Annotated in this window: 424 protein-coding genes, 5 tRNA genes, 3 rRNA genes, 3 pseudogenes and 1 riboswitch (2 of these 436 cut by a window edge); of the genes and pseudogenes, 221 read left to right on the forward strand and 214 right to left on the reverse strand. The window is 58.2% G+C overall.

What is annotated here, in order from left to right; genetic code table 11:
* On the reverse strand, positions 1-99 hold the 5' end (the start) of the coding sequence (locus V6L81_RS04035; protein ID WP_016782698.1) for an exodeoxyribonuclease III. Its footprint begins 681 nt before the window's first position; the window shows 99 of its 780 coding nt (coding positions 1-99); its start codon is at positions 97-99; the stop codon falls past the left edge of the window.
* Positions 100-182: 83 nt separating this feature from the next.
* Between V6L81_RS04035 and pyrE the strand changes: the two genes are divergently transcribed.
* Entirely contained in the window at positions 183-824 is a 642-nt protein-coding gene (gene pyrE / locus V6L81_RS04040; RefSeq protein ID WP_094999720.1) for an orotate phosphoribosyltransferase, read from the forward strand.
* A gap of 62 nt (positions 825-886) precedes the next feature.
* Here the strand turns inward: pyrE and argB are convergent, their stop codons facing one another.
* The 4 genes and pseudogenes from argB to coaBC form a co-directional block, all read right to left on the reverse strand.
* Positions 887-1,792 carry an acetylglutamate kinase gene (argB, locus tag V6L81_RS04045; RefSeq protein ID WP_016782696.1) on the reverse strand — a complete coding sequence of 302 codons (906 nt, stop codon included), beginning with the start codon at positions 1,790-1,792 and terminating at the stop codon, positions 887-889.
* 25 nt (positions 1,793-1,817) lie between these two features.
* Positions 1,818-3,227 (reverse strand): annotated as a pseudogene (locus tag V6L81_RS04050) (phosphomannomutase/phosphoglucomutase); the annotation flags it as partial.
* A 63-nt stretch (positions 3,228-3,290) separates the two neighbouring features.
* Positions 3,291-3,746 carry a dUTP diphosphatase gene (dut, locus tag V6L81_RS04055; RefSeq protein WP_016782694.1) on the reverse strand — a complete coding sequence of 152 codons (456 nt, stop codon included), beginning with the start codon at positions 3,744-3,746 and terminating at the stop codon, positions 3,291-3,293.
* Between the two features lie 5 nt (positions 3,747-3,751).
* Positions 3,752-4,960 (reverse strand): bifunctional phosphopantothenoylcysteine decarboxylase/phosphopantothenate--cysteine ligase CoaBC, encoded by a 1,209-nt coding sequence (gene coaBC, locus V6L81_RS04060; RefSeq protein WP_094999723.1) that lies wholly within the window; start codon positions 4,958-4,960, stop codon positions 3,752-3,754.
* 122 nt (positions 4,961-5,082) lie between these two features.
* Between coaBC and radC the strand changes: the two genes are divergently transcribed.
* Positions 5,083-5,757, forward strand: a complete 675-nt coding sequence (radC, locus tag V6L81_RS04065) for a DNA repair protein RadC (protein WP_095017867.1) — start codon at positions 5,083-5,085, stop codon at positions 5,755-5,757.
* 3 nt (positions 5,758-5,760) lie between these two features.
* On the opposite strand, the gene V6L81_RS04070 is transcribed toward radC, so the two are convergent.
* Positions 5,761-7,347 (reverse strand): ABC transporter substrate-binding protein, encoded by a 1,587-nt coding sequence (locus V6L81_RS04070; RefSeq protein ID WP_130872185.1) that lies wholly within the window; start codon positions 7,345-7,347, stop codon positions 5,761-5,763.
* Positions 7,348-7,859: 512 nt separating this feature from the next.
* Here V6L81_RS04070 and rpmB point away from each other — a divergent pair.
* Positions 7,860-8,093: a 50S ribosomal protein L28 gene (rpmB, locus tag V6L81_RS04075; RefSeq protein WP_019410280.1), complete on the forward strand. Its 234-nt coding sequence runs from the start codon at positions 7,860-7,862 to the stop codon at positions 8,091-8,093.
* An 11-nt stretch (positions 8,094-8,104) separates the two neighbouring features.
* Positions 8,105-8,260, forward strand: a complete 156-nt coding sequence (rpmG, locus tag V6L81_RS04080) for a 50S ribosomal protein L33 (protein WP_003437824.1) — start codon at positions 8,105-8,107, stop codon at positions 8,258-8,260.
* A 70-nt stretch (positions 8,261-8,330) separates the two neighbouring features.
* Here the strand turns inward: rpmG and V6L81_RS04085 are convergent, their stop codons facing one another.
* Positions 8,331-8,624, reverse strand: a complete 294-nt coding sequence (locus V6L81_RS04085) for an I78 family peptidase inhibitor (protein ID WP_094999726.1) — start codon at positions 8,622-8,624, stop codon at positions 8,331-8,333.
* Positions 8,625-8,835: 211 nt separating this feature from the next.
* Positions 8,836-9,198, reverse strand: coding sequence for a cupin domain-containing protein (locus V6L81_RS04090; protein ID WP_094999727.1), 363 nt, complete (start codon positions 9,196-9,198; stop codon positions 8,836-8,838).
* A 169-nt stretch (positions 9,199-9,367) separates the two neighbouring features.
* Here V6L81_RS04090 and V6L81_RS04095 point away from each other — a divergent pair, with 169 nt between their 5' ends.
* Positions 9,368-10,861: an aldehyde dehydrogenase gene (locus V6L81_RS04095; protein ID WP_094999728.1), complete on the forward strand. Its 1,494-nt coding sequence runs from the start codon at positions 9,368-9,370 to the stop codon at positions 10,859-10,861.
* Positions 10,862-11,107: 246 nt separating this feature from the next.
* Here V6L81_RS04095 and V6L81_RS04100 read toward each other — a convergent pair whose 3' ends face one another.
* Together V6L81_RS04100 and V6L81_RS04105 are read right to left on the reverse strand one after the other, a co-directional pair.
* Entirely contained in the window at positions 11,108-12,658 is a 1,551-nt protein-coding gene (locus tag V6L81_RS04100; RefSeq protein ID WP_095017866.1) for a phospholipase D family protein, read from the reverse strand.
* 32 nt (positions 12,659-12,690) lie between these two features.
* Complete coding sequence (locus tag V6L81_RS04105; protein ID WP_094999730.1) at positions 12,691-14,112, reverse strand: PLP-dependent aminotransferase family protein; 1,422 nt, start codon at positions 14,110-14,112, stop codon at positions 12,691-12,693.
* A gap of 169 nt (positions 14,113-14,281) precedes the next feature.
* Between V6L81_RS04105 and V6L81_RS04110 the strand changes: the two genes are divergently transcribed.
* The gene (locus V6L81_RS04110) at positions 14,282-14,515 is read left to right on the forward strand and encodes a DUF1127 domain-containing protein (RefSeq protein ID WP_094999731.1); all 234 of its coding nucleotides are present in this window, start codon (positions 14,282-14,284) and stop codon (positions 14,513-14,515) included.
* Positions 14,516-14,546: 31 nt separating this feature from the next.
* Here V6L81_RS04110 and V6L81_RS04115 read toward each other — a convergent pair whose 3' ends face one another.
* Positions 14,547-15,848, reverse strand: coding sequence for an FAD-binding oxidoreductase (locus tag V6L81_RS04115; RefSeq protein WP_338660494.1), 1,302 nt, complete (start codon positions 15,846-15,848; stop codon positions 14,547-14,549).
* A 147-nt stretch (positions 15,849-15,995) separates the two neighbouring features.
* Between V6L81_RS04115 and V6L81_RS04120 the strand changes: the two genes are divergently transcribed.
* Positions 15,996-16,349 (forward strand): YkgJ family cysteine cluster protein, encoded by a 354-nt coding sequence (locus V6L81_RS04120; RefSeq protein WP_003437837.1) that lies wholly within the window; start codon positions 15,996-15,998, stop codon positions 16,347-16,349.
* Between the two features lie 90 nt (positions 16,350-16,439).
* Here the strand turns inward: V6L81_RS04120 and V6L81_RS04125 are convergent, their stop codons facing one another.
* The gene (locus V6L81_RS04125; RefSeq protein WP_016782681.1) at positions 16,440-16,928 is read right to left on the reverse strand and encodes an Lrp/AsnC ligand binding domain-containing protein; all 489 of its coding nucleotides are present in this window, start codon (positions 16,926-16,928) and stop codon (positions 16,440-16,442) included.
* A 155-nt stretch (positions 16,929-17,083) separates the two neighbouring features.
* Here V6L81_RS04125 and dadA point away from each other — a divergent pair, with 155 nt between their 5' ends.
* From dadA to V6L81_RS04155, 6 genes are all read left to right on the forward strand, one after another.
* Positions 17,084-18,385, forward strand: a complete 1,302-nt coding sequence (gene dadA / locus V6L81_RS04130; protein WP_029611630.1) for a D-amino acid dehydrogenase — start codon at positions 17,084-17,086, stop codon at positions 18,383-18,385.
* Complete coding sequence (locus V6L81_RS04135; protein WP_094999733.1) at positions 18,357-18,710, forward strand: RidA family protein; 354 nt, start codon at positions 18,357-18,359, stop codon at positions 18,708-18,710. Before dadA ends, V6L81_RS04135 begins: the two co-directional genes overlap by 29 nt.
* A gap of 100 nt (positions 18,711-18,810) precedes the next feature.
* Complete coding sequence (alr, locus tag V6L81_RS04140; RefSeq protein WP_094999734.1) at positions 18,811-19,884, forward strand: alanine racemase; 1,074 nt, start codon at positions 18,811-18,813, stop codon at positions 19,882-19,884.
* A gap of 127 nt (positions 19,885-20,011) precedes the next feature.
* Complete coding sequence (locus V6L81_RS04145) at positions 20,012-20,560, forward strand: cupin domain-containing protein (RefSeq protein WP_016782677.1); 549 nt, start codon at positions 20,012-20,014, stop codon at positions 20,558-20,560.
* 180 nt (positions 20,561-20,740) lie between these two features.
* Positions 20,741-21,154 (forward strand): cytochrome c5 family protein, encoded by a 414-nt coding sequence (locus tag V6L81_RS04150; RefSeq protein WP_094999735.1) that lies wholly within the window; start codon positions 20,741-20,743, stop codon positions 21,152-21,154.
* Positions 21,155-21,269: 115 nt separating this feature from the next.
* Entirely contained in the window at positions 21,270-23,198 is a 1,929-nt protein-coding gene (locus V6L81_RS04155) for an acetyl-CoA hydrolase/transferase C-terminal domain-containing protein (RefSeq protein WP_338660495.1), read from the forward strand.
* An 82-nt stretch (positions 23,199-23,280) separates the two neighbouring features.
* On the opposite strand, the gene V6L81_RS04160 is transcribed toward V6L81_RS04155, so the two are convergent.
* Positions 23,281-23,853, reverse strand: coding sequence for a xanthine phosphoribosyltransferase (locus V6L81_RS04160; protein ID WP_016782674.1), 573 nt, complete (start codon positions 23,851-23,853; stop codon positions 23,281-23,283).
* Positions 23,854-23,909: 56 nt separating this feature from the next.
* Positions 23,910-25,919: a DNA helicase Rep gene (gene rep / locus V6L81_RS04165; protein WP_016782673.1), complete on the reverse strand. Its 2,010-nt coding sequence runs from the start codon at positions 25,917-25,919 to the stop codon at positions 23,910-23,912.
* Positions 25,920-26,180: 261 nt separating this feature from the next.
* Here rep and V6L81_RS04170 point away from each other — a divergent pair, with 261 nt between their 5' ends.
* Positions 26,181-27,848, forward strand: coding sequence for a bifunctional diguanylate cyclase/phosphodiesterase (locus V6L81_RS04170; RefSeq protein WP_094999737.1), 1,668 nt, complete (start codon positions 26,181-26,183; stop codon positions 27,846-27,848).
* A 45-nt stretch (positions 27,849-27,893) separates the two neighbouring features.
* Here V6L81_RS04170 and V6L81_RS04175 read toward each other — a convergent pair whose 3' ends face one another.
* On the reverse strand, positions 27,894-29,291 hold the full coding sequence (locus V6L81_RS04175) for a NorM family multidrug efflux MATE transporter (protein WP_095026821.1): 1,398 nt from the start codon (positions 29,289-29,291) through the stop codon (positions 27,894-27,896).
* Positions 29,292-29,443: 152 nt separating this feature from the next.
* On the opposite strand from V6L81_RS04175, the gene V6L81_RS04180 reads away from it, so the two are divergent.
* Entirely contained in the window at positions 29,444-30,364 is a 921-nt protein-coding gene (locus tag V6L81_RS04180) for a LysR substrate-binding domain-containing protein (RefSeq protein WP_094999739.1), read from the forward strand.
* 9 nt (positions 30,365-30,373) lie between these two features.
* Here the strand turns inward: V6L81_RS04180 and V6L81_RS04185 are convergent, their stop codons facing one another.
* Positions 30,374-31,867, reverse strand: a complete 1,494-nt coding sequence (locus V6L81_RS04185; RefSeq protein ID WP_094999740.1) for a YifB family Mg chelatase-like AAA ATPase — start codon at positions 31,865-31,867, stop codon at positions 30,374-30,376.
* A gap of 175 nt (positions 31,868-32,042) precedes the next feature.
* On the opposite strand from V6L81_RS04185, the pseudogene V6L81_RS04190 reads away from it, so the two are divergent.
* Both V6L81_RS04190 and V6L81_RS04195 read left to right on the forward strand, forming a co-directional pair.
* A pseudogene (locus V6L81_RS04190) lies at positions 32,043-32,321 on the forward strand (type II toxin-antitoxin system RelE/ParE family toxin).
* Positions 32,322-32,328: 7 nt separating this feature from the next.
* Positions 32,329-32,634, forward strand: coding sequence for a HigA family addiction module antitoxin (locus V6L81_RS04195; protein WP_094999741.1), 306 nt, complete (start codon positions 32,329-32,331; stop codon positions 32,632-32,634).
* Between the two features lies 1 nt (position 32,635).
* On the opposite strand, the gene V6L81_RS04200 is transcribed toward V6L81_RS04195, so the two are convergent.
* The gene (locus tag V6L81_RS04200; protein WP_095026822.1) at positions 32,636-33,064 is read right to left on the reverse strand and encodes a VOC family protein; all 429 of its coding nucleotides are present in this window, start codon (positions 33,062-33,064) and stop codon (positions 32,636-32,638) included.
* Positions 33,065-33,110: 46 nt separating this feature from the next.
* Positions 33,111-33,371, reverse strand: a complete 261-nt coding sequence (locus tag V6L81_RS04205; RefSeq protein WP_094999743.1) for an accessory factor UbiK family protein — start codon at positions 33,369-33,371, stop codon at positions 33,111-33,113.
* A 416-nt stretch (positions 33,372-33,787) separates the two neighbouring features.
* Here V6L81_RS04205 and glnK point away from each other — a divergent pair, with 416 nt between their 5' ends.
* The 3 genes from glnK (at position 33,788) to sutA (ending at position 36,306) form a co-directional block, all read left to right on the forward strand.
* Entirely contained in the window at positions 33,788-34,126 is a 339-nt protein-coding gene (gene glnK, locus V6L81_RS04210) for a P-II family nitrogen regulator (protein ID WP_002555808.1), read from the forward strand.
* Positions 34,127-34,159: 33 nt separating this feature from the next.
* Positions 34,160-35,497, forward strand: coding sequence for an ammonium transporter (locus tag V6L81_RS04215; RefSeq protein WP_094999744.1), 1,338 nt, complete (start codon positions 34,160-34,162; stop codon positions 35,495-35,497).
* 482 nt (positions 35,498-35,979) lie between these two features.
* Positions 35,980-36,306: a transcriptional regulator SutA gene (gene sutA, locus V6L81_RS04220; RefSeq protein WP_094999745.1), complete on the forward strand. Its 327-nt coding sequence runs from the start codon at positions 35,980-35,982 to the stop codon at positions 36,304-36,306.
* 168 nt (positions 36,307-36,474) lie between these two features.
* Here sutA and V6L81_RS04225 read toward each other — a convergent pair whose 3' ends face one another.
* Genes V6L81_RS04225 through V6L81_RS04250 form a run of 6 tightly spaced genes read right to left on the reverse strand, consistent with a single transcriptional unit; the run spans position 36,475 to position 41,032 of the window.
* Positions 36,475-37,161 carry an HAD family hydrolase gene (locus tag V6L81_RS04225; protein WP_095031529.1) on the reverse strand — a complete coding sequence of 229 codons (687 nt, stop codon included), beginning with the start codon at positions 37,159-37,161 and terminating at the stop codon, positions 36,475-36,477.
* Entirely contained in the window at positions 37,158-38,054 is an 897-nt protein-coding gene (xerC, locus tag V6L81_RS04230; protein ID WP_094999747.1) for a tyrosine recombinase XerC, read from the reverse strand. Before xerC ends, V6L81_RS04225 begins: the two co-directional genes overlap by 4 nt.
* Positions 38,055-38,771: a DUF484 family protein gene (locus V6L81_RS04235; protein ID WP_095017855.1), complete on the reverse strand. Its 717-nt coding sequence runs from the start codon at positions 38,769-38,771 to the stop codon at positions 38,055-38,057. It lies immediately after the preceding gene.
* A gap of 13 nt (positions 38,772-38,784) precedes the next feature.
* On the reverse strand, positions 38,785-39,615 hold the full coding sequence (gene dapF, locus V6L81_RS04240; protein ID WP_338660496.1) for a diaminopimelate epimerase: 831 nt from the start codon (positions 39,613-39,615) through the stop codon (positions 38,785-38,787).
* Positions 39,616-39,619: 4 nt separating this feature from the next.
* Positions 39,620-40,867 carry a diaminopimelate decarboxylase gene (lysA, locus tag V6L81_RS04245; protein WP_094999750.1) on the reverse strand — a complete coding sequence of 416 codons (1,248 nt, stop codon included), beginning with the start codon at positions 40,865-40,867 and terminating at the stop codon, positions 39,620-39,622.
* A 9-nt stretch (positions 40,868-40,876) separates the two neighbouring features.
* Positions 40,877-41,032 (reverse strand): LPS translocon maturation chaperone LptM, encoded by a 156-nt coding sequence (locus V6L81_RS04250; RefSeq protein WP_019828266.1) that lies wholly within the window; start codon positions 41,030-41,032, stop codon positions 40,877-40,879.
* A 203-nt stretch (positions 41,033-41,235) separates the two neighbouring features.
* On the opposite strand from V6L81_RS04250, the gene cyaY reads away from it, so the two are divergent.
* The 3 genes from cyaY to rnk all read left to right on the forward strand — a co-directional run bounded on the left by cyaY (position 41,236) and on the right by rnk (position 42,489).
* A complete protein-coding gene (gene cyaY, locus V6L81_RS04255; RefSeq protein ID WP_094999751.1) occupies positions 41,236-41,568 on the forward strand; it encodes an iron donor protein CyaY in 333 nt (110 codons plus the stop codon).
* The gene (locus V6L81_RS04260) at positions 41,565-41,783 is read left to right on the forward strand and encodes a DUF1289 domain-containing protein (protein WP_153326713.1); all 219 of its coding nucleotides are present in this window, start codon (positions 41,565-41,567) and stop codon (positions 41,781-41,783) included. The genes cyaY and V6L81_RS04260 overlap by 4 nt, the downstream gene beginning before the upstream one ends.
* Positions 41,784-42,075: 292 nt before the next feature.
* The gene (rnk, locus tag V6L81_RS04265) at positions 42,076-42,489 is read left to right on the forward strand and encodes a nucleoside diphosphate kinase regulator (RefSeq protein ID WP_019828269.1); all 414 of its coding nucleotides are present in this window, start codon (positions 42,076-42,078) and stop codon (positions 42,487-42,489) included.
* 23 nt (positions 42,490-42,512) lie between these two features.
* Here rnk and V6L81_RS04270 read toward each other — a convergent pair.
* Both V6L81_RS04270 and V6L81_RS04275 read right to left on the reverse strand, forming a co-directional pair.
* Positions 42,513-43,754: pseudogene (locus V6L81_RS04270) on the reverse strand (class I adenylate cyclase); the annotation flags it as partial.
* A 36-nt stretch (positions 43,755-43,790) separates the two neighbouring features.
* Positions 43,791-44,039: a TIGR02647 family protein gene (locus V6L81_RS04275; protein ID WP_094999754.1), complete on the reverse strand. Its 249-nt coding sequence runs from the start codon at positions 44,037-44,039 to the stop codon at positions 43,791-43,793.
* A gap of 430 nt (positions 44,040-44,469) precedes the next feature.
* Here V6L81_RS04275 and oscA point away from each other — a divergent pair, with 430 nt between their 5' ends.
* The 5 genes from oscA to V6L81_RS04300 all read left to right on the forward strand — a co-directional run bounded on the left by oscA (position 44,470) and on the right by V6L81_RS04300 (position 48,510).
* A complete protein-coding gene (gene oscA, locus V6L81_RS04280; RefSeq protein WP_016782652.1) occupies positions 44,470-44,652 on the forward strand; it encodes a sulfur starvation response protein OscA in 183 nt (60 codons plus the stop codon).
* A gap of 65 nt (positions 44,653-44,717) precedes the next feature.
* Positions 44,718-45,731 (forward strand): sulfate ABC transporter substrate-binding protein, encoded by a 1,014-nt coding sequence (locus V6L81_RS04285; RefSeq protein ID WP_095017852.1) that lies wholly within the window; start codon positions 44,718-44,720, stop codon positions 45,729-45,731.
* 90 nt (positions 45,732-45,821) lie between these two features.
* Positions 45,822-46,640, forward strand: a complete 819-nt coding sequence (gene cysT, locus V6L81_RS04290; RefSeq protein WP_095017851.1) for a sulfate ABC transporter permease subunit CysT — start codon at positions 45,822-45,824, stop codon at positions 46,638-46,640.
* A gap of 13 nt (positions 46,641-46,653) precedes the next feature.
* Entirely contained in the window at positions 46,654-47,526 is an 873-nt protein-coding gene (gene cysW, locus V6L81_RS04295; RefSeq protein WP_094999757.1) for a sulfate ABC transporter permease subunit CysW, read from the forward strand.
* Positions 47,527-47,529: 3 nt separating this feature from the next.
* Positions 47,530-48,510, forward strand: coding sequence for a sulfate/molybdate ABC transporter ATP-binding protein (locus V6L81_RS04300; protein WP_094999758.1), 981 nt, complete (start codon positions 47,530-47,532; stop codon positions 48,508-48,510).
* A 61-nt stretch (positions 48,511-48,571) separates the two neighbouring features.
* Here V6L81_RS04300 and V6L81_RS04305 read toward each other — a convergent pair whose 3' ends face one another.
* Both V6L81_RS04305 and prlC read right to left on the reverse strand, forming a co-directional pair.
* Positions 48,572-48,850: a YheV family putative zinc ribbon protein gene (locus tag V6L81_RS04305; RefSeq protein ID WP_094999759.1), complete on the reverse strand. Its 279-nt coding sequence runs from the start codon at positions 48,848-48,850 to the stop codon at positions 48,572-48,574.
* Positions 48,847-50,898 carry an oligopeptidase A gene (gene prlC, locus V6L81_RS04310; protein ID WP_130872177.1) on the reverse strand — a complete coding sequence of 684 codons (2,052 nt, stop codon included), beginning with the start codon at positions 50,896-50,898 and terminating at the stop codon, positions 48,847-48,849. Before prlC ends, V6L81_RS04305 begins: the two co-directional genes overlap by 4 nt.
* Positions 50,899-51,000: 102 nt before the next feature.
* On the opposite strand from prlC, the gene V6L81_RS04315 reads away from it, so the two are divergent.
* Together V6L81_RS04315 and V6L81_RS04320 are read left to right on the forward strand one after the other, a co-directional pair.
* A complete protein-coding gene (locus tag V6L81_RS04315) occupies positions 51,001-51,549 on the forward strand; it encodes a gamma carbonic anhydrase family protein (RefSeq protein WP_094999760.1) in 549 nt (182 codons plus the stop codon).
* Positions 51,550-51,571: 22 nt separating this feature from the next.
* Positions 51,572-52,219, forward strand: coding sequence for an HAD family hydrolase (locus V6L81_RS04320; protein WP_094999761.1), 648 nt, complete (start codon positions 51,572-51,574; stop codon positions 52,217-52,219).
* 100 nt (positions 52,220-52,319) lie between these two features.
* On the opposite strand, the gene V6L81_RS04325 is transcribed toward V6L81_RS04320, so the two are convergent.
* Complete coding sequence (locus V6L81_RS04325; RefSeq protein ID WP_094999762.1) at positions 52,320-52,799, reverse strand: DUF962 domain-containing protein; 480 nt, start codon at positions 52,797-52,799, stop codon at positions 52,320-52,322.
* 121 nt (positions 52,800-52,920) lie between these two features.
* On the opposite strand from V6L81_RS04325, the gene V6L81_RS04330 reads away from it, so the two are divergent.
* The 3 genes from V6L81_RS04330 to V6L81_RS04340 all read left to right on the forward strand — a co-directional run bounded on the left by V6L81_RS04330 (position 52,921) and on the right by V6L81_RS04340 (position 55,453).
* Positions 52,921-53,502, forward strand: a complete 582-nt coding sequence (locus V6L81_RS04330) for an alpha/beta hydrolase (protein WP_094999763.1) — start codon at positions 52,921-52,923, stop codon at positions 53,500-53,502.
* A 49-nt stretch (positions 53,503-53,551) separates the two neighbouring features.
* Positions 53,552-54,448: a sigma 54-interacting transcriptional regulator gene (locus tag V6L81_RS04335; RefSeq protein WP_094999764.1), complete on the forward strand. Its 897-nt coding sequence runs from the start codon at positions 53,552-53,554 to the stop codon at positions 54,446-54,448.
* Positions 54,449-54,670: 222 nt separating this feature from the next.
* Positions 54,671-55,453: a MetQ/NlpA family ABC transporter substrate-binding protein gene (locus V6L81_RS04340; protein WP_095017848.1), complete on the forward strand. Its 783-nt coding sequence runs from the start codon at positions 54,671-54,673 to the stop codon at positions 55,451-55,453.
* 51 nt (positions 55,454-55,504) lie between these two features.
* On the opposite strand, the gene V6L81_RS04345 is transcribed toward V6L81_RS04340, so the two are convergent.
* Positions 55,505-56,668, reverse strand: coding sequence for an AAA family ATPase (locus tag V6L81_RS04345; RefSeq protein WP_095020495.1), 1,164 nt, complete (start codon positions 56,666-56,668; stop codon positions 55,505-55,507).
* 117 nt (positions 56,669-56,785) lie between these two features.
* Here V6L81_RS04345 and V6L81_RS04350 point away from each other — a divergent pair, with 117 nt between their 5' ends.
* The 3 genes from V6L81_RS04350 to V6L81_RS04360 are packed head-to-tail and all read left to right on the forward strand — an operon-like array spanning position 56,786 to position 62,000.
* On the forward strand, positions 56,786-57,877 hold the full coding sequence (locus tag V6L81_RS04350) for an efflux RND transporter periplasmic adaptor subunit (protein ID WP_338660497.1): 1,092 nt from the start codon (positions 56,786-56,788) through the stop codon (positions 57,875-57,877).
* A complete protein-coding gene (locus V6L81_RS04355) occupies positions 57,874-58,941 on the forward strand; it encodes an efflux RND transporter periplasmic adaptor subunit (RefSeq protein WP_094999768.1) in 1,068 nt (355 codons plus the stop codon). Before V6L81_RS04350 ends, V6L81_RS04355 begins: the two co-directional genes overlap by 4 nt.
* Positions 58,938-62,000 (forward strand): efflux RND transporter permease subunit, encoded by a 3,063-nt coding sequence (locus V6L81_RS04360; protein ID WP_338660498.1) that lies wholly within the window; start codon positions 58,938-58,940, stop codon positions 61,998-62,000. The genes V6L81_RS04355 and V6L81_RS04360 overlap by 4 nt, the downstream gene beginning before the upstream one ends.
* A 229-nt stretch (positions 62,001-62,229) precedes the next feature.
* On the opposite strand, the gene V6L81_RS04365 is transcribed toward V6L81_RS04360, so the two are convergent.
* The 6 genes from V6L81_RS04365 to cadR form a co-directional block, all read right to left on the reverse strand.
* Positions 62,230-62,856, reverse strand: a complete 627-nt coding sequence (locus tag V6L81_RS04365; protein ID WP_094999770.1) for an ABC-type transport auxiliary lipoprotein family protein — start codon at positions 62,854-62,856, stop codon at positions 62,230-62,232.
* Positions 62,853-63,791, reverse strand: a complete 939-nt coding sequence (locus V6L81_RS04370) for an MlaD family protein (protein WP_094999771.1) — start codon at positions 63,789-63,791, stop codon at positions 62,853-62,855. The genes V6L81_RS04365 and V6L81_RS04370 overlap by 4 nt, the downstream gene beginning before the upstream one ends.
* A 1-nt stretch (position 63,792) precedes the next feature.
* Complete coding sequence (locus V6L81_RS04375) at positions 63,793-64,584, reverse strand: ABC transporter ATP-binding protein (RefSeq protein WP_153326752.1); 792 nt, start codon at positions 64,582-64,584, stop codon at positions 63,793-63,795.
* Between the two features lie 8 nt (positions 64,585-64,592).
* Positions 64,593-65,723: an ABC transporter permease gene (locus V6L81_RS04380; RefSeq protein WP_094999773.1), complete on the reverse strand. Its 1,131-nt coding sequence runs from the start codon at positions 65,721-65,723 to the stop codon at positions 64,593-64,595.
* Between the two features lie 79 nt (positions 65,724-65,802).
* Complete coding sequence (locus V6L81_RS04385) at positions 65,803-66,843, reverse strand: DUF5924 family protein (RefSeq protein WP_094999774.1); 1,041 nt, start codon at positions 66,841-66,843, stop codon at positions 65,803-65,805.
* A gap of 105 nt (positions 66,844-66,948) precedes the next feature.
* Positions 66,949-67,398: a Cd(II)/Pb(II)-responsive transcriptional regulator gene (gene cadR, locus V6L81_RS04390; protein WP_094999775.1), complete on the reverse strand. Its 450-nt coding sequence runs from the start codon at positions 67,396-67,398 to the stop codon at positions 66,949-66,951.
* Between the two features lie 86 nt (positions 67,399-67,484).
* Between cadR and V6L81_RS04395 the strand changes: the two genes are divergently transcribed.
* The 7 genes from V6L81_RS04395 to V6L81_RS04425 all read left to right on the forward strand — a co-directional run bounded on the left by V6L81_RS04395 (position 67,485) and on the right by V6L81_RS04425 (position 76,537).
* Positions 67,485-69,752: a heavy metal translocating P-type ATPase gene (locus V6L81_RS04395; protein ID WP_338660499.1), complete on the forward strand. Its 2,268-nt coding sequence runs from the start codon at positions 67,485-67,487 to the stop codon at positions 69,750-69,752.
* A gap of 16 nt (positions 69,753-69,768) precedes the next feature.
* Positions 69,769-70,632 (forward strand): LysR family transcriptional regulator, encoded by an 864-nt coding sequence (locus V6L81_RS04400; protein ID WP_095017842.1) that lies wholly within the window; start codon positions 69,769-69,771, stop codon positions 70,630-70,632.
* Positions 70,633-70,849: 217 nt separating this feature from the next.
* Complete coding sequence (locus tag V6L81_RS04405; RefSeq protein ID WP_338660500.1) at positions 70,850-71,926, forward strand: putative 2-aminoethylphosphonate ABC transporter ATP-binding protein; 1,077 nt, start codon at positions 70,850-70,852, stop codon at positions 71,924-71,926.
* Between the two features lies 1 nt (position 71,927).
* The gene (locus V6L81_RS04410; protein WP_338660501.1) at positions 71,928-73,652 is read left to right on the forward strand and encodes a putative 2-aminoethylphosphonate ABC transporter permease subunit; all 1,725 of its coding nucleotides are present in this window, start codon (positions 71,928-71,930) and stop codon (positions 73,650-73,652) included.
* 38 nt (positions 73,653-73,690) lie between these two features.
* Complete coding sequence (locus V6L81_RS04415) at positions 73,691-74,713, forward strand: putative 2-aminoethylphosphonate ABC transporter substrate-binding protein (RefSeq protein WP_094999977.1); 1,023 nt, start codon at positions 73,691-73,693, stop codon at positions 74,711-74,713.
* A 139-nt stretch (positions 74,714-74,852) separates the two neighbouring features.
* Positions 74,853-75,980 (forward strand): TIGR03364 family FAD-dependent oxidoreductase, encoded by a 1,128-nt coding sequence (locus V6L81_RS04420; RefSeq protein ID WP_338660502.1) that lies wholly within the window; start codon positions 74,853-74,855, stop codon positions 75,978-75,980.
* Positions 75,980-76,537, forward strand: a complete 558-nt coding sequence (locus V6L81_RS04425; protein WP_130872170.1) for a phosphonate degradation HD-domain oxygenase — start codon at positions 75,980-75,982, stop codon at positions 76,535-76,537. Before V6L81_RS04420 ends, V6L81_RS04425 begins: the two co-directional genes overlap by 1 nt.
* 106 nt (positions 76,538-76,643) lie before the next feature.
* On the opposite strand, the gene V6L81_RS04430 is transcribed toward V6L81_RS04425, so the two are convergent.
* Both V6L81_RS04430 and V6L81_RS04435 read right to left on the reverse strand, forming a co-directional pair.
* The gene (locus tag V6L81_RS04430; protein WP_095024869.1) at positions 76,644-78,008 is read right to left on the reverse strand and encodes a GTPase/DUF3482 domain-containing protein; all 1,365 of its coding nucleotides are present in this window, start codon (positions 78,006-78,008) and stop codon (positions 76,644-76,646) included.
* Positions 78,001-79,383: a DUF2868 domain-containing protein gene (locus tag V6L81_RS04435; RefSeq protein WP_338660503.1), complete on the reverse strand. Its 1,383-nt coding sequence runs from the start codon at positions 79,381-79,383 to the stop codon at positions 78,001-78,003. The genes V6L81_RS04430 and V6L81_RS04435 overlap by 8 nt, the downstream gene beginning before the upstream one ends.
* A 90-nt stretch (positions 79,384-79,473) precedes the next feature.
* Here V6L81_RS04435 and V6L81_RS04440 point away from each other — a divergent pair, with 90 nt between their 5' ends.
* Entirely contained in the window at positions 79,474-79,986 is a 513-nt protein-coding gene (locus V6L81_RS04440) for a dihydrofolate reductase (protein ID WP_094999782.1), read from the forward strand.
* A 121-nt stretch (positions 79,987-80,107) separates the two neighbouring features.
* Here the strand turns inward: V6L81_RS04440 and V6L81_RS04445 are convergent, their stop codons facing one another.
* A complete protein-coding gene (locus tag V6L81_RS04445) occupies positions 80,108-81,499 on the reverse strand; it encodes an L-cystine transporter (RefSeq protein ID WP_083369724.1) in 1,392 nt (463 codons plus the stop codon).
* A gap of 219 nt (positions 81,500-81,718) precedes the next feature.
* Between V6L81_RS04445 and V6L81_RS04450 the strand changes: the two genes are divergently transcribed.
* Positions 81,719-82,774, forward strand: a complete 1,056-nt coding sequence (locus V6L81_RS04450; RefSeq protein WP_404824651.1) for a haloacid dehalogenase-like hydrolase — start codon at positions 81,719-81,721, stop codon at positions 82,772-82,774.
* Positions 82,775-82,984: 210 nt separating this feature from the next.
* On the opposite strand, the gene ilvD is transcribed toward V6L81_RS04450, so the two are convergent.
* Entirely contained in the window at positions 82,985-84,832 is a 1,848-nt protein-coding gene (ilvD, locus tag V6L81_RS04455) for a dihydroxy-acid dehydratase (protein WP_094999784.1), read from the reverse strand.
* Between the two features lie 381 nt (positions 84,833-85,213).
* On the opposite strand from ilvD, the gene V6L81_RS04460 reads away from it, so the two are divergent.
* Positions 85,214-86,905, forward strand: coding sequence for a DUF4153 domain-containing protein (locus V6L81_RS04460; protein WP_323165433.1), 1,692 nt, complete (start codon positions 85,214-85,216; stop codon positions 86,903-86,905).
* Between the two features lie 167 nt (positions 86,906-87,072).
* Here the strand turns inward: V6L81_RS04460 and V6L81_RS04465 are convergent, their stop codons facing one another.
* A complete protein-coding gene (locus tag V6L81_RS04465) occupies positions 87,073-88,269 on the reverse strand; it encodes a class I SAM-dependent rRNA methyltransferase (protein ID WP_094999786.1) in 1,197 nt (398 codons plus the stop codon).
* 150 nt (positions 88,270-88,419) lie between these two features.
* On the opposite strand from V6L81_RS04465, the gene mutM reads away from it, so the two are divergent.
* A complete protein-coding gene (gene mutM / locus V6L81_RS04470) occupies positions 88,420-89,232 on the forward strand; it encodes a bifunctional DNA-formamidopyrimidine glycosylase/DNA-(apurinic or apyrimidinic site) lyase (RefSeq protein WP_095031519.1) in 813 nt (270 codons plus the stop codon).
* 129 nt (positions 89,233-89,361) lie between these two features.
* On the opposite strand, the gene V6L81_RS04475 is transcribed toward mutM, so the two are convergent.
* The 3 genes from V6L81_RS04475 to V6L81_RS04485 all read right to left on the reverse strand — a co-directional run bounded on the left by V6L81_RS04475 (position 89,362) and on the right by V6L81_RS04485 (position 91,797).
* Positions 89,362-89,613: a YfhL family 4Fe-4S dicluster ferredoxin gene (locus V6L81_RS04475; protein WP_016782613.1), complete on the reverse strand. Its 252-nt coding sequence runs from the start codon at positions 89,611-89,613 to the stop codon at positions 89,362-89,364.
* Between the two features lie 99 nt (positions 89,614-89,712).
* Positions 89,713-90,195, reverse strand: a complete 483-nt coding sequence (coaD, locus tag V6L81_RS04480; RefSeq protein ID WP_004419754.1) for a pantetheine-phosphate adenylyltransferase — start codon at positions 90,193-90,195, stop codon at positions 89,713-89,715.
* A 171-nt stretch (positions 90,196-90,366) separates the two neighbouring features.
* Positions 90,367-91,797, reverse strand: coding sequence for a coniferyl aldehyde dehydrogenase (locus tag V6L81_RS04485; RefSeq protein ID WP_094999787.1), 1,431 nt, complete (start codon positions 91,795-91,797; stop codon positions 90,367-90,369).
* Positions 91,798-91,955: 158 nt separating this feature from the next.
* On the opposite strand from V6L81_RS04485, the gene V6L81_RS04490 reads away from it, so the two are divergent.
* Entirely contained in the window at positions 91,956-92,624 is a 669-nt protein-coding gene (locus V6L81_RS04490; RefSeq protein WP_338660504.1) for a TetR/AcrR family transcriptional regulator, read from the forward strand.
* Positions 92,625-92,654: 30 nt separating this feature from the next.
* Entirely contained in the window at positions 92,655-93,509 is an 855-nt protein-coding gene (locus tag V6L81_RS04495) for a sulfurtransferase (RefSeq protein ID WP_095017833.1), read from the forward strand.
* Positions 93,510-93,519: 10 nt separating this feature from the next.
* On the opposite strand, the gene V6L81_RS04500 is transcribed toward V6L81_RS04495, so the two are convergent.
* The 7 genes from V6L81_RS04500 to V6L81_RS04530 all read right to left on the reverse strand — a co-directional run bounded on the left by V6L81_RS04500 (position 93,520) and on the right by V6L81_RS04530 (position 101,895).
* Positions 93,520-94,356, reverse strand: coding sequence for an AraC family transcriptional regulator (locus tag V6L81_RS04500; RefSeq protein ID WP_095020485.1), 837 nt, complete (start codon positions 94,354-94,356; stop codon positions 93,520-93,522).
* Positions 94,356-95,399: a hydrolase gene (locus tag V6L81_RS04505; protein WP_095038498.1), complete on the reverse strand. Its 1,044-nt coding sequence runs from the start codon at positions 95,397-95,399 to the stop codon at positions 94,356-94,358. Before V6L81_RS04505 ends, V6L81_RS04500 begins: the two co-directional genes overlap by 1 nt.
* 76 nt (positions 95,400-95,475) lie before the next feature.
* The gene (locus V6L81_RS04510) at positions 95,476-96,930 is read right to left on the reverse strand and encodes a pitrilysin family protein (RefSeq protein WP_338660505.1); all 1,455 of its coding nucleotides are present in this window, start codon (positions 96,928-96,930) and stop codon (positions 95,476-95,478) included.
* Positions 96,923-98,269, reverse strand: coding sequence for a pitrilysin family protein (locus V6L81_RS04515; protein ID WP_094999793.1), 1,347 nt, complete (start codon positions 98,267-98,269; stop codon positions 96,923-96,925). Before V6L81_RS04515 ends, V6L81_RS04510 begins: the two co-directional genes overlap by 8 nt.
* Before the next feature lie 194 nt (positions 98,270-98,463).
* A complete protein-coding gene (rsmD, locus tag V6L81_RS04520; protein WP_094999794.1) occupies positions 98,464-99,060 on the reverse strand; it encodes a 16S rRNA (guanine(966)-N(2))-methyltransferase RsmD in 597 nt (198 codons plus the stop codon).
* Entirely contained in the window at positions 99,060-100,550 is a 1,491-nt protein-coding gene (locus tag V6L81_RS04525) for a pitrilysin family protein (protein WP_094999795.1), read from the reverse strand. The genes rsmD and V6L81_RS04525 overlap by 1 nt, the downstream gene beginning before the upstream one ends.
* On the reverse strand, positions 100,543-101,895 hold the full coding sequence (locus tag V6L81_RS04530; protein WP_094999796.1) for a pitrilysin family protein: 1,353 nt from the start codon (positions 101,893-101,895) through the stop codon (positions 100,543-100,545). Before V6L81_RS04530 ends, V6L81_RS04525 begins: the two co-directional genes overlap by 8 nt.
* A gap of 356 nt (positions 101,896-102,251) precedes the next feature.
* Between V6L81_RS04530 and ftsY the strand changes: the two genes are divergently transcribed.
* The 4 genes from ftsY (at position 102,252) to rpoH (ending at position 106,347) form a co-directional block, all read left to right on the forward strand.
* A complete protein-coding gene (gene ftsY / locus V6L81_RS04535) occupies positions 102,252-103,691 on the forward strand; it encodes a signal recognition particle-docking protein FtsY (RefSeq protein WP_338660506.1) in 1,440 nt (479 codons plus the stop codon).
* Positions 103,688-104,359 (forward strand): cell division ATP-binding protein FtsE, encoded by a 672-nt coding sequence (gene ftsE / locus V6L81_RS04540; RefSeq protein ID WP_016782600.1) that lies wholly within the window; start codon positions 103,688-103,690, stop codon positions 104,357-104,359. Before ftsY ends, ftsE begins: the two co-directional genes overlap by 4 nt.
* On the forward strand, positions 104,356-105,378 hold the full coding sequence (gene ftsX / locus V6L81_RS04545; protein WP_094999798.1) for a permease-like cell division protein FtsX: 1,023 nt from the start codon (positions 104,356-104,358) through the stop codon (positions 105,376-105,378). Before ftsE ends, ftsX begins: the two co-directional genes overlap by 4 nt.
* Before the next feature lie 114 nt (positions 105,379-105,492).
* Positions 105,493-106,347, forward strand: a complete 855-nt coding sequence (gene rpoH / locus V6L81_RS04550) for an RNA polymerase sigma factor RpoH (RefSeq protein ID WP_004419731.1) — start codon at positions 105,493-105,495, stop codon at positions 106,345-106,347.
* A gap of 55 nt (positions 106,348-106,402) precedes the next feature.
* Here the strand turns inward: rpoH and V6L81_RS04555 are convergent, their stop codons facing one another.
* A complete protein-coding gene (locus V6L81_RS04555) occupies positions 106,403-106,837 on the reverse strand; it encodes a hypothetical protein (RefSeq protein WP_094999799.1) in 435 nt (144 codons plus the stop codon).
* A 189-nt stretch (positions 106,838-107,026) separates the two neighbouring features.
* Here V6L81_RS04555 and V6L81_RS04560 point away from each other — a divergent pair, with 189 nt between their 5' ends.
* Both V6L81_RS04560 and V6L81_RS04565 read left to right on the forward strand, forming a co-directional pair.
* The gene (locus V6L81_RS04560; RefSeq protein ID WP_095017827.1) at positions 107,027-107,527 is read left to right on the forward strand and encodes a YgjP-like metallopeptidase domain-containing protein; all 501 of its coding nucleotides are present in this window, start codon (positions 107,027-107,029) and stop codon (positions 107,525-107,527) included.
* A 51-nt stretch (positions 107,528-107,578) separates the two neighbouring features.
* Positions 107,579-107,875, forward strand: coding sequence for a helix-turn-helix domain-containing protein (locus tag V6L81_RS04565; protein ID WP_094999801.1), 297 nt, complete (start codon positions 107,579-107,581; stop codon positions 107,873-107,875).
* On the opposite strand, the gene V6L81_RS04570 is transcribed toward V6L81_RS04565, so the two are convergent.
* From V6L81_RS04570 to betI, 11 genes are all read right to left on the reverse strand, one after another.
* Positions 107,866-108,327, reverse strand: coding sequence for a GNAT family N-acetyltransferase (locus tag V6L81_RS04570; RefSeq protein ID WP_094999802.1), 462 nt, complete (start codon positions 108,325-108,327; stop codon positions 107,866-107,868). The two genes, V6L81_RS04565 and V6L81_RS04570, sit on opposite strands and share 10 nt — an antisense overlap.
* A 64-nt stretch (positions 108,328-108,391) precedes the next feature.
* The gene (gene yccS / locus V6L81_RS04575; RefSeq protein ID WP_094999803.1) at positions 108,392-110,566 is read right to left on the reverse strand and encodes a YccS family putative transporter; all 2,175 of its coding nucleotides are present in this window, start codon (positions 110,564-110,566) and stop codon (positions 108,392-108,394) included.
* A gap of 145 nt (positions 110,567-110,711) precedes the next feature.
* Positions 110,712-111,890: an NAD(P)/FAD-dependent oxidoreductase gene (locus tag V6L81_RS04580; protein ID WP_338660676.1), complete on the reverse strand. Its 1,179-nt coding sequence runs from the start codon at positions 111,888-111,890 to the stop codon at positions 110,712-110,714.
* Positions 111,891-112,034: 144 nt separating this feature from the next.
* Complete coding sequence (gene dbpA, locus V6L81_RS04585; protein WP_228795946.1) at positions 112,035-113,372, reverse strand: ATP-dependent RNA helicase DbpA; 1,338 nt, start codon at positions 113,370-113,372, stop codon at positions 112,035-112,037.
* 150 nt (positions 113,373-113,522) lie between these two features.
* Positions 113,523-114,953 (reverse strand): multidrug transporter subunit MdtD, encoded by a 1,431-nt coding sequence (mdtD, locus tag V6L81_RS04590; protein ID WP_095017825.1) that lies wholly within the window; start codon positions 114,951-114,953, stop codon positions 113,523-113,525.
* Positions 114,954-115,078: 125 nt separating this feature from the next.
* Positions 115,079-116,416, reverse strand: coding sequence for a TldD/PmbA family protein (locus V6L81_RS04595; RefSeq protein ID WP_094999805.1), 1,338 nt, complete (start codon positions 116,414-116,416; stop codon positions 115,079-115,081).
* A complete protein-coding gene (locus V6L81_RS04600) occupies positions 116,416-117,858 on the reverse strand; it encodes a TldD/PmbA family protein (RefSeq protein WP_307987498.1) in 1,443 nt (480 codons plus the stop codon). The genes V6L81_RS04595 and V6L81_RS04600 overlap by 1 nt, the downstream gene beginning before the upstream one ends.
* Before the next feature lie 132 nt (positions 117,859-117,990).
* Positions 117,991-118,686, reverse strand: a complete 696-nt coding sequence (locus V6L81_RS04605; protein WP_094999807.1) for an RraA family protein — start codon at positions 118,684-118,686, stop codon at positions 117,991-117,993.
* A gap of 292 nt (positions 118,687-118,978) precedes the next feature.
* Positions 118,979-120,682, reverse strand: coding sequence for a choline dehydrogenase (gene betA, locus V6L81_RS04610; RefSeq protein ID WP_094999808.1), 1,704 nt, complete (start codon positions 120,680-120,682; stop codon positions 118,979-118,981).
* Between the two features lie 141 nt (positions 120,683-120,823).
* Positions 120,824-122,296: a betaine-aldehyde dehydrogenase gene (betB, locus tag V6L81_RS04615; RefSeq protein WP_094999809.1), complete on the reverse strand. Its 1,473-nt coding sequence runs from the start codon at positions 122,294-122,296 to the stop codon at positions 120,824-120,826.
* A 109-nt stretch (positions 122,297-122,405) separates the two neighbouring features.
* Positions 122,406-122,999 carry a transcriptional regulator BetI gene (betI, locus tag V6L81_RS04620; protein ID WP_094999810.1) on the reverse strand — a complete coding sequence of 198 codons (594 nt, stop codon included), beginning with the start codon at positions 122,997-122,999 and terminating at the stop codon, positions 122,406-122,408.
* A 476-nt stretch (positions 123,000-123,475) separates the two neighbouring features.
* Here betI and V6L81_RS04625 point away from each other — a divergent pair, with 476 nt between their 5' ends.
* The gene (locus V6L81_RS04625; protein WP_238705530.1) at positions 123,476-125,413 is read left to right on the forward strand and encodes a BCCT family transporter; all 1,938 of its coding nucleotides are present in this window, start codon (positions 123,476-123,478) and stop codon (positions 125,411-125,413) included.
* Positions 125,414-125,538: 125 nt separating this feature from the next.
* Here the strand turns inward: V6L81_RS04625 and choV are convergent, their stop codons facing one another.
* The 3 genes from choV to V6L81_RS04640 form a co-directional block, all read right to left on the reverse strand.
* Positions 125,539-126,717: a choline ABC transporter ATP-binding protein gene (gene choV, locus V6L81_RS04630; RefSeq protein WP_094999812.1), complete on the reverse strand. Its 1,179-nt coding sequence runs from the start codon at positions 126,715-126,717 to the stop codon at positions 125,539-125,541.
* The gene (gene choW / locus V6L81_RS04635; RefSeq protein WP_094999813.1) at positions 126,714-127,559 is read right to left on the reverse strand and encodes a choline ABC transporter permease subunit; all 846 of its coding nucleotides are present in this window, start codon (positions 127,557-127,559) and stop codon (positions 126,714-126,716) included. The genes choV and choW overlap by 4 nt, the downstream gene beginning before the upstream one ends.
* A gap of 68 nt (positions 127,560-127,627) precedes the next feature.
* Positions 127,628-128,575 (reverse strand): choline ABC transporter substrate-binding protein, encoded by a 948-nt coding sequence (locus V6L81_RS04640; protein WP_095019590.1) that lies wholly within the window; start codon positions 128,573-128,575, stop codon positions 127,628-127,630.
* A gap of 359 nt (positions 128,576-128,934) precedes the next feature.
* Between V6L81_RS04640 and V6L81_RS04645 the strand changes: the two genes are divergently transcribed.
* Together V6L81_RS04645 and V6L81_RS04650 are read left to right on the forward strand one after the other, a co-directional pair.
* Positions 128,935-130,311, forward strand: a complete 1,377-nt coding sequence (locus V6L81_RS04645; protein WP_338660507.1) for an L-serine ammonia-lyase — start codon at positions 128,935-128,937, stop codon at positions 130,309-130,311.
* Between the two features lie 363 nt (positions 130,312-130,674).
* A complete protein-coding gene (locus tag V6L81_RS04650; protein ID WP_088378748.1) occupies positions 130,675-131,778 on the forward strand; it encodes a GlxA family transcriptional regulator in 1,104 nt (367 codons plus the stop codon).
* A gap of 120 nt (positions 131,779-131,898) precedes the next feature.
* Here the strand turns inward: V6L81_RS04650 and V6L81_RS04655 are convergent, their stop codons facing one another.
* From V6L81_RS04655 to choX, 5 genes are all read right to left on the reverse strand, one after another.
* Positions 131,899-132,156 (reverse strand): hypothetical protein, encoded by a 258-nt coding sequence (locus V6L81_RS04655; RefSeq protein ID WP_094999816.1) that lies wholly within the window; start codon positions 132,154-132,156, stop codon positions 131,899-131,901.
* Between the two features lie 110 nt (positions 132,157-132,266).
* On the reverse strand, positions 132,267-132,740 hold the full coding sequence (locus tag V6L81_RS04660; RefSeq protein WP_094999817.1) for a thioesterase family protein: 474 nt from the start codon (positions 132,738-132,740) through the stop codon (positions 132,267-132,269).
* A gap of 19 nt (positions 132,741-132,759) precedes the next feature.
* Positions 132,760-133,725: an L-carnitine dehydrogenase gene (locus tag V6L81_RS04665; RefSeq protein WP_094999818.1), complete on the reverse strand. Its 966-nt coding sequence runs from the start codon at positions 133,723-133,725 to the stop codon at positions 132,760-132,762.
* Between the two features lie 153 nt (positions 133,726-133,878).
* Positions 133,879-134,766, reverse strand: coding sequence for a 3-keto-5-aminohexanoate cleavage protein (locus tag V6L81_RS04670; RefSeq protein WP_094999819.1), 888 nt, complete (start codon positions 134,764-134,766; stop codon positions 133,879-133,881).
* Between the two features lie 73 nt (positions 134,767-134,839).
* Positions 134,840-135,766 carry a choline ABC transporter substrate-binding protein gene (gene choX, locus V6L81_RS04675; protein WP_095039048.1) on the reverse strand — a complete coding sequence of 309 codons (927 nt, stop codon included), beginning with the start codon at positions 135,764-135,766 and terminating at the stop codon, positions 134,840-134,842.
* A 165-nt stretch (positions 135,767-135,931) separates the two neighbouring features.
* Here choX and V6L81_RS04680 point away from each other — a divergent pair, with 165 nt between their 5' ends.
* The gene (locus V6L81_RS04680; protein ID WP_095019593.1) at positions 135,932-136,879 is read left to right on the forward strand and encodes a GlxA family transcriptional regulator; all 948 of its coding nucleotides are present in this window, start codon (positions 135,932-135,934) and stop codon (positions 136,877-136,879) included.
* On the opposite strand, the gene V6L81_RS04685 is transcribed toward V6L81_RS04680, so the two are convergent.
* Together V6L81_RS04685 and V6L81_RS04690 are read right to left on the reverse strand one after the other, a co-directional pair.
* Positions 136,869-137,285 (reverse strand): DUF3010 family protein, encoded by a 417-nt coding sequence (locus V6L81_RS04685; protein WP_094999822.1) that lies wholly within the window; start codon positions 137,283-137,285, stop codon positions 136,869-136,871. The two genes, V6L81_RS04680 and V6L81_RS04685, sit on opposite strands and share 11 nt — an antisense overlap.
* Positions 137,286-137,313: 28 nt before the next feature.
* Positions 137,314-137,715, reverse strand: coding sequence for a lysozyme inhibitor LprI family protein (locus V6L81_RS04690; RefSeq protein WP_094999823.1), 402 nt, complete (start codon positions 137,713-137,715; stop codon positions 137,314-137,316).
* A 220-nt stretch (positions 137,716-137,935) separates the two neighbouring features.
* Here V6L81_RS04690 and V6L81_RS04695 point away from each other — a divergent pair, with 220 nt between their 5' ends.
* The 6 genes from V6L81_RS04695 to V6L81_RS04720 all read left to right on the forward strand — a co-directional run bounded on the left by V6L81_RS04695 (position 137,936) and on the right by V6L81_RS04720 (position 145,852).
* Positions 137,936-138,913, forward strand: a complete 978-nt coding sequence (locus V6L81_RS04695) for a dipeptidase (RefSeq protein ID WP_094999824.1) — start codon at positions 137,936-137,938, stop codon at positions 138,911-138,913.
* A gap of 178 nt (positions 138,914-139,091) precedes the next feature.
* Positions 139,092-139,622 (forward strand): 4-vinyl reductase, encoded by a 531-nt coding sequence (locus V6L81_RS04700; RefSeq protein WP_094999825.1) that lies wholly within the window; start codon positions 139,092-139,094, stop codon positions 139,620-139,622.
* Positions 139,623-139,637: 15 nt separating this feature from the next.
* A complete protein-coding gene (gene dgcA, locus V6L81_RS04705; protein WP_094999826.1) occupies positions 139,638-141,698 on the forward strand; it encodes a dimethylglycine demethylation protein DgcA in 2,061 nt (686 codons plus the stop codon).
* A 135-nt stretch (positions 141,699-141,833) separates the two neighbouring features.
* A complete protein-coding gene (dgcB, locus tag V6L81_RS04710; RefSeq protein ID WP_153326876.1) occupies positions 141,834-143,774 on the forward strand; it encodes a dimethylglycine demethylation protein DgcB in 1,941 nt (646 codons plus the stop codon).
* Positions 143,771-145,012, forward strand: a complete 1,242-nt coding sequence (locus V6L81_RS04715; RefSeq protein ID WP_338660508.1) for an electron transfer flavoprotein subunit alpha/FixB family protein — start codon at positions 143,771-143,773, stop codon at positions 145,010-145,012. Before dgcB ends, V6L81_RS04715 begins: the two co-directional genes overlap by 4 nt.
* 69 nt (positions 145,013-145,081) lie before the next feature.
* Positions 145,082-145,852, forward strand: a complete 771-nt coding sequence (locus V6L81_RS04720) for an electron transfer flavoprotein subunit beta (RefSeq protein WP_095023224.1) — start codon at positions 145,082-145,084, stop codon at positions 145,850-145,852.
* A 30-nt stretch (positions 145,853-145,882) separates the two neighbouring features.
* On the opposite strand, the gene V6L81_RS04725 is transcribed toward V6L81_RS04720, so the two are convergent.
* A complete protein-coding gene (locus V6L81_RS04725; protein WP_338660509.1) occupies positions 145,883-146,545 on the reverse strand; it encodes a transglycosylase SLT domain-containing protein in 663 nt (220 codons plus the stop codon).
* Positions 146,546-147,637: 1,092 nt separating this feature from the next.
* On the opposite strand from V6L81_RS04725, the gene V6L81_RS04730 reads away from it, so the two are divergent.
* The gene (locus tag V6L81_RS04730; RefSeq protein ID WP_095026636.1) at positions 147,638-148,213 is read left to right on the forward strand and encodes a GNAT family N-acetyltransferase; all 576 of its coding nucleotides are present in this window, start codon (positions 147,638-147,640) and stop codon (positions 148,211-148,213) included.
* Positions 148,214-148,236: 23 nt separating this feature from the next.
* Here the strand turns inward: V6L81_RS04730 and gbcA are convergent, their stop codons facing one another.
* A complete protein-coding gene (gbcA, locus tag V6L81_RS04735; protein WP_094999832.1) occupies positions 148,237-149,529 on the reverse strand; it encodes a glycine-betaine demethylase subunit GbcA in 1,293 nt (430 codons plus the stop codon).
* Positions 149,530-149,810: 281 nt separating this feature from the next.
* Between gbcA and gbcB the strand changes: the two genes are divergently transcribed.
* The 3 genes from gbcB (at position 149,811) to V6L81_RS04750 (ending at position 151,580) form a co-directional block, all read left to right on the forward strand.
* Positions 149,811-150,911 (forward strand): glycine-betaine demethylase subunit GbcB, encoded by a 1,101-nt coding sequence (gbcB, locus tag V6L81_RS04740; protein WP_094999833.1) that lies wholly within the window; start codon positions 149,811-149,813, stop codon positions 150,909-150,911.
* 145 nt (positions 150,912-151,056) lie between these two features.
* Complete coding sequence (locus V6L81_RS04745) at positions 151,057-151,281, forward strand: hypothetical protein (protein ID WP_016782568.1); 225 nt, start codon at positions 151,057-151,059, stop codon at positions 151,279-151,281.
* A complete protein-coding gene (locus V6L81_RS04750) occupies positions 151,278-151,580 on the forward strand; it encodes a cell division protein ZapA (RefSeq protein WP_094999834.1) in 303 nt (100 codons plus the stop codon). Before V6L81_RS04745 ends, V6L81_RS04750 begins: the two co-directional genes overlap by 4 nt.
* A gap of 133 nt (positions 151,581-151,713) precedes the next feature.
* Here the strand turns inward: V6L81_RS04750 and V6L81_RS04755 are convergent, their stop codons facing one another.
* Complete coding sequence (locus V6L81_RS04755; RefSeq protein WP_094999835.1) at positions 151,714-152,754, reverse strand: low specificity L-threonine aldolase; 1,041 nt, start codon at positions 152,752-152,754, stop codon at positions 151,714-151,716.
* Positions 152,755-153,102: 348 nt separating this feature from the next.
* On the opposite strand from V6L81_RS04755, the gene glyA reads away from it, so the two are divergent.
* The 7 genes from glyA to fdhA all read left to right on the forward strand — a co-directional run bounded on the left by glyA (position 153,103) and on the right by fdhA (position 161,905).
* Positions 153,103-154,356: a serine hydroxymethyltransferase gene (glyA, locus tag V6L81_RS04760; protein ID WP_094999837.1), complete on the forward strand. Its 1,254-nt coding sequence runs from the start codon at positions 153,103-153,105 to the stop codon at positions 154,354-154,356.
* A gap of 22 nt (positions 154,357-154,378) precedes the next feature.
* Positions 154,379-155,629, forward strand: a complete 1,251-nt coding sequence (locus tag V6L81_RS04765) for a sarcosine oxidase subunit beta family protein (RefSeq protein WP_016782563.1) — start codon at positions 154,379-154,381, stop codon at positions 155,627-155,629.
* 14 nt (positions 155,630-155,643) lie between these two features.
* Complete coding sequence (locus V6L81_RS04770) at positions 155,644-155,976, forward strand: sarcosine oxidase subunit delta (RefSeq protein WP_338660510.1); 333 nt, start codon at positions 155,644-155,646, stop codon at positions 155,974-155,976.
* Positions 155,973-158,990, forward strand: a complete 3,018-nt coding sequence (locus tag V6L81_RS04775) for a sarcosine oxidase subunit alpha (RefSeq protein WP_338660511.1) — start codon at positions 155,973-155,975, stop codon at positions 158,988-158,990. The genes V6L81_RS04770 and V6L81_RS04775 overlap by 4 nt, the downstream gene beginning before the upstream one ends.
* A 12-nt stretch (positions 158,991-159,002) precedes the next feature.
* Positions 159,003-159,635 (forward strand): sarcosine oxidase subunit gamma, encoded by a 633-nt coding sequence (locus tag V6L81_RS04780; RefSeq protein WP_094999980.1) that lies wholly within the window; start codon positions 159,003-159,005, stop codon positions 159,633-159,635.
* A gap of 145 nt (positions 159,636-159,780) precedes the next feature.
* Positions 159,781-160,638, forward strand: a complete 858-nt coding sequence (purU, locus tag V6L81_RS04785) for a formyltetrahydrofolate deformylase (RefSeq protein WP_016782559.1) — start codon at positions 159,781-159,783, stop codon at positions 160,636-160,638.
* Positions 160,639-160,705: 67 nt separating this feature from the next.
* Complete coding sequence (fdhA, locus tag V6L81_RS04790; RefSeq protein WP_094999840.1) at positions 160,706-161,905, forward strand: formaldehyde dehydrogenase, glutathione-independent; 1,200 nt, start codon at positions 160,706-160,708, stop codon at positions 161,903-161,905.
* Between the two features lie 119 nt (positions 161,906-162,024).
* Here the strand turns inward: fdhA and V6L81_RS04795 are convergent, their stop codons facing one another.
* Together V6L81_RS04795 and V6L81_RS04800 are read right to left on the reverse strand one after the other, a co-directional pair.
* On the reverse strand, positions 162,025-162,699 hold the full coding sequence (locus tag V6L81_RS04795; protein ID WP_095019602.1) for an anti-sigma factor domain-containing protein: 675 nt from the start codon (positions 162,697-162,699) through the stop codon (positions 162,025-162,027).
* Positions 162,696-163,328, reverse strand: a complete 633-nt coding sequence (locus V6L81_RS04800) for a sigma-70 family RNA polymerase sigma factor (protein ID WP_232527652.1) — start codon at positions 163,326-163,328, stop codon at positions 162,696-162,698. Before V6L81_RS04800 ends, V6L81_RS04795 begins: the two co-directional genes overlap by 4 nt.
* A gap of 182 nt (positions 163,329-163,510) precedes the next feature.
* Between V6L81_RS04800 and V6L81_RS04805 the strand changes: the two genes are divergently transcribed.
* Positions 163,511-164,068, forward strand: coding sequence for a DUF2780 domain-containing protein (locus V6L81_RS04805; protein ID WP_094999842.1), 558 nt, complete (start codon positions 163,511-163,513; stop codon positions 164,066-164,068).
* A 3-nt stretch (positions 164,069-164,071) separates the two neighbouring features.
* Here the strand turns inward: V6L81_RS04805 and V6L81_RS04810 are convergent, their stop codons facing one another.
* Positions 164,072-164,959: an acyltransferase gene (locus tag V6L81_RS04810; protein ID WP_338660512.1), complete on the reverse strand. Its 888-nt coding sequence runs from the start codon at positions 164,957-164,959 to the stop codon at positions 164,072-164,074.
* Positions 164,960-165,181: 222 nt separating this feature from the next.
* Here V6L81_RS04810 and V6L81_RS04815 point away from each other — a divergent pair, with 222 nt between their 5' ends.
* Complete coding sequence (locus tag V6L81_RS04815; protein WP_095019604.1) at positions 165,182-165,682, forward strand: ATP-dependent zinc protease; 501 nt, start codon at positions 165,182-165,184, stop codon at positions 165,680-165,682.
* A gap of 122 nt (positions 165,683-165,804) precedes the next feature.
* Here V6L81_RS04815 and mtgA read toward each other — a convergent pair whose 3' ends face one another.
* Entirely contained in the window at positions 165,805-166,560 is a 756-nt protein-coding gene (gene mtgA / locus V6L81_RS04820) for a monofunctional biosynthetic peptidoglycan transglycosylase (protein ID WP_370688633.1), read from the reverse strand.
* A gap of 45 nt (positions 166,561-166,605) precedes the next feature.
* Between mtgA and V6L81_RS04825 the strand changes: the two genes are divergently transcribed.
* The 4 genes from V6L81_RS04825 (at position 166,606) to trmB (ending at position 168,844) form a co-directional block, all read left to right on the forward strand.
* Positions 166,606-166,977 carry a DUF423 domain-containing protein gene (locus tag V6L81_RS04825; RefSeq protein WP_094999845.1) on the forward strand — a complete coding sequence of 124 codons (372 nt, stop codon included), beginning with the start codon at positions 166,606-166,608 and terminating at the stop codon, positions 166,975-166,977.
* Between the two features lie 80 nt (positions 166,978-167,057).
* Positions 167,058-167,258, forward strand: a complete 201-nt coding sequence (gene thiS / locus V6L81_RS04830; RefSeq protein ID WP_016782550.1) for a sulfur carrier protein ThiS — start codon at positions 167,058-167,060, stop codon at positions 167,256-167,258.
* Positions 167,259-167,317: 59 nt separating this feature from the next.
* Entirely contained in the window at positions 167,318-168,112 is a 795-nt protein-coding gene (locus V6L81_RS04835) for a thiazole synthase (protein WP_019828053.1), read from the forward strand.
* A gap of 9 nt (positions 168,113-168,121) precedes the next feature.
* Positions 168,122-168,844: a tRNA (guanosine(46)-N7)-methyltransferase TrmB gene (gene trmB, locus V6L81_RS04840; protein ID WP_338660513.1), complete on the forward strand. Its 723-nt coding sequence runs from the start codon at positions 168,122-168,124 to the stop codon at positions 168,842-168,844.
* Positions 168,845-169,008: 164 nt separating this feature from the next.
* Here the strand turns inward: trmB and V6L81_RS04845 are convergent, their stop codons facing one another.
* The 11 genes from V6L81_RS04845 to V6L81_RS04895 all read right to left on the reverse strand — a co-directional run bounded on the left by V6L81_RS04845 (position 169,009) and on the right by V6L81_RS04895 (position 176,759).
* Complete coding sequence (locus tag V6L81_RS04845) at positions 169,009-169,332, reverse strand: DUF3392 domain-containing protein (protein WP_016782547.1); 324 nt, start codon at positions 169,330-169,332, stop codon at positions 169,009-169,011.
* Between the two features lie 9 nt (positions 169,333-169,341).
* Positions 169,342-170,556, reverse strand: coding sequence for a radical SAM family heme chaperone HemW (gene hemW / locus V6L81_RS04850; protein ID WP_095026639.1), 1,215 nt, complete (start codon positions 170,554-170,556; stop codon positions 169,342-169,344).
* Positions 170,553-171,149, reverse strand: a complete 597-nt coding sequence (gene rdgB / locus V6L81_RS04855; RefSeq protein WP_094999848.1) for an RdgB/HAM1 family non-canonical purine NTP pyrophosphatase — start codon at positions 171,147-171,149, stop codon at positions 170,553-170,555. The genes hemW and rdgB overlap by 4 nt, the downstream gene beginning before the upstream one ends.
* A complete protein-coding gene (locus tag V6L81_RS04860; RefSeq protein ID WP_094999849.1) occupies positions 171,146-171,583 on the reverse strand; it encodes a DUF4426 domain-containing protein in 438 nt (145 codons plus the stop codon). The genes rdgB and V6L81_RS04860 overlap by 4 nt, the downstream gene beginning before the upstream one ends.
* A gap of 26 nt (positions 171,584-171,609) precedes the next feature.
* Positions 171,610-172,230, reverse strand: a complete 621-nt coding sequence (metW, locus tag V6L81_RS04865; RefSeq protein ID WP_016782543.1) for a methionine biosynthesis protein MetW — start codon at positions 172,228-172,230, stop codon at positions 171,610-171,612.
* Between the two features lie 7 nt (positions 172,231-172,237).
* Complete coding sequence (locus tag V6L81_RS04870) at positions 172,238-173,377, reverse strand: homoserine O-acetyltransferase (protein WP_094999850.1); 1,140 nt, start codon at positions 173,375-173,377, stop codon at positions 172,238-172,240.
* A 187-nt stretch (positions 173,378-173,564) separates the two neighbouring features.
* Positions 173,565-173,855 (reverse strand): DUF167 domain-containing protein, encoded by a 291-nt coding sequence (locus V6L81_RS04875; RefSeq protein WP_095019607.1) that lies wholly within the window; start codon positions 173,853-173,855, stop codon positions 173,565-173,567.
* Positions 173,855-174,442 (reverse strand): YggT family protein, encoded by a 588-nt coding sequence (locus tag V6L81_RS04880; protein ID WP_094999852.1) that lies wholly within the window; start codon positions 174,440-174,442, stop codon positions 173,855-173,857. The genes V6L81_RS04875 and V6L81_RS04880 overlap by 1 nt, the downstream gene beginning before the upstream one ends.
* An 11-nt stretch (positions 174,443-174,453) precedes the next feature.
* Positions 174,454-175,272 (reverse strand): pyrroline-5-carboxylate reductase, encoded by an 819-nt coding sequence (proC, locus tag V6L81_RS04885; RefSeq protein WP_094999853.1) that lies wholly within the window; start codon positions 175,270-175,272, stop codon positions 174,454-174,456.
* A 33-nt stretch (positions 175,273-175,305) separates the two neighbouring features.
* Positions 175,306-175,992 (reverse strand): YggS family pyridoxal phosphate-dependent enzyme, encoded by a 687-nt coding sequence (locus V6L81_RS04890; RefSeq protein WP_338660514.1) that lies wholly within the window; start codon positions 175,990-175,992, stop codon positions 175,306-175,308.
* 119 nt (positions 175,993-176,111) lie between these two features.
* On the reverse strand, positions 176,112-176,759 hold the full coding sequence (locus V6L81_RS04895; RefSeq protein WP_094999855.1) for a C40 family peptidase: 648 nt from the start codon (positions 176,757-176,759) through the stop codon (positions 176,112-176,114).
* A gap of 252 nt (positions 176,760-177,011) precedes the next feature.
* Between V6L81_RS04895 and V6L81_RS04900 the strand changes: the two genes are divergently transcribed.
* The gene (locus V6L81_RS04900; protein WP_094999857.1) at positions 177,012-177,428 is read left to right on the forward strand and encodes a TM2 domain-containing protein; all 417 of its coding nucleotides are present in this window, start codon (positions 177,012-177,014) and stop codon (positions 177,426-177,428) included.
* 92 nt (positions 177,429-177,520) lie between these two features.
* Here the strand turns inward: V6L81_RS04900 and V6L81_RS04905 are convergent, their stop codons facing one another.
* The 7 genes from V6L81_RS04905 to gshB all read right to left on the reverse strand — a co-directional run bounded on the left by V6L81_RS04905 (position 177,521) and on the right by gshB (position 183,492).
* Positions 177,521-178,792 (reverse strand): dihydroorotase, encoded by a 1,272-nt coding sequence (locus tag V6L81_RS04905; RefSeq protein WP_094999858.1) that lies wholly within the window; start codon positions 178,790-178,792, stop codon positions 177,521-177,523.
* Positions 178,789-179,793: an aspartate carbamoyltransferase catalytic subunit gene (locus tag V6L81_RS04910; protein WP_094999859.1), complete on the reverse strand. Its 1,005-nt coding sequence runs from the start codon at positions 179,791-179,793 to the stop codon at positions 178,789-178,791. The genes V6L81_RS04905 and V6L81_RS04910 overlap by 4 nt, the downstream gene beginning before the upstream one ends.
* Positions 179,794-179,805: 12 nt before the next feature.
* Positions 179,806-180,312 carry a bifunctional pyr operon transcriptional regulator/uracil phosphoribosyltransferase PyrR gene (gene pyrR / locus V6L81_RS04915; protein ID WP_095023228.1) on the reverse strand — a complete coding sequence of 169 codons (507 nt, stop codon included), beginning with the start codon at positions 180,310-180,312 and terminating at the stop codon, positions 179,806-179,808.
* Between the two features lie 83 nt (positions 180,313-180,395).
* Positions 180,396-180,836, reverse strand: a complete 441-nt coding sequence (ruvX, locus tag V6L81_RS04920) for a Holliday junction resolvase RuvX (RefSeq protein WP_088378774.1) — start codon at positions 180,834-180,836, stop codon at positions 180,396-180,398.
* Complete coding sequence (locus V6L81_RS04925) at positions 180,836-181,408, reverse strand: YqgE/AlgH family protein (protein WP_094999861.1); 573 nt, start codon at positions 181,406-181,408, stop codon at positions 180,836-180,838. Before V6L81_RS04925 ends, ruvX begins: the two co-directional genes overlap by 1 nt.
* 154 nt (positions 181,409-181,562) lie before the next feature.
* Positions 181,563-182,462, reverse strand: a complete 900-nt coding sequence (locus V6L81_RS04930; RefSeq protein WP_094999862.1) for an energy transducer TonB — start codon at positions 182,460-182,462, stop codon at positions 181,563-181,565.
* Between the two features lie 76 nt (positions 182,463-182,538).
* The gene (gshB, locus tag V6L81_RS04935; protein ID WP_138738359.1) at positions 182,539-183,492 is read right to left on the reverse strand and encodes a glutathione synthase; all 954 of its coding nucleotides are present in this window, start codon (positions 183,490-183,492) and stop codon (positions 182,539-182,541) included.
* A 247-nt stretch (positions 183,493-183,739) separates the two neighbouring features.
* Here gshB and pilG point away from each other — a divergent pair, with 247 nt between their 5' ends.
* From pilG to V6L81_RS04970, 7 genes are all read left to right on the forward strand, one after another.
* Positions 183,740-184,147: a twitching motility response regulator PilG gene (pilG, locus tag V6L81_RS04940; RefSeq protein ID WP_095019610.1), complete on the forward strand. Its 408-nt coding sequence runs from the start codon at positions 183,740-183,742 to the stop codon at positions 184,145-184,147.
* A 41-nt stretch (positions 184,148-184,188) separates the two neighbouring features.
* Positions 184,189-184,566 (forward strand): twitching motility response regulator PilH, encoded by a 378-nt coding sequence (gene pilH, locus V6L81_RS04945; protein WP_094999865.1) that lies wholly within the window; start codon positions 184,189-184,191, stop codon positions 184,564-184,566.
* Between the two features lie 10 nt (positions 184,567-184,576).
* Entirely contained in the window at positions 184,577-185,116 is a 540-nt protein-coding gene (locus tag V6L81_RS04950) for a chemotaxis protein CheW (RefSeq protein ID WP_094999866.1), read from the forward strand.
* Between the two features lie 41 nt (positions 185,117-185,157).
* A complete protein-coding gene (locus V6L81_RS04955; RefSeq protein WP_338660515.1) occupies positions 185,158-187,215 on the forward strand; it encodes a methyl-accepting chemotaxis protein in 2,058 nt (685 codons plus the stop codon).
* Positions 187,216-187,242: 27 nt separating this feature from the next.
* Positions 187,243-193,119 carry an Hpt domain-containing protein gene (locus tag V6L81_RS04960; protein WP_271351338.1) on the forward strand — a complete coding sequence of 1,959 codons (5,877 nt, stop codon included), beginning with the start codon at positions 187,243-187,245 and terminating at the stop codon, positions 193,117-193,119.
* Complete coding sequence (locus tag V6L81_RS04965) at positions 193,112-193,564, forward strand: chemotaxis protein CheW (RefSeq protein ID WP_094999869.1); 453 nt, start codon at positions 193,112-193,114, stop codon at positions 193,562-193,564. The genes V6L81_RS04960 and V6L81_RS04965 overlap by 8 nt, the downstream gene beginning before the upstream one ends.
* 343 nt (positions 193,565-193,907) lie before the next feature.
* The gene (locus V6L81_RS04970; RefSeq protein WP_094999870.1) at positions 193,908-194,525 is read left to right on the forward strand and encodes a hemolysin III family protein; all 618 of its coding nucleotides are present in this window, start codon (positions 193,908-193,910) and stop codon (positions 194,523-194,525) included.
* A gap of 7 nt (positions 194,526-194,532) precedes the next feature.
* On the opposite strand, the gene V6L81_RS04975 is transcribed toward V6L81_RS04970, so the two are convergent.
* Positions 194,533-195,384 carry a formate/nitrite transporter family protein gene (locus V6L81_RS04975; protein WP_094999871.1) on the reverse strand — a complete coding sequence of 284 codons (852 nt, stop codon included), beginning with the start codon at positions 195,382-195,384 and terminating at the stop codon, positions 194,533-194,535.
* A gap of 210 nt (positions 195,385-195,594) precedes the next feature.
* Positions 195,595-195,996 (reverse strand): acyl-CoA thioesterase, encoded by a 402-nt coding sequence (locus V6L81_RS04980; protein WP_016782518.1) that lies wholly within the window; start codon positions 195,994-195,996, stop codon positions 195,595-195,597.
* A 195-nt stretch (positions 195,997-196,191) separates the two neighbouring features.
* Positions 196,192-196,298: riboswitch (S-adenosyl-L-homocysteine riboswitch) on the forward strand.
* 22 nt (positions 196,299-196,320) lie between these two features.
* Here V6L81_RS04980 and ahcY point away from each other — a divergent pair.
* The 3 genes from ahcY to V6L81_RS04995 all read left to right on the forward strand — a co-directional run bounded on the left by ahcY (position 196,321) and on the right by V6L81_RS04995 (position 200,895).
* Complete coding sequence (ahcY, locus tag V6L81_RS04985) at positions 196,321-197,730, forward strand: adenosylhomocysteinase (RefSeq protein ID WP_088378781.1); 1,410 nt, start codon at positions 196,321-196,323, stop codon at positions 197,728-197,730.
* A gap of 102 nt (positions 197,731-197,832) precedes the next feature.
* Positions 197,833-198,678 carry a methylenetetrahydrofolate reductase [NAD(P)H] gene (metF, locus tag V6L81_RS04990; RefSeq protein WP_094999872.1) on the forward strand — a complete coding sequence of 282 codons (846 nt, stop codon included), beginning with the start codon at positions 197,833-197,835 and terminating at the stop codon, positions 198,676-198,678.
* A 363-nt stretch (positions 198,679-199,041) separates the two neighbouring features.
* The gene (locus V6L81_RS04995; RefSeq protein WP_094999873.1) at positions 199,042-200,895 is read left to right on the forward strand and encodes a DEAD/DEAH box helicase; all 1,854 of its coding nucleotides are present in this window, start codon (positions 199,042-199,044) and stop codon (positions 200,893-200,895) included.
* Between the two features lie 159 nt (positions 200,896-201,054).
* Here V6L81_RS04995 and V6L81_RS05000 read toward each other — a convergent pair whose 3' ends face one another.
* Together V6L81_RS05000 and V6L81_RS05005 are read right to left on the reverse strand one after the other, a co-directional pair.
* Complete coding sequence (locus V6L81_RS05000; RefSeq protein ID WP_094999874.1) at positions 201,055-201,630, reverse strand: YceI family protein; 576 nt, start codon at positions 201,628-201,630, stop codon at positions 201,055-201,057.
* Between the two features lie 32 nt (positions 201,631-201,662).
* Positions 201,663-202,214, reverse strand: coding sequence for a cytochrome b (locus V6L81_RS05005; protein WP_095025292.1), 552 nt, complete (start codon positions 202,212-202,214; stop codon positions 201,663-201,665).
* A 272-nt stretch (positions 202,215-202,486) separates the two neighbouring features.
* On the opposite strand from V6L81_RS05005, the gene V6L81_RS05010 reads away from it, so the two are divergent.
* Both V6L81_RS05010 and V6L81_RS05015 read left to right on the forward strand, forming a co-directional pair.
* Positions 202,487-203,893 (forward strand): adenosylmethionine--8-amino-7-oxononanoate transaminase, encoded by a 1,407-nt coding sequence (locus V6L81_RS05010; RefSeq protein ID WP_095020460.1) that lies wholly within the window; start codon positions 202,487-202,489, stop codon positions 203,891-203,893.
* 73 nt (positions 203,894-203,966) lie between these two features.
* Positions 203,967-204,686, forward strand: coding sequence for a 16S rRNA (uracil(1498)-N(3))-methyltransferase (locus tag V6L81_RS05015; protein WP_095031819.1), 720 nt, complete (start codon positions 203,967-203,969; stop codon positions 204,684-204,686).
* A 575-nt stretch (positions 204,687-205,261) separates the two neighbouring features.
* Here the strand turns inward: V6L81_RS05015 and V6L81_RS05020 are convergent.
* From V6L81_RS05020 to V6L81_RS05030, 3 genes are read right to left on the reverse strand one after another with little or no spacing between them, the layout of a single operon-like run.
* A complete protein-coding gene (locus V6L81_RS05020) occupies positions 205,262-206,164 on the reverse strand; it encodes a transporter substrate-binding domain-containing protein (protein ID WP_095020458.1) in 903 nt (300 codons plus the stop codon).
* A 22-nt stretch (positions 206,165-206,186) separates the two neighbouring features.
* Positions 206,187-206,537, reverse strand: a complete 351-nt coding sequence (locus V6L81_RS05025) for a RidA family protein (protein WP_094999879.1) — start codon at positions 206,535-206,537, stop codon at positions 206,187-206,189.
* 30 nt (positions 206,538-206,567) lie between these two features.
* On the reverse strand, positions 206,568-207,800 hold the full coding sequence (locus V6L81_RS05030; RefSeq protein ID WP_338660516.1) for a D-amino acid dehydrogenase: 1,233 nt from the start codon (positions 207,798-207,800) through the stop codon (positions 206,568-206,570).
* 107 nt (positions 207,801-207,907) lie between these two features.
* On the opposite strand from V6L81_RS05030, the gene V6L81_RS05035 reads away from it, so the two are divergent.
* Positions 207,908-208,816 (forward strand): LysR family transcriptional regulator, encoded by a 909-nt coding sequence (locus V6L81_RS05035; protein ID WP_095025296.1) that lies wholly within the window; start codon positions 207,908-207,910, stop codon positions 208,814-208,816.
* A gap of 113 nt (positions 208,817-208,929) precedes the next feature.
* Here V6L81_RS05035 and V6L81_RS05040 read toward each other — a convergent pair whose 3' ends face one another.
* The 3 genes from V6L81_RS05040 to V6L81_RS05050 all read right to left on the reverse strand — a co-directional run bounded on the left by V6L81_RS05040 (position 208,930) and on the right by V6L81_RS05050 (position 212,750).
* Positions 208,930-210,921 carry a pyrroloquinoline quinone-dependent dehydrogenase gene (locus tag V6L81_RS05040; protein ID WP_094999882.1) on the reverse strand — a complete coding sequence of 664 codons (1,992 nt, stop codon included), beginning with the start codon at positions 210,919-210,921 and terminating at the stop codon, positions 208,930-208,932.
* On the reverse strand, positions 210,918-211,292 hold the full coding sequence (locus tag V6L81_RS05045; RefSeq protein ID WP_094999883.1) for a hypothetical protein: 375 nt from the start codon (positions 211,290-211,292) through the stop codon (positions 210,918-210,920). The genes V6L81_RS05040 and V6L81_RS05045 overlap by 4 nt, the downstream gene beginning before the upstream one ends.
* A gap of 198 nt (positions 211,293-211,490) precedes the next feature.
* Positions 211,491-212,750, reverse strand: a complete 1,260-nt coding sequence (locus tag V6L81_RS05050; RefSeq protein ID WP_083369739.1) for a sodium:proton antiporter — start codon at positions 212,748-212,750, stop codon at positions 211,491-211,493.
* Positions 212,751-212,949: 199 nt separating this feature from the next.
* Here V6L81_RS05050 and V6L81_RS05055 point away from each other — a divergent pair, with 199 nt between their 5' ends.
* Positions 212,950-213,783 carry a DMT family transporter gene (locus tag V6L81_RS05055; RefSeq protein WP_130872146.1) on the forward strand — a complete coding sequence of 278 codons (834 nt, stop codon included), beginning with the start codon at positions 212,950-212,952 and terminating at the stop codon, positions 213,781-213,783.
* A gap of 13 nt (positions 213,784-213,796) precedes the next feature.
* A complete protein-coding gene (locus V6L81_RS05060; RefSeq protein ID WP_095019477.1) occupies positions 213,797-214,183 on the forward strand; it encodes an MAPEG family protein in 387 nt (128 codons plus the stop codon).
* A 112-nt stretch (positions 214,184-214,295) separates the two neighbouring features.
* Here V6L81_RS05060 and V6L81_RS05065 read toward each other — a convergent pair whose 3' ends face one another.
* A complete protein-coding gene (locus tag V6L81_RS05065) occupies positions 214,296-215,450 on the reverse strand; it encodes a murein transglycosylase A (protein WP_150628467.1) in 1,155 nt (384 codons plus the stop codon).
* Positions 215,451-215,578: 128 nt separating this feature from the next.
* On the opposite strand from V6L81_RS05065, the gene V6L81_RS05070 reads away from it, so the two are divergent.
* Positions 215,579-216,028: a cytochrome c gene (locus V6L81_RS05070; RefSeq protein ID WP_094999887.1), complete on the forward strand. Its 450-nt coding sequence runs from the start codon at positions 215,579-215,581 to the stop codon at positions 216,026-216,028.
* 120 nt (positions 216,029-216,148) lie between these two features.
* On the opposite strand, the gene V6L81_RS05075 is transcribed toward V6L81_RS05070, so the two are convergent.
* The 3 genes from V6L81_RS05075 to V6L81_RS05085 form a co-directional block, all read right to left on the reverse strand.
* The gene (locus tag V6L81_RS05075; protein WP_094999888.1) at positions 216,149-216,544 is read right to left on the reverse strand and encodes a DUF1090 domain-containing protein; all 396 of its coding nucleotides are present in this window, start codon (positions 216,542-216,544) and stop codon (positions 216,149-216,151) included.
* Between the two features lie 187 nt (positions 216,545-216,731).
* Positions 216,732-217,922: a methionine adenosyltransferase gene (metK, locus tag V6L81_RS05080; RefSeq protein ID WP_094999889.1), complete on the reverse strand. Its 1,191-nt coding sequence runs from the start codon at positions 217,920-217,922 to the stop codon at positions 216,732-216,734.
* A gap of 19 nt (positions 217,923-217,941) precedes the next feature.
* Entirely contained in the window at positions 217,942-218,937 is a 996-nt protein-coding gene (locus V6L81_RS05085) for a metalloregulator ArsR/SmtB family transcription factor (protein WP_094999890.1), read from the reverse strand.
* Between the two features lie 260 nt (positions 218,938-219,197).
* On the opposite strand from V6L81_RS05085, the gene tkt reads away from it, so the two are divergent.
* The 5 genes from tkt to fba all read left to right on the forward strand — a co-directional run bounded on the left by tkt (position 219,198) and on the right by fba (position 225,057).
* Positions 219,198-221,195: a transketolase gene (tkt, locus tag V6L81_RS05090; protein WP_094999891.1), complete on the forward strand. Its 1,998-nt coding sequence runs from the start codon at positions 219,198-219,200 to the stop codon at positions 221,193-221,195.
* 126 nt (positions 221,196-221,321) lie between these two features.
* The gene (gene epd, locus V6L81_RS05095; protein WP_095019480.1) at positions 221,322-222,377 is read left to right on the forward strand and encodes an erythrose-4-phosphate dehydrogenase; all 1,056 of its coding nucleotides are present in this window, start codon (positions 221,322-221,324) and stop codon (positions 222,375-222,377) included.
* 26 nt (positions 222,378-222,403) lie between these two features.
* Positions 222,404-223,567 carry a phosphoglycerate kinase gene (locus V6L81_RS05100; RefSeq protein WP_094999893.1) on the forward strand — a complete coding sequence of 388 codons (1,164 nt, stop codon included), beginning with the start codon at positions 222,404-222,406 and terminating at the stop codon, positions 223,565-223,567.
* A gap of 32 nt (positions 223,568-223,599) precedes the next feature.
* Positions 223,600-223,818, forward strand: a complete 219-nt coding sequence (locus V6L81_RS05105) for a hypothetical protein (protein ID WP_094999894.1) — start codon at positions 223,600-223,602, stop codon at positions 223,816-223,818.
* Positions 223,819-223,992: 174 nt separating this feature from the next.
* Positions 223,993-225,057 (forward strand): class II fructose-bisphosphate aldolase, encoded by a 1,065-nt coding sequence (gene fba, locus V6L81_RS05110; protein ID WP_004419605.1) that lies wholly within the window; start codon positions 223,993-223,995, stop codon positions 225,055-225,057.
* A 93-nt stretch (positions 225,058-225,150) separates the two neighbouring features.
* Here fba and V6L81_RS05115 read toward each other — a convergent pair whose 3' ends face one another.
* From V6L81_RS05115 to V6L81_RS05145, 7 genes are all read right to left on the reverse strand, one after another.
* Positions 225,151-225,324, reverse strand: coding sequence for a hypothetical protein (locus V6L81_RS05115; RefSeq protein ID WP_094999895.1), 174 nt, complete (start codon positions 225,322-225,324; stop codon positions 225,151-225,153).
* A complete protein-coding gene (locus tag V6L81_RS05120) occupies positions 225,321-226,433 on the reverse strand; it encodes a PepSY domain-containing protein (RefSeq protein WP_095020452.1) in 1,113 nt (370 codons plus the stop codon). The genes V6L81_RS05115 and V6L81_RS05120 overlap by 4 nt, the downstream gene beginning before the upstream one ends.
* Positions 226,434-226,573: 140 nt before the next feature.
* Positions 226,574-229,009: a TonB-dependent siderophore receptor gene (locus V6L81_RS05125; protein ID WP_338660517.1), complete on the reverse strand. Its 2,436-nt coding sequence runs from the start codon at positions 229,007-229,009 to the stop codon at positions 226,574-226,576.
* Between the two features lie 90 nt (positions 229,010-229,099).
* Positions 229,100-230,077 carry a FecR family protein gene (locus V6L81_RS05130; RefSeq protein ID WP_338660518.1) on the reverse strand — a complete coding sequence of 326 codons (978 nt, stop codon included), beginning with the start codon at positions 230,075-230,077 and terminating at the stop codon, positions 229,100-229,102.
* Positions 230,074-230,598 carry an RNA polymerase sigma factor gene (locus V6L81_RS05135; protein ID WP_165446525.1) on the reverse strand — a complete coding sequence of 175 codons (525 nt, stop codon included), beginning with the start codon at positions 230,596-230,598 and terminating at the stop codon, positions 230,074-230,076. Before V6L81_RS05135 ends, V6L81_RS05130 begins: the two co-directional genes overlap by 4 nt.
* A 199-nt stretch (positions 230,599-230,797) precedes the next feature.
* Complete coding sequence (locus tag V6L81_RS05140; RefSeq protein WP_094999899.1) at positions 230,798-231,508, reverse strand: PolC-type DNA polymerase III; 711 nt, start codon at positions 231,506-231,508, stop codon at positions 230,798-230,800.
* Positions 231,505-233,439: a putative nucleotidyltransferase substrate binding domain-containing protein gene (locus V6L81_RS05145; protein ID WP_338660519.1), complete on the reverse strand. Its 1,935-nt coding sequence runs from the start codon at positions 233,437-233,439 to the stop codon at positions 231,505-231,507. The genes V6L81_RS05140 and V6L81_RS05145 overlap by 4 nt, the downstream gene beginning before the upstream one ends.
* Before the next feature lie 294 nt (positions 233,440-233,733).
* On the opposite strand from V6L81_RS05145, the gene V6L81_RS05150 reads away from it, so the two are divergent.
* Positions 233,734-234,174, forward strand: a complete 441-nt coding sequence (locus tag V6L81_RS05150; protein WP_094999901.1) for a response regulator — start codon at positions 233,734-233,736, stop codon at positions 234,172-234,174.
* Between the two features lie 64 nt (positions 234,175-234,238).
* Here V6L81_RS05150 and V6L81_RS05155 read toward each other — a convergent pair whose 3' ends face one another.
* Complete coding sequence (locus V6L81_RS05155; RefSeq protein ID WP_094999902.1) at positions 234,239-236,416, reverse strand: malate synthase G; 2,178 nt, start codon at positions 236,414-236,416, stop codon at positions 234,239-234,241.
* A 427-nt stretch (positions 236,417-236,843) separates the two neighbouring features.
* Between V6L81_RS05155 and V6L81_RS05160 the strand changes: the two genes are divergently transcribed.
* A complete protein-coding gene (locus V6L81_RS05160) occupies positions 236,844-237,362 on the forward strand; it encodes a glycine cleavage system protein R (RefSeq protein WP_016782481.1) in 519 nt (172 codons plus the stop codon).
* A gap of 10 nt (positions 237,363-237,372) precedes the next feature.
* Here V6L81_RS05160 and rarD read toward each other — a convergent pair whose 3' ends face one another.
* The 5 genes from rarD to V6L81_RS05185 form a co-directional block, all read right to left on the reverse strand.
* Complete coding sequence (gene rarD / locus V6L81_RS05165) at positions 237,373-238,260, reverse strand: EamA family transporter RarD (protein ID WP_094999903.1); 888 nt, start codon at positions 238,258-238,260, stop codon at positions 237,373-237,375.
* A gap of 236 nt (positions 238,261-238,496) precedes the next feature.
* Positions 238,497-239,471, reverse strand: coding sequence for a serine/threonine protein kinase (locus tag V6L81_RS05170; protein WP_094999904.1), 975 nt, complete (start codon positions 239,469-239,471; stop codon positions 238,497-238,499).
* Positions 239,472-239,649: 178 nt separating this feature from the next.
* Positions 239,650-241,551, reverse strand: a complete 1,902-nt coding sequence (locus V6L81_RS05175; RefSeq protein ID WP_094999905.1) for a PhoX family phosphatase — start codon at positions 241,549-241,551, stop codon at positions 239,650-239,652.
* 182 nt (positions 241,552-241,733) lie between these two features.
* Complete coding sequence (locus V6L81_RS05180; RefSeq protein ID WP_095019484.1) at positions 241,734-242,498, reverse strand: TOBE domain-containing protein; 765 nt, start codon at positions 242,496-242,498, stop codon at positions 241,734-241,736.
* A 57-nt stretch (positions 242,499-242,555) separates the two neighbouring features.
* Positions 242,556-243,296, reverse strand: coding sequence for a ComF family protein (locus V6L81_RS05185; protein WP_130872142.1), 741 nt, complete (start codon positions 243,294-243,296; stop codon positions 242,556-242,558).
* An 87-nt stretch (positions 243,297-243,383) separates the two neighbouring features.
* On the opposite strand from V6L81_RS05185, the gene bioB reads away from it, so the two are divergent.
* From bioB to V6L81_RS05220, 7 genes are all read left to right on the forward strand, one after another.
* On the forward strand, positions 243,384-244,439 hold the full coding sequence (gene bioB, locus V6L81_RS05190; protein WP_094999908.1) for a biotin synthase BioB: 1,056 nt from the start codon (positions 243,384-243,386) through the stop codon (positions 244,437-244,439).
* A gap of 134 nt (positions 244,440-244,573) precedes the next feature.
* Positions 244,574-245,746 carry an 8-amino-7-oxononanoate synthase gene (bioF, locus tag V6L81_RS05195; protein ID WP_338660520.1) on the forward strand — a complete coding sequence of 391 codons (1,173 nt, stop codon included), beginning with the start codon at positions 244,574-244,576 and terminating at the stop codon, positions 245,744-245,746.
* Positions 245,739-246,470, forward strand: a complete 732-nt coding sequence (locus tag V6L81_RS05200) for an alpha/beta fold hydrolase (protein WP_094999910.1) — start codon at positions 245,739-245,741, stop codon at positions 246,468-246,470. Before bioF ends, V6L81_RS05200 begins: the two co-directional genes overlap by 8 nt.
* On the forward strand, positions 246,463-247,275 hold the full coding sequence (gene bioC, locus V6L81_RS05205) for a malonyl-ACP O-methyltransferase BioC (RefSeq protein WP_095019487.1): 813 nt from the start codon (positions 246,463-246,465) through the stop codon (positions 247,273-247,275). The genes V6L81_RS05200 and bioC overlap by 8 nt, the downstream gene beginning before the upstream one ends.
* Complete coding sequence (gene bioD, locus V6L81_RS05210; RefSeq protein ID WP_094999912.1) at positions 247,272-247,952, forward strand: dethiobiotin synthase; 681 nt, start codon at positions 247,272-247,274, stop codon at positions 247,950-247,952. Before bioC ends, bioD begins: the two co-directional genes overlap by 4 nt.
* Positions 247,953-248,217: 265 nt before the next feature.
* Complete coding sequence (locus V6L81_RS05215; protein WP_094999913.1) at positions 248,218-250,023, forward strand: phenylacyl-CoA dehydrogenase; 1,806 nt, start codon at positions 248,218-248,220, stop codon at positions 250,021-250,023.
* Positions 250,024-250,276: 253 nt separating this feature from the next.
* On the forward strand, positions 250,277-252,055 hold the full coding sequence (locus V6L81_RS05220; protein WP_338660521.1) for an acyl-CoA dehydrogenase C-terminal domain-containing protein: 1,779 nt from the start codon (positions 250,277-250,279) through the stop codon (positions 252,053-252,055).
* A 343-nt stretch (positions 252,056-252,398) separates the two neighbouring features.
* Here V6L81_RS05220 and V6L81_RS05225 read toward each other — a convergent pair whose 3' ends face one another.
* Complete coding sequence (locus tag V6L81_RS05225; protein ID WP_094999915.1) at positions 252,399-253,298, reverse strand: LysR family transcriptional regulator; 900 nt, start codon at positions 253,296-253,298, stop codon at positions 252,399-252,401.
* A 217-nt stretch (positions 253,299-253,515) separates the two neighbouring features.
* On the opposite strand from V6L81_RS05225, the gene V6L81_RS05230 reads away from it, so the two are divergent.
* Both V6L81_RS05230 and V6L81_RS05235 read left to right on the forward strand, forming a co-directional pair.
* Positions 253,516-254,799 carry an aspartate aminotransferase family protein gene (locus V6L81_RS05230; protein WP_095023266.1) on the forward strand — a complete coding sequence of 428 codons (1,284 nt, stop codon included), beginning with the start codon at positions 253,516-253,518 and terminating at the stop codon, positions 254,797-254,799.
* A 186-nt stretch (positions 254,800-254,985) separates the two neighbouring features.
* Positions 254,986-255,144 (forward strand): YqaE/Pmp3 family membrane protein, encoded by a 159-nt coding sequence (locus tag V6L81_RS05235; RefSeq protein WP_004419451.1) that lies wholly within the window; start codon positions 254,986-254,988, stop codon positions 255,142-255,144.
* A gap of 17 nt (positions 255,145-255,161) precedes the next feature.
* On the opposite strand, the gene V6L81_RS05240 is transcribed toward V6L81_RS05235, so the two are convergent.
* The 11 genes from V6L81_RS05240 to V6L81_RS05290 form a co-directional block, all read right to left on the reverse strand.
* Entirely contained in the window at positions 255,162-256,994 is a 1,833-nt protein-coding gene (locus V6L81_RS05240; protein WP_095019490.1) for a S9 family peptidase, read from the reverse strand.
* Entirely contained in the window at positions 256,960-258,105 is a 1,146-nt protein-coding gene (gene pqqE / locus V6L81_RS05245) for a pyrroloquinoline quinone biosynthesis protein PqqE (RefSeq protein WP_153327691.1), read from the reverse strand. Before pqqE ends, V6L81_RS05240 begins: the two co-directional genes overlap by 35 nt.
* Positions 258,098-258,373, reverse strand: a complete 276-nt coding sequence (pqqD, locus tag V6L81_RS05250) for a pyrroloquinoline quinone biosynthesis peptide chaperone PqqD (RefSeq protein ID WP_338660522.1) — start codon at positions 258,371-258,373, stop codon at positions 258,098-258,100. Before pqqD ends, pqqE begins: the two co-directional genes overlap by 8 nt.
* On the reverse strand, positions 258,370-259,122 hold the full coding sequence (pqqC, locus tag V6L81_RS05255) for a pyrroloquinoline-quinone synthase PqqC (protein ID WP_338660523.1): 753 nt from the start codon (positions 259,120-259,122) through the stop codon (positions 258,370-258,372). The genes pqqD and pqqC overlap by 4 nt, the downstream gene beginning before the upstream one ends.
* A gap of 78 nt (positions 259,123-259,200) precedes the next feature.
* Positions 259,201-260,112: a pyrroloquinoline quinone biosynthesis protein PqqB gene (gene pqqB / locus V6L81_RS05260; RefSeq protein WP_048361138.1), complete on the reverse strand. Its 912-nt coding sequence runs from the start codon at positions 260,110-260,112 to the stop codon at positions 259,201-259,203.
* A gap of 82 nt (positions 260,113-260,194) precedes the next feature.
* Positions 260,195-260,269: a pyrroloquinoline quinone precursor peptide PqqA gene (gene pqqA, locus V6L81_RS05265; protein ID WP_003444522.1), complete on the reverse strand. Its 75-nt coding sequence runs from the start codon at positions 260,267-260,269 to the stop codon at positions 260,195-260,197.
* Positions 260,270-260,421: 152 nt separating this feature from the next.
* A complete protein-coding gene (gene pqqF, locus V6L81_RS05270; protein ID WP_338660524.1) occupies positions 260,422-262,860 on the reverse strand; it encodes a pyrroloquinoline quinone biosynthesis protein PqqF in 2,439 nt (812 codons plus the stop codon).
* Between the two features lie 39 nt (positions 262,861-262,899).
* Positions 262,900-263,694: a carbon-nitrogen hydrolase family protein gene (locus tag V6L81_RS05275; protein WP_095025312.1), complete on the reverse strand. Its 795-nt coding sequence runs from the start codon at positions 263,692-263,694 to the stop codon at positions 262,900-262,902.
* Positions 263,695-263,829: 135 nt separating this feature from the next.
* Positions 263,830-265,512: an FAD-dependent oxidoreductase gene (locus V6L81_RS05280; RefSeq protein WP_322213756.1), complete on the reverse strand. Its 1,683-nt coding sequence runs from the start codon at positions 265,510-265,512 to the stop codon at positions 263,830-263,832.
* A 150-nt stretch (positions 265,513-265,662) separates the two neighbouring features.
* Complete coding sequence (locus V6L81_RS05285) at positions 265,663-266,115, reverse strand: Lrp/AsnC family transcriptional regulator (protein ID WP_016782458.1); 453 nt, start codon at positions 266,113-266,115, stop codon at positions 265,663-265,665.
* A gap of 32 nt (positions 266,116-266,147) precedes the next feature.
* On the reverse strand, positions 266,148-267,314 hold the full coding sequence (locus V6L81_RS05290) for a Fic family protein (protein ID WP_338660525.1): 1,167 nt from the start codon (positions 267,312-267,314) through the stop codon (positions 266,148-266,150).
* Between the two features lie 432 nt (positions 267,315-267,746).
* Here V6L81_RS05290 and V6L81_RS05295 point away from each other — a divergent pair, with 432 nt between their 5' ends.
* The 8 genes from V6L81_RS05295 to V6L81_RS05330 all read left to right on the forward strand — a co-directional run bounded on the left by V6L81_RS05295 (position 267,747) and on the right by V6L81_RS05330 (position 274,532).
* Positions 267,747-269,135, forward strand: a complete 1,389-nt coding sequence (locus V6L81_RS05295) for a tyrosine-type recombinase/integrase (protein ID WP_203306826.1) — start codon at positions 267,747-267,749, stop codon at positions 269,133-269,135.
* Positions 269,132-269,749, forward strand: coding sequence for a hypothetical protein (locus V6L81_RS05300; RefSeq protein WP_338661112.1), 618 nt, complete (start codon positions 269,132-269,134; stop codon positions 269,747-269,749). Before V6L81_RS05295 ends, V6L81_RS05300 begins: the two co-directional genes overlap by 4 nt.
* A 634-nt stretch (positions 269,750-270,383) precedes the next feature.
* Entirely contained in the window at positions 270,384-270,701 is a 318-nt protein-coding gene (locus tag V6L81_RS05305; protein WP_338661113.1) for a helix-turn-helix domain-containing protein, read from the forward strand.
* On the forward strand, positions 270,698-270,970 hold the full coding sequence (locus tag V6L81_RS05310) for a hypothetical protein (protein ID WP_338661114.1): 273 nt from the start codon (positions 270,698-270,700) through the stop codon (positions 270,968-270,970). Before V6L81_RS05305 ends, V6L81_RS05310 begins: the two co-directional genes overlap by 4 nt.
* Positions 270,967-273,312 (forward strand): phage/plasmid primase, P4 family, encoded by a 2,346-nt coding sequence (locus V6L81_RS05315; RefSeq protein ID WP_203306821.1) that lies wholly within the window; start codon positions 270,967-270,969, stop codon positions 273,310-273,312. The genes V6L81_RS05310 and V6L81_RS05315 overlap by 4 nt, the downstream gene beginning before the upstream one ends.
* A 320-nt stretch (positions 273,313-273,632) precedes the next feature.
* Entirely contained in the window at positions 273,633-273,839 is a 207-nt protein-coding gene (locus V6L81_RS05320; RefSeq protein WP_338661115.1) for a hypothetical protein, read from the forward strand.
* A gap of 153 nt (positions 273,840-273,992) precedes the next feature.
* Positions 273,993-274,205 (forward strand): hypothetical protein, encoded by a 213-nt coding sequence (locus V6L81_RS05325; protein ID WP_203306819.1) that lies wholly within the window; start codon positions 273,993-273,995, stop codon positions 274,203-274,205.
* A gap of 45 nt (positions 274,206-274,250) precedes the next feature.
* Positions 274,251-274,532, forward strand: coding sequence for a hypothetical protein (locus tag V6L81_RS05330; protein WP_203306818.1), 282 nt, complete (start codon positions 274,251-274,253; stop codon positions 274,530-274,532).
* Positions 274,533-274,913: 381 nt separating this feature from the next.
* Here V6L81_RS05330 and V6L81_RS05335 read toward each other — a convergent pair whose 3' ends face one another.
* The 8 genes from V6L81_RS05335 to rpsU all read right to left on the reverse strand — a co-directional run bounded on the left by V6L81_RS05335 (position 274,914) and on the right by rpsU (position 284,429).
* Entirely contained in the window at positions 274,914-275,447 is a 534-nt protein-coding gene (locus tag V6L81_RS05335) for a hypothetical protein (protein WP_203306817.1), read from the reverse strand.
* A gap of 61 nt (positions 275,448-275,508) precedes the next feature.
* Entirely contained in the window at positions 275,509-275,712 is a 204-nt protein-coding gene (locus V6L81_RS05340; RefSeq protein WP_203306816.1) for a hypothetical protein, read from the reverse strand.
* A 30-nt stretch (positions 275,713-275,742) separates the two neighbouring features.
* Positions 275,743-276,108 carry a hypothetical protein gene (locus tag V6L81_RS05345; protein WP_203306815.1) on the reverse strand — a complete coding sequence of 122 codons (366 nt, stop codon included), beginning with the start codon at positions 276,106-276,108 and terminating at the stop codon, positions 275,743-275,745.
* Between the two features lie 182 nt (positions 276,109-276,290).
* A tRNA-Ile gene (locus V6L81_RS05350) sits at positions 276,291-276,367 on the reverse strand.
* A 30-nt stretch (positions 276,368-276,397) separates the two neighbouring features.
* Positions 276,398-279,754 carry a bifunctional diguanylate cyclase/phosphodiesterase gene (locus V6L81_RS05355; RefSeq protein WP_094999984.1) on the reverse strand — a complete coding sequence of 1,119 codons (3,357 nt, stop codon included), beginning with the start codon at positions 279,752-279,754 and terminating at the stop codon, positions 276,398-276,400.
* Positions 279,755-279,871: 117 nt separating this feature from the next.
* The gene (gene rpoD, locus V6L81_RS05360; RefSeq protein ID WP_094999924.1) at positions 279,872-281,719 is read right to left on the reverse strand and encodes an RNA polymerase sigma factor RpoD; all 1,848 of its coding nucleotides are present in this window, start codon (positions 281,717-281,719) and stop codon (positions 279,872-279,874) included.
* Between the two features lie 67 nt (positions 281,720-281,786).
* Positions 281,787-283,742 carry a DNA primase gene (gene dnaG, locus V6L81_RS05365; protein WP_095019496.1) on the reverse strand — a complete coding sequence of 652 codons (1,956 nt, stop codon included), beginning with the start codon at positions 283,740-283,742 and terminating at the stop codon, positions 281,787-281,789.
* Between the two features lie 471 nt (positions 283,743-284,213).
* Positions 284,214-284,429, reverse strand: coding sequence for a 30S ribosomal protein S21 (gene rpsU, locus V6L81_RS05370; protein WP_002551877.1), 216 nt, complete (start codon positions 284,427-284,429; stop codon positions 284,214-284,216).
* A gap of 198 nt (positions 284,430-284,627) precedes the next feature.
* Between rpsU and tsaD the strand changes: the two genes are divergently transcribed.
* Complete coding sequence (tsaD, locus tag V6L81_RS05375; protein WP_094999926.1) at positions 284,628-285,653, forward strand: tRNA (adenosine(37)-N6)-threonylcarbamoyltransferase complex transferase subunit TsaD; 1,026 nt, start codon at positions 284,628-284,630, stop codon at positions 285,651-285,653.
* A gap of 44 nt (positions 285,654-285,697) precedes the next feature.
* On the opposite strand, the gene plsY is transcribed toward tsaD, so the two are convergent.
* Positions 285,698-286,267 (reverse strand): glycerol-3-phosphate 1-O-acyltransferase PlsY, encoded by a 570-nt coding sequence (plsY, locus tag V6L81_RS05380; protein WP_094999927.1) that lies wholly within the window; start codon positions 286,265-286,267, stop codon positions 285,698-285,700.
* 74 nt (positions 286,268-286,341) lie between these two features.
* Between plsY and folB the strand changes: the two genes are divergently transcribed.
* Both folB and folK read left to right on the forward strand, forming a co-directional pair.
* Complete coding sequence (folB, locus tag V6L81_RS05385; RefSeq protein ID WP_094999928.1) at positions 286,342-286,695, forward strand: dihydroneopterin aldolase; 354 nt, start codon at positions 286,342-286,344, stop codon at positions 286,693-286,695.
* A complete protein-coding gene (folK, locus tag V6L81_RS05390; RefSeq protein ID WP_095019497.1) occupies positions 286,686-287,210 on the forward strand; it encodes a 2-amino-4-hydroxy-6-hydroxymethyldihydropteridine diphosphokinase in 525 nt (174 codons plus the stop codon). The genes folB and folK overlap by 10 nt, the downstream gene beginning before the upstream one ends.
* 131 nt (positions 287,211-287,341) lie before the next feature.
* On the opposite strand, the gene V6L81_RS05395 is transcribed toward folK, so the two are convergent.
* From V6L81_RS05395 to V6L81_RS05445, 11 genes are all read right to left on the reverse strand, one after another.
* Complete coding sequence (locus tag V6L81_RS05395) at positions 287,342-288,565, reverse strand: multifunctional CCA addition/repair protein (protein ID WP_094999930.1); 1,224 nt, start codon at positions 288,563-288,565, stop codon at positions 287,342-287,344.
* 58 nt (positions 288,566-288,623) lie between these two features.
* Positions 288,624-290,186, reverse strand: a complete 1,563-nt coding sequence (locus V6L81_RS05400) for a SpoVR family protein (protein ID WP_094999931.1) — start codon at positions 290,184-290,186, stop codon at positions 288,624-288,626.
* Positions 290,183-291,457 carry a YeaH/YhbH family protein gene (locus tag V6L81_RS05405; RefSeq protein WP_094999932.1) on the reverse strand — a complete coding sequence of 425 codons (1,275 nt, stop codon included), beginning with the start codon at positions 291,455-291,457 and terminating at the stop codon, positions 290,183-290,185. Before V6L81_RS05405 ends, V6L81_RS05400 begins: the two co-directional genes overlap by 4 nt.
* Positions 291,458-291,558: 101 nt before the next feature.
* Positions 291,559-293,481: a PrkA family serine protein kinase gene (locus V6L81_RS05410; protein ID WP_016782433.1), complete on the reverse strand. Its 1,923-nt coding sequence runs from the start codon at positions 293,479-293,481 to the stop codon at positions 291,559-291,561.
* Between the two features lie 299 nt (positions 293,482-293,780).
* Entirely contained in the window at positions 293,781-294,110 is a 330-nt protein-coding gene (gene glpE, locus V6L81_RS05415; RefSeq protein ID WP_094999933.1) for a thiosulfate sulfurtransferase GlpE, read from the reverse strand.
* Positions 294,107-295,024, reverse strand: a complete 918-nt coding sequence (locus V6L81_RS05420; RefSeq protein ID WP_094999934.1) for a symmetrical bis(5'-nucleosyl)-tetraphosphatase — start codon at positions 295,022-295,024, stop codon at positions 294,107-294,109. Before V6L81_RS05420 ends, glpE begins: the two co-directional genes overlap by 4 nt.
* A complete protein-coding gene (apaG, locus tag V6L81_RS05425; protein ID WP_094999935.1) occupies positions 295,024-295,404 on the reverse strand; it encodes a Co2+/Mg2+ efflux protein ApaG in 381 nt (126 codons plus the stop codon). The genes V6L81_RS05420 and apaG overlap by 1 nt, the downstream gene beginning before the upstream one ends.
* 123 nt (positions 295,405-295,527) lie before the next feature.
* Positions 295,528-296,346 carry a 16S rRNA (adenine(1518)-N(6)/adenine(1519)-N(6))-dimethyltransferase RsmA gene (rsmA, locus tag V6L81_RS05430; RefSeq protein ID WP_094999936.1) on the reverse strand — a complete coding sequence of 273 codons (819 nt, stop codon included), beginning with the start codon at positions 296,344-296,346 and terminating at the stop codon, positions 295,528-295,530.
* Positions 296,343-297,332: a 4-hydroxythreonine-4-phosphate dehydrogenase PdxA gene (gene pdxA, locus V6L81_RS05435; protein ID WP_094999937.1), complete on the reverse strand. Its 990-nt coding sequence runs from the start codon at positions 297,330-297,332 to the stop codon at positions 296,343-296,345. The genes rsmA and pdxA overlap by 4 nt, the downstream gene beginning before the upstream one ends.
* Entirely contained in the window at positions 297,329-298,669 is a 1,341-nt protein-coding gene (gene surA, locus V6L81_RS05440) for a peptidylprolyl isomerase SurA (protein ID WP_338660526.1), read from the reverse strand. The genes pdxA and surA overlap by 4 nt, the downstream gene beginning before the upstream one ends.
* Entirely contained in the window at positions 298,644-301,421 is a 2,778-nt protein-coding gene (locus V6L81_RS05445) for an LPS-assembly protein LptD (protein ID WP_338660527.1), read from the reverse strand. The genes surA and V6L81_RS05445 overlap by 26 nt, the downstream gene beginning before the upstream one ends.
* A gap of 131 nt (positions 301,422-301,552) precedes the next feature.
* On the opposite strand from V6L81_RS05445, the gene V6L81_RS05450 reads away from it, so the two are divergent.
* From V6L81_RS05450 to V6L81_RS05460, 3 genes are read left to right on the forward strand one after another with little or no spacing between them, the layout of a single operon-like run.
* Entirely contained in the window at positions 301,553-302,578 is a 1,026-nt protein-coding gene (locus V6L81_RS05450; RefSeq protein WP_094999940.1) for an aminoglycoside phosphotransferase family protein, read from the forward strand.
* On the forward strand, positions 302,575-303,246 hold the full coding sequence (gene murU / locus V6L81_RS05455; RefSeq protein ID WP_153327912.1) for an N-acetylmuramate alpha-1-phosphate uridylyltransferase MurU: 672 nt from the start codon (positions 302,575-302,577) through the stop codon (positions 303,244-303,246). The genes V6L81_RS05450 and murU overlap by 4 nt, the downstream gene beginning before the upstream one ends.
* Position 303,247: 1 nt before the next feature.
* Complete coding sequence (locus V6L81_RS05460; RefSeq protein ID WP_094999942.1) at positions 303,248-304,012, forward strand: DnaJ domain-containing protein; 765 nt, start codon at positions 303,248-303,250, stop codon at positions 304,010-304,012.
* A gap of 6 nt (positions 304,013-304,018) precedes the next feature.
* Here V6L81_RS05460 and V6L81_RS05465 read toward each other — a convergent pair whose 3' ends face one another.
* On the reverse strand, positions 304,019-305,002 hold the full coding sequence (locus V6L81_RS05465) for an alpha/beta hydrolase family protein (RefSeq protein WP_338660528.1): 984 nt from the start codon (positions 305,000-305,002) through the stop codon (positions 304,019-304,021).
* Positions 305,003-305,158: 156 nt separating this feature from the next.
* Positions 305,159-305,617, reverse strand: a complete 459-nt coding sequence (locus tag V6L81_RS05470; protein WP_095020431.1) for an REP-associated tyrosine transposase — start codon at positions 305,615-305,617, stop codon at positions 305,159-305,161.
* A 323-nt stretch (positions 305,618-305,940) separates the two neighbouring features.
* Between V6L81_RS05470 and rpe the strand changes: the two genes are divergently transcribed.
* From rpe to trpE, 3 genes are all read left to right on the forward strand, one after another.
* Positions 305,941-306,615, forward strand: a complete 675-nt coding sequence (gene rpe, locus V6L81_RS05475; RefSeq protein ID WP_016782414.1) for a ribulose-phosphate 3-epimerase — start codon at positions 305,941-305,943, stop codon at positions 306,613-306,615.
* Positions 306,612-307,430: a phosphoglycolate phosphatase gene (locus V6L81_RS05480; protein WP_094999946.1), complete on the forward strand. Its 819-nt coding sequence runs from the start codon at positions 306,612-306,614 to the stop codon at positions 307,428-307,430. Before rpe ends, V6L81_RS05480 begins: the two co-directional genes overlap by 4 nt.
* 70 nt (positions 307,431-307,500) lie before the next feature.
* Complete coding sequence (trpE, locus tag V6L81_RS05485) at positions 307,501-308,982, forward strand: anthranilate synthase component I (protein WP_095019503.1); 1,482 nt, start codon at positions 307,501-307,503, stop codon at positions 308,980-308,982.
* A 53-nt stretch (positions 308,983-309,035) separates the two neighbouring features.
* On the opposite strand, the gene estP is transcribed toward trpE, so the two are convergent.
* Positions 309,036-310,967, reverse strand: a complete 1,932-nt coding sequence (gene estP, locus V6L81_RS05490) for an esterase EstP (RefSeq protein ID WP_338660529.1) — start codon at positions 310,965-310,967, stop codon at positions 309,036-309,038.
* Positions 310,968-311,365: 398 nt separating this feature from the next.
* Between estP and V6L81_RS05495 the strand changes: the two genes are divergently transcribed.
* The 4 genes from V6L81_RS05495 (at position 311,366) to V6L81_RS05510 (ending at position 314,680) form a co-directional block, all read left to right on the forward strand.
* Positions 311,366-311,959: an aminodeoxychorismate/anthranilate synthase component II gene (locus V6L81_RS05495; protein WP_094999949.1), complete on the forward strand. Its 594-nt coding sequence runs from the start codon at positions 311,366-311,368 to the stop codon at positions 311,957-311,959.
* Between the two features lie 9 nt (positions 311,960-311,968).
* Complete coding sequence (gene trpD / locus V6L81_RS05500; protein WP_094999950.1) at positions 311,969-313,018, forward strand: anthranilate phosphoribosyltransferase; 1,050 nt, start codon at positions 311,969-311,971, stop codon at positions 313,016-313,018.
* Complete coding sequence (gene trpC, locus V6L81_RS05505; RefSeq protein WP_095031838.1) at positions 313,015-313,851, forward strand: indole-3-glycerol phosphate synthase TrpC; 837 nt, start codon at positions 313,015-313,017, stop codon at positions 313,849-313,851. Before trpD ends, trpC begins: the two co-directional genes overlap by 4 nt.
* 127 nt (positions 313,852-313,978) lie before the next feature.
* Complete coding sequence (locus V6L81_RS05510) at positions 313,979-314,680, forward strand: lipoyl protein ligase domain-containing protein (RefSeq protein ID WP_095019507.1); 702 nt, start codon at positions 313,979-313,981, stop codon at positions 314,678-314,680.
* On the opposite strand, the gene crp is transcribed toward V6L81_RS05510, so the two are convergent.
* Positions 314,677-315,321: a cAMP-activated global transcriptional regulator CRP gene (gene crp / locus V6L81_RS05515; RefSeq protein ID WP_094999953.1), complete on the reverse strand. Its 645-nt coding sequence runs from the start codon at positions 315,319-315,321 to the stop codon at positions 314,677-314,679. The genes V6L81_RS05510 and crp overlap by 4 nt on opposite strands.
* A gap of 222 nt (positions 315,322-315,543) precedes the next feature.
* Here crp and V6L81_RS05520 point away from each other — a divergent pair, with 222 nt between their 5' ends.
* Together V6L81_RS05520 and speD are read left to right on the forward strand one after the other, a co-directional pair.
* Positions 315,544-315,966 (forward strand): OsmC family protein, encoded by a 423-nt coding sequence (locus tag V6L81_RS05520; protein WP_016782405.1) that lies wholly within the window; start codon positions 315,544-315,546, stop codon positions 315,964-315,966.
* A 240-nt stretch (positions 315,967-316,206) separates the two neighbouring features.
* Entirely contained in the window at positions 316,207-316,998 is a 792-nt protein-coding gene (speD, locus tag V6L81_RS05525) for an adenosylmethionine decarboxylase (protein ID WP_016782404.1), read from the forward strand.
* A gap of 165 nt (positions 316,999-317,163) precedes the next feature.
* Here speD and coq7 read toward each other — a convergent pair whose 3' ends face one another.
* The 6 genes from coq7 to hemJ all read right to left on the reverse strand — a co-directional run bounded on the left by coq7 (position 317,164) and on the right by hemJ (position 321,193).
* Positions 317,164-317,811 carry a 2-polyprenyl-3-methyl-6-methoxy-1,4-benzoquinone monooxygenase gene (gene coq7, locus V6L81_RS05530; protein WP_338660530.1) on the reverse strand — a complete coding sequence of 216 codons (648 nt, stop codon included), beginning with the start codon at positions 317,809-317,811 and terminating at the stop codon, positions 317,164-317,166.
* Between the two features lie 118 nt (positions 317,812-317,929).
* Positions 317,930-318,268: a histidine triad nucleotide-binding protein gene (locus V6L81_RS05535; protein WP_338660531.1), complete on the reverse strand. Its 339-nt coding sequence runs from the start codon at positions 318,266-318,268 to the stop codon at positions 317,930-317,932.
* 66 nt (positions 318,269-318,334) lie between these two features.
* Positions 318,335-319,123, reverse strand: a complete 789-nt coding sequence (locus tag V6L81_RS05540; RefSeq protein WP_095019508.1) for an SDR family oxidoreductase — start codon at positions 319,121-319,123, stop codon at positions 318,335-318,337.
* Positions 319,124-319,199: 76 nt separating this feature from the next.
* Positions 319,200-319,715 carry a DUF805 domain-containing protein gene (locus tag V6L81_RS05545; protein ID WP_094999957.1) on the reverse strand — a complete coding sequence of 172 codons (516 nt, stop codon included), beginning with the start codon at positions 319,713-319,715 and terminating at the stop codon, positions 319,200-319,202.
* A gap of 62 nt (positions 319,716-319,777) precedes the next feature.
* Entirely contained in the window at positions 319,778-320,737 is a 960-nt protein-coding gene (locus V6L81_RS05550) for a nitronate monooxygenase family protein (protein WP_094999958.1), read from the reverse strand.
* Positions 320,738-320,767: 30 nt separating this feature from the next.
* Positions 320,768-321,193 (reverse strand): protoporphyrinogen oxidase HemJ, encoded by a 426-nt coding sequence (hemJ, locus tag V6L81_RS05555; protein ID WP_133144044.1) that lies wholly within the window; start codon positions 321,191-321,193, stop codon positions 320,768-320,770.
* A gap of 133 nt (positions 321,194-321,326) precedes the next feature.
* On the opposite strand from hemJ, the gene argC reads away from it, so the two are divergent.
* Both argC and erpA read left to right on the forward strand, forming a co-directional pair.
* Entirely contained in the window at positions 321,327-322,361 is a 1,035-nt protein-coding gene (argC, locus tag V6L81_RS05560) for an N-acetyl-gamma-glutamyl-phosphate reductase (RefSeq protein WP_095020428.1), read from the forward strand.
* A 148-nt stretch (positions 322,362-322,509) separates the two neighbouring features.
* Positions 322,510-322,860 (forward strand): iron-sulfur cluster insertion protein ErpA, encoded by a 351-nt coding sequence (gene erpA / locus V6L81_RS05565; RefSeq protein WP_016782396.1) that lies wholly within the window; start codon positions 322,510-322,512, stop codon positions 322,858-322,860.
* A gap of 73 nt (positions 322,861-322,933) precedes the next feature.
* Here the strand turns inward: erpA and V6L81_RS05570 are convergent, their stop codons facing one another.
* Together V6L81_RS05570 and V6L81_RS05575 are read right to left on the reverse strand one after the other, a co-directional pair.
* On the reverse strand, positions 322,934-324,025 hold the full coding sequence (locus V6L81_RS05570; protein WP_095019510.1) for an anhydro-N-acetylmuramic acid kinase: 1,092 nt from the start codon (positions 324,023-324,025) through the stop codon (positions 322,934-322,936).
* A 3-nt stretch (positions 324,026-324,028) separates the two neighbouring features.
* Complete coding sequence (locus V6L81_RS05575) at positions 324,029-325,438, reverse strand: peptidoglycan DD-metalloendopeptidase family protein (protein ID WP_095020426.1); 1,410 nt, start codon at positions 325,436-325,438, stop codon at positions 324,029-324,031.
* Positions 325,439-325,651: 213 nt separating this feature from the next.
* Between V6L81_RS05575 and tyrS the strand changes: the two genes are divergently transcribed.
* The 53 genes from tyrS (at position 325,652) to bfr (ending at position 367,993) form a co-directional block, all read left to right on the forward strand.
* Positions 325,652-326,851 carry a tyrosine--tRNA ligase gene (gene tyrS, locus V6L81_RS05580; RefSeq protein ID WP_094999963.1) on the forward strand — a complete coding sequence of 400 codons (1,200 nt, stop codon included), beginning with the start codon at positions 325,652-325,654 and terminating at the stop codon, positions 326,849-326,851.
* A 507-nt stretch (positions 326,852-327,358) separates the two neighbouring features.
* Positions 327,359-328,895, forward strand: a 16S ribosomal RNA gene (locus tag V6L81_RS05585).
* Between the two features lie 323 nt (positions 328,896-329,218).
* Positions 329,219-332,112, forward strand: a 23S ribosomal RNA gene (locus V6L81_RS05590).
* A 147-nt stretch (positions 332,113-332,259) separates the two neighbouring features.
* Positions 332,260-332,375, forward strand: a 5S ribosomal RNA gene (gene rrf / locus V6L81_RS05595).
* The 16S, 23S and 5S rRNA genes sit together here, the layout of an rRNA operon.
* A 190-nt stretch (positions 332,376-332,565) precedes the next feature.
* Positions 332,566-333,513 carry a bifunctional biotin--[acetyl-CoA-carboxylase] ligase/biotin operon repressor BirA gene (birA, locus tag V6L81_RS05600; protein WP_338660532.1) on the forward strand — a complete coding sequence of 316 codons (948 nt, stop codon included), beginning with the start codon at positions 332,566-332,568 and terminating at the stop codon, positions 333,511-333,513.
* Complete coding sequence (locus V6L81_RS05605; RefSeq protein ID WP_095019087.1) at positions 333,503-334,246, forward strand: pantothenate kinase; 744 nt, start codon at positions 333,503-333,505, stop codon at positions 334,244-334,246. The genes birA and V6L81_RS05605 overlap by 11 nt, the downstream gene beginning before the upstream one ends.
* Before the next feature lie 7 nt (positions 334,247-334,253).
* On the forward strand, positions 334,254-334,730 hold the full coding sequence (locus V6L81_RS05610) for a hypothetical protein (protein WP_338660533.1): 477 nt from the start codon (positions 334,254-334,256) through the stop codon (positions 334,728-334,730).
* Between the two features lie 110 nt (positions 334,731-334,840).
* A tRNA-Tyr gene (locus tag V6L81_RS05615) sits at positions 334,841-334,925 on the forward strand.
* A gap of 25 nt (positions 334,926-334,950) precedes the next feature.
* Positions 334,951-335,024: transfer RNA gene (locus V6L81_RS05620), tRNA-Gly, on the forward strand.
* Positions 335,025-335,050: 26 nt separating this feature from the next.
* Positions 335,051-335,126 (forward strand) — tRNA-Thr (locus V6L81_RS05625).
* Positions 335,127-335,371: 245 nt separating this feature from the next.
* A tRNA-Trp gene (locus V6L81_RS05630) sits at positions 335,372-335,447 on the forward strand.
* Positions 335,448-335,492: 45 nt separating this feature from the next.
* Complete coding sequence (gene secE / locus V6L81_RS05635; protein WP_016779165.1) at positions 335,493-335,861, forward strand: preprotein translocase subunit SecE; 369 nt, start codon at positions 335,493-335,495, stop codon at positions 335,859-335,861.
* 9 nt (positions 335,862-335,870) lie between these two features.
* A complete protein-coding gene (gene nusG / locus V6L81_RS05640) occupies positions 335,871-336,404 on the forward strand; it encodes a transcription termination/antitermination protein NusG (RefSeq protein WP_026014126.1) in 534 nt (177 codons plus the stop codon).
* 116 nt (positions 336,405-336,520) lie between these two features.
* Complete coding sequence (rplK, locus tag V6L81_RS05645) at positions 336,521-336,952, forward strand: 50S ribosomal protein L11 (protein ID WP_008008888.1); 432 nt, start codon at positions 336,521-336,523, stop codon at positions 336,950-336,952.
* On the forward strand, positions 336,952-337,647 hold the full coding sequence (gene rplA, locus V6L81_RS05650; RefSeq protein ID WP_016779167.1) for a 50S ribosomal protein L1: 696 nt from the start codon (positions 336,952-336,954) through the stop codon (positions 337,645-337,647). The genes rplK and rplA overlap by 1 nt, the downstream gene beginning before the upstream one ends.
* Before the next feature lie 197 nt (positions 337,648-337,844).
* Positions 337,845-338,345 (forward strand): 50S ribosomal protein L10, encoded by a 501-nt coding sequence (rplJ, locus tag V6L81_RS05655; RefSeq protein ID WP_016779168.1) that lies wholly within the window; start codon positions 337,845-337,847, stop codon positions 338,343-338,345.
* An 80-nt stretch (positions 338,346-338,425) separates the two neighbouring features.
* Positions 338,426-338,791 (forward strand): 50S ribosomal protein L7/L12, encoded by a 366-nt coding sequence (rplL, locus tag V6L81_RS05660; protein ID WP_016779169.1) that lies wholly within the window; start codon positions 338,426-338,428, stop codon positions 338,789-338,791.
* Between the two features lie 219 nt (positions 338,792-339,010).
* Positions 339,011-343,084, forward strand: a complete 4,074-nt coding sequence (gene rpoB, locus V6L81_RS05665) for a DNA-directed RNA polymerase subunit beta (protein ID WP_016779170.1) — start codon at positions 339,011-339,013, stop codon at positions 343,082-343,084.
* Positions 343,085-343,148: 64 nt separating this feature from the next.
* On the forward strand, positions 343,149-347,348 hold the full coding sequence (gene rpoC, locus V6L81_RS05670) for a DNA-directed RNA polymerase subunit beta' (RefSeq protein WP_094999501.1): 4,200 nt from the start codon (positions 343,149-343,151) through the stop codon (positions 347,346-347,348).
* A gap of 216 nt (positions 347,349-347,564) precedes the next feature.
* A complete protein-coding gene (gene rpsL, locus V6L81_RS05675) occupies positions 347,565-347,936 on the forward strand; it encodes a 30S ribosomal protein S12 (RefSeq protein ID WP_002555494.1) in 372 nt (123 codons plus the stop codon).
* A gap of 123 nt (positions 347,937-348,059) precedes the next feature.
* On the forward strand, positions 348,060-348,530 hold the full coding sequence (rpsG, locus tag V6L81_RS05680; protein ID WP_016779172.1) for a 30S ribosomal protein S7: 471 nt from the start codon (positions 348,060-348,062) through the stop codon (positions 348,528-348,530).
* A gap of 30 nt (positions 348,531-348,560) precedes the next feature.
* Complete coding sequence (fusA, locus tag V6L81_RS05685; RefSeq protein WP_094999500.1) at positions 348,561-350,666, forward strand: elongation factor G; 2,106 nt, start codon at positions 348,561-348,563, stop codon at positions 350,664-350,666.
* A gap of 35 nt (positions 350,667-350,701) precedes the next feature.
* Positions 350,702-351,895, forward strand: a complete 1,194-nt coding sequence (gene tuf, locus V6L81_RS05690; RefSeq protein ID WP_016779174.1) for an elongation factor Tu — start codon at positions 350,702-350,704, stop codon at positions 351,893-351,895.
* A gap of 144 nt (positions 351,896-352,039) precedes the next feature.
* Positions 352,040-352,351, forward strand: a complete 312-nt coding sequence (gene rpsJ, locus V6L81_RS05695) for a 30S ribosomal protein S10 (RefSeq protein ID WP_003186070.1) — start codon at positions 352,040-352,042, stop codon at positions 352,349-352,351.
* 81 nt (positions 352,352-352,432) lie between these two features.
* Positions 352,433-353,068 (forward strand): 50S ribosomal protein L3, encoded by a 636-nt coding sequence (gene rplC, locus V6L81_RS05700; protein WP_016779175.1) that lies wholly within the window; start codon positions 352,433-352,435, stop codon positions 353,066-353,068.
* Positions 353,069-353,080: 12 nt separating this feature from the next.
* Positions 353,081-353,683, forward strand: a complete 603-nt coding sequence (gene rplD / locus V6L81_RS05705; protein ID WP_016779176.1) for a 50S ribosomal protein L4 — start codon at positions 353,081-353,083, stop codon at positions 353,681-353,683.
* Positions 353,680-353,979 (forward strand): 50S ribosomal protein L23, encoded by a 300-nt coding sequence (rplW, locus tag V6L81_RS05710; RefSeq protein WP_003444375.1) that lies wholly within the window; start codon positions 353,680-353,682, stop codon positions 353,977-353,979. Before rplD ends, rplW begins: the two co-directional genes overlap by 4 nt.
* A gap of 14 nt (positions 353,980-353,993) precedes the next feature.
* Positions 353,994-354,818 carry a 50S ribosomal protein L2 gene (rplB, locus tag V6L81_RS05715; RefSeq protein ID WP_016779177.1) on the forward strand — a complete coding sequence of 275 codons (825 nt, stop codon included), beginning with the start codon at positions 353,994-353,996 and terminating at the stop codon, positions 354,816-354,818.
* Between the two features lie 16 nt (positions 354,819-354,834).
* The gene (gene rpsS, locus V6L81_RS05720; RefSeq protein WP_003232420.1) at positions 354,835-355,110 is read left to right on the forward strand and encodes a 30S ribosomal protein S19; all 276 of its coding nucleotides are present in this window, start codon (positions 354,835-354,837) and stop codon (positions 355,108-355,110) included.
* Between the two features lie 13 nt (positions 355,111-355,123).
* The gene (gene rplV, locus V6L81_RS05725) at positions 355,124-355,456 is read left to right on the forward strand and encodes a 50S ribosomal protein L22 (RefSeq protein ID WP_003444373.1); all 333 of its coding nucleotides are present in this window, start codon (positions 355,124-355,126) and stop codon (positions 355,454-355,456) included.
* A 13-nt stretch (positions 355,457-355,469) separates the two neighbouring features.
* Positions 355,470-356,156, forward strand: a complete 687-nt coding sequence (gene rpsC / locus V6L81_RS05730) for a 30S ribosomal protein S3 (protein ID WP_003176422.1) — start codon at positions 355,470-355,472, stop codon at positions 356,154-356,156.
* Between the two features lie 12 nt (positions 356,157-356,168).
* Positions 356,169-356,582: a 50S ribosomal protein L16 gene (gene rplP, locus V6L81_RS05735; RefSeq protein WP_016779178.1), complete on the forward strand. Its 414-nt coding sequence runs from the start codon at positions 356,169-356,171 to the stop codon at positions 356,580-356,582.
* Complete coding sequence (gene rpmC, locus V6L81_RS05740; RefSeq protein ID WP_003444371.1) at positions 356,582-356,773, forward strand: 50S ribosomal protein L29; 192 nt, start codon at positions 356,582-356,584, stop codon at positions 356,771-356,773. The genes rplP and rpmC overlap by 1 nt, the downstream gene beginning before the upstream one ends.
* Positions 356,774-356,775: 2 nt before the next feature.
* Positions 356,776-357,042: a 30S ribosomal protein S17 gene (rpsQ, locus tag V6L81_RS05745; RefSeq protein WP_003194644.1), complete on the forward strand. Its 267-nt coding sequence runs from the start codon at positions 356,776-356,778 to the stop codon at positions 357,040-357,042.
* Positions 357,043-357,065: 23 nt separating this feature from the next.
* Positions 357,066-357,434 (forward strand): 50S ribosomal protein L14, encoded by a 369-nt coding sequence (gene rplN / locus V6L81_RS05750; RefSeq protein WP_002555479.1) that lies wholly within the window; start codon positions 357,066-357,068, stop codon positions 357,432-357,434.
* An 11-nt stretch (positions 357,435-357,445) separates the two neighbouring features.
* Positions 357,446-357,760: a 50S ribosomal protein L24 gene (rplX, locus tag V6L81_RS05755; protein ID WP_016779179.1), complete on the forward strand. Its 315-nt coding sequence runs from the start codon at positions 357,446-357,448 to the stop codon at positions 357,758-357,760.
* Positions 357,761-357,782: 22 nt separating this feature from the next.
* Positions 357,783-358,322: a 50S ribosomal protein L5 gene (rplE, locus tag V6L81_RS05760; protein ID WP_003444368.1), complete on the forward strand. Its 540-nt coding sequence runs from the start codon at positions 357,783-357,785 to the stop codon at positions 358,320-358,322.
* Between the two features lie 13 nt (positions 358,323-358,335).
* Positions 358,336-358,641 carry a 30S ribosomal protein S14 gene (gene rpsN / locus V6L81_RS05765; RefSeq protein WP_003444367.1) on the forward strand — a complete coding sequence of 102 codons (306 nt, stop codon included), beginning with the start codon at positions 358,336-358,338 and terminating at the stop codon, positions 358,639-358,641.
* Positions 358,642-358,852: 211 nt separating this feature from the next.
* Positions 358,853-359,245 (forward strand): 30S ribosomal protein S8, encoded by a 393-nt coding sequence (gene rpsH / locus V6L81_RS05770; RefSeq protein ID WP_003444366.1) that lies wholly within the window; start codon positions 358,853-358,855, stop codon positions 359,243-359,245.
* A gap of 12 nt (positions 359,246-359,257) precedes the next feature.
* Positions 359,258-359,791, forward strand: a complete 534-nt coding sequence (gene rplF / locus V6L81_RS05775; protein WP_016779180.1) for a 50S ribosomal protein L6 — start codon at positions 359,258-359,260, stop codon at positions 359,789-359,791.
* A 10-nt stretch (positions 359,792-359,801) separates the two neighbouring features.
* Positions 359,802-360,152, forward strand: coding sequence for a 50S ribosomal protein L18 (gene rplR, locus V6L81_RS05780; RefSeq protein WP_016779181.1), 351 nt, complete (start codon positions 359,802-359,804; stop codon positions 360,150-360,152).
* Positions 360,153-360,155: 3 nt separating this feature from the next.
* A complete protein-coding gene (rpsE, locus tag V6L81_RS05785) occupies positions 360,156-360,656 on the forward strand; it encodes a 30S ribosomal protein S5 (protein WP_003186035.1) in 501 nt (166 codons plus the stop codon).
* A 2-nt stretch (positions 360,657-360,658) separates the two neighbouring features.
* Positions 360,659-360,835, forward strand: coding sequence for a 50S ribosomal protein L30 (gene rpmD / locus V6L81_RS05790; protein WP_003186033.1), 177 nt, complete (start codon positions 360,659-360,661; stop codon positions 360,833-360,835).
* A gap of 3 nt (positions 360,836-360,838) precedes the next feature.
* Complete coding sequence (rplO, locus tag V6L81_RS05795) at positions 360,839-361,276, forward strand: 50S ribosomal protein L15 (protein WP_016779182.1); 438 nt, start codon at positions 360,839-360,841, stop codon at positions 361,274-361,276.
* Positions 361,277-362,605 carry a preprotein translocase subunit SecY gene (secY, locus tag V6L81_RS05800; RefSeq protein WP_003444361.1) on the forward strand — a complete coding sequence of 443 codons (1,329 nt, stop codon included), beginning with the start codon at positions 361,277-361,279 and terminating at the stop codon, positions 362,603-362,605.
* 32 nt (positions 362,606-362,637) lie between these two features.
* Positions 362,638-362,754: a 50S ribosomal protein L36 gene (gene rpmJ / locus V6L81_RS05805; protein ID WP_002555468.1), complete on the forward strand. Its 117-nt coding sequence runs from the start codon at positions 362,638-362,640 to the stop codon at positions 362,752-362,754.
* Positions 362,755-362,883: 129 nt separating this feature from the next.
* Positions 362,884-363,240, forward strand: coding sequence for a 30S ribosomal protein S13 (gene rpsM, locus V6L81_RS05810; protein WP_016779184.1), 357 nt, complete (start codon positions 362,884-362,886; stop codon positions 363,238-363,240).
* A 30-nt stretch (positions 363,241-363,270) separates the two neighbouring features.
* Positions 363,271-363,660, forward strand: a complete 390-nt coding sequence (gene rpsK / locus V6L81_RS05815; RefSeq protein WP_007924177.1) for a 30S ribosomal protein S11 — start codon at positions 363,271-363,273, stop codon at positions 363,658-363,660.
* 17 nt (positions 363,661-363,677) lie between these two features.
* Positions 363,678-364,298, forward strand: coding sequence for a 30S ribosomal protein S4 (gene rpsD, locus V6L81_RS05820; protein ID WP_003444359.1), 621 nt, complete (start codon positions 363,678-363,680; stop codon positions 364,296-364,298).
* Positions 364,299-364,320: 22 nt separating this feature from the next.
* Entirely contained in the window at positions 364,321-365,322 is a 1,002-nt protein-coding gene (locus tag V6L81_RS05825) for a DNA-directed RNA polymerase subunit alpha (RefSeq protein ID WP_003176403.1), read from the forward strand.
* Positions 365,323-365,364: 42 nt separating this feature from the next.
* Positions 365,365-365,751, forward strand: a complete 387-nt coding sequence (rplQ, locus tag V6L81_RS05830) for a 50S ribosomal protein L17 (RefSeq protein ID WP_016779185.1) — start codon at positions 365,365-365,367, stop codon at positions 365,749-365,751.
* 173 nt (positions 365,752-365,924) lie between these two features.
* A complete protein-coding gene (locus V6L81_RS05835; RefSeq protein WP_095025007.1) occupies positions 365,925-367,373 on the forward strand; it encodes a catalase in 1,449 nt (482 codons plus the stop codon).
* A gap of 155 nt (positions 367,374-367,528) precedes the next feature.
* Positions 367,529-367,993, forward strand: a complete 465-nt coding sequence (gene bfr / locus V6L81_RS05840; protein ID WP_016779187.1) for a bacterioferritin — start codon at positions 367,529-367,531, stop codon at positions 367,991-367,993.
* Positions 367,994-368,174: 181 nt separating this feature from the next.
* On the opposite strand, the gene uvrA is transcribed toward bfr, so the two are convergent.
* A complete protein-coding gene (uvrA, locus tag V6L81_RS05845; protein WP_094999498.1) occupies positions 368,175-371,009 on the reverse strand; it encodes an excinuclease ABC subunit UvrA in 2,835 nt (944 codons plus the stop codon).
* Between the two features lie 198 nt (positions 371,010-371,207).
* Between uvrA and V6L81_RS05850 the strand changes: the two genes are divergently transcribed.
* Both V6L81_RS05850 and V6L81_RS05855 read left to right on the forward strand, forming a co-directional pair.
* Positions 371,208-372,599 carry an MFS transporter gene (locus V6L81_RS05850; protein ID WP_095019084.1) on the forward strand — a complete coding sequence of 464 codons (1,392 nt, stop codon included), beginning with the start codon at positions 371,208-371,210 and terminating at the stop codon, positions 372,597-372,599.
* A 9-nt stretch (positions 372,600-372,608) separates the two neighbouring features.
* On the forward strand, positions 372,609-373,133 hold the full coding sequence (locus V6L81_RS05855; RefSeq protein ID WP_016779190.1) for a single-stranded DNA-binding protein: 525 nt from the start codon (positions 372,609-372,611) through the stop codon (positions 373,131-373,133).
* Between the two features lie 132 nt (positions 373,134-373,265).
* Here V6L81_RS05855 and V6L81_RS05860 read toward each other — a convergent pair whose 3' ends face one another.
* The gene (locus V6L81_RS05860; RefSeq protein ID WP_095023485.1) at positions 373,266-375,704 is read right to left on the reverse strand and encodes a membrane-bound PQQ-dependent dehydrogenase, glucose/quinate/shikimate family; all 2,439 of its coding nucleotides are present in this window, start codon (positions 375,702-375,704) and stop codon (positions 373,266-373,268) included.
* 689 nt (positions 375,705-376,393) lie between these two features.
* Between V6L81_RS05860 and V6L81_RS05865 the strand changes: the two genes are divergently transcribed.
* Complete coding sequence (locus V6L81_RS05865; RefSeq protein WP_150628560.1) at positions 376,394-377,686, forward strand: carbohydrate porin; 1,293 nt, start codon at positions 376,394-376,396, stop codon at positions 377,684-377,686.
* Between the two features lie 65 nt (positions 377,687-377,751).
* On the opposite strand, the gene V6L81_RS05870 is transcribed toward V6L81_RS05865, so the two are convergent.
* The 18 genes from V6L81_RS05870 to V6L81_RS05955 form a co-directional block, all read right to left on the reverse strand.
* On the reverse strand, positions 377,752-379,329 hold the full coding sequence (locus tag V6L81_RS05870; RefSeq protein WP_338660534.1) for an aldehyde dehydrogenase (NADP(+)): 1,578 nt from the start codon (positions 379,327-379,329) through the stop codon (positions 377,752-377,754).
* A gap of 71 nt (positions 379,330-379,400) precedes the next feature.
* Positions 379,401-380,840 (reverse strand): FAD-binding oxidoreductase, encoded by a 1,440-nt coding sequence (locus tag V6L81_RS05875; protein ID WP_338660535.1) that lies wholly within the window; start codon positions 380,838-380,840, stop codon positions 379,401-379,403.
* The gene (locus tag V6L81_RS05880) at positions 380,837-381,379 is read right to left on the reverse strand and encodes a permease (protein WP_095031799.1); all 543 of its coding nucleotides are present in this window, start codon (positions 381,377-381,379) and stop codon (positions 380,837-380,839) included. Before V6L81_RS05880 ends, V6L81_RS05875 begins: the two co-directional genes overlap by 4 nt.
* Positions 381,380-381,426: 47 nt before the next feature.
* A complete protein-coding gene (locus tag V6L81_RS05885; RefSeq protein ID WP_094999492.1) occupies positions 381,427-382,518 on the reverse strand; it encodes an ABC transporter permease in 1,092 nt (363 codons plus the stop codon).
* Complete coding sequence (locus tag V6L81_RS05890) at positions 382,511-383,515, reverse strand: ATP-binding cassette domain-containing protein (protein ID WP_338660536.1); 1,005 nt, start codon at positions 383,513-383,515, stop codon at positions 382,511-382,513. Before V6L81_RS05890 ends, V6L81_RS05885 begins: the two co-directional genes overlap by 8 nt.
* Before the next feature lie 2 nt (positions 383,516-383,517).
* Positions 383,518-384,492, reverse strand: coding sequence for a TauD/TfdA family dioxygenase (locus V6L81_RS05895; RefSeq protein WP_178114897.1), 975 nt, complete (start codon positions 384,490-384,492; stop codon positions 383,518-383,520).
* A 112-nt stretch (positions 384,493-384,604) separates the two neighbouring features.
* On the reverse strand, positions 384,605-385,267 hold the full coding sequence (locus tag V6L81_RS05900) for a class I SAM-dependent methyltransferase (RefSeq protein ID WP_094999489.1): 663 nt from the start codon (positions 385,265-385,267) through the stop codon (positions 384,605-384,607).
* A gap of 78 nt (positions 385,268-385,345) precedes the next feature.
* Positions 385,346-388,348, reverse strand: coding sequence for a citrate/2-methylcitrate synthase (locus V6L81_RS05905; RefSeq protein WP_338660537.1), 3,003 nt, complete (start codon positions 388,346-388,348; stop codon positions 385,346-385,348).
* 36 nt (positions 388,349-388,384) lie between these two features.
* Complete coding sequence (locus V6L81_RS05910; protein ID WP_218723624.1) at positions 388,385-389,380, reverse strand: hypothetical protein; 996 nt, start codon at positions 389,378-389,380, stop codon at positions 388,385-388,387.
* A gap of 4 nt (positions 389,381-389,384) precedes the next feature.
* Entirely contained in the window at positions 389,385-390,959 is a 1,575-nt protein-coding gene (locus V6L81_RS05915) for an acyl-CoA ligase (AMP-forming), exosortase A system-associated (RefSeq protein WP_338660538.1), read from the reverse strand.
* A gap of 10 nt (positions 390,960-390,969) precedes the next feature.
* Positions 390,970-392,145: a PLP-dependent decarboxylase gene (locus tag V6L81_RS05920; protein WP_338660539.1), complete on the reverse strand. Its 1,176-nt coding sequence runs from the start codon at positions 392,143-392,145 to the stop codon at positions 390,970-390,972.
* Position 392,146: 1 nt separating this feature from the next.
* The gene (locus V6L81_RS05925) at positions 392,147-393,124 is read right to left on the reverse strand and encodes a 3-oxoacyl-ACP synthase (RefSeq protein WP_165484547.1); all 978 of its coding nucleotides are present in this window, start codon (positions 393,122-393,124) and stop codon (positions 392,147-392,149) included.
* 13 nt (positions 393,125-393,137) lie between these two features.
* Positions 393,138-394,127 (reverse strand): ferritin-like domain-containing protein, encoded by a 990-nt coding sequence (locus V6L81_RS05930; RefSeq protein ID WP_094999484.1) that lies wholly within the window; start codon positions 394,125-394,127, stop codon positions 393,138-393,140.
* Between the two features lie 2 nt (positions 394,128-394,129).
* The gene (locus tag V6L81_RS05935) at positions 394,130-394,702 is read right to left on the reverse strand and encodes a hypothetical protein (RefSeq protein WP_095023473.1); all 573 of its coding nucleotides are present in this window, start codon (positions 394,700-394,702) and stop codon (positions 394,130-394,132) included.
* Positions 394,699-395,577, reverse strand: a complete 879-nt coding sequence (locus V6L81_RS05940) for a hypothetical protein (protein WP_271350555.1) — start codon at positions 395,575-395,577, stop codon at positions 394,699-394,701. Before V6L81_RS05940 ends, V6L81_RS05935 begins: the two co-directional genes overlap by 4 nt.
* Before the next feature lie 31 nt (positions 395,578-395,608).
* The gene (locus tag V6L81_RS05945; RefSeq protein WP_094999482.1) at positions 395,609-395,854 is read right to left on the reverse strand and encodes an acyl carrier protein; all 246 of its coding nucleotides are present in this window, start codon (positions 395,852-395,854) and stop codon (positions 395,609-395,611) included.
* Between the two features lie 27 nt (positions 395,855-395,881).
* A complete protein-coding gene (locus tag V6L81_RS05950) occupies positions 395,882-396,811 on the reverse strand; it encodes a hypothetical protein (RefSeq protein WP_095019072.1) in 930 nt (309 codons plus the stop codon).
* 229 nt (positions 396,812-397,040) lie between these two features.
* Positions 397,041-398,768, reverse strand: coding sequence for an AMP-binding protein (locus tag V6L81_RS05955; RefSeq protein ID WP_094999480.1), 1,728 nt, complete (start codon positions 398,766-398,768; stop codon positions 397,041-397,043).
* 671 nt (positions 398,769-399,439) lie between these two features.
* Here V6L81_RS05955 and V6L81_RS05960 point away from each other — a divergent pair.
* The 3 genes from V6L81_RS05960 (at position 399,440) to V6L81_RS05970 (ending at position 403,505) form a co-directional block, all read left to right on the forward strand.
* Positions 399,440-401,554, forward strand: coding sequence for a mechanosensitive ion channel family protein (locus V6L81_RS05960; RefSeq protein WP_130871813.1), 2,115 nt, complete (start codon positions 399,440-399,442; stop codon positions 401,552-401,554).
* Between the two features lie 144 nt (positions 401,555-401,698).
* A complete protein-coding gene (locus V6L81_RS05965; protein ID WP_094999478.1) occupies positions 401,699-402,583 on the forward strand; it encodes a sugar nucleotide-binding protein in 885 nt (294 codons plus the stop codon).
* Positions 402,576-403,505, forward strand: a complete 930-nt coding sequence (locus tag V6L81_RS05970; protein ID WP_094999477.1) for an NAD-dependent epimerase/dehydratase family protein — start codon at positions 402,576-402,578, stop codon at positions 403,503-403,505. Before V6L81_RS05965 ends, V6L81_RS05970 begins: the two co-directional genes overlap by 8 nt.
* A 59-nt stretch (positions 403,506-403,564) precedes the next feature.
* Here V6L81_RS05970 and V6L81_RS05975 read toward each other — a convergent pair whose 3' ends face one another.
* The 5 genes from V6L81_RS05975 to V6L81_RS05995 form a co-directional block, all read right to left on the reverse strand.
* Positions 403,565-404,263, reverse strand: a complete 699-nt coding sequence (locus tag V6L81_RS05975) for an OmpW family protein (RefSeq protein ID WP_094999476.1) — start codon at positions 404,261-404,263, stop codon at positions 403,565-403,567.
* Positions 404,264-404,503: 240 nt separating this feature from the next.
* Positions 404,504-405,013 carry a DUF3299 domain-containing protein gene (locus V6L81_RS05980; protein ID WP_370688634.1) on the reverse strand — a complete coding sequence of 170 codons (510 nt, stop codon included), beginning with the start codon at positions 405,011-405,013 and terminating at the stop codon, positions 404,504-404,506.
* Between the two features lie 25 nt (positions 405,014-405,038).
* Positions 405,039-406,304, reverse strand: a complete 1,266-nt coding sequence (locus tag V6L81_RS05985; RefSeq protein ID WP_338660540.1) for an ABC transporter permease — start codon at positions 406,302-406,304, stop codon at positions 405,039-405,041.
* A gap of 1 nt (position 406,305) precedes the next feature.
* Positions 406,306-407,016: an ABC transporter ATP-binding protein gene (locus V6L81_RS05990; RefSeq protein WP_338660541.1), complete on the reverse strand. Its 711-nt coding sequence runs from the start codon at positions 407,014-407,016 to the stop codon at positions 406,306-406,308.
* Between the two features lie 51 nt (positions 407,017-407,067).
* The gene (locus V6L81_RS05995; protein ID WP_095019067.1) at positions 407,068-407,631 is read right to left on the reverse strand and encodes a DUF2796 domain-containing protein; all 564 of its coding nucleotides are present in this window, start codon (positions 407,629-407,631) and stop codon (positions 407,068-407,070) included.
* Positions 407,632-407,764: 133 nt separating this feature from the next.
* Between V6L81_RS05995 and V6L81_RS06000 the strand changes: the two genes are divergently transcribed.
* A complete protein-coding gene (locus tag V6L81_RS06000; protein WP_338660542.1) occupies positions 407,765-408,112 on the forward strand; it encodes a hypothetical protein in 348 nt (115 codons plus the stop codon).
* A gap of 112 nt (positions 408,113-408,224) precedes the next feature.
* Here V6L81_RS06000 and trxA read toward each other — a convergent pair whose 3' ends face one another.
* From trxA to V6L81_RS06015, 3 genes are read right to left on the reverse strand one after another with little or no spacing between them, the layout of a single operon-like run.
* Positions 408,225-409,100: a thioredoxin gene (trxA, locus tag V6L81_RS06005; protein WP_094999470.1), complete on the reverse strand. Its 876-nt coding sequence runs from the start codon at positions 409,098-409,100 to the stop codon at positions 408,225-408,227.
* Between the two features lie 31 nt (positions 409,101-409,131).
* Positions 409,132-409,821, reverse strand: a complete 690-nt coding sequence (locus tag V6L81_RS06010; RefSeq protein WP_338660543.1) for a 50S ribosomal protein L11 methyltransferase — start codon at positions 409,819-409,821, stop codon at positions 409,132-409,134.
* Complete coding sequence (locus tag V6L81_RS06015) at positions 409,818-410,267, reverse strand: hypothetical protein (protein ID WP_094999468.1); 450 nt, start codon at positions 410,265-410,267, stop codon at positions 409,818-409,820. The genes V6L81_RS06010 and V6L81_RS06015 overlap by 4 nt, the downstream gene beginning before the upstream one ends.
* Positions 410,268-410,406: 139 nt before the next feature.
* Between V6L81_RS06015 and nrdR the strand changes: the two genes are divergently transcribed.
* The 10 genes from nrdR to V6L81_RS06065 all read left to right on the forward strand — a co-directional run bounded on the left by nrdR (position 410,407) and on the right by V6L81_RS06065 (position 417,905).
* The gene (gene nrdR / locus V6L81_RS06020; protein WP_029611200.1) at positions 410,407-410,871 is read left to right on the forward strand and encodes a transcriptional regulator NrdR; all 465 of its coding nucleotides are present in this window, start codon (positions 410,407-410,409) and stop codon (positions 410,869-410,871) included.
* Complete coding sequence (ribD, locus tag V6L81_RS06025; RefSeq protein ID WP_165446500.1) at positions 410,868-412,001, forward strand: bifunctional diaminohydroxyphosphoribosylaminopyrimidine deaminase/5-amino-6-(5-phosphoribosylamino)uracil reductase RibD; 1,134 nt, start codon at positions 410,868-410,870, stop codon at positions 411,999-412,001. Before nrdR ends, ribD begins: the two co-directional genes overlap by 4 nt.
* A 46-nt stretch (positions 412,002-412,047) precedes the next feature.
* A complete protein-coding gene (locus tag V6L81_RS06030; RefSeq protein ID WP_086795767.1) occupies positions 412,048-412,710 on the forward strand; it encodes a riboflavin synthase in 663 nt (220 codons plus the stop codon).
* 16 nt (positions 412,711-412,726) lie between these two features.
* Complete coding sequence (ribBA, locus tag V6L81_RS06035; RefSeq protein ID WP_094999467.1) at positions 412,727-413,818, forward strand: bifunctional 3,4-dihydroxy-2-butanone-4-phosphate synthase/GTP cyclohydrolase II; 1,092 nt, start codon at positions 412,727-412,729, stop codon at positions 413,816-413,818.
* A gap of 90 nt (positions 413,819-413,908) precedes the next feature.
* Complete coding sequence (gene ribE / locus V6L81_RS06040; protein WP_003444275.1) at positions 413,909-414,385, forward strand: 6,7-dimethyl-8-ribityllumazine synthase; 477 nt, start codon at positions 413,909-413,911, stop codon at positions 414,383-414,385.
* Positions 414,382-414,882, forward strand: coding sequence for a transcription antitermination factor NusB (nusB, locus tag V6L81_RS06045; RefSeq protein ID WP_095019065.1), 501 nt, complete (start codon positions 414,382-414,384; stop codon positions 414,880-414,882). The genes ribE and nusB overlap by 4 nt, the downstream gene beginning before the upstream one ends.
* A 15-nt stretch (positions 414,883-414,897) precedes the next feature.
* Complete coding sequence (gene thiL, locus V6L81_RS06050; RefSeq protein ID WP_095019064.1) at positions 414,898-415,857, forward strand: thiamine-phosphate kinase; 960 nt, start codon at positions 414,898-414,900, stop codon at positions 415,855-415,857.
* A gap of 223 nt (positions 415,858-416,080) precedes the next feature.
* Positions 416,081-416,698 carry a GTP cyclohydrolase II gene (gene ribA, locus V6L81_RS06055; protein ID WP_165446501.1) on the forward strand — a complete coding sequence of 206 codons (618 nt, stop codon included), beginning with the start codon at positions 416,081-416,083 and terminating at the stop codon, positions 416,696-416,698.
* The gene (locus tag V6L81_RS06060) at positions 416,695-417,114 is read left to right on the forward strand and encodes an MFS transporter (protein WP_338660544.1); all 420 of its coding nucleotides are present in this window, start codon (positions 416,695-416,697) and stop codon (positions 417,112-417,114) included. The genes ribA and V6L81_RS06060 overlap by 4 nt, the downstream gene beginning before the upstream one ends.
* Complete coding sequence (locus V6L81_RS06065; RefSeq protein WP_095031790.1) at positions 417,114-417,905, forward strand: cobalamin-binding protein; 792 nt, start codon at positions 417,114-417,116, stop codon at positions 417,903-417,905. The genes V6L81_RS06060 and V6L81_RS06065 overlap by 1 nt, the downstream gene beginning before the upstream one ends.
* Before the next feature lie 98 nt (positions 417,906-418,003).
* Here the strand turns inward: V6L81_RS06065 and V6L81_RS06070 are convergent, their stop codons facing one another.
* The 4 genes from V6L81_RS06070 to V6L81_RS06085 all read right to left on the reverse strand — a co-directional run bounded on the left by V6L81_RS06070 (position 418,004) and on the right by V6L81_RS06085 (position 423,232).
* On the reverse strand, positions 418,004-419,887 hold the full coding sequence (locus V6L81_RS06070; protein WP_095019062.1) for a TonB-dependent receptor domain-containing protein: 1,884 nt from the start codon (positions 419,885-419,887) through the stop codon (positions 418,004-418,006).
* A 187-nt stretch (positions 419,888-420,074) separates the two neighbouring features.
* On the reverse strand, positions 420,075-421,973 hold the full coding sequence (gene dxs / locus V6L81_RS06075; protein WP_094999460.1) for a 1-deoxy-D-xylulose-5-phosphate synthase: 1,899 nt from the start codon (positions 421,971-421,973) through the stop codon (positions 420,075-420,077).
* 132 nt (positions 421,974-422,105) lie between these two features.
* Positions 422,106-422,993: a (2E,6E)-farnesyl diphosphate synthase gene (gene ispA / locus V6L81_RS06080; protein WP_095023465.1), complete on the reverse strand. Its 888-nt coding sequence runs from the start codon at positions 422,991-422,993 to the stop codon at positions 422,106-422,108.
* Positions 422,990-423,232 (reverse strand): exodeoxyribonuclease VII small subunit, encoded by a 243-nt coding sequence (locus V6L81_RS06085; protein ID WP_019824297.1) that lies wholly within the window; start codon positions 423,230-423,232, stop codon positions 422,990-422,992. The genes ispA and V6L81_RS06085 overlap by 4 nt, the downstream gene beginning before the upstream one ends.
* Positions 423,233-423,722: 490 nt before the next feature.
* On the opposite strand from V6L81_RS06085, the gene V6L81_RS06090 reads away from it, so the two are divergent.
* From V6L81_RS06090 to V6L81_RS06130, 9 genes are all read left to right on the forward strand, one after another.
* Positions 423,723-424,805 (forward strand): PDDEXK nuclease domain-containing protein, encoded by a 1,083-nt coding sequence (locus V6L81_RS06090; RefSeq protein WP_338660545.1) that lies wholly within the window; start codon positions 423,723-423,725, stop codon positions 424,803-424,805.
* A gap of 281 nt (positions 424,806-425,086) precedes the next feature.
* Positions 425,087-428,377 carry a helicase-related protein gene (locus tag V6L81_RS06095; RefSeq protein ID WP_338660546.1) on the forward strand — a complete coding sequence of 1,097 codons (3,291 nt, stop codon included), beginning with the start codon at positions 425,087-425,089 and terminating at the stop codon, positions 428,375-428,377.
* Positions 428,374-429,066: a DUF4391 domain-containing protein gene (locus V6L81_RS06100; RefSeq protein WP_338660547.1), complete on the forward strand. Its 693-nt coding sequence runs from the start codon at positions 428,374-428,376 to the stop codon at positions 429,064-429,066. Before V6L81_RS06095 ends, V6L81_RS06100 begins: the two co-directional genes overlap by 4 nt.
* A gap of 43 nt (positions 429,067-429,109) precedes the next feature.
* Complete coding sequence (locus V6L81_RS06105) at positions 429,110-430,984, forward strand: site-specific DNA-methyltransferase (RefSeq protein WP_338660548.1); 1,875 nt, start codon at positions 429,110-429,112, stop codon at positions 430,982-430,984.
* Between the two features lie 19 nt (positions 430,985-431,003).
* Positions 431,004-431,873 (forward strand): DNA damage-inducible protein D, encoded by an 870-nt coding sequence (gene dinD / locus V6L81_RS06110; protein ID WP_338660549.1) that lies wholly within the window; start codon positions 431,004-431,006, stop codon positions 431,871-431,873.
* Positions 431,870-434,971, forward strand: coding sequence for a DEAD/DEAH box helicase family protein (locus V6L81_RS06115; protein ID WP_338660550.1), 3,102 nt, complete (start codon positions 431,870-431,872; stop codon positions 434,969-434,971). Before dinD ends, V6L81_RS06115 begins: the two co-directional genes overlap by 4 nt.
* Positions 434,972-435,066: 95 nt before the next feature.
* Complete coding sequence (locus V6L81_RS06120) at positions 435,067-436,368, forward strand: SIR2 family protein (protein ID WP_338660551.1); 1,302 nt, start codon at positions 435,067-435,069, stop codon at positions 436,366-436,368.
* Complete coding sequence (locus V6L81_RS06125; protein WP_338660552.1) at positions 436,361-438,079, forward strand: ATP-binding protein; 1,719 nt, start codon at positions 436,361-436,363, stop codon at positions 438,077-438,079. The genes V6L81_RS06120 and V6L81_RS06125 overlap by 8 nt, the downstream gene beginning before the upstream one ends.
* A gap of 694 nt (positions 438,080-438,773) precedes the next feature.
* The gene (locus V6L81_RS06130) at positions 438,774-439,430 is read left to right on the forward strand and encodes an inovirus Gp2 family protein (protein WP_338660553.1); all 657 of its coding nucleotides are present in this window, start codon (positions 438,774-438,776) and stop codon (positions 439,428-439,430) included.
* 153 nt (positions 439,431-439,583) lie between these two features.
* Here the strand turns inward: V6L81_RS06130 and V6L81_RS06135 are convergent, their stop codons facing one another.
* The 3 genes from V6L81_RS06135 to V6L81_RS06145 all read right to left on the reverse strand — a co-directional run bounded on the left by V6L81_RS06135 (position 439,584) and on the right by V6L81_RS06145 (position 441,550).
* A complete protein-coding gene (locus V6L81_RS06135) occupies positions 439,584-440,093 on the reverse strand; it encodes a JAB domain-containing protein (protein ID WP_338660554.1) in 510 nt (169 codons plus the stop codon).
* An 81-nt stretch (positions 440,094-440,174) separates the two neighbouring features.
* Positions 440,175-441,143 carry a DUF932 domain-containing protein gene (locus tag V6L81_RS06140; protein ID WP_338660555.1) on the reverse strand — a complete coding sequence of 323 codons (969 nt, stop codon included), beginning with the start codon at positions 441,141-441,143 and terminating at the stop codon, positions 440,175-440,177.
* 77 nt (positions 441,144-441,220) lie between these two features.
* Positions 441,221-441,550 carry a hypothetical protein gene (locus tag V6L81_RS06145; protein WP_338660556.1) on the reverse strand — a complete coding sequence of 110 codons (330 nt, stop codon included), beginning with the start codon at positions 441,548-441,550 and terminating at the stop codon, positions 441,221-441,223.
* A gap of 308 nt (positions 441,551-441,858) precedes the next feature.
* Here V6L81_RS06145 and V6L81_RS06150 point away from each other — a divergent pair, with 308 nt between their 5' ends.
* Both V6L81_RS06150 and V6L81_RS06155 read left to right on the forward strand, forming a co-directional pair.
* Positions 441,859-442,161, forward strand: a complete 303-nt coding sequence (locus V6L81_RS06150; protein ID WP_338660677.1) for an AlpA family transcriptional regulator — start codon at positions 441,859-441,861, stop codon at positions 442,159-442,161.
* Positions 442,158-443,591, forward strand: a complete 1,434-nt coding sequence (locus tag V6L81_RS06155) for a YfjI family protein (protein WP_338661116.1) — start codon at positions 442,158-442,160, stop codon at positions 443,589-443,591. The genes V6L81_RS06150 and V6L81_RS06155 overlap by 4 nt, the downstream gene beginning before the upstream one ends.
* A 113-nt stretch (positions 443,592-443,704) precedes the next feature.
* Here the strand turns inward: V6L81_RS06155 and V6L81_RS06160 are convergent, their stop codons facing one another.
* From V6L81_RS06160 to V6L81_RS06205, 10 genes are all read right to left on the reverse strand, one after another.
* Positions 443,705-444,400 (reverse strand): hypothetical protein, encoded by a 696-nt coding sequence (locus V6L81_RS06160; RefSeq protein WP_338660559.1) that lies wholly within the window; start codon positions 444,398-444,400, stop codon positions 443,705-443,707.
* Positions 444,401-444,458: 58 nt separating this feature from the next.
* Complete coding sequence (locus V6L81_RS06165; protein ID WP_338660560.1) at positions 444,459-445,664, reverse strand: phage integrase central domain-containing protein; 1,206 nt, start codon at positions 445,662-445,664, stop codon at positions 444,459-444,461.
* Positions 445,665-446,043: 379 nt separating this feature from the next.
* On the reverse strand, positions 446,044-446,784 hold the full coding sequence (locus V6L81_RS06170; protein WP_094999457.1) for an XRE family transcriptional regulator: 741 nt from the start codon (positions 446,782-446,784) through the stop codon (positions 446,044-446,046).
* Positions 446,785-446,991: 207 nt separating this feature from the next.
* Entirely contained in the window at positions 446,992-447,519 is a 528-nt protein-coding gene (ppa, locus tag V6L81_RS06175) for an inorganic diphosphatase (RefSeq protein WP_016779241.1), read from the reverse strand.
* Between the two features lie 101 nt (positions 447,520-447,620).
* Positions 447,621-448,433, reverse strand: a complete 813-nt coding sequence (locus tag V6L81_RS06180; protein WP_094999456.1) for a zinc-dependent peptidase — start codon at positions 448,431-448,433, stop codon at positions 447,621-447,623.
* 15 nt (positions 448,434-448,448) lie between these two features.
* Entirely contained in the window at positions 448,449-449,102 is a 654-nt protein-coding gene (locus V6L81_RS06185; RefSeq protein ID WP_094999455.1) for a DedA family protein, read from the reverse strand.
* Between the two features lie 212 nt (positions 449,103-449,314).
* On the reverse strand, positions 449,315-450,112 hold the full coding sequence (gene eutC, locus V6L81_RS06190) for an ethanolamine ammonia-lyase subunit EutC (protein ID WP_094999454.1): 798 nt from the start codon (positions 450,110-450,112) through the stop codon (positions 449,315-449,317).
* Between the two features lie 2 nt (positions 450,113-450,114).
* Complete coding sequence (locus V6L81_RS06195; protein ID WP_095020960.1) at positions 450,115-451,515, reverse strand: ethanolamine ammonia-lyase subunit EutB; 1,401 nt, start codon at positions 451,513-451,515, stop codon at positions 450,115-450,117.
* Positions 451,516-451,567: 52 nt separating this feature from the next.
* Positions 451,568-453,013, reverse strand: a complete 1,446-nt coding sequence (gene eat, locus V6L81_RS06200) for an ethanolamine permease (protein ID WP_094999452.1) — start codon at positions 453,011-453,013, stop codon at positions 451,568-451,570.
* Between the two features lie 193 nt (positions 453,014-453,206).
* On the reverse strand, positions 453,207-454,687 hold the 3' portion of the coding sequence (locus V6L81_RS06205; RefSeq protein WP_095020958.1) for an aldehyde dehydrogenase family protein. Its footprint extends 40 nt past the window's final position; only the last 1,481 of its 1,521 coding nucleotides appear in the window; the start codon falls outside the window, past its right edge; its stop codon occupies positions 453,207-453,209.

Below are 454,687 nucleotides of genomic sequence, written 5' to 3' on the forward strand. Positions count from 1 at the left end.
CAGGCAGATAACGTCGGCATTCTGAGCTTGCAGCCAACTGAGCAAACCGCGCTCGACTGCCGTCTGAATACCATTGACGTTCACACTGATGATCCGCATAAATGGCCCCAAAAATCACGTGCGTGTATGATACACGCCGTCTTACTAATTAGCTAAATCCGTGGTATCTGGGGACTTTTTTCATGCAAGCGTATCAGCGCGATTTCATCCGCTTTGCCATCGATCGTGGCGTTTTGCGCTTCGGTGAGTTCACCCTGAAGTCGGGCCGTACCAGCCCTTACTTCTTCAATGCCGGGCTGTTCAACACCGGCTCTGCACTGGCCCAGCTGGGGCGCTTCTATGCTGCCGCCATCGTTGACAGCGGTATTTCCTTCGACGTGCTGTTTGGTCCGGCCTATAAGGGCATCCCCCTGGCGGCGACCACTGCCGTAGCGCTTGCCGAGCACCACGACCGTGATCTGCCGTGGTGCTTCAACCGCAAGGAAGCCAAGGCTCATGGCGAAGGCGGTAGCCTGGTTGGCTCGCCGCTTGAAGGCGATATCCTGATCATCGACGACGTGATCACGGCCGGTACCGCTATCCGTGAAGTGATGCAAATCATCCAGGCCCAGGGCGCCAAGGCGGCCGGCGTGATGATTGCCCTCAACCGTCAGGAGCGCGGCAATGGCGAGCTGTCGGCGATCCAGGAAGTCGAGCGCGACTTCGGTATTCCGGTGATCAGCATCGTTTCGTTGAACCAGGTTTTGCAGTTCCTGGCCGAAGACGAAACCCTCAAGCAATACCTGCCAGCCGTTGAAGCGTACCGGGCGCAGTACGGGATTTAATCCCCTCGCCCATCAAAAAGCCCCGCCCGGATCACTCCGGGCGGGGCTTTTTTTGGTTCTGCTTAAGCCGGTTTGCTGTTGGTAATCAGCGTACCCACACCGGTATCGGTGAAGATTTCCAGCAGTACGGCATTCGGCACGCGACCGTCGACGATATGCGCCGTGGTCACGCCACCTTGCACGGCTTCCAGCGCGCAGCGGATTTTTGGCAGCATGCCACCATAAATGGTGCCGTCGGCGATCAGGTCATCCACCTGAGCGGTAGTCAGGCCGGTCAGCACCTTGCCCTCCTTGTCCATCAAGCCGGCGATGTTGGTCAGCAGCATCAGTTTCTCGGCCTTGAGGGCTTCGGCAACCTTGCCCGCCACCAGGTCGGCGTTGATGTTGTAGGATTCGCCATTGGCGCCCACACCGATTGGCGCGATAACCGGGATGAAATCACCCTTGGTCAACATGTGCAGCAGGTCGGTATTGATGTCGATGACCTCGCCCACATGACCGAAGTCGATGATTTCCGGCTTGGTCATTTCCGGCGTCTGACGGGTCACGACCATCTTTTTGGCGCGAATCAGCGTCGCGTCCTTACCGGTCAGGCCGATGGCACTGCCGCCGTGGCGGTTGATCAGGTTGACGATTTCCTTGTTCACATGGCCGCCCAGCACCATTTCCACCACATCCATGGTTTGCGAGTCGGTCACGCGCATGCCGTCGATAAAATGGCTCTCGATGGATAAACGCTTGAGCAGATCACCGATTTGCGGGCCGCCACCGTGGACCACGACCGGGTTGATACCCACGGCCTTCATCAGCACGATGTCACGGGCAAAGCCGGTTTTCAGGTCATCGTTCTCCATAGCGTTGCCGCCGTACTTGATCACCAGCGTCTTGCCGACGTAACGGCGAATGTAGGGCAGCGCTTCGGACAAAACCTTGGCGACGTTGGAGGCGGCATCACGTTCGAGGGTCATTCAGGGCTCCGGTAGAACAAGTCGATCAAAACGGTAGTTGGAGATCAGGTGCCACACGCTTCAATTGAGCGTGAAAGACATCCTTGATGCGTTGCAGTTCGGCCTCTGTTTCGGCCTCGAATCGCAGCACCAGCACCGGCGTGGTGTTGGAGGCGCGAACCAGGCCCCAGCCATGAGGGTAGTCAACCCGCACACCATCAATGGAGGTCAACTCGGCGGCCTCGCCCCATTGAGCATCGTGCAGAGCCTCAATGATGCTGAATTTGCTCTCGTCCGTCACATCGATATTGATTTCAGGCGTAGAAATATCGTTCGGGAAGGTCTCAAACAGCTCTTCAGCGGTTGCCTGACGCTTGCTGAGGATCTCCAGCAGGCGCGCAGCGCTGTAGATACCGTCGTCAAAACCGAACCAGCGCTCTTTGAAAAAGATATGCCCGCTCATTTCGCCAGCCAGCAGGGCGCCGGTTTCTTTCATTTTCTTTTTCATCAGCGAATGACCGGTCTTCCACATCAATGGTCGGCCACCGAATTCCTTGATGAGCGGGATCAGGCGACGGGTGCATTTCACATCGAAGATGATCTCGGCACCCGGGTTGCGCTCCATTACATCCTGTGCGAACAGCATCAGTAAGTGGTCTGCAAAGATCATGGTGCCAGTGTTGGTCACGACACCCACGCGATCAGCATCGCCATCAAAGGCAAGCCCTATGTCGGCATTGGTTTCTTTGACCTTGGCGATCAAATCCACGAGGTTTTCCGGCTTGCTCGGGTCGGGGTGATGGTTGGGGAAATTGCCGTTCACCTCGCAAAAAATGCCGGTCACATCACAGCCCAAAGCTTCAATCAACTGAGGCGCGATGACTCCGGCCACGCCGTTTCCGCAGTCCACAACTACCTTCAAGCGCTTGGCCAGCTTGATATCGCGGGTAATCACTTCGGCATAGAGGGGCAAAATATCTACACGTTCTATATGCCCTTCGCCCCAGGTCAGGTCATTGACCTTGAGCCGCGTATGCAGAGCCTTGATCTGCTCATCAGCCAGCGTATCGCCCGCGATCACGATCTTGAAACCGTTGTAGTCCGGCGGGTTATGGCTGCCCGTGAGCATTACCCCCGACTTGCCTGCCAGCACATGCGTGGCGTAATACAGCGCAGGGGTCGGCACCAGCCCTACATCGCTAACCTGGCAGCCACTGTCAGCCACGCCCTGAATCAGCCGTTCGACCAACTCAGGGCCCGACAGACGCCCGTCCCGACCTACCGACACATGGGGCTCACCCTTGGCCAAGCTCTCGGCACCGACGGCACGGCCGATCCAGTACGCGGTTTCAGCGTTCAGGGTTTGTGGCACCACACCGCGAATGTCATAGGCGCGGAAAATGCTGTCAGGCAGTATCGGCGGAACCGAAGCGGGGTTACTCATTGCAGGGGGCTCCACGCTCAGAGGATTCAGGAGGGGGCAAAAGGCCAGGCAGGACGCCTGGCCTTGAAATACAAATCAGAGCTTGCCGGAGTGGCCAAAACCGCCAGCGCCACGCTGGCTTTCGTCGAACTCTTCGACCAGCTCAAAGTGCGCCTGCACTACCGGCACCAACACCAGTTGAGCGATACGCTCGCCGATGGTGATGTTGAAGGCGGTCTGGCCACGGTTCCAGCACGACACCATCAGTTCGCCTTGATAGTCAGAGTCGATAAGGCCGACCAGGTTCCCCAGTACGATACCGTGCTTATGGCCCAGGCCCGAGCGCGGCAGGATCAGGGCGGCAAGGCCCGGGTCGCCGATGTACACCGACAGGCCGGTGGGGATCAGCAGTGTCTGGCCCGGCTCCAGAACGGTGTCTTCTTTAAGCATGGCGCGCAGGTCCAGGCCGGCAGAGCCAGGAGTGGCGTACTGCGGCAGCGGGAATTCGTTACCAATGCGAGGGTCGAGGATTTTGGCTTGCAAAGCGTGCATACGAGTTAAACCTGGTTCAGACGTTCGGCGATAAAAGTGACCAGCTGGCGGGCAATCTTGCCCTTGCTGGTCTGGGCAAATACGGTGGCGTGCAGTTCGCGATCGATCACGCTGCAGGCGTTCTCTTCGCTGTTGAAACCGATGCTGGGGTTGGCCACATCATTGGCGACAATCAGGTCGAGGTTTTTGTCTTTGAGCTTGCGCGCAGCGTAATCGAGCAAGTTCTCGGTTTCTGCGGCAAAGCCGACACTGAAAGGGCGATCAGGGCGTGAAGCGATAGTGGCCAGAATGTCTGGATTGCGCACCATTTGCAGCAACAGGCCGTCACCCTTGGTAGGGTCTTTCTTTAGTTTTTGCGGGGCAATGACTTCCGGGCGGTAGTCTGCAACAGCAGCAGACGCTATAAACACGTCACAGGGGATCGCCGCCTCACAGGCTGCGAGCATGTCACGGGCACTGACCACGTCGATACGGGTCACGCGATCCGGGGTCGGCAGGTGTACCGGGCCGGTAATCAGGGTCACACGGGCGCCGGCTTCCACTGCTGCTTCAGCCAGGGCGAAGCCCATTTTTCCGGAGCTGTGGTTGGTGATGTAGCGCACCGGGTCGATGTTTTCCTGGGTAGGGCCTGCGGTGATCAGCACGTGCTTGCCGGTTAGCACCTGACGCTGAAAACACTCGGCGGCGCAGCTCACCAGATCATCCGCCTCGAGCATGCGGCCAAAGCCCACGTCGCCACAGGCCTGGCTTCCGGAGGCCGGGCCAAACACGCGCAGGCCGCGGCTTTCGAGCAACCGGGTATTGGCCTGGGTAGCCGGGTCGCGCCACATGGCCTGGTTCATCGCCGGAGCGATGGCAACCGTGGCATCCGTGGCGAGCACCAGGGTGGTCAGCAGGTCATTGGCCAGGCCTTGGGCAAGGCGGGCAATCAGGTCAGCGGTTGCAGGTGCAATCAGTACCAGGTCGGCCCACTTGGCCAGCTCGATATGCCCCATGGCCGCTTCAGCCGCAGGGTCGAGCAAATCCAGATGAACGGGGTGCCCGGACAACGCCTGCATGGTCAGAGGCGTGATGAATTCGCTGCCGCCACGGGTCATGACAACCCTTACTTCCGCGCCTTGGTCCAGTAGACGGCGAACCAGCTCTGCACTCTTGTAAGCCGCGATGCCGCCGCCGACGCCCAAAACAATGCGTTTTCGATACAGCCGCTGCATAGGCCTGCCTTTTAGTTCGATGATGACTGCGCAGAAAATGGCCAAATGCCGCGCAAAAATGATGGGCTAAGATAACACAGCGCCTGCCAGGGAACAGCGGCGCCCATTTACAAGGAGGTGTTATGAGCATTCGAGATTGGCCTGCGGCGGAGCGCCCGCGGGAGAAGCTTTTGCAGCACGGATCAGGCAGTCTTTCAGACGCCGAACTGCTGGCAATCTTCTTGCGCACCGGGGTTTCGGGCAAAAGTGCAGTCGATCTGGCGCGCCATCTGCTCAGCGAGTTTGGCAGCCTGCGGGCCTTGCTCGAAGCCGATCTGCGCGCATTCTGTCTCCCGCTCGGGCTGGGCCCGGCCAAGTTCAGCCAGTTGCAGGCCGTACTCGAAATGAGCCGCCGCCACCTGGCCGAACGCTTGCGCCGCGACAGCGCGCTGGAGAGCCCGCAAGTCGTTCGGGATTATCTCAAGTCATTGCTGCGTCATGAGCCACACGAAGCCTTCGGCTGCCTGTTTCTGGACTCCAGGCACCGCATGCTGGCCTTCGAGGTGCTGTTCAGGGGCTCGATAGACAGCGCCAGTGTCTACCCGCGCCAGGTGGTCAAGCGTGCCCTGGCGCACAATGCGGCAGCGGTGATTTTCTGCCACAACCATCCCTCGGGCATCAGCGACCCCAGCCAGGCTGACCGCACGTTGACCAAGCGCCTGATCCAGGCGCTTGATCTGATCGAAGTGCGGGTGCTGGATCATTTTATAGTCGGTGACGGCCAGCCGCTTTCAATGGTCGAGCGCGGCTGGATGTAAGGCTCAGGGCTTAACGCTGACTGTTGAAAAGTCTTGACGCCCAAACGGACTCACCTGATATCCCTGTACGTCTTTACGGGTCAGTGCGTAGGCCGTTGGATGGGCCAGCGGTAGCCACAGTGCCTGTTGCTGGATCTGCGCTTGCGCCTTTTGATACAAAGCACTGCGTTTGTCCTGATCGGTCAGGGTTTTGCCCTGGCTGATCAAACCGTCCAGCGCCTTGTCGCAATAACGCGCAAAGTTGGTTCCGGATTTCACTGCCGCACAGGAAAACTGCGGCGTGAGGAAGTTGTCCGGGTCACCGTTATCGCCTGCCCAGCCCATAAACAGCAGGTCATGCTCGCCAGCCTTGGCGCGACGGATCAGCTCGCCCCATTCGATCACCCGGATATCGGCCTGCACACCCACCTTGGCCAGGTCGGCTTGCAGCAACTGCGCGCCCAGGCTCGGGTTGGGATTGAGCACGCTGCCTGTCGGGCGCGTCCAGATCGTGGTTTTGAAGCCGTTTTTCAGACCCGCCCTGGCCAGCAATTCACGGGCTTTTTGCGGATTGTGGGCATAGCCCGGCAAGTCTTTGGCATAACTCCAGGTGGTCGCCGGGTAAATACCGTTGGCCGCTTGGGCGCTGTTTTCAAACACGGCCTTGAGATAAGTGTCCTTGTCGAAAGCCAGATTGATGGCCTGACGTACCTCGGGTTTATCCAGCGGTGGATGCTGGCTATTGATGGCCACAAACGCGGTCATGAAGGCCGGGGTCTGCGCTACAGCCAGCGCTGGATCCTTGGCGGCAGCTGCGACGTCCAGCGGCTTGGGCGAGAGAGCAATCTGGCATTCATTGCGACGCAATTTTTGCAGCCGCACGTTGGCGTCCGGGGTGATGGCAAAAATCAGCCCGTCAACGGCTGGCTTGCCGGCAAAGTAGTCCGGGTTGGCCTTGTAGCGCACCACCGCGTCTTTCTGGAAACGGTTGAATACAAAAGGCCCGGTACCTATCGGCTGGCTGTTCATCAGCTCCGGTGTGCCTGCTTTCATCAGCTTGTCGGCATATTCGGCCGAGTAGATCGAGGCAAAGCCCATGCTCAGCGCTGGCAAAAAGGTCGAATCAGGGCGACTCAGGGTGAAGCGCACGGTCAGCGGATCCGGAGTTTCAATTTTTTTGATCAGCTCAGGCAACTGCAAGGATTGTGCGTGGGGAAAACCGCTTTGCGCCACCTTGTGCCATGGGTTGGCAGGGTCAAGCATGCGTTCGAAGCTGAAACGTACGTCATCGGCATTCAACTCACGGCTTGGGGAAAAATAAGGCGTGCTGTGGAACTTGATCCCGGGGCGCAGCTTGAAATCGTACACAAGACCTTCAGGGGACACTGACCAGCTTTGCGCCAGTGAAGGCACCAGCTTCGCGGCTTTAGCGTCAAAGTCCAGCAGGCGGTTCATCAGCACGTCTGCCGAGGCATTGGTGGTACTGAGCGAGTTGTACTGCACAACGTCGAACCCTTCAGGGCTGGCCTCGGTGCAAACGCTCAAGGTGGCCGCGTGTACGAGCGGGCTCAGGCAAAAGGTGAGCAAAAAGGGGACGGCAGCGAGGCGCATGATCTGTTTCCTGTACAAGTCGATAAGGCCCATCTGCAAGTGCAGTCTGGAAAAGTCTTACCCTAGTGTTCTGGTACTCAAATGACCACTTTTTAATGGCATTCGACATCCTGTAGTCGCTGTCGCAGGCCGGGAAAGGGCTTCCAGGGCCTTGAGCAAGCGTGAAAAGGCGACCACTACGTGCTCGATCGCAGCCTTCGGCAGCGGCTACGAGCGGGCACCAGCCCCCGATACCTTTCACCCAGCGACGAGCGGTAAAACGCCACAAGGCATAGACGCCGCGCGGATTGGCGTTAAAATGGCGGCTTCATTAATTACACCAAATCACACTGCTTGTTGTTGCTCTTTAGTCTTTCTGGTATAAAGCAGCGCTCTTTTCTAGGGGCCCGGTTCCTGCGTTTGTAGGTGTAGCCGGTAAGACCCTTAAAGAAACGCGGCGCCTGGCGCCATGACTGAGAGATTAAGCGGCCAACCCATGCCGGGTTGGGCATGTGGTTTTAGAGGGCTGAGGCATGTCGAGAGTCTGTCAAGTTACCGGTAAGGGTCCGGTGACTGGGAATAACATTTCCCACGCAAATAACAAAACCCGTCGTCGTTTCCTGCCGAACCTGCAGCATCACCGCTTCTGGGTTGAAGAAGAGAAACGTTTCGTACGTCTGCGCGTATCTGCTAAAGGCATGCGTATCATCGACAAGCGTGGCATCACTGTCGTGCTGGCCGAAATCCGCCGTGCTGGCAAGATCTAAGGGAGCTAATCATGCGTGAATTGATCCGTTTGGTGTCGAGCGCTGGTACAGGCCATTTCTACACCACTGATAAGAACAAGCGCACCACTCCGGACAAAATCGAAATCAAAAAATTCGATCCGCGGGTTCGCAAGCACGTGATCTACAAAGAAGCCAAAATCAAGTAATTGGTTTTTCTTCTTACGAAAAAGGCCCATATCTCACGATACGGGCCTTTTTTGTGCGCGTTTGTCAGCCTTAGCCGCACATATAGCTCTGCATAAGGTTGTTTTCGTCGACGACCACGCGAAGGCGGTCTGCGTTGTGCTCTCGGGTGTAGCCTATGCCCGGCCTCTCGACACGCAACTCGGTTGCCCCGGACTCCCGGCGCAGCATCTCCAGCAAAGCAGGCGTCGCCTCAGGCGCAACCAGAAAATTGATCGCAACCGTTTTGCACTTGCCGTCCTCCTCAGCCATCGCGGGCATGGAGCAAAACCCCAGCAGGACGCTGGTGGTCAACAACAGGCGTTTCAAAGTATTCAGACTGGACATGGGGCTTCCCTGTTTTCAGATAAATGAAATAACGCTGCGGGCCTGCTCATTCCTTAAGTGCCCGGCGTTCTCCCAAGACTGGCTCACATTGACGCGAAGGGCGCTGGCGACGTATTTCTGAATTTGTAGCCTGTAGCCCTGGAGGGCAGGCATAAAAAAGCCCCGCCATCAAAGCGTGGCAGGGCTTGTTGAAGGCTCTGGATCAGCTGTCTCAGGCCTTGCTCTCAAAGACTACGTAAATTTTCCGACAGGGCTCCAGCACTTCCCATGTCCCTTTGAATCCCGCTGGGATGACAAAGCGATCGCCGGCGCGCAGGGTCTTGGCGTTACCTTCATGGTCACGCAAAACGGAAACGCCCTGCACGATCTCGCAGTATTCGTGCTCGGTGTAATTGACGGTCCACTGGCCCACAGCTCCTTCCCACACCCCGGCGTTCATTTGCCCACAGGGGCTGTCGTAGTGGTTGTGGATAACTTGCTCAGGGTTGCCTTTAAGCACCTTTTCCGGGGCCGGGCTAAAACGTTCAGCCTGGGTATTGGCAGTGCTGAAGTCGACTACGCTTGCGATGCTCATCTTTGTTATCCCCCCGAAATTGCGGCATGTGTGGTCAGCAAAATTAAAGTCTATGTTTATTAAAACGAACAAGCCATGGTGTTTACGCCACCTGTGTCAAATATATTGAAAGTTCCAGGGCCACTGGTTTAGGGTGGCGCTTCCATTTCAACAAGAGGAGGACACTCGAATGACCACCCTGACGCGTGCTGACTGGGAACAACGGGCCCAACAGCTGAAAATCGAAGGTCGCGCCTTCATCAACGGTGAATACACCGATGCGGTCTCCAATGAAACGTTCGAGTGTCTGAGCCCGGTCGATGGCCGTTTGCTGGGTAAGGTTGCCAGCTGCGACAGCGCTGACGCCCAGCGCGCCGTGGAAGTGGCCCGCAAGACGTTCGAGTCCGGCGTCTGGTCCCGCCTGGCTCCGGCCAAGCGCAAAGCCGCAATGATCCGCTTTGCCGGCCTGCTCAAGCAAAACGCTGAAGAACTGGCCCTGCTTGAAACCCTGGACATGGGCAAGCCGATCAGTGACTCCCTGCACATCGATGTGCCCGGTGCTGCCGGCGCGCTGAGCTGGAGCGGCGAGGCCATCGACAAGATCTACGACGAAGTCGCCGCCACCCCGCACGACCAACTGGGCTTGGTAACCCGCGAGCCGGTGGGCGTTGTCGCTGCCATTGTGCCGTGGAACTTCCCGCTGATGATGGCCTGCTGGAAACTGGGCCCGGCCCTGTCGACTGGTAACTCGGTCATCCTCAAGCCGTCCGAAAAGTCCCCTCTGACGGCTATCCGTATCGCTGCGCTGGCCGTTGAAGCCGGCATTCCAGCGGGCGTCTTCAACGTGCTGCCAGGCTACGGCCACACGGTCGGCAAGGCGCTGGCCCTGCATATGGACGTCGATACGCTGGTGTTTACCGGTTCGACCAAAATCGCCAAGCAGCTGATGATCTACGCTGGCGAGTCCAACATGAAGCGCATCTGGCTTGAGGCCGGTGGCAAGAGCCCGAACATCGTTTTCGCTGATGCGCCGGATCTGCAAGCGGCTGCCGAAGCCGCTGCCAGCGCCATTGCCTTTAACCAGGGTGAAGTTTGCACTGCGGGTTCGCGCCTGCTGGTGGAGCGCTCGATCAAGGACAAATTCCTGCCGCTGGTGATCGACGCCCTCAAGGGCTGGAAGCCCGGCAACCCGCTGGACCCGGAAACCACCGTGGGCGCGCTGGTGGATACCCAGCAAATGAACACCGTGCTGTCGTACATCAAGTCCGGCCATAGCGAAGGCGCAAAACTGGTAGCAGGCGGTAATCAAATTCTGCAAGAAACCGGCGGCACCTACGTTGAACCGACCATTTTCGACGGCGTCAGCAATGCGATGAAAATCGCCCAGGAAGAAATCTTCGGCCCGGTATTGTCGGTTATCACCTTCGACAGTGCCGAAGAGGCCATCAAGATTGCCAACGACACGCCATACGGCCTGGCGGCAGCCGTCTGGACGGCCGATATCTCCAAGGCTCACCTGACCGCCAAGGCCCTGCGCGCCGGTAGCGTATGGGTCAACCAATACGATGGCGGCGACATGACCGCGCCGTTTGGTGGCTTCAAACAGTCGGGCAACGGCCGTGACAAGTCTCTGCACGCGTTTGATAAATACACCGAGCTGAAGTCCACCTGGATCAAGCTGTAATCCTCTAAACGCAACACCCTGTGGGAGCGGGCTTGCCCGCGATGACAGCACCGGGTCTGATTGACAGACCGCGGTGCCTTCATCGCGAGCAAGCCCGCTCCCACAATGGTTTTTACACCACATAATTGGAGCACAGACATGCGTTGGGCGACTTGTTTCGCCGTGCTGGTCGCATACGTCTATAGAATCGCCGTCGATCAGCGCCCTCTCCCTCCGGGAGAGGGTTGGGGAGAGGGCAGCCGCCAATCAGAGCATTTTTTCCAGCCCCACACTTTTGCTGAACCAGGCATTGAGCCGGCGCCACCAGTTGCCCGGTTCATGATGCAAGGTGTGCAACTGGCCATTGTCTTCGGTCACCCAGACCATCTTGCCCTGCTCCAGTTTCGGCTCATAGCTCAAGGCCGGGGCCATGCCCTGCAACGCCAGTTTGCGGGCCTCGGCGGCCAGCTCGGGGCTGTCCACCAGCACGCCGACTTCGGTGTTCCACAAGCCTGAGCGCGGATCGAAATTGAATGAACCGATAAAGGATTTTTGCCGATCAAAGATCATCGCCTTGCTGTGCAGGCTCGAATCCGAACTCATCCCGGGCTTGAACCAGTGCGGGCCACTGCCACCGCTGCTGCCCGGCTGGCGGCGCAATTCGAAGAGTTTGACCCCATGCTCCAGCAGCGCCTTGCGATAGGGTGCATAACCGCCATGCACCACGGGCACGTCTGTAGCCTCCAGGGAGTTGGTCAATAAACGTACATCGACCCCGGCATCGGCGCGGCCCGTGAGGTACACCAACCCGGTTTCACCCGGCACAAAGTAGGCTGAAACCAGAATCAGCTCCTGATTAACGCCTACCAGCTCCGGCGCCAGTTGTGTGGTCAGCAGTAGATGCGGGTCAGGCTCATCCCGGGCCAGCACCTTGCTCGGGGCATCCCACAGCGCCTGATTCCAGGCCCAGATCAGCTCCTTGCGCCACACGTCGAGCTGCGGGCGGGTTTCGTATGAGGCCAGCTCCTGATAGAGCGCCGGGTTGCGTTGCTGCGCACGCTTGAGCGAGGTCTCCAGTTGTTTGCGCGCCTTGCCCAGCTCCTGCTCAGAGAGTTGCGAGGAGACAAAATCACCAATCGGCTGGCTCAGGGCACTGTTCCAGTACTGATCGAAGCTGTGCCCCAACTGCTCGGCCACCGGGCCGACGCCAAGCAGGTCGATATCGGTAAAATTCAGCTCCGGTTTGGCATCGAAGTACTCATCGCCCAGATTGCGCCCGCCCACGATCGCCGCACTGTTATCGGCCAGCCAGAGTTTGTTGTGCATGCGCCGGTGCTGGCGCGAGAGGTTGAACAGCCTTCCCATCGCCCGGGTTACACCCGTTCCACGGCCCAGTTGCAGGGGGTTGAACAGGCGAATCTGGATATTGGGATGAGCGGCGAGGGTGGCCAGGATATCGTCCAGGCCATCACTGGCGGTGTCATCGAGCAGGATGCGCACACGCACGCCGCGATCTGCGGCCTTGAGCAATTCGTCAATCAGCATGCGCGTACTCAAGCCGTCGTGGACGATGTAGTACTGCAGGTCGAGGCTGGTTTGCGCGTTGCGAATCAACTCGGCCCGGGCCCTGAAGGCTTCGCCGCTGTTGGGCAGCAGCCTGAACCCCGAGCGACCTTGATACGGCGCGGCCTGGGCCTGGATCGAGCGGCCAAAGGCCGAGTCTGCGGCGGGTAACGCCTGGGTGGGTTCACGGGGTACGTCCAACGTGGCACAGCCTCCCAGCAAGACGACTAAAAACAATGCGCAAAGTGATTTCAACGGGTAAAGCCTCGGGCCAGACGTCACTGGAGTTAAACGGTATCTGCCAGCAGTTTACTGGCTGCCATACCCACTTTGCGCACCGCTTCTTCGATCTGCGGCGTAGGCTTTGCAGCGTAGTTCATGCGCAAGCAATTACGGTACTTGCCCGAAGCCGAAAAAATACTGCCCACCGCGATCTGCACGCCCTGGTCCAGCAACATGCGGTTGAGGCGCAGGCTGTCGAAGCCGTCAGGCAGCTCAAGCCACAGCATAAAGCTGCCCTGGGGCCTGCTGGCACGGGTGCCGGGCGGAAAGTAGCGGCTGATCCAGCCCAGCATCAGGTCGCGATTGCGCTGGTATTGGCTGCGCATTTTGCGCAGGTGCGGCTCGAAATGACCGTTTTTCAGGAAGTCGGCAACCGCCAGTTGCGGCTGCGGTGCGCAAGAGCCGGTGCTGATGTATTTCATGTGCAGCACCCGCTCCAGATAACGCCCCGGCGCCACCCAGCCAACGCGCAAGCCGGGGGCCAGGGTTTTGGAGAATGAACTGCACAGCAGGACACGACCGTCATCGTCGAAGGACTTGATGGTTCGCGGGCGAGGGTAGGTGTAGGCCAATTCGCCATACACATCGTCTTCTATGATCGCCACATCAAAACGCTGGGCCAGGGTCACCAGCGCCCGCTTGCGGGCTTCGGGCATGATGTAGCCCAGTGGGTTGTTGCAACTGGGGGTGAGCTGGATAGCCTTGATCGGCCACTGTTCCAGGGCCAGTTCCAGGGCTTCGAGGCTGATGCCGGTCAGCGGATCGGTAGGGATCTCCAGGGCCTTCATCCCCAGGCCTTTGAGGGTTTGCATGGCGCCATGAAAGCTTGGCGAGTCGACCGCGACGATATCCCCCGGTTCGCACACGGCTCGAATACTGCACGACAAGGCCTCATGGCAGCCGGTGGTGATTACCAGATCTTCTGCGCCCAACTGGCAGCCCGAATCGAGCAACAACCGCGCCACCTGCTCGCGCAGGCCGAGTACCCCGTAGACGTTGTCGTAATACAGACCGGGCAAGTCCAGGCGCCGGCTGATCTGCGCCAGGCTGCGCAACAGCGGCTTGATGGTTGGCGTGGTGACGTCCGGCATGCCGCGCCCCAACTGGATCACGTCCTTTTGCGGCACTGAGCGAACCAGTTCCAGCACTTGCTCCCACTGTGAAATTTCCACGGGTCGCTGGGCAGGTTTACCCATGCCCGGCAGGGCGGGCAGCTCACGCTCCATCGGCACGAAGTACCCGGACTTGGGCCGCGGCGACGCCAGGCCATTGTCCTCCAGCAAGCGATACGCCTGCTGCACCGTACTCAGGCTCACACCATGCTCGGCGCTTAGCGCCCGCACCGACGGCAAACGGTCGCCAGGGCGATAAAAGCCCTGCTCGATGCGCGTACCGAGCAGGTCGGCGAGGTTGACATAAAGGGTCATGGCAGAACTCCCGAAGGGTGGACCAGTACAGATGGGGCGTAAACCAAGGATTCAGCGCCTGAAATGGCAGATCTGTATGTATTTAAAAAGACTTTGCTGAATCTGTCATGGTTTCCAGCGCACGGCCATCATGCTGACTCATGGCAATCGAGTCAAAAGGAGCTGTCTGATGAATGGTTTGAGCGATGTGCGCCTGACGCTGCACAGCCAACAATTACTGGCTGAGCATGAAGCCCGTCAAGTCACCAGCACCCCGGCCGGTCTTGGGGTGTGGGGGCTGTTCTGCCACCGTGCTCGCAGCCGCCGGATGCTGCTGAACCTGGACGAACAGCAGCTGCGCGATGTGGGGTTGACCCGCGAAATGGCCCGGCAGGAAGGCTGCAAGCCATTTTGGCGTTCGTAACCAAACCTGCGGCAGCGGCTACAGGTTTGAATCAGCGCAGCTCTTTTAACCGGTGCCACAGCATCCCCAGCGCCAGCAATGGCGAACGCAGGTATTTGCCACCCGGGAAGGTGATATGCGGGACCTTGGCAAACAGATCAAAACCGTCACTGTGCTGGCCACTGATAGCTTCGGCCAGCAACTTGCCCGCCAGGTGGGTTGCGTTAACCCCGTGCCCTGAATACGCCTGGGCGTAATACACATTGGGATGCTCTTGCAGGCGGCCGATCTGCGGCAGGCGGTTGGCACCAATGCCGATCATGCCGCCCCACTGGTAGTCGATTTTCACGTCTTTAAGATGCGGGAACACCTCGAGCATTTTAGGACGCATGTACGCGGCAATATCATGCGGATCCCGCCCAGAATAATGACAGGCCCCACCGAATAACAGACGCCGATCTGCCGAAAGACGGTAGTAGTCCAGCGCCACGCGCTGGTCGCACACGGCCATGTTCTGTGGCAGCAAGGCGTGAGCCCGGGCTTCGCTCAACGGCTCGGTGGCAATGATGTAGCTGCCCGCAGGCAGCACTTTGCCGCTTAGTTGCGGGTTGAGGTCCTTGAGATAGGCGTTGCAGCCCAGTACCAGACTTTTGGCCCGCACTGAGCCCTGGGCCGTGTGCACCCGTACTTCAGGGCCATAATCGATGCGGGTTACTGCGGAGTTTTCAAACAGCTTTACACCCAGTTGCGCAGCGGCCGCTGCTTCGCCCAGCGCCAGATTCAGCGGGTGCAAATGGCCCGAGCCCATATCGACAAAGCCGCCGACATACCGATCCGAACCCACCACGCTGTGCACTTCGTTGGCCTGCAACAGACGGGTTTCATGGCGATAACCCAGATCGCGCAGCTCCTGGGCCTCTTCAGCAAAACCTTCAAGGTCACGGGGTTTGTTGGCCAGGTCGCAATAGCCCCAGGTCAGGTCACAGGCAATATTGAAACGCTCGACGCGCTGGCGCACTATTTCCACCGCCTCCAGCCCCATCAGCTTCATTTGCCGCACACCGTCCTTGCCGATGATGCCTTCAAACTGCTCAACACCATGGCCGACCCCGCGAATCAGTTGCCCGCCATTGCGCCCGCTGGCGCCCCAACCGATTTTGTGCGCTTCCAGCAAGACCACGCTCATGCCGCGCTCGGCCAGCTCCAGCGCCGTATTCAGGCCGGAAAAGCCACCGCCCACCACACACACATCCGCCACCAGCTCGCCCTGCAACACCGGATGATCGGGTTGTGGCAGGCTGCTGGCGGCGTAATAAGAAGCGGTGTGCTGGCTGCGCTGAACAGGGGCGTTCATGTGCGTAATCCTGATTATTGATGTTTGGAAAATTTGACGGAGCATAAGCCGTGCCATTCCCGTGGGGCAAGAACAGCCGAATGGCCCTGTCTAGGGCAGGGGTTTTCAGGCAGACTCTGCGGCCTTTTCTCAATCGGTACGTTCTGGATGAGCTGTAACAGTCACAAGATCCGCTTTCTCAGGCAGCAAATCCCCTCGTTCGAATGCGTGCCGGGTTGCCATGACTGCTGCGGGCCTGTGACCACTTCATCCGAAGAAATGGCCCGCTTGCCGCGCAAGACGGCTGCCGAACAAGAAGCAGCAATGGATGAGCTGAACTGTGTGCATCTGGGGCCCAATGGCTGCACGGTGTATGAAGAGCGGCCATTGATCTGTCGGTTGTTTGGCACTACCCCCACCTTGCCGTGCCCCAACGGTCGACGCCCGGTAGAGATGATTCACCCCAGCGCAGAGAAGCTGGTGCATGAGTACATCGCCAGTACGCGGCAGGTGCTGGTCTAGATCAAGAGCCCCCTCACCCTGCCCCTCTCCCGGAGGGAGAGGGGACTAAAGGCAAAAGCCGGTCTGCGCAGCCCCTCTAAGGGAAAGCCGTCAATCTGCAATCGGCAGATTCAGGCTCTCTTTGACTTCTTCCATCACGATATAGCTTTTGGACTCACGCACGTGGGGCAGCTTAAGCAAGATGTCACCCAGCAGCTTGCGGTAAGAAGCCATCTCGCTGATCCGCGCCTTCACCAGATAGTCGAAGTCCCCCGACACCAGATGACACTCCAGCACATGGGGCAACTTCAACACGGCGCGTCGGAATTCATCAAAGGTATCGCCTGATTTGTAGTCCAGGCTGATTTCCACAAATACCAGCAGGCTGCCCTGTAAATGTTGCGGGTTCAGCCGGGCGTTGTAGCCCATGATGATCCCTTCACGTTCCAGCCTGCGCACTCGTTCTGTACAGGGAGTGGTCGACAACCCAACCTTCTCTCCCAGCTCGGTAAACGAGATGCGGCCATCGACCTGGAGGATGCGCAAAATGTTGCGATCTATCTTGTCCAATTCACGCTTTGTTTGATGATTTGTACGCATAGGAGATTCTCCTCCGTGAAAAGGGTTATGCCCGAGAATTGTCGCCAAATATAGCTTCTTATACAGTGAATACCACTGCTCAATGCTTCATATACTGCGCTCATCTTTGCATCGAACAATAAACGTCTGCGGCTGGCCGCGATGAGGGAATGAATATGCGAGTTATGGTATTGGGTGGCGGCGTTATTGGTACTGCCAGCGCCTATTATCTGGCCCGAGCCGGTTTTGATGTGGTTGTCGTGGACCGTCAGCCAGCCGTTGCAATGGAAACCAGCTTTGCCAACGCGGGCCAGGTGTCCCCGGGCTACGCTTCGCCGTGGGCCGCACCGGGCGTGCCGCTCAAGGCGATCAAGTGGTTGCTCGAACGCCACGCACCTCTGGCCATCAAGGCCACGACCAGCATTGATCAGTACCTGTGGATGGCACAGATGCTGCGCAACTGCACCGCCAGCCGCTATGCCGTGAACAAGGAGCGCATGGTTCGCCTGTCCGAGTACAGCCGTGACTGCCTCGACGAACTGCGCGCCGAAACGGGTATTGCCTACGAAGCCCGTAACCTCGGCACCACACAACTGTTCCGCACTCAGGCCCAGCTCGATGGCGCCGCCAAGGACATCGCTGTCCTGAAAGAATCCGGTGTACCGTTCGAACTGCTCGACCGTGCCGGTATTGCCCGGGTTGAGCCCGCACTGGCCAGCGTGACCGACATTTTGGCCGGCGCCCTGCGCCTGCCCAATGACCAGACTGGCGACTGTCAGATGTTTACCACCCGCCTGGCTGAAATGGCCAAAAACCTGGGTGTTGAGTTCCGCTTCGGCCAGGATATCCAGCGTCTGGACTACGCAGGTGATCGCATCAATGGCGTGATGATCGACGGCAAACTCGAAACTGCCGATCGTTACGTACTGGCACTGGGCAGCTACTCGCCGCAAATGCTCAAGCCACTGGGCATCAAGGCGCCGGTTTACCCGCTCAAGGGCTACTCGCTGACCATTCCGATTACCAATTCGGACATGGCACCGACCTCGACCATTCTCGATGAGACCTACAAGGTCGCGATCACCCGTTTCGACAACCGCATTCGCGTTGGCGGCATGGCTGAAATCGCCGGTTTTGACCTGTCGCTGAACCCGCGCCGACGCGAAACCCTGGAGATGATCGTCAACGACCTTTATCCTCAGGGCGGTGATCTGAGCCAGGCCAGTTTCTGGACCGGCCTGCGCCCGACCACCCCGGACGGCACGCCGATTGTAGGCGCAACCCCGTTCAAAAACCTGTTCCTGAACACCGGGCATGGCACACTGGGTTGGACCATGGCCTGCGGTTCCGGTCGTTTCCTCGCGGACGTAATGGCCAAAAAGACCCCGCAAATCAGCGCCGAAGGCCTTGATATTTCCCGCTACGGCAACCACCAGGAGACTGCAAAACATGGCAATCCAGCGCCAGCTCACCAATGAACGCATGAGCCAGATCGTTACCCATAACGGCACTGTCTACCTGTCCGGGCAAGTCGGCGACGACATGAACGCCGGGGTCGAGCAACAGACCCGTGAAACACTGGCCAATATCGAGCATTTGCTGGACCTGGCGGGCTCCGATAAAAGCCGTATCCTGTCGGTCACTATCTACCTCAAAGACATCGATGCCGACTTTGCCGGCATGAACAGCGTCTGGGACCAATGGCTGCCCAAGGGTGTAGCGCCGGCCCGCGCAACTGTCGAGGCCAAGCTGTGCGAGCCCGAAATCCTGGTTGAACTGTCTGTTGTGGCAGCATTGCCGTAAGTTTTTTGATCACGTAACAGTCCCTCTTGCGGTGCAGCACGCAGTTCACGCTGCGGGTGTGCACCGTTTTTTATTCTTTTGCCGTTAGAAGCCCGCCGCCATGCGCCCAGCCCGTGCCCTGATCGACCTCCAAGCCCTGCGTCACAATTACCAACTGGCCCGTGAAGTCACGGGGGCCAAGGCCCTTGCTGTGATCAAGGCCGATGCCTACGGCCACGGTGCCGTGCGCTGCGCCCAGGCTCTTGAGGCCGAGGCTGACGGTTTTGCCGTGGCCTGTATTGAAGAAGCACTGGAACTGCGCGCCGCCGGTATTCGCGCGCCAATCCTGCTGCTGGAAGGTTTTTTTGAAGCGGATGAACTGCCACTGATCGTCGAACATGACTTTTGGTGTGTGGTGCATTCGCTGTGGCAGCTTGATGCCATCGAGCAGGCCCGACTCGCCAAACCCATCCATGTGTGGCTGAAACTGGACAGTGGCATGCACCGCGTTGGCTTGCACCCCAACGATTACAAGGCCGCTTACCAGCGTCTGCAGGCCAGTGCCAATGTGGCGAAAATCGTGCTGATGAGCCATTTTGCCCGCGCCGATGAGCTCGATTGCACCCGAAGCGTAGAGCAGGTTGCTGTGTTCCTCGGCGCTCGCGCCGATTTGACGGCAGAAATCAGCTTGCGCAACTCGCCGGCCGTACTCGGCTGGCCACGCGTGCCAAGTGACTGGGTACGCCCGGGCTTGATGTTGTATGGCAGCTCGCCATTTGACGAGCCACAGGCCACTGCCTCTCGCTTGCAACCGGTGATGACCCTGGAGTCCAAAGTGATCTGCGTGCGCGAACTGCCCGCCGGTGAGCCAGTGGGCTACGGTGCCAGGTTCATCACCCCAAAACCCATGCGAATCGGCGTGGTGGCCATGGGTTATGCCGACGGCTACCCGCGCCAGGCTCCCACCGGTACCCCGGTATTTGTGGACGGTGTGCGCAGCCAGTTGCTGGGTCGTGTGTCGATGGACATGCTGTGCATCGACCTCACCGATGTGCCGCAAGCGGGCCTGGGTTCGACGGTCGAGTTGTGGGGTAAAAACATTCTCGCCAGCGAAGTGGCCACTGCAGCAGATACCATTCCTTACCAGATTTTCTGCAACCTCAAACGCGTTCCACGGCTCTATTCCGGTAACTGATGGGTTGTATCCAATATGCAGGGGCGAATGGGCGTCCGGGTTTGAAGTCGAAGTGTTGTAAATACTGAACGCTATCGCCATGATGGCGGCTTCTCGACCCGAATCTGACCCCCAGGAGGCTCCCGCATTGGACGTCGGTGAACGACTGCAATCCATCCGCAAACTCAAAGGCCTGTCGCAGCGTGAACTCGCCAAGCGCGCGGGCGTCACCAACAGCACCATTTCGATGATCGAAAAGAACAGCGTGAGCCCGTCCATAAGCTCCCTGCGAAAAGTGCTGAGTGGCATCCCCATGTCCATGGTCGAGTTTTTTTCCGAAGAAATCCTTCAAGAAAACCCAACTCAAATTGTCTACAAAGCCAATGAGCTGATCGACATTTCCGACGGTGCGGTGACCATGAAACTGGTGGGCAAGGCACATCCGAGCCGGGCCATTGCCTTTCTCAACGAGATTTATCCACCGGGTGCCGATACCGGGGACGAAATGCTGACTCATGAAGGCGAAGAAACCGGGATTTTGGTGGAAGGTCGCCTAGAGTTAACCGTGGGTCTTGAGACCTTCGTGCTGGAAGCCGGTGACAGCTATTATTTCGAAAGCTCCAAACCACACCGCTTTCGTAATCCGTTCGACGTCGCGGCGCGACTAATCAGCGCAGCCACCCCGGCGAATTTCTAAGAACAGAGGCGCCCTGTCTGCTTGCAGAGGCACCCGTAGATGCATTTCGCCAGCTCTATTCCCCCTTTGTCTTTAGGGTTGTTTCAGAGAGGCGGGCTAACCGTTATACTTTCGCCGCCCGCGAAACCGTGGTTGTGGGCGTGAATAGCCACCATTGAGGGTGAACGCGTGAACCTAATTATGAAAATGCTGGCCGTACCAGCAGCAGTAGTGGCCCTATGGGCAGTCAACGCTCAGGCAGCAACGAACGATGACATCGCAAAACGTCTTGAGCCAGTGGGTAAGGTCTGTGTTCAAGGGCAAGAATGCAAAGGGATGGACGTAGCAGCCTCGGTGGGCGGCGGCGGTGGCATGACCCCCGACGACATTATTGCCAAGCATTGCAGTGCATGCCACGGCACCGGCCTGTTGGGCGCACCGAAAATCGGTGACACCGCGGCCTGGAAAGAGCGCGCCGATCATCAGGGCGGCCTTGATGGCATCCTGGCCAAAGCCATCACCGGTATCAACGCCATGCCGCCAAAAGGCACTTGCATGACCTGTACCGATGAAGAGCTAAAAGGCGCCATCGAGAAAATGTCCGGTTTGAAATAACCCGACCTTCTCTGAAAAAGCCGCTGATGGGCGGCTTTTTTGTGCCCGAAATTTGAGCTCGTCCGCGTCCTCTGCGCTATCACGTCTATATTCAAGACTGGATAAGGAGGATCAGATGGTGCAGTCCTGTTCGATCGAGCGCGCAGTCGATGATGTGCTGGCGCGATTACCGATGCATATTCACCTTGGCCTGCCGCTGGGCCTGGGCAAGGCCAACCGCTTCGTCAATGCGCTGTATCAGCGGATCAGGCAGCTGCCCGAACGCCAACTGACGATCTATACCGCTTTGAGTCTGGGCCGCCCCCCACTTGGGGACGGACTGCAACGGTTGTTTCTGGAGCCTTTTGTCGAGCGGGTATTTGGCGATTACATTGAGCTGGATTACCTGGCCGACCTGCTTCACAACAGCATGCCCACCAACATCCACGTCGAGCAGTTCTTTTTGCAGCCGGGCAGTTTGCTCAACAGCCCGCCTGCCCAGCAGGATTACGTCAGCAGCAATTACAGTCACGCGGCCCGCGACATCAATGCCAGCGGCCTGAACCTGGTGGCCCAACTGGTTGCTCGACACCCCGAGGATGCAGCGCGTCTGAGCCTGAGCTGCAACCCGGATATTACCCTCGATTTGTTGCCCATGATTGCCAAGCGGCGTGCGGCGGGCGAGACCATTCTGATACTGGGCCAGGTACATGGTGACCTGCCTTATATGCCCGGCGACTCGGAGCTGAGTATCGAAGATTTTGATCTGTTGATTGACGAAGATGAGCACACTACGTTGTTTTCAACGCCCAGCATGCCGGTCAATCTGCAAGACCATATGATCGGCCTGCATGCCAGCACCCTGATACGCGACGGCGGCACCCTGCAGATCGGCATTGGCTCGATGGGTGATGCCCTGAGTGCAGCCCTGCTCGCACGCCAGGGTGACAACGAGGGCTACCGCGACCTGCTCGACGCTATCGATATCACCCAGTGGCGCACGCTGATCGAGCAACAAGGTGGCGTCGAGCCATTTGCCCGGGGCCTGTATGGTTGCAGCGAGATGTTTGTCCACGGCCTGATGGTGCTGGCCGATGCCGGGATTGTGCGACGCAAGGTCTACCCCGATGCCGACAGGCAAGCCCAGGCCAATGCGGGCACCCTGGATGAAAGCTTGCAGGGTGACGGGGTCAGCATCCACGGCGGTTTTATCCTAGGCCCCCGCGATTTTTACCAGCGGCTAAGGGAGTTGCCCCACAGCAAGCGCCTTGAATTCAATATGACCGCCATCAGCTATATCAACGAACTATACGGCCAGGAAGAGTTGAAACGCCTGCAACGGCGTGATGCGCGCTTCGTCAACAGCGCATTCACCGTGACCTTGCTCGGTGCCGCCGTGGCTGATCAGCTCGAAGACGGCCGGGTGCTGAGCGGGGTCGGCGGGCAATACAACTTTGTTGCCCAGGGCCATGCCCTGCATGACGCACGCTCGGTAATCATGTTGCGCAGCTGGCGAGAGTCGGGCGGTGATGTAAGTTCCAATATTGTCTGGGAATACGGTCACTGCACCATCCCGCGGCATTTGCGCGACATTGTGGTCACCGAATACGGGATTGCTGATTTGCGCGGCAAAACCGACAGCAAAGTCATCGAGGCGCTGCTCAACATCACCGATTCGCGCTTCCAGACCGAACTGACCACCCAGGCACAACTGATGGGCAAGCTGCCCAAGGACTTTCGCCTTGATCCACGTTTTGCCGACAACAGCCCGCAGCGTTTGCAGGAGATCGCCGACCGGCACCCGCATTTGTTCCCGGAATACCCGCTGGGCAGTGATTTCAGCGCGCAGGAGCAAGACCTGCTGCGAGCGTTGAACTGGCTTAAAAGCAAATTCAAGCTCACGCAGATGTACCAACTGGGCAAGGCTACGCTGGACGCGCCTTCGCCCCAGGCATTCCCCGAACACCTGGAGCGCATGCAGCTCGCACAACCCGACGGGTTGCGCGATGAGCTGTACCAGCGTTTGCTGCTGGCAGGGCTGCAGGCAACCGCGAAAAGCAATTGACGCGCCTTTCGTAGCAGCTGCCGCCAGGCTGCGTTCGGCGGCGCAGCCTTCGTGCCTCGGCAGCTGCTACGGACTGAAAGGGTTACTCGATAAAGGTCACTTTACCGCCCGCCAGGGATTTGACCCGGGCCAGGGATTCAACGCGGTAGCCCTGTGCATCCAGCTCGGCACGGCCGCCCTGGAACGACTTCTCGATCACGATGCCCAGACCGGCCACGGTGGCGCCAGCTTGCTTGATGATCGAAATCAGCGCTTGCGAGGCCTTGCCATTGGCCAGGAAGTCGTCGATCACCAGCACGCGGTCGCTGCTTTGCAGGTGGCGCGGGGAAATCGCAACGGTGCTTTCAGTCTGCTTGGTGAACGAATACACCGTGGCCGACAGCAGGTTTTCAGTCAGGGTCAGGGACTGGTGCTTACGCGCAAAAATCACAGGTACACCCAAGTTCAAGCCAGTCATCACAGCAGGGGCGATACCCGATGCTTCGATAGTGACGATCTTGGTGATGCCCGAATCCTTGAACAAACGCGCGAACTCGTCGCCGATTTCCTTCATCAGCTGAGGATCGATCTGATGGTTCAAAAAGGCGTCGACTTTCAAAACCTGATCGGAAAGCACGATGCCTTCTTCGCGAATTTTCTTGTGCAGTGCTTCCAACGTAACGTCCTCAAATAGCGCTTTTGCGCTGAAGGTAGAGTAAAAAATAGTCGATTTTAGCGTTTTAGCATCGCGCGTATATCAGCCAGTGCTGTATTGCCGCGAACCGCTTTAACTTCGGTGGGGGTGTCATCGTTGCCTTCCCAGGCCAGATCGTCCGGGGGTAACTCATCGAGGAAACGGCTCGGCGCACAGTCAATGATCTCGCCGTACTGTTTACGCTTGGCGGCAAAGGTGAATGCCAGCGTCTCACGGGCACGGGTAATGCCCACATAGGCCAGGCGCCGTTCTTCTTCAATGGTGTCTGCTTCAATGCTGGAGCGGTGCGGGAGGATTTCTTCTTCCATGCCCATGATGAACACGTAAGGAAATTCCAGACCCTTGGAGGCGTGCAAGGTCATCATCTGCACGCCTTCGGCACCGTCTTCCTCTTCCTGTTGGCGCTCGAGCATGTCGCGCAGCACCAGTTTGCCGATGGCTTCCTCGATGGTCATGGCGCCGTCTTCGTCTTTTTCGAGGGTGTTTTTCAACGCCTCGACCAAAAACCAGACATTGGACATGCGGTAGTCCGCCGCCTTGTCGCTGGAGCTGTTGGTGCGCAGCCAGTTTTCGTAGTCGATGTCCATGATCATGCTGCGCAGCGCTGCAATCGGGTCTTCGCCCGAGCAATGCTCACGTACACGGTCCATAAAGCGCTTGAAACGTACCAGGCGGTCAGTGAAGCGTGCGTCCAGATGTTCGCCCAGGCCGATTTCATCGGTGGCGGCATACATCGAGATCTTTCGCTCGGTCGCGTAGTTACCCAGCTTTTCCAGGGTAGTCGAACCGATCTCGCGACGTGGGACGTTGATTACGCGCAGGAAGGCGTTATCGTCATCCGGGTTTACGATCAGGCGGAAGTAAGCCATCAGGTCTTTAACTTCCTGACGTCCGAAGAAGCTGTTGCCGCCCGACAAACGGTACGGGATCTGATGGTGCTGCAGCTTCAATTCGATCAGTTTGGCTTGATAGTTCCCGCGGTACAGGATCGCGAAGTCGCTGTACGGTCGATCGGTGCGCAGGTGCAGGGTGAGGATTTCGACGGCCACTCGCTCGGCTTCGGCGTCTTCGTTGCGGCAGCGGATCACCCGCACTTCGTCGCCGTGGCCCATCTCGCTCCACAACTGCTTTTCAAACTCGTGGGGGTTGTTGGCAATCAAGATATTGGCGCAGCGCAGAATACGGCTGGTGGAGCGGTAGTTTTGCTCCAGCATCACCACTTTCAAGGACGGGTAATCATCCTTGAGCAGCATCAGGTTTTCCGGGCGAGCGCCGCGCCAGGCGTAGATCGACTGGTCGTCGTCACCTACCACGGTGAACTGGTTGCGCTTGCCGATCAGGTATTTAACCAGCAGATACTGACTGGCGTTGGTGTCCTGATATTCGTCCACCAGCAGGTAACGCACCTTGTTCTGCCACTTTTCCAGAATGTCGGCATGTTCTTCGAACAGCTTGACCGGCAGCAGGATCAGGTCGTCAAAGTCCACCGCGTTGTAGGCCTTGAGCGTGCGCTGGTAGTGGGTGTAGACGATGGCTGCGGTCTGCTCCTTGGGGTTGCGCGCGTTTTCCAGAGCCTGGGGCGGCAGGATCAGGTCGTTTTTCCACGAGCCGATCATGTTCTTGATTTCGTCGACCCCGTCGTCGCCCGAATATTCCTTTTGCATGATGTCGGCCATCAGCGCCTTGACGTCAGCCTCGTCAAAGATCGAGAAGCCGGGCTTATAGCCCAGCCGCGCGTGCTCCTTGCGGATGATGTTGAGGCCCAGGTTGTGGAACGTGCACACCGTCAAGCCGCGGCCTTCACCCTTTTTAAGCAGGGTACCGACACGCTCTTTCATCTCGCGGGCGGCTTTGTTGGTAAAGGTCATGGCGACGATGTATTGGGCACGGATGCCACAGTTCTGGATCAGGTGCGCGATTTTGCGGGTAATCACGCTGGTTTTGCCGGAGCCTGCGCCGGCGAGCACCAATAGAGGGCCGCCGACGTAGCTCACGGCTTCTTGCTGCCGGGGATTGAGTCGGGACATGACGAGATCAGGGGTCGTTTGTAAAAAGGGCGGGCATTTTAACAGGCTGAGCAAATATTGCTGCCTCTGTGCGACGGTGTGACATGCCACATCCTTTAAATTTACTGCTTTTGTTACTTTCGCACAGGATGTAAAGAGTATTTCCAGCTACCGTAGGGTTAATGCAGCAAATAAGTATTTGATAACCAGTGTCATTGCCATTGGTTGCCGGCACGTCATAATGCCCACTGCCCGAATTTTTGCAGAGTCTAGGGAGCTAGCTTGTCTACGCCTGTCGAACCCTTGCGTTTGCTGCTATTGGCCGAAGAGCCATCTTGGGCAGCGTTGTTGCGCGAGTGTCTGGCGCCAATGGGAAGTGCGGCCGTCCTGATATGCGCGCCGAGCTGGGAGTCTGTCAGCCATCTGTTCGAAAACGATCGCAATGCGCTGCTCCTGACGACCCCGGCCCTGCAGCCCCCAGCGGGCCGCTGCCGCCTGCCCACGGTTTTGCTGCTCGACAGCGAGCCTGATAGCGCTCCAGCGGGCGTCAGCGACTGGCTGGTCGGCGCCAGCCTGACGGGCGATGTACTGCGCCGCTGTCTGCGCCATGTGCGTGAACGCGGCCTGCTGGAACACACCTTGCAGCGCCTCGCCGAAGAGGATCCACTGACCGGCATTGCCAACAGGCAAGGCTTCCAGACCCTGCTGGCCGTGCGTCTGGCCGAAAGTGACGGCCGTGGCATTGCCTTGGGCCATCTGGACCTGGACAACTTTCGTCACGCCAACGATGCATTGGGCCATCAGGCTGGCGACCGCCTGATCCTGCAAGTAGTGGCGCGCCTCAAAAGCCAGCTTGAAGCGGGTGACCAACTGGCCCGTCTTGGCAGTGATGAATTCGCCCTGTTGATCAATACCCATCGCGCGCCCGAGCGTGCCGAATGGATGGCCGAGCGCATTACCGAGGTGATGGCCGAGCCCTACTGGGTCGACGGCGAAAGCCTGTTGATCGGCTGCAGCCTGGGTATTGCCCATGCCCGCGCCAACGCCGGGGCCGACCCGTTGATGTGGCACGCGCACATTGCCATGCAACAGGCCAAAAGCACCCAGGGCTGTACCTTCCACGTATTCAACGAGCGTATCAATCGCAATGCCCGCAGCCTGGCCGACCTCGAAAGCGAGTTGCGCCGGGCGTTGCGCCGTGACGAACTGGAACTGCATTACCAGCCGCGCCTGGATCTTGGCACGGGGCAGATCGTCGGGCTGGAAGCGCTGGTGCGCTGGCGCCATGCCGAGCGTGGCCTGTTGGCTCCGAGTGAGTTCGTGCCTTTGGCCGAGCAAAGCGGGCTGATTGTTCCGCTGGGGTACTGGGTTATCTCCCGTGCCCTGCGGGATATGCAGGCGTTGCGCGAACGCGGGCTTGAGCCGCTGCACATGGCGGTCAACCTGTCGTTTCGCCAGTTTCAGGACAGCCAGTTGCTTTCGACCCTCAGCCGCCTGATCAGCGAACGCGGCGTAGAAGCACAGTGGCTGGAGTTCGAGCTGACCGAAACGGCCGTGATGCGGCGCAGTGATCTGGTCAAACAGACCATGGATGCCCTGGGCCGACTGGGTGTGCGTTTTTCGCTGGATGATTTCGGTACGGGTTTTTCATCGTTTGTGCACCTCAATAGCCTGCCGATTACGCTGCTCAAGATCGACAAAAGCTTTGTGGGCGGCATGGAAAGCCGCGAAGAGAACCGCAAACTGGTCCACGCCATGATCAACCTGGCCCACAACCTGAAACTGGAAGTGGTTGCCGAAGGCGTCGAAACTCCCGAACAGCTTGCTCTTTTGCGTGATTTTGGCTGCGATCAGGTGCAGGGCTACTTCATCAGCAAGCCGCTGCCGCTGGCCGAACTGGTGGAGTATTTGACGTTTGGGGCCGGGCAGCAGGTGCCAATTGCGCTCTAGGGCTTAAGAAAAACTTCCGTAGCAGCCTCGTTCCTTCGGCAGCTGCTACACAGCTACGCCCGCCACTTTGGCCGCCTTGCGCTCCAGCTTGATCATGCGCCGTACCTTCCACTCGAACGCCAGGGTCAAGCTGATCGCTGCACAGGCCAGGCCCGTCGCCAGCCCCCACCAGACACCTGCCGGGCCCCAACCGAAGGTAAAGGCCAGCATCCAGGCCATTGGCGCGCCAATCACCCAATAGCAGAACAGCCCCACCAGAAAGGTGGTCTTGGCATCCTTGAGCCCGCGAATCGCGCCCATGGCGATGGTTTGTGCGCCATCAAACAGCTCAAACCATGCCGCTACCGCCAGCAGGCTGACGGCCAGCTCAAATACCGGACGGAATGCAGGGTCATTGTAATCGAGGAACAACCCCACCAGATCCCTTGGCCAAAACCAGAACACCACGGAAAACCCGAGCATCACACATGCACCAAAACCGATACCGACCCGTCCTGCCAGCCGCGCCCGCTGCAAGTCACCACCACCATAGTGCTGGCCAATACGCATGGTGATCGCATACGACATGCCTGCAGGTACCATAAATGCCACCGATACGATTTGCAGTGCGATCTGGTGCGCTGCCAGCTGTGTACTGCCCATGGTGCCCATGCACAGTGCTGCGAAGGCAAACAAACCGACTTCCACGGCATAGGTCCCGCCAATCGGCAGGCCGAGCCGCCACAGTTCCCGCAAATATGTCAGATTGATCCGCGACAGGCCCTTGCTGATCGGGTACGCGTTGTAGGCCGGATGCCGATGGATATGCCAGGCCAACCCCAGCGCCATGCAGGTCGCCACAATCGCCGTGACCAGGCCGATACCCATCAAGCCCAGTTTTGGCAGGCCGAACATGCCGGTAATCAGCGCGTAATTGAGCACAAAGTTGGCCACGGTACCGATCAGGCTGATCACCATCACCGGTGTGGCCCGGCCCATTGCACTGGTAAAGCCGCGCAGGGCCATAAAAGTCATATAGCCGGGCAGGGCAAACGGTAGCAGCAGCAGAAACTGGCCAGCCGCTTCAACGTTGGTGGGCGTCTGGCCAAACAGCAACAATAGCGGTTTGATATTCCACAGCATTACCGCGCCGCCCAGCGCCAGTGCCCAAGCGAGCCACAACCCGGCCTGAGTCAGGCGGGTCGCCCCTTCGATATCCCCTGCACCCTGGCGAATCGACACCAGCGTGCCCACGGCAGCGATGACGCCAATGCAGAAAATCGACACGAACGAGTAGCTGGCCGCTCCCAGGCTCCCGCCAGCCAGAGCCTCCGGGCTCAAGCGCGCCATCATCAGGGTATCGGTGAGTACCATCAGCATGTGAGCCAGCTGCGAAGCGATCAGCGGCCCGGCCAACCTCATAATGGCCGAGAGTTCGATACGTGCAGGATGCTGTTTGGTCATTGTAGAAATTTCTATAGGTGCGTTGAAAGGCTTGATTCTCGGCGCGTTGAGTGTTTTAAGCAAAGGGATAAAAACGATCATTGGCATGATTTAAACTCATGGTTGATCTTGCCTTCTGTGCCATCACCTTTTGAGCTATAGGAATATGAGTAATGGCTCGTAGCCTTCCTCCGCTTTACGCCTTGCGCGCCTTTGAGGCTGCAGCTCGCCATAGTTCATTCACCCGGGCGGGAGAAGAGCTGTCCATTACCCAGAGCGCTGTCAGTCGCCATATCAAAACCCTGGAAGCGCATTTCGCCTGCCGGTTATTTCAGCGCAGCGGGCGCAGCCTGCAACTCACCGAAGCCGCGCGCTTGCTGCTGCCGGGAGTGCGCGAAGGCTTTGCCGCTCTGGAACGCGCCTGTACTACCTTGCGCGCCGAAGATGACATCTTGCGCATGAAAGCCCCCTCGACCCTGACCATGCGCTGGTTATTGGCCCGCCTGAGCCGCTTTCGCCACTTGCAGAGCGGCAATGAGGTGCAACTGACCAGTGCCTGGATGGACATTGACCATGTGGATTTCAATCACGAGCCATTCGACTGTGCAGTGCTGTTGAGCAACGGCCACTTTCCGCCTGACTGGGAGGCCACGCTGCTGTTCCCGGAGATGCTGATCCCGGTCGGTGCGCCCGCCATTCAGGGCGACGCGCCATGGGACGTCACACGCCTGGCGAGCACTGAGCTGCTGCACCCTACGCCTGACCGCCGCGACTGGCGGCGTTGGCTCGACTGCATGGGCCTGGGCGGGCAAGTGTCACTCAAGGGCGGGCAAGTTTTCGACACCCTGGAGCTGGGCATGATTGCCGCCGCCCGGGGCTACGGCATTTCCATGGGGGATTTGTTGATGGTGGCCGAAGACGTTGCCCAGGGGCGCCTGAGCCTGCCGTTCCCTGCTGCCGTGGCCAGCGGCGATAATTACTATCTGGTTTGGCCCAAGACCCGTCCCGGGGGCGAGCGTTTGCGTCGGCTCAGCGACTTTTTGCAGCAGGAAGTCGCCGCCATGGTGTTGCCAACCGTTGAGCAGTTGCACTGACCGCCATAATCAGCCACTGAATGGCCGATATTGCAACGCCTCTGCGAGATGCTTGCGCTCTATATTGTGTACCTGCTCCAGATCCGCCAGGGTCCTTGCCACTTTCAGCAGTCGGTGTGCCGCTCGCAGTGACAAGGTCATGCGCTCGCAAGCCGCCTCCAGCCAGCTGTTATCCATATCGCTCAAGCGGCATTGGGTTCGCACTCCCGGCAGATCGAGAAAGGCATTGGCGCAGCCCTGACGTTGCAGTTGGCGCTCACGCGCCGCAGCCACAAGCCCGGCGGCGTTGGCCGTGGTGTCACCTGAGGCAAGCGGCGGGTTGAGAGAGGTGGTCTCGCGGGCTACGGTCAGGTGCAGGTCGATGCGATCGAGCAATGGGCCGGAAAGTTTGTTGCGATAGCGCTGGATTTGCTCCGGTGTACAGCGGCAGCGGCCAGTGGGTTCGCCAAGATATCCACAGGGGCAGGGATTCATCGCCGCAACCAGTTGGAAGCGCGCCGGAAAACGCATGCGATCTTTCGCCCGTGCAATCACGATAAAGCCGCTTTCCATGGGCTCCCGCAAGACTTCCAGAACCTTGCGATCAAACTCGGGAAGCTCATCCAGAAACAATACGCCGTGATGGGCCAGGGTTATTTCCCCGGGCCGCGGTTTGGAGCCGCCGCCCACCAGCGCCGGCCCCGAGGCCGAATGATGAGGTTGGCGAAACGGTCGCTGTGGCCAGCAGTTCAATGGCACCTGGCTGGCCACTGACTGAATGGCGGCCACTTCCAGCGCCTCTTGCTCATTGAGCGGTGGCAACAAGCCGGGCAGGCGGCTGGCCAGCAAGGTTTTACCCGTGCCCGGCGGCCCGGTAAACAGCAGGTTGTGACTGCCAGCAGCAGCGACCAGCAATGCCCGTTTGGCCGAAAGCTGCCCTTGGACATCGCTCAGGTCGGGGTAGGGTTTGCTGATATGCAGCAAGCCGCTGGGGATATAGGGCTCTATCACCTCCCGACCTGCGAAATGGGCCACCAACTGCAACAAGTGCTCGGCCGCAATTACTGTCAGCCCGCAGGCCAGGCAGGCTTCTTCGGCATTGGCCTGCGGTACCACCAGCGCCCGGCCTGCGGCCCTTGCTGCCAGGGCGGCAGGCAATATGCCCTGCACTGGCCTGATTGCGCCCGATAGCGCCAGTTCGCCCAAACACTCCACCTGCTCCAGCGCCACGGCCGGCAGTTGCCCGCTGGCCGCCAAAATGCCCAGGGCAATGGCCACATCAAAACGCCCGCCGTCCTTGGGCAGGTCGGCGGGCGCGAGGTTGAGGGTGATACGCCGGGCCGGGAAATCCAGCGTGGAGTTGATGATTGCGCTGCGTACCCGGTCTTTACTTTCCTTGACCGCTGTTTCGGGCAAACCAACCAGCGTCAACGCAGGCAACCCATTGGCCAGATGCGCCTCGACCGTAACGGCAGGCGCCTCGACGCCCACCTGGGCGCGGCTGTAAACAATCGCCAGAGCCATGACTCTTTCCTTGAGTTCGCAAAAAAACCATGGTGCGCGAATCTCAAGCCAGGGGCAGGCATGGAATGGATACGGGATGTTAACGGGTATGGGAGCACGGCCAACGAACTGCCAAAGTGCGATTGCGAAAAAATTATAAGACCCTATGATTAATCAATAACGTTATTCATTAATCATGATTGTAAGTTTTAAATGCAACAGAACTGAAAGTCTGTATCGAAATGGCAAGACGCGCTTATGGTCAGACATTCTCAATGTCATTGAATGAAAATTAACCATGCTGGACGCTGCAAGCGTGCTGACAGATCTAGCGTCACCACCTGGCAACCGGCTCGAGGCTCTCAGCGGTACACGCAAGGGCCAGCACAGCATCCGCATCAACGCACAATGGCGAATCTGCTTCGTCTGGGGCGCCAATGGCCCTGAAGCAGTAGAAATAGCTGATTACCAATGAGGTCATCATGATCAAAAATGGCATGCGCCCGGTTCACCCGGGTGAAGTTCTCAAGGAAGAATACCTTGAGCCCCTGAGCCTCTCGTCTGCTGCTTTGGCCAGGGCGCTGGGGGTGTCCGCGCCGACGGTCAACGATATCGTGCTGCAGCGCCGTGGCGTCAGTGCCGATATGGCACTGCGCCTGTCAATTTGCCTGGCAACCACCCCGGAGTTCTGGCTTAACCTGCAAACCACTTACGACCTGCGCACAGCAGAAATCGACCGCGGTGCAGCGATTCGCGAACAGGTGCAACCCATTCACCACTGCGCCTGACTCACTGCTCCAGCGCTCGGGTCCCCAGATCCTCGGCAAAGCGCAACAAATAGCCATCGGGGTCGAGCACCAAAAAGTTGCACTCGCCAAACAGCACTTCATTGCTGCGGTACCAGCGTTCTTCCAGGGGTTTGCGCAGGGTATGGCCAGCGGCTTGCAGGCGCTCGATCAGGCAATCGGCAGCCGGGCATTTGATCGACAGGTTCATGCCCCGGCCGAACGGCTGCTCCAGCGGGCCGACCCGCCAGGAAGACTCTTCGAGGTCGTCCTGTTCCAGCATCAACTGGCTGCCATGGAATGACAGAAACGCAAAAAGATGCTCGGGCCGTTGGTACTCGATCTTGAAACCGAGCACTTCACAGTAAAAATGCAGACTGCGCGAAAGGTCCGAGACGATCATCTCGGGCACTAGCGGGTTCATCACCAGCATATAAAAACATCCTTGTTAATACAGGCGAATGCACCGCCTTTGAGCGTTATTCGCTCGGCGGCAACAGCCTTGCTTCCATTTCGGCCACTTTGGCCTCCAGGCTTTCGAGGCGAGCACGGGTGCGCGCCAAAACCACCATCTGGCTGTCGAACTCTTCGCGGCTCACCAGATCAAGCTTGCTGAAACCGCTTTGCAGCAAGGCTTTGAACTGGCTTTCGATTTCATTGCGCGGCAGCGCGGTTTCGCCACTGAACAAGCGGGAGGCATGGCCGCCAAGGGCGTCGAGAAAATCTTTGGGCGCGAGCATGGATAAGGTCCTTAAAACTGATGGTGACGAGTGTATCACGGGGTGTAGGCCCCCATTGGCGGGGGCTTTCTGCACATTTTTCGCGCACCACCCCCGCAAGCTGCGCACCATCATCGAGCACAAATACCCCGAGAAATCAGGCCAAAAGCCATCAACTTCCTCTAAATCGCTGTAATTATTGATTTTTCCAGACATGGCAAGGTTTCTGCTAAGACCAACATGACTCATGCACTGATGCAGTAGCTGTGACGAAGGCAGTGCGGCAGGTGGTTCAAGGAGTGTTTTCGTCACCAGCGATTTACACACGTTGTACAGCCTGAAGAAGGCTGACGATGCGTTACAAAGCCAGACACTGCGCTTAGACTTGAGCCGGGTTTGTTTTCCTGGGGCAAGTCCACCAATTCGGGAGAAGTTTCATGAAGCTAGTCACCGCCATTATCAAGCCGTTCAAGTTGGATGACGTGCGCGAGTCGCTGTCTGAGATCGGCGTACAAGGCATTACCGTTACTGAGGTCAAAGGCTTCGGCCGTCAGAAGGGCCATACCGAGCTGTATCGCGGTGCGGAATATGTGGTCGATTTTCTGCCAAAGGTGAAGATTGATGTCGCCATTGACGACAAGGATCTTGATCGGGTTATCGAGGCGATCACCAAGGCTGCCAACACCGGCAAGATTGGTGACGGCAAGATTTTCGTAGTCAATCTGGAACAGGCTATTCGCATCCGTACCGGCGAAACCGATACCGACGCAATCTAAGCCGCCAAACCCAACGCCCCAGGAGAAAACACTATGACTCTGCGTAAAATCGCAGGGCTCGGAGCCCTGTTGTCCGTCGTAATGCCTGGCCTGGCCATGGCGGCAGACGGAGTGGCTGCTCCAGTCCTCAACTCCGGCGACACCGCCTGGATGCTGACTGCTACAGCCTTGGTGCTGTTTATGACCATTCCCGGCCTGGCGCTGTTCTACGGCGGCATGGTGCGCTCCAAAAACATTCTTTCCGTGATGATGCAGTGCTTCGCCATTACCGGTCTGATCAGCATTCTGTGGGTCATTTACGGCTACAGCATCACGTTCGACACCACGGGCATGGAGCAGGGCGTCACCAACTTCAATTCCTTTATCGGCGGGTTTGGCAAAGCATTCCTGGCGGGTGTAACGCCTGAAAGCCTGACCTCATCCACCGCGCTGTTCCCGGAAGCCGTGTTCATCACCTTCCAGATGACCTTCGCCATCATCACCCCGGCGCTGATCGTCGGTGCCTTTGCAGAGCGCATGAAATTTTCCGCCATGCTGATCTTCATGGGCGTGTGGTTCACCCTGGTGTATGCACCGATTGCGCACATGGTGTGGAGCGGCAACGGCGGCCTGCTGTGGGACTGGGGCGTACTCGACTTTGCGGGCGGCACTGTGGTGCATATCAACGCCGGTATCGCCGGCCTGGTAGCGTGCATCGTGCTCGGCAAGCGCAAAGGCTACCCAAGCACCCCGATGGCGCCACACAACCTGGGTTACACCCTGGTGGGCGCTGCCATGCTGTGGATCGGCTGGTTCGGCTTCAACGCAGGCTCTGCAGCGGCCGCCAACGGTACTGCCGGCATGGCCATGCTGGTGACCCAGATCGCCACCGCAGCCGCAGCCCTGGGCTGGATGTTTGCCGAGTGGATTACCCATGGCAAACCTAGCGCACTGGGCATCGCCTCGGGCGTGGTAGCAGGCCTGGTGGCAATCACCCCGGCTGCCGGCACCGTAGGCCCGATGGGCTCGGTGGTGATCGGCTTGTCGGCTGGCGTGATCTGCTTCTTCTGCGCCACCAGCCTCAAGCGCAAGCTGGGCTACGATGACTCGCTGGATGCGTTCGGTGTGCACGGTATCGGCGGTATCGTCGGTGCAATCCTCACTGGCGTGTTTGCAGCCCCGGCACTGGGCGGCTTCGGCACCGTGACCGACATCGCAGCGCAAGTCTGGATCCAGTTCAAGGGCGTAGCCTTCACTGTAGTCTACACCGCGATCGTCACCTTCATCATCCTCAAGGTACTGGATGCCGTGATGGGGCTGCGCGTGACAGAAGAGGAAGAGGCTGTGGGCCTCGACCTGGCTCAGCACAACGAGCGTGGTTACAACCTGTAAGGTTCCCTCTATAAAAAAACCCGGCGTGCCGGGTTTTTTTTTGCCGGTAATAAGGCGATATTCGGTGCTATGAAATGATTTCCCCTACAGGTTATTGGGGTTGCGAAGTTCTACGCTTGTTTATGCGACCCGTGCTTGCGACACAACTCGACTATTAGCCGCTTTGCTTTTTTCTTCAGCACGCTAGAATGCGCGCCGAGGGCAGAAAACAATGCTCGAGTACGACGAAGGCGAGGATGATCTCCCGACGCTTTCAAGGCCCGTGATCCGTGTGCTGGAGCATTCGGCACAGGGCGCCTGGCGAGGTGTTAATTCAGGCGGATGCCGTAATGATGGTGGTATTCGCCAAACCCTCTTCACCTTACAACGATGAAGAGGCGTAAGCCGCGGTTTGCCCAAGGCTACTTTTTCACCAGCGGTGGTCGACAGTCGCCACAGCTGGTCTATAACTAATCTGCTATACGTATGTCATGGGGTAGAACATGAGCGACGACGATCTGGAAAACGATGACCTCGAAGTAGGCGAAGACGACGATACCGAAGAGGGCCTGGAAACGGCCGCCGAGGATGTTGCAGACGACGATGGTGGCGATGATGCGCCGGCCCCTGCGGCCAAAGGCAAGTCAAAGGCCGCTGTGTCGGTTGATGACCTGCCGAGCGTAGAAGCCAAAAACAAGGAGCGTGATGCTCTGGCCCGCGCCATGGAAGAGTTTTTGTCCAAGGGCGGCAAGGTGCAGGAAGTTGAGGCCAATGTGGTGGCTGACCCGCCCAAAAAGCCTGACAACAAGTACGGCAGCCGTCCTATCTAAGGATAAGGACCGCTTGCATGCTTGAAGAAAAAACCCGCCGTCGCTGCGGGTTTTTTTGTGGGCGTTGGAAAACTTCACATCCCTGTGGCGCGGGCTTATCGTGATTGCAACATTCCGGTTTGTCTGGCGACCGCGGTGCCTGCAACGCGAGCAAGCCCGCTCCCACAGTTACAAGTGCTTCAACACCAGCGGCAACTCGCTCAAACAGCCAATTTCCGCATCGGGAGCCTTGTCCCCGTCCCAGTGCTTGCCGCCGGGGTTGAACCACACTGCACGCAGGCCTGCCAATTGCGCTCCGGCAATATCGTCACCGGGGTGATCGCCCACATGCACCGCCGCCCCTGCTGCCACGCCACCGCGCGCCAGCGCTTCGTGAAACAGGCGCGCGTCCGGTTTGGCAATGCCAATGTCTTCAGCACACAACACAAACTTGAAGTGATGGCCCAAACCTATTCTTCGCACATCGGCGTTACCGTTGGTCACCACACCCAGGGCGTAATCCCGTGCCAGCACCATCAGGGTCGGCTCGGCCTGGGGGAATACGTCCAGGGCGTGACGCGCCTCAATAAACACCTCAAAGGCATCATCGGCCAAAGACGCAGCGTTGGCGTAACCCGCACCGTGCAGCGCATGAAACAGAATGCGCCGACGCAGGGCACTGATCCGGTGCTTGAGCTGCGGCTCCTCGCTCAATACCCGCTCGCGAATCGCCTGGAAATGCCCGGCCTCAACAGCGCCCATTTTTGGTGCGTTATCCGTCAGCCAGTTACGCAACACGGCTTCAGCGCTGACGATCACCGGGGCGGTGTCCCACAGAGTGTCGTCGAGGTCGAAGGTAATCAGCTCAATCGTCATTCACTGTCCTTACTGCGTTTGGCCCTTGGATGGGCGCTGTCGTAGACCGATGCCAGATGCTGGAAATCCAGATGAGTATAAATTTGCGTGGTTTTGATGTCCGCATGCCCGAGCAACTCTTGCACGGCACGCAAGTCCTGGGAGGACTCCAGCAGATGGCTGGCAAATGAATGGCGCAGCATGTGCGGGTGCAGATTCTGTCCCAGCTCACGCTCACCGGCAGCCTTGACCCGCATTTGAATTGCCCTTGGCCCAAGGCGCGTACCACGCTGGCTGACGAATACGGCGTCGTCCTTGGGGTTGGCCAGCAACCGCACTGCCAGCCAGGCCTGAAGCGCCTCCCGGGCCTTCTTGCCGACGGGCAGCACGCGGGTCTTGCTGCCTTTGCCGAGCACTTCGACCAGCCCGTCAGCCAGATCCAGCTGTTCCAGATTTAGCCCGGTCAGCTCCGACAAGCGCAGGCCCGACGAGTAAAACAGCTCCAGAATGGCCTGATCGCGTTGGGCCAGAAAATCGTCCTCGACACCACCCTCCAGCAATTGCAGGGCGCGATCGGTATCCAGGGTCTTGGGCAGGCGACGTTCGCCTTTTGGCGGGGCCAGGCCGTTTGCCGGATCGTGGTCGCACAGGCCTTCTCGATTGAGGTAGTGATAAAGCCCGCGTACCGCCGACAGCAGACGGGCAATACTGCGCGAGGACTGCCCTTGCTGATGCAGACGCGACACCAGTTGGCGCATGCGCTGGATATCCAGTGCCGCCCAGCTGGGGATTGATTCCTTGGCGCAAAACGCCAGCACCTTGTTCAGGTCGCGGCGGTAGGCCTCAAGCGTATGCGGGGACACCTGGCGCTCACTGCGCAGGTGAATGCAGTAAGCGTCCAGTTGCCGTTCCATCTAGCGCACCGAGCGCAGCGCGTTGGTAAAGCGCGGCAGCACCCGGCCCAGCACTTCGGCGATATAGCCGAGGAACAGCGTGCCCACCGAGCTTTTGTAGTGCTGCGGATCGCGACTGGCAATCGCCAGTACACCGTGCAACCCCAGATGATTAAGGGCTACCACGGCCGTGGAACCGATTTGCTTGCGCTGCTCTTCGCCAAACAGGAAGTCCAGCTCGTGCTCGCGCAAGCTGCCGCTGACGGTCTTGCCTTCAGTCAACAAGCCACCCAGCGCCCGTTGCGCATCGGCGCTGCTGACCCAACGGCCGACCGGCATCGGGTTGTCACCAAACAGCACCAGGCTGACAAAGGGCACCTGGAAGTCCTGGCGCAGGCTGTCTTCGACGGCAATCACCAGCTCTTCGAGGCTGGTGGCGTCCATCAGGGCCAGGTTCAGGCGACGGGTTTTTTCGAACAGACGGTCGTTGTCACGGGCCACGTCCATCAGTTGCGACAAGCGATGACGCATCTCGATATTGCGACTGCGCAGCAGCTCCAGTTGACGTTCCACCAGCGAAATGGTGTCGCCACGCTGATGCGGAATGCGCAGCGACAGCAACAGCTCTTCGCGCTGGCTGAAGAAATCCGGATGCTCCTGCAGATACGCTACAACCGTTGCGGCTTGCGAGTTATCCACAGGGACGTCGAGTGCTGCTGGCTGCGTCTTGTCGGTCATCGGTTGCGCTCGCTCATAAACGGACTTGTCCTTCGTAAACACGCATGGCCGGGCCGGTCATGATCACAGAGTGGCCAGGGCCTGCCCATTCGATGGACAACCGGCCACCAGGCAGATCGAGGATCAGCGGTGAGTCCATCCAGCCCTGGCTGATGGCTGCCACGGCCGCTGCACAGGCGCCGGTGCCGCAGGCCTGGGTTTCCCCGGCGCCGCGTTCCCAGACGCGCAGTTGCCCGCGCTGACGATCTATCACGTGCAGAAAACCGACATTGACCCGTGCGGGAAAGCGCGGATGGTGTTCAATTTTGGGGCCCAGTTCATGCACCGGTGCAGCGTTGATATCGTCTACGCGCAGCACCGCATGGGGGTTGCCCATCGAAACGGCAGCCAACTCGACGGTCTGGCCATCGACATCCAGCTCATAGCTCAACGCCTGGGCGTCGGCCACAAACGGGATATCTGCCGGAACCAGGCGCGGCGGCCCCATGTCGACGCTGATTTGCCCATCGCTGCGCACGTTCAGTTCGATAATGCCGCTCTTGGTTTCGACCTTGATCTGGCGCTTGGTGGTCAGGCGCTTGTCGAGCACGAAGCGCGCAAAGCAGCGCGCCCCGTTGCCGCATTGCTCCACTTCGGAACCGTCGGAGTTGAAGATCCGGTAACGGAAGTCCACCTCCGGGTTACTCGGTGCTTCAACGATCAATAGCTGATCAAAGCCGACACCCGTGTGCCTGTCACCCCATTGCTTGGCATGCTTGGGCAGGATGTGCGCGTGCTGGCTGACCAGGTCGAGAATCATGAAATCATTGCCCAGGCCGTGCATTTTGGTAAAACGCAGCAACATGGGTTTACTCCGGCAGCAGGCTTTCGCCAGCAAACAACTCGGCAACAGTCTCGCGACGACGCACTTCAAACGCCTGATCGCCATCCACCAGTACTTCGGCGGCGCGGCCACGGGTGTTGTAGTTCGAGCTCATGACAAAACCATAGGCACCGGCCGAATGCACGGCCAGCAAATCACCTTCGGCCAGCGCCAGCTGGCGGTCCTTGGCCAGGAAGTCACCGGTTTCGCAGATCGGGCCGACGATGTCGTAGGCGCGGGCTTCGCTGTCACGCGGGCGAACTGCAGTCACGTCCATCCAGGCCTGGTACAGGGCCGGGCGGATCAGATCGTTCATCGCCGCATCGACGATGGCGAAATCCTTGTGCTCGGTGTGCTTGAGGTACTCGACCTGAGTCAGCAGCACGCCAGCATTGGCCACGATGTAACGACCCGGCTCGAACACCAGCGCCAGGTCACGCCCGTCGAGGCGCTCACGCACGGCCTTGATGTAATCACCGGCCAGTGGCGGCTCTTCATCGCGGTAACGCACGCCCAGGCCGCCACCGAGGTCGATATGACGCAGGTAGATGCCGCAATCGCCCAGTCGGTCGATCAGTGCCAGCAGGCGGTCGAGAGCGTCGATGAACGGTTCGAGGGTGGTCAGTTGGGAGCCGATATGGCAATCGACACCGACCACTTCCAGGTTCGGCAATTGAGCGGCACGGATGTAGACATCTTCGGCGTCAGCGATGGCGATGCCGAACTTGTTTTCTTTCAGACCGGTGGAGATGTACGGGTGGGTTCCCGCATCGACGTCCGGGTTGACCCGCAGCGAAATCGGGGCGCGAACGCCCATTTCGGCGGCCACCACCTGCAAGCGCTCAAGCTCTTCGGTGGACTCGACGTTGAAGCAGTGCACGCCCACTTCCAGAGCGCGACGCATGTCATCGCGGGTTTTGCCGACACCGGAAAACACGATCTTGTCAGCCGTGCCGCCAGCGGCCAGAACACGCTCCAGCTCGCCACGGGACACGATGTCAAAACCGGCGCCCAGACGCGCCAGGACATTGAGCACGCCCAGGTTGGAGTTGGCCTTGACCGCGAAGCACACCAGGTGCGGCATGCCGTTCAGGGCATCGGCGAAAGCGTTGTACTGCGCCTCGATGTGTGCCCGGGAATAAACATACGTCGGCGTGCCAAAACGCTCGGCAATGGCCGTCAGCGCAACACCTTCGGCGAACAGCTCGCCGTCCCGGTAATTAAAAGCGTCCATGGTGTTCCCTTATTGGTGCTTGTGCGATTGCGATTGCGACGACTTCGCTTGGTCTTCAGGGGATTTGCTGTCATCGGGAAGATACAGCGGTCCTTTTTGACCACAGGCAGAAACAAGGCAGGCGACCGCGACGAGCGCAGCAATAGAAGAGATCAGGCGCTTCATGGCGAAATCCTTTGAAAAGCATTAATTGCGCCCGAGTATACCGAGCACCCACCAGCTTGCCTATGCAGCAGAGCGGCCGAGCGTTACGTCCTGTGTGGATGATCAGTGGTCGCGGGCAGATGGCTGTTATGGGGTTTGCAATCGGCCTGGAGCGCCCGTATCTTGCGAGCTCCGAGCATGACTAGATATTACGAGGTTCCACCATGAGTTTGACTGAAGCCCGTTTTCACGATCTGGTCGATGCCACCCAGGAAAATCTGGAAGACATCTTTGATGACTCTGATCTGGATGTAGATGTAGAGAATTCCGCCGGCATCCTGACAATCAAGTTCGAGAATGGCAAAGCCCTGATCTTCAGCCGTCAGGCGCCGCTGCTGCAGCTCTGGCTGGCGGCACCCAGCGGCGGTTTTCACTTCGACTACGATGAAAAACGCAGTTCGTGGAAGTGCGATAAAAGCGACGAGCTGCTCAGCGAAATGGTTCAGCGCCTGACACTGGAACACGCAGGCGCCGAGCTGGAATTTGAAGAGATCTGACAGTGACCGCTTCTGCTAAACCTGCAAAACCGCTCTACAGTAACGTTAGTCCGGCAGTGCCGTCCCCCTGCATCAGCACCTGCCGGCTGGATGAGCACAAAGTCTGCCTGGGCTGTTTTCGCCACGTTGAAGATATTCGCGAGTGGCGCTCGGCAGACGACCAGCGGCGCCGGGTGATTTGTGAACAGGCCCAATTGCGGCAGCGGCTCCCGTAGCAGCTGCCGCAGGCTGCGTTCGATTGCGTAGCAATCGCAAAACCTGAGCCCTTTGTTCAACTGACACACCGCAGAGCCTGACTTTACGACGACTGCGTCGCCGAACGCAGCCTGCGGCAGCTGCTACGGATAATCGTCGTACGCAATCAGGGGGCAGTGTCCCCCCTGCTTGTGTATTTATTTTGCTGTGGTAGTGTCCGGGTTCGCCTCGCACTAACGAGGTTCGTCAAAACCCCGCCATATTCCGGCGGGGTTTTGCTTTTTCGTGCAGAAAAAAGGAGTCTGCCAGGTCATGAGCACACCAACCCCACTCATCCTCACCCGCCTGGACGTACAGCGTCTGGAGCAATTGATCGACAGCTTGCCAGAAACGACTCCTGGCATTGAGGCACTGCAAGCCGAGCTCGATCGCGCCGAAACCATCGTTGGCCACGAAGAAGTGCCTGCCGGCGTCGTGACCATGAATTCCCGTGTGCATTGTCGCGAAGAAAGCAGTGGCAAGGACTACCGCCTGACGCTGGTATACCCAAAAGACGCCAACGCCGACGAAGGCAAGATTTCGATTCTGGCCCCTGTGGGCAGCGCGTTGCTGGGGCTGCAAGTTGGCCAGCACATCAACTGGCCTGCTCCCGGTGGCAAGACCCTCAAGCTGGAACTGCTTGAAGTGGAATACCAGCCAAAAGCAGCAAGCGATTTCAGCGCTTAAGACCTTCCGGATCAGTCATGTCACAGCGCAGGCGTTTGCTCGTCACGGGCAAACTGACGCAAAGACCGGTAGCTGACGCTCAGCTCCCGGGCCAGGGCCCGACGCTCATGACTGACCTGCTGCGCCTGCCATTGCGAGCGATTGTCGAGCATTGCCAGGTGCTGCTCATCCCAGCCCCATTCGCGGGTCAGGCGCTTGAGTAACCGCCGCTGCCACAACATGCCTGCCTCGCCATTGCTCAACTCGTGGCCGACCTTCAGGTAGAGGCTGCGGCGAACCAGTTCCAGTCGCTGCAACTCACCCCGGCCCTCCAGGTAACGCTCAATACGTCGGTAAACCACCACGTAGGGGTCCATCTCATCCAGGTCCAGTTGATTGGCGTACACCCTCTGTTTGAACCCCAGGCTCAGGCAGCTCACCTGCGGGTGCTCGCTGGCGTACACCTCAATCAGCAGCAGCTTGAGCAGCGACTTGTAGGGCGCCTCAATGCCCTTGAGCAATTGCCACAGCCCGGCGCCCAGAAACTCGCCGGGGGCAATATGGGCTAGGTGGCCAAGATCAATGGTTTCGTCACGGTCGATTACCCCTGTTTCCAGTAGCCCACAGGCGAATTCAGCGTACCGCGCTTCCTCATGCACCGGCACCCACCACCACATCGGTGTGCGCCCGGCGAGCCAGATGGCGGTGCGATAAAACTCATCGAGCAACAACCTCTGTCGTGGCTCGTCGCCCTCGTCGTTGCGCAATTGTGCATCGATCAAAAAGAAGTGTGCTTCACAGCCCTGGCTCGTCGCCCAAGCTTCCAGGCGTCGGCATTTTTTGCGCAAGGCCGACACGGCGGCATCATTCAAGTCCGGAGCGAGGCAAACCCACACGTCCATATCGCTTTGCGCGGTCTGGGCCAATGTGCCGAGGCTGCCCATCAAAAAAAGCCCATGGATCGGTTGTGACTGGCAAGCGTTGCCCATGCTGCAAGAAAAGTCGTGAATCAGATGTCGGGCAGAGGCGAGGGCGAGTGCGTCAGGTTTATAACCCGACACCCCGGCGGGAGTGCAGTCAGACACATAACCGGGCAAGAGCGGGTGATTGATATGAAAGAGCAGCGCCAACAGGTTCAGTAGCGCTTGTTGGCGAGGGGCCAGCCCCTCTACCGCTCGGGCCAGGCGACCCTGATTGACGCGCAAAAAGCGCCCACGCAACTGCTGGAGAACCTGTCGCTCAGTTCTCTGGTTCAGTGCGGGCGGAGATAAGTGTGCCCGCGGAATCATTAATCGTTCAGATCCCGAGGGCGGGGCGTGGCGTCAGGCAACTTCTTTGGATTCAACAAGAATCGACAGCAGTACTTGGACACTTTCGGCAGCATCACGTCCCAGGCTTGTCAGATAGCCACCATCGGGTTGATCGATCAGTTTTTTCTCGAACAGGCGCTGCGCCGCGGCGACTTTTTCTGGCGCGGCATGTTGATGAATCTTCAGGCCCTCAAGGGTACTTTCCAAGTCAAACAGTGCAAGGACTTCCAGTTCGGCAACCAACTCAGGGGTAAACGACATAAAGACTCCAGACTATGCAGGAAAAGACGACAGCCGCTCTAAGGTGATCCCACTTGTGCTGACTGTCCAGCAACAGTTCCCACCTTTGCAAAACATCCTGTCGTTATAAGGCAGTTGGAGTGTAGTCGCGTCCCACTTTGCCGCTGGGAAATTCGTAGCAGCTGCCGAAGGAACGAGGCTGCGTCCGGCCGCGCCGCGGTCGTAAAACCGAACCCTGGGCTGTGTCAGAAAAACATCGCGCGCAGTATTTACGGTCGCTTCGCAACCGGACGCAGCCCTCGGCAGCTGCTACACATGGTGCTCAAGCGCCTATTTTGAGCTTTCAGTTATATAAACATTCTTAAATAGTATTTTTAAGAATATCTACACCTCACTACTATTGCCCCTACGCCAGCAACCCTGTCGGCACCCCATTTTCAGGAGCAGCACCATGAGCGCATCTCTGCGTAGCGTTGACGGCCAGGACGAAGCAACCATCCTGCGGGAAATCCAGAGCGCGCTGCGAGACCTGCGCTTTGGTGCTGTGGAAATCACTGTGCATAACGCGCAAGTGGTGCAGATCGAACGCAAAGAGAAATTCCGCCTGCAAAACCCGAGTCAGAAAAACGCCTGAATCGTTCAAGCGCATTCACCTGAGTGCGCTCAATAAAAATTAAAAAATGCTTTGGAGCCTCACCTATGTCCCTACGCCGTTACGCTTTGGCCGCGCTGGCCAGTGCCATTTTTGCTGGCTCCGCTGTAGCCAAAGATTACGAGTTGTTGAACGTTTCCTACGATCCAACCCGCGAGCTGTACCAGGATTACAACACTGAGTTCACCCAGTTCTGGAAAGCCAGCCACCCGGGTGACAACGTCAAAATCCAGCAATCCCACGGCGGCTCGGGCAAACAGGCCCGCGGCGTGGTCGACGGCCTGCGCGCTGACGTGGTAACCCTGGCCCTGGCCGGTGACATCGACGAAATCGCCAGGCTGAACAAGGGCTCGCTGCCGGAAAACTGGCAAACCCGCCTGCCGGACGCCAGCACCCCGTACACCTCGACCATCGTGTTCCTGGTGCGCAAGGGCAACCCTAAAGGCATCAAGGACTGGGGCGACCTTACCAAGGACGGCGTATCGGTCATTACCCCGAACCCTAAAACCAGCGGCGGCGCGCGCTGGAACTTCCTTGCAGCCTACGCTTACGGCCTGAAAGCCAACGGCGGCAACGAAGAAAAAGCCAAAGAATATGTAAAAACCCTGTTCAAACACGTGCCAGTGCTGGACACCGGTGCACGCGGTTCGACCATCACCTTCGTCAACAACGGTCAGGGTGATGTGTTGCTGGCCTGGGAAAACGAAGCATTCCTGGCACTCAAGGAGGATGGCGGTACCGATAAATTCGACATCGTCGTACCTTCCCTGTCGATCCTGGCTGAGCCGCCAGTGGCTGTAGTCGACAAAAACGCCGATAAAAAGGGCAATGCCGAAATCGCCAAAGCCTACCTCGAACACCTGTACAGCCCGGCCGGCCAGGAAATTGCTGCAAAAAATTTCTACCGCCCGCGTGACGCAGCAATCGCTGCCAAGTACGCACAGCAGTTTCCGAAACTGGAACTTGTGACTATCGACAAAGACTTCGGTGGCTGGAAAACTGCGCAGCCGAAATTTTTCAATGACGGTGGTGTGTTCGACCAGATCTACCAGGCGCAGTAACCTGTGGGGTGGGGCCTTTGGCCTCGCTGAAAGCTAGAACATAGAGCCCGCGACCGAGTTGCGGGCTTCGTGCGTTAACCAAGGACTCTTATGTCTCGTCGTATCTCCCCCGTCATACCCGGCTTCGGGCTGACACTGGGCTACACCTTGGTGTACCTCAGTCTGATTGTGCTGATCCCGCTGGCTGCGATGTTCGTGCATGCCGCCCAACTGACCTGGGACCAGTTCTGGGCCATTATCACTGCCCCCCGGGTGCTGGCCGCCCTGCAACTGAGCTTTGGCACCGCCTTTGTCGCCGCCATTATCAACGGCGTGATCGGCACCGTGCTGGCCTGGGTGCTGGTGCGCTATACCTTCCCCGGACGCAAGGTCATCGATGCCATGATCGACCTGCCGTTTGCCCTGCCGACTGCCGTGGCCGGTATCGCCCTGACAGCCCTGTACGCCCCCAACGGCTGGATCGGCCAGTTCGCCAACGACCTGGGTTTCAAGATTGCCTACACCCCGATGGGCATCACCCTGGCACTGACGTTCGTCACGCTGCCGTTTGTAGTGCGCACCGTGCAGCCAGTGCTGGCCGATATCCCCCGTGAAATCGAAGAAGCCGCTGCCTGCCTGGGCGCCAAGCCCCTGCAAGTGTTCCGCTACATCCTGGTGCCAGCCTTGCTGCCCGCCTGGTTGACCGGTTTTGCCCTGGCCTTTGCCCGCGGTGTGGGCGAGTACGGCTCGGTGATTTTTATCGCGGGTAACATGCCGTTCAAAACCGAAATCCTGCCGCTGCTGATCATGGTCAAGCTGGACCAGTACGACTACACCGGCGCCACGGCCATTGGCGTGATGATGCTGGTGGTTTCCTTCATTTTGCTGCTGATCATCAATTTGATTCAGCGTCGCATCGAAAAACCGTGAAGGAGGCCTGACCATGTCCAGCTCAACACAGAGCGCTTCATCCGTGGCCAATGCCGCCCGCCGTGGCAGCCCGCTGTCGCGGCGCCTGCTGATCGGCTTCGGCTGGTTGTTTTTTACCCTGTTCCTGCTGCTGCCGCTGCTGATCGTGGTGTCCCAGGGTTTGAAAATGGGGGTCGGTACTTTTTTCGACGCCATCCTCGAACCCGACGCCCTGTCGGCCCTCAAGCTGACCATTATCGCCGTGGTGATTTCGGTGCCACTGAACGTGGTCTTCGGCGTCAGCGCGGCCTGGTGCGTGAGCAAGTACAGCTTTCGCGGCAAGAGCATCCTGGTCACCCTGATCGACCTGCCGTTTTCGGTCTCACCGGTGATCGCCGGTCTGGTCTACGTGCTGATGTTTGGCGCGCAGGGCTTTCTCGGTCCGTGGTTGCAGGACCACGACATCCAGATCGTATTCGCCTTGCCGGGTATCGTGCTGGCCACCATCTTCGTGACCGTGCCCTTTGTGGCCCGGGAACTGATCCCGCTGATGCAGGAGCAGGGCACTCAGGAAGAGGAGGCCGCACGCCTGCTGGGCGCCAACGGCTGGCAAATGTTCTGGCACGTGACCGTACCCAACATCAAATGGGGCCTGATCTACGGCGTGGTGCTGTGTACTGCGCGGGCGATGGGTGAGTTCGGTGCGGTGTCGGTGGTTTCCGGGCACATTCGCGGGGTGACCAACACCCTGCCGCTGCACGTCGAGATTCTCTACAACGAATACAACCACGTTGCCGCCTTCGCCGTGGCCACCCTGTTGCTGATCCTGGCGCTCTTCATCCTGCTGCTCAAGCAGTGGAGCGAATCCCGTATTAACCGCCTGCGCGCCAGCGCCGCGGAGGAATAAACCATGTCGATCGAAGTCCGTAACGTCAGCAAGAACTTCAATGCCTTCAAGGCCCTGAACAGCATCAATCTGGACATTCATAGCGGTGAGCTGGTGGCCCTGCTCGGCCCGTCGGGCTGCGGCAAGACCACTTTGCTGCGCATTATCGCCGGCCTCGAAACCCCGGACGAAGGCAACATCGTGTTCCACGGTGAAGACGTCTCTGGGCACGATGTGCGTGATCGCAACGTCGGTTTTGTGTTCCAGCATTACGCCTTGTTCCGCCATATGACGGTGTTCGATAACGTGGCTTTCGGCCTGCGCATGAAGCCGAAAAAGGAACGCCCGAGCGAAACCCGCATCGCTGAAAAAGTCCACGAGTTGCTGAACATGGTGCAGCTGGACTGGTTGTCGGATCGCTACCCTGAGCAGCTGTCAGGCGGTCAGCGTCAGCGTATCGCCCTGGCCCGTGCCCTGGCGGTAGAACCCAAGGTACTGCTGCTGGACGAGCCGTTTGGTGCGTTGGACGCCAAGGTGCGCAAAGAACTGCGCCGCTGGCTGGCGCGCCTGCACGAAGATATCAACCTGACCTCCGTGTTCGTGACCCATGACCAGGAAGAAGCGATGGAAGTCGCCGACCGTATCGTGGTGATGAACAAGGGTGTAATCGAGCAGATCGGCTCACCGGGCGAAGTTTATGAAAACCCGGCCAGCGACTTTGTGTATCACTTCCTGGGTGACTCCAACCGCCTGCATATCGGTGAGGACCAGCATGTGCTGTTCCGTCCGCATGAAGTGTCACTGTCGCGTCACGAGATCGAAGACCATCATGCTGCAGAGGTGCGTGACATTCGCCCATTGGGTGCAACCACCCGGGTGACATTGAAGGTTGAAGGGCAGAGCGAGTTGATCGAAGTGGAAGTGGTCAAGGACCATGACAGCCTGACCGATCTGGCGCGCGGCGAGACGTTGTTCTTCAAGCCCAAGGTGTGGCAGAAGGCTTAAAAGCACGAGCGCCCTCACCCCAACCCTCTCCCGGAGGGAGAGGGTGAGGGGCTGTTGATCTTCAGGGCTTTTTCAGTTTCGGATTAGGAAAAAACTGCACCGCCTGCACCTTGGGATCCGGTGCTTTTTTCAGCGCTGACGTATTGACCCGCGTACCCAACTCCTTGGGCACCGACAAACCCTGTTCATTCAACGTATCCGAATAACCGCAGGCCACGCATTCGCGGTGCGGCACTTCGTCTTCGTTCCACATCATCAACTTGTCAGGTTCGCTGCACGCCGGGCAGACAGCCCCGGCGATAAAGCGTTTTTTGCTCACGTTCACCGGTGCATCACTCATGCTGCCGAGTCCTCGGTCAGGCCGCTGTGACGCAACAGGGCGTCAATCGACGGCTCACGGCCACGGAAGTCCTTGAACAGCTCCATCGGGGCCTTCGAGCCGCCACGGGCCAGGATCGCCTGGCGGAACGCTTTGCCGGTGTGCGGGTTGAACACGCCTTCTTCTTCAAAACGCGAGAACGCATCGGCCGACAGCACTTCTGCCCACTTGTAGCTGTAGTAACCCGCGGCGTAACCGCCGGCGAAAATATGCGCAAAGCTGTTCGGGAAGCGATTGTAGGCAGGCGGACGCATCACCGAAACTTCGTCGCGGATGCCGTCAAGCACCTGCGCAACGCTGCGACCGTCACCGTGGGTGGCGTGCAGTTCGAAGTCAAACAACGAGAACTCCAGCTGACGAATCATCATCAGCCCGGACTGGAAGTTCTTGGCTGCGAGCATTTTATCCAGCAGGTCTTTTGGCAGTGCTTCGCCGGTTTCGTAGTGGCTGGAAATCAGCGCCAGGCCTTCAGGTTCCCAGCACCAGTTCTCCATGAACTGGCTCGGCAGCTCGACCGCATCCCAGGCTACGCCGTTGATGCCCGACACACCCGCGTGTTCGATCTCGGTCAGCATATGGTGCAAGCCGTGGCCGAATTCGTGGAACAGGGTGGTCACTTCGTCGTGGGTCAGCAGTGCAGGCTTGCCCGCAACGGCTGGAGTGAAGTTGCACACCAGGTTGGCCACCGGGCTTTGCAGCTTGCCGGCTGCGGTGCGGCGACGGTCGCGAGCACCGTCCATCCAGGCACCGCCACGCTTGTTGGCGCGGGCATAGAGGTCGAAGAAGAAGCGCCCGACGTGCTGGCCGTTTTCCTTGATTTCGAACAGGCGAACATCCGGGTGCCAGGTATCGAAACCTTTGATTTCGGCAATTTCGATGCCGTACAGGCGCTGGACAATGGCGAACAGCCCGCCCAGTACCTTGTCGATCGGGAAGTAGGCGCGCAGGGCTTCTTGCGACACGCTGTAGCGCTGCTCACGCAGTTTTTCGCCAAAGAAGCCGGTGTCCCAGCTTTTCAGCTCAGGGGTACCTTGCTCGCTGGCGTAGGCTTGCAGTTGCTCAAGGTCGCGGGCAGCGAACGGCTTGCTGCGCTTGGCCAGGTCACGCAGGAAGGTCAGCACCTGATCCGGTGTCTCGGCCATTTTGGTGGCCAGGCTCAGTTCGGCGAAGCTGGCAAAACCCAGCAGCTTGGCCAGCTCCTGGCGCAGGTCGAGAATTTCTTCCATCACCGGGCCGTTGTCGAACTTGCCGGCATTCGGGCCCTGGTCCGAGGCGCGGGTGCAGTAAGCCGCGTAGACTTCTTCGCGCAGGGCGCGGTCTTCGGCGTAGGTCATCACCGGGAAGTAGCTGGGGAACTCGAGGCTGATCAGCCAGCCGTCCAGGCCCTTGGCCTGTGCGGCAGCCGCCATTTGCGCCTTGGCCGAGTCGGTCAGGCCCGCCAGTGCTGTTTCGTCGGTGATGTGCTTGGTCCAGGCCTGGGTGGCGTCCAGCAACTGGTTGGAGAACTTGCTGCCCAACTCGGAAAGCTTGCTTTGTACCTCGGCGTAACGCTTTTGCTCGGCCTCCGGCAGGTCGATACCCGACAGGCGGAAGTCGCGCAGCGAATGCTCAAGAATGGTTTTCTGGGCCTGGTCGAAGTCGCCGACTTGCGGGCTGTGGGCCAGGGCTTCAAAGGCCTGGAACAGTTCGCGGTTCTGGCCCATCTCGGTGGAGTAAGCGCTCAATGCCGGCAGGCAGGCCTCATAGGCTTCACGCAGCTCTGCGCTGTTGCACACCGCGTTAAGGTGGCTGACCGGGCTCCAGGCCGCGCCCAGCCGGTCGTTCAACTCATCCATCGCCAATACCAGGCCTGCCCATGTCGGGTTCTGGCCCTGATCCTTGAGGATGGCTTTAATGCCGGCACGGTTGTCGGCGAGGATCTGCTCGATGGCCGGCTGTACGTGCTCAGGACGGATCGCCGAGAACGGCGGCAGGTCATAGGGCTGCAATAGAGGGTTGTTCTCGCTCACGTTTGGCACCTTGGCTGGAAGAAACATTGGCTCATCTTAATTACAATCGACGCTGACCGCAGCATTGCAACGCCCTATTACGGCTAAAGAAGGAAGCTATTTGTGTCCATTCGTCCATTCCAGCAGCACACACCGACCTTGGGCGAGCGTGCCTTTGTCGATCGCTCGGCGGTGGTGATCGGTGACGTCGAAATCGGCGCCGACAGTTCCATCTGGCCACTGACCGTGATTCGCGGCGATATGCACCGCATCCGCATCGGTGCGCGCACCAGCGTGCAGGACGGTTGCGTACTCCACATCACCCACGCCGGGCCCTTCAACCCTGAAGGCTTCCCGCTGCTGATCGGTGATGACGTGACCATCGCCCACAAAGTCATGTTGCACGGCTGTAACGTGGGCAGCCGCATCCTGATCGGCATGGGTAGCATCGTGATGGACGGCGCCGTGATTGAAGACGACGTGATCGTCGGTGCGGGCAGTCTGGTGCCGCCGGGCAAACGCCTGGCCAGCGGCTTTCTGTATGTGGGCAGCCCGGTGAAGCAAGTGCGCGAATTGACCGAAAAAGAAAAGGCCTTCTTTACCTACAGTGCCGGCAATTACGTCAAGCTCAAGGACCAGCACTTGGCCGAAGGCTACGACCAGCCCGTTTAAGCCCCCCTTTTTGGAGCCCTGCATGCATTACCAGAACGTATTGTTCGACCTCGATGGCACCCTGACCGACCCACGGGAAGGGATCACCCGCTCAATCCAGTTCGGTTTGAGCAAACTGGGCATTGATGAGCCAGACCTGAGCAAACTCGAGCACTTTATCGGCCCGCCGCTGCTGCAACAGTTCATGGCCAGTTATGGCTTCGACGAGGCGAAGGCGTGGGAAGCGATGGGCTTTTACCGCGAGCGTTTTGCCGTGACCGGGCTGTACGAAAATGAAGTGTTCGAGGGTGTCACTCCCTTGCTGGAAGAGCTGGTTGCACAGGGCCGCCAACTGTTTATCGCTACCTCAAAGCCGCATATCTATGCCCGCGAAATTGCCCGCCACTTTGATTTCGCCAGGCACTTCAAGGTGATCTACGGTAGCGAGCTGGACGGTACCCGCACCAACAAGGTTGAGCTGATTGCCCATCTGGTCAACGAACAAGGACTGGACCCGGCGCAAACCCTGATGATCGGTGATCGCAAGCACGACCTGATCGGTGCCCGCGACAACGGCATGGACGCAGCGGCGGTGGGCTATGGCTTTGGCAGCTTTGAAGAGCTGAACTCGTTTGCACCCAAGTACCACTTCGAAACCCTGGCGCAGTTGCATCAGGCGTTCAAGCGCTGACCTGCCCTTGTGGGAGCGGGCTTGCCCGCGATGGCCACGACGCGGTGACTCTTTCACCCTGCGGTGGCCCAATCGCGAGCAAGCCCGCTCCCACAATGCGCTAACCGGCGCGCAGCGCCATCTCTCGACGCAAATCCTCGCGCCAGCCCAGCAAAAACCCCAGTTCCACCACCACGAACAGCGGTCCCACGATCAGCCCGGTGACGTCATCGATAAACGCCGGCTTGCGCCCCTCGTAGTAATGCCCGACAAACTGGAACACCCAGCCCACCACAAACAGTCCAATGCCCCAGCCCAGCCAGGCAGCGGTGCCCAACCCCGCCAGCGCGTGCCCCAGCCACACCGTCAAAGCCAGCAGCAGCGTCATCAACAACCCCAGGCGCAACTCAAGGCGCAGGTAAAACACGGCACTGGCCAGCATCACCAGCACTGCCGGTGAAATACCCATCCATTGCGGGCGCGACAGCAGGGTTGCAACGGCAATCACGATCAGCGGGATGCCCACGAAATGCGTGGCGATATTGTGCGGGTCGCGGTGATAGGCAGCATATTGGCTCAAATGGTCGACCAGGCTTTTCATGGTGCACAACCCTCAAGTTTTTATTTTTAGTTATAAACAAATAGCTTCTTATTCCTTAGCGAATCTAAAAACCGTCCCTATACTGACTTGGTAACACACATACCGCTGGAGGCGCACACCCATGGGCAACGATTCGATTCGCTATTTGATAGTGCCGGGCTGGCAAGGTTCGTCCGACGATCATTGGCAAACCCACTGGCAAAACAGCTTGCCGAACAGTGCTCGGGTGGAGCAGGCCGACTGGCTGACGCCCCGCCGCGAAGACTGGATCGCCGCCCTGGCCGAAGCCATTGCTGCCGACAGCACCCCCGTGATCCTGATCGCCCACAGCCTGGGTTGCATTACCGTAGCCCATTGGGCCGAGCGTGCGCCAGAAAGCCTGTTAAACCAAGTGCGCGGCGCGTTGCTGGTGGCCCCGGCAGACGTCGAGCGCCCGGCCTGTGCGCCGGCCTTGCGCAACTTTGCCCCGATCCCGACCCGGTCGTTGCCTTTTCCAAGCCACATCGTCAGCTCGGATAACGATGGTGCTGTCAGCGCGCCACGGGCTATGGAATTTGCCCGTCAATGGGGCGCCGAGATCGGCATCATCAGCGGCGCCGGGCATATCAACGTTAAATCCGGACACCAGCGCTGGGAGCAAGGCTTCGCCTTTTTATACCGCCTGCAAACCCGTATCGAGCACGGCGCCCTGCGTCGCGCGTGAATTCCTGTAACGCCCGCGCCCACCCTCCGGCGGCGGGCGGGAGCCTGCCATGAGCCTGCATGAAACCTTCGGTCAGCCGCTGCTGACCTTTCCTGACGCGGAAAAAAGCCCGCTGAGCATTCGCGCCAAAGCGCTGGTGTTTGTCGACCCCCGCTCGCGCCAATTACGCAACGATCTGGAGCTGCTCGCGCCGCGCGCCTTGCCCGTGCTGATTCGTGGTGAAACCGGCAGCGGCAAAGAGCTGCTCGCTCGACATATCCACCGCGCCAGTGACCGCACCGGCCTGTTTGTGTCAGTCAATTGCGGTGCCATCAGCCCCACTTACGCTGACGCCGAGCTGTTTGGCTATGCCGCCGGAACACACAGCAGTTCGGCCAGCAGCCGCGCCGGGTGGTTTGGTTCGGCCAATGGCGGGACTCTTTATCTGGACGAAATCGGCGACTTGCCATGGGCAATCCAGACCAAGCTGCTGGCGGCCCTGGAAACCCACGAAGTTACCCGTGTGGGCGCCCATCAACCGAGCCCGGTGGACGTGCGCCTGGTGGCGGCCACCAGTATCGATCTGGCGCAGGCGGTGGCTGCCGGAAAATTCCACGAGCGGCTGTATCACTACCTCAGCGAAGGGCGGCTGGACTTGCCCGCGTTGCGCGAGCGGCCGGGAGACATCCTTTCGCTGGCCGAATATTTCCTGGGCATTTACAGCCAGCGCCTGAACCTGCCCGTGCCGTTTATCAGCGACAGAGCCCAGCGGGTACTTGAGCGCCACAGCTGGCCGGGCAATACCCGTGAGCTGGAAAACGTGATTCATTTTGCTTTGCTGGTGAGCACGGGCGAGGAGATCCAGCCCGAGCACTTGAACCTGCCTGACGCCCTGAGCCAGATCGAGCTGTTTATAAAAGGCGCCACGGCGCAGGAGTTGGCGGCGATCAGGCAGTTGTTGCCTTGACCCTGTGGGAGCGGGCTTGCCCGCGATGGCAGCGACGCGGTGTATCTGTCACACCACGGCGTTCCTATCGCGGGCAAGCCCGCTCCCAAAAAAACTCAAGTGAACAAAATGGCATAAGAAGCTGAATAAATATTATTGTTCTGGAATAAAGAAACTCGGTATTGTCCGCTTCGTCTTCCAGGAAAACCGTCATACGAACGGTCACACACATAAGGGTATCGCATGAAAAAGGTTCTGTTGTTTACCGCATTGGCGGCTGCTTTGACTGCAGGCCTGGCACAGGCTGGCGAAAAACTGGTGGTTGCCGCTACGCCGGTGCCTCACGCCGAAATCCTTGAGCTGATCAAACCAACCCTCGCCAAAGAAGGCGTGGATCTGGAAATCAAAGTGTTCACCGACTACGTGCAACCTAACGTGCAAGTGGCCGAAAAACACCTGGACGCCAACTACTTCCAGACCCTTCCATACCTGGAAAGCTTCAATAAAGGCAAAGGCACCAACCTGACCACCGTGATCGGTGTTCACGTTGAACCCTTCGGTGGCTACTCGAAGAAAGTCAAAAACCTGTCCGAGCTTAAAGACGGCGCAACCATCGCTATCCCTAACGAAGGCAGCAACAGCGGCCGTGCCCTGATTCTGCTGCAAAAGGCCGGTCTGATCGAACTCAAAGACCCGACCAACGCTGTGTCGACCCCGAAGGACATCGCCAAGAACCCGCACAACTTCAAGTTCAAGGAACTTGAGTCCGCACTGCTGCCACGGGTGCTGGACCAGGTTGACCTGGACATGATCAACACCAACTACGCGCTGGAAGCAGGCCTGAACCCGGCCACTGACGCGCTGATCATCGAAGGTGCTGATTCGCCATACGTGAACTTCCTGGTTGCCCGCCCTGACAACAAGGACAGCGTCGCAATCCAGAAGCTGGCCAAGGCCCTGACCAGCCCTGAAGTAAAAGCCTTTATTGCTGAAAAATACAAAGGTGCGGTACTGCCAGCGTTCTGATTACACGCCAGGCTACTGAAAACGCCGACGGCTTTTATAGCGTCGGCGTTTTTATTTGTCGGGCCAATACCAGGCGGGCTGGTCCAGCATGCGTTGGCCGACCACTTCTGTCTGGCCAAGGTTTTTTTCCAGCACGATGCAGTTGCACTCAGGGTCTTGTTGCAGGGCGGCGATCAGACGCCGGGCATGGGATACCACCCACACCTGCGAGTGCTGCGAAGCACTGATGATCAGCCGCGCCAGCGCGGGCAACAAATCGGGGTGCAAGCTGGTTTCCGGTTCGTTGAGCACCATCATGCTCGGCGGACGCGGGGTCAGCAAAGCCGCAACCAGCAGCAGATAGCGCAAGGTACCGTCCGAGAGCTCGGCGGCAGACAACGGGCGCAGCAGCCCCTCTTGATAAAACTCGATATAAAAATGCCCGCCGGGCACACATTCGATTTCCAGCCGTGCGCCAGGGAATGCATCGCTGATCGCGGCATGCAAGGCTTCAGGGTTGCCGACCTCAAGGATTGTTTGCAACGCAGCGGCCAGATCACGGCCATCATGATGCAGCACCGGCGTGCGCGTGCCCAGTTGTGGTTGGCGCACAGGCGCGTCGGGGTCAGTGCGAAAGTGATCGTAAAAACGCCAGCCACGGATGGACTCGCGCAACTGCAACACTTCAGGGGATGCCTGCAAGCTGCCGACCTGATCGAACAGACTGTCGAAAAGCGGCGTGTGCTGTGCCAACACCTGCCAGTTGCGGCCGTCACGGGCGCGGATCATGGGGCCTTTACGTTCAACCAGCTCGCTGGCCGGGCGGTAAAAAGGCCCTGCCCAGAGGCTCTCATGCTTGATCTGCGGGTCGAGGTTGAACTGCGTGCGTCCGGGTATCGGCAAGCCCAGGGCGATGGCGTAGCTGAAGTCTTCTCCGGCAAAACCAAGGCGCAGGCGCTTGGCTTCCTGGCGCACGCTGGCGTTGACATCAACCTCGCCCAGCTTCATGCGGCGGGAGATCACCTCAGGCCCGGCCCAGAACGTCGAGCTCAGGCCGCCTTCACGGGCCAGGGCATTGACCACACCCCCCTGGGCGGTTTCGGCCAACAAGCGCAGGGCGCGATAAAGGTTGGATTTGCCACTGCCATTGGGGCCGGTGATCAGATTCAGCCGGGCCAGGGGCACCACCAACTGATTGATGGAACGGTAGTTGGCCACGGCCAGGGTGGTGAGCATGGGGTGACCTCATTTCGTGAAACTGATAGGCGGTAATAGAGTCCCACAGACGCTGAACACTGTTCTACGCTATCAACCGTATCCGCATGTTAAACGGCATCACGCAAAGGAGCTTGCATGGCTGGTCCACTGAACACGGGCATTTTGGGCTTGAGCCTGTTGGCGCTTCTCACCGCGTGCGGCAAGGAGGGCCCCAAAGAGCCTCTGTCCCCCCGGGTGTATGTGCAACAGGTGAGTACCCGTGAGTTCGCCCCACCGATCCAGCTCAGCGGTGATATTCAGGCCCGGGTCGAAACCCAGCTGTCATTCCGGGTGGGTGGCAAGATTATCGAGCGCAAGGTGGATGTAGGTGACCATATCCAGGCCCATCAGGTGCTGGCCCGTCTCGACCCCAAAGACCTGAAGATCCAGGTCGAGACCGCCCAGGCCAGCGTTAACGCGCAACAGGCGCAAGTGGTGCAAACCCGCGCAGCGTTTGTGCGTCAGCAAAAGCTGCTGCCAAAGGGCTACACCAGCCAAAGCGAATACGATGCTGCCAATGCCGCCCAACTGAGCGCCAAAAGTGCCCTGGCAGCGGCCCAGGCGCAATTGGCCAACGCCCGCGAACAACTGAGTTACAGCAACCTGGAGGCCGAGGCACCGGGCATCATCACCGCGCGCCAGGCCGAAGTGGGCCAGGTGGTACAGGCCACCATGCCGATTTTTACCCTGGCTCGCGATGGCGCACGGGATGCCGTGTTCAACGTGTATGAATCGCTGTTTATCGAACCGCCCAAAGACCCCACGGTACAGGTCACGCTGCTGAGCGATCCGACAATCAAGGTCAACGGCCAGATCCGTGAAATCACTCCCACGGTTGCGGCACAAAGCGGTACGTTGCAGATCAAGGTGCAGCTCGACGCCTTGCCCAAGGGCATGGACCTGGGCTCGATTGTCAGTGTCAACCTGACCCCGCCGCCCAGCGCCAGCATTGAACTGCCATGGTCGGCCCTGACCAAGGACATCAGCGAGCCCGCCGTATGGATCGCCGACGAGCAAAGCAATGTACGCCTGCAACGGGTCAAGGTCGGGCGCTACCTGACCGGCAGCGTGATTGTCAGCGAAGGCCTCAAGGATGGAGAAAAAGTCGTGTTTGCAGGGGGGCAGTTGTTACACCCGGGCATGAAAGTTGAAATCGTCCCCGCACCGGCCGAAGGGGTGCAGCTATGAGGCGTTTATGGATGATGCCGCTGGCTGCTGCAATGCTGATGGGCTGCTCGGAGAAACAGCCGCCGGAACCCGTTCGCCCGGCGCTGTATGTGATTGCCCGGCCCGAACTGGTCCAGGATCTGGGCCGCTTTGCTGGGAGTATCGAAGCTCGTTATGAAAGCACCCTGGGCTTTCGTGTTCCGGGGCGCATCGTGCGCCGTTATTACGATGTAGGTGCGGTGGTGAAACAGGGTGACATTCTGGCCAACCTCGACCCCACCGATCAGCAAAACCAGCTGCGTGCGGCCCAGGGTGATCTGGCCAAGGTACAGGCACAATTGATCAACGCCAGGGCCAATGCCCGTCGTCAGCAAGAGCTGTTCGACCGTGGTGTGGGCGCCCAGGCCCAACTGGACACCGCGCAAGCCGACCTCAAGACCACACAGGCTTCGATGCAGCAGGCGCAGGCTGCGGTCAATCAGGCTCAGGACCAGCTCAGCTACTGCAACCTGCGCGCCGACCATGATGCCGTGATTACCCAATGGCATGCCGAGGCCGGGCAAGTGGTGAGCATTGGCCAGGAAGTGGTCACACTGGCCCGCCCTGAAATCAAGGAGGCGGTCATCGACCTCCCGGGTCCGTTGGCCGAAGCACTGCCCAAAGGTATCGAATTCCTCGTCGCCGGCCAGCTCGACCCGACTATCAACACCCGCGCCCATGTCCGCGAAATCGCCCCGCAAGCCGACAGCGCCACCCGCACCCGGCGCACCCGCCTGACACTGGACCAGACGCCGGCGGCATTCCGTCTTGGCAGCTCGGTGAGCGTGACCGTCAGCAGCCCGACAGCCGAGCACTTCCAGCTGCCGCTCACTGCCCTGCAGGAAGTCGACGGCCACAGCCGCGTATGGATCATTGACAGCGCCACTCAAACCGTCAGCCCGCGTGACGTCAGCGTACTGCGCCGCGACGCCCGCAACGTGCTGTTGTCGGGTGGTATCAAAACCGGCGACAGGGTGGTCAGTGCAGGTGTGTACAGCCTCACCCCCGGGCAGAAAGTCAGACTCGATAAGGAAAGCTCGCAATGAATGGGAAGTTCAACCTGTCCGAGTGGGCTCTGAAGCATCAGTCATTTGTCTGGTATTTGATGTTTGTCGCGGTGGTCGCCGGGATTTTTTCATACATCAATCTGGGGCGCGCTGAAGACCCGTCCTTCGCCATCAAAACCATGGTCATCCAGTCCAAATGGCCCGGTGCTACGGTCGACGAAACCCGCCTGCAAATCACCGATCGCATCGAGAAAAAGCTTGAGGAGCTGGATTCTCTCGACTACGTGCAAAGTTACACCCGGCCCGGTGAGTCGACGGTGTTTGTGTTCCTCAAGGACACCACCAAAGCCGATGCCATCCCGCATATCTGGTATGAGGTGCGCAAAAAGATCGGCGACATTCGCGGCGACTTTCCCCAGGGCATTCAAGGCCCAGGGTTCGACGATGAGTTCGGTGATGTCTATGGCACCATTTTCGCCTTCACCGGCGACGGCTTCACCATGCGTCAGCTGCGCGACTATGTAGAGCAAGTGCGCACCGGCATTCGCGATGTACCCAATCGCGGCAAGGTGATGACCATCGGTGAACAGGACGAAACTTTCTACCTGGATTTCTCGACCCGCAAACTGGCAGCTTTGGGCCTCGACCAACAGCACATTCTGGAAAGCCTGCAAGAACAGAACGCCGTCACTCCCGCCGGGGTAATCGAGGCCGGGCCGGAGCGCATGTCGGTACGCACCTCGGGGCAGTTCCACAGCGTTGAGGATCTGGCCGCCGTGAATCTGCGGGTCAACGACCGTTTTTACCGCCTGGCCGACATTGCCGAAATCACCCGTGGCTACGTCGACCCCGCGGCCCCCATGTTCCATTACAACGGCAAGCCGGCCATTGGTCTGGCAATCGCCATGATTGATGGTGGCAACATTCAGGAGTTCGGTAAGCAACTACAGCAGCGCATCGACGACCTGACCGCGCAGTTACCGGTAGGTGTTGGCGTGCATATGGTGTCCGATCAGGCGCAAGTGGTCGAGGAGGCTGTCAGCGGCTTCACCAGCGCCCTGTTTGAGGCGGTGGTGATTGTACTGGCGGTGAGTTTCATCAGCCTGGGCCTGCGCGCCGGTCTGGTGGTGGCGATCTCGATCCCGTTGGTGCTGGCGCTGGTGTTCGTGTTTATGGAATTTACCGGCATCGCCATGCAGCGCGTGTCGCTGGGTGCGCTGATCATCGCCCTGGGCCTGCTGGTGGACGATGCGATGATCACGGTGGAGATGATGATCACCCGGCTGGAACTTGGGGAAACCAAGGAGCAGGCGGCGACCTTTGCCTATCATTCCACGGCGTTCCCGATGCTCACCGGGACACTGGTGACCGTGGCAGGCTTTGTGCCCATCGGCCTTAACAACAGCTCGGCGGGGGAGTACACCTTCACCCTGTTCGCGGTGATTGCCGTGGCAATGCTGGTGTCGTGGGTGGTGGCCGTGCTGTTCGCGCCGGTGCTGGGCGTGCATATCCTCAGCGCCAAGGTCAAACCCAAGCCCGAGAAACCCGGGCGCCTGGCCCAGGCCTTCGACACCGCGCTGCTGTGGTGCATGCGTTATCGCTGGACGACCATTGGCGCGACAGTGCTGATGTTTGTACTGGCGGTGTTCGGCATGGGCCTGGTGCAGAACCAGTTTTTCCCGGCCTCTGACCGCCCCGAGATTCTGGTGGACCTGAACCTGCCGCAAAACGCCTCGATCCAGGAGACGCTCAAGGTCACCCAGCGTTTTGAAGAGTCGCTCAAGGGTGATGACGATATCGTGCGCTGGAGTTCTTATATCGGTGAGGGCGCGATCCGCTTCTACCTGCCGCTCGATCAGCAACTGCAAAACCCTTTCGATGCCCAGTTGGTGATTGTCAGCAAAGGCCTGGAAAGCCGTGATGCCCTGATCGAACGGCTCAACAAACGCTTGCGCGAGGACTTTGTGGGGGTGGGCAGCTTCGTACACACCCTGGAACTGGGCCCGCCGGTGGGCCAGCCGCTGCAATATCGGGTCAGCGGGCCGAATATCGACCTGGTGCGCAAGTACTCGATCGACCTGGCCTCGGTGCTCGACGCCAACCCCAATGTCGGTGAAACCATCTTCAACTGGAACGAGCCCGGCAAGGTGCTGCGTATCGACATTGCCCAGGACAAGGCCCGCCAGTTCGGGCTGTCATCCGAAGACGTGGCCCATGTGATGAACAGCATCGTCAGCGGTGCCGCCGTCAGCCAGGTCAAGGACAACATTTACCTGATCAATATCGTCGGGCGGGCCAACAGCAACGAGCGCGGTACCCCGGAAACCCTGCTCAACCTGCAGATCACCACCCCCAGCGGCACCTCGATCCCGCTATTGGCCTTTGCCACGGTGCGCTACGAGCTTGAGCAACCGCTGATCTGGAGCCGCGACCGGATCCCCACCCTGACCCTCAAGGCCTCCGTACGTGGCTCGATGCAGCCGACCGATCTGGTCAAGGTGCTCAAGCCCGAAGTCGACAAGTTTGCCGCCAACCTGCCTGAAGGCTACAACGTGCAAACCGGCGGTACGGTAGAGCAGAGCGCCAAGGCCCAGGGCCCGATCGCCAAAGTCGTGCCGTTGATGCTGTTCTTGATGGCAACCTTCCTGATGATCCAGCTGCAAAGCGTGCACAAGATGTTCCTGGTGGTCAGTGTCGCGCCGCTGGGGCTGATCGGTGTGGTGCTGGCGCTGGTGCCCACCGGCACGCCGATGGGCTTTGTAGCGATCCTGGGGATTCTGGCGCTGGTGGGCATCATCGTGCGTAACTCGGTGATCCTGGTGACCCAGATCGACCAGTACGAACGCGACGGCTTCGATCCGTGGCACGCGGTGATGCAAGCCACCCAGCATCGTCGTCGGCCTATTCTGCTGACCGCGGCAGCGGCCAGCCTGGGCATGATTCCGATTGCCCGGGACGTGTTCTGGGGGCCGATGGCCTACGCCATGATCGGCGGCATTCTATCGGCCACCTTGCTCACGCTGTTGTTTTTGCCAGCGCTGTATGTGGCTTCGTACAAGATCAAGGAGAACAAGAACCCGCCGCCAGAACATGCGTAACCCCGTGGGAGCGGGCTTGCTCGCGATTCGGACGACGTGGTCTGACAGACACACCGCGTCGATCCCATCGCGAGCAAGCCCGCTCCTACAGCAGGGTGATTAGTGAGAATTTACGAATGCCGGTATCAAGACAGCGGTCTTTAATTGAAGGGAGGTGTGAACCTAGTTTCAACCCTCTCCGCAGGGAGAGGGTTAGGGGGAGGGGCTTTTGGCTCTTGCTTCGGGCTTTTTAACGCTGCGCCTGCCCCTGCTGCATCACCCACTGCACCACTTGTGGCATCAGCACATCACTGGCCTGGCCAAAACCTGCGACCACGCCTGGTACCATCGGGTTGCTCAGCGGCTGGCGCGTCTCAAAGCGTTTGGAAGCAATGACCCGCTGATCACTGCTGCGTACCAGGCGGGCGTTGTACTGGATCAGCACTTCCGGGCTTTTGCCGTTGTAGTGGGTCTGAAACGCCAACAATTCGCCCCCCAGTTCGTAATCGGACTGCAAGTTGCTGTCATCGGTGCTCAAGCCCTGGATCCTGCCATCCTGCAAGAAGGCCTCAAGCAGACGGTTGCGCAACAGCACCGGGGCCGTATCGCTCCAGCGGGCACCTTTGTAGTTACTGATCAGGTTGCCCTCAGGCACCACCACGATGTTCTGGCTGTTCAACGCGCCAGTGGTCATCGGCTTTTCCAGACGCAATGACCACTTCACTGGCGTACTCTGGCTGACGGCCATAGGTGCTTGCGCCGCCGGCAGCCGATACACGTCGACTATCTCGGGTTTGGGCAAAATCGAGCAGGCGCTGAGCAGGCTCAGACCAGTAGCAAGGGCGATGGAACCTGCCAGGCGATAGGTGCGCTTCATGGGGTGAATTCCTTGTTCTGCTCGCGGCCCAGCAAGTAACCGCTTGGATTGGATTCCAGGCGCCGCGAGATCGAGCGCAATGTGCCAAGGGTTTCGCGCAGTTCATTGACTGCAGGGCCGAGCTGATTCAGCCCCTGCAGGCCGCTGTTGAGCGAGTCCTCATTGTTGTTGATCAGTTTGTTGATCGTCGCGGTGCTCTGCTGCAGCGAGTTCATGGCCTGCTCGGCGCTGTTGAACATCTGTTTGCCTTCGGTGCTCAACAGGCCGTTGGCGTTGCGCATCAGCACGTTGGTTTGCTCAAGCGTGACGCTGGCCTGTTTGCCGACCTGGGCCAGCTGTTTCAATGTCTGGCTGATATCGCCGCGCTGACCGGCAATGGCCGTAGTGGTTTGCTCAAGGTTGTCCAGGGTCTTGCTGACACGGTTGACGTTGTCTTCGGAGAACAACGCATTGGCGTTATGCAGCAGCATATTGACGTTGGCCATCACGTCAGAGCCGTCGGTGAGCAGGCGGGCAATGGGCGAGGGCGAAGCCACGATTTCCGGCAGCTTGCCGTCCTTGCCCTTGAGGGGCGGGCTGTTGGGGTCACCGCCACTGAGCTGGATGATCGAAGTCCCGGTCACGCCGGTCAGCGCCAGCTTGGCCTTGGTGTCGACCTTGACCGGGGTGTTGGCCGCCAGACGAATGCGCGCCAGTACCCGGCGCGGGTCCTTGTCGTCCAGGCGCAGTTCGATCACGTCGCCGACCTTGATGCCGTTGTATTGCACCGAGCTGCCTTTGGACAGGCCGCTGACGGCTTCGTTGAACACCACTTCGTAATCCTTGAACGTGCTGTCCATGCTCGCCTTGGCCAGCCACAGGCCAAACAGCATGGCCCCGACGACAATCAGGACGCTGAACAGGCCGATCAATACATGATGGGCACGGGTTTCCATGTCATTGCTCCTTGAGGTGGGTTGCCGCTTCGTACGCGGCGCGGCCACGGGGGCCATGGAAATAGTCATGAATCCACGGGTCGTCGTAGTCTTCGACCTCAGTGATGGGTGCCGCCACCAGCACCCGTTTTTGCGACAGCACCGCCACCCGGTCAGTGATGGTGTACAGCGTGTCGAGATCGTGGGTGACCAGGAACACGCTTAACCCCAGCGCATCGCGCAGTGTCAGGATAAGTTGGTCAAAGGCCGCCGCGCCGATCGGATCCAGCCCAGCGGTGGGTTCGTCCAGAAACAGGATGTCCGGGTCCAGCGCCAGCGCCCGGGCCAGCGCTGCGCGCTTGACCATGCCACCGGACAGTGAAGACGGGTACTTGTCTGCTGCCGACAGGGGCAATCCCGACAGCGCCAGCTTGACGCACGCCAGGTGCTCGGCATCAGGCCGGCTCAGGCCGGCGTGCTCGATCAGGGGCAGGGCGATGTTCTCTTTTACCGTCAGTGAAGAAAACAGCGCGCCCATCTGAAACAGCACACCAAAGCGCCGCTCGATCATTGAGCGCGCCTGTTCATCAAGGCTCATCAAGTCCTGGCCAAACACCCGGACCTGCCCTTCAGTGGGCCGACGCAAACCGACAATACTGCGCAGCAGCACGGATTTGCCGGTGCCGGAGCCGCCGACCACGCCGAGAATCTCACCTTTGTACACATCAAGGTCGAGGTGTTCATGCACGGTCTGGCTACCAAAGCGGTTGCACAGGTCACGCACCTCGATCACGGTCTCGCCGGGTTTGCGCAGGGACGTACTCACCAGCCCATCTCCATAAAGAACAACGCGGCCACGGCGTCGAGGACGATCACGATAAAGATCGACTGGACCACGCTGGACGTGGTGTGGGCGCCCACCGACTCGGCGCTGCCGCTGACTTTAAAGCCTTCAAGGCAGCCCACCGCGGCAATCAGGAAGGCAAAGAACGGCGCTTTGACCATGCCCACCAAAAAGTGCTGCACGCCGATATCCGAGTGCAGCAGCGAAATAAACATGTCCGGCGAGATACCCAGGGACACCACGCAGACCACGGCACCGCCGAGGATGCCCGCCATCATGGCCATGAATGTCAGCAGCGGCAGGGAAATCAACAGCGCCAGCACCCGTGGCAACACCAGCAAGTCCATCGGATCGAGGCCCAGGGTGCGGATCGCGTCAATTTCTTCGTTGGCCTTCATCGAGCCGATTTGTGCGGTAAAGGCACTGGCCGTGCGCCCGGCGAGCAGGATGGCGGTGAGCAACACGCCGAATTCACGCAGGAAGGAAAACGCCACCAGGTCAACGGTAAAAATCCCCGCACCAAAGTTGGCCAGTACCGTGGCCCCGAGAAACGCCACTACGGCGCCCACCATAAAGGTCAGCAACACCACGATCGGCGCGGCGTTAAGACCGATCTGCTCGATATGCGCCACCACCGGGGTAATGCGCCATTGTTTGGGTCGAAACAGGTTGCGCGCCAGGGTCTGCAGGATCAGGCCGATAAACCCCAGCAGTTGCAGGGAGTCTTGCCACAGCTTGTAGACCGCGCTGCCGATGCGGCTGAGCAAGAGGATGCCGACGTTCTGTTCCTGGGCTGCGACCGGCACGCAAAAATCGCGCATCGAGGAATAGACCGTTTGCAGCAAGGCGCGGTCGGCGGCGGGGAGTTTTTGGGCGGTGTCGGTCAACTGACTGACGCGCTCTGCCCCCAGCAGCTCCACCAGCAGCGAAGCCCCGGCCGTATCGATGCTGGACACGTCGTCCAGGTTGATGGCGGTCTGGGCATCGTACTTGCCGACCAGTTGTTCGGTCTGCTGCTTGAGGCGTGTGTAATGGGCAAGCGTCCAGTCGCCGCTGATCAGCAGTCGCGCCGGATTACCGGAAGTGTCTAGTTGGGCATTGCCCGCCATGGCCGTAATAGTCTTAAGCTCCCAGCTCGGTACGTTTGAACGCAGACCTTATGTAATAGCACAATCCGGCAAAAGTGCTTCAGTTTGCCTTAACAACCGCAGGCGCAGATTGATCCAGGTTAACCCTGAAGCGCAAAACGCCGATCAGTTGCCCATCCTCGGTCAACACCCGGACTTGCCAGCGACCCACCGGGTCCGGCGGGAAATTCTGCTTGTGGGTCCAGGCGCGATAACCCTCTTTGCGCCCGCCATGAATATCCAGGGCGATGCGGTCGACCTCCTGGCCGTTGAGTTGCCACACATGGTAAATCCGCTCATTCAAACCCCGGGGCGCATTGATCGAGGTATAGGCGTACAGGCCACGACTGCGCAGCTCGCTGACGCTGATGTGCTTGATGCTCTCGCCCGGCGTGCGGTCCTGCAACTGGGTGGTGACGGCCACTTCGGTCATCCACAGCGTAGCTGGTGGCACCCAGGATCGCAGCAGCCAGCCGGTGCCGCCCAGGGCCAGGACTATCAAGGGCAATACCAGCCAGCCACGCCAGGTTTTCAGCGGCAGGCTCACGGCCAGGCTGGGAATTGACAGCAGCACGGCGGTGCCCAGCGCCAGTTTGTAGCTCTCGGAGGTGGTGAGGTTGAGGATGATCGGCAACGCCGTCAGCATGGCCGCGAACAGGGCCAGGGTGTGCAGGGCCAGAAACAGCCAGCGCCGGGGGGCCAGCCATTTGTAATACAGCGGGTCAGTGATGGCGATCAGTGCGCACACGCCCAGAAGTCCGGTAAAGACCAGTTGGCCACTGTTCCAGGTGGTGGTGATAAAGAAAAATGGCAGGACGAAAAAAAAACTTTCCTGGTGGATCATCTGGGTGGCATAGCGCAGCAGCGGTTCAGGTATTTCGCGCTTGAACACCCGGCTGAACAGCCGGGTGAAGGTGTTTTCCAGCATCAACCAGACCCAGCTCACCAGCAGGATCACCGCAATCCAGCGGGCCATGCCTTGCTGGCGGTCCACCAGAATGAAACTGCCCACCCCCGAGCAAAAGCCAAACGCCGCGATCAGCCCTGGATAGCGCTTCATCAACTCAAGGATGCGCTGTAGGTAGTGGTTCCAGTCTGGCATTTGGCAGTTCACATTCTGTAAGGGGAAAACCTGGACAGAATAGCGTTTTAGGCGCTCCGCGTCCGGCACGATTGAAGGGCCAAGGCCTGCATCGGCGCCCTGCAATCAATGCCCGTGGCTTCTGCCCACATGGCTGGGCTCGCCTTCCGGCGGGCTGACCGAGCCGCTGACTTCCAGCTGCTGCAAAATCCCGCAATGCTCCCCGTCCGGCCCCTCGCCACACTTTTGCCGCAGGTCGAGCAATTGCGCCTGCAGGGCCAGCAAACTGTCGACCCGCGCCTTGACGTGATGAATATGTTCGTCGATCAGCGCATTCACGCTTTCGCACTGGTCCTGGGGGCTGTCACGCAGGTTGAGCAGGCTGCGGATTTCTTCCAGGGTCATGTCCAGGCTGCGGCAATTGCGGATAAACGTCAGCCGCTCAACATGGGCCTGGGTGTACAAACGGTAGTTGCCTTCACTGCGCGCAGGCTCTGGCAGCAGCCCTTCGCGTTCGTAATAACGGATGGTTTCGACCTGACAGTCGGTCAATTTCGCCAGTTCGCCAATTTTCATCAAGCAGATCTCCAAAAGGATGCTTGACCCTATAGTGGCTACAGGGTCTTTACTTGGCAACAGGCACCTTTCCCGGACGCAATCTGATGAGCGATTCCATTCACGCACCGAACAAGCATGGTCACGATCACGATCACGATCACGATCACGATCACGAACATGGGCATGGCGACACGCACGCTCACGCCCATAGCTGCTGCCCTGGCGCAGCGGGACCGAGCGTCGTCAAGCTGGCCGCCGCGGCCACTGCGGGCGCGCGCCTGAGCAGCTTTCGCATTGAAGCGATGGACTGCCCCACCGAGCAGACCCTGATCCAGAACAAGCTGGGCAAGCTGGCGGGTGTGCAGCAACTGGAATTCAACCTCATCAACCGGGTATTGGGCGTGACCCACGACCTGCCGTCCGTCGGGCCGATTGTCGACGCAATCAAATCCCTCGGCATGCACGCCGAGCCCATCGATTCCGGTGCGGATGCGGCCCCGCCTGCACTGCCAGCGAAAAAACACTGGTGGCCTCTGGCCGTGGCCGGTGTGGGCGCGTTGGCGGCTGAAGTGCTGCACTTTACCGATGCTGCACCCACCTGGGTGATTGCGCTGGTGGCGCTGGTGTCGATCCTCAGCGGCGGCCTGACCACCTATAAAAAGGGCTGGATCGCCCTGAAAAACCTCAACCTGAACATCAATGCACTGATGAGCATCGCCGTGACGGGGGCCGTGCTGATCGGCCAATGGCCGGAAGCGGCGATGGTGATGTTCCTGTTTACTGTGGCCGAGCTGATCGAAGCCAAATCCCTCGATCGTGCGCGCAATGCCATCAGTGGCTTGATGCAAATGGCGCCGGACAAGGCCACCGTGCAGCAGGCGGATGGCAGCTGGATTGAGCTTGAGGTCAAAGACATCGCCCTGGGCAGCCTGGTCAGGGTACGGCCGGGCGAGCGTATCGGCCTGGACGGTGAAGTGGTAGCGGGCAACTCCACAGTCGATCAGGCGCCGATCACCGGTGAAAGCCTGCCCATCGAGAAAGCGCTGGGCGACAAAGTCTTCGCGGGCACCATCAACCAGTCCGGCGCCCTGGAATACCGGGTGACGGCAGCGGCCAACAACTCGACCCTGGCGCGGATCATTCACGCTGTAGAGCAGGCCCAGGGCGCCCGGGCACCGACCCAGCGTTTCGTCGACAGCTTCGCGAAAATCTATACCCCGCTGGTGTTTGCCTTTGCCCTGGCAGTGGCGGTGATCCCGCCGTTGTTTATGGGCGGCGTATGGTTTGACTGGATCTACCGTGCGCTGGTGTTACTGGTGGTGGCGTGCCCTTGTGCGCTGGTGATTTCGACGCCGGTAACCATCGTCAGCGGCCTGGCGGCTGCGGCCCGCAAGGGGATTTTGGTCAAGGGCGGGGTGTACCTGGAAGGCGGCCACAAGCTCGACTTCCTGGCCCTGGACAAGACCGGCACCATCACCCACGGCAAACCGGTGCAAACCGATTACCTGCCCCTTGATCCGCTGTTCACTGACAGCGCGGTGCTGTTGGCCGCCAGCCTTGCAAGCCGTTCCGATCATCCGGTGTCGCTGGCTGTGGCTAATGCTGCTGTGGATAAGAATCTGCCTTTGAGTGCTGTGGATAACTTCACCGCGCTGGCGGGACGCGGAGTGCGTGGCGAAATCGACGGCAAGCTCTACCACCTGGGCAATCACCGCCTGGTTGAAGAATTGGGCCTGTGCTCTCCTGAACTCGAGACAGAGCTGTTTGCGCTGGAAGAACAGGGCAAAACCGTGATCTTGCTGTGCGACAGCGCAGGCCCGCTGGCGCTGTTCGCCGTGGCAGACACAGTCAAGCAAACCAGCCGTGAAGCGATCCGCGAGTTGCATGAGTTGGGCATCAAGACCCTGATGCTGACCGGCGATAATCCTCACACGGCCAACGCCATTGCCGCCCAGGTCGGTATCGACGAAGCCCAGGGCAACCTGCTCCCGGAAGACAAGCTCAAGGCGATCGAAGCGCTGTATGCCAAGGGCCATCATGTAGGCATGGTGGGCGACGGCATTAATGACGCTCCGGCCCTGGCCCGTGCCGAGATCGGTTTTGCCATGGCCGCGGCAGGTACGGATACCGCGATCGAGACCGCCGATGTTGCCCTGATGGACGACGATCTGCGCAAGATACCGGCTTTTATTCGCCTGTCACGGCAGACCTCCAGCATCCTGAAACAGAACATTGCCTTGGCATTGGTCATCAAGGCGATCTTTCTTGCGGTAACCTTCCTCGGTTTGGCCACCATGTGGATGGCCGTGTTTGCCGACATGGGCGTCAGCCTGTTGGTGGTGTTCAACGGTTTGCGCCTGTTGCGCAAATAGATCAAGAGGGGCTGTTGTGCTGAGTGCCGAGCTGAAAGCGTTTTACCGGGTGGCCCAACTGGGCAGCATTACTCAGGCCGCCAAAAAGCTCGGGCTGAGCCAGCCGACTGTGACCACGCAAATCCGCAATCTCGAAAGCCAGTACGGTGTAGAGCTGTTTTACCGTGGCGGCCGGCGCCTGACCCTCAGCGATGACGGCGTACGCCTGCTGCCGATGGTCAAGGCGTTGCTGCAGCAAGAAGCCGATATCGAATTCTTTTTGCGCAACAGCGGCCAGGGCACCGGCATGCTGCGCATTGCCGCGACCGCGCCGTATTACATCCTGGATCTGGTTAAAGCCTTTCGCGAACGCTTGCCGCAGATCGAGGTGGCGGTGGATATCGGCAACTCCCAGCAGGTGCTGGAGGCACTGGACGAATACCGGGTCGATATCGCGGCTTCCTCACAACTGGTGGAAGACCCGCGCCTGATCCGCCGCGTCCTGGGTGCCGATCCGCTGGTGCTGGCGGTGCATCGCAATCACCCACTGGCCAAGCTAGAGCATGTACCGCTCAGTGCGCTGGCCGGGCATTGCTTGTTGATGCGTGAGCAAGGTTCGACCACGCGCCAGTTGACCGAAGACCTGCTGGCCAATGCCGGGGTGAGTTTTGGTCCGCTGCTGGAAATTGGCAGCCGGGAGTCGATCCGCGAAGCGGTGCTGCGCAATATCGGCATCAGCATCATCGCTCGCCAGGAAGTACCTCATGACCCGCAGTTACGGGTACTGACCCTTGAGAATGCGCCAGTGATCCATGAGTACCTGTACTGCCTCAAAGAGCGAAAAGCCGCGCGTTTGCCGGCGGCGTTTCTGGGGCTGGCGCAGGAAATGGCCCCGGCCTGACCACAACCACTGTGGGAGCGGGCTTGCTCGCGATGCAGACGATGCGGTGTGTCAGGCAAAACGCGGTAAGGCCATCGCGAGCAAGCCCGCTCCCACAATGACCCTGCACCCATACCCAAATCCACCAATACCACTATCGGCTGCTTTGGCCTTGCTGCCACATCTTGTACGCATTGCATCTCTAGGATGGCCCTTATCTGCTTGATGAGGTGCATCCATGAACAGCTCGAACACAACCGCTTTTACCCAGCCCGGCGTGCCGATGAAGGTGCGCAATGTGAGCAAGCGCTTTGGCGCCTTTACCGCGCTGGATAACGTCTCGCTGGAGGTGGCTGCAGGCGAGCTGGTGTGTCTGCTCGGCCCGTCCGGTTGCGGCAAGACCACGCTGTTGCGTTGTATCGCAGGCCTGGAGCATCAGGACAAGGGCGCACTGTACCTGGGTGATCGCGATGTCTCCGAGCTGGCGCCGCAGGCCCGTGATTACGGGATTCTGTTTCAGTCCTATGCTTTGTTCCCAAATCTGACTGTTGAGGCCAACATTGCCTACGGCCTGGCTGGCAGCAATCGTGAGGTGGTGCGCAAGCGCGTCGGCGACATGCTGGAGTTGGTGGGCCTGACCGGCAGCGAAAAGAAATTCCCGGGTCAGCTTTCCGGTGGCCAGCAGCAGCGGGTCGCCCTGGCCCGTGCCCTGGCGCCATCGCCGTCTCTGCTATTACTCGACGAGCCAATGTCGGCCCTGGATGCCCGCGTCCGTGAGCATTTATGTACCGAACTGCGCCAATTGCAGCGCAGCCTGGGCATCACCACGCTGATGGTCACCCACAATCAGGACGAAGCCATGCTGATGGCCGACCGTATTGCTGTGATGAACAACGGCAAGGTCGAGCAGTACGCCACCCCGCAAGAAATCTACAACAAGCCGGCCACGCCGTTTGTCGCCGAATTTGTGGGGCAGGGCAACTGGCTACCGTTTTTGCGCAACAGTGCCACCCACGCTCAGGTCGGCGGCATGAACATGCGCCTGGCAGATGACGCTGGCCGCGCCGCCTCGGGGCGTTTGTTCTGCCGTCCCGAAGCCATCAGCGTCAATCCGGTACTGCATCAGGAAAACCTGTTCCCGGCCCGGGTTCGGGAAATTACCTTTCTTGGCAATCGCTGCCGCATGAGCTTCGAACTCAACCACCTGCCGGGTCATGCCCTGACGGCCGAAGTCGGCAGTCAGGACCTGCCGCGCCTTGGCACACCGGATATTTTTGTCGCCCTGCCACCCGGCAGCCTGCAGGTGTTTGCCTGACATGGCCGCTGAAATGGCCCTGCCATTGCCCGGCAAAATGTCCCGCCAAGCCAGCAGAGCGGAACTCGGTGACCGTATCTTCGTGGTCGGCGGCAAGCTGCTGTTACTGCTGTTGTTGAGCGTGGCGGTGCTGATGCCGTTGCTGGCTATCTTCTGGCGCGGCTTCAGTGCCGAAGACGGCCAGGGCGGCGGCTGGGTCGCGGCGCGAGAACTGGTCACCAGCGCCAACTTTCACTGGCTACTGGGTAATAGCCTTAAGGTTTCCCTCAGCGTGGCGGCCATCGTCGTACCGCTGGCGTATCTGTTTGCCTACGCCCTGCAAAGGACTATGATCCCCGGCAAACGCATCTGGCGCGGGTTGTCGTTGCTGCCACTGATGGCACCTTCAATGCTGCCGGGCATCGCGCTGGTGTATCTGTTTGGTAACCAGGGCATGTTACGTGGGCTGGTTAGCGACAATATCTACGGCTTCTGGGGCATCGTTCTCGGTGAGGCCATCTACACCTTCCCGCACGCCTTGATGATTTTGCTGTCGGCTTTGTCTCTGGCCGATGCACGTTTGTTTGACGCTGCATCGAGCATGGGGGCCGGGCCTTTCAAGGCCTTTCGCAGCATTACCTGGCCGGGCACCAAACAGGCCGTGTTTGCCGCGTTCTGCCTGGTCTTCACCCTGACCATCACCGACTTCGGTGTGCCCGTGGTGGTGGGTGGCGACTATCAGGTGCTGGCGCTTGAAGCCTACAAGGCCGTGGTCGGCCAGCAGCAATTCGGTCGCGGCGCCTTGATCGGCATGGTCCTGCTGTTGCCTGCGCTGTTCAGTTTCGGCGTTGATGCCTGGCTGCGCCGCCAGCATGGCGATTCGATGAGTGGCCGCGCCCAAGTGTTCAAACCCGTGCCGTCGAAGGGCCGTGACCGCTGTTATCTGGCCATTGTGCTGCTGATTTGCGCCACCCTGCTGCTGGTCTTCGGGATGGCGGTGTACTCGTCGCTGGTCAAGTTCTGGCCATATAACCTGTCGCTATCGCTCAACCACTACCAGTTCAACGACACCGCAGGCGGCGGCTGGCTGGCCTATCGCAACAGTGTAACGATGGCGCTGTGTACGGCGGTGATTGGCAGTCTGGTGATCTTCACCGGCGCCTATCTGATGGAGAAAACCAGAAGCCAGAAAGGCCTCAACCTGGCCCTGCGCATGCTCAGCTTTGTACCGATGGCCGTGCCGGGGCTGGTGCTGGGACTGGGCTACGTGTTCTTTTTCAACCTGCCGGGCAACCCGCTGCATGTGCTCTACGGCAGCATGACCCTGCTGGTGGCCTGCACCATTGCGCATTATTTGACCACTGCACAAATGACTGCGACCACGGCCCTGCGCCAGCTCGACGGCGAATTCGAAGCCGCCGCACTGTCGCTCAAGGCGCCGCTCTATCGCCATTACTGGCGCGTCACCGTGCCGATCTGTCTACCCGCACTGCTGGACATCATGCGCTACCTGTTTGTCTCGGCGATGACCACCGTGTCGGCGGCGATCTTCCTTTACAGCCCCGACACCATCCTCGCGGCGGTGGCGGTGCTGAACATGGACGACGCCGGCAACGTTGGCGGCGCGGCGGCGATGTCGACCCTGATCCTGTTCACTTCGGCGGGTATGTCCTTGCTGCTGGCATGGGCTTCGCGCGGTTTGCTGCGCCGCTCCCAGGCCTGGCGCCAGGGTGCGCCCGCGCAATAACAACAACCCTGCCCCTACACCCCAAAAGGAACCGCACCATGTTCAAGCCTCTTGCTCTTGCCGCTGCTGTCCTCACTGCTTTTAGCTTCAATGCGTTCGCTGCCAAAACTGAACTGACCGTGTACACGGCCCTGGAAGCCGAACAGCTCAAGACCTACAAGCAGGCCTTTGAAAAGGCCAACCCGGACATTGAGATCAAGTGGGTGCGCGATTCCACGGGCATCATCACCGCCAAGCTGCTGGCGGAAAAAGCCCGTCCGCAAGCAGATGCGGTGTGGGGCCTGGCGGCATCCAGCCTGGCGATCCTCGACCAGCAGGGCATGCTGCAAAGCTACGCCCCCAGGGACCTGGCCAAGATCGGCGGCAACTACCGCGATGCAGCCAACCCGCCGGCCTGGGTGGGCATGGACGTGTGGGCCGCGACCATTTGCTTCAACACCATCGAGGCGGAAAAACAGGGCCTGAGCAAGCCGGTGAGCTGGCAGGACCTGACCAAGCCTGAATACAAGGGCAAAATCGTGATGCCCAACCCGGCCTCGTCCGGCACCGGCTTTCTGGATGTGAGCGCCTGGCTGCAGACCTTCGGCGAGAAACAGGGCTGGCAATTTATGGACGACCTGCACCAGAACATCGGCCAGTACGTTCATTCAGGTTCCAAGCCTTGCAAGCTGGCAGCTGCGGGGGAATTCCCGATCGGTATCTCCTTTGAATACCCGGCCGTACAGCTCAAGCGTCAGGGGGCACCGCTGGATATCGTGTTGCCTAAAGAAGGCCTGGGTTGGGAAATCGAAGCGACGGCTGTAATCAAGGGGACGCCGCACGAAGAGGCAGCAAAAAAGCTGGCTGACTTCTCCGCAAGCCCCGCGGCGATGGAGCTTTATAAAGAGAACTTCGCGGTACTCGCCCAGCCCGGCATCGCCAAGCCACAGACCGAGCTGCCAGCCGACTACGAGCAGCGCCTGATCAAGAACGACTTCGCCTGGGCCTCACAGAACCGCGACAGCATCCTGGCCGAGTGGCGCAAACGCTATGACGGCAAGTCCGAGAAAGCGGCGCAGTAGTTTTGTAGCCACAAAAGACCTGTGGGAGCGGGCTTGCCCGCGATTGGATCGCTGCGGTTGGACAGCCGCACCGCGGCGCTTGTATCGCGAGCAAGCCCGCTCCCACAAGGGAAGTGAAGTTGCCCTTCAGGACATCGTGATGACTCAACCAATCCTTATCGTCGGCGCCGGCATTCTGGGCTTGTCCCACGCCTACGCCGCTGCAAGACGCGGTCTCAAGGTACGCGTCTTCGAGCGCACCGCCACGCCACTGGGCGCCTCGGTGCGCAATTTTGGCCAGGCGCTGGTCACCGGCCAACCACCGGGCGTGATGCTCGATCTGGCCCGTGCCAGCCGCGACATTTGGGCAGTCTGGGCGCAGCGCGCAGGCTTTGATCTCAAGCGCAACGGCTCGTACCTGTTCGCCCGCACCGAAGCCGAAGAGCACTTGCTTGAGGCGTTCTGCCAAGGTCGTGCACGCGAGCTCGGCTACCGCGCCGAATTATTGCGCGGTGCAGAAATGGATGCGCTTTACGGTGGCCAGTTCAGCCATCATCGCGCCGCTTTGCATGGCCTTGACGACCAGCAGGTGTATTCACGCGAAGCCATTCCGGCCCTTATCAACTATTTGCAGTGTGAGCTGGGCGTCGAATTTCATTTTTCGACCCTGGTGCGCGAGGTCGAACCCGGTCAGGTCCATACCACGGCGGGGAGTTTCAAGGGTTCGCAGGTGATTGTGTGCTCGGGGCACGATTACCTGACCCTGCTGGCCGAGCCACTGGCCCGGCTCAACCCGAAGATCTGTCGCCTGCAAATGCTGCGCGTGCGGCCCAAGGTCAACTTGAGGCTGCAACACGCCCTGCTGACCGGCCTGAGCTGTGTGCATTACGGCGCTTTTGCCGACTTGCCCGAAACGGCGCCAGTGCAGGCCGAAATCCTGCGTGACAGCCCGCATCTGGAGCAGCACGGCATTCACCTGCTGATCAGCCCGACACCTTATGGTGATTTGATCGTCGGCGATTCTCATGATTACAGTGAGGATCCCTCACCCTTCAACGGCGAACAGGTGGATAACTGGATGCTGCAACTGTGCGAAGACACACTGGGCTGTGAAGTGCAGGTGGTCGAGCGCTGGCAGGGCGTCTATGGTGCCAGGGGGGCCAGGCCATTCACCTGGCTGCAGGTGGCGCCCGGCTTGAATGCGGCGCTGATGCACACCGGCGTGGGCATGAGCGTGGGCCCGGCGATGGCCGAGGGCAATATCGCCCGGATGCTGGAGGAGATGTGATGACACACGCACAGCAAGTGGTTGAAGACATTTTTGGTTTGTACCGGCAATACGGTACCGATGATTACATCGGCGAGCCGGTGTCACAGATCGAGCATATGTCCCAGGCCGCGCAGCTTGCGCTGGATGAAGGTTATGACGATGAAGTGGTGTTGGCCGCGTTCTTTCACGATATCGGGCACTTTTGCGTCAATGATGCGAAGAACATGGATGGATACGGTGTAGTCAGCCATGAGCGGGTGGGCGCCGATTATCTGCGCCGTGCCGGGTTTAGCGAGCGGCTGGCCAAACTGGTGGAATACCACGTACAGGCCAAGCGTTACCTGACTTTGCGTCAGCCGGGGTATTTCGATTTGTTGAGTGAGGCGAGCATTCGCACCCTGGGTTATCAGGGCGGGGTGATGAGCGAGGCCGAGGCGGATGCCTTCGAGCAGGACCCGTTGTGCGGGTTGAGCCTGCGCATGCGGGTGTGGGATGAACAGGCCAAGCAGATGCATGTGCCAGTTATCGACCTGCAAATCCTCAAGGCCAAAGCCGTCCGCCTGTTAGAGGGTTAAGTACCCATTCTTGTGGGAGCGAGCCTGCTCGCGAAACAAACGACGCGGTGTATCAGTGATGATCCAATCGCGAGCAGGCTCGCTCCCACGGGGGGTAAGCCGGTACTTAGATCTGCCCGGCCAACAACTCAATCTGCTCCTGACGCTCAGCCTGGCTCAACTTCGGATGCGGGTTGAGCGACGACCATTGCGGGTGCGCCCGCGCCTTGTTCAGGGCTTCGGGCAGTTTGCCTTCGCGCCAGGTCTTGTCCTGCGGGGTGGCGACCTTGATGCTGTCCACCGCCGCATGCCCGCGAGCATTGAGAGCGTGCAGCAATTGCCGTTGGCGCAACGCCAGCAGGCGTAACACGCTGTCGTCCACGGTCAACTCGCGCTGGCCCTTGAACTTGCCCAGCAAGCGGCTGCCGTAGCTGCGCGCGGTTTGCAGCGCACCGCCGGCAATGGCCCCGGCCAGCGCCGCCGCGCCCAGCGTCAGGCCGCCCACCATCAAGTCCACGCCAGCCCCGGCCGCAGCCCCTGCGGCAATCCCGCTACCGACCCGCACGCCCAGATGCTTGAGCGTCTCGGGGTTGAACAAGTCATCGCCCCAGCGCCCGTCGAGCAGCGGCAAGTCGCTGGCCGCCGCATCGCTGGTGCGAAAACCGTACAGCTTGAGCAGGGCTTCTACGCAGCGTTGCTCGCGTTGGCGAATCGTTTCGCGCAACTGCTGGGTAGCTTGTTGTTCGGCGGTTTTTTCGCTGGCCACGCTGCGTCGGCAAGCGGCGCAGTCGATCAGCAGTTCGGCAATCAGGCGCAGGGCGCTGTGCTTGCGGGCTTCACGCTGGGCCTCCTGGTCGGTAATCAGTCGTTGCAGCGCGCCCCGCGAATGCTCCAGCAGCAGCGCCAGGCTTTCATATAAACGGCGTTCGCCATCTTCGGGCGGGGCCACGCTGTCGAAGCGTACCAGTGCATGCAGGCCCAGACGGGCCAGGGCTTCGCGCCACTCGGGCTCGCGGTGCTGCGGGCTGCTGACAAAGTTGAGCACCGGCAGCAGCGGTTTGCCACAACTGGCCAGTACGCTGAGTTCGTCGCGGTACTTGGCCAGCACCGGCTCGCGGGCGTCGATCACATACAGTCCGGCGTCCGAGGCCAGCAGTTGGCGTAACACTTTGGCTTCCTGCTCAAAGCGCTGGCGCGCCTCGCTGCCTTCGAGAAAACGCGCGACCCGCGCCGGGCCATCCAGGCGTTCACCGGGGTGGTCGAGGCGCTCAAGGTAGTCGAGCAGGGCGATGGCATCTTCCAGCCCCGGCGTGTCGTACAGCTCCAGCAACGGCTCGCCGTCGACCGACAGCCGTGCGCCTTCGACATGGCGCGTGGTGCTGGGACGATGGGACACTTCACCAAAACCGACATCTCGGGTCAGGGTCCGCAGCAACGAGGTTTTGCCGACATTGGTATGGCCCACCACGGCCAGCGTCAGTGGCTTAGTCATGGCCTGTCTCCAGCCAGTTCAGGGGGGCGCTGGCGGCGAACGGTAAACCCAGTTTCTCCAGCGCCGTGTGCCAGTCGCCCAGGCGATCAGCGTCCAGTGCCTGGCCGGGGGGGGCTTGCAGTAGCCATATGCGGGTTTCGCGGGCACTGCGGGCCAGTTCGCCGATCAGCGCCAGGCTGCCACGGTCCGGCGAGCGTCGCGGGTCGCAGGCAATGGCCAGGCGCGCCGGGGGGAAACGGGTCATTTGTTCGAGCAGTTTTTGCCTGGATTCGCGGCTGTCGAGAATGCCCGCATCCTTGACCGTAGCCGGCAACGTGGGTGGCCAAGGGTGTTGATCGTCCAGCTCGATGGCCACGATCAAGGCGCCATCGGTGTGCAGGTCGCTGTGCCCGGCCTGCACGTTATGCAACTGCCCGGGGGCTATGTCATTTACGCCCAGGCGCTCGCTGCTGGGCATCAGACGCTCGCGCAGCTGGCTGTAACCGGGCAGATTAAGGTCAAGTTGCAGTGCGTTGCGCCCGGCATTCCAGCGCCACAGGCAGAATGCCGCCAGTAGCAGACGCGGAATCACCCCGTAAATAAGGACCACGCCCACCAGCCAGACTGCCCATGCCTGACGCACCAGTTCATTGTCATAGAGGTTGGTGTCGTTGCTGATGCGGATCATCTCCACGGTGGGTACGCTCATGCCCAGCCAGTTGGGCAGGGCGCCAAGGGCGCGGGTGGCGGCGACAAACACATCGGCACCAAGAATCGTGGTTTCCCAGATAAACCCGTAACGGCGGGTGGCCATTAGCAGCAGCATCATCACCAACGCGCTGAGCATCGCCAGCAACCACAGGACGTTGACCAGCGTGCCGAGTGCCCAGCGATTGAGCTTGCGCCGTTGCAGCAACAGCAATAAGGCGGGGGCCAGTTGTGCGGCCTTGGCGTCGCGGGCGAGTTTTTCGCTGAGCCACAGCCACAGGCGGCCGAGGCTGGCGCCGTGTTCACCGGCAAACAGCAGGCCCAGCGCCCAGCTCAACAGCAGGATCATATTGAGGCCAAGCAGGCTGCCCAGCGCCCAGAACACATTGACCGGGGTTTGCCCGTTGCCCAGGGCGGCAAAGGCCAGCCCGGCGCCGCTGAGCACCGCCAGTACGGCCAATACCAGCAGCGCCAGCCGCGCACCTTGCAGCCAGTGCTGCATGGCGGCGAGCAAGCCATCCCGTTCCGCCAGCCAGAGGGCGCGGTTTTGCAGGCGTGTGGGCAGGTCGCCGGCGCTGGTGCGGGCGCGCCGATTGGCTTCAAGATCGTCCAGCGGGCCGGCGTGTTCTTCGCGCAGACGCACGGTCTCGGTCAGCCAGAGGCGTTGTAATGGGGAAAGTTGATTCACAGGCCAGTCCATTCAAGTGAGCCATGAGCATAACCGCTGTTAGTCAGGCAGGGTACTGTCGGCGCGGGTGGCTCTGGTATCCTCGGCGCCATGAAAAAAACACTCCCCCTTAGCCTGATCGCGGCACTCGCTGAAAACCGCGTGATTGGCGTCGACAACAGCATGCCGTGGCATTTGCCAGCGGATTTCAAATACTTCAAGGCCACCACCCTGGGCAAGCCGATCATCATGGGGCGCAAGACTTGGGATTCGCTGGGCCGCCCGTTGCCGGGCCGACTTAATCTGGTGGTCAGTCGTCAGACCGGCTTGCAGCTTGAAGGTGCCGAGGTATTTGCATCCCTTGAGGCGGCTGTGGAGCGTGCCGAGGCGTGGGCAATCGAGCAAGGCGTCAGTGAAGTGATGCTGATTGGCGGCGCGCAGTTGTACACCCAGGGATTGGTGGATGCCGACCGGTTGTACCTGACGCGAGTGGGCCTGAGCCCGGAAGGCGATGCGTGGTTCCCTGAGTTTGATCAGGCGCAGTGGAAACGGGTATCAGAGGAATTGCACGAGGCTGCAGAGGGCAAGCCGGCGTTCAGTTTTGAGGTGTGGGAAAGGGCTTAGTTACAAAAAGCCCCTCACCCCAACCCTCTCCCGGAGGGAGAGGGGGCTGATCTGTGGTGTTACGCAAATCTGCTTTTGTCTTTAGTCCCCTCTCCCTCCGGGAGAGGGTTAGGGCAAGCTTTTAGGCGTGCGCCAGATCACCATGATCGTCTTCAGCCAGGATGGCCTTGTCGGTCTGGTGCAGGATCTGGCTGGTGACGGTGCCTGCCACCATCGAACCGCTGACGTTCAGTGCCGTACGGCCCATGTCGATCAGGGGCTCGACCGAAATCAGCAATGCCACCAGCGACACCGGCAATCCCATGGCCGGCAACACGATCAGTGCAGCGAAGGTTGCACCACCGCCCACACCGGCCACGCCTACCGAACTCAAGGTCACGATGGCCACCAGCGATGCGATCCACACAGGGTCCAGCGGGTTGATGCCCACGGTCGGGGCAACCATCACCGCCAGCATGGCCGGGTACAGACCGGCACAGCCGTTCTGGCCAATGGTCGCGCCAAACGAAGCGGCAAAGCTGGCGATCGAAGACGGAATGCCCAGGCGTCGGGTTTGCGCTTCGATGCTCAACGGGATGCTGGCCGCGCTCGAACGGCTGGTGAAAGCAAAGGTCAGAACCGGCCATACCTTGCGGAAGAAGCGCAGCGGGTTAACCCCGGAAAACGACACGATCACGCCGTGAATCACAAACATCAGCGCCAGGGCGATGTAGGACACCACCACAAAGCTGCCGAGTTTGATGATGTCCTGCACGTTGGACATGGCGACCACTTTGGTCATCAAGGCCAGTACGCCGTAGGGGGTCAGTTTCATCACCAGGCGCACCAGGCGCATCACCCAGGCTTGCAGGGTGTCGATGGCGCTGAGGATCTTGCCGCCTTTTTCCGGCTCGTCCTTGAACAGCTGCAACGCGGCGATGCCCAGGAATGCCGCGAAAATCACCACGCTGATGATCGAGGTCGGCTTGGCACGGGCCAGGTCGGCAAACGGGTTTTGCGGGATAAACGACAGCAGCAGTTGTGGCACGTTCAGGTCCGACACCTTGCCCGCGTAGTCGCTCTGGATCACTTGCAGGCGGCTCATTTCTGCAGCACCGGCCACCAGGCCATCGGCGGTGAGGCCGAACAGGTTGGTCAGGCCGATACCGATCAGTGCCGCGATCATGGTGGTAAACAGCAATGTGCCGATGGTCAGGAAGCTGATCTTGCCGAGGGACGAAGCGTTATGCAGACGGGCTACGGCGCTGAGGATCGAGGCGAATACCAGCGGTATCACGATCATTTGCAGCAATTGCACGTAGCCACTGCCGACCAGGTCGAACCAGCCAATGGAGGCTTTCAGTGTCGGGCTGTCTGTACCGTAGGTCAGGTGCAGGCACAGGCCGAAGACCACGCCTATAACCAGTGCCAGCAAGACTTTTTTCGCCAGGCTCCACGCAGTGTGGCGGGTCAGCGACAAGCCGAACAGCAACGCGAGGAACACCAGCAGATTGAGGATCAGCGGGAAATTCATGAAAGCTCCGAGGGGACGACTTGTACCAGTCTTGGATGTAACTATTGCGAACCGGAAATCGTAACAGGTTGATATATCTACAAATATACCGATGTGGAATGACAACCAAGGTTTTTGGAATAAGCAGGTGACGCAGACAGGACGATGATAGTCGTGCCCAAGCCAAAAACTGTCATACAGGTTTGTTAGCGTCTGTGCTTTTGACTAGGAGCATAGCTGATGAACCTGACCGCCAAGCTGACAGCGTTAACTCTGTGTATGGGGCTTGCGGGCCAGGTGTTGGCCACAGAACTCAAACACTGGCCCGCCGATCAGGCCAGGCAACTGGACGCCATGATTGCGGCCAACGCGAACAAGGGTAATTTCGCGGTCTTTGACATGGATAACACCAGCTACCGCAACGATCTGGAAGAAGCGCTGCTGCCGTTTATGGAAAACAAGGGCCTGATCACCCGTGACAGTCTCGACCCGTCGCTCAAACTGATCCCGTTCAAAGACACTGCCGAACATAAAGAAAGCCTGTTCAGTTACTACTATCGCTTGTGCGAAGTGGACGACATGGTGTGTTACCCGTGGGTGGCCCAGGTGTTTTCCGGCTTTACCCTGCAACAGCTCAAGGGTTACGTGGATGAGCTGATGGCCTCGGGCAAACCGGTGCCAGTGACTTACTTCGAGGGGGATGTGGTCAAGACCTCCGAGGTTCAGCCGCCCAAGGTGTTTACCGGACAGGTCGAACTGTTCAACAAACTGATGGAAAACGGCATTGAGGTCTATGTCATGACCGCGGCTTCGGAAGAGCTGGTGCGCATGGTCGCGGCCGATCCCAAGTACGGTTACAACGTCAAACCGCAAAACGTGATTGGCGTGAGTACGCTGCTCAAGGACCGCAAAACTGGTGAGCTGACCACTGCCCGCAAACAGATCAGCGCCGGTACATACAACGAGAAAGCCAACCTGGGGCTGGAGTTGACCCCTTATCTGTGGACTCCGGCGACATGGATGGCGGGCAAGCAGGCGGCGATCCTGACCTATATCGACCAGTGGAAAAAGCCGGTGCTGGTGGGCGGCGGTACGCCGTCCAGTGATGGCTATATGCTATTTCACGGCGTGGACGTGGCCAAGGGCGGGGTGCACTTGTGGATCAACCGCAAAGACAAATACATGGCGCAACTGGAAGGCATGATGGCCAAGAATGCGGCGGCGCAAGCCAAAGAGGGGTTGCCGGTAACGGCGGATAAAAACTGGGTAATCGTCAAGCCGGATCAGATCCAGTAGTGACGTAGCAGCTGCCGAGGGACGAAGGCTGCGTTCGGCGACGTAGTCGTCGTAAACCTGAGTCTTCAATATTTCTGATGTACCGAAGTGTCTGATTTCACGACGGCTTTGCCGCCGAACGCAGCCTCGTTCCTACGGCAACTGCTACAGAGTTGGTGTATGAACCAAAAATCCCGGCACATGGCCGGGATTTTTGTTCAACGTATTGGCTTATGGCACCAATTTGTCCAACAGCGCTTTATCACGCACCGCGCCCTTGTCGGCGCTGGTGGCCAGCAACGCGTAGGCCTTGAGGGCCGTGGTGACTTTGCGCGGACGCACTTCCACCGGCTTCCAGCCTTTCTTGTCTTGCTCGGCACGACGGGCTGCCATCTCTTCGTCGCTGATCAACAGGTTGATCGAACGGTTCGGGATGTCGATCAGCACTTTGTCGCCGTCCTGCACCAGGCCAATCGCGCCACCAGCGGCTGCTTCCGGTGAAGCATGACCGATGGACAGGCCCGAAGTACCGCCCGAGAAACGACCGTCGGTGAGCAGCGCACAGGCTTTGCCCAGGCCTTTGGATTTCAGGTACGACGTCGGGTAGAGCATCTCTTGCATACCCGGGCCGCCTTTAGGGCCTTCGTAACGGATGATCACGATGTCGCCGGCCTGTACTTCGTCCGCCAGAATGCCGCGCACGGCGCTGTCCTGGCTTTCGAAGATCTTGGCGTTGCCTTCGAACACGTGGATCGACTCGTCGACGCCCGCGGTTTTAACCACGCAACCATCCAGAGCGATGTTGCCGTACAGCACGGCCAGGCCGCCTTCTTGCGAGTAGGCATGCTCGACACTGCGGATGCAGCCGTTTTCACGGTCGTCGTCGAGGGTGTCCCAGCGGGTCGACTGGCTGAACGCGGTTTGCGTCGGGATACCGGCCGGGCCTGCACGGAAGAACGTGTGCACGGCTTCGTCGTCAGTCTGGGTGATGTCCCATTTGGCGATGCCTTCGGCCATGGTCTTGCTGTGTACGGTCGGCAAATCGGTGTGCAGCAGGCCGCCGCGGGCCAACGAGCCAAGGATGGAAAAAATACCACCGGCGCGGTGAACGTCTTCCATATGGTACTTCTGGATGTTCGGCGCCACTTTGCACAGCTGCGGCACATGACGTGACAGGCGGTCGATGTCTTTAAGGTCGAAGTCGATTTCGGCTTCTTGGGCCGCAGCCAGCAAGTGCAGGATGGTGTTGGTCGAACCGCCCATGGCGATGTCCAGCGTCATGGCGTTTTCGAACGCCTTGAAGTTGGCGATATTGCGCGGCAATACCGACTCGTCGTTCTCGACGTAGTACTGGCGGCACAGATCAACGATGGTGCGTCCGGCTTGCAGGAACAATTGTTCGCGGTCGCTGTGGGTGGCCAGTGCCGAGCCGTTGCCCGGCAAGGCCAGACCCAGGGCTTCGGTCAGGCAGTTCATTGAGTTGGCAGTGAACATGCCGGAGCACGAACCGCACGTCGGGCAAGCGCTGCGCTCGTACTCGGCAACCTTCTCGTCAGAAGCGCTGGAGTCGGCGGCGATCACCATGGCGTCTACCAGATCCAGACCGTGGCTGGCGAGCTTGGTCTTGCCTGCTTCCATCGGCCCGCCGGAAACGAAAATCACCGGGATGTTGAGGCGCAAGGAGGCCATCAGCATGCCAGGGGTGATCTTGTCGCAGTTGGAGATGCACACAATGGCGTCGGCGCAGTGGGCGTTGACCATGTATTCCACGGAGTCGGCGATGATCTCGCGGCTAGGCAGCGAGTACAGCATGCCGTCATGGCCCATGGCGATGCCGTCGTCGACGGCAATGGTGTTGAATTCTTTGGCAACGCCGCCTGCGCGCTCGATCTCGCGGGCTACCAGCTGGCCCATGTCCTTGAGGTGGACGTGGCCGGGTACGAACTGGGTGAAGGAGTTGGCAATGGCGATGATCGGCTTTTTAAAGTCGGCATCTTTCATCCCCGTGGCGCGCCACAAAGCGCGGGCACCGGCCATGTTGCGGCCATGGGTGGAGGTTTTCGAACGATAGTCAGGCATGGAGCAACTCCGGGCGGCTAATCAGGTAACAAACAGGGAAGTGAGCTTCTAATGACAGGCGGATCACACAGAAAATGACCACGTATCCGCGAGTTGCCGTAAACGCTGCGGGATCGCCGCGCGTCTGGGCTTGAGCTCATAAACCCGCCGGGGATGATTGGCGATGAATGCGTCGATTCTACACGGCTGGCGGCGGGAGGGAATGGGCCCGAGGGTTGCGCCAGGGTACAAATGAGCGACTTGGGATACTGCATGAGGCAATCAGCTCTAGTAAGGCCTGGCCTGCTTTTGTGTGGGAAAGAACTATTTTTAATAAGTGGCACGACCATTTAACGGCAATCAAGTAATAGTGTGCGATTGGTTTTGTAGTGAGGGTTCCAAATGCTGACGCTTGAGCGATCTGTCAAAACGTATCTGGTCATCGGCCTGGTGCAAGGGCTGTTGCTGTGGCTGAGCACCGCCATAGGCGAGCCGGGAGTCCGTTATGGCCTGATGACGGCAGTGCTGGTGGGTGGCATCAACCTGTTGCTGCTGGATGAGAATATCCGCCAGCGTGGCACGGTATGGCGGGTGCTCGGACTCACGGCAGTCATGACGTCAATCAGTGCCTGGGTATTTTGGGACGGCGATGAGTATTGGCGCTCAGGCAGCTGGCTGGTGGGCAGCTGGACCTTCTTTGCCGTAGTCGTTACCTATGTGTGTACGGTTTTTATTCTGAGCTGGCCGACCCGTGAAGAGCGCTACCCACGCTACCAGGACCTGTTTCGCCATGCTTGGGACACGGTGTTTATCGTGCTTCTGGGGTTGCTGTTGAATGGCGTGTTCTGGGCATTGCTGCTGTTGTGGGGCGGGCTGTTCAAGATGCTCGGCATCGTGGCGCTCAACAAGCTGTTCTCAACTGACGGGTTTATGTATGTCAGTTCGGCGATGGTGTTTGCCCTGGGCGTTCATATGGGGCGTGAAAAGGACCGGGTGATCGGGCTGCTGCGCGGGATTCTGCTGGCGCTATGCCGCTTTTTGCTGCCGTTGAGTGCGTTGATTGTCATTGTGTTCACCTTCGCTTTGCCCTTTACCGGGCTGGAGCCGATCTGGGATACCGGTTATTCGACGCCAATCATGCTGTGGCTGGTGGCGGTCAGTTTGTTTTTGCTCAATGGCGTGTTTCAGGATGGCACCCAGGGCAGCGGGTACCCGGTCTGGCTGGTGCGGGTGATCGACCTGTGCCTGCTGTGTTTACCGGTGCTGGTGGTATTGGCAGGGTATTCGACCTGGCTGCGTATCGAGCAGTACGGCCTGACCCCGTCACGGATCCTCGCCATGGTGCTGGTGCTGGTTATTTTTGTTCACAGCCTGGCGGCGGTTTGGGCCGTGTTTGCTTCAAGGGCCGTCTGGCTGGGCAGCTTGCGCGCCAGCAATCCGCTGATTGCGCTGCTGTGCGTGGTGGTGCTGCTGGGGTTGCATACGCCGTGGTTCAGCCCGCTCAAGTTGAGTGCGAACAATCAGGTGCAGCGCTTGCTCAGCGGCAAGACTGCGGTGGATACCTTTGATGCAGATACCTTGCGCAATCGTCTGGGGCCTCAGGGCAAGCAGGCGTATGACGCGTTGTTGGTGCAAGTCGAGCAAGGGCTGGTACTGACCGGGCCGCAGCGGCAAGTCTTGCTGAAACGCCTCAAGGAAGCAGGTTCGGGCAATGGCCCCAGAGGGTCGGAGCGGTTGCTGGAATGGATCGGGCCCAAGGTCGAGGGCAGTGAGCAGTTTGAGGACAAGGGGTTTGACGGGCAGTTGTGCCTGGCGCCAGGTTGCGCCCTGTGGGCCGTGGATCTGGATCAGGACGGGCAGCCGGAGGTCCTGCAATTACCCAAGAACAAGTGGTCCGAACCGTTGCACTTCTTCAAGCGTGATGCTCAGGGCAAATGGCGGCGAGCCGGGACTTACCTGGGGGATGAGAGTGCGCTGGAGCTGATCGAGAAGATCCGCCAGGGCAATGTGAAGGTGGTGAAGCCGACTTATCAATCGTTGCAGATTGGCGAGGTTGAGCTGACGCCGAAGCTGGAGAAGCTTCGCAAGCCTTGAGCCCCCCGTAGCAGCTGCCGAGGAACGAAGGCTGCGTTCGGCGGCGCAGCCGTCGTAAAACCTGAGCTCGCGGTTTAACTAACAGACCGGGAGTTCAGGTTTTACGATTGCTTCGCAATCGAACGCAGCCTCGTTCCTTCGGCAGCTACTACGAGGTGATGTGCGTCTTAGCTGTTAGGCAGCAAACGGCAGGTGATGCTCTTGATGTAGCGTGTTTCCGGGATGGCCGGGTGCACCGGGTGGTCCGGGCCCTGGCCGCCGCGCTCCAGCAGCTGCATGTTGCGGTCCAGATGGCGGGCGCTGGTCAGCAGGATGTTTTGCAGGTCGTCTTCGGGCAGGTGCATCGAGCACGATGCGCTGACCAGAATGCCGTCCTTGTTGAGCAGGCGCATGGCTTGCTCGTTCAGGCGGCGGTAAGCGCCTTCGCCATTTTTCAGGTCTTTTTTGCGTTTGATGAACGCCGGTGGGTCGGCCACGATCACGTCGAAACGCTCTTCGTTGGCTTTAAGCTCCTTGAGAGCTTCAAACACGTCGCCTTCCATGCAGGTGACTTTCTCGGCAAAGCCGTTCAGCGCAGCGTTGCGCTCAACGCCGTCAAGGGCGAAGGACGAGGCGTCAACGCAGAACACTTCGCTGGCGCCAAACGCACCGGCTTGAATACCCCAGCCGCCGATGTAGCTGTACAGATCCAGTACGCGTTTACCTTTGACGTACGGGGCCAGACGCGCACGGTTCATGCGGTGGTCATAGAACCAGCCGGTTTTTTGCCCGGCGATCACCGGTGCTTCGAACTTCACGCCGTTTTCTTCCAGGGCAACCCACTCCGGTACCAGGCCGAAGACGGTTTCAACGTAGCGTTCAAGGCCTTCGGCATCACGGGCAGCCGAGTCGTTCTTGAACAGGATGCCGCTTGGCTTGATGACTTGCACCAGGGCTGCGATCACGTCTTCTTTGTGGTGTTCCATTGTGGCCGAGGCCAGTTGAACCACCAGAATGTCGCCGAAACGGTCAACCACCAGGCCCGGCAACAAATCGGAGTCGCCGTAGACCAGGCGGTAGTAAGGCTTGTCGAACAGGCGCTCACGCAGGGACAGGGCCACGTTCAGGCGGTGTACCAGCAGCGACTTGTCCAGTGGCAGCTTGATGTCACGCGACAGCAGGCGTGCACAGATCAGGTTGTTGGGGCTCATGGCAACGATGCCCAGCGGCTTGCCGCCGGCGGTTTCGAGTACCGCTTGGTCGCCGGCCTTAAAACCGTTCAGTGGTGTGGCAGCTACATCGATTTCGTTGCTGTAGACCCACAGGTGGCCGGCGCGCAGGCGTCGATCGGCATTGGCTTTAAGGCGCAGGCTTGGCAGGGACATGACGTCGCTCCGGGTATTGAAAAGGGCGCGATTATAGCCTTAGACGCAACCCTGAGGCTTGGCTGATTCACCGCATTGCGTCGGATCACGGGGTCAGTGGCGCTGAAATTTCCGCTAGAATCGCCAGCTATTCCAGAGTGCGGAGCCCCCATGCCTGAATTACCTGAAGTCGAAACCACCCGCCGCGGCATCGCCCCGCACCTTGAAGGGCAGCGGGTCAGTCGGGTGATTGTGCGCGAGCGTCGTTTGCGCTGGCCGATCCCTGAGGATCTCGATGTGCGGTTGTCGGGGCAGCGTATTGTGCTGGTCGAGCGCCGGGCCAAGTATTTGCTGATCAATGCCGAGGTTGGGACACTGATCAGCCACTTGGGCATGTCGGGCAACCTGCGGCTGGTGGAGGCCGGGTTACCTGCGGCCAGGCATGAGCATGTGGATATCGAGCTGGAGTCCGGGCTGGCCCTGCGTTATACCGACCCGCGCCGGTTCGGGGCGATGCTCTGGAGCCTTGACCCTCTGAACCATGAGCTGCTGGTGCGCCTGGGGCCGGAGCCGCTGACCGACCTGTTTGATGGTGAGCGGCTGTTTCAGCTGTCGCGCAAGCGTTCGATGGCGGTCAAACCCTTCATCATGGACAACGCGGTGGTGGTGGGGGTCGGCAATATTTATGCGACCGAAGCGCTGTTTGCCGCAGGTATTGACCCGCGTCGCGCTGCCGGGAGTATTTCCCGGGCACGCTATTTGAAGCTGGCGATTGAGATCAAGCGGATTCTGGCGGCCGCTATCGAGCGGGGCGGCACCACATTGCGCGACTTTATTGGTGGCGATGGCCAGCCCGGTTATTTTCAGCAGGAGCTGTTTGTATACGGGCGTGGTTATGAACCGTGCAAGATTTGCGGCACGGAACTGCGTGACGTCAAACTGGGCCAGCGTGCGAGCGTGTTTTGCCCGCGTTGCCAGACGTAGCCACCAGTCCTGCGCTGAACTCTTGTGGGAGCGGGCTTGCTCGCGATGCAACCACCTCGGTCGAACGGGTCGATCGCAGTGAATCTATCGCGAGCAGCCCGCTCCCACATACATCGCATAGACGATGAATCAGGCCTTCCCGGTAATTGCCCGGTACTTTTCCATCAGCTGTTCTTCGGTTTCCGGGTGGGCTTCATCCAGCGGGATGCAGTCAACCGGGCACACCTGCTGGCATTGCGGCTCATCGTAATGGCCAACGCACTGGGTGCACAGGTTGGGGTCGATCACGTAGATCTCTTCACCCTGGGAAATGGCGGCGTTCGGACACTCGGGTTCGCAGACGTCGCAGTTAATGCAATCGTCGGTGATGATCAGGGACATGGGTACTCCGGCCGGGGCGCTCGGCCCGGGCAACTGAAATCGAATGCGGCAATTGTGCCGCATTGGCGCCCGCAGTGCACGCGGACGCCGCTTCAGTGGTTATTTCTTGCGAAAACGCTCGGTCAGGGCATCAGCCACGGCCGGGTGTACGAATTTGTTGATATCACCGCCTAATGCTGCGATTTCGCGCACCAACGTCGAGGATATAAACGAATAACGTTCTGACGGCGTGAGGAACAGGCTCTCGACATCGGGGGCCAGTTGGCGATTCATGTTCGCCAGCTGGAACTCGTATTCGAAGTCCGACACGGCACGCAGGCCACGCAGGAACACATTGGCATTCTGTTCTTTGGCAAAGTGCGCGAGCAGCGTCGAGAAACCGACCACCTCAACATTGGGCAGGTGTTTGGTGACTTCACGAGCCAGCTCCACCCGCTGTTCCAGAGGGAATAGCGGGTTTTTCTTGGTGCTGGCAGCGACAGCAATGATCACGTGGTCAAACAGGCGCGAAGCGCGTTCGACCAGATCGCCATGGCCCTTGGTAATAGGGTCGAATGTACCTGGGTACAACACTCGGTTCATCGCGTCGTCCTGGCGGGAATCCGTTGGGGAGTCGGATGGTATCGCAGCATTCCCGGTCGGCCAAGTCGCCATTCGCAGAAGAAAGCACTATAGACGCGACGAATTTACTGCTTTTTCATGATTTTTTCAGGCGTTGGCCCAGTAGGCTCGCCAGTTTTTCGATAAAGCCCGTTAGCGGATAAACAGCTTCTGGATCATGCGTACCAGTTGCCGGTCATAAGGCGGATAGATCATCGGCGAGCTGTTCAGGCGCTGTTTGCACAGCACGCCCTTGGCTTTGCTGAAGGTCAGGAAACCTTCGTGGCCGTGGTAATGCCCCATGCCTGAATGCCCGACGCCGCCAAAAGGCAGGTCGTCGATAGCCACATGCAACAACGTTTCGTTGATGCTGACCCCGCCCGAGTGAGTGGTGTGGATAACCCTCTGTTGCTCGGCTTTGTTGTAGCCGAAGTAATACAGTGCCAGAGGGCGGGGTCTACGGTTGATGTAGGCCATTGCCTGATCCAGATTGGAGTAGGGCACAACGGGTAGTAGAGGGCCGAAGATTTCGTCCTGCATGACGTGCATCTCGTCGTTTACATCCAGCACCAGCGTATGGGGCATGCGCCGCCCCTGGCCCTGTTCATACAGCGGGATCAACCGTGCGCCCTTGAGGGTGGCGTCGGTTTGCAGCCGTTCAAGGCGCGCCAGCTGCCGGTCATTGATAATTGCGGTGTAGTCCGGGTTATCGATGAGGGTCGGATAAAAGCTGTGAACGGCCTGGCGGTAGGCATCGACGAAGCCGTCTACCCGATCCTGGGGTACCAGCACATAATCCGGAGCGATACAGGTTTGCCCGGCGTTGAGTGTTTTGCCCCAGGCGATGCGCTGGGCAGCGTCTTTGAGCGGTACATCGGCCGACACGATAGCGGGAGATTTACCACCCAGCTCCAGTGTTACGGGGGTCAGGTTTTCAGAAGCCGCACGCATCACCCGTTTGCCCACATGGGTGGAACCGGTGAACAGCAAGTGATCGAACGCCAGCCCGGAGAACGCCACCGCCACATCTGCCTCGCCCAGTACCACCGCAACCATGTCTTCGGGGAAGATCCGCCCCAGCAAATCCTTGAGCCAGTGGCCGGTGACCGGGGTGAACTCGCTGAGCTTGAGCATGACCCGGTTGCCGGCAGCCAATGCGCCAACCAACGGGCCGATGGCCAGATACAGCGGGTAGTTCCACGGCACAATAATTCCCACAACCCCCAGCGGCTGATACATCACTTTGGCACTGGCGGGCGCGAACATCATGCCTACGCTGCGTGAGGAAGGTTTCATCCAGCGCTTAAGGTGTTTGAGGGCATAATCAATGCTGTGCAAGCACGGCATCAATTCGGCAAACAGGGTCTCGTCCGGGCTGCGATGGCTGAAATCCTGGCTGATGGCATCGATCAGCACCTCGCGCTCGCGACTCAACAGCTGGCGCAGGCTTTTGAGCCATTGCTGGCGCTGCGCAAGTGGCGGGAATGGATGAGCGGCATAGGCCTGGCGCTGCTTGTCGAGCAGGGACTGGAGAGCGTCCGGTTGAACCGGGGCGTCGTGAGTGTGAGTGCTGTCGACAGGCATGATGGCTCCAGGCAGTTTTTATCGGTATTTATCGTAGAAGAGCACTATGTTTTTAGAGCTTGTGCTCTAACCTGTCAATTGAAGGCCTGCCCCGTGTTGTTTATCGATTCAAGGTTAGGCCGTAAGATGCCTTTCGTTTTTAATTTAAGCGCAAGCCCATGGCCATACGACTAAAAACCAGTCAGCGCATCGCCAACAGCAGCCTGGAGCTTTTCAACCAGTTGGGCGAACGCAGTGTGAGCACTAATCACATTGCGGCCCATATGGAAATTTCGCCCGGTAATCTGTACTACCACTTCCCCAACAAGCAGGCGATTATCGCGGTCTTGTTCAGCGAGTACGAAACGCTGGTATTGAGCTTTTTGCACCCTCCCCAAGGGCGTTTGCCAACCGTTGCCGACAAGCACCACTACCTGCAGCAACTGCTGGATGCCATGTGGCGCTACCGTTTTTTGTATCGAGATATCGAGCATTTATTGCACAGCGACACGGAACTGGCCATCCGCTATCGACGTTTTTCCCAGCACTGCCTCACACAGGCCCAGGCCATATACGCTGGCTTTGTCGAGGCCGAAATCTTGTGCATGAGCCCCCGGCAAATTGAATCCCTGAGCCTGAATGCATGGATTATTCTCACCTCATGGGTAGGTTTTTTATGCGCCACCCGTGAAAACAGTGACCAGCTCAGCGAGCAGGCCATCAAGCGCGGTGTGTACCAACTGCTGGTGCTGGAATCAGGTTTTGTTACCGACCAGGCACGGGAAGCCATCGATGAATTGATCAAGGAATACTACGTCCCTCTGGAACACGCGTTGTACGCTCAATAACTGCATTTCACCCCCTTACAGGAGTTCACTATGCCCGTTGCGCAACTGATCAGCCCTCATGCCCTGAATGAACGTCAGGCGCAGCCCGGCCTGGTTATCCTGGATTGCCGCTTTGCCCTCGAAGACCCGGACTACGGCCGTTGCAGTTATGCCGAGGGGCATATTGCCGGCGCGCAATTTGCCGATCTCGAACGCGACCTGAGCGGGCCTGTAATCAAAGGTGTGACCGGTCGTCATCCATTGCCCGATCCACGTACTCTGGTTGAGCGTCTGCAGGCCTGGGGCATCAATGCCGACAGCGATGTGGTGTTGTATGACGACGGCCCGGGTGCTTTTGCGGCCCGGGCATGGTGGTTGCTGACCTGGCTGGGCAAGCGCGAGGGTGTATTTATCCTTGATGGTGGTCTCAAGGCCTGGCATGCCGCGGGCTTCCCGCTGAGCCTGGATGCGTCACCGACCTTGCGTGGCACTTTCGAAGGCAAACCCGACAGCCATATGCTGCTGAGCGCCGAACAATTGCAAAAGCGCCTGACCAAGCCGGGACTGACCTTGATCGATGCCCGTGCCCAGCCGCGTTTTCGAGGTGAGGTCGAGCCGATTGACCCGATCGCCGGGCATATTCCGGGCGCGCAATGTGCCGCCTTCAGCGAAAACCTGGATCCTACGGGGCGCTTTTTGCCTGCGGCGCAGCTCAAGCAGCGCTTTGCCGAAAAACTTGCCGGCCGCTCTCCCGAGGAGCTGGTTGCCTATTGCGGCTCAGGGGTGACGGCGTGTCACAACCTTTTTGCATTGGGCTTGGCGGGTTATCCGCTAGGCAAGCTTTATGCGGGTTCGTGGAGCGAGTGGATCAATGATCCTGCGCGGGGCATTGCTACTGGCGATTGAGCCAGTTGGCTTAAGGGGTGCCGACACTGGCCAACCGGTATGCACCGGGGCCAACACCATAGACTTTCTTGAATTGCCGGTTCAGGTGGCTCTGGTCGGCAAAGCCCAGTTGCGTCGCCACCTGGAGTGGCAAACAGCCTTGTTGCAGCAAGGCTCTGGCATGGGCGATACGCTGTTGCATCAACCAGGTGTGCGGTGGCATGCCGGTGGCGCGCTGAAATACGCGGGCAAAGTGGAATGGCGACAGATTGACTGCGGCGGCGAGTTCTTCCAGTGATGGTGGCTCTGCCAGCCGGGCTTGCAGTACTTCCTTGGCACGGCTTACAGCGCGGTGTTCGACCCCGGGCTTGGCTGGTAGTGGCAGGCGGGCATGGCGGTTGAGCAGGGCAAGCATCATCTGACGCCATGCGGTTTGCTGCTGCAGCGCAGTCTCCGGCCCTTCGAGCAATTGATGTAGCTGGAATAACCCGCGAAACAGGTCGCAGTCGTACAGCAATGTGTCATTGAAGGTCGGCAAGTGGGTGGCGGGCAGTTCCAGTTCTTCCAGCAACTGCTGAATTTGCACGTTGTCCGGGTAAAAAGCCCGGTAACGCCAGCCCGCATCATGACCTTTGTGACCGTTATGGACTTCGTCCGGGTTGATCAGCACCAGCGTACCGGTGGCAGCCAGATGCTCGGCGCCGCGATAGCGATAGCGCTGGGCGCCTTCGAGGATCATGCCGATCACAAAACCATCATGCACATGGGGCACAAAGCGATGTTCGATATAACGTGCCGTCAGCAGTTCGACACCCGTCAGGGGGGGTGTTTGCCAGAAACGGATCGACTCACCCTGTTCTACGTCCATTACGCAGATTCAAGCCGCAGTGCGGCCAGCCATTGCGGAATTCTTCGTTCAAGGTAATAGCCCGGTTTTCTTGGGGAGCCCTCCAGAAATCCGACATGCCCGCCCCTGGTGTGCAACTCCAGTTGCGTGCAGGCTGACAGCTCGCTGGTGTCGGGGATGCTGTGCTTGAACACGAACGGATCGTCCATGGCCTGGATAATCAGCGTCGGCGTGTGGATGGCGCCGAGGAAGTAGCGGCTGGAGGCGCGACGGTAGTAGTCATCGACATTCAGATAGCCGTTAAGAGGTGCCGTTACGCGGTCATCGAACTCCCAGAAGGTGCGTATTTTGCTCAGGGCTTCGACCGAGCCAAGCCTGGTCAGGCTGGCCAGACCTTCGTGTTGGGCATCGAGCTGGAATCGATGCTTTTTTTCTTTGACGTAAGCCAGCATCTCGCGCATGAAGTGAGCTTGATAGACCCTGGAAAATCCCATACCGATCCGGTCGGCACACTGGTCAAGCCGGAACGGCACCGATACCGCGACAGCGCCGTGCAACCCGCTGTCGCTGCCGCTTTCGCCCAGATACTTGAGCAGCACATTGCCCCCCAGCGAATAGCCCACGGCATACAGGGGGGCCAGCGGATGTGCGGCACGTAAATGGGCCACTGCCTCGGCCAGGTCTTCGCTGGCCCCTGAGTGATAACTGCGGGCCAGTAAATTGGGTTCGCCGGAGCACCCTCGCCAGTTCAGTGCGGCGCTGGTCCAGCCGCGTGCGGCGAGGGCGGTTTGCAGCCCCAGTACATAGTGAGAGCCCGACGAGCCGGTCAGGCCGTGCAGCACCAGTACCACCGGCGCATGGTCTGAGGGTGTGCCGTGCCAGTCCAGATCGAGAAAATCGCCATCCTTTAGCCAGATACGTTCACGTCGATGTTCAATGGCAGGCTTGGTACGCCACAACGGCCCCCATAGCGTCTGGACATGGGGGTTGCCCAGACCTGTAGCCGGAGTAAAAGGCTTGAGGGGTGAAGCATGACTGGCTGGAAAAGGCACGGAGGTTCTCATCGAGTAACAGGTACGGCGGATGTCTAAATTGCCACATCAGGGCCCGACACCCAAGTGTTGCGTGCGGGTGCCGGGGTTATCTGATGGCAGGCATACAACTTTGTGCCATCGTCGTTTCTGGCACCATCACCTTGGGCAGGGGCAGTTGAGCAACACTGGGGCCGACGGTTACGCCGACCCAGCCGTCAGCCGTGAAGTGACGGTTCATCGCCGCTTTGATCTGCTCACTGGTCAAGGCTTGAATCTGTTGGATCTTGTAGTTGAAGGCCAGGGGCTGGTTAAAGCGGTTGATGATGGACAGTTCGTTGCGCATATCCAGGTTGCTGGCCGTGAGCTGTGGCAGCGCCCGCATCAGGAACTGCTTGATGTCGTCCAGTTCGGTTTCGCTGGGTCCGTCCTGCAGGTACTGGGCAAACAGGGCTTTGATATGAACCAGGGCGCTTTGGCTGTAGCGCGAGGGGGTATTGAGGCTGATGATCCAGGGGGTTGGTCCCTGCGCATGGGGAATTTGCGATAGCACGCCATAGGTAATGCTGCGCTCCTCCCTTAACTGCCTGTTGAGGATATGGCTGAAAATAATATGCCCGGCCCGGATCGCTACCCCGTCAGGGTGCTGATTGGGCAAGGCATTCTGTGCCAGCATCAGTACGGTATGGGTTGCTTCATCTTCGATATGCAGGGTTTTGCCATGGGGCAGCGGGGCAGGCACCGAGTGTCTTTCAGCGAGTGCTGGTCCGGCGGGCAAGGCATTGGCCAGTGAGCGGCTGAGGCTCTGCGCCTGTTGCAGGGTCAGGTCGCCGACGATCACGATCTGTGCGTTGGCAGCAGTGTAGGCGCGACGGTAAAAGGCCCTTAGGTGTGATTCATCTATGCGCTCCAGGCTCTCGACCGAGCCGAAGTCGGAGCGGGTGTAAGGTTGCCCCGGATAGAGTTCGTTGTAGATCTGCATCCGTGCAAGAGCGTGTGGGTCTTCGTGGTTTATTTTGAGTTTGGTGAACAGTTCGTTTTTGACCCGTCGCTGGCCTTCGACGGTAAAGCCCGGTTGGGCGAGCATCTCGGTGAACAACTGCATGGCGGGTTCGCGGATGTGCGGGGCGCTCAAGCTGCGCAGGGTGAAGAAACTCCGCTCTTTATCGATACCGTTACCCAGATCCACGCCCAGGCTATCAAACCCTTTGGCCAGTGCGTTGGCGTCCTTGAGCGTCGAGCCTTCGTTAAACAGGCTCAGTACAGTCGCTGCCAGGCCGGGTGTATCGCCATCCTGATTGCTGCCCGCGGCAAAGGTGATTTGCACATCGATCATGGGCAAGGTGTGGCTTTCGACAAACAGGACTTTGGTGTTTTGGCTCAGTTTCCAGGCCTTGATTGTCGGCAGGCGGGTGGCAGGCACGGCAGTGCTCAACTCAAGCAGCGATTGCAGTCGTGCTTGTGGTTCTTGTGCTCGGGCTTGCACGCAGACACAGGCAAGGGTGAACAGCAGCGTAGCGACGCGCAAGGCGCGGCTGGCTGCGATTGCGTGAGGCTTATTCATGGCGCGCCTCCTTGGGCAGTACATAGCTGAGGGTCAAGCGGTCGTGGGTCAGGAAAGTTTGAGCGGCGAGCTGGATATCTTCAGGGGTGATTTTCGCCAATATCTGCATGCGCTTTTCGTCGTCCTCTGGCGACAAGCCCGCAATGTCCAGTTCACCGAGATACAGAGCCAGGCTTTGCAGGTCATCACGGCTGAAAACATGCCGTGCAATGATCCGCGTACGGGCGCGTTCAAGGTCACTGCCGGAGGGGGGTGTTTTTTTCACTGAGTCGATCACGGCCCAAATCCGTTCTTGAACCTCGCTCAGCGGTTTCATCTTTTTAAGGTTGAGGGTGGCGTCGATGCTGAACAGCTCATCACCGCGGCTGATGCTGCTGTAATGTGAGCCGACGCTGATCAGCAATTCCTCGCCGCGCCACAATCTGCTTTTGAGTTCTGAACTGTCGCCGCCACCGAGCAACTCGCTGAGCAGCTCCAGTGCTGGAGCTGAACGCGGGTCGGTCTGGGTGTGCAGGCTTGGCACGTTGAACGTCATGCTCAGGTTCGGGATTTGATGATCGATGTACTGAGTCATGGTGCGCTCACCGGGAGCTGCCAGTTCGAGCGGGGCCTTGATCACAGGTAGCTTGCGTGAGGCAATCGGGCCGAAGTAGCGTGTGGCCAGGGCCTTGACCTGCTCGGTGTCGATATCGCCGACGATGATCAGGGTGGCGTTATTGGGCGCATACCAGCTTCTATACCAGTGCTTGAGTTCATCGATGTGCATGCGTTCGAGGTCGTGCATCCAGCCGATGACCGGGCTGCCGGAAGCGCTGGTCAGGAATGCCAGGCGGCGTGGCAGTTCAAGTGCGCGCTGATGGGGGTCGTTGTCGACGCTTTCGCTGCGTTCGCTTTTGATGACTTCGCGCTCACCGGCCCAATGAGCAGCGGACAGGTGTGCAGTGCTCATCTGGTCTGCCATCACTTCAAGTGCGACTGCCAGGGCATGGGGGGGCAGGGTTTGAAAGAAAATGGTGGCGTCATTTTGCGTCGCCGCATTGTCCGTTGCGCCCAGGCTTTGAAAGATGTGGTCTGACTCGGCCGGACATAGTTTGCTGCTGCCTTTGAAAATCATGTGTTCAAGGGCGTGGGACAACCCGGATTGGCCTGGGGGCTCATAGCTTGAGCCGACCCTATACCAGAGCTGTGAGTGAACCACGGCTGCACGGTGGTCTTCGTGAACGATAACCTTGAGGCCGTTATCCAGGGTGAAATGTTGAGTGGAGGGTTGGCTGCTGGCCAGGGCCATCAGCGGTTGCAACATAAAGCCGAGAGCCAGCCCGGCAAGGGGGTGTTTCATGGTGGGTGTCCTGACTGTTTATCGTCAGAACAGATTGGGCTTGAGAGGGGAGAGGCGGGCGGTACATAGATACCTTGTACCGCAAAAATCTGTAGCCGCTGCCGCAGGCTGCGATAAGGACCGAAGGGCCTTCGCTTTTGAAAAAGCGACCCCTCCGGGCTTGATCGCAGCCTGCGGCAGCGACTACAGGTTCGTCAGGCTTGAGTGGCTTCGCGTTGCCACAGGGCGTAGTTCACGCCGCCGGCTTTTTGCTCGCGGTGCAGGCGCCAGTTGGCAGGCAAGCCCAGCTCTGACGGGCGCAACTCGCTTTCGGTGTAAACCCAGGCGTCTTCAGCCAGCCAGCCGCGTTGCTCGAGCAGATCACAAGCAGGTTTGAGCAGGTCCTTGTTGAACGGCGGGTCGAGGAATACCACATCAAAGGTTGTGCTTGGCGTGGTGTCCAGATAACGCAGGGCGTCAGTCTGCTGAACTTCGCCGACAGTGCAGCGCAGAATGCCCATGTTCTCGCGGATGTTGGAGATCGCATCGCGGTTGCTGTCCAGTGCCACGCCCTTGGCTGCGCCGCGGGACATGGCTTCAAGGAACAGTGCGCCGCTGCCGGCGAAAACGTCCAGTACCCTGGCGCCGCCGATATAGGGGGCCAACCAGTTGAACAGGGTTTCACGCACGCGATCTGGCGTCGGGCGCAGGCCCTCTACATGGGGGAAGTCCAGCTTGCGGCTGCGCCATTCCCCGCCAATGATGCGTAACTGACCAGCACCTGAGTGCGATGTGTTTTTTGGCTTTGCCATTAATGCTCCGGAACCCCAAGAGGTTGCTCTGAAGGTTTGTCGGTAGGAGGTGGCAGTGGTTTTTGCGGCACGGTCGGGCCGGCGGTCACTACGACCATTTTGTCGGCGCTCAGGTGCTTGTTCATGGCGTCCTTGACCTGTTCGGTGGTCAGGTCCTGGGACTTCTGCATGAAGGTTTCCAGGTAATCCAGGGGCAAATCATAAAAGCCCATTGCGCCAAGTTGGCCGACGATGGCGGCGTTGCTGGCCGTGGACAGCGGGAAGCTGCCAGCCAGTTCACGCTTGGCATCGTCGAGTTCTTTTTGCGTCGGACCATTTTTCAGGTAGTCGGCCAAAATGTCTTGCACCAGTTTGAGCGTACCTTCGCTCAGTTCGGCGCGGGTTTGCAGGTTGATCATGAACGGGCCGCGAGCCTGCATCGGGCTGAAGCCGGAGTACACGCCGTAGGTCAGGCCGCGCTTTTCACGCACTTCGGTCATCAGGCGCGTACCGAAACCGCCACCGCCCAGAATGCTGTTGCCCAATGCCAGTGCGGCATAGTCGGGATCGTCACGGTCAATGCCCAGCTGCGACAGCAGCAGGTGGGTTTGTTTGGACGGGAACTCGATATGGGTTTGGCCAGCCTTGGGCTCGCTTGGTTGCACGGTCTTGGCCACTGCAGGGCCTTTGGGCAGTGCGGCAGATACCTGGGCTGCAATGGCTTCGGCTTCGGCACGCGACAGGTCGCCAACAATCGCAATCACGGCGTTGCCTGCGGTGTAGGCCTTGTTGTGAAAGGCCTTGAGCTGGTCAATGGTGATCGAGGCGATGCTTTGGGCATTGCCATCACTGGCGTGGGCATACGGGTGGTTACCGTACAGGCGCTTGAACAGTTCGTCGCTGGCCAGTTTGCCGGGGTTTTGTTTCTGAAACTCGAAGCTGGCGAGCAACTGGTTCTTGATCCGCGCCAGGGAGTCGGCCGGGAAGGTGGGTTTGCCCACCACCTCGGCGAACAGGTTGAGCGCAGGTGTGCGTTTATCTACATCGCTCAGGCTGCGCAGCGAGGCCACGGCCATGTCGCGATATGCGCCATTGCCGAAGTCCGCGCCCAGGCCTTCAAAGCCCTGGGCGATGGCGCCCACATCTTTACCCGCTACACCTTCGTTGAGCATGGCGTTGGTCAGCAGGGCCAGGCCCGGGGTGTTTTCGTCCTGGCTGCTGCCAGCGGCGAAGGTCAGGCGCAGGTCGAACATCGGCAATTGCCGTGCTTCGACGAACAGCACTTTGGAGCCTTCGGCGGTTTTCCAGGTTTGCACGTTCAGCGCACGGTGGCTGGGCGCCTTGCCGTCCAGCTCAGCCAGGGATTCGAGCTTGTGCTCGCTCTTGGCCTGGTCCAGTGCCTGGCTGGCGACCGATTGCTGCGGGTTGGTAAAAAAGTAGCCGAGTGCACCCACCAGTATGGCGGCGCTCAGACCAAGCAGGGCGTAGCGGGGGCCTTTACGCTCACTCATGGGTTTTCTCCTCGGGCAGTACATGGGCAACGCTGAGACGGTCGCGAGTGAAATAGGTGCGGGCAGCCTGCTGGATATCGGCCGGGGTGACCTTTTGCAGGTCGGCCAGTTCGGAGTCCATCAGCTTCCACGACAGGCCGACGGTTTCCAGCTGGCCGATCGAAGTGGCCTGGCTGGTGATCGAGTCGCGCTCGTAGACCAGTCCGGCAATTACCTGGGCACGCACACGTTCAAGCTCTTCAGTGGTCGGCGGGGTCTTTTTCAGGTCATCGAGCAAGCGCCACAAGCCTGCCTCGGCCTGGGCCATGGTGACTTTCTTCTGGCTGTTGGGCATCGCCGAAAGCATGAACAGGCTGTCACCACGGGTGAAGGCGTTGTAGCTGGACGATGCACCGGAGACCAGTTCTTCGCCCCGCTCGAGCTGCGTCGGCATGCGTGCGCTGTAGCCGCCGTCCAGCAGCGCGGAAATCAGGCGCAGGGCATTGGCGGTGATCGGGTCCTTGGCCGTGGCAACGCTGGGCACGTTAAAGCCCAGCATCAAGCTTGGCAGTTGGGTCTGGACGTGGATCTTGAGCAGACGTTCGCCAGGGGTCGGCAGTTCCAGCGGGATTTTGGCGACAGGTATCTCGCGTTTTTGCACCTTGCCAAAGTAACGCTGGGCCAGGGCTTTGACTTCATCCGGGGTGACGTCACCGACCACCACTAAAGTGGCGTTGTTGGGGGCATACCACTCTTCATACCATGCGCGCAGTTCGCCAACGCTCATGCGCTCCAGGTCGACCATCCAGCCGATGGTCGGGGTGTGGTAGCCGCTGGAAGGGAAGGCCATGGCGCTGAACAGCTCGTAGGCTTTGCTCATGGGCTGGTCGTCGGTGCGCAGGCGGCGCTCTTCCTTGATGACTTCGATCTCGCGCTTGAATTCTTCGGGCGGCAAGCGAAGGCTGGCCATGCGGTCGGCCTCAAGCTCAAAGGCCACGCCCAGGCGGTCACGGGCCAGTACCTGGTAGTAGGCGGTGTAGTCGTCGCTGGTGAAGGCGTTTTCCTGGGCGCCAAGGTCGCGCAGGATCAACGAGGCTTCGCCGGGACCGACCTTGTTGCTGCCCTTGAACATCATGTGCTCAAGCGCGTGGGACAGGCCGGTCTTGCCAGGGGTTTCGTAGCTGGAACCCACTTTGTACCAGACCTGGGAGACCACCACCGGGGCGCGATGGTCTTCGCGCACGATGACCTTGAGGCCGTTGTCCAGGCGGAACTCGTGGGTGGGCTGCGGTTCGGCCGCCAGGGCCGAAAGCGGTAATAAAACTGTGCTGAGCAACAGGCCAGCAGCGCGGCGGGCTAGATTCATTCGTTTTTTAACCTGTTGGGCTACCCGCTCGGCCTTAGCGTCTGCGGGTGAGGAGGTGCTAGGATACTGATCCGTTTTACTGGCGGCCACGCCTATCAGGCCTTTGACGATCAGACGACGTTTGATCGGGCAGTATAGGAGCCCGCTTGGAAGTGTGGATGTATACCGGTAAATTTCGCATTTTTGCCGACTTTCCCGTGACAGACCCGAGTTAAGACGAAGTTTACGAGGTGTGTTTTACCCTCTGAATACAGTTGCGTGCGAACAAGCTGACAAAATTACAGTCTGTTTCACACCGAATATTATTTGCCGGGGCGCCACAGTGGCGCGTCGCTACGATGAGATAGCCGTCCTCCATGTTTGGTTCCAACGACGACAAGAAGACCCCAGCTGCGGCTGGCGAGAAAAAAGGCCTGTTCGGATGGCTGCGCAGAAAGCCGCAGGAAACCGTCGTGGAACAACCCGCGCCTGCGCCCGAAATCATCCCTGAGACGCTGGTTGAGGCCACTCCGGTGGGGGTCGAGGCCGCGCCCGAAGTGGTCGTGGTTGCCGCCGAGCCTGCGGTTGAATTGGCCCCCGAGCCGGCACCGTGGCCGCACTTGCCTGTCGCCGAAGAACCGGTGGCGCTTGTCGAGGATGTGCAGGCACCGCATATCGTGCCGCCGATCCCCGAGCCCGAGCCTGTTGTTGAAGCGCTTGCGGTGGTCGAGACTGTTGTTGAGCCAGAGCCAGAGCCAGAGCCAGAGCCAGTTGCCGTCGTCGCGCCTGTAGTCGCTCCTGCACCTGCACCTGCGCCTGTGGTGGCTGCCCCAGCCCCGTTGGTCGAGGCCCCGGCCCCCGCGCCAGTTGCGCCCCCCGAGCAAAAAACAGGCTTTTTCGCTCGTCTCAAGCAAGGCTTGTCCAAGACCAGCGCCAGCATTGGTGAAGGCATGGCCAGCCTGTTTCTGGGCAAAAAAGCCATTGATGACGATCTGCTCGAAGAGATCGAAACCCGACTGTTGACCGCCGACGTGGGTGTTGAAGCAACCTCGGTGATCATCAAGAACCTGACGCAGAAGGTCGCGCGCAAGCAACTGACCGATGCCGATGCACTCTACAAGTCGCTGCAGGACGAGCTGGCGGCCATGCTCAAGCCGGTGGAGCAACCGCTGAAAATCGAATCGCAAAACAAGCCATTCGTGATTCTGGTGGTAGGCGTCAACGGCGCGGGTAAAACCACCACCATCGGCAAACTGGCGAAAAAACTGCAGCTTGAAGGCAAGAAAGTCATGCTGGCTGCCGGTGATACCTTCCGTGCGGCCGCCGTCGAGCAGCTGCAAGTGTGGGGCGAGCGCAACCATATCCCGGTCATTGCCCAGCACACTGGCGCGGATTCGGCGTCGGTGATTTTTGACGCTGTGCAAGCTGCCAAGGCCCGTGGCATCGACGTATTGATCGCCGATACCGCCGGTCGCCTGCATACCAAAGACAACCTGATGGAAGAACTCAAGAAAGTTCGCCGGGTCATGGGCAAGCTTGACGAAGACGCTCCCCACGAAGTGCTGTTGGTGCTCGATGCCGGTACCGGGCAGAACGCTATCAACCAGACCAAGCAGTTTGATCAGACCGTTGCCCTCACGGGTCTGGCGCTGACCAAGCTCGATGGCACGGCCAAAGGCGGGGTGATTTTCGCCCTGGCCAAGCAATTCAATATTCCTATCCGCTTTATCGGTGTGGGTGAAGGCATCGATGATTTGCGTGATTTTGAGTCCGAACCCTTTGTCCAGGCTCTGTTTGCGGAGCGGGAGCGTCCATGATTCGTTTCGAGCAGGTCGGTAAGCGCTATCCAAATGGACACGTGGGCCTGCACGAGCTGAGCTTTCGGGTCCGTCGAGGCGAATTCCTTTTTGTGACCGGCCACTCCGGCGCAGGTAAAAGCACGCTGTTGCGCCTGTTGCTGGCGATGGAACGCCCGACCAGCGGCAAATTGCTACTGGCGGGGCAGGACTTGGGGCAAATCAGCAACGCGCAGATCCCTTTTTTACGTCGCCAGATCGGTGTGGTTTTCCAGAACCACCAGTTGCTGTTTGACCGCACAGTGTTCAACAACGTCGCCCTGCCGCTGCAAATTCTCGGCCTGTCCAAGGCTGAAGTCGCCAAGCGTGTCGACTCGGCGCTGGAGCGCGTAGCGCTGTCGGACAAGACCGACCTGTACCCGGGTGACTTATCCACGGGTCAGCAACAGCGTGTAGGCATTGCCCGCGCCATCGTGCATCGCCCGGCCTTGCTGCTGGCCGATGAACCCACCGGTAACCTCGACCCGCGTCTGGCGGCGGAAATCATGGGCGTATTTGAAGACATCAACCGCTTGGGCACCAGCGTACTGATTGCCAGTCATGACCTGGCGCTGATCGCACGCATGCGCCATCGCATGCTGACCTTGCAGCGCGGACGTCTGATCGGTGACGGGGAGGCCGCGCAATGAGTGCCACCCGCAGTTCCAAAGTATCCGAGCGCGTAGCTCCAAAGGCTGCCGACCCGCAGCCGCCGAAGAAAAAACACGATGATGACGATGGCCCGACCTTCGCCATGTTGTTTCACGCCTGGGTTGAGGCTCACCGGGCCAGTCTGCTCGACAGCCTGAAGCGCCTTGGCAAGCAGCCGATTGGCAGCTTTTTTACCTGCCTGGTGATGGCGGTTGCCTTGAGTCTGCCGATGGGCCTGTCGTTGTTGCTTAACAACGTCGAGCGCCTGGGTGGTTCCTGGCAGCGTGCAGCACAGATTTCGCTGTATCTGCAGATGGATGCCAGCAGCCAGCAGGGTGAAAATCTCAGCGATCAGATAAAAGGTATGGCAGGGGTGGCTGACGCGGAATTTATCAGCCGCGAAAAGGCACTCGAAGAGTTCCAGCAGCAGTCAGGGCTGGGCGAAGCGCTTAAAGAGTTGCCCGATAACCCGTTGCCCGGTGTGGTCCTGGTAACCCCGGCAGAAGTCGATAAAGCGACGCTTGAAGCCCTTCGCGAACGCCTTGCGCAGTTGCCGAAGGTGCAACAGGCGCAACTTGATCTAGTCTGGGTCGAACGTCTGGCGGCAATCCTGAAATTGGGTGACCGTTTTGTGTTTGGCTTGACGGTGTTGCTGGTTTCAGCTTTGCTGCTGGTTATCGGTAATACGATTCGTTTGCATATCGAGAATCGTCGCATCGAAATCGAAGTCATCAAGCTGGTCGGCGGTACTGACAGCTATGTGCGCAGGCCCTTTCTTTATATGGGTGCGCTCTATGGCTTTGGTGCGGGAGTTTTATCCTGGGGCGTTTTGGCATTCGGCCTGAACTGGCTTAACGACGCGGTGGTGGGGCTGGCTGGCTTGTACGGCAGCAATTTTGCCTTGGCGGGTGTGCCGGTAGCCGATGGTCTGTCTCTCTTGCTTGGCGCGGTGCTGTTAGGGTATATCGGTGCATGGATTGCAGTTGCGCGTCACTTACGTGAGCTTTCGCCTAAATAGTTTTCTTTTTGCCTGTTGACCTTTTCAGCTTTTTTTGGGAACTTTTTTCCAGGTTTCCGGTCAACTTTCGCAGTGCTGAACTGCACGAGTTATGTGAGACGGAGGTTTTTTCGTATGACCACTTCTTTGCAACCTGCGTATGCGTTGGTCCCTGGTGCGAACCTCGAGGCCTATGTCAATACGGTGAACAGCATTCCATTGCTGACACCGGAGCAGGAGCGTGAACTGGCCGAGAGTCTCTATTATGAGCAGGATTTGGGGGCGGCTCGGCAGATGGTGCTCGCCCACCTGCGTTTTGTTGTACACATTGCCCGTAGTTATTCGGGCTATGGCCTGGCTCAGGCTGACCTGATCCAGGAAGGCAACGTCGGCCTGATGAAGGCGGTCAAACGCTTCAACCCTGAAATGGGTGTGCGTCTGGTGTCTTTTGCGGTGCACTGGATCAAGGCAGAGATCCACGAATTTATCCTGCGCAACTGGCGGATCGTGAAAGTCGCGACCACCAAGGCTCAGCGCAAATTGTTCTTCAACCTGCGCAGCCAGAAAAAACGTCTCGCCTGGTTGAACAACGATGAAGTGCATCGTGTGGCTGAAAGCCTCGGCGTAGAGCCTCGCGAAGTGCGCGAGATGGAAAGCCGCCTGACCGGTCATGATATGGCGTTCGACCCGGCAGCCGAAGCTGACGACGACAGTGCGTTCCAGTCGCCAGCCAACTACCTGGAAGACCACCGGTATGACCCGGCGCGCCAACTGGAAGATGCTGACTGGACCGACAACTCCACCAGCAACCTTCACGAAGCGCTGGAAGTGCTGGACGACCGCAGCCGTGACATTCTGTATCAGCGCTGGCTGGCTGAAGAAAAAGCCACGCTGCACGACCTGGCGCAGAAGTACAACGTGTCAGCCGAGCGGATTCGTCAGCTGGAAAAAAGCGCGATGAACAAGCTCAAACTGTCGATTGCCGCCTGACCGGCCCGACCAAAAAACGCCTCGATCTGATCGGGGCGTTTTTTTTTTGGAGGAATTAAAGCCCCCCCTTGCCAGCCTGCTTCGCGCAGGGCCAGTTTGACGGTTGTGCCTTTAGCAACTCTGGATCAACACCATTGGCCCTGAGCAGTGAGTCCACCAGTGATCGGGACATCTCCACCGAATGCACCAGCGACCACACCAGCCCACGCTCTATGCCGCTGGCGTATGCGGTGATTTCATCCGAGACCTCTTCTGCGCTTTTGAGCATCAGCGACACATGGGACAGCGCTTCGATTGCACGGATATCAGGCAGCACGGCAAAGGGTGATTGCTTGCCTGCCCTTAGTGCACGGGTGGGTTTGAGGTTTTCCAGGCAAACGGGCGGGGCCTGAAGCAGGGCGTCGAGAATAAGCCGGGTGGTTTCATCGTGCTGATGATCATCCCGGGGAGTGTGAATGGCTTTGGGATCGTCGGGCGTCGGCTTTTTCATGTTTCTTCCACGGGGGAGCATCGGCGACTGGTGAAGATAGCCCTGTGAGTTTGCGGGTCGCAAGCAGCGCTTGTGTGCATCGTGTTTTCTCGGAAGCGTCTGCCTTTTGGCAGCGTAAAAGTCTGACGTGGGCGCCTGGGGATCGAATTCGCTACACTGGCGCACTTTTACGCTGTGCGTTGGCGCCCCATGACTGTGCTCAAATACCTCCAGGCTTACCCCCAGACCTTGCAAGAGCAGGTGCGCCAATTGATCGAGCGCAACCAGCTGGGCAGTTACCTGAGCGAGCGTTATCCACAGCGTCATGCCGTGCAAAGCGACAAGGCCCTGTATGCCTACGCTCAGGAGCTCAAACAGGAATACCTGCGCAATGCGCCATCCTTTGACAAGGTGCTGTTTGATAACCGGCTCGACCTGACCCACCGTGCGCTGGGTTTGCATACTGCTATTTCACGGGTTCAGGGCGGCAAGCTCAAGGCTAAAAAGGAACTGCGCGTGGCCTCGCTGTTCAAGGAAGCGGCGCCCGAGTTTTTGAAGATGATCGTGGTCCACGAGCTGGCCCACTTGAAAGAGTCAGACCACAACAAGGCGTTCTACAAGCTGTGTGAGCACATGTTGCCGGGTTATCACCAGCTGGAGTTCGACCTGCGGGTGTACCTCACGTGGCGGGATATGCAGGGCAAAACCTGACACTTACTTTATGTGTGGGAGCGGACCCGTAAAGACGGGCAGGAGTTCTGAATGGAAGTCAGCAAAACCAAAAGCAGCTTTTACCGGCGCTTGTATGTGGCCTGGTTGATCGATAGCCAGATCGCCAGCAGCGTGCCTGCCTTGACCGAAGTCACCGGCATGCCGCGTCGTACCGCCCAGGACACCATTGCTGCCCTGGCCGATCTGGACATCATCTGCGAATTTGAACAGCAGGATGGCGCCCGCAACCATGCCGGACGCTACCTGATCCGCAACTGGGGGCCGGTGGACAAAAACTGGGTCGCTGGGCATCTGGTGCAGATCAAGCAGGTGCTGGGTTACCCCTGAGATGTCAGGCGCATGCCGATGTGCGGGATGTTGTCTTCTAGGTAGATCTCGCCCTGGGTGTTGAACCCGTGTTGCTCGTAAAAGGGTTGCAGGTGCGCTTGGGCGGACAGGAATACGGGCTGCCCCGCCCAGTACTCTTCGATATTTTTCAGGGCCTGTTCAAGCAGGGTATGCCCAAGCTTTTGCCCGCGGCCTTCGACGGCAACGATTACGCGGCCGATCACTACGTCACCTCCCTGGGACTCGGGGTCGAGGATGCGGGCGTAGGCCACCAGCTGGTCGTCTTGCCAGCCCATCACATGCAGCGTATCGCCCGTCAGGTCTTGCCCGTCGACGTCCTGATAGGCGCATTTCTGCTCGGCGACAAATACTTTTGAGCGCAATTCGAGGATTGCGTAGAGCTGTTCCTTGCCCAGGTCGTTGTGGTGTTTGCAGAGCCAGTCGGTGGTCACGATCTTGTCCTTGTTGGCGAGTTCATGTCTCGATAGTAGGCGTGATGCCGACTGGCGCCAAGGCCTAAGGTGCCTTGACCAAATGCGCGGCCAGGGTGCGCAGTGGTCCGAGCTGGCGGCAAATCAGCGCCAGTTGGGTTTGTACCAGCCTCTGGTTTTCATCTATTTCATCGGGCATTTGTTCAAGTTCGCCGGCCAGGGCCTCTTCCTCATCACTTTGCACTGCAACCGCCTGCTTGGTGGCCAGGCCCTGGGCAATCTGGTCGATGCTGTCGGCAATCTTGCCCCCGGCCCCTTCAATCAACTGCTCGCGCACTTCGGCAGGCAATTGGGTGTCGCGGTGGGCGCCCAGGCCAGAGAGGTAACTGAGCAAAGTGTGGGACAGCACCAAAAAGCGGAAGCCCATGTCTGCATCCTTACGGAAATGCCCGGGTTCCATCAGCATATTGGCCAGGGTGGTCGACAGCGCCGCATCGGCGTTATGTGCGTTACGCCGTGCCAACCGATAGGCCAGGCTGTCGCTTTTACCCTGGGCATATTGCTGCATGATCTGGCGCAGGTACTGGCTGTTGCAGCTCAGGGTATTGGCCAGCACCTGGTTCAGGCGACGACCCTGCCAGTCAGGCAAGAACAGGAACACAGCCGCTGCCGCGATCACGCTACCCACCAGGGTGTCGAACAGGCGCGGCAGGAACAGTCCGTAACCATCGCCCACCTGATTGAAGCAAAACAGAATCATCAGGGTGATGGCCGCCGTGCTCAGGGTGTAGCGCGTGGTGCGGTTGATAAAGAACACCACCCCGGCCACGACGGCAAACATCGACTGTACCAGCGGGTTGGGGAACAGATCGAACAACGCCCAGCCCACGGCCAGGCCGATGGCAGTGCCGATAATCCGCTGGCTGAACTTGCGCCGCGTGGCGCCGTAGCTTGGCTGGCACACGAACAGCGTGGTGAGGATGATCCAGTAGCCCTGGCTTGGGTGAATCCAGTGCACCATCGCAAAACCGATACTCAGCGCCAGGGGCAGGCGCAAGGCGTGGCGGAAGATCAGCGAGGTAGGTGTCAGATGCTGGCGCAGGCGTGACCAGACATCCTTGAGGTTGCGTGGCGAGCGGTCGAGCAGGCTGCTATCGGTGGCATCGGCCAGGGTGTCGGGGTTGCTTGCATCGCTCAGCAGGCGGTCGAGGGTGCCGAGGTTGGCGGCCAGTGCCCGCAATGAACGCAATAGTCCGCGCCAGGCCGGGTTGCTCTGGATGCGCAAGTGTTCGAGGGAGGCGTGCAGGTCTCCCAGAGCCTCGGCAAAGCTGTCGTCATAGACGAATGGCTGGCGCAGCTTGATCGACTCCGACAGGCGCTGGCAGGCCACGCCTTGCTGGCGCAGCAGACGTTGGCAGCGGAACATCACATCACTGTGGAAGAAGGCGTCGGCCAGGGCGTTGTACGGGTAGTGTGAAGAGCTGGCACGTTCGTGGATGTCTTGGGCGAGGAAATACAGCTTGAGGTAGCGGCTGAGTTTGGAACCTGGCCGAGTATTGCCGACCCGGTGCAGGATGATTTCCTTGGCGGTGTTCAGCGCCGCCACCACCCTGCCGTTTTGCCGGGCCAGTTCCAGCCGTCCCGCTTCCACGTCCAGTTTGCGGATCGGCTCGAACAGCGCCGACTTGATTTTCAGGTACAGGCCAAGTTCCCAGAACAACCGGGCCAGGCTCTGTTGCACCGGCTGATTGGAAAACAGCGCCTGCCACAGCACCGACAGTATCCCGTACCAGGCGGCACCGGCCACCAGCAGCAAGGGTTCATGCCAGAAGTTGGTGACTTCGCCGCCGCGCTGATCTACGCCGATCATGGTGTACACGGCCAGAATCAGTGTGGCTGAAGCAATCGCCCCGTAGCGCTCGCCCAGCGCGCCGAGCATGGTCAGGCCGAAACTGGCCAGGGCCAGCGCGCAGACCATCAGCCAGGGGTAGGGGAAAAGCAACTCGACACTCAGGGCCGAGGCGGTGAAACACACCAGCGTCACCAGCAAGGCGTTGAGACGGCCTTGCCAGCTGTCATCGGTTTCAGACAGCGCACTGGCGATAACCCCCAGAAACAACGGGATCAGCAGTGACATCTCATCCTGATACCAGCAAAAAGCCATGCTGCCGGTCAGGGCGACAAATACCCGCACGCTGTAACTGAACTTGTCCAGTGCCCACAGGCGGCGCAGGGAATGCTGAAAGCTTTTCGATGACATGAAGTGGCGGTGCCTGGCTCGTGATTCGCTAACTTGAGCCAGATAAGACGACAGTGCAATGGGGCTGTCACATCGAACCAAAAATATTTTTCATGCGCCCCTGCAGACGCTGCTGCAGGTTGCAGCAGCGGCTACGGGGGGCAGGTCAGACGTACTGCGCCGCTGCATACCCCGAAGCCCACGCCCACTGGAAGTTGAAGCCGCCAAGATGGCCGCTTACATCCAGCACTTCGCCGACAAAATACAGGCCGGGGCTTTTCAGCGATTCCATGGTCTTGGACGACACTTCGCGGGTATCGACCCCACCCAGGGTCACTTCAGCGGTGCGATAACCTTCGGTGCCCGCGGGGACCACCTTCCAGCACGCCAGTTTGTCCGCCACCTGCGCCAGCTCCGCCGGGGTGTACTGCTTCATTGGCTTGGACTCGAGCCAGTGCTCGGCCAGCAGATTGGCCATCTTCTTGGTGAAGATTTCACCCAGCAGGGTTTTCAACTCGCTGTTGGGGCGCTCAACCTGCTGTGTTTGCAGCCAGCTCAGGGCGTCGAGGTCGGGCAGCAGATTGATCTCAACCGTATCACCGGGGTTCCAGAACGAGGAAATCTGCAAGATCGCCGGCCCGCTCAAACCACGGTGGGTGAACAGGATATTTTCGCGAAAGCTCTGGTCGTTGCAGCTCACCAGGCAATCCACCGACGTGCCCGACAGCTCGGTGCAGATCTCTTTGAGCTGATCGGTGATAGTGAACGGCACCAGGCCTGCCCGGGTTGGCAGCAAGGTGTGGCCGAACTGTTTGGCGATTTGATAGCCGAAGCCTGTGGCGCCCAGGGTCGGGATCGACAGCCCGCCGGTGGCGACCACCAGAGACTGGCAGTCAACCGGCCCCAGCGTTGTATTGAGGCTGTAGCCGTTGTCGGTTTTTTCGATCTGTTCGACTGAAGTGTCCAGGTGCAGGCTGACGCCGGCCTGTTTGCACTCGTCGAGGAGCATTTCGAGGATGTCGCTGGATTTGTTGTCGCAAAACAGCTGGCCGAGTTTTTTCTCGTGGTAGGGCACCCCGTGTTTGGCGACCATCTCGATAAAGTCCCACTGGGTGTAGCGGGCCAGGGCCGACTTGCAAAAGTGCGGGTTCTGCGACAGGAAATTGTTGGGCTCGGTGTACATGTTGGTGAAGTTGCAGCGGCCACCGCCCGACATCAGGATCTTTTTGCCTGCCTTGTTGGCGTGGTCGATCAGCATCACCTTGCGCCCACGGTTGGCGGCGGTCAGTGCGCACATCAGGCCTGCGGCGCCAGCGCCAATAATCACAACGTCGGTAGAGCGCAAAGCGGTGTCCTCGGTAAAAGCAGCCCTCACCCCAGCCCTCTCCCTGAGGGAGAGGGAGCTTGACCAGGGTGATTTCGAATTCTATGCAAATCTGCCCCCTCTCCCTCCGGGAGAGGGTTGGGGTGAGGGGGCTCTTGAAGCGTCTTACAAAACCCGTACGCGCAATACGCGGCCTTTGATTTTGCCTTCGCTCAGGCGCTGTGCAGCCTGCTTGGCAATGGTGCGGTCAACCGCCACGTAGGCCTGGAAGTCAAAGATGGCGATCTTGCCAACCTGGGCACCCGGGATGCCTGCGTCGCCGGTCAGTGCGCCAAGGATATCGCCTGGGCGAACCTTGTCTTTACGACCTGCGCCGATCACCAGTGTGCTCATGGCCGGCAGCAACGGTGCGCCGCCCTGAGAGGTGAGGGTGTCCAGGGTTTCCCAGTTCAGCGGAGCTTTCTGCAACTGCTCGATGGCCTGGGCGCGGTGCGCTTCGGACGGTGCAACCAGGCTGATGGCCACGCCTTTTTCGCCCGCACGGCCGGTACGGCCAACACGGTGAATATGGATTTCCGAATCGCGGGCCAGCTCAACGTTGAGCACCATGTCCAGCGCGTCGATGTCCAGACCACGGGCGGCTACGTCGGTGGCAACCAGTACCGAAGTCGAACGGTTGGCAAACATGGCCAGTACCTGGTCACGGTCGCGCTGCTCCAGGTCGCCGTGCAGGCCGACGGCCGAAATGCCCTTGGAGGTCAGGTGATCAACGGTTTCCTGCACCTGCTGCTTGGTGAAGCAGAACGCCACGCAAGACTGCGGGCGGAAGTGGCCCAGTACCTTGGTCACGGCGCTCATGCGCTCTTCAGGCGAGATTTCGTAGAAACGCTGCTCGATTTGGCTGTCAGTGTGCAGCGCCTCTGCTTTTACCTGCTGAGGGTTGCGCATGAACTTGGACGACAGCTGCTTGATACCGGCCGGGTAAGTGGCCGAGAACAGCAAGGTCTGGCGACGCTCCGGGGTTTTGACAATGATGTCTTCGATGGCGTCATAGAAGCCCATGTCCAGCATGCGGTCAGCTTCGTCCAGTACCAGGGTGTTCAGACCGTCCAGTACCAGCGAGCCTTTGCGCAAGTGTTGCTGGATACGCCCCGGAGTGCCGACGATGATGTGCGCGCCGTGCTCCAGCGAACCGATCTGCGGGCCGAACGACACGCCACCACACAGGGTCAGGACCTTGATGTTGTCTTCGGCGCGGGCCAGGCGGCGGATTTCCTTGGCGACCTGGTCAGCCAGTTCGCGGGTCGGGCAGATCACAAGGGCCTGGCAGCCGAAGAAGCGCGGGTTGATCGGGTTCAGCAGGCCGATGCCGAAGGCGGCAGTTTTGCCACTACCGGTCTTGGCCTGGGCGATCAGGTCCATGCCTTTGAGGATCACCGGCAAGCTCTGCGCCTGAATCGGCGTCATCTGGGCATAACCGAGGGAGTCGAGGTTAGCCAGCATGGCGGCGGACAGAGGCAGAGTGTTAAAAGCGGTGGCAATGGTGGTCACGGGACTGGCCTGCAAAACAAAATGTCGCGCAGTGTACCAGTCCCATGCCCTTTGCCTGAACATTCTGGACGAGATGTCATCCAGTTCTTGGCGAAAAGTAGCTTAATGTTCCAGCTCATGTTCCGAGTTGGCCTTGGGTTTGCGGCCATCCTGGGGTGACAGTTGCAGGAAAATCGCCGCTGCCAGCATCGCCATGATCCCTACTGTGAGGAAGGTCAGCTGGAACGCGCCCAGCACCGTGTCCACCCCATCGTTGCCGCCATCCCCGGTAAAGCCGCCAAGCAATGCCCCGGCGCAAGCCACGCCCAGGCTCAGGGACAGTTGCGCCACCACCGACAGCAAACTGTTGCCGCTGCTGGCGCTGGCGTCGTCGAGATCGATCAGGGTGACGGTGTTCATGGCGGTGAACTGCAATGAGTTGATCGCTCCCAAAACGGCCAGCATTGACAGCAACAACGGGTATGGCGTGTGTTCGGTAACCAGCCCCATGCTGGCCAGCATCAGGCCAAGGGCGAAGGTGTTGGCCGTCAGCACGGTGCGGTATCCCACGCGCTCGATCAATGGCCTGGCCACCCATTTGGCCAGCATGGCGGCCGCGGCCAGTGGCAGCATGCTCATCCCGGCCTGTGACGGGGAATAGCCCAGCGCGACCTGCAACAGCAAGGGCACCAGAAACGGCAGGGCGCCGCTGCCCAGGCGGGCGAACAGGTTACCGAGGATGCCCACTGCGAAGGTCTTGGTTTTGAACAGCACCGGGGAGAACAGCGGGTTGCTGATATTGCCCGCGCGTAACCAGTACGCTGCCAGACAGGCCATGCCCGCAAACAGCAGCAACATCACCCGCAGGTGCGGCATATGCAGCTCGCCCAGGCCTTCCATGGCAATGGTGATAAACACCATCGCCGCGCCAAACAGCACAAAACCCAACCCGTCAAAACGGGTGCGCTCGCTGCCGCGCAAATCCGGAATGAAGTGCCAGACGGCCCAGCAACCGAGAACGCCCACGGGCAGGTTGATCAGGAAAATCCAGTGCCAGCTCAGGTACTGCACCATCCAGCCGCCCATCGTGGGGCCTATCAGCGGGCCGAGCAGGCCGGGAATGGTGATAAAACCCATGATCCGCACCAGCTCCGAGCGCGGATAGGCCTTGAGCACCACCAGCCGGCCGATGGGCAGCATCAGGGCACCACCCAGGCCCTGGACGATCCGTGCGCCGATCAGCTCGTTGAGAGTGCCGGACAGGGCGCAGAGCAACGAGCCGAAACTGAACAGCAGGATGGCGCTGAAAAAGATTTTTTTGGTGCCGAAGCGGTCGGCGATCCACCCCGAGGCCGGGATCAGCAAGGCAACGGTGAGCATGTAGGCAACGATCACACCTTGCATGCGCAGCGGGTTTTCGTCGAGGTCGCGGGCCATGTCGGGCAGGGCGGTGTTGAGGATGGTGCCGTCGAGTGACTGCATGAAAAACGCGATGGCCACCACCCACGGCAACCAGCGCAGGGTTTCAGGGCTTAGAACCGGGCGTACGGGCATAGGACCTCTTTTTATGGACTGTCGATAATCCTCTGTGGGAGCGGGCTTGCTCGCGATGCAGAGGCCCGGGTTTTTTCAGGTAAACCGCGGCGACGCAATCGCGAGCAAGCCCGCTCCCACAGGTGTTACAGCGTCAGCGTGAGCTTTTTGACCAATGCCCCCGGCAGCAGATTTGACGCCGTCTGGCGTTGGTCGTAGGTGCTGGCCGAGAGCAACAACTCACGCTCGGCTGTCAGCGCTTCCAGTTGTGAACCCAGCAGACTATAGACGCTGTCATCAAAGCGCATGGTGTTGACCGGGGCCTTTATCTCGCCGTTTTCCACCCAGAAAGTGGCAAAGCGGGTCATGCCGGTCAGGCGGGCGGCCGGTTGGTCCGAGTAGTTCAGGTACCACAGGTTGCTGATATACAACCCGGTGCCCAACTGCTTGAGGATGTCGGCCTGCACCAGGCTCCCTGCCGCCATCGCCAGTGCGCTCGGGGCTTCGCCCTCCGGTGCGCCGTTGACCTCAAGGCCATACTCGGCGGCACTGCGAGAACTCACCAGTTGCTGCTCGGCTTTGCCGTGTTTGACCAGCGACAAGTCCTGACGCGGATACCCCTCGCCGGAAAACGCCGGGCTCAGGGACTGGCTGACCTGCTCGTCAAACGACACCAGCGGGCTCAGTTGCGCATCGCCCGCGTAGAGCTTTTGCAGCGGGCTGGATTTGCTGGCCAGTGCCTGGGCCGAAAAACCGCCCCAGCACAGCATGCTCATCACTTCTTCCAGCGCCGCCGGCGCCAGGTAGGCTCGGTACTCACCGGGCGCCAGGGCATGCAGCGGGCGATCGAGGAAACTCAGTTGCTCGCGGGCCAGTTGCATGCGCCGGGCGAAACGTTCGCTGTCCCAGTCGGCGCCGGCGTAGCTGGCCTTGACCGCCTGACCGTTGCTGTGGAACAAACTCCAGTCGAAATTGAAGCTATTGGCCTGATGCCAGCCAAACGCGCCCTCGGAGCTGGCATAGCCGTAGCTGATCGGGCCGCTGGCATAAAATCCGACCAGATCTACGCCTTTGGATGCACTGCGGATTTCTTCCAGAACCCGGGCCGTGTCCGGCAGGGGCTGGTTCTGCACGTTATGGCTGTTCCACGGCTGCGGGTTGAGCAGTAAATACGGATCGGCGGGCAACAATGGCAAGGTGTCGCGCAGTTGCCGCAGGGCATCGGCCAGGCGCTGTTTGTCGACATTAGGCTCGCCAGCCAGGGTGAGGTTCACATCGGCGTGGCGGCCGTCGTGGATCAGCTTCAGGCTCAGGCTGGCCTGTTGCACCTGTCCGGCCTGACGCACCTTGCCCTTGTTGAAACGGATAAATTCCGATGCTTCGCCGTTATAGCCCAGGGTGAACTGCTCAGGCGCAAGGATCGCTTTGCCCAACCACTCGACCAACCCCTTGAACTGCTCGGCCTGACTCAATGGGGTACTCATCAGGCATCACCTCCAAACACATCGATTTGACTGAACACGCAGGCGGGGGACGCATGGCCCACGCGGATCACCTGGTTGGGTTCGCCCTTGCCGCAGTTCGGGGTGCCCAGCACCTTGAAGGTGCTGGCGTCGCCCACGGCGCTGAGGTTGCGCCAGAACTGATCGGAAATGCCCCGGTAGTTGGGGTTTTTGACCACGCCCTTGAGTTCACCTTCCTCGATCAACTGGCCCCACTCGCAACCGAACTGGAACTTGTTGCGCGCGTCGTCGATCGACCAGGACCGGTTGGTGGCCATCAGAATACCGCTTTCGATACCGCCGATCATTTGCTCAAGCGACTGATCGCCTGGCTCGATATTGAGGTTGGCCATACGGTCAATCGGTGGCCGGTTCCAGCCGCAGGCGCGGCTGTTGGCCACGCCTTCGAGGCCCGAGCGGAACTGTGACAGTGCGCCACCCAGCGGGCGTAGCAGCAAGCCTTCGCGGATCAGGAACTCCTTGTAGGCCGGGGTGCCGTCGTCGTCGAAGCGGTAGCTGGCGAGCTCCTCGGGGATGGTTGGGTCGAAGGTCACGTTCAGCAGCTTTGAGCCATATTGCAGGCTGCCGAAGTCGCTGGCCTTGACGAAGCTGGTACCGGCGTAATTGCGCTCGTCACCGAGAATGCGGTCCAGTTCCAGCGGGTGTCCGATGGACTCATGGATTTGCAGGATCATCTGGTCGGGCATCAGCAGCAGATCGCGTTTGCCGACAGGAGCATTGGGTGCCAGCAGCAATTGCAGGGCCTGATCGGCGACCTGGGGTGCGGCACCGATCAGCCCGCAGCGGCTGATCACATCGGCGCCACCTTGCTGGCCGAAGTTTTCGCGGCCCAGGCTACGGCTTTGACTGTCGTTGCCGTCATAGGCAGTGACACTCATGCCCGGGTAAACAAAGCGCTGCGCCCGGCGCAGCTCGGCGCCGGCGCTGTTCAGGTAAATTTGCTCGACGTGATTGAGGCCCAGTGAAACCACCCAGCTCACCAGCCGCTCGTCTTTGGGCACGGCGGCTGATTCGGCGCCCAGCAGGGCAAAGCACTCGCTGAGTGAGGGGAAAGCCTGGTCAAGATCGGGTGAGAAAAAGTCGGCGCGCTCATGGCACACCGGTTCCTGGCTCAGGTTGAGCAGCGCATGCCCGGCGATCAGCTGGGCCTGGGTTTCAGCGCGATCAAGCGCGGCCTGCAGGCCGGCCTGGGACAGGTCGTTGGTGGCGGCGTAGGCTTCGATACCGCGCAACCGCACGGTGAGCATGGCGCCCTGGTCGTGACTGAATGAGGGAGGCTCTGCGACGTTCTTGCGTACCGACAGGTATTGCCCGGACTCGCGTACATAGCGTAACGAAAAGAACTCGGCCCGGGTGCGCAGTGCGGCAAAGCGCTGCTTGAGCTGAGGGTAGAAATCGAACATGCACAGACCTCCTTGGACTTGGTGGGTCTGTGGGAGCGGGCTTGCTCACGATGCAGGCAGTGCGGTTAACCCGCTGGACCGCGGTGATGCCATCGCGAGCAAGCCCGCTCCCACAGGGGCGCGCGTAGCGTGTTAAACCGGGCAACCCTTGGCGCGCAGGATGGCGTCAAAACGGTCCGGGTCCAGGGTGCCTTCTTTGATTGCCTTGAGCGTTGCCTGCTCACGGGCCAGCAGATCGTGGCAACGGATCAGCAATTCCGGCAGTTCACTGCGCGAAGCCGCAACCACGCCGTCACCGTCGCCGATCATCAGGTCGCCTGGCATTACCAGCATACCGGCACACGAGATGGGGACGTTGATTTCGCCGCCGCCGTCAGTGCTCGGGCCGCGATGTACGCCGCCGATGGCATAGGCGGGCAGTTCACCGGTCTGCCACTCGTCGAGGTCGCGCAGGGCGCCGTTGATCACCACGCCGACAATCCCGGCCTTGAGGGCCATGGCACGCATGATGCCGCCGAACACGGCACGGGTCAGGTCGGCACTGCCGTCGATCACCAGCACATCGCCGGGGCGGGCCATTTGCATGGCTTTGAGGATCATCAGGTTGTCGCCCGGGCGTACACGGACGGTCAGCGCGCTGCCCAGCATCGGGCGGGTACCGTGGAACGGCTTGAGGCCCAGACCACCCACGTTGCGGCCCAGACAGTCACTGACTGCGGCTGCGGGGATCTTGCTGAATTCGGTGAGCCATTTTGGATCGAGAGGTTCTGCGTTTGGATTAATCAGGAAGCCGGTCGGCCATTTGCTCGAAGAGACAACATCAAACATAGAAAACCTCTTGGCCAGGCAAGGCTGGCATGTCGGGTGGGGCGGGGGGGTGTGGCGCGAAGCGAGGCACTAGATTAGGCCTGCGCTGAAGCGGGGGCAAGCGGGGCAAGATGAAACTCAAGAGTTACACAAAATTCGTAGCAGCTGCCGAAGGAAGGAGGCTGCGTCCGGTTGCGAAGCGACCGTGAAACCAGATGACGCGATTCATCAGAAGAACCGCATCACCTGAATTTACGACGGCTGTGCCGCCGGACGTAGCCTCGCTCCGCTCGTCAACTGCTACGGATAGTGCTTACTGCGCAGTACGGCTCACTTCACGCAGCGGCTTGCCGCGTACCGGCGCGTCGCCTGCGACGTAGTAGTCGGCAGTGCTGCGCGGCTCCGGCTGGCGGCCACGGATCTTGTCGGCAATTTTCTCGGCGATCATGATCGTCGGTGCATTGAGGTTGCCGGTGGTGATCAGCGGCATGATCGAGGCATCGACCACACGCAGGCCCTGCATGCCATGCACACGGCCTTCGCCGTCGACCACAGCCATTTCGTCGGTGCCCATTTTGCACGAGCAGGACGGGTGGAACGCGGTCTCGGCGTGTTCGCGGATAAAGGTATCCAGCTCTTCGTCGGTCTGCTTGTCGATGCCCGGGCTGATTTCACGGCCACGGAATGCATCCAGTGCTGGCTGCTGCATGATTTCACGGGTCAGGCGGATGCCGTCGCGGAATTCCTGCCAGTCCTGCTCGCTGGCCATGTAGTTGAACAGGATGCTCGGATACTCGCGCGGGTCCTTGGACTTCACATTGATCCGGCCACGGCTCGGCGAACGCATGGAGCCCATGTGCGCCTGGAAACCGTGCTCTTTCACCCCGTTGCTGCCGTTGTAGTTAATCGCTACCGGCAGGAAGTGGTACTGGATGTTCGGCCATTCGAACTCTTCGCGGGTGCGAATAAAACCACCGGCTTCAAACTGGTTGCTGGCACCGATGCCTTTGCCCAGGAACAGCCACTCGGCACCAATGGCCGGCTGGTTGTACCAAAGCAGCGACGGGTACAGCGACACCGGCTGGGTGCAGGCGTATTGCAGGTACAACTCAAGGTGATCCTGCAGGTTCTGGCCCACGCCCGGGAGGTCGTGCACCACCGGGATATCGAGGCTGTTGAGCAGTTCGGCCGGGCCGACGCCGGAGCGTTGCAGCACGGTTGGCGAGCCGATTGCGCCGCTGCACAGCAGCACTTCCTTGCGGGCCTTGGCCTGGATTCGGGTGTCGCTGTCGCCGACCATGTAGGAAACGCCAACGGCGCGTTTACCTTCAAACAGGATCTTGTCGGTCAGGGCGTGGGTGACGATTTTCAGGGTCGAACGCTGCTTGGCCGTGTCCAGGTAGCCGCGGGCGGTACTGGCGCGACGGCCGTTCGGCGTCACGGTACGGTCCATCGGGCCGAAACCTTCCTGCTGATAGCCGTTCAGGTCTTCGGTGCGCGGGTAACCGGCCTGTACACCGGCTTCAACCATGGCGTGGAACAACACGTTGTTCCCGGCTTTGGGCGTGGTCACGCTGACCGGACCATCGCCACCGTGGTAGTCGTTGGGGCCGATATCGCGGGTTTCGGCTTTGCGGAAGTATGGCAGGCAGTCCAGGTACGACCAGTCTTCGAGGCCCGGGTATTTCGCCCAGCCGTCGTAGTCCATCGCGTTACCGCGGATGTAGCACATGCCGTTGATCAGGGACGAACCGCCCAGGCCCTTGCCGCGGCCACATTCCATGCGACGGTTATCCATGTGTGGCTCTGGATCGGTCTCGAAGGCCCAGTTGTAGCGACGCCCTTGCAGCGGGAATGCCAGCGCCGCAGGCATCTGCGTGCGGAAGTCGAAACGGTAGTCCGGGCCGCCTGCTTCAAGCAGCAGCACGGTGACGCCTTGGTCTTCAGTCAGACGGGTCGCCAGGGTGTTACCGGCAGAGCCGGCACCAATGATGATGTAATCGAATTCTTGGGACATAAATGCACCCTCTTTGAAGTTGTGGCAGAGCTTGTGGGAGCGAGCCTGCTCGCGATTGCATCAGCGCGGTGCAACTGATGCACCGCGTCGCCTGTATCGCGAGCAAGCCCGCTCCCACAGGGTTTATGCGGGCCTGTCGGTTTAGAACACCGAAACGTAGTCGCCCAGCTCTACCTGTACCGATTTGATCTGGGTGTACTGAGCCAGCGAGCTGATACCGTTTTCACGGCCAATGCCCGATTGCTTGTAGCCGCCCACCGGCATTTTTGCGTCGGACTCACCCCAGGCGTTGATCCAGCAAATGCCCGCTTCCAGCTGATGAATCACGCGGTGAGCGCGGTTCAGGTCCTTGGTCACGACGCCGGCAGCCAGGCCGAACTCGGTGTCGTTGGCGCGGCGGATCACTTCTTCTTCGCTGTCGTAGGTGAGGATGCTCATGACCGGGCCGAAGATTTCTTCTTTGACGATGGTCATGTCATCGGTGCAGTCGGTGAACACGGTCGGTGCCACGAATGCGCCTTTGGCCAGATCACCTTCGGTCAGGCGTTCACCGCCGCACAGCAGGCGGGCGCCTTCTTCTTTGCCCTTGGCAATGTAGCCCAGCACGCTTTCCATGTGAGCAAAGCTGACCAGCGGGCCGAAGTTGGTGTTTTCGTCTTGCGGGTTGCCGATACGGATGCGCGCTACGCGCTCCAGAATCTTGGCTTCAAACGCCGCTTTCATGGCCGTCGGGATAAATACGCGGGTGCCGTTGGTGCACACCTGGCCCGAGCTGTAGAAGTTGGCCATCATCGCGGTATCCGCGGCGCGATCCAGGTCGGCGTCGTCGAAAATGATCAGCGGTGATTTGCCGCCCAGTTCCATGGTCACGTCTTTGAGCGACGACTGGGTAGCACTGGCGGTGACTTTCTTGCCGGTATCGGTGCCGCCGGTGAACGAGATTTTCGCGATGCGCGGGTGCTCGGTCAGCCAGGTGCCCACTTCACGGCCGCTGCCAGTCAGAACGTTGAACACGCCGTCCGGCAGGCCCGCTGCGGTGAAGACTTCGGCGAGCTTCAGGGTAGTCAGGGAAGTGACTTCACTTGGCTTGAAGATCATTGCGTTGCCGGCAGCCAGGGCCGGTGCGGATTTCCACAGGGCGATCTGGATCGGGTAGTTCCACGCGCCGATACCGGCCACAACGCCCAACGGCTCGCGACGGGTGTACACGAACGAAGTGTCGCGCAGCGGGATTTGCTCGCCTTCGATGGCGGGCGCCAGACCTGCGTAGTACTCCAGTACGTCGGCGCCGGTGACGATGTCGACATAACGGGTTTCGGAGTACGACTTGCCGGTGTCCAGGGTTTCCAGGGCGGCCAGTTCATCGTTGCGCTCGCGCAGGATTTCCACGGCGCGACGCAGGATTCGCGAACGCTCCATGGACGTCATGGCGGCCCAGATTTTCTGGCCTTTTTCGGCGCTGACTACAGCGCGCTCGACGTCTTCTTTGGTAGCGCGTTGCACTTGCGCGAGGACTTCGCCGTTAGCCGGGTTGATGGCATCGAAAGTAGCGTCGCTACCGGCGTCGGTGTAGCCGCCGTCGATGTAGAGTTTTTGCAGTTCGAAACGGGCCATAAAATCCTCGCAAGTGCAGACAAGTGGTGGGCGTTAATCGTGAGTCGGGTGCCCTCTAGCTGTGGCACCGCAGATTCACGACAGTTCAGGGGTTAAGCGTTAATTGGGCCTAACTCACCTGTTTCGCCAGTTGTAGATCCATATATTCGTAGCAGATGCGTTGTGCCTGGTCGGTGTCGAAGCCGTCACCGGAAAGGGCACCCCGCAACCATAGACCATCGATGAGCGCTGCCAGGCCTCGTGCTGCATTGCGGGCCTGGGCCTGGGGCAACACCCGGCGGAACTGGCAGCACAGATTGGAGTACAAGCGGTGGTCGTTGATCCGCTGCAATCTGTGCAACGACGGTTGGTGCATGCTGGCCGCCCAAAAGGCCAGCCAGGTTTTCATTGCCGGGCCATTGACCTGGCTGGCGTCGAAGTTGCCCTCGACGATGACCTGTAAATGAGCCCGCGGGCTGTCGTCGCCCAACGCCTGGCGGCGCTCGGTGACGTTATCGATCAAGACGTTCATCAAGTACCGCATGGTGGCGGCAATCAGACCGTTCTTGTCTTTGAAGTAGTGACTGATGATGCCGTTGGACACACCGGCCAGACGGGCAATCAGCGCAATGCTGGCATCTGCCATCCCGACCTGATCGACAGCCGTCAATGTGGCTTCGATCAACTGCTGGCGGCGTATGGGTTGCATACCGACCTTGGGCATTTCGCAAATCTCCTTGGGCCGGCGGTCAGTGCAAAAACATCACTGAACGGCAGCCAGTCTATTTTGTTTTGATTGAACGTTCAATCAACAAAGAATAAGCTCTGCGACAAATCGTCGCGATTTATGTCGTTTTCCTACGCATGAATGGCGCAAATCGACACGGTAAATTCCCATGGAACCCAAGCAGAAGCAGGCTTTCGCAGGCGCTGACGGGAGATCCAAACAGGCACAACGCATCAGACCACGCGGGGCAGCCCTTGATTTCAAGGGGACGCACACAGGTTTTGAACGCGGTCTGGGCGGGTCCGGTTTTTTAGCGGTGTCTTTATATCACTCGACCGTTGGTCGCTATCTAGGCGAATGGTCGTGTGGTGCGTTGCCTTAAGTCCTTGTCTCGCACTCCCTGGAGCATCCGTGCAATGAGTTCTGCCTCTCTTATAAAGACCCCACCGCAAAAGGTGACGGTCAACGGTTGGGTGTTTTACACCTCCACTGCCTTGATACTTTTGCTGACTGCCATCCTGATCATTGCTCCCGAAGAAGCGGGCCGTATCCTGGGTGTGGCCCAGGAATGGCTGTCGCGCAGCTTCGGCTGGTACTACATGGTAGTCATCGCTGCTTATCTGATCTTTGTGGTCGGGTTGGCGTTTTCGTCCTACGGAAAATTGAAACTGGGAACGAAACAGGACACCCCGGATTTCAGCTATGGCGCCTGGGCCGGGATGCTGTTCTCGTCCGGTATCGGTATTTCGCTGCTGTACTTCGGCGCATCCGAGCCGCTGGATCACTACTTCAACCCGCCTGAAGGCGTGTCGGGCAGCCATGAAGCAGCGCGCCAGGCGTTGCAACTGACTTTCCTGCACTGGGGTCTGCATGGCTGGGCGATTTACGCGCTGGTCGGTCTGGCCGTGGCCTATTTTGCCTACCGTCACAACCAGCCGCTGGCGTTGCGTTCGGCGCTGTATCCGTTGATGGGCGAGCGCTGGGTCAAAGGTGCTGCGGGCCATGCGGTGGATGGCTTCGGTATGTTCGTGACACTGCTGGGCCTGGTGACCAACCTGGGCATTGGTTCGATGCAAGTGTCGTCGGGGCTTGAGAACCTGTTCGGCATGGAGCACAGCAACACCAACCTGTTGATCGTGATCATCGTGATGAGCACCGTGGCGACCATTGCTGCAGTCTCGGGCGTTGAAAACGGCATCCGCCGACTGTCCAACCTGAACATTATCCTGTTCAGTGGCCTGCTGATTTTCGTGCTGCTGTTCGGTCCGACCCTGCACCTGCTCAACGGTTTTGTGCAAAACACCGGCGACTACCTCAACGGTATCGTGATGAAAACCTTCGACCTGTACGTGTACGAAGGCGACAGCAGGAAAACCGAAGGCTGGCTGGGCCTGTGGACTCTGTTCTACTGGGCCTGGTGGATTTCCTGGGCCCCATTTGTCGGGATGTTTATCGCGCGTATTTCCCGTGGTCGCACGGTGCGTGAACTGGTGGCGGGCGTGCTGTTGATTCCGCTGGGCTTCACCTTGGCCTGGTTGTCGATCTTCGGTAACTCGGCGCTGGACCTGGTGGTTAACCACGGTGCCGTGGAGCTGGGTAAAACGGCGCTTGAGCAGCCGTCGATGGCGATTTATCAACTGCTTGAGCATTACCCTGCGTCGAAAATTGTTATCGGTGTCTCGATCTTTGTCGGCTTTGTGCTGTTCCTGACCCCGGCCGACTCCGGCGCGGTGATGATGGCCAACCTGTCGTGCAAAGGCGGTGATGTGGACGAAGATGCGCCGCACTGGCTGCGGATCTTCTGGTCGGCGGTAATCACGCTGGTGACTATCGGCCTGCTGTTTGCCGGTAACTTTGCGGCGATGCAAACCATGGTGGTACTGGCCGGTTTGCCGTTTTCGGTGGTATTGATCCTGTTTATGTTTGGCCTGCACAAGGCGATGCGCCAGGACACTCTGGTTGAACAGGAACAAGCCGAGCTGGCTGCCCGTGGCCGTCGTGGTTTCAGCGAGCGGCTGACTGCACAGGACCTGCAACCGACTCAAGCCGTGGTGCAGCGTTTTATGGACAAACACGTGACCCCGGCACTGGAAGATGCGGCGGTACAATTGCGTAGTCAGGGGCTTGATGTGCAGACCCTGCTGGGCAGCGCCAAGCGTTGCATGGGCGTGCGGGTTGAAATGGAAGAAGGCAACCCGTTTGTCTACGAAGTCAGCCTGGATGGCTACCTGGCCGCACCGAGCGAGTCGGGTGAAGACGAAGTGCGCAGCCGTTATTACCGAGCTGAGGTGTACTTGCACAACGGTAACCAGGAGTACGACTTGATGGGCTTCACCCAGGAGCAGATCAGCCGTGACGTGCTCGATCAGTTTGAAAGCCATCGCCAACTCCTTGGCCGCGTATATAGCTAAGAACTGCAAAAGCCCCTCACCCTAACCCTCTCCCGGAGGGAGAGGGGACTGACTGCATGCTGACTCACTATCTCCACAAGTCAGCTCCCTCTCCCTCCGGGAGAGGGTTGGGGTGAGGGTAATGCCTACCCCAGATTCTTGCCCAGCAGCGCGTGATACAGCTCTGTATCCCCCAGTATCCCTACCACTTTGTGATCGTCGTGCAGCACCAGTTTGTTGCCGGTCTGGTAACGGATCTGTAGTGCATCGCGCATGCCGATGCCACTGTCCACCAGGGTTGGCCCACGCCCCAGGCCTTCTACTGCCTGACCGCTTTTCCAGTGTTGCAGGTCCACCACAGCAGCACCCTGGCGCACGCCTTTTATGGTGTTGCCCTCCGCCAGATCAATCCACGAGTCATCCCCCGGGTCGATGCACACCGAGCCATTGATGCGTTTGCAGTTGTCCAGTGTGCGCATCAGGCTGCGTCCGCACAGCACGTTGAGCGGGTTGGTATGGGCAACAAAGGTGCGTACATAGTCATCGGCGGGGTTGAGCACGATTTCTTCAGGCTTGCTGTACTGCACGATCTTGCCGTCTTTCATGATCGCAATGCGGCTGCCCAGCTTGAGTGCTTCGTCCAGGTCATGGCTGACAAACACAATGGTCTTGTTCAGCTTGTGTTGCAGTTCCAGCAGCTCATCCTGCAAGCCCTGGCGGATCAACGGGTCAAGTGCCGAAAAGGGTTCGTCCATCAGCAGGATATCGGCGTCCATCGCCAGTGCCCGCGCCAGGCCAACCCGCTGCTGCATGCCGCCGCTCAACTCATCGGGCTTTTTATTGCGCCATTGAGTCAGACCCACCAGCTCAAGTTTTTCATCCACCAGGGTGCGGCGTTCCTTTTCGGGACGGCCCTGCATCTCCAGCCCGAAGCTGATGTTTTCGCGCACCGTCAGCCAGGGCATCAGGGCGAATTTCTGAAACACCATGGCGATGCGCTTGGTGCGCATCATCTTCAGTTCGGCAGGGGTGCACGAGGCAATGTCTATCTGCTTGCCTTCGTGCTCTACATACAACTGGCCGCGACTGACCGTATTGAGCCCGTTGATGCAGCGCAGCAAGCTGGATTTCCCCGAGCCTGACAAACCCATCAGTACGCAGATTTCACCTTTTTCGATGTCCAGGCTGGCCTTTTCGACGCCAACAATCTGCCCGGTTTTTTTCAGGATCTGATCCCGCGACAAGCCCTGGTCCAGAAGGCCGAGTGCTGCGCGGGGGTCTTTGGCGAAGATCACGTCAACATTATCGAAACGGATAATACTCATGCGTCGGCTCCTGCTTTGGCGTCCGGCTGCTTGCAGATACGGTCGAGCATGATGGCCAGCAGCACGATCGCCAGCCCGGCTTCAAAGCCCAAGGCGATATCGGCAGTGTTGAGGGCATTGACCACCGGTTTGCCCAGACCATCGGCACCCACCAGGGCGGCGATCACCACCATCGACAATGACAGCATGATGCATTGGGTAATCCCGGCGGCGATGCTCGGCATGGCGTGGGGAAGCTCGATACGGGTGAGCAACTGGCGACGGGAGCAGCCAAAGGCCTTGCCCGCATCAAGCAACTCATGGGGGACATCGCGGATGCCCAGGTAAGTCAGGCGGATCGGCGCGGCAATGGCAAATACCACTGTGGAAATCAGCCCCGGCACCACGCCCAGCCCGAACAGGGTCAGGGTCGGGATCAGGTAAACGAAGGTAGGAACGGTCTGCATCAGGTCGAGAACAGGACGCATAAAGGTGTAGAACATGGGTTTGTGCGCCGCGAGAATTCCTAGCGGCACGCCGATGATCACGCATACAAATGTAGCGAACAGCACCTGGGCCAGGGTTTCCATGGTTTCTTGCCAATACCCCAGGTTAAGGATCAGCAGAAACGACAGCGCCACAAAAACCGTGAGCCCCCACTTGCGCTGGATAAAGTGGGCAAACAGTGCAATCAGCCCGATAAACACAAAGGGATTGAACCAGGTCAGGGCAAAGGTCACGGCGTGGATCATGGCTTCCAGCGTGCTGGCGATGGCATCGAAGGTGCTGGCGCCGTGCTGGGTCAGCCAGTCGACGAAGTTTGCAATGTAATCGCCCAGAGGGATTTTTTGATCAATCAGCATGGTAGTGAACGTCCGCATGCAGGGGAATTGAAACGGAGCCGGGCGCAGTTGCCGCCCGACGCCCGCGATTACTTCGCAAGGCTGGCTTTAACGGCCTCAAGCCCGGGCTTGCCATCCACCGTGGTAACACCCGCGAGCCAGCTTTCAAGCACTTGCGGGTTTTGTTTGAGCCAGGCTTTGGCGGCCGCGTCGGGTTTGATCTTGTCGTCCAGCACCTTGCCCATCAGGGTGCTTTCCATGTCCAGGGTAAACACCAGATTCTTCAGTAACTGACCCACGTTGCTGCATTCTTCGGTGTAGCCCTTGCGGGTGTTGGTGTAGATGGTCGCCTGACCATAGTTGGGGCCGAAGAACTCATCGCCACCGGTGAGGTATTTCATTTTGAAGCGAGTGTTCATCGGGTGGGGTTCCCAGCCCAGGAACACCACCTCGGTGCCACGACGCTGGGCGCGGTCAACCTGCGACAGCATCCCCGCTTCGCTGGATTCCACCACTTTGAAGCCGGCGTCCTTCAGGCCGAAGGCGTTTTTGTCGATCATGGTCTGGATCATGCGGTTGCCGTCGTTGCCCGGCTCGATGCCGTAGATCTTGCCGTCCAGTTCCTTGCTGAATTTGGGCAGATCGGAGAAGTCCTTGAGGCCCTTCTCATAGAGGGCTTCGGGTACGGCGAGGGTGTATTTGGCGTTCTCCAGGTTGGCGCGCACTGTCTCGACGGTGCCCGCGTCGCGGTAGGCCTTGATGTCGTTTTCCATGGTCGGCATCCAGTTGCCGAGAAACACGTCCATGTTCTTGCCATCGGCCAGCGACTTGTAGGTAACCGGCACGGAAATCATGGTGGTTTTGGTTTTGTAGCCCAGGCCCTTGAGCACTTCGCTGGTAACGGCGGTGGTGACGGTGATGTCGGTCCAGCCGACATCCGAAAAATTGACGGTACTGCATTGCGCCGGTTCTGCTGCCTGGGCGATGACGGGCAGACTCAGCAATGCAGCCAGCAACAACGATGAGGAATGTGTCATGGAGCGACTCCTGTGTGTCCGGGTTGCGGTTTTCGATCGAAAAGCCGCACATATCAGTTGCGGTCGGGCGATGCCCGGCAGGCGTGTTGCCAGCGCATCTTGCAATCGAGTCAGAACCGATCATGTAACAGCGAAAATCAAACGCCTACAGGGGGCGTCGCATCCAGTACAGGCAGGGTCGTATCTAGTACCTGCGAGGTCGTATCTGGACGAATGAGGCTTGAAAACTGTCTTTTTCATACCTCTGCGCCCTATAAAACGTCGGGGGCGCTGGCAGGCAAAGGCGGGTCGTAGCTGGACGTTTTTGCCGACTGCAAACACCCCATGATGCAAGGCATTCACCCCCGAGGTTCGTGCTCATGGCTATCAGCGTGTTTGACCTGTTCAAGATCGGTATCGGCCCTTCCAGTTCCCACACCGTGGGCCCGATGCGGGCGGCGGCGCTGTTTGTGCAGGGCTTGCGTGAACGCGATCAACTGCAACAGGTAAGCCGTATCGAAGTGCAGCTCTATGGCTCGCTGTCGGCCACCGGTATCGGTCATGGCAGTGACAACGCGGTCATCATGGGTTTGATGGGGGAATGGCCGGATGCGATTGATCCGTCCTGCATTGGTTCGCGTATCGCGCAGCTGCGCGAAAGCCGCACCCTGTTACTCGACGGCCATGTACCGATTCCGTTCGACTGGGCGCAGGATATGCGCCTGATAGACGAGAACCTGGCATTTCATCCCAATGCCATGACCCTGGTAGCGCACAGCGGGCACAGCATATTGCATGGCGATACTTATTACTCGGTTGGCGGTGGCTTTGTAGTGGATGCGGCGCAAGCGGCCAGTGGCGTATTGGACATGGATCGCACCGAGCTGCCTTACGATTTTAATAGTGCCGTCGAACTGCTGGACCTGTGCCGCACACATCACCTGAGCGTGGCGGCATTGATGATGGCCAACGAACGCATCTGGCGCAGCGAAGATGAAATCCGCTGCGGTCTGATCAAACTTTGGCGCGCCATGCAGGACTGCGTGGAGCAAGGCCTGAAACATGAAGGCATCCTGCCCGGCGGCCTCAATGTACGTCGGCGTGCTGCGCGCCTGCACCGCAGCCTGCTGGAACTGGGCAAGCCCAATGTGATCGGCTCGACCCTGAGCGCGATGGAATGGGTCAACCTGTTCGCCCTGGCGGTCAACGAAGAAAACGCAGCCGGCGGGCGCATGGTCACGGCGCCCACCAATGGTGCGGCAGGGATCATCCCGGCAGTGTTGCACTACTTTATGAAATTCAGCGATGAAGTCAGCGAAGCGCATGTGGTCGACTACCTGCTGAGCGCCGCGGCGATCGGCATTTTGTGCAAAAAGAATGCGTCGATTTCCGGGGCTGAAGTGGGCTGCCAGGGCGAAGTCGGCTCGGCCTGCGCGATGGCGGCTGCCGGGCTGGCGCAAATCCTCGGCGCCACCCCGGAGCAACTGTGCAACGCCGCTGAAATTGGTCTGGAGCATAACCTGGGCCTGACCTGTGACCCGGTGGGCGGGTTGGTTCAAGTACCCTGCATCGAGCGCAACGCGATTGCCGCAGTCAAGGCGATCAATGCGGCGCAGATGGCCTTGCGCGGTGACGGCCAGCACTTTATTTCCCTGGACCGGGTGATCCGCACCATGCGCGACACCGGTGCCGACATGCACGACAAATACAAGGAAACCTCGCGCGGCGGCCTGGCCGTCAGTGCGGTGGAATGTTGAACCCCCAAACACCTCTGGGAGCGGGCTTGCTCCTACAGCCTCGGCGCTTTTTCAGCGCACACCGACCCGTTTTGGCGCACTCGTACTTTCGGTGACATTCTGTAACCGAGCAGCTCCTACACCCTTCCCACAAGTGCTACCGATGTGCTCAACAGCCTCGGTCAGCACCTGTGTATCCGTGTTTAACCGTCATTTCCCATCACCCTGCCAGACACATTGCGACGTCGTTTTCAGGCTTTGTTGAATAGCCATTCAAGTTTAGGCATGGCATTTGCGTTGTCATTTCAAAGCCCCGTGAAACGAGGGTAATAACAAGAGCCTGTGCCTGAGGCCATCACCCGCTTTGTGTGAGGAGATACCGCGATGACGTCGTTCAACTCCGGGGTCCAACCCCAGAACCGTACGCCTCAATCCATCGGCTTTCTGCTGCTGGACAATTTCACGCTCATTTCCCTGGCTTCCGCGATAGAACCTTTGCGCATGGCCAACCAGTTGTCGGGCCGTGAGTTGTATCGCTGGAGCACCCTCAGCGCCGATGGCAGTCAGGTCTGGGCCAGTGACGGTCTGCAGGTGACCCCCGACGCCAGCATGCACAAGGCTCCGGCGCTGGACATGGTCATCGTGTGTGGTGGTATCGGCATTCAGCGCACCGTGACCCGTGAGCATGTGTCCTGGTTGCAGAGTCAGGCGCGCCAGTCCCGTCGCCTGGGTGCCGTGTGCACCGGCAGCTGGGCCCTGGCCTATGCCGGCTTGCTCGACGGTTTTGATTGCAGTGTGCACTGGGAATGCCTGGCCTCGATGCAGGAAGCCTTCCCGCGCGTGGCCATGAGCACGCGGCTGTTTACCCTCGACCGCAGCCGTTTTACCAGCTCGGGCGGCACGGCACCGCTGGACATGATGCTGCACCTGATCAGCCGCGATCATGGCCGTGAACTGTCGGCGGCGATTTCGGAAATGTTTGTGTATGAACGTATCCGCAACGAGCAGGACCACCAGCGCGTGCCGCTCAAGCACATGCTTGGCACCAACCAGCCCAAGCTGCAGGAAATCGTCGCGTTGATGGAAGCCAACCTCGAAGAGCCCATCGACCTTGATGAGCTGGCGGTGTATGTGACTGTGTCGCGGCGCCAGCTCGAGCGCTTGTTCCAGAAGTACCTGCATTGTTCGCCGTCGCGCTATTACCTGAAGTTGCGGCTGGTGCGGGCGCGGCAGTTGCTCAAGCAAACACCGATGTCGATTATTGAAGTGGCGGCGGTGTGCGGATTTGTGTCCACGCCGCATTTTTCCAAGTGCTACCGCGAATACTTCGGCATTCCGCCACGGGATGAGCGGGTGGGTTCCAACACTGCGCAGCAGACCACCCTGGTGCAGATCCCGCAGTCCCTGTTGCTGGCGCCGCTGGCCGGGCCGATGTCGGCGTTGAATCAGGCGCGCAATGAGTCGACGTTTGCCAGTGTGAGGATTTAACAATCAAAAGCGCCCTCACCCGGGGTGGGGAGGGCGCTTGATCTGTATCGAGGCGCAAAACTGCTTTTGCTTTTAGTCCCCCTCCCTTCGGGAGAGGGCTAGGGTGAGGACGCTTTTGCCTTACCCGACCTTGCTCTGCTTGAACTGCGCCAAGCCCGGCAGCAACTGCCGGTCAATGGCCTCGCGCACTGCAGGCAAAATGGTTGCGCTGCCGGTGTAGAGCTTTTCGACCAACCCCTTGAGGGCGCGGGCATTGGTCTCGTTCAGCCCACAGACTGCCGTTGTGCAGGCCTGCTCCGCCGTACCTGACACTTCAAAGCCCAGCGAGCGCAGTTGGCCAACCAGATCCTGCTCATCAATCAAATCCGCGTGCATCATGACTTTTTATCCTTCTACAAAGCGCGATCGAAGTCTGATTCTGGTAGGGCTTTAGCCAGTGGGCAAGGGCGGTTTGGTGATATGTCTGATATGCCTAAGAACAGGTCGTTTTAAGGCACAGGCAAGGCAATCACCCGACTCACATACTCGGGTCTCGGCAGATCACGCTGTTGCTCCCCGATGGCCTGCAATACGGCCAGCGTGTGCTCGCCAAAGGGTGCGGAACGCGGGCCTGCCAAGTCCACGTGCAGCAGCATTTGCTCATTGCCCGCGAGGGCTCGCCCATCACCTGCCAGGTGCAGGCTGTGATAGACATGCAGGCGTTTTTTGTCGTGGCCGATGAGCTGGGTACGCACTTCAACGTGGGCGCCGAGCTTCACCTCGTGCAGGTAATTAAGATGCACCTCCAGGGTGAACAGTGAATGACCGCTGGCTTCGCGGCCCTGGCTGTCCAGCCCCAGGCGGTCCATCAGGGCATCCGTGGCGTAGCTGAAAATCAGCAGATAAAAGGCGTCGCGCAAGTGGCCGTTGTAATCGACCCATTCTTCAAGAATGGGCGTGGTGTAGGTGGTGAGGGTGGGCATGCTGTACCTCGCGGTTCGATCAGTCGTTGATGGTCATGCCATGTTTGAGTCTGGTTGCGTTCACCGCTTCCATCACCGCCAGCAGGCAGTCATCCCGATAGCTTTCCAGCGCGGCAATGCTGTGCTGGCCGAGTTGTTCAGTGGTGCCTTCCACCACATCGTCGATCAGTTTTTCGCTCAGTTCCGGAGCGGGCAAATACGTCCACGGCAGTTGCAGCGCCGGGCCGAACTGGTTCATGAAATGTCGCATTCCGGCATCGCCACCGGCCAGGGTGTAGGTCAAAAAGGTACCCATGAACGACCAGCGCAACCCTGCGCCAAAGCGAATGGCGTCGTCAATTTCACCGGTGCTGGCCACACCGTCATTGACCAGGTGCAGCGCCTCGCGCCACAAGGCTTCGAGCAGACGATCGGCAATAAACCCGGGCACTTCCTTGCGCACATGCAGGGGGCGCATGCCCAGGGATTGATAAACCTTGATCGCCGCCTGAATGGCCTCGGGAGCGGTTTTTTGCCCGCCCACCACCTCGACCAATGGCAACAGGTAAACCGGGTTGAACGGGTGCCCGACAATGCAGCGCTCGGGGTGTGTGGAGGTTTCATAAAATTCGCTGGGCAGCAGGCCCGAGGTGCTGGAGCCGATCAATGCATCGGGTTTGGCGGCGGCGCTGATTTTGCTGTGCAGTTCAAGCTTCAGGTCGAGCCGCTCCGGGGCGCTTTCCTGAATAAAATCGGCATCGCGCACGCATTCATCAATGGTGCTGACAAACCGCAACCGGTGTTGGGATGCGCCTTCAGCAAGGCCGCTTTTTTCCAGTGCGGGCCAGGCTTTGGCGACGCGTTTGCGCAGGGCCGCTTCGGCACCGGGGGCCGGGTCCCAGGCCACCACGTCCAGGCCGTGGGCGAGGGCGCGAGCAACCCAGCCGCTGCCAATGACACCGCTGCCCAGGGCGGCGAAGGTTTTAATCTCGGTGATAAAGGTCATGGCGTGCTCCTGGATAACAATAATGAGAGTGCGTGGGAGCGAGCCTGCTCGCGAAGGCCCCAAGGGCACCGCGATAACTCAGTCAACAGGCGTTATCGTTGACGACCTTCGCGAGCAGGCTCGCTCCCACAGGCAATGCTGCTGCGTAGTTGCTTAGCGGCGTTCTTTAAGGCCCATCTTCACCCGGCCTTCTGCCGGGCTCAGCACCCGTGCGCCCAGGCGGCTGAGGATCTCTGTGGCGCGCTCCACCAGTTGCCCGTTGGTGGCCAGCACTCCTCGGTCCAGCCATAAATTGTCCTCAAGCCCGACCCGCACGTTGCCGCCCAGCAGCACCGCCTGCGCGGCCATCGGCATTTGCATGCGACCAATGCCGAAACCGGCCCACACCGCATCAGGCGGCAAATTGTCGACCATGGCTTTCATGCTGGTGGTGTCTGCCGGAGCGCCCCACGGGATACCCAGGCATAGTTGAAACAGCGGGTCATCCAGCAGGCCTTCCTTGATCATCTGTTTGGCGAACCACAAATGGCCGGTGTCGAAAATTTCCAGTTCGGCTTTAACGCCAAGTTCCTGGATGCGCTTGGCGCCCGCTCGCAGCTGTGCCGGGGTGGACACGTAAATCGTGTCGCCGTCGCCAAAGTTCAGGGTGCCGCAGTCCAGGGTGCAAATTTCCGGCAACAGCTCCTCGACGTGAGCCAGACGGGTCAGCGGGCCGACCAGGTCGGTGTTGGGACCAAACTCCATCGGGTTCTCACCCGGGCCGATATGCAAGTCCCCTCCCATCCCGGCCGTGAGGTTGACGATGATGTCGATGTCCGCCTCGCGGATGCGCTCCATCAGTTCGCGGTACAGCGCTACATCGCGGCTGAACTGTCCGGTCTTTGGATCACGTACATGGCAATGCACCACTGTGGCTCCGGCCTTGGCCGCTTCCACGGCAGCTTCGGCAATTTGCTTGGGGGTGACCGGTACCAGAGGGCTTCGGCCGCTGGTGTCGCCGGCACCGGTGAGTGCGCAGGTGATGATGACGTCGTGGTTCATGGGGCATTTCCTTGGGACGTAGAGCGCCACACCGCAGCCATTGCAGGCTGCGCAGGGCGGGCTCGGTGTTGAATTATTTAGCGCTGAGTTTCAGGTTCCCGGCAGCGGGTTTGCCGTCTACCGTGGTCACCCCTTCAAGCCAGCGCTGCTGGTCTTGCGGGTGGTCCTTGAGCCACTGCCGGGCGGAGGCTTGAGCATCCTTGTGATCAAGCAGCGGCTGCATCATGCGGCTCTCGTCTTCGGCGCTGAAGGTCAGGTTGCTGAGCAAACGGCTGACGTTCGGGCAGCGGCTGGCGTAGTCCGGAGCAGTGACCGTCCACACCGTAGCCCGGCCTTCATCAGGGCCAAGGGCATCTTCACTGCCCGTCAGGTAGGTCATGTCCTGATTAATATTCATCGGGTGCGGGGTCCAGCCGAAGAACACAATCGGCTCATTGCGTTTTACTGCGCGGGTCACCGCCGAGAGCATGCCGGCTTCACTGGACTCCACCAACTGGAACTTGCCCAGGCCAAACTGGTTTTTCTCGATCATGGCCTTGATCTGGGTATTGGCGCCGGAGCCCGGTTCGATCCCGTAAATCTTGCCGCCCAGTTCTTTCTCGAATGTGGCAATGTCAGCAAAGCTTTTGAGCCCCTTGTCAGCCATATAGGTTGGAACGGCAAGCATGGCCTTGGCGTCTTTAAGGCTCGGTTCGGCCAGTACCGTGACCTGTTTGGCGTCCACAAACGGGGTAATGCTCTGGTTCATGATCGGGTTCCAGTAACCCAGAAACATGTCCAGCCGCTTGTCACGCAGGCCGGCGAAAATAATTTGCTGTGAGGCACTGGTCTGTTTGGTTTTATAGCCCAGACCGTCGAGCAGGGTTTGCGCCATGGCGCTGGTGGCGATTACATCGGTCCAATTGACCACGCCCATGCGTACGTTCTTGCACGAAGCATCTTCAGCCGCCAACGCGTAGGGGCTCAGTACCAGCAGGCAACAGCTGATCAGTCGTTTCATGGGGAGGGCCTCGGCAGGTTGTTATTGGGGGATCGGCGTCTTTGTGCACCGTGATACCAAGGTACGCAGGCGGCGTGCTGCGCAACCGCACTGGGGCGACGTGGATTTGCACTGCAGCGACCTGACTGTGGTTCAATCCGCTGAACCGACGTGAGAGCGCCCCCTATGGCCCAGGATTTCTACTTCCTTCTGCTGCCCGGATTTTCCTCAATGGGCTTTATTTCGGCCATCGAGCCGCTGCGGGTGGCCAACCGTTTTCGCGGTGAGCTGTACCGCTGGCATGTGCTCAGTTGCGGGGGTGGCGCCGTGTTGGCGAGCAACGGTATGTCGGTCAATGCCGAAGGCGGGTTTGAGGCACTTGAAGCCGGGGCGACGTTGTTGGTGGTGGCCGGCTTTGATCCGCTGACCCACGTGACCCCGGCGCTGATTCAGTGGCTGCGTCGCCTGGACAACGACGGCGTCACCTTGGGTGGCATCGACACGGGTAGCGTGGTACTGGCGCAGGCAGGTTTGCTCGACGGCTATCGCCTGACCTTGCATTGGGAGGCGCTGGAAGCGTTCAAGGAGTCATACCCCAGGCTGCATGTGACTCAAGAGCTGTTTGAGATTGACCGCCAGCGCATCACCTGTGCAGGCGGTACAGCCTCCATCGACCTGATGCTCGACCTGATAGCCCAGGCTTATGGGCCTGAGTTGGCGATTCAGGTGTCCGAGCAATTCGTGCTTGGCCGTATCCGTCAGCGCAAAGACCACCAGCGCATGCAGGTCGCGAGCCGTTATGGCATTCATAACAAGAAATTGGTGCAGGTGATTGGCGAGATGGAACAGCACAGCGAGCCGCCACTGAGCACTGCGCAACTGGCGCTTGGCATCAACGTTACGCGGCGCCAGCTGGAGCGTCTGTTCCGTCTGCACCTGAACGACACCCCGCGCAACTTCTATCTGGGCCTGCGCCTGGAAAAGGCCCGGCAACTGCTGCGTCAGACCGACATGAGCGTGCTGGACATCAGCATTGCCTGCGGCTTTGAGTCACCGTCGTATTTCACCCGCAGCTACCGGGCGCGGTTTACCTGTGCGCCGAGGCAGGATCGGGTTGCCGCTACTAACCCTTGAGCAACGCCGCACACGCCGCCTTGTAGGCCTCATGCTGATACTTGTTCAGCGAGGCGGGCAAGTCGAAGGCGTGTTTCTTGTATTGCGCATTGAGGGTCTGTGGCGACAGCAACTGCACCTCGCAATCGTCCAGCAACTGGATGATGCCCTCGATCTTGAAGGTAGTCGGGCCACCGGCAAATTCACCCTTTTTGCTGCGCTTCTTGATTGCAATGCGGGTGATGCCGTTGGCTTTCACAAAGGCCGCTATTTGCATGGCGAAGGCTTTGACGTTGACGCTCTCGTCATCGTCGTCCAGGGCGATTTTCTTGGTGGCATTGGCCCTGTGTTCAAGGCCATTGGCGCCTTGGGCTGCCATTGCAAAAATGGCTTCGCTGCCTTTGATCTCGATACCGCAAATAGTCATAAAAACCCTGGTTTATTCAATATGAAGATCAGTCCTGCCCGATCGATTCCAGAAACTCTGAACGGTCATCGCTGATACGCGCCATGCAATCGTTCTGGGCAATGTTGAACGCTTCGGTGCCGGCGGTGGCGGGGAACACGGCAATTGCGCAATCGGCGTCGCGCTGGTGCAACCACAGGGCCTGGGCGGTCTTTATCTTGCTCAGGATGTTATTGAGTTGCGTCGCGTTACTGCCGTACAGCGAAGTCATGCGTTCCTGCAGGGCTTCGTAGTTTTCGCTCAGCAATTGTTCGGCAGCATTCTTGCTGAACACCGAGCACGCCAGGGTTTGGCGGTCGTTTTCTACCGCGTCGCACGGGTTGTAGTCGGCATTTTCAGCTGCATGAGCGCCGCCGGTGAACAATGCCAAGGCCAGGAGAATCGATTTCATTGCCGCTTCCTAATCCATAGTTGGGGCCGATTCTGGCTTATGCGTGAGCCAAAGAACAGATAGCTCATGACATTGCTGTCGGCGGCTTTGTCGCGTGTTGACGCTTTCGGCAATTGCGCTGTCGCTTTTGCACCCGGCTGGTTTTGACCCCGGGCCTATGCTGGCCCCAATAGCGCCGGCAGACGATTCGGCGCAGCAAACGCCAATAAGGGGACGCCTGATGAGCCCAACCGAGTTGCACGCAGACAGTATCGTTATCGACGGGCTGATCATTGCCAAATGGAACCGCGAACTGTTTGAAGACATGCGCAAGGGCGGCCTCACCGCTGCCAACTGCACTGTGTCGGTATGGGAGGGCTTCCAGGCCACGATCAACAACATCGTCGCCAGCCAGACCCTGATCCGCGACAACAGCGACCTGGTGCTTGCGGTCAAGACCACTGCCGATATCCGTCGCGCCAAGGAACAGGGCAAGACCGGGATCATCTTCGGCTTCCAGAATGCCCATGCCTTTGAAGACCAGCTGGGCTATATCGAGATCTTCAAGCAGCTCGGCGTTGGCGTGGTGCAGATGTGCTACAACACCCAGAACCTGGTGGGCACCGGCTGCTATGAACGCGATGGCGGGCTCTCGGGGTTTGGCCGTGAAGTAGTGGCTGAAATGAACCGTGTCGGGATCATGTGCGACCTGTCCCACGTGGGTTCGAAAACCTCGGAAGAGGTGATTCTGGAATCGAAAAAACCGGTCTGCTATTCCCACTGCTTGCCTTCCGGCCTCAAGGAACATCCACGCAACAAATCCGACGCCGAGCTCAAGTTCATTGCCGATCATGGCGGTTTTGTCGGGGTGACCATGTTCGCGCCGTTTCTGGCCAAGGGTATTGATTCGACCATCGACGACTACGCCGAAGCGATCGAATACACCATGAATATTGTCGGCGAAGATTCGATCGGTATCGGCACTGACTTTACCCAGGGCCACGGTCAGGACTTTTTCGAAATGCTGACCCACGACAAGGGCTACGCCCGCCGCCTGACCAGCTTCGGCAAGATCATCAACCCGCTGGGCATCCGCACCGTGGGCGAGTTCCCCAACCTGACCGAAACCCTGCTCAAGCGCGGCCACAACGAGCGCGTGGTGCGCAAGATCATGGGCGAGAACTGGGTCAACGTGCTCAAGGATGTCTGGGGCGAGTAACCGCACCGTATTTGTTGCGTAGCAGCTGCCGAAGGCTGAGTCCGGCTGCGAAGCAGTCGTAAACCCATATTGCACATTTTTCCTGTCAGGGCGCAGTGAGCGGTTTTGCGACCGCTTCGCGCTCGAACGCAGCCTTCGACAGCTGCACGGGACTTCATCATCTTTTGGAGCGCTACCCATGGCCAAAATCGCCCCGCAATTACCCATCGAAGTCGACAGCGAAACCGGCGTCTGGACTTCCGACGCCTTGCCGATGCTCTATGTGCCGCGCCACTTTTTCGTCAACAACCACATGGGCATTGAAGAAGTCCTTGGCGCTGATACCTACGCCGACATTCTTTACAAGGCCGGCTACAAATCCGCCTGGCACTGGTGCGAAAAAGAAGCCGAATGCCACGGCATCGAAGGCGTCGCGGTGTTCGAACACTACATGAAACGCCTGTCCCAGCGCGGCTGGGGCCTGTTCAAGATTCAGGACATCGATCTCGACAAAGGCACTGCCACCATCAAGCTGGAACACTCCTGCTTTGTGTACGTGTACGGCAAGGTCGGGCGCAAGGTCGACTACATGTTCACCGGCTGGTTTGCCGGCGCCATGGACCAGATTCTGCACGCCCGTGGCAGCAACATCCGCACCGTGGCAGAACAGGTTTATAGCGGATCGGAAGAAGGCCACGACCACGGCCTGTTTATCGTCAAGCCGTTGTAAGTCGAGGATCGGGATATGGCGTTCGAAGCAATGTTTGAGCCGATTCAAATCGGCAAGCTGACCATCCGCAACCGTGTGCTGAGCACCGCCCATGCCGAGGTGTATGCCACCGATGGCGGCATGACCACCGAGCGTTATGTGCAGTACTACGAAGAAAAGGCCAAGGGCGGTATCGGCCTGGCGATTTGCGGCGGCTCTTCGGTGGTGGCCATCGACAGTCCGCAAGAGTGGTGGAGTTCGGTCAACCTGAGCACCGACCGCATTATCCCGCACTTCCAGAACCTGGCCGATGCCATGCACAAGCATGGCGCCAAGATCATGATCCAGATTACCCACATGGGCCGCCGCTCGCGCTGGGACGGCTTCAACTGGCCGACCCTGATGTCACCTTCCGGTGTACGTGAGCCGGTGCACCGGGCCACATGCAAAACCATCGAGCCTGAAGAAATCTGGCGGATCATCGGTAACTACGCCAGTGCCGCAGGCCGGGCCAAAGCCGGTGGACTGGACGGGGTTGAGCTGTCGGCGGTGCACCAGCACATGATCGACCAGTTCTGGAGCCCGCGTGTCAACAAACGCACCGATGAATGGGGCGGCAGTTTTGAAAATCGCATGCGTTTCGGCCTCGAAGTGCTCAAGGCCGTGCGCGCTGAAGTCGGCCCGGATTTCTGCGTGGGCATCCGCCTGTGCGGGGATGAGTTTCACCCTGATGGCCTGAGCCATGAGGACATGAAACAAATCGCCAAGTACTACGACGACACCGGCATGCTCGACTTTATCGGCGTGGTCGGCTCGGGATGTGACACCCACAACACCCTGGCCAACGTAATCCCCAACATGAGCTTTCCGCCGGAGCCGTTTTTGCACCTGGCCGCCGGGATCAAGGAAGTGGTCAAGGCCCCGGTGCTGCATGCGCAGAACATCAAGGACCCGAACCAGGCCACGCGGATTCTGGAGGGGGGTTATGTCGACATGGTGGGCATGACCCGTGCCCATATCGCCGATCCGCACCTGATCGCCAAGATCAAGATGGGCCAGGTCGACCAGATTAAACAATGCGTGGGTGCCAACTACTGCATTGACCGTCAGTACCAGGGGCTGGACGTGCTGTGCATCCAGAACGCGGCCACCTCCCGGGAATATATGGGCGTGCCGCATATCATCGAAAAATCCACCGGGGCCAAACGCAAGGTGGTGATTGTCGGCGCCGGGCCAGCAGGGATGGAGGCGGCACGGGTAGCTGCCGAGCGCGGTCATGACGTGACCCTGTTCGAGAAAAAGGACGCCATCGGCGGGCAGATCACCACCGCCTCCAAAGCGCCCCAGCGTGACCAGATGGCAGGCATCACTCGCTGGTTTCAACTGGAACTGGCGCGCCTGAAAGTTGACCTGCGCCTGGGCACCGCAGCGGATGCGGCGACGATCATGGACTTGCGTCCGGACATTGTGGTGCTGGCGGTGGGCGGGCACCCGTTTGTGGAGCAGAACGAACACTGGGGCGCGGCCGAAGGGCTGGTGGTCAGCAGCTGGGATGTACTCGACGGCAAAGTGGCGCCCGGTAAAAACGTGCTGGTGTACGACACCATTTGCGAATTTACCGGTATGTCGGTGGCCGATTTTGCGGCGGACAAGGGAGCGCAGGTCGAGATCGTGACCGACGACACCAAGCCCGGTGTGGCCATTGGCGGCACGTCATTCCCCACGTATTACCGCAGCCTGTATCCCAAGGAAGTGGTCATGACCGGCGACATGATGCTGGAGAAGGTCTACCGCGAGGGTGACAAGGTGATTGCTGTGCTGGAGAACGAATACACCGGTGTCAAAGAGGAGCGGGTGGTCGATCAGGTAATCATCGAAAACGGTGTGCGACCGGATGAAGAGCTGTATTACGGGCTCAAGCCGGATTCGCGCAACAAGGGCCAGATCGACGTCGAAGCGCTGTTCGCGATCAAGCCGCAACCGTGCTTGAGCGAGGCGGGGGACGGCTACCTGCTGTTTCGTATCGGTGACTGTGTGGCCCAGCGCAACGTGCATGCAGCGATCTATGACGCGCTGCGGTTGTGCAAGGATTTTTGACCCGACACCGAACCAATGTGGGAGCGGGCTTGCTCGCGATAAACGATCACGCGGTGGTGCTGATGCACCGCGTCGCCTGAATCGCGAGCAAGCCCGCTCTCACATCAGACCTCCGTGGTCTTTGGGAGCTTCACCATGCTCAATATCGTTCTTCCCATCCTGCTGTTCGCCGCCCTCGTCCTGGCGATTGCGGGCGCCATTCGGCGCATGAACATGTGGCGCCGTGGTCGCCCGGCCAAGGTCGATCTGCTTGGCGGGCTGCTGGCCATGCCCCGGCGCTACATGGTCGATCTGCACCACGTGGTCGCCCGCGACAAATACATGGCCAACACCCACGTCGCCACTGCTGGCGGCTTTGTGCTGGCGGCCGTGCTGGCGATCCTGGTGCATGGCCTGGGCCTGCATAACCGCATCCTCGGCTATGCCTTGCTGTTGGCCACGGCGCTGATGTTTGTGGGCGCGCTGTTCGTGTTCAAGCGTCGCCTGAACCCACCCTCGCGCCTGTCCAAAGGCCCGTGGATGCGCCTGCCGAAAAGCTTGCTGGTGTTTTCCGCCAGTTTTTTCATCCTCACCTTGCCGGTTGCAGGGCTGTTGCCCGAAGGCTTCGGCGGTTGGATGCTGGCGGCGGTTTTAAGCGTGGGCGTGGCGTGGGGTGTGTCGGAATTATTTTTCGGCATGACCTGGGGCGGGCCGATGAAGCACGCCTTCGCGGGCGCATTGCATCTGGCCTGGCACCGCCGCGCCGAGCGCTTTGGCGGCGGCCGTTCAACAGGGCTGAAACCGCTGGATTTAAACGATCGCAGTGCGCCCCTGGGCGTGGAAAAACCCAAGGATTTCACCTGGAACCAATTGCTGGGGTTTGACGCCTGCGTGCAATGCGGCAAATGCGAAGCCGCCTGCCCGGCTTTCGCCGCCGGCCAGCCGCTCAATCCAAAGAAACTGATTCAGGACATGGTGGTCGGCCTCGCGGGCGGCACCGATGCTCACTTTGCTGGCAGTCCCTATCCCGGTAAACCTATTGGTGAGCATGGCGGCAACCCGCATCAGCCGATCGTCAACGGGCTGGTCGATGCCGACACGCTGTGGTCCTGCACCACTTGCCGCGCCTGCGTTGAAGAGTGCCCGATGATGATCGAGCATGTGGACGCCATCGTCGATATGCGCCGTTTCCTGACCCTGGAAAAAGGTGCGACACCGAACAATGGCGCGCAGGTGCTGGACAACCTGATCGCCACCGATAACCCCGGCGGTTTTGCCCCCGGCGGGCGGATGAACTGGGCAGCGGACCTGAACCTCGACCTGATGCGCGACAAGCCCGCCGTGGACGTGTTGTTCTGGGTCGGTGACGGGGCTTTCGACATGCGTAACCAGCGCACCTTGCGTGCCTTTGTCAAAGTGCTCAAGGCCGCCCGGGTCAACTTTGCCGTGTTGGGCCTGGAAGAGCGCGACAGTGGCGACGTGGCCCGGCGTCTGGGGGATGAAGCGACCTTTCAGGCGCTGGCTAAGCGCAATATCCAGACCCTGGCGCAGTACAGCTTCCAGCGCATCGTCACCTGCGATCCGCACAGTTTTCATGTGCTGAAAAACGAATACGGCGCCTTTGGCGGCGACTACCTTGTGCAACATCACAGCACTTATATGGCCGAGTTGATCGATGCCGGCCTGCTCAATCTTGCCGCGGATGCGGGCGGCAGCGTGACCTATCACGACCCCTGCTACCTGGGCCGCTATAACGGCGAATACGAGGCGCCGCGTGCGGTACTGCGCGCCTTGGGTATCGAGGTCAAGGAGATGCAGCGTTCGGGCTTTCGTTCCCGTTGCTGCGGTGGCGGTGGCGGCGCGCCGATTACCGACATCCCCGGCAAGCAGAGGATCCCCGACATGCGCATGGACGATATCCGTGAGACGGGCGCCGAGCGTGTGGCGGTGGGTTGCCCGCAATGCACGGCGATGCTCGAAGGGGTGGTCGAACCCCGTCCGCAAATCAAGGACATTGCCGAACTGGTGGCCGATGCGCTGATTGAAGACGTCGTGGCCAAACCTGTCCGACGGCCAGAATCGGAGGTGATCGCATGAGTGACATTATCCGCCGTGACCCACGGGCCGAGTGGATCGCCCGTAACCGCCTGCATCCGTTGCACGCGGCCATGCAACCCGTGCAGCAGAGCTGGATGGGGCCCAATGGCGTAGTGCGCAAAAATGTCCATGGTGCGGGTTTCATCGGCCCCAACGGCATCAAGCGCATAGACCGCAGCGGCGTGCAGCAGGGCGGGACCAGCAGGCGCGCGGCCAGCGTCGAGGTGCAATTACCGCTGCATCAGATCGCGGCCCCGGCGTTTTATATCGCCGTGGTGCCGGATATGGTCGGGGGCCGCCTGAGCAGCCACGACCGCGATCTGCTGGGGCTGGCCCACCAATTGGCGGGCAGCGATGGAGCGGTGCTGGCGGTGGTATTCGGCGAGTCCAGAGAGACCGCCTTTGCCACGGCCGGGGTTGATCGGCTGTTGATGCTCGACAGTGAAGGTTATGCACCGGAGCACCAGGTGCTGGGTTTACGGGCTGTGGATAACCAGTTCACGCCACGCCACTGGCTATTGCCTGACAGCCGCAGTGGTGGCGGTGAATTGGGCCGGCGCTTTGCCGCCAGCTTGGGAGAACGCCCGGCCACGCGGGTGTGGCAACTCAAGGATGGCGTTTGCATCGGCCGTGCCGGGGCAGGTCAGCAAGATGTCGTCCAGCCGTTGCGGCGGTTGATTCTGGCAGCGGCCGAGTGTGCCGAGCCGGTCAGTGAAACCCGGCATGAAGCGCTGGAGGTGCAGTTATCCACAGCAGCTGCCAGCTGTTTGCCGCGTATTGAGGATCTGGGCGCGGTTGAAGTTGACCCTGCTGCGATTCCCATGGCTGAAGCCGAATTTATCCTCAGCGGTGGTAACGGGATCAAGGACTGGGGACTTTTCCACAGGGCTGCCACTGCCCTTGGCGCCACCGAAGGTGCATCACGGGTGGCGGTGGACGATGGCTTTATGGGTCGCGAGCGTCAGGTGGGGGCCAGCGGGGTATGGGTCACGGCGCGGGTGTATGTGGCGGTCGGGATCAGCGGTGCGATCCAGCATCTGCAAGGGATTGGTGCCTGTGACAAGGTGGTGGCGATCAACCTTGACCCTGGCTGCGACATGGTCAAACGCGCGGATGTGTCGGTGATTGGTGACGGTGCGGCGGTGCTTGAGGCACTGATCGAGGCTGTGGATAACTGGCGCAGCGCAACCTCTGTGGGAGCGGGCTTGCCCGCGATTCGGGCGACCCGGTCAGCCTGATACACCGCAGTGATTCCATCGCGAGCAAGCCCGCTCCCACAGGATTGAGTTCAGTCTGGAGATTTGCAAATGACCATCGCCACCGTTGCACTGGTTTCAATCGGCGCCCATCCTGCTTCAGGCCGCGCCCGTCGCGCCGAACAGGACGCCCGTGCCGTCGAACTGGGCCTGCAACTTGCCGGAGACAGCCTGCACGTGCTGCACGCGGGCAACCCCCATGAACCGGCCTTGCGCGCCTATCTGGGCATGGGGCTGGAGGAGTTGCATGTGCTGGAGCAACCCGACGGCGCCGATGCCGTGCCAGCGTTGCGCGATTACATCCGTGAAGCGGGCGTGCAACTGGTACTCACCGGCAGCCAGGCCGAAACCGGTGAGGGTTCGGGCATGCTGCCGTACCTGTTGGCCGAAGAGCTGGGCTGGCCACTGCTGGTAGGTGTGGCGCAGATCGAATCTATCCAAAATGGCGTGGCCCAGGTGCTGCAAGCCTTGCCCCGGGGGCAGCGGCGCAGGCTGCAAGTGCGACTGCCATTTATGGTTACTGTGGATAACGCTGCTCCCAAGGCGCGCCAAAGCGCCTACGGCCCCGCCACGCGGGGTGTGGTTAACGCCGAAGTAGTTGAAATCGTTGCCGATGAGTTATCCACAACCGGCGTATTGCAACCTGCCCGACCACGGCCCAAGCGCTTGAAGGTGATAAGGGCCAAAAGTGGCGCAGATCGCATGAAAGCAGCTACCGCCAAGGCGGCTGGGGGGGCCGGGCAAGTTCACAAAGGGCTCAGTGCTCAAGCGGGAGCCGAGGTGATTCTCAAGCTCCTGATCGAAGAAGGCGTTGTGCGCTAGCGTTTGCGGCCGGAACCTGAGTCAGCGACATCATTTGAATTTGCGCTCGCCGCCAGATGCAAATATGGCCTGAGATTTACGGGCGCTAGCCTGGAGTCTTTGCTCGCGCTGGCTGACTAACTGCCCGTAGTACCCCTTGACGCGAAGGGCGTAGCGATTGCGCAGATGTTCACGATTTGCCTTTGTTCCGGCGTTATAGGCGCCCACGGCGTCCCAGCTGTAACCCAGTTGTTTGACAAATTTGGCGAGGATCCAGGCACCGGCCATGACACTGGTGCAGGGTTGAGTCTGTAGTTGATATTCACTAATGCCAAAAGTGGCAAGGTGTTTCAAATGGCGACTGTTGACTTGCATCAAACCTATATCGTAAGTCCCGTCTTTATTGACGTTGCGTGCGGCCGGATTCATTTTCGATTCAACTTGGGCAATGGCATGTAACAGCAACGGATCAATGTCATAGCGGTTGCCTGCATCCTGCCAGCAATTGGCATGAGCGAAGGTCGGTGTTAGTCCGGCACATATGACAAGTATAATCAAAAATGAATGTTTCATATAAAGACCTCGCCGTTTCAGATAACGGATAAAGCAGGGGTGCCAATCTAATCGATAGATTGTCTTATCCTGTTGAATCTGCACGGTTTTATTGATAATTAATAAGGAATCCGCAGTGTTAAGTGTGGCGCGCAAGATCACAAAATTTTCACGTTTAAACTATAAGTATTGGCGGGTTTTAGGGGCGTGTTACCTGCAGTTTTTGTAGGTGGTTGAGTGCCTGTATAAACAGGGTGGCGAACAGGCTGCATAAAAATAAATATAGGACTTATTCGATTGATGGCAATTATCCTTCAATCAAAATTGGATCCATTGAAATGAACCAGCTAATAGTGAGTTGGTTATCTTTTTGTTGGATTGTTCATTTTGTGAGTGTTTAGAGTTGTTTAATAAGGGGAAGGGGCCTTGCAGGCTGAAATTGATATAATGTTTGGCGTGATGCCAAATCTCTAAAAAGTCTAAGAAACGTGGCAGATGATGGTGATCGATCCATTGTTTTTAACGTCTGATATCACTGCCTTCGCGAGCGAGTTTGCGGACAGCATTTTAGTAGGCAAGGTACCGCCAGACATCTGCGCAAAGTTACCCCGGGTTTCTGTGTGCCTGCCTGTGGGTAACCTGTCTGTATTTGCTTGCAGGGCCCGGCTGACGTGGCTCCTGCAGGTTTGTACAAAAAATGATCGCTGCCAGGAAATCACACTTGCAGAGCGCTTGCTCTGTTTACCCACAAACTCTGTTGGTGAAGGTGTGGATAAGTTGTTCGCTCTATCCTGCAGGCCTTTATATTAAAGGGCTCCACGGTGCTGATCAAAAAATGTTCAATCCACGTTGGCATCGTCTTTTGATGGGATAAAACCAGCCAATACAAGGGCTAAGGGAGTTTTCAACAGGGTGGATAAAGTTGCGCACATATTCAGTTGGTCAAACTGTGGATAAGGTGGGTGTGGTTATCTGCAGGCCTTTAAAACCGTGGCTTGTGCAGGTTTGCACAAAAAATGTACAGATGTCTGCCCCGGTAGTGATCCATGACTTCCCCACAGTTGCTGTGGGTGTGCCTGTGGACAAGATGTTGGTGAAGGGCTGTAGCCCTTTGATTGCATGGGCTAGAGGGGAGTGGTTAAAAAACGATCATTAGCATGCAATACATGGACATAAATGAGGCCAGGGTTGTGTGTTGTTGACTTGAATCGGTTTGAGCTAAAAAGAGTCCTGTGCCCCCGTGGAGTAAAACGAATGAGCGTTTCATTTCGTCCAGCAGTGCGTGCCGATGCACGCGAAATTGCACGTCTTTTTCAGATATCGTCCGAAGGCTGCGCCGATTACATCTGGAGTCAGATGGCGCAGCCGGGTCAGCAACTACTGGACGTCGGGGAGATGCGTTATGCCCGTGCGGGGGTCATATTTTCGTATGAAAACTGCTGGATTGCCGAGGCCGAGGGCCTGGTGATCGGCATGATGCACAGCTTTGAGATGCGCGACGACCCGGATGCCCAGCCTGAGACTGACCCGGTGCTGGCACCTTATGCGGATATGGAAATCCCGGACACGCTGTATATCTCAAGCCTGGCTTTGCATAAGGGCTGGCGAAACCTCGGGTTGGGCGCCAGGTTCTTGCTGCATGCCAAGGCGCGTTGCGGCGAACTGGGGCTGAACGGTTTGAGCCTGATCGACTATGCGGCGAACACAGGTGCCCGTCGATTTTATGAGCGCCATGGTTTTGAGATCGTCAAAACCTGCCAGATAACGCCCCACCCGCTGATCCGCGTAACGGGTGAGGCGTATTTGATGCATTGTCCACTTCCCAGTTAAACGCCCCCTGCGCAGATGCAGGTTTACTGGGCAACCACACCCTTGAGATACGCCGCAGGCGCCGCCCCCAGGTTGTTCAGCAGCCGCTCGCTGTACCAGTCGACAAAGTTGACCACGCCAAACTCGTAGGTTTGCGAGTACGGCCCTGGCTGGTAGGCGACCGAGTTGATGCCGCGCTGGTTTTCTTCAGCCAGCCGGCGATCCTGGTCGTTGGTGGCGTCCCAGACCTTGCGCATGCGCTCCACGTCGTAGTCCACGCCTTCTACCGCATCCTTGTGCACCAGCCATTTGGTGCTGACCACGGTTTCCTGCGCGCTGATCGGCCATACGGTAAATACGATGATATGGTCGCCCATGCAGTGGTTCCACGAGTGCGGCAAGTGCAGGATGCGCATTGAGCCCAGGTCCGGGTTTTTGATGCGCCCCATCAGTTTTGCACAGCCTTGCTTGCCGTCCAGGGTCATCGAGACCGTGCCCTTGAGCAGTGGCATGCGCACGATGCGGTTACGCAGGCCGAAGCTGGCGTGGGCATAAGGAATTTTCTCGGCGTCCCAGGCGGCTGCGGAGGCGGCGACGTGATCCTTGAACGCTTGATCGGCGCGCGGGTCGGTGACGTCGTCCCATTCGAGCAGGGTCTTGAGCAACTCAGGGTGCGACGCGTTGCAGTGGTAGCACTCGCGGTTATTTTCCAGTACCAGTTTCCAGTTGGCCTTTTCCACCAGGGTGGTTTGAATCGCCACCTTGGTGTTTTCCATGTCGTAAGGTTCCATATAGTGGTTCAGTGTGGCGAGGAACTCATCGATGGCGGGAGGGTTCTCGGCCAGGCTGATAAAGATATAGCCGCCCGCGGTTTTGACGTTCACCGGCTTGAGGCCGTATTGCTTCATGTCGAAGTCCGCACCCATCTCGGTGCCGGCAAACAACAGGCGCCCGTCCAGCTCATAGGTCCACTGGTGGTAATGACACACCAGTTTGGCGACCTTGCCTTTTTCGCTGGTGCACAGTCGTGAACCACGATGGCGGCACACGTTATGAAAGGCATGCACCTGACCTTCTGCGCCGCGAATCACGATAATCGGGTTCTTGCCCACCTGCAGGGTCAGGAAGTTGCCCTTGGCCGGTATCTCGCAAGTCATGCCTGCAATCAGCCACTCCTTCTGGAAGATCTCCTGCATATCGATTTCGAACAGGCGCTCGTCGTTATAAAACGGCTGTGGCAGCGAAAATGTCCGCTCGCGGTTCTGCAGCATCTCGGCGGTGGCCTTGCGTGCGGGTTCCAGTGGATCGCCCAGGCTCAAGTTTGCGGTGACGTCCATCGTTGTAGTCCTCATGGCCATCGGATGTGGCCTAAAAATGGCTGATCAGGGGTTCGACGCAAGGCAAAGCAATACAAGTGGTAGTGGCGCTGAGTGTGCGTTCGAAGTGCGCCGCAGCCATATCTACGGGCGACATGGCCCAATCTGTTCCCGACGCTGAAGGTGCTGTTTTCAGGGGCTGGTCGCGATAAGTATGTGGATGTCGCGAATGGATAAATGGCCGCTTCGGGGCATGCGCAGAATCGCCAGCAAGAGGCCGGCTGTCGGCCGTGGAGAAGCGCATGTCCAATAGCTTTCTGAACCCGGTAACCACCCAGACCTGGGCCAATGGCCGACACATCGTGCGATGCGTCAAAGTGATTCAGGAAACCTGGGATGTGCGCACTTTCTGTTTTATGGCTGACCAGCCGATCCTGTTCTTTTTCAAACCGGGGCAATTCGTGACCCTGGAGCTGGAAATCGACGGTGACCCGGTGATGCGCTCGTACACTATTTCCAGCTCACCCTCGGTGCCGTACAGCTTTTCGGTGACCATCAAGCGGGTGCCCGGTGGCCGGGTTTCCAACTGGCTGCACGACACCTTGAGCGAAGGCCAGGAGCTGGCCGTGCACGGGCCGGTGGGACTGTTTAACGCCATCGACGCGCCGAGCCCCAAAGTGCTCTATCTGAGCGGCGGTGTCGGTATAACCCCGGTAATGTCGATGGCACGCTGGTTTTACGACACCAACGCCAATGTCGACATGGTGTTTATCCACAGCGCCCGCTCGCCCAAGGACATCATTTATCACCGCGAGCTGGAGCATATGGCCTCGCGTATCGACAACTTCAGCCTGCACCTGATCTGCGAGAAGCACGGGCTGGGCGAACCCTGGGCCGGGTATCGCGGTTATCTGAATCATAAGATGCTCGACCTGATGGCCCCCGACTTCATGGAGCGCGAGGTGTTTTGCTGCGGGCCGACGCCTTACATGAACGCGGTCAAGCGCCTGCTGGAAAGCAACGGTTTTGACATGAGCCGTTACCACGAAGAATCCTTTGGCGCGACGCCGCCTGAAGTGCGGGCTGAAGCGGTAGAACAGGCCGAGCAGGCGGCGGACGCACCGGAGCTGGACGTGGCGGACTTGAACCAGGTGGAATTCACCGCGTCCGGCAAGAGCATTCGTGTGGGACCAGCCGAGACCGTGCATGCGGCAGCGGCCAAACTCGGACTGATGATCCCCAAGGCTTGCGGCATGGGCATTTGCGGGACATGCAAGGTGTTGAAACTGGGGGGGGAGGTGGACATGGAGCACAACGGCGGCATTACCGACGAAGATGTGGCCGAGGGTTATATCCTGTCGTGCTGCAGCGTACCGAAAGGGGATGTGCGGATTGAGTTTTGACGGGCTTTCGTGGCTCCAGAACCCTGGCAGGGAACAAAGGTTGCAAACCACAGTCTTTAGGGGTCTGAAAGCAAGGTTGCCGCTAGCTTAGCCGCTGACTTTTCTTTATCGTACGCGCCCTTCGAAACTGCTTGAGAACATCACCATGATTGAGTCATCCCTTAGCAAACTGGAACAACTGGTCAGCGACCTGGTACAGCAAAAACAAGAACTGCTGGATGCCAACGAGCAACTGAACACCGAACTGGCCCAGGCCCGTGACGAGAACGAAAGCCTGCAACTGACCCTGATGGAACAGGAAGAAAAGCAAGGCGCGACCGCAGCCCGCATCCAGGCACTGGTTGAGCGCGCGAGCCCTGTCAGCGCATGAGCCTTGACAGAGACGGAGTAAATGTCGTCTCGATTTTGGGTAACGACTACACGATCAAGGCGCCGGAGGGGGAGCAGAAAACCCTGATGGCGGCCACGGTCATGTTGAAAGCCGCCCTGGCCGAAACGAAAAGAAAGTACCCGAGCCTGATCGGGGACAAGCTGCTGGTGCTGGCAGCACTGAATCTGTGTTCAAAACAGATTGAGTTGCAACTGAGCCACAAACAGGAACTCGACCGTTATCAAGAGCAAGTCAGCGCCACGGTCGATGTGATTGAGCGAACCCTGGGGCAATCCTGACGGTTCGCAAACCAATCACCCCCTGTGGGAGCGGGCTTGCTCGCGATTCAGGCAACGCGGCTTGTCTGCACGACCGCGCTGATGCCATCGCGAGCAAGCCCGCTCCCACAGTGTTATTGATGTTACGTGCGCTTTAAGCGGACATCACTTCGCGAATATCCGCCGCAAGTTCCCGCACCCGTGCTTCCTCGGTATCCCACGAGCACATGAAGCGTGCCCCGCCCTTGCCGATAAAGGTATAGAAGCGCCAGCCCCTGGCGGTCAGTGCCGCTACGGCCGGTTCCGACAGTTGCAGGAACACGCCATTGGCTTCCACCGGAAACATCAGCTCGACCCCCGGAATGTCACTCACCAACTGACTCAGCAACTGCGCGCAGTGGTTGGCATGGCGCGAGTGTTTGAGCCAGGCGTCGTTTTCCAGCAGGCCCACCCACGGCGCCGATAAAAAACGCATTTTCGAAGCCAGTTGCCCGGCCTGTTTGCAGCGGTAGTCAAAATCCACTGACAAGGCGTGGTCGAAAAATAGAATCGCCTCGCCCACCGCCATACCGTTCTTGGTGCCGCCAAAGCACAGCACATCCACCCCGGCTTTCCAGCTCAGTTCGGCGGGCGTGCAGCCCAGAAATGCGCAGGCATTGGAGAACCGTGCGCCGTCCATGTGCAACAACAGGCCCAACTCCTTGCAGGTGTCGCTGATCGCGCGGATTTCTTCAGGGCGGTACACGCTGCCGACTTCAGTGGCCTGGGTGATGGTGACCACCCGCGGTTTTGGATAGTGGATATCTTTGCGCTTGAGGGCGATCTCGCGGATTGACTCGGGGGTGATCTTGCCGTTTTCAGTGCGGGCGATCAGCAGCTTGGAGCCGTTGGAAAAAAATTCCGGAGCGCCACATTCGTCCGTCTCGACGTGGGCGGTCTCGGAGCAGATCACGCTGTGAAAGCTCTGGCACAGGGACGACAGCGCCAGGGAGTTGGCCGCCGTGCCGTTAAAGGCGAAATACACTTCGCAGTCGGTTTCGAACAGTTTGCGAAAATCGTTCGAGGCGCGCAGCGTCCATTCGTCGTCGCCGTAAGAGCGCTGGTGGCCGTGGTTGGCTTTTTCCATGGCGGACCAGACTTCAGGGCAGATACCGGAGTAGTTGTCGCTGGCGAATTGTTGGCTCTTGTCAGTCATTTCCCGGTTCCATGGTCGAATAGTGTTGTGCACTTTATCCAAGAATCTGGCAGGTGCACAGGCGCGACTTAAAGTGCGGAAATGCCCTACAAAAGAATAACCCAAAGGCCTGTAACAAAATGTGGGAGCGGGCTTGCCCGCGATGGCATCTCCCGGTTTCGCCAGACAAACCTCGCAGCCAGTATCGCGAGCAAGCCCGCTCCCACAGGGTTATGGGAAACCATGTCGTAAACGCACCATTGCGTGGCGTCCATGGGCATTTGGTCTGCCTGCGCCAGCTCTACCATCTGGCTCAAAGGGCATTAGCCCCACCGAGACCAAAAGGCGCGCTGGCGCTGGGAGAACGCGATGTTCAGCAAGCAGGATCAGATCCAGGGTTACGATGACGCCTTGTTGGCGGCCATGAATGCTGAAGATCAGCGCCAGGAAGATCACATCGAACTGATCGCCTCCGAAAACTACACCAGCCAGCGGGTGATGGAAGCCCAGGGCAGCGGTCTGACCAACAAGTACGCCGAAGGCTACCCAGGCAAACGCTATTACGGCGGCTGCGAACATGTGGATAAAGTTGAGCAGTTGGCCATCGACCGCGCCAAACAGTTGTTCGGCGCCGATTACGCCAACGTGCAGCCGCATTCCGGCAGCCAGGCCAACGCAGCCGTCTACCTGGCATTGCTCAACGCCGGTGACACCGTGCTGGGCATGAGCCTGGCCCATGGTGGTCACTTGACCCATGGGGCCAGCGTCAGTTTTTCGGGCAAGCTGTACAACGCCGTGCAGTACGGCATCGACACCAGCACCGGCTTGATCGACTACGACGAAGTCGAGCGTCTGGCTGTTGAACATCAACCCAAAATGATCATTGCCGGGTTCTCGGCCTACTCAAAATTCCTCGACTTCCCACGCTTTCGTCAGATTGCAGACAAGGTGGGAGCCTACCTGTTTGTCGACATGGCCCACGTTGCCGGTCTAGTCGCTGCCGGGTTGTACCCCAACCCGCTGCCGTATGCCGATGTGGTGACCACCACCACCCACAAAACCCTGCGCGGTCCCCGTGGCGGCCTGATTCTGGCCAAGGCCAACGAAGCCCTGGAAAAGAAACTCAATTCGGCGGTGTTCCCCGGCGGTCAGGGCGGGCCCTTGATGCACGTGATCGCGGCCAAGGCAGTGTGCTTCAAGGAAGCGCTGGAACCGGGTTTCAAAACCTATCAAAAGCAGGTCATCGACAACGCCCAGGCCATGGCCGAGGTGTTTATCAAGCGTGGCTATGACGTGGTCTCGGGTGGTACCGACAATCATCTGTTCCTGCTCAGCCTGATCCGCCAGGGATTGACCGGCAAGGACGCCGACGCCGCCCTGGGCCGCGCCCATATCACGGTCAACAAGAATGCCGTGCCTAACGACCCGCAATCACCGTTTGTGACCTCGGGCCTGCGTATCGGCACCCCGGCGGTGACCACCCGTGGTTTCAAAGTGGCGCAATGCACGGAGCTGGCAGGCTGGATCTGCGACGTTCTCGATCACCTCGGCGATGCCGATATCGAGGCCGATGTGGCCCGCCAGGTGACTTCGCTGTGCCAAGACTTCCCGGTTTATCGCTGAGCGCGTTTTTGGAGTAGATCCTATGCAACGGTATTCAGGCTTCGGCCTCTTCAAGCACTCCCTCAGCCACCACGAAAACTGGCAGAAGATGTGGCGCACGCCGACCCCGAAAAAGGTCTATGACGTGGTCATCGTCGGCGGCGGCGGCCATGGTCTGGCAACTGCTTACTATCTGGCCAAGGAACACGGCATCACCAACGTGGCCGTGGTTGAAAAAGGCTGGTTGGGTGGCGGCAACACGGCACGCAACACCACCATCGTGCGCTCCAACTATTTGTGGGACGAGTCGGCGCACCTGTACGAACACGCGATGAAGCTATGGGAAGGTTTGTCCCAGGACTTGAACTACAACGTGATGTTCTCCCAGCGCGGCGTCTATAACCTGTGCCACACCCTGCAGGACATGCGTGACTCCGAGCGTCGGGTCAGCGCCAACCGCCTCAATGGTGTGGACGGTGAACTGCTCAACGGCAAACAAGTAGCGGACGAGATTCCCTACCTCGATTGCTCGAAGAACACCCGCTACCCGATCATCGGCGCCACCGTACAACGGCGTGGCGGCGTGGCCCGCCATGATGCCGTGGCCTGGGGCTTTGCCCGTGCCGCCGATGCTCTGGGCGTAGACCTGATCCAGCAAACCGAAGTGCTCGGCTTTCGCAAGGAAAACGGCGTGTGCATCGGCGTCGAAACCAGCAAGGGCTTTATCGGCGCCAAGCGCGTCGGTGTGGTCACGGCTGGCAACTCGGGGCATATGGCGCGTCAGGCCGGCTTTCGCCTGCCGATCGAATCCCACCCGCTGCAAGCGCTGGTGTCGGAGCCGATCAAGCCGATTATCGACAGCGTGATCATGTCCAACGCTGTACACGGCTATATCAGCCAGTCCGACAAGGGCGACCTGGTGATCGGCGCGGGTATCGACGGTTGGGTCGGCTACGGCCAGCGCGGTTCGTACCCGGTGATCGAGCACACGATCCAGGCGATTGTGGAAATGTTCCCTGTGTTGTCCCGCGTGCGCATGAACCGTCAGTGGGGCGGCATCGTCGACACCACACCCGACGCCTGCCCGATCATCTCGAAAACCCCGGTGCCCAACCTGTTCTTTAACTGCGGCTGGGGCACGGGTGGATTCAAGGCCACGCCGGGTTCGGGCAACGTGTTTGCTGCCAGCCTGGCCAAGGGCGAGATGCACCCGCTGGCCGCGCCGTTTTCCATTGACCGGTTCCACACCGGTGCCCTGATCGACGAACACGGCGCTGCCGCTGTCGCCCACTAACAGGAGAAATACCCATGTTGCATATCTTCTGTCCCCATTGCGGCGAGCTTCGCTCCGAAGAGGAATTCCACGCCAGCGGCCAGGCGCATATCCCGCGCCCGCTCGACCCTGGCAGTTGCACCGACGCAGAATGGGGCGACTACCTGTTCTTTCGCGACAACCCCCGTGGCCTGCACCACGAACTGTGGAACCACGTCGCCGGTTGCCGGCAGTTTTTCAATGCCACGCGCAATACCGTGAGCTACGAAATTCTTGAAACCTACCTGATCGGCAGCAAGCCGCAGTTCACTGAGCAGGCAGTACCTGCGGCCACCACGGCCACCCGCGAGCTGGGAGAAAAAGTATGAGCCAGACCCATCGCTTGCCCAATGGCGGCCGCGTTGACCGCACCAAGGTGCTGAGCTTCACATTCAACGGTCAACAATACAAAGGCTACGAGGGCGACAGCCTGGCGGCCGCTTTGCTGGCCAACGGCGTTGACGTGATTGGCCGCAGTTTCAAATATTCCCGGCCCCGAGGCATTTACGCCGCCGGTGCTGAAGAGCCCAACGCGGTGTTGCAGATCGGTGCCACCGAGGCCACGCAAATCCCCAACGTGCGCGCCACGCAGCAGGCTTTGTACCAGGGCCTGGTGGCCACCAGTACCAACGGCTGGCCCAACGTCAACAATGATGTGATGGGCATCCTCGGCAAGGTCGGCGGCAAGCTGATGCCGCCGGGCTTTTACTACAAAACTTTTATGTACCCGCAGTCGTTCTGGATGACTTACGAGAAGTACATCCGCAAAGCCGCAGGCCTGGGTCGCTCGCCGACCCAGAACGATCCCGACACCTACGACTATATGAACCACCACTGCGACGTGCTGATTGTCGGCGCAGGCCCTGCAGGTCTGGCCGCGGCACTGGCAGCAGCGCGCAGCGGTGCGCGGGTGATCATCGCCGATGAACAGGAAGAATTCGGCGGCAGCCTGCTCGACAGCCGCGAAAGCCTGGACGGCAAACCGGCCATGGAGTGGGTGGCCAAGGTGATCGCCGAACTCAAGACGCTACCCGACGTGATCCTGTTGCCCCGCGCGACGGTGAACGGCTATCACGACCACAACTTCCTGACTATTCACGAACGTATCACCGACCACCTCGGCGATCGCGCCCCTATCGGTCAGGTACGCCAGCGTATTCACCGGGTCCGGGCCAAGCGCGTGGTATTGGCCACCGGTGCCTGCGAGCGGCCGTTGGTGTACGGTAACAACGACGTACCGGGCAATATGCTCGCCGGAGCCGTGTCCACCTATGTGCGCCGCTATGGCGTGGCACCGGGCAAAAAACTGGTGCTCAGTACCAACAACGATCATGCCTACCGCGTAGCCCTGGACTGGCTCGACGCCGGCCAGCAAGTGGTTGCTGTTGCCGATGCACGCAGCAACCCCCGTGGTGCGCTGGTCGAAGAAGCTCGGGCCAAAGGCATTCGCATCCTCACCGGGAGTGCGGTGATCGAAGCCCGTGGCAGCAAGCATGTAACGGGTGCACGAGTGGCGGCGATCGACGTCAAGGCTCTCAGCGTTGCCAGCCCCGGCGAGTGGCTGGAGTGCGATTTGCTGGCCACTTCGGGCGGCTACAGCCCGGTGGTTCACTTGGCCTCGCACCTGGGCGGCAAGCCGACCTGGCGTGAAGATATTCTCGGTTTCGTCCCCGGCGAAGCACCGCAAAAGCGCGTATGTGTGGGCGGTATCAATGGTGTCTACCCGCTGGGCGACAGCCTCGCCGATGGTTTTGAAGGCGGCGCACGTGCGGCCAGCGAAGCCGGTTTCAAGGCCGTGGAAGGGGTGTTGCCCAAAGCCCTGAATCAGCTGCAGGAACCGACCCTGGCGCTGTTCCATGTGCCCCACGAAAAAGGTACGGCGCGGGCACCGAAGCAATTTGTCGACCTGCAAAACGACGTCACTGCTGCGGCCATCGAACTGGCGACCCGTGAAGGGTTCGAGTCGGTTGAGCACGTCAAACGCTATACCGCGCTGGGCTTCGGCACGGATCAAGGCAAGTTGGGCAACGTCAACGGCCTGGCCATTGCCGCCCGCTCGCTGAACGTGACCATCCCGCAGATGGGCACCACCATGTTCCGCCCCAACTACACGCCGGTGACCTTCGGCGCGGTGGCGGGGCGCCATTGCGGGCATATTTTCGAGCCGGTGCGCTACACCGCGCTGCAAGCCTGGCACGTCAAGCAAGGCGCTGAATTTGAAGACGTCGGCCAGTGGAAACGGCCGTGGTACTTCCCGCGTAACGGCGAAGACATGCATGCGGCGGTCAAGCGCGAATGCAAAGCGGTGCGTGACAGCGTCGGCATTCTCGATGCCTCTACCCTGGGCAAGATCGACATCCAGGGCCCGGATGCCCGCGAGTTTCTCAACCGTATCTACACCAATGCCTGGACCAAACTTGATGTGGGCAAGGCCCGCTACGGGCTGATGTGCAAGGAAGACGGCATGGTCTTCGACGACGGCGTGACGGCCTGCCTGGCCGACAATCATTTCGTCATGACCACCACTACCGGCGGCGCGGCCCGTGTGTTGCAGTGGCTGGAAATTTACCAGCAGACCGAATGGCCCGAGCTGAAGGTCTACTTCACCTCGGTCACCGACCACTACGCGACCCTGACCTTGTCCGGCCCCAATAGCCGCAAGTTGCTGAGCGAAGTGACCGACATTGATCTGGATCGCGAGGCGTTCCCGTTCATGACCTGGAAAGAAGGCCTGGTGGGCGGTGTGCCGGCGCGGGTGTTCCGTATCTCGTTTACCGGCGAGCTGTCCTACGAGGTCAATACCCAGGCTGACTACGCCATGGGCGTGCTGGAAAAAATCGTCGAGGCGGGCAAGCAGTACAACCTCACCCCTTATGGCACCGAGACCATGCACGTGTTGCGGGCCGAGAAGGGCTTCATCATCGTTGGTCAGGACACTGACGGTTCCATGACCCCCGACGACCTGAACATGGGCTGGTGCGTGGGCCGCACCAAACCGTTCTCGTGGATCGGCTGGCGCGGCATGAACCGTGAAGACTGCGTACGTGACCAGCGCAAGCAGCTGGTGGGGCTCAAGCCCATCAACCCGACCCAATGGCTGCCCGAAGGCGCGCAACTGGTGTTCGATGCCAAGCAGTCGATCCCGATGACCATGGTCGGCCACGTGACGTCGAGTTATGCCCACAACTCACTGGGTTATTCATTTGCCATGGGTGTGGTCAAGGGCGGCTTGAAGTGTATCGGCGAACGGGTGTTCTCGCCCCAGGTCGACGGCAGCGTGATCGAGGCTGAAATTGTGTCTTCGGTGTTCTTCGACCCGAAAGGCGACCGGCAGAATATTTGAATGGGTGATCTCATGACCACAGCCAACGTATACCAACAGCGCCCGGAGTCGGGCGCCAAAGCCGAATCCTCGCTGCACCATGCCAGCCTGGCCGGCCTGATCGGCAAGGGCCGGAAAAACCCTGGCGTGACCGTACGCGAGAAAAAACTGCTGGGCCACCTGACCCTGCGCGGTGACGCCAAAGACCCGGCCTTTGCCGAAGGCGTGCACAAGGCCCTGGGCCTGGAACTGCCCGTGGCCCTGAGCCTGGTGGCCAACGCTGATACCTCGCTGCAATGGATGGGGCCGGATGAGTGGCTGCTGATCGTCCCCGGTGGCCAGGAGTTCGCCGTGGAGCAAGCCCTGCGGGCGGCGCTGGCGGGGCTGCATATTTCGGTGGTCAACGTCAGTGGCGGGCAACAGCTGCTGGAACTGAGCGGGCCGAAGGTGCGCGAGGTGCTGATGAAGTCCACCAGTTATGACGTACACCCCGACAATTTCCCGGTGGGCAAGGCGGTGGGCACGGTCTTCGCCAAGTCGCAGCTGGTGATTCGTCATACCGGCGAAGACACCTGGGAACTGCTGATCCGCCGCAGTTTTTCGGATTACTGGTGGTTATGGTTGCAGGATGCGGCGGCTGAATACGGGTTGAGCGTGGAGGCGTAAACCCGCCTGCTGTCCCCTGTGGGAGCGGGCTTGCTCGCGATGGCAGCCCCTCGGTCAACCGGATGCACCGAGTTGTTTGCATCGCGGGCAAGCCCGCTCCCACACCTGTACGTGCGCATTCCAACAACAACCAAGGACTCCCGCCATGAGCCGCGCCCCCGACACCTGGATCCTCACCGCCGACTGCCCGAGCCTGCTGGGCACCGTCGACGCGGTGACGCGTTATCTGTTTGAGCACCGCTGCTACGTCACCGAACACCATTCCTTCGACGATCAGCGTTCGGCGCGTTTTTTTATCCGCGTTGAGTTCCGCCAGCCCGACGGCTTCGATGAACACGAATTTCGCGCCGGCCTGGCCGAGCGCGGCCAGGCCTTTGGCATGACGTTCGAACTGACACCGCCACACCATCGGCCCAAAGTGCTGATTATGGTGTCCAAGGCTGACCACTGCCTCAACGACCTGCTCTATCGCCAGCGCATTGGCCAGTTGTCGATGGACGTGGTGGCCGTGGTCTCCAATCACCCGGATCTGGAGCCTCTGGCGCAGTGGCACGGCATCCCCTACCACCACTTCGCCCTCGACCCGGCCAACAAGCCTGCGCAGGAGGCCAAGGTTTGGCAGGTGATCGAAGACACCGGCGCCGAGCTGGTGATCCTCGCCCGCTACATGCAAGTGCTGTCCCCCGAGCTGTGTCGCAAGCTCGACGGCAAGGCGATCAATATTCACCACTCCCTGCTGCCCGGCTTCAAGGGCGCCAAGCCCTATCATCAGGCCTACGAGAAGGGCGTCAAACTGGTCGGTGCTACCGCCCATTACATCAACAACGACCTCGACGAAGGCCCGATCATTGCCCAGGGCGTCGAGGTGGTAGACCACAGCCACTACCCCGAAGACCTGATCGCCAAGGGCCGTGATATCGAAGCGCAAACCCTGGCGCGAGGCGTGGGCTATCACATTGAGCGGCGCGTTTTCCTAAATGGAGGTCGTACCGTGGTGCTGTGACCCCGCGCCACCTTCTAAGCTGCAAGCAGCAAGTTAATCCCGCCAATAACAACTAAGGGTGAATACGATGGCTGACAATCGCGGTGTGGTGTACCTGGGCAACGGCCAGGTTGAAGTGCAAAGCATTCCTTTCCCCAAGATGCAGAACCCTCAGGGCAAGCCCATCCACCACGGCGTAATCCTGCGGGTAGTGTCGACCAATATCTGCGGCTCCGACCAGCATATGGTGCGTGGCCGCACCACGGCGCAAACCGGGCTGGTGCTGGGTCATGAGATCACCGGCGAGGTGATCGAGGCCGGGCGTGATGTGGAACACCTGAAAGTCGGCGACCTGGTTTCGGTGCCGTTCAACGTGGCGTGCGGCCGCTGCCGCAGCTGCAAGGAACAGAACACCGGCGTGTGCCTGACCGTCAACCCGGCCCGTCCCGGCGGCGCATATGGTTACGTGGACATGGGCGACTGGGTTGGCGGTCAGGCTGAATATGTATTGGTGCCTTACGCCGATTTCAACCTGCTCAAGCTGCCGAATCGCGATGCGGCGATGGAAAAAATCCGCGACCTGACCTGCCTCTCCGACATCCTGCCCACCGGCTATCACGGCGCCGTCACTGCTGGCGTTGGCCCTGGCAGCACGGTGTATATCGCCGGTGCTGGCCCGGTGGGTCTGGCGGCTGCGGCTTCGGCGCGCTTGCTGGGTGCGGCGGTGGTGATTGTCGGTGACGTTAATCCGATTCGTCTGGCCCACGCCAAGGCGCAGGGTTTTGAAATTGCCGACCTGTCCAAAGATACGCCCCTGCACGAACAGATCGCCGAACTGCTGGGCGAGCCGGAAGTGGATTGTGCGGTGGATGCAGTGGGTTTTGAAGCTCGCGGGCACGGCCATGACGGGGTCAAGCATGAAGCACCGGCCACGGTGCTCAACTCGCTGATGGGCGTGGTGCGGGTGGCGGGCAAGATCGGCATTCCGGGCCTGTATGTGACCGAAGACCCGGGTGCGGTAGACGCGGCGGCGAAGAAGGGCAGCCTGAGCATCCGCTTCGGGTTGGGCTGGGCCAAGTCCCACAGCTTCCACACCGGGCAGACGCCAGTGATGAAATACAACCGCCAGCTGATGCAGGCGATCATGTGGGACCGAATCAAGATCGCTGACATCGTAGGTGTTGAAGTGATCAGCCTGGACGACGCGCCGCGGGGCTATGGCGAGTTCGATGCCGGTGTGCCGAAGAAGTTCGTGATCGACCCGCACCGGATGTTCAGCAAGGCATAAACACCAGCGCCAACCCTGTGGGAGCGGGCTTGCCCGCGATTGCAGCACCTCGGTTATTGAGATGTACCGAGTTGTCTGCATCGCGAGCAAGCCCGCTCCCACAACTGCGTGGATTGTTTTTACAGGCTGGCCAGCGGCCCCTGATACAGCACGGGGCCCGTCGGCTGACCGGTTGGCGAGCCGCCTTGCGGTTCCAGGCTCACGGCGAGCACCACCGGCACCCTGATGAGTTGCTGCTGACTTTGGCTAAGGGTTATGCGGCCATCGCCATCGCGGGGGATCAGTCCAAGGGACACCGGTTTGCCTTCAACCGGTATCGCCCACAGTTCCAGGCTGCTGCCCCCATCCACCGCCGACAGCTCCAGCGGTTTTACTTTCAGATAATCGCTGTGGGCCTCGATGCTCAGGCCGGGCTGCGCAGTGCCGCTGAGCAGGGTGGCTTTGTATTGCACGCTGTCGCGATTGTAGAGCAGGCCGGCAGTCACGACGATCAGCAATGAGCAGGCAAGTGCACTCAAACGCAGCCAGTTCCAGAACGGACGCTTTGCCGGCACATGCAGGGTTTGCGGCTCGATACGGGCCACGATGGCCCGCCACACGCGATCCGGTACGGGTTGCTCGATCAGTGGCTCGGTCAGCAGGTTGAGGTGTTCCAGCCAGCGGGCCAGTTCGGCGCGCAGGAGCGCGTCGCCCTGCAGCAGGTGCTCAAAACGCCTGCGGGCCGTGGGCGGCATCAGCCCGATGGCGTAATCGGCGGTCAGCGCACGGCGTAACTCGGGTGTTTGATAGTTCATGATTCGAGGCACCTGCGCAGTCGCTGCATACCCCGGCGAATCCAGGATTTGACCGAACCGAGGGGTGCAGCCAGTTGCTGTGCCAGCTCGCTGGCGCTCAGCCCATGGAAGTAGGCGCTGGTGATGCTCTGGAGTTGCATGCCTTCGAGTTGTTCCAGGCACTGGTTGAGGGCGCAGGCTTCACGGGCGCTGCCCAGTTGGTCGAGGGCGCTGGGACTGTCATCGGCCACGTTGTCTTGCTGCTGGTCACTCAAGGGCAATTCACGGTGTTTGCGCAACTGGTCGATGGCCTGGTTGCGGGTGATGGTGATCATCCAGGTCAGCGGTGCCGACAAATGGGCTTCGTAACGTGAGGCGCTGTGCCAGATACGCACAAAACTTTCCTGCACCACATCCTCTGCCAGGTCGCGTCGGCCCATGCAGCGCAAGGCCACGCTGTACAAGCGCGGGGCCACGCTGCGGTAGAGGGTTTCAAAGGCGCGTCGATTACCCAATGAACATTGGGCCAACAGCTTTTCAAGGTAATCGGTATTGGCGGTTAAAATAGCTGTTCTCCCCTCAAAAAAAGCCAGGACTTCAGACCAGTTGTCGGTTGAGGGTAGTTCAGGGTATAGGGTTGTTCCAATCATGTGAGTTACCTCGCTGCTCTGTATACGCAGGCAAGGGCTCAGCGGATGCACTCGTTTTCAATTAAGATTACAGACCGTTTGACCCGATAGTGGCACTTGGGAACATCTGCCCGGTTTTTGGGTCTTACCCATAGTTTTACCGCTCCCTGGCGGGCGGCTTTTTGGTTCTAGAGGTTGAAGCGATGAAAAAGTTGAGCGGCGTGGCACTGGCAACATTGATGACCGTGGCAGCGAGCCCGGTGTTCGCAGGTTTCAGCCTGAGCGACGTAGCCAACGTGGCCGCGCAGGTTCAGGGTGGCAACGGTAATGGCGCCACCACGGACAAATCGGCCCAGGCCGTGCAGATGCTGACCAAGGTCAACGAGCTGGGCGTCAAGCCTGAGCAGGCAGCGGGCGGTATTGGCGCGATGTTGAGCCTGGCGAAAAACCAGCTGACCTCCAGCGACTACTCCGAACTGACCCAGCAAGTGCCGGGCGTGAACAAGCTGGCTGGCGCCGGTGCCCTGGGTCAGTTGAGCCAGTTGGGCGGCCTGCTGGGCAAATCCAGCGGTGTTTCCGAGACCGCGACCAGCGCTGTCAGCAACGTGGCCAACACTGACCAGCTGAACGCCGCATTCACTGCGCTGGGCATGCAGGACGGTATGGTTGCCAAGTTTGCTCCGGTACTGCTGGACTACTTCAAGGGCCAGAACGTCAGCACTTCGCTGCTGAGCAAGCTGGGCAGCGCCTGGGGCGTTTAAAGGCTAGCCGCGCTCGGCACGCAAGGTGCTGATACGCTGGTCTTTCAGGGTCCAGAGCTGGTTGACCCAGCTCTGGACCTGCTCACGAAACACCGGGTCGTTTTCGTAATCCCCCTGCCACAATGCCGGATCCAGTTCGCGGGTCTGTATATCGACAATCACCTTGGGCACCTGCCCGCTGATCAACTGCCAAAAGCCCGGAATCTTTGCCTGTGGATACACCACAGTCACGTCGAGCACGGCATCCAGCTGTTCGCCCATCGCCGCCAGCACAAACGCCACCCCGCCTGCCTTGGGCTTGAGCAGCCAGGTATAGGATGAATGTTGTTGCGCGTGTTTGGCCGGGGTAAAGCGCGTGCCCTCGAGGTAATTGACGATCGTCACCGGCTGGCGCTTGAACAGTTCGCAGGCAGCCCGGGTGATCTTCAGGTCTTCGCCTTTGAGCTGCGGATGTTTGGCCAGAAAGGCCTTGGAATAGCGCTTCATGAACGGGTAGTCGAGCGCCCACCATGCCAGGCCCAGAAAGGGGACCCAGATCAGTTCTTTTTTCAGGAAGAATTTGAAGAACGGCGTGCGCCGGTTCAGGCCCTGCATTAACGCGGGGATATCGACCCACGACTGGTGGTTGCTGATCACCAGATACGAGGTATCGCGGCTCAGACCTTCGGCGCCGCGAATATCCCATTGGGTGGGCAGGCACAGGGCAAAAATGCGTTTGTCGATTTCGGACCAGGTTTCGGCAATCCACATCACCGCCCGCGAATTGTAATCGCGCAGGCGCCCCGACGATGCCAGTTTGAGCAGGGCAAACAGCATCAACGGCCCGAACAGGATCAGGGTGTTGCACAGCAACAGCAGGGTAACCAGACAGCCGGTGAGCAGGCGGCGCATAAGCAACTCTTGAACGTTTAAGGACTGGCCATGATAAGCAGACTGGTGCTGAACGCCAAATCCATGGACCTTGTGGGAGCGAGCCTGCTCGCGATAGCCTCAACGCGGTGAAGCAGACTCACCAGGTCGCCAGTATCGCGAGCAGGCTCGCTCCCACACACCCAGTGTGAACCTACTGTGGATAAGTGGTCTAACTCTTACTTTTTCAAAGGAAATGCCTGCATGAAGTCTGTTCTTGCGTTGCTGTCTGTATTGGCGCTGCCGGTGATGGCCGCCGAGCCGACCCTTTACGGGCGTTACGAGTACATCAAATTGCCGGAAATCGGCGAGACCCTTAAAGCCAAGATGGACACGGGTGCCTTGACCGCGTCGCTGTCGGCCAAAAATATCCAGACCTTTACCCGTGACGGTGAAGAGTGGGTGCGCTTCCAGCTGGCCACCGAAGGTGCCAGCAGCAAAGTGTATGAACATAAGGTGGCGCGCATCAGCAAGATCAAAAGCCGCGCCGATGAAGATGAAGACCGGGAAACCCCCGAAAGCGCCAAGCGCCCGGTGGTCGATCTGGAAATGTGCCTGGGTGATGTCAAACGCACGGTGGAGGTCAACCTCACCGACCGGAGCAGCTTCAACTACCCGCTGTTGATTGGCGCCAAGGCACTGCGTGAGTTTGGTGCGGCGGTAAACCCGGCGCGGCGCTATACAGCGGACAAACCGGATTGCTGAGTGAGTGCTTGGCCCTCACCCCAGCCGCTTGATCGGGGTTGACGTGGATTTTGAACTCGCTGGAGATCGGCCCCCTCTCCCTTTGGGAGAGGGCTGGGGTGAGGGGCTTGCAGATTTTCAGGTTAGCCCGCCCAAGGCGCCTTGCGTGAGTTGTTCAGTGTGGTGAGATAGCTGTCGCCCCCCAACTGGCTCATCTGCTGACGAATCCACCCGGCGCGGCGGCTGACATAGGTGCTGGGGTGGCTTGCACTCCAGTTCAGCGGGCTGGGCAGCACGGCCGCCAGATAACTGGCCTGCTGGCGCGTAAGGTTTTTGGCACTCACGCCAAAGTGATGCTGCGCTGCGGCCTCGGCGCCGAACACGCCTTCATCCCACTCCGCACTATTGAGGTACACCTCAAGAATCCGCTGCTTGGGCCACAACACCTCGATCAACGCGGTAAACCAGGCTTCCAGGCCTTTGCGCAGCCAGCTGCGACCGGACCACAAAAACAGGTTCTTCGACACTTGCTGGCTCAGCGTACTGGCACCGCGCAGCGTTCCGCCTTGTTCGTTGTGGATCAGCGCAGCCCTGATCGCCCCGAAGTCAAAACCCCAGTGCTCGGGGAATTTCTGATCCTCACCTGCCATGACCGCAACTTTCAGTTCGTCGGATATTTCATCCCACGGCCGCCAACTGCGCTGCAGGTCAATCGGCTGGCCGTCAAGCCATGACTCGACCTTGCGTTCGACCATCAGCGCCGTGCCGGGAAGCGGTACCCAGCGAAAAACCAGCACCAGCAATGCGCTGCCCACTGCGAACCAGAGCAGGACCTTGAGAAAGCGATGAACAAGAAAACGCAGCATGGATGACTTGGCCGAACCCGTTGAGCGGGCCATTATACAGACCCTGCGCCATTCCATGATCCTGACTGGAGTAACCCCATGCTGCGCGTTTTTTTGATGCTGGCCGCATTCTTCGGCTTTACCGGTGTTGCTTTGGGTGCTTTCGCGGCCCATGGCCTTAAAGGCCGCCTGACTGAACAGTATCTGGCTATTTTTCATACAGGCGTGACCTACCAGTTGGTCCACACCCTGGCCCTGTTTGGCGTGGCCTTGCTGGCCACTCATCTGCCCGGGCGCCTTGTGACCTGGGCAGGTGTCTGTTTTGCTGTCGGCATTGTGCTGTTTTCCGGCAGCTTGTATGTGCTGACCATGACCGGCATCAGCAAGCTGGGGATCATCACGCCCTTCGGCGGCCTGGCATTTCTGGCCGGCTGGCTGTGTTTGGGGCTGGCCGCCTGGCGCCTGAGCTGAGCCTGCAAGATGAATGGCTTGGGTCGGCCTGACTGATCGGGCTAGAATGCTGGCCCCTTAAAATGAAGGCAGCGTCGCGCATGCTCATTCAGTTGAACGGTGAATCCTTTGAACTACCCGACGGCGAGACCGTCGCCGACTTGCTGGCCCGTCAGGAACTGACCGGCCGCAGGGTTGCGGTCGAGCTGAACCTGGACATTGTCCCGCGCAGCCAGCATGCCGAGACGGTACTCAAAGCCGGTGACCAGGTCGAAGTGGTGCATGCCATCGGTGGCGGCTAGGTTTTTGCCCTGCCCATCATGCTCGACCCGCAAGTGCACATAATTAAAGAGGATTCCCGATGAGCAACGTTCGCAGCGACAAGCCTTTTACCCTGGCCGGCCGTACCTACCAGTCGCGCCTGCTGGTGGGCACCGGCAAGTACCGTGACCTTGAAGAAACCCGCCTGGCCATTGAAGCCTCGGGTGCCGAGATCGTCACCGTCGCCGTACGCCGCACCAACATCGGTCAGAACCCGGGCGAGCCGAACCTGCTCGATGTGTTGCCGCCGGATCGCTACACCATCCTGCCCAACACTGCAGGCTGCTATGACGCGGTTGAAGCCGTACGTACCTGCCGCCTGGCCCGTGAACTGCTCGATGGCCACAAGCTGGTCAAGCTTGAAGTGCTGGCCGACCAGAAAACCCTGTTCCCCAACGTGATCGAAACCCTCAAGGCCGCCGAGATTCTGGTCAAGGACGGTTTCGACGTAATGGTATACACCAGCGATGATCCGATCATTGCCCGCGAGCTGGAAGCCATGGGCTGTATTGCCGTGATGCCGCTGGCTGGCCTGATTGGCACCGGTCTGGGGATCTGCAATCCCTACAACCTGCGCATCATCCTTGAAGAAGCAAAAATTCCGGTACTGGTCGATGCGGGTGTGGGCACTGCCTCCGACGCGACCATCGCCATGGAAATGGGCTGCGAAGCGGTGCTGATGAACTCGGCCATCGCCAATGCCCAGCATCCGATCATCATGGCCGAAGCCATGAAACACGCCATTGTGGCGGGCCGCCTGGCGTACCTGGCCGGGCGCATGCCGAAAAAACTCTATGCCAGCGCCTCTTCGCCGCTGGATGGTCTGATCAAGTAAGAGCCACTGATGACTGAATTACTAGACACCCCAATCCCGGAAGAAGGCGACGATCGCCAACACCGTCGCATCAAGAGTTTTGTGATGCGCGCCGGGCGCATGACCGAAGGCCAGCAACGCGGCCTCGATCAAGGCACGCCGCTGTATGTACTGCCACTGGCTGACGCGCCGGTCGATTTCGACCAGGTGTTTGGTCGCTCTGCGCCGCGCACCCTGGAAATCGGTTTTGGCATGGGCCATTCCCTGCTGGAAATGGCAGCGGCTTCGCCTGAGCAGGACTTTATCGGCGTAGAGGTTCACCGTCCGGGTGTGGGCGCGCTGCTTAACGGCGTGTTGACCCAGGGCCTGACCAACTTGCGGGTATACGATTGCGATGCAATCGAAGTCCTGACCCGTTGCGTGGCAGACAACAGCCTTGATCGCCTGCTGCTGTTCTTCCCGGACCCTTGGCACAAGAGCCGTCACCACAAGCGCCGGATCGTGCAAGCGTCCTTCGCCGAACTGGTGCGCTCCAAGCTCAAGGTTGGCGGCGTGTTGCACATGGCTACCGACTGGGAACCCTATGCGGAATACATGCTGGAAGTGATGAACGTCGCCCCGGGTTACCGCAATCTGGCTGAAGACGGCAAGTGCGTGCCACGTCCGCCTGAGCGCCCGGTGACCAAGTTCGAACGCCGCGGCGAACGTCTTGGGCACGGCGTGTGGGATTTGAAGTTCGAAAAACTGGCTTAAGCGGTTTTTCAATCACCGGCCCCACCCTGCTTTGGGGTCGGTGAAGTTCGTACGAAATCTGTGGGAGCGGGCTTGCTCGCGATGGCATCACAGCGGTGAATCAGATGCACCGCGTAGCCTGTATCGCGAGCAAGCCCGCTCCCACACGATATCCTGGGTGTTCTTCAGCGCCGATCCGCCACCACCCCGATCAATACCAGCACCACCAACAGCACCGGTGCCAAGCTGTAGTTGTTGAACTGGCTCAACCCGCGTTCGACCCAGGGCGTGGCGTAGATCAGGGCCGCACCGCTGCCGATCAGGCAAAGCAGGGCCATCAGCGGCACGCGCAGGGCGCCCGCAATGCTGCCCAGACGTTGTTCGACCCAGCCCTTGAAGTCGGCACCGAACAGCACCAGTACACAGCCAATCAAGGCCAGAGCGATCTCCGAGAGGTGACTGCGGCTCCAGCGCGATACGTTGGCAAGCAGGTCGAGTACCAAGTCCATTCGATTTCCTTAGGTCAAAAAGTGCTGCAACAGGTCATTGAGAAACAGCTGGCCCCGGGCAGTTGCCGCCAGGCGTGACGGTTCGACCTGCAATAAGCCACTTTGTTCGGCTGCTTTGCGTCCAGTGCTCAAGCTGTCCAGTGGTAACCCCGTGCGCTGAGGATAGAGCGCCGAGTCAACGCCGTCGGTCAGGCGCAAGGCGTTCATTAGAAACTCAAATGGCAGCTCTTCTGCTGTAAGAGCTTTCTCTCCTGCTTGAAAGGATTTCGCTGGATTCAGGTAGTCCTTTGGCAGACGAGTTTTCCAGGTGCGCACGATACGGCCATCAGGATGGCTCAGTTTGCCGTGGGCGCCAGCGCCGATGCCGATAAAGTCGCCGAAACTCCAGTAATTGAGATTGTGCCGCGCCGGCCGGCCGGGCTGGGCGTAGGCCGACACTTCGTACTGGGTGTAGCCGTGCTCGGCGAGCAGCGCTTGACCGGCTTCCTGAATGTCCCACAGGGTGTCGTCTTCCGGCAGCACGGGGGGCTGGTTCCAGAACACCGTGTTGGGCTCCAGGGTCAGCTGATACCACGACAGATGCGTCGGCTTGAGCGCAATAGCCTGGCGCAGGTCGCTCAGGGCGTCCTCCAGGGACTGATCGGGCAAGCCGTGCATCAGGTCCAGGTTGAAGTTGTCAAAGCCCGCCAGTCGCGCCATTGAGGCTGCACGCACAGCTTCATCGCCGTTGTGGATGCGACCCAGGGCCTGCAGCTTCTCTTGCTGGAAGCTCTGGATACCGATCGACAGGCGATTGATGCCCAGCTTGCGGTAAGCCACGAACTTTTCCTGCTCGAATGTGCCCGGGTTGGCTTCCAGGGTGATTTCGATATCACTGGCAAACGGGATGCGCGCTTCAACGCCTTTTAGCAGGCGCCCCAGAGCGTGTGCGCTGAACAGGCTCGGTGTGCCGCCGCCGAAGAAGATCGAGCTGAGCTCGCGACCATAAACAGCGTGCAGGTCCTGATCGAGGTCGGCCAGCAGCGCGTCGACGTATTCTTCTTCGGGCAGCACCGGGCTGGCGGTGTGGGAGTTGAAGTCGCAATACGGGCATTTGCGCACGCACCACGGAATATGGATATACAGCGACAGAGGGGGCAATTGGCTCAGCGGCGCGCGCGGCGCCTGCTGGGTAAAGCCAGCCGCGCCCAGATAGAGCGGCTGTGGAGGTGTGTCGTGGGTCATTTCAGGCCCAAACGCTGACGCAGCAAAACCATGGCGCGCGCACGGTGGCTCAGCTGGTTTTTCTCCGTGGGGCTGAGTTCGGCGCTGGAGCAGTTGCGCTCCGGTACCCAGAACAGCGGGTCATAGCCGAAACCGTGTTCGCCGCTGGCTGCAGGCAGGATGCGCCCGTGCCACAGGCCTTCACAGATGATCGGCAGCGGGTCGTCGGCGTGGCGTACCAGTGCCAGCACGCAGACAAACTGTGCACCGCGCTCTGCCTCGGGCACGTCTTTGAGGGCGTCGAGCAGCTTGGCGTTGTTGGCCGCGTCGCCTTTGCCGTCTGCATAACGTGCCGAATAAATGCCCGGCGCGCCGCCGAGAAAGTCCACGGCCAGCCCCGAGTCGTCGGCCAGTGCCGGCAAGCCCGAGAGGCGTGCGGCATTGCGGGCTTTAAGAATTGCGTTCTCAACAAACGACAAGCCGGTTTCTTCCGGCTCAACGCTGCTGAATTCTCCAATCGAGCGCAACTGCACCGACTCGCCGAGCATGGCCTGAAGTTCTTTGAGTTTGCCGGCGTTGTGGCTAGCCAGTACCAGTTGCGTGAGGTTCATCATTCGATTGGAGCGACCATTTGAGAAAATTGGATGGTTTCAGAGGTAGCGCCGCCTGCCTTCACATCCACTTTGAAGGTGAAGGTCTGCGGCCCGGCCACCGGGAACTGGGCCAGATAATTGATTTCGCCGTTCTTGCCCACCTGACGGAAGGTCAAGGGTATCGGCTTGGCATCGCCCGTCCGGACCGTGCCTTGAACGTTGGCGGCAATGTTCTTGCCGCCCTTGTTCAGGGTGATGTTGAGCACCGCATTGGTTTTGCTGCGGGTGACTTCAAATTCGTTGGCGATTTCCGGCGTCAGGAAAGTCGACGGGAACGCGTTGTAATACACCGTTGTGTCGCCAAACGTCTGTTGACGCTGGGCAGATGTGCCGTCACCGGCAAAAGCCTGCATGCCAAAACACATCGAAAGCAGTAGTAATCCAATACGACCCATTGTCACTCTCCTTAGAACTTGCTGGTTTAGACCGCGACCTGATGATCCTGAAGGCCGGGACTGCTGACACGATAAATGCCAATCTCGCCCAACAGGTTAGGCCATATCTTGCTCGCCCACCCGTGTCGGTGTTGTTGATCTACGGCAAGGCGGTTGATCACTTGTGCTTCGCGCTCGCGGCACAGCGCCTCGAAGTCTTCGAAAGTGCAGAAGTGAATGTTCGGCGTGTTGTACCAGGTGTAAGGCAGGAATTCGGAGACCGGCATCCGCCCCTTGCTGGCAAGGTACCAGCGGCAACGCCAGTGGCCGAAGTTCGGAAAGGTGATGATGCACTGGCGACCGACGCGCAGCATTTCATCGAGGATCCGGTCGGGGTAGTGCACGGCTTGCAGCGCCTGGGTCATGACCACGATATCAAAGCTGTTGCTGGCGAAGTTGCCCAGGCCCTTGTCGAGGTCCTGCTCGATGACGTTGATGCCCTTGGCCACACATTCGGCAATGTTGTCCGGGTCGTTTTCCAGGCCGTAACCGGTGACTTGCTTGTTGTCGCGCAGCCAGCTCAGCAGTTCGCCATCACCACAACCAAGGTCGAGCACGCGGCTGCCGGCGGGGATCCAGTCTTGGATGATTTCCAGGTCGGCTCTCATGGCGTTCTCACAGTTCTATGCGGTTCATGTAATTGCTGAAGGCTTGCAGGTAGCGCGGAATCGGGATCAGAAAGGCGTCATGGCCTTGCGGAGCGTCGATTTCCAGGTAGCAGACGTCTTTTTTCGCGGCCATCAATGCATCCACCAGCTCCCGCGAGCGGGCCGGCGAGAAGCGCCAGTCGGTGGTGAACGACATCACGCAGAAGCGTGCCTTGGCCCCGGCAAAAGTTTTGGCCAGGTCGTCGTCAAAGTTGGCCGCCGGGTCGAAGTAGTCCAGCGCCTTGGTCATCAACAGGTAAGTGTTGGCGTCGAAACGCCCGGAGAACTCTTCGCCCTGATAACGCAGGTAGCTCTCGACCTGGAACTCGACGCTGTGGAAGTCGTAGTTGAGGTTTTCGTTCTTCAGGCCACGGCCGAATTTTTCGCCCATCGAGTCATCGGAGAGGTAGGTGATATGCCCGACCATGCGTGCCAGCATCAGGCCGCGCTTGGGAATCACGCCTTTTTCCTGGAACGAACCGCCGTGGAACTCGGGGTCGGTAAGGATGGCCTGACGAGCGACTTCGTTGAACGCGATATTTTGCGCGGACAATTTGGGCGCCGAGGCAATCGCCAGGCAATGGCGCAGGCGATCAGGGTAACTGATGCTCCACTGCAGCGCCTGCATGCCACCCAGGCTGCCGCCGATCACGGCGGCCCATTGGCTGATGCCCAGCCGGTCCGCCAGGCGGGCCTGACTGTGGACCCAATCTTCAACGGTCAACACCGGGAACTCGGCGCCAAACGGCCGGCCGGTTTCAGGGTTCATGCTGCTTGGGCCGGTAGAACCGTTGCAGCCGCCCAGGTTGTTGAGGCTGACGACGAAGAACTTGTTGGTGTCGATTGGCTTGCCGGGACCGATGCAACTGTCCCACCAGCCGGGCTTGCGATCATCGGCGCTGTGGTAGCCCGCCGCGTGATGGTGCCCTGACAGTGCGTGACAGATGAGTACGGCGTTGCTGGCCGAGGCATTGAGCTGGCCGTAGGTTTCGTAGATCAGATCATAGGCAGGCAGTGAGCGACCGCAGGCTAGCGCCAGGGGCTCGTTGAAGTGCGCTGTTTGCGGCACGACCAGACCAACGGAATCGGGGGGAAAGGCAGCTGGCATCGACCCTGCTCTCATTTAAATGAGGCGTAAGTCTAATGAGCGGGGGGCGTAGCAGCAAGCAATGGTCTGGGCTGATTTTATGACCTGTAGCCAAACTCTGTGGGAGCGGGCTTGCTCGCGATTGCATCACCGCAGTTTGTCGACCGAGCGCGGTGCCAGTATCGCGAGCAAGCCCGCTCCCACAGGTTCAGGGCCTGGCCAGCCCCGGCAAGTCCGGCAGTTTTTTGGGTGCATGCAAGCGCACGCGTTTCTGCCGGTTAAGCTCGCCGCTCACCAGGCTGACCTGACTTTTGGCTATGCCGAACGCCTTGGCCAGAAAGGCCATCAGGTGGGCGTTGGCCTTGCCCTCTACCGGTGGGGCGGTGAGACGGATTTTCAGGCGGTCACCGTGCAGGCCGGCGAACTCGTCGCTGCTGGCCTTGGGTTGCAGGTGACAGTCGAGAATCAGGTCCTCGCCGTCCCAACGGTAGTAGCTCATCAGATCAGGCCGAACAAGATGACCGGCATGCCGACGTACATGGCCAATGGCGGGATCACGAAGCTCTGGATCAGCTGGATCACCATAAACGCCAGGATGGGCGAGATATCCAGGCCGCCCATGCTTGGCAGGAAGCGGCGGAACGGGGCCAGGGCAGGTTCGGTGATCTGGTTGACCAGTTCAGCGCCAGGGCTGGTGCTGCCGGGTGCCACCCACGACAGGATCACGCTGATGATCATGGCGAAGAAGAACACTTTCAAAAACAGCGCAGTCACGCCAATGATCGCCCAGAGCAGCAGGCCAAAGACGTTGAACGACATGTAGCTGAGCGTCAGGACCACGGCGAAGATCACCATCTGCACGATGATCGCCAGTACCAGCGATGACATGTCCAGGCCGAACAGGCTCGGGATCACCCGGCGCAGCGGCTTGAGCAGCGGCTGGGTGGCCTTGACGATGAACTGGCACAGCGGGTTGTAGAAGTTCGCCCGCACCAGTTGCAGGATAAACCGCAGCAGTACGATCAGCAGGTAGAGGCTACCCAGGGTTTGAATCACGAAAATGGCAGCGCCATTAAGTCCGGACATCATGTGCTCCTTTATTGACCCAGTTGTTCGGCCATTTCGGCCGAGCGGTGCGCGGCGGCACTCAATGCTTTTTCGACCGTGGCGGCAAAGCCGTCGGCCTGGAATGACTTGATCGCTGCTTCAGTAGTACCGGCAGGCGAGGTCACGCGGCGGCGCAGCTCGGCAGCATCGACATCGCTGGCCACGGCCATGTGCGCGGCACCCAGTGCAGTCTGCTCGGCAAGCTGCTTGGCCACGTCACGGGGCAGGCCGAGCTTGACGCCGGCATCGGTCATGGCTTCGATCAACAGGAAGAAGTACGCCGGGCCGCTGCCGGACACGGCAGTCACGGCATCGATCTGCGCTTCGCTGTCCACCCACACCACAATGCCCACGGCACTTAGCAGTTGTTCAGCCTGCTGGCGTTGCTCGGCGGTAACATCGGCGGTGGCAAACAGGCCACTTACGCCCTTGCCCAGCAGGGCCGGGGTGTTGGGCATGCAGCGTACCAGCGGCTGGTTGCCCAGCCAGTCAAGCAGGCTGGCGCAGGTAATGCCGGCGGCAATGGATACCAGCAATTGATGGGGCTTGAGGTGCGGGCGCAGGTCCTGGCACACGGCTTTCATGGCCTGTGGCTTGACCGCGATCACGATCACATCGGCGTCCTGAATGGCTTGCGCGTTATCGGCAAACAGTTCGATGCCATGCTCGGCGGCCACTTTGGCCCGCGTCTCGGCACCCGGATCGCTGGCGCGGATCTGTGCTGCATCCAGGCCTTTGGCTAACAGGCCGCCGATCAAGCTGGAAGCCATGTTGCCGGCGCCGATAAAGGCAATACGCATTTTGCTCATAACCGATCCTTATAAAAAATGAGACAGGCCGTTTCAGGCCTGGCCGTAGTCGCGGGCGCCAAATAATGCCGTGCCGATGCGTACCCAGGTGGCGCCTTGGGCAATCGCAGACTCCAGGTCATGGCTCATGCCCATTGAAAGCGTATCAAGGCCCATGTCCAGGCTTTCTTGCAATGTGCGTACTGTCGCAAAGGCTGCGTCCTGCTCGGCGCGGTCCTCCGTGGGCTCGGGTATCGCCATCAGGCCGCGCAGTTTCAAGCGTGGCAGGGCGCTGATGGCGGCCGCCAGCGCAGGAAGGTCTGCCGGGGTACAGCCCGACTTGCTGGCCTCACCGCTGACATTGACCTGAATGCAGATATTGAGCGGCGGCAGGTTTGCCGGGCGCTGTTCAGACAGGCGCTGGGCAATTTTGAGCCGGTCAACGGAATGCACCCACGCAAAATGCTCGGCGATGTCGCGCGTCTTGTTCGATTGAATGGGGCCGATGAAGTGCCAACACAAGGGCAGGTCGGCTAATTCGAGCTGTTTGGCGCGGGCTTCCTGCAGGTAGTTTTCGCCAAAGTCGCGAATGCCCGCGGCATGGGCTTCACGCAGCGCGCCAGCAGGTTTGGTCTTGCTGACAGCGAGTAGATGAATGCTCGTTACATCACGTTGCACAGCCAGTGCGGCTGCACGGATGCGCGCCTCAACCCGGGCAATGTTGCCTGCTATCGTGGACATTCGTGTAAGCCCGCTGTTGTGAAAGTCAGCGGCATTCTACTGGAATTGGGAGGGGGGATGGATATCGCTGACCTGGTTGGCATGCAGCCGCTGGAAGCGGCTGCATGATTTGCCTGCGCTTAGCGTTGCACAACCTGCAGCGCGCCTTTCTCTTTAGGCAGCACACGCTTGGCAACCACATAGTGGTTCTGCCAGTAAGGCTTTTGCAGCGTGTCGATAGTCACCGACTTGCCGCGACGCGGAGCGTGGATAAAGCGGTCGTTGCCCAGGTAGATGGCAACGTGGTTGACCTTGCGGCTCTTGATGTTGAAAAACAGCAAGTCGCCAGGCTTCAAGTCCTTGCGCTCGACCTTTTGGCCATGGCCGCTGGCCATTTCGCTGGAGGTGCGTGGCAAATCAACGGCGGCCACGTCATTAAAGGCGTATTTGACCAGCCCGCTGCAGTCGAACCCTTTACTTGGGCTGCTGCCGCCCCAACGATAAGGGGTGCCCAGCACGTTGACGGCGCGGCTCAGCACCGTGCTGCTCTGCTTGTTGGCGGCGGCCAGGGAAGCGGCCGCAATTTTGCCCGGGGCCTTGCGGTGGGCTTTACTGGAGGCAGGACGTGCTACGGTCTTGCTGGTAGAGGCAACATAAGGCGCACTCGCAGATGACTTTGCGGTGTAGCCGGTGAAGCCCGAAGGAAGGTGTTGCTCACGATTGGTGGCGTGGGCGGCCAGTGGCAATAATAGGCAAATGGTTAGCCATGTCTTGAATATAGGACGCATTCGGCAGGGCTCAATGGTTATAAACGCGAAACTTTATAACAGCTTTTTTGTCCTTTCTCAGGCCATTTGTCAGGTGGACTGTAGGGTCAATTTCCGTAACGATGATGGCAAATTGTCGCATGGCGAGGGTGCAGGTCAGGTAACACAAGGCTTTGCGCCAATTTCTGTAAGACACTTTTACCTTTTGCACGACAGTAAAAAAGTCACAAAAAACTTCACAATATTTTTCTATCAGCAGCAAAGAGGGCATTTATGAGCGGCTATCGAGACGATGTTCAGCGCGATACTCACAGCAAAGTGCTGGGCTATTTGCTGTGGATTTTTGGTTTCCTGGGCGCGCACCGCTTTTATTACGGCAAGCCGGTAACCGGGACGATCTGGTTTTTCACCCTGGGCTTGTTGGGTATTGGCTGGTTGATCGACTTGTTCCTGATCCCGAGCATGGACCGTGAAGCCGACTTGCGGTTTACCGCAGGTAATACTGACTACAGCGTGGCCTGGATTCTGCTGACGTTTCTGGGCGTCTTGGGCGTACATCGGATGTACATGGGCAAATGGATCACAGGGATCATTTACCTGTTCACCGGCGGTTTTTTCCTGATCGGCGTCCTGTATGACTTCTGGACTCTGAACGATCAGATTTCGATCAAGAACGCAGAGCGTCGTTAAGACACAAATCCTGCCTATGTGGGAGCGAGCCTGCTCGCGAATGATCTTCGCGAGCAGGCTCGCTCCCACGACTACAGGTTATTGGTAGCGCGTTAGCCTTCGTAACTGATCCGCCCATCTACCAGCGTGTAACGCACGGCACTCGGCAGGCAATGGCCGAGGAACGGGCAGTTGTCGCCTTTGGAGTGCCATTGTTCACCGACCAGGGTCGAGGCCGCCGGGTCAAACAGCACCAGGTCCGCCGCCGAACCCACTGCCAGCTTGCCGGCTGGCAGGCGCAAGGCGTCAGCCGGGCCAGCGCTCAGGCGGTTGAGCAGCGTCGGCAGGTCGAGCAAGCCGTCTTCCACCAATGTCATCGCCAGCGGTAGCAGCACTTCAACACTGCTCATGCCCGGTTCGGTCGCGCCGAATGGTGCCAGTTTGGCATCGCGTTCGTGGGGCTGGTGATGGCTGGAGATGGCTTGCACCACGCCCGACTTCACAGCTTCGCGCAGGCCGTCACGGTCGGCGCGGGTGCGCAGTGGCGGTTGCACATGGTAAACGCTGGAAAAATCCACCAGCGCTTCGTCAGTCAGAATCAACTGATACAAGGCTACATCCGCAGTGACTTTCAGGCCACGAGCCTGGGCCTGAGCGATCAGGGCCACGCCACGGGCGCTGGTCAGCTGGCTGAAGTGTGCGCGCACGCCACTTTGTTCAACCAGCAGCAGGTCGCGGGCCAGGGCTACGGTTTCGGCGGTTTCCGGAATGCCCGGCAAGCCTCGGAACGCAGCCATTGCACCGTCGTGGGCAATCCCGCCTTCGGCCAGATCACGATCCTGGGAGTGGAAGATCACCGTCAGGTCGAACGTGGCGGCGTACTCCAGTGCCCGGCACAGGGTGCGGGTGTTGCTGAAACTGTTGAGGCCGTTGCCAAATGCCACGCAGCCCGCGTCACGCAGGGCGATCAGTTCGGCCAGTTGCTCGCCGTCCAGGCCTTTGCTCAATGCACCGATCGGGAACACCTTGCAGTTACCGGCTTCGCGGGCGCGGTCAAGGATCAGCTCGGCAACGGCCGAGGTGTCCAGCACCGGCTTGGTGTGCGGTGGGCAGCACAGGCTGGTGACGCCACCGGCCGCAGCCGCGCGGGTCTCGCTGGCGATGGTGCCTTTGCGGCTGTAGCCCGGTTCACGCAGGGCAACGTTGAGGTCAACCAGCCCGGGGGCGGCCACCAGGCCTTTGGCTTCGATGGTTTGCGTCGGGGTGAAACCGGCTGGCGCTGCGCCAATGGCAACGATCTTGCCGGCCTCCAGGTGCAGGTCAGTCACTTGATCCAGCTGGCTGGTCGGATCAATTACACGGGCGCCGAGAATGCTGAGCTTCACTGGGCGTTCTCCTGTTCGAATTGGCGCTGGGCGGTTTGCCCGCTCATGGTCATGGACAACACCGCCATGCGCACGGCAATGCCATAGGTCACCTGGTTGAGGATCACCGAGTGCGGGCCATCGGCCACCGCGGATTCAATCTCGACCCCCCGGTTGATCGGCCCCGGGTGCATCACGATGCAATCAGGCTTGGCCCCGGCCAGGCGGGCGGTGGTCAGGCCGAACAGGCGGTAGAACTCGCCTTCGCTCGGCAGCAGGCCACCGGACATGCGCTCGCGCTGCAGGCGCAGCATGATCACCACATCCACGTCTTTCAGGCCTTCGGTCATGTCGGTGTAGACCTTCACGCCGTACTGCTCGATGCCGATCGGCAACAGGGTCTTCGGCGCGATAACGCGAATGTCCTTACAACCCAGGGTCTTGAGGGCGATCATGTTCGAACGTGCCACCCGCGAGTGCAGGATGTCACCGACGATGGCCACCGACAGGTTTTCGAAGCCGCCCTTGTGCCGACGGATGGTCAGCATGTCGAGCATGCCCTGGGTCGGGTGGGCATGGCGGCCGTCGCCGCCGTTGATGATTGCCACCTGCGGGCACACGTGCTCGGCAATGAAGTGCGCGGCGCCGGAGTCACCGTGGCGCACCACAAACATGTCGGCGGCCATGGCTTCTAGGTTGCGCAGGGTGTCGAGCAGGGTTTCGCCCTTGCTCGCCGACGAGGTCGACACGTTCAGCGTGATCACGTCGGCCGACAGGCGCTGGGCGGCCATTTCAAAGGTGGTGCGGGTGCGGGTGGAGTTTTCGAAGAACACGTTGCACACGGTCTTGCCGCGCAACAACGGGACTTTTTTCACGGCTCGGGCGCCGACTTCAAGGAACGAGTCGGCGGTGTCGAGGATTTCTGTCAGCAGTTCACGGGGCAAACCGTCGAGCGACAGAAAGTGGCGCAGCTGGCCCTGATCATTGAGCTGCAGCGGGCGCTTGGCGTCTGTAGGCGTCATCGCAATGGTCTCTTAGAGGGCTAGGTCTTGAAGTTCGAGTGTCAGTGGCGCGGGGCCGGACAATTTTACCCGCTCGCTCGGCTTGAGCGACAAGGTCGCGCCCACCACATCCGGACGGATCGGCAGCTCGGCGGCGTCCAGGTCCAGCAGGCTGACCAGGGTCACGCTGGCCGGACGACCATAGTCGAACAGCTCGTTCAGCGCTGCGCGAATGGTCCGACCGCTCATCAGCACATCGTCGATCAGCACCAGGTGCTGGCCTTCAATTTCGAATGGCAATTCGGAAGGCCGCACTTGCGGGTGCAGGCCGTTCTGGCTGAAATCATCGCGGTAGAACGACACGTCCAGCGTGCCCAGCGGGGCGTCGCTGTTCAGCGCCTTGAGCAGCGCCTGGGCAACCCAGATGCCGCCGGTGCGGATACCGATGTAACGTGGTTCGGTGATACCGCGACGGGCCAGGTGGGCCTTGAGATCAAGGGCCATCTGGGAGATCAGTTCAGCGGGAACAGGCAGGATCATGGTGGCTCCTTAAAAGGCCCGCGCAGCAGAACGTGCGGCGGCGGGCGCAAACAATGAGGCGGGTCAATTGTACAAGCGCCGGGTCAGTCTTGAGAGTGCGCCGGGTTTTCGTCGAGCCAGCCTTGCAGCACCAGTTTGGCGGCGATGGCATCAACGGGGTTGTCGCGGTAGCTGCCGCGCTGGCCGCCCTGGGCCCGGCGCTCGCCCTTGGCCTCGAAGGTGGTCAGGCGTTCATCATGGGTAAAAACCGGCAAATTGAAGCGGCCATTCAGACGATTGGCAAATTTCTGCGCCCGGGCGCAGAAGTCGCTCGGGGTGCCGTCCATGTTCAGGGGCATGCCGACCACCATTGCGTCGGGCTGCCACTCCTTGATCAGCTTTTCGATTTCTTCCCACTTGGGGATGCCATTCTCGGCTTTCAGGTTGCACAGTTCGCGGGCCTGGCCAGTAATCATCTGGCCCACAGCCACGCCGATGGAGCGGGTGCCGTAGTCGAAGCCCAGCAGTAAACGAAGGCTGGCCATCAGCAATGGCCTGCTTGGGTGCTTAACAAATTGAGGTTCACTCCGAGGTGTTTGGCGGCTGCGTCGAGGCGCAGCTCGCTTGGGGTATCAAACAGGATATGAGCGGAATAGGGGCAGGTCAGCCAGGCGTTGTCGGCCAATTCGGCCTCCAGCTGGCCAGCATCCCAGCCGGCATAGCCCAGGCAGATCAGGCTGCGGTTCGGGCCGCGGCCGTCGGCAATGCTGAACAACACATCGGCAGAGGTACTCAGGGCCAGCCCGTCGTCGAGTTCGACGGTCGCGTCAAAGTTCATGCTTGCCGGATGCAGGACAAAGCCACGGTCGATCATGACAGGCCCGCCACCGAAGACCGGCACGTGCTGGCACAGGGGTGAAGAAAGTTTTTCCGGGCGCAACTGCTCAAGAACATCCGCCAGGTTCAGTTCCAGCGGACGGTTGATCATCAACCCCATGGCACCATTGGCCGTGTGCTCGACGATGTAGGTCAAGGAGTGGGCAAAGTTCGGGTCGGCCATATGAGGCATGGCGATCAGGAATTGATGCTTGAGGTAAGTCGGCGCGTGTTTTTTCATGAGTCTTAGTGTGGCGCTGGCAGCGTGAACTGACAAGTTTGCAGCTCAAGATTCCTGGGTCTTTGTGGGAGCGGGCTTGCTCGCGATACAGGCGGCGCGGTTTAACGTTAAAACGCAGCGATCCAATCGCGAGCAAGCCCGCTCCCACAGTAGTTCAGTTGCTGGACAGGCGGTCGCCTTCGGCGAATTTCCAGGTGCGGATGATCTCCAGCCGGTCGATGTCCGCCAGATCACCGGTAAAGGGGGCAAAAGGTGCCGCCAGGCGCACGATGCGTTGTGCCGCCTGGTCCAGCAGCGGCTGGCCCGACGATTCAAGCACCAGCACTTCATGCAGCGAACCGTCGCGGTTGATCGACACCAGCAGGCGCAGTTTGCCGTAGATCTTTTCCCGGCGTGCCTGCTCGGGGTAGTTGAGGTTGCCGATGCGTTCAATCTTCTTGCGCCAGTCTTCTTTATACCAGGCGCCCTTGTCGCGCATGGTCGAAGCCGCGCTCATGCGGTAGATCTTCGGGCGCTTGGCGTACAGCTGCTGCTCGTTGGCCAATTCGGCTTCGAGGCTGGAAATCTCGCTGGACAGCTGGGAACTGTCGAACGTTGGAATGCTGGCCTTGGGTGCCGCTTCGGTCTTGACCTTCTGCGGCTGGCTCGGGGCTTTTTTTGCTGTGGGCGCCACGGTAGTCACGGCGGCCTTGGGTGCGGCCTGGGTCTGTTCGGGTTTGGCGGCAGGCGGCGGGGTGACCTTCTTGACGCTGTTGTCCTGGAAAGGGGCGATTTCCGTCGTCTTGGGCACCGCTTTCTTGTCCAGCGTGCCGCTGCCCTGCTGGTTGTCCTGGGCTAAAAAGTCGGCTTTTTCCGGCGCTTTTTCGCTTTTGAACGTGGACAGGGTGATTTCCAGGGTTTTGCTGATCTGTTTGGGCGCTTCCATGTTGAACCCCACGCCGACGATCACTGCAATATGCAGCAGTGCCGCGACAAACAGGGTAAATCCGAGGCGATCGGCCGCACGCACGCCTTTATGGCCGAGTTCGGGGGGCAGGTCGTTGGGAGGTGTCATGGCAAAAAGACCAACATCGCGGGTTTCACGGGGTGCCCATGATAGCGCAATGTTGGTCTTTTATAGGGCTTGCAGATCAGCGTGCAGCGAGCTTGCGCTCTATCGCATCCATCAACAGGGCGCCGATATTGGTGCCGAACGCATTATCGATCTCGCGGATGCAGGTCGGGCTGGTAACGTTGATTTCAGTCAGGTGCTCACCGATTACGTCCAGACCTACAAATAGCAGACCCTTTTCACGCAGCGTCGGGCCGACCTGAGCTGCAATCCAGCGGTCCTTTTCGCTCAACGGGCGGGCTTCGCCACGACCGCCTGCGGCGAGGTTGCCGCGGGTCTCACCTTGCGCCGGAATACGCGCCAGGCAGTAATCTACCGGCTCGCCGTCAATCATCAGGATGCGTTTGTCGCCATCCTTGATCGCCGGCAAATAGCCCTGCGCCATGATCTGCTGAGTGCCGTTGTTGGTCAGGGTTTCGAGAATCACCGACAGGTTCGGGTCGCCCACTCGGTGGCGGAAAATCGAGGTGCCGCCCATGCCGTCCAGCGGTTTGAGGATCACGTCACCGTGCAAGGCAGCAAATTCACGCAGCACGTCGGCGCGGCGGCTGACCACGGTTGGCGGCGTGCATTGGGTGAACTGGGTGGCGAACAGTTTTTCGTTACAGTCGCGCAGGCTCTGCGGTTTGTTGACGATCAGTACGCCATCGCGCTCGGCCTGTTCCAGCAGGTAGGTGGAGTACACAAACTCCATGTCGAAGGGCGGGTCCTTGCGCATCAGGATCACGTCCAGATCGCTCAGGGCCGTGTCGGTCTCGGCGTCCAGCTCAAACCAGTTTTGCGGGTTGGCGAACACCTTCAGCGGCTTCATGCGGGCCCGGGCCTTGCCTTCATTCAGGTAAAGGTCTTGCTGCTCCATGTAGAACAGGGTCCAGCCACGGTCCTGGGCTGCCAGCAACATGGCCAGCGAGCTGTCCTTTTTATAGGAGATGCCCGCAATGGGGTCCATGACAATCCCGACTCGAACGCTCATGGCAAATTCCTCAAATAAATAGTGGGCGCAAAGGCTTTGAAAAGTGGCGCCAGAGTGGCGCTGAGTGTGGCCCCGGTCAAGGAAAAACCGCCTGCTCCAGTCAGCCCGCAGCCCTTCGATAGATTGAAGGTCGTGACTGTGCTAAAAAGGCTCGCACAGTGCTTGCAGCCCTTGTCCATCAAGGAGTTGGGGTTTCAGGCCGTACAGTTGTAACAAAACGGGTCGCCTTGGCGATGGTAGAGCAGATATGGAAAAGCATTCCAGCGCCTTGAAGGTGATGGTGATCGACGATTCGAAAACCATTCGCCGCACCGCCGAAACACTCTTGAAAAACGTGGGCTGCGAGGTGATTACCGCCATCGATGGCTTTGATGCGCTGGCCAAGATTGTCGACCACCACCCGCACATTATCTTTGTCGACATCATGATGCCGCGCCTGGATGGCTATCAGACCTGCGCCCTGATCAAGAGCAACCGGGCTTTCAAGTCGATCCCGGTGATCATGTTGTCGTCCAAGGACGGTCTGTTCGACAAGGCCAAGGGGCGGATTGTTGGCTCTGATCAATTTTTGACCAAGCCCTTCAGTCGCGACGAACTGCTGAGCGCAATCAAGGCACATGTGCCAGCCTTCACTATCACCCAAAGTGCCCAATAACACCGGCCAGCCGGCCAACCACCTGATAAATGGGGAACACCATGGCTCGCATTCTGATCGTCGATGATTCGCCGACTGAAATGTACAAATTGACCGGCATGCTCGAAAAGCACGGCCATGTAGTGCTCAAGGCCGAAAACGGCGCAGACGGTGTTGCCCTGGCGCGTCAGGAAAAGCCCGATGTGGTCTTGATGGACATTGTGATGCCGGGCCTCAACGGCTTTCAGGCGACGCGTCAGCTCACAAAAGATCCGGAAACCGGCAAGATCCCGGTGATCGTCGTGACGACCAAGGATCAGGAAACCGACATGGTCTGGGCCCAGCGCCAGGGTGCCAAGGGCTACCTGACCAAACCGGTGGATGAAGAGCAACTGATCCTCAAGGTGAAACAAATCCTGGAAGAAAACCCTCCTAAATGACGGTCATCCTATGCCCGGCGCACTGACAGCCTTCGAACTGCTGCTTGAGATCGACCAGCGTTGTCGCTCGCTGGCGGCGGGTCTGGCGCCTGCACAGGCGCAGCTCGACACCTGGAGCGGTATTGGTTTTCGCATCGGCGAGCATTGTTTTGTGGCGCCGATGGGCGAAATTGCCGAGATCCTGCATGAACCACGGTTCACCCTGCTGCCCGGGGTAAAACCCTGGGTCAAGGGCGTGGCCAATTTGCGTGGGCAACTGCTGCCGATCATGGATTTGTGCGGTTTTTTCGGGGTCGAGCTGTCACCCTTGCGTAAACAGCGCCGTGTATTGGTGCTGGAATACAAAGACGTGTTTGTCGGCTTGCAGGTCGATGAAGTGCAGGGCATGCAGCACTTCGCCCATGCCGACCTCAATACGGATACGCAAACCTTGCCCCACCCGGTATTTGCACCTTATGTGCAAGGGCACTTTGCCGCTGAGCACCTGTGGTGGGTGTTCAGCCCGTTTGCCCTGGCCCGGGCGCCACAGTTCTGGGCGGTGGCCGTATGAGCAGGCTTTCAGCTTTAAAACGGGATTTCGGGACCTGATCGATGACCACAGCCAATACCGCTAAACCACTGGAAGGGTCGCGCAGTCGTTCGCAGATCATCGTGCTTTTTATCGCCCTGATCGTGTTCATCATGCTGTTATTCGCCAACTTTGCTTACCTCAATACCCAGTCCAACTACGACAAGCAGTACATCAGCCACGCAGGTGAGTTGCGGGTGCTGTCCCAGCGTATCGCCAAAAACGCCACCGAGGCCGCTGCCGGCAAAGCCGCCGCATTCAAGTTGCTGATTGATGCGCGCAATGATTTCAGCCAGCGCTGGGGTTATCTGAGAAAAGGCGACCCGGCCACCGGCCTGCCTCCTGCTCCTGCAGCCGTACATAAAGAAATGCAGGCGGTGCAACGTGACTGGGAGCTGCTGCTCAACAACGTCAACGCCATTCTGGCCAGCGAACAAACCGTGCTGTCGCTGCATCAGGTGGCTGCAACCCTGGCCGAGACCGTGCCGCAGTTGCAGGTTGAATACGAAAAAGTCGTCGAAATCCTTTTGCAGCGAGGCGCCCCTGCCAGCCAGGTAGCTCTGGCCCAGCGCCAGTCCTTGTTGGCCGAGCGTATTCTGGGTGCGGTCAATACCGTGCTGGCCGGTGACGAAAACGCTGCCCAGGCCGCCGGTGCCTTTGGCCGTGATGCCAGCCGCTTCGGGCTGGTGCTCAACGGCATGCTCGAAGGCAATGAAGGGATGAGAATTACCCAGGTTGAAGACAAGGATGCCCGCGCCCGCTTGCAGGAGATTTCCGAGCTGTTCCAGTTTGTGTCCGGTACGGTGGATGAAATCCTTGAAACCTCGCCGCAACTGTTCCATGTGCGCGAAGCGGCAAACAACATTTTCAGCCTGTCGCAAACCCTCCTCGATGAAGCCTCGACCCTGGCCAATGGTTTTGAAAACCTCGCCAGCGGGCGCTCGCTGGATATCATCGGCGGTTATGTTCTGGGCTTGCTGGCACTGGCATCGATTATCTTGATCGGCCTGGTGATGGTGCGCGAAACCAATCGCCAATTGCGCGAGACGGCGGAAAAGAACGAGCGAAACCAGAACGCGATCATGCGCTTGCTTGACGAGATTGCCGATCTGGCGGACGGCGACCTGACGGTGACCGCCTCGGTGACCGAAGATTTCACCGGTGCCATCGCCGACTCGATCAATTACTCCATCGACCAGCTGCGTGAACTGGTGGCCACCATCAACCTGACAGCAGGCCAGGTCGCGGCAGCGGTACAGGAAACCCAGGCCACCGCCATGCAGCTGGCCGAAGCTTCCGAGCATCAGGCCCAGCAGATTGCCGAGGCCTCCGGGGCGATCCAGGAAATGGCCCATTCGATCGACGAGGTATCGGCCAACGCTTCCGAATCTTCGGCGGTTGCCGAGCGTTCCGTAGCGATTGCCAACAAGGGCAATGAAGTGGTTCATAACACCATCCGCGGCATGGACAATATTCGCGATCAGATCCAGGACACCGCCAAGCGAATCAAGCGTCTTGGCGAGTCCTCACAGGAAATCGGCGATATCGTCAGCCTGATTGATGATATTGCCGATCAGACCAATATTTTGGCGCTCAACGCTGCCATTCAGGCCTCGATGGCCGGTGATGCCGGGCGCGGCTTTGCCGTGGTGGCCGACGAAGTGCAGCGCCTGGCCGAGCGCTCATCGGCGGCGACGCGGCAAATCGAAACCCTGGTGCGGGCCATTCAGGCCGATACCAACGAGGCCGTGATTTCGATGGAGCAAACCACTACCGAAGTGGTGCGCGGTGCCCGTCTGGCCCATGACGCTGGCGTGGCGCTGGAAGAGATCGAAGGGGTGTCGCAAAACCTGGCAGACCTGATTCAAAGTATCTCCAATGCCGCACAAAAGCAGACCACTTCGGCGGCGCAGATTTCCCTGACCATGAGTGTCATTCAGCAAATCACCAATCAGACCTCGTCCGGCTCCACGGCGACCGCCGAAAGCATCGGCAATCTGGCCAAAATGGCCAGCCAGCTGCGGCGCTCAGTGTCCGGTTTTACTTTGCCAGCTCCGTCCAAAGACCATGAGCCACAGTAATGCGCTGCAATTCTGACTGGAGTCGTTATGGTTGACCGGCACGACTATGTGGCCCTTGAATGGGTCAAAGGCGAAATTGCCCATACCCTGAAACAGGCCCGAGTGGCGCTGGACGCCTATGCCCAGCGGCCAGCCGCCGACGTGCTGGAACAGTGCCTGGATTGCATTCATCAGGTGCATGGCAGTTTGCTGATGGTGGAATTCTATGGCGCGGCTTTGCTGGCCGAAGAGATGGAGCAACTGGTGATTGCCCTGCAGGAGGGCCGCGTCAGCCAGCTCGACGAAGCCCTGCGCCTGCTGCAGCAAGCGTTCAGCCAATTGCCGTTGTATCTGGACCGCGTCCACAGTGCCCGGCGCGACTGGCCCCTGGTGGTGTTGCCGTTGCTCAACGATTTGCGCAGCGCCCGTGGCCAGGCCCTGCTCTCGGAAACCAGCCTGTTCAGCCCGCCCTTGCAGGTGTTGCCCGCCCTGGATAAGGCCGCCCTGGCCCGGCTGGCACCTGCTGACTTGCCGAGCCAGCTGCGCGTGATGCGCCACACCCTGCAGGCCGCGTTCCTGGCTTTGCGCCGCGGTGAAGCGGTGCAGGCCAACCTGGAAAAAATGGCCGCGGTGTTCGCGCAACTGCAAGGCATTTGCCAGGGAGCACCGCTCAACGCCTTGTGGAAAATTGCCGCTGCACTGGTCGACGGCATGCTTAAAGGTCGGGTACCCAACAGCCCGGCCCTGCGCAGCCTGCTGAAAAAATCCGACAAGGAACTCAAGCGCCTGCTGGCACAGGGCATCGAGGCCATCAATCATCCTGCCCCCGAAGAACTGCTGACCAGCCTGCTGTTTTATATTGCCAAGGCCGAGCATCCGACCACGAAAATGCTCGCGCTGAAAAACCACTACGAACTGGATCAGGCCATGCCCGATGCGGCGATGGTCGACGAGGAGCGGGCGCGGTTGGCCGGCCCTGACCGGGATGCCATGCGCTCGGTGGTGGCGGCGTTGTGCGAAGAACTGGTGCGGGTCAAGGAACGCCTCGACCTGTTTGTGCGCAGTGATCGCCTGCATGTCTCGGAACTGAGCAGCCTGATGGCGCCACTGCGTCAGATCGCCGACACTCTGGCCGTACTGGGGTTCGGGCAACCGCGTAAAGTCATCATTGATCAACTGGCGGTGTTGCAAAGCCTGGCCCAGGGCCAGCGCGAACCCACCGATGCGGTGTTGATGGATGTGGCCTCGGCCCTGCTTTATGTCGAGGCCACCCTGGCCGGTATGGTCGGCAGCGTCGAGCCCTCGCTGCGTGAAGAAAGCCGGTTGCCCACCACTGACCTGATGCAGATTCACCAGTTGGTAATCAAGGAAGCCCGCATCGGCCTTGAAGAAGTCAAAGACCTGATCGGCGATTATCTGGCGGCCGAGTACGACCGCCAGCACTTGCAGTCCGTGCCTGCGCTGTTGACGCAAATCCGCGGGGCGCTGGCGATGATTCCCCTGAATCGCGCGGCCAGCTTGCTGCAAGCCTGCAATGAATATTTGCGTGAGCGCGTGCTGCAAGGGTCTGATCACCCCGCGCACGAGCAACTTGATCACTTGGCCGATGCGTTGATCAGCATTGAGTATTACCTGGAACGCCTGGCCCAGGACCCTGGTGCTTCGAGCGAGCAGGTGCTGGATCGGGCCGAAAACAGCCTGGCTGCACTGGGTTACGCGCCGGCGACGCATCCCGTGCCATTGTCCGATGATAGGCCTGGCGGCCAAGAGCAATCGCTGATGCCGGACCTGCAGGCGCCTGGCCTGGCCGATGTACTGGCCAGCCCGCTGTCGGCGCTCAATCCTCCGGCGCAACACATGCCTGCCAGTTTGCTACCGCCACCCGTGGATGAAGCGCCGCTGGACGAAGAACTGCTGGAAGTCTTTCTCGAAGAAACGGACGAAGTCCTGATCAGCCTGCACGACAGCCTGCCGCAATGGGTCGCCAACCCGGCGGACAGTGTTGCGCTGGCCGAGTTGCGGCGCGGCTTCCATACCCTCAAGGGCAGCGGGCGCATGGTGCGTGCGCTGGTGCTGGCAGAGCTGGCGTGGGCGGTCGAAAACCTGCTCAACCGGGTGATTGAGCGTAGCGTGGCGCCGTCTGCGCAGATCTTCCAACTGCTTGAAGACGTTATGGCCATACTGCCCGAACTGATTCAGGCCTTTGCCGAACAAAGCCAGCGTCAACGCGAAGACGTCGACCAACTGGCCGCACGCGCGCAGCACCTGGCCCAAGGCGAGCCGCAACCACTGTTGATTGCCCAGGACGCCGGCAATTTCGATCCACAGTTGCTGGATATCTTCCGTCAGGAAGCACAAGCCCACCTTGAGCGCCTTGACCGTTTTCTGGACCAGGCCCGTGCACACATGCCGCTGCAGGCCAGTGACGATTTGCAACTGGCCGTGCACACCCTCAAAGGCAGCGCACATATGGCAGGCGTGATGCCCATGGCTGAACTGGCCGCGCCGTTGGACCATCTGGTGCGTGAATACAAGGCGCACACGCTTGCCCTGGGAGAGGATGAAATCGACCTGCTGCTGGAAGCTGACACCCTGCTGCATGCGGGGCTCAAGCAACTGGATAGCGACCCGCTGGCCGAGATCCAGGGTGCGCGCTCACTGATCGAGCGCACCGAGCAACTGATCGCCAGCCGCCTGGATACCCTGCTCAATAGCCCTGCAAGCAGTTGGGTGGCCAGGCGTGACCCGCAGCGCATTGCCGAGTTTCTGGCCGAGAGCATGGATATTCTGTTCGATGCCCAGGAGCTGCTTAAAACCTGGCACCAGAACCCCCATGAACGCGATGGCTTGGACAGCCTGCTGGATCAGCTGACCACCCTGGGTGAGTCTGCCCACCTGCTGGACTTGCAGCCCATGGATGCGCTGTGCGAAGCCCTGCTTGACCTCTATGGCGCGGTCGAAGAAAGCAGCCTGGCACCCAGCGAGCGTTTTTTCGAAGCGGCCGATGATGCCCAGGAAGCCCTGATCAACATGCTCGACCAGTTGGCGGCAGGGCAGGAAATCACCCCGCAGCCGCAGTTGGTCCAGACCCTGCACGCGCTGCTGCACGAAGGGCTCGCGCCTGACGCCACAGGGCTGATTCGCGGTGATGGCGGGCGGGTTACCGAGCTGGGGGCCGCCACCAGGCAATTGGGTGGAGGCCAGGACGAGGACATCGATGATGAAATCGTCGAGATTTTTCTCGAAGAGGCGGTGGACATCCTCGAGAGTGCCGCGCAGGCCTTGCAGCGCTGGCTCAGTGCACCCGACAGCCTGGCGTCGCTGTCGTCCTTGCAGCGCGATTTGCACACCCTCAAGGGTGGGGCGCGCATGGCCGGTATTGAACCGATCGCTGAACTGGCCCATGAGCTTGAACACTTGTATGAAGGCTTGCTGGACCGGCGCCTGAGTGACAGTCCGGCACTGGCTCGCCTGCTGGAGCGCAGCCACGAGCAACTGGCGCTGATGCTTGAAAAATTGCTGCACAAGCAAACGTTGAGCGAGCCTTATGAACTGATCGAGGCGATTCGCGGCTTTCGTCTTTACAGTGCAGCCCTGCCTGATGCTGGCAGCGTTGCCCCGCAAGCGCCACCGAGCAATGAAGATCCGCAGTTACAGGAAATCTTCCTCGAAGAAGCCTTCGATATTCTCGAAAGCTCGGGTGCGGCCCTGGCGCGTTGGCAAGCCGAGCCGCAAAGCCACCTTGAAGTGGAAAACCTGCTGCGCGACCTGCATACCCTCAAGGGCGGGGCGCGGATGGTGGAGGTCGCCGCGATTGGCGATTTTTCCCATGAGCTTGAAACCCTTTTCGAGGATATTTCGGTAGGTGCCATCACGCCCAGTGATGGGCTCTTTGTGTTGCTGCAGCGTTGCCACGACCAGCTTGCGCAAATGCTTGACGCGCTGCGCAGTGGTCAGGCGCTGCCTTCGCCCCAGGTGCTGATCGAGAAAATCCGCCAGATTGAGCGTAACGCCCGGCCGACACCTGCCACCCCGGTCAAGCCCGAGCCTGCGCCTGCACCGGTGCCCGAAGGTGAGCGCACCGGGCTGGACACCCTCAAGGTTCCGGCCGAGCTGCTCGAAGACCTGGTTAACCTGGCGGGTGAAGCCTCGATCATTCGGGGGCGTGTGGAGCAGCAGGTCAACGACGGTCAGGTCGCCCTCAACGAGATGCAGACCACCCTTGAGCGGATGCAGGATCAACTGCGGCGCCTCGACATCGAAACCCAGGGTCGCCTGCACAACCGCGCGCATACCGAAGCCGATGGCGTGGCCTACGACGAATTCGACCCGCTGGAAATGGACCGCCATTCCCTGCTGCAGCAGCTGTCCCGAGCCCTGTTCGAATCAGCTTCCGATCTGCTCGACCTCAAGGCGACCCTGACGGCCCGCTACCAGGACGCTCACGGGCTGCTGCAAAAACAGGCGCGGGTGAACACGCAATTGCAAGAGGGCCTGATGGGCACGCGCATGGTGCCGTTCGAGCGCGTATTGCCGCGCCTCAAGCGGGTGGTGCGCCAGGTTGCCAGCGAGCTGGGCAAGCAGGTTGAATTCAGCGTGATCAATGCCGAAGCCGAGATCGATCGCAACGTTCTGGAACGCATGGTTGCGCCCCTGGAGCATATGCTGCGCAATGCCGTCGACCATGGCCTGGAACCGGCCGACGTGCGCCATGCCAGCGGCAAGCCGGAGCAGGGGCTGATCAGCCTGGAACTGTCCTATGAAGGCGGCGACGTAGTATTCGACATGCACGACGATGGCGCGGGAGTGCCGCTGGAAGCCGTGCGCCGCAAAGCCATCCTGCGTGGCTTGCTGAACCCTGAAGCAAGCATCAGCGACCGTGAGGTGCTGCAGTTCATCCTGCAGCCCGGGTTTTCCACGGCCGAAAAAATCACCCAGATCTCCGGGCGTGGCGTCGGCATGGACGTGGTACATGAAGAGGTGCGCCAGTTGGGCGGCAGCATGACCATCGATTCGGTGGCGGGCCAGGGCGTGCATTTTCAGATTCGCCTGCCCTTCAGCGTGTCGCTCAACCGGGCTCTGATGGTGCAGTGCGCAGACGAACAATACGCCATTGCCCTCGACACCGTTGAAGGTGTGGTGCGCGTCATGCCCAACGAGCTGGAAGGCTACTACCAGCTCAACCCGCCGCTTTATCACTACGGTGGGCAAACCTACGAGCTGCGTTACCTGGGCGAGTTGCTGCAAACCGTGGGCAAACCCAAGCTGGTGGGCGAAAGCCATTCGCTGCCGGTGCTGCTGGTGCATTGCCAGGACCAGCGCGTGGCGTTGCAGGTGGATGCGCTGTTGGGTTCGCGGGAGATTGTGGTCAAGAGCCTCGGCCCGCAATTTACCGGGGTACAGGGCCTGTCGGGCGCGACCATTCTGGGGGACGGGCGGGTGGTGCTGATCCTCGACCTGCCGGCCTATATCCGTGCCCATCAGGCGCGTCAGCCGTTGCAGCGGGCGCAGCACGAGGCGGTGGGCGCCCTGGAATTCACCCCGGCCGTGCGCCCGCCGCTGGTACTGGTGGTGGACGACTCGGTCACCGTGCGCAAAGTCACCAGCCGCCTGCTGGAGCGCAACGGCATGAACGTCATCACGGCCAAGGACGGGGTCGACGCCATGAGCGTACTGGAAGAGCACACCCCTGACCTGATGCTGCTGGACATTGAAATGCCGCGCATGGACGGCTTCGAAGTGGCTACCCGCGTGCGTAACGACCCGCGCCTCAAGGACCTGCCGATCATCATGATCACCTCGCGCACCGGGCAAAAACATCAGAACCGGGCGATGGCCATTGGCGTCAACGACTACCTGGGCAAACCTTATCAAGAGTCCGTGCTGCTGGAGCGCATTGCCTACTGGAGCAACTTCCATGCTTGACCATCGCGTGGGCAGCCTGACCGGCTTGCTGCTGCCGCTAGCAGATCGCTATCTATTGCTGCCCAATGTGGCCATTGCCGAGCTTATCGGCTGGCAGCGCGGCGAGCCCAGCAGCGACTCCCCGCCCTGGCACCTGCGCCAGATTACCTGGCGCGACCACCAACTGCCGTTGATCAGCTTTGAAGCGGCATGCGGCGGGCCACTGGTGATCGGTGAGCGGGCGCGGATCGTCATCCTCAACACGCTGGGTGGTGACCCGGATTTCAAATTCATGGCCATGGTGATTCAGGGCATCCCGCGCTCCTACAAGGTCGACAGCCAGTTGAGCTTTGTCGACGTGCCGCTGTGCCCGCTGGAGCGCGCGGCGGTACAGGTGGGCGATCATGTGGCGAAAATCCCGGACTTGCTAGCGCTGGAACGGTTGGTGCGGGGCAGCGCGGATTAAGCAGCACTTGTGGGAGCTGGCTTGCTCGCGAGCAGGCGATGCGGTCAGTCAGATAAACCGCGGTGCTGCTATCGCGAGCAAGCCCGCTCCCACAGAGTTTCGTGGCAGGCCCCGAATTCTGGGAACACTGCAAAACCTGTGGGAGCTGGCTTGCCTGCGATGCAGGCGCCGCGGTCTGACGGGCACACCGCAGGGATTACATCGCGAGCAAGCCCGCTCCCACAGCGGGGGTACAGGTTGCCCTGCTCGACGAACGCCGCATTGCCCTTTAACCTCGCAACCCTGACCCTTATCTCATAACCAGGTGACACAGTCGCACTATCGGCTCTTGAGGATCTTGCACATGTATCACGGGGAAAAACTCAACGCCTGGACCCATCTGGTGGGTGCCGTGGCGGCAGCAATAGGCAGTATCTGGTTGTTGGTAATGGCCTGTCTGGACGGTAGCCCGCAGAAGATTGTCAGTGTGGCCATTTATGGTGTCACGCTGGTGCTGTTGTACAGCGTATCCACCGTGTACCACAGCGTGCGCGGGCGCTCCAAGGTGATCATGCAGAAGTTCGATCATCTCTCCATTTACCTGCTGATCGCCGGCAGTTACACGCCGTTTTGCCTGGTCACGCTGCACGGCCCCTGGGGCTGGTCGTTGTTTGGCATCGTGTGGGGAATGGCGGTGATCGGCATGCTGCAAGAGATCAAACCGCGCTCCGAAGCCCGCATCCTGTCCATCGTTATCTACGCGGTCATGGGCTGGATTGTACTGGTGGCCGTCAAGCCCTTGCTGGCAGCGCTGGGTACCGCAGGCTTTGTATGGCTGGCCACCGGCGGGGTGATGTACACCGTGGGGATCATCTTTTTTGCCCTCGATCACCGTCTGCGCCATGCCCACGGCATCTGGCACCTGTTTGTGATCGCCGGCAGCCTGCTGCACTTTGTGGCCATCGCCCATTATGTGATCTGACTCGGGGCTACTGAACCTCCTGCTTGGGCTTCTGGGTGTCGCTGCGGATCTGCGCGTGGCTGATCAGGGCGAAGATAAAACTGCCACCAATGATATTGCCGGCCAGGGTGGGGCCGGCAAAGATCAGCCAGAAGTCCTTCCAGGGCAACTCGCCAGCAAACACCAGATACGACACCTCGGCCGTACCGACCACGATATGGGTGAAGTCACCCAGGGCCATCAGGTAGGTGATGAGGATGATGATCCACATCTTGGCGCTTTCCATGGACGGGATCATCCACACCATGGTGGCAATCATCCAGCCCGAGATAATGCCTTTGGCGAACATCTGGCTGGCGTCGTTTTCCATGACCTTGCGGCCGATTTCCAGAAAGGCCTTGTCGGTCTGCGTGTCGAAAATCGGCAAATGCAGCATCACATAGGCCACCAGCAGGGTGCCCATCAGGTTGCCCACCAGCACCACCGCCCACAGCCGCAGCAGCCGCCCGAAATTGTTGAGTGTGGGTTTGCTCATGATCGGCAGAACGGCAGTCAGGGTGTTTTCGGTGAACAGTTGCTGGCGGGAGAGAATGACCGCCAGAAAGCCTGCGCAATAACCGAAGCTGGCGATGACCTTGAACCCGTCGCCGTCGGGCAGGCGTGAGTTGAGCAGGCCCATGGCCATAAGGGACAGGCCCATGGTCAGCCCGGCGGCCAGTGCCGACCAGAACAGGGCGGCGATGCTGCGCTCCAGTTCCAGATCGCCCTGCTGGCGGATGATTTCGTGCAGCACCGCGGCGCGCGGTGGCTGGTTTTTGCTGACCTCGTGCTTTTCTTCAGCCGTCAGGTTGGGGGTTTTGCCTGAATTTTGAGTGTCCATAAGGCTCCAGAACCGAAGGCGTGTGAAGGTACGACACGCATGGACTGTAGCTGTTCACTCTTGACCTGTAGATACTCTGTTGCCGGTCAACCCTCCCTGTGGGAGCGAGCCTGCTCGCGAAAGTCGTTCGCGAGCAGGCTCGCTCCCACAGTTAAAATTCCCTTCAGACCTTCGGCAGCTGCTACAGGTACCGTGCAACAACGCGGCTAATCAAGCCTGGCTGTCATCCTGGAACTGGTCCTTGACGTATTTGATCTCGGTACGCCCGTGCGGCGCCGGCAGGCCGTCTTCACCCAGGTTGACGAAAACCATCTTGTCCACAGTCAGGATGCTTTTGCGGGTGATCTTGTTGCGCACTTCGCAGGTCAGAGTAATCGAGGTGCGACCAAACTCGGTGGCGGTGATGCCCAGTTCGATGATGTCGCCCTGGCGCGAGGCACTGACGAAGTTGATTTCGGAGATGTACTTGGTCACCACACGCTGGTTGCCCAGCTGGACGATGGCGTAAATCGCGGCTTCTTCGTCGATCCAGCGCAGCAGGCTGCCACCGAACAGGGTGCCGTTGGGGTTGAGGTCTTCGGGTTTAACCCATTTGCGGGTGTGAAAATTCATATTCGCTCCTGACCGTCTTGCCTTAGATGCCGACCATGATGTCAGACCACGGCACTCAGCTCTATTAAGCTTCGACTATGGTCTCGATTAGGCAAATCAAAATGCCGTGGATAAATCCTTGGGAACATCGACGCGGATGGCTATAATGCCCCTCGCTTCAAAACGGTCATTTTTACCCGGTACCGTTCCCGCCACCTGTCCGAGGGGCGCTGCAGCAGGTTCAACCTGTCAGGCTCGGATGGGGCGTTGTTTGTTCAGGGCTCCCTGGGCAGGCACTAAACGCACAACGGCGCCCATTCGCGATTAAACGAATGGAGGCTCTTGATGAGCGCTGTAAACACGCCTGCAGGTTTTAACGACTTTAAAGTCGCCGATATGTCCCTCGCCCAATGGGGCCGCCGCGAAACCTTTATCGCCGAGTCCGAAATGCCTGCCCTGATGGGCCTGCGTCGCCGTTATGCAGCAGAACAACCGCTCAAGGGCGCGAAGATTCTGGGTTGCATCCACATGACCATCCAGACTGCCGTACTGATCGAAACCCTGGTTGCCCTGGGTGCCGAAGTGCGTTGGTCGTCGTGCAACATCTTCTCGACTCAGGATCAGGCTGCTGCCGCTATCGCTGCTGCCGGTATCCCGGTTTTCGCCTGGAAAGGCGAAACCGAAGAAGAGTACGAGTGGTGCCTGGAGCAAACCATCCTTAAAGATGGCGAGCCATGGGATGCCAACATGATCCTCGACGACGGCGGCGACCTGACCGAGCTGCTGCACAAGAAATACCCGGCCATGCTGAAAAAGATCCACGGCGTGACTGAAGAAACCACCACCGGTGTTCACCGTCTGCTGGACATGCTGGCCAAAGGCGAGCTGATGATCCCTGCGATCAACGTGAACGACTCGGTCACCAAAAGCAAAAACGACAACAAGTACGGCTGCCGTCACAGCCTGAACGATGCCATCAAGCGTGGTACTGACCACCTGCTGTCCGGCAAGCAGGCACTGGTTATCGGCTACGGTGACGTGGGCAAGGGTTCGTCCCAGTCCCTGCGTCAGGAAGGCATGATCGTTAAAGTGTCCGAAGTTGACCCGATCTGCGCCATGCAAGCCTGCATGGACGGTTTTGAAGTGGTTTCGCCGTTCATCAACGGCCAGAACGATGGCACCGCTGCCAGCATCGACGCTGCGCTGCTGGGCAAGATCGACCTGATCGTGACCACCACCGGTAACGTCAACGTGTGCGACAAGAACATGCTGGCCGCGCTGAAAAAACGCGCTGTGGTGTGCAACATCGGTCACTTCGACAACGAAATCGACACCGCTTTCATGCGCAAAAACTGGGCATGGGAAGAAGTGAAGCCACAGGTTCACAAGGTTCACCGTACTGGCCTGGGCGAATTCGACCCACAGAACGATGACTACCTGATCCTGCTGGCTGAAGGCCGTCTGGTTAACCTGGGCAACGCCACAGGTCACCCAAGCCGCATCATGGACGGTTCGTTCGCCAACCAGGTGCTGGCGCAGATCTTCCTGTTCGCCCAGAAGTACGCTGACCTGCCAGCCGAGCTTCAAGCCGAGCGTCTGACCGTAGAAGTGCTGCCGAAGAAGCTGGACGAAGAAGTGGCCCTGGAAATGGTTCGTGGTTTCGGTGGCGTTGTAACGCAACTGACCAAGCAACAGGCTGACTACATCGGCGTCACCGTCGAAGGCCCGTTCAAGCCAGAAACCTACCGTTACTGATTAAAGAAAGGCGGTCAGGCTTGCACTGACCGCCTTTTTTTTGTGTGAAAGTTCAGCGTCAGGGGTTGTCCATGCCCCCCTCGCGCACGCCAGGGTATTCCCATGTCTCAAGACCGTCGTTACAGCTTCGAGTTCTTCCCGACCAAGACCGATGCTGGACATGAAAAACTGATGAACACGGCTCGCCAGCTGGCGACCTACAACCCGGATTTCTTCTCCTGCACCTACGGTGCCGGTGGCTCGACCCGTGACCGCACGATCAATACCGTGCTGCAACTTGAGAGCGAAGTAAAAGTACCTGCTGCTCCGCACCTGTCGTGCGTGGGTGACAGCAAGGCCGATTTGCGCGGCCTGCTGGCCCAGTACAAGGCCGCGGGCATCAAGCGCATCGTTGCGCTGCGTGGCGACCTGCCTTCGGGCATGGGCATGGCCAGCGGCGAACTGCGCTATGCCAATGACCTGGTGAGCTTCATTCGTGAAGAAACCGGTGACCACTTCCATATCGAAGTGGCGGCTTACCCGGAAATGCACCCGCAAGCGCGCAACTTTGAAGACGATATCAACAACTTCGTGCGCAAGGCCCATGCTGGCGCTGACAGTGCCATCACCCAGTACTTCTTCAACGCCGACAGTTACTTCCGTTTTGTCGAGCGCGTACAAGCAGCGGGAGTGATGATTCCTGTGGTGCCGGGCATCATGCCGATCACCAATTACAGCAAGCTGGCGCGGTTCTCTGACGCCTGTGGCGCTGAAATCCCGCGCTGGATCCGCAAGCAACTTGAAGCCTACGGCGACGACACGCAGAGCATCCAGGCATTTGGTGAGCAGGTCATCAGCGAAATGTGCGAACGCCTGCTCGACGGCGGCGCCCCGGGGTTGCACTTCTACACCCTGAACCAGGCTGATCCGAGCCTGGCGATCTGGAACAACCTCAAGCTGCCGCGCTGATCTGCCTTTGTGGGAGCGGGCTTGCCCGCGATGGCATCGCTGCGGTCCGTCAAGGGATGCGCGTCGTATGCATCGCGAGCAAGCCCGCTCCCACATGGGTTTAAAGCCGTTGGGCAGCATGAAATCGGCGCGTCGTGATTGCTCTGTTATACTCCGGTTTTTCCGCCAGGCTTACGCCCGGCCGCTCGTCCTTGTACAAGGCATTCAACCTCCCGTTACGGCGCAGCTCTCAGCCAGCGCGAGCGGCATGAATGGGCCTTCAGGACTGGAGCAGGACCGGACGGGATTGCGTCATCTTAAACGCCATTCACGCCAGGCAAGACTATCCCTTTGGGCCAAGCCCTAACTAGAACAGGATTTCTCATGTCCTTTGCTTCCCTCGGTCTCTCCGAGGCTTTAGTCCGCGCCATTGAAGCTGCGGGCTATACCGAGCCTACTCCGGTGCAACAGCGGGCCATTCCCGCCGTGTTGCAAGGTCGCGACCTGATGGTTGCGGCACAGACAGGTACTGGTAAAACCGGTGGCTTCGCTCTTCCGATTCTGGAAAAGCTGTTTCCCAATGGCCACCCGGACAAATCCCAGCGCCACGGCCCACGCCAACCACGCGTGCTGGTCCTGACGCCTACCCGCGAACTCGCCGCCCAGGTGCATGAGAGCTTCAAGCTCTATGCCCGCGACCTGAAGTTCGTGAGCGCCTGTGTTTTTGGCGGTGTGGGTACCAACCCGCAGGTTCAGGCCCTGGCCCGTGGTGTTGACGTACTGGTTGCCTGCCCCGGTCGTTTGCTCGACCTGGCCGGTCAAGGCAGTGTTGACCTGTCCCACGTTGAAATCCTGGTACTCGACGAAGCCGACCGTATGCTCGACATGGGCTTTGTCCATGACGTGAAAAAAGTCCTCGCTCGTCTGCCGGCCAAGCGTCAAAACCTGCTGTTTTCGGCGACGTTCTCCAAGGACATCACCGATCTGGCTGGCAAGCTGCTGCGCAACCCGGAACGCATCGAAGTAACGCCACCGAACACCACGGTCGAGCGTATCGAGCAACGCGTGTTCCGTCTGCCTGCCACGCACAAGCGTGCCTTGCTGGCGCACCTGATCACCGCTGGCGCCTGGGAACAGGTTCTGGTCTTCACCCGTACCAAGCACGGTGCAAACCGCCTGGCCGAGTACCTGGACAAGCACGGCCTCAGCGCTGTGGCCATCCACGGTAACAAGAGCCAGAACGCGCGCACCAAAGCCCTGGCAGACTTCAAGGCCGGTACCGTACGCATTCTGGTAGCGACCGACATTGCCGCTCGTGGCCTGGACATCGACCAGCTGCCGCATGTGGTCAACTTCGAGCTGCCAAACGTCGACGAAGATTACGTTCACCGTATCGGCCGTACTGGCCGTGCCGGTCGTTCGGGCGAGGCGATCTCGCTGGTAGCGCCGGACGAAGAAAAACTGCTGAAAAGCATCGAGCGCATGACCAAACAGAAAATCGCCGATGGCGACCTGATGGGTTTTGACTCGAGCACGGTTGAAGCTGAAAAGCCTGAAGTACGCGAGCGTCCGGATGTGCGTAACCCGCGCAACCCGCCGCGCGGCCCGCGTGGCGACGGTCCGGGTAACCCGGGCGGTGGCGGCGGTCGTAAAGACAAGGGCAAGGAAAAGAGCAAAGAAAAGCCGGCAGCTGCTCGCAGCGAGCGTCCAGCTCGTGAGCAAAAGCCGCGCGAAGCTCAGCCTGCCCGTGAACAGCGTCAGCCAACCCCGCGTGCCGACGCCAATCGTGCGCCGGACGAGTTCCGTGATGACGATGTGGATAACTTTGGTAACCGCGCTGATTACGTCAGCCCGTACCAGAACAAGAACAACCAGAGCCGTGGCCGTCGCCCGGGGGCTCCGGCCCAGGGCGCAGGCACTGGCGCTGCGCCAGCGGGTCGTACCGGTGGCCGTCAGAACGGTCCGCGTACCGGTAGCGGTGCCAGCACTGGCACTCCGCCTGCCAAGCGCAGCGGTCCACGCAGTGGCGCTCCGCGTGACGGCCAGGCCCGTCGCGAAAACCGCCCGGCCCGTGACGATGCCCGTCAAGAGCCAGCGGTTAAAGGCCCACGCGAGAACCAGCCGAAGATCATGCACAAAGAGTCGAAAAGCGATCGCTTCCCGACGCCTGAGCAGCTCGATCAACTGCCGAACCGCCCGCGTGGCGAGAAGCCAGCGCTGCTGACGCGTAACCGCTAAAAATTGTGGGAGCGGGCTTGCTCGCGATTCAGGTACTTCGGGTTAACGGCTGCACCGAGGCAATCCAATCGCGAGCAAGCCCGCTCCTACGACAGCACACAAAAAAACGCCCCGGCTCTCACAAGCCGGGGCGTTTTTTTTAGCCGTTTAAAAGCGCTATTACTTGGCCTTTACGCCTTCCAGCGAGATATCCAGGCTCAGGGTCTGGTCCTTGCTTGGGGACTTGATGCCGAAATCCTGCAGGTTGATGGTGGTGGTCGCGTTGAAGCCAGCACGTTCGCCGCCCCACGGATCCTTGCCTTCGCCGTTGAACGTTGCCTTGAAGGTTACAGGCTTGGTCACACCGTGCAGGGTCAGGTCACCGGTTACGTCAGCTGTGTTGTCGCCAGTCGGCACAACCTTGGTCGACTTGAAGGTCGCTTCCGGGTACTTGCTCACGTCCAGGAAATCTTTGCTGGCGATATGCTTGTCACGTTCGGCGTGGTTGGAAAACAGGCTGGCGGTTTTCAGGGTCACGTCAATCTTGCTGTCGGCAGGTTTGGCTGCGTCCCACGAGAACGTACCGCTCCAGTCCTTGAAAGTACCGTGAATGAAGCTGAAGCCCAGGTGGCTGACTTTCCAGTCGATAAAGGCGTGCTGGCCTTCTTTGTCGATGGTGTAGTCAGCCGCCATGGCCTGACCTGCGGTCAGCATTGCGGTTCCGAGAGCCAGCGCAGCGAGGGTCTTTTTCAACATGCGTTCTATTCCTTTTGAGTTGAGGTTGAGCATCAGGCTTTGCGCCCCAGCATACGGTTCAGGGTCGCATCACGATCGATAAAGTGGTGTTTCAAAGCAACCAGACCATGAAGCCCTGCAAAAATGACCACGGCCCATGCCAGGTAAAGATGCACGACACCCGCTACATCAGCCTGGTCAGGCAGGTTGGAAATCAGTGCAGGGACTTCAAACAGGCCGAAAACCGGAATACCCACGCCTTCAGAGGTGGAAATCAGGTAGCCGGCGATCATCACGGCAAACAAACCCAGATACAAAAAACCATGCCCGAGTTTGGCACCGATTCGTGTTGCACGGCTGTAACTGGCCAGTGCCGGCGGTGCCGGGCTGAACCAGATCCATACAACGCGTAGCAGCATTACAGCGAATAGCGTCAGACCAATGCTTTTATGCAGGTCAGGCGCCTCTTTGCGCCAAGGGCTGTAATAGTCCAGACCGACCATCCACAACCCCAGAGCGAACAACCCGAACACCACCAACGCAACAGACCAGTGCATGAAGATGCTGACGGCACCATAGCGAGAAGAAGAGTTACGTAGCTGCATGACCAACATCCTGTAGGAACTTGGGTCTAAGACTAATGGTTTACCTATCGATTGAAAGCGCATTTTATTGCTGCAAGCTATCGATAAATACGATCTGAAGCCTGAGAGTCAAACGTTAAGCAAACGTTAACAATATTTGTGTTGCCTGTGGGTGTCCAAGGCCGTCTTTGAATACGGAGTAAACGTAATAGGTTGTTACACGCCTGCGCATTGCATAGGCTTGCACTCTTGTTTGCCCGCACACGCCGGGAGCCAGCGCCAGGAGAGTGAAAATGGGCCTGAATAACCAGTGGATGCAACGCGACCTTGCCGTGTTGTGGCATCCCTGCACCCAAATGAAAGACCATGAACAACTGCCCTTGATCCCTATCAAGCGCGGCGAAGGCGTGTGGCTGGAAGACTTTGAAGGCAAGCGCTACCTCGATGCCGTGAGTTCCTGGTGGGTCAATGTGTTTGGCCACTGCAACCCGCGAATCAACCAGCGCATCAAGGATCAGGTCGATCAGTTGGAGCACGTGATCCTTGCAGGCTTCAGCCATCAGCCGGTGATCGAACTGTCCGAGCGGCTGGTCAAGATGACACCTGAAGGCCTGACCCGTTGCTTCTATGCCGATAACGGTTCGTCGTGCATCGAAGTTGCGCTGAAGATGAGCTTCCACTACTGGCTCAACCGTGAACAGCCAGACAAAAAACGCTTCGTTACCCTGACCAACAGCTATCACGGTGAAACCATGGCCGCGATGGCCGTGGGCGATGTGCCGTTGTTCACTGAAACCTACAAGGCGTTGTTGCTCGACACCATCAAGGTGCCGAGCCCCGACTGCTACCTGCGCCCTGAAGGCGTGAGCTGGGAAGCGCATTCGCGCACGATGTTTTTGGCGATGGAGCAGACTCTCGCCGAAAATCATCAAACCGTGGCTGCGGTTATCGTCGAGCCGTTGATTCAGGGCGCGGGTGGCATGCGCATGTACCACCCGGTGTACCTCACACTGCTGCGCGAGGCCTGTGACCGTTACGGCGTGCACTTGATCCTTGATGAAATTGCCGTGGGCTTTGGCCGCACCGGCACCATGTTCGCCTGCGAACAGGCGGGTATCACGCCGGACTTCCTGTGTCTGTCCAAAGCGTTGACCGGTGGCTATTTGCCGTTGGCGGCCTGCATGACCACGGATGAGGTGTACAGCGCGTTCTACGACGATTACCCGACCCTGCGCGCCTTCCTGCATTCCCACAGCTATACGGGTAATCCGCTGGCCTGTGCCGCAGCGTTGGCGACGCTGGATATCTTCGAAGAAGACAACGTTATCGAGAACAACAAGGCCCTGGCTCAACGTATGGCCCTGGCGACTGCCCATCTGGTTGATCATCCTCATGTCTCGGAAGTGCGTCAGACCGGTATGGTGCTGGCCATTGAAATGGTTCAGGACAAGGCCAGCAAAACCGCTTACCCGTGGCAGGAGCGTCGGGGGCTTAAAGTCTTCCAGCACGCCCTGGAGCGGGGTGCGTTGTTGCGCCCACTGGGTAGCGTGGTGTATTTCTTGCCGCCTTACGTGATCACCCCCGAGCAGATCGACTTTTTGGCTGAAGTAGCCAGTGAAGGTATCGATATCGCGACCCGCAGCGACATCAGCGTGGCCGTGCCATCGAATTTTCACCCGGACTTCCGTGACCCGGGTTAAACCGGGCCGTACTGTATCTCCTGTGGGAGCGGGCCTGCTCCCACATTAGCACCCGAATTTTCAGAGAATTTAAATGAGATTGTCCCGCTTTTTTATCGACGCTCCTTTGAGCCTTGGTGAGCATGAATTGCCTGAGGCTCAGGCGCATTACATTGGCCGCGTGCTGCGTATGGCCGAGGGCGATGCCTTGCAAGTGTTCGACGGCTCGGGCCAGGAGTTTCTGGGACGCTTGCTGGAAGTCGGCAAAAAGCGCGTACGCGTGCTGCTGGACGAAACCTTCGCAGGGCAAGTTGAATCGCCGTTGGCCATTCACCTCGGTCAGGGCCTGTCCCGTGGCGAGCGTATGGACTGGGCGATTCAAAAGGCCACCGAGCTGGGCGTGCGTGAAATCACCCCGATCATGAGCGAGCGCTGCGAAGTGCGGCTCAAGGACGAACGCGCCGACAAACGTCTGGCCCACTGGCGGCAGGTGGCGATCAGCGCCTGTGAGCAATGCGGCCGTTCGCGGGTGCCCGTTATCCATCCGCCGGTGTTGCTCAGCGACTGGATCAAAACCACTGAAGCCGACCTCAAGCTGGTGCTGCACCCGGTGTCAGAACCCTTGGCCAGCCACGCGAAACCTTCGCGCCTGGCGTTTTTGATCGGCCCCGAAGGCGGCCTGACCGATAACGAAATCGACCTGGCCCAGGCCGCCGGCTACCAGCCTGCACGCCTTGGCCCACGGGTGCTGCGTACCGAAACTGCGCCGGTTGTAGCCCTGGCCGTGGCGCAGCAGTTGTGGGGTGATTTCTAAGTCAGGCCCTGCTTTTTTGCTTTTGTGGGAGCAGGCTTGCTCGCGATGGGGTCGACGCGATTATCTAGACCTACCGCGGCGCCTGCATCGCGAGCAAGCCCGCTCCCACAAAGGCGTGGCCTTCAATTTCAGTCGTTTCGTACGACGTTTCGCTTTCATTCTCGTGAATCATCCGAGAAGATTCCGCTCGCTTGCGCCTGTTCAAATCGGGGAATAGTCTCGGCCCATCGCTGCAAATCAGCGGTCGGGTTTAGTCGCCTGGTAGATGAGCAAGGCGCAAGGCGCCACCTTAGTGAGGCGCTTTTTTTCGGCCCCGCTTTATGGTGGCCGTGCGCAGGGCGCCCTCGGGCGCGCCGGTTTCCGAGCTCACCGGTCTACTAACCTGCGTACGGCTGCCACCCGTTCGTTTTGGTGTTGTCGGTCATGCACTTGGTGGAGCTGGCCAAGGGTTATGTCGACAAGTCGCTGGATACGCTGGCAACGCACTGAAGCAGCACGCGCCTGAGTGCAGCAGGCGCGTTTTGGGGCAGCTGGTTTGAAGGTGAGGGTGTAACGGAAGACTTTTTTTGACGCCCTTACTCCACCGGGTCACTCACCGGCTTGGCGATGATCTGTTTTAGCTCGGCGGTCATCGGGAACTCCAGGTTCAGGCCGTTGGGCGGGATCGGTTGTTCGAACCAGCGCTGGTAAATGCTGGTGATTTCCCCGGACTGATACAGGTCGGCCAGGGTCTTGTTCACCACCGCCAGGAACTGCGGGTCGTCCTTGCGCACCATGCAGCTGTAGATTTCACGGGATTGCTCATCCCCTACAACCACCCATTTGTGCGGATCACGAGCTTTGGCACGTTCGCCGTAGAGCAGCGCATCGTCCATATAAAACGCAACGGCGCGGCCGGTTTCGAGCATCTTGAAGGCTTCACCATGATCTTTGGCACTGATCACGTTCATGCCCATTTTGTGGTCGGCGCTGTAGCTTTTGATAAAGCGTTCGTTGGTGGTGCCTGCCGTTGTCACCACGTTTTTGTCGCGCAAATCATCAAAGCCCTTGATGCCGCTGTCCTTGGCGGTCAGCAGTTGGCCTTTGACGTAAATAAACCCATAGGAAAATGCCACCTGTTTTTGCCGTTCGGCGGTCACGCCGGTTGAGCCGCATTCCAGGTCTACGGTGCCGTTCTGCACCAGCGGGATGCGGGTTTGCGAGGTCACCAGGTTGTATTTGACCTTCAGCGGTTTGCTGCCCACTTGCTGCTGGATGCGCTCGACGATTTTATTGGCCAGCTCCACCGAATAGCCCATGGGCTTGCCGCTGTTATCGCCGACATAGGAGAACGGCACCGATGCATCGCGATAACCCAGGGTAATACTTCCCGAGTCGGCGATTTTTTTCAGTGTGCCCTGCAACGGGGCTTCGTTGGCTTGTACGGCATGGCTGATTAACAGGCCCAGCGTGCAACTGATCAAGGCAAATTTTTTCATTGTTGTTTTCCCCTCACACAGATTAATGACGAACTGCAATCACGCTGATTTCCACCAATACCTCAGGCCGTGCCAGCTCCGCCTGCAGGGTGGTGCGGGTGGGCGCCTTGCCTGCCGACAGCCAGGCTGACCACACGGCATTCATGGCCGCAAAGTCGCGCTGGATGTTTTGCAGGTAAAGGGTGGCGTTAACGATGTGGTCTTTATCGCTGCCAGCTTCGGCCAACAGGGCGTCGATCTTGCTCAACACTTCTTGCGTTTGCGCGGTAATGTCCTCGCTTTGCGTAGGCACCTGTCCCGACAGAAACACCAGGGCTTCAAACGTCGCGGCGGCGCTCAAGCGGTCATTGCTGTTGATGCGTTGAATGGTCATAGGGCTTTCCTTGTGGACGGGATGGCGCACTCAGGCGGCCAGACCTTGCATGTCAATGGAGGTTTTGCGTTGTGCAATCAGCTCGCTGAGCAAGCGCCCGCTGCCGCAGGCCAGGGTGAAGCCCAGGGCGCCGTGGCCCAGGTTGAGCCACAGGTTGCGATAACCGCTGGCACCCAGGATGGGTACGCCGCTGGGGGTTGCAGGGCGCATGCCAGCCCATTCGATGGCGGTTTGATAGTTGCCCGCATCCGGGAAAGTGCTGCTGGCCAGTTGACGCATTTGCGCCAGGCGCTTGGGGTCCGGGGCAGGGTCGAAGCCGACGATATCGACCATCGCGGCGATGCGCAGTTGCTTGCCGATACGCGCGTAGACAATTTTGCGGTCGTAGTCGGTAATGCTCACTTGTGGTGCCTTTTGCGGGTCGGTCAGGGCCAGCGTAAGGCTGTAACCCTTGAGCGGGTACAACGGCAGGTGCAGCCCCGGCAGGCGCAGGGCCGGGCTGTTGTGCCCGGCGGCGAGCACCAGTTGGTCCACGGCCAGAACCTCGTCGCCCATTTCCACTGCCTGTACCGCCCCGTTGGCGTGGCGAAGCCGGGTGACGGTCTTGCCCAGCATAAAGGTGCAACGGCCACTGGCCTGCAAGCGGGCGGCCAGTTGCTGACAGAATCCGTGGCAATCCCCGACCTCTTCGCTGGGGGTATAGATACCGCCGATAAACGACGAGCCTTGCAGCCCGGGTTCCAGGCTGGCGCACTCGCCGGCAGTCAGTGCTTGTTGAAATGAGCTGTGGATAACTTTTTTCCGGGCCTTTTCAAAGTTGCCGCGCTCACGGAACGCCACCAGCTTGCCGTTGCGCTGCCAGGCGAAGCCGTCGAGCTGATCTTCTTCGCGCCACTGCTGCAGCGTGGCCTGGCTGAGCAATGCCAGGCGCAGCAAATGCGCGCCATTGCGCTGGTTCACCGAGCCACGGCAGGCAGCCACAAACGAGGCCAGCCAGCGCCATTGGGCCGGGTCCATGCGCGGGCGCAGCTTGAGGGGCGAGTCGCCGCGCAACATCCAGCCCATCGCTTGCCACGGCACGCCGGCATCGGCCAGCGGTGCTACATAGCGGTAGGAGAGCTGGCCACCATTGGCAAAGCTGGTCTGGCTGCCCAAAGTCGGGCGGGCCTCGATCACCGTCACTTCAAAGCCGTCGCGCACCAGGGCATACGCTGTAGCCAGCCCGATTACGCCCCCGCCGATGATGCAAACTCGCTGTGCCATGTCAGTCCTCACCCTTGTTGTTCGGGCTTCAGATTAGGGGCAGGTGACAGGCGGCGAACAATGAATAAAGATGGTCATCCCATAAACAAAGGTTATGGACTACTGCCATGCGCTTGCGTCATATCGAAGTGTTTCAGGCGATTCGCCAAACCGGTTCTGTCAGTGCGGCGGCGCAGTTGCTGCATGTGTCGCAGCCTGCGGTGAGCAAGGTGCTGCAACACGCTGAGCAGCGGCTGGGGTTCCCGTTGTTTTTGCGGGTACGCGGCAAATTGCAGCCCACCCCGGAAGCGCTATTGCTCGAGCGCGAAGTCGACAAGGTGACCGAGAGCCTGCAAGGGGTGCAGCGTCTGGCGCAAAGCCTGCGGCGTACGCCGGGGCATCGTTTGCGCATTGGCAGTACGCCAGCCTTGGCATTGGCACTACTGCCGCCCGTGATCAGCGAGTGGAAGCACCGATATCCGGACATCAACTGTGAACTGGTCAGTGCTCATACACGTGAATTGATCCAGAACCTGTTGATGCGCGAACTGGACGTAGCCCTGACCTTCAAACTGCCCGATCACCCGGGCCTCAAGGCCCAGGCGTTGGCCCACGGCGTATTGGTGGCACTGGCTCCGCGGGGGTTCTGGCCTGATGCAAGTGAAGGTGTGCCACTGGCGCTGGATGAACTGGCGGATGCGCCTTTGATCGGCCTGAGCAGTGCCGATCCGTTGTTTGCACGGCTGGACAGCTACCTGCAATCGGTTGAGCCGCCGCCACGTATCAGCATTGCGGTACAAACCTATTCACTGGCGCGGGCGATGGTGGAGGCGGGGGCGGGGTTGGCGGTGATCGATCCATTTACGGCGCTGGGGGCGTCGCGGGCGAGTACCGTGATCCGGCCTCTGAGCCCCGCACTACCGATTACGCTGTATGCGCTGACCCGGGCCGATGAGGCCCCGGTACATACGCTGGAAGGGTTGCTGCAACTGTTCGCAGAGCGTGCCAGCGAACAGTTGCAGCGGTTGGCGGGTTGATAACGCGATTTAACAGTGTGGGAGCGGGCTTGCTCGCGATAATGGCCGCGCGATTTGTCTGAGTGACCACCGCGCTACCATCGCGAGCAAGCCCGCTCCCACAGGGTGGGGGGTTACTTCGGCAAGGCGTACACCACCACCTGATCACCTACCTGATCTTTCAAGATCGAGTTGCCCCCCGCTACAAACGCCACATACTGACGGCCCTTGTATTCATAGATCGCGGGGTTGGCCACGGCAGGGGCCATAACGATATCCGACCACAATTCCTTGCCGTCATCCAGGGAGTAGGCGCGCACCTTGGCATCCATCGAGGCACCGATAAACACCACGCCACCGGCCGTTACTGCCGGGCCACCAATGGTCGGTGAGCCCATGCTTTCAGGCATGTACCAGCCCCACTGCTGCACGGCACCCATCGGCCGACGCCATTTTACGTCACCGGTGTTCATGTTGATTGCCACGATTTCACCGAAAGGCGGTGCCCAGCACGGCATGCCTGCCCAGTTTTGCGCGTTCAGCAAACTCATGCCGTAAGGCGCGCCGATCTGTGGGTAGAAGCCGTTTTCGTTGCCGGAGTCTTTAGGCTGTTTGTCGTAGGAAGCGCGATCCCACAGCTTGATCATCTGCACGATGTGCGAGGTGTTGACGATCGCCACCTGACTCACCGGGTCAAACGCGACACCGCCCCATTGCACGCCACCGGCACTGTCCGGGTAAGCCAGGACGCCGTTGCCTTTGGTCGAAGGCGGTGAGTACATGCCGTTGTATTCCAGGCCGTCCCACATTTTGCTGCACTGGCCGAAACCGACGATATCGGCGATTTTCCAGATGGCTGGTTTTTTCGACTGATCCAGCAGCGGCGCAGGTTTGGTCGGGAACGGTTGGGTCGGTGAGTAGACTTCGCCATCGGCGTCGCCTTTGGGTACGGGGCGCTCTTCGATCGGCCACACGTCTTCACCGGTACGGCGGTCAACAGTGAACAGGAAACCCATCTTGGTCGCTTGCACCAGCGCGGCGACAGGCTTGCCGTCGACGGTGATATCCATCAGCGTGGGCGCCGAGTTGATGTCGTAGTCCCACAAGTCATGGTGAACCCACTGACGAGACCAGACGACCTTGCCGGTATTGATATCCAGCGCAGTGGTGGAGGTGCCCAGAGGAATCGGTTTGGTCCGGTTGCCGCCCCAGTAGTTGGGTGACGGTGAGGACACGGGGATGTACAGCAAGCCCAGAGCCGGGTCATAAGACATCGCGGTCCAGATGTTGGCGGTACCGGTTTTGCCAGCTTCTTCATCCGGGATCGGCTTGAATTCCCATTCCAGCTCACCGGTGCGAGCATTGAGGGCAAACAGCGAGCCCGGTGATTCAACTTCGTATTCCCAGTCTTTGCCGGCCCAGCCCACGATCAGCTTGTCGCCAATAACGGTGGGGGGTTGCAGCTGGGAAAGTGGCCACTTGGCGTTGACCTTGTTCCACTGGTTGACGTCCACCACGCCATTTTTACCGAAGCCTGCGCAGGGTTTGCCGGTATCGGCATCCACCGCGTACAGCTGTGCGGTCATATTGCCCAGGTACACGACCTTCTGGCAGGCCACGCCGGCTTGCGGGTTTTTTTCCTGCCAGTAGGCCACACCGCGTGATTTAAGCGCGGGCTGGGTTTCGGCCACCAGGGGCGATTTGGTGTCGTAGGTCCACTTCTCTTTGCCGGTCTCGGGCTCAAGGGCGATGATCCGGTAGAACGGCGTGCCGACGTAGAGTGTGTCATTGGCGAAAATGGGCGTGGCGGACCATACCGATGGCGGAATTTTGCCGGTGCCGGTGGACATGTCGCCGGTGAAGTACTGCCAGACTTTGGTCAGTTTACCGACGTTGTCCTTGTTGATCTGGGTGAGGGGCGAGTACTTCTGCGAGCTGAGCTGGCCGTGGAAGCTGTCCCATTCCTTGCCGCTGGGGATCGGGATTCTGGCGTCTTCGGCAGAGATGCTCGACGGTGCCAGCAACGGTGGCGGTACGGTGTAGGTGTCCTGGGCGTAAGCGTTGGATACCCCGGCGAGCAGGCACAGCGCCGGTGCTGTCAAAATGTGCTTCTTGATCCCGTTCATATCGCGCTCCTTGCTGGCTTGGGGCCAAAGGTTTCAATGACAACACCCACGGCGTAGACCAGCAGGGCAATCACTGTCCACCAACCATGCAGCAGGCTGGCGGCAAAAATGGTGCCTATCGCACCGGCCCAGCCCAGAAACAGGACGAAGTTGCGCAAGCCTCCTGCCCCGGTCTTGAGCAGCAGTACGCCCAGGACAAACAGCACCAGTTCGGCAAACATAGTGGTCATTGCCCCGCCGGAACCCGTCACACCGGACAATGGCATAAAGAACCGCCCTGCCGTAATGGCCAGGGCAGCCAGAGCCGCGATGATCATGATATGGGCACCCAGTTGGCGCCTGGGCGGTGCGTAGGCTGCAGAAGTACTCATCCCTTTCTCCTTAGCGATTCATGCCCGAGGGCATCACGGAAAGTGAGTGTAGCCAAGGCGGAGGAAATCGCCGGGAGGATGCAAGCGGCAGCAATCTTTGTGGGAGCGGGCTTGCTCGCGATACAGGCGGCTCGGTCTCTTTGACAGACCGAGTAGATGCCATCGCGGGCAAGCCCGCTCCCACAGGAAATGTGAGTGTCAGTGCGCCTGCTCAGCCTCCACCGGCGCATCCTTGGTCACATGCTTGACCAGTTTGCCGATAGTCAGGCCCTGGAACAGGATCGAGGACAGCACCACGATATAAGTGATACTCAGGATCAGGTCGCGCTCCGGGCCCAGCGGCAAGGCCAGGGCCAGCGCCACCGAAACACCACCGCGCAAGCCGCCCCAGGTGAGGATGCGGATCGTGCCGCGCGGCACGGTGCGCCAGCGGCGCAGCAAGACAATGGCCGGGGCCACAGTCAGCAGGCGCGACAGCAAAATGGCCACGGCCAAACCGCTGGCAGCCAGCAAATGCAGCCACGAGAACGGCAGCAGCAAGAGTTCCATGCCGATCAGCGCAAACAGCAGCGCATTGAGCATGTCATCCAGCAGCTCCCAAAAACCGTCCATGTAGCGACGGGTCATCTCGTTCATGGCCTTGTTGCGGCCCAGGTTGCCGATGATCAAACCGGCGACCACCATCGCAATCGGTGCCGATACATGCAGCTCACTGGCCATGGCCGAGCCGCCAATCACCAGGGCCAGGGTCAGCATCACTTCGATCTGGTATTGCTCGATGCTCTTGATCATGCGGTACACCAGGTAACCGATCAGGCCGCCGAACACCACGCCGCCAATGGCTTCGTGGGCGAACAGCATGGCCGTGGCGCTCAGGCTCGGGGTTTCGCCCAGTTGCACGATGCCCAACAGCACGGTGAACACCACAACGGCGGTGCCGTCATTGAACAGCGACTCCCCGACGATGGTGGTTTTCAGTGGCTTGGAGGCATTGGCTGTACGCAGCACGCCGAGCACGGCAATCGGATCGGTGGGGGAGATCAGTGCACCAAACAGCAGGCAGTACAGGAAGCTGATATGCCAGCCGAACAGGCCGAAAATCCAGTACGCGAGGCTGCCGATCACCGTAGTGGCGATCAATACGCCGACCGTGGCCAGCAAACCAATGGGCCAGCGATAGCTGCGCACGTCGTTGAAATTCACATGCAGGGCGCCGGCAAACAGCAGGAACGACAGCATCCAGTTCATCAGCAGGTCGCCGAAGTCGATCTGGCCGATCAGCTCTTGCACGCGCTCTTCCAGCCCGGGGTAACCGAGAAAGCTCAAGCCTTGCAACAGCAGGGAAAACATCAGGGCGGTGACCATCACGCCAATCGTCGGCGGCAGGCCGATAAAGCGGAAGTTCACATAAGTCAGTAGTGAGGTCAGGCAGATAAACGCAGCAACAAGCTCAAGCATCCGGGATCCTGTGGTGGCGAGAGTGAATGGAAATCCGATGGGTTCGGGTCATGTTTGGATGCAAAAACGGGCGTCAGGGGCACATCCCGGGGGTGTGGCAAACGGACGCGAAGTGCGAGGTCATTGACCACAATGCTGCACTGAGGTTGCATGGTGGCGCTTGCGGCAGTCGCAGGTTGATAACAATAAGGAGTCTGCGGTGCTGGCAACGGTGTTGGTGTTGGTCGCGGCGGTATTGCACGCGATCTGGAACACCCTGATCAAGTTCAGCGGTGAGCGCTTGCTGGTGATCGCCTGCATGGACACGGTGGCGCTGGTGGTGGTGGCGGTGCTGGTGGGGTTTGCGCAATGGCCACCGGCGGATATCTGGCCGTGGATCCTGGCGTCGGTATTTTTCGAGCTGGTGTACCGGGTGCTGCTGATCCGCGCGTATCGGGTGGGGGATCTGGGTCTGGTGTACCCGCTGATGCGCGGGCTGTCGCCATTGGTGGTGCTGGCGCTGACCCTGACCTTTGCCGGAGAAGTGCTGACCGGGCAGCAGATTATCGGTATTTTGCTGATCCCGTGCGGCATGGCCTGCCTGTTGTGGCAGGGCGGTGGCGGTGATCGCCTGCCCTGGTCGATGCTGCCGGTCGTGGCGCTGATCGGCCTGTGCATTGGTTGCTATACCTTCCTGGATGGCCAGGCTATCCGCCGCTGGTCGCACCCGCTGGATTACCTGGTGTGGGTCACGCTGCTCAGCGCCTGGCCGTTTCCGTTGCTGGCGGTTACCCGCAAGCGTGCCGCGTTTGCGCTGTTCTGGCGTACACAATGGCGATTGGGCGTGGCGGTGGGGGTTTGCGTGCTGGCCAGCTATGCGCTGGTGCTGTGGGCCATGCAACTGGGCTCGATTGCCGAGGCGGCGGCGCTGCGTGAAGTCAGTGTGATTCTGGTGGTGCTGTTCGGTATGCGTTACCTCAAAGAACCTTTCGGCGGACCGAGGCTCTTAGCCTGTGGGCTGGTGCTGATCGGCATGCTCGTGATGAAACTCTAAAAAGGAAATTCCAATGACGGTTGCTTTCTGGTGTGTGCTGATTGCCTTCTGTTTGACCTATGTGTGTACCGCCTTTGCCAAGTTCAGTGACGGCAAGTTCGGGCCCAGGCAAAACCATGATCCGCGTACGTTTCTTGACGGCCTGCAAGGGTTTGCCAAGCGTGCCCACAGTGCCCAGCTCAACAGCTTTGAAGTGACCCCGGCGTTTGCCGCGGCGGTGATCATTGCCGATATCGTCGGCAACGCCCAGCCGGTGACCATTGACGTGCTGGCGGTGCTGTTTATTACCAGTCGCATGCTCTACATCATCTGCTACCTGGCTGACTGGGCGATGCTGCGCTCCATCGTGTGGTTTATCGGCATGGGGCTGGTGGTCAGCTTCTTTTTTGTGTCGATGTAACGCAATCACCACACTGCCTGTGGGAGCGGGCTTGCTCGCGATGTCGGCGATGCGGTTTACCTGATGCGCCGCAGTGATGCCATCGCGAGCAGGCTCGCTCCCACAAGGGCAGTTACAACGGCAACGCCGCCCCTTTAGGCCACAGCAGCCAGATATTGCCCTTCTGTTTCATGTCACCTGCAATTTGCCCTGCCTCGGGGCCCGTACCGACAAAGAAGTCGGCCCGCACTTCGCCGGCAATGGCGCCGCCAGTGTCCTGGGCGGCAACCGGGCGAACGATGGGCTGGCCGTCGGCCTGGGTGGTCGATAACCACAACAGGCTGCCCAGCGGGATTACCTTGCGGTCCACGGCCACGCTGTAACCGGCCGTCAGCGGCACGTTCAGCGAGCCGCGCGGGCCTTCGTTGCTGTCGGGGTTCTGAGTGAAGAACACGTAGCTGGGGTTGCTGGCCAGCATCTCGTGGACGCGTTGCGGGTTGGCCATGGCCCAGGCGTGAATGGTGCCCATGGTCACGTCTTCTTTCTTCAATTCGCCTTGCTCGACCAGCCAGCGGCCAATCGGTTTGTACGGGTGGCCGTTCTGGTCGGCATAGCCAATGCGCAGTTGACGGCCATTGTCCAGCTGGACCCGGCCAGAGCCCTGGATCTGCAGGAATTGCAGGTCCATCGGATCGGTAAGCCACGCCAGTACCGGAGCATTCAGGCCGTTGCTGTTGATGGTTTCAGCGGTGTCGTAAGGTTTGAGTACACGGCCTTCGAGGCGACCGCGCAGGCGTTTGCCTTTGAGCTCGGGGTAAATGCTGTCCAGGTTGACCACGATCAGATCAGACGGTACGCCGTAGATCGGTACATTGGCCGCCTGGGTGGGCTTGAGGCTGCCCGGGTAAACGGGTTCGTAGTAACCGGTGATCAGGCCGTCGCTGCTGCCTTCGGCCGAACGCAGGCTGTACACGTCGAGGTGGGTTTGCAGGAAATTGCTGATTTCAGCCACGCTGGGGCTGGCAGGCAGGGCCGCAGCGTCGCTGCATACCGGACCCCAGTTGGCGTCGGCCTTGAGACGGGTGCAGGCGCTGCGCCATGAAGCGAAGCCGCTTTGCAGGTCATTGCCTGTCACTTCCGGCAGCGCACTCCAGTCGGCTTTGCTGTAGGTCGTGTGAGGTTCAGGTTTTGCGGCATTTTTGTCCGCGTCCTTGTCGGTGCCGTTGCACCCGGCCAGGAGCATGACAACGGGCAGCGCCCAGGCCAGTGGTTTGAAAAATATGTTCATTGACGCTGTTCCTTAACGGCTGCCGAGGTCTGATGGCCTTCAAGGCAACCCGTATATTTAATAAGGGTATTGGTCTTTACGGGTGACACGAGGATACTGGCGGCCGATTTCCGTGACCTGAAGCCACCATGATTCTTAAACGATTGACTGTTGTAGTGCTGGCCTGCCTGACGCTGACGGCGTGTGGCGGGGTTGATCCCGATTCGCCGCTGGGCCAGCGTAAAGCGATTTTCAAGCAAATGCTAAAGACCAGTGAAGATCTGGGCGGCATGTTGCGGGGTCGAATTCCGTTCGATGGTCCGCGCTTTACCGCAGGCGCTATCAAGTTGGATGCGTTGGCTTACGAGCCGTGGAAGCATTTCCCTCAAGTAAAGGAGAGCGATCAAACCAGCGCTACTGATGACGTCTGGCAAAAGCAGGCACGTTTTCAGGAGTTGGCGCGGCAGTTGGAGGCTGCTACGGGTGAGCTGGTTATCGCCAGCCAGGTGCAACCCTACAAGGCCAGTAACCTGATGCCTGCGGTGCAGAAGGTCGAAGACACCTGCAGTGCGTGCCACAAGGCATTCAGGAATCACTGAGTAAAGTTGAGCCGGTACCCACCTGCTGTGGGAGCGGGCTTGCTCGCGATGCAGGCGACGCGATCTGTCAGGCAGACCGCAGCGATCCCATCGCGAGCAAGCCCGCTCCCACAGGGCGAATTACTTGTCCAGCTGATCCAGCGCTTCCTGCAACTCTTTGCGCGATTCGGCCAGCTTGTTTTTGCGCTTGTCGATTTTTTCCGGATCGCCTTTCTTCATGGCCTTGTCCAGATCTGCCTGGCGCTTGCTGACTTCGTGCTTGGCTTCCAGCACCTTGTTTTCGCGTTCCTTGCGCAGGCCCGCGTCGGTGCAATGGGCTTCAACTTCGCTCAGGGCTTTTTCCAGGCCTGCTACCTGGTTGCTGTTGCCGTGGGCACGCGCTTGCTCAAGTTGCAGGGTGATGGCCTGCTTCTTGGCAGCACAGCCGGTCAGTTCAGGCGCTGTGTCGGCGGCCATCAGCGGGGCAGCCAACAGGCCGCAGACAGTAAACAGGGCGAGCGGTGAAAGTAATTTCATAAATAGCTCCATGACCAAAGATGACAATTAAATAAGGTCGAAAGAACGCTGCACAAGCGTCGTTCGGCGGTTCGAAACCGTGGATGTTAGCAGCATCCGTACGCAAGCAATCCGTTGCGCGATGCCCGCCAGCAGCAAAAAGCCCCGAACAGTCGCCTGTCCGGGGCTTTTGGTGCAGCAGGCTTACTTACAAACCAGCGGCAGTACGCAGTTCTTCAGCGCGGTCGGTACGCTCCCACGTGAACGTGGTGAAGGTATCGTCGCCAACCGTTTTGGTCTGCGGGATACGGCCGAAGTGACCGTATGCTGCAGTTTCCTGGTACATCGGGTGCAGCAGATCAAGCATCTTGGTGATGGCGTATGGACGCAAGTCGAACACCTCACGCACCAGCTTGATGATCTTGTCGTCGGAAATTTTGCCAGTGCCGAAAGTATTCAACGAAATCGAAGTCGGTTGAGCGACGCCGATTGCGTAGGAAACCTGGATCTCGCAACGCTCAGCCAGGCCGGCAGCCACGATGTTCTTGGCCACGTAACGACCGGCGTAGGCCGCCGAACGGTCAACCTTGGATGGATCTTTACCCGAGAACGCGCCGCCGCCGTGACGGGCCATGCCGCCGTAGGTGTCAACGATGATCTTGCGACCGGTCAGGCCGCAGTCGCCAACCGGGCCACCGATGATGAACTGGCCAGTAGGGTTGATGTGGAACTGGGTGTCTTTGTGCAACAGATCAGCAGGCAGCACGTGCTTGACGATCAGCTCCATGACGCCTTCGCGCAGGTCTTTGTTCGACACTTCCGGGTTGTGCTGGGTCGACAGCACGATGGCGTCGATGGCCACAACCTTGCCGCCTTCGTAACGGCAAGTGACCTGGGACTTGGCGTCCGGGCGCAGCCAGGGCAGCAGGCCGGATTTGCGGGCTTCTGCCTGGCGCTGTACCAACTGGTGAGAGAAGGTGATCGGTGCCGGCATCAGCACGTCGGTTTCGTTGCTGGCGTAGCCGAACATCAGGCCCTGGTCGCCGGCGCCCTGATCTTCAGGCTTGGCGCGGTCTACACCCTGGTTGATGTCAGGAGACTGCTTGCCGATGATGTTCATCACGCCGCAGGTAGCACCGTCGAAGCCGACGTCGGAGCTGGTGTAACCGATGTCGGTGATCACGTCACGAACGATCTGCTCCAGGTCAACCCAGGCCGAAGTGGTGACTTCGCCGGCGATGATTGCTACGCCGGTTTTCACCAGAGTCTCGCACGCCACACGGGCGAACTTGTCTTCAGCAATGATGGCGTCCAGCACCGCGTCAGAAATCTGGTCGGCGATTTTGTCCGGATGCCCTTCAGACACGGACTCGGAGGTGAAAAGGGAGTATTCGCTCATCTCGACGGTTTCCTAATATTTACCGATGGTGAGTGTCGCCAGCTGGCCGCTGAAAGTGGCGGACCTGAAGCTGGAAACCATTACGTAAGCCTACATAGAGGCTTTCCCCGGGAACGAGTCCCGCAGCGGTGGCCCAACGGGCCAGATCATCTTGTTCAAAACCCAGCCATAAATCACCGCAGGCCTCGCGGGCCCACGCCTGATTATGGCTGCACAACTCTGTTACCAGCAGGCTACCGCCCGGTTGCAGCAAGGTCGCCAGTTGCCTGAGTGCTTCGGCCGGTGCAGCGAAATGGTGCAAGACCATGTTCACGACCACGCAATCGACCTGGATCGGTGCTTCATGCAGCGCGTCGGCCAGGATCAGGCTGACGTTGTTCAGTGACTCGCGTTCACACAACTGGCGGGCCAGCTCCAGCATCACCGGGCTGTTGTCCAGCGCCGTGACCTGATGGAAACGACGAGCCAGGTCGGGCAAGAAGCTGCCATCGCCGGGGCCGACTTCCAGGGCTGTGGCCCCCGGGCCGAAGCTCAGTTTGTCGAGCAGGGTTAAAACACTGTCACGGTATTGCGGCAAGCCGGCGATCAAATCCTGTTGAGCGCGAAATTTCTCGGCTATGCGTGAGAAAAAGTCCTGACTGGCGGCTGCACGTTGGCCGTGTACGGCGCTGATGCGCGCCTGTACATCGGCGGGCAAGGCCAGGTTATCGACCTCTTCCAGCAGTGCTGCATGCAATTTGCCGCCCAGTTGTTCGGTATGGGGCAGGGCGCGGCGATAAAAAATCGCGTTGCCTTCACGCCGGGTTGCAACCAGCCGTGCCTGGGACAGCACCTTGAGGTGGTGGCTCATGCCGGACTGCCCGGTGGCGAAAATCTGTGTCAGTTCCAGCACACCAAACGAATCATTGGCCAACGCGCGCAGCACATTGAGTCGCAGCGGGTCGCCTCCAGCCTTGCACAGGGCGGAGAGCTCGTCGCAATCGTCATGGCGGATTGAAGGCACGCGTAAGTTCATGGGGCCGCAGTCTAGTTACCCGCTCAAGCCCCCGCAAGTTCAATATCAAAACTTTTTGATATTGGTCGATAAATGGCACGTTTGTCGGGTGAGATGTGCTTATTAACGAAATGAAATGTCCGATCCTTAACAGATTGCCTGCCTGAACAAAGGAAAAACGTTTCAGCTGACTATCTGTCATTGCCCCGAGGGGGTGGGTGAGGGAAAATGCTCGCCTTTTTTCCGTTTCGATTTAACTTCCAATACCCAGGAGAACAGCGATGCCCAGCCGTCGTGAGCGTGCCAACGCCATTCGTGCACTCAGCATGGATGCCGTGCAAAAAGCCAACAGCGGTCATCCAGGTGCCCCTATGGGTATGGCGGATATCGCCGAAGTACTGTGGCGCGATTATCTGAAGCACAACCCGAGCAATCCTTCGTTCGCTGACCGTGACCGCTTCGTGCTGTCCAACGGCCACGGTTCGATGCTGATCTACTCGTTGTTGCACCTGACCGGCTATGACCTGTCGATCGACGACCTGAAAAACTTCCGCCAGCTGCACAGCCGCACCCCGGGCCACCCGGAGCTGGGCTACACGCCGGGCGTTGAAACCACCACTGGCCCGTTGGGTCAGGGCCTGGCCAACGCTGTGGGCTTTGCCCTGGCCGAAAAAGTCATGGGCGCGCAGTTCAACCGTCCTGGCCATAACGTTGTCGATCACCACACCTACGTGTTCCTGGGTGATGGCTGCATGATGGAAGGCATTTCCCACGAAGTTGGCTCGCTGGCCGGCACCCTGGGCCTGAGCAAACTGATCGCTTTCTACGATGACAACGGCATCTCCATCGATGGCGAAGTTGAAGGCTGGTTTACCGACGATACGCCAAAGCGTTTCGAAGCCTACAACTGGCAAGTGATCCGTAACGTTGACGGTCACGACCCGGAAGAAATCAAGACCGCGATCGAAACCGCACGCAAAAGCGACCAGCCAACGCTGATCTGCTGCAAGACCACCATCGGTTTCGGTTCGCCGAACAAGCAGGGCAAAGAAGACTGCCACGGTGCTCCACTGGGCAACGATGAAATCGCCCTGACCCGCAAGGCCCTGAACTGGAACCACGGTCCATTTGAAATCCCGGCTGATATCTACGCCGAATGGGATGCCAAGGAAGTCGGTGCTGCGGTTGAGTCCGAGTGGGACAAGCGCTTCGCTGCCTACGCTGCCGAGTTCCCTGAGCTGGCCGCCGAGCTGTCCCGTCGCCTGAGCGGCAAGCTGCCAGCTGACTTCGATGCCAAGGCCAACGCCTACATCGCTGAAGTCGCGGCCAAAGGCGAAACCATCGCCAGCCGTAAAGCCAGCCAGAACGCGCTGAATGCCTTCGGCCCGTTGCTGCCTGAGCTGCTGGGCGGCTCCGCTGACCTGGCCGGCTCCAACCTGACCCTGTGGAAAGGTTGCAAAGGTGTTTCGGCTGAAGACGCCAGCGGCAACTACGTGTACTACGGTGTACGTGAGTTCGGCATGAGCGCCATCATGAACGGCGTTGCCCTGCACGGCGGCCTGGTGCCTTACGGTGCAACCTTCCTGATGTTCATGGAATACGCCCGCAACGCCATCCGCATGTCGGCCCTGATGAAACAGCGCGTGATCTATGTGTTCACCCACGACTCCATCGGTCTGGGCGAAGACGGCCCGACTCACCAGCCGATCGAACAGCTGACCAGCCTGCGTACTACGCCGAACCTGGACACCTGGCGCCCGGCCGATGCGGTGGAATCCGCAGCTGCCTGGAAATACGCCCTGGAGCGCAACGATGGCCCGTCCGCGTTGATCTTCTCGCGTCAGAACCTCAACCACCAGACCCGTGATGCCGGCCAGATTGCCGATATCAACCGTGGTGGCTACGTGCTCAAGGACTGCGCAGGCGAGCCTGAGCTGATCCTGATCTCGGCCGGTTCCGAAGTGGGCCTGGCTGTTCAGGCCTGGGAAAAACTGACCGAACAGGGCCGCAAGGTTCGTGTGGTGTCGATGCCATGCACCAGCGTGTACGAAGCTCAAGATGCGGGCTACAAGCAGTCGGTTCTGCCGCTGCAGGTGAGCGCCCGTATCGCCATCGAAGCCTCCCACGCTGACTACTGGTACAAGTACGTGGGCCTGGAAGGCCGCGTGATCGGCATGACCACCTACGGCGAGTCGGCGCCTGCGCCTGCCTTGTTCGAGGAGTTCGGCTTCACCCTGGAAAACATCCTGGGTCAGGCTGACGAGCTGCTGGAAGACTAAGTAACAAAGTGGCTGCCTTATTCGCGAGCAGGCTCGCTCCCACATGGGCTATGTAGATCCCTGTGGGAGCGAGCCTGCTCGCGAAATAGTAGTGGTGAAGGATTCACCTTGGTAATCGAGAACCCCATGCCTCAACCGCGTCCCTACAAAGTTGCACTCAACGGCTACGGCCGGATTGGTCGTTGTGTCTTGCGTGCGTTGTTCGAGCGAGGGGCTTCTGCCGGGTTTGAAATTGTTGCACTCAATGATTTGGCCGATATGGCCAGTCTCGAATATTTGACGCGCTTCGACTCCACCCATGGCCGGTTTCCCGGCGAGATACGGATCGAAGGCGACTGCCTGCATATCAATGGCGACTGCGTGAAAGTGTTCCGCAGTGCCACCCCCGAAGGGATCGACTGGGCCGCGCTGGGCATTGACCTGGTGCTGGAATGCTCCGGTGTCTACAACACCCGTGCCGACGGCCAGCGCTTTCTGGATGCCGGGGCTCCCGGCGTACTTTTTTCGCAACCGATGGCCAGCGACGCCGATGTCGACGCCACCATTGTCTACGGCGTCAACCAGCACAGCCTGACGGGCGAAGAGCGCCTGGTGTCCAACGCTTCCTGCACCACCAATTGCGGCGTACCGCTGTTGCGTCTGCTGGATCAGGCGCTTGGCCTGGAGTACGTGTCGATCACCACGATTCACTCGGCGATGAACGATCAGCCGGTCATCGATGCCTACCATCATGAAGACCTGCGACGTACTCGCTCGGCCTTTCAGTCGGTGATTCCGGTATCGACCGGCCTGGCCAAAGGCATTGAGCGCCTGTTGCCGGAACTTGCCGGCCGAATTCAGGCCAAAGCAGTACGGGTGCCGACCTTGAACGTGTCGTGCCTGGACATCACCCTGACCACGGCCCGGGATACCGATGCCGCAGAAGTGAACCGCCTGCTGCGCGAGGCTGCCACCAGCGGCCCGCTCAAAGGCTTGCTGGCCTACACCGAGCTGCCGCACGCCAGCTGTGATTTCAATCATGACCCTCATTCGGCCATTGTCGATGCCAGCCAAACCCGCGTTTCCGGCCCCCGGCTGGTGAACCTGCTGGCCTGGTTCGACAACGAATGGGGTTTTGCCAATCGAATGATCGATGTGGCAGAGCACTACTTGCACGTTACCCACCCAAAATCCGTTCTCTAACATTAGAAACTCAGGAATTGCGACCCATGACCGTGTTGAAGATGACCGACCTCGATCTGCAAGGTAAACGCGTACTGATCCGCGAAGACCTCAACGTCCCAGTCAAGGACGGTGTAGTCACCAGCGATGCGCGTATCCTCGCTTCGCTGCCGACCATCAAGCTGGCGTTGGAAAAAGGCGCGGCGGTTATGGTCTGCTCGCACCTGGGACGTCCGACTGAAGGCGAGTTCTCGGCTGAAAACAGCCTCAAGCCTGTAGCCGAGTACCTGAGCAAGGCCCTGGGCCGTGAAGTGCCGCTGGTCAGCGATTACCTCAATGGTGTCGACGTCAAAGCCGGCGACATCGTGCTGTTCGAGAACGTGCGCTTCAACAAGGGCGAAAAGAAAAACGCCGACGAACTGGCCAAGCAATACGCCGCCCTGTGCGACGTGTTTGTGATGGACGCTTTCGGCACCGCTCACCGCGCCGAAGGTTCGACCCACGGCGTGGCCAAGTTTGCCAAGGTTGCTGCGGCAGGCCCTCTGCTGGCTGCTGAACTGGAAGCACTGGGCAAGGCCCTGGGCGCCCCGGCCAAGCCAATGGCGGCCATTGTTGCCGGCTCCAAGGTGTCGACCAAGCTTGAAGTGCTCAACAGCCTGAGCCAGATCTGCGATCTGCTGATCGTGGGTGGCGGTATCGCCAACACTTTCCTGGCCGCTGCCGGTCACCCGGTGGGCAAGTCGCTGTACGAGCCCGACCTGCTGGAAACTGCCCGCGCCATCGCTGCCAAGGTCAACGTGCCCCTGCCTACCGACGTAGTCGTGGCCAAAGAATTCGCTGAAAGTGCCGCTGCCACCGTCAAGCTGATTGCCGACGTGGCTGCTGACGACATGATCCTGGATATCGGCCCGCAAACTGCTGCGCATTTCGCCGAGCTGCTCAAGTCTTCGAAGACTATCCTGTGGAACGGTCCGGTTGGCGTGTTCGAGTTCGACCAGTTCGGCAACGGCACCAAGGTTCTGGCCCGGGCCATTGCCGACAGCGCAGCGTTCTCGATTGCGGGTGGCGGCGACACTCTGGCGGCGATCGACAAATACGGCATTGCTGATCAAATCTCCTACATCTCCACCGGCGGTGGTGCATTCCTGGAGTTCGTCGAAGGCAAGGTACTGCCTGCCGTTGAAATCCTGGAAAGCCGCGCCAAAGCCTGAAGGTGTTTCAGGCCCTGAAAGGAAGCATGGACATGGTCAAGTTGTTACCGCTGTTGATGATCGCGGGCTTTTTGGCCGGTTGCGCCGGCTCGAGCGAGTCGGTGCCCGAGGCTGCAACCCCTGAAGAGAGTGGTTGTTACCAGGCTGACTGGCAGGCGCAAAGCGTGCCGCTGGTCAATAAACGCTCAGGGCCCGAGGCGCTGGAAAAATACGAGTCGCCCAAGCCTTCACAAGAGCGCGGGTGCCCATGATTTGAAATGCGGCCCACCCAATGGGCCGCATAGCTATAGCTGAAGCTGTAACGTTTCAGCTAAATCGCATTGGCCATATCGGGGCAAACCCCCGATCTGCAATAACTTGAATAGCAGCCGCCGCTACGGCAGGCTTGCACGATTAACGACCCTTGTCCGGGAGAGACACACACAATGGCACTTATCAGCATGCGCCAGATGTTGGACCACGCCGCCGAATTCGGCTACGGCGTTCCAGCCTTCAACGTAAACAACCTTGAGCAGATGCGCGCCATTATGGAAGCCGCTGACAAGACCGACTCCCCGGTGATCGTTCAGGCCTCGGCCGGTGCGCGCAAGTACGCGGGTGCTCCTTTCCTGCGTCACCTGATCCTGGCTGCAATCGAAGAATTTCCGCATATCCCGGTGTGCATGCACCAGGACCACGGCACCAGCCCTGACGTGTGCCAGCGCTCGATCCAGCTGGGCTTCAGCTCGGTGATGATGGACGGCTCGCTGGGTGAAGACGGCAAGACCCCGACCGACTACGACTACAACGTTCGCGTGACTCAGCAAACCGTTGCCCTGGCGCACGCTTGCGGCGTATCGGTTGAAGGCGAGCTGGGCTGCCTGGGTTCGCTGGAAACCGGTATGGCTGGCGAAGAAGACGGCATCGGTGCAGAAGGCGTTCTGGATCACAGCCAGATGCTGACCGACCCGGAAGAAGCGGCTGACTTCGTCAAGCGCACCCAGGTAGATGCCCTGGCAATTGCCATCGGTACTTCCCACGGCGCTTACAAGTTCACCAAGCCACCGACTGGCGACGTACTGGCAATCGACCGTATCAAAGAGATCCACAAGCGCATTCCGAACACTCACCTGGTGATGCACGGTTCGTCCTCTGTTCCACAAGAGTGGCTGGCGATCATCAACGAGTTCGGCGGCGACATCAAAGAAACCTACGGTGTGCCGGTAGAAGAAATCGTTGAAGGCATCAAGCACGGCGTGCGCAAGGTCAACATCGACACCGACCTGCGTCTGGCATCGACTGGCGCGATGCGTCGCCTGATGGCAACCAACCCGAGCGAGTTTGACCCGCGCAAGTTCTTCGGCGCCACTGTAACGGCCATGCGTGACGTGTGTATTGCCCGTTACGAAGCCTTCGGTACTGCCGGTAATGCTTCGAAGATCAAGCCGATCTCCCTCGAAGCCATGTACCAGCGTTACCTCAAAGGTGAGCTGAACGCCAAGGTCAACTAAGACCGGCGCGTACTAAAAAGCCCGCAGCGATGCGGGCTTTTTTGTGGGTGTCAGTTGCAGCCCTCTCCCTCCGGGAGAGGGCTAGGGTGAGGGTCACTTGAGCAACCCGCGCACACTGATCCACACAGGAATACCCAAGCCAATCCAGCTCAATACATCCCACGCCTCGTCACCCAATAGCGCACTGAACAAGCCCATCACGCTGACCAGGCCAATCGCCAGCGGGATGGAAAACACTTTCCAGAAGTTCGACTGACGGGGCCTCATCGTGCGCTCTCCCTGGCCGCTCGGCGGCGCACCCACCACAGGTAGAGTCCGCTGCCGAGCACCACAATGGTCAGCACGTCGAGAGCCGCCCAGAGAATTTTCATCGGCATGCCGCCGTAATCGCCGAAGTGCAGCGGTTGCGACATGCCCATAGCGTCCATGTACCACGGGCGCCCGGCCACTGCGGTGACCTCCAGGGTACTGGCATCGATCAATACCGGGGTCAGCAGGTGAGAAGTCAGGTGCGTGCTGCCTTTCATAAAGACCGCGTAATGGTGCTCGCTGGAGAACCGTGTACCGGGGAAGGCGATAAAGTCCGGGCGCATGCCGGGCGCGGCTTTGGCTGCGATCTCCAGCAACTGGCTGGCCGGGGCAAGACGGGTCAGTGGCGGAGCATCGCGGTAGGGTTCGATCATGGCGCTGAGGCTGTCATTGCGCCATGCGGCAATGATCAGGTCAGCACAGGCACTGATAACGCCGGTCACCCCTACCACCAGGGCCCAGGTCAGGGTCACGGCGCCAATCAGGTTGTGCAGGTCGAGCCAGCGCAGGCGTTTGGATTTGTCGGTGCGCACGGTAGCGAATTCATGGCGGCGCATAAAAGGCAGGTACAGCACTGTGCCGGAGATGATGGCCAATACAAACAGCAGGCCCATAAAGGCCAGTAGCAGCTTGCCGGGCAGCCCGGCGAACATGTCCACATGCAGGCGCAGCATGACCATCATGAGTCCGCCATTGGCTGACGGCACCTCTATGGCTTCGCCCGTGCGCGCATCGAGCATAAAGGTGTGGGAGGAATTGGGTTCGGTGCCGGCGGTGGGTGCCATGATGGTCAGGACGGCATTGGGTTCGTCTTCGTCCCAGCCGAAATACTGCATGACCTCGCCCGGGCGATGAGCTTCGGCGGCGCGCACCAGTTGTTGCAGGTCGAGGGTTGGGGTATCGGCAGGCAGGGTTTTGACCTGCGGCGCATCGCCTAGCAGATGGTCGATTTCATGATGAAAAATCAACGGCAGGCCGGTCAGTGCCAGCATCAGCAAGAACGCAGTGCAAATCAGGCTGGTCCAGGTGTGGATAAAGGACCAGCGGCGGATGGTTTTGCTTTTCATGAAAATCCTGAATGCGTAAACCCCCTGTGGGAGCGGGCTTGCTCGCGATGGCATCAACTCGTTTTTGCAGTTGCACCGAGTTGTCTGCATCGCGGGCAAGCCCGCTCCCACAGGGGGAAGGTGGTGCAGCCCTTAGCGGGTTACCACTTGTAGTTGACGCTGGCCATGACGTTACGCCGGTCGCCGTAGTAGCAATAGAAACCGTCGCAGGTCGACAGGTATTCCTTGTCGAATACGTTGTTGGCGTTCACAGAAACCGTGGCGCCCTTGAGCGTTTTGCTGACCTTGCCCAAGTCGTAATGCACCGCGGCGTCGTAGACGGTATAAGCGTCGGTGTGGCCATAAGAAGCGTCGGGCACATAAGCCATGCTGCCGATTGCGATGTTGTCGGTCTCACCAATGTAGCGGGCACCAAAGCCGACGCCGAAGCCATCCAGCGCGCCTTTGTGCCAGGTGTAGTCAGCCCAGATCGAGGCTTGATGTTCAGGCGTCAGGGGCAGTGGACGGTTCTTGTCCAGCGGGTCGGAGACCTTGGTCATCTTGGTGTTGGCATAGGTGTAGGCAGCGGTCAGTTTAAGGTTCTCGTTGACGTTACCCACGGCCTCCAGCTCCACGCCGCGCACGTTGGCTTCACCCAGTGGCCGGCTTACACCCAGGGTGTCGCTGAGCACGATGTTTTTACGGGTCAGGTCATACACGGCAGCGGTGAACAGCATCTCGGTGCCGGGTGGCTGGTACTTGAGGCCCACTTCGTATTGCTTGCCAGTACCGGGCTTGAACGCCTTGCCGCCAAAACCACCCGGCTCGGCCTGGAACGATTCGGCATAGGACACATAAGGCGTGAAGCCGGAATCGAACACATAGCTCAGCGCGGCATTGCCGGTGAAGGCGCTGTCGTCACGTTTGTCGCGCGCATTGTTCTCGTTGTAGAACGTGGTGTCGGTGTGCAGCCAGTCCTGGCGTCCGCCCAAGGTCAAACGCCAGTTATCCAGCGCCATCTGGTCTTGCAGGTAGAGGCCTGTGTCACGGGTTTTCTGGTTGTAGTCGTTGTAAGCGGTGTATTTGACGTTGCTGAAATCCTGCCCGTAGATCGGGTTGATGATGTTGCTGGCCGGGGCTGCGCCGTATTGCCACTTGTAGTTGGTATTGACGCGTTGGTGATCGAGGCCGATCAGTACCGTGTGCTTGAGGGCGCCCGTATTGAAGTCTGCCTGGAAGTTGTTATCCACGGCGAACTGGCTGATGTCTTCGTTCACGATATTGGCGCCGCGCTGCACGGTACCGTCGTCGGCAACGGAGCCGTAGTAACCGCCTGCAGTGATGCCCTGAAATGACAGGTCGCTTTTGGTGTAGCGCAAGTTCTGACGGAACTGCCACACATCGTCAAAGCGGTGTTCGAAGGCGTAGCCGAGTGCGTAGTAGGTCTTGTCGTAGAACTCCCACTTCGGATCACCCAGGTTCTCGTGATACTTCACACTGCCCGCCGGTGAGTCAACCTTAGTGCCCTGGATCGGCAAGAACTGACTTGTGATACCGGTGTCGTCACGATTGAACTGGCTGAGGAACGTCAGTTTGGTGTCCGGGTCGATGTTCCAGGTCAGACTGGGCGCGAGGTTATAGCGCTTGTCTTCGTTGTGATCGATGGCGGTGTTGCTGTCGCGTACCAGGCCGCTGATACGGTACAAAAAGCGGCCTTCATCATCGATCGGGGCAGTGCTGTCGAAGCTGATCTGCTTGCGCTGGTAGCTGCCGACCTGGACCTGCACTTCATGGCTGGGGGTGTCCTGCGGGCGACGGCTGACCATGTCCAGCAAACCCCCGGCAGGTGTCTGGCCGTAGACCGATGACGCTGGGCCACGCAGCAGGGCTACGCGCTCCAGGTCCCAGGTTTCCAGCTTGGGCATGGTGTAGGAGCCCTTGGGCAGCGGTAGGCCGTCGAGAAACTGGGTGGGTTCGAAGCCGCGTACCTTCAGCCACTCCGAGCGGCTGTCGCTGCCATAGCTGCTGGCCGTAACGCCGGGCATGTAACGTACTGCATCATCCAGGTTCTGCACCGCCCGGTCCTGCATTTGGCTACGGGTGGCCACGGAGATGGAGCGCGGGGCTTCAGCCAAAGAGGTATCGGTTTTGGTACCCGACGCCGTGCGCTGGGCGAGGTAGCCGTCCACCGGGCCCCAGGCGCTTTCGTAGCTGCCCTGGGCGGAGATGGTCGTTGCTCCTAGAGCCAATGCGCCCTGGGGAATCTCGATCAGAGTAAAGCTGCCAGCCGAGCCGGGCACCAGCTGCAAACCGCTCCCCTGCAACGCCTCACGCAACGCAGTCGTGGCTTCAAATGTGCCGTTGACCGGCGCCGAGGTTTTGCCTGCCAGCAAGGACGAGTCGATGGCCAGGGTGATGTCAGCCTGGCTGGCGATCTGGTTCAGGGTGGCCGCCAATGGGCCGGCGGGCAAGTTGTAGCTGCGCGCAGAGGATGCCTGTTCGGCGGCAATCAGCGTGGTGCTGGCCAGCGGAGCGCCAAGGGCAATGGCAACAGCCAGCAGGCTGGGGCGCAAAAACGTGTCGAGGGTGCGGGACATTCGGCGGGTTCCTGAATGGAAATGTTTCTCAATGCCTATCTGCCGCACGAGATTTGAAAAGTGATAGGGCTTATTGAAAATAATTTAGATTCAGTTCGCCGCAGGCCTGGCGCTGACAGTGATCCACCACGGGGTGCGCTGTTCTATTTGCACCGGCAAGGTCGGCAACAGGGCGTTGAGCGCCAGTTCGACGTTGTTCAGCGGGAAGCTGCCAGTGATGCGCAGGTCGGCCACTTCGGGGGCTACACCCAGGTGGCCACGGTGATAGCGGTTGAGTTCGCCAACCATGTCGCCCAGGCGCACGTTGTCCAGTACCAGCATGCCCCGTGTCCAGGCGTCGGCCCCGGGACTCACTGCATACATCTGGCCCAGACGGTCGCGGTGCATCAGCACTTGCTGCCCTTCGCTGTAGATGGTCTGTTCGACGCTATCTTCTGGATGGGCCTGGACACGCGATTGCAGCACGCTCAGGCGCGTGCCGTCGTCTTCGCGTTTGACCATGAACCGGGTGCCAAGGGCCAGCAAGCTGCCATCGCGGGTTTGTACGATAAACGGGCGAGGGTCGCCGTGGCCGGTTTCGACCATGATCTCGCCTTCTTGCAGGATGATGCGCCGGGTGCTGTTGTCAAAACGTACATCGACTGCACTGTGGGTATTGAGGTTGAGCAACGTGCCGTCGGCCAGGCGCATCTGGCGCTGTTCACCGGTGGCAGTGCGCTGGTCGGCCATCCAGTAATCGATGGGCAAGTAGTTCTTGCCGGCAAACAGGGCCAGCCCGCACACCAGGGCGATACTCGCCAGGCCGCTGCCGATCTTGCGTGCCTGCTGCTGCACGCCATTGCGCGCATTGAGTAGAGCATTGCGTGCCGGGATGCCGGTATTGCTGAAGCGCTGGTCGAGCATGCCCAGTTGTAACCAGGCCCGGGCGTGTTCTTCGCTGGCGCTGTACCACTTGGCGAACTCGGCCTGTTCCACGGCGCTGCCGTTGCCGCAATCCAGGCACAGTTGCCAGGCGATGGCGGCGTCCAGCACCTGGGCCGAGACCGGTTTGGTATTGGCCTGGCTCATGTTGGTTCGCCATACAGGGCGATATAGCACTGGCGGATGCCCTGGGCCAGGTATTGGCGCACACGGGGCACCGACACGCCCAGGCGTTCGGCGATTTCGCCGTGGGTCATGCCGTCGAGCCGACTGTGCAGGAAGGCCGCACGCGACTTGCTCGACAGTTTGGCCAACATGCGGTCGATGGCTCGCAGGTCTTCGAGGATCAACTGCTGGGCCTCGGGCGAGGGGTGCTCGGCTTCGGGGATCAGCATCAACTCGTTGAGCCAGGCCTGCTCCAGGGCGGCGCGGCGAAAATAGTCGAACAGCAGGCCCTTGGCGATGGCCGCCAGAAAGGCCCGGGGTTCGCGCGGGGCTTGCAGTTCGGTACGGCCAAGCAGGCGTACAAAAGTGTCCTGGCTGAGGTCCTCTGCCCGCTGCGGGCAGGCCACGTTGCGCCGTAACCACGCCAGCAGCCAGCCGCGATGGTCGCGATAAAGCGCTCCAACCAGCTCACTGTGGGGGGTTTGGACTGACGACAAGAGCATCACCGACTGCAAGTTTTAACTAACGATAATTATTCGCGATTGTGGCAGAGGGAGTGATCCTACGCAATTGACGCTCATCGGATGACATATAAGCGGGGGAGGGTCGTTATTGTGGGAGCGGGCTTGCACGCGATGGGATCGCCGCGTTTCGCCTGATGAGCCGCGTCGCATGAATCGCGAGCAAGACCCCTCCCACAGATTAAAAGCCGTGAATCTGCTTGCGTCGCTGCCACTGGTTAAGCCGCTGTTGCAAGGCCAGGGGGCTGTCGATGCCCTGGACGCTGGCACGGCTGAACAGGATCAGTGCCAGCTCGGCCGTGGCCAGCGCGTCTGCACTGGCGTTGTGACGGTCTTCAACCTGCAGGTTGAAGTGGTTGATCCAGTGATCAAGCCCTGCCTGGCGCGGGTTGAACTGCGGGCAGAGCATCGGTGCCAGTGCGGCCACATCCATAAACGGATGCTGCAACCGATAGCCCAGGCTGTCCTTGAGGGCTCGGGTGAGCATGTGCTGGTCAAATGGTGCATGGAAGGCCAGTACCGGGCTATCGCCGACAAAGTCCATGAAATCCAGCAGCGCATCCACCGGGTCGCTGCCGGCGGCAATGGCGGCAGGTCCCAGTTCATGCAGCAGCATGCTGGGGCTCAGGGGGTGGTCGGGGCGCAGCAGGGTGCGCTCAAAGGCCTGGCTCAAGTCAATGGCGCCGTCTTCAATCACTACTGCGCCAATCGACAACACTTGATCGCGGTTGAGATTAAGACCGCTGGTTTCCAGGTCTACCACCACCCAACGCTGACTGCGCAATGGCACATTGCTCAAGGCGGTGGCGGACGGCAATTGCAGCAGGCGTTGCTGTTGCTCAAGGCTTAGCAGCGGTTTTTTGCGGGGTAACAGCCAGGACAACAGGCTCATAGCTGATACCGCAGGGCCAGGCTGCTTTGCAGGCGCTGGGCCTGGCGCAGGGCTTCACGCAGGATACGGCGATCCAGCTGGTTGAGGTTGTCCGGGTCGACGCGATTGGAGTACGGGCGATTTTCCCGGGTTTGCAACTGGTGCTGCTGCATGCGGGTTTGCTGGATAAAGTGGTAAGCCTCTTCGTAGGCACCGCCGTCCAGCGGTTCGATCACGTCGAGAGCAACCAGTTGGCGCAAGCGCTCAAGGGTATTGTTGGCTTCTACACCGTTGGCCAGTGCCAGCAAGCGAGCCCCGTCGACAAAGGGCGTAAGGCCCTGCACCTTGAGGTCGAGGGTGGCCTTGTCACTGCCTTTGCGCTCCAGCACAAACTCGCGAAAGCGCCCCACCGGTGGCCGGTGACGCAGGGCGTTGTCGGCCATCATGCGCTGGAACAGGCGGTTGTCGGCCACTTGCTCAAGGATGCCGCGACGTAGTTGCGCGCAGCCCTGTTCATCGCCCCAGACCACGCGCAGGTCGAAGTAGATGGTGGAGGCCAGCAGATTTTCCGGGGTCGCTTCACGAATAAACGCCGCAAAGCGCCGCGCCCATTCGGTACGGGACAAGCACAGGTCGGGGTTGCCGGCCATGATATTGCCCTTGCACAGGGTAAAGCCGCAGGCCGCCAGGTGCTGGTTGATCTGCTGGGCGATGGGCAGCAGGCGCTGGCGAATGTCGGCGGCCTCGGCAGCGTCCCTGGCCTCGAACAGGATGCCGTTGTCCTGGTCGGTGTGCAGGGTTTGTTCGCTCCGTCCTTCGCTGCCAAAACACAGCCAGGTAAACGGCACGCCGGGGTCACCCTTGTCGGCCAGCACCAGTTCAATCACCCGGCAGACGGTGTGATCGTTCAGTTGGGTGATGATATGGGTGATTTGCGTGGAAGATGCGCCGTGGGCCAGCATGCGCTCAACCAGCTGGCCGATTTCGCCGCGCAGGCTGATCAGGGTTTCCAGCCGTGGAGCATGGCGAATGGTACGTGCCAGATGCACCAGGTCGACCCGTTGCAGCGAAAACAGGTCACGCTCGGAAACAACCCCACACAGGCGTTGATCTTTAACCAGGCACACGTGGGCAATATGCCGCTGGGTCATGGCGATTGCAGCGTCGAAAGCGCTGTGATCGGGGCTCAGGTAGAACGGCCCGGGGGTCATGTGCAGGTCGATGGCCTGGTCGAAATCCTCAATGCCATTGGCAACGACCTGACGCAGGTCGCGCAGGGTGAAAATCCCCAGCGGGACCTTGAATTCGTCGACCACCACAATGCTGCCCACCTGCTGTTCGTGCATCAGACGCACGGCTTCACGCAGTGCAACCTGAGGCGCGCAGGTCACGGGATGACGCATGGCCAGTTCACCCAGGCGGGTGTTGAGCGAGTACTGGGTGCCGAGGGTTTCAGCGGCTTTTTGCTGCACCTGCTGATTGACCTTGTCCAGCAGGCTGCTGACGCCGCGCAAGGCAAAGTCGCGAAATTCGTCGGACAGGCCAAACAGTTTGATAAACGCGGTTTTGTTCAGTTGCAGGCAGAACGTATCTTCGGCGGCCCGGTGTTCGGTGCGGGTGGCGCGCTCGCCCAGCAGCGCGGCCAGGGGGAAGCATTCGCCGGCGGTGATCTCGAAGGTGGTCTGGGCTTCTTCGCGACCGGCGTGGGTGCGCTCGCCCACCACTCGGCCCTGCTTGACGATATAGAAGTGCTCCACCGGCCCGTCGGTGGGTCGGATGATGCTTTCGCCCGGGGCATAGAAGCGCAGTTGGCACTGCTCGACCAGGTACGCCAGGTGAGTGTTTTCCATTTGGTTGAAGGGCGGGAATCGCTGCAAGAATTGCATGGTGCCGTGAATGTTCTGCAACACCGCGGTTTTCCCTGCCTGGAGAAACGCATCCGATTTACTCATTACTGATACCGCGTCGTTGGTTGTGAGCCGTTGTTGTTATGACCGGACAGGGCATCGCCCCAAGGTGTATTTCTATCCCTCATGCTCGGTGGTCTGCGCGCGGGTGCCCATTGGACGTAAGTCTATGGGGCAGCGTTGTGCTGCTGTTTTAAAAACATCGCACATTGGTTTCAGATATTTCTTGTGCTGGCAGGCTTGGAAATACCGGAATGTGAGCGCACATTTACACCCAGTAATGGATAACCGACTACGCTATTAGGATATTTCGCCTGCAAGTCAGCTTCCGAGAAGCCTATGACCGAACACGACATTTTGACTGACGCCGAAAGAGAGGCCTTACAAGAGGTCATGCAGACACCTGCTTCGGTCTCGTCATGTGTGTTGATTGTCGAAGATGATGTTTTGGCTCGGGAGTTGTTGGCGGAGTTTCTTGAACTCAATGCCATTGAGTGCCTCCAGGCCAGCAATGAAGAAGAAGCGCTGGCGCTATTGGCATCGGGCCAGCCGATCAACCTGATGCTCACCGATTTGCGCATGCTGCCCCACGATGGCTTGCATCTGATCCGCAAAGTGCGTGAATCCGAGCGGGCGGCCTTGCCGGTTATCATCATGTCGGGGGATGCGAATGTACGGGATGCCATCGATGCCATGCATTTGAGCGTGGTGGACTTTTTGCTCAAGCCGATTGATACCGACAGGTTGCTCAAGCTGATCCGTGAGGAGTTGGGGATGTAAGGTTGGTCTCCCACCGTGTCAAAAAAAAGCCCCGAATGATCGGGGCTTTTTTTATTGCTGCGGGTTACAGGCCGTTTCTGGCCTTGAACTCGCGCCGACGACGGTGCAGTACCGGCTCGGTGTAGCCGTTAGGCTGTTTGGTGCCTTCGATGACCAGTTCGACCGCCGCCTGGAAGGCGATATTGCTGTCGAAGTCCGGCGCCAGCGGACGGTACAGCGCGTCGTTGGCGTTCTGGCGGTCAACCACCGGTGCCATGCGCTTGAGGCTTGCCATGACCTGCTCTTCGTTGACGATGCCGTGACGCAGCCAGTTGGCGATGTGCTGGCTGGAGATACGCAGCGTGGCACGGTCTTCCATCAGGCCGATGTCGTTGATGTCCGGCACCTTGGAGCACCCCACGCCCTGGTCGATCCAGCGCACAACGTAGCCCAGGATGCCCTGGGAGTTGTTGTCCAGTTCGTTCTGGATCTGTTCCGGGGTCCACTGCGGGTTCACCGCCAGCGGGATGGTCAGGATGTCGTCCACCGAAGCCGGAGCGCGCTTGGCCAGTTCGGCCTGACGGGCGAACACGTCAACCTTGTGGTAATGCAGCGCGTGCAGGGCGGCGGCGGTCGGTGACGGCACCCAGGCAGTGTTGGCGCCGGCCAGCGGGTGAGCGATTTTCTGCTCCAGCATGGCGGCCATCAGATCGGGCATGGCCCACATGCCTTTACCGATTTGTGCACGACCTTGCAGGCCAGTGCTCAAGCCGACATCGACGTTGTTGTTTTCGTAGGCCGAAATCCACTTCTGGGCTTTCATATCGGCCTTGCGTACGACCGGGCCGGCTTCCATCGAGGTGTGAATCTCGTCGCCGGTACGGTCCAGGAAGCCGGTGTTGATAAACACCACACGCTCGCTGGCGGCCTTGATGCAGGCCTTGAGGTTGATCGTGGTACGGCGCTCTTCGTCCATGATTCCGACCTTGAGCGTGTTGCGTGGCAGCTTGAGCACGTCTTCGATGCGGCCGAACAGCTCGTTGGTGAACGCGGCTTCTTCAGCCCCGTGCATCTTCGGCTTGACGATATACACCGAGCCGGTGCGGCTGTTGCTGCGCGTGGTCTGGCCATTGAGGCTGTGGATAGCCGCCAGGCTGGTGAGCAGGCCGTCGAGGATGCCTTCGGGCACTTCGTTGCCGTCTTTGTCGAGGATCGCATCGATGGTCATCAGGTGGCCGACGTTGCGCACGAACAACAGCGAGCGGCCGTGGAGGCTGACGGTGCCGCCGTTTGGCGCGGTGTACTCGCGATCCGGGTTCATGGTGCGGGTAAAGGTCTGGCCGCCCTTGGATACTTGCTCGCTGAGGTCACCCTTCATCAGGCCGAGCCAGTTGCGGTAGATCACCACCTTGTCATCGGCATCGACCGCAGCGACCGAGTCTTCGCAGTCCATGATGGTGGTCAGGGCGGCTTCCATCAGCACGTCTTTGACGCCTGCAGCATCGGTCTGGCCGACGGGGCTGGCCGCGTCGACCTGGATTTCGAAATGCAGGCCGTTGTGCTTGAGCAGCACGGCCGTCGGCGCTGCGGCCGTGCCGTGGTAACCGATCAACTGCGCGGTGTCGCGCAGGCCGGTGCTGGCGCCGCCCTTGAGGGTGACCTGCAAGGCGCCGTCAACAATGGCGTAGCCGCTGGAATCAACGTGGGAGCCGCTGGCCAGAGGTGCAGCTTCGTCGAGGAAGGCGCGGGCGAAGGCGATGACCTTGTCGCCGCGAACCTTGTTGTAGCCTTTGCCCTTTTCGGCGCCGTCGGCTTCGCTGATGGCGTCGGTGCCGTAAAGCGCGTCGTACAGCGAGCCCCATCGGGCGTTAGAGGCGTTGAGGGCAAAGCGCGCATTCATCACCGGCACCACCAATTGCGGGCCGGCCATGCGGGCGATTTCGTCATCGACGTTTTGCGTCGTTGCCTGGAAATCCGCAGCTTCTGGCTGCAGATACCCGATATCCTGGAGGAAGGCCTTATAAGCCACGGCGTCATGGGCCTTGCCGGCCTGCGCCTGGTGCCAGGCGTCGATGCGCGCCTGCAAATCATCGCGTTTGGCGAGCAGTGCTTTGTTCTTGGGTGCCAGGTCGTTGATGACCTTGTCGGCACCGGCCCAGAACTGATCGGCGGTGAGGCCGGTACCGGGGATAGCTTCGTTGTTGACGAAGTCGAACAGGACTTTGGCGACCTGCAGGCCACCGACGTGAACGTGTTCAGTCATTGCTTGCCTCACTCATTTTTATTTAAAGCCTGGAGCGCTTCTCAAAACACCGCCAGAGCGGGTTTGTACGGGGATTGCAGACGCTTTGGCAGACCATGTTGCAAGTTATGTAGTGGTCGCCGAGGCATACTACATGATCAATTGCAGATGTGAAAATCAGACTGATCACGTCGTTCTGCGACCATTTTTACGCAAACGGTCACTCAGAAGAACGGGATGTTCTCAAGAAACAGGCAGGTTGTTCCAGATAATTCTAAAAACAGTACACAATTTGTGATTTTGAAGGCATCTGTGGAGCAGGCTTGCTCGTGATTCGGGCGACGCGGTCTGTCAGGCAAACCGTGGCGAGACCATCGCGAGCAAGCCCGCTCCCACAGGGAAGGGTGTTGCCTATACTCAATCGACCCCCTAATAAGAGAGTCCCGCCATGAATCATCTTGTTATCACTGTCTTTGCCCAGGACAAGGCCGGGCAGGTCGAGCGTATTGCCCAGTGCATCGCCGAGCATGGAGGTAACTGGCTGGAGAGTCGCATGTCGCGTATGGCCGGGCAATTTGCCGGGATCCTGCGTGTCGGCGTGCCTGCCGAAGCCCACGATGAGCTGGTCGATGCGCTGCAGCGGTTGGGCAAGGAAGGGATTCGGGTATTGATCGCCGAAAGCGGGATCGAGCAGTCCTGCACCTGGAAGCCCATCGCCATGGAGCTGGTGGGCAACGACCGCCCCGGCATTGTGCGCGATATCACCCGGGTGCTGACGGAGCAGGGGGTGAGCCTGGAGCGGCTGGTGACCGATGTGCGGCCCGCGCCCATGAGCAACGAGCCGCTGTTTCATGCCGAGGCCATTCTGGCTGTGCCCCTGACCTTGTCGCTGGATGTGCTGCAAAAGCGTCTGGAAACCCTGGCCGATGAACTGCTGGTAGACCTCAAGTTCAGCACCGAAGAGTAACTGCGCCGGTTCAGCTGCGCTGGCGCAGGCTGAACCAGGCATCGAGGCTGTACACCACCAGCCCGGCCCAGATAAACGCAAAGGCGATCAAGGTGCTTTCGGACAGGTGTTCGCCATACACCCAGACCGCCAGGATCAGCACCAGCGTCGGCGCGATGTACTGCATAAAGCCCAGGGTCGTGTAGGGCAGATGTCGTGCGGCGGCGTTGAAACTGACCAGGGGTATCAGCGTGGCCGGGCCGGCAAATACCAGCAGCCAGGCCTCTGAGGTACTCCAGAAGTCAACGTGGGCGCTGTTGGCTTCCGGATGCAGCAACAGCCAGCCGATGGCAACCGGGACCAGGATCCAGGTTTCTACCACCAGCCCCGGTAGCGCCTTGACCGGTGCTTGCTTGCGAATCAGCCCGTAAAAGCCAAACGTCAGTGCCAGCACCAGCGATACCCACGGCAGGCTGCCCACTTGCCACACTTGTTGTGCCACGCCCGCAGCTGCCAGGCCTACGGCAATCCACTGCAAGCGGCGCAGGCGTTCGCCCAGCAGCAACATGCCGAGCAATACGTTTACCAGCGGGTTGATGTAATAGCCCAGGCTGGCTTCGACCATGCGGTCGTTATTTACGGCCCACACATAGGTCAGCCAGTTGGCGGCAATCAGCAGGCCGCTGATGGTCAGCACGCCCAGGCGTTTGGGGTTGTCGCGCAGTTCCTGCCACCAGCCGGGGTGCTTCCACACCAGCAGCAGCAACGAGCCGAACAAGGCCGACCAAAGCACCCGGTTGACGATGATTTCGGCCGCCGGAACGCTGGCCAGCAGTTTGAAGTAGAGCGGGAAAATGCCCCAGATGACATAGGCCGTGAGGCCTAAAATATACCCGCGGCGCGGGTTGGCGGCTTGCATGCAGAATCCTTGCTTAGGCAACTAACAGACACGGAAGAAGTCAGGATTGTAAGCAGGTTTTGCAGGCGTGTCGTGCAGGAGATTTGCAAGGCAGACAGTTGTTTTTGCACCAGCAGCGGTCCCGGATTTTCTGTGGGAGCGGGCTTGCTCGCGATGCGGGCGCTGCGGTCTGACAGTTAAACCGCATCGAGCCAATCGCGAGCAAGCCCGCTCCTGCAAGAGCCACATACATGGCGTCAGAACAGTTTCAGCGGCTCCTCATTGAGTGCTGAAAGCTGTTCACGCAATGCCAGGATCTGGTCGCCCCAGTAGCGTTCGGTACCAAACCACGGGAAGCTGTGGGGGAAGGCCGGGTCGTCCCAGCGTCGCGCCAGCCAGGCACTGTAGTGCATCAGGCGCAAAGCGCGCAGCGGCTCGATCAACGCTAGTTCGCGGGGGTTGAAGTCATGGAATTCGCTGTAGCCGTCCATTAACTCTGACAGCTGGCCCAGGCATTCCTGGCGATCACCGGCCAGCATCATCCACAAATCCTGCACCGCAGGGCCCATGCGGCAGTCATCGAGGTCGACGATATGGAACACTTCGTCGCGGCACATCATGTTGCCGGGGTGGCAATCGCCATGCATGCGGATGTTGGTGTGCGGGGTGGCGGCGTAGACGTCTTCAACGCGCTTGAGCAGGTCGCGGGCGACGGACTCGTAGGCCGGGAGCAAGCTGCGCGGTATGAAGTTGCCTTCGAGCAGGGTGGTCAGCGAGTCGTGACCGAAGTTTTTCACGCCCAGTGCTTCGCGGTGTTCGAACGGCTTGGTTGCGCCTACGGCATGCAGGCGGCCGAGCAGTTGCCCGAGACGATACAGCTGGTCGAGGTTTCCCGGCTCTGGCGCACGGCCACCACGGCGTGGGAACAAGGTAAAGCGAAAGCCCTGGTGCTCGAACAGGCTTTGGCCGTTGTGAATCATCGGGGCCACGACCGGGACTTCGCAGTCGGCCAGTTCGAAGGTGAAGCGGTGCTCTTCGAGGATCGCTTCGTTGGTCCAGCGCTGAGGGCGATAGAACTTGGCGATCAGCGGCTGCGAGTCTTCGATGCCGACCTGATACACGCGGTTTTCGTAGCTGTTGAGCGCCAACACGCGGGCATCGCTCAGGAAACCGATGCTCTCGACGGCGTCGAGCACCAGATCAGGGGTAAGTGTTGCAAACGGATGAGACATGCTGACTCCTGCGCGCAGCAGGCTGCCGCGTCCGGCCATGCATGTTAGCGCAGACCGGGGCCCGGAAGGCGACTTAATCCGCTGTGGGAGCGGGCTTGCTCACGATGCAGGCGCTGCGGTCTGTCAGTTAAATCGCACCAACCCGATCGCGAGCAAGCCCGCTCCCACACCGAAAGGGTCAGGCGCCGACGATACCGCCGTCTTCACGGCTGATGGCCATGACCGAAGAACGCGGTTTGCCGTTGGGCAGATGCTCGGGGAAGGTGGATCCGCCGTTTTCGCCGGGGTGCTGAATACCAACGAACAGGGTTTTGTGGTCGGGCGAGAAGCTGATGCCGGTGACTTCACAGCCAATCGGCCCGACCATGAAGCGGCGGATTTCACCGCTGGCCGGGTCGGCGCAGAGCATCTGGTTATTGCCCATGCCGGCAAAGTCGCCGCTGTTGCTGGCGTCGCCGTCGGTGAGGATCCACAAGCGCCCTGCGTCGTCGAAACCCAGGCCGTCGGGGCTGTTGAACATGTTTTGCGGGGTAATGTTGGCCGAGCCACCTTTGGCCGTTTTGCCGTGCACTGCCGGGTTGCCGGCCACCACGAACAGGTCCCAGTCAAAGGTGTCCGAGCCGTGATCACCCTTATGGGCGTTCCAGCGCAGGATTTGTCCGTAGACGTTTTTCTCACGCGGGTTGGGTCCGCCAGCCGGTTGTCCATCCTCGCCACGTTTGACGTTGTTGGTCAGGGTGCAATAAACCTGGCCGTCTTTGGGGCTGACCACTATCCATTCCGGGCGGTCCATGCGTGTGGCGCCGACTGTGCTGCCTGCCAGGCGGGCATGGATCAGGGTATCGGCCTGGCTGGCGAAACCATGGTCGGCATCAATGCCGTTTTTGCCGTGACTCAGTTCAAGCCACTGGCCCTGGCCCTTGGGGCGATCAGGGTTGCTGTCGCCATTGTCAAAGCGCGCCACATAAAGCGTGCCGTGGTCGAGCAGGTCGCGATTGGCCTTGGGGTTCTGGTGGTCGATCTTGTCGCGGCTGATAAATTTGTAGATGAACTCGCCGCGTTCATCGTCGCCCATATAGACCACGGCACGACCGTCGCCGGTTTCGGCCAGGGCGGCGTTTTCGTGTTTGAAACGGCCCAGGGCGGTGCGTTTGACCGGTGTTGAAAGCGGGTCGAACGGGTCGATTTCCACTACCCAGCCGTGACGGTTGAGTTCGTTGGGGTTGAGTGCCAGGTCGAAGCGCGGGTCGTGTTGGTGCCAGTTGATATCCTTGCTGGCCGCCACGGCACCATAGCGCTTTTGCGCGGTGTCGAAGGTTTGCTTGGCATCAGAGCTGCCGAAACAATCAGTGAAGTTTTCTTCGCACGTCAGATAAGTGCCCCACGGGGTTTTGCCGTTGGCGCAGTTCTGGAACGTGCCTAGGGCACGGCTGCCGGTGGCATCGGCCCGGGTGCGCAGCAGTTCGTGGCCCGCCGCGGGACCGCTGAGGCGGATCGGCGTGTTGCCGTGGATGCGCCGGTTAAAGGGTGAGCCCTGAACAAACTGCCAGCTGTCGCCCTTGCGCTGGATTTCGATCACCGACACGCCTTCACTGGCCAGGGCCTTGCGCACTTCTTCAAGGGAAGTGGGTGAGCCACCGTGAGGGTAGAGGTAGCGGTAGTTGGTGTATTCGTTGTTGATCGCCATGAGGGCCCGGTTCGGGTCATCGGGGAAGGCGAACAGGCTCATGCCGTCATTGTTGTCGCCAAATTGCACTTCCTGCTCGCTGGCGGTGCCTTTACCGGAAGGGTCAAACGCCGGGCCTTTGGCCTGCAACGGCTGACCCCAGCTGATGAGCACCGAGGAACGGTAGCCGGGCGGCAGGCTGATGGTGTCGGTGGTGGCTGCGTTGATGCTGTCGAACCCCAGCAGGTTGCTGTTGGCGGCGCTGACCCCGGCCGCCAGGGCGCTGCGACCAAGCAGGCCGCCGCCGAGGAACATCGCCGCACCACACAAGGCGCCCGCACTGATAAAGCCCCGACGGCTCAGGCCGATGATCTGCTCAAGGTCGGTGGATTGGTTTTCTTCTAATAGGCTCATGGCTGGCTCGTCTGGCAACGGTTTTGGCAGACACCATAAGCAGCGGGTATGACAGGGATGTTTCAGTTTTTGTTTGAAAACCCCCTCTCCCATAGGGAGAGGGGACTGGTTTAGGGGGGGGTGAAGGCGCATGCGGTCAGCTCCCTCTCCCTCCTGGAGAAGGGTGGGGTGAGGGCAGCGGTTTAGAGCGCTGTGCCCAGCAACACCAGCGTCGGCGCAAACTGCACCTGTGCCGTACTGCCCACGGCCAGTCCAAGTGTTTCAAGGTGTTGCGGTTCGGTCAGCGCACACAGCGTCTGGCCGCCAGGCAGGCTGATGCGCACTTCACTGGGGCCGTCGGCGATGTGCAGGATCTGTTGGATCTGCCCGTGCAGGTGATTGTGTTCGGGGCTGGGCACTTGTGCGACGTCGATCAACTGCAGCCAGCCCGCTTTGATCAGCGCCACCGCCGGGCTATTGATCACCAGTTCCAGGTGCTGGGTGCTGTCGTGGGTGATTTGCGCCTGCAAGGTCAGGCCACCGGGCAACTCAAGGTCAATCAGATCGTTGTGACCATGCCTGTGGATGGCAATCACGGTACCGTGCAACTGGTTACGGGCGCTGGTACGCAACATCAGGCGGCCGAGCAGATCGAGATCCCGGGCGTCTTCGGCGGCGTCCAGCACCTGAGCCTGTAACGCCTGCAAGCGCTGATAAAGGCGCAGCACCCGCTCACCGGCCACGGACAACCGGGCGCCGCCTCCGCCCTTGCCGCCAATGCTGCGCTGCACCAAGGGGGTTTGCGCCAGGTTGTTCAGCTCATCGATGGCATCCCACGCAGCCTTGTAGCTGATGCCCGCACTTTTGGCGGCAGCCGTGATCGAGCCCTGCTCGGCGATGTGTTGCAACAGGGCAATACGTTGCGGGCGGTGGACAATATGCTGGGCAAGCAGGGCAGGCAGGTGCATGAAGACAGGTTCGCAAGACGGGGAGTGCCCGAAAAGTGCCTGCTCCACGGGGAGACGTCAAGCAAGCCCATCAGGTTTTGGCGTGCGCGCCAGGCAATACACATCGACCCGCCGCGCCCCACCCTTGAGCAACAGGCGCGCCAGGCTTTCTGCCGTGGCGCCGGTGGTCAGCACGTCATCGATCAGGGCCAGATGCAAGCCATTCACCTGCACCCCTGGCGCGAGGCTGAATGCGTGGCGCAGGTTGCGTTTGCGGGTTTTGGCGTCCAGATCCTGTTGCGCAGCGGTGTTCCGCGAACGCAGCAGCCAGTGCGGCTGGCAGGGGATGCACAACTGCTTGCCGAGCCAATCCCCCAGCATCCCGGCCTGGTTATAGCCACGCTCACGCAGGCGTTTGGTGGACAGGGGTACCGGCAGCAGGGCGTCAGGTCGAGGTTCACCCATGTTGAAGCTATCAAGCAGTGATTGCCCAAGAATTTCGGCCAAAAGGCGGCCGTAGGGCCATTTGCTGTGGTGCTTGAAGCGCACGATCAGGCTGTCGATCGGAAAGCCATACACCCAAGGTGCATGAACTCGTTCGAAGGCGGGTGGCTGTCTGATGCAATGGCCGCAAACCAGTCCCGCCATGGGCAGCGGCAAAGCGCAGCGCTGGCAGCGGTCACCCAGCCAGGGCAGTTCCAGTTCGCAGGCGACGCACAGGGCCTGCTCTGTACGGGCGCGCTCGTCACACAACAAACATGACTGGTTGTTTATTAACCAATTGTAAACCAATCGAATCCATAGTGGTTGACAGTTCATGTCACATCCTTAAACATGCCGATATCCGTGCCGTGCCTGGGTTTTTTGCCTCGGGTTCTAGTCAAAGCATAAACAAGAGAAACGCCGATGAGCGCCAGCAGCCTTGCCAACTTGCGACATGATTGGTCATTAGCCGAAGTCCGGGCGATGTTCACCCAGCCTTTCAACGACCTGCTTTTCGAGGCGCAGACCGTTCACCGCAAGCATTTCAATGCCAACCGGGTTCAAGTTTCGACGCTGTTATCGATCAAGACCGGGGCCTGCCCGGAAGATTGCAAATATTGTCCGCAGTCGGGCCACTACAACACCGGCCTGGCCAAAGAGAAGCTGATGCAGGTGCAGAAGGTGCTTGAAGAAGCACAGCGGGCCAAGGACATCGGTGCCACCCGTTTTTGCATGGGCGCAGCCTGGAAGCACCCTTCGGCCAAAGACATGCCCTACGTGCTGGAAATGGTCAAAGGGGTGAAGGCCATGGGCCTGGAAACCTGCATGACCCTGGGCAAGCTTGATCAGGAGCAGACCGCTGCACTGGCCCATGCCGGTCTCGACTACTACAACCACAACCTCGACACCTCGCCCGAGTTCTACACCAGCATCATCACCACGCGGACCTACAGCGAACGCCTGCAAACCCTGAGTTACGTGCGCGACAGCGGGATGAAAATCTGCTCCGGTGGCATCCTGGGCATGGGCGAGTCGCTGGACGACCGCGCCAACCTGCTGATCCAGCTGGCCAATCTGCCTGAGCACCCGGAATCGGTGCCCATCAACATGCTGGTGAAAGTGGCCGGCACGCCGATGGAGAACGCCGAAGACATCGACCCCTTTGATTTCATCCGCATGCTGGCAGTAGCGCGAATCATGATGCCTCTGAGCCATGTACGCCTGTCCGCAGGTCGTGAGGCAATGAACGAGCAAATGCAGGCGCTGGCGTTCTTTGCCGGGGCCAACTCTATCTTTTACGGCGACAAACTGCTGACCACGGCCAACCCGCAGGCAGACAAGGACATGCGGCTGTTCAGCCGTTTGGGCATTCTGCCGGAGGAGGGTAAAGATCACGCTGACGAGGTGCATCAGGCGGCGATAGAGCACGCGCTTAGGGATCAGAAGTCCAGCGAGCAGTTCTATAACGCTGTGGTTTAACCACCGTGCAGGCCTGTAGTCGTTGCCGCAGGCTGCGATAAGGTCCGCAGGACCTTCGCTTTCAATACCGAAGCCGGGGCCGCTTCGCTGCCCATCGCAGCCTGCGCCAGCGGCTACAAGGGATTATAGTCAGCATGTCATTCGATCTACGCTCCCGGCTGGCCGCACGCCGCGCCGATAACCTGTATCGCCAGCGCCCGCTGCTAGAAAGCCCGCAAGGGCCGCAGGTGGTGGTCGATGGCAAGCCTCTGCTCGCCTTCTGCAATAACGACTACCTGGGCCTGGCCAGTCACCCGCAAGTGATTGAAGCCTGGCAAGCGGGAGCATCGCGCTGGGGCGTAGGCGGCGGTGCGTCGCATCTGGTCATCGGTCACAGCACCCCGCACCACGCACTGGAGGAGGCCCTGGCCGAGTTCACCGGTCGCCCGCGTGCGCTGCTGTTCAGTAACGGATACATGGCCAACATGGGAGCCGTCACCGCGTTGGTCGGGCAAGGCGATACGGTGCTGGAAGACCGCCTCAACCATGCCTCCCTGCTGGATGCCGGTTTGTTGAGCGGGGCGCGCTTCAACCGCTACCTGCATAACGATGCAAGTAGCCTTGCCAAGCGTCTGGAAAAAGCCAGCGGCAGTACGCTGGTGGTCACCGATGGCGTATTCAGCATGGACGGCGATCTGGCCGACCTCCCCGCTCTGGCCCGTGAAACCAGGGCCAAGGGTGCCTGGTTGATGGTAGACGATGCCCACGGTTTTGGTCCGTTGGGCGCCAATGGCGGCGGGATTGCCGAACATTTTGGCCTGAGTGCTGACGATGTGCCGGTACTGGTCGGAACGCTGGGCAAGGCATTTGGCACCAGCGGTGCATTTGTCGCGGGCAGCGAAGAACTGATCGAAAGCCTGATCCAGTTCGCCCGACCTTACATCTACACCACCAGCCAGCCTCCGGCGCTGGCCTGTGCGACGCTCAAAAGCCTTGAGCTGCTGCGCACCGAGCATTGGCGCCGTGAGCATCTGAACAAGTTGATTGCTCAGTTTCGCCTTGGTGCCGGGCAAATTGGCCTGCAGTTGATGGACAGCTTTACGCCGATCCAGCCGATCATGATCGGTGACAGTGGCCAAGCCATTCGCCTGTCGCAGAGGCTGCGCGAACGCGGCTTGCTGGTGACTGCAATTCGCCCGCCCACTGTCCCCGCAGGCAGCGCCCGTTTGCGCGTGACACTGTCGGCCGCCCACACAGAAGCACAGGTACAGCTATTGTTAACGGCACTCGACGACTGTTGGCGTACGTTGGAGCCTGCTCATGCGTGATCGTTTGATTCTGCTGCCGGGCTGGGGCCTGGGGGTTTCACCTCTGGAGCCTCTGGCCGAGGCCTTGCGCGGGCTGGACGAGCACTTGCGGGTCGAAATCGAACCGCTACCGGTGCTGCTGTCCACCGCTCTTGACGACTGGCTCGATGAACTCGACGCGACCCTGCCCGACAACGTCTGGCTGGGTGGATGGTCGCTGGGCGGGATGCTTGCCAGCGAGCTGGCTGCGCGTCGCGGCGATCGCTGCTGCGGGCTGGTTACCTTGGCCAGCAACCCGAGCTTTGTCAGTCGCGCGGATTGGCCAGGCGCCATGCCTGTCTCCACGTTCGAGCCGTTCCTGAGCGGTTTTGGTGATGCGCCGAATACCACGCTCAAACGTTTTTGCCTGCTCTGCAGCCAGGGCTCGGATGAGCCGCGGGCGCTTGCCAGCCTGCTGCTGGCCGGCGCACCCAATGCTCAGCCCGATGCCTTGTCGGCCGGCCTTGAATTGCTCGGCAGGCTGGATACGCGGGCAGCCTTGCAGCGTTTCAACGGGCCGCAATTGCACCTGTTTGCGGGGCTTGATGCCCTGGTTCCGGAGCAGGCGGCAAGTGATGTGCTGGCGCTGTTACCCGATGTCGAAGTGGGTCTGATTGAACAGGCCTGTCATGCATTTTTACTGGAAGCCCCGCACGAACTGGCGGCGGCGATTCAGGCTTTTTTACACGAGTCGGGCGATGAATGATTTGAGTATTGCGATGCTTGCGGCCAGCTTGCCGAACAAGCGTCAAGTGGCTGTCTCGTTTTCCCGTGCGGCCGCCAGTTACGACAGCGTCGCCCAATTGCAGCGTGACGTTGGCCATGAGCTGATGGCCCGTTTACCGCAGGATTTGAGCCCGCAGCGCTGGCTGGATCTGGGCAGTGGCACAGGTTATTTCAGCCGCGTGCTGGGTCAGCGCTTTACCCATAGTCAGGGGGTGGCACTGGATATCGCCCAAGGCATGCTGGCGTATGCCCGGCCTTTGGGCGGGGCACAGCATTTTATCGCTGGCGATGCCGAAAGCCTGCCGCTGCAAGCAAACAGTTGTGATCTGATTTTCTCCAGCCTGGCGCTGCAATGGTGTGCTGATTTTCGCGCGGTGCTGAATGAGGCGCAGCGTGTGCTCAAACCTGGTGGGGTCCTGGCCTTCACCAGTTTGTGCGTGGGCACCTTGAATGAGCTGCGTGATAGCTGGCGGGCAGTCGACGGCCAGGCTCACGTCAATCGTTTTCGTGAGTTCACGGCCTATCAGCAGCTTTGCGCCGACAGCGGTCTGCAGGTGCTCGGCTTGCAGAATCAGCCGCATGTGCTGCACTACCCGCAAGTACGCCAGCTGACCCATGAGCTTAAAGCGCTCGGTGCACATAATCTCAACCCGGGACGTCCTGAGGGGCTGACCGGCAGGGCGCGGGTTCAGGGGCTGGTTGGCGCCTACGAGCAGTTTCGTCAGCCGCTGGGGTTACCGGCGACTTATCAGGTGGTCTACGGCATTCTGGAGAAAGCGCGATGAGCCCAGCGTACTTCATCACCGGTACGGACACAGATGTAGGCAAAACCACGGTGGCGGCAGGTTTTCTGTATGCCGCGCGCACGGCCGGGCTGAGTACGGCCGCGGGCAAGCCGGTTGCCTCGGGTTGTGAAGTCACTCCTCAGGGATTGCGCAATGCTGACGCACTGGCATTGATGGCCGAGAGCTCGATCAAGTTGAGTTATGACGAGGTCAACCCGGTGGCGTTCGAGCCGGCCATCGCCCCGCATATCGCAGCGCGTGAAGCCGGGGTGGTACTGACGGTGCGCTCGCTGCTGGAGCCGATGCAGCACATTCTGGGTCAAAAGGCCGACTTCACCCTGATTGAAGGCGCCGGCGGCTGGCGCGTGCCGTTATCCGGTCAGGACAGTTTGTCGGAGTTGGCACAGGCGCTGGACCTGCCGGTAATCCTGGTGGTGGGCGTGCGTCTGGGCTGTATCAGCCATGCACTGTTGACCGCCGAGGCGATTGCCCGTGATGGCCTGCAGCTGGCTGGCTGGGTCGCCAATATCATTGGCCCGAAAACCTCACGCCTGGAAGAAAACCTCGCCACCCTGGCGGAGCGATTGCCCGCGCCTTGCCTTGGGCGTGTGCCTAAACTCAAATCAGCGTCGGCGCAGTCCGTGGCTGAATACCTGCAACTGGATTTGCTGGACTGATACACCGCTTGAATCTGTGGGAGCGGGCTTGCTCGCGATGGCCTCGCCTCGGTCTGCCTGACTGTCCGAACCGGCTGTATCGCGAGCAAGCCCACCCCAAAAATATCCCCTCCCTTGATCAGACAAATCCGACCCAAGACGAACGGCGGCTTCGCGCTGCTTGACAATAAATAGGCGTAAACGTATGTTTCAAACACCTGTTTGACCGCCATAACAAATCCACGCGGTTGTTCATCCCCGGTTTCATCAGCAGAGGTTTATCGCTATGCCTGACTACAAGGCCCCCTTGCGTGATATTCGCTTCGTTCGTGACGAACTGCTCGGTTACGAAGCGCACTATCAGAGCCTGCCGGCTTGCCAGGACGCCACTCCAGATATGGTTGACGCCATTCTTGAAGAAGGCGCCAAGTTTTGTGAGCAGGTGCTGGCACCTCTGAACCGCGTGGGTGACATCGAAGGCTGCACCTGGAGCGAAACCGGGGTTAAAACCCCTACAGGCTTCAAAGAAGCCTACAAACAATTCGTTGAAGGCGGCTGGCCGAGCCTGGCTCACGACGTAGAGCACGGTGGTCAAGGCCTGCCGGAATCGCTGGGCCTGGCCGTGAGCGAAATGGTCGGTGCAGCCAACTGGTCGTGGGGCATGTACCCTGGCCTGTCCCATGGTGCGATGAACACCATCTCCGAGCACGGCACCCCCGAGCAGCAAGAGACCTACCTGACCAAGCTGGTGACCGGCGAATGGACCGGCACCATGTGCCTGACCGAATCGCACTGCGGTACTGACCTGGGCCTGCTGCGCACCAAGGCTGAACCTCAGGCTGACGGTTCCTACAAGATTTCCGGCACCAAGATCTTTATCTCGGCCGGTGAACACGATATGGCCGATAACATCGTGCACATCGTGCTGGCTCGCCTGCCGGATGCACCGGCTGGCACCAAAGGCATTTCGCTGTTTATCGTGCCCAAGTTCAACGCCAACGCCGATGGCAGCATCGGTGAGCGCAACGCCGTGTCCTGTGGCTCGCTTGAGCACAAAATGGGCATTCACGGTAACGCCACCTGCGTGATGAACTTCGACGGCGCCACCGGCTACCTGATCGGCCCGCCGAACAAAGGCCTGAACTGCATGTTCACCTTTATGAACACCGCACGTCTGGGCACCGCGCTGCAAGGCCTGTCCCACGCTGAAATCGCCTTCCAGGGCGGCCTGAAATACGCTCGTGACCGCCTGCAGATGCGTTCGTTGACCGGCCCGAAGGCGCCTGAAAAGGCGGCTGACCCGATCATCGTTCACCCGGACGTACGTCGCATGCTGTTGACCACCAAGGCATTCGCCGAAGGCAACCGTGCGATGGTGTACTTCACCGCCAAGCAAGTCGACATCGTCAAATACGGCGTTGATGAAGAAGAGAAGAAGAAAGCTGACGCACTGCTGGCCTTCATGACACCGATCGCCAAAGCCTTTATGACTGAAGTCGGTTTTGAGTCCGCCAACCACGGCGTGCAAATCTACGGCGGCCACGGCTTTATCGCCGAGTGGGGCATGGAGCAGAACGTTCGCGACAGCCGCATTTCGATGCTGTACGAAGGCACCACCGGCATCCAGGCACTCGACCTGCTGGGCCGTAAAGTGCTGATGACCCAGGGCGAGGCGCTCAAGGGCTTCACCAAGATCGTGCACAAGTTCTGCCAGAGCAACGAAGGCAACGACGTACTCAACGAGTTCGTCACGCCACTGGCTGCGCTGAACAAGGAATGGGGCGAGCTGACCATGAAGGTCGGTATGGCCGCGATGAAAGACCGTGAAGAAGTGGGTGCGGCCTCGGTCGACTACCTGATGTACTCCGGTTATGCCTGCCTGGCTTACTTCTGGGCTGACATGGCGCGCCTGGCAGCTGAAAAGCTGGCGGCCGGCACGTCCGAAGAAGCGTTCTACAAAGCCAAGCTGCAAACGGCCCGCTTCTACTTCCAGCGCATCCTGCCGCGCACCCGCGCGCACGTTGCCACCATGCTGTCGGGCGCTGCCAACCTGATGGACATGAAAGAAGAAGACTTCGACCTGGGCTACTAAGCCTCGGCGGGTCATCTTGCAAAGCCGCTTCTCCTTTTGGGGAGGCGGCTTTTTTAGTTTTGGTGCGCCTTAACTTTCTGTGGGAGCGAGCCTGCTCGCGAAAGCCCTCGCGAGCAGGCTCGCTCCCACATCAGATATGCTATCGACCAAAACATGTACATTAGTCACAGCATGACCCTATGTATCGCTATCGTCGTTAAGCTAGACTGGGTCCTACATTAATAATCGCCGTTTACAGATTACGAGGTTTGCCATGGCTGACTACAAAGCGCCCCTGCGCGATATGCGCTTCGTCCTCAATGAAGTCTTTGAGGTCGCCAAGCTCTGGGCGCAATTGCCTGCGTTGGCAGAGACCGTAGATGCTGAAACGGTTGAAGCCATTCTCGAAGAAGCGGGTAAGGTCACCGCGAAAAGCATCGCGCCGCTGAGCCGCAGTGGTGATGAGGAAGGCTGCCACTGGGACAATGGTGCAGTGACCACCCCGGCCGGTTTTGTCGATGCCTATCGCACCTACGCCGAAGGCGGTTGGGTGGGTGTGGGCGGCGACCCGCAGTTCGGCGGCATGGGCATGCCCAAGGCTGTGTCGGCCCAGGTCGAAGAGATGATCAACTCCTCCAGCTTGTCGTTCGGCCTGTACCCGATGTTGACCGCCGGCGCCTGTGTGTCGATCAACGCGCACGCCAGCGAAGCATTGAAAACGACCTATTTGCCGAATATGTACTCGGGTGTGTGGGCGGGTTCCATGTGTTTGACCGAGCCCCATGCGGGTACTGATCTGGGGATTATTCGGACAAAAGCCGAGCCTCAGGTTGATGGTTCCTACAAAGTCAGCGGCACCAAGATTTTCATCACCGGTGGTGAGCACGACCTGACCGAAAACATTATCCATCTGGTACTGGCCAAATTGCCGGACGCGCCTGCGGGGCCTAAAGGCATCTCGCTGTTTCTGGTGCCCAAGTTCATGGTCAATGCTGATGGCAGCCTGGGTGAGCGCAACCCGGTGACCTGCGGCTCTATCGAGCACAAGATGGGTATTCAGGCTTCGGCCACCTGTGTGATGAACTTCGATGAAGCTGTCGGCTACCTGGTGGGAGAGCCCAACCGTGGCTTGGCCGCCATGTTCACCATGATGAACTATGAGCGTCTGGGCGTTGGCATCCAAGGCCTGGCTTCGGGTGAGCGTTCGTATCAGAACGCCGTGGAATATGCCCGCGATCGCTTGCAGGGGCGCGCTGCAACAGGCGCAGTGGCCAAGGATAAAGTGGCGGACCCGATCATCGTTCACGCCGACGTCCGACGCATGCTGCTGACCATGAAGGCCTCGAACGAAGGCGGTCGGGCCTTTTCTACTTATGTTGCCAACCAGCTGGATATCGCCAAGTTCAGTGAAGACCCGGCAGCCCGTGAGCGCGCCGATGGCCTGGTGGCCTTGCTGACCCCGGTGGCCAAGGCCTTCCTGACCGATCTGGGCCTGGAAACCACCGTGCATGGCCAACAGGTGTTCGGCGGCCACGGTTACATTCGCGAATGGGGCCAGGAGCAACTGGTGCGTGATGTGCGCATCACGCAAATTTACGAAGGCACCAACGGTATCCAGGCGCTGGATCTGGTGGGGCGCAAGATCGTTGGCAACCACGGGGCTTACTACCGCCAGTTTGCTGATGAAATCCGACAGTTCATCGCCACCGCCAACAGCGACCTGAACGAGTTTACCCAGCCACTGGCGGCGGCTTTGGACACACTTGACCAGTTGACAGCCTGGGTACTGGACCGTTCGCAAAGCAACCCGAACGAGATCGGCGCAGCCTCCGTTGAGTACCTGCAGGTTTTTGGTTACACAACGTATGCGTACATGTGGGCGTTGATGGCCAGGGCCGCGTTGGGTAAAGAGGCCGATGAAGCCTTCTATGCCAGCAAGCTGGGCACGGCACGCTTCTATTTCGCCCGTTTGCTGCCGCGTATCCACTCGCTGAGCGCGTCGGTCAAGGCGGGTAGCGAGTCGCTTTACCTGCTGGACGAAGCACACTTTTAACCTGTTTAGTGTTTTGTAAGCATTTGCTTACATTACATGCTGACAATCTCCCATATCGGCAGATTGGATCCAGGGGTAATCTACTTTCCATGGACGTAGAGCAGGAAGCTCAAAGCAACAACACGGACACGTAGGATTCTGCCAGGATGGCGGAGTGAAAAGGATGTCAGGGAAACAGTCTGCAAAACCCCGCCTCGGCGGGGTTTTCTTTTTTGTGCGTCAGAATTTTCTCGATTTCCCAGTTCCTGTGGGAGCGGGCTTGCTCGCGACCGCATCACCACGGTCTTCCTGGAGCACCGAGTCGCCTGAATCGCGAGCAAGCCCGCTCCCACAAGGTGGTCAGCTACAGCGCCCCTTCATCGCCCTGCATCACATCTTCAAGCAACGTGCGCAACAGTCCCAAAGTGGCTTGCTGGCGTTGCACATCGCGACACACCAGCCCCACTTGCAGCGGTACCCGTGGCTCGCTCAGCGGCTTCCACAGCAGCGCCTTGTCGTCGTGTTGATGACGCGAGCGCCCTGGCAAGACAGTGGCCAGCTTGCTATGGGGCAGGCTGTCGAGGATCCCCGCCATGGTGTTGAGCTCGGCCTGCACCTGCGGGCGACGGCCCAGATTGGCAAGCTGGGCTTGCCAGATCTGGCGCACCTGAAACTCCTCCCCCAGCAGCAACATTGGCAGCTCTGCCGCCTGGCTCAAGGACACTTTCTTGAATTCGCGCAATGGATGATCCGCCGGGATCACCAGTTGCAGTTCGTCTTCGTAAAGCATCATGGCGTGCAGCCCAGGCTGGCGTGGCGGCAGGTAACTGATGCCAATGTCGAGTGAACCATTCAGCAGGCGCCGTTCGATCTCTATGCCCGTGAGCTCGTAGATCTGTACCACCAAATGGGGTTGGGCCTGACGTACACGCTCCAGCATCTGCGGCACCAGGCTGGTATGCACAGTTTGCAATACACCGATGGCAATGGTGCGCAGGGCCTGGCCCTGAAAGTTGTGCAGAGCCTCTTTGGCCCGCTGCAATCCGTCGAGCAAGGGCAGCGCGTGGTTGTACAGCGTGTGTGCTGCCAAAGTAGGCAGCAGGCGCTTGCTGCTGCGCTCGAACAGGCTCACATCAAGGTTGTGTTCGAGCTGACGGATCTGCTGGGAGAGGGCTGGCTGCGAGATGCAAAGCCGCTCGGCGGCACGGCCCACATGGCCTTCTTCATAGACCGCGACGAAATAACGCAGTTGCTTGAAATCCATAAGTAATACTTATCGAAAATGCTTAAAAAACGAAATGGCTCAACGGCCTGCCGGCGCCTAGTCTACGCCCATTCCACAAGGCTCATCGAGCCAGAGATGCTGATAGGCAACGGCGTTTTACATAGGCAGGACAATAAACCCGAGCAGAGGTTTACCTTTCCCATGAAGCGTCGGCGGTTGCAAATCGAATCTGTTTATGGTCACAAGGTCCGCGTGCATGAACCTGTTTAACCTGCGTCGCCATTCCCCCAGCCTCGAAGAAATGGCCGCCCACTCTGCGCCATCCAAAGCTGGCAACCACCCGTCCCGAGACTGCCTGATGCCCTGCGTTGAGCGTGAAGCCCAAGTGTTTGTGCGCGGCCAGGGCTCATGGATGTGGGACAGCGACAGCCGTGCATATCTGGATTTTACCCAGGGCAGTGCGGCCAACAGCCTGGGCCACAGCCCGGCGGTGCTGGTCAAGGCAATGACCGAGCAGGCGCAATCATTGCTAAACCCGGGTGCAGGTTTTCTAAACCGCGGGATGTTGAACCTGGCGCAGCGCTTGTGTGAAAGCACCGGTAGTGATCAGGTGCATTTGCTCAACACCGGCGCTGAGGCCAATGAAGGTGCGATCAAGCTGGCACGCAAATGGGGCCAGCTGCATCGCGGTGGCGCCCATCGGATCATCACGGCCAGCCGCAGCTGCCACGGTCGCAGCTTTGGCGCGATGTCGGCTTCGGGCAGCGCATCTGTGGATAACCGCTTCGAGCCACAGTTGCCGGGTTTTATCAATGTGCCGTTCAACGATTTGCCGGCGCTGCATGCGGCAGTCGATGCGCAGACCGTGGCCATCATGCTGGAGCCGGTACAAAGCGAAGCCGGGGTGATTCCTGCGACTGAGCACTACCTCAAGGGTGTTGAGCGCTTGTGTCGCGAGCTGGGCATTTTGCTGATCCTGGATGAAGTGCAGACCGGCGTGGGGCGTTGCGGCACCTTGCTGGCAGAACAGAATTACGCCATTCGCGCCGACATCATTACGTTAGGCAAGGGCCTGGGCGGCGGTGTACCAGTGGCCGCATTGCTGGCTCGGGGCAAGGCCTGTTGCCTGGAGCCCGGCGAGCTGGGCGGTACCCATCATGGCAATGCCTTGATGAGCGCAGCGGGGTTGGCGGTGCTGGATACCGTGCTGGACAAGGGCTTTCTGCAGCAGGTTCGCGACGCGGGGCAACACCTGCGCGAGGGTTTGGGCCGGTTGGCGAATAGTTATGCACAGGGCGAATTGCGCGGCCAGGGTCTGCTTTGGGGTCTGACCTTGTCGGATAACTCGGCAGACGCTGTGGTCAAGGCGGCGTTGTATGAGGGCTTGCTGATCAGCGCCCCGCAGCCCGACTGCCTGCGTTTTACCCCGGCCCTGTGTGTGAGCAAGGGCAATATCGATGAAATGCTGCTGCGTCTGGCCCGGGCGTTTTCCCGGGTTCGAACGGCGCAATTGCAGTGCCGTCGCGGGGTTGCCGTCTGATTGCAGCCGTTACACAGAATTTAAAGAACCGTCTCGCGGTATAACGCATCGCCCCGTGCCTGATTTCTTCGGTACGGGGCGTTTTTTTTTGTCTGTGGATAAGTTCAGTCTGAACCTTTGGCTTGCGCCTGGAGTAGATTAGAAGCAGGGCCATTTCTGGCCCGCCACTATCAGGGAGCTGCGCATATGGATCTTATTAAAATCATCTTTGCCATTCTGCTTCCACCGCTGGGTGTGTTTATGCAGGTGGGTTTTGCCGGTGCGTTCTGGCTGAATATTCTGCTGACCCTGTGCGGCTATATCCCGGGCATCGTGCATGCGGTGTGGATTATCGCCAAGCGGTAAACAGGCAGCGACTACAGTTATGTATCGGCCTGCATCACCTGGCTATAAAACAACCATTCCTGTTCCAGTGCATGGGCCTGGTTACTGGCCTTGCGAAAGCCGTGGCGCTCGTCCGGGTAGTAATGGGCCTGGGCCGGGATGCCGTTGTATTGCAGGGCCTGGAGCATGTCGCGGGTTTGTTGCGGCACCACTACAGCGTCCAGCTCACCCTGGAAGAAAATAACCGGCACGCTGATCTGGTTGGCGTACAGCAACGGAGTGCGCGCTGCATAGCGTTCAGCGTCGCGCTCCGGATCGCCAATCAGCCAGTCCAGGTAGTCACCTTCAAACTTGTGGGTGGACCGCGTCAGCGCAATCGGGTCGCTGACCCCGTACAGGCTGGCACCCGCCCGGAACACTTTATGGAATGCCAGCGCGCACAAGGTGGTGTAACCCCCCGCGCTGCCGCCACGAATAAACGCACGGCGGGGAGCAATCAGATCTTGTTCGGTGAGATAACTGACCACCGCGCAGGCATCTTCGACATCCACCACGCCCCAATTCAAATGCAAGGCTTGACGATACTCACGGCCATAGCCGGTGCTGCCGCGATAGTTGAGGTCAGCCACGGCAAAGCCGCGCTGGGTCCAGTATTGAATGCGCGGGTCTAGCATCGGGTAACAGGCCGAAGTCGGACCGCCGTGGATAAATACCAGCAGGGGCGGTTTTTTTTCGCCGTTCATAGCCGGGTAGAAAAAACCGTGGGCATGGCCCGTTCCAGAGGGATAACGCAGAGTTCTCGGGCGGCTGATACGTTCGGGGGGCAGCGGTGCAATGCCACCTGCCAGTACCTCCACCTTATGCTCGGCACGGCAGATACGGATCACGGCTGAAGGGCGTATCGGCGATGCTGCGATGCAGTAGATAAATGCCTCATCCAATGCCAGGCTGCGAAAATGGCTGTAGTCACCGGTGAAGTCTTCGAGGTTGCCGTCAGCTGTGCGGATGCCCAGTCGCCCGAAGCCGTCCTCGGTCCAACTGGCCAGATAGGCCTGCTCTCCCAGTGGCACAAAGGTGCTGGTGCCCAGTTGCCAAGGGGCCGGGGCGTGATCGGCGCGCGCGCTGGGCGCGGGTACCAGGCCTTCGCCAGATTCGGCCCAGGGCTGCCAGAAACCTGCGCGGTCGGTCAGGCAATGGAGCCGGTTATGTTCGTCGAAACGCGGCTGTTGCAGCGATTCCTCATCAAGATCACCGGCCAGGCATTGCGCGGTGTTCCAGCGCCCGGCGGTTTGGCCTTCGGCCAGCATCAAACGGGTAGAGGTCCACGGCTGGTGTGGACGGCTCCATTCAACCCAGGCCAGGCGCTGGCCGTCAGGGCTCAGCGCCGGTGCGCCGTAGAAGTCGGCACCTTCAGCCAGGATCTGACGTTCAAGGGTGTCCAGGTCGATGCTGACCAGTCGGTGTTGGTCGCCGGTTTCTTCGACTGCCAGCACCTGCCCGCCGGCAAACTGCACGCCGCCGTAGCGGCATTCGCCCTGGGTCAGTGCCTGCGGGGCGCTACCTTCCAGAGGTTGCAGATACAGCTGCTGATCGGTTTCGTTGACGAACACCACGGCGTTATCGCTCAGGCAAAACCCGCCACCGCCGTACTCATAGACCCGGCTGCGTGCGCTGAAACCAGCGGGCGTCAGGCAGTGGGCCTGGCCATCGCGCCAGTGCCAGATGCGCGAGGCCGCATCCTGTGGACGATATTCGTTCCAGAACAGGCCTTGAGGGCCGACTCGCAATTCTGCGAAATCAACCCCGGCGGCCACGGCGAGTGCGGCGCTGAAGGGCTCAGCTTTTGGCGATAAGACGTGAGTTTCGTTCATTTCGGAAGGCCAATTGTTCGATGGTCTGGGTGGCGTGCTCGGCTTCTTCGCGCGCCTTGAGAATCAGGTTGTGTTGGGGCGATTTGCTGCACACCGGGTCCGCATTGCTGGCGTCCCCGGTGAGCATAAAGGCCTGGCAACGGCAGCCGCCGAAGTCCTTTTCTTTCTCGTCGCACGAGCGGCAGGGCTCGGGCATCCAGTCATAACCACGAAAACGGTTGAAGCCAAACGAGTCGTACCAGATGTGCTGCATGCTGTGGTCACGCACATTGGGGAACTCGACCGGCATTTGTCGGGCACCATGACACGGCAGGGCCGTGCCGTCAGGTGTAACGGTCAAAAAGATGCTGCCCCAGCCGTTCATGCAGGCTTTTGGGCGTTCTTCGTAATAGTCCGGCGTCACGAAGATCAGCTTGCAGGGGTGACCCTCTGCTTCCAGTTTGGCCCGGTATTCGTTGGTGATGCGCTCAGCCCGTACCAGTTGCTCCTTGGTCGGTAGCAGGCCGACACGGTTGAGCTGGGCCCAGCCGTAGAACTGACAGGTGGCCAGCTCAACAAAGTCGGCTTCAAGGGCGATGCACAGCTCGATGATGCGGTCGATTTTGTCGATGTTGTGCCGATGGGTGACGAAGTTCAGCACCATCGGGTAGCCGTGGGCCTTGACGGCCCTGGCCATTTCGAGCTTTTGCGCGAAGGCTTTTTTCGAGCCGGCCAGCAGGTTGTTGACCTGCTCGTCGCTGGCCTGGAAGCTGATCTGGATATGGTCCAGCCCGGCTTTTTTGAAGTCGCTGATCTTTTGCTCGGTCAGGCCGATGCCCGAGGTGATCAAGTTGGTATAGAAACCCAGCTTGCGCGCTTCGCCAATCAACTCTGCCAGATCCTGGCGCACCAGTGGCTCGCCACCGGAGAACCCCAGTTGCGCTGCACCCATCTCCCGCGCCTCGCGAAACACCTTGATCCACTGTTCGGTGCTCAGTTCTTTGCCCTGCTGGGCGAAGTCCAGAGGGTTGGAGCAATACGGACATTGTAACGGGCAGCGGTAGGTCAATTCAGCCAGCAGCCACAGCGGCAGGCCGACTTCAGGCTTGGGCGGGATACGGCTGTCAGGCAAGTTCGATCCAGTGCTCTGCACGAGCGACCTCCATAAATTGCTCGATATCTGCGCCGAGCTCGGGTACGCCGGGGAACTGTTTTTCCAGTTCGCCAATAATGGCCGCGACGTCGCGCTGGCCGTCGATCAGGCCGCCGATCAGGGCCGCGCTGTCATTGAGCTTGATCATGCCTTCGGGGTACAGCAACACATGGCCTTTTTGCGCGGGCTCGTACTGGTAACGATAGCCGGTGCGCCAGGTCGGGATTTTGCTGCGATCAAAGCTCATAGGGTGATTCCTTTGTGCCAGACACGTTGGCTGGTCACGCTGTGATAGGGCGGGCGGTCCAGCTCGTAGGCCATGGTCATGGCATCGAGCATGCTCCACAGGATATCGAGTTTGAACTGCAGGATTTCCAGCATGCGCTGCTGGCCTTCATAAGTAGTGTAGTGCTGCAGGGTGATTGCCAGCCCGTGCTCCACGTCGCGTCGGGCCTGGCCCAACCGGGTGCGGAAGTATTCGTAGCCGGCGGGGTCGATCCACGGGTAATGCTGGGGCCAGCTGTCCAGGCGCGACTGATGGATTTGCGGCGCAAACATTTCGGTCAGCGAGCTGCTGGCGGCTTCTTCCCATGTAGCGCGGCGGGCGAAGTTGACGTAGGCATCCACGGCAAAACGAACGCCGGGCAGGACCAGCTCTTGAGAGCGCAGTTGATCCGGGTCCAGGCCAACCGCTTGACCGAGGCGCAGCCAGGCTTCGATGCCGCCGTCTTCACCGGGCGCGCCGTCGTGGTCGATCATGCGTTGAATCCACTCGCGGCGCACTTCACGGTCAGGGCAGTTGGCCAGGATCGCGGCATCCTTAAGCGGGATATTGACCTGGTAGTAGTAACGGTTGGCGACCCAGCCCTGGATCTGCTCGCGAGTCGCGCGGCCTTCGTACATTGCCACCTGATAGGGGTGGTAGACGTGGTAATACGCGCCTTTGGCCCGCAGGGCGGCCTCGAATTCGGCGGTAGAGAGTGGGGCTTGGGTCATCTGGTGCCTCCAAAAAAATGTGATGCCTTTGTAGCAGCTGCCGAAGGCTGCGTTCGGCAGCTGCTACAGATTCAGCTTTTACAATTCGATACTCATGCCATCAAAGGCCACTTCAACCCCCCGGCGAACCAGTTCGGCACGCTCGGCGGAGTCTTCGTCGAGAATCGGGTTGGTGTTGTTGATGTGGATAAGCACTTTGCGCTGCTCGGGCAGTTGCTCAAGCACTTCGAGCATGCCACCGGGGCCGTTTTGCGCCAGATGGCCCATTTCCCGGCCGGTACGGGTGCCTACGCCGCGGCGCTGCATTTCGTCGTCGTCCCACATGGTGCCATCTACCAGCAGGCAGTCGCTGCCCGCCATGATTTCCAGCAAGGGTGCGTCAACCTTGCCCAGGCCGGGGGCGTAGAACAGTTTGCCGCCGGTGCGCAGGTCTTCGACGATCAGGCCGATGTTGTCGCCCGGGTGCGGGTCGAAGCGATGCGGCGAATACGGCGGCGCGGCACTGCGCAGGGGCAGCGGGCTGAAACGCAGGTTGGGGCAGGCCGGGATGGTGAACGAACCTTCCAGCTCGATGCGGTTCCAGTTCAGGCCACCATTCCAGTGCTTAAGCATGGTGAACAGCGGGAAACCGGTGCTCAGGTCTTCGTGGACCATGTCAGTGCACCAGACTTCGTGGGGGCAGCCTTCGCGCAGGCTCAGCAGGCCGGTGGTGTGGTCGATCTGGCTGTCCATCAGAATGATGGCGCTGATCCCGGTATCACGCAGGGCACGGCCCGGTTGCATCGGGGCGAAGTCCTGGAGTTGCGCGCGAATGTCGGGCGAGGTGTTGCACAGCACCCAGTTCACGCCGTCGTCGGAGATCGCAATCGACGATTGGGTACGTGCCTTGGCGTTTAACGAACCATCACGAAAACCCGCGCAGTTGACGCAGTTGCAGTTCCACTGCGGGAAACCACCGCCAGCGGCGGAACCTAGAATCTGGACAAACATGGCGTGTTCTCTTGCAAATCTGGAAATAAAAACGCCCCGGCGAACCGAGGCGTTGGGTTGCTCTGCTCAGTGAAGAAGCAGATCAACGGCTAGCGAAGTACATGGTGACTTCAAAGCCAATACGCAGGTCGGTGTAAGCAGGTTTAGTCCAAGCCATAACATGACTCCTTCAGCGGGTGGGTGAGTAGTGTCTCTTGATTAGTCCAGCTCCCGAAGGAGATGTTCAAAAGCTTAGGTGGCTATGTTACTAAATTTGACGCTTTTTGAACGCCCAATGTCGAAGAAAGCCCTTTGCAGGGTTGGTAATTATCAGCTTCTTCCGGGATAAAACGTTTCAGTTACAGGACCGGTAGCCACACATAACCAGCGGCTGTCAGGTTGTGTGGTTTGCTGTGCAGCCTTGAGTGTAGTGTCTTGATCCAGCGCCATAAGCGCAGTGTAGAGGGCTGTCAGGTAATCCGACGGGTGGCCTGCAAGCTTGCTTTGCCATAGCAATTCGCTGGTCTGGGACACGCCCAGGGCCTCGCTTGAGAATTGCTGTGCCAGGGCGGCGCGGGCCTGGGTGAAAGATGTTTCATCCAGTGCCGAGACCAGATTTGGCAAATCTACGAGGAAGTTACGGATGTGCTCAAAGATTTGTGCCGTGCTCGCGTGGGGCGATTGCACACCAAACAGCAGGCCGGTTTGGCCATTGATTTGGCGCAAGCCACTGAACACCGCGTATCCCAATTGCAGTTCAACCCGCAGGCGTTGATAGAAAGGGGTTTGCGCCACTTGGGCAAGCAGACGCCAGGCAGCTTCGCCCGCCACTGTGGCCTCGGCGGCCGGGCAAAACAGCAGCAGTGCGTGTTCGCTGGAATCACAGGGTACTGTGTGCCAATGGCGCTCGACAGGATGCCCGGACTGAAGCGTCAGTTGCGCATCCGGGGTACCAGGCACCTTGTTCAGCACGGGGCCAATCAAGGCCTGTGTGGCAGATGGCAGGCCGACTGTCAGCCCGTCCCAGCGTGTTTCTGACCAATTGTGGGCCCCGTCACTTTCGCCAGCGGGCGGGCACAGTTCGGGCAGGCGCTTGAGCAGTTGGCGAATGGGCATCAACGTCGCCTCAGGGGGCGTGCCGGCTGATTGCCCGGTGCACGGGCTGGCGAGCGTACGCAGGGCGCTTTCCAGAATGGCGGGCATCGGCTCGTGGTAACCGTACATCTTCAGCAGCCAGTCATTGCCCAAAGCGTTGAGCGAAAGTTCGACACCAGCGTCACGAGCATCCTGGATCAACGGGCGCAGGCTGTTCTGCAGCGCAGGCATCGGGTTGTCGGCAGGTGTAGCGGGCAAACGCCAGCGCAGGTAAATCGCTGCTTCGCCGCTGAGGTTGGGTATTGCCGTGCTGAAACTCATGGCAGACACGTCGCGGCGACTGCGCAAACGATCCTGGGCAAAGGTGCGCAAACCACGGTGAGCGCTGGTTTGCCCGCGAATCAGGCCGGCACTCACCGGCTCCTTCGCTGCTTGCAGAAATGGATTGGGCGCTGGCAGTTGCCAGGCATGGTGCGATAACTGCATTGCCCCTGGCTGCAGCTGCCCCAGCACGACCTTGAGGGTTGTTACGCCTTGATCCGATAAGCCGGGCACATGTTGCTTGCAGTCACTTCGAGCAAGCTCCAGTGCGCCACTGATGTCTTGCTGGCGTTGTTGCAGCAGACAGAACTCTTCACGTAACGCAGGCCAGTCCTGTTGTGCGCGGAAGAACCCCAGCCAGTCATGGAAGGTGTCGCTGATTAGCGTGGCATGTTGGGCAATGGCGTTGGTTGCAGTGAACTCAATCTGTAGCAGTGCCTGGTCTTTGAAGCAGTAGAGCGACGTGGCCTTAAGGGTGTCGATCAGTTGCTGCTGGCGTAACTGTGCGAACAGACCGCCGGCTTTGTCGGCATTGATCCAGTTGCACAGGAACTCCAGCGCCTTGTCAGACTCCGGCGGCAGCTGTTCCAGGGCAAACATCAGGCTCAGGCGCGAGCCGTCAATGTGTTGATAATGTCGCTGCTGACCGGTCATCAAGGCGGGTGCATCGGCCTGTTGCACGGCTTTGCCGGGGCGCAACACAGCGCTGCAGCGCTCGGCCAGGGTGCTCAGTTCACGGATTGCCGACGGGCCGCTCAGGCTCAAGGTCATTTGTCCGGCCTGATAAAAGGTCTGGTAGAAACCTTTCAGGGCTTGCTGAAAACCCGCGCGAGGTACTGGCAGGCTATAACGGTTACCGGCATGGAATGCGCGCAGTGGATGGGCCGGGTTCAATGGCTGGAACAGTTTGATCTCACGCTGTGCCGAAGGCTCACGGGCCCAGGCAATAAACTCGGCATGTAGCACTTCACGTTCGCGCAGTTGGTCAGGCAGAGTCATGCGCGGATGGGCGAGCATGTCGCACAAGCGTTCAAGACCCCCTTCGAAAGCACCCATGGGCAGTTCGAAAAAAAAGTCGGTATGTCGCTCGCAGGTTCTGGCATTGACCTGACCGCCGTGGCGCTGTACCCAGGCCATCAGGTTGTCTGCCGCCGGGAAGCGTGCGGTGCCCAGAAACAGCAAGTGTTCAAGGAAGTGCGCCAGGCCCGGCCAGGCCGCAGGCACATCATGGCTGCCTGCGGCGACCCTTAAAACGGCCGCGCAGCGCTTGAGGCGCGGCTCGTGGCGCACGCAGAGGGTCAGGCCGTTTTCAAGGGTCAGACGTTGGGTGTGAGGGTGGTTCAGCGCAGGCATGGGCACTTCCGGAACAGAGAAGCGCTCATGCTAGCGGATTTAGCCCTTGCTCAGCTCGCCATATAGCTCGGGCCGACGGTCTGCGAGGTAAAAGTTGCCGGTTTTTGCATCAGTCAGCTGTTGGCGTTGCAACGTTGCCACCAGCAGGGTCTCATCCTGTTCGGCCAGGGCAATCTGCTTGCCGTTGGGTGCGGCGATGCTGCTTTGGCCGCAGTAATGGATCTCGCCTTCATGGCCACAGTAGTTGGCGTAGGCTACATAGCAGTGGTTTTCGAAAGCGCGGCAACGCACGGTGACATCGGCGATGAACTCGAAGGGCACCATATTCGCGGTGGGTACCACAATCACTTCAGCTCCGGCCAGGGCCAGCCTGCGGGTGTTTTCCGGAAACTCGAGGTCGTAGCAGATCAGCAGGCCGAGCTTCCAGCCGTTGAGTTCAATGACCGGGAATGAGTCGGGGCCCTGGCTGAACATCGAGTGATCGAGTTCGCCGAACAGGTGAGTCTTGCGGTAGTTGCACAGACTTTTGCCGTGTGCGTCGATCAACTGTGCACTGTTGTAGATATGTCCGTCTGCACCGCGCTCGGGGTAGCCGTACACAATGGCCATGCCCGTGGCTTTGGCCAGTTTGGCAATTTGCTGTGCGGCGTCGCCGTCGTGGGCTTGTGCGAGTTCGGCTACGGCTTGCGCGCCGATGTTGTAGCCGGTGAGGAACATTTCGGGCAACACCAGCAGGTCAATGTTATCGGCTTGCTGGGCTGTTTCACGCAAACGCTGCAGATTGCCCGCAACATCCAAGGGCAGAGGCGGGCATTGGTAAAGGGCAATGCGCATGGGGTTCTCCTGGTGTTGACTGTTGGTGTGGGAGCGGGCTTGCTCGCGATGGCATCCACCCGATATGCCTGATGCACCGCGTTGCCTGAATCGCGAGCAAGCCCGCTCCCACTGGAATCAATTCACCCTGCGGAGTCAATCCGGCAGCGCAATCGGGCCAATTTCGTGGAACACATCTCCCGGCCCCGGGTTGGCCGCATGGGTGCTGCCGCCAAAGTGATGCATGATGCCCCAGACCGCGTTCAATGAAGTCTGCACCGCACCCTCAACCCAGGCCGGGGTCCACGACACGTCATCGCCGGCAATAAAGATCCCGCGTTGTTCTGCGGGCATGTCCTTTTGCATGAAGTGCGCATACATCCGCTGGTTGTAGCGGTAATGCCCCGGCAGTGCACCCTTGAAGGCGCCCAGGAAATGCGGGTCTGCCTCCCATGAAATGGTGATCGGGTCGCCGATGATGCGGCTGGCGATATCCACCTTCGGATAAATCTTTTTCAGCGAGTCGAGGGCCAGCTTCACGCGCTTTTCCACTGGGTGCGGGAGCATTTTCAGCGCATCGCTCATCCACGAGTACGACAGGCATATCACCCCCGGCTTGTCGTCGCCGTTGTCGAACAGGTAGGTGCCACGGGTCAGGCGGTCGGTGAGGGTCATGCTCATCAGGTCGCGGCCGGTTTCCGGGTCTTTGTCCTTCCAGAACGGGCGGTCGACCATGACAAAGGTTTTCGATGATTGCATGTAGCGCGTACGGTCAAGGGCCATCCACAGCTTCTGTGAGAACAGCGACTCTTCGCATTCGATCTGGGTGGTCAGTAGCCAGCTTTGACATGTGACCAGCACGGCTTCGTAGGGGCGTGTGACTCCGAGAATGTCAGTGACGGAAAACATCCCATCTTGTGTGCGAGAGATCGCCTTGACCCCGGTGCGAGGTGCGCCGTTGTGCAGCGAACTCAGGCTGGTGCCTGTAGGCCAATGGGCACAGCATTCGGGGGCGTGGCGCCAGATTCCCAGTGGCACTTGTTCGACACCGCCAACGACCAGATGCTGATGGTCGTCGCAGTTGGTCATCACCACCCGGAAGATTTCCAGCATCGAGTTGGGGAAGTCCGAATCCCATCCGCCAGTACCGAAACCCACCTGGCCAAACACTTCGCGGTGCTGGAATGACAGTTTGGCAAAGGCCTTGGAGGTCGCGACGAAGTCGTAGAACGTGCGGTCGTCCCACAGAGGAACCAGCGTGTTCCACAGTTCTTTGAGGCGAGGGACGTCGCGGTCACGGATGGCTTGCTGAATATCGCCAAAGCGCGAACCTTCCTCCAGCGCATCGGCCCAGGCGTCGGCCACTTCCTGAAACAGGGCAGGCAGATCCGCCAGTTTTTGTGCGTAGAAGGTTTGCCCTTCGAGGTCGATAACCGTACTGCCGGAAGCTGGGGTCAGCGGGTTGGGGAAGGGTTTGGTCTCCAGCCCCAGCTTGTCGACATAGTGGTAAAACGCTGTTGACGACACTGGAAAGCGCATGCCGCCGAGCTCGGCAATCACCCCTTCACTGCCCTCAAAGGCTTGCGAGCGCAGGCGCCCACCCATTTTCGAGGCTTCATATACCACGGGTTTGAGGCCCAGCTTCATCAACTCGTAGGCCGCCACCATCCCGGCCATGCCAGCACCGACAATCGCTACCTCAGCGCCAAGTTTATGTGTGGGGATACTGCCCAGGCCAGCGGGGTGTTCGATCCAGTCATCGAAGGCAAACGGGAAGTCCGGGCCGAAGATGGTGACGGGTTTTTTACCGTCGACAGGGTGACGATTATTCTTGTTCATGGCTGACCTTGCTGGCGACCCAAGCTTTACCTTGAGTATAGAAAAAGACAGGCACCATGATAGGCAGCGCAGAACACGTAAATAAGACGCAAACTGTCGTCGTTATGACTTTTATTTAGTCAATATGACGAAGCGGCTAGTCGATGTGACTTATCCGCGATCAACTTTGCTGCTGAGGATGATTGAGGTGGTGGTTTTCTCGACGCCTTCGACACTGCCGATCTGATCGAGCAACTGGTCCAGCTGCTCGGGTGAATCGCTGCGCAGCCAAGCCACGTAATCGAATTCGCCACTGACTGCGCACAGTTGCTGCACCTGGGCCATCGCACTCAAGCGTCGCACCACGTCCTTGCCGGAGCGTGGCTGCACGGTAATCCCGACATAGGCCTGCAGGCCGCCATCAATCAGGCGCTGGCCCAAGCGAACCCCGTAGCCGGTAATCACCCCGGTTTTCTCCAGCCGCGCCAGGCGTGATGTCACGGTGGTGCGGGCAATCCCCAATTGGCGTGCCAGCATTGCCACGCTTTCCCGGGCATTGAGCTGCAAGGCCGCGATCAATTGACGGTCGATTTCATCCAGTGCAGGGGGGCGGGTGTCAGGCAAGGGTGGCTCCAGGGGCTGCGTGATTGTTGGTCTTAGTCGAGTTTGCTACTCAGTGTCTGGTCACCTTGGAGGCTGACGCCGTACTGAATTTGGTAGCGTGTGCTGCGCCCACTGCCAGGCAGGCGAGTGATGCAGCCTTTCGCAAGCAGGTCACCCAGGTGGCGGGTCGCGGTAGCCTTGGAGACTTTGGTCACGGCTTGGTATTGAGCGGCGTTTATACCGTTCTCGAAGCCGCGTTCGCCACCGTCGAGCAGGTGGTTCAGCACCTTGAGCTGTTCGGCTAGCAGGGCCTGGTCGCGGTGTAGTTGCCAGAAACGGGCCTTGCTCAATACTCGTTCAATCCGGGCAAGGGCTTGCTCCAGGCTTTTAAGCAGCGTGGCTAGAAACCACTGCAACCAAGGAGTGATATCCAGTGTGCCTTTCTGGCTGGACTCCAGAATTCGGTAATAACCGGTGCGGTCATCAAGAATGCTGGCTGACATGGCATAGAAGCGGATGGATTGCTGCTCACTCTGGGCCAATGCCAAATCGGTGAGCGTGCGAGTGAGGCGGCCGTTGCCGTCATCGAACGGATGCAAGGTAACGAACCAAAAGTGGGCAATGCCTGCACGTAGTAAAGGATCAAGGCTTACATCGATTCTGCTGCTCTCGAACCAAGTGAGGAAATCGCCCAGTTGTTCTTCCAGCCCGGCACGTGGTGGTGCTTCAAAATGCACGGTGGGGTGGTGGAGGGGCCCGGATACTACCTGCATGGGTTCTTCGCCGCGCAGCGTGCCAGTGTGCAGTGGGCGGGCCAACAGCTTGTCCTCGCCGGGGAACAGCCAGCAGTGCCACTTATAGAGGCGTTCAAGATCCAGCAAGCGTTGATGCGCACTTGTGGCATCGAACAACAATTGTGCCAAGCCTTCGGAGCGTGCAGTTGTGCGACCTGTTCCGGTCAGCCCCATGCGGCGAGCCAGGGATGAACGTACAGAGCCTGCATTCAGCTGTTCGCCCTCAATGGCTGATGAGGTAACGATGTTTTGCAGTATGGTGTCCAGGCTGTTGAGCGCTTCATTATCACTTCCGACAGCGCCAATCATCCCCAGCAAACGGCCCTGAGCCTGGGTACAGGCACGCAATAGCGGGTTAAGCATCTCAGCTTGCCAGCTAAAGTTTGGCCAGCCGGGCTGTTGCCAGATCCAGGGGGAATCGTTCATGGGCTTTACTCGTCTATGAGCCGATTAACGAATATATTCGGCTCATATAGTGAGCCGATAATGCCGGCAAATCGGCTCACTGTCTAACCTGGGATGCAGGGTAAGCCGACGAAAGGACTATAGAGCTGGCCTGTGGACGTTTTGTGGACGCAAACCGGTTTTCTGGGCGTTTTGAAAAGCAAAATCCCAAACCCCGGAAACACAAAAGCCGCGCAGTGCGCGGCTTTGAGTATGGTGGGCCCAGTAGGACTCGAACCTACGACCAAGGGATTATGAGTCACAAGATTAGTGGTATTGAGCTACCTCGTGAAACATGAAAGTCCCTATTTTTAAGGCTTATAGCTTGATCTGACGTTTCTCGTTGTTTCCTGAAATCCTCTAAAGTTGCTATGATTCGTTGAGCAATTCGTTAAGAAAGGAATAGGGCTGAAAATGGCGCAGAAACTGGTTCACAGCAAGATAACAGCATTGAAAACCACGCTTTCTGAGGCCTTAGAAGGGAAAGGGACGGGTTCTATTCTCTTTGAGCGCCGAGCTACTGGCGTGTTGGTCTATCTGAGTCTGCGCCGAGAGAAAAAGCAGGAGCGGCTAAAGCTGGGGAACTATTCCGAAAAAACGCTGGTTGAGTGGCGAGCCTATGCCGCTGCGAAGTCGTTGGAGATTCGAGCCTTCCTGACTATTGATGACTATCAGAAAGCGGAAGAGGAGCGTCAACGCCTAACCCAACGTGCTGCGGATGTTGAGGCAAGGCAGGGAACGTGGGCTCAAATGCTGAATGCCTACGTTGACGATATGGAGCGTAGGGGCAAGTCCAGTGCTAGGGCCGTGCGTGGTGCACTGAAGCTGGATGTTCTCGATCCATTCCCTGAGCTGTCGCAATGCAAGGCCAAGGAAGTCGAACCTAGCGATATTGCGAACATCCTGCGTCGCTGCCTAACTCGATCAGTCGCCAGTAAAGGACGGGGCACCCGCTTGACCAAGGCATCTGCAACCAATGGTAAAAAGCGACAGGCAGATAAATTACGCTCTTACCTTCAGGCGGCTTTTTCGTTTGGTCTTGCTAGCGATCTAAACCCGCTACGTGCTGGTGACGCTGTTCAATACGGACTCAAATCAAATCCTGCGCGTGATGTGCCGACTATTGAAGGCGCCAATCAGGCGAATACCTGGGCGCTGACAAAAGAAGAACTGAAAGCGGTTGTTCTGGCTGTTGAAGGTTTACCGGCTCGGCGTAGTGCAATTGCAAAAGCGATGCTTTATCTCGCTGGGCAGCGTGTAGAAATGCTTTGTCGGGTTACTTGGGCAGACATCTATGACGATGGCGAGCATGGGGAAGTGATGCGGCTAATCGACCTCAAGGGCGGTAAAGGGACTCCGCCGCGTGAGCATCTGTTGCCGATGACTCAGCGACTCTGTGAAATCCTGTCACCGCTATTAGCGCTTCAAGATGCAGGCAAAGCACCTGGGCCGTTCTCTCTGCGTGGAAAAGTCAGCATTACACCCGGTACTGCACTAGATATTTTCTCAGCGCTTGGCGATCAGCTTTCGACAAAGGGGGAGACCCGCCGTTTCACTTGGCGCACGTTGCGCGCAACCATCGAAACGCATTTAGCCGCGCTGGGGGTGAATCAGGAGCGCCGAGCATGGTTACTGTCGCATGGTCGGTCAGGTGTGCAAGCAAAGCACTATGACCGGTGGAACTATCTACCGGAAAAACGTGCGGATTTAGACAGGTGGGCGCGCTATCTGGATGAGTTGGCGGGAGTGCCGCAGAGTGCGGAAGTGGTGCAGTTATCGGCACGCAGCGTGGTACGTCAATGAGCTGGCGATTTGAGGAAATGGCGCGCCTGCAAGAGCGCCAGAAGCTGCTAGAGCAACCGCTTGACCCTTTAGCAGTTACCGCCCGAGTCCTGGCGATGTTCTCCAGTGTTCTTCCTAGTAAACCCGTGGACTGGGACGGTTATCCGATGCACGTCCGGTCTATCTCGTGGCGTAAAGTTGAGGGTGTCACGCGTGCATACGTCGATGGCGTGGATTTGATCGAGGCTGCCGCGACCAACCGTAACGCATGGGATGAGGCTGCGCGGTTCGCGGCTCAATATATTGAGAAGGGGGAGCCGGTTCCTGAGTTCCTGCGCGTGTTTACTGCCGAGGTGCTGCGTGGGGTGCGACCACGTCCAGCTTGCAGAGGAAGGCCAGCCGACCCGAACCGGAACTTTGCAATCTGCCTGGGACTGGAGGCGCTAAGTCGTGCAGGCATAAAGCCCACTCGCAACGAAGCCACCGAAGATGTGCAATCAGGCTGCGACATCCTGGCCGCGACATTGGGACGCGATACCTCAGCTTACGTCGATATTTGGAAGCTGCGGAAGAAACACCTATACGCGCAATCGAGCTGGGAACTCCACTTGGAGCGTCTGCTTGTAGGGGATTAATCCCTGATTTATCCCCTTCGCCGAAGCCACTTGTGTCCTATAAAGTCCCTCTACTTTCACAGCGCACTGATGAATGCAAGGAGGGTGGCGGGCCAGAGATTTTCTTAAATGCGACACAAAAAAGTCGAAAATGCGACATTTTTTGTGTGAGAGAGGTTTGCCAAATAACCTTGATATTAAGTAAATCAAAGGGTTATGAGTAGACGTGACTTAGTAGTCGTCGAATGACTTCAAACTGAAGTTGGGCTGTTTTTACCAATGGTACAATGAGTGTGTTCCAGAAACACAAAAGCCCAAGAGATGAGATTCTTGGGCTGGTGTGGGGGTAATAACGAAAATTTAACTTAAGCTCTACCCGCTAAATCTTGTATTAACATGACGTAGGTTAGGCAGTTGAATGCCGCCCGTCAACAGGTTTTTCCGGGCCACGTGATCTAGGAGATCAGATGGTCAATTTTAACATCCCGCATCATCCCGCAGTTTTTTTCTGCAAACTCTACGCTGTTAGCCGCACCACTTGGTGGCGGTTGTCTGGTCGCTCAGGCTTCCCTTCGCCGATTCGTATTGGAAGGGCGGTCCGCTGGAATGCTTCGGAAATCGAAGCTTATCTAACCCAGCACAAGGCCTACTGAAAATGGAAAACTTCCAACTCCGCAAAATCGCGAGGCCGACTTCTGCTGCCCCTGAAAAAGCTACTGCCTTGGTTGACGTTAGCGCCGAAGCTCAGCGCCAACGTGTATTGAACCTGCTTATGGATCATTCGCGCTCCACGTTTGAGCTAGGCGACGCTTTCAACGTGTTAATGCCAGCCGCTCGGGTCAAGGAGCTGAAAGAGTTGGGTCATGAGATCCACCGGACTCTTTCGACTCTGCCCGATAGTGAAGGGCGTTTGCATCCGCGTATAGCGACTTACGCATTGATCAAATTGGCCGAAGGCGAGGGCGCGGTATGAATGCTCAGCAAATCACGCAAGTGAAAGCCCTTGCAGGCCTGTATCAAATGATCGGTAACGCCTCGTTGATCAGTGCTAACGATAACGACGATGCGCTCGCAATCAGCGTCTTCGTGGACGCCTTTGATCTTCTTAAGTCCGCCCCACTTGATGTGGTTGAGGTCAATCGACGTTATGTGGCTGCCTTCAATTCAGGCAAAGTGCTTGCCGGTCTCATTGAGGCTGAACGTGTGCAAATAATCGCCAGCTACCATGGGGGTTTGCAATGACTATCACTGCACAAGAGCTGTTGCCGGACGTTGATGAGGCTTTGCGATTCTTGGCGTTGTTGGACCCTGATTCGCAACCACAAGACTGGCACTATCGAGCAATCCACCCGATGCAAGGGGCTCGAAAGGCAAATTCGTTGTACGACCTACAGGCAAAAAACATTGATGGGTGGGGGGCATACGCTGTTGTGAATGCAGGGGGGCATGACGCCGCTAGCATTACCCGCGTTCGGGCTTTGTATGTTGACTTCGACATCATCGATAACCACCTTGATAGGTTGGCGGCTGTCCCCTTTGCTCCGTCGATCATTGTTGAGTCGTCACCCGGTAAGCACCACGCCTATTGGTGCGTGGATGGTGTGCCGTTGAGTGAGTTTGAAGCTGCTCAGCGAAAGCTGATTGCGTTAGTGGACAGTGACAAGAGCATTCACGACTTGCCGCGTGTAATGCGTCTGCCTGGGTTCAACCACACAAAAGCACAGCCGGTAAGATCGAGCATTGTTCACGAGGGCGGTCAGCGTTACACGTGGGCCGATTTATCGGAATGGCTGGGCACGCTCAAGGAGCCACACCGAAGCGCAGCTAACGATTCTGGAGAGCGTGGCAGCAGTGATCACACAGAGCTGTTAGCTGAGTTGTTGCAGGGTGAGAGTGTTCACGAAAACGCTTTGCGAATTGTTGGCCGATTGGTGGCAAAGGGTGTTGACGATCAGTTGATTCATTTGGTTTTTTCCGCCGTAGCTCCTGAAGTGGTAAAGCAGCGAGGTGCAGAACGTGCCTCGGCACTATTGGGTACAGAGCTGGCTGGAATGATTGAGGGCGCTCGCCGCAAAGGGTATGCACCTGTTCCGGCGCGGCCATACTCAGAAATCAGTGCGGATGTGAAATTACTGAGTGATGAGAGCGAATCGTCCGATATTGAAAGGCTAGTGGCAGAAGCTTTGTCCCGGAGCCCTATCGAGCGTGACCGACTGCTCAAAGCGATCAAGCAACAAACAGGTATCGGCCTGGGCACTTTGCGCGAGATGGCCCCTGCTGCGAATGATGATGATCACGAGGACCATCTTGAACTTGCGCAGCGTGTTTTGGTTTCTATCGGTGCTGACAACATCCTTGCATCCGGGCCGTTGGTTTACGAGTGGCTCAGTCGCGGTGTCTGGAGAGTTGCTGAGGATCGAGCGGTAAAGCAGTTGGTTCAAAGGGCGCTTGCACCACACACGGCTATTACAGCGAACGTGGTCAATAACGTCGCGGACGTTTTCAAAACTGCGATCTACGCCAAAGACCATGCTTTCAATCTGGGGGACCCGGAGTCTGTAAATTGCCTATCTGGAGCTCTGGTGCGGCATGATTTGACGGGTGAATGGGAGCTTGAGCCTCATAACAAGCTGGAGTATCGAACCACTCAAGTTCCACTTGAGTACCAGCCTGAAGCCGCTGCGCCTCGCTTCTCTCAGTTTCTGGGCGAGATTTTCGAGCCTGACAGCGATGGCAAGGAAAAGGCGCGGGCGCTGTTGGAAATGCTCGGATACACGCTGATGACGCATTGCAGGCATGAGCGATTCATTATGCTCATCGGTGGTGGCAGCAACGGTAAATCCGTCCTGCTGTCGGTGCTGGAGGCGCTGCTAGGGTCTGAGAATGTGTCCGGTGTGCAGCCTTCGCAGTTCGACCGTGCTTTTTCTCGTGCGCATCTGCATATGAAGCTAGCCAATATCGTTACCGAAATTCGGGAAGGCGAGGTAATCGCTGACGCCGCTTTGAAAGGCATTGTGTCGGGAGAGCCTGCGACGGTTGAGCATAAGTTCCAAGACCCTTTTGTCATGCGCCCATACGCTACTTGCTGGTTTGGTACGAACCACATGCCACACACACGGGACTTTTCTGATGCCTTGTTCCGGCGTGCGTTGGTCATTCGCTTCAACAGAAAATTTGACGCCAGCTTGGGCCAGACGGACCCGATGCTCAAAGAGAAACTGCTGGCTGAGCTTCCCGGCATTTTCAACCTGTCTTTAGCTGCGTATAGCGAGGCGCTAGAGCGTGGCTTTACTGATCCTGAGAGCAGTCGCCAAGCTAAAGAGGAATGGCGCCTAGAGGCTGATCAAGTGGCCCAGTTCGTTGATGATGTGTGTGAGCGGAGTACCTTAGGTAAGGTCGGTTCTCAAAAGCTGTATGACACGTTTACGAGTTGGGCGTCTGGTCAGGGTATCGGTCAGAAGGTTAAGCAGAAATCTTTTGTAGATAGGCTGGAGCGGCTGGGCTTCGGGCGTACGCGTGATCGACATGGGAAGTATGTAAGTGGCTTGGAGATTCGTCCAGGTTGGAGCATGCAACAGCAATAACAAGGAGGGGCCATCGCGGCCCCTTTTCTTTGTGCAATGTGTGCCGCTTGTGCCGTGTTATCTGAGATACCCCAACCTTTCAAAAAATATAAGCAGTGAAATATCAATACATTGTTTTTTTAGAAAGATAATGAATGTCGAAAAACCCGGCACGCCCGGCACACCATACATAAATCCAAATCCTGATCAATATATCGCCTGATACTTAACTTGTTATCGATATTTGTGAGCTTTTTGAAACTTGGTGTCGTCATAGACGTATTTTTATCTCGCGTATAATTAACTGGTAAACCCAATTAAACTTAAGCGGAATGCCTTACATGACCGAAGAGCTACTTAAAGCAATGATTACGGCGATGGAGAAATTCACTGCTGAACTTGCCGCCCTCAAGATCGCGAACAAGCAAACTCAAAATACGCTGGCAACTATTCTTAATTTGAATCTCCAAACCAACGCCAAGCCCAAAGATGACGAGTTCACAGGCTACAGCTTGAACACTGCTGACCAGGAACACGCGCATGGCTAAAGCATTTGAGGTTGGCACTGCACAACCCATCGCCAGAGACATGAAGGGCCGTTTCCAGCCGGGCCACCCAGCCCTTAATGGTTCTGGTCGGCCAGTCGGATCGAAGACCCAGCCCAGCGCATTACGCGACCTGTTGAACCTATTGAAGAGCATATGAAAATGACCACTGTTGAACTGATCGAGCAGCACAAGAAACAACTGAACGAAGCCGAAGCTCTGGCTGACGCACTCGGTATCGAATGGGAGCAGGGCGCTCGTAGTGGCGCGGACGTATGCGAAATCGAGGATCGTATCGACCATACCGCCCGACTTGTTAAGCGCTTGTCGCTGCGTTTGGAAACCCTGAACGATCAGCTCGCCTACTAAATCGAGCAAGATCGTATTAGCCGTGCTGCTGCGCTGCGTGATCAGGTGATTAGCAAATACGAGGCGCTGGCAGAGGACTACAGCAAGATCAAGGCCGCTGCTGACAAGCTCACTGGCCAGCTTGAGCGATTCAACAAGCAAGGCATAGAAGTCGCTGAGGTGGACATTCGACGCCTCAAACAATTAGGTGGCTCGCCGTTGCCGCATGAGGTCGCCAGCATTTTTGTCGGTCATACCTTTGACTCGCTTGCATTCGATGATGCTTGGCGAACTGCGCACCATATGGCTGTGCATGGACTTGAGAGTGCGACATATCTCATTGGCTGATTCTACCGGCCCGATCCTAGCCGGTCGGGCAATACCAGGAGAGCAAGATATGCTGGTCTCTGAGGATGCAGTTGAGTTTGAATAGGACAATCAGCCGAGCGATGAACAGTTGCTTATCTGGGCTATCGAGGCGGCAGAAGTAATGCCGCCAAGGCGCTGGCTGGCACGTTGGGGCGGTTTCCTGACTCCTCGCATGTACCGGTGCAATGGTAAGACAAAGCGGCGCTACAACGATTTAGTGAAGGGCATAGCGAAGGCCACTAAACCGGTGCCAGGCCCGGAGGCCACGCCTTATCCGGGAGTGATATGGGCTTGATCGTAATCGTTTTGGAGAGAGGCATCCTTGCCGATGTTCAGCGTCGATGATGCACGCATGAGAAGTTACTTTCCTTCCTTAATGAAATTTATATACCACTTTATATTGGTGACTTCTTGAGCGGTCAGCTGCTTTTCTAGGTAATAGTTTTGCCCAGATAATCGAACTATGACGGTTTGCGCCTGAGTTAGTGCAGTGATCAGTTCTTGTGGGGCTGGGCTAAACTGGCGCTCAGATACTCCGACTGAATGGACGATTTCTCTGTTGTTGTTTGTTGAAGGGGAGTTGGTTATTTTTCCGTCAATATTGAATGCGATATTGTTGACGAAAAGCCAATCTTTTCCTAGCCAGTACGTCTCTATATTCCAACTGCTGGTAGTGCCTTTCTTTAAGGTGTTAAATCTGAACCACGCCGATCCGTTGCCGCCAAACGTAATTGGCTGTATATCAATTGGTGAGCTAAAGAGGTGCTCTGAGCCTGGGTTGAAATTGTCTGGTGCCGCTCTATATGCTTGGAATGGGCTTTCAGCGCATCCTGTCAGTAATATGCTTATGAGTAATGCAGTTGTTAGAGCTAGTATTGTTCTTATAGAAGCCATTGTTGGTTTTCCATTTTTATGCTGGTGTTAGTTGTGTTTGCCATTTGGAATTGGTTTGCGGCTATTGGTCAAGCTTGGCTAGGTTTGTTGTTATCTTCTCGACAATTGCGTCTGGAGCGTGGAAGGAAAGTTCGGATGTGGTTTTGTTAGTTTCGATGGTCACTTCCAAAAGCTCCTCTTCGCTGAGGAACTGAGAAATCATTTTTCGTGCTCGGATTTCCATTTCTTTTGCTAGGTCGAAATTGCCTGTTCTCTTTATGGGCATGAGAGGCTTCCTTGGCTATGTGGTTGTTGATTAGTTTGTGGTCGAGTTGTAAGGGTTTTGTCCCTCGTTGAACGTAAAGTTAATTACCGTGTCGTTACGAATCAGCACGTCGAGAGTTTTCTGGGTGCCGGTGGTGGTGACTTTCATGGTGACGATGTAGCTCTGTGCGTGAGCAGAGCCGTTTGCGTAGGTGTAGACCCACTTTTCATCGGTGTCGTTGACTGGGCTTTTACTGAAGGGGTCGCCAAACAGGGCTTTGAGCTCTGTTGTTGTCGTCTTTCCTTTGATGATGCTAGCTACGTTCTCAGATGGGAAATCTCTACCGCTTGTGTAGTGGGAGGTAGCGCAACCGCTAAGCGCCAGGCTCATTGCTAGTACTGCCAGTGCCTTTCTCATATCGATCCCTGATGACGTGATTTTTCACAGCATACGCTTGGATGAAATCGAAAGGCTACTACTTGGCGCATGTCTAATCGGTGGCGCGGAGGCACAGGCCGCATTCGTTTAGCAATTCGTTAAGATTTTCCATCGGAAAACAAAAAAGGCCTACGCCCTTAAGCGTAAGCCTTTGTTTTGTATGGTGGGCCCAGTAGGACTCGAACCTACGACCAAGGGATTATGAGTCCCCTGCTCTAACCAACTGAGCTATAGGCCCTCAGTAGGTCGCGGATTATAACGATGGTTTCTAAGTAGTGCTATCCGAAAGATCTGAAATTGCCAGGTGAAGGAAAGTTGCTGCAAATTTTTCGGGAAGTAACGGCGGGCTGACGATCTCGCCCTGGATCAGTTCGCAACCTGCCTGCGCCAGGAAAATCTGTTGTTCCCGGTTTTGAACACCGTCGGCAATGATGGTGAAGTGCATGCTGTGCCCCAGCGCGATGATGGCATGCACGATGGCAGCATCATGGGGGTCGTCGGGCAAGCCATGTACAAATGACGGGTCGATTTTCAACGTGTCCAACGGCAAGCGCTTCAGGTAACTGAGGGACGAGTTGCCAGTACCAAAATTGTCGATGGACAGTTTTACTCCCAGTTGTTTGAGCCGATGCAGGGCATCAAATGCCGCTTCGGTCTGGCCGGTGAGAAAAGTTTCGGTGATTTTCAGTTTCAGGCTCTCGGGTTTGAGCTTGCAGGTTTCGAGCAGTTGCTGGATGTGCGCCATCAGCCCCGGCTGGTGTAATTGGGCGCTGGCAAGGTTGACCGAGATGGGTCCAAAGGGCTTGTACAGTTGATTCCATGAGCACAGTTGCTGGCACGCACGCTCGAGCATCCAGTCACCAATTTGAATGATCATGCCGTTTTCTTCTGCCAGATGAATCAAGCGCTCATGTGAGATTCCTCCGAGTAGAGGGTGGTTCCAATGCAACAGTGCTTCGGCGCCAGCCAGCGTATGGTCGCGCAGACGGACTTTGGGCTGATACAGCAGTGAGACCTGGCCTCGCTCCAGGGCGCGGCGCAGTTCCTGGCCCAGAAGGATGCGGGCACTGGTCTGGGAGTTAAGGTCGTGGCTGTAACGTTCGACGCGATTGCGCCCTTTGAGTTTGGAGTGGTACATCGCGATATCGGCATTTTTGATCAGTGTGGCCACGTCGTCGCCATCATCCGGGTAGATGCTGATACCGACGCTGGCGCTGATAAACAGTTCGCTTTCGTCGGTCAGAAAGGGTTCGTTGAAGCTGTTCAGCAGCTTTTCGGCAATCTTCTGTGCATCTTCCGGGTGTTTGAGCCCAGGCAGCAGGACGATAAATTCATCGCCGCCAAGACGGGCGACCGTGTCGATGTCGCGCAATTGTTCGGTGAGGCGGGCTGCGATGCCCCTCAGCAACTGATCGCCCACAGGGTGCCCGAGGCTGTCATTGATGTTCTTGAAGCGATCAAGGTCCAGAAACAGCACCGCGCTATGTTGATCATTACGCCGCTGATCGGAGAGTACCTGGCGCACCCGGCTTTCAAACAGCAAACGGTTGGGAAGGTTGGTCAGCGGGTCGTGGTGGGCCTGGTGATCAAGGCGTTCCTGGGCCAGTTTGAGGGTGGAAATATCAGAAAATACGGCGACGAAATGTGTCACCACATCATTGTTGTTGCGCACGGCGCTGATGGTCATCCAGCTGGGGTAGATTTCACCGTTTTTGCGTCTGTTGAAGATTTCGCCCTGCCAGTTGTCAGCGGTCGATAGCTGGTACCACATGGTTGCAAAGAACAGTTTGTCGTGTCGGCCAGACCCCAGCATGCGCGGCGTCTGGCCCAGGACTTCACTTTCGGAGTAACCGGTGATTTCGCCGAAGGCCCGGTTGACCGCGGTAATTTTTTGCTCGGGATCGGTAAAGATGATGCCTTCGGCCGTGCTCTCGAACACGGTGGCTGTTTGCAGAAGTTTTTCCTGCATCTGATGCCGTTCGGTAATGTCGTGGACGATGGTCAAAATGCAGTCGTCGGCGCCGATCAGCAACGGGTAGCTGGAGATTTCACAGAGGCGAACTTGCCCGTCCTTGTGTCGGATATGGCAGGTGAAGTCGCGCACAAAGCCGTTTTTTTCCAGGACCGCAAGCAATTCACGGCGCTCATGGGGGTCGACCCACAATTGCAGTTCCAGGGTTGAGTGGTACAAGGCACTGGCACTGTCATAGCCGATGACCCGGCTGAAACCTTCGTTGATCTCGAGTATCAGGCCATCGCTTTGACGGCTCAGTAAAAGGCCGTCCAGCGATGCATGAAATGCTTTGGCAAACTTTTCTTCGGAAAGAAGCAAGGCTTCTTCAGTCTGCTTGGTTTCGCTGATATTGATCAGCAAGCCGCGAACCACGGCTTGCTGATTGTGGGTCGTGATACTGGCAATGTCCCGTAGCCAGAGGATGTTGCCCTCTGCGGTGATCACCCGATAGTCCAAACTGTGATCGTGGCCTGCGCTGATCTCTTTTTTACGCCAGGCCTGGATTCTGGGCAGGTCATCGGGGTGAACGACCCGTTTCCAGAACCCCGGGCTTAGCCAGTCAGAGACTGGATAGCCGAGCAAGGCTTCGGCCTGGGGGGAGACATAGGTATAGGTGTCGTTGTCCAGCTGTGCTTCCCAGGCAATAGCCGAAAGGCTTTCAATCAACCCCTTGTAGTGATCCTCGCTGCTGCGCAGTTCCTGTTCGAGGGTGGTTCGCCGGGAAATCTCGGAGCTCAGGCGTCGGTTGATGCGGATGACTACGAACAAAATGATGATCAGCAGCAGTATGCCAGGCAGGACATAGAGCAGCAGGGTGCGCCACAGGGGTCGGTAATCGTTGATATCGCCTACCCAGTGCTGCTGAATGCGCTGGGTTTCACTCGGGCTTATATTGGCCAGCACCTTGTCCAGCAGTCCTAGCAGAACGGTCTGGTTTTTAGGAACGGCCATGGCCAATTGAAAGCGATACGGGGTTTCCCCGCTGACGTACAGGCCATCGAGCTTGAGCTGGCGCAAGCTCCATACGCTGGAAGCCAGATCACCCACCATGGCATCCACCTGGTCCGTGGCCAGAGCCTGCAACGCCGAGCTGACGTTGGGCAGGGCGACGATGTTGAGGTCAGGGTGTTGAGCGCGCAGTAATTCGTGGGGGGCGTAGTTTTCAATTACACCCACTCTGAGGCCGTAGAGTTCCTGGATATTTTTAGGCGCCGCGCCGCCCTTGTGGGCGAGGATGACAATGGGGAAGTCCAGATAGGGCCGGGTAAATGCCAGGCGTTTTTGGCGCTCGGGGGTCGACATGACGCCGGGTAACCAGTCGAGTTTGCCTTCCTTGGTTTGCTCCAGGACTTCGCTCCAGCTTGACGCAGCGACTTGCTTGACGCTTACGCCCAACTGGTTGGTGATCAGGTTTACATAGTCGGCAGCGAGGCCTGTATAGGTGCCCTGTGCGTTGAGGAACTCAAAAGGCGGCCATGTGGTATCGATGCCGAGGAGCAGTTCGGGGTGCTCTTTGAGCCATTGCTGTTCTTCATCGGTGAACGTCAGGGCTTGGGCGCCAGAGGTCCAAACGAGAAGTGACAGAAGCAGGGTAGCCAGCAAGCGTGACATACGCATCCCTTCAATACACCTGGATGCATCCAGTGTAGTCGGGCTGTGGCAGAGGCGAGGGGGCAGGAGGTTTTTAGCTGTAAAGCAAAACCCCCGGCAGGGCCGGGGGTTTTGTTGTCACTCGTCGAGGAAGGAGCGCAAATGCTCGCTTCTCGTCGGGTGGCGCAGCTTGCGCAGCGCCTTGGCTTCGATCTGACGAATCCGCTCACGGGTCACGTCGAACTGTTTACCAACCTCCTCAAGGGTGTGGTCGGTATTCATGTCGATACCGAAACGCATGCGCAGTACCTTGGCTTCACGGGCTGTGAGGCCGCCGAGTACGTCGCGTGTCGCTTCTTTAAGGCTCTCAACGGTAGCAACATCGATTGGCGACTGCATGGTCGAGTCTTCGATGAAGTCACCCAGATGGGAGTCTTCGTCATCACCGATCGGGGTTTCCATGGAGATCGGCTCTTTAGCGATCTTCAATACCTTGCGGATTTTATCCTCAGGCATTTCCATGCGTTCGCCCAGCTCTTCCGGGGTCGGTTCACGGCCCATTTCCTGCAACATCTGACGGGAAATACGGTTGAGCTTGTTGATCGTCTCGATCATGTGCACCGGAATACGGATGGTGCGGGCCTGGTCGGCGATCGAGCGAGTGATCGCCTGACGGATCCACCAGGTGGCATAAGTCGAGAATTTGTAGCCGCGGCGGTATTCAAACTTGTCTACCGCTTTCATCAAGCCGATGTTGCCTTCCTGGATCAGATCGAGGAACTGCAGGCCACGGTTGGTGTACTTCTTGGCGATGGAGATCACCAGACGCAAGTTGGCTTCAACCATTTCTTTCTTCGCGCGGCGGGCCTTGGCCTCGCCGATCGACATGCGACGGTTGATGTCCTTGATCTCGGCAATCTTCAAGCCGGTTTCTGCTTCCAGAGCAGAGAGCTTTTGCTGGCAACGGATGATGTCCGGTTGCAGGCGACCAATGGCTTCAGCATATTTGCTTTTGCCTTTGGCCAGCGCATCGCTCCAGCTTTCGTCGACTTCGTTGCCCGGGAACAGGCGCAGGAAATCGGTGCGCGGCATGCGTGCATCACGTACACACAGCTGCATGATTGCGCGCTCTTGTGCACGCAGACGCTCCAGGGCGCTGCGAACACGCTCAACCAGGCCTTCGAATTGCTTCGGAACCAGTTTGATCGGCATGAACAGCTCAGCCAGTGCAACCAGCTCGGCAATTGCCTGCTTGCTGCCGCGACCGTGCTTTTTCAGGGCCTTGCGAGCGATTTCCATCTGATCGGAAACAGCGCCAAAGCGCTGGGCCGCGATGATCGGATCAGGGCCGCTTTCGACCTCTTCCTCGTCTTCGCCGGAATCTTCCTTGTCGTCCTCTTCGTCATCACCTTCGGCTTTCACCTTGGTGTCGACAGGAGGAGGTACTTCGGCTGCGGGCGGCGCAATACCGTCGTCCGGGTCGATATAACCGCTCAGAACGTCGGACAGGCGGCCACCTTCGGTGGTGACGCGAGTGTACTCGGAGAGAATATGGTCAACCGTGCCAGGGAAGTGCGCGATTGCGCCCATCACTTCACGGATGCCTTCTTCGATACGCTTGGCGATTTCGATTTCGCCTTCACGTGTCAGCAGTTCTACCGTGCCCATTTCACGCATATACATGCGCACAGGGTCGGTAGTACGACCAATGTCGGTCTCTACTGCCGCCAACGCTGCAGCCGCTTCTTCAGCTGCTGCTTCGTCGGTGTCGGCATCGGCCAACATAAGGGCGTCCGCATCCGGAGCACTCTCGTGTACGGGGATCCCCATGTCATTAATCATGCGGATGATGTCTTCCACTTGCTCCGGATCTGAAATATCTTCGGGCAGGTGGTCGTTGACCTCTGCGTAAGTCAGATACTTCTGCTCACGGCCGAGGGTGATCAACTCTTTGATACGAGACTGCTGTTGCGCTTTTCCGGACATAACACCCTATCCACTGAAGGTCTTGGCGGGCAAAAAACAAGCCGAGGATTATACCTTAGCTATGACCTCACGCGCCAGTTGAGGTCGGGTTTGATGCAGGATTATTGCGACTTAAAAGGTCGCGTAACTGATTTTTTTCCTCGCTACTTAGCTCGCCTTGACGTGCTTTTCGAAGAAGTTGCTCTAGATTTCGCTCGCGTTGGCGAGCTGACAGGCTAGTTATGGTGTCGAAAAACTGTTGTTCAAGGTTATCGGCATCAATTAGCCATTCCTTTTCCAGCAGTCTTTGCAGCAAACGGCCCTGTTCAGTGCCGTGCCAGCGGGACAGTAGCTGAATAGAGCTTAGCTTAGGATTTTTCTGTACAGCCTCGACCAGAGCAATCAGTAGTTGATTATTAGTCTGGTCTTCTGCAGCAAAGTGCCCGGCGTCCTCAACTTTTTTGGCCAGTTGCGGGTGATGCAGCAGGGTGCGCAGGGCTGTCAGGGTCGGGGGTTCAACACCTACCGGGATCCAGGCCTGCTCGCGTTCGCCGCCGCGCTTGCCTTTTTTGTCCCAGGGTTTGTTTTCCCACTTTTTGCCGCCAGCGCCGGTCTTTTTCGGGGTCCATTCCTGTTGGGGGATGTACATGTCCGGTTGCTGGAAGTCGCTGTAGTCGGGCATTGCATCGTAATCAATGCCCGGGTCATAGGTTGGCTGTGCCTGGATTTTTGCGGGCGTATTTTGTGCCAGCTGGCTGACGGTTTCGCTGGTAAGGCCGGTTATTTCGCTCAGGCGCTGACGCATCAGGGTCCGCAGGTTGGCGCCCGGGACTTTGTCGATCAGCGGTGCTGCCAGCGTGGCCATATGGGCCTTGCCTTCGAGCGAGCGAGGGTCGGCTTCTTCGGTCAATTGCTGGAAGAAGTAGTCTGCCAGCGGCTGGGCATGCTGGTTGATACGGGCCTTGAAGGCATCGGTGCCTTCAGAGCGCACCAGGGTGTCCGGGTCTTCACCTTCGGGCAAAAACAGGAAGCGTGCGCGGCGCCCGTCCTGCAGGCAGGGCAGCGTGGCTTCAAGTGCGCGCCATGCCGCATTGCGGCCGGCCTGGTCGCCGTCAAAACAGAACAGCACGCTGGGCACCACGCGAAACAGGCGCTTCATGTGCTCTTCGCTGGTAGCGGTGCCCAGTGTCGCGACAGCATTGCGCAGGCCTTGCTGGGCCAGGGCAATGACGTCCATATAGCCTTCAACCACGATGATTTCGTCGAGGCTGCGATTGAACTTGCGTGCTTCGAACAGCCCGTACAGTTCCTGGCCTTTGTGAAAGACCGGGGTTTCCGGGGAGTTCAGGTATTTGGGCTTGTCGTCGCCGAGCACCCGGCCACCAAAAGCGATGATGCGGCCACGGCTGTCGCGGATCGGAAACATTACCCGGTCGCGAAAGCGGTCGTAACGCTTGCCGGTCTCGGCGTTTTCGACCAGCAGGCCAGCGTCGATCATGGCTTTTTGTTGCAGCGTGTCACTGCTCAGGTGTTTGTAGAGGTTGTCCCAGCCTGGTGGCGCAAAGCCCAAGCCGAAGTCGCGAGCGATTTCGCCGGTCAGGCCTCGGCCTTTCAGGTAGTCCACCGCTGCTTTTCGTGCCGGATGGCTTTTCAAGGCCTGGCGATAAAAGTCAGCAGCTGCAGTAAGAAGCGGGTATAGCGGGGAGTCAGTCGGTTGCCGAGGTTTGTGCGCCCGGCCGCTTTCTTCCCGTGGGATTTCCATCCCGGCAGCTTTGGCCAGTTCTTCGACAGCCTGGGGGAAGTCCAGGTTGTCATGATCCATGATGAAGCCGAGGGCGTTACCGCCAGCGCCGCAGCCAAAGCAGTAATAGAACTGCTTGTCCGGGCTGACGCTGAACGACGGGGTTTTTTCTTTGTGGAAGGGGCAGCAGGCGGTGTAGTTCTTGCCAGCTTTCTTCATTTGCACGCGCGAGCTGACGACATCGACGATATCGGTACGGTTCAGAAGGTCGTCAATAAAGCTCTGGGGGATTAACCCGGCCATGGCGTTCTCGTCATCACTGCGCAGAATTGGGTCCGAATAAAGAGCTTGGTCATCGTGCGTGCAGGCAAAAGCTCTGCTCGATCGTGGGGCGTCTGCTCAATTATCTCGGGGAAGTGTATCTGTCGAAATCCGCTCTACTCATATTAATCAGAGTCGACGGGATCGATAAATGTCACGCTCTGAGTCCGGCACTGACCAATGGCTGGTCTCGGATAGCTCATAAGCAGGCACTGGAGAGGTGCCTTGGGCTGATCGTCTTTAAGGATAATCAGAGAGGTGTGCTCGTCGGTAGCCTTGGAAGGCTCGTCAGTAAAGACGTGCACCGCTGGCTATTAGGCCAGGTCTGACGTGTTGTAACGCTTGTCGCGGTCGCATCTGCGGCCTTGACGATAAAGCATGTAACTTGCAACAACTGCCTACGGCCCGGCTTTAGGCCGGGCTTGGCAGAAGCGTGCAACGAACGTCTGTGTATTAGTACAGACGAACGGCGCGGCGCTGCTCGCGCTGAACTTTCTTCGCGTGACGCTTAACAGCAGCTGCTGCTTTACGCTTACGCTCAGAAGTCGGCTTCTCGTAAAATTCGCGGCTGCGAACTTCAGCCAGAACACCGGCTTTTTCGCAGGAGCGCTTGAAACGACGCAGAGCTACGTCGAAGGGTTCGTTCTCTTTTACTTTGACGGCTGGCATCCAGAGCTACCTTCATTCATTACCGGGGTCAACGTCTCAAGGCAAAATCGCGTTGGAAGACGTCGGTTTTTAAGGGTTGCGGATGTTAACCCCTCATCGCCCGGAATGCAAAGCCTCTGATCGAAAACCGCTGGCCGGGGGCGGGAGTGGCGACTATTATGCGCGCCTTCGAATTTAGCCTCTACAAGGCGTAAACCCATGCTAGTACTGGGATTAGAAACCTCCTGCGACGAAACCGGCGTCGCGCTATACGACAGTGAACGCGGGCTTTTGGCCGATGCACTGTTCAGCCAGATCGACCTTCACCGCGCCTATGGCGGTGTGGTACCGGAGCTGGCTTCCAGAGATCACGTCAAGCGAATGCTGCCGTTGATTCGTCAGGTGCTGGCCGAGGCCGACTGTGTGCCTACCGAGATCGACGCAATTGCCTATACGGCGGGCCCGGGATTGGTTGGAGCCCTGCTGGTTGGGGCTTCTTGCGCCCAGGCGCTGGCGTTTGCCTGGGGCATTCCGGCCCTTGGCGTGCATCACATGGAAGGCCATTTACTGGCCCCTATGCTGGAAGAGCAACCTCCGGAATTTCCGTTCGTCGCTTTGTTGGTCTCGGGCGGTCATACGCAGCTGGTTCGCGTTGATGGCATCGGCCAATACGAGTTGCTGGGCGAGACACTGGATGACGCCGCGGGTGAAGCGTTCGACAAGACCGCGAAGATGATGGGGCTTAACTACCCGGGTGGCCCTGAGATCGCGCGGTTGGCCGCCCAGGGCGTTGCAGGACGCTTTGTCTTCCCCAGGCCCATGACAGACCGTCCGGGCCTGCAATTCAGCTTCAGCGGCCTCAAGACGTTTGCCCTGAACACCTGGCAGCGTTGTGTGGCAGAGGGCGACGACACTGAGCAGACCCGTTGCGATATCTCCCTGGCGTTCCAGCAGGCCGTGGTTGAAACGCTGACCATCAAGTGCAAGCGTGCCTTGAAGCATGCAGGCATGAAGCGCCTGGTGATTGCAGGCGGGGTGAGTGCCAACAAGGCGCTGCGCGTTTCCCTTGAGAAAATGCTCGGTGAGATGAAGGGCAATGTGTATTACGCCCGTCCGGAATTTTGTACGGATAATGGCGCGATGATTGCGTTTGCGGGTTGTCAGCGCTTGCAGGCCGGTCAGCACGAATCATTGGCGATCAGCGTGCAGGCACGCTGGCCGATGGAGCAACTGCAGCCCCTGTGAGAATGGGGGCTGGAGCCGGCGTGAAGATTTTTCACGGGCAAGATTCAGAAATGCCGTTCGCGCCCGGCCATCAGGTCGCGTAAATTGCCGCGATGGCGCCATACAATCAGCGCCGTCAAGGCGCTCATTGGCAGTAGCGCGGCAGGCTCTTGCCAGGCCAGCAATGGCAGGGTCAGGGGAGTGGCGATCAACGCCGCCAGTGAGCTGGTACGGGTCAGCTGGAAGGTCAGCAGCCATGCGGCGACTGCCAACAGTGCAGCAGGGGGATACAGTCCCAGCAGCATGCCGGCCGCCGTGGCGACACCCTTGCCGCCGCGAAAGCGGAAGTAGGCAGGGTACATGTGACCTACAACGGCGCAGCCGCCGATCCAGGCCTGGTCCTGGAGCGAGAGATCCAGTTGGTTGGCCAGCAGGACGGGCAAAAGCCCCTTGCACAGGTCACCGAGCAAGGTCAGGACGGCAAGTTTTTTGCCGGCCAGACGCAACATGTTGGTTGCGCCGGCATTGCCGGAGCCACTCATTCGCGGGTCGGGGGTTCCCGTCAGGCGGCTGAGCAAAATGGCAAAGGACAGAGAGCCGAGCAGGTAGGCGAGGATCGCCAGTAACCAAAACATGCTAACTATTCCGGGCGAGGACGCCCTGATTCTAACGGCGCTTTGCGCCCTTGTCGTGCTGCGGAGAAGAGTGCTTGGACAGAGTGTTTATCGAAGGCCTGGAAGTTGACACCGTAATCGGTGCTTATGACTGGGAACGTGGCATCCGTCAGTGTCTGCGCCTTGATCTGAGTTTTGCGTGGGATAACCGTCCAGCTGCGGCTGGCGATGATCTGACGTTGGCGCTGGATTATGCGAGCGTTTCGTCGCGAATTCAGGCGTTCGCCGAGCAGGCTCAATTCCAGCTGGTGGAGACCTTTGCAGAGCGACTGGCCGAAGTGTTGATGAGTGAGTTCACTATCCCCTGGCTGCACCTCAAGCTGACCAAGCCCGGCGCAGTTGCGGCGGCCACTGGGGTGGGCGTGGAGATTGAGCGCGGATGTCGCTAACTCAGGTTTATCTCGGGCTGGGCAGTAATGTCGAGCGTGAAAAGCACTTGCTGGCAGGGCTGGAAGCGCTGAGCGGATTCTTGCAGGAGATGCGCTGTTCGGCGGTGTTTGAAAGCCAGCCGGTGGGTATCAAGAGCGGGCCGTTTTTCAACCTCGTGGTGTCGGCAAAAACCGATTTTCCACTGGTTGAGTTAAGTCGTCGTTTGAAGCTGATCGAAGCTGATAACGGGCGTTACGCTCAAGATCGCAAAGGTTTGCCGCTGGATATCGACGTGTTGTTCTTTGGCGATCTGGTGGGCAACTTTGACGGTTTGACCTTGCCCCGTGCCGAAATCCTCAAGAACGCTTTTGTGTTGTGGCCGCTGTCTTTGATTGCCCCAGACAAAGTTCATCCCGGTGTGGGCAAGACGCTTGCGCAGATTTGGGCCGAGGCGCAGATCGAGCAGGTGCTTGCGCCTGCAGCCTTCGAGTGGCGGGGGGAGTCCTTGACGCCGCTGGAGATGCTGGCGGGCTGAGAGTCGATTGAATGGGCTGCAGGTTGCTGCTTTTTTGTGGGAGCGGGCTTGCTCGCGATGGCGTCGATGCGGTCTGAGTGTAAGACCGTGGTGCCCTAATCACGAGCAAGCCCGCTCCCACAAGGTTTGCACTACGCCGCATCCTTGTAAGCTTGTAGTGCCTTGAGCCGTTCGCGCTTGAGTGCTTCGCCCAGTTCGGGGCCCTTGTAACCCTGCTCCAGTAACGGCTGCACCGCTACCGAAAGGGCGGCCCGCGCCGCGCCGCGCAGGTAGTCGGCCTGCGGGTAGGGTCGGTCTTCCAGGCCCAGGCGGCCTTTGGCGTCCATCTCGCACGCTACGATAAACTCCTCGAACCGCTGTGGCCGACGGTATACGTCGAAGCGCTGCAGCAATTCCAGTAGCGTCGAAGCCTTGAGCTCAAGGGCGCGATGGCCGTGGGTGTGGTATTCGCCTACCAGCAATGCCAGCTCCTGACAGTCCCTCGGCACCTTATAGCGTTCATTGACCGCCTTGATCAGGCGCAGTCCCTTGTGTTCGTGGGCAATATGCCTTGGCCAGTCTTTCTCTGGCGTAAGCCCCTTGCCCAGATCGTGCAGTAAACAAGCCCAGCGAACCGTCAGCGGTTGCTTGTGCAGCGCCGATTGCTCCAGCACGCTGAGGGTATGTACACCACTGTCGATTTCCGGGTGATGGGCGGGGGGCTGAGGGACGCCGAACAGGGCGTTCACTTCGGGTAGCAGTACTTCAAGAGCGTCGCAGCTGCGCAGCACTTCGATAAAAACCTGAGGCTGATCTTCCATCAGGGCGCGGGAAATTTCCTTCCAGCAGCGTTCCGGGGTCAAGGCTTGCAGTTCGCCGGACCGGGACAGTTGGCGCATCAGCTCCAGAGTCTCGGGAGCGATGCTGAAGCCCAGGCTGGCGTAGCGCGCAGCGAATCGGGCTACGCGCAGTACTCTTAGGGGATCTTCGGCGAATGCGGGGGAAACGTGGCGCAAAATGCGGGCTTCAAGGTCGCGCTGGCCATGGTAAGGGTCGGTTACGTTGCCAGCCTCGTCCTCTGCCATCGCATTGATGGTCAGGTCGCGACGGATCAGGTCTTCTTCGAGGGTGACGTCGGGGCTGGCGTGAAAAACAAAGCCCCCATAACCATGCCCGCTTTTGCGTTCGGTGCGGGCCAGTGCATATTCGTCACCCGTCTTGGGGTGAAGAAATACCGGGAAGTCAGAACCAACAGGGCGATAGCCCAAGGCCTGCATTTGTTCGGCTGTTGCGCCCACCACCACCCAGTCAATATCGGTGACAGGCTTGCCCAGCAGGCGATCGCGCACTGCGCCGCCAACTTTATAGATCTTCATAAAAAACCTCCGTTAGCGCGACAGGATAGCGCGTGTGCCGTGCTAACGGAGGCCTGCTTTACAGGTGAATGGCTCCCATATCCAGGCGACCGCGGTCAATCTCACCGTGGTCGCCTTTTGGCGGGACATGGTGGACCTTCATGACCTGGTCGCCTTGCAGTGTTTCCAGGTGGATGTCGAAGCCCCACAAGCGGTGCAAGTGCTTGAGAACTTCTTCGGTGGAGTCGCCCAGGGGTTTGCGGTCATGTTGCTGGTGACGCAGGGTCAGTGAACGGTCGCCCCGGCGGTCGATGCTCCAGATCTGGATATTGGGTTCGCGATTGCCCAGGTTGTATTGCGCGGCCAGGGTTTCGCGAATGATGCGGTAGCCATTTTCGTCGTGGATGGCTGGCACCAGCAGGTCGTCTTTTTGATCGTCGTCCATGATGCTGAACAGCTTCAGGTCACGGATCACTTTGGGTGAGAGGTATTGCAGGATAAAACTCTCGTCCTTGAAGCTGCTCATGGCGAATTTGATGCTCGACAGCCAGTCGCTGCCCGCAAGATCCGGGAACCAGTAACGATCCTCCTCGGTCGGGTGTTCGCATATGCGCCGGATATCGCAATACATCGCAAACCCAAGCGCGTAGGGGTTGATACCGCTGTAGTAAGGGCTGTCAAAGCCAGGCTGGAACACCACGCTGGTGTGGGAAATGAGGAACTCCATCATAAAGCCCTCGGTCACCAGGCCTTCGTCGTACAGGTCGTTCATCAAGGTGTAATGCCAGAAAGTCGCCCACCCCTCGTTCATCACTTGTGTTTGCCGCTGCGGATAAAAGTACTGGGCTATTTTGCGCACGATACGTACAACTTCGCGCTGCCAGGGCTCCAGCAGCGGGGCGTGTTTTTCCAGGAAGTAGAGGATGTTTTCCTGAGGCTCTTCGGGGAAACGGGCGTTGTCCTTCTCGCTGAGCTTGTCTGCGCTTTTGGGGATGGTGCGCCACAGGTCGTTGATCTGTTTTTGCAGGTGCTCTTCGCGTTCCTTTTGTCGACGGCGCTCCTCCTCGGCAGAGATCGGGTCAGGCCTTTTGTAGCGGTCCACACCGTAGTTCATCAAGGCATGGCAGGAATCGAGCAGGTCTTCCACCGCATCGATGCCGTGGCGTTCCTCACATTGCATGATGTATTGCTTGGCGAATACCAGGTAATCGATGATCGAACTGGCGTCAGTCCAGGTGCGGAACAGGTAGTTGCCCTTGAAGAAGCTGTTGTGGCCATAGCAGGCGTGGGCTACTACCAGTGCCTGCATGCAGATGGTGTTTTCTTCCATCAGATAGGCAATGCAGGGGTCTGAGTTGATAACGATTTCGTAGGCCAGACCCATCTGGCCCCGAGTGTAGGATTTTTCAGTACTAAGGAAGTGTTTGCCATAGGACCAGTGGTGATAACCCAGCGGCATGCCCACTGATGCGTAGGCATCCATCATTTGTTCGGCGGTGATGACTTCGATCTGGTTAGGGTAAGTGTCCAGCGCATAGCGGCCAGCCAGGCGGCCGATTTCGCGGTCATACGCCTGGATCAGGTCAAAGGTCCACTCTGAGCCGGTGGAGATGGGTTGGCGCTTATTCTCTTTGGCGGTCATGTCACTAACCTGCGCTGGAAGAGTTCACGGAAGACCGGATAAATATCGCCGGCCGAGACCAGTTGCTGTTGAGCGAAGGTGTCGGAAAACGCCTCGCTGATGCGTTCGTACTCATACCAGAGCGCCTGGTGTTCGCGCGGGGTGATCTCTACATAAGTGTAGTACTGCACAAATGGCATGATCTGGTTGATCAGAATGTCGCGGCAGATGGGTGAGTCGTCGTTCCAGTTGTCTCCGTCAGAGGCTTGGGCTGCGTAGATGTTCCATTCGTTGGTGGGGTAGCGTTCGGCCATGATCTCCTGCATCAGTTTGAGTGCGCTGGAGACGATAGTGCCGCCGGTTTCCCGGGAATAGAAAAACTCCTCTTCGTCCACCTCTCGTGCGCTGGTGTGATGGCGAATAAACACTACGTCAATCTTGTCGTAGTTACGCTTCAGGAACAGGTACAGAAGGATGAAAAAGCGTTTGGCAATGTCTTTGGTGGCTTGGGTCATGGAGCCTGAAACGTCCATGAGGCAGAACATGACGGCTTTGGAGCTGGGGTTGGGCTGTTTGATCAACAGGTTGTACTTGAGGTCAAAGGTGTCGAGAAATGGCACGCGATGAATGCGGGCGCTGAGTTTCTCGATTTCGGCCTCGATGGTCTTGATATCGCCGAAGTTATCGGGCTCCTCGCGTTTTAATCGCTCCAGTTCGGCCTTGGCTTCCCGCAGTTTCGCCCGGCTGCTGCCGGACAGCGCGATGCGTCGAGCGTGAGCTGAGCGCAAGGTACGAATGATGTTGATACGAGACGGGTTGCCCTCGTTGCTGATACCGGCACGTACGGTTTTGAACGTGTCGGTGCCGGTCAGGTTGCGTTTGACCAGATTGGGCAGTTCGAGGTCTTCGAACATGAATTCGAGGAACTCTTCCTGAGTGATCTGGAACACGAATTCGTCCATGCCTTCGCCGGAATTCCCCGCTTTGCCAGGGCCGCCGCCACCTCCCGATCCACCTTGGGGCCGGGGGATATGTTCGCCGCTGGTAAACTCTTTGTTGCCGGGGTGAACCACGGTTTGCTTGCCACCACGCCCGTGATGCATCACCGGCTCATCGATATCGCGGCCAGGGATGCTGATTTGCTCGCCATGTTCCATATCCGTAATGGAGCGGCGGCCCACGGCCTCTTCTACGGCCTTTTTAATGTGGTCACGGTAGCGACGCAGAAAACGCTGACGGTTAACCGTGCTCTTGTTCTTGCCATTGAGGCGTCGGTCGATCACATAGCTCATTAGGCCCTCCGGGCAGCTTCAAGTTGTGAGCTGCAAGCTGCAAGTCCAGGCATTTACCCATGCCTTTTCCTGCAGCTTGAGGCTTGAGGCTTACAACTGCCTCACTGCGACTTGCGGACCCGCAGGTACCACTCGGAGAGCAGCCGCACTTGTTTGTCGGTATAGCCACGTTCGACCATTCGAGTAACAAAGTCGTTGTGTTTTTGCTGGTCCTCTTTGCTTGCCTTGGCGTTGAAACTGATAACCGGCAGCAGGTCTTCGGTGTTGGAGAACATTTTTTTCTCGATCACCACCCGCAGTTTCTCGTAACTGAGCCAGGTTGGATTCTTACCGTTGTTGTTCGCCCGGGCACGCAGTACGAAGTTGACGATTTCGTTGCGGAAATCTTTCGGATTGCTGATGCCGGCCGGTTTCTCGATTTTTTCCAACTCTTCGTTGAGGGCCACGCGGTTGAGGATTTCGCCGGTTTCCGGATCCCGGTATTCCTGGTCCTGAATCCAGAAGTCGGCGTAGAGCACATAACGGTCGAAGATGTTTTGCCCGTATTCGCTGTAGGACTCCAGGTAAGCGGTCTGGATTTCCTTGCCGATAAATTCGATGTAGCGCGGCGCCAGGTATTCCTTGAGGAAACGCAGGTAGCGCTCGCGGGTTTCGGCCTGGAATTGTTCCTGTTCGATCTGCTGTTCGAGCACATAAAGCAGGTGCACCGGGTTGGCGGCAATTTCGTGGGGGTCGAAGTTGAATACCTTGGACAGGATCTTGAACGCAAAACGGGTCGACAGGCCATTCATGCCTTCGTCCACACCCGCGTTGTCACGGTACTCCTGGATGGACTTGGCTTTCGGGTCGGTGTCCTTGAGGTTCTCGCCGTCATAAACCCGCATCTTGGAATAGATGTTGGAGTTTTCCGGTTCTTTGAGGCGCGACAGTACGGTGAACTGGGCCAGCATCTTCAGGGTGTCGGGTGCGCAATGGGCTTTGGCCAGTGAGCTGTTGAACAGCAGTTTGTCGTAGATTTTCACTTCGTCACTGACACGCAGGCAGTACGGTACTTTGACGATGTAGATCCGGTCGATAAACGCTTCGTTGTTCTTGTTGTTGCGGAAGGTATGCCATTCCGATTCGTTGGAGTGGGCAAGCAGGATGCCGGTAAACGGAATCGCGCCCAAGCCTTCGGTACTGTTGTAGTTACCTTCCTGGGTGGCCGTCAGCAGTGGGTGCAGCACCTTGATGGGTGCCTTGAACATCTCGACGAACTCCATCAGGCCCTGGTTGGACCGGCACAGAGCGCCCGAGTAGCTGTAGGCGTCGGCATCGTTCTGCGGGAATTCTTCCAGTTTGCGGATATCGACCTTACCTACAAGGGCCGAAATGTCCTGGTTGTTTTCGTCACCGGGCTCGGTTTTGGCTACACCGATCTGGTTGAGGATCGACGGGTACAGTTTTACTACGCGGAACTGGCTGATATCACCGCCAAACTCGGCAAGGCGCTTGGTGGCCCACGGCGACATGATGGTGCTCAGGTAGCGTTTGGGAATGCCGAAGTCTTCTTCTAGGATCGCGCCATCTTCGGTGGCGTTGAACAGGCCCAAAGGCGACTCGAAAACCGGTGAGCCCTTGATTGCATAGAAGGGGACTTTTTCAATCAACTGTTTGAGCTTTTCGGCAAGGGATGACTTGCCGCCCCCTACCGGGCCCAGCAGGTAAAGGATTTGTTTTTTCTCTTCCAGGCCCTGTGCGGCATGGCGGAAGTAGGAAACTATCTGGTCGATGCATTCTTCCATTCCGTGGAAGTCTTCAAAGGCCGGGTAGCGGCGAATCACCTTGTTGGAGAAAATCCTCGACAGCCGGGAGTCGGTTGAGGTGTCCAGCAGTTCCGGCTCGCCAATGGCCAGCAGTAGCCGTTCCGCGGCTGAGGCGTAAGTGCTTTTGTCCTGTTTGCACAGCTCAAGATATTCCTGGAGCGTAAGCTCTTCCTGGCGTGTGGACTCGAAGCGTTGTTGGAAGTGGCTAAAAATACTCATGACGTCACCTCGCTCGATACGTGGAGTCGGCGATAGATCGGTCAGTTCGAGTGCTGGCATGCAGCAGCATTTCAGCTGCTGTGTACCCCCCAGGACACCATCAAGGTGGCTAACCCCTTGAAGTTACTACCGATGATCCATTCGCCGGTGTACCGGCTCTCCCCAGATTTGGATGGCCTGAGGTAAAGGATAGTTGGTAATACGGGAGGTCAAGGTCAGATGCGTGAATTGTTGCCTTAGACCGTTGGTCAGGCAGGCCCCAAGCCCTCTGATCACGGGGGCTGGGGCTGATAAAAATATTATTCGCCCGGGCTTTGGGCGGTTTCGTCCGGGTAAGTGGTACGCCACAACTCGAAGCCGCCATCCAGGCTGTAGACCTCGCTAAAGCCCTGGCCGACAAGATACGCCGCAGCGCTCTGGCTGGAGTTGCCGTGGTAGCAGGCCACGATCAGAGGGGCGTCGAGGTCGGCGTTGGCGATGAAATCGTGCAGCGAGTGGTTGTCCAGATGTTTTGAACCGCTGATGTGATTGGCGGCAAAAGCTTGCGGGTCACGCACGTCGACGACTACGGCGCCTTGTTCGCGCAGGGCCTGAGCCTGTTCTGGCGGGATGCGTTTGAATTCGGTCATGGGAAATTCCTGTGGCCTGAAAGCGGGCGCGGCTGGCTGGCGCCCAAGGGTTGGGAAGTTGGTGCGGAGTGTGGGGCAATGCCGGGTACGGCAAGTGTCGGATCGTCGCAATCGCAGAGCAGGCGTTGGCCGGTGTCGACATTGAGCAGGGTCATGGCGCCGCCCCAGACACAGCCGGTATCGAGTGCGAAGATGCCGGGTTCCTTGCAGTTGCCCTCCAGTGCTGCCCAATGCCCGAAGATGATCTTGAGGCCTTGGGTTTTGCGTTCTTTGTAGCTGAACCATGGAGCGAAGCCGGGCGGTGCAGTACCTACGCCTTCTTTGCTTTTCAGGTCGAGCTTGCCGTCCCGGGTGCAGAACCGCATACGGGTGAAATAGTTGGTAATAACCCGCAACCGGGTAACGCCGGTCAGTCCGTTATCCCATTTGGCCGGGTCGTTGCCGTACATGCCGTCGAGATAGGGGCCGACAAGGTTGTCATCGCGCAGCGCCTGTTCGACTTCGCTGGCGCATTTGAGGGCTTTTTTCAGCGTCCACTGGGGCGGTATTCCGGCATGCACCAGTGCAACCTCACGCTCGGCATCGTAATGCAGCAGCGGTTGCTGACGCAGCCAGTTCAACAACTCATCGCAATCGGGGGCCTGGAGAATTTCGCGCAAAGTGTCGCCTTTTTTCAGGCGTTCGATATTGCGCCCCACGGCCAGCAGGTGCAGGTCATGGTTGCCCAGTACACACACCAGCGACTCGCGCATGCGATACAGAAAGCGCAGGGTTTCCAGTGATTCGGGACCGCGGTTGACCAGGTCGCCCACCAGCCAGAGCTTGTCTTTGGTGGGGTCGAAGGCCACGCGTTCGAGCAGGCGCTTGAGCGGTTTCAGGCAGCCTTGCAAGTCGCCAACGGCATACACCGCCATCAGTGCAGGGCTCCGGGTACCGCCAGGCGAAAGGGCGCAATAATGGCTTTGAACTCATGACCGTCATCGGCATGCATCAGGTAGCTGCCCTGCATGGTGCCGACTTTGGTTGTGATGACCGACCCACTGCTGTAGGTGTGCTCGCTGCCGGGATCAATCTTGGGTTGCAGTCCTACAACACCGGCGCCACGGACTTCTTCTACATGACCATCGCCGTCGGTGATTACCCAGTGCCGTGACAACAGCTTGGCAGGTATTGAACCGTTGTTGCGTACCGTGATGGTGTACGCAAAGGCAAAGCGCTGATGCTCGGGCTGTGATTGTTCTGGCAGGTAACGTGTGACGACGCTGACGTCGACCAGATAGCGGGGATCGTGCATGCGAGAGGCCTTACTTGAAAGCGAAGACACAGTTCGGGATAAAACTGATGCCTGAGTCTAGGCCAAACAGCGGGTACCCGGCTAGACGTGGCGTCTGGCCGGGTACCCGTTTTTTCTCGGCGATCAGTCGGCGGCGGGCGCCACGACCGGTTGCTCGCTGAGCTTGTCGGCCAGGCGCACGAAGGCGGCCAGGTCGAGTTGCTCCGGGCGTTTGCTGCCATCGACGCCTGCGGCTTCGATTTCAGCGTTGCTGAGCAAGGCTTTGAGGGTGTTGCGCAGGGTCTTGCGGCGCTGGTTGAAGGCTTCGCGAACCACGCGCTCAAGCAGGCGGTGGTCTTTGGCCGGATGCGGCAGCACTTCGTGGGGCACCAGACGGACAATCGCTGAATCAACTTTCGGCGGCGGGTTGAATGCACCCGGGCCTACGTTGAATAAGTGTTCGACGCGGCAGTGGTACTGAACCATGATCGACAGACGACCCCAATCACCACCGCCAGGCCCGGCGGCCATGCGCTCAACCACTTCTTTTTGCAGCATGAAGTGCATGTCGCGGATCAGCTCGGCGTTTTTCAGCAGGTGAAAAATCAGCGGCGTGGAGATGTTGTAAGGCAGGTTACCAACCACGCGCAGGGTGCGAGGGGCAGCATTGAGGCTCTTGAAGTCGAACTTCAGGGCATCACCCTGGTGCAGGGTGAAGTTGCTCATGCCGGCAAACTGGCGGTTGAGGATCGGCACCAGATCCTTGTCGAGCTCCACAACGTCGAGCTGGCCACCGCTGTTGAGAATGCCTTCGGTGAGGGCACCCTGGCCCGGGCCGATTTCCAGCAGGCGTTCGCCAGCCTTGGCGTTGATGGCGCGCAGGATGCGGTCGATAACCCCGGCATCGTGCAGGAAGTTCTGACCAAAGCGCTTGCGCGCCTTGTGTTGGTATTGCTCGTTCATATACGGGTCTCGGCCATCTGGTAGGCGGTTTCCAGGGCGACTTGCAGGCTGCCGGTATCGATCTTGCCACTACCCGCCAGATCCAGGGCGGTGCCGTGGTCGACAGAGGTGCGGATAATCGGCAAGCCCAGGGTGATGTTGACTGCGGCACCAAACCCTTTGTACTTGAGTACGGGCAGGCCTTGGTCGTGGTACATCGCCAGCACTGCGTCGCAGTGTTCCAGATATTTGGGGGTAAACAGAGTGTCGGCAGGCAGCGGGCCACGCAGGTCCATGCCCTCGCTGCGCAGGCGCTCCAGGGTTGGTTCGATGATGTCTGTTTCTTCGTGGCCCAAATGGCCGCCTTCACCTGCATGGGGGTTGAGCCCGCAAACCAGGATGCGCGGCCGGGCGATGCCAAATTTTTGTTTTAGGTCGGCGTGCAGAATGCGGGTGACCCGCATCAGTCGCTCGGGGGTGATTGCATCGCTGACCTGACGCAGGGGCAGGTGAGTGGTGACCAGTGCCACGCGCAGTCCGCGGGTGGCAAGCATCATCACGACCTGCGGTGTATGGGTCAGGTCGGCGAGGAATTCGGTATGCCCGGAGAACGGGATGCCCGCTTCGTTGATCACGCCCTTGTGCACCGGGGCGGTGATCATGCCGGCAAAGTCGCCATCCACGCAGCCCTGGGCGGCGCGTGTGAGGGTTTGCAGCACAAAGGCTGCGTTGGCCTTGTCCAGCTTGCCGGCGGTAACCGTGGCGTTCAACGGGGTGTCCCACACGTACAGGCTGCCTGCCGGAGCCGGCTGATCGGGCCAGTTGCCCGGCTCGACCGGTAGCAGGCTGACAGCCACACCGAGCTGCGCGGCCCGCTCAAGGAGCAGGTCGCAGCTGGTGATGGCGATCAGGGGGTGTGGCTGGTGTTGCGAGGCGAGAAGCAGGCACAGGTCGGGACCTATGCCTGCCGGTTCGCCGGGTGTCAGGGCAAAACGCTGTGTGTTCACTGCGCGGCCTGGCCTGCGCTGTCAGTACCGGTTGCGCCTGGCAGCTTGATTTCAACATAGGCTTCGTCGCGGATCTGACGCAGCCAGGATTGCAGCTCTTCATCGTATTTGCGGTTACGCAGAGCGTTCATAGCCTGTTGCTCGCGCGCCTGGGTGGTGCTGTCAGTGGCACGACGGCCAAGGACTTCCAGAACATGCCAGCCGTATTGGGTCTTGAACGGCTTGGACAGCACACCTTGCGGAGTGTCGGCCATGGCTTCGCGGAACTCGGGCACCAGCGAATTCGGGTCAACCCAGTTCAGGTCGCCGCCGTTGAGGGCGGAGCCCGGGTCTTCCGAGTAAGTCTTGGCCAAGGTGGCAAAGTCTTCGCCCGACGTAATGCGGTCGTAGATTTTGGCTGCCAGTTCCTTGGTTTGCGCTTCAGTACGAATTTCGCTTGGCTTGATCAGGATATGACGGACATGAACTTCGTCCACCACCACTGATCCACCGCCGCGTTTCGCGTTCAGCTTGAGGATGATGAAGCCGCCTGGCGTGCGCACTGGAGGTGTAACGTCGCCTACAGGCATCTCACTGAGCATGCGGTCGAAAGGGGGAGGCAGTTGAGCAGCTTTACGCCAGCCCATGTCGCCACCTTCCAGTGCCGTGTCGCTGCCGGAGCGGGCGATGGCCATTTGGGCAAAGTCAGCGCCCTGTTTGAGCTTGTTGTAGACCTCTTCAGCTTGCTTGGCCGCGTTCTGGATGGCTTCCGAGCTCGCGCTTTCAGGCGTCGGGATCAGGATATTGGCCAGGTGGAACTCTTCGGACATCTGCAATTTGCCCAGGTCCGAGGCCAGGAAGTTTTTCACTTCCTGATCCGTGACCTGAATGCGCTCAGCCACGCGGCGTTGACGCACACGGCTGATGATCATCTCGCGACGCACCTGTTCACGGGCATCTTCATACGACAGACCGTCGTGGGCCAGGGCCTGACGGAATTGCTCGATGGTCATGTTGTTGCGCTGGGCAATGGTGCCGATAGCCTGGTTCAGTTCTTCGTCCGTGATGCGAATGCCTGAACGCTCGCCGATCTGCAGTTGCAGGTTTTCGACGATCAGGCGCTCAAGCACTTGCTGATCCAGAACACTGGCAGGCGGTACACCCTGGCCACGCTTGGCGATGGTTTGCTGAACTTCGTGGACACGCTGGTCCAGTTGGCTCTGCATGATCACGTCGTTGTCGACGATGGCCACCACTTTATCCAGGGGCTGTACTGCAGCGTTGGCTGCAGTACCCAGGAACAACGCGCCCAGCATTAGCGGGCGCAGACACTCAGAAAGCTTGATCTTCACGTTCACGATAACCTTGGATGCCTTTGTCGAGGAAGCTCTCTACTTTGGTGCCAACAACGCCACCGAGACCTTTCAGCACAACTTGGAGGAAGAGACCATGGTCGCCCTTCTCGTTTTGAGGGGCTTCCTGGGTGTACTCGTCGTTGGATACCCAGTAACGGCTGATCAGACGAAGCTTCCAGCAGCAGTTGTCGTACTCGAAGCCACCGAAGGCTTCCAGGGTACGGTTGCGGTTGTAGTCGTACTGCCAGCGGCTGATGGCGTTCCATTGCGGCACGATCGGCCAGATAACCGAGAAGTCGTGCTGCTTGATCTTGTAGTAATCCTTGATGTAGCCAGGATCACCCGGGGACAGATAGTCGCCACCGCCCACAGTCCACTTGCCGGTGTACTGGTCGTAGCGCACCTGGTCGTTGCGGTAGCGGAAGCCTGCGTTGACCACCTTGTTCGGGTTGTCTTCAGGCTGGTAGTGCATCATCGCACTGCCTGAGCGCGGGCTGCGGGTTTCCGGATCCCAGTTGTAGTCAGCAGTCGCACGCCAGTCGCGGTTGAAGCGATAGGCGTATTCAAGGGCATAAGGGGACACGCTGGATGTAGCATCCTTGCGGTCTGCGTCAATGCCCGGTAACTGAACTTTGCGGTCCTTGAAGTAGTAGGCCTGGCCCACGCTGATGCGTTGACGCTCAAAGCCGTTGTCTTCGATCAGGCGGCTGGTCAGACCCAGCGACAGCTTGTTCTCGTCGCCTACACGGTCAGTACCGGTAAAGCGGTTGTCACGCCACAGCGAGGAATAGCTGAAGGTGGTTTCGCTGGTGTCGAAGATCGGGATGTCATCCTGATTTTTCTCTGGGACATACAGATAAAACGCACGCGGCTCGAGGGTCTGGCGGTAGTTGGTACCGAACCAGTTGGTGTTGCGGTCGAAGTACAGGCCGCTGTCGACGCTGGCGATTGGCACGCTGCGGTTGACGGTACTGTCGAATTTTTGACCATTGTCGGTCATGTACTTTTTGCCAGTGCCATCCAGATCCAAGTCGTACTGGGTGTACATGTACTTCAGGGACGGCGTCAGGAAACCATAGCTCCAGTTCAGCGGCAGGCTGACATTTGGCGCAAGGTTCATGCGCGTACCGTTGGCACGGGCTAGACCTGCAACGTTGGTGTCTAGTCTTGGTGTGCCGATAGTTCCATCAGCATTTATAGGGCCGCCGTTTTCATCAATGAACCTGCCAGTTTTTAGGTCACGATCAAACCGCACCAGTTCGGTGTTGTAGGCGAAGTTCAGGCCACCTGGGTGAGTTGGCAGCATCCCGTTGAGGGTGAGCTGCGGCAACATGTCGTAAGGCGTGATCTGGGTAACGGTAGCCAGTTGATAGGCCTGCACGTTCAGCTTGGCGGTGTAGTCATCGCCACGGTAGCTGACGGCGCCCTGCTGGTTCAGGTAGTCACGGCTTTCAACGCCGATCTGGTCACTTTCCAGGTCCTGGAAGTAATACGGATCGCTGATTTTGGTGTAGTCGACTTCGGTCAGTACACGGGAGTCGAGACCACCCTTGTGCTGCCAGTTAAGCATGTAGCGCTTGTCGGTGTAGTCGGTCTGGCGCTTGCGGTCGTCGTTGTCGTCGTTGAGGTACGCGGCACCGAACTGGCCTTCGCTCGATTCGGTCAGGTAGCGGAACTCGCCTTCCATCAACAGGCCGCGCTTGGTCATGTAGCGCGGGTACAACGTGGCATCGTAGTTGGGTGCCAGGTTGAAGTAGTACGGGGTCACGAGCATAAAGCCGGTGTCGGTGCTGCTGCTGAAGGACGGCGGCAGGAAACCGGACTGGCGGCGATCGTCGATCGGGAAATAGATGTACGGGGTGTAGAACACCGGAATGTCCTTGACCCGCAGCGTCACGTTGGTGGCCGTACCGAAACCGGTGGCCGGGTTCAACGTGATGTTATTGCCCTTGAGCTGCCAGGCGTTGCTGTTTGGCTCGCAGGTGGTGTAGGTACCATCCTTGAGGCGGATGATCGAGTCTTCGGCACGCTTGGCATACAGCGCACTGCCGCGGATGCGCGACTTGTGCAGCACATATTCGGCGTTGTCGACCTTGGCCGCACCCGTGTCCAGTTGCACATCGGCGTGGTCGCCGACGATCAGTGCGCCGTTGTCACGCAGGCGCACCTTGCCGTTGAGTTCGCCACGACTTTCAGCCTGGTACAGGCTGGCTTCGTCGGCTTCGATCTGCATGCTGCCCTGGCGCATGACTACGTCACCGGCCAGGGTCGCAACCTGCTCTTCCTGCTCATAGCGGGAGGCTTTGGCGCCGATAAAGGTCGGGGCGTCGCTTTTGCTGGTGGGGTCGTTCATGCCCGGACGGATGGGCTCTACGTACGAACCGGAGCAGTACGGGCCGGTTTCGGCCAACTGCGCAGCGGTCAGCTTGTCCCGGGGCACCCAGTCGAGGTGACTGTAATCGTCACTGCGCGCCTTGAGCCCACGGCCTTTGGCCTCGGTGACCAGCGGGGCCTGTTTGGCCTGCTCGCTGGTTTCACCGCTGGCACCCACAGACCCGTCACCGTGCGCAGGACGCGGTGGCAGTTGCGCCACGTTGGTTTTTGGTGCGCAATCCCAGCCCCCCGTAGCCGACACGGAACAGTCATACTGCTCCTCGGCAAACGCGAACGGCGTGGCGAGAGGTTGCATGGCCAGCAAACTGCCGGTTACCAGCAACGGAAATTTTTTACGAAACGCGGGGGATTTCAATGCCATCTTATTAGTCCGGGCTTCCTGCGTGCCATCAGCCCGCGGTGGGGGACCGCACGCCTATCGATGGTCTGGAAAAGATTCTGGATAATAAAGCATGACCCGCTTGACGGCTAGCGCCGTCGGAGACCCTTGTAATGCCTGACCAAGATGTACGCCTGCAACACCTGAAAGTTTGGCTGGATGAGCAGTTGGCAACCGTGTTCGAGAATGAGGGTTGGGGAGCTGTGCCCCCGGCCACGTTGACTGCTGCCAGTAGCGATGCGAGCTTCAGACGCTATTTTCGCTGGGAGGGCGAGGGCCGCAGTTTTGTTGTCATGGACGCGCCGCCGCCCCAGGAAAACTGCAAACCTTTCGTCGATATTGCTGATTTTTTGCGAACTTGCCTGATTAACGTACCGAAAATTTACGCTCAGGATCTTGATCGCGGCTTTCTATTGCTCAACGATCTGGGCAACAAGACCTTCCTGGACGTGATCAACAGCAGCAACGCCGACGAGTTGTTCAAGGATGCCATTGAAGCCTTGCTGGCCTTTCAGCAATTGCCGATGACCGAGCCTTTGCCCAGCTATGACGTGGCCTTGTTGCGTCGCGAGCTGGAGCTGTTCCCCGAGTGGTACGTGCGAGCTCACCTGGGGGTGGATTTCAATGAGCAGCAACAGGCCGTCTGGCAACGAGTCAGTACGCTGCTGATCGACAGTGCCCTGGCGCAGCCCAAAGTGCTGGTGCACCGCGACTTTATGCCGCGCAACCTGATGCTCAGCATTCCCAATCCTGGGGTGCTGGATTTCCAGGACGCAGTGTATGGCCCGGTGACGTACGACATTACGTGCCTGTTCAAGGACGCCTTCTTGAGCTGGCCTGAAGAGCGTGTGCGCAACTGGCTGCAGGATTACTGGAAGCTGGCGCTGCCGTTGGGCATCCCGGTGCAGCGCGATTTTGAAGAATTCTTGCGCGCCAGCGACCTGATGGGTGTGCAGCGGCATTTGAAAGTGATCGGCATTTTTGCCCGCATTTGTCATCGCGATGGTAAACCACGCTATCTGGCCGATGTACCGCGCTTCTTCTCTTATATAGAAGCTGTGCTGGCGCGACGTCCCGAGCTGGCAGAGCTGGGTGAGTTGTTCAGCAGCCTGGGGCTGGTCAGCGAGGTCGATGCATGAAAGCGATGATTCTGGCCGCCGGTAAGGGCGAGCGCTTGCGGCCACTGACCCTGCATACACCAAAGCCCTTGGTGCGTGTGGGTGGCGTGCCGTTGATCGAGTACCACTTGCGGGCGCTGGCCGCGGCAGGTTTTACCGACATTGTGATCAACCATGCCTGGCTGGGTCAGCAAATTGAAGATCATCTGGGCGACGGTTCGCAGTTTGGTGTCAGCATCCAGTACTCCCCGGAAGGCGAACCGCTAGAGACCGGTGGCGGAATTTTCCAGGCGCTGGCGTTGCTTGGCGATGAACCCTTTGCCGTGGTGAACGGTGATATCTGGACCGATTACGAGTTTGCTGCCTTGCGTCAGCCGTTGACCGGGCTGGCTCATCTGGTTCTTGTGGATAACCCGGCACACCACACGAGCGGTGATTTCAGCTTGAGCGGCGGACAGGTTCAAGATGGCATGTCGGGTGCCGATACGCTGACCTACAGCGGTATCGCCGTGCTTCACCCCGATCTGTTCAGGGGCTGTACGGCGGGTGCATTCAAACTGGCACCGCTATTACGTAACGCCATGGCGGCAGGGCAAGTGACAGGTGAGCGATTGCAAGGGCATTGGGTGGATGTAGGGACGCACGAGCGCCTGGCCGAGGTCGAGTCGTTGATCAAGGACGCGCGCTAGCATGTTGTGGCCAGGGACTCTGATCGGAGCCGGAGCAGGCTTTTTCATAGCCAGTATTCCGGGGGCCATGCTCGGTGCTTTACTGGGGCAGGCGCTCGACCGGCGCTTGCAACTGCACAGTTGGGCCGATCTGCTTGAGCGTTTTGGTGCCCGGCCGGTGCTGCGCAACGATGAGTTGTTGTTTGTGTTGCTCGGTCGTCTGGCCAAAAGCGGCGGACAGGTGGTGGGCAAGCATATCGAGCAGGCGCGGCTGGAAATGCGTCAGCTCGATATGGAGCCTGCAGCGCAAAAGCGTGCCATTGCCGCGTTCAACCGTGGCAAATCCGGTACTGATTCGCTGCGCGGTTACCTGAAACGGCTCAAGGCTCAGCCTCATGCGGCAGAAGGTGTATTGCGTGCCTGCTGGCGAATGATCCTGGCCGATGGCCGGGTGGCTCCCCAGGAACGTGAGCTGATAGTGCTTTGGGGGGGCTGGCTGGGCTGGACCCGCCAACAGGTTCTGGTGTTGGGTGGCGAACATGAGCCTCAGCCCAAACCGCTGGCGACCCGTGGCGGTACCTACCGGCAAGCGCTGCTTCTGCTGGGGGTGACCGAGGCCAGTGATCCTGAGCAAATCAAGCGAGCCTATCGCCGCCTGCTCAGTCGTCATCACCCGGACAAGGTTGCCGGCAGCGGTGCGGGCCCGGCGCAGGTGCGCGAGGCCACGGAAAAAACCCGTGAACTGCACCAGGCCTACGCCTCGATCCGTGAACGGCGTGGTTTTTAGCGCAGTTTACTTATCCACAGGTTGCGGGCTGAGCCAGCCGCGTACACGGCGAAACAACTGCTCCTGTTCACCATCCCGGTTGCCCGGGGTGGCGAACAATCCGACCTGCTTGAAATTCGACCCGTTGGCTCGCTTGCTGGCCTGCAATCTTTGCAGGGCGGCTTCGCGGGCCAGGGGTTGGTCTTTATAGAAGATATCCAGCAGCGCCACGTTGAGGGCCGGGGTCAACTGGCTCAGGTCCGGCTCTGCCAACACAGGTTTGCGGGCAGACACCATGATCAGTTTCTGGATCTGGGCAGGATGCTTGGTACTGATATAACGCGACGCCCAGTAGGCCCCGGAACCATGGCCGAGCAGAACGATAGTGCGCATGTTCTGGTGCTGGGCAAAGGCAATCGCTGCATCAATACGGGCGAAGATGCGCTCGGCATCGGCCTTGTCCAGGTCTTGCCCGGTTTGAGCCGCTTCGGGTTCCGTGCTTTCGGTGCCGTCACTGGCGGCCTGCTCGATGGGTTTGGCCGTGGTGGTGGCTGCCTTGCTGCTACTGTCTGTCGCAATTGCAGCAGGAGGTTTCTCTGGTTCGGCTTCGCGCGGCTGGCTGGCTTCGCTTTGCATGTCCGGCAGACTCAGGCTCAGGCTGGCCCAGTTGGCGTCCGGCAGCTTGTTGCGCAGAGGGCTGACGGTCAGTGGCCAGTCAGCGGTTTCACCGGCTCCGGGGATGATGATGACCGCACCCTCGGGGGCGCTGCTGTTTGCGGGCTTCCACAGGGCGAGAAAACTGTCATTGGGTGCTTGCAGTTGTTGTTGCTCATGTTGCGGCAATTGCCGCTCAAGGGCCGCCGCATCTTCCAGACTGCGCTCGGGCAGGGGCGCGCGAACTGCGGGTTCTGGCTCGACTTGGGGCTTGGTCTCGGCTGCAAGCACTGGCAGGGCGAACGGCAATATCAGCGACAGGCACAAAGCCGGTAGTGCCAGACGATAAGAAAACATCGGTTATTCCAGGCCAGAAGTAGTACCGGCAGCGTAATGGGTTGATCAGTATTTGTCAGGGTATGACGGTTGAGATGAAATGTTTTTGCTCTCTGTGAGTTATCGGCTCCTGCTGTGGTTGCGTGGGCGTAGCGAGAAAATGCGTACGGCTCGGGTCTAGATCCAGCAGGCATCCCACAGGGGGTAATCACCGATCCGCGAGGTCAGTTGAGAGCGGATCGGGTTTTTGATGATGTAGCGGGCGATGTTTTTAATGTCCTCTTCCTGTCTGACAGCCCTGTCGTGATAGCCCCTTTGCCAGATTCGCTCACTGGATCGGCATGCTTTATTGACCGTAATGCTGCTGCGTGACTTGAATCGGCACATCAACTCGCCCAGGGTTTTGGTACGTAACTCTACGAGCCAGTGGCAGTGGTCAGGCATGACCACCCAGGCGATGGACCTGACGATGCCGTCGTCGTGAGCATGCCGGAGTTGGTTCACCACAAGACGGCCTAGATGGAAGTCGGTAAATACGGGTCGCCGTAGCTCGGTGACGGCGGTGAGCAGGTAAATGTGGCCGGGTTCGGAGTAGCGCCCTGTGCGCAGGTGACAAGCGTTGTTTGAAATTGGCAATCCTTTGCCCTCGGTCTGTTTTTTTCTAACGCTAGATCAGCCATCGGCAAGTATCAAAGTAAACACTTAACCGGATATTGCACTTTGCGTAGCAGCTGCCGAAGGAACGAGGCTGCGTTCGGCGGCGAAGCCGTCGTAAAAACAGGCAACACGGTGTGTCATCTAAAACCGGGGTTGAGGGTTTACGGTCGCTGCGCAACCGAACGCAGCCTCGTTCCTTCGGCAGCTGCTACAAATGGCCAATCATCGCTGCTACGGTGTGCGGCACATAGCCAGCGGTATACAATGCGCGCCACCGTGTTTAGCCCACTAAAAGGTGCGTCATGCAGCCCTTCGCTATTGCCCCATCGATTCTTTCCGCCGATTTCGCCCGTCTCGGCGAAGAAGTGGACAACGTACTCGCCGCGGGTGCTGATATCGTTCACTTCGATGTCATGGACAACCATTACGTACCCAACCTGACCATCGGCCCGATGGTCTGCGCCGCCCTGCGCAAGTACGGCGTCACCGCACCGATTGATGCGCATCTGATGGTCAGCCCGGTCGATCGCATCATCGGCGACTTTATCGAAGCCGGCGCCACCTATATCACCTTCCACCCCGAAGCGACCCAGCACATCGACCGCTCCCTGCAACTGATCCGCGAAGGCGGCTGCAAGGCTGGTCTGGTGTTCAACCCGGCCACCCCGCTGGATGTGCTCAAGTACGTGATGGACAAGGTCGACATGATCTTGCTGATGAGCGTGAACCCGGGCTTTGGCGGGCAAAAATTCATTCCCGGCACGCTCAACAAACTGCGCGAAGCCCGTGCCCTGATCGATGCCAGCGGTCGCGAGATTCGCCTGGAAATCGACGGCGGCGTAAACGTTGGCAATATCCGTGAAATCGCTGAAGCCGGTGCCGATACCTTTGTCGCCGGCTCCGCCATTTTCAACACGCCAAACTATGAAGAAGTGATTCAGAAAATGCGTGCCGAGCTTGCGTTGGCCCGCCCATGAGCCGCTTTGAGCAGCTACTCCAGGGGCAGCTGCCAAAATTGGTGATGTTCGATCTGGATGGCACCCTGATTGATTCGGTACCGGATTTGGCCGTTGCCGTGGAGGCCATGCTGCTCAAGCTCGGTCGTCCGCCCGCCGGGATTGAAAACGTACGGCTGTGGATCGGTAACGGCGCGCCCATGCTGGTGCGCCGTGCCCTGGCCGGGAATATGGACGGCAGTGGTGTTGATGACACAGAGGCCGAACAGGCACTGGAAATTTTCATGGAAGCCTACGACGGTGGCCATGCACACACCAAGGTTTACCCCGGTGTGCGCGAAAGCCTCAAGTGGCTGCAAAAACAGGGCGTTGAAATGGCCCTGATCACCAACAAGCCCGAACGCTTTGTGGCGCCATTACTGGATGAGTTGAAACTGGGGCGGTTTTTCCGCTGGATTATCGGTGGCGACACCCTGCCACAGACAAAACCCGACCCTGCTGCCTTACTGTTTGTAATGAAAATGGCTGGCGCTACTCCCGCGCAATCGATATTTGTCGGCGATTCGCGAAATGACGTGCTGGCCGCCAAGGCTGCCGGTGTTCGTTGCGTAGCGCTGAGTTACGGCTACAACCACGGTCGCCCGATTGAAGAAGAGTCACCGGATATGGTGATTGGTAACCTGCAAGAGCTGATAGCCGGTTGCTTAGAATCTGCGCCTGAGATAACGTTGGGCAATTCTGTTTCCCCCTCTCGAAGAGATTCCATCGTGGTGGTCACCCGCAAACTCTGGATGAAAGTCATCAAGGCCCTGGCCCGCTGGCGTTGGCGCGCCTGACTTGAATCTGGCCGCGCAGTCGGCACGTTTGCATACCTGACCGTTTTACCCTCAGACCACGAGGCACCTCATGATCCGCGAAGAATTCCTGCGTTTGGCCGCTGCCGGCTATAACCGTATCCCCCTTGCACGCGAAACCCTGGCTGACTTCGACACGCCGTTGTCGATCTACCTGAAGCTGGCCGATCAGCCCAACTCCTATTTGCTGGAGTCGGTGCAGGGCGGCGAGAAGTGGGGGCGTTATTCGATTATTGGCTTGCCATGCCGCACTGTGTTGCGTGTGCATGATCATCAGGTCAGCGTGACCCATGACGGTGTCGAGATCGAAGCCTGTGAGGTTGAGGATCCACTGACCTTCGTCGAGCAGTTCAAGGCCCGTTACAACGTGCCGACCATCGCCGGCTTACCGCGTTTCAACGGTGGCCTGGTGGGCTATTTCGGCTATGACTGCGTACGTTATGTGGAGAAACGCCTGGGCAAGTGCCCGAACCCCGATCCTCTGGGTGTGCCGGATATTTTGCTGATGGTATCGGACGCCGTGGTGGTGTTCGACAACCTGGCGGGCAAGATGCACGCGATTGTGCTGGTCGACCCGGCTCAGCCTGAGGCTTATGAAGAAGGCCAGGCCCGGCTTGAGGCGCTGCTTGAACAACTGCGTCAACCGATCACCCCGCGTCGCGGCCTGGACTTTACAGCGCAGCAGTCGGCTGACCCGGTGTTTCGCTCCAGCTTCACCCAGGGCGATTACGAGAAAGCCGTCGATACCATCAAGGACTACATCCTTGCGGGCGATTGCATGCAGGTAGTGCCCTCGCAGCGAATGTCCATCGACTTCAAGGCTGCGCCCATCGACCTGTATCGCGCTCTGCGCTGCTTCAACCCTACGCCGTATATGTACTTCTTCAACTTTGGCGACTTCCATGTTGTGGGCAGCTCGCCGGAAGTGCTGGTACGGGTTGAAGACAATCTGATTACCGTACGCCCGATTGCCGGCACGCGTCCGCGTGGCGCAACCGAAGAGGCTGATCTGGCGCTTGAAGAAGACCTGCTCAGTGATGACAAGGAAATCGCCGAGCACCTGATGCTGATCGACCTGGGCCGTAATGACACGGGTCGTGTATCTGAAGTCGGTTCGGTCAAGCTCACCGAGAAAATGGTGATCGAGCGTTATTCCAACGTCATGCACATTGTGTCCAACGTCACCGGCCAGCTTAAAAGCGGGCTGACAGCGATGGATGCACTGCGGGCGATTCTGCCGGCGGGTACGTTGTCTGGCGCACCGAAAATTCGTGCGATGGAAATCATCGACGAACTGGAACCGGTCAAGCGCGGTGTGTATGGCGGGGCTGTGGGTTACTTCGCCTGGAACGGCAATATGGATACAGCGATTGCGATCCGTACTGCAGTGATCAAGGACGGAGAGCTGCATGTGCAGGCCGGTGGCGGCATTGTTGCTGATTCGGTCCCGGCCCTGGAATGGGAAGAAACGCTGAACAAGCGCCGAGCAATGTTCCGTGCCGTGGCCCTGGCCGAGCACACCCCGCGGGATTAAAAACCTGCAACCGGCCTTGTGGGAGCGAGCGTGCCCGCTCCCTTCCACAGGCTTTAGTAATTCAGACTTAGCCCGATATTGGCGCCCTGCTGCGTCACGCCATCACTTTTCCTTACGTTATAAGTCGCCTGCAGCCTGAGGTCGGCGGTCAGCCTGTGGCTAGCCCCCAGGCTGATACGCCCGAGGTTGCTTGGCGGCGTATAGCCTTCGAGTTTGAAGCGATTGTTGGGCAGGCTGTTGAGCGCGGTATTCAGGCGCTGGATATCGCTCTGGAACTCATGCTCATGGGCGGCTTCGCCGAACAGCAGAGTCTGTGGGGTGGCCTGGTAACTGGCGAGCAAACCCGCGCCCAGGCGCTTTGAAACCAGTGTCTGCTCTTCGTAGTTCAATGCAGTCGAACGTCGGCCCTTTTCTTCATAGCGGTTAACTTCCACCCGCGAGTAGTCGGCACTGATAAAAGGCGACAGCTGCCACAGGTCTGCAGCCTGTACGATTTCATACCCCAGGCGTGTACTTAATGCCCGCAGATGTCCGTCGGCCTGGCCTTGCTCCATGCCTTCACCTACACCAAGCGCGAATTTACGCTTTAGGCTGTCGTAATCCAACCTGCCCAAAGTCAGTGCGGCATCACCCCACCAGTGATTGTGCTGGTATTGGGCAAACACGCTGCCCATATAGCTGTTGAGCTTGTAGTCCGATTCATTGGCTCCGGTCTCCAGGCGTTGCCGGTAAAACCCGCCTGCAACGCCAAATCGCCAGGTTTCATCCAGCCTGTAGCTGGTGCCGATGCTCAGGTTGTAGCCTTTGCCATCGGCACTCACGGACGTGGCCTGCTTGTCGATTTCCAGGCGTTGCCCGCCACCGGCGAGCAGGGGTCTCCATTGGCCAACGGCTTGCCAATGGCCGTTATCGCCAGCCCATTGGTGACGCAGTTGGTCTTGATGGGCGTTTAGCGAGCCTTGGGCCATGACGGGTAACAAGGTCAGCTCCCATGGGGTGGCCAGCAATGAGTAGGCATAGTCGGCAATCAGCTGTTGTCCTGTCTCGGTGGGGTGTACCGAGTCGTTGAACAGCAGTTTGGCCGGGTTGGGGGTTGCGCTGTTGAGGCCGTACTGCGGGTTTTCCGTACACTCTTCGCCGTTGAAACAGGTCGCGACAAGGTCCTGCCCCAGTGCCAGGCCATAACGGGTGGGGTCTGCGATGGCTTCACGCAGCAGCAGCGGGATATTGAGGGGGATCACCTCGGCGTCAATCTGCGCCAGTTGCTGGGTTAGCTCATGATTGAACAGAGCGCTCAGGGCGCTGGTGCCAGCCTGTGTGGGTGTACCGTAAACGGCTGGCGTGAGGCCCAGATCGGGCAGCAGCCAGACCATGATGTAGCGTGCCCCTGCCTGTTGCAGGGTGTGGGCGCTTGCCGCCAGCCTTTGTGCGGCTTGGCCTGCTTCGGCGGGGTTGGTGACCTTGCCTTGGAGAAAGTCATTGCCGCCACCTGAAATGAAATACAACGCCTTGGGGTCAGCCGTGAAGCTGTTCTGCACAAGGTAACCAGGCTTGCTGCGCAGGACGTAGCCGCCTACCAAGGCCCAGTCATCCGGGAAGGCGACCTTTGACTCGGTCTTGATGGAATTGAGTATCTGGTCTGTGCGATAGCCGCCCACCGCCCAGTTGTTGCCGTCGGGTTCCCCGGTAAGAAAGTTACCCGGCGATGTGGACGGGCGCAGATCTGCGGGTGCGATACCCAGTTTTATGCCCAGCCGAGTGGGCGCAACGCCAGCATATTCCTCACCCCGGTATTCCTTGTACGTCGGTCCGGTGAGATTGGTGAAACGCATGCCACTGCCTACCCCTGGATAATGCCCCGAGTCGCTCAGGCTGTCGCCGAACACAATCATGGTGGAGTACGGGGAGGGTGCTGCAACTGCTCGTTCACTGACGACGGACAAGATACATCCCGCCAGGGGGATAAGTAGGGAAAACCTGCGCATGTGACGACCTGTTTTTATTATTTGGGTTACAGACCTTAGCAAGACAATCTGTATTAAATGTTTCATGAAAAACAAAGTCACAAAGTACTTAACAGGTGTTTTTCCCCGTATGTGCTGCCCCGTGTTGCACCTGTTGCAAGGCTACGTTACTGTGCCATGACGTAGAAATGAGACCCTTCCTGTGTTGATCATCAGCAAACTCTTTATGCGAGTTCTCAAGGCCCATGGCCGTTGGCGTTGGCGCGCCTAATATTTCTCTGCCGGCCTCGCCGGACCTGCCCCCTGCGTTTTCCTGAATGGCTACCCCTCGGTTGGTGTGTTCAATCCAGCAATCGAAACTGCGGGTAATGCATTCTGAAAACAGTTTTGAATGTCAGTGAATTCAGAGGTTTAGCAACATGTTGCTGATGATCGATAATTACGACTCTTTTACTTACAACGTTGTGCAGTACCTCGGCGAGTTGGGTGCCGAGGTCAAGGTGGTACGCAACGATGAGTTGACCGTGGCCCAGATCGAAGCGCTCCAGCCCGAGCGCATTGTGGTCTCGCCCGGTCCATGCACGCCGAATGAGGCGGGCATCTCTCTTGAAGCCATCAAGCACTTTGCGGGCAAACTACCGATCCTGGGCGTGTGCCTGGGCCATCAGTCCATCGGCCAGGCCTTTGGCGGCGATGTGGTACGCGCGCGCCAGGTGATGCACGGCAAGACCAGTCCGGTTTATCACCTCGATACCGGAGTGTTCCAGGGCCTCAATAATCCGCTGACCGTAACCCGTTACCACTCGTTGGTGGTCAAGCGCGACACCCTGCCGGATTGCCTGGAGCTGACGGCCTGGACCCAGCTTGAAGATGGCTCGGTCGACGAGATCATGGGCCTGCGCCACAAGACGCTGAACATCGAAGGGGTGCAGTTTCACCCTGAGTCGATCCTGACCGAACAGGGTCATGAACTGTTTGCCAACTTTCTTAAACAAACCGGCGGCACGCGCTAAGGACTTCAAATGGATATCAAGACAGCCCTGAACCGTATCGTCGGTCACCTCGACCTGACCACCGATGAAATGCGTGATGTGATGCGCGACATCATGACCGGTCAATGCACCGAGGCGCAGATTGGCGCGTTCATGATGGGCATGCGCATGAAGAGCGAAAGCATCGACGAAATCGTCGGTGCCGTGACCGTGATGCGCGAGCTGGCAGACAAGGTTGAACTCAAGACCCTGGACGGCGTGGTCGATATCGTTGGTACCGGCGGCGACGGCGCGAATATTTTCAACGTGTCCACCGCTTCGGCGTTGGTGATTTCGGCCGCTGGCTGCACGGTGGCCAAGCATGGCAACCGCGCGGTGTCCGGTAAAAGCGGCAGTGCCGACCTGCTGGAAGCGGCCGGTGTGTACCTGAACCTGACCCCGGTTCAAGTTGCCCGCTGCATTGACAGCGTGGGCATCGGTTTTATGTTCGCACAATGCCATCATGGCGCCATGAAGCATGCGGCCATCCCTCGTCGCGATCTTGGCCTGCGTACCCTGTTCAATATGCTTGGCCCGCTTACGAATCCGGCTGGTGTATTGCATCAAGTGGTCGGCGTGTTCAACCAGGCGCTGTGCCGGCCCCTGGCTGAAGTGTTGCAACGTCTGGGCAGCAAGCACGTGCTGGTGGTGCACTCGCAGGATGGCCTGGATGAGTTCAGCCTGGCAGCACCGACCTTTGTAGCGGAATTGCATAAAGGTGAAATCAAGGAGTATTGGGTTCAGCCTGAAGACCTTGGCATCAAGAGCCAAAGCCTGTTTGGCCTGGTGGTCGACAGCCCGGAGCAATCGCTGGAGCTGATCCGTGATGCCTTGGGGCGGCGCAAAACCGAAGCAGGCCAGAAAGCGGCTGAAATGATTGTACTCAATGCAGGTGCTGCTCTGTACGCCGCGGACCTTGCCTACACACTCAAAGAAGGTGTGGAATTGGCCCACGACGCGCTGCATACCGGGCTGGCCCGGGAAAAGCTCGAAGAGCTCGGCGCCTTTACCGCGATTTTCAAGCAGGAGAATGAAGCATGAGTGTGCCAACCGTTCTGGAAAATATTCTGGCGCGTAAAGTTCAGGAGGTTGCCGAGCGCAGTGCGCGGGTAAGCCTGGCTGAACTTGAGCGTTTGGCCGCTCAGGCTGATCCTGTTCGTGGTTTCGCCAGTGCCTTGCTGGCGCAGGCCAGGAAAAAACAGCCCGCGGTGATTGCTGAAATCAAAAAGGCATCGCCGAGCAAGGGTGTGATTCGCGAGCACTTCGTGCCTGCCGAGATTGCTAAAAGCTATCAGGCAGGTGGCGCTACCTGCCTGTCAGTGCTGACCGATATCGACTACTTCCAGGGTGCCGATGCGTACCTGCAGCAGGCACGTGCCGCGAGTACTTTGCCGGTTATCCGCAAGGACTTCATGATCGACCCTTACCAGATCGTCGAAGCCCGGGCGTTGGGCGCCGACTGTGTGCTGTTGATAGTCTCTGCCCTGGACGACGTAAAAATGGCCGAGCTGGCGGCTGTTGCCAAAAGCGTCGGGCTGGATGTGCTGGTGGAAGTGCATGATGGCGATGAGCTTGAACGTGCGCTTAAAACCCTAGACACACCGCTGGTGGGTATCAACAACCGCAACCTGCACACCTTTGAAGTCAGCCTGGAAACCACGCTGGACCTGTTGCCGCGCGTTCCCCGTGACCGCTTGGTGATTACCGAAAGCGGCATTCTCAACCGGGCGGATGTGGAGTTGATGGAAATCAGCGAAGTGTATTCGTTCCTGGTGGGCGAAGCCTTTATGCGTGCCGAAAACCCGGGCAATGAACTGCAGCGCTTGTTCTTCCCTGAGCGTGCTGTGGCGGTAACCGGTTCGACTCTGGACTGACCCAATCCCCCCCTGTGGGAGCGGGCTTGCTCGCGATAGCATCAGTGCGATTTGCCTGTCAGGCCACGGCGCCTGAATCGCGGGCAAGCCCGCTCCCACAAGGGCTCAGTGTCTGATAAGGAATCCCATGACACCCATTCAGCAACTCACCGTCGAAGCCGGCCTCAAGGCCGAACAGGATTTACTGGCATCTGTGTGTGCCGGTGAGTGCGAGGCGGGTGTGCTGTTCTGGCAGCCCACCGACCGGGCGCTGGTCATGCCACGGCGCTTGAGTCGCCTGCCCGGTTTTGAGCAGGCCAGTGTCGAACTGGCTGCCAGTGGCTGGCCAATCCTGCTGCGTGAAACCGGTGGCGAACCCGTTCCGCAATCGGCATCGACCGTCAATATTGCCCTGGTTTACGCACCTTTACCCAGTGAAGGCGATCATGGGCGTATCGAAACGGCTTATCGCCGTTTGTGCGAGCCCATCTGTGATTTGTTGACGCAATTGGGTGGGGAGGCGTCTTTGGGGGAGGTTGAAGGCGCGTTTTGTGATGGTCGCTTCAACGTCAATCTCAATGCCCGAAAACTGGTAGGCACCGCCCAGCGCTGGCGCCAGAGCAAAGGCGGGCAGCGCCCTGTCGGTCTTGTGCACGGTGCCTTGCTGGTGGATAACGAACGTGAGTCGATGGTGGCTGCAGTCAATCGATTCAATCGGTTATGCGATCTGGAGCAACATTGCATGGCCGACAGCCATATTGCGCTGCACGAGGCCTTTGCCGCTCCGGATTTCTTTGAGCGCTTGAGTGCCAGTTATCAACAGCTCCTGGCGCCCTTGCTCAAGGTTTAGCGCGTACCGAACACCACCATGGTCTTGCCTTTGACGCTTACCAGGTTCTGTTCTTCCAGGCTTTTGAGTACGCGTCCTACCATCTCTCGCGAACAGCCGACAATCCTGCCGATTTCCTGCCGAGTGATCTTGATTTGCATGCCATCGGGATGGGTCATGGCGTCCGGTTGCTTGCACAGTTCCAGCAGGCAGCGAGCCACTCTTCCGGTGACATCAAAGAACGCAAGATCACCGACCTTGCGTGTGGTGTTGCGCAGGCGCTGTGCGATTTGGCCACTCATCGCGTAAAGAATTTCTGGTTCTTGCTGGGTGTACTCTCGGAATTTTGGGTAGCTGATTTCAGCAACTTCGCACTCGGTCTTGGCTCGAACCCATGCACTGCGCGTCTGCTCCTGGCCTGCCTGTTCAAACAGACCCAGCTCGCCGATAAAGTCGCCGCTATTGAGGTAGGCAATGATCATTTCACGACCTTCCTCGTCTTCAATCAAAACCGTTACCGAGCCTTTGATGATGAAAAACAGGGTGTGTGAAGATTCGCCAGCGCAGATGATATTGCTCTTGGCGGGGTAGCGTTTGCGCTGGCAAAAAGTCAAAAACTTGTCGAGGTTTTTGATCTTGGGTATGGGAGTAAGAGCAACCATGGTTGTTTCCCGAAAAGCTGGCACAGTAAGGGTCAGATCTATTTTTATATAGAGTGCTAGCTGGCTGGCGCCGGCTATTTGGCGCCAGCTTACCAGACAGGTTCTGTGTGGTTAGTAGAATTTTCAGAGTGGCTTATCGGAGAAACGCTTCAGTGCGGCGAGTTATGAGTTTCTGGCCCTGTGCTAAGCTGGCGCCCCTTTTAAAACAGTGGAGTCTGGGCGATGAAGGCACGCATTCAATGGGCTGGCGAAGCCATGTTTTTGGGCGAATCCGGAAGTGGCCACGTTGTTGTAATGGATGGCCCGCCTGAGAGTGGCGGTCGCAACCTGGGCGTGCGTCCGATGGAAATGCTGCTGTTGGGCCTCGGCGGCTGCAGCAACTTTGACGTGGTCAGCATTCTCAAGAAGTCGCGTCAGGCGGTTGAGAGCTGTGAAGCGTTTCTGGAGGCTGAGCGCGCCACCGAAGATCCAAAGGTGTTCACCAAAATACACCTGCACTTTGTGGTCAAGGGTCGTGGTTTGAAAGAAGCCCAGGTCAAGCGCGCCATCGAGCTGTCGGCCGAGAAGTATTGTTCGGCTTCGATCATGCTCGGCGCTGCGGGTGTTGCCATCAGCCATGACTATGAAATTATTGAACTGGCCTGAGCGGACATTCAATTTTCATAAAAGCGATGCAGACTCTGGCGATCAGTCGCTGACGTCTGCATAATGCGCCACTTTTTTCAGGGTAGTGGCGGGGTTGATTCCCGGCCGCATGTCCGAACAGATAACCAAAATCGCCATCGCGAAGAGGTGTTAACCGTCCTACGCAGGTGCGTCCCACGCACTTGACGGGCATGCTGGATCACGCGGCCGAGCCGCATCGACATAGAGAGTTTTATAACGGTGAAAAGCAAACTCAAGCTCCACGGGTTCAATAACCTGACAAAGACCTTGAGCTTCAACATCTATGACATCTGTTATGCGGAAACCCCGCAAGACCAGCAGGCATATGTTGAGTACATCAATCAAGAGTACGACGCAGAGCGCCTGACGCAGATCCTTACAGATGTGGTTGATATCATTGGTGCCAACATCCTGAACATTGCCCGTCAGGATTACGACCCCCAAGGCGCCAGCGTGACTATTCTGATCTCCGAGCAGCCGGTAATACCTACCGAAAGCCAGATCGAAGAGTCCCCAGGCCCGCTGCCCGAGACCATCCTGGCTCACCTCGACAAAAGCCATATCACGGTGCATACCTACCCGGAAATTCATCCGGTTGATGGGATTGCAACATTCCGTGTGGATATTGACGTGTCGACGTGCGGCGTTATTTCACCGCTTAAAGCTCTCAACTATCTGATCCATCAGTTTGATTCGGATATCGTGACTGTCGATTACCGTGTACGGGGTTTCACCCGTGACGTGGAAGGCAAAAAGCACTTTATCGATCACGAGATCAATTCGATCCAGAACTACCTCTCCGAAGACACCCGCGACGGTTACCAGATGACCGACGTAAATGTGTACCAGGAAAACCTGTTCCACACCAAGATGCTGCTCAAGGAGTTCGAACTGGATAACTACCTGTTCGGCGATGCCACCAGCAATCTGTCGGTTGAACAGCGCGCCCAGGTCACTGAACGGGTGAAACACGAAATGCTCGAGATTTTCTACGCGCGCAACATGGCGTAAATTCTCGGCATATAAAAAGGCGGCTACCTCACGGTAGCCGCCTTTTTTTGTGCTTCGCAGAACCCCTGTGGGAGCGGGCTTGCTCGCGATGGCCTGACCACGGTTAGACAGAAAGGCCGCGGCGCTTGAATCGCAAACTGGCCTGCTTGCACAAAGACTGTGCTGTCAGATCCGGTAGGTGCTTTTGGTCATGACCTTGGCCATCAGGCTCATGCCGAACTTCACCGGGGCAGGGAAGCGAAAACCGCCGGCATTGAGCGCGGACTCTGCGTGCTGTTCTTCGTCGATACGCATTTGCTCAAGAATTGCCCGGGACTTTTCATCCTCAGGCGGCAGTTGCTCAAGATGCTCGTTCAGATGCTTGCACACCTGATCTTCAGTCGCTGCCACGAACCCCAGGCTGACCTTGTCACTAATCAAGCCGGCAGCGGCGCCTATCCCAAAGGACATGCCGTAAAATAACGGGTTCAGCACGCTGGGGTGGCTATCCAGTTGACGGATGCGTTGTTCACACCAGGCCAGATGATCGATTTCTTCTTCCGCGGCATGTTCCATCGCCTCACGCACATGGGGAAGCTTGGCTGTCAGCGCCTGGCCTTGATACAAGGCTTGAGCACAGACTTCGCCGGTATGGTTGATACGCATCAGACCGGCAACATGACGCTTGGCCTGTGGGTCCAAAGGGTGTTCAGGTTTGACGATGGCAGGCGACGGCCGATGCGGCTGACCGCTGAACGGCAGCAGTGTTCGCAAGGCGGTATCGGCTTGTAACAGAAGACGGTCAATCGGCCAGTAGTGACGTTGGGTAGTCATGCTTACCTCCGGAAAAAATCACGGCGGTCAGTTTACCCCAATCCCGCAGCCGGGGTTTGCGTTGGATCACGGGTGAACGCGAGAGCCATCGGGCTCACGCGTCATAGTTATTGATCAATCAACCCGGCGGCCAGTTCATCTGGCGCTGACCCAGGACATGCATATGAATGTGGTAGACGGTCTGACCGCCCTTTTCATTGCAGTTCATCACCACGCGAAAGCCGTCTTCGCAGCCCAGCTCTTTGGCCAGACGCTGTGCCGTGAACAGGATATGGCCTGCCAGCGGCTTGTCTTCTTCGGTCAGGTCGTTGAGCGTGCGGATCGGTTTTTTCGGGATAACCAGAAAGTGGACCGGTGCTTGTGGGGCGATATCGTGAAAAGCCAACACTTGATCGTCTTCATAGATGATGTTGGCGGGTATTTCGCGGTTGATGATCTTGGTGAACAGAGTATCCAAAGCTGTGTCTCCGTGAGTGAAGTCCGGTCTGAGTGTACTCAGGGCAGTCAGTTACGCCCAGCCTCGTTAACGAGGGCAGTAGGATTTGTTGACTGAGGCGGCTATTTTTCGCGTCATCCAGCGTGAGAGCAGGCGTGGCAAGCGAGTTATCCAGCGATTGCGCCGCCCGGGAATGATGATCGCCCTGTTTTTGTCGAGTGCGCGCACAGTGTAGAGCGCAACTTCTTCTGGGGTCATGGCGCTGGTACTTTGCTTGATGGCGTCGGTATTCATGTTGGCCGCATCAAAAAAACGGGTGCGGGTGATGCCGGGGCAAAGGACTGAAACCTTGATGCCGGTTTTTTTCACTTCCTCGCGCAAACCTTCGGAAAAATGCAGCACATAGGCCTTGCTCGCAAAGTAGGTGCTGAGCCAGGGCCCGGGCTGGAAGGCGGCGATCGAAGCTACATTGAGAATTTGCCCGCCGCCCTGGACGGCCATCATATTGCCGACGGCGTGGCACAAGCGGGTGAGCGCCAGCACATTGAGCTCGATCAGATCTTGTTCGGCACTCCAGTCGTGGGCCAGGAACGGCCCGCAGGTGCCTATGCCCGCGCAGTTGACCAGCAGATCGATCTGACGATCGCCTTCTTCGAGTTCGAGCAAAAAACCGGACAGGCGCAGGGGCTCGCCAAGATCACAGGCGCGGAACAACACCTCGATACCGAAACGCTGGGTCAGCTCAAGGGCAATGGTTTCCAGCGCATCCCGTTGGCGGGCCACCAAAATCAGGCTGCGCCCACGTCGGGCAAGGGCTTCAGCCAGGGCCAGGCCAATGCCGCTGGTGGCGCCAGTGATTAAAGCGTAACGGGTCATGCTGTTCTCCATTGCAACGGTACAGTCCGGTGACAATGATGTCCCTGGCGTTAACGCGTTCATTAAGGCACGCAGTCTACAGGCTGTTGCTGTTCACTGCGTTGATCACCGCAGTCATCAGGCCCAAAGCCAGCACGGCAACCATTGCGCAAATGCCCAATCCAATCAAAAAGATCGTGATTGCCGCCAGCACGTTGACGGCCCGGCTGTTGGGCGGTGGCGGCGGGCCATATTTATTTGGGCCGGGCGTGCCGGGCATCAGCAGCATCATGAGGGACAGAACCAGATTGGCCACTGGCACCAGATGCAGCAACAGCATCCAGGCAGACCAGTTTATGTCGTGTAAACGCTGGGCGCTGATTCTCAGGCTGATGATGAAGTAGGCCAATGTGAGCGTTGCACCACAGGTAATGCCAAGCGTGGGGGAAACCTTGACGGCAAGCAGCACCAGCAGTGACGTGATCATGGCGATGATGCTGATGATCATGCTCCAGGCCAGTAGCCGTAAACGCCCGATCCGGCCGCTGAATCCCAAAGGGTCAAGCGGTGCGTAGTGTTCTTGAGGGGTTTTGTCCAGGCTCAGCTCGGGCATGGTGGCTTCCTTGTCCGGATGTGTTTAACAAAAGCCCGCCGGGATTGGCGGGCTTGGTGCTGTCAGTGATGCGGCCAATGTCGGGCCAGCGTCGAAGTGAGGTTATGCGCCTTGCGGTATTCCTCATCGAGGCGTGCAATCAATTGATCGGTGGTGGGTAGATCGTGGATTTCTCCTACGCCTTGGCCCGCAGACCAGACCGTTTTCCATGCTTTGGCTTCATCGGTCAGCGGTTTGAGCCTGGCTTCGCTTTTGCCCTGGAGTGCCGCAAGGTCGAAACCTGCATTTTCAAGGCTTTGGCGCATAAAGCTGGCGGGTACCCCTGACACTGCCGGGGTGTGGATGATATCGGCAGCGCGGGATGCCAGCAGCATCTCTTTGTAGGCATCAGGCGCTTGGCTCTCTTGTGTAGCGATAAAGCGCGTGCCGAGGTAGGCAAGGTCTGCGCCCATAATCTGCGCGGCCAGGATCTCGTGGCCGTGGTTCAGGCAACCCGAGAGCAATACGGTTTTGTCGAAGAACTGGCGAATTTCGGCCAGCAATGCAAACGGGCTCCAGGTGCCCGCATGGCCACCGGCTCCGGCGGCGACGGCAATCAGCCCGTCGACCCCGGCTTCTGCGGCTTTTTCGGCATGACGACGGGTGGTGACATCGTGGAACACCAGCCCGCCATAACTGTGGACGGCATCCACCACCTCTTTGACTGCGCCCAGGCTGGTAATGACGATGGGCACCTTGTGCTCGATGCAGATCGCCAGGTCGGCCTGTAGCCGTGGGTTGCTGTTGTGCACGATCAGGTTCACGGCGTAGGGCGCAGGGTTATCCAATGTGGCGAGCCCGGCTTCGATCTCTTCCAGCCAGGCCTTGAACCCGCTGCTTTCACGCTGGTTGAGTGCAGGGAAGCTGCCCACTACCCCGTTGCGACAGCAGGCCAGCACCAGTTGCGGGTTGGAAATCAGAAACATGGGCGCAGCAACTACCGGCAGGCGCAAGCGTTGTTCAAGCAGGGCGGGCAGCGACATTGGATAACCTCGGCTAGTCAGGATGTGAGTTTAAAACGGTTTGACCACCACCAGAATTACGATAGCCAGCAAGAACACCACCGGCACTTCGTTGAACCAACGGTAGAACACGTGAGTGTGTTTGTTTTCACCACGGGCAAAACGCTTTACCTGCGCGCCGCACATATGGTGATAACCAATCAGCAGAAACACCAGTGTCAACTTGGCGTGCATCCAGCCCTGGCTGAGAAAGCCTGGGCTTAGCCACAATAGCCAGCCGCCGAAGATCAGGGTCGCAATCATTGCAGGCCCCATGATGCCGCGATACAGCTTGCGTTCCATGATGCTGAAGCGTTCTTTGCTGACGGAATCTTCGCTTTGTGCGTGGTAAACAAAGAGGCGGGGCAAGTAAAAAAGGCCTGCAAACCAGCAGACAATGCTGATGATGTGGAAGGCTTTTAGCCATAGATAAAGCATTTTTAGTTATTCCCAGGTTCACGGTAGATCAAATAGTAGTAGTAGAGCGTCTGTGAGTCACCTTGGCGGTTGTCGCAGGGGCGCGCTGACCCTATTATCAAAGGCTTTCCAGTGGTTTCGTTGAGGGCAGGTTATGGTCAAGGTCGGTATTGTCGGCGGCACGGGTTACACCGGGGTCGAATTGCTGCGTTTGCTGGCACAGCATCCGCAGGCAGAAGTGGTAGTCATCACTTCTCGATCCGAGGCGGGCCTGCCGGTTGCCGATATGTATCCCAACCTGCGCGGCCACTATGACGGCCTGGCCTTCAGCGTGCCGGACACGCAAACCTTGGGCGCGTGCGATGTGGTGTTCTTCGCTACACCTCACGGCGTAGCCCATGCCCTGGCGGGTGAACTGCTGGCCGCAGGCACCAAAGTTATCGACCTCTCTGCTGACTTCCGTCTGCAGGATGCCGAAGAGTGGGCCAAGTGGTACGGTCAGCCCCACGGTGCGCCAGAATTACTGGACGAAGCCGTATACGGCCTGCCGGAAGTGAACCGCGAGCAAATCAAAAAGGCCCGCTTGATCGCTGTGCCAGGTTGCTATCCGACCTCGGCGCAGTTGGGTTTCCTGCCGCTATTGGAGGCCGGTCTTGCAGAGACGACGCAGTTGATTGCTGACTGCAAGTCAGGTGTGAGCGGTGCCGGTCGGGGTGCCAGTGTGGGCGCGCTGTATGCCGAAACGTCAGAAAGCATGAAGGCGTATGCCGTTAAAGGTCATCGTCATTTGCCAGAAATTCGTCAGGGTCTGCGCCGCGCAGCGGGCAAGGATGTGGGGCTGACCTTCGTTCCGCATTTGACGCCGATGATCCGTGGTATCCATTCCACGCTCTACGCAACCGTGGTTGATCGCTCCGTTGATCTGCAGGCCTTGTACGAGAAGCGTTATGCCAACGAACCTTTCGTCGATGTGATGCCGGCTGGCAGCCACCCTGAAACCCGTAGCGTTCGCGGTGCCAACGTATGCCGTATTGCGGTGCATCGTCCGCAGGATGGCGACCTGGTGGTGGTGTTGTCGGTGATCGACAACCTGGTCAAGGGCGCGTCTGGCCAGGCCGTGCAGAACATGAACATCATGTTCGGTCTGGATGAGCGTCTGGGCTTGTCCCATGCTGGGATGTTGCCTTGACTGCAGCGTAGATTTGCGGCTTCAAACGGCAAGCGGGCAGTGCTTCGCTTGCCGTTGCTACTTATGAATAGTTGACCGCTTTTCTAGGAGAAGCGGATAATGCGCGTCATCACGCATTATGGCGGCATAACGCCGGGAGATAGTCAGCATGAGCGTCGAATCCTTCACCCCCATGGCTTTGCAATTCACCGAAGGTGCTGCGCACAAGGTGAAGAGCCTGGTCGATGAAGAGGGTAATGATCGTTTGAAGTTGCGCGTATTCGTTACGGGCGGCGGTTGTTCCGGTTTTCAGTATGGCTTCACCTTCGATGAAGAAGTGGCCGATGACGACACCCTGGTTGAGCGCGAAGGCGTTAGCCTGGTGGTCGATCCCATGAGCTTCCAGTACCTGGCGGGTGCCGAGGTGGATTATCAGGAAGGTCTGGAAGGCTCGCGCTTTGTAATCAAGAACCCGAATGCCACCACCACCTGTGGTTGCGGCTCGTCGTTCTCGATCTGATTGCATTAACAGGCTTTAAACTCAACGCCGCGTCGATTCGCGGCGTTTTGCTGTCTGGCGTTTGGCGGAGGAGTCAGGCGGGGTAGATGGCGCCCAGCACGCGAAGGCCGCGTGCGCCGGTAACGCTGGGGCGGTTGGTGGGGATGCCTTCCAGGCAGCAGTGGGCAAGCCAGGCAAAGGCCATGGCTTCAACCCAGTCAGGGTCAACCCCCTTGGCCTGGGTGCTGCTCACTCGAGCGGGTGCAAGCAAATCGCCAAGGCGGGCCATCAAGGCTGCGTTATGGGCGCCACCACCGCATACCAGCAGCTCGTCCGTGTGTGGCTGGGCTGTTTGCAGCGACTGCACGATGGTCTGTGCGGTGAGTTCCAGCAAGGTTGCTTGAACGTCTTCGGCAGGAAAGGTCGGCAGATTGAACAGGTGCTGCTTCAGCCATGCGAGGTTGAATACCTCACGGCCTGTGCTTTTTGGGCCCTGGGTCTGGAAGAACGGGTCGCTGAGCAGGGCGTTGAGCAGCAGCGGTTCAACCTTGCCGCTGGCTGCCCAGTCGCCGTTGCGGTCATAGAGTTCGCCACGTTTTTCCTGTATCCAGGCATCCAGCAAGACGTTTCCGGGGCCGCAGTCGAATCCTGCAACGGGAAGGGCGGGGGTTATCAGGCTCAGATTACTGAAGCCGCCTACGTTCAGTACCGCGCGGTTGCCGCCTTCACCTGTGAACAAGGCCTCGTGGAACGCAGGAACCAAGGGCGCGCCCTGGCCCCCGGCAGCCACATCGCGACGACGGAAATCACCGACGACGCAGATGTCAGTCAGTTCGGCCAGCAGTGCCGGATTGCCGATCTGCACGGTAAAGCCCCGGGCGGGCTCGTGGCGAATGGTCTGACCATGACTGCCGATTGCGCGGATATCAGCAGGGGAGAGTTGTTGCTGTGCGAGAAGGGTGTTGACGCCCTGAGCCGCCAGCTCGACCCAGTGGTTTTCGGCAATTGCACAGCGGGCCACTTCATCTGCGCCGCTGGCGCACAAGCCAAGCAACTCGCTGCGCAAGGCCTTCGGCATGGGGGTGTAATGGGTGGCGAGCAACCTGATGCCTGCCTCCAGCTCTATAAGGGCAATGTCCATACCGTCCAGGCTGGTTCCGGACATCACGCCTATATAGAGGGCCATGGCTTAGCGCTTGCTCGAGGCCAGAAGAGTGGCCTTTTCCTGGTTCATGCGCGCCATCAACGGCTGGCTCTGCTGCAGGAAGCGGGTGCGTTCGGCCTTGGCGATCGGGTCGGCCATCGGCAGTTTCTGGCCCAGCGGGTCAACGTGTACGCCGTTAACCTGGAATTCGTAGTGCAAGTGCGGGCCGGTCGAAAGGCCGGTAGTGCCGATATAGCCAATCACCTGGCCCTGCTTGACCGAACCGCCTGTTTTCACGCCCTTGGCGAAGCCTTGCATGTGCCCGTAAAGGGTACGGTAGGTGTTGCCGTGTTGAATGATCACGGTGTTGCCATAGCCTCCCCGACGGCCGGCTAGAAGCACTTTGCCGTCACCGGTAGCCTTGATTGGAGTACCGCGTGGCGCTGCGTAATCCACACCTTTGTGGGCGCGGATCTTGTTCAGGATCGGGTGCTTGCGGCCTGAGGAAAAGCGCGAGCTGATACGGGCAAAGTCCACCGGTGTGCGGATGAATGCCTTGCGCATGCTGCTGCCATCAGCGGTGTAGTAATTGCTGATCCCCTGTTTATTGGTATAGCGCACTGCGGTGAAGGTTTTGCCGCGGTTGGTAAAGCGTGCAGAGAGGATATTGCCGGTGCCAACGGTTTTGCCGTTGATCACTTTCTGCTCATAGATCACTTCAAACTGGTCGCCAGGGCGAATGTCCTGGGCGAAGTCGATGTCGTAACCGAATACTTTGGCCATATCCATCGTGGTGCTGTGTGGCAAGCCTGCGCGCTGACCCGAAACAGACAGGGAGCTGCTGATCACGCCGTGTGCATACGCCGAACGCATGGTCGGCTGGGTGGTCACGCGGCGAAAGGTATAGCCTTTGGCGGTTTTGTTGAGGGTGATGGTCTCCAGGTCGCTGACCTGGCTGTGCAGCTTGTTCAGCTGCTGACCGTCGGGGCTCATTTCAAATTCGAGTTTCTGGCCGTGCTTGAGCTGGCTGAACTGCTTGGCTTGCTTGTCGCTTGCCAGTACTTCATGCACGGAGGTCGCAGGCAGGCCGACCTTCTGGAACAGGGTTGAAAGCGTATCGCCCTTGCTGACGATCACTTCGCGGTGGCTTGGGGCAGGGGCAACTTCTGGCTCGACTTTGGCGGTCGCTACCGGGGCGCTGTCCTGCTGTTCAATCTGGGCAAATGGCGATGGATTCGCTTCATTTGTGGCTTGAACGAGATCTGCAGCGTCTTGATCTTGTGTCAGTTGTTCTGCCGGGCTTTCCAGCTCCAGACTCAGGGTCGTTCTTTTGGCTTCTACTTCGCTGGAGGGAAAGACCAGCAAGGCCAGACTTAAGAGGGCGGCGATACCACTTGCGGCAAGCAGGTGGGTCTTCGGATAAAGCGGTGGCGCTTTAGGCGGTTGACTGGTCATAGATGATTTTGACTTTGAGATAAGGATGAATTGGAAAAGATGACTGACACAATGAATATGAAATAACTGTATAAAATATAACCAAATCGCCCTTGAAGCAAGTCTGCGAACCATTCGCGCGCGGATAGTCGGCCGTATGCCTGCCGGAACTTGTAATTAGTCCCTGATCTTGTATCGTTGGTTCCCTTTGAATTTGAGCCTTACGGGTCTGATATGAAGTCGGTAGAAGAGCAGCTAGCGCTAATCAAGCGGGGTGCCGAAGAGGTACTGGTCGAGTCTGAATTGGTCGAGAAACTCAAGCGCGGTCAGCCGTTGCGAATCAAGGCCGGCTTCGACCCTACGGCGCCCGATCTGCACTTGGGTCATACCGTGCTTATTAATAAGCTGCGCCAGTTCCAGGAACTGGGTCATCAGGTGATCTTCCTGATTGGTGATTTCACCGGGATGATCGGTGATCCAAGTGGCAAAAGCGCAACCCGTCCACCGCTGACGCGTGAGCAGGTGCTCGAGAACGCCGAGACCTACAAGACTCAGGTGTTCAAGATCCTTGATCCGGCAAAAACCGAGGTGGCATTCAACTCCACCTGGATGGATCAAATGGGGCCTGCCGACTTCATTCGGCTTACCTCTCAATACACCGTTGCTCGCATGCTTGAGCGCGATGACTTCGACAAGCGCTACACCACCAATCAGCCTATCGCGATTCACGAGTTCCTTTATCCGCTTGTGCAGGGTTATGACTCGGTTGCGCTCAAGGCAGACGTTGAGTTGGGCGGTACTGATCAGAAGTTCAACTTGCTGATGGGTCGTGAGTTGCAGCGCGGCTACGGTCAGGAAGCTCAGTGTATTGTGACCATGCCTTTGCTCGAAGGTCTGGATGGCGTCAAGAAGATGTCCAAGTCCCTGGGTAACTATGTCGGTATCCAGGAAGCGCCAGGCGTGATGTACAGCAAGCTGGTTTCCATTCCTGATGCTCTGATGTGGCGTTACTTTGAATTGCTGAGCTTTCGTTCCATGGACGAAATCAATGCATTCAAGGCTGAAGTCGAAGCCGGTGCCAATCCTCGAGACATCAAGATCAAGCTGGCTGAAGAGATTGTTGCCCGCTTCCACGGTGAGGAGGCTGCTGCCAATGCGCATCGTGGCGCCGGTAACCGGATGAAGGATGGCGAGCTGCCTGATGATCTGCCGGAGGTTGAACTGACTGCTACTGAGGATATGCCTATTGCTGCTGTCCTTAATAAAGCGGGCCTGGTGAAGAACTCTGCAGTGGCGCGCGACCTGTTGGGGTCGGGTGGTGTGCGTATAGATGGTGAAGTGGTTGATCGCACCTATATATATGCATTGGGTTCCACCCATGTGTGTCAGGCAGGTAAGAAGGCTTTCGCGCGAATCACCCTGAAAGCCGAGTAATGCTGGGGTTTAGGGTTAATTGATAGGTTTGTTCAATTAACCCTTGACTCGGAATTGTAACTGTCTATAATTCGCCCCACTTCCGGCGCAGTCGAAGCGGAAAACTCCTTGAGTTTCAATGAGTTGGATGGTTTTCGGCGGTGTCAGCTTCAAGTCATCGAAGCAGGAAATGAGGTGTTGACAGCAGCGTGTAACGCTGTAGAATTCGCCTCCCGCTAACGAGAGATCGAAAGCGCAAGTGGTTGATGTTACAGAGGAAACTTTGAAAACATCTTAAGATAACCGCTTGACAGATACAGAGGCTGCTGTAGAATGCGCGCCTCGGTACAGCGAAAGCTGACCAACCGCTCTTTAACAATTGAATCAAGCAATTCGTGTGGGTGCTTGTGGAGTCAGACTGATAGTCAACAAGATTATCAGCATCACAAGTTACTCCGCGAGAAATCAAAGATGTAACCAACGATTGCTGAGCCAAGTTTAGGGTTTCTTAAAAACCCAAAGATGTTTGAACTGAAGAGTTTGATCATGGCTCAGATTGAACGCTGGCGGCAGGCCTAACACATGCAAGTCGAGCGGTAGAGAGAAGCTTGCTTCTCTTGAGAGCGGCGGACGGGTGAGTAATACCTAGGAATCTGCCTGATAGTGGGGGATAACGTTCGGAAACGGACGCTAATACCGCATACGTCCTACGGGAGAAAGCAGGGGACCTTCGGGCCTTGCGCTATCAGATGAGCCTAGGTCGGATTAGCTAGTTGGTGAGGTAATGGCTCACCAAGGCTACGATCCGTAACTGGTCTGAGAGGATGATCAGTCACACTGGAACTGAGACACGGTCCAGACTCCTACGGGAGGCAGCAGTGGGGAATATTGGACAATGGGCGAAAGCCTGATCCAGCCATGCCGCGTGTGTGAAGAAGGTCTTCGGATTGTAAAGCACTTTAAGTTGGGAGGAAGGGCAGTTACCTAATACGTGATTGTCTTGACGTTACCGACAGAATAAGCACCGGCTAACTCTGTGCCAGCAGCCGCGGTAATACAGAGGGTGCAAGCGTTAATCGGAATTACTGGGCGTAAAGCGCGCGTAGGTGGTTTGTTAAGTTGAATGTGAAATCCCCGGGCTCAACCTGGGAACTGCATCCAAAACTGGCAAGCTAGAGTATGGTAGAGGGTAGTGGAATTTCCTGTGTAGCGGTGAAATGCGTAGATATAGGAAGGAACACCAGTGGCGAAGGCGACTACCTGGACTGATACTGACACTGAGGTGCGAAAGCGTGGGGAGCAAACAGGATTAGATACCCTGGTAGTCCACGCCGTAAACGATGTCAACTAGCCGTTGGGAGTCTTGAACTCTTAGTGGCGCAGCTAACGCATTAAGTTGACCGCCTGGGGAGTACGGCCGCAAGGTTAAAACTCAAATGAATTGACGGGGGCCCGCACAAGCGGTGGAGCATGTGGTTTAATTCGAAGCAACGCGAAGAACCTTACCAGGCCTTGACATCCAATGAACTTTCTAGAGATAGATTGGTGCCTTCGGGAACATTGAGACAGGTGCTGCATGGCTGTCGTCAGCTCGTGTCGTGAGATGTTGGGTTAAGTCCCGTAACGAGCGCAACCCTTGTCCTTAGTTACCAGCACGTAATGGTGGGCACTCTAAGGAGACTGCCGGTGACAAACCGGAGGAAGGTGGGGATGACGTCAAGTCATCATGGCCCTTACGGCCTGGGCTACACACGTGCTACAATGGTCGGTACAAAGGGTTGCCAAGCCGCGAGGTGGAGCTAATCCCATAAAACCGATCGTAGTCCGGATCGCAGTCTGCAACTCGACTGCGTGAAGTCGGAATCGCTAGTAATCGTGAATCAGAATGTCACGGTGAATACGTTCCCGGGCCTTGTACACACCGCCCGTCACACCATGGGAGTGGGTTGCACCAGAAGTAGCTAGTCTAACCCTCGGGAGGACGGTTACCACGGTGTGATTCATGACTGGGGTGAAGTCGTAACAAGGTAGCCGTAGGGGAACCTGCGGCTGGATCACCTCCTTAATCGACGACATCAGCTGCTCCATAAGTTCCCACACGAATTGCTTGATTCATTGTAGAAGACGATAACTGCAGAGTTGATCTGCGGTTTTTCTGTCGTAAAGCTTAGAAATGAGCATTCCATCAAATGATGGTGAATGTTGATTTCTGATCTTTTGATTAGATCGTTCTTTAAAAATTTGGGTATGTAATAGAAAGTTAGACTGGATAGCACTTTCACTGGTGTTTATTCAGGCTAAGGTAAAATTTGTGATTGCTCTTAATTGAGCAGCGAATTTTCGGCGAATGTCGTCTTCATAGTATAACCAGATTGCTTGGGGTTATATGGTCAAGTGAAGAAGCGCATACGGTGGATGCCTTGGCAGTCAGAGGCGATGAAAGACGTGGTAGCCTGCGAAAAGCTTCGGGGAGTCGGCAAACAGACTTTGATCCGGAGATGTCTGAATGGGGGAACCCACCTAACATAAGTTAGGTATCTTAAGCTGAATACATAGGCTTAAGAAGCGAACCAGGGGAACTGAAACATCTAAGTACCCTGAGGAAAAGAAATCAACCGAGATTCCCTTAGTAGTGGCGAGCGAACGGGGACCAGCCCTTAAGCTGTATTGATGTTAGCGGAACGCTCTGGAAAGTGCGGCCATAGTGGGTGATAGCCCTGTACGCGAAAACATCTTTGCAGTGAAATCGAGTAGGACGGAGCACGAGAAACTTTGTCTGAATATGGGGGGACCATCCTCCAAGGCTAAATACTACTGACTGACCGATAGTGAACTAGTACCGTGAGGGAAAGGCGAAAAGAACCCCGGAGAGGGGAGTGAAATAGATCCTGAAACCGTATGCGTACAAGCAGTGGGAGCCCACTTTGTTGGGTGACTGCGTACCTTTTGTATAATGGGTCAGCGACTTATTTTCAGTGGCAAGCTTAACCGAATAGGGGAGGCGTAGCGAAAGCGAGTCTTAATAGGGCGTCTAGTCGCTGGGAATAGACCCGAAACCGGGCGATCTATCCATGGGCAGGTTGAAGGTTGGGTAACACTAACTGGAGGACCGAACCGACTACCGTTGAAAAGTTAGCGGATGACCTGTGGATCGGAGTGAAAGGCTAATCAAGCTCGGAGATAGCTGGTTCTCCTCGAAAGCTATTTAGGTAGCGCCTCATGTATCACTGTAGGGGGTAGAGCACTGTTTCGGCTAGGGGGCCATCCCGGCTTACCAAACCGATGCAAACTCCGAATACCTACAAGTGCCGAGCATGGGAGACACACGGCGGGTGCTAACGTCCGTCGTGAAAAGGGAAACAACCCAGACCGTCAGCTAAGGTCCCAAAGTTATGGTTAAGTGGGAAACGATGTGGGAAGGCTTAGACAGCTAGGAGGTTGGCTTAGAAGCAGCCACCCTTTAAAGAAAGCGTAATAGCTCACTAGTCGAGTCGGCCTGCGCGGAAGATTTAACGGGGCTCAAACCATACACCGAAGCTACGGGTATCATCTTAGGATGATGCGGTAGAGGAGCGTTCTGTAAGCCTGTGAAGGTGAGTTGAGAAGCTTGCTGGAGGTATCAGAAGTGCGAATGCTGACATGAGTAACGATAATGGGTGTGAAAAACACCCACGCCGAAAGACCAAGGTTTCCTGCGCAACGTTAATCGACGCAGGGTTAGTCGGTCCCTAAGGCGAGGCTGAAAAGCGTAGTCGATGGAAAACAGGTTAATATTCCTGTACTTCTGGTTATTGCGATGGAGGGACGGAGAAGGCTAGGCCAGCTTGGCGTTGGTTGTCCAAGTTTAAGGTGGTAGGCTGGAATCTTAGGTAAATCCGGGATTCTAAGGCCGAGAGCTGATGACGAGTGTTCTTTTAGAACACGAAGTGGTTGATGCCATGCTTCCAAGAAAAGCTTCTAAGCTTCAGGTAACCAGGAACCGTACCCCAAACCGACACAGGTGGTTGGGTAGAGAATACCAAGGCGCTTGAGAGAACTCGGGTGAAGGAACTAGGCAAAATGGCACCGTAACTTCGGGAGAAGGTGCGCCGATGGAGGTGAAGCATTTACTGCGTAAGCCCCTGTCGGTCGAAGATACCAGGCCGCTGCGACTGTTTATTAAAAACACAGCACTCTGCAAACACGAAAGTGGACGTATAGGGTGTGACGCCTGCCCGGTGCCGGAAGGTTAATTGATGGGGTTAGCTAACGCGAAGCTCTTGATCGAAGCCCCGGTAAACGGCGGCCGTAACTATAACGGTCCTAAGGTAGCGAAATTCCTTGTCGGGTAAGTTCCGACCTGCACGAATGGCGTAACGATGGCGGCGCTGTCTCCACCCGAGACTCAGTGAAATTGAAATCGCTGTGAAGATGCAGTGTATCCGCGGCTAGACGGAAAGACCCCGTGAACCTTTACTATAGCTTTGCACTGGACTTTGAATTTGCTTGTGTAGGATAGGTGGGAGGCTTTGAAGCGTGAACGCCAGTTTGCGTGGAGCCAACCTTGAAATACCACCCTGGCAACTTTGAGGTTCTAACTCAGGTCCGTTATCCGGATCGAGGACAGTGTATGGTGGGTAGTTTGACTGGGGCGGTCTCCTCCTAAAGAGTAACGGAGGAGTACGAAGGTGCGCTCAGACCGGTCGGAAATCGGTCGTAGAGTATAAAGGCAAAAGCGCGCTTGACTGCGAGACAGACACGTCGAGCAGGTACGAAAGTAGGTCTTAGTGATCCGGTGGTTCTGTATGGAAGGGCCATCGCTCAACGGATAAAAGGTACTCCGGGGATAACAGGCTGATACCGCCCAAGAGTTCATATCGACGGCGGTGTTTGGCACCTCGATGTCGGCTCATCACATCCTGGGGCTGAAGCCGGTCCCAAGGGTATGGCTGTTCGCCATTTAAAGTGGTACGCGAGCTGGGTTTAGAACGTCGTGAGACAGTTCGGTCCCTATCTGCCGTGGACGTTTGAGATTTGAGAGGGGCTGCTCCTAGTACGAGAGGACCGGAGTGGACGAACCTCTGGTGTTCCGGTTGTCACGCCAGTGGCATTGCCGGGTAGCTATGTTCGGGAAAGATAACCGCTGAAAGCATCTAAGCGGGAAACTTGCCTCAAGATGAGATCTCACTGGAACCTTGAGTTCCCTAAAGGGCCGTCGAAGACTACGACGTTGATAGGTTGGGTGTGTAAGCGCTGTGAGGCGTTGAGCTAACCAATACTAATTGCCCGTGAGGCTTGACCATATAACACCCAAGCAATTTGCTTAGAGCAAGTTGCGGTGTGTGAAGACGATACAGACCGAAAGTTTGCGGTTCACAAAACACCATATCTATTACATACCCATTCGCTGGAGCGTAAACCGAAAGGTAAACGACCTGGCTACCGAATTTCTTGACGACCATAGAGCATTGGAACCACCTGATCCCATCCCGAACTCAGTAGTGAAACGATGCATCGCCGATGGTAGTGTGGGGTTTCCCCATGTGAGAGTAGGTCATCGTCAAGATTAAATTCCAAACCCCCTGTCTGCTCACGCAGACAGGGGGTTTGTTTTTGTGCGCGAAAAAGCGGTCGCAAGCTTCAAACTGTGTGCTCTCGGCTTGCCCCAAGCTGTTAGCTTGCTGTGTGCGCGGGGTTTCTATGCAATGGCGCCGCTCATGGCTATCATGCGTGCCTCATTGTGAGGCGATACATGCATGCTGACGTTGTTGAAACTCCTCAAAGATGGTCGATTCCACTCAGGGCAAGCGCTTGGTGCTGCACTTGGCGTTAGCCGCAGTGCAGTCTGGAAGCAGCTCCAGCTTTTGGAATCCAACCTGAACCTGTCGATTCATAAAGTTCGTGGTCGTGGCTATCAGTTAGCTGCACCGCTTGAGCTCCTTGAGCAGGACCAGTTGACTGCCAGCCCATGGCCTGTCTCTATTCATGATTCATTAGACTCCACCAATGCCGAGGCCTTGCGCGCGATCGACAGTGGCACTGCGGCGCCGTTTGTTGTTACGGCTGAGCGGCAAACTGCTGGTCGTGGACGAAGAGGCCGCAAATGGGTCAGTCCTTTCGCAGAAAATATCTACTACAGCCTTGTTCTTCGCATGGATGGCGGGATGCGCCAGCTTGAAGGGCTTAGCCTTGTGGTTGGTCTGGCAGTACTGAGTGCGCTTCGCGGGGTGGGGATATCTGACGCCGGCCTCAAATGGCCAAATGATGTGCTCGTAGGCAACAAGAAAATTGCCGGCATTTTGCTTGAGTTGGTCGGCGATCCGGCTGATGTGTGTCATGTGGTTCTGGGGATCGGCATTAACGTCAATATGCGGGTGGCCAGCGAGGTAGATCAGGCCTGGACCTCGGTATTTCTCGAGTCAGGTCATTCGGTAAACCGCAATGCGCTGATTTCGAAACTCAACGATAGCCTGCTGGTGTATCTGAAGCGCCATGCTACCGAGGGCTTTTCGGCATTGCAGGCGCAGTGGGAGCAAAACCACTTGTGGCAGGGTCGTGAAGTCTCTCTGATAGCTGGAGTGCATCAGGTGGATGGCACTGTCATGGGTATTGATCAGCAGGGCGCGCTGCGCATGAGTGTCAATGGCGAAGAGAAAGTGTACAGCGGCGGTGAGCTTAGCTTGAGGTTGCGCCATGATTCTTGAGATGGACTGTGGCAACAGTTTTATAAAGTGGCGTGCCCTTGACGCCGGGGTGGCGGTGGGTGGGGGCGTAGTTGACTCTGATGCTGCGCTGCTGGCCGCGGTGTTGGCCGTTCCGGGGTTGAACATCACCCACTGCCGGTTGGTCAGTGTGCGCAGTGATGATGAGACATCGAGCCTGGTGGCCTCCATCGTGACGACCTTTGGTGTGGCTGCACAGTGCGCGCAGCCTGCAAGGAGTGCCGCAGGTGTCAGTAACGGTTATGAGGAGTTTGCCCGTTTGGGGCTCGATCGCTGGCTTGCCGTGGTTGGTGCTTTTGAGTTGGCGAAGAGCGCGTGCCTGGTACTGGATTTCGGCACGGCGGTAACGGCGGACTTCGTGGCTGCTGACGGTCAGCACCTGGGCGGGTTTATTTGTCCCGGGATGCCCTTGATGCGCGATCAGTTGCGTACTCATACACGCCGTATCCGGTATGACGACCTCTCTGCGGAGCAGGCCTTGCTCCAGCGTACGCCCGGGCGTACGACGGTTGAGGCTGTTGAGCGTGGGTGTTTGTTGATGCTGCGGGGCTTTGTGATGACCCAGCTGGAATTGGCGCGCGAGTACTGGGGAGAAGACTTTGAAGTTTTTCTTACCGGCGGTGACGCAAGCCTGGTAAAGGATATGGTTCCAGAAGCGCGCTTGGTGCAAGACCTGGTATTTGTCGGTTTGGCGGTGGTTTGTCCCCTTCCTTGAGGTTTCTATGCGTTGGCTGTTTCTGCTGCTGGTTGTACTGAATGTCTTTTATTACATATGGCACCAGCAAGAGGCTCCGTTGAGGGCCAAAGAAGTTGTTTCCTTGTCTTTGTACAAGGGCAGTCATCAGGGCATACGCCTGCTTGGCGAGGTGCAGCCGGCAGGTGGGGGAGGTGCAGTCGCCATTGACCAGGCGCTGAGTGCGCAATGCATGTTTTTAGGCAATTTACCTGTGCAAGAACAGCTGCACGGCCTGCAGCGCAGGTTGTCTGAGATGGGGATAGCATCTACCCAAGTCGAAGGTGAGCAGGCTGAAATGCCTGGCTATGCCCTCAAGATCAGCCCGCAAGGCACTGCTGCGGCCAGTGAAATGGTTTTGCAGAACCTTGTTAATGAATTCAATGGGTTAAAATACAAAAAAATGCGCTGTGAGGGCTTGCAGGTACCCGATAGTTTGCATAGAATGGCGCCCGCTCCACAGTGAACGCCAAACAGGCTACTAGGTGTGAAGCGAGTCAAGTTGCTAACTTCCTGATTTAATTGAAGAAAGTGGTTGACATAAGGTTGGAATGATGTAGAATTCTAACCAGCTCAGGAGGGGTTCCCGAGCGGCCAAAGGGATCAGACTGTAAATCTGACGTCTACGACTTCGAAGGTTCGAATCCTTCCCCCTCCACCATATTTAAGCTAGAGCAGCAAGATTTGCGGGTGTAGTTTAGTGGTAGAACCTTAGCCTTCCAAGCTAATGATGCGGGTTCGATTCCCGCCACCCGCTCCAGTCTAGCTGTTTTCGCGACATGTTTTGCTCTTGTAGCTCAGTTGGTAGAGCACACCCTTGGTAAGGGTGAGGTCAGCGGTTCAAATCCGCTCAAGAGCTCCATATAACAAGGCAGATATGAAAATATCTGCCTTTGTTTTAACAGGTGCATAGCCTGTCTGGGGTGTTTGCTGGTGGCGCTGTTTTTAGGTGTCACTGCCCTGGTTGGTTGTTACGGTTGTGAGTAGCTCGCATTCTGCTATTCGCTGGCAATTCTCTGCTTGGATAGGGTTGATTGCAAAAGTAATTGCGCTTGTTGTTGAAAAGTCTCTCTCGTGTCGGCATAATCCGCGGCTCGATAATGTTTTAGGTCAGTAGCTCAATTGGCAGAGCGACGGTCTCCAAAACCGTAGGTTGGGGGTTCGATTCCCTCCTGACCTGCCAGATTCGCTCATTGCGTCTGGCTTTCTTTTCACAGGATCCTCTTTGATGACTCCCAAGGCTGAAGTTCAAGGCTCTCGCTTCGATCTCCTCAAGTGGCTTGTAGTGGTAGCTCTTGTGGTGGTTGGCGTTGTTGGGAATCAGTATTATTCTGGTTCGCCGATCCTGTATCGCGTCATTGCACTTCTTGTGATTGCTGCTGTTGCTGCCTATGTGGGCTTGCAGACGGCAAAAGGCAAGTCGTTCGCTGTCCTGGTAAAGGAAGCTCGTACTGAGATTCGTAAAGTCGTATGGCCAACTCGCCAAGAAACTACGCAGACCACGTTGATCGTGGTGGCTGTTGTTCTTGTTATGGCGTTGCTGTTGTGGGGTTTGGATTCCCTGCTCGGCTGGCTCGTTTCCTTGATTGTTGGCTAAGGGTGTCCCGTGGCTAAGCGTTGGTACGTAGTGCATGCTTATTCGGGTTACGAAAAGCATGTTATGCGCTCTCTGATAGAGCGTATTAAGCTGGCAGGCATGGAAGATGGCTTCGGCGAAATTCTGGTTCCCACTGAAGAAGTGGTTGAAATGCGTAATGGCCAGAAGCGCAAAAGCGAACGCAAGTTCTTCCCTGGTTATGTGCTGGTTCAGATGGACATGAGCGAAGGGACTTGGCACTTGGTCAAGGACACTCCGCGTGTCATGGGCTTCATTGGTGGTACTGCTGATAAACCGGCACCTATCACTGATAAAGAAGCAGAAGCAATTCTGCGTCGCGTAGCTGATGGCAGCGACAAGCCCAAGCCGAAAACACTGTTCGAGCCGGGCGAAGTTGTCCGTGTTACCGACGGTCCGTTTGCCGATTTCAATGGCACGGTCGAAGAAGTTAACTACGAAAAGAGCCGCATTCAAGTGGCGGTGCTCATTTTCGGTCGCTCTACTCCGGTAGAGCTAGAGTTTAGCCAGGTCGAAAAGGTCTAGTTAAACACGAATCCCAACCCCATGGCCTAGGCTGTGGGGTTTTGTCGTCACTGGGATAAACGCGCAAGTAACCGGGGAGCCTCTTTAGGCGATTGAACCCGTAATTGGAGTGCCTCATGGCTAAGAAGATTACCGCTTACATCAAGCTGCAAGTGAAGGCCGCTCAGGCTAACCCAAGCCCACCTGTTGGTCCGGCTCTGGGTCAGCACGGCGTGAACATCATGGAATTCTGCAAGGCTTTCAACGCCCGTACTCAGGGTATTGAGCCAGGCCTGCCGACTCCAGTGATCATCACTGTATACAGCGACCGTAGCTTCACGTTCGAAACCAAGTCGACCCCTGCTTCGGTTCTGCTGAAGAAGGCTGCCGGTCTGACTAGCGGTTCCGCTCGTCCAAACACCGTTAAGGTTGGCACTGTAACTCGTGCTCAGCTGGAAGAAATCGCGAAAACCAAAAACGCGGATCTGACTGCAGCTGATATGGAAGCAGCCGTGCGTACTATCGCCGGTTCTGCTCGTAGCATGGGCCTTAACGTGGAGGGTGTGTAATGGCTAAGCTGACCAAGCGTCAAAAGGCAATCGCCGGTAAAATCGAAGCTGGCAAGTCTTACAATTTTGTAGACGCTGCTGCTTTGCTGGCTGAGCTGTCGACTGTAAAATTCAGCGAGTCTTTCGACATCGCCGTTAACCTGGGCGTAGACCCACGTAAATCTGACCAGGTTGTTCGTAGCGCTACTGTGCTGCCACACGGCACTGGCAAGACTGTACGTGTTGCTGTGTTCACTCAGGGTCCAGCTGCTGAAGCTGCTCTGGCTGCCGGCGCTGATCGCGTTGGTATGGACGACCTGGCTGCCGAAATGAAAGGCGGCGACCTGAACTACGACGTAGTTATTGCATCCCCGGACGCAATGCGTGTTGTTGGTCAGTTGGGTCAGATCCTGGGCCCACGTGGTCTGATGCCTAACCCTAAGGTTGGTACTGTAACTCCAGACGTAGCCACCGCTGTTAAGAACGCGAAGGCTGGTCAGGTTCGTTATCGCACCGACAAAAACGGTATCATTCACACTTCCGTTGGCAAGATCGGCTTCGACGCCGTTCAGCTGAAGGAAAACGTTGAAGCCCTGATCGCTGATCTGAAGCGTATCAAACCAGCTTCCTCGAAAGGTATTTATGTTAAGCGCGTAACCCTGAGCACCACTATGGGCCCGGGCCTGGTCATCGACCAGGGTTCCCTGGACGCGTAAGACAAAATTGGCGCAGTCAAATGCGCCAATTGAAAGATTGGGGTCCCTGCCTGGCGGGGGCTATCCAAGACCGTAGGCGGCGAAAGCCTTAAACCTCAAGCCTACGCAGATGGTGCTCCCGGTTCCTTACCGAATCAGACACCAAAACGACATCAGGCCTCGGCCAGATGAAACGGTAACAAGCAGGAGTTAAACCCGTGGCAATTAAACTCGAAGACAAGAAGGCCATCGTCGCTGAAGTCAACGAGGCTGCCAAAGTTGCCCTGTCCGCTGTTGTGGCTGATGCCCGCGGTGTGACAGTAGGCGCTATGACCGGACTCCGTAAAGAGGCTCGTGAAGCTGGCGTTTACGTACGTGTTGTACGTAACACCCTGCTCAAGCGCGCTGTTGCTGACACTGAATACAGTGTTCTCAACGACGTGTTCACTGGCCCGACCTTGATTGCATTCTCGCAAGAACATCCGGGCGCTGCTGCTCGTATCTTCAAAGAGTTCGCAAAAGGTCAGGATAAGTTCGAGATCAAGGCAGCTGCGTTCGAGGGCAAGTTCCTCGCAGCTAATCAGATCGACGTACTGGCAAGTCTGCCGACCCGTGACGAAGCAATTTCTCAGCTGATGAGCGTGATTCAAGGCGCTACCAGCAAATTGGCTCGTACTCTGGCGGCCCTTCGCGACCAGAAAGAAGCTGCTGCAGCCTAAGGCTGAGCGACTCCTTTCAGCGTTTATTGTTTATTTCGATGGCCGCGTAGGCTGTCACCCCAATACAGGAATTTATAGTCATGTCTCTGACTAACGACCAAATCATCGAAGCAATCGGCGAAAAATCCGTTCTGGAAATCGTTGAACTGATCAAAGCAATGGAAGAGAAGTTCGGCGTTTCCGCTGCTGCTGCTTCTGCTGGTCCTGCTGCTGCCGCTGCTGTTGTTGAAGAGCAAACTGAATTCAACGTTATGCTGCTGGAAGCTGGCGAGAAGAAAGTTAACGTGATCAAGGCTGTTCGTGAGCTGACTGGTCTGGGCTTGAAAGAAGCCAAGGCAGTAGTTGACGGCGCTCCAGCTATGGTACTGGAAGCTGTTGCTAAAGAAGCAGCTGACAAAGCCAAGGCTACCTTGGAAGAAGCAGGCGCTAAAGTCGAGCTGAAGTAAGCATCGACCTTGCGTTTCCAGCCCAGGCGTTAAGCTGAGGCTGATGGCTGGTGGCTCTTGCCACCGGCCTTTTTCCGTTATTGGCAGCCGACTAGGTTGGTGCCTTTAACGTGCTGTAACCACCCTGTGCGGTGGAGCAAACCAAGGGGTTTGCACGATTTTCTGGCTGCTCCCGTCGGGAGAGGCCAAACAAGCAGGTGACCAAGCTGGGGAACGCTGATGGCTTACTCATATACTGAGAAAAAACGTATCCGCAAGGACTTTAGCAAGTTGCCGGACGTCATGGATGTGCCGTATCTCTTGGCAATCCAGCTGGATTCGTATCGTGAATTCTTGCAGGCGGGAGCGACTAAAGATCAGTTCCGCGACGTGGGCCTGCATGCGGCCTTCAAATCCGTTTTCCCGATCATCAGCTACTCCGGCAATGCTGCGCTGGAGTACGTCGGTTATCGCTTGGGCGAACCGGCATTTGATGTCAAAGAATGCGTGTTGCGTGGCGTAACGTACGCCGTACCTTTGCGGGTAAAAGTTCGTTTGATCATTTTCGACAAAGAATCGTCGAACAAAGCGATCAAGGACATCAAAGAGCAAGAAGTCTACATGGGTGAAATCCCCCTGATGACTGAAAACGGTACCTTCGTAATCAACGGTACCGAGCGTGTAATTGTTTCCCAGCTGCACCGTTCCCCGGGCGTGTTCTTTGACCACGACCGCGGCAAGACGCACAGCTCCGGTAAGCTGCTTTATTCCGCGCGTATCATTCCTTACCGTGGTTCGTGGCTCGATTTCGAGTTCGACCCGAAAGACTGCGTGTTCGTGCGTATTGACCGTCGTCGCAAGCTGCCTGCATCGGTATTGCTGCGCGCGCTGGGTTATACCACTGAGCAAGTGCTGGACGCGTTCTACACCACCAACGTGTTCCACGTTCAGGGTGAGAGCATCAGCCTGGAGCTGGTTCCACAGCGTCTGCGCGGTGAAATCGCGGCCATCGATATTACCGATGACAAAGGCAAGGTGATTGTTGAGCAGGGTCGTCGTATCACTGCCCGTCATATCAACCAGCTGGAAAAAGCCGGTGTCAAAGAGCTCGTTATGCCTCTGGACTATGTCCTGGGTCGCACAACGGCCAAGGCTATCGTGCATCCGGCTACTGGCGAAATCATTGCTGAGTGCAACACCGAGCTGACCACTGAAATCCTGGCAAAAGTTGCCAAGGGCCAGGTTGTTCGCATCGAAACGTTGTACACCAACGATATCGACTGCGGTCCGTTCGTCTCCGACACGCTGAAGATCGACTCCACCAGCAACCAACTGGAAGCGCTGGTCGAAATCTATCGCATGATGCGTCCAGGCGAGCCGCCAACCAAAGACGCTGCCGAGACTCTGTTCAACAACCTGTTCTTCAGCCCTGAGCGCTATGACCTGTCTGCGGTCGGCCGGATGAAGTTCAACCGTCGTATCGGTCGTACCGAGATCGAAGGTTCGGGCGTGTTGTGCAAAGAAGACATCGTTGCCGTGCTGAAGACCCTGGTCGACATCCGTAACGGTAAAGGCATCGTCGATGACATCGACCACCTGGGTAACCGTCGTGTTCGCTGTGTAGGCGAAATGGCCGAGAACCAGTTCCGCGTTGGCCTGGTACGTGTTGAGCGTGCGGTCAAAGAGCGTCTGTCGATGGCTGAAAGCGAAGGCCTGATGCCGCAAGACCTGATCAACGCCAAGCCTGTGGCTGCGGCGGTGAAAGAGTTCTTCGGTTCCAGCCAGCTGTCCCAGTTCATGGACCAGAACAACCCTCTGTCCGAGATCACCCACAAGCGCCGTGTTTCTGCACTGGGCCCGGGCGGTCTGACGCGTGAGCGTGCGGGCTTTGAAGTTCGTGACGTACACCCGACTCACTACGGCCGTGTTTGCCCTATTGAGACGCCGGAAGGTCCGAACATCGGTCTGATCAACTCCCTGGCTGCCTATGCGCGCACCAACCAGTACGGCTTCCTCGAGAGCCCGTACCGTGTAGTGAAAGACGCACTGGTAACTGACGAGATCGTTTTCCTGTCCGCCATCGAAGAAGCTGATCACGTGATCGCTCAGGCCTCGGCCACGATGAACGACAAGAAAGTGCTGATCGACGAGCTGGTTGCTGTTCGTCACTTGAACGAATTCACCGTCAAGGCGCCGGAAGACGTCACCTTGATGGACGTTTCGCCGAAGCAGGTTGTTTCGGTTGCAGCGTCGCTGATCCCGTTCCTGGAACACGATGACGCCAACCGTGCGTTGATGGGTTCCAACATGCAGCGTCAAGCTGTACCAACCCTGCGCGCTGACAAGCCGCTGGTAGGTACCGGCATGGAGCGTAACGTAGCTCGTGACTCCGGCGTTTGCGTCGTGGCTCGTCGTGGCGGCGTGATCGACTCTGTTGATGCCAGCCGTATCGTGGTTCGTGTTGCTGATGACGAAGTTGAAACTGGCGAAGCCGGTGTCGACATCTACAACCTGACCAAATACACCCGTTCCAACCAGAACACTTGCATCAACCAGCGTCCGCTGGTGCGCAAGGGTGACCGTGTACAGCGTAGCGACATCATGGCTGACGGCCCGTCCACCGATATGGGTGAGCTGGCGCTGGGTCAAAACATGCGCATCGCGTTCATGGCCTGGAACGGTTACAACTTCGAAGACTCCATCTGCTTGTCGGAACGAGTTGTTCAAGAAGACCGCTTTACCACGATCCACATTCAGGAACTGACCTGTGTGGCACGTGACACCAAGCTTGGGCCTGAAGAGATCACTGCAGACATCCCTAACGTGGGTGAAGCTGCACTGAACAAACTGGACGAAGCCGGTATCGTTTACGTAGGTGCTGAAGTTGGCGCCGGCGACATTCTGGTAGGTAAGGTCACTCCGAAAGGCGAGACCCAGCTGACTCCGGAAGAGAAGCTGTTGCGTGCCATCTTCGGTGAAAAAGCCAGCGACGTTAAAGACACCTCCCTGCGCGTACCTACCGGTACCAAAGGTACTGTTATCGACGTGCAGGTCTTCACCCGTGACGGCGTTGAGCGTGATGCTCGTGCACTGTCGATCGAGAAGACCCAGCTGGACGAGATCCGCAAGGATCTGAACGAAGAGTTCCGTATCGTTGAAGGCGCTACCTTCGAACGTCTGCGCTCTGCTCTGGTTGGCCGCATTGCCGAAGGTGGTGCCGGTCTGAAGAAAGGTCAGGAAATCACCAATGAAATCCTGGACGGTCTTGAGCATGGTCAGTGGTTCAAACTGCGCATGGCTGAAGATGCTCTGAACGAGCAGCTTGAAAAGGCTCAGGCTTACATCATCGATCGCCGTCGTCTGCTGGACGACAAGTTCGAAGACAAGAAGCGCAAACTGCAGCAGGGCGATGACCTGGCTCCAGGCGTGCTGAAAATCGTCAAGGTTTACCTGGCAATCCGCCGTCGCATCCAGCCGGGTGACAAGATGGCCGGTCGTCACGGTAACAAGGGTGTGGTCTCCGTGATCATGCCGGTTGAAGACATGCCGTACGATGCCAATGGCACCCCGGTTGATGTGGTCCTCAACCCGTTGGGCGTACCTTCGCGTATGAACGTTGGTCAGATTCTCGAAACTCACCTGGGCCTCGCGGCCAAAGGTCTGGGCGAGAAGATCAACCTCATGATTGAAGAACAACGCAAGGTCGCTGACCTGCGTAAGTTCCTGCATGAGATCTACAACGAAATTGGCGGTCGTCAAGAAAGCCTGGATGACTTCTCCGATCAGGAAATCCTGGATCTGGCGAAGAACCTTCGCGGCGGTGTGCCAATGGCTACCCCGGTGTTCGACGGTGCCAAGGAAAGCGAAATCAAGGCAATGCTTCGTTTGGCAGACCTGCCAGACAGCGGCCAGATGGTGCTGACTGATGGTCGTACCGGCAACAAGTTCGAGCGTCCGGTTACCGTTGGCTACATGTACATGCTGAAGCTGAACCACTTGGTAGACGACAAGATGCACGCTCGTTCTACCGGTTCTTACAGCCTGGTTACCCAGCAGCCGCTGGGTGGTAAGGCACAGTTCGGTGGTCAGCGTTTCGGGGAGATGGAGGTCTGGGCGCTGGAAGCCTACGGCGCGGCATACACTCTGCAAGAAATGCTCACAGTGAAGTCGGACGATGTGAACGGCCGTACCAAGATGTACAAAAACATCGTGGACGGCGATCACCGTATGGAGCCGGGCATGCCCGAGTCCTTCAACGTGTTGATCAAAGAAATTCGTTCCCTCGGCATCGATATCGATCTGGAAACCGAATAACACGTGACGCGAATCGAGAGCGGGGCTGTATGGCCCGCTCTCTGCTCCGCCAGGAGGAAAGGCCTTGAAAGACCTACTGAATTTGCTGAAAAACCAGGGTCAAGTCGAAGAGTTCGACGCCATCCGTATTGGATTGGCATCGCCTGAGATGATCCGTTCGTGGTCGTTCGGTGAAGTTAAAAAGCCGGAAACCATCAACTACCGTACGTTCAAGCCTGAGCGTGACGGCCTGTTCTGCGCCAAGATCTTTGGCCCGGTAAAGGATTACGAGTGCCTGTGCGGTAAGTACAAGCGCTTGAAGCACCGCGGTGTGATCTGTGAGAAGTGTGGCGTTGAAGTCGCACTGGCCAAGGTCCGTCGCGAGCGCATGGCTCACATCGAACTGGCTTCGCCGGTTGCTCACATCTGGTTCCTGAAATCGCTGCCGTCCCGTATCGGCTTGCTGATGGACATGACCCTGCGTGATATCGAACGCGTTCTCTACTTCGAGAGCTATGTCGTTATCGATCCGGGCATGACCACTCTGGAAAAAGGTCAGCTGCTGAACGATGAGCAGTACTTCGAAGCGCTGGAAGAGTTCGGCGACGACTTTGATGCCCGCATGGGTGCTGAAGCTGTCCGTGAACTGCTGCACGCTATCGACCTGGAGCACGAGATTGGCCGTCTGCGTGAAGAAATTCCGCAAACCAACTCTGAAACCAAAATCAAGAAGCTGTCCAAGCGCCTGAAGTTGATGGAAGCCTTCCTGGGCTCCGGCAACCTTCCGGAGTGGATGGTTCTGACCGTTCTGCCGGTTCTGCCGCCAGATCTGCGTCCTCTGGTACCGTTGGATGGCGGTCGTTTCGCGACTTCCGACCTCAACGACCTGTACCGTCGAGTGATCAACCGTAACAACCGCTTGAAGCGCCTGCTTGATCTGTCCGCTCCGGACATCATCGTGCGCAACGAAAAGCGTATGTTGCAAGAAGCGGTCGACGCACTGCTCGACAACGGCCGTCGTGGTCGCGCTATCACCGGTTCGAACAAGCGTCCTCTGAAATCCCTGGCTGACATGATCAAGGGTAAGCAAGGTCGTTTCCGTCAGAACTTGCTCGGTAAGCGTGTTGACTACTCGGGTCGTTCGGTAATTACCGTAGGTCCGACCCTGCGTCTGCACCAGTGCGGTCTGCCGAAGAAAATGGCTCTCGAGCTGTTCAAGCCGTTCATTTTCGGCAAGCTGGAAATGCGTGGTCTTGCTACCACCATCAAAGCCGCCAAGAAGATGGTTGAGCGCGAGTTGCCGGAAGTGTGGGACGTTCTCGCTGAAGTTATCCGCGAACACCCGGTTCTTCTCAACCGTGCACCGACCCTTCACCGTCTGGGTATCCAGGCGTTTGAACCGGTACTGATCGAAGGTAAAGCTATCCAGCTGCACCCTCTGGTCTGTGCTGCGTACAACGCCGACTTCGACGGCGACCAAATGGCCGTGCACGTACCGCTGACACTGGAAGCCCAGTTGGAAGCGCGCGCGTTGATGATGTCGACCAACAACATTCTGTCGCCAGCCAACGGTGAGCCAATCATCGTTCCGTCGCAGGACGTTGTATTGGGTCTGTACTACATGACGCGTGAAGCGATCAACGCCAAAGGCGAAGGTCGTGTATTCGCTGACTTGCAGGAAGTTGACCGTGTATTCCGTGCCGGCGAAGCCGCACTGCACGCCAAGGTCAAGGTTCGTATCAACGAAACCGTCAACGACCGTGATGGCGGCAGCGTGACCAACACCCGTATCGTCGACACCACTGTCGGCCGTGCGCTGTTGTTCCAGGTTGTGCCAAAAGGTTTGTCGTACGACGTCGTCAACCTGCCGATGAAGAAAAAAGCGATCTCCAAGCTGATCAACCAGTGCTACCGCGTGGTTGGTTTGAAAGAGACCGTGATCTTCGCTGACCAGTTGATGTACACCGGTTTTGCTTACTCGACCATCTCCGGCGTTTCCATCGGTGTTAACGACTTCGTTATCCCGGATGAAAAAGCTCGCATCATCGCTGCTGCAACCGATGAAGTGAAAGAGATCGAAAGTCAGTACGCCTCCGGCCTGGTAACCCAGGGCGAGAAGTACAACAAGGTAATCGACCTTTGGTCGAAAGCTAACGATGAAGTTTCCAAGGCGATGATGTCCAACCTCTCGAAAGAGAAGGTAATCGACCGCCACGGCAACGAAGTCGAGCAAGAATCGTTCAACTCGATGTACATGATGGCCGACTCCGGCGCACGGGGTTCTGCTGCGCAGATCCGTCAGCTGGCCGGTATGCGTGGTCTGATGGCCAAGCCGGACGGTTCCATCATCGAAACGCCGATTACTGCGAACTTCCGTGAAGGTTTGAGCGTACTTCAGTACTTCATCTCGACTCACGGTGCTCGTAAGGGTCTGGCGGATACCGCCTTGAAAACAGCTAACTCCGGTTACCTGACACGTCGTCTGGTAGACGTTGCACAAGATCTGGTTGTGACTGAAGTTGACTGCGGTACCGAACACGGTCTGCTGATGACTCCGCACATCGAAGGCGGCGACGTTGTTGAGCCATTGGGTGAGCGCGTACTGGGTCGAGTAATCGCCCGTGACGTATTCAAGCCGGGCACCGAGGAAGTTATCGTTCCTGCAGGCACCCTGGTTGACGAGAAGTGGGTTGAATTCATCGAGCTGAACAGCATCGACGAAGTGATCGTGCGCTCGCCAATCAGCTGCGAAACCCGTTTCGGTATCTGCGCCAAGTGCTACGGCCGTGATCTGGCTCGTGGTCACCAGGTGAACATCGGTGAAGCTGTCGGCGTTATCGCTGCCCAGTCGATCGGTGAGCCGGGTACACAGCTGACCATGCGTACGTTCCACATCGGTGGTGCGGCAAGCCGGACCTCCGCTGCTGACAGCGTTCAGGTGAAGAATGGCGGTACTGTCCGTCTGCACAACCTGAAGCACGTTGAGCGTGTAGATGGCTGCCTGGTTGCAGTATCCCGTTCCGGTGAGCTGGCCATTGCTGATGACTTCGGTCGTGAGCGTGAGCGTTACAAGCTGCCGTACGGCGCCGTGATTTCGGTTAAAGAAGGTGACAAGGTTGACGCTGGCTCTATCGTAGCCAAGTGGGATCCTCACACTCACCCAATCGTTACCGAAATGAAAGGTACCGTGACCTACGTGGGCATGGAAGAAGGCATCACGATCAAGCGTCAGACTGACGAATTGACCGGTATGACCAACATTGAAGTACTTGATGCCAAAGACCGTCCAGCTGCCGGCAAGGACATTCGTCCAGCCGTCAAGATGGTGGGTGTTGATGGCAAGGATCTGCTGTTGCCAGGTACCGACGTACCGGCTCAGTACTTCCTGCCAGCGAACGCCTTGGTCGGTGTAGCGGATGGTGCGGAAATCGCGATCGGTGACGTTATCGCTCGTATTCCGCAAGAAACTTCGAAAACTCGAGACATCACCGGTGGTCTGCCACGGGTTGCTGACTTGTTCGAAGCCCGTCGTCCGAAAGAAGCCTCGATTCTGGCTGAAGTCAGCGGCACCATCGCGTTCGGTAAAGAAACCAAAGGCAAGCGCCGTCTGGTTATTACCCCGAACGACGGTACTGATCCGTACGAAGAGCTGATTCCAAAGTGGCGCCACCTGAACGTCTTCGAAGGCGAACAAGTGAACCGCGGCGAAGTTATCTCCGACGGTCCAAGCGATCCACACGACATCCTGCGTCTGCTGGGTGTGAGTGCGCTGGCCAAGTACATCGTTAACGAGATCCAGGACGTTTACCGTCTGCAAGGCGTAAAAATCAACGATAAGCACATCGAGACCATTCTGCGTCAGATGCTGCGTAAAGTTGAGATTGCCGAGTCTGGCGATTCCACCTTCATCAAGGGCGACCAGATGGAGTTGACGCAGGTATTGACCGAGAACGAGCGTCTGGGCAACGAAGACAAGTTCGTGTCCAAGTTCACTCGCGTCCTGCTGGGTATCACCAAGGCGTCGTTGTCGACTGAATCGTTCATCTCGGCGGCCTCTTTCCAGGAGACCACTCGAGTACTGACCGAAGCGGCGGTAACCGGCAAGCGCGATTACCTGCGCGGCCTGAAAGAAAACGTTGTCGTGGGTCGTCTGATCCCGGCAGGTACCGGTTTGGCATACCACAGCGAGCGTAAGCGCCGCCGTGAGGCTGACAAGCCGTTGCGCGTAAGCGCCAGTGAAGTGGAAGCTGCACTGACCGAAGCGCTGAACTCGAGCGGTAACTGAGTTCTGCGGTAAATGATGGGCGGGCCCCGGCAGTTCCGTTCATCGAATCGAGACAATTTGTCTGGGTTTGATGAGTGGAAGTGTCGGGGCCTTGCCTTGACTGGGGGCAAGATCCTCTTTAGACTCTTGTACCCCTAAATTTGGCGGGAATTCGTTCCTGCCATTTTGCTTTTCTTGCAAGACAATAGCGTCGCAAGACAACAGTGGAGCTAGTAGATGGCAACTATCAACCAGCTGGTACGTCAGCCGCGTAAGCGTATCGTCGAGAAATCCGACGTACCTGCGCTGCAAAACTGCCCGCAACGTCGTGGCGTATGCACCCGTGTGTATACAACTACGCCGAAAAAACCTAACTCGGCACTGCGTAAAGTATGCCGTGTGCGCCTGACCAACGGTTTCGAGGTTTCCTCGTACATCGGTGGTGAAGGTCACAACCTGCAAGAACACAGCGTGGTACTGATTCGTGGCGGTCGTGTAAAAGACTTGCCAGGTGTTCGTTACCACACCGTTCGCGGCTCTTTGGATACTTCCGGCGTTAAAGGTCGTAACCAAGGTCGTTCGAAGTACGGTACCAAGAAGCCGAAGTAGTCTTCGGTTTCCGGTAAATAATGCAGATTTCTTTTTTTCTGAGTCGATAAGAGTAAGGTCGGACCTGCATCCCTGGGGTGTAATGGTTCCGAGCTAACCTGAAGACCGTTTGAGGGCTTATCCATGCCAAGAAGACGCGTAGCAGCCAAGCGCGAAGTGCTTGACGATCCAAAATACGGAAGCCAAATTCTGGCCAAGTTCATGAACCACGTGATGGAAAGCGGCAAAAAAGCCGTTGCCGAGCGTATCGTTTATGGCGCGCTGGAAAAGGTTAAAGAACGCAAGAACAGTGATCCCCTGGAACTCTTCGAGAAAGCTCTCGACGCCATCGCTCCGCTGGTCGAAGTGAAGTCGCGCCGTGTAGGCGGTGCTACTTACCAGGTTCCGGTCGAAGTTCGCCCGTCCCGTCGTAACGCCCTGGCAATGCGCTGGTTGGTAGACTTCGCCCGCAAGCGCGGCGAGAAGTCTATGGCTCTGCGTTTGGCTGGCGAACTGTTGGACGCTGCCGAAGGTAAAGGTGCTGCTGTTAAGAAGCGTGAAGACGTGCACCGTATGGCCGAAGCTAACAAAGCTTTCTCGCACTACCGCTTCTAATTTCAGCTTCACTAATTTTGCGAGGGCTTTATGGCTCGTACTACTCCGATTAGTCGCTACCGTAACATCGGTATCGTCGCTCACGTGGATGCTGGTAAAACCACCACCACCGAGCGCGTACTGTTTTACACTGGCAAAAGTCACAAAATGGGCGAGGTGCATGATGGCGCCGCGACCACAGACTGGATGGTTCAGGAGCAGGAGCGTGGTATTACCATTACTTCTGCTGCCATTACCGCCTTCTGGAAAGGTTCTGCCAAGCAGTACAAGGACGAGCACCGCTTCAACGTAATCGATACCCCGGGCCACGTTGACTTCACTATTGAAGTTGAGCGTTCCCTGCGTGTACTCGACGGCGCTGTCGTTGTGTTCTGTGGTACCTCGGGCGTTGAGCCTCAGTCGGAAACCGTATGGCGTCAAGCCAACAAATACGGCGTTCCACGTCTTGTTTACGTAAACAAGATGGACCGTGCTGGTGCCAACTTCCTGCGCGTTATCGAGCAGATCAAGAAGCGTCTGGGCCACACTCCAGTTCCAATCCAGTTGGCTATCGGTTCCGAAGACAACTTCCAGGGTCAGATCGATCTGATCAACATGGAAGCTGTGTACTGGAACGATGCTGACAAAGGTATGGTTCCTGTTCGCAAAGAAATTCCAGCTGAGCTGAAAGATCTTGCTGACGAGTGGCGCGACAACATGGTTCAGGCTGCGGCCGAAGCCAATGAAGAGCTGATGAACAAGTACCTCGAAGGTGAAGAATTCACCATCGCGGAAATCAAGGCGGCTCTGCGTCAGCGTACTATCGCTGGTGAGATCGTCCTGGCTGTTTGCGGTTCTTCCTTCAAGAACAAGGGTGTTCCCCTGGTTCTCGACGCCGTTATCGACTTCCTGCCGGCTCCGACTGATATTCCTGCCATCAAGGGTACTGACCCGGATGACGAGACTATCGAGCTGGAGCGTCATGCAGACGACAACGAGCCGTTCTCGGCTCTGGCGTTCAAGATCGCTACCGACCCATTCGTGGGTACCTTGACCTTCGTCCGTGTTTACTCGGGCGTGTTGAACTCCGGCGACGGCGTAATCAACTCGGTTAAGGGCAAGAAAGAGCGCGTGGGTCGTATGGTGCAAATGCACGCAAACGCCCGTGAAGAAATCAAGGAAGTACGCGCTGGTGACATCGCGGCCTTGATCGGCATGAAGGACGTCACCACTGGTGAGACTTTGTGCAACGCTGACAAGCCAATCATTCTGGTTCGTATGGACTTCCCGGAGCCGGTTATTTCGGTTGCCGTAGAGCCTAAGACCAAGGATGACCAGGAAAAAATGGGTGTTGCACTGGGCAAGCTTGCTCAGGAAGATCCATCTTTCCGCGTTAAAACTGATGAAGAGACTGGTCAAACGATCATCTCTGGCATGGGCGAGCTGCACCTGGACATCCTGGTTGACCGGATGCGCCGTGAGTTCAACGTCGAAGCCAACATCGGTAAGCCTCAGGTTTCCTATCGTGAGCGCATCACGAAGAACTGTGAGATCGAAGGCAAGTTCGTTCGTCAGTCCGGCGGTCGTGGCCAGTTTGGTCACTGCTGGATTCGTTTTGCACCTGCTGACGAAGGTCAGGAAGGTCTGCAGTTCGTGAACGAAGTGGTAGGTGGTGTGGTTCCTAAGGAATACATCCCGGCTATCCAGAAGGGTATCGAAGAGCAGATGAAGAACGGTGTTGTTGCCGGCTATCCGCTGATCGGCCTGAAGGCTACCGTGTTTGATGGTTCTTACCACGACGTCGACTCCAACGAGATGGCGTTTAAGGTGGCTGCTTCCATGGCGACCAAGCAACTGGCTACCAAAGGTGGCGGTGAGCTGCTTGAGCCGATCATGGCGGTAGAGGTTGTTACACCTGAAGACTATATGGGTGACGTGATGGGCGACTTGAACCGTCGTCGCGGCATGATCCAGGGTATGGAAGATACGGTCTCCGGCAAAGTAATTCGTGCTGAAGTACCGTTGGGTGAAATGTTCGGTTATGCGACCGACGTTCGTTCCATGTCCCAGGGTCGCGCAAGCTACTCTATGGAATTCAAAAAATACGATACAGCTCCGGCGCACATCGTCGAAACTGTTACTAAAAAACAAGGCTGATTTAGTTCAGTCCTTTAGGCAAGGAGTTAATTGTCGTGGCTAAAGAAAAATTTGATCGTTCCCTACCGCACGTCAACGTTGGCACTATCGGTCACGTTGACCATGGTAAAACCACGCTGACTGCAGCTCTGACCCGTGTTTGCTCCGAAGTTTTCGGTTCGGCAATCGTTGACTTCGATAAAATCGACAGCGCGCCAGAAGAAAAAGCTCGTGGTATCACGATCAACACTGCGCACGTTGAATACAACTCGCACATTCGTCACTACGCTCACGTTGACTGCCCAGGTCACGCTGACTATGTGAAGAACATGATCACCGGTGCTGCTCAGATGGACGGCGCTATCCTGGTTTGTTCGGCCGCTGATGGTCCGATGCCACAAACCCGTGAGCACATCCTGCTGTCCCGTCAGGTTGGCGTTCCGTACATCGTGGTTTTCCTGAACAAGGCTGACCTGGTAGACGACGCTGAGCTGCTGGAACTGGTTGAGATGGAAGTTCGTGACCTGCTGTCGACTTACGACTTCCCAGGCGACGACACTCCGATCATCATCGGTTCGGCTCGTATGGCGCTGGAAGGCAAAGACGACAACGAAATGGGCACCACTGCCGTTCGTAAACTGGTTGAAACTCTGGATACCTACATTCCAGATCCAGTACGTGTTATCGACAAGCCGTTCCTGATGCCAATCGAAGACGTATTCTCGATCTCCGGTCGCGGTACTGTTGTAACTGGTCGTATCGAGCGCGGTATCGTTCGCGTTCAAGATCCGCTGGAAATCGTTGGTCTGCGTGACACTACTGTTACCACCTGCACCGGCGTTGAAATGTTCCGTAAGCTGCTCGACGAAGGTCGTGCGGGCGAGAACTGCGGCGTGCTGCTGCGCGGCACCAAGCGTGACGACGTTGAGCGTGGCCAGGTTCTGGTTAAGCCAGGCTCGGTTAAGCCGCACACTACCTTCGAAGCTGAAGTGTACGTGTTGAGCAAAGAAGAAGGCGGCCGTCACACTCCGTTCTTCAAAGGCTACCGTCCTCAGTTCTACTTCCGTACAACTGACGTAACTGGTAACTGCGAACTGCCGGAAGGCGTTGAGATGGTAATGCCGGGCGACAACATCAAAATGGTTGTTACCCTGATCAAAACCATCGCAATGGAAGACGGTCTGCGTTTCGCAATCCGTGAAGGCGGTCGTACCGTTGGCGCTGGCGTTGTAGCCAAAATCATCGCGTAAGTGATGATTGCCTGAAAAAAGCCCCCGCTCAGCGGGGGCTTTTTTTATTGAGTTGACACCTACTGGGGTCGTCTATAGAATTGCGCCTCCTTTTAACGGGCGTATTGCGCTCGGTGGGAACAGCAATCTGGAGTCTGAAATCCAATGCAAAATCAGCAAATCCGTATCAGGTTGAAGGCTTTTGACCATCGCCTGATCGACCAATCAACCCAGGAAATCGTGGAAACCGCGAAACGTACTGGTGCTCAAGTGCGTGGTCCAATTCCACTGCCTACCCGTAAAGAGCGGTTCACCGTTCTGGTCTCCCCGCACGTCAACAAAGACGCGCGTGACCAGTACGAGATCCGTACTCATAAGCGCGTACTGGACATCGTCCAGCCAACGGATAAAACCGTTGATGCACTTATGAAGCTTGATCTTGCGGCCGGTGTGGAAGTGCAGATCAGCCTCGGCTAAGACTTGGGTCTTAGTCGTGTAACGCTCTGAAATGGGCGGCCATAGCGGGTGAAAGCCCCGTACACTCATGAGGTTTACAACATGACTATTGGTGTAGTCGGTCGTAAATGCGGTATGACCCGTATTTTCACCGAAGAAGGTGTCTCCATTCCGGTCACGGTCATTGAGATCGAGCCGAATCGCGTCACCCAGTTCAAAACTGAAGAAACCGATGGCTATCGTGCAGTGCAAGTCACTGTCGGCGAGCGTCGCGCTTCGCGTGTAACAGCTGCTCAAGCGGGTCACTTCGCTAAAGCAAACGTTGCCGCCGGTCGTACCGTAATGGAATTCCGTCTTGAAGAAGGCGAGTACCAGGCTGGCGATCTGATCAACACTGAAATCTTCACCGCTGGCCAACTGGTTGATGTAACCGGTCAGTCCAAGGGTAAAGGCTTCCAGGGTACGATCAAGCGTTGGAATTTCCGTGGCCAAGACAACACTCACGGTAACTCCGTTTCCCACCGCGTCCCGGGCTCTATTGGCCAGTGCCAGACTCCTGGTCGTGTATTCAAGGGCAAAAAAATGTCCGGTCATATGGGCGCTGAGCGCGTGACCGTGCAGTCCCTGGAAGTAGTGCGCGTCGACGCTGAACGCAATCTGTTGTTGGTCAAGGGTGCTGTTCCTGGCGCTACTGGCGGCAACCTGGTTGTACGTCCAGCGGCCAAGGCTCGCGGTTAAGGGGAAGCTGACATGCAATTAAATGTAAATGACGCTCAAGCGATCGAAGTTTCCGAACTGACTTTCGGCGGCGAATTCAACGAGACGCTGGTTCACCAAGCAGTCGTGGCCTACATGGCCGGCGGCCGTCAAGGTAGCAAGCAGCAAAAGACCCGTTCCGACGTTCGTGGTGGCGGTAAGCGCCCTTGGCGTCAGAAAGGTACTGGCCGTGCTCGTGCCGGTACTATCCGTAGCCCAATCTGGCGTGGCGGCGGTACCACTTTCGCAGCTCGTCCACAGGATCACTCCCAGAAGCTGAACAAGAAGATGTATCGCGCAGCAATGCGTTCCATCCTTGCTGAGCTGGTGCGTACTGATCGTCTGGTCGTGGTTCAGGACTTCGCTGTTGAAGCGCCGAAAACCAAAGATCTGCTCAACAAGCTGAATGGCATGGGTCTGACTGATGTCCTGATCGTGTCTGAAGGTGTTGATCAGAACCTGTACCTGGCTGCTCGTAACCTGCCACACGTTGATGTACGTGACGTGCAAGGTTCCGATCCAGTTAGTCTGATCGCATACGACAAGGTGTTGATCACCGTGTCGGCCGTGAAGAAATTCGAGGAGCTGCTGGGATGAACCAGGAACGCGTATTTAAAGTTCTGCTTGGCCCGCACGTTTCCGAGAAGGCTACGGTTCTGGCAGACAAGAAAGGCCAGTTCGTTTTCAAGGTTGCTACCGATGCAACCAAGCTGGAAATCAAGAAGGCCGTCGAAAGCCTGTTCAGCGTGAAAGTTGAGCGTGTTACTACCCTGAACGTTCTGGGTAAGAGCAAGCGCACCGCTCGCGGCGTGGGCAAGCGTAATGACTGGAAGAAGGCAGTAATCTCCCTTCAGCCAGGCCAAGATCTCGATTTCAGCAGCAGTGCTGAGTAAGGAAGGGGTGCATCATGGCAATCGTTAAATGCAAACCGACTTCCCCTGGCCGCCGTCATGTGGTCAAGGTGGTCAACCAGGAGCTGCATAAAGGCGCTCCTCACGCACCGCTGCTCGAGAAGAAATCGAAGTCTGGTGGTCGTAACAACAATGGCCGTATTACCACTCGTCACATCGGTGGTGGTCATAAGCAGCATTACCGTATGGTCGACTTCCGTCGCAACGACAAAGATGGCATTCCAGCCACTGTTGAGCGTATCGAATACGATCCAAACCGTACTGCTCACATCGCTCTGATGCTGTACGCAGACGGCGAGCGCCGCTACATCATTGCCCCTAAAGGCGTGAGTGCTGGCGACCAGCTGATTTCGGGTGCTTTGGCCCCAATCAAGCCGGGTAACTCGTTGCAACTGCGCAGCATTCCAGTTGGTAGCACCGTACACGGCATCGAATTGAAGCCGGGTAAAGGCGCGCAAATCGCACGTTCCGCTGGTGCTTCGGCTCAGCTGGTCGCTCGTGATGGTGTCTATGTGACCCTGCGTCTGCGCTCTGGTGAAATGCGTAAAGTACTGGCTGAATGCCGTGCGACCCTGGGTGAAGTCTCGAACTCCGAGCACAGCCTGCGTTCGCTGGGTAAAGCTGGTGCCAAACGCTGGCGTGGCGTTCGCCCAACCGTTCGTGGTGTTGCCATGAACCCGGTTGACCACCCACATGGTGGTGGTGAAGGTCGTACCTCTGGTGGTCGTCATCCGGTATCGCCATGGGGCTTCCCGACTAAGGGCGCGAAGACTCGTGGTAATAAGCGTACCGACAAAATGATCGTCCGTCGTCGCAAGTAAATAGAGGGATACGACAGTGCCACGTTCTCTGAAAAAAGGTCCTTTTATTGATCTTCACCTACTGAAGAAGATCGAAGTGGCGGCGGAAAAGAACGATCGCAAACCGGTGAAAACCTGGTCGCGTCGTTCGATGATCCTGCCACAAATGGTCGGTCTGACCATCGCTGTGCATAACGGTCGTCTTCATGTCCCAGTTCTCGTGAACGAAGACATGGTTGGCCATAAACTAGGCGAGTTTGCCGGTACCCGCACTTATCGTGGGCACGTGGCAGACAAGAAAGCCAAGCGTTAAGGGGTAAGGAACGATGGAAGTAGCCGCTAAGTTGTCGGGCGCTCGAATCTCCGCCCAGAAAGCCCGCTTGGTCGCCGACCAGATCCGCGGGAAGAAGGTGGGCGAAGCGCTCAACCTGTTGGCTTTCAGCAACAAGAAAGCCGCCGAGATCATCAAGAAAGTGCTGGAGTCGGCCGTAGCCAACGCCGAGCATAACGAAGGCGCAGACGTTGACGACTTGAAAGTCGCCACCGTTTTCGTCAACGAAGGGCGTTCGCTGAAGCGCATCATGCCGCGTGCCAAAGGCCGCGCTGATCGCATCGTCAAGCGGTCTTGCCATATCACTGTCAAGGTTGCTGACAAGTAACGGAGTCGAAGAGATGGGTCAGAAAGTACATCCCATTGGCATTCGCCTGGGAATCGTCAAGGAGCACACCTCCGTCTGGTACGCAGACGGCCGGACTTATGCGGACTACTTGTTCGCTGATCTGAAGGTGCGTGAATACCTCCAAGACAAACTAAAAAGCGCGTCCGTAAGCCGTATCGATATCCATCGTCCGGCCCAAACTGCACGTATCACCATCCACACCGCTCGTCCAGGTATCGTTATCGGGAAGAAAGGTGAAGATGTTGAGAAACTGCGTCAGGACCTGACCAAGCAAATGGGTGTGCCTGTGCACATCAATATCGAAGAGATCCGCAAGCCGGAACTCGACGGTATGCTGGTTGCGCAGAGCGTAGCTCAGCAGCTGGAGCGTCGTGTAATGTTCCGTCGCGCGATGAAACGCGCTGTACAGAACGCTATGCGCATTGGTGCCAAAGGCATCAAAATCCAAGTGAGCGGTCGTCTCGGCGGTGCTGAAATCGCACGTACTGAATGGTATCGCGAAGGTCGTGTGCCATTGCACACCCTGCGTGCCGACATCGACTATGCCAACTACGAAGCTCACACCACTTACGGTGTGATCGGTGTAAAGGTTTGGATCTTCAAAGGCGAAGTAATTGGTGGTCGCCAAGAAGAACTGAAGCCACAAGCACCAGCGCCTCGTAAAAAAGCTGCTAAGTAAGGGGTACGCCAAATGTTACAACCTAAGCGTACGAAGTTCCGCAAGCAAATGACTGGCCACAACCGTGGCTTGGCATTGCGCGGTAGCAAAGTCAGCTTCGGCGAATACGCGCTGAAGTCTGTTGCTCGTGGTCGTCTCACCGCTCGTCAGATCGAATCAGCGCGTCGTGCACTGACCCGTCACGTTAAGCGTGGCGGCAAGATCTGGATCCGTGTATTCCCGGACAAGCCTATTTCCAAAAAGCCCCTAGAAGTTCGTATGGGTAAAGGTAAGGGTAACGTGGAATATTGGGTTGCCCAGATTCAGCCAGGCAAAGTCCTGTATGAAATCGAGGGTGTTACTGAAGAGCTGGCGCGTGAGGCTTTCGCCCTGGCTGCTGCAAAGCTGCCGCTCGCCACCTCCTTTGTTAAACGGACGGTGATGTGATGAAAGCGAATGAACTTCGTGAAAAATCCGCACAGCAGCTGAACGAGCAACTGCTCGGCTTGCTGCGCGACCAGTTCAATCTGCGTATGCAGAAAGCAACTGGCCAGTTGGGGCAGTCGCATCTGCTCTCGCAAGTTAAGCGTGACATCGCTCGCGTGAAGACTGTGCTCAAACAGCAGGCAGGTAAGTAATCATGGCTGAAGCCGAAAAGACTGTCCGTACGCTGACTGGCCGTGTTGTCAGCGACAAGATGGACAAAACCATCACCGTTCTGATCGAGCGTCGCGTTAAGCACCCGATCTACGGTAAATACGTTAAGCGTTCGACTAAGCTGCACGCGCACGACGAAACCAATCAGTGCCACATCGGCGACAAAGTCACTATTCGTGAAACTCGTCCGATGGCCAAGACCAAGTCTTGGGCACTGGTTGATGTTCTCGAACGCGCTGTGGAAGTCTAAGGACTAGGGGTCGGAGAAATTATATGATTCAGACTCAATCCATGCTCGATGTGGCCGATAACAGCGGCGCACGCCGCGTTATGTGCATCAAGGTGCTGGGTGGCTCCCATCGTCGTTACGCTGGTATCGGTGACATCATCAAAGTTACCGTGAAGGAAGCAATTCCTCGCGGTAAAGTGAAAAAAGGCCAAGTGATGACTGCTGTTGTAGTCCGCACTCGTCACGGCGTACGTCGTGCTGATGGCTCCATTATCCGCTTTGATGGCAACGCTGCTGTTCTTCTGAACAACAAGCAAGAGCCGATCGGCACCCGTATCTTTGGGCCAGTGACCCGTGAACTTCGTACTGAGAAGTTCATGAAGATCGTCTCGCTCGCCCCAGAAGTGCTGTAAGGAGATCCGACATGCAAAAGATTCGTCGTGACGACGAGATCATCGTGATCGCCGGCAAAGACAAAGGTAAGCGCGGTAAGGTGCTTAAGGTTCTCGCTAACAACCGTTTGGTTATTGGCGGTCTGAACCTGGTTAAGCGTCATACCAAGCCTAACCCGATGTCGGGCGTACAAGGCGGTATCGTCGAGAAAGAAGCTCCACTGGACGCTTCTAACGTGGCCATCTTCAACAGCGAAACCAGCAAAGCAGATCGCGTTGGTTTCAAAGTAGAAGAAGGCAAAAAAATTCGTGTCTTCAAGTCGACCCAAAAAGCGGTTGATGCTTGAACACTGCTAGGTAGATGAGACCATGGCACGACTAAAAGAGATTTACCGGAAGGAAATCGCTCCGAAACTTAAGGAAGAACTTAAGCTTTCGAACGTGATGGAAGTTCCGCGCGTTACCAAAATCACCCTGAACATGGGTTTGGGCGAAGCGATCGGTGATAAGAAAATCATCGAGCACGCTGTAGCTGATTTGGAAAAAATCACGGGTCAAAAATGTGTAGTGACCTACGCTCGCAAGTCCATCGCAGGCTTCAAAGTTCGCGAAGGCTGGCCGATCGGCGTTAAGGTTACTCTGCGCCGTGAGCGTATGTACGAATTCCTAGATCGTCTGCTGTCGATCTCCCTGCCTCGGGTACGCGACTTCCGCGGCCTGAATGCCAAGTCCTTCGATGGTCGTGGTAACTACAGCATGGGCGTAAAAGAGCAGATCATCTTCCCGGAAATCGACTACGACAAAATCGATGCTCTCCGCGGTCTGGACATTACCCTGACCACCACTGCTCGGACAGATGATGAAGGTCGCGCCTTGCTGCGTGCTTTCAAATTCCCGTTCCGCAACTGATTGGAGTAGGACCATGGCTAAGATGAGCATGAAAAACCGCGAGCTGAAACGTCAGCTCACGGTTGCCAAGTTCGCCAAGAAGCGTGCAGCACTGAAAGCTATCATCGTGGATCTGAACGCAAGTCCAGAAGCACGTTGGGAAGCTCAAGTTGCTCTGCAGAAGCAGCCACGTGACGCAAGCGCTGCGCGCATGCGTAACCGCTGCCGCCTGACTGGCCGTCCGCATGGTGTTTACCGCAAGTTCGGCCTTGGCCGTAACAAATTGCGTGAAGCAGCAATGCGTGGCGACGTACCAGGTCTGGTTAAAGCCAGCTGGTAAGGCGCACAGGCAAAGTTACCCCTGTCAGGGTTGCAAGATCCTGACAGCCGGTGACCTTGAATATGAATCAAGCCCCTATTGGGGCTTGATTCATTTCTGGCGTGTGTCTAGAATGACCGGCTCGCCTGAGCCCGTGCTTTTTAAGCATTGAGTACTCGGCGACAGTTGTAGCCGCAAGGCTAATTCTTTTTGTATCAGGAGCGTCTAGCCCATGAGTATGCAGGACCCGTTAGCGGACATGCTAACTCGAATCCGTAATGCCCAGATGGCTGAAAAGTCCGTCGTAAGCATGCCATCTTCCACGTTGAAGGTAGCTGTAGCCAAAGTTCTCAAAGACGAAGGTTACATCGCGGATTATCAGATCAGCAGCGAAATCAAGCCACTGCTGTCTATCGAGCTGAAGTACTTCGAAGGCCGTTCGGTTATCGAAGAAGTTAAGCGCGTTAGCCGTCCAGGCCTGCGTCAGTACAAGTCCTCCGAAGATCTGCCGAAAGTTCGTGGCGGTCTGGGTGTGTCTATCGTCTCCACCAGCAAAGGTGTGATGACGGATCGTGCTGCGCGCGCTGCCGGTGTCGGCGGCGAAGTTCTTTGCACTGTGTTCTAAGGGGGGATAAGCATGTCACGCGTCGCTAAGAACCCCGTTAAGCTGCCAGCTGGTGTCGAAGTAAAATTCGCCGGCCAACAGCTTTCGGTGAAGGGTGCCAAGGGTACTCTAGAACTGAACATCCATTCGTCCGTTGAGATTGTTGAAGAAGCTGGTGAGCTGCGTTTCGCTGCTCGCAATGGCGATCAACAAACTCGCGCAATGGCTGGTACCACTCGTGCGTTGGTAAACAACATGGTCCAAGGCGTAAGCCAAGGCTTCGAGCGCAAGCTCCAGCTGGTCGGTGTTGGTTACAAAGCGCAAGCAAAAGGCACAGTGCTGAACCTGGCTCTTGGCTTCTCGCACCCAGTGGATTACGAGTTGCCGGAAGGCATCACCGCTGAGACTCCTAGCCAAACCGATATCCTGATCAAGGGTATTGATAAGCAGCTGGTAGGTCAGGTGGCCGCTGAGATCCGCGGTTTCCGTCCGCCAGAGCCTTATAAAGGCAAGGGTGTACGTTACGCGGACGAAGTCGTCCGTCGTAAAGAAGCCAAGAAGAAGTAGGGCATAGCAAATGACCGACAAAAAAGTTACTCGCCTGCGCCGCGCTCGCAAAGCACGTCTGAAAATGCACGAACTCGAAGTCGTGCGTCTCTGCGTGTTCCGCTCGGCACAGCACATATACGCCCAGGTCATCTCGGCCGACGGCAGCAAAGTCCTGGCAAGCGCCTCGACTTTGGACAAAGAACTGCGTGATGGTGCCACTGGCAACATCGACGCGGCCACAAAGGTTGGCCAGCTGGTCGCTACGCGTGCAAAAGCCGCTGGCGTCTCGCAGGTGGCTTTCGACCGCTCTGGCTTCAAGTACCACGGCCGCGTGAAAGCGCTGGCTGAGGCTGCTCGTGAAGCTGGGCTGGAGTTCTAAGTTATGTCAAATAACGACCAAAAGCGCGACGAAGGCTACATTGAGAAGCTGGTTCAAGTTAACCGCGTAGCCAAAACCGTTAAAGGCGGCCGTATCTTCACTTTCACCGCGTTGACCGTGGTTGGTGATGGTAAAGGGCGCGTTGGCTTCGGCCGTGGCAAGTCACGTGAAGTGCCTGCTGCGATCCAGAAGGCAATGGAAGCTGCTCGCCGCAACATGATTCAAGTGGACCTTAACGGCACCACTCTGCAGTACGCCATGAAATCCGCCCACGGCGCTTCCAAGGTTTACATGCAGCCTGCTTCTGAAGGTACCGGTATCATCGCTGGCGGCGCTATGCGTGCTGTCCTCGAAGTTGCTGGCGTTCAGAACGTACTGGCCAAGTGCTACGGCTCGACTAACCCGGTAAACGTGGTTCACGCCACTTTCAAAGGTTTGAAAGCTATGCAATCTCCTGAATCTATTGCCGCCAAGCGTGGCAAAAGCGTCAAGGAGATCTTCTGATCATGGCTACCGTTAAAGTAACGCTGATCAAAAGCATGACCGGCCGTATCCCTAACCACAAACTGTGCGTTAAGGGTCTGGGTCTGCGTCGCATCGGTCACACTGTAGAAGTACTTGATACTCCCGAGAATCGCGGGATGATCAACAAGGCTTACTACATGCTGCGTGTAGAGGGTTAATCGATGAAACTCAATGATCTGAGTCCAGCGCCGGGTTCCCGTCGCGAAAAGCATCGTCCGGGCCGTGGTATCGGTAGTGGTTTGGGTAAGACTGGTGGCCGTGGTCACAAAGGTCAGACCTCCCGCTCCGGTGGCACCATTGCTCCAGGCTTTGAAGGCGGTCAACAGCCGCTGCATCGCCGTCTGCCTAAGTTCGGTTTCGTATCCCTGAAAGCCATGGATCGCGCAGAAGTGCGTTTGTCCGAGCTGGCTAAAGTGGAAGGCGACATCGTAACTGTGCAGACCCTGAAAGATGCCAACGTGATCAACGTCAACGTACTGCGTGTGAAAATCATGCTGTCCGGTGAAGTGACTCGCGCTGTCACAATCGGCAAGGGAATCGGCGCCACCAAAGGTGCGCGTTCGGCTATCGAAGCAGCTGGCGGCAAGTTCGAGGAATAAATGGCTAAGCAAGGTGCTCTCTCAGCGCTCAGCAAAGGCGGGTTATCCGAGCTCTGGGCTCGACTGCGTTTTCTATTCCTGGCGATTATCGTCTACCGGATAGGCGCACACATCCCAGTTCCAGGTATCAACCCGGACCGGCTGGCGGACCTGTTTCGACAGAATGAGGGGACCATACTTAGCTTGTTCAACATGTTTTCCGGCGGCGCGCTGGAGCGGATGAGTATTTTTGCGCTGGGGATCATGCCGTACATTTCGGCATCGATCATCATGCAGCTTATGTCCGCTGTCAGCCCGCAACTGGAGCAGTTGAAGAAGGAAGGTGAAGCTGGCCGTCGCAAGATTAGCCAGTACACCCGCTACCTCACTGTCGCTCTTGCTCTTGTCCAGGCTATTGGCATGTCCATTGGTCTGGCAGGGCAAGGCGTAGCGTTCACTGGTGACCTGGGCTTCCATTTCGTTGCAGTAACCACGTTTGTGGCGGGTGCAATGTTCATGATGTGGCTGGGTGAGCAGATTACTGAGCGTGGTGTTGGCAACGGTATCTCGATGTTGATTTTTTCGGGTATCGTCGCCGGTCTTCCGAGAGCAATCGGGCAGTCTTTCGAGTCTGCACGTCAGGGCGATATCAATATCTTCGCTCTGGTTGCTATCGGTTTGCTGGCAGTAGCGATTATCGGTTTTGTGGTGTTCATTGAGCGTGGCCAGCGTCGTATTGCTGTTCACTACGCCAAGCGTCAGCAGGGCCGCAAGGTGTTTGCTGCGCAGACTAGCCACCTACCGCTGAAAGTGAATATGGCCGGTGTTATCCCGGCTATTTTTGCGAGCAGCATTTTGCTGTTCCCGGCTTCGCTGGGTGCCTGGTTCGGTCAGTCTGAAGGTATGGGCTGGTTGCAGGACATCTCGCAGTCGATCGCTCCTGGTCAGCCGTTGAATATTCTGCTGTTTAGTGCAGGGATTATTTTCTTCTGCTTCTTCTATACGGCGTTGATGTTCAATCCGAAAGACGTAGCGGAAAACCTGAAGAAGTCCGGTGCCTTTATTCCGGGTATCCGTCCAGGTGAGCAGTCGGCACGCTATATTGATGGCGTTTTGACTCGTTTGACTCTGTTCGGTGCTCTTTATATGACGGCCGTGTGCCTGTTGCCCCAGTTCCTGGTGGTTGCGGCAAACGTTCCGTTCTACCTTGGCGGGACCTCGTTGCTGATCGTTGTTGTGGTTGTTATGGACTTCATGTCCCAAGTACAATCGCACCTCGTTTCGCACCAGTACGAATCCCTGATGAAGAAAGCCAACCTGAAGGGCTACGGCAGCGGCATGCTCCGCTGAAGTACTACCCCGTAAGGTGAGAGGAGTTGGTGATGAAAGTTCGTGCATCGGTGAAAAAGCTGTGCCGTAACTGCAAGATTATTCGCCGCGAAGGTGTTGTTCGGGTAATTTGCAGCGCGGAACCACGTCACAAACAGCGCCAAGGCTGAGTGTGATCTGTTTGAAGCCCAGCAGCTAGTGCGCTGCTGGGTTGATTATTTGTTATTACAGCGATATTATCTCGCGCCCTATTTCTTGGCTTCCGGGGCGTAGGTAGCTGTCAATTGGAGTCCCACTGAATGGCCCGTATTGCAGGCGTTAACATTCCAGATAACAAGCACACTGTTATCTCGCTGACCTACATCTATGGTGTTGGTCGCACTACCTCACAGAAAATCTGTGCGGATGCTGGTGTAAACCCAGCCGCTAAGATCAAGGATCTGAGCGACGAGCAGATTGAGTTGCTGCGTGGCGAAGTGGCGAAGTTCACCACTGAAGGTGACCTGCGTCGTGAAGTCAACATGAAAATCAAACGCTTGATGGACCTGGGCTGCTACCGCGGTCTGCGCCATCGTCGTGGTCTTCCAGTGCGCGGTCAGCGTACCAAGACCAACGCGCGTACTCGCAAAGGTCCGCGTAAGCCGATCCGCAAGTAATCGCACCAGCGAATCGACAGGAATTTAGTCATGGCAAAACCTGCTGCTCGTCCTCGTAAAAAAATTAAAAAGACAGTGGTTGATGGCATCGCCCACATCCACGCGTCTTTCAACAACACCATCGTGACCATCACGGATCGTCAGGGTAACGCGCTTTCTTGGGCTACCTCTGGTGGTTCGGGTTTCCGCGGTTCACGCAAGTCCACCCCGTTCGCTGCTCAAGTAGCTGCTGAACGTGCTGGTCAAGCTGCGCTGGAATATGGCCTGAAAAACCTTGACGTTAACGTCAAGGGCCCAGGTCCAGGTCGTGAGTCCGCTGTCCGTGCTTTGAACGGCTGTGGCTATAAGATCGCCAGCATCACCGACGTGACGCCAATCCCGCACAACGGGTGCCGTCCGCCGAAGAAGCGCCGCGTGTAATCAGGAGACTGTAAAGAATGGCTCGTTACATTGGTCCAAAATGCAAACTGGCACGTCGTGAAGGCACTGATCTCTTCCTGAAGAGTGGTGTGCGCGCTATCGAATCGAAGTGCAATATTGAAGCTGCTCCAGGCATCCACGGCCAACGCCGCGGTCGCCAATCCGACTACGGTACCCAACTGCGTGAAAAGCAGAAGGTCCGTCGTATCTACGGCGTTCTCGAGCGTCAGTTCAGCGGCTACTACAAACAAGCTGCTGGCAAAAAAGGTGCAACCGGTGAAAACCTGCTGCAACTGCTCGAATGCCGCCTGGATAACGTCGTATACCGTATGGGTTTCGGTTCTACTCGTGCCGAATCTCGTCAGTTGGTATCGCACAAGTCGATCAGCGTTAACGGTCAGACCGTAAACGTTCCGTCCTACCAGGTTCGTGCTGGTGACGTGGTCGCTATCCGCGAGAAAGCAAAGAACCAGCTTCGCATTGTCCAAGCTCTCGATCTGTGTGCCCAACGTGGCCGCGTAGAATGGGTAGAAGTAGACACTGAGAAGAAGTCGGGCGTTTTCAAGAACGTTCCTGCTCGCAGTGATCTGTCCGCCGACATCAACGAAAGCCTGATTGTCGAGCTCTACTCCAAGTAAGGGCTAGAAAATAGGTGCATCCATGCAGATTTCGGTAAATGAGTTCCTGACACCTCGCCATATTGATGTGCAAGTTGTCAGTCCAACCCGCGCTAAAATCACTCTCGAGCCTCTCGAGCGTGGTTTTGGCCACACCCTGGGCAACGCGCTGCGCCGCATCCTGTTGTCCTCAATGCCAGGCTGTGCAGTAGTCGAGGCCGAGATTGACGGTGTGCTCCACGAGTACAGCGCCATCGAAGGTGTACAGGAAGACGTAATTGAAATCCTGTTGAACCTTAAAGGTCTGGCTATCAAGCTGCACGGCCGTGACGAAGTTACGCTGACCTTGTCGAAGAAGGGTTCGGGGGTGGTTACCGCTGCCGATATTCAGCTGGATCATGATGTCGAGATCGTTAATCCCGATCACGTAATCGCCAACCTGGCGTCTAACGGCGCCTTGAACATGAAGCTCACCGTAGCTCGTGGTCGTGGTTATGAACCAGCAGACTCGCGTCAGAGCGATGAAGACGAAAGCCGCAGCATTGGTCGCTTGCAGCTGGATTCTTCGTTCAGCCCGGTTCGCCGTATCGCATACGTGGTGGAAAACGCCCGTGTCGAGCAGCGCACCAACCTGGACAAGCTGGTTATTGATCTGGAAACCAACGGTACACTGGATCCTGAAGAGGCCATTCGTCGTGCTGCAACCATCCTGCAACAGCAGTTGGCTGCATTCGTCGACCTCAAAGGTGACAGCGAGCCAGTGGTAATCGAGCAGGAAGACGAGATCGATCCGATCCTGCTTCGTCCTGTTGACGATCTGGAACTGACCGTGCGTTCGGCCAACTGCCTTAAGGCGGAGAACATTTACTACATCGGTGACCTGATTCAGCGCACCGAAGTAGAACTGTTGAAGACTCCGAACCTGGGCAAGAAATCCTTGACTGAAATCAAGGACGTTCTGGCCTCCCGTGGTCTGTCCCTCGGCATGCGCCTCGACAACTGGCCGCCTGCAAGTCTTAAGAAGGACGACAAGGCGACTGCCTGATCGTCGTAATCACCGAACGTTGTGTTTGGTAAGGAATGAACCATGCGTCATCGTAAAAGTGGTCGTCACCTGAGCCGCACTAGCTCGCACCGCAAGGCTATGTTTCAAAACATGGCAGTGTCGTTGTTCGAGCACGAGCTGATCAAAACGACTCTGCCGAAAGCCAAAGAATTGCGTCGCGTTGCTGAGCCGCTGATTACTCTGGCCAAGATTGATTCTGTTGCTAACCGCCGTCTGGCCTTCGACCGTACTCGTTCGAAAGCCATGGTTGGTAAGCTGTTCAACGATCTGGGCAAGCGTTATGCAACTCGTGAGGGTGGCTACCTGCGCATCCTCAAGTGCGGTTTCCGCGCTGGCGACAACGCGCCTATGGCGTACGTCGAGTTGGTTGATCGTCCAGTTGGCGGTGAAGCTGTATCCGCTGAGTAAGACGTCAGTCTCTACAAAGAACCGGGCCTAGTGCCCGGTTTTTTGTGCGCGTTCGATTATGATTATCTATTGATTCTGATCATTTAATGCATTTGCCCATGTGTAATTCATGGTCAATACTCCTCGTCAGCCGATTAGCCGGCAGTACAAAGACTGACTGAGGAAGCAAACATATGAGCCAGACCAAAACGCTTACAACCGCCAGCGGCGCTCCAGTTGCGGATAACCAGAATTCTCGTTCTGCCGGTCCTCGTGGCCCATTGCTGCTTGACGATTTTCATCTGATCGAAAAGCTCGCGCACTTCAACCGTGAAAACATTCCTGAGCGTCGCGTACACGCCAAGGGTTCAGGCGCCCATGGCACTTTCACCCTGACCCGTGACATGGCTCAGTACAGCAGTGCCAAGCTGTTTGACACCATCGGCAAGCAAACCCCCACTTTTCTGCGCTTCTCAACGGTAGGTGGCGAGCGCGGCTCGGCTGATACCGAGCGTGATCCACGTGGCTTTGCCCTCAAGTTCTACACCGAGGAAGGTAACTGGGACATCGTCGGTAATAACACCCCGGTGTTTTTCATCCGTGACCCGCTTAAATTTCCCGACTTTATCCACACCCAAAAACGCCTCCCGCAAAGCAACCTGAAAAGCGCACAGATGATGTGGGACTTCTGGTCGCACTCCCCTGAGTCGCTGCACCAGGTCACCATCCTGTTTTCCGATCGCGGCATTCCAGATGGTTACCGCCATATGCATGGCTTTGGCAGCCACACGTACAGCCTGATCAATGCTGCGGGTGAGCGTCACTGGGTCAAATGGCATTACAAAACCAAGCAGGGCATCAAGAACCTGCCGCCTGCAGAGGCTGCGCGCCTTGCCGGTACCGACCCGGATTACGCACAGCGTGACTTGTTTGCCGCCATCGAACGCGGTGACTTTCCGAAATGGCGCGTATGCATGCAGGTCATGACTGAAGCTCAGGCTGCAGCCCACTATGAGAACCCGTTTGACGTGACCAAGACCTGGTCGCAGAAAGAGTTCCCGCTGATTGAAATCGGTGAGCTGGAGCTGAACCGCAACCCGCTGAACTACTTTGCCGAAGTGGAGCAGGCTGCGTTCGGGCCAAGCAATATGATCCCGGGTGTGGGCCTGTCGCCTGACCGCATGCTGCAAGGCCGTGTGTTCGCGTATGCCGATGCCCATCGCTACCGTGTAGGCACCAACCACCAGCACCTGCCGATCAACTCACCACGGGTACCTGTGCATAACTATCAGCGTGATGGCTCTATGGCCTTCGGCAACAATGGTGGTGCTGCACCGAACTATGAGCCGAACAGCTATGGCGACGCGCCAAAACAAGCACCGCAATATGCTGAGCCGCCATTGGCCCTCAGTGGTGCAGCTGATCGTTACGATCATCGTGTAGACAGCGATTACTACAGCCACGCCGGTGCCCTGTTCCGACTGATGAACGACGAGCAGAAAGCCCTGCTGATCAACAATATTGCAGGGGCTATGGAGGGTGTGACGGGGGATGTCGTCGAGCGTCAGCTGCAGCATTTCTACAATGCTGATCAGGCTTATGGTGATGGTGTTGCCAAGGCGTTGGGTGTACAGCGTAACTAACTCTAAGTGAGAAGCAGAACCGCCCTCAATTGGGCGGTTTTTGCGTTATTTAACCCTGTTTTCTCTGAAAAACAGGGTTTTTATTGCGATTTGGCCGTGACCTCTCAGTCGGCTTGGTTCAAACTACAGCCTTTCAAGCAGGGAGATGTAAGGCAATGCAAGGCCACCCGGATGTAATCGATTATCTCAATACGTTGCTGACCGGCGAGTTGGCTGCGCGTGACCAATATTTCGTCCATTCCCGTATGTACGAGGATTGGGGTTTCACCAAGCTTTACGAGCGTATCAACCACGAGATGGAGGAAGAGGCACAACACGCTGATGCGTTGATGCGCCGGATTCTGATGCTCGAGGGTACGCCGCGCATGCGCCCTGACGACCTGGATGTGGGTACTACGGTGCCTGAGATGTTCGCTGCCGACCTGCGCCTGGAATATAAAGTCCGTGCCGCGCTGTGCAAAGGCATCGCCCTGTGCGAACTGCACAAGGACTACGTGAGCCGTGACATGTTGCGTGTTCAGCTGGCAGACACCGAAGAAGACCACACCTACTGGCTGGAAAAACAGCTGGGCCTGATCAAGTCGATCGGCTTGCAGAACTACCTGCAATCGCAGTTCTGATCCAGGGAAGCTGAGATGCTTTTGGTGGGAGCGTGGCTTGCCCGCGATGCAGGCAACACGGTCTGGCTTGTGTGTCGCGGCGTTACCTTCGCGAGCAAGCCCGCTCCCACAAGAGCTTGATTTGCGCTCAGTAAAAAGCCCCTGCCATCTCACGATGGCAGGGGCTTTTTCGTACCGCGATTTAAGCCTTGTCGCGAATCAACAGTGGCTTCAGGTAGAAGCCCGTGTGTGATTGCTTCATCTCGGCTACTTCTTCCGGTGTACCGGTAGCAATGATCTGCCCGCCCTTGGAACCCCCCTCAGGGCCGAGATCCACCAGCCAGTCAGCGGTCTTGATCACGTCCAGGTTGTGTTCGATCACTACCACGGTGTTGCCATGGTCGCGAAGACGATGCAGCACATCCAGCAACTGCTGGATGTCAGCAAAGTGCAAACCGGTAGTAGGCTCATCGAGGATATACAAGGTCTTGCCTGTATCGCGCTTGGACAGCTCACGGGACAACTTGACCCGTTGCGCCTCACCGCCTGACAGCGTGGTGGCGGATTGTCCTAGCTTGATATAGGACAAGCCTACATCCATCAGCGTTTGCAGCTTACGCGCCAGTGCAGGCACGGCATCGAAGAACACTCGCGCTTCTTCGATGGTCATTTCCAGCACTTCGTGGATGCTCTTGCCCTTGTATTTGATCTCAAGGGTTTCACGGTTGTAACGCTTGCTTTTGCACACATCGCAAGGCACATAGATGTCCGGCAGAAAGTGCATTTCTACCTTGATCAGGCCATCACCCTGACAGGCCTCGCAGCGTCCGCCCTTTACGTTGAAAGAGAAACGCCCCGGGCCGTAACCGCGCGAGCGCGACTCGGGCACACCCGAGAACAACTCGCGGATTGGCGTAAACAACCCGGTGTAGGTCGCAGGGTTGGAGCGCGGCGTACGGCCAATCGGGCTTTGGTCGATATCGACGACCTTGTCCAGATGCTCAAGCCCCTTGATGCTGTCGTGCGCCGCCGCTTCCAGCGTGGTCGCGCCATTCAGTGCCGTGGCGCTGAGCGGGTAGAGTGTGTTGTTGATCAGGGTGGATTTGCCTGACCCCGAGACCCCAGTGACACAGGTCAGCAGGCCAATCGGAATTTCCAGATCAACATTGCGCAAGTTATTGCCGCGAGCACCCTTGAGCGACAGTGTCAGCTTCTTGTTGCGCGGTGTGCGCTTGGCGGGTACGGCAATCTTCACACGCCCCGACAGGTATTTGCCTGTCAGTGAGTCAGGGTGAGCCATCACCTCGGCCGGTGTACCTTCAGCAACAATATGACCGCCATGCACGCCAGCACCAGGGCCGATATCCACCACATAGTCCGCCAGGCGTATGGCGTCTTCGTCGTGCTCCACCACAATCACGGTGTTACCGATATCACGCAGATGCTTGAGGGTGCCCAGCAGGCGATCGTTATCGCGCTGATGCAGGCCGATGGAGGGCTCGTCGAGGATATACAGCACGCCAACCAGGCCTGCACCAATCTGACTGGCCAGACGAATACGCTGGGCTTCACCGCCTGACAGGGTATCGGCACTACGGTCCAGCGACAGATAGTCCAGCCCCACATTCACCAGGAACTGCAGGCGCTCGCGAATTTCCTTAAGGATTTTGTCAGCGATTTCGCCACGGCGTCCGCTCAGGCTCAGCGTGCTGAAGTATTCGGTCGCATCACCGATAGGCATGCTGGTGACCGCGGGCAGGGTTTTTTCGCCGACCCATACATGACGGGCTTCGCGACGCAGTCGGGTACCACGGCAATCCGGGCAGGACTGGGTGCTGAGGAACTTGGCCAGCTCTTCGCGCACGGTGGCCGACTCGGTTTCGCGATAACGGCGTTCCAGGTTTGGCACGATGCCTTCGAACGGGTGCGCACGCTTGACGATATCGCCACGATCATTCAGATAGCGGAAATCCACGTTTTGCGTGCCGCTGCCATACAGGATCACCTTTTGCTTGTCGGCCGGCAGCTCGCTGAACGGCACTTCAAGGCTGAAGTCGTAATGCTTGGCCAATGCCCCGAGCATCTGGAAGTAATAAACGTTGCGCCTGTCCCAACCGCGGATCGCGCCTTCGGCCAGCGTCAGCTCACCATTGACCAGGCGCTTGATATCGAAGAACTGCTTGACCCCCAGACCATCGCAGGTCGGGCATGCACCTGCCGGGTTGTTGAAGGAAAACAGCTTGGGTTCCAGCTCGCTGATCGCATGGCCGCAAATCGGGCAGGCGAAGCGCGCGGAGAAGATTATTTCTTCGCCCGGCTCATCGTCCATCGGCGCAACCAGGGCAATGCCATCAGCCAGTTTCAGCGCTGTCTCGAAAGACTCGGCCAGGCGCTGCTGCAGATCGGCACGCACTTTAAAGCGGTCAACCACCACATCAATGCTGTGCTTTTTCTGTTTGTCGAGCTTGGGCAGTTCGTCCAGCTCGCAAAGCTTGCCGTTGACCCGGGCGCGAACAAAACCCTGGGCGCGCAGTTCTTCAAATACTGAAAGGTGTTCGCCCTTACGCTCGCGGATCACCGGCGCCAGCAGCATCAGCTTGCTGCCTTCGGGCTGGGCCAGTACCAGGTCGACCATTTGGCTGACGGTCTGGGCTTCCAGAGGAATGTCGTGATCCGGGCAGCGCGGGATACCTACGCGGGCATACAGCAGGCGCAGGTAGTCGTAGATTTCGGTGATGGTGCCGACCGTGGAGCGCGGGTTGTGCGAGGTCGATTTTTGCTCGATGGAAATCGCCGGCGACAGACCCTCGATGGTATCGACGTCAGGCTTTTCCATCATCGACAGGAACTGCCGCGCATAGGCTGACAACGACTCGACATAACGGCGCTGGCCTTCGGCATACAGCGTGTCAAACGCGAGGGATGATTTGCCGGAGCCAGACAGTCCGGTGATAACGATCAGTTTGTCCCTTGGCAGGGTCAGGTCGATGTTCTTCAGGTTGTGGGTTCGTGCCCCACGTATCAGGATCTTGTCCACTGCGGCCTCGCTTGGCGGGCATAACGTAAACGAATGAGTATACGGATCTGTGCGAAAGCTGTGCAGGCCCTTGATGGCACACTGTCATTCAAGCAGCCTTTATAACTTTTGCGTGACAAAGCGTCGCGTCTCTCTCGTGTATGTGCTGTTAGACGATGGGACTGATAGAATCGCCGCCGGTTCACATGAGGTTTTTCCATGCACGATCCCCACAGCGAACGCATGAGTAGCGGCGAGACCCGGGCAGCAAGCGGTCTGGCCCTTGTGTTCGCCTTCCGTATGCTGGGCATGTTTATGGTGTTGCCGGTTCTGGCAACCTATGGAATGGACCTTGCCGGTGCAACGCCCGCCCTGATTGGTCTGGCGATTGGCGCTTATGGCCTGACCCAGGCCATTTTCCAGATCCCCTTTGGTGTTATTTCCGATCGTATTGGACGGCGCCCGGTCATTTACCTGGGCTTGATTGTCTTCGCGCTGGGCAGTGTGCTGGCGGCCAATTCCGATTCGATCTGGGGCGTCATTGCGGGACGCATCCTGCAAGGTGCGGGGGCGATTTCTGCAGCGGTCATGGCGCTGTTGTCAGACCTTACCCGTGAACAGCATCGCACCAAGGCCATGGCCATGATCGGCATGACCATCGGCTTGTCATTTGCCGTGGCCATGGTGGTGGGCCCGCTCCTGACTCGCGCTTTCGGGTTGTCCGGGCTGTTTCTGGCGACGGGGGCAATGGCGCTGTGCGGGATCGTGATTGTGATGTTTATGGTGCCGCGTTCCACCGGAACCTTGCAGCATCGTGAGTCCGGAGTGGCGAAGCAGGCCTTGCTGCCGACCTTGCGCCATCCCGACCTGTTGCGCCTGGACCTTGGCATTTTTGTGCTGCACGCCATGTTGATGTCGAGCTTTATCGCACTGCCGCTGGCGCTGGTCGAGAAGGCCGGCCTGCCCAAGGAACAACATTGGTGGGTGTATCTGACGGCCTTGCTGATTTCATTCTTCGCCATGATCCCGTTCATCATCTACGGCGAAAAGAAACGCAAAATGAAACGAGTTTTGCTCGGCGCCGTCGTGACGTTGATGCTCACTGAGCTATTCTTCTGGAAGTTCGGCGACAGTTTACGAACGCTGGTGATTGGCACTGTGGTGTTTTTCACTGCGTTTAACCTGTTGGAGGCTTCATTGCCTTCGCTGATCAGCAAAGTTTCACCCGCAGGCGGCAAGGGCACGGCGATGGGGGTTTACTCCACCAGCCAGTTCCTCGGGTCGGCACTGGGCGGCATACTCGGCGGCTGGCTGTTTCAGCATGGCGGTCTGTCGGTTGTGTTCCTGGGAGGCGCAGGTCTGGCTGCACTCTGGTTGGCCTTTGCTGTTACCATGCGTGAACCACCGTATGTAACAAGCCTGCGCCTGCCGTTATCGCCCGAGGCGTTGCGCGAAGCAGGTCTGGCTGAGCGTCTAAAGGCAGTCAATGGCGTTACAGATGCAGTGATCGTGGCTGAAGAGGCTGCGATTTATATCAAATTGGACACCGAACTATTGGATCGCGCGACACTCGAGCAGTTGGTTAACCCAGCGCCGACGTGCGAAGCCTAGGAGAACGTTATGGCCCGTGGGGTTAACAAAGTTATATTGGTCGGCACATGCGGCCAGGATCCCGAAGTTCGCTACTTGCCTAACGGTAATGCCGTGACCAACCTGAGTCTGGCAACCAGCGAACAATGGACTGACAAGCAAACCGGTCAGAAAGTCGAGAAGACTGAATGGCACCGTGTATCGATGTTCGGCAAAGTGGCCGAAATCGCCGGCGAATACCTGCGCAAGGGTTCGCAGGTGTACATCGAAGGCAAGCTGCAAACCCGTGAGTGGGAAAAAGACGGTATCAAGCGTTACACCACCGAAATCGTGGTCGACATGCAAGGCACCATGCAACTGCTGGGTGGCCGTCCACAGGGCGACCAGCAAAACCAGGGTGGTGGCAACAACTACCAGCAACAACAGTCGGCTCCGCGTCAGCAGGCTCAACGCCCTGCACCGCAGCAACAGCAACAGTCGCGCCCTGCGCCGCAACAGCAGGCCCCGCAGCCAGCTCCGGATTTCGACAGCTTTGATGACGATATTCCGTTCTAGGTCTTGCCTTGGGCTTAACAGCTTCAGCGTTACCTAAAAAGCCCCGAGAGTTCTGCTCTCGGGGCTTTTTGTTTGCCTCAAAAATAATCCCCGTAAACGGGGATTATTTTTTACATAAACGCAACCAGCCGTTTATTTTTCAGCGCTGTCCGGTAATGCATACGCAATGATGTAATCACCTACGTCAGGGGAGTGGCTCATGCCCCCTGCAGAGATCACCACGTATTGTTTTCCGGTAACCGGTGATTTGTAGATCAGCGGTGCGGCCACTGCGCCGACAGGCAAGCGTGCTTTCCACACTTCTTTACCGGTTGCCGAGTCGAGCGCACGCAGGTAGTAGTCTTGAGTCCCTGCAAAGAACACCAGGCCCGAGGCTGTTGAGGTTGGACCACCCAGTGTTGGCATGCCCAGCGGTATCGGCATGTGGGTTTTAATTCCCATAGGGCCGGTATCCTGGACGGTGCCCATAGGCACTTGCCACACCAGTTTCTGAGTATTGAGATCAATCGCACTCATGCTGCCGAACGGGGGTGTATTGCACGGCACGCCCAGTGGCGATTGCAGAATGTCGATTCTCACGCCGCCATAGATACCGGCGACTTGTGGGCGAATGGTTCCCATGAAACCGGGCACTTCGTCAGTCGATACTTTGAACTTGCTGGTGTCTTCCTTCGTCACCAGCGACATCCGCAGGGGCACACGCATGTCGTTAACAAACATCATGCCTGTATTTTCGTCGATGGAGATGCCCCCCCAGTTCATACCGCCCAACAAGCCTGGCCATTCGATGTACGGTTTCTCGGACGGAGGTGTAAACGGGCCCACGTAAACGGAGTCCTTGAACATGATCCGGCAGTACAGTTGATCGAAAGTCGTCACGCCCCACATGGACTTCTCAGTCAGTGGCTCAACACCAATAGTTGGCATTCCGACCGAAAACGGTTGAGTCGGTGACAGGTGCTCGCCTTCAGCAGCAGGTGAGGTTGGAACCGGACGTTCTTCAACTTCGGTAACAGGTTTGCCTGTACGACGGTCCAGAACAAAAATATTGCCTGTTTTGCTGGTCTGGATCAAAACCGGCGTTTTCTCGCCGTCAGCGCTCTTCCAGTCATACATAACTGGCTGAGAAGGCAGGTCGTAATCCCACACATCGTGGTGAACGATCTGGTAAACCCACTTGGCTTTACCGGTCGATGCATCCACAGCTACAACCGCCGAGCCATATTTTTCCTTGGCCGCGTTGCGATCACCGCCCCAGTAGTCCGGTGGGCCATTGCCTGTTGGCAGGTAGACCAGGTTCAACTCTTTATCGTAAGTAGGAATAGTCCATACGTTAGGCGTTTCCAGCGTGAACTGGTGATCGTCGGCAGTAGCGTCCTTACCCTCAGGTGCGCCTATGTCCCATGCCCAGACCAAATCACCGGTCAGCACGTCAAATGCACGCACGGCCCCTGAAGGCTCGCCCGCTACAATGTCACGCACCCAGCCGCCGACTACGGTCAGATGACCCATCACAACCGGCAGAGAGGTTGGGTGATAGCGTTTGCTCTTCTCGGTCGGGCCCATGCCTTTCTTGAGATCGACGTAACCGTTCTCACCAAAGCTCGAGCACAGGGCGCCGGTGTGCGCGTCAAGCGCAAACAGACGGGCATCTACCGACGACACCAGAATGCGCTGACGGCATTGTTGGTCGTTGTCGTGCGAAGCCTTGACCTCAGCACTCAGGCTGTCGTCTTTATCGATGTCGTAATAACCCACGCCGCGGCAGGTGACGTGTTCTTCAGTTTTGGCTTTAGGGTCGAACTTCCAGAGAGGAGCCCCAGTATCACCATCCAGTGCGGTGATCAGATTCTCCGGTGTGCATGAATACAGCACGTTGCCAATCTGCAACGGCGTGTTTTCGTCTACGCCTGCACCAGCCCCGGTCGTTCTGCGCCCTGTTCTGTATGTCCAGGCGACCTGTAGGTCCTTGACGTTTTCTGGGGTGATCTGCGTGTAAGGCGCAAACCGGGTACCCGATGCGCTGCGACCATAGTATTCCCAATTTTCAGGCGTATCGGCAGTAGGTTCCTTCGGCTCGGATGCCTTCGACGCGACCACAGGATTTGAGATCGCACCGTGAGGGTAAAACGCAGCAATAAAGGTGGCGATCAACGCGGCAAACACCGCAAAGCCAAACCGGTTAGCCATGCGCCGAGTCATCAGGGATGTACCCGGGAACGTCGCGCCCACCCACAAACTAAGTGTCAGGATAATGGCTGGAACGACAAGGCGTGGCAGCAGTTCCCAATAACTGAACTGACCTACCTCATAAAATGCCCAGACGCATGTGGCAAGGAAAATAAGTGCCGAAAATATAATGCTGAAACGTTTACGCCATAACAATAACGGGGCGAGTAGCAAATAAGCCAACCCGGCTATTAGATAATAACTTGATCCGTCCAGGGCCAATAACATGACCCCGCCGTATATCAATGTCACTGCAACAGCAAAAACGAAGAGGGAAAATATTATTCTCGCGAGCGAGCTGATTGCCCGTCTTTTAGTGGGTGATTGATGGTCATCCGTCATTTTCATGAATGCTCTATGGGTGAATACAAAACTGTTCGTCGTCGGTGCGAACAGCCCGGCCGAATGATCGATTCGGACGTAATTGGTTGGGCGTAAATCCTCTGGCACCTCGTCAATCAAGCGTTAAAGCGCTGAAAAACCAGGTCGTTACCCGGTGAGTCGGATGCCGAACGCGCAGTTGCACACAAAGGACTGAAGGTTCTACGAAACCTGGAGCGGAGCATCAGTGCTCTATAGGGTTGGATTTTGTGACTTTGTTTGCGCAAGCAGGCTAATTTTAATCGGATGATGTCTCGGATAAATCCAGCGCATTGGAAAACAATATTGATGAAACAGTAACAATCAAGTAGTCGTGAGCGACTCAATAGGTGCAGAACGTCATCGGTGCTGGGTGGCCAACGAGCAATGAGTCATAGGCACGATGAGCAGATCTGTTGAGTCATCGCTTCAGGTTCGTGCCTGTTAGTTCAAGAGCTGGCATTCAGGCGAATTGTTACGAACGCACCAACAATGTTTCTTGCAGAGTTGGATGTATTCCAAAAAAGCTAATGCTTACACTTAAGCGTTGTTACTAACGTCAAGCGACGTTATCCAATCCAATCCAGTCCTTACACCCTGACGCAAGCAGCATAAGGCGACTTGCTAAACAGCCTTGATCATCTGCGTTTTTTCAACGGAGCACCTTTCGAATGTTTTTTTCTTTCCGCGCGCTGCTGAGTACCAGCCTGTGCAGCGGTTTGTCGTTCTGTATGTTGGCCCCTGCTTCAGCGTTGGCAGATTCTACGGACTTGATGAGTCGCTCAACACTCACCGGCGATTGGGGAGGGGAGCGACAGAAGCTGGTCGACAAGGGGATTAAGCTGACGGGTGAATACAGCTCCGAGACGATTTCGAACCTGCACGGCGGGATAAAACGCGGCACTCGCTATGCGCAACAAATACGCATTGGCGCGCAGTTTGATCTGAGCAAGTTACTCGACACTCCGGATGCTGGGGTGGTGCAGATCATTATCAATGACCGTCGTGGCCACAGCGCCACGGAAGATTTGCTCGGTAACCGCTTATCAGCTCAGGAAAACTATGGGGGTGAATACACCCGGCTGACCGAGTTCAGCTATCAACGCAATCTGTTTTCCAAAGAACTGTCGGCCAAGGTTGGATATATGGTCATGGGCACCGAATTTGGGGGGATGCCGATCCTGACCAACTTTGTAAGCGCCGGTTTTTGTGCACACCCGTTAACCATGTCGAGCGGCAGTGGATGGGGTAACTATCCGACGGCACACTGGGGGGGAGAACTGCGTTACGACGTTAACCCGTCTCTAACGCTGCAAACCGCTGTGTTCCAAGTCAACCCGGAGCACAACGCACGCCCTTCTGAAGCGTTTTCCATGCCCAGCAACGGCACCACCGGGGCTATTTTGCCACTGGAGGCGATTTTCAATAATCATGCCTTTCTGGATGGTCAGTACAAAGTCGGTTGGTATTACGACACGTCCAATTACCAGAAAATTGGCAGCACAGAAAAGAGCAGTAACCGTACCGGGGCTTACGTGTTGTTTGATCAGGCCATCTGGAAGGACGAGCAAGACCCTGAAAGCGTATTGCGCCTTTTCGGGCAAGCGGCCACCAGTAACGCTGCGACTTCACCGATGCGTCGTTGGTATTCGGTGGGTCTGGTCAAGCAGAAGCCCTTTGCAAACCGCCCCAAAGATACTATCGCCTTTGGTTATGGCCGCGCCGTGATCAATTCGCGCACGCGCGATGAGCAAGAAGCGGCTGCAATCAATTTTGGGGAGTCAGACATGATCGCCAGCCTCGACAACGGCGAGCAGATGCTTGAACTCAACTATGGCGCGCAAGTCACGCCCTGGCTGCTGGTGCGACCGGACATGCAGTACTACATCGAACCGGGCGCGTTCTTCGGTAAAAAAAGAGGAAACGCATTGGCTGTAGGACTACAGATCAAAGCGACTTTTTAACAGACGGGCTGGCGCTTTGTGCGTTACGAACCTGAAAGCGCAGGCTATTAAGCGATCTCCGCGGCTCAGGCAAGCACACATTGCCCATTGACCATGCGCCACAGTTCGAGCGGATTGCCCTCCTGTAGCGCTTCAGGCATCAAGGCCGCAGGCAGGTCCTGATAACACACCGGCCGCAAGAACCTGTCGATGGCGCTGGCGCCGACGGCGCTACTTCGACTGTCCGAACTGGCCGGGAACGGGCCGCCATGTACCATCGCGTGAGAGACCTCGACGTTGTTCGGATAACCGTTCACCAGGATGCGGCCCGCCTTGCGCTCAAGAATGGGCAGCAGCTTTCTGGCCAGCGAATGATCAGCATCATCCAATTGCATTGTAGCCGTCAGCTGTCCTGACAGGTGCTCGGCCACCGCCAGCATTTCATCTGCATTCTTGCAGGCGACGATCAGCGAGCTGGGGCCGAATGTTTCGTCGCCCAGTCGTCCTGTTGTGAGAAAGGTGGCTGCATCGGTTACGAACACTGTGGCCTGCGCGGCACTTGGCTTTTCTGCAGGGCACCCTTGGCCCAGCGTTGTAATACCGCTGATGTTGCCTGTCTCCTCGATCCCAGCGAGGTAGGCATGATGAATCCCCGGCGTCAGCATGGTTGCTGCCGCCTTTTTGTGCAGGGCGTCCAGGGCCGTGCTGCAAAACTGGGTCAGCGGCTGACCTTCCAGGGCAATCACCAAGCCTGGATTTGTACACAATTGGCCGGCACTCATCGTCAGAGCCTCAACGAATCCACGGCCGATTTCGCTGGCGCGCATCGACAGCGCATGCGGCAACAGGAACACGGGATTGATGCAGCTCATTTCGGCGTACACCGGAATCGGTTCGCTGCGTTGCGCCGCGGTACGCATCAGCGCCAGACCGCCTTGTCGCGAACCCGTGAAGGCGACTGCCTTGATCGCGGGATGGCTGACCAGGGACTGGCCGAACGGATGACTGTCGCCAATGAGCAGGGAAAACACGCCCTCTGGCAAGTTGTGGGCAGCGGCGGCCTGTTGAATCACCTGGCCTACCAGTTCAGACGTACCCAGGTGAGCTTCGTGTGCCTTGACCACTATCGGGCAGCCAGCGGCCAGGGCAGCGGCGCTGTCGCCGCCGGCAACCGAAAACGCCAGGGGAAAATTGCTTGCACCAAATACAGCCACCGGGCCGAGCGCGATCTTGTGCAGCCTCAGGTCGGGGCGAGCAGGGAGGCGCGTCGGCAAAGCGCTGTCCAGGGTGGCGCCGAGGTAGTGGCCGTCGCGCACCACTTGGGCAAAGAGCCGCAACTGGCTCACGGTGCGGCCCCGTTCGATGATCAGGCGCGCTGCCGGCAATCCGGTTTCGAGAGACGCGCGCCCGATCAGCGTGACCCCCAACGCCAGGATGCCCGTGGCGATCGCTTCCAGAAACTGGGCACGCTGTTCTGCCGTGGTCGCGCGGTAGCGATCGCAGGCCTGCTGCGCCAACGTGCAGGCCTGTTCAATGTCAGCGATACCGCCGACGCCGAAGTCAGGCCCCAGCGTTTCATGGGTGGCAGGGTTGATTGCAGACAGCAATCCTTTGTCGCCACGCACTGCCGACTGGCCGATGAGCATTTTGCCGGTAATCATCATGTGTCCTATTGTTTGCTGTGCCATCGTCAGGCCCGATTTTTCCTGGAAATGAAATGCGCAGGAGGTTGGTTCTATGTGTAGCGGTAGCGGCCCAACACAGCTTGGGGATCCATTAAAAGCTGCATAGCCCTGCTGATTTCCTGCACCTCTGGGGGCGTGTACTTGCCGTAATAAGCTGCATTCACAGGCCCGACGCCATGCTCTGCACTGAAGCAGCCGCCGTTTTCGGTCACCAGCTTATAGATGCCGCTACGCACAGCGACGACCTTGGCGATGCCGTACTGGCTGATGTGGGCGTGCGGCACCAGCACAATCAAATGGCAGCCGCCGTCGGCAAAATGGCCGAAATCGTAAAGCTGTAGCAGCGGATGTTCGCGCTGTAACCACTGTGCAGCCTGATCACGGAAAGCGACCAAGCGTGAGCGCGAAAACGCTACGTCGAACGACAGTGGGATACCTTCCTTGGCGATGGCCAGCGGCAGGTTGTCTCGCAGTGGCCAAAAGCTGCTGGTATTTCCAAAGGCGGCGTCGAGAATTCGGCCGCTTTCATACAGCGCTTCCAGCACCTGTTCGGTTCGTTGCGCAAAAAGGCTGTGCAAGCCAGGCATGCTGCTGGCGATCTCAATCAGGGCGTAGCAGCTTGCCGACGATTGGCCGAACGGGTGGCGCAGCGTGGGGAAGTTGCGCAACGTAATGGCGAGCGCCGCCTCGGAGATCACTTCGAACGCGCACAGCAGATCGCCAAATTGAAGTTCGAAAGCCTGCAACACCTCAAGCGCTGTCCCATGGTCAGGCAAGGCCACAAACACGCTTTGCGTCGACTGGTCGATGCGTTTGAGCTCAAGCGTCGCCGCCGTAATGATGCCGAAGGCGCCACCGGTGCCGACAAACAACTGCTTGAGGTCAAGCCCGGTATTGTTCTTGCGCAGCGGTGCGAGGAGTTGCACCACGGTGCCGTCGCCATCGGGCAGCACCACTTCGATACCGAGCAGGTTATGGCGCACGTCGCCATGCTTGAGCAAGCGGCTGCCGCCGGCATTGGCGCCAATTAATCCGCCTATGGCCGGGTCGCTGCCGATATCAATAGGGAAATACAGCGAATGGGTTTCCAGTGTGCGATTCAGTGCTGACAAGAGCGTGCCGGCTTCGACAATCACCGTGCGGTTCAAGGGATCAATCTCGCGCACTTGGCGCATGCGCGAAAGTGAGACGATCACTTGCTTGCCGGAGTTGTCGGTGACGGCACCGCCCACCAATCCGCTGCGGTTGCCTTGGGCGACCAGCCGTATGCGATGGCGCACCGCGATGCGCATAAGCGCGCTGACAGCGTGGGTATCGCACGGGATGACGACCGCCGCCGCTTTGCCGCGGCAATGAGCAACGTCGATTTCATAGGGGGCACAGTCCGCCCCGGTCAGCAGCGACGCCTGCCCCAGAACTTCGGCGACTTCGGCCAGAAACGCGTCGAGGCCCGAGGCTTGTCGGTCCACGGTATGTTCCAGGTCGCTCATTGCGCCGCCGCCATGCGCTTGAGCAACTGGCTGCGTACCAGCACCAGTGCGACGACCGGCAATACGCCTCCCAGCAACGTGTTATGGCGAAAAATCAACGACACGGCGACGGCGATGGCCGCGCCAATCAGCAGCATCACAGAGAGTTTTCGAACCAAAGCCTGATCGCTGCTGGTTTCGCCGATGAAGCCGAGTGGAGAAAACCGGGTGGCACCCATGCCAATCACCAATACGCACGCCAGCACGGGAGCAGCACCCAGCTCCTGCCCCCACACTTGCAACGCAGCGGTAGAGACCGTGGCCAACAGGGCGCCAATCATCAGGTACAGGTCGACGCCCATTGCGATCCAATGGCCAGGGCGGTAATTGAACAGCCAGAACAGGTGCGCAATGCTGAGAATACCGCTGAGCACATACGCGGTATCCCAGCGTACGCCTGCCTCACCCGGGCCGAAACGGCCATACAACAGGAACACGATGACCGGAATGAATGCGCTGGCATTCGACAAATAGGCACGGCCTAGCTTGCTGATAGACATGCGGGTTTCCTTGGATAGAGATGCAATGAAATGCCTGAGTCCCGGGCTTAACTCTTGTGCCAGCGGAACATTAAGGTGGCTGCGGTGAGAAACAACGTGGTCCAGCCTGCCATGGCCAACAAGGGCAGCCACAGCGAAGGCAAGGGCGCTCCTTCGAGCATCACTTGGCGCAGTACAGAGACAAACTGGTTGATCGGAATCACCGAGAGAATGCTTTTGATCCAGGCTGGCGCATCGTTCAACGGGATGGTCAGGTTGCCGAAGAACAGGGCCGGGTAATGGATCAGATGGCACAGCAATTCGGTTTCCTTGACCGAGGAGGTGCGACTGGCCAGCAGGGTGCCGAGGCTCAGCAACATGGCGCCGCCCAGCAGAATGACCGGCAACGCACGCATGGACTGCACGCTCCACAGCGAGATATCAATGCCGTACCCGTACCGCGCCACCAGCAGCAAGGTGCCGACAGAAATCAGCATCATGAGCACCCGCGACACGAGAATAGAGGCTAGAAAGACCAGCTTCGGCACTGGAAAGCAGGCGTAGATCTTGAGTGCATTATGTTCACGCAAGCTTGCAATCGATAAGGCGGTGGACATGATGCCGAGTGACATCAAACAGATGACCAGAATGCCGGTTGTAAAGAACTGGCCGTAGTCGAAGGGCTTGGCACCGGAGGCCGTATCCTCGAAACGCACCAGGTCTGTTGAGACGATGCCGCGTCTGGCCGCTGAACACCTGACCGCGGCGATCTCGATCACGCGCGCTGCGGCGCGTACCGCCAGCTGACCCTTGAAGTCATAGTGCACCTGCAACGGTTCGTCGCCGGCCGCAAAGACGATGCGTACCGTGTCTGCTGCGATGGGGGCAGTGCTGCTGACGGTTGAAAAATTGGCCTTTACCGGATCTCCGCCAGCAAATGCCTGCTGGATCGCTAGCTGGCAACTGGTGTCCGAACTGGCCTGGGCGTCAGCCTCCAGAAACTGGATATTTACCGTGCCGAGTGAACCAGGATGACCGAACGCCATCAGCATCACGGTCAGCAGCAGTATGGGAAAGGCCAGCGCCCAGAACAGCGCCGACTTGCTGCGAAAAAACCCCAGCAGCTCGTTGCGCGTCAATATCGCCAGTATGCTAAACATCCTGTTCTCCCTGGGCGCAGAGGTGCAACATGTCGCGGTAATGGGTGGGGCCGAACTCAAAGTGCTGGAACGCAACATTGCCGATCAGGCGGCGTATCGACTGATCCAGTTCCTGCGTGCCATAGACGCTGATTTCAGTGTTTGATGGCCTCGACAACCGCAACGTGGCGCTTTCGCGTTCCAGCTGGCGATAGATGGCGTTGATATGATCACTGTCGTCCAGCTGCAGATAGGCATGGAAGGCGCCAACCAGGCGGTTCTTCAATGCTTCTTTATCGCCTCGATACTCAACCCCGCCGTTGCACACCCACACCACATCGCTTGCGGCATCCAGCTCTTCCTCCGAGTGGCAAATCATGATGATGGTCAGTTCCGTCAGGTCGTAGCGCAGCAGGTGTGCGACGCGCTCGATATACGCTCGGTCGAGCCCGGTAAACGGTTCGTCAAGGATTGCGATTTCCGGGTGGTGTGCCAGCGCCACGAACAAATCGAGCCGCTGTTTCTGGCCGCGTGACAGTGCCCGATAGGGCAGTGTGCGCAGCGCTTCGATATCCAGTGCCTGCGCCACCTGCGGGTCTTGCTTGCCGTACAGGGCCTGATGCAAATCGAGGATTTCCCTGACATTCGACGAGTCTTCATATTCGACCCGCTGCAATTGCACCCCCAACCGCTTGCGGTGCCGGGTGCTTTGCAGAAAACGCGACGCCGCAACCCCCAGAATCTGCGCTTCTTCCAGATGCGCCTGACGGAAGCCGAGCAAGGCTTCGATCAGGGTAGTTTTGCCAGCACCATTGGGGCCAATGATGGCGGTATGTCGACCGCGCCGGAACTGCAGATCGCGGACCTCGAAGTGGAAACTGCCAGCGCTGACCCGGATCAGTTTGGCCGCTGCCGCATAGGGTTCATCAGTGCGCGTAGGTGCCAACTGCACCTCACGGTGCAGGGTAGGTTCGGACAGCCCGTGTGTTTCGTCCGTCAGCAGGATTTGACTGTTCATGTTCAATCGAACAACGCGACTTGGACATCGCGTTTGCCTTTGTAGGGATTGCGGCCATGGGCGACGGCAATGTTATCGATCAACAACATGTCACCGCTGTGCCAGGGAAACGCAATTTCCTGCGCCTCCAAGGCGTCGTATATCGGCGCGATTTCATCCTCCGAGATCGGCGAGCCGTCGCCCAGCCGCACATCGTAAGGGCGTGCCGGTTTGTCCTGATAGGCGTGCTGAATGTAGGCGTAGCCCGGCTTGCCGAGGGAGCGGGCGTTGTTGTGTTGGGTCGACAGTTGATTGAACCAGATCGCTTCGCCGGTCAGCGGATGTTTCAACATGGCATCACCGGTATGCGAGACCGTGATGCTGCCATCGTCGAGCCACTGGTAATCGAGGTGGGTATCGCGGCACAGCTGTTCCACCTGCTGCGGATCATCGGTCAGGAACGCTTCATCCCAGGGGCGGTGGTATTCGCGCATATGGGTGTTACGCGGTTCATTCTCGGGTGTGCTGGGGGCACGGAAGTTGCGCAAGTACTGGATGCGCGCGGCGCTGAGGCGTTCGATCAATGACGGTGACAGGCGACGCGTGACGGCTCGCATATCACACAGTATGGTTTCGCCGCCTTGGTCAGAGGGCTGTTTGCAAAAGAAAGCCAGTTTCTGTGGATAGTGCGCCATGTAGGCCTTTTCCTGATGCAGACCGATTTTCAGGGTGGCCGGGATGCGTGTCGATTCGTAGACTCTGCCTTCGATGTTCTTGCGTGGCGTGGCGCCGCCGATATAACCGAACGCATGCTCAGGATAGTGTTGCGCAATGGCCTGGAAGTCCGCGTTTTCGCGCAATGGAAAACCACGGAACAACAGGCAACCGAACTCCAGCAGCATGCTGTCAAAGATTGCCTGGTGCTGGCGATACCACGTCGTAAAAGCCTCGCGGTCATCGCTTAGCGTACTGTCGACAGGCGTTATGACGAGCGGCATGTGCTCCGGCGACAGAAAGCCACACTGTATCCGCGAGCCGCCCAGCATTTCGTTAAAGTGCTCAACCCTATCTAAACGATGATCCATAGCCTTTTCCCCGACGAGTTGCGTATCAAGCCAGCAAAGGCTTTTTGATAAGGATTTCGAAACCCAGTGCGCCCATGCCGGAACTTGGGCTGGTCACTACCGTGCAATGGTCCAGACCCGCTTCGATGACCAGTGCGCGTGCTTCTTCCAGGGTGACTTTTTCTTCAACGTGGGTCGGTGGATAACCCACTGAAGCGCGCATTTGAGTGAACTTCTCCAGCAAGTCGGGGGCGACGTCGCGGCGCATGTCGTGCACCAGGCCAACCCCGCCCGGCTGCAGTACGCGATACATCTCCGTCAGGCTTTTCAGCTTGTCCGGCAAGTGATGCAAGGTGGCACGGCTGACCGCCATGGTCAGGCTGTTGTCGGCGAATGGCAGGTCCAGAGCATCGCCCACCTTGAGTTCGATGGTATCGCTCAGGCCTAGCGCTTCGATGCGCGGTCGGCCTCCTTCGAGCATGGTTTCGTCCAGATCCAGGCCGATGAAATGCCAGCCTTTCAAAACCGGGTCGGCCGCCAGACGCACCGGGACCACGACGGTGGCGGTGCCGATATCGACCAGGGCGCCCGGCGGCAAGTCGCGGGCAATCTGGCGGATGCGGGTGACGAACAACACATCCCAGGGTTCCAGTGCTTGCGAGGCAAAGCGGTCGTACTCGTCAGCAGGGCGTAGATTTTTCAATAACATGGATACGTTCTCGTCTTGGTTAGCGTTAGAAGAAGATTCAGCGTTGAACTAGCCAGTGCGTGTGGCTCATTTCTTGTCTTACAGCCACCCCACTGGAACGGTGGCCAACAACTTGCGCGCGGCTTTGCTGTTGACACCGAAAGCAGGGCGATCGCGCCGCTCGATGGCATGCGCGACCATGGCCGCCACCCGGCCACAGAGCCCCAGGCCGACACCCCAACGGGCTTGGGTCACGCCGAGATCGAGCAGGGCTGCGGCGGTGATGAAGTCAATATTCGGACGTAGGCCTTTGCGCTCCAGAACGTGGGCACAAACAACGTCGTAAATCTCCAGATAGCGCCCCCCGAAACCCCACTGGGAAAACAGGGCCCTGATGTGCGGCGGTCGTGGGTCCTGCACAAACAGCGGATGGCCAAAGCCAAACAACAGGTTGCCCGGCTGATCCAGCGCGAGGTCGACCGCTTGCCGTATGTCAGCAGGGCTGGCTTGCGCACTGATGGTCTTGAGCCAGGTCATCGCTTCTTCTGCTGCGCCGACATGGTTCGGTCCGCTGGCCATGAAACCGGCCGCCACGGCCTGGGCAAGGGTGACACCGGTGCCGATGGCGGTACGGGGTACCAGCACCGTCGGCGTGATGTAGCCGAAACCGGCGTGCCAGGCCACCAGCAGGGCATCAACGACACTAATGGCTAATGGGTCGATATCGGTCGCGCCCATTGCCGTCAACACGACCTCGGCGTGATGCGTCGATGCTGCGCCGGGGGCGCTATAACCGAGCGCCGTTTGCAGAAAGTGCGGCGTTGAAGCAACGCTGACCAGGCCCTCGATAAAATCCTGATGCGTAGGCAAGTCGCGAACGGTGGCTTCGATCAGGACAATATGTTCCAGCGCTGCCAGATCACCGAGAAGGCCGCAGGCGGCGGCCTGAACGATGCCGGCACCGCTGTCGGCCACGGCTTCGATGCCACGTCGATAGGCAGGCTCCGCCGACAGGTGGCTGGCAATGCGTACCAGAAGGGCGTCAACGGCCTGGCTCTCAGCAGGGGTCGGCAGGCTGCCAAACCACGCCAGCCATAGCGCTGTGGGGAAGTCGACAATGCCGATCAGGTCATTGAGGTTGCGACCCCTGACCCACAGCCCTTCATTAGGCTCAATCGTGGCGCCGTCGATATTGGTACCGCGATACAGGGTGCGTGGTCCGCCAAACAGGCTCTGCGGCGGTGTGGGTATCAGCGTGTCGGCCTGTGCCAACTCATCAAGCGCAATGCCGCAGTGGGCGACCAGCAGGTTTTCTATTGTGTGTGCGTGTTGCGTGACCGTCGGCAGGATGTTGGCGAAAAAATAATGGGCGGTTTTGACCTTGCCACGGTAAAAAGCGGCTTCTTCGGCACTCAGTGGCTCGCGCAACTGACGCTCGGCCAGGCAGGCCGATTCAAGCAAGACCCAGGCGCTGGCGGTGAGACCGAGCATTTCCAGGAAGCGGGTATAGAACTGGCTGGTTTCGTGTGTGCGGCCTTCACGCACGTGCTCATTGATATGGGTTAGCGCCTGCTCCACGGCAACCATGGCGTTTTCCAGCGCCGGGAATTGGTCGTGCAGCTCAGAACCGACACCCGTTGTGTTGTTCAAGAAGGCATCCAGCTCTTCGCGCAGAAACTTGATCAGGCGTGAGTTCCTGCCAAAACCGAGCTTGTCGCGCACCAGGTCCTGGGACTGGATGTAGTTGGTCCCTTCCCAGATCGACAGGATTTTCACGTCGCGCGCATTTTGCTCGACAGGGTAAGCATCGGTGTAGCCGATACCGCCATGCACTTGTATCGCCAGTTCGCAGATTTTCCAGGCCTGGTCCGAGACGAATGCCTTGCACACCGGCGTGAACAGCAGCACCAGCTTGCGGTATTTTTCGACCTGGGCTTCGTCCAGTACCGGCTCGGCTTCCAGGGCAAATGCCTGGGTCGATGCGCCGGTCAACTTACCGAGCAGGCCACGGCAACCTTCTACCCGGGCCTTCATTTCCAGCAGCATGCGCTGCACGTCGGCGTGTTCGATGATGGCCACAGGCGGGGCGCTGGCATCGGAGGTGCGACTGATTGCACGGCCCTGGAACCGTTTGCCGGCGAAATCGACTGAATGCAGATAAGCGCTGGAAGCCAGGCCCAAGCCGATAATTGCCGTGCTCATACGGGCCTGGTTCATCAAGGGCACCAGTTGCAGCAATCCGGCATTCTTGCGGTCGCCCAGCAGTACGGCGCGGGTGGTGCCGGTTCGACCAAACACCAGTTGGGTATTAGCGCAGCCCTTCAATCCCATCTTGCGCAGCAATGAAGTGCACTCGACATGGTTGTCTTCCAGCTCGCCCGTTTCGGGATTAGGCCAGAAGCGCGGCACCAGCAGGCAGGACAGCGAGTAGGAGGTCGAGGTGGTGGTATTGATGCGGCCCAGGACAAAGTAAACGGTGTTTTCGGTCAGCGTATGCATGCCCGCCGAGATGTAGACCTTTTCGCCGCTGACGGCGTATTCGCCGTTTTCAAGGGGTTTTGCGACAGTGGTGACCGCTGTCAGGTCGCTGCCGGCCTGCTGCTCGGTGGCGCAGAAACACGCGTCCCAGTCGTAGCGCTGAAGCTTGCGCAGGTACGTTGCCTTTTGCGCTGCGGTAGCGTGCAGCTTCAACAGCTTGATGGCCGGAAAATTGAAGCCGCCGTAGGTCATGAACGCCGGATTGGCGCCCATGAACATTTCCTGGGTGGTTTGCCGGATCAGGGGTGGCAAGGCCGGTTGCTGGGATTCGCTGTCGATGCCCAGCACCTGAATCCACTCTTCCTTATAGCGCTGCCAAAGTCCGTGGAACTCTTTGGGGATTTCGACCTTGCCGTTTTCCAGCAAGTGGCATTCCTGTCGGTCGGAGGCTTGATAGGCCTTGCCTAACTCATAAGCGAACGCCCTGGCGCGCTCCAGCAAGGCATCGTAGTAGGTACGATTTTTGTCGTTGAACGGCGCCCGTGTGAGAAAATTCTGGTCGGTTTTATGCAGTTCCCACAAAAAAAAGCGAAGCTCACGCAGGCTGACTTTATAAGCAGACATAGGTTTTCCTGATTAATAAGCGGTGTGTATCTGGGTTCAGGCGCCAGCCTGGATCTCGGCCACAATGGCGCCAGCGGTGCCGCACAACGCCGCATCCCAAAGCAGGGCAGTGGCTGTTTTACCCTGAGGCAGGGTGGCGCGCAGGCGCATAAGCGACAGCAAGGGGGCCGCGCTCGAGTGGTGCGCGCGGGCACCGAGTTCGAAATGTCGCTCTTGTGCAATGCCCAGTTCGCGACTGACGCCCAAGGTGAAGCTGTCGCTGAATCCGGCCGGTAATACCCAATCGATATCACTGGCTTTCAGGCCGGAACGTTCGATTGCCGTTTGCGCTGCGTTCACCGCCATCGGATGCAGGCGCTCAGCCAGAGCGGCAGGGGTCAGCCCCCAGGGGTTGTCAATGGCCGCGCCATAGTGCACCGCCGAGGCGCGTATCGCCCCCCAGCCAGGCGTCGTCTGAGCGTCGCCATCGAGCAAGATGGCGGCTGCGCCGTCGCCGTACACAACCAGATCCCCCCAGGCGCGAAAGAAGGGGTAGAGCCACTTATCGGACGCCACCAGCAGCACCTTGCCGCCGAGACTGACCAGCGCTTCGATCATGGTCAGTGCGTTGAACACGCCGCAAGTACCCGATTGGCCGATGGCGAACGGCAACGCGTTGGGCAAGCCCAGTGCATGCTGGATACGGCCTGCGACCGACTCATTAATGCGTTGGTTAAGGGCGCTATTGGTCACCACAATATGGGTCACCTGTGCCAGCGTTTCTGCCGGAACCTGTTGACGCAATCGCGTGACCGCTTCCAGTGCCAGGTCGGCGCAGCTTTGCAAGGGTGGCGCTACCGGCAGGGCGATGCTCGCCGTTGGAAGCAGTCGACGCTCTTCTTCGGCGTCGATCCTGCCTTTGCCACGAGGCATGGAAAAGACCGCCGACTTGTACAACAGATGGCCATAGCCGATGTTTTTTTCCTGAGCTTGTACCGCCCGGAACGGGGTCGTATCGGGGACGTGAGAAGCGATAGCGCGGATTCGAAGCATGAGGCTATTCCGTGACCGTAAGTGAGGTGGAGAAAAACTCGGAAAACTGCTGCTTCAGCTGCTTTCGGTCGATCTTGCCGTTCGGATTGCGCGGTAAAGGCGAGTCATGGAAGGACACATGCAGCGGCACCATATAGGTCGGCAGTTTGTCCCGGCACAGCTTGATCAGTGCCTGGGCGCTGGTTTGTATCTGCGGATGGGCGAACAGGCTGATGATGATGGCTTCGCCCTGTTGCGGATGCGGTACACCAAACGCTGCCGCCTCGGTCACGTCATCCACGGCAAAGAGGATTTCTTCGACTTCGGTGGGGCTGACGCGATAACCGGAGGTCTTGATCATGTCGTCGCTGCGCGCAACGAAATACAGATAATCGTCGCTGTCGCGGTAGACGATATCGCCCGACCAGACCGCTGTTTCGGTACGCGAAATCTGCTGGTCCGGGTGTAACCAGGGACGAAAGCGTTGAGCGGTCAGTTCTGGATCATTCCAGTACCCGAGCGTGACGAACGCCCCGCGGTGCACCAATTCACCGTGCTCTCCAGCGGCACATTCGCTGCCGTCCTGGCGCATCACGCGAATATCAGCATTGGGGACCGCCTTGCCGATGGAGTCGGGCCGTGTGACGGCCGCTTCCGGCGCCAGGTAGGTGGAGCGGAAAGCCTCGGTCAAGCCGTACATCAGGTAGGGCAGCGCATTGGGAAATGCGCTTTTGAGTTTTTCCAGCAAAGGCGGTGGCATATGCCCGCCGGTATTGGCGAAGCAGCGAATGCGAGCGCCGGCAGGCTGCGGCCATTGCACTGACGCCAGTTGCATCCACAGTGGCGGCACGCCGGTAATCACGGTGACGCCATGGGCTTCACAGAACGTCGGGACTTCGCCCGCTTGCAGGAAATCCAGCGGGGCGTAGCAAGCACCGCTGACCAGCGCCGTGGTCAGCTGACTGAACCCGGCATCGAAGCTCAGCGGCAATACGCCCAGGATGACGTCATCGGCCCGCAAGCGCAGATAGTGAGCGACGCTATAGGCGCCAGACACCAGGTTACGTTGCGACAGCACCACGCCTTTGGGCCGTCCCGTAGAGCCGGAGGTGTACAAAATGGCCGCAGGATCACTGTCTGTGACGGCGGCGTATGCGTTGACAAACGCCGCATCGGTCAGCGTGTTCAGGGTCTCGGACTGTAGTTTTTCCAGTTGCCAGGTATCGAGTTCGATGTCATTCAACGCCGCCTCGATGCGTCTTAGGCGTGCCCCCGTACTGATGAGCAAGCGTGCACCGCTGTCCAGCAGGATATGGCGTACCTGTTGCTCTTTGAGCTGAGGATTGATGGGCACCAGGATCGCACCCCGGGCATTGATTGCCAGGAACATGACGACGGTTTCGTACTGCTTGCCCGTATAGACAGCGACGCGTTCGCCCGCTTGCACGCCGCTATCGGCCAGCCTCTTTGCCGCCAGGCGCACGTCCTCCAGCAATTGGGAATAAGTCGCCATCTTTGCGCCTTGCGCGAACGCACGGCGGTCGCCATGGTGTTGGGCGCTGTCTTTCAACAGGTCGTACAAACTGATGTGGGCGGTCATGGTGACGTCCCTAGGATTGGTGGATATAGGTGTGTGCCGGGCTCTGCGAGAGGAAAGCGCTGACGCTGTACGTCTGGTTGTAGGCGCCGCAGTTGTCGAAGATCACCAGATCGCCCACGCTCGGCGGGGCCGACAGTTCATGACTCCAGCCGATCACGTCGGCGCGGCTGCAGGTGCTGCCCACGAACTGGATCGGCAACGGGGGCGCGTCCCCCGGTGCCTGTTGACGCCGCAGCAGGCGCGGCTGCGCGTAGTTCTTCAACATGGCCTCAGTTTTGGCCAGCAGGAAATTGTGGCTCAGACCTCCGTCGCAGACTGCAACGTAGCGCTCACCCAAGGCTTTGACTGAACGTACGCGGGTCACGAAAGTGCCTGCGCCAGCGAAGACGCCACGCCCGGACTCGTGGACGACCTTGAAGTCTTTTTGCAGCGGCGCAATGCGCTGGCGATAAGCGTCAAACGTCTGTGCCTGGCTAGGGAAGTGCTCGGAGAAACCGCCACCGACGTTAAGAAACTCAACCGGCATGCCGGTGAGACGTGCTACTTGTGGCGCGAATGCAGCGAGCGCATTGGCAAGGGCGGCGGCATCGGCACCCTTGTCATCGATGTGAAAGCTATTGGAGCCCGCAAACGTATGGAGGCCGATGATTGGCACGTTGGCCTGGGCCAATGCAACCGTCGTCAGCAAGGCGTCTTGGCGACTCATGCCGAAGTGGTCCGCCGGGTGTTTGCCCGAGCTGACCAGTTGGCCCGCGTTCAAGCGCAAAACCGTTTGCGGCGCGGTCTGTTTGCCGATGACGCGAATCAGTCTCTGCGCCTGCTCCAGGCTGTCGATGATGAACGTGCAGCGTGAGGCCAGAGCCGCGCGCATGAAATCTTCATCCATTGACGGATTGTTTACGTATTTGGGGGTGTTGATGCGACCCGCCACAATATCGAGTTCGCCCAGGCTGGCCAGCTCCACACCGTCGATGAAGGCATGGCCGCAGCGGATCAACAAATCCAGGTTTGGATTGGCCTTGAGCGACACAATCAACGGTGTACCCAGACGCTCGCGTAAATCAGCGTAACGCGCCTGTACGACAGTGGGGTCCAGTACGTAGCAAGGCGTTTTCAGATTCAGCAGCCATTGGTCGGTCGTTGCGTCGTCGCTTCTGACAGGCGCGCAGGCGGTGGTCATGGTCATGTCAATTCACCGGATGAAGGGTCAATGCCGAAAATGAACCGTTGTCCGATTCCGTTATGTTCATCAGGTGCGCCCCGGCATCGACCTTGCTCAAGCCAATATCGGCCAGGTTGATCGCCAGGTCCGAGCCAAAGGAGTGGCCTTTGTTCAGAATGTTGTCGGAGTAGAGCGTGGAGGAGGGAATGGCCATGGCGCCACAGAAGGCTTTCCAGCCAGAGTGGTTGGAGTTGTAAGGCAAAATGCATGAGAAATCGCTAAGCGCCATGCCACAGTCGGCCACGGCTTCCTTCATGACTTTGCGGGTGTAGTGCCACTCCAGATTGAACATTTCCTTTTTCACCGCGTTGTTGGTCACGGAGCCCAGATACCAGCTGCCGTAATTGCGCACGGCCGTTGCACCGACCCGGTTACGCCGGCTGTTACGGGTCACCAGCAAGCACCCTGCGCCATCACTTAAGATGCTTGCCTGCAACACCCGGAAACGCTCGATAAAGACGCGGTCGGACGACACGATCAGCACCGAGTGCAATTGGCTATGGACATTCATCAAGGCCTTGGCCATCTGAATGGCGACGCTGATCGACGAGCAATTGAGCTGTGCGATCGAGCCGGCCCAGACAGGCTTTATGCCGAATGCAGTGGCCACTTCCATGGGCAGGCTGCGTGGCGCCGGCGGTACGCTGAATAGCCCGGTATGAACATGGATGACCGCACCGATGTCGCTGCCCTTGAAGCCTTGCTCCTCTTGCAGGCGAGCGACAGCGCGCTTGGCCAGCTCGACCTCGTCGATGTCCGGTGATACATGGAAATAACGGCAACCCGCATTGCGGATCATGTCAAAGCGCTCGGCGGGCAACTTATGGTGCTGAGCCCAGTCATTGAGATCCTGGCGTTCGCCGGGTAACTCGTAAGCGGCGGCTTCAATACCGATCGTGAAGGGGGCGGGGCTGTTTGTTGCCGCAGTAGTTGGGGGCGTCATGACTGTATTCCTGTTAAGCCGGCATTGGCATGGCGGCGTAGTCCAGCACTCTGAGCTTTTCAAAGGCATCGCTTACACGGGGCGTCAGCAAACCCATTTCGCGGATGGTCGGCACCAGCCGCCGGAAAATGGAACGGCGCATGGAGTTGGCCACTTCAGAACTCCTGACCAGGTGGCTGCACTCTTTTTTGGATAAGCCCATCGGCTCCCATATGTCGTCGGCGCACAGGTGCTCGTACAAGGTGTAAGCACCTTCAACCACAAACTCTTCGCGCTCCTTGCGTTCAGTTCCGCTCATTTCCTTGTACACACTGCCCAGCGTGATGCGGCCAATGGCGAAATGGCGCGCCTCATCGCGCTGAATGCGCGTCATCAGGTCTTTGATAAAAGGGTCTTTGGTGTAGGCGACCATGCTTTGAAACAGTGACAGCGCAATGCCCTCCACCAGCACTTGCATGCCGAGGTTGGTCATATCGAGTTTGCTGGTGGTAATGGTGTCTTCCAGCAGGCCTTTGAGCGCCTTGCTCATGGGGTAGCTGATGGGCAGCTTGTTATTCACCAGGCGCCCGAATGCTTCAATATGACGGGCTTCATCGATGATTTGCCCGGCAGCACAGAGGCGAGCCGAGAGGCTTTCTTCTGCCACCGCCAGTTTCGATGCGCAAATCAGGGCAGCCTGTTCACCGTGCAGTACCTGTGACAGGGTCCAGCCTTGCGAGTGATGGCGAATTTCGGCGCGGTTTTTTTCATTCATTTTGTTCCAGACATCGGTGCCGTAGATCAGCAGTGTGCCGTCCGGCATGCCCAGTGGATTGTCCGGGTTGAGCTCGTAGCTCCAATCGATGTCGGTATTGACATCCCACTGGTTGGCCTTGGTTTTCTGATACAGCGCATTCAAGCTGTCATTGCTGAAATCGTAGGTCTGAGACATGTAAGCCTCGACCGAGAAATTCCACTTGATCGGCTCGCCATCATCCAATGTCGGTTTGTGCTCTGTTTGCATGATCACACCTGTACGTGCGTGCATTTCGGTTGAGAGGTGGTGAACGGCTCATGCACAGGAGATGTGTGCACCTGTGCCGCGAAGTAGTCCAGATCGGGTAAGAACCACTCGGTGATGGCTGGCATTTGCGCGGTATTCCAGGCTGCGATGTGCAGGAGGTTATCGCCGCCGTCCCACAGGTCGCGGCGAATCTGTTCGGCGCTGATCCAGACCACCGGCGTCTGTAGCTGGCGCGCCCAGAACAAGGCTTCGTTCCATAAATGGGCGCCCATCGTCACGCGTGGATCGAGCAGGTTTTTTGGCAACGCAAGGTCGATGGAAGGCATGCGTACCTGCGCCAGGAGAAGCGTTTGCTCACCGCAGCTGTCCCAAATGTACTGGGCCAGCGTGGACAGCAGGGTGTAGTACTGCTGGTTGTTGACCAGCACAGGCGCGGGATTGTCGTGTGCGTACACACTTCGGCGTGCATAGTCTTGCGTTTCGAGCAGTGGCAGGTTGCGAGCCGAACAAGGGATCGCCAGGTTGTAATCGGGGTTACGCTGCAACAGCAGGGAACAGGTTTGCGCGCTCTTCACATTTCACCTTCCAATGCATAGTGCAGATCAGGCGCGAGGGTTATCTGGGCAATCGAAAAATAGCCGTTCATTGCCAGCGAAGAAACGATGCAATCGCTACCCGTGTGCGCGGAACCCGCGCCCAGCTCCCCCAATAGCGAAAGCCAGGGGTCGCTGCCGAATGAATGGCCAAATCGTTGATAATGGTCGGCGTGCACAGACGAAGTGTCGAAGCACTTGAACAGCGCGCGGCGCGACATCTCTGGAAAAAACGGTACTGCAATGCCTAGACCTGGCCGGTTTTCGGTGAAACTGCGCAGGTTTCGTCCTAATTGCAGCAGCGCATTAGCCTGGCTTGAAGTGCCGATGACCAGCATGTTTTTGGCCTCTGGAGTCACGTCAATCACTAACGTGCAGATGCCAAAACCGGAATTCCCCCAGCGGTTGTTGCCTAACCAGTAAGTAAAATTGTGGATATCGGTATCGACAATCTGCAGTAACAGCCTGCGACGACCGCTGAACTGAGCCTTCCCCTGGATATATCGCAGGATGAAACCCCAGCCCGTGCATTCATAGGCGTTGGTGACCCAGTCAGGACGGCGCCCATACTGGGTGGCTATCGCCTCCTGGAAATAGCCTGCATGTGGCGAACCGTCTGCCAAAAACTGTGACAGCACAGTAGAGCTCACCACGTAATCGTCGATAGGGCCTGCGTCGCTTGCATAGCGGCAAGCCTCATCGCCTACCCGCTGCCCCAATGCCAACGCTGCATCCTCCAGGCTGACCTGGTGCGATACAAAGGGCGTTTCTGTGCGTCGGTAAGCTAGCGTATGGACCCTGAAAGCCGGAGCGGTGCCAAGCGACTGCGTTGATGCAAAGGGCTGCGAGTTCGACATGTTGAGCTTCTGGTATGAGGGTGGCTGGCGATCAGGCGACTTGTTGCTGCTGCAACTGCGAGTCGATTTGCTCCAGAGTGGTGTACTGCGTGATGTTCAGTTGCTCAGGATCAATCGATCCGTAGAGCTGTTCGCAATAGACGATCAGCTCAACCACATTGAGTGAATCGATACCCAGTTCGCCCAAACCGACATGGGTATCGACGGATTCGATATTGAGAATCTTGGCGGCTTCTTTCTTCAGAAGTTCCAGCGTGTTGAGGGTTTCAGTCGTCATTGGTGCATCTCCTGGGGTTAAAGCGGATTAAAGTGAGTCGGATACGGGCTTGGCTACGCGCATGCTTGCGCGCAATTCGTGATAACAGCGGTAAGAGCTGCCTTCCATTTTGGTAAACGCCAACAGGTCACGCTGGTCGAGAAAACTCGGTACGGCAGAGCGGCTGACCAGATGCAAAAGCAGTTCATTGGAGGCGAATTTCAGTGCCAGCACGCGGTGCACGTCTTCGCTCTCATAGCGGTCGGACAGCGTCTTGGTACGGGCGGCGGCAGCGATGAAGTCGCGTGACGCGCGTTCGTCGGGTGTCAGTTCGAGGCGGCCCTGACTTGCCAGCCAGTCAACATGGGCCATCAGTGCGCGCACCAGGAAAGGCCGTACCGTCGTCAGGTATTTATTGAGTACCGCAGGGCCGCCCACTTTCAGACGATCTTCCTGGGAAACCTGCACCGTGCCCTTGACGTTCCCCAACTGCACAACATCGCCGAGAAAGGGCTCGCCGCAGAGGGTTCGCTTGAGGGTCTTGTATTGCTCGGGCCAGACCAGGAAGGCTGAAGGGAAAAACGAGCCCGGCGTGCGGGCGGCAACGATTGCCATGCCATCAAGGTTGGCGTACATGCCCCATACCTTGTCGATATGCAGCTTGAAACCATCCCCTTCCGGCTGGGCGACAGTGCGCCAGCTAGTGAGGGTAGGGCCGCCGGCATCACTCATCAGAAAACGCAGGGCGCTGCCGGCATCAATGCTGGCGCGCGCCCGTTCGTATTGATCCGGCGTCAGGAACAGCGAAAACAAATGGGCGAAGTTCTGCATGAACGATCGGTAGTGCAACGCCAGACCGTCTTGCCGAATGCGCTCCAGAATATGTTCCAAGTCATGGCTCGGCTGCGACAGGGCCACCGAGGGGCGGTTTAATTGCTCGGCAGGCTCATAGTCTTGCGGTGTCTGCGAAATCAACATATCTGAATCCATCAGTCGCACTGAAGCGCGCGAAATAATATGGATCAAGTGAGCAGGCAGTTCGCCGTATGTCGATAAGCGATGAAGAACCGGTTGTGCACACACATTCAATAATGAATGGCGTGACGAAGCCGTATCCCCACCTTGCGTCAAAGTGTGCATAGTGTGTGATCCAGTATTTGAAAGTTGCAGTGCTTCAGTGTGTCGATGTTATTGGCGTGGTTGTAGATTAACTAACAAGCTGTTCGCGATCGGCCTTGTCTTTGTTGTCCAGTACGGTTTGCAGATAAATAGTTCGGCATTCCAAGCGCTTGAGTTTGTTGCTGGTCGTACGTGGCAAACTTCCGGGTAGCACGAATGTAATGGCGTGGGCACCAAATCCGAACTTCTCACGCAATTGGTTTTGAAGTTGGGTGCGCAGTTCGATAGGGTTATGCTTCGTTTCAAGCTCGATCAGAATCGCCAGGCTCTCGGTTCTCTGTGTCTCGTCGTAGATACCGAAGGCCGCTATTGCATTACCCCCGCTGGCCAATAAAGGGTGTGAGGCAATGACGTCTTCAATTTCATGGGGGAAATAATTACTGCCGCGGATAATGATGAGTTCTTTCTTGCGGCCGAGTACAAACAAGTGCTCATCCACTCGATAACCTATATCCCCGGTCGCAAACCAGTCGCCGCTCTGGTAGTGCTCGGTCTGGCCTTCGGCGGGTAAATAGCCGGACATGACCGAAGAACCACGTATGAAAATTTCGCCCACTTCGCGGTCCTTGGCGTCGGAACTGTCCAAAGCCCTTACCGCCACTTGCATCCCGTCAATCGGCCGGCCCATCGACAGTACGGTTTCTACCCGCCGACTGTTATCGTCGGCGCGGCGTGCCTGCCAATGATCGATTACCGCGCCGGAGTCGATACGGTCAGGAATCACGTAGGAGAGCGCCTGCTTGTCGTAATCAAAGGTCGTGTTATGCATGGTCACTGCCAGCGTCGATTCCGCCATGCCGTAGCAGGGTTGCAGCGCAGAACGTGAAAGGCCGTGGGGCGAGAATGTCTGTGCAAACTCCCTCAGGCAGGCTTCATCGACCCTTTCGGCGCCGACAAAGATATTGCGCAACTTGCTCAGATCCACCTCTTTCATTGACGCTTCGCGGTAACGGCGAATGCAATACTGCAGGGCGAAAGTCGGCGCCGCCGTGGTGGTTGCGCCAAAGCTGGACATGCGCTTGAGCCAGCCAAGCGGGTTGCGAATAAAACTGGCCGGCTGCATCAATAGCAGCGGTGCCTGGTAATACAGGTTCGACAGTAGCGTCACCAGGCCCATGTCGTGATGCAGCGGCAGCCAGGACGCAGAGGCGTCGCCGCGTTCGACACTGTAGCCAACAACACCGCCGATACCGCGCACATTGGCGATGACATTGCGATGGCTCAGGATGGCGGCCTTGGGGCGACCGGTCGAGCCCGAGGTCAGTTGCACATGATGGCCGCTGTCAGCCTGGCAGCGTTCCACGCGCACTGGAAACCCTGCGCTGGCAGCGAGGCTCACCTCTGCGCTCGTGACCACGCGTACAGGCAGGTTGGAAAGCAAGCGCTGGAGTGCCGGTGTATTGCTTTCGGATGCGATCAGCAGGCGCGGTGCAAACAACTGACAGGCCACATATATCTGATTGCGCGGTGAGTCTGCCATCAATCTTCCAGGCAGCGCGACGGTGCAAGGCAAGGCGCCAATCAACACGCATCCAGTCAGCAGTAACAAGTGATCGATCGATGCCGGCAGGGCAAGAATAACTAGGTCATTACGAACAACCCCCAGTTCGGTCAGGGCTGAAGAGACCGCCAATGCTTGTTGTGCCAACGCTGCATAGGAAATGCTTTTTTCTTCCCCGTTCTCTTCTATAACAGTAATTTGCCGCAGTGCACTTTGCTGTGGATTATCCAAGGCAGACAAAATAGCATCGATCATTGTTTCCAATTTCCGATCTCCGGGAAGTCAATCAAACAAGTCTGTCAAATATTACAAATTCAATACAACGCTCTAGTGAGCATACAAACCTGTAGTGCCCGGTCTGGCGGACTTTATGGGATGGAACAGTGTTTGTAAATCGGTCGGGTGAAAGTTTCATAATCTTTCATGTTCGTTTGTAGTCGGCGCTATTGCCCGGTTCTAAAGCAAGTTTATAGTTGTTTAAGTGTCTAAACACTTGTTACTCGGCGTTGGATGTTTTGTATTTAAGTCGTGCGCGCAGTCGTTTACTTTTGTAGTACGTGTCGACTCTTTAATTGTGGGAGTGTCTCGAATAAGTCGTTGGTGGTGCGGGGTAAGCGTGCTCTTCAAGATCACGTATTTCGGCGCTTCCGGCGTATTCTTATAACGGGCGTACTCGTCGTCCAATGAGTACTTTCTCTCCCGGTTTGGTGTTTGCTGCAGTTACGATGCCTGATCTTCGGGTTACACATTTTGTCTAGTGGTGTATTGAATGGCGGCAGTTTCAGGCAAGCCTCAACCGATTATTTCCCGCGCCTGACGTGTCATTGACTACGCTGTACCTGATCGAAATTACAGACGCGCCCTGTCTCGAACCTAATCCCTTCGATACGGTTGGCCTATCAAGGATGTGCAGGAGGCCCCCGGGTTTGTACAAATTCAAAACAGTGTTTCTGCTTCTTGTCCTGTTGTGCTCGGGCAATGGCATGCTTTTGGCCGCCCCTACGCTGGCCTCTGTGATCAAGGCCGAGGAATCCGATGGCAAGCCTCCCGTGCTGGTGGATGGCGGGCTGCTGGGTGCCTTGGGTGCGGGGATGGACGAGGTTCAAGGTCAGCTCGGCCTGAGTATGCAGTTGCTGGACGCCTGGCGTTTACGCACCGAGCGGGCGGCAGGTGAAGTAGGGCAACTGGTCGAGCAGGCATCCACACATCCTTCCTGGAGTGGTGTAGGCGACTTTTTCTTGCTGACGGTTATCTGGTCCGGCGTTTTTTTCGGGTTGATGCTCGCAGGAAGATTGCTGGCGCGTTATTTGTGTACCACGCGTTCGATGGTTGACCGGCCACGCATCCAGACGCTGGTGGGTTATGTGGTGCCCTACATGTTGCCTGCGCTGGTCTCGTTGATGCTGGCCCTGTACGCCAGCCGCATGCTGCAAGACACCTTGGGTCGCTCGTTCGGCCTGACCCTGACCTATGCCGGCAGCGCCGGGGTGTTCTGTGTGGCGCTGGTGCTGTCACTGAGTACCTTGTTTGAAACGGGCCACAAGCGCCGCGCGGTGCAGATTATTCGTCAGTACTCGAAACGGGCGCTGTTCTTGATCGGCTTTTTTTCGGCACTGAGCGACGCAATGAGCAGCCCGCAAATTGCGCGGCAAATCGGCGGCAATATCGCCAGTTGTCTGTCGGTATTCGCCGGCCTGCTGGCGTGCGCCATTCTGGGCTGGCTGGTGGTACGGCTGCGGCGGCCCGTGGCTCACCTGATCCGCAATCGGGCCCTGGCACAACGGCTCGGGCAGCCAGCCTTGCAAGAGTCGTTGCGCATTTTTTCGGTACTCTGGTACTGGCCCGTGCTGCTGATGTTGCTGGTGAGCGCGCGCAATTTACTGGGCGTGGGTGAGGGCAGTGAACGTGCCTTGCGCAGTGCATTGCTGACATCGGGCCTGCTGATCGGCACGGTATTTCTGAGCACGATTCTGCATCATTCATTTCGGGCGCGAACCCAGCATACAGGGGCCTATAAAGAGCGTTTTATCGGTGTGGTTTACGCATTGCTGCGCATTGCCCTGGCCGTGACCTTTATTGAGTTGCTGGCGAAGATCTGGGGTTTCTCGCTGTTGGCCTTCGCTTCCGACAGCAATACCGGCAAGGTCATCAGTGATTCCCTGGGCCATATCCTGTTGATCCTTCTGGTGACCTGGTTGACCTGGGTGGTGCTCGACACGGCCATTCAACAAGCGCTGGAACCGGCCACCAACCGGCGCGGGAGCCATGAGCCCAGTACGCGAATCAAGACCATCCTGCCGCTGGCGCGCAATGCTATCAAAGTGATTCTGGTGGTGATCTGTACCATCACCACCATGGCCAATCTGGGGGTGAACGTCGCGCCCTTCCTGGCTGGCGCCGGGGTGATAGGCCTGGCCATCGGCTTTGGCTCCCAGCAGTTGGTGCAGGACGTGATTACCGGGCTGTTTATCATTATTGAAGACACCATCTCGGTGGGTGACTGGGTGGTGATCGACTCCGCCCATGCCGGCACCGTCGAGGGGTTGACCATACGAACCCTGCGCCTTCGCGATTCGAGAGGTTTTGTCCATTCGGTGCCTTTCGGTCAGATCAAGGCCGTCATCAACCATTCCCGGCAGTTTGCCTATGCCTTTTTTTCCGTGCAGTTCACCTATGACACCGATATGGACAAAGCGACGGCCCTGATTCGGGAAGCGGGGAGCCAGATCAGCAGCGATCCTTTGCTCAGCCTGAGCCTGCAGGGTTCGCTGACGATCTTTGGCGTCGACAGCATGAACCTCGATGGCGTGACCATAACCGCGCAGTTCCGAACCATGTCCGGGGCGCAGAACACCGTGAGCCGGGCATTCAATGACCGGCTTAAAAAGCTTGTGGATAAGTCGCCGGATGTTCACTTCGCACAGCATTATCCACAGGGGTTTCTGCTGCCCGTGCGGGAGCCGGAACAAACGCTGCCAGCGGACTCCTTGGCGCAACGGTCTACGGTATTACTGACTGATATTCCGCCCAGATCCCAATGAAGGCCTTTTAGCATGAGGCAGTTTGTCAGTGACGGGTGGGCAAGAAACCCGCAAAATGCGGCTATCTTGATTAGGGTCAGCAGCTTTCACGGCTGGTTTTCTGGTATACATCACCGTTCTAAATAGACTGAGCCTGCATACTTTATGCGAATGCGCCTTATGTTATTGGGCGGCGGAAATGCCCTCGGGCAGGCGCTGATTCGTCTGGGTGCCGAGGAAGACATCAATTTCCTAGCCCCGCGCCCGCCACAAGACGGTTGGGACGCCGCGAGCCTCACGCAACTGCTCGATGACACCCGCCCGGATGCTGTCATCAACCTTGCGTACTACTTCGACTGGTTTCAGGCGCAGACAGTAAGCGAGTCGCGTCTTGCCGCGCAGGAGCGCGCTGTCGAGCGTCTGGCCGAGCTGTGCCAGCACCACAGCATCACCTTGTTGCAACCTTCCAGCTATCGGGTTTTCGATGGCTCGCGTGCGACGGCCTACAGCGAAAAAGACGAACCCGTCCCGCTCGGGTTACGCGGTCAGGCACTGTGGCGTATCGAACAAAGTGTGCGGGCCATTTGCCCGCAACATGTGCTGCTGCGTTTTGGCTGGTTGCTCGATGACAGCCCGGATGGCACCCTCGGGCGGTTTCTGGCCCAGGCCGAAAAACCGGGTGAGTTGTTGATGGCCGATGATCGACGGGGCAACCCGACGCCGGTGGATGATGCTGCGCGGGTGATTATCTCGGTACTGAAGCAGCTCGATTGCGCGGCGCCGCTGTGGGGCACTTACCACTACGCCGGGCACGAAGCGACAACGCCGCTGGCGCTGGGGCAGGCAATCCTGGCCGAGGCCCGTAACCTGCACGAACTGGCAATCGAAGCGCCGACACCCCAGGCGCACGCCGCGCGGCCCGACGCGGCAGAAGAACCCCAGCACGCGGTGCTGGCGTGCAAAAAAATTCTACACACCTTCGGGATCAAGCCTCGCGCCTGGCGTGCGGCGCTCCCCACTTTACTGGACAGGTTTTATCGTCATGGTTGATGCTCCCGTTTTAATCACCGGTGGTGCCGGTTTTATTGGCTCCAACCTGGTAGACGCCTTGTTGGCCAAGGGCTACTCCGTAAGAATTCTCGATGACATGTCCACAGGCAAACGCAGCAACTTGCCAATGGCCAACTCGCGGGTCGAGCTGATTGAAGGTGACGTGGCCGATGCCGCACTGGTTGCCAAAGTCATGGCCGGTTGCAGCGCAGTGGTTCACCTGGCGGCGGTTGCTTCGGTACAGGCCTCGGTAGACGACCCGGTGCGTACTCACCAAAGCAACTTCATCGGCACCCTGAATGTGTGCGAAGCCATGCGCGAAACAGGGATCAAGCGCGTTGTTTTCGCCTCCAGTGCTGCGGTCTACGGCAATAACGGCGAAGGCGAGTCGATTGTCGAAGACACGCCTAAAGCGCCATTGACACCTTATGCCGCCGACAAGTTGTCCAGCGAGTACTACCTGGATTTCTATCGTCGCCAGCACGGTCTGGAGCCGGTGATCTTTCGCTTCTTCAATATCTTTGGCCCGCGCCAGGACCCCTCCTCGCCTTATTCGGGCGTGATCAGCATTTTCAGTGAGCGTGCTGAAAAGGGCCTGCCGATCACTATCTTTGGCGATGGCGAACAAACGCGCGACTTCGTGTATGTGGGTGATCTGGTCAAGATTCTGGTGCAAGCCGTCGAAACCGAGAACGCTGAAGCGGGTGCCGTGAACGTAGGCTTGAACAAGGCCACTACACTCAATCAAATGCTGGCAGCGTTGAGCGAAGTGGTCGGCGAGTTGCCACCGATCAGCCACGGTCCGGCCCGCTCGGGTGATATCCGCCATTCCCGTGCTGACAATAGCCGTTTGTTGCAACGCTTCACCCTCGGTGAAACCACACCAATGAGTGTCGGGCTGGCACGCCTGCTGGGCCGCTAAGAATCTCCCGCCCACAAAAAAGGCGCCTTTCGAAGGCGCCTTTTTTATGATTGCCGGACTTAGAATTTGTAGCCCAGGCCAACCATGTATACCCATGGGTCCACGTCTACGTTGACCTTGGCACGAGTGCCTGGTGCAACGGCGTTGTTTTCCACAGTGGCGCGGGTGTCGATATCGATATAACGCGCCTGGGCGTTGATCATGATGTTGTCGGTCAGCATGTAGTCAGCACCCAGCTGCCAGGCCATGCCCCAGGAGTTTTTTGCCTTGAAGTTGTCGAACCCTTCGGCGCTGGCACGGCTGCCGACGTGTTCGTCGTAGATCCAGGTGTAGTTGATGCCGGCACCGACGTAAGGCTGGAATGCCGATTTGGTATCCAGTGGGTAGTACACAACGCTCAGGGTTGGCGGCAAGTGTTTGAGGCTACCCAGTTTGCCGTTGGCGGCTGCCAGGCCAGTACCCTTGAGTTTCACGTCATGCTCAAACGGTGTGGCTGCCAGCAATTCGATACCCACATGGTCGGTGATCATGTAAGCGAAGTTCAGACCCAGTTGCGTGTCGCTGCTCATGGTCGCCTTGCCACCCAGATCAGCACCTGCCAACGGGCCTTGATCAACCTTGACGCTGGAGCTGTCGGCTTTCGGGTTTACCGTGATAGCACCGGCACGCACGATGATGTCGCCTTCCGTGTGCGCGTGGGCAAGAGGGGCGACGACGGCGAGCGCAAGGGCGGCTGCGCTGAGCAAAGACTTGTGCATGGGAGCTCCATTTGGATATTTAAAATTTATATAACCAATGGTAATGAGCGCCCAGGCCTGTTCAGTTGACCCAGCTCAATGAAAGCGTGAAGTTGTGAAAAATTCGTTAATTGCCCAGAGCCCCTCACCCCAACCTTCTCCCGGAGGGAGAGGGAGCTGATGGGTGGCGTTGCGCAAACCTGCTTTTGCTTTCAGTCCCTTCTCCCACTGGGAGAGGGCTAGGTTGAGGGGCCTTTGGGGTTACTCCGGCAATTCATACACCACGATCCGCTGCGCATCCATCTGATACCCCGCATCCGCCAGTTCGCTAGTGCTGGCCTTGACCTGCAGCGCGCCCACGATCCAGTACGGCTGGTACAACTCGTCGAGTTTGACCCCTTCCTTGCTGGTCACGTGCACGATCTGGTTCGACGGCGGTGGCGGTACATGGATGCAGGCACCGAAGTACGGCACCAGCAAAAAGTCCGTGGTGCGCCCGTCTTCGCTGACTTCAAGGGGCACGATATACCCCGGCAGGCGAATCAACTGGCCATCCAGCGCCGGGACCACCGGCGCATTGGGCAAGTCCTGCCTGGCTGCCGGGGCGGCTTCCATATTGCCCATCTGCGAGAGGTCATGCAGGGGCGTCATGTCCGGTGCTTCAGGCGGCGCATCCGCCGGGATCATTTCCGACCAGGTCAGCTCTTTCGGTTCGGCCGCCCACAGCGGCGTCGCAACCAGCAGTAACAGTGCCAGCAGCACGCGAGACATTGCAGACCTTTTCATAAATGTAAGCTCATAAACGAATGGACAGACCATCTGCCAGCGATTGTCGGTAGGCGCGCCAGGCAGGCACGCAGCCCATCAACAGGGCCGCTGCCAGAATACCGCCGAGCAGCGTCCATTCATATTCACTTGGCCACGCCAGTGGCAAATACAACCCGTAGTTCGATTGCACATAGCCTTGGGCCACGGCAATGCACACATACAACAGACCGACACCGGCGATCACTCCGGCGAGTGCCAGAGCCAGTGCTTCGAACACCAGTAACGTGGCGATATGCCAAGGGCGGGCGCCCACGGAGCGCAAGATCGCCATCTCGCGGCGCCGCTCATTGAGGCTGGTCAAGATTGCGGTGAGCATGCCGATCAGTCCGGTCAGTACCACAAACAGCGACACCACAAACAACGCTTTTTCAGCAGTGCTCATCAAGCTCCAGAGTTCCTGCAGGGCTACCCCCGGTAAAATGGCCATCATCGGCTCACCGCGAAAATCGTTGATCTCCCGTTGCAGGGCAAAAGTCGAAATTTTGCTGTTCAGGCCCAGCATGAACGCAGTGATGGCCTGGGGGGTTAGGTCCATATTGCGGGCCTGGTCAGCGCTGATACGCCCGGCACCGTGGGCGGGCACGCCGTTATGCCAGTCGATATGGATTGCTTCCATACCGCCCAGGCTGATATGCAGCGTGCGGTCCACCGGGGTACCGGTGCGCGCGAGAATGCCAACCACGGTGAACGGTTTGTCGTCGTGCTTGACCAGGCTGATCGCCGCCACGCCATGAGCCAGCACCAGTTTGTCGCCCAGTTTGTAATGCAGGGCATCGGCGACTTCGGCACCCAGTACCACTTCGAACGGATCGCTGGCAAAAGGACGGCCGCTGGCCAGTTTCAGGTTTTGCTTGTGGCCGTACTGGTAGTGCTCGAAGTACGCCTCGCTGGTGCCCATCACCCGATAGCCGCGGTGCGAGTCGCCCAGGGACATGGGGATGGCCCATTTCACTTTCGGGTTGTTGGCGAAATGTTCAAAGCTGTCCCAACGAATATTGTTGGTGGCATTGCCGATGCGGAACACCGAATACAGCAGCAGATTGACCGAGCCCGAGCGGGCACCCACGATCAGGTCGGTGCCGCTGATGGTACTGGCGAAGCTGGCGCGGGCTTCGGTGCGGACCCGCTCCACGGCCAGCAGCAGGCACACCGACAGGGCAATGGCGAAGGCGGTCAGCATTGCGGTAAAGCGGCGGTTGGCCAGGCTGGCCAACGCTAGACGAAACAGATACATCTCAGACCTCTACCGACAGGGCGGCGCGATTGAGTTCAGACAACGACAGGTTACGGTCGAACAGAGGGGCCAGGCTTTGATCGTGGCTGACAAACAACAGGCTGGCACCCGCTTCACGGCATTCGGCAAACAGCAGCTGGATAAAGGCTTCGCGAGCGTCCGCGTCCAGCGCTGATGTGGGCTCGTCGGCAATCACCAGTTCGGGCTGACCGATCAGTGCGCGGGCGGCGGCAACACGCTGCTGCTGGCCGATGGATAACGAGTCTGCACGTCGCTCCAGCAGGGCCGGGTCTTTAAGGCCCAGATGGGCCAGCAGGGTTTGCGCGGCGTTATCCACACTGCCGTGGCGTTGCACGGCGCGGCTGGCACGCAGTTTGGAAAAGTGGCAAGGCAGCTCGACGTTCTCGCGAACCGACAAAAATGGCAGCAAATTGAATTGCTGGAAGATATAGCCCGTGTGGTCAACCCGGAAACGGTCACGGGCCCCGGAACCCAGCTCTCCCAGCTCCTGGCCGAGCAAGCGGATGCTGCCGCTGTTGGCTTTTTGCACGCCGCCAAGCAACCCCAGCAAAGTGGTTTTGCCACTGCCACTGGGGCCTTTGAGGAACAGGGTTTCACCTGCTTGCAGGCGAAACGCCGGAATATCCAGTAGCACGGGGTGCCCCGGCCAGCCGAAACTCAGGTCGCTCAGTTCGATAAGTGCTTGGGTCATTGGGGGAGGAGATCGCCTGGGAGTTGGTGGAAGTCTTTCTGTGGGAGCTGTTTAAAACTTCAGCACAGGTGCCTTGGCTGTCACTTCCACGGCTTGCTGACCGCTCGGGCCGATCAGTTGTACCTTGAATTTATGGGTGCCGGGGAATGTCTTGAAAAACTGCGCCAGATCCAGCGCTTTCAAAGCGTCCGGCGTGCTGCAGGTAAACGCATAGTGGGCTTCGATATCGCTGTGATGGTGCTCGCCCTTGGCGCTGCCTTCTTCCGGCGCCGGTTCGAACAGCGGGCTTTTCAGTTCCTGCGCTTCAGCTGTGCAACCGGCGGCCTTGGGGATGCTGAACAGCACCAGTGGGTCTTCCAGTTGTTTGCGTACCGAGCTGACTTTGGCCTTGTCAGCATCAGTGGTAGCAACGTGTTCAAAGCCCACCAGGTTCATCGACGGGCCATCCAGGTCCAGTTCCAGGGTCTGGCCGTCGAGCGCGACATTCAAGCTGCCTACGCCATGTTCATGGGGCGCCAGGCTGCTGTGTTCATGGTCGTGATCATGATCGTCGGCGGCGTGAGCCATCGCCAGCGGCAACAAGGCAAACGGCAAAGCAAGAAGCAAACGGCGCATGGGAGCACTCCAGCAGAAATGTGAAAATATTGTTATGTGATCTTATAACAACTGTTGCGAGAGTTTGCCCGTGTGCTTGGCGTTACGCAAGGCGCGTGGGAGCATGGCTGCAAGAAAATTGAGGAGCACGACGATGGTGCGCATTCGCGGAACGATAGGCGACTGGCCGGTGGATTTGACGGTGGAGCTGGATGAGAGCGACTGGATAAAGCTGGGCGCGCAACTGCACGTCAGTGAAGCACCGATCAGCCAGCCGCCCGCAAAACCTGCGAATCAGGATGATGCCGTGTGGGAAGCCACCAAGGATTTGCTGCGCAAGGCCGGACAGATCACCGGGCCTGAACTGCTGGGGCAGCTTGAAGCGCTGACCGGCAGCACGGGCGCAGGCAAACGCTTGTTGGTGCGCCTGCGTCATTGTGCCGAGGTGAAAGTGGTTAGCGGTGCTGATTCGCCGATTTACAGCTGGGTTGACGTGGCGTAACAAAAACTCCCGTAGCAGCTGCCGAGGGACGAGGCTGCGTTCGGCAGCTACAGGAACGCTCCCACAATAGGGCTTGACCTGCAACAGAGTATCTACAGATATGTATCGGGGTTTAGTACAGCGCTGCAAACAGCTTGCGGCGGTAGGTGGTGACCAGCGGGTGATCATTGCCCAGCAGGTCGAACACCTGCAGCAGGGTCTTGTGGGTGATGCCTTCGTTGTAGCTGCGGTTGCGGGTAAACAGTTTCAGTAGCCCGTCCAATGCGCCTTCATATTGCTGGCGTGCCAGTTGCTGGATTGCCAGTTGATACGCCGCTTCGTCGTCCTGCGGGTTTTGTGCCACGCGGGTTTTCAGATCGGCCACATCCGGCAAGTCCGCCGCCTGGCGCAAGAACGTCAGTTGCGCCTTGGCCCCGGCCAGTTCGGCCTTGTGCTCGTCGCTCTTGACCGCATCCAGCACCGCTTGTGCTTCAGTCAGCTCGCCACGTTCAGCCAGGCAGCGGCCATACAGGATCAGCGCTTTGGCGTTGCTGTTGTCTTCAGTCAGGATGCTTTTGAGCAAGGCTTCAGCATCGGCAAAACGGCTTTCGGCAAACAGCGCCTGGGCTTGAACCAGCGGGTCTTCAACCGCAGCTTCGGGCATCACCACATGGGGCGCGAGCATGGCACGGATCGCTGATTCCGGCTGGGCTTCCTGGAAACCGTCGACCACCTTGCCGTCCTTGAACAGCACCACGGTGGGCAAGGTCTGAATGCCAATGCGGCCAACAATATCCTGCTCGACATCACAGTTGACCTTTGCCAGCAGCAGTTCGCCCTGATAGTCCTCGGCAATTTGCTCCAGGATCGGCAGCATCACCTTGCAGGGAGCGCACCACTCGGCCCAGAAATCCACCAGTACGGGTTGGTCGAATGAGGCCTGGACCACCAGCCTGTCGAAGTCAGTGGAGGTCACGTCGAAGCTGTAAGAAGGCGTAGGCTGATTCATTTCGTGTCTCGAAGCAGGTAAATAAGAGCAACTATAAAGGCTGGGCGCAGTGGCTGAAAGGCGCAGGCTCGCGTTGTGCGTGATACAGGCTGACGTTGCGAAATTCGTGGGGCTCGGCCAGGTCGGGCAGGGTCAGGGCCTTGAGCATGGCCAGTTGCCGATAAAGCGGGTGCTTGAAGTCGCGTACGCGGGAATCGGCTACCAGGGTCTGCTGGCCGCGGCTAGGGAACTGATCCAGCAGCGGCAGGTTTTCGCGGTCGTAGAGCACATCAGCCACCAGGATCAGATCGAACCGGTCCGCCTCGGCAAAAAAGTCGCTGGAGTAGCCCAGCGCGACATCGTTGAGCTGGGCATTGGCCCTGCAGGCCGCCAGTGCCAGCGGGTCAAGGTCACAGGCCACCACTTCCAGCGCCCCGGCCCTGGCTGCTGCAATCGCTGCAACGCCCGAACCGGCACCAAAATCCAGAACGCGCTTGCCCTTGACCCACTGCGGTTGCTCGGCCAGAAAGCGTGCGAGCGCCAGCCCGCTGGCCCAGCAAAAGGCCCAGTAGGGAGGTTCGTAGAGAATGCGCCGGGTTTCGTCGGGGGTGAAGGCGCGATCCATATTGTGGGCATCGATCAACCAGAGTTTGAGCGCGGTGCCGGGCAAGTCGGTCGCCACCAGCCGCGCATCACCCAGCAACTCGCTCAACGACTGCTGCAGGCCAAACGGTATATTCATGGTGCTTTGACGAAGGCCAGGGTACCCAGCGCCTGCGTGGTGGGCTGGTTGATGATCCGCGAAGGCAGATGCAGGATCAATTGCCCGGACTGGCTGGCGCGGCCGCGCAGCTCGACCCGCATGCCGGTCGGGAAGGCTTGCGGGTTGAAGCGCAGCTTGAAGGGCAGCGCCTGGCTGTTGCCGAGGATCTTGCTGCTGGCCATCAAGCCTTGGGGGCGGCCACGATCGTCAACGATCAGCATGGCCAGCTCGACCTCGGCGCCTGCCGGCACACCGGTCAGCACTCCGCTCAACTCGCGCTGATATGACGGCAGCGGGCCAAGGTCAGCCGGGGCATCGGTTTTTGGCTGCGTCAGCACTTGGGGCTGTGCCGATTTTGGCGGCTCACTGCTACAAGCGACCAGCAAACTGGCAAGGCACAGCAAAACAAGCGTTCGTAGCGGCATACACGGCTCCAGCGGCAGGTCAGTCGGTGTATCAGATTGTGTAAAAGATAGTAGCCCGTCTGTATACCGTAAAGCCTATGGCTTGTCTTGCCAGTGGGATGCGCTAACATGGCGCTCCCCATTTTTGTTGGCTGCCACCATGCACTGTCCCTTCTGCGGTGCCAACGACACTAAAGTCATCGACTCGCGTCTGGTTGCCGAGGGCGACCAGGTGCGCCGCCGGCGTGAATGCCTGGCCTGTGGTGAACGTTTCACCACCTTTGAAACAGCTGAGTTGGTATTACCCCGCCTTATCAAGCAGGACGGCAGCCGCCAGCCGTTCGATGAAGAAAAGCTGCGCGCCGGCATGCAGCGTGCGCTGGAAAAGCGCCCGGTGAGTGTCGAGCGTCTTGAAGCCGCGCTGGCCCGGATCAAGCACAAGCTGCGCGCCACTGGCGAACGCGAAGTCAAATCGCTGGTTGTTGGTGAACTGGTCATGGGCGAGCTGCAAAAGCTCGACGAAGTGGCCTATATCCGCTTTGCCTCGGTCTATCGACGTTTCCAGGACTTGAACGAGTTCCGCGAAGAGATCGACCGTCTTGCCCGTGAGCCTTCCAAAGAATGATCCAGTCCACAGAACAATCGATTTTAGACACCCATTACATGGCGCGGGCCATCGAGCTGGCGCGCAACGGGCTGTACACCACTCACCCCAACCCCCGTGTCGGTTGCGTCATCGTACGTGACGGGCAGATCGTCGGCGAAGGCTGGCATGTGCGCACCGGCGAGCCCCATGCCGAAGTCCACGCCTTGCGCGCGGCCGGTGAGCTGGCGCGGGGCGCCACGGCCTATGTCACCCTTGAGCCGTGCAGCCATCATGGGCACACCCCACCGTGCGCCGAAGGGCTGATTAGCGCAGGTGTGGCGCGTGTGGTTGCAGCCATGCAGGACCCCAACCCGGAAGTTGCCGGGCGTGGCCTCAAGCGTTTGGCCGATGCCGGTATTGAAGTGCGCAGTGGTGTGCTGGAAGCCGATGCCCGGGCGTTGAACCCTGGTTTTCTCAAGCGCATGGAGCACGGTCTGCCGTTCGTACGGGTCAAAATGGCCATGAGCCTTGATGGCCGCACCGCGATGGCCAACGGCGAAAGCCAGTGGATCACCGGGCCAGAAGCGCGCTCGGCGGTGCAGCGCTTGCGGGCCCAGGCCAGTGTGGTGCTGACGGGTGCGGATACCGTGCTGGCCGATGGCGCCCGCCTGACCGTGCGCGGCCCTGAACTGGGCCTGAGCCCAGAGCTGACCGCGCTGGCGCTCAGTCGTCCGCCGTTGCGGGTGTTGATCGACGGGCGTTTGCGGGTGCCGCTGGATGCACCGTTCTTCAAGGCCGGGCCAGCGCTGGTTGCCACCTGCGTGCCGCCTGCCGAGCAATACCGTACCGGGCCCGAGTGCCTGGTGATCCACGGCGCCAATGGCCAGGTCGACCTGCGCAAGTTGTTGCAGGCGCTGGCCGCCCGCGGCGTCAACGAAGTGCTGGTGGAGGCCGGGCCGCGTCTGGCGGGGGCTTTTGCCGAGCAGGGGTTGGTGGATGAATACCAGATATTTGTCGCGGCCAAGTTTTTGGGCTCTACGGCGCGGCCATTACTGGAGCTGCCGCTGACCCATATGAGCGAAGCGCCATTGCTCAAAATTACCGACATGCGCGCGGTAGGCGATGACTGGCGAGTCACTGCCATACCTGTGCCGTCAGCGAGCGTATAATTCTCAGCCTTCGTGTTACGCAGGCTTTGTTCTCAAGGGGAACGCCATGTTTACCGGCATCATTGAATCCATCGGCAGCATCCGTGCATTGACCCCCAAGGGCGGTGATGTGCGAGTTTCCATCGACACCGGCAAGCTCGACCTGAGCGACGTCAAACTCGGCGACAGTATCGCCATCAATGGCGTGTGCCTGACCGCCGTTGAGCTGTCGGGCAACGGCTTTGCCGCTGACGTCAGCCGCGAGACCCTCGATTGCACCGCGTTCAACGACTTGAAAAGCGGCAGCCGGGTCAACCTGGAAAAGGCCCTGACCCCGACCACGCGCCTGGGCGGTCATCTGGTCAGCGGCCACGTTGATGGCGTGGGCGAGGTGATCTCCCGTGAGGAGAACGCCCGTGCCATCGAGTTCCGCATCCGTGCACCCAAAGAACTGGCCAAGTACATTGCCCATAAAGGCTCGATCACGGTCGACGGCACCAGCCTGACGGTGAACGCGGTCAATGGCGCCGAGTTCTCGCTGACCATCATTCCGCACACCCTGAGCGAAACCATCATGGGTGACTACCGTCCGGGTCGCCGGGTCAACCTCGAGGTCGATTTGCTGGCGCGCTACCTTGAGCGTTTGCTGCTGGGTGACAAAGCTGCCGAGCCGACCTCGGGTGGCATCAGCGAAAGTTTTCTGGCCGCCAACGGCTTTCTCAAATCCTGACGTAAGGGGGTGCCGCGTGGCGCTCAACAGCATCGAAGAACTGGTTGAAGATATCCGCCAAGGCAAGATGGTCATCCTTATGGATGACGAAGACCGCGAGAACGAAGGCGACCTGATCATGGCCGCCGAGTGTTGTCAGGCCGAGCACATCAACTTCATGGCGCGCTTTGCCCGTGGCCTGATCTGCATGCCGATGAGCCGCGAGCGTTGCGAACTGCTCAAGCTGCCGTTGATGGCACCGCGCAACGGTTCCGGTTTTGGCACCAAGTTCACGGTCTCGATCGAAGCGGCCACCGGCGTCACTACCGGCATCTCTGCCGCTGACCGCGCGCGCACCGTGCAAGCGGCGGCCGCCAAGGACGCCAAAGCCGAAGACATCGTCAGCCCGGGCCATATCTTCCCGTTGATGGCTCAAGCCGGTGGCACCCTGGCCCGCGCCGGCCACACTGAAGCCGCCTGTGATCTGGCGCGCATGGCCGGGTTCGAGCCAAGCGGAGTGATCTGCGAAGTGATGAACGACGATGGCACCATGGCCCGTCGCCCTGAACTGGAAGCTTTCGCGGCCGAGCACGGCATCAAGATCGGCACCATTGCCGACCTGATCCACTACCGCATGATTCACGAACGTACCGTTCAGCGGATTGCCGAGCAGCCACTGGACAGCGAACTGGGCCAATTCAATTTGGTGACCTATCGTGATTCAGTCGAAGGCGATGTGCATATGGCACTGACCCTGGGCAAGATCTGCGCCGAAGAACCGACCCTGGTGCGCGTGCATAACATGGACCCGCTGCGCGACCTGCTGATGGTCAAGCAGCCCGGCCGCTGGAGCCTGCGCGCCGCCATGAGCGCGGTGGCTGAGGCCGGCAGCGGTGTGGTGCTGTTGCTCGGTCACCCCCTGGATGGCGATGTATTGCTGGCCAATATCCGCGAAACGGCAGACCACGCGCCGGTGAAAAAACCGACCACCTACAGCATCGTCGGTGCCGGTTCGCAGATCCTGCGTGACCTCGGTGTACGCAAAATGCGCCTGATGAGTTCACCAATGAAGTTCAATGCCATATCCGGTTTCGATCTGGAAGTTGTAGAATACGTGCCCTCCGAATAAAGACCGGTCGTGTCCAGTCCGAATTCGTGGCCCAATATCCTAAAGAGCGCATGCAAATGCGCTCTGGCTCTTTAATACGAGACATACCGAATGACCCTGAAGACCATCGAAGGTACCTTCATCGCCCCCAAAGGTCGCTACGCACTCGTAGTTGGCCGTTTCAACAGCTTCGTCGTCGAAAGCCTGGTGAGTGGTGCCGTTGATGCCCTGGTTCGCCACGGTGTGAACGAAAGCGACATCACCATCATCCGCGCACCTGGCGCGTTTGAAATCCCGCTGGTCGCGCAAAAAGTTGCCCAGCGCAACGAATTCGCCGCAATCATCGCCCTGGGCGCCGTGATTCGTGGCGGTACTCCGCATTTCGAATACGTTGCTGGCGAGTGCACCAAGGGCTTGTCCCAAGTGTCCATGCAGTTCGGCGTACCGGTTGCCTTCGGCGTGCTGACCGTTGACTCGATTGAACAAGCCATCGAGCGCTCGGGCACCAAAGCTGGCAACAAAGGCGCAGAAGCTGCCTTGTCCGCCCTTGAAATGGTTAGCCTGTTGGCACAGTTGGAGGCCAAGTGATTTCCGACGAAAGCGATCGTTTCAACCCGCGCGACCCGAAACCTGCGGACGCTGGCAAGCCTTCCAAGAGCGCCAAGCGCCGTGAAGCGCGTCAACTCGCAACTCAGGCCCTGTACCAATGGCACATGGCCAAGCAGTCGCTGAACGAAATCGAAGCGCAATTCCGCGTCGATAACGACTTCTCCGACGTTGATGCTGCCTACTTCCGTGAAATCCTGCACGGCGTGCCTGCGCACAAAGGCGAGATCGATGCTGCCCTGGTTCCGTGCCTGGACATCACCATCGAAGAACTCGATCCGGTTGAGCTGTCTGTTCTGCGCCTGTCCACCTGGGAGCTGATCAAGCGTGTTGACGTGCCTTACCGCGTTGTGATCAACGAAGGCATCGAGCTGGCGAAAGTGTTCGGCTCCACCGACGGCCACAAGTTCGTCAACGGTGTGCTCGACAAACTGGCGCCACGCCTGCGTGAAGCTGAAGTAAAGGCTTACAAGCGCTAAACCGCGCTGTCGGCCATGGGCGAGTTTGAGCTGATCCGCAACTTCTTCGCTGCCGCGCCCTGTGCGCAGGGCGGCGAGGGTGTTGCCCTGGGTATTGGCGACGACTGCGCCCTGCTGGATGTTCCCTTCGGGGAACAGCTGGCGATTTCCACCGACACCCTGGTAGCCGGGGTGCACTTCGCAGATCCCTGCGACCCTTTCCTGCTCGGTCAGCGTTCGCTGGCAGTGGCGGCCAGTGATTTGGCGGCCATGGGCGCAACTCCTGTCGCATTTACCCTTGCCCTGACCCTGCCGACGTTTGACGCCGAGTGGCTGCAAACCTATGCCCGTGGTTTGAACCTGATGGCCCAGACCTGTGGCCTGCGCCTTATCGGTGGCGACACCACGCGCGGGCCATTGTGTCTGACCCTTACAGTTTTCGGGCGAGTGCCCACGGGCCATGCCCTGACCCGCAGCGGCGCGCGCCCCGGTGACCTGCTGTGTGTGGGTGGCGAGCTGGGCAATGCGGCCGGGGCGTTGCCGTTGGTGCTGGGGCAGCGCACCGCGGCATCGATGATAGGCGAACCGTTGCTGGCCCATTACTGGTCGCCACAACCGCAGTTGGCGCTGGGCCAGGCCCTGCGTGGTAAAGCCACCTCGGCGCTGGATATTTCCGATGGCCTGCTGGCCGATTGCGGGCATATCGCGGCGGCGTCGAAGGTGGGGCTGGCGATTGAACTCGACCGGGTGCCGGTCTCGCTGGCGCTGGAAGAGTTCCTGGGCGAGGCGGGAGCGCAACAGGCAGCGTTGAGCGGCGGGGATGACTATGTACTGGCGTTTACCTTGCCTGAGGTTGAGGTGCCGACCCTGCTGGCCGATGGCTGGCCTATCCATGTGATTGGTCGCGTGGTTGAAGGGCAGGGCGTCACGCTGCTGGATGACGAAGGCCTGGACATTACTCCGGCAGTCCACGGCTATCAGCATTTTCGTGCGTGACCCTGTGGGAGCGGGCTTGCTCGCGATGGCAGCGCCACGTTCAGCCTGATACACCGCATCGCCTGTTTCGCGAGCAAGCCCGCTCCCACGGGGCCTGTGTAGCGTAAGTCATCAAACTTTTAGATATTTATCCTCGGTAATTCAGCCTAAGCGTCTGTAGGAACCTCCTGTTACAATGTCGCCTCTGCGAATTTCCAGTACTCAAACTGATCAGGAGCACACGGTGCCTGTCGTTTTCGTTGCCGCTTGCAAATTACCCACCCCCTTTGCCGAGTTCACTATGCATGGCTTCCTTGAGAAGGCCACGGGTCGTGAACACGTTGTGCTCAGTTTGGGCGACGTTACAGACGGTGCGCCGGTTCTGGGGCGTGTGCATTCCGAATGCCTGACCGGTGACGCCCTGTTCAGCCAGCGCTGCGACTGCGGCTCGCAGCTTGAAGCCGCCTTGCAAGCCATTGCCCGCGAAGGTCGTGGCGTATTGCTGTACCTGCGTCAGGAAGGCCGTGGCATCGGTTTGCTCAACAAAATCCGTGCCTACGAGTTGCAAGATGGCGGCGCCGATACCGTTGAAGCCAACGAGCGCCTCGGCTTTGCCGCCGACCAGCGCGATTACGCCATTTGCCTGCCGATGCTGGAGCACGTAGGCGTGCATTCGCTGCGCCTGATGACCAACAATCCGCGCAAGGTCAAAGCCCTGACTGACATGGGCATCACCGTGGCCGAGCGTGTGCCGCTGCACACCGGGCACAACCCGCACAACAAGCTGTACCTGGCGACCAAAGCCAACAAGCTAGGGCACATGATGGGTAACCAGCATCAGAGCGAGGCTGACCCGGCATGACCCGTGGCCAGCGTCTTCGGCGCCTGAGTTTCAGTTGGTGGCAACAGCTGCTGCTGACCCTGCTGCCTCTGGTGCTGGTCTGCTGGTTTTTCGGCAGCGCCGAGCCGTTGCTGCCTGAGCTGGCAATGCCGTTATTTATTGCGGGCGTGGCTTCGATGTTCGTCACCCTGCGCACGTTCGGGCCTTACAAACATGGCCTGATCAATCTGCAGAAAGCCCTCGACACCCCACAGGAACCTGCAGCCTGGGATGAGCTGGCGCGTGCACGTCAGCGGTCCCTGCTAGCGGCGGGGCTGCCCACCTGGATTGCCACGCTGGCGGTGTTTGTCGGGCTTGAAGGCGTACCGCTATTGCTGCTGGTACTGTCAACGCTGGTGCTGTTTTACCTCTATCGCGTCCCCCGCCAGGTAGGCTGATGCGCGTCTGGCTGGCAGCTCTGTTGCTGACTGTCAGCTTTTCTGCCCAGGCTGTCAGCCGCGTGGTGAGCCTGTCACCGTCCCTTTCTGAAATGGTTGTCGAACTCGGCGCCGCCGATTTGCTGGTAGGGCGTCTGGAAGCAGGGGAGCCGTTACCTGAGCTTGCCGGCGTGCCTTCTGTGGGCCGCTACGGGCAACTGGACATGGAGCGTCTGCTCAGCCTGCAACCCGACCTGCTTTTGCTTTGGCCAGGCAGTGTGGGTGTTGCCCAGCGCGAGCAATTGCGTAACCTGAATATCCCCACCTTCACCGCCGAACCGGCAAGCCTCGATCAACTGGCCGATCAGGTTGAAGCCCTGGCCATCGCCCTGGGTCGCCCGCAGCGTGGAAGGGAGCAGGCAACGCAACTGCGCCAACGTCTGGCACAACTGCGTGAACAGTACCGGACTGACGTGCCTGTGCGGGTGTTTTATCAGGTGTGGGATCAGCCGCTGTACACCATCGGCGGCGGGCAAATCATCAGTGATGCGCTGGCAGTGTGCGGGGCAAGCAATATGTTTGACGACCTCAAACTGCCGGCGCCGCAGGTTGGTATAGAGTCTGTGTTACAGCGTAATCCTGAGGTGATTATCGCCGGCACCCAGGCGCAGCTGGATGCCTGGAAAGCCTGGCCGCAGATCGATGCGGTCAAGCATGGGCGTTTGCTGCTATTGGCCGACAAGGGCCTGGAGCGTCCGAGCGGGCAGATGCTGGAAGCGACGGCCAGATTGTGTGAGCAATTACAGAGATAAAAATTATCTGTGGGAGCGGGCTTGCTCGCGATGCAGGTGATGCGCAGTGTCAGGTAAGTCGCGGTGATGCTATCGCGAGCCATCCCGCGCCCACAGGTTTAGAACGTCGGCGTCCAGGTAATTGCCAGCTGCAGCGAGCGCCGTTCTTCGCGGTAGCCATAGTAGTTGCCGTCATAGCTGTACAGCGCGCGGGTGAAGCTTTTGTCCAGCAGGTTATCGACCTTCAGGTCGAGCCGCACTTCTGAGCTGGCCTGCCAGTTGCCGCGTAATCCCAGCAAGCCATAACCGCCAACGGGCTGCTTGTTGTCTTCATCATTGAAGCTGCTGCTCACCGCTTGCCAGCTGGCGCCGACACCTACCTTGTCAAATTGCCGATCCAGATCCAGGCTCAAGGTACGGCGTGCGCGGCGGCTCAGGGTATGGCCGGTATCACGATCGCGCGGGTCAATAATCGCGATACCCAGGCTGCTCTGCCAGCCGAACCATTCTTGCTGCAACGCGCTTTCGAAACCGGTGATCCGTGCTGCGCCGATGTTCTGCTGAATAAAGTCGGCATCGGCCACAATCGCGTCGCGAATATCGGTGCGATACAGCGAGGTTTCCAGGCGACTGGTCTCACTTAGCTGACTGCGCCATTGCAGCTCGTAGCTTTTTGAGTATTCCGGCTTGAGATCGGGATTGCCGAACTGCGGGTAGTACAAGTCATTGAACGTCGGTGCGCGAAACCCTTCACTGTAAGTCAGCATAACGTCGTTGTCGGCGTTCAGCGGCACCGTCAGGCTGGCGCTCCAGGTGTTGTGGCTGCCAAATTGCTGGTTCTGGTCGTGACGCAGGCCCAGCTCGGTCGAGAAGTACTCGCCGTGGAAGCGGTGCTGAACAAACGCGGCGCGGTTCCAGCGGCTGTCTTCCTCGAAAACGGTGCTGCTGCGTACCCGGTCTTGATAGGCGTCGGCGCCGAGGATCAGGCTGTTTTGATCGTCCAGCGTCAGGTTGTTCTGCCAGTTCAGCGAGTCGCGATAGGTGTTGAAGCTGTAGATCTCGGCGCTGAGTTTGTCCCGGGTTTTTTCACGGTTTTCGCTGTGGCCCAGCTCCAGGCGCGAGTTCCAGCGTTCGTTCAGTTGCGCGTCGATAAAACTGCCGACGCTGCTGATATCAAAATCGCTGTAGAGCTGTTGGCCACTGACAGTCTGGGTCTGCGGGTCCCAGCGCCCGAACGAATTGTCGAGTTCGGTCTTGCCGACGTTTTTCATGGCCGTCAGGCCAATTTCAAGCTCCTGGTTCAGGTAGTGGCTCAGGTTCAGGCTCAGTGACTTGTTGCGATAGGCGTCGTGGTCGCTGTCGCTGGGGAAGGATTCGTGGGTGCGGTTGATCCCGGCGGTTTGTTCCAGGCTGCCACTGAGGTTGTAGCGCGTTTGCCCGTCGCCACCGGAGATGCCCAGGCTGTTTTGCGAGCTGCCATAACTGCCCACTGCACTATGCAGGCGAAGCTGCGGGGCTTGATCGGCACCGCGTCGGGTGAAAATCTGGATCACACCGCCAATCGCATCGCTGCCGTAGATCACCGAGCGCGAGCCGCGCAGCACTTCAACCCGCTCGATCTGATCGATATTGAGGTACTGCAGATTACTGTCGGCCGAAGTGGCATTGGCCATGCGCTGGCCGTCGACCAGCACCAGGCTTTGCGCCGACTTGGTGCCGCGAATGTAAATCCCCGGCAAACCGCCGCGTCCACCGCTGCGGGCCACTTGTACACCGGGTACCCGGCCGAGCAAGTCGGTCAGGCTGGTGGGTTGCAGGCGGTCGATATCGTCACGGGTGAACACGCTGTTGGCGCTTGTGCTGTCCGAGCGAGCCTCGACCTGGCGATTGCCGGTGATCAGGATCTGCGGGAGTTTGAGCGCATCTTCGCGCTCCAGCGGCTCTGCAAGCAAAGGGCAGGCGGGGATAAAACCGAGGATCAGAGCAAGACGAAGGCGTTTCATGGTGTCTCAACAGGGTGTTGGGCGGACCGTAGCAGCTGCCGTAGGAACGAGGCTGCGTTCGGTGGCGTAGCCACCGTAAACCATGCCTCGCGGTGTATCAGTATCACCGAGGGGGGCGGATTTACGATCGCTTCGCAATCGAACGCAGCCTGCGGCAGCTGCTACGAAATCGCGCAGACCAAGTGGCTCAGAGCCCCAGGAGTTCCATGCGCTGACGTACCGAGGCTTCGATACCTGCCGCATCCAGGCCGCATTCGGCCAGCATCTGGCTCGGTTTGGCATGTTCGACGTAAATATCCGGCAAGCCCAGGTGCAGCACAGACTTGAGCACGTTTTCACGGGCCAGGAACTCGCTGACGCCGGCGCCTGCGCCGCCCATGACAGCGTTCTCTTCGATGGTCACCAGCAGCTCATGGCTGGCAGCCATTTCGCGAACCAGCTCTTCATCCATCGGCTTGACGAAGCGCATGTCGACCACGGTGGCGTCGATTTTTTCTGCCACTTGCAGGGCTTCTGCCAGTTGCACGCCGAATACCAGCATGGCGACTTTCGAACCCTGGCGACGAATCACGCCCTTGCCGATTTCCAGCGGCTCGAGGTTTTTTTCGATCACTGCGTTCGGGCCTGTGCCGCGAGGGTAACGCACTGCCGCCGGGCCGTTGTACAGGTGGCCGGTGGTGAGCATTTTGCGCAGTTCGTTCTCATCGCTCGGGGTCATGATAAGCATGCCCGGGATGCAGCGCAGGAACGACAGATCGAAGCTGCCTGCGTGGGTCGGGCCGTCTTCGCCCACCAGGCCGGCACGGTCGATGGCGAACAGCACGTCAAGATTCTGCACCGCGACGTCATGCACCAGCTGGTCGTAACCGCGCTGCAGGAACGTCGAGTAAATTGCCACTACCGGCTTGGAGCCTTCGCAGGCCATGCCGGCAGCAAAGGTCACGGCATGTTGCTCTGCAATCGCCACGTCGAAATAGCGCTTTGGATACCGCTCGCTGAACGCAATCAGATCCGAGCCTTCTTTCATGGCCGGGGTGATGCCCACCAGGCGCTCATCGGCAGCGGCCATGTCGCACAGCCACTCGCCAAACACGGCGGAGTACTTGGGCCCGCTGGGTGCCTTCGGTGCAGCTTTCGGAGCATTGAGCGGTTCGAGCTTGGTGATGGCGTGATAGCCGATCGGGTCCGCTTCGGCCGGAGCGAAGCCCTTGCCTTTTTTGGTGACGATATGCAGAAACTGCGGCCCTTTGAGGTCGCGCATATTGCGCAGCGTCGCGATCAAGGTCGGCAGGTCGTGGCCATCGATCGGGCCGATATAGTTCCAGCCCAACTCTTCGAACAGGGTGCCGGGTACCAGCATGCCCTTGGCATATTCTTCTGTGCGCCGCGCAATTTCCCACGCACCAGGCAGACGCGAGAGCACCTTTTTGCTGCCTTCGCGCATGCTTGCATAGGTGCGGCTCGACAGGATCTTGGCCAGGTAGTTGGACAAACCACCAACATTGCGCGAGATCGACATGTCGTTGTCGTTGAGGATCACCAGCATGTTGGCGTCGACTTCGGGCGCGTGGTTCAACGCCTCAAACGCCATGCCCGCAGTCAATGCGCCGTCACCGATCACGGCAATCGCCTTGCGCTCGCTTTTTTGCAGGCGGGCGGCAATGGCCATGCCCAGCGCTGCGCTGATCGAGGTGCTGGAGTGGCCGACACCAAAGGTGTCGTACTCGCTCTCGGCACGACGTGGGAAAGCGGCAATGCCGTCTTTCTGACGCAACGTTGCCATCTGCTCGCGACGGCCCGTGAGGATTTTATGCGGATACGCCTGATGGCCCACGTCCCACACCAGCCGGTCGTCCGGGGTGTCGAACACGTAGTGCAACGCGATGGTCAGCTCAATGACACCCAGGCCGGCACCGAAATGCCCGCCCGTCTGGCCGACGGTATAGAGCAATTCCAGGCGCAACTCATCGGCCAGGGTTTCCAGCTCGGCTTCTGCCAGGCGGCGCAGGCCCGCAGGCGTGCCTGCCCGGTCAAGCAGGGGCGTAGTCGGACGGTTGCGGGGAATCTCTTGAAACGTCGTTGGCATCAGGCGAATCGTTATAGGTATAAGAAGAGGCGGCAGTTTACCTTATGGAACGTAAGCTGCCCACGCAGTCTGGCATTCGTTCGTAAGACCTTGGCATTAGAGCTGTCAGAAAACGTTACCGAGGAGCGCCCTTTAGTGGCGTCGCTCAACGATATAACGTGCCAGTTCACGCAGCGGTTCGGCGGCTGCATCAAAATGTCGCAGGGCGTTGAGCGCCTGGTCGCGCAGCTCAAGCGCATAGCCTTTGGCCTGCTCCAGCCCCATCAGGGCGGGGTAGGTCGGTTTGTCCCGTGCTATGTCGGCCCCCTGGCGTTTACCCAGAGTTGCGGTATCGCTTTCAACATCCAGAATGTCGTCCTGAACCTGAAACGCCAGGCCAATGGCCCGTGCATAAACGCTCAGTGCGTGCAGGTTGTCTTCGTTTGCATGACCGCTGGCCAGGGCGCCCAGTTGCACGCTGGCTTCGATCAGGGCGCCGGTCTTGTGCCGGTGCATGTATTCCAGCGCGGCCTGGTCGAGCTTGAGCCCCACCGAACCGAGGTCGATCGCTTGCCCGCCGACCATGCCCGCCGGACCTGCAGCAAAAGCCAGGGCCGTGACCATGCGCAAACGGGTGTCGGCGTTCAGGTTGCTCAGGCGCGGGTCGAGCAAAGCGCTGAACGCCAGGCTTTGCAGGCCGTCGCCCGCCAGAATGGCGCAGGCTTCGTCGAACGCTTTGTGGGTGGTTGGCTGGCCGCGACGCAGATCGTCATCGTCCATTGCGGGCAAGTCGTCGTGCACCAGCGAATAGGCGTGGATCAATTCCACGGCACAGGCCGCGCCATTGGCTTGCTCAGGTGTACTGCCGAGGGCTTCGCAGGCGGCATAGGCCAGCAGCGGGCGAACCCGTTTGCCGCCATTCATGACGCTGTAGCGCATGGCCTCATAAAGACGGGCCAGCTCGGGAGCCGGAGCGACAAACAGGCTTTCAAGCGCCGCATTGACACGGGCCTGGCTGCTGATCTGGTAAGCATCAATCATTCGGACTGTTCCGCATCAAAAGGCTCTTGTGCCAGCTCACCGTCACGCTCAAGCAGGATCTGTACTTTCTGCTCGGCCTGGGCCAGTGCGCCCTGGCAATCACGGGTCAGGCGGATGCCTTGTTCGAAGGCGGTCAGGGAATCTTCCAGCGACAGCTCGCCATTTTCCAGACGCTCGACCAGTGTTTGCAGGTCAGCGAGTGACTGTTCGAAATCCGGGGAAGCTTTTTTGCGGGCCATGGCGGCATTCTCGGTAGGCGTTAAAACCGGCTGACACTAGCAGACGGCGGGTTTTGGGGCAAATCGACAGGGCGCCCATGTATCCAGGTGAGGGGGTTTTCACTTGTCGCTACTAAACGAGTGGGTGGCAGCCGTACGCAGGTTAGTCGACCGGTGCATCCGGAACCCGGCGCGCCACAAGGGCGCCCTGCGCACGGCCACCATAAAACGCAGGCCGTAAAAAGCACCTTGCGGAGGTGTTGCCTTGCGCCGGATTACAGATCGGGCGACTAAACCCGACCGCTGATTTTGCAGCGATGGCCCGAGACTATTTCCCGAAATTGGCAGGCGCAAGCGAACGGGATTTTTCTCGGAAGTTTCACGAGAATGAAAGCGAAGTGTCGTACGAAAAGACCGAATTTAAAGGCTTATGTTGTGTGCCCTGCCAGCGATTGGATCTGTGCACTGCAGATGTTTCGAGCACGCTGGCGTGGTCACGAGAGAAAAAGCCATGAGTGAAACTCCTGTTGGTTTGAGTGCGCAGCCCGATGGCTACAGTGACTGGTTGAGCGATCTTAAAGGCCGCATTCATGGCGCCCAGCAGCGCGCCACGTTGGCGGTGAACCGCGAGCTGGTACTGCTGTACTGGCAAATCGGTCACGACATTTTGACCCGCCAGACACAGCAAGGTTGGGGCACGAAAGTGATTGAGCGTCTGGCGCTGGATCTGCGCGCAGCCTTCCCGCACATGAAAGGTTTCTCGCCACGCAACCTCAAATATATGCGTGCCTTTGCCCAGGCATGGCCTGATACGGCAATTGTGCAGCAGGCTGTTGCACAATTGCCTTGGGGGCACAATCTGGTGCTGCTGGACAAACTCCCCGGTCCCGAAACCCGCCGTTGGTATGCGGCCAAGGCCATCGAACACAACTGGTCGCGAAATACGCTGGTCATGCAGATCGAGGGTCGTTTACTGGAGCGCAGTGGCAAGGCCGTGAGCAATTTTGAAAACTTCTTGCCCAAACCCCAGTCCGATTTGGCCCGTGAATCGTTGAAAGATCCTTACCGTTTCGACTTTCTTGGCCTTGGCGCTGATGCGCATGAACGAGAGATAGAAACTGCTTTGGTCAGGCATGTCACCGACTTTTTGCTGGAGCTGGGCGCAGGTTTTGCCTTCGTCGGCAAACAAGTGCTTTTGAATGTGGGAGGTGACGAGTTTTTCATCGATCTGCTGTTCTACCACCTCAAGCTGCGCTGCTATGTAGTGGTTGAACTCAAGGCCGGTAAATTCAAACCGGAGCACCTTGGGCAGTTGGGTTTTTATCTGGCCGCCGTGGATGGGCAGGTTAAGGATCCCCAGGACAGCCCCACCATCGGCCTGTTGCTGTGCTCCAGCAAGAACAAGGTGGTGGCCGAGTACGCCTTGCGCGATAACACCCGGCCCATCGGCGTGGCCGAGTACCAGTTGGTAGAGTCACTGCCAGCAGAGTTGCAGACCAGTTTGCCCAGCATCGAACAGATCGAACGCGAACTGGCGGGTGATGGCGTCGCTATCGAGGAGTGTCGAGTGAACGAGGATTATTTCAGGCATTAAAAAGCCGGCTTGTGGGCGGCGTTATTGTTTGGCTGTGGCCTTATTTTGCTGGGGCGCGTGGAGATTCCTATTTCTGTCCCCCCATTTATCCCCCCACTGCGCCAATGCGTGCGCTTATCTGTTCAAGCTCGTGGCTGGTGTCGTCAATGTCTGCGCTCATGCAGTCGAGCTCCCATTGGGCTGTGATTTTGAATACGTGGCAATTTGCCGGCTAGTAATACGTGATATTAATCCCTGGCTCCATGATAATCCCCTCAGCTCGCATAAAGGGATCCCTCCAAATGGAACTGATCGACAACATCAACACCCTGCTTGGTGAAAACCTAAAAGGTACGCTCAAGCCGGGCTCGAAGCTGAAGATTGCCGCCTCGTGCTTTTCGATCTACGCCTACGTCGCGTTGAAGAAGGAGCTGGAGAGCATCGACTCCCTGGAGTTCATCTTTACCTCGCCGACCTTTGTGCCCAACGAGGTGAGCGACAAGATCAAGAAGGAACAGCGCGAGTTTCATATTCCCAAGGCCGAGCGCGAGCGCAGCACCACCGGCAGTGAGTTTGAAATCCAGCTGAAGAACCAGCTCACCCAGAAGGCGATAGCCAGGGAATGTGCTGACTGGATTCAACGCAAGGCCAAGTTTCGCTCCAATCGAGGCCAGGCGCCTATGCAGCCCTTCGCGGGCGTGCAAGACAAAGTTGGCGACAGCGTCTACATGCCTTTGCAAGGCTTCACGGCCGTGGATCTGGGTTACCAGCAGGGTAACGCCGTATCGAACTTTGTCACCAAAATAGATGAGCCAAGCGTTACCGCGACTTTTCTCAATCTGTTTGATCAGATCTGGAGCGACCCAAGCAAGCTGGAAGACGTGACCTCACGGCTGTGCGAGCACATCGCCTCGGTTTATCAGGAGAATGCCCCTGAGCGCATTTACTTCTTGATGCTCTACAACATCTTCCGCGAGTTTCTGGAAGACATTAACGAGGACGTGCTGCCCAATGACCGTACCGGCTATCAAGACAGCCTGATCTGGCAGAAGCTGTTCAACTTCCAGCGTGACGCCGCCACCGGCCTGATCAACAAACTGGAGACCTATAGCGGCTGCATTCTTGCCGACAGTGTTGGCCTGGGTAAAACCTTCACTGCGCTGGCAGTGATCAAGTATTACGAGTTGCGTAACAAGTCGGTGCTGGTGCTCTGCCCGAAGAAACTGGCCGACAACTGGCTGAACTACAATCGCAACCTCAAGACCAACATCTTTGCCAAGGATCGCTTTAACTACGACGTGCTTTGCCACACCGACCTGACCCGCACCCGTGGCGAGTCGTTGGGCATTCCGCTGGATCGCGTCAACTGGGGTAACTACGACCTGGTGGTGATCGATGAGTCGCACAACTTCCGTAACAACGATATCTATAAAGACAAAGAGACCCGTTACCAGCGGCTGATGAATCAGGTCATTCGTCAAGGCGTGAAGACCAAGGTGCTGATGCTCTCAGCCACCCCGGTCAACAACCGTTTCAGCGACTTGCGCAACCAGTTGGCCTTGGCCTACGAGGGGGACAGCGACAACCTCAGCAAGAAGCTGCGCACTGAAAAGGACATCGACGGTATCTTCCGCCGCGCCCAGGCAGCCTTCAATGTGTGGACCGGTCTGCCACCGGAGAAACGCACTGCAGCGGCGATTCTCAATACCCTTGATTTCGACTTCTTCGAGCTGCTCGACAGCGTCACCATTGCCCGCTCTCGCCGGCATATCGAGACTTTCTACAACACCGCCGACATCGGCAGCTTCCCTGAGCGCCGCAAGCCACTGTCGTTTCATTGCCCGTTGACTCCGCGTGGTGACGTCATTGGCTTCAACGAGATCTTCAACCAGCTGTCGCTGCTTAAGCTCGCCGTGTACGCCCCGGTTAGCTACATCCTGCCCAGCCGGTTGAAAAAGTACGAAGAGATGTACGACACCGAAGTGGAGGGAGGTAAAGGCAAGCTCAAACAGGTCGACCGCGAGAGAAGCCTGCAAGCGCTGATGACCACCAACCTGCTAAAGCGCCTGGAAAGCTCGGTCGAGTCTTTCCGCCTGACCCTGAAAAATCTGCAAAACACGCATCGGAACGCGCTGGATAAAATCGCCACCTTCAAGAAAACCGGCCTTGCCAGTGACTTCGCCGACGTTACCGCTGCCTTTGAAGATGCCGATTTTGACGACGACAACTTACCGTTGCCCGGCGACATTACCATCGGTAAGAAGATTCAGATCAGCTTGGAAGACATGGACGTGCCGTCCTGGGAGCAAGACCTGCAAGGCGACCTGATCTTCATTGAAGAGTTGCTGGCTGAAATGGCCAAGGTCACACCAGCCGACGACGCCAAACTGCAGCACCTGAAAACCCAGATCACCAGCAAGCTGGCATCGCCGATCAATCCTGGCAATCGCAAGGTGCTGATTTTTACCGCTTTCGCCGATACCGCCAATTACCTCTACGACAACCTGGCTGAGTACCTGCTGAGCACTCACAATGTGCATTCCGGCAAGGTCACCGGCAGCGATGCGCCCAAGTCCACCCTCGGCACTATGCCGGGCAGTCGCCAGACTTACGACTTCCAAGGTTTGCTGACGCTGTTCTCGCCGCGCTCGAAAGAAAAAGCGCTGATTTACCCGGACGAGCCGCGTGAAATCGACATCCTCATCGGCACCGACTGCATCTCCGAAGGCCAGAACCTGCAGGACTGCGACTACCTGATCAACTACGACATTCACTGGAACCCGGTGCGCATCATCCAGCGCTTCGGCCGGGTGGATCGTATTGGCTCGCAGAACGCCAGCATCCAGTTGGTCAACTACTGGCCAGATATCAGCCTCGACGAGTACATCAACCTCAAAGAGCGGGTTGAAAACCGCATGATGATCGCTGACGTTACCGCCACTGGCGACGACAACGTGCTCAGCGCACAGGCCAATGACGTGGCCTACCGCAAAGAGCAACTGCGACGTTTGCAGGATGAAGTGATCGAGATGGAAGACATCAAGACCGGCGTCTCCATCACCGACCTCGGCCTCAATGATTTCCGCATGGATTTGCTCAGCTACATCAAGGCCAATGGTGACCTCGGCAGCATCCCCAATGGCTTGCACGCCGTGGTGCCGGCACGGCAGGAACTTGGCTTGGTGCCCGGCGTAATCTTCACCTTGCGCAATCGCAAGCACGGCGCCAGCCTCAATCAACAGAACCGCCTGCATCCCTTCTACCTGATCTATATCAGTCTGGAAGGGCAGATCATCAGTGATCAGACAGAAGCCAAGCGTCTGTTGGACCTGGCTCGCAGCGCCTGTAAGGGCCATAACCAGCCGATCATTGATGCCTACCAGCGGTTCAATCAGTCCACCCAGGACGGGCGTAACATGCGTGCCTACTCCAACCTACTCGACCAAGCGATTCGCTCGATGATCGATGTGAAGGAAGAGAAAGACATCGACAGTCTGTTCAGCGGCGGTAAGACCACCGCGCTGGTCGACACCATCTCTGGGCTGGATGATTTCGAGTTGATTACTTTCATCGTCATTCAGGGCGTGGCATGAGCCAGGCCGCAGTCACTCCGGCAGTTACGCCAGCGCTATTTAGTTTTCCGCCGCAGGCCAAGGTTGGCCGCGTGGTGGCGAAGAACAAAATCTACGAGCAGGGTTCTGTCAGTTCGACGCTGCGCGATAAATTTGTTGCCCAGGTCGAGCAAATTACCTGGGCTTACAAGCTGGCCCCGGAAACCATTAACCTGCCGGCGCGGGGCAGTGTCGTAGAAATTCAGATCTTCGACATCGCACTGAAAACCGCCGAACTGGATGAGGAAGTACTGCGCGCCATCGACCGCGCTATCCCACTGCCGATCATCTTTCAGTTGCACCATGAGCAGCGCACCCGCATGGTGGCGACCTTTAAACGCCCGAGCGAAGCCGATGCCAGTAAGTGGGTCATCGATGGCTACTTCTCCGGAGTCTGGTTAGCTGCTGATGCCGAGCGTCAGCTACTACCGGTGGCGCTGGATCTGTATGGCCTTTACGAACAACTGCTGCGCAGCTTGCTACCTCAGTCGGCGAGGCTCGGTGAAGGTCTGCCAGAGCAGCTGCAGCGACTGACACGGCTGCGCAACCTGCAAGCCGAGCAGCGCAAGCTGGAGGCTCGCTTGCACAAAGAAATACAGTTCAACCGCAAAGTAGAGCTCAACGCTCAACTGCGGGAGCTGAATACCCAAATTGATCAGCTGAGCGCCTAAGCGCCAGTTCGCAGCCAAGACCTCAAGAATTACAGGACGTCCGATGGACAAGCTGAAAATGCACTCTCAAAACATGACCGAAGCCAATATCGACAAGCTGGCTGAGCTGTTCCCCAATTGCATCACCGAAGCTCGGGATGAAGCGGGCGAACTGAAGAAGGCCATCGACTTCGATCTGCTGCGTCAGGAGTTGTCTTCTTCCATTGTTGATGGATCGCAGGAGCGCTATCAGCTGAATTGGCCAGGGAAGCGTGAGGCGCTACTGACAGCCAATGCACCTATTGCCAAGACGCTACGCCCTTGCAGAGAAGAAAGTGTTGGCTTTGATACCACACAGAATCTCTTTATCGAAGGGGACAACCTTGAGGCGTTAAAATTACTGCAGGAAGCTTATCTCAATAAAGTCAAGATGATTTATATCGATCCTCCTTATAACACGGGAACGGATTTAATTTATGAAGATGACTTCTCTGAGGAATCTAGTGAGTATTTTCAGCGTTCGAACCAAAAAGATGAACATGGGAATCGCCTAGTAGTTAACGCAGATACCAATGGTCGGTTCCACTCAGACTGGCTGTCGATGATTTATTCGAGAATAAAGCTTGCCCGAAACTTACTCCGTGATGATGGTGTCATTTTTGTTTCTATCGATTATCGCGAGTGCGCTAACCTAAGAAGAATGTGTGATGAGGTTTTTGGAGAGCAAAATTTTATTGCTGAGGTTGCATGGGAGAAAATGTATACAACCAAAAATGATTCGTCGCTGGTGTCATGCTGCCACGAAAATATTTTGGTTTATGCGAAGGTTGCAACCCCCTCGTGTATTGGGTTTCTACCTCGCTCTGCAGAAATGGATGCAAGGTACTCTAATCCCGACAACGACCCTCGCGGGAATTGGAAGGCCATTCCAATGTACGCTGATGGAGAGCGTAGAAATGGTCGCTTTAAGATAACTAGCCCTACTGGTAAGGAACATGAGCCGGAGCCAAACACTCACTGGCGTTATTCTGAGGCGGATATTCTTAAATTGATTTTGGATAACCGTGTTTGGTTTGGCCAGACAGGGAACTCTAAACCTAATCTAAAACGTTTTTTGTCCGAGCTGCGTGAAGGAGTAAAAGCAAAAACACTGTGGTCTCATAAAGAGGTTGGTAGTAATGACACTGCAAGTAGAGAGTTGAAGGAGTTGTTTGACGGACGGTCGCCATTTAGCTTTCCGAAACCTACATCTTTGATTCGGCGAATGCTCCAGTTGGGAGCGGAAAGTCGCGACTCTATAGTGCTCGATTTTTTTTCAGGATCTGCCTCAACTGCGCATGCTGTGATGGCAATGAATGGTGATGATGGAGGTCAAAGACGTTACATTATGGTGCAGTTGAACGAGCCTACTGATGAGAAGAGCGATGCTTTCCTCGCTGGGTATAAGTCGATTTCGGAGATCAGTAAAGAACGAATTCGACGCGCAGGCACCAAAATTAAAGCCGCGAGTGCTATGACGGCTCCGGACCTCGATACTGGTTTCCGAGCTCTAAAAATCGACACCTCCAATATGAAAGAGGTGTACTACACGCCGGATGCAGTGAGCCAGGATCTGCTCTCCGATCAAGTCGACAATATCCGCGAAGACCGCACCGCCGAGGATCTGCTGTTTCAGGTGCTGCTGGACTGGGGCGTGGATCTGGCCCTGCCGATCAACCAGCAAGTTATCGCCGGCAAGACCGTGTTCTTCGTTGACGGCAACGCACTGGTCGCCTGCTTCGATACTGGTATCGACGAAGACTTCGTCAAACAGCTCGCCGGACATAAGCCGCTACGTGTGGTGTTCCGCGACGCCGGCTTCGCCAGCGACAGCGTGAAAATCAACGTAGAGCAGGTGTTCAAGCTGCTGTCGCCGGCTACTGAAATCAAAACTCTCTGACCGACAGGAAGCCGTCGCTATGGACAATCAATCCCTGTCACAGCTGCAACAGCGATTTGATGCGCTGGTGCAACGGGTGCCCGATGAGGACATCGAGTTCTGGTTCGCCCGTGAGTTGCAAGAGCCCTTGGGCTATGCCCGCTGGGAGAATTTTCTTACTGCCATCCAGCGCGCTATAGCCTCGTGTGAAACCACTGGACTAGATGCCGCTGATCATTTTCGTGGCGTCACGAAAATGATCGAGATTGGCAAAGGCGGGCAGCGGTCGGTTGATGACTTCATGCTCACTCGTTATGCCTGCTACCTGATTGCTCAGAACGGCGACCCGCGTAAGCAGCCGATTGCCTTTGCTCAGAGCTACTTCGCGCTGCAAACGCGTAAGCAGGAGTTGGTCGAAGATCGGATGCGCCTGCAGGCTCGTTTCGATGCGCGGGATCGTTTGCGTGAGTCGGAAAAAGAGCTGTCACAGAACATCTACGAGCGCGGTGTGGATGACGAGGGCTTTGCCCGTATCCGCTCCCGAGGAGATGCCGCTCTGTTTGGCGGCAAAACCACGCAGGCGATGAAGGACAGATATGGCATCGTCAAAAGCCGTCCGCTGGCGGATTTTTTACCGACGCTGACCATCGCCGCAAAAAACCTAGCCACTGAGATGACCAACCACAACGTGCTGCAAGCTGATTTGCAAGGTGAGCCGGCCATTGTCAAGGAGCATGTTCAGAACAACCTGAGCGTGCGTGACATGCTGGAGCAACGCGGCATCAAGCCCGAAGAACTGCCCGCCGAAGAGGACATTCGTAAGCTTGAGCGTCGCGTGAAATCGGAAGAGAAAAAAATCGCCAAACAGGCGCCCAAGCTGCCGGCTGACGATTCGAGTACTGAAGCATGAAACTGAAGTTTAAAGTCCAGCCCTACCAGACCCATGCGGTCGACGCCTTCGCCGACTGTTTTTCCGGCCAGCCGAAATCTTCGAGCGTTAACTATCGTGTCGACCCTGGCATTAAATCAATTACGCCAGTGACTCCGCAGCAAATAGACCTTCTCGGTTCCAAGACGATCGAGCTACCCGAGGCTGGCTTCAAAAATGCTGAAATCAGCTTTTCGCTTGGAGAGAAGTGGTCCGGTGCTCACGAAGATCAGCTACTGAAAAATATTCAGGCTGTGCAGCGGCGGCAGAACCTGCCGCTTTCCTCTGGATTGGAGCAGGACAACAAAACCGGCTGCCCGATCAACCTTGATGTAGAGATGGAGACGGGGACTGGGAAAACCTACTGCTACATCAAGAGCATGTTCGAGCTGAACAAACGCTATGGCTGGAGCAAGTTCATCATCGTGGTGCCGAGCATTGCCATTCGTGAAGGTGTCTATAAGTCGCTGCAGATCACGGCTGAGCACTTCCTGGAGAGCTACGGCAAGAAGGCGCGCTTCTTCATTTATAACTCCAAGCAGCTGCACAACCTAGAAAGCTTTTCCTCGGATGCCGGCATCAACATCATGGTTATCAACGTCCAGGCGTTCGCAGCCCGTGGTGCAGACCAGCGGCGGATCTATGAAGAACTGGATGATTTTCAGTCGCGCCGCCCGATCGATGTGATCAAAGCCAACCGGCCGATCCTGTTTCTCGATGAGCCGCAGAAGATGGAGGGAGCCAAGACGCTAGCTTCCTTCAGCGAGTTCAACCCGTTGATGATCGTGCGCTACTCGGCCACCCACAAAACGGAGTACAACAAAATCCACCGCCTCGATGCGCTGGATGCCTACAACCAAAAGCTGGTGAAGAAGATCAGCGTGCGCGGCATCACGGTCAAAGGCCTGACCGGCACCAATGCCTATCTGTTTCTACAGGACATTGAAGTCTCGACCAATAAACCGCCTATGGCGCGGGTCGAGCTGGAGATCAAGCAAAGCAGTGGCATCAAGCGGGTTATGCGCAAGCTCGGTCGTAACGACAATCTGTACGACCTGTCCGGTGGCCTGGATCAGTACAAAGACTACGTGGTGGCCGACATCGACGCCCGTATCGACATGCTGAGCTTCACCAACGGCGTGGAGCTGGTGGCCGGGGAGGCCGTGGGCAACGTGGATGAGGCCGCGATGCGCCGCATCCAGATACGCGAAGCGGTAAAGGCGCACTTTCAGAAAGAGATGATGCTGTTTAGTAAGGGCATCAAAGTGCTGTCGCTGTTCTTCATCGACGAGGTGGCTAAATACCGAAAATACGACGAAACCGGCGAGCTGCTTGGTGAATACGCGCAGATCTTCGAGGAGGAGTACAACGACTACCTCACCAACGTGATGACCCTGGAAGACACGCCCTACAACAGCTACCTCAAGGGAATTCAGGCACGTCAAACTCACAATGGCTACTTCTCTATCGATAAGAAGAGCAAGCGCCTGGTCGATCCCTCTGTCGGTAAAAAGGCTACTGAGACCGACGACGTCGATGCCTACGACCTGATCCTCAAAGATAAGGAACGCTTACTGTCTTTCGATGAGCCGGTGCGCTTTATCTTCTCTCACTCGGCTCTGCGCGAAGGTTGGGATAACCCCAACGTCTTCGTTATCTGCACCCTGAAGCACAGCGACAATAGTATCTCCCGCCGCCAAGAGGTTGGTCGTGGCATGCGTCTGGCCGTCAACCAGTTGGGTGACCGTATGGATGATCCGGCAACGGTGCACCAAATCAACGAGCTGACGGTAGTGGCCAGTGAAAGCTACAAGGACTTCGTTAGTGCACTGCAGAAGGATATCAGCGAGTCTCTGTCGGCCAGGCCGCGTATTGCGGACAAGGCATTTTTCACCGGGAAAGTGTTGCCGACGGTAACGGGCGACGTTCCGGTCACAGAGGAAATGGCGACAGATATTGAGTTCTATCTGATCCAGAATGGCTACGTCGACAAAAAGCGGAACATCACTGACAAATACCACGAAGCAAAAAAAGAAGAGCTTCTCGCCGAGCTGCCTGAGGAACTGCTGCCCTTTGCCGAGCAAGTATTCCAGCTAATCGACAGTGTGTTCAGCGAAGCGCAGCTACCCGTGATCAGTAATGACCGTGGTAGCAAATTGAACCCGTTGAATACAGTGAACTTCGAAAAGAAAGAATTTCAGGCGCTCTGGAACAAGATCAACCGCAAGGCCGCTTACACGGTTCACTTTGAAACCGATGAGTTGGTGGGCAAGTGTATTGCCGCTCTCAACCATAAGGAGGAGGGGCTTCGGGTTAAACCGATGCAGTACATCATCGAGCGCGGTAGCCAGCTCGAGAATGCCAGCTTCGATGACATGAAGAGCGGCTCTGCCTTCAAGATTTCAGAAAGCTCGACCGAAAAGTACATGCACTCCGTTCATTCGGCGGTGAAATACGATCTGATCGGTAACCTGGCTGATGATACACAGCTGACGCGCAGCACCATTGCCAGCATTCTTAAGGGCATCAATGTTGCCGTGTTTAGCCAGTACAGGAGCAACCCAGAAGACTTCATCGCCAAAGCCGCTACGCTGATCAACGAGCAGAAGGCCACGACTATCGTCGAGCACATCGCCTACAACCCGGTGGATGAAACCCACAGTTCGGACATTTTCGCGGCAGAGAAGCCCAAGGACGATTTCAGTAAGGCCTTCGAGGCCAAACATCACGTCTACGACTACGTGTTCACCGACTCGAAGACTGAGCGTAAATTCGTTGAGGAGCTGGATGCCAGCACTGAGGTAGTGGTGTACGCCAAACTGCCTAAGAGCTTTTTCATCCCGACACCTGTCGGTAACTACAACCCCGACTGGGCCATCGCTTTCCACGAAGGCAAGGTGAAACACATCTACTTTATTGCCGAGACCAAGGGCTCTATGTCTTCACTTGAGTTGCGCGACATTGAAAAGTCAAAAATTGCCTGTGCACGCAAATTCTTCGCCAAAATCACCTCGGATCAAGTGAAGTACCAAGTGGTGGATAGCTATGAAAAATTGATGGAGTTGGTGAAGTTGGCTTAGCAGGGGGCAGTTGTGAGCGATTGTTCGCGGCCGAGAGTCATTGCTCGTAGTTTCAAAATAGGCTTTGTAGCCCTCCAGGCCTTTTTGAGGCAGTGATGGATCATTTAATCAACGAGATGCGTAAACGAGGGGGGCGAGAAATGCGGGTGTTCTCATACCGGACTAGCGGTGCATGGATTGCAATTCAGCGGCCCGAAGAGGAGGTAGGCGCGGATAGCGCATTGGATGAAATCCGGCGCGTGCTCTCAGATACACTTCGTTGTAGCAATTTGGTCGTTCTGACCGGCCTGGGCACATCTCTACATGTAAACGTTGACCATGCTGCAACCGAGGTAAATAAAAAAAGAACTGCTCAACCCGGCAAATTCATAGCGCCTACCATGTGGGATCTATGGGAGGCTGCTCGGGCTGAAAGTGGTGCGGATTTTCCAAGAGTCTTGGCGTTGTCAAAACTGCCAGAGTCAGAGCAGGAAAAAGGCAACATTGAAGCGCTCCTCTCTCATTGCAAGGCAGCGAGTGAGTTTGTCGACGATGAGAGCCAAAGGGACATCATTACATTATTTATTGAGAAGACCGAACGTATTGTCCGAGATCGTGTCCGGTTTCTTGGGGCTGCGGATGAGGTCTCTGTGCATGCCGATCTATTGCGTCGTCTGGCGAGACGTTCTAGTCGAAAAGTCAGATCAAAAATATTTACGACAAACTATGATCTTTGTTTTGAGCACGCGGCACGGCAAGGGCGATATATTGTTGTTGATGGGTTTTCACACACTACGCCACAGGTGTTTGACAGTATCTATTTTGGCTATGACATCGTAAAGCGTGAAAGTAATCCAGATAGTCACGACTTTATCTCAAACGTTTTTCAGCTATACAAACTCCATGGGTCTATAGATTGGACAAAAAACTCTACAACAAATGAAATTGAAAAAGATCCAGCAACTGAGAGTCCGGTACTTGTTTATCCTCGAAATACAAAATATGAGTTAGCCTTCGAGCAACCATATCTGGAAATGATGTCGGCGCTCCAAGCCGCAATTCGTCAGCCTGATACAGGCTTGCTTATTATGGGTTTTGGATTCAATGATAGCCATATCTCGGAGCCAATTCTTTCGGCAATTCGCTCAAACCTGAGCCTCAAGGTTGTGATTTGTGATCCTGCCCTAAGCAATAAGACTGCTGATGAGAATAATGGCAGAGCCCAGGCTGGCAGTGATACACAGAACCCATATCTTAAGAAAACGCGTTACTTGATTGAGCACGGTGACGCTCGGCTTGCATTGATCAGTGGAACCTTTGAGGAGGTTGTCCCTATGCTCCCGGACATTGCTGCGCAGACCGACTTAGAACAGCATCTAGAACGAGTGCGAATGCTTCGAGGTGAAGGGAATGTCTAAGCGGCCTCTCCCATCAAGTCCATTTGATCCAAGCAGATTTATCGGTTCAGTTTCTTCTGTTGGGCCTGACTCGGTGAAAATTAATTTGCCTAAGGCAGCGAATGCCTCAAGTACACAATACGCAGGATATCCAATACTTGGTGGCCAAGTCGGTGAGTTTGTATTTGTCGAAAGCGAGGATTATGCCGTTCTTGGGCGGATTACCGAAGTGTTTTTGCCAGACAGCGAGCGATTAAAGGCTGAGCCAAGTCTTGGACTGCCAGTAGATGTACACCCTATAGGGTTGGTGCAGCTATTGATTACATTAGAGCTCACAGAGGGACGAGTCGTCTCGGGTATACCTCAGCATCCACGTATCGGACAGTACGTTTTCTCTGCACATCCTTCGCTAGTGAAATTTGTTGTTGAGGGGGATCATTCCAAGAACATTGGTCTTATTGAGCTTGCTTCGATTCCGCAGGACTCACAGACCACCGTGAATGTGAATCCTGCTCACTTGCTGGGACGGCATTGTGCTGTACTGGGTGCGACGGGTGGAGGTAAGAGTTGGACTGTAGCGCGCATCGTTCAAGAAATTGCACGGATTGGAGGTCGGGTGATCCTCGTGGATCCCACTGGCGAGTTTCACACATTCCAAGATAGGGTCGACGACATCTACTTAGGGGGGGACAAAAGTAGTAACGAGGATCAGCGAACCTTTGTTGGGTTTCCGTACTGGGAACTTACAGAGGCGGATTTGTTCGCCATATTTCAACCGAGTGCTGGCGCACAAGTACCAAAGCTACGTGAAGCGCTAGCTAGCCTGAAGCTACAGCACGTTCTGAACGATGGAGGTCTTGAGCCAAAAACATATGTCAAAGCTAATCTGGAACGAGCGACTTTCTATCGAGCCCAGATGCAAAACTCTACGCGGTTGGAGGCATCGGATGCCAAATATTATATCCGGAACTTACCAGCACAAATCGTTCAGGAGTGCGTATATGAGACTGGAGGAACGCAAAATTCCCCTGATGACTCCAAGTGGGGGCGACTTGATGAACGAGTTCGCGGTTACTGCGAAACCCTAATCTCAAAAATTCACTCAATCATTCGATCCAAGCCATTAAGGTGCCTATTCTGCCCTGAAGAGTTTGAGTCTCTGCCGGAAAAAATTGACGAATTTCTTAAGTCTGATAACCGTGTTTTAAGACTCTCTATGGAATATCTTCCGTTCGAACATAACGCTAGAGAGTTGCTAGCCAACGCGCTTGGTCGGCACCTTTTGGGAATGGCAAGAGGAGGTGCGTTTTTAGAAAATCCCACAGTTGTCATCCTTGATGAGGCGCATCAGTTTTTGAATAGAGATATTGGTGATGAAATGAACAAGGTCAAACTTGATGCCTTCGGGCTGATTGCGAAGGAGGGGCGTAAATATGGGTTGACCGTACTACTTGCAACCCAGCGTCCAAGAGATATTCCGGAGGAGGTGTTGAGTCAGATGGGGATGTTTATTGTTCATCGACTCATTAATGAGAGAGATCGTTTAATTGTTGAAAAGGCCTGTGGAAGCCTAGATAAGTCAGCCGCAGCATTTCTACCGACGTTAGGCCAAGGAGAGGCGATTCTTGTAGGTGTTGACTTTCCGATGCCAACTCCAGTGAAAATTATTAAGCCGCGTTATCCACCTAAGTCTGAAGGGCCTGACTATGGAAAGTATTGGGGGAACGCTTGAAAAGTCGCCTGCAAGAGTGGGGTGTCGGCCAAACTGGACTCTAATTTTGTCATCAGTTAGAGTTCAGGGTTGGTGGCCAATATTTCAATGAAGGCAAACAGCAAAACATAAAGCCCCCAAAGCTCATGGAGGTTTTTTCTACAAATTTGAGTTGGACATGAGCTGCAGGGCAGTCCATGCCAGGTTGGCGATGCGCGGTTATTCAGTACGCTGTATTCCTAGGCTTCGAGCTTTTCGGCTAGTAGCTAAAATTGTGCCGTGGTCGGATGTGACCAAGGTGTTTTTTTTCCAGAGTTGAGATGGGTGGTAAGTTGGCTCTGTACTGTACGTTTTTGATTAGAGAATGACTCTAGGGGAGGGGATGGATTCTCGGTATTGGTAATATGCTTATATGCACTGCTACGTTTAGGCATATTGTAAGCTCTGACACTCACGTAGTACCTGCACCACTACATGGACGGATAGGTAAGCCAATGCCTGTTGCATCGTACTGCTCATTTTTAATTAGTTATAACTCTCTGATTCATTTGTGATGCCTCTTTGTTTGGTTTATAAGTCTGACTGCTTGGTTCTAGCTGGGCAGTCATGTAAGCCTGTTCTGTCTCGATAAGATAGGTAGGTTGGTTATTGTGGTTGTTGTAAGAAATTACTAAGGCTCACTTCGATATGTATTTAACATATCGGAGTATCAGTCATGAAACGTCATCCAGGAAACTCTAATCTCACGCTCTGCCATGAGGATCACTATCGTGGCCAGCCAATCCAGGTGAATAAAGGTCCTTTCGTTCGAAGCTACCTAAGGCGTCTTGATTGGGTGGTTTGTCGAGCGCTCGATGATTACTCTCGTGTTTTCGCCTTCAGATTTGATTTGCGCTTTCCCTCCGCTATAGATCTGCCCGATTATCTGTATACGAACGAGGTAATAGATCGCTTCCTGGAGTCCTTTAAAGCGAAGATCAAGCACAATCGATTAAAGGCTGGTTTGTCAATGAAGTATATCCATGACACTAAAGTGCGTTATGTTTGGGCGAGAGAGATCGGGTACTTGGGTAAACCTCATTATCACGTTCTGATCCTGCTCAACCGAGATGCGTTCACTGCGCTTGGTAAGTTCGAACCAGGCAGGGCCAACATCTTCAATCGCCTTGTAGAGGCCTGGGCCAGTGCTCTGAGACTATCACTCGATGAGTGTAGTGGGTTGGTACATATTCCAGATAACCCTGCCTACCACTTGCACAGAGATGATGAGTTGGGGCAGCAAGAGCTGTTCTACAGAGCCAGCTACCTCTGCAAGGCCAGCACTAAGGATTACGGGGATGGCCAGCACGGGTTTGGAGCCAGTCGGAGCTGAGGGGCGAATTGCTGTTGTTCAGTTGATGGGTATTCGTCCATATAGTACGTTATATGGGATGCGAATGAAGTGAGAGCTTACGGTGTCAATGACCGCTTCGGCATTGAGCAGATCGCGTCTGTCGGACGGAGTGACTAAGCCAGCCTTTATGGATTACAGGTAACCCCGTTCGGTAAACGACACACAGCCTGGACTTGCCCCTTCAATGCCCACGACGACATGATCCAATATCCGGGTACCAACCATGTTTAGGGCATTCTTGAGGGTGGTGGTAAGTGTACGATCGGCTTGACTTGGCTCGGGATCCTTAGACGGATCATAGTGGACCAGGATCACGGCCGCAGCATTGTGCTCCATGGCGACTTTTACCACTTCCCTTGGATATACGCTGGCGCCGTCTAGGGTGCCTCTAAACAGTTCGCGGAAACCGATAACCCGGTGCTTAGTATCGAGCAACAGCAACGCAAAGACTTCGTGCTCATGGTATTGCAGCAGTATTTGAAGGTGGCTGAATACGTGCCGAGGCTCGGTCAGTGTCTGGCCTTTAGACAGACGACTCATCGCAAGTTGTTGCGCCATCTGCAGGATGTCGGCCTCAGTGACTGGTGATTCCATGACATAGGTGCCGGTTGTTTCACCGGCTATGAGCTTGTGATATTTCATGAGGTATTCCTGTGCGGCATAAAAAATCCCCGGCCAGCAGAAGCTGACCAGGCGCTTTAACATTTGAGTTGGTGAGTGAGGCTAGGCTGCGAGTTGCAGCGCTGCGTTCAGTGCGCGCTCTTTGAGGGCTGCGCCGGCCCCAAACCACGCGGAGTCCATGCGGTATTCAGTACTCCTGGCGCGTCGCTCGTGATCGACATACTCGGTCACAGCGTTGAGCAAACCCCACGCAGTGCCTTGAGCTGATAACAGCGTGGCTCCACGACCTTGGCCTTCGTACAGGCTTTGCACTTTGCGCAGGGCGCGCTCATTCGGCAGCACTTCCGGCAGCTGACTGTTGGGGGACACATCACATAGCACATTCATGAAGAAGCCCATCGCCTCATGCCACTGCACCTTGCGCTCCGCCAGTGCGCGCATGCGGTACATAAACTCATCCCATTGCGAGACGGCGATGCCCAGTTGTTTCTTCACGGCCTGCGGATCAAAGCGCGTGTTGTGCGGCACCTTGATTGCGTGGGTAGCGCCGTTCAGGGAGATGGTCAGGGTGTTGTTGCAAACCACACGCACGGTGGTCGGGGTCGCGGTGGTGGCCAGCGTACCGTCACAGGAAGTGGCTAGCAGCAGATAGCCATTCACCTGATCGTTACCCTTAAGGGCGGTTGTTTGCCCCGTCCTGGCCAGAGCCCAGAACTTGCGGCCACCTTTGAGTATCCCCGCTGTTTCCAACTCGTAGCCGGAGACCTCAGTCAGATCGCGGTAGAACTCCAGCACCTCACGAGGCTGCACAACCTGGTAGCGGTTGGAAACCACCGACAAGGGGGCCTTGGTGTCGGAGCGGTACAGCACCTTCTGTTCCGGAAAGGAGTGAATCGTGCCTAGGTTGCCGACAGTGTCGGCCTTGAAGTGAACAGGACTTTCCTGAATCTGCCAGTTCATGCCAGCTTCACGCTGCCAGACTTCCAGCGGTTGTTTTTGCGTCAGGCGGTTACCCAGACCATGCCAAGGGGTAGCGCCAACGTAGGCCATTTGTTCGACGAGATGAGCCATGGGAGTGATTCCTTTGGGTGCGTGCTGGCATAAATGCTGCGCTCGCGCAGCACTGGCCGAAGAATGTTTTAAGAGGATTAGGCTGGTAGGTTGAAGCGATGATTGCAGGCGAGGCAGAGGTTGTTGGCGGACACATGGCGATCGAGCTTTTCTCCGAGCTGGGCGCCGAGGGCGCAGCCTCCGACGCCTCCAGCAAGTCCGCCGAGAATGGCCCCTGAGACAGTGCCTAGGGTGATACCAATTGGACCGGCAATAGCGCCGACAGAGGCGCCGACCTGGCCACCAGCAAGCGCGGCGCTTACTCCGCGAGCGGCACCGCCCACCGCGCCTACGGCGGCAGTGATTTTCATAGCTGTTCTTAACGATGCGATTTCGGGGGAATTACAGCAAGGGCACTTCAAAGACATGATTCTGAGCTCCATGGGGCGGATGTCATGGCAGTGATGTGTGACTGAATTTTCTTTGAATGTGATCCTGCGGGTACCGTCTACCTAGCTACCGCTGCTATTCGTAGCAGTAGTAGCAGCTACAGCTCAGCTTACGAGACTTGTCCTGAAGGCTGTTCATTGTTTCTAGATCGACTTGTGCCGCTCGCGTCAAGAGGTCTGCTTGAGTAAAAAATTACATTAAGCAGATGGTCAAATGATCCATTGGGATAGTTATAGATTCACTCATCGATTAGGAGCTTGAGGCAAAAACGATGAGCGTAACGGGCATGACAAGCTGTGTTTCTAGGGTGCTGAGGTTGAAGCATGTACAGGAGCGAGTTGGACTGGGTAGGTCCACAATTTACGATCGGATGAATCCGAAGTCGCCAAGGTATGACAGTACTTTCCCCAAGCCGATCAAGCTGGGCATCGCTGCGATAGGTTGGATTGAGGTTGAGATTGATGCCTGGATTAAATCAAGGGTTATTGCTGGATGGGGGGGCGCTTCAGGCATAGTTGTGCCTGAGGGCGGAAAATCTGCGGGATGCTACAGCGGTAACCAAGGGACTGAAGAGGAGGTGCAGCAGTGAGTATCCTCCTGAATGCAGTGAAGCTTCACGAGAGTCTACCGAGGGTAGGGGCACGCTTTCCGCGCTTTGTTCCTTGCGCCCTGCTAGCAGCTGCAGTTAATGAGGCGGAAAAAAATGTCCAAGCCCCGAGGGCGTTAATATTCTCAGGCGCGTTGACGGCTATTTCACTGGCGTGTCAGGGGTTAATAGATGTTTGCAAACCAACTGGTCAGTGTGTCCCGACATCCTTAATGTTGTTGTCAATAGCTGGGTCGGGTGAGCGAAAGTCGACTGCGGAAAATGTTTTTCTAGGTCCAATTCGTGAGTTTCAGTGCTTGGAGTATAAAAAATACCGAGAAGCTTTTGTCGAATGGAATGTTCAGCTAGAAGTCTGGAAGGAAAAAAGAAAGGTTGTCTTAAAGAAGATAAGCAAAAATACAGATAAAGGCATTAACTCCAGCGAGGAAGAGTCGCTTTTGAGTACACTTGAGAAGTCGAAGCCTGTAAGGCCAAGGCAATACAAGATGGTTTATGATGATGCGACATCAGAGGCTCTGTTCTTTGGCTTGTATAATAATCTCCCATCAGCTGGGTTAATATCGAGCGAAGGTGCCGGAATTCTTAATGGTGGGGCGCTGAATGATCTGTCTAAGCAGAATTCATTGTGGAGTGGCGACTCTATAACAGTTGATCGCGTTTCTGTTGAAAGTTATCAGATTTCAGATTCTCGCTTAACTGTATCCGTTATGCTGCAAGAGTCAGCATTTAAAGAGTATATGGAGCGTCGTGGCGAAAAAAGTCGTGGGTCAGGGTTGTGGGCTAGGTTTTTAGTTTGTCATCCTGAATCGACGCAAGGTACTAGAGTAATAGGTGATGACACATTGTCGTGGGAGAGATGTAATGATTTTTCTGCGCGTATTGGCGAATTGCTTGTCCTGAATCGGGCGTTGTTAGACTCTCCGAAAAAAGAGAGGTTGACTGTGCATTTTTCTCAGGAAGCCAAAGAAAGATGGCGGGATGTTTTCAATGAAATAGAAACAGGTATTGTTGAGGGTGGCAGATTTGAGGGCGCCTCGGATCATGCTTCAAAACTGGCCGACAATATCGCTAGGGTTGCGGCGTTGTTGCACTTTTTTGAAGGCGGACAGGGGGAGGTTTCGTGCGGGGAGCTAGACTTTGCTGTTGATTTATGTTGCTGGTACTCAGATCAGTTTTTTCAGATATTTGTTCCTCCACCACAAGAAAATATTGATGCGGATGATTTGTTGGAGTGGCTGTGTAGTTATTTTGGTAAGAGATATGGCGAGATTAGGAAGAATAAAATTCTTCAGTATGGGCCTGGCAAGTTAAGAAATAAGCTTCGTCTGGAACGTGCTTTGGATGTGCTTAAGGAAAGAAGGCTGATTGATATTGTTAGGCATAAAGGAGTTAATTACATTGATTTGATTTGATTTGATTTGATTTGATTTGATTTGATTTGATTTGAAGTGTTAAGTGAGGCTCTTTCGCTGTGGTTGGCTACGCGCCGTATTGATTTTTACGGCGCTAGTGGTTGAGGCGTGATTCAGCCTTCTGGTGAATCAAAAGCCTTGGCGACTTCTTTGTTTTCGTGAATAAGGGTTGTCAGTTTATGTATCAGGTCTTCCATGTTGTTCGGGATAGGGATGTTGCTTTCGTTAGCTATTGTCGATAACTCACTAGCGATGCTGTGTGCTGCATCGTAAGCGTTTCGCCAACCTTTTTTGGGTCTTTTTTTCGAAAGTAGTGTTATGACTAATCTCTCAAGTTCTAGCGCGTTTTGTGCTTTTTGACGGCCGCCCTTTTGGGCACGTTCAGTTTTTTTATGGTTTATGGGGTCTGTGAGCCCAGCGTGATAGGCTAAGTAGTGTTTGGCTTCTAGTAAAGCAGCCCAGGCGTTGTTTTGTGGTTCGTGTTTTATTAAGTGTTGAGCTATGGCTGTATATATAAAGGAAAGTATTACTGAGCTTTCCTTTTTTATAGATAGATCTTTGCTCAATAATCTTTCTGTGTTGTAGTTCAGTATGGTTTTTTTGGTGATTTGTCCGCTGAGGATCGCCCGTAAGTATTCATTTATTTCTTCTTTTGCGGTTCGCTCTCCAAATTCATCTTCCATATAGTCGTCAAGCCGGTTTACTAGGATGCTCAAACGTTTTTCTATTCCGTCATTTCCAATGATTGCGGACACTGGGTCTTGGGAAATGTCCTCGTCAAAATCGTGACTTGGTGAATTTTCTTTCATGGGCTGCGTTCCGTTTATATGTTATTAGTGTTTGGTCTTAGGTATCAGTCAGTAAGTGCTAGGCTGTAGTTGGAGAGGTTACAAATCTGCTCCACTCATTCATGAGTAAGCGCCTCTTATCGAGAAAGTCCGAGCGAGAGTAAGCCCCTTCAGTCTGGTCTCGCTCATCATGCGCAAGCGCCATTTCGCAAACCTCACGTGGGTAGTGAGTGCATTCACCGGCCCAATCTCGAAACGAGGATCGAAATCCGTGCCGGGTGATGTGCTCGTACCCTATGCCATGCAGGAGCGTTCGTACTGCGTTTGCGTGCATGGCCCCTGTCTTGCCCTGACCAGGGAATAGAAAGGCGCTTCCCTCATCTCGCGGAATGCTCTTCACCAGCTTTACGACTTCCTCGGCAAGCGGAATTACGAAAGCCACTCGCATCTTCATTCGCTCATCTGGCAGTGACCACGTGCCCCCTTCCAAATCAAATTCATCCCAACGAGCGAACCTGACCATGTGGGCGCGTGCGCTGGTCATGATCAGCAGTTGAGCGGCCCAAGATGGCGGTGAGGAGTTTGCCTGGAGCTTGGTCATCAGCGCCGGCACATCCTGCCAGCGCAAAGCTTCAAAGTGCTCACGCTTTCGAGCCTTTTTCTTTTCAGCACGACTCAACAGATTGTCTAAGTGCCCGCGCCAGCGTGCAGGGTTCTCCCCCTCTCGTAGATTGCGTGCCTTGGCTGCATCCAGAACCTGTTCAATCTGCCCGCGTACCTCGTCGGCAGTTCTAGTTTTGGTGGCCCAGATGGGTTGCAGCACCTTCAGTACCTGGGCAGTCCCAATCTCCTCGGCTGAAAATTTTCCGATGTGGGCAAACGCATACAGCTCCAGCTTACGCAGCCAGCCTTTACGCCACTTCTCTGACCAAGTGCCCCCATGCGCTTTGCAGTATTCTTTCGCGAGTGTTTCGAACTTCAGCTGTTTCGCCTCGCTGGCGCGCTGTGCTTCGCGTTGAGCAGCGCGCTCGATGTCGCGAGCGGCTAGCGGGTCGACCCCGTCGCTCAATTGGCTGCGTTTGGTGCTGGCTTCAAGCCTGGCCTTCTTAAGACTGACTTCAGGATAAGAGCCCAAGCCCATCTCTCTGCGACGGCCTGCCAGTTGGAAGCGAAGGAGCCAGGATTTACGCCCGGTAGGTTTGACGACCAAGCGAAGCCCGTCACCATCTTCGTAGGTGCCGGGTTCGGTCAGGTTTTCGACTTGTTTCGGATTCAGCTTACCCATTGGATTTCCCCTCTCGTCCCTTTTGTCCCCCCACCTGTCCCCCCACTTCATCGTCGGATGCGGTCAAATGGCATCGAACACCATCGGACAGGGGAGCGCCTGAAACGCCCGTGATAGCTAGGCTATCGGCAGAGTTCTCGGATGGGATAGGATTATTTTGGACAATTAAAAAGCCGGCTTGTGGCCGGCTTCTCGGGGGCGGGTTTGGCTTATTTTTGGTAAGCCGTACTCGCCTTCAATCGGGACATCCAGCGCGTTGTGGCTGGGTGTGGGGCGTAGCGGCTTTTTGCTGCCTGGCCCTGCATTCCGGCTCGCGTGCCGCGAGGGGGAGTGCACAAGTGCGACGAATCATACTGGGGTTTGAGTACTTTTCCCAGACCTAAGGTTGTTCGTCCAGTTTGTAAGGCACTGGCGGGCGTCGCTGGCTAAGCGTGGACCACCAGAATACCCAGCCCAGTATCCGTATCTGCTGCGCATGGACTTCTGTTGCGTCAAAGACTTCGTCCGGATACTCCAGGCAGTTGTGGCTGCGGATGCGCAGGCCGTTGTTGGGCAGGCGGTAGAGGTATTTGATGCGCAGCATGCCATCCTGCTCGAGCGCGTAGATTTCACCGTCGACGATTTGGGTCAGGCTGCGGTCGATGGCGACTGTGGAACCATCCTGGATCCTGTGCGCCATGCTGTTGCCAATCATGGGTGCGCAAATGGCCTGGTCGGGGCTGACATCCAGGGCCTGCAGGGTCGAGCAACTGAGCCGCACGGTGCAATCAGGAATTTTCACCACATGGGTTTTGCCTGATCCGTCGGGGTGCAAGGTTTCGTTGTAGAAGGGCGCGTCAATATCGCAGGCATTAGCCGGTTTGGGCTGTCCGGTCTGGGCAGGCGATTTTTCATCGTTGCTGCTGACAAGGCCCGGATGCTTGACGCCCTCGCCGGTACGTAGCCAGCGGCTGTTGACGCACAGCAGTTCGGCGATTTCGTCCAGGCGAGCCATCGGAATGCCCCGTTTGAACCAGTTGTTGACGTGCTGCGGCGTAACGCGGCGATTGGCTGCGAAGTCCGAAGCGGTTAAATGGCACTCCCGCAGGAGGGCTTTCAGGCGATCACCGGATGTATTCATGAACACAGAGTCTACGGGCAAGCCAAGCCTGTTTAAATAAACTAAGCGTTCAAAAAAAAACGGTAAAACCAGAAAATTCCTAGACTTGCAGCGATATTTCCTACTGGCATTGACTGGGCATTTTGCGCGCCGTAAACAGGCTGTTTTATTGCGTTTATGCAGGCATAAAAAAACCCCGGCGAGCCGAGGTTTTTTTTAACCGCTTGCTTAGCCTTTGTAGGCCGCAACCGATTTGGTGATTTCGGCACGGGCAGCTTCAGCATCGCCCCAACCTTCGATCTTCACCCATTTGCCTTTTTCGAGATCTTTGTAGTTCTCGAAGAAGTGCTGGATCTGCTGGATCAGCAGGGGTGGCAGGTCGGTGTACTCTTTCACGTCAACGTACAGCTGGGACAGCTTGTCGTGAGGCACTGCAACCACTTTGGCATCGCCGCCGCCGTCGTCAGTCATGTGCAGGATGCCAACCGGGCGAGCACGGATAACCGAGCCTGGAGCTACCGGGTAAGGGGTAACCACCAGCACGTCCAGCGGATCACCGTCGTCAGCCAGGGTGTTAGGGATAAAACCGTAGTTGGCCGGGTAGAACATCGGGGTGGCCATGAAGCGGTCAACGAACAGGCAATCGCTGTCTTTGTCGATTTCATATTTGATCGGCGCGTGGTTAGCCGGAATCTCGATAGCGACGTAGATGTCATTCGGCAGGTCTTTGCCAGCCGGAATCTTGCTGTAGCTCATTGGGCGGTGCCCCCGTTAGTAGGCCAGTTTGTTTGGCCGATTTGGCCAAAAAGTGGCGGCGATTATAGGCGTATTCCTATAAGGACGTCACCCTTGGGCGATCAGTGCTGCGCGCGGTATTCGGGGTGTTCGCTTTGCAGCTGCTTGAGGCGTGCCAGCGTGTCCTGACGATAAAACAGGCTCAGTTGTTGATAGACCAGCGGGTAGGCATGGTTCAACAGGTCGGGTGCGCTGAAAAAGTACTCGCTGGTGACCGCAAAGAACTCCGCCGGGTTTTCGGCGGCATAGGGGTCGATAGGCGCGTGGTCGGGGTTGTGGTGGTCGAGGTAGTGATTGAGATGGTCGTAGGCCTGTTGCATGGCTTGGGTCCAGTCACTGACATGCATGCTGCTGTGCAAGGGCGGCATGCCATTCGCGGCACCATTGAGCATGTCCAGCTTGTGCGCCAGTTCGTGGATGACCAGGTTGTAGCCTTCCCAGCCACCGCTGGCCAGCACGCCCGGCCAGGCCAGAACCACCGGGCCATGCTGCCAGGCTTCACCGCTGTGATGGCCTTCCCATTCATGCTCTACACCGCTGGAATCACGATGGCGCTGGGGGCTGACGAAGTCGTCGGGGTAGAGCACGATTTCGTGAAACCCCTGGTACCAGTCCAGGTCACCCAGGTTGAGCAGCGGCAATTGCGCCTGAGCGGCCAGCAACAGCCGGCCCTCTTCGGTCAGCTCAACCCCGGGCATGGGGGTGAGGTGCTTGGCTTGCAGAAACAATACGCTGCTGTCGCGCAGCCATTTGTCCTGCTCGTCATTCAGCCCGTCGAGAATGCTCAGATGCTGGCGCACGTTGTGCCATACGTCAGGCGTTACCGGGTGCTGCGCAAGGATTCGCTGGCGCCGCCATTCACTTAGAGACCACATGGTGGTGTCTCCCGATCAGGCTTTGGCTTTGGCTGGAGTACGGCCCAGACGGCTGCGGATCACGCCAATAATCATCGGTACCAGCGACAGTAGAATGATGCCCACCACCAGCAGCGACAGGTTCTTCTTGATAAATGGCACATTGCCGAAGAAATAACCCAGAGTGACCAGGCCGCCAACCCACAGGATGGTGCCGAATACGCTGAACATAAAGAAGCGCGGGTAGAACATGCGCGCCACACCGGCAACAAACGGAGCGAAGGTGCGGAAAATCGGCAGGAAACGGGCCATGGTTACGGTTTTACCGCCATGACGCTCATAGAAGTCGTGGGTTTTTTCCAGGTAGTCGCGACGGAAGATTTTCGAATTCGGGTTGCTGAACAAGCGCTCGCCTGCCGTTCGTCCGATAACGTAGTTGGTGCTGTCGCCCATGATCGCAGCCAGCATCAGCAAGCCTGCGAGCAGTACCGGGTCCATGCCGCCGCCGGCAGCTACGGCGCCCGCGATAAAGAGCAGCGAATCACCCGGCAAAAACGGCATGACCACCAGACCGGTTTCGCAAAAAATCACCAGAAACAGGATGGCGTAGATCCATGGCCCGTAATTGTTTACCAGCATGTCGAGGTACACATCGAGGTGCAGGATAATGTCGATCGGGTTGAAATCCATGTGAAGCACCTGTGTTGATGACCCGGCTCTGCAGGTCTGTGCGGGTAGGGATGCGTAGTTAACTACAACAATTGTAGTTTTTTCGTACTTTTTTGAAGAACCGGATTATACGGATTGAGACGAATTCTGCAGTGTGAGTTTGTAGCGAAGCGTGTATTGGTAGTCAAAAGCCGTAGCAGCAGCCTCGTTCCTTCGGCAGCTGCTACGCAGAGTTAATCGCCCTTGAGCAGAAAGTTTTCGCTGGGCGCTTCGACATCCAGGGTCTGCACCTGGGCTTCATCCTTCAGATTCACTCCCGATAATTGCCGCCGGCAGGCTTCGCGCATCAGGTACGCCAGCCGATGAGCGGCCATGCCGTAGCTCAGGCCTTCAAGCCGTACATTGGAAATACAGTTGCGATACGCATCGGTCAGGCCGATTTTCGGCGCGTAGGTGAAGTACAGCCCCAGGCTGTCGGGGGAGCTGAGCCCGGGGCGTTCGCCGATCAACATCACCACCATGCGTGCGCCCAGCAGTTCGCCAATTTCATCGGCCACGGCAACTCGCCCCTGCTCTACCAGAATCACCGGCGACAGCGACCAGCCTTCAGTCGCCGTGTGCTCTTCCATGCGCGCCAGGAAGGGCAAGGTGTGGCGATGCACGGCCAGTGCCGACAAGCCATCCGCTACCACCACGGCGACATCGATGCCGCCGGGGTTGGCCGCTGCGTAGTCGCGCAATTGCTGCGCAGAGTCGTCGTTGAGCTTGCGTCCCAGATCCGGGCGTTGCAGGTAGCTGTGGCGGTCAGCCGCGGCACTGTGCAGCAGCAGGCTCTCGCGCCCGCGCTCGGTTAACTGTGCACTCAGGCCGGGGTGATCAAACGGCAAATGCACCGCATCCCGGGCCTGGGCATGGGCGAATTGAAAGTCGAGCTGGGCCTGGGTCGGCATGCTGGTGCCGGTGCGTCCCAGGGCAATACGTGCGGGGGTCAGGCGGCGCAGCTCCAGCCACGGGTTAAGGTTGTCGGCCATGCCTAGCGTCCTCCCAAATGAGCCAGCGCCTGGCGAAATGCAGGTGGCAGTTGATGGCCGAACTCGATGCGGCCATCGTTCTGAGTAAAAATGCCCACCTTGCTGAGCCACTGTTCAAACTCCGGGGCGGGTTTTAACCCCAGGGTTTTGCGGGCATACAGGGCGTCATGGAACGACGTGGTCTGATAGTTGAGCATGATGTCGTCCGACCCCGGGATGCCCATGATGAAGTTGATCCCGGCCACCCCCAGCAATGTCAGCAGGGTGTCCATGTCGTCCTGGTCCGCTTCGGCATGGTTGGTGTAGCAGATATCACAGCCCATGGGCACACCCAGCAGCTTGCCGCAGAAGTGGTCCTCAAGGCCGGCGCGGATGATCTGCTTGCCGTTGTACAGGTACTCGGGGCCGATAAAACCGACCACGGTATTGACCAGAAACGGCTTGAAATGCCGTGCCACGGCGTAGGCGCGGGTTTCACAGGTTTGTTGATCCACGCCGAAATGAGCGTTGGCCGACAGCGCGCTGCCCTGACCTGTTTCGAAATACATCAGGTTATTGCCCAGAGTCCCGCGATTGAGGCTTAAACCTGCCTCGTAGCCTTCCTGCAGCACATTCAGGTTGATGCCAAAACTGGCGTTGGCTGCCTCGGTGCCGGCAATGGACTGAAATACCAGATCCAGCGGCACGCCGCGATTGATGGCTTCGATCGAGGTGGTGACGTGGGTCAGTACGCAGGACTGGGTGGGGATTTCATAGCGCTGGATGATGGCGTCGAGCATGTTCAGCAGGTCGCAGATCGAGGCAATGCTGTCAGTGGCCGGGTTGATGCCGATCATGGCATCGCCGTTGCCGTAGAGCAGCCCGTCGAGAATGCTGGCGGCAATGCCGGCCGGGTCATCGGTGGGGTGGTTGGGTTGCAGGCGTGTCGAAAGTCGGCCGCGCAGGCCCATGGTGCCGCGAAACCGGGTAACCACACGGATCTTTTGCGCGACCAGAATCAGGTCCTGTACGCGCATGATCTTCGACACGGCGGCGGCCATTTCCGGGGTCAGGCCCGGCGCCAGGGCCCGCAAGCTGTCCTCGCTGGCTGCGTCGCTGAGCAGCCAGTCGCGAAAGCCACCGACGGTCAGGTGGCTGACCGGGGCGAAGGCTTGAAGATCATGGCTGTCGATAATCAGCCGGGTGACCTCATCGGTCTCGTAGGGGATCAGAACTTCTTGCAGAAAATAGGCGAGCGGGATGTCAGCCAGCGCCATTTGCGCGGCCACCCGTTCGCCGTCGTTTTGCGCAGCCACGCCGGCCAGAAAATCCCCGGAACGGGCCGGGCCAGCCTTGGCCATTACATCTTTAAGGCTATCGAAACGGTAGGTCTGAGTGCCAACCGCATGTGAGAACGTTGCCATACAGGGTGCTCCATGACGCCAGACGCAAGGCGTCTGGCGGGATTCTCAGCGGTCAGTGCAAGGCTTTTTCGGCCTGTTGAATAGCCGCGAATTCCTCTTCCGGCGTACCGGCCACCAAATGGTGCCGACTGTAAAAAGCGAAGTAGGCAATTAATACTCCATAGATCACCGCAGCGCCAATCACCACCCGCGGGTCAACCAGGAAGCCGGCCACCACCGCGACACAGGCAAGCACCAAAGCAGTGCCCGAAGTGAAAATCCCGCCCGGCGTGCGATACGGGCGCTCCATTTTAGGGCGGCGAATACGCAGGGTGATATGCGCGGCCATCATCAGCACATAGGAAATGGTCGCGCCAAATACCGCCACCAGAATCAGCAAGTCGCCCTGGCCGGTCAGTGACAGACCAAAACCGATAATGCCGGGGATGATCAAGGCCAGCACCGGCGCCTTGCTCTTGTTGGTTTCGGACAGTTTGCGCGGCAAATAGCCGGCGCGGGACAAGGCGAAGATCTGACGTGAATAGGCGTAAATGATCGAGAAGAAGCTGGCAATCAAACCGGCCAGGCCCACCAGGTTCACAAAGCCGCCCATCCAGGTCGAGCCGCCATACGCCTTGCTCAGGGCTTCGACCAGCGGATTACCCGATGCCATCAAGTGGTGCGCGCCGGCGCCGCCCGGGCCGATCACCAGAATCAGCAGGGCAAAGGTGGCCAGAACCAGCATGGCGCCGATCAGGCCGCGAGGCAGGTCACGCTTGGGGTTCTTGGTTTCTTCAGCAGCCAGCGGCACGCCTTCGACAGCGAGGAAAAACCAGATCGCATAAGGGATGGCTGCCCAGACACCGACATAACCGAAGGGCAGAAATGCGCTGGCGCCCTTGGCCTCGGTGACCGGGATATCCAGCAGGTTGGCGACGCTGAAGTGCGGCACCATCGCGACCAGAAACACCCCCAGGGCAATGGCCGCCACGGCGGTGATGATGAACATCAGCTTGAGCGCTTCCCCGACCCCGAAAATATGGATGCCGATAAAGATGATGTAGAACGCCAGGTAGATCATCCAGCCGCCAATACCGAACAGCGACTCGCAATAGGCGCCGATAAAACAGGCAATCGCGGCAGGGGCGATGGCATATTCAATCAGGATCGCCGTACCGGTGAGGAACCCGCCCCACGGCCCGAAAGCACTGCGGGCAAAGCCGTAGCCGCCACCGGCGGTGGGGATCATCGAGGACAATTCGGCCAGTGAAAAGCACATGCACAAGTACATGGTGGCCATCAGCAATGTGGCGATAAACATTCCGCCCCAGCCGCCCTGGGCCAGGCCGAAGTTCCAGCCGGCGTAGTCGCCGGAAATCACATAGGCCACGCCCAGGCCCACCAGCAGGACCCAGCCGGCAGCGCCTTTTTTCAGTTCACGTTGTTGGAAATAATCGGAGCCGACTTTTTCAAAATCGACAGAGGACGCCGCCGCAGCGGCAGTAGGTTCGCTAGGCATGGGAATTCACCTGTTCTTTTATAGTTTGAGAAAATATGACAGGGAGATAAGCAAGAGCTAGGCCAGAAGGCCCGGTGTAGAGCTATTGATGCCAGTTTGTGGGAGCGGGCTTGCTCGCGATGCAGGCGCTGCGGTCGTTCAGTACAGCGCAGCGATCCTTTCGCGAACAAGCCCGCTCCTACAGGGTTCTGGGTTAGAAGAAACCCAGCGGGTTGATGTCGTAGCTCACCAGCAGGTTTTTGGTCTGTTGGTAGTGGTCGAGCATCATTTTGTGGGTTTCACGGCCGACGCCGGATTTTTTGTACCCGCCGAACGCGGCGTGTGCCGGGTAGAGGTGGTAACAGTTGGTCCACACGCGACCCGCCTTGATGGCACGGCCCATGCGATAGGCGCGGTTGATGTCGCGGGTCCACAGGCCGGCGCCGAGGCCAAACTCGGTGTCGTTGGCAATCGCCAGCGCTTCGGCTTCGTCCTTGAAGGTGGTGATGCTGACCACCGGGCCAAAGATTTCTTCCTGGAAGACGCGCATTTTGTTGGTGCCCTTGAGCAGGGTCGGCTGGATGTAATAGCCGGTTGCCAGATCGCCTTCGAGCTTGGCTACGGCACCGCCGGTCAGCAGTTCAGCGCCTTCGTTCCTGGCAATTTCAAGGTAGGACAGGATCTTGTCGAATTGCTGTTCGGAGGCCTGGGCGCCGACCATGGTGTCGGTGTCCAGCGGGTCTCCACGCTTGATTGCCTCGACCTTGCGCATCACCACTTTCATAAAGTCGTCGTAGATCGACTCCTGCACCAGCGCCCGCGACGGGCAGGTGCACACTTCGCCCTGGTTGAAGAATGCCAGCACCAGACCTTCAGCGGCTTTTTCAATAAAGGCCGGCTCGGCCTGCATGATGTCTTCGAAGAAGATGTTTGGCGACTTGCCACCCAGTTCCACGGTCGACGGGATGATGTTCTCGGCGGCACATTTCATGATGTGAGCGCCTACAGGTGTGGAGCCAGTGAAGGCGATCTTGGCAATGCGTTTGCTGGTAGCCAGCGCTTCGCCTGCTTCTTTACCGAACCCCTGCACGACGTTGAGGACGCCCGGTGGCAGCAGGTCGCCGATCAGTTCCATAAAAACGGTGATGCTCAGCGGCGTTTGCTCAGCCGGTTTGAGCACGATGCAGTTGCCCGCCGCCAGTGCAGGGGCAAGTTTCCAGGCGGCCATCAGCAGCGGGAAGTTCCACGGAATGATCTGCCCGACCACGCCCAGCGGTTCGTGGATGTGATACGCCACGGTATTGCCGTCAATTTCGGCGGCGCTGCCTTCTTGAGCGCGGATGCAGCCGGCGTAGTAACGGAAATGATCCGCAGCCAGCGGCACGTCGGCGTTCAGGGTTTCGCGTACGGCTTTGCCGTTGTCCCAGGTTTCGGTAATGGCCAGCAGTTCGAGGTTTTGCTCAATGCGGTCAGCAATCTTCAGCAACACCAGCGAACGTGCCTGCACTGAGGTCGCGCCCCAGGCATCAGCAGCGGCGTGGGCAGCGTCGAGGGCTTTTTCGATGTCTTCGGCAGTAGAACGCGGGAATTCGGCAATGGCTTTGCCGTTGACCGGCGAGGTGTTGGTGAAGTACTGGCCTTTGACCGGTGCCACGAATTCGCCGCCGATGTAGTTACCGTAACGGCTCTTGAACG

It is taken from the genome of Pseudomonas bubulae (assembly GCF_037023725.1).
GTDB lineage: Bacteria > Pseudomonadota > Gammaproteobacteria > Pseudomonadales > Pseudomonadaceae > Aquipseudomonas > Aquipseudomonas bubulae.

What these genes read in the sequence shown, in the direction of transcription:
- pyrE (WP_094999720.1), top strand. Translation starts at nt 183, where the DNA reads ATGCAAGCGTATCAGCGCGATTTCATCCGCTTTGCCATCGATCGTGGC.
- argB (WP_016782696.1), bottom strand. Translation starts at nt 1,792, where the DNA reads ATGACCCTCGAACGTGATGCCGCCTCCAACGTCGCCAAGGTTTTGTCC.
- dut (WP_016782694.1), bottom strand. Translation starts at nt 3,746, where the DNA reads ATGCACGCTTTGCAAGCCAAAATCCTCGACCCTCGCATTGGTAACGAA.
- coaBC (WP_094999723.1), bottom strand. Translation starts at nt 4,960, where the DNA reads ATGCAGCGGCTGTATCGAAAACGCATTGTTTTGGGCGTCGGCGGCGGC.
- radC (WP_095017867.1), top strand. Translation starts at nt 5,083, where the DNA reads ATGAGCATTCGAGATTGGCCTGCGGCGGAGCGCCCGCGGGAGAAGCTT.
- V6L81_RS04070 (WP_130872185.1), bottom strand. Translation starts at nt 7,347, where the DNA reads ATGCGCCTCGCTGCCGTCCCCTTTTTGCTCACCTTTTGCCTGAGCCCG.
- rpmB (WP_019410280.1), top strand. Translation starts at nt 7,860, where the DNA reads ATGTCGAGAGTCTGTCAAGTTACCGGTAAGGGTCCGGTGACTGGGAAT.
- rpmG (WP_003437824.1), top strand. Translation starts at nt 8,105, where the DNA reads ATGCGTGAATTGATCCGTTTGGTGTCGAGCGCTGGTACAGGCCATTTC.
- V6L81_RS04085 (WP_094999726.1), bottom strand. Translation starts at nt 8,624, where the DNA reads ATGTCCAGTCTGAATACTTTGAAACGCCTGTTGTTGACCACCAGCGTC.
- V6L81_RS04090 (WP_094999727.1), bottom strand. Translation starts at nt 9,198, where the DNA reads ATGAGCATCGCAAGCGTAGTCGACTTCAGCACTGCCAATACCCAGGCT.
- V6L81_RS04095 (WP_094999728.1), top strand. Translation starts at nt 9,368, where the DNA reads ATGACCACCCTGACGCGTGCTGACTGGGAACAACGGGCCCAACAGCTG.
- V6L81_RS04105 (WP_094999730.1), bottom strand. Translation starts at nt 14,112, where the DNA reads ATGACCCTTTATGTCAACCTCGCCGACCTGCTCGGTACGCGCATCGAG.
- V6L81_RS04110 (WP_094999731.1), top strand. Translation starts at nt 14,282, where the DNA reads ATGAATGGTTTGAGCGATGTGCGCCTGACGCTGCACAGCCAACAATTA.
- V6L81_RS04115 (WP_338660494.1), bottom strand. Translation starts at nt 15,848, where the DNA reads ATGAACGCCCCTGTTCAGCGCAGCCAGCACACCGCTTCTTATTACGCC.
- V6L81_RS04120 (WP_003437837.1), top strand. Translation starts at nt 15,996, where the DNA reads ATGAGCTGTAACAGTCACAAGATCCGCTTTCTCAGGCAGCAAATCCCC.
- V6L81_RS04125 (WP_016782681.1), bottom strand. Translation starts at nt 16,928, where the DNA reads ATGCGTACAAATCATCAAACAAAGCGTGAATTGGACAAGATAGATCGC.
- dadA (WP_029611630.1), top strand. Translation starts at nt 17,084, where the DNA reads ATGCGAGTTATGGTATTGGGTGGCGGCGTTATTGGTACTGCCAGCGCC.
- V6L81_RS04135 (WP_094999733.1), top strand. Translation starts at nt 18,357, where the DNA reads ATGGCAATCCAGCGCCAGCTCACCAATGAACGCATGAGCCAGATCGTT.
- alr (WP_094999734.1), top strand. Translation starts at nt 18,811, where the DNA reads ATGCGCCCAGCCCGTGCCCTGATCGACCTCCAAGCCCTGCGTCACAAT.
- V6L81_RS04150 (WP_094999735.1), top strand. Translation starts at nt 20,741, where the DNA reads ATGAAAATGCTGGCCGTACCAGCAGCAGTAGTGGCCCTATGGGCAGTC.
- V6L81_RS04155 (WP_338660495.1), top strand. Translation starts at nt 21,270, where the DNA reads ATGGTGCAGTCCTGTTCGATCGAGCGCGCAGTCGATGATGTGCTGGCG.
- rep (WP_016782673.1), bottom strand. Translation starts at nt 25,919, where the DNA reads ATGTCCCGACTCAATCCCCGGCAGCAAGAAGCCGTGAGCTACGTCGGC.
- V6L81_RS04175 (WP_095026821.1), bottom strand. Translation starts at nt 29,291, where the DNA reads ATGACCAAACAGCATCCTGCACGTATCGAACTCTCGGCCATTATGAGG.
- V6L81_RS04180 (WP_094999739.1), top strand. Translation starts at nt 29,444, where the DNA reads ATGGCTCGTAGCCTTCCTCCGCTTTACGCCTTGCGCGCCTTTGAGGCT.
- V6L81_RS04185 (WP_094999740.1), bottom strand. Translation starts at nt 31,867, where the DNA reads ATGGCTCTGGCGATTGTTTACAGCCGCGCCCAGGTGGGCGTCGAGGCG.
- V6L81_RS04195 (WP_094999741.1), top strand. Translation starts at nt 32,329, where the DNA reads ATGATCAAAAATGGCATGCGCCCGGTTCACCCGGGTGAAGTTCTCAAG.
- V6L81_RS04200 (WP_095026822.1), bottom strand. Translation starts at nt 33,064, where the DNA reads ATGCTGGTGATGAACCCGCTAGTGCCCGAGATGATCGTCTCGGACCTT.
- V6L81_RS04205 (WP_094999743.1), bottom strand. Translation starts at nt 33,371, where the DNA reads ATGCTCGCGCCCAAAGATTTTCTCGACGCCCTTGGCGGCCATGCCTCC.
- glnK (WP_002555808.1), top strand. Translation starts at nt 33,788, where the DNA reads ATGAAGCTAGTCACCGCCATTATCAAGCCGTTCAAGTTGGATGACGTG.
- V6L81_RS04215 (WP_094999744.1), top strand. Translation starts at nt 34,160, where the DNA reads ATGACTCTGCGTAAAATCGCAGGGCTCGGAGCCCTGTTGTCCGTCGTA.
- sutA (WP_094999745.1), top strand. Translation starts at nt 35,980, where the DNA reads ATGAGCGACGACGATCTGGAAAACGATGACCTCGAAGTAGGCGAAGAC.
- V6L81_RS04225 (WP_095031529.1), bottom strand. Translation starts at nt 37,161, where the DNA reads ATGACGATTGAGCTGATTACCTTCGACCTCGACGACACTCTGTGGGAC.
- xerC (WP_094999747.1), bottom strand. Translation starts at nt 38,054, where the DNA reads ATGGAACGGCAACTGGACGCTTACTGCATTCACCTGCGCAGTGAGCGC.
- V6L81_RS04235 (WP_095017855.1), bottom strand. Translation starts at nt 38,771, where the DNA reads ATGACCGACAAGACGCAGCCAGCAGCACTCGACGTCCCTGTGGATAAC.
- dapF (WP_338660496.1), bottom strand. Translation starts at nt 39,615, where the DNA reads ATGTTGCTGCGTTTTACCAAAATGCACGGCCTGGGCAATGATTTCATG.
- lysA (WP_094999750.1), bottom strand. Translation starts at nt 40,867, where the DNA reads ATGGACGCTTTTAATTACCGGGACGGCGAGCTGTTCGCCGAAGGTGTT.
- V6L81_RS04250 (WP_019828266.1), bottom strand. Translation starts at nt 41,032, where the DNA reads ATGAAGCGCCTGATCTCTTCTATTGCTGCGCTCGTCGCGGTCGCCTGC.
- cyaY (WP_094999751.1), top strand. Translation starts at nt 41,236, where the DNA reads ATGAGTTTGACTGAAGCCCGTTTTCACGATCTGGTCGATGCCACCCAG.
- rnk (WP_019828269.1), top strand. Translation starts at nt 42,076, where the DNA reads ATGAGCACACCAACCCCACTCATCCTCACCCGCCTGGACGTACAGCGT.
- V6L81_RS04275 (WP_094999754.1), bottom strand. Translation starts at nt 44,039, where the DNA reads ATGTCGTTTACCCCTGAGTTGGTTGCCGAACTGGAAGTCCTTGCACTG.
- oscA (WP_016782652.1), top strand. Translation starts at nt 44,470, where the DNA reads ATGAGCGCATCTCTGCGTAGCGTTGACGGCCAGGACGAAGCAACCATC.
- V6L81_RS04285 (WP_095017852.1), top strand. Translation starts at nt 44,718, where the DNA reads ATGTCCCTACGCCGTTACGCTTTGGCCGCGCTGGCCAGTGCCATTTTT.
- cysT (WP_095017851.1), top strand. Translation starts at nt 45,822, where the DNA reads ATGTCTCGTCGTATCTCCCCCGTCATACCCGGCTTCGGGCTGACACTG.
- cysW (WP_094999757.1), top strand. Translation starts at nt 46,654, where the DNA reads ATGTCCAGCTCAACACAGAGCGCTTCATCCGTGGCCAATGCCGCCCGC.
- V6L81_RS04300 (WP_094999758.1), top strand. Translation starts at nt 47,530, where the DNA reads ATGTCGATCGAAGTCCGTAACGTCAGCAAGAACTTCAATGCCTTCAAG.
- V6L81_RS04305 (WP_094999759.1), bottom strand. Translation starts at nt 48,850, where the DNA reads ATGAGTGATGCACCGGTGAACGTGAGCAAAAAACGCTTTATCGCCGGG.
- V6L81_RS04320 (WP_094999761.1), top strand. Translation starts at nt 51,572, where the DNA reads ATGCATTACCAGAACGTATTGTTCGACCTCGATGGCACCCTGACCGAC.
- V6L81_RS04325 (WP_094999762.1), bottom strand. Translation starts at nt 52,799, where the DNA reads ATGAAAAGCCTGGTCGACCATTTGAGCCAATATGCTGCCTATCACCGC.
- V6L81_RS04330 (WP_094999763.1), top strand. Translation starts at nt 52,921, where the DNA reads ATGGGCAACGATTCGATTCGCTATTTGATAGTGCCGGGCTGGCAAGGT.
- V6L81_RS04335 (WP_094999764.1), top strand. Translation starts at nt 53,552, where the DNA reads ATGAGCCTGCATGAAACCTTCGGTCAGCCGCTGCTGACCTTTCCTGAC.
- V6L81_RS04340 (WP_095017848.1), top strand. Translation starts at nt 54,671, where the DNA reads ATGAAAAAGGTTCTGTTGTTTACCGCATTGGCGGCTGCTTTGACTGCA.
- V6L81_RS04345 (WP_095020495.1), bottom strand. Translation starts at nt 56,668, where the DNA reads ATGCTCACCACCCTGGCCGTGGCCAACTACCGTTCCATCAATCAGTTG.
- V6L81_RS04350 (WP_338660497.1), top strand. Translation starts at nt 56,786, where the DNA reads ATGGCTGGTCCACTGAACACGGGCATTTTGGGCTTGAGCCTGTTGGCG.
- V6L81_RS04355 (WP_094999768.1), top strand. Translation starts at nt 57,874, where the DNA reads ATGAGGCGTTTATGGATGATGCCGCTGGCTGCTGCAATGCTGATGGGC.
- V6L81_RS04360 (WP_338660498.1), top strand. Translation starts at nt 58,938, where the DNA reads ATGAATGGGAAGTTCAACCTGTCCGAGTGGGCTCTGAAGCATCAGTCA.
- V6L81_RS04365 (WP_094999770.1), bottom strand. Translation starts at nt 62,856, where the DNA reads ATGAAGCGCACCTATCGCCTGGCAGGTTCCATCGCCCTTGCTACTGGT.
- V6L81_RS04370 (WP_094999771.1), bottom strand. Translation starts at nt 63,791, where the DNA reads ATGGAAACCCGTGCCCATCATGTATTGATCGGCCTGTTCAGCGTCCTG.
- V6L81_RS04380 (WP_094999773.1), bottom strand. Translation starts at nt 65,723, where the DNA reads ATGGCGGGCAATGCCCAACTAGACACTTCCGGTAATCCGGCGCGACTG.
- V6L81_RS04385 (WP_094999774.1), bottom strand. Translation starts at nt 66,843, where the DNA reads ATGCCAGACTGGAACCACTACCTACAGCGCATCCTTGAGTTGATGAAG.
- cadR (WP_094999775.1), bottom strand. Translation starts at nt 67,398, where the DNA reads ATGAAAATTGGCGAACTGGCGAAATTGACCGACTGTCAGGTCGAAACC.
- V6L81_RS04395 (WP_338660499.1), top strand. Translation starts at nt 67,485, where the DNA reads ATGAGCGATTCCATTCACGCACCGAACAAGCATGGTCACGATCACGAT.
- V6L81_RS04405 (WP_338660500.1), top strand. Translation starts at nt 70,850, where the DNA reads ATGAACAGCTCGAACACAACCGCTTTTACCCAGCCCGGCGTGCCGATG.
- V6L81_RS04410 (WP_338660501.1), top strand. Translation starts at nt 71,928, where the DNA reads ATGGCCGCTGAAATGGCCCTGCCATTGCCCGGCAAAATGTCCCGCCAA.
- V6L81_RS04415 (WP_094999977.1), top strand. Translation starts at nt 73,691, where the DNA reads ATGTTCAAGCCTCTTGCTCTTGCCGCTGCTGTCCTCACTGCTTTTAGC.
- V6L81_RS04420 (WP_338660502.1), top strand. Translation starts at nt 74,853, where the DNA reads ATGACTCAACCAATCCTTATCGTCGGCGCCGGCATTCTGGGCTTGTCC.
- V6L81_RS04425 (WP_130872170.1), top strand. Translation starts at nt 75,980, where the DNA reads ATGACACACGCACAGCAAGTGGTTGAAGACATTTTTGGTTTGTACCGG.
- V6L81_RS04430 (WP_095024869.1), bottom strand. Translation starts at nt 78,008, where the DNA reads ATGACTAAGCCACTGACGCTGGCCGTGGTGGGCCATACCAATGTCGGC.
- V6L81_RS04440 (WP_094999782.1), top strand. Translation starts at nt 79,474, where the DNA reads ATGAAAAAAACACTCCCCCTTAGCCTGATCGCGGCACTCGCTGAAAAC.
- V6L81_RS04445 (WP_083369724.1), bottom strand. Translation starts at nt 81,499, where the DNA reads ATGAATTTCCCGCTGATCCTCAATCTGCTGGTGTTCCTCGCGTTGCTG.
- V6L81_RS04450 (WP_404824651.1), top strand. Translation starts at nt 81,719, where the DNA reads ATGAACCTGACCGCCAAGCTGACAGCGTTAACTCTGTGTATGGGGCTT.
- ilvD (WP_094999784.1), bottom strand. Translation starts at nt 84,832, where the DNA reads ATGCCTGACTATCGTTCGAAAACCTCCACCCATGGCCGCAACATGGCC.
- V6L81_RS04460 (WP_323165433.1), top strand. Translation starts at nt 85,214, where the DNA reads ATGCTGACGCTTGAGCGATCTGTCAAAACGTATCTGGTCATCGGCCTG.
- V6L81_RS04465 (WP_094999786.1), bottom strand. Translation starts at nt 88,269, where the DNA reads ATGTCCCTGCCAAGCCTGCGCCTTAAAGCCAATGCCGATCGACGCCTG.
- mutM (WP_095031519.1), top strand. Translation starts at nt 88,420, where the DNA reads ATGCCTGAATTACCTGAAGTCGAAACCACCCGCCGCGGCATCGCCCCG.
- V6L81_RS04475 (WP_016782613.1), bottom strand. Translation starts at nt 89,613, where the DNA reads ATGTCCCTGATCATCACCGACGATTGCATTAACTGCGACGTCTGCGAA.
- coaD (WP_004419754.1), bottom strand. Translation starts at nt 90,195, where the DNA reads ATGAACCGAGTGTTGTACCCAGGTACATTCGACCCTATTACCAAGGGC.
- V6L81_RS04485 (WP_094999787.1), bottom strand. Translation starts at nt 91,797, where the DNA reads ATGCCTGTCGACAGCACTCACACTCACGACGCCCCGGTTCAACCGGAC.
- V6L81_RS04490 (WP_338660504.1), top strand. Translation starts at nt 91,956, where the DNA reads ATGGCCATACGACTAAAAACCAGTCAGCGCATCGCCAACAGCAGCCTG.
- V6L81_RS04495 (WP_095017833.1), top strand. Translation starts at nt 92,655, where the DNA reads ATGCCCGTTGCGCAACTGATCAGCCCTCATGCCCTGAATGAACGTCAG.
- V6L81_RS04500 (WP_095020485.1), bottom strand. Translation starts at nt 94,356, where the DNA reads ATGGACGTAGAACAGGGTGAGTCGATCCGTTTCTGGCAAACACCCCCC.
- V6L81_RS04505 (WP_095038498.1), bottom strand. Translation starts at nt 95,399, where the DNA reads ATGAGAACCTCCGTGCCTTTTCCAGCCAGTCATGCTTCACCCCTCAAG.
- V6L81_RS04510 (WP_338660505.1), bottom strand. Translation starts at nt 96,930, where the DNA reads ATGAATAAGCCTCACGCAATCGCAGCCAGCCGCGCCTTGCGCGTCGCT.
- V6L81_RS04515 (WP_094999793.1), bottom strand. Translation starts at nt 98,269, where the DNA reads ATGAAACACCCCCTTGCCGGGCTGGCTCTCGGCTTTATGTTGCAACCG.
- rsmD (WP_094999794.1), bottom strand. Translation starts at nt 99,060, where the DNA reads ATGGCAAAGCCAAAAAACACATCGCACTCAGGTGCTGGTCAGTTACGC.
- V6L81_RS04525 (WP_094999795.1), bottom strand. Translation starts at nt 100,550, where the DNA reads ATGAGTGAGCGTAAAGGCCCCCGCTACGCCCTGCTTGGTCTGAGCGCC.
- V6L81_RS04530 (WP_094999796.1), bottom strand. Translation starts at nt 101,895, where the DNA reads ATGAATCTAGCCCGCCGCGCTGCTGGCCTGTTGCTCAGCACAGTTTTA.
- ftsY (WP_338660506.1), top strand. Translation starts at nt 102,252, where the DNA reads ATGTTTGGTTCCAACGACGACAAGAAGACCCCAGCTGCGGCTGGCGAG.
- ftsE (WP_016782600.1), top strand. Translation starts at nt 103,688, where the DNA reads ATGATTCGTTTCGAGCAGGTCGGTAAGCGCTATCCAAATGGACACGTG.
- ftsX (WP_094999798.1), top strand. Translation starts at nt 104,356, where the DNA reads ATGAGTGCCACCCGCAGTTCCAAAGTATCCGAGCGCGTAGCTCCAAAG.
- rpoH (WP_004419731.1), top strand. Translation starts at nt 105,493, where the DNA reads ATGACCACTTCTTTGCAACCTGCGTATGCGTTGGTCCCTGGTGCGAAC.
- V6L81_RS04555 (WP_094999799.1), bottom strand. Translation starts at nt 106,837, where the DNA reads ATGAAAAAGCCGACGCCCGACGATCCCAAAGCCATTCACACTCCCCGG.
- V6L81_RS04560 (WP_095017827.1), top strand. Translation starts at nt 107,027, where the DNA reads ATGACTGTGCTCAAATACCTCCAGGCTTACCCCCAGACCTTGCAAGAG.
- V6L81_RS04565 (WP_094999801.1), top strand. Translation starts at nt 107,579, where the DNA reads ATGGAAGTCAGCAAAACCAAAAGCAGCTTTTACCGGCGCTTGTATGTG.
- yccS (WP_094999803.1), bottom strand. Translation starts at nt 110,566, where the DNA reads ATGTCATCGAAAAGCTTTCAGCATTCCCTGCGCCGCCTGTGGGCACTG.
- dbpA (WP_228795946.1), bottom strand. Translation starts at nt 113,372, where the DNA reads ATGCTGGCTAACCTCGACTCCCTCGGTTATGCCCAGATGACGCCGATT.
- mdtD (WP_095017825.1), bottom strand. Translation starts at nt 114,953, where the DNA reads ATGCCCGTACGCCCGGTTCTAAGCCCTGAAACCCTGCGCTGGTTGCCG.
- V6L81_RS04595 (WP_094999805.1), bottom strand. Translation starts at nt 116,416, where the DNA reads ATGAGTACCCCATTGAGTCAGGCCGAGCAGTTCAAGGGGTTGGTCGAG.
- V6L81_RS04600 (WP_307987498.1), bottom strand. Translation starts at nt 117,858, where the DNA reads ATGTTCGATTTCTACCCTCAGCTCAAGCAGCGCTTTGCCGCACTGCGC.
- V6L81_RS04605 (WP_094999807.1), bottom strand. Translation starts at nt 118,686, where the DNA reads ATGTTTGATGTTGTCTCTTCGAGCAAATGGCCGACCGGCTTCCTGATT.
- betA (WP_094999808.1), bottom strand. Translation starts at nt 120,682, where the DNA reads ATGTCCCAAGAATTCGATTACATCATCATTGGTGCCGGCTCTGCCGGT.
- betB (WP_094999809.1), bottom strand. Translation starts at nt 122,296, where the DNA reads ATGGCCCGTTTCGAACTGCAAAAACTCTACATCGACGGCGGCTACACC.
- betI (WP_094999810.1), bottom strand. Translation starts at nt 122,999, where the DNA reads ATGCCCAAGGTCGGTATGCAACCCATACGCCGCCAGCAGTTGATCGAA.
- choV (WP_094999812.1), bottom strand. Translation starts at nt 126,717, where the DNA reads ATGAGTATTATCCGTTTCGATAATGTTGACGTGATCTTCGCCAAAGAC.
- choW (WP_094999813.1), bottom strand. Translation starts at nt 127,559, where the DNA reads ATGCTGATTGATCAAAAAATCCCTCTGGGCGATTACATTGCAAACTTC.
- V6L81_RS04640 (WP_095019590.1), bottom strand. Translation starts at nt 128,575, where the DNA reads ATGACACATTCCTCATCGTTGTTGCTGGCTGCATTGCTGAGTCTGCCC.
- V6L81_RS04645 (WP_338660507.1), top strand. Translation starts at nt 128,935, where the DNA reads ATGGCTATCAGCGTGTTTGACCTGTTCAAGATCGGTATCGGCCCTTCC.
- V6L81_RS04650 (WP_088378748.1), top strand. Translation starts at nt 130,675, where the DNA reads ATGACGTCGTTCAACTCCGGGGTCCAACCCCAGAACCGTACGCCTCAA.
- V6L81_RS04655 (WP_094999816.1), bottom strand. Translation starts at nt 132,156, where the DNA reads ATGATGCACGCGGATTTGATTGATGAGCAGGATCTGGTTGGCCAACTG.
- V6L81_RS04660 (WP_094999817.1), bottom strand. Translation starts at nt 132,740, where the DNA reads ATGCCCACCCTCACCACCTACACCACGCCCATTCTTGAAGAATGGGTC.
- V6L81_RS04665 (WP_094999818.1), bottom strand. Translation starts at nt 133,725, where the DNA reads ATGACCTTTATCACCGAGATTAAAACCTTCGCCGCCCTGGGCAGCGGT.
- V6L81_RS04670 (WP_094999819.1), bottom strand. Translation starts at nt 134,766, where the DNA reads ATGAACCACGACGTCATCATCACCTGCGCACTCACCGGTGCCGGCGAC.
- choX (WP_095039048.1), bottom strand. Translation starts at nt 135,766, where the DNA reads ATGAAACGACTGATCAGCTGTTGCCTGCTGGTACTGAGCCCCTACGCG.
- V6L81_RS04680 (WP_095019593.1), top strand. Translation starts at nt 135,932, where the DNA reads ATGGCCCAGGATTTCTACTTCCTTCTGCTGCCCGGATTTTCCTCAATG.
- V6L81_RS04685 (WP_094999822.1), bottom strand. Translation starts at nt 137,285, where the DNA reads ATGACTATTTGCGGTATCGAGATCAAAGGCAGCGAAGCCATTTTTGCA.
- V6L81_RS04690 (WP_094999823.1), bottom strand. Translation starts at nt 137,715, where the DNA reads ATGAAATCGATTCTCCTGGCCTTGGCATTGTTCACCGGCGGCGCTCAT.
- V6L81_RS04695 (WP_094999824.1), top strand. Translation starts at nt 137,936, where the DNA reads ATGAGCCCAACCGAGTTGCACGCAGACAGTATCGTTATCGACGGGCTG.
- V6L81_RS04700 (WP_094999825.1), top strand. Translation starts at nt 139,092, where the DNA reads ATGGCCAAAATCGCCCCGCAATTACCCATCGAAGTCGACAGCGAAACC.
- dgcA (WP_094999826.1), top strand. Translation starts at nt 139,638, where the DNA reads ATGGCGTTCGAAGCAATGTTTGAGCCGATTCAAATCGGCAAGCTGACC.
- dgcB (WP_153326876.1), top strand. Translation starts at nt 141,834, where the DNA reads ATGCTCAATATCGTTCTTCCCATCCTGCTGTTCGCCGCCCTCGTCCTG.
- V6L81_RS04715 (WP_338660508.1), top strand. Translation starts at nt 143,771, where the DNA reads ATGAGTGACATTATCCGCCGTGACCCACGGGCCGAGTGGATCGCCCGT.
- V6L81_RS04720 (WP_095023224.1), top strand. Translation starts at nt 145,082, where the DNA reads ATGACCATCGCCACCGTTGCACTGGTTTCAATCGGCGCCCATCCTGCT.
- V6L81_RS04730 (WP_095026636.1), top strand. Translation starts at nt 147,638, where the DNA reads ATGAGCGTTTCATTTCGTCCAGCAGTGCGTGCCGATGCACGCGAAATT.
- gbcA (WP_094999832.1), bottom strand. Translation starts at nt 149,529, where the DNA reads ATGGACGTCACCGCAAACTTGAGCCTGGGCGATCCACTGGAACCCGCA.
- gbcB (WP_094999833.1), top strand. Translation starts at nt 149,811, where the DNA reads ATGTCCAATAGCTTTCTGAACCCGGTAACCACCCAGACCTGGGCCAAT.
- V6L81_RS04745 (WP_016782568.1), top strand. Translation starts at nt 151,057, where the DNA reads ATGATTGAGTCATCCCTTAGCAAACTGGAACAACTGGTCAGCGACCTG.
- V6L81_RS04750 (WP_094999834.1), top strand. Translation starts at nt 151,278, where the DNA reads ATGAGCCTTGACAGAGACGGAGTAAATGTCGTCTCGATTTTGGGTAAC.
- V6L81_RS04755 (WP_094999835.1), bottom strand. Translation starts at nt 152,754, where the DNA reads ATGACTGACAAGAGCCAACAATTCGCCAGCGACAACTACTCCGGTATC.
- glyA (WP_094999837.1), top strand. Translation starts at nt 153,103, where the DNA reads ATGTTCAGCAAGCAGGATCAGATCCAGGGTTACGATGACGCCTTGTTG.
- V6L81_RS04765 (WP_016782563.1), top strand. Translation starts at nt 154,379, where the DNA reads ATGCAACGGTATTCAGGCTTCGGCCTCTTCAAGCACTCCCTCAGCCAC.
- V6L81_RS04770 (WP_338660510.1), top strand. Translation starts at nt 155,644, where the DNA reads ATGTTGCATATCTTCTGTCCCCATTGCGGCGAGCTTCGCTCCGAAGAG.
- V6L81_RS04775 (WP_338660511.1), top strand. Translation starts at nt 155,973, where the DNA reads ATGAGCCAGACCCATCGCTTGCCCAATGGCGGCCGCGTTGACCGCACC.
- V6L81_RS04780 (WP_094999980.1), top strand. Translation starts at nt 159,003, where the DNA reads ATGACCACAGCCAACGTATACCAACAGCGCCCGGAGTCGGGCGCCAAA.
- purU (WP_016782559.1), top strand. Translation starts at nt 159,781, where the DNA reads ATGAGCCGCGCCCCCGACACCTGGATCCTCACCGCCGACTGCCCGAGC.
- fdhA (WP_094999840.1), top strand. Translation starts at nt 160,706, where the DNA reads ATGGCTGACAATCGCGGTGTGGTGTACCTGGGCAACGGCCAGGTTGAA.
- V6L81_RS04795 (WP_095019602.1), bottom strand. Translation starts at nt 162,699, where the DNA reads ATGAACTATCAAACACCCGAGTTACGCCGTGCGCTGACCGCCGATTAC.
- V6L81_RS04800 (WP_232527652.1), bottom strand. Translation starts at nt 163,328, where the DNA reads ATGATTGGAACAACCCTATACCCTGAACTACCCTCAACCGACAACTGG.
- V6L81_RS04805 (WP_094999842.1), top strand. Translation starts at nt 163,511, where the DNA reads ATGAAAAAGTTGAGCGGCGTGGCACTGGCAACATTGATGACCGTGGCA.
- V6L81_RS04810 (WP_338660512.1), bottom strand. Translation starts at nt 164,959, where the DNA reads ATGCGCCGCCTGCTCACCGGCTGTCTGGTTACCCTGCTGTTGCTGTGC.
- V6L81_RS04815 (WP_095019604.1), top strand. Translation starts at nt 165,182, where the DNA reads ATGAAGTCTGTTCTTGCGTTGCTGTCTGTATTGGCGCTGCCGGTGATG.
- mtgA (WP_370688633.1), bottom strand. Translation starts at nt 166,560, where the DNA reads ATGGCCCGCTCAACGGGTTCGGCCAAGTCATCCATGCTGCGTTTTCTT.
- V6L81_RS04825 (WP_094999845.1), top strand. Translation starts at nt 166,606, where the DNA reads ATGCTGCGCGTTTTTTTGATGCTGGCCGCATTCTTCGGCTTTACCGGT.
- thiS (WP_016782550.1), top strand. Translation starts at nt 167,058, where the DNA reads ATGCTCATTCAGTTGAACGGTGAATCCTTTGAACTACCCGACGGCGAG.
- V6L81_RS04835 (WP_019828053.1), top strand. Translation starts at nt 167,318, where the DNA reads ATGAGCAACGTTCGCAGCGACAAGCCTTTTACCCTGGCCGGCCGTACC.
- trmB (WP_338660513.1), top strand. Translation starts at nt 168,122, where the DNA reads ATGACTGAATTACTAGACACCCCAATCCCGGAAGAAGGCGACGATCGC.
- V6L81_RS04845 (WP_016782547.1), bottom strand. Translation starts at nt 169,332, where the DNA reads ATGGACTTGGTACTCGACCTGCTTGCCAACGTATCGCGCTGGAGCCGC.
- hemW (WP_095026639.1), bottom strand. Translation starts at nt 170,556, where the DNA reads ATGACCCACGACACACCTCCACAGCCGCTCTATCTGGGCGCGGCTGGC.
- rdgB (WP_094999848.1), bottom strand. Translation starts at nt 171,149, where the DNA reads ATGATGAACCTCACGCAACTGGTACTGGCTAGCCACAACGCCGGCAAA.
- V6L81_RS04860 (WP_094999849.1), bottom strand. Translation starts at nt 171,583, where the DNA reads ATGGGTCGTATTGGATTACTACTGCTTTCGATGTGTTTTGGCATGCAG.
- metW (WP_016782543.1), bottom strand. Translation starts at nt 172,230, where the DNA reads ATGAGAGCCGACCTGGAAATCATCCAAGACTGGATCCCCGCCGGCAGC.
- V6L81_RS04870 (WP_094999850.1), bottom strand. Translation starts at nt 173,377, where the DNA reads ATGCCAGCTGCCTTTCCCCCCGATTCCGTTGGTCTGGTCGTGCCGCAA.
- V6L81_RS04875 (WP_095019607.1), bottom strand. Translation starts at nt 173,855, where the DNA reads ATGAGCTACTACCGTTGGGACGGCGAGGACCTGATTCTCGACTGTCAC.
- V6L81_RS04880 (WP_094999852.1), bottom strand. Translation starts at nt 174,442, where the DNA reads ATGTCCGGACTTAATGGCGCTGCCATTTTCGTGATTCAAACCCTGGGT.
- proC (WP_094999853.1), bottom strand. Translation starts at nt 175,272, where the DNA reads ATGAGCAAAATGCGTATTGCCTTTATCGGCGCCGGCAACATGGCTTCC.
- V6L81_RS04890 (WP_338660514.1), bottom strand. Translation starts at nt 175,992, where the DNA reads ATGTCCACGATAGCAGGCAACATTGCCCGGGTTGAGGCGCGCATCCGT.
- V6L81_RS04895 (WP_094999855.1), bottom strand. Translation starts at nt 176,759, where the DNA reads ATGCGTCCTATATTCAAGACATGGCTAACCATTTGCCTATTATTGCCA.
- V6L81_RS04900 (WP_094999857.1), top strand. Translation starts at nt 177,012, where the DNA reads ATGAGCGGCTATCGAGACGATGTTCAGCGCGATACTCACAGCAAAGTG.
- V6L81_RS04910 (WP_094999859.1), bottom strand. Translation starts at nt 179,793, where the DNA reads ATGACGCCTACAGACGCCAAGCGCCCGCTGCAGCTCAATGATCAGGGC.
- pyrR (WP_095023228.1), bottom strand. Translation starts at nt 180,312, where the DNA reads ATGATCCTGCCTGTTCCCGCTGAACTGATCTCCCAGATGGCCCTTGAT.
- ruvX (WP_088378774.1), bottom strand. Translation starts at nt 180,836, where the DNA reads ATGGCCAGCCTTCGTTTACTGCTGGGCTTCGACTACGGCACCCGCTCC.
- V6L81_RS04925 (WP_094999861.1), bottom strand. Translation starts at nt 181,408, where the DNA reads ATGAAAAAACACGCGCCGACTTACCTCAAGCATCAATTCCTGATCGCC.
- V6L81_RS04930 (WP_094999862.1), bottom strand. Translation starts at nt 182,462, where the DNA reads ATGACACCTCCCAACGACCTGCCCCCCGAACTCGGCCATAAAGGCGTG.
- gshB (WP_138738359.1), bottom strand. Translation starts at nt 183,492, where the DNA reads ATGAGCGTTCGAGTCGGGATTGTCATGGACCCCATTGCGGGCATCTCC.
- pilG (WP_095019610.1), top strand. Translation starts at nt 183,740, where the DNA reads ATGGAAAAGCATTCCAGCGCCTTGAAGGTGATGGTGATCGACGATTCG.
- pilH (WP_094999865.1), top strand. Translation starts at nt 184,189, where the DNA reads ATGGCTCGCATTCTGATCGTCGATGATTCGCCGACTGAAATGTACAAA.
- V6L81_RS04950 (WP_094999866.1), top strand. Translation starts at nt 184,577, where the DNA reads ATGCCCGGCGCACTGACAGCCTTCGAACTGCTGCTTGAGATCGACCAG.
- V6L81_RS04955 (WP_338660515.1), top strand. Translation starts at nt 185,158, where the DNA reads ATGACCACAGCCAATACCGCTAAACCACTGGAAGGGTCGCGCAGTCGT.
- V6L81_RS04960 (WP_271351338.1), top strand. Translation starts at nt 187,243, where the DNA reads ATGGTTGACCGGCACGACTATGTGGCCCTTGAATGGGTCAAAGGCGAA.
- V6L81_RS04965 (WP_094999869.1), top strand. Translation starts at nt 193,112, where the DNA reads ATGCTTGACCATCGCGTGGGCAGCCTGACCGGCTTGCTGCTGCCGCTA.
- V6L81_RS04970 (WP_094999870.1), top strand. Translation starts at nt 193,908, where the DNA reads ATGTATCACGGGGAAAAACTCAACGCCTGGACCCATCTGGTGGGTGCC.
- V6L81_RS04975 (WP_094999871.1), bottom strand. Translation starts at nt 195,384, where the DNA reads ATGGACACTCAAAATTCAGGCAAAACCCCCAACCTGACGGCTGAAGAA.
- V6L81_RS04980 (WP_016782518.1), bottom strand. Translation starts at nt 195,996, where the DNA reads ATGAATTTTCACACCCGCAAATGGGTTAAACCCGAAGACCTCAACCCC.
- ahcY (WP_088378781.1), top strand. Translation starts at nt 196,321, where the DNA reads ATGAGCGCTGTAAACACGCCTGCAGGTTTTAACGACTTTAAAGTCGCC.
- metF (WP_094999872.1), top strand. Translation starts at nt 197,833, where the DNA reads ATGTCTCAAGACCGTCGTTACAGCTTCGAGTTCTTCCCGACCAAGACC.
- V6L81_RS04995 (WP_094999873.1), top strand. Translation starts at nt 199,042, where the DNA reads ATGTCCTTTGCTTCCCTCGGTCTCTCCGAGGCTTTAGTCCGCGCCATT.
- V6L81_RS05000 (WP_094999874.1), bottom strand. Translation starts at nt 201,630, where the DNA reads ATGTTGAAAAAGACCCTCGCTGCGCTGGCTCTCGGAACCGCAATGCTG.
- V6L81_RS05005 (WP_095025292.1), bottom strand. Translation starts at nt 202,214, where the DNA reads ATGCAGCTACGTAACTCTTCTTCTCGCTATGGTGCCGTCAGCATCTTC.
- V6L81_RS05010 (WP_095020460.1), top strand. Translation starts at nt 202,487, where the DNA reads ATGGGCCTGAATAACCAGTGGATGCAACGCGACCTTGCCGTGTTGTGG.
- V6L81_RS05015 (WP_095031819.1), top strand. Translation starts at nt 203,967, where the DNA reads ATGAGATTGTCCCGCTTTTTTATCGACGCTCCTTTGAGCCTTGGTGAG.
- V6L81_RS05020 (WP_095020458.1), bottom strand. Translation starts at nt 206,164, where the DNA reads ATGAAAAAATTTGCCTTGATCAGTTGCACGCTGGGCCTGTTAATCAGC.
- V6L81_RS05025 (WP_094999879.1), bottom strand. Translation starts at nt 206,537, where the DNA reads ATGACCATTCAACGCATCAACAGCAATGACCGCTTGAGCGCCGCCGCG.
- V6L81_RS05030 (WP_338660516.1), bottom strand. Translation starts at nt 207,800, where the DNA reads ATGGCACAGCGAGTTTGCATCATCGGCGGGGGCGTAATCGGGCTGGCT.
- V6L81_RS05035 (WP_095025296.1), top strand. Translation starts at nt 207,908, where the DNA reads ATGCGCTTGCGTCATATCGAAGTGTTTCAGGCGATTCGCCAAACCGGT.
- V6L81_RS05040 (WP_094999882.1), bottom strand. Translation starts at nt 210,921, where the DNA reads ATGAACGGGATCAAGAAGCACATTTTGACAGCACCGGCGCTGTGCCTG.
- V6L81_RS05045 (WP_094999883.1), bottom strand. Translation starts at nt 211,292, where the DNA reads ATGAGTACTTCTGCAGCCTACGCACCGCCCAGGCGCCAACTGGGTGCC.
- V6L81_RS05050 (WP_083369739.1), bottom strand. Translation starts at nt 212,750, where the DNA reads ATGCTTGAGCTTGTTGCTGCGTTTATCTGCCTGACCTCACTACTGACT.
- V6L81_RS05060 (WP_095019477.1), top strand. Translation starts at nt 213,797, where the DNA reads ATGACGGTTGCTTTCTGGTGTGTGCTGATTGCCTTCTGTTTGACCTAT.
- V6L81_RS05065 (WP_150628467.1), bottom strand. Translation starts at nt 215,450, where the DNA reads ATGAACATATTTTTCAAACCACTGGCCTGGGCGCTGCCCGTTGTCATG.
- V6L81_RS05070 (WP_094999887.1), top strand. Translation starts at nt 215,579, where the DNA reads ATGATTCTTAAACGATTGACTGTTGTAGTGCTGGCCTGCCTGACGCTG.
- V6L81_RS05075 (WP_094999888.1), bottom strand. Translation starts at nt 216,544, where the DNA reads ATGAAATTACTTTCACCGCTCGCCCTGTTTACTGTCTGCGGCCTGTTG.
- metK (WP_094999889.1), bottom strand. Translation starts at nt 217,922, where the DNA reads ATGAGCGAATACTCCCTTTTCACCTCCGAGTCCGTGTCTGAAGGGCAT.
- V6L81_RS05085 (WP_094999890.1), bottom strand. Translation starts at nt 218,937, where the DNA reads ATGAACTTACGCGTGCCTTCAATCCGCCATGACGATTGCGACGAGCTC.
- tkt (WP_094999891.1), top strand. Translation starts at nt 219,198, where the DNA reads ATGCCCAGCCGTCGTGAGCGTGCCAACGCCATTCGTGCACTCAGCATG.
- epd (WP_095019480.1), top strand. Translation starts at nt 221,322, where the DNA reads ATGCCTCAACCGCGTCCCTACAAAGTTGCACTCAACGGCTACGGCCGG.
- V6L81_RS05100 (WP_094999893.1), top strand. Translation starts at nt 222,404, where the DNA reads ATGACCGTGTTGAAGATGACCGACCTCGATCTGCAAGGTAAACGCGTA.
- V6L81_RS05105 (WP_094999894.1), top strand. Translation starts at nt 223,600, where the DNA reads ATGGTCAAGTTGTTACCGCTGTTGATGATCGCGGGCTTTTTGGCCGGT.
- fba (WP_004419605.1), top strand. Translation starts at nt 223,993, where the DNA reads ATGGCACTTATCAGCATGCGCCAGATGTTGGACCACGCCGCCGAATTC.
- V6L81_RS05115 (WP_094999895.1), bottom strand. Translation starts at nt 225,324, where the DNA reads ATGAGGCCCCGTCAGTCGAACTTCTGGAAAGTGTTTTCCATCCCGCTG.
- V6L81_RS05120 (WP_095020452.1), bottom strand. Translation starts at nt 226,433, where the DNA reads ATGAAAAGCAAAACCATCCGCCGCTGGTCCTTTATCCACACCTGGACC.
- V6L81_RS05125 (WP_338660517.1), bottom strand. Translation starts at nt 229,009, where the DNA reads ATGTCCCGCACCCTCGACACGTTTTTGCGCCCCAGCCTGCTGGCTGTT.
- V6L81_RS05130 (WP_338660518.1), bottom strand. Translation starts at nt 230,077, where the DNA reads ATGAGCCAGGCCAATACCAAACCGGTCTCGGCCCAGGTGCTGGACGCC.
- V6L81_RS05135 (WP_165446525.1), bottom strand. Translation starts at nt 230,598, where the DNA reads ATGCTCTTGTCGTCAGTCCAAACCCCCCACAGTGAGCTGGTTGGAGCG.
- V6L81_RS05140 (WP_094999899.1), bottom strand. Translation starts at nt 231,508, where the DNA reads ATGAGCCTGTTGTCCTGGCTGTTACCCCGCAAAAAACCGCTGCTAAGC.
- V6L81_RS05145 (WP_338660519.1), bottom strand. Translation starts at nt 233,439, where the DNA reads ATGAGTAAATCGGATGCGTTTCTCCAGGCAGGGAAAACCGCGGTGTTG.
- V6L81_RS05150 (WP_094999901.1), top strand. Translation starts at nt 233,734, where the DNA reads ATGACCGAACACGACATTTTGACTGACGCCGAAAGAGAGGCCTTACAA.
- V6L81_RS05155 (WP_094999902.1), bottom strand. Translation starts at nt 236,416, where the DNA reads ATGACTGAACACGTTCACGTCGGTGGCCTGCAGGTCGCCAAAGTCCTG.
- V6L81_RS05160 (WP_016782481.1), top strand. Translation starts at nt 236,844, where the DNA reads ATGAATCATCTTGTTATCACTGTCTTTGCCCAGGACAAGGCCGGGCAG.
- rarD (WP_094999903.1), bottom strand. Translation starts at nt 238,260, where the DNA reads ATGCAAGCCGCCAACCCGCGCCGCGGGTATATTTTAGGCCTCACGGCC.
- V6L81_RS05170 (WP_094999904.1), bottom strand. Translation starts at nt 239,471, where the DNA reads ATGTCTCATCCGTTTGCAACACTTACCCCTGATCTGGTGCTCGACGCC.
- V6L81_RS05175 (WP_094999905.1), bottom strand. Translation starts at nt 241,551, where the DNA reads ATGAGCCTATTAGAAGAAAACCAATCCACCGACCTTGAGCAGATCATC.
- V6L81_RS05180 (WP_095019484.1), bottom strand. Translation starts at nt 242,498, where the DNA reads ATGCACCTGCCTGCCCTGCTTGCCCAGCATATTGTCCACCGCCCGCAA.
- V6L81_RS05185 (WP_130872142.1), bottom strand. Translation starts at nt 243,296, where the DNA reads ATGAACTGTCAACCACTATGGATTCGATTGGTTTACAATTGGTTAATA.
- bioB (WP_094999908.1), top strand. Translation starts at nt 243,384, where the DNA reads ATGAGCGCCAGCAGCCTTGCCAACTTGCGACATGATTGGTCATTAGCC.
- bioF (WP_338660520.1), top strand. Translation starts at nt 244,574, where the DNA reads ATGTCATTCGATCTACGCTCCCGGCTGGCCGCACGCCGCGCCGATAAC.
- V6L81_RS05200 (WP_094999910.1), top strand. Translation starts at nt 245,739, where the DNA reads ATGCGTGATCGTTTGATTCTGCTGCCGGGCTGGGGCCTGGGGGTTTCA.
- bioC (WP_095019487.1), top strand. Translation starts at nt 246,463, where the DNA reads ATGAATGATTTGAGTATTGCGATGCTTGCGGCCAGCTTGCCGAACAAG.
- bioD (WP_094999912.1), top strand. Translation starts at nt 247,272, where the DNA reads ATGAGCCCAGCGTACTTCATCACCGGTACGGACACAGATGTAGGCAAA.
- V6L81_RS05215 (WP_094999913.1), top strand. Translation starts at nt 248,218, where the DNA reads ATGCCTGACTACAAGGCCCCCTTGCGTGATATTCGCTTCGTTCGTGAC.
- V6L81_RS05220 (WP_338660521.1), top strand. Translation starts at nt 250,277, where the DNA reads ATGGCTGACTACAAAGCGCCCCTGCGCGATATGCGCTTCGTCCTCAAT.
- V6L81_RS05225 (WP_094999915.1), bottom strand. Translation starts at nt 253,298, where the DNA reads ATGGATTTCAAGCAACTGCGTTATTTCGTCGCGGTCTATGAAGAAGGC.
- V6L81_RS05230 (WP_095023266.1), top strand. Translation starts at nt 253,516, where the DNA reads ATGAACCTGTTTAACCTGCGTCGCCATTCCCCCAGCCTCGAAGAAATG.
- V6L81_RS05235 (WP_004419451.1), top strand. Translation starts at nt 254,986, where the DNA reads ATGGATCTTATTAAAATCATCTTTGCCATTCTGCTTCCACCGCTGGGT.
- V6L81_RS05240 (WP_095019490.1), bottom strand. Translation starts at nt 256,994, where the DNA reads ATGAACGAAACTCACGTCTTATCGCCAAAAGCTGAGCCCTTCAGCGCC.
- pqqD (WP_338660522.1), bottom strand. Translation starts at nt 258,373, where the DNA reads ATGAGCTTTGATCGCAGCAAAATCCCGACCTGGCGCACCGGCTATCGT.
- pqqC (WP_338660523.1), bottom strand. Translation starts at nt 259,122, where the DNA reads ATGACCCAAGCCCCACTCTCTACCGCCGAATTCGAGGCCGCCCTGCGG.
- pqqB (WP_048361138.1), bottom strand. Translation starts at nt 260,112, where the DNA reads ATGTTTGTCCAGATTCTAGGTTCCGCCGCTGGCGGTGGTTTCCCGCAG.
- pqqF (WP_338660524.1), bottom strand. Translation starts at nt 262,860, where the DNA reads ATGCCTGCGCTGAACCACCCTCACACCCAACGTCTGACCCTTGAAAAC.
- V6L81_RS05275 (WP_095025312.1), bottom strand. Translation starts at nt 263,694, where the DNA reads ATGCGCATTGCCCTTTACCAATGCCCGCCTCTGCCCTTGGATGTTGCG.
- V6L81_RS05280 (WP_322213756.1), bottom strand. Translation starts at nt 265,512, where the DNA reads ATGAACAAGAATAATCGTCACCCTGTCGACGGTAAAAAACCCGTCACC.
- V6L81_RS05290 (WP_338660525.1), bottom strand. Translation starts at nt 267,314, where the DNA reads ATGAACGATTCCCCCTGGATCTGGCAACAGCCCGGCTGGCCAAACTTT.
- V6L81_RS05295 (WP_203306826.1), top strand. Translation starts at nt 267,747, where the DNA reads ATGGCGCAGAAACTGGTTCACAGCAAGATAACAGCATTGAAAACCACG.
- V6L81_RS05300 (WP_338661112.1), top strand. Translation starts at nt 269,132, where the DNA reads ATGAGCTGGCGATTTGAGGAAATGGCGCGCCTGCAAGAGCGCCAGAAG.
- V6L81_RS05305 (WP_338661113.1), top strand. Translation starts at nt 270,384, where the DNA reads ATGGAAAACTTCCAACTCCGCAAAATCGCGAGGCCGACTTCTGCTGCC.
- V6L81_RS05310 (WP_338661114.1), top strand. Translation starts at nt 270,698, where the DNA reads ATGAATGCTCAGCAAATCACGCAAGTGAAAGCCCTTGCAGGCCTGTAT.
- V6L81_RS05315 (WP_203306821.1), top strand. Translation starts at nt 270,967, where the DNA reads ATGACTATCACTGCACAAGAGCTGTTGCCGGACGTTGATGAGGCTTTG.
- V6L81_RS05320 (WP_338661115.1), top strand. Translation starts at nt 273,633, where the DNA reads ATGACCGAAGAGCTACTTAAAGCAATGATTACGGCGATGGAGAAATTC.
- V6L81_RS05325 (WP_203306819.1), top strand. Translation starts at nt 273,993, where the DNA reads ATGAAAATGACCACTGTTGAACTGATCGAGCAGCACAAGAAACAACTG.
- V6L81_RS05335 (WP_203306817.1), bottom strand. Translation starts at nt 275,447, where the DNA reads ATGGCTTCTATAAGAACAATACTAGCTCTAACAACTGCATTACTCATA.
- V6L81_RS05340 (WP_203306816.1), bottom strand. Translation starts at nt 275,712, where the DNA reads ATGCCCATAAAGAGAACAGGCAATTTCGACCTAGCAAAAGAAATGGAA.
- V6L81_RS05345 (WP_203306815.1), bottom strand. Translation starts at nt 276,108, where the DNA reads ATGAGAAAGGCACTGGCAGTACTAGCAATGAGCCTGGCGCTTAGCGGT.
- V6L81_RS05355 (WP_094999984.1), bottom strand. Translation starts at nt 279,754, where the DNA reads ATGTCACGCTTGCTGGCTACCCTGCTTCTGTCACTTCTCGTTTGGACC.
- rpoD (WP_094999924.1), bottom strand. Translation starts at nt 281,719, where the DNA reads ATGTCCGGAAAAGCGCAACAGCAGTCTCGTATCAAAGAGTTGATCACC.
- dnaG (WP_095019496.1), bottom strand. Translation starts at nt 283,742, where the DNA reads ATGGCCGGGTTAATCCCCCAGAGCTTTATTGACGACCTTCTGAACCGT.
- rpsU (WP_002551877.1), bottom strand. Translation starts at nt 284,429, where the DNA reads ATGCCAGCCGTCAAAGTAAAAGAGAACGAACCCTTCGACGTAGCTCTG.
- tsaD (WP_094999926.1), top strand. Translation starts at nt 284,628, where the DNA reads ATGCTAGTACTGGGATTAGAAACCTCCTGCGACGAAACCGGCGTCGCG.
- plsY (WP_094999927.1), bottom strand. Translation starts at nt 286,267, where the DNA reads ATGTTTTGGTTACTGGCGATCCTCGCCTACCTGCTCGGCTCTCTGTCC.
- folK (WP_095019497.1), top strand. Translation starts at nt 286,686, where the DNA reads ATGTCGCTAACTCAGGTTTATCTCGGGCTGGGCAGTAATGTCGAGCGT.
- V6L81_RS05395 (WP_094999930.1), bottom strand. Translation starts at nt 288,565, where the DNA reads ATGAAGATCTATAAAGTTGGCGGCGCAGTGCGCGATCGCCTGCTGGGC.
- V6L81_RS05400 (WP_094999931.1), bottom strand. Translation starts at nt 290,186, where the DNA reads ATGACCGCCAAAGAGAATAAGCGCCAACCCATCTCCACCGGCTCAGAG.
- V6L81_RS05405 (WP_094999932.1), bottom strand. Translation starts at nt 291,457, where the DNA reads ATGAGCTATGTGATCGACCGACGCCTCAATGGCAAGAACAAGAGCACG.
- V6L81_RS05410 (WP_016782433.1), bottom strand. Translation starts at nt 293,481, where the DNA reads ATGAGTATTTTTAGCCACTTCCAACAACGCTTCGAGTCCACACGCCAG.
- glpE (WP_094999933.1), bottom strand. Translation starts at nt 294,110, where the DNA reads ATGACCGAATTCAAACGCATCCCGCCAGAACAGGCTCAGGCCCTGCGC.
- V6L81_RS05420 (WP_094999934.1), bottom strand. Translation starts at nt 295,024, where the DNA reads ATGGCGGTGTATGCCGTTGGCGACTTGCAAGGCTGCCTGAAACCGCTC.
- apaG (WP_094999935.1), bottom strand. Translation starts at nt 295,404, where the DNA reads ATGCACGATCCCCGCTATCTGGTCGACGTCAGCGTCGTCACACGTTAC.
- rsmA (WP_094999936.1), bottom strand. Translation starts at nt 296,346, where the DNA reads ATGAACGAGCAATACCAACACAAGGCGCGCAAGCGCTTTGGTCAGAAC.
- V6L81_RS05445 (WP_338660527.1), bottom strand. Translation starts at nt 301,421, where the DNA reads ATGGCATTGAAATCCCCCGCGTTTCGTAAAAAATTTCCGTTGCTGGTA.
- V6L81_RS05450 (WP_094999940.1), top strand. Translation starts at nt 301,553, where the DNA reads ATGCCTGACCAAGATGTACGCCTGCAACACCTGAAAGTTTGGCTGGAT.
- murU (WP_153327912.1), top strand. Translation starts at nt 302,575, where the DNA reads ATGAAAGCGATGATTCTGGCCGCCGGTAAGGGCGAGCGCTTGCGGCCA.
- V6L81_RS05460 (WP_094999942.1), top strand. Translation starts at nt 303,248, where the DNA reads ATGTTGTGGCCAGGGACTCTGATCGGAGCCGGAGCAGGCTTTTTCATA.
- V6L81_RS05465 (WP_338660528.1), bottom strand. Translation starts at nt 305,002, where the DNA reads ATGTTTTCTTATCGTCTGGCACTACCGGCTTTGTGCCTGTCGCTGATA.
- rpe (WP_016782414.1), top strand. Translation starts at nt 305,941, where the DNA reads ATGCAGCCCTTCGCTATTGCCCCATCGATTCTTTCCGCCGATTTCGCC.
- V6L81_RS05480 (WP_094999946.1), top strand. Translation starts at nt 306,612, where the DNA reads ATGAGCCGCTTTGAGCAGCTACTCCAGGGGCAGCTGCCAAAATTGGTG.
- trpE (WP_095019503.1), top strand. Translation starts at nt 307,501, where the DNA reads ATGATCCGCGAAGAATTCCTGCGTTTGGCCGCTGCCGGCTATAACCGT.
- estP (WP_338660529.1), bottom strand. Translation starts at nt 310,967, where the DNA reads ATGCGCAGGTTTTCCCTACTTATCCCCCTGGCGGGATGTATCTTGTCC.
- V6L81_RS05495 (WP_094999949.1), top strand. Translation starts at nt 311,366, where the DNA reads ATGTTGCTGATGATCGATAATTACGACTCTTTTACTTACAACGTTGTG.
- trpD (WP_094999950.1), top strand. Translation starts at nt 311,969, where the DNA reads ATGGATATCAAGACAGCCCTGAACCGTATCGTCGGTCACCTCGACCTG.
- trpC (WP_095031838.1), top strand. Translation starts at nt 313,015, where the DNA reads ATGAGTGTGCCAACCGTTCTGGAAAATATTCTGGCGCGTAAAGTTCAG.
- V6L81_RS05510 (WP_095019507.1), top strand. Translation starts at nt 313,979, where the DNA reads ATGACACCCATTCAGCAACTCACCGTCGAAGCCGGCCTCAAGGCCGAA.
- crp (WP_094999953.1), bottom strand. Translation starts at nt 315,321, where the DNA reads ATGGTTGCTCTTACTCCCATACCCAAGATCAAAAACCTCGACAAGTTT.
- V6L81_RS05520 (WP_016782405.1), top strand. Translation starts at nt 315,544, where the DNA reads ATGAAGGCACGCATTCAATGGGCTGGCGAAGCCATGTTTTTGGGCGAA.
- coq7 (WP_338660530.1), bottom strand. Translation starts at nt 317,811, where the DNA reads ATGACTACCCAACGTCACTACTGGCCGATTGACCGTCTTCTGTTACAA.
- V6L81_RS05540 (WP_095019508.1), bottom strand. Translation starts at nt 319,123, where the DNA reads ATGACCCGTTACGCTTTAATCACTGGCGCCACCAGCGGCATTGGCCTG.
- V6L81_RS05545 (WP_094999957.1), bottom strand. Translation starts at nt 319,715, where the DNA reads ATGCCCGAGCTGAGCCTGGACAAAACCCCTCAAGAACACTACGCACCG.
- V6L81_RS05550 (WP_094999958.1), bottom strand. Translation starts at nt 320,737, where the DNA reads ATGTCGCTGCCCGCCCTGCTTGAACAACGCTTGCGCCTGCCGGTAGTT.
- hemJ (WP_133144044.1), bottom strand. Translation starts at nt 321,193, where the DNA reads ATGCTTTATCTATGGCTAAAAGCCTTCCACATCATCAGCATTGTCTGC.
- argC (WP_095020428.1), top strand. Translation starts at nt 321,327, where the DNA reads ATGGTCAAGGTCGGTATTGTCGGCGGCACGGGTTACACCGGGGTCGAA.
- erpA (WP_016782396.1), top strand. Translation starts at nt 322,510, where the DNA reads ATGAGCGTCGAATCCTTCACCCCCATGGCTTTGCAATTCACCGAAGGT.
- V6L81_RS05570 (WP_095019510.1), bottom strand. Translation starts at nt 324,025, where the DNA reads ATGGCCCTCTATATAGGCGTGATGTCCGGAACCAGCCTGGACGGTATG.
- V6L81_RS05575 (WP_095020426.1), bottom strand. Translation starts at nt 325,438, where the DNA reads ATGACCAGTCAACCGCCTAAAGCGCCACCGCTTTATCCGAAGACCCAC.
- tyrS (WP_094999963.1), top strand. Translation starts at nt 325,652, where the DNA reads ATGAAGTCGGTAGAAGAGCAGCTAGCGCTAATCAAGCGGGGTGCCGAA.
- birA (WP_338660532.1), top strand. Translation starts at nt 332,566, where the DNA reads ATGCTGACGTTGTTGAAACTCCTCAAAGATGGTCGATTCCACTCAGGG.
- V6L81_RS05605 (WP_095019087.1), top strand. Translation starts at nt 333,503, where the DNA reads ATGATTCTTGAGATGGACTGTGGCAACAGTTTTATAAAGTGGCGTGCC.
- V6L81_RS05610 (WP_338660533.1), top strand. Translation starts at nt 334,254, where the DNA reads ATGCGTTGGCTGTTTCTGCTGCTGGTTGTACTGAATGTCTTTTATTAC.
- secE (WP_016779165.1), top strand. Translation starts at nt 335,493, where the DNA reads ATGACTCCCAAGGCTGAAGTTCAAGGCTCTCGCTTCGATCTCCTCAAG.
- rplK (WP_008008888.1), top strand. Translation starts at nt 336,521, where the DNA reads ATGGCTAAGAAGATTACCGCTTACATCAAGCTGCAAGTGAAGGCCGCT.
- rplA (WP_016779167.1), top strand. Translation starts at nt 336,952, where the DNA reads ATGGCTAAGCTGACCAAGCGTCAAAAGGCAATCGCCGGTAAAATCGAA.
- rplL (WP_016779169.1), top strand. Translation starts at nt 338,426, where the DNA reads ATGTCTCTGACTAACGACCAAATCATCGAAGCAATCGGCGAAAAATCC.
- rpoB (WP_016779170.1), top strand. Translation starts at nt 339,011, where the DNA reads ATGGCTTACTCATATACTGAGAAAAAACGTATCCGCAAGGACTTTAGC.
- rpsL (WP_002555494.1), top strand. Translation starts at nt 347,565, where the DNA reads ATGGCAACTATCAACCAGCTGGTACGTCAGCCGCGTAAGCGTATCGTC.
- rpsG (WP_016779172.1), top strand. Translation starts at nt 348,060, where the DNA reads ATGCCAAGAAGACGCGTAGCAGCCAAGCGCGAAGTGCTTGACGATCCA.
- fusA (WP_094999500.1), top strand. Translation starts at nt 348,561, where the DNA reads ATGGCTCGTACTACTCCGATTAGTCGCTACCGTAACATCGGTATCGTC.
- rpsJ (WP_003186070.1), top strand. Translation starts at nt 352,040, where the DNA reads ATGCAAAATCAGCAAATCCGTATCAGGTTGAAGGCTTTTGACCATCGC.
- rplC (WP_016779175.1), top strand. Translation starts at nt 352,433, where the DNA reads ATGACTATTGGTGTAGTCGGTCGTAAATGCGGTATGACCCGTATTTTC.
- rplD (WP_016779176.1), top strand. Translation starts at nt 353,081, where the DNA reads ATGCAATTAAATGTAAATGACGCTCAAGCGATCGAAGTTTCCGAACTG.
- rplW (WP_003444375.1), top strand. Translation starts at nt 353,680, where the DNA reads ATGAACCAGGAACGCGTATTTAAAGTTCTGCTTGGCCCGCACGTTTCC.
- rplB (WP_016779177.1), top strand. Translation starts at nt 353,994, where the DNA reads ATGGCAATCGTTAAATGCAAACCGACTTCCCCTGGCCGCCGTCATGTG.
- rplV (WP_003444373.1), top strand. Translation starts at nt 355,124, where the DNA reads ATGGAAGTAGCCGCTAAGTTGTCGGGCGCTCGAATCTCCGCCCAGAAA.
- rpsC (WP_003176422.1), top strand. Translation starts at nt 355,470, where the DNA reads ATGGGTCAGAAAGTACATCCCATTGGCATTCGCCTGGGAATCGTCAAG.
- rplP (WP_016779178.1), top strand. Translation starts at nt 356,169, where the DNA reads ATGTTACAACCTAAGCGTACGAAGTTCCGCAAGCAAATGACTGGCCAC.
- rpmC (WP_003444371.1), top strand. Translation starts at nt 356,582, where the DNA reads ATGAAAGCGAATGAACTTCGTGAAAAATCCGCACAGCAGCTGAACGAG.
- rpsQ (WP_003194644.1), top strand. Translation starts at nt 356,776, where the DNA reads ATGGCTGAAGCCGAAAAGACTGTCCGTACGCTGACTGGCCGTGTTGTC.
- rplN (WP_002555479.1), top strand. Translation starts at nt 357,066, where the DNA reads ATGATTCAGACTCAATCCATGCTCGATGTGGCCGATAACAGCGGCGCA.
- rplX (WP_016779179.1), top strand. Translation starts at nt 357,446, where the DNA reads ATGCAAAAGATTCGTCGTGACGACGAGATCATCGTGATCGCCGGCAAA.
- rplE (WP_003444368.1), top strand. Translation starts at nt 357,783, where the DNA reads ATGGCACGACTAAAAGAGATTTACCGGAAGGAAATCGCTCCGAAACTT.
- rpsN (WP_003444367.1), top strand. Translation starts at nt 358,336, where the DNA reads ATGGCTAAGATGAGCATGAAAAACCGCGAGCTGAAACGTCAGCTCACG.
- rpsH (WP_003444366.1), top strand. Translation starts at nt 358,853, where the DNA reads ATGAGTATGCAGGACCCGTTAGCGGACATGCTAACTCGAATCCGTAAT.
- rplF (WP_016779180.1), top strand. Translation starts at nt 359,258, where the DNA reads ATGTCACGCGTCGCTAAGAACCCCGTTAAGCTGCCAGCTGGTGTCGAA.
- rplR (WP_016779181.1), top strand. Translation starts at nt 359,802, where the DNA reads ATGACCGACAAAAAAGTTACTCGCCTGCGCCGCGCTCGCAAAGCACGT.
- rpsE (WP_003186035.1), top strand. Translation starts at nt 360,156, where the DNA reads ATGTCAAATAACGACCAAAAGCGCGACGAAGGCTACATTGAGAAGCTG.
- rpmD (WP_003186033.1), top strand. Translation starts at nt 360,659, where the DNA reads ATGGCTACCGTTAAAGTAACGCTGATCAAAAGCATGACCGGCCGTATC.
- rplO (WP_016779182.1), top strand. Translation starts at nt 360,839, where the DNA reads ATGAAACTCAATGATCTGAGTCCAGCGCCGGGTTCCCGTCGCGAAAAG.
- secY (WP_003444361.1), top strand. Translation starts at nt 361,277, where the DNA reads ATGGCTAAGCAAGGTGCTCTCTCAGCGCTCAGCAAAGGCGGGTTATCC.
- rpmJ (WP_002555468.1), top strand. Translation starts at nt 362,638, where the DNA reads ATGAAAGTTCGTGCATCGGTGAAAAAGCTGTGCCGTAACTGCAAGATT.
- rpsM (WP_016779184.1), top strand. Translation starts at nt 362,884, where the DNA reads ATGGCCCGTATTGCAGGCGTTAACATTCCAGATAACAAGCACACTGTT.
- rpsK (WP_007924177.1), top strand. Translation starts at nt 363,271, where the DNA reads ATGGCAAAACCTGCTGCTCGTCCTCGTAAAAAAATTAAAAAGACAGTG.
- rpsD (WP_003444359.1), top strand. Translation starts at nt 363,678, where the DNA reads ATGGCTCGTTACATTGGTCCAAAATGCAAACTGGCACGTCGTGAAGGC.
- V6L81_RS05825 (WP_003176403.1), top strand. Translation starts at nt 364,321, where the DNA reads ATGCAGATTTCGGTAAATGAGTTCCTGACACCTCGCCATATTGATGTG.
- rplQ (WP_016779185.1), top strand. Translation starts at nt 365,365, where the DNA reads ATGCGTCATCGTAAAAGTGGTCGTCACCTGAGCCGCACTAGCTCGCAC.
- V6L81_RS05835 (WP_095025007.1), top strand. Translation starts at nt 365,925, where the DNA reads ATGAGCCAGACCAAAACGCTTACAACCGCCAGCGGCGCTCCAGTTGCG.
- bfr (WP_016779187.1), top strand. Translation starts at nt 367,529, where the DNA reads ATGCAAGGCCACCCGGATGTAATCGATTATCTCAATACGTTGCTGACC.
- V6L81_RS05850 (WP_095019084.1), top strand. Translation starts at nt 371,208, where the DNA reads ATGCACGATCCCCACAGCGAACGCATGAGTAGCGGCGAGACCCGGGCA.
- V6L81_RS05855 (WP_016779190.1), top strand. Translation starts at nt 372,609, where the DNA reads ATGGCCCGTGGGGTTAACAAAGTTATATTGGTCGGCACATGCGGCCAG.
- V6L81_RS05860 (WP_095023485.1), bottom strand. Translation starts at nt 375,704, where the DNA reads ATGACGGATGACCATCAATCACCCACTAAAAGACGGGCAATCAGCTCG.
- V6L81_RS05865 (WP_150628560.1), top strand. Translation starts at nt 376,394, where the DNA reads ATGTTTTTTTCTTTCCGCGCGCTGCTGAGTACCAGCCTGTGCAGCGGT.
- V6L81_RS05870 (WP_338660534.1), bottom strand. Translation starts at nt 379,329, where the DNA reads ATGATGATTACCGGCAAAATGCTCATCGGCCAGTCGGCAGTGCGTGGC.
- V6L81_RS05875 (WP_338660535.1), bottom strand. Translation starts at nt 380,840, where the DNA reads ATGAGCGACCTGGAACATACCGTGGACCGACAAGCCTCGGGCCTCGAC.
- V6L81_RS05880 (WP_095031799.1), bottom strand. Translation starts at nt 381,379, where the DNA reads ATGTCTATCAGCAAGCTAGGCCGTGCCTATTTGTCGAATGCCAGCGCA.
- V6L81_RS05885 (WP_094999492.1), bottom strand. Translation starts at nt 382,518, where the DNA reads ATGTTTAGCATACTGGCGATATTGACGCGCAACGAGCTGCTGGGGTTT.
- V6L81_RS05890 (WP_338660536.1), bottom strand. Translation starts at nt 383,515, where the DNA reads ATGAACAGTCAAATCCTGCTGACGGACGAAACACACGGGCTGTCCGAA.
- V6L81_RS05895 (WP_178114897.1), bottom strand. Translation starts at nt 384,492, where the DNA reads ATGCCGCTCGTCATAACGCCTGTCGACAGTACGCTAAGCGATGACCGC.
- V6L81_RS05900 (WP_094999489.1), bottom strand. Translation starts at nt 385,267, where the DNA reads ATGTTATTGAAAAATCTACGCCCTGCTGACGAGTACGACCGCTTTGCC.
- V6L81_RS05905 (WP_338660537.1), bottom strand. Translation starts at nt 388,348, where the DNA reads ATGTCTGCTTATAAAGTCAGCCTGCGTGAGCTTCGCTTTTTTTTGTGG.
- V6L81_RS05910 (WP_218723624.1), bottom strand. Translation starts at nt 389,380, where the DNA reads ATGCTTCGAATCCGCGCTATCGCTTCTCACGTCCCCGATACGACCCCG.
- V6L81_RS05915 (WP_338660538.1), bottom strand. Translation starts at nt 390,959, where the DNA reads ATGACCGCCCACATCAGTTTGTACGACCTGTTGAAAGACAGCGCCCAA.
- V6L81_RS05920 (WP_338660539.1), bottom strand. Translation starts at nt 392,145, where the DNA reads ATGACCATGACCACCGCCTGCGCGCCTGTCAGAAGCGACGACGCAACG.
- V6L81_RS05925 (WP_165484547.1), bottom strand. Translation starts at nt 393,124, where the DNA reads ATGACGCCCCCAACTACTGCGGCAACAAACAGCCCCGCCCCCTTCACG.
- V6L81_RS05930 (WP_094999484.1), bottom strand. Translation starts at nt 394,127, where the DNA reads ATGCAAACAGAGCACAAACCGACATTGGATGATGGCGAGCCGATCAAG.
- V6L81_RS05940 (WP_271350555.1), bottom strand. Translation starts at nt 395,577, where the DNA reads ATGTCGAACTCGCAGCCCTTTGCATCAACGCAGTCGCTTGGCACCGCT.
- V6L81_RS05945 (WP_094999482.1), bottom strand. Translation starts at nt 395,854, where the DNA reads ATGACGACTGAAACCCTCAACACGCTGGAACTTCTGAAGAAAGAAGCC.
- V6L81_RS05950 (WP_095019072.1), bottom strand. Translation starts at nt 396,811, where the DNA reads ATGTTGATTTCGCAGACACCGCAAGACTATGAGCCTGCCGAGCAATTA.
- V6L81_RS05955 (WP_094999480.1), bottom strand. Translation starts at nt 398,768, where the DNA reads ATGATCGATGCTATTTTGTCTGCCTTGGATAATCCACAGCAAAGTGCA.
- V6L81_RS05965 (WP_094999478.1), top strand. Translation starts at nt 401,699, where the DNA reads ATGCGAATGCGCCTTATGTTATTGGGCGGCGGAAATGCCCTCGGGCAG.
- V6L81_RS05970 (WP_094999477.1), top strand. Translation starts at nt 402,576, where the DNA reads ATGGTTGATGCTCCCGTTTTAATCACCGGTGGTGCCGGTTTTATTGGC.
- V6L81_RS05975 (WP_094999476.1), bottom strand. Translation starts at nt 404,263, where the DNA reads ATGCACAAGTCTTTGCTCAGCGCAGCCGCCCTTGCGCTCGCCGTCGTC.
- V6L81_RS05980 (WP_370688634.1), bottom strand. Translation starts at nt 405,013, where the DNA reads ATGTCTCGCGTGCTGCTGGCACTGTTACTGCTGGTTGCGACGCCGCTG.
- V6L81_RS05985 (WP_338660540.1), bottom strand. Translation starts at nt 406,304, where the DNA reads ATGTATCTGTTTCGTCTAGCGTTGGCCAGCCTGGCCAACCGCCGCTTT.
- V6L81_RS05990 (WP_338660541.1), bottom strand. Translation starts at nt 407,016, where the DNA reads ATGACCCAAGCACTTATCGAACTGAGCGACCTGAGTTTCGGCTGGCCG.
- V6L81_RS05995 (WP_095019067.1), bottom strand. Translation starts at nt 407,631, where the DNA reads ATGCGCCGTTTGCTTCTTGCTTTGCCGTTTGCCTTGTTGCCGCTGGCG.
- V6L81_RS06000 (WP_338660542.1), top strand. Translation starts at nt 407,765, where the DNA reads ATGGTGCGCATTCGCGGAACGATAGGCGACTGGCCGGTGGATTTGACG.
- trxA (WP_094999470.1), bottom strand. Translation starts at nt 409,100, where the DNA reads ATGAATCAGCCTACGCCTTCTTACAGCTTCGACGTGACCTCCACTGAC.
- V6L81_RS06010 (WP_338660543.1), bottom strand. Translation starts at nt 409,821, where the DNA reads ATGAATATACCGTTTGGCCTGCAGCAGTCGTTGAGCGAGTTGCTGGGT.
- V6L81_RS06015 (WP_094999468.1), bottom strand. Translation starts at nt 410,267, where the DNA reads ATGCCGCTACGAACGCTTGTTTTGCTGTGCCTTGCCAGTTTGCTGGTC.
- nrdR (WP_029611200.1), top strand. Translation starts at nt 410,407, where the DNA reads ATGCACTGTCCCTTCTGCGGTGCCAACGACACTAAAGTCATCGACTCG.
- ribD (WP_165446500.1), top strand. Translation starts at nt 410,868, where the DNA reads ATGATCCAGTCCACAGAACAATCGATTTTAGACACCCATTACATGGCG.
- V6L81_RS06030 (WP_086795767.1), top strand. Translation starts at nt 412,048, where the DNA reads ATGTTTACCGGCATCATTGAATCCATCGGCAGCATCCGTGCATTGACC.
- ribE (WP_003444275.1), top strand. Translation starts at nt 413,909, where the DNA reads ATGACCCTGAAGACCATCGAAGGTACCTTCATCGCCCCCAAAGGTCGC.
- thiL (WP_095019064.1), top strand. Translation starts at nt 414,898, where the DNA reads ATGGGCGAGTTTGAGCTGATCCGCAACTTCTTCGCTGCCGCGCCCTGT.
- V6L81_RS06060 (WP_338660544.1), top strand. Translation starts at nt 416,695, where the DNA reads ATGACCCGTGGCCAGCGTCTTCGGCGCCTGAGTTTCAGTTGGTGGCAA.
- V6L81_RS06065 (WP_095031790.1), top strand. Translation starts at nt 417,114, where the DNA reads ATGCGCGTCTGGCTGGCAGCTCTGTTGCTGACTGTCAGCTTTTCTGCC.
- V6L81_RS06070 (WP_095019062.1), bottom strand. Translation starts at nt 419,887, where the DNA reads ATGAAACGCCTTCGTCTTGCTCTGATCCTCGGTTTTATCCCCGCCTGC.
- dxs (WP_094999460.1), bottom strand. Translation starts at nt 421,973, where the DNA reads ATGCCAACGACGTTTCAAGAGATTCCCCGCAACCGTCCGACTACGCCC.
- ispA (WP_095023465.1), bottom strand. Translation starts at nt 422,993, where the DNA reads ATGATTGATGCTTACCAGATCAGCAGCCAGGCCCGTGTCAATGCGGCG.
- V6L81_RS06085 (WP_019824297.1), bottom strand. Translation starts at nt 423,232, where the DNA reads ATGGCCCGCAAAAAAGCTTCCCCGGATTTCGAACAGTCACTCGCTGAC.
- V6L81_RS06090 (WP_338660545.1), top strand. Translation starts at nt 423,723, where the DNA reads ATGAGTGAAACTCCTGTTGGTTTGAGTGCGCAGCCCGATGGCTACAGT.
- V6L81_RS06095 (WP_338660546.1), top strand. Translation starts at nt 425,087, where the DNA reads ATGGAACTGATCGACAACATCAACACCCTGCTTGGTGAAAACCTAAAA.
- V6L81_RS06100 (WP_338660547.1), top strand. Translation starts at nt 428,374, where the DNA reads ATGAGCCAGGCCGCAGTCACTCCGGCAGTTACGCCAGCGCTATTTAGT.
- V6L81_RS06105 (WP_338660548.1), top strand. Translation starts at nt 429,110, where the DNA reads ATGGACAAGCTGAAAATGCACTCTCAAAACATGACCGAAGCCAATATC.
- dinD (WP_338660549.1), top strand. Translation starts at nt 431,004, where the DNA reads ATGGACAATCAATCCCTGTCACAGCTGCAACAGCGATTTGATGCGCTG.
- V6L81_RS06115 (WP_338660550.1), top strand. Translation starts at nt 431,870, where the DNA reads ATGAAACTGAAGTTTAAAGTCCAGCCCTACCAGACCCATGCGGTCGAC.
- V6L81_RS06120 (WP_338660551.1), top strand. Translation starts at nt 435,067, where the DNA reads ATGGATCATTTAATCAACGAGATGCGTAAACGAGGGGGGCGAGAAATG.
- V6L81_RS06125 (WP_338660552.1), top strand. Translation starts at nt 436,361, where the DNA reads ATGTCTAAGCGGCCTCTCCCATCAAGTCCATTTGATCCAAGCAGATTT.
- V6L81_RS06130 (WP_338660553.1), top strand. Translation starts at nt 438,774, where the DNA reads ATGAAACGTCATCCAGGAAACTCTAATCTCACGCTCTGCCATGAGGAT.
- V6L81_RS06135 (WP_338660554.1), bottom strand. Translation starts at nt 440,093, where the DNA reads ATGAAATATCACAAGCTCATAGCCGGTGAAACAACCGGCACCTATGTC.
- V6L81_RS06140 (WP_338660555.1), bottom strand. Translation starts at nt 441,143, where the DNA reads ATGGCTCATCTCGTCGAACAAATGGCCTACGTTGGCGCTACCCCTTGG.
- V6L81_RS06145 (WP_338660556.1), bottom strand. Translation starts at nt 441,550, where the DNA reads ATGTCTTTGAAGTGCCCTTGCTGTAATTCCCCCGAAATCGCATCGTTA.
- V6L81_RS06150 (WP_338660677.1), top strand. Translation starts at nt 441,859, where the DNA reads ATGACAAGCTGTGTTTCTAGGGTGCTGAGGTTGAAGCATGTACAGGAG.
- V6L81_RS06160 (WP_338660559.1), bottom strand. Translation starts at nt 444,400, where the DNA reads ATGAAAGAAAATTCACCAAGTCACGATTTTGACGAGGACATTTCCCAA.
- V6L81_RS06165 (WP_338660560.1), bottom strand. Translation starts at nt 445,664, where the DNA reads ATGGGTAAGCTGAATCCGAAACAAGTCGAAAACCTGACCGAACCCGGC.
- V6L81_RS06170 (WP_094999457.1), bottom strand. Translation starts at nt 446,784, where the DNA reads ATGAATACATCCGGTGATCGCCTGAAAGCCCTCCTGCGGGAGTGCCAT.
- ppa (WP_016779241.1), bottom strand. Translation starts at nt 447,519, where the DNA reads ATGAGCTACAGCAAGATTCCGGCTGGCAAAGACCTGCCGAATGACATC.
- V6L81_RS06180 (WP_094999456.1), bottom strand. Translation starts at nt 448,433, where the DNA reads ATGTGGTCTCTAAGTGAATGGCGGCGCCAGCGAATCCTTGCGCAGCAC.
- V6L81_RS06185 (WP_094999455.1), bottom strand. Translation starts at nt 449,102, where the DNA reads ATGGATTTCAACCCGATCGACATTATCCTGCACCTCGATGTGTACCTC.
- eutC (WP_094999454.1), bottom strand. Translation starts at nt 450,112, where the DNA reads ATGGCCGACAACCTTAACCCGTGGCTGGAGCTGCGCCGCCTGACCCCC.
- V6L81_RS06195 (WP_095020960.1), bottom strand. Translation starts at nt 451,515, where the DNA reads ATGGCAACGTTCTCACATGCGGTTGGCACTCAGACCTACCGTTTCGAT.
- eat (WP_094999452.1), bottom strand. Translation starts at nt 453,013, where the DNA reads ATGCCTAGCGAACCTACTGCCGCTGCGGCGGCGTCCTCTGTCGATTTT.